Here is a 457,868-nt window from a genome sequence, read left to right as displayed (position 1 = left end):
TGGGATTTCCATCGCTCTAGAATCGCAGCCCGGTCTGGTTATCGACCCAGGGATGCTGTTTCGCTTCACGACAGTGGTAACACTGGTCACTGGCACCATGTTCGTCATGTGGCTGGGTGAACAAATCACTGAACGTGGATTGGGTAATGGTATTTCCATCCTGATCTTCGCCGGTATCGTAGCGGGTTTGCCCAATGCTTTGGGCGGCATGCTTGATCTGGTGCGTACGGATTCCATGTCGATTCTATCGGCACTGTTTATCCTCGTTTTAGTAGCCGCCGTCACGTACTTCGTCGTCTTTGTCGAGCGTGGTCAGCGTCGTATCACGGTCAACTACGCCAAACGGCAAGTAGGTAACCGTATCTATGGTGGTCAAAGCTCGCATTTGCCGCTGAAACTGAACATGGCTGGCGTGATCCCTCCGATCTTCGCTTCGTCCATCATTCTGTTGCCAGCGACAATTGCTAATTGGTTCTCCAGCACACCCGGTCTGGGTTGGTTGCGTGAAATCGAGGCTGCTTTGTCGCCGCGTCAGCCGCTTTACATTACTTTGTTCTCCGCGCTGATCATTTTGTTCTGCTTTTTCTACACGGCCCTGGTGTTCAACAGCCGCGAAACTGCAGACAACCTGAAAAAGAGTGGAGCTTTCGTACCAGGTATTCGTCCCGGTGATCAGACAGCGCGTTATATCGACAAGATCTTGATGCGTTTGACTTTGGCCGGTGCAATCTACATTACCTTGGTGTGTCTGGTGCCAGAGTTCTTGCAAATGCGCTGGAATGTACCGTTCTATTTTGGCGGCACATCCTTGCTGATTATTGTTGTAGTAACCATGGACTTCATGGCGCAGGCCCAGGCCTATGTCATGTCACAACAATACGACTCGCTGCTCAAGAAGGCTAACTTCAAAGGCTCGAGCTTGCCGATGCGGTAATTCACGAAAATGGCAAAGGACGACGTCATTCAAATGCAGGGACAGGTTCTTGAGAACCTTCCCAACGCAACTTTTCGCGTCAAGCTGGAAAATGGTCACGTAGTGCTCGGATACATTTCAGGCAAAATGCGTATGCACTATATCCGGATTCTGCCGGGCGATAAGGTCACTGTGGAGCTCACGCCCTATGATCTATCCCGAGCACGAATTGTGTTCCGCTCCAAATAAGCGGCCGGTTACAGGAAACTAGGAGTCAAACCATGAAGGTAATGGCATCAGTAAAGCGGATCTGCCGCAACTGCAAAATCATTAAACGTCATGGCGTGGTGCGTGTCATCTGCACCGATCCACGTCATAAGCAGCGTCAAGGCTAAGTTGCCGAAACGCAACCGATTTAACAAGGAATAACCATGGCCCGTATTGCCGGCATTAACATCCCGCCGCATCAACACGCCGAAATCGGTCTTACCGCGATTTTCGGCATCGGTCGCACCCGCGCTCGCAAGATTTGCGAAGCATCGGGTATTGAATACTCCAAGAAGGTCAAAGATCTGACCGACGCGGAACTCGAGCGCATTCGCGAACAGATCGGCCTGTTCACCGTAGAAGGTGACCTGCGTCGTGAAGTTCAGCTCTCGATCAAGCGTTTGGCTGACTTGGGAACTTACCGTGGCATGCGTCATCGTCGCGGTCTGCCAGTGCGCGGCCAACGTACACGCACTAACGCTCGCACCCGTAAAGGTCCGCGTCGCGCCGCCGCGTCCCTGAAGAAATAATCGAGGAATAGAAGATGGCCAAAGCTTCTAGCAGCGCTTCACGCGCACGCAAGAAAGTCAAAAAAAGCGTGTCGGACGGGATTGCTCACGTCCACGCTTCTTTTAACAACACGATCATCACCATTACTGACCGTCAGGGCAACGCATTGTCCTGGGCTACGTCGGGTGGCGCGGGCTTTAAAGGCTCTCGTAAATCCACGCCGTTTGCCGCGCAGGTTGCCGCTGAAACAGCCGGCCGTACTGCCATGGAATACGGTATTAAAAATCTTGAAGTTCGCATCAAGGGCCCCGGCCCAGGCCGTGAATCGTCTGTGCGTGCTCTGAATGCTCTGGGTATCAAGATCACCAGCATTGCAGACATCACACCGGTTCCGCATAACGGCTGCCGTCCGCCCAAGCGTCGTCGCATCTAAGGGGAAGCGAAGTGGCTCGTTATATTGGACCAAAATGCAAGCTCTCGCGTCGCGAGGGTACCGATCTGTTTTTGAAGAGCGCCCGTCGCTCGCTGGATTCCAAGTGCAAACTGGAATCGCGTCCTGGTCAGCACGGCCGCACCTCCGGTGCTCGTACGTCTGACTTCGGTCTGCAGCTGCGCGAAAAGCAAAAGCTCAAGCGTATGTACGGCGTGCTGGAAAAGCAATTCCGCAAATACTACGTTGAAGCTGACCGCCGCCGTGGCAACACCGGTGAAACGCTGATTCAATTGCTGGAATCGCGTCTGGACAACGTGGTGTACCGCATGGGTTTCGGCTCTACACGTGCTGAAGCTCGCCAGCTGGTTAACCACCGTGCTATCGAAGTCAACGGTCACACCGCTGACATCGCTTCCATGCTGATCAAGGCTGGTGACGTTGTTGCCGTCCGCGAAAAAGCTAAATCCCAAGGCCGTATCAAGGAATCCCTGGATCTGGCTACTGGCATTGGCTTGCCTCAGTGGGTGGAAGTTGACGCTGCCAAGCTGTCCGGCGTGTTCAAGCAAGCTCCCGATCGCGCTGATGTCGCTCAAGACATCAACGAATCGCTGGTTGTTGAGTTGTACTCGCGTTAATTTTGTACGCGAAGACCTCTTACGCAATGCAGTAATCGCAGGCCCACTTCCCGATTTTCGGCAAGTGGGCTTTGCGATACTATCCCGCTGGCTTTGCCAGTTTCCGTCAGCCTTATCGGTGTAACGAGCCGAGGGTATTGAAAAGGAAATCGAATGTCTCAAGGTTTTTTGAAACCCCGTTCCATCGAAGTTGAACCGATCAGCAAAAATCACGCCAAGGTGATCATGGAGCCTTTCGAGCGCGGCTACGGCCACACTCTGGGCAACGCACTGCGTCGTATCTTGCTGTCCTCCATGACCGGCTATGCACCGACTGAAGTGCAAATTACCGGTGTGGTGCACGAGTACTCCACGCTGCCAGGCGTGGGCGAGGACGTGGTTGATATCTTGATGAACCTGAAGGGCGTGGTCTTCAAGCTGCACAGCCGTGAAGAAGTCACCCTGATCCTGCGCAAAGAAGGCGCCGGCCAGGTTCTGGCTAGCGACATCGAATTGCCGCACGACGTTGAAATCATCAACCCCAATCATGTGATTGCCACCTTGACCGACGACGGCAAGCTGGAAATGCAGATCAAGGTTGAGCAAGGCCGTGGCTACGTGCCTGGTAACGTTCGTGCCCTGGCTGATGACCGCACCCACACGATCGGTCGTATCGTACTGGACGCGTCTTACAGCCCAGTGCGTCGTGTTAGCTACGCGGTCGAAAACGCCCGTGTGGAACAGCGTACTGACCTGGACAAGCTGGTTCTGGACATCGAAACCAACGGCGTGATCTCGCCCGAGGAAGCCGTTCGTCAGTCCGCTCGCATCCTGATGGATCAAATCTCCGTGTTTGCTGCTCTGGAAGGTGTGGGCGATGCCTACGAAGCCCCAGTACGTGGCGCTCCACAGATCGATCCTGTGTTGCTGCGTCCTGTCGACGATCTGGAACTGACTGTTCGTTCCGCAAACTGCCTGAAAGCCGAAAATATCTACTACATCGGCGATCTGATCCAGCGTACCGAAAACGAACTGTTGAAGACTCCAAACCTGGGCCGCAAGTCCTTGAACGAAATCAAGGAAGTGTTGGCTGCACGTGGTCTGACTTTGGGCATGAAGCTCGAAAACTGGCCACCACTGGGTCTTGAGCGTCCATAAGTAGTAAGCAAGACAGACGTTTCTTGGACGCCACTTACACTTTTTCTGGTGTTGTACACCCGCAAAAAGTGTGAGTGGCGGCTGAAAATGTGCTATTGTTTTGCGCTGTCCATCTGGTCCGCAGCTTAGCTGATAGAAGAACCGGATTTACGCATGTCGCATAAGCGGCGTGCCAATTAGATTCATTATTTAGGAAAATCATCATGCGTCACCGTCACGGTCTACGTAAACTGAATCGTACCAGCAGCCACCGTTTGGCCATGTTCCGCAACATGTCCGTGTCCCTGCTGACTCACGAAGCCATCAAAACCACCCTGCCTAAAGCTAAAGAGCTGCGCCGCGTGGTTGAGCCCCTGATCACTTTGGCTAAAAACCCAACCTTGGCAAACCGTCGTCTGGCTTTCGCCCGTCTGCGCGACCGCGATGCAGTGACCAAGCTGTTTGAAGTTTTTGGCCCACGTTACCAAGAGCGTAACGGCGGCTACACCCGCATCCTGAAAATGGGTTTCCGTCAGGGTGACAACGCTCCTATGGCATTCATGGAGCTGGTGGATCGTCCAGAAGTTCAGGAAGAAGCCGCTGCTGAATAAGCGCCGCTTGTTTCTACAGTAGTATTGAAAACGGACTCTCAGGAGTCCGTTTTTTTATTGGCCAGATACTTGCCAAAGTCATGGCAAGGCACTGTTATGCAAGGGTTTTTACCAGGGTTTGCCGGCTGCATAACTTTAAAGTTCAAATAATTGCAGGCAATTGATAAAACCGGCAGTGATCCGATAGTGGGCCTTGGGGCTGCTCCCTAAAATCTGCGCTATGTCAGCTTCGCCATGGTGGTGAGCTGTAAAGAACGACGATTTTCAGGAGACTGGCGATGGCACAGAATACATTGCTCACACACGATAAGTTTCTGCTGGGAACCTTTGCCACTAACTGCGGTGGTGGCATGACGGTATCGACCTTGCCGGATCGCTGGCAAGCTACGTGGGAAAACAATCTGAAGCTGGGCAAGCTGCTGGACGATGCTGGCATCGACTTCATGCTGCCTATCGCCCGTTGGATTGGTTACGGTGGCGAAACCGATTTCCACGGCTACGTACTGGAAACCGTCACCTGGGCGACTGCTTTGCTGGCCAATACTCGCAATATCAGCGTGTTTGCCACTGTGCACACGGTTGCTAACCACCCCGTGGTGATTGCCAAGCAAATCGCCACCATGGCCCAGATGAGCGGCAACCGGGTCGGTTTGAATATCGTGGCAGGCTGGAACAAACCTGAGTATGACGCCTTGGGTGTGAAGCTGCCTGATGATCATGAAACCCGCTACGGCTATGCGCAAGAATGGTTCGACCTGATCAAGAAGATCTGGCACCACGATGGCCGTTTTGATTGGGATGGCAAGTACTTCCAGGCCAAGGGTGTATACGGCAATCCCCGTCCTGAATTTGATCCGCCTATCTTTAATGCCGCCGGTTCTGGTCAAGGCCGTGAGTTTGCCAGCCGCAATGCCAACTTCCTGTTCACGCCCGCCATGGAGCTGGAGCGCTCCAGGAAAGAAGTGGCCGAGCTCAAGGCGCAGGGCCAAGCACAAGGTCGCAAGGTCGATGTGATGACGTTCTCGCACGTGGTTTGCCGTCCTACGGAAGCCGAGGCCAAGGCCGAGTGGGAACGCATCATGGGCAATATTGATAATGGTGCCGTGGATAATCTGATGAATTTGCAGTTTGCCCACGCTCATTCTTTCCCGCACGAGCTGCTGGAGCAGATTCGCGAGCGCATGGCGGCTGGCCACGGCGGTTTCCCGCTGGTGGGTACACCCGAGCAAGTGGCCGACGGTTTGTGTGCTCTGCACGAAGCCGGTTTCCGGGGAACAACCTTGTCCTTTGTGGACTATGTAAAGGAATTCCCTTATTTCCGTGATACTGTGCTGCCTTTGTTGCAGCAGCGTGGCATTCGCTAAGAGCGATCTGCTGGCTATCGGGCAGGCTTTGGTTTGCTCAGGGGGATAGCCAGTTCACATAAGCCACGCAGGCAGCACCGTCCTGATGACTGTGCTGCCCATAAGATTAGAAAAGGTGAATCATGCCTGTGGAATTGGCTTCCTTGCCGACAGACCAAGCGCTACACGTGCCTGGGGTTTCTGCCGAGCAGTTCAAACTTGCTATGCGCCATCTGGGTGGCACGGCCAATGTGATTACGGTCGAACACCAGGGCCAGCGCAGCGGCCTGACTGCGACTTCGGTGACCTCGGTAGCCGCAGATCCGGCAGAGGTGCTGGTCTGCGTGAATCAAAGCTCCTCGTCCTGGCCTTTGATGCGAGACAGTGGTCTGTTTGGTGTGAATATCCTGGGTGTCGAGCAGGCAGGCATGGCTTTGCAGTTTGCCGGTTTCAAAGGCGAGCAAGGCGATGCGCGTTATGCCGGGCACGATTGGCTGCGTACCGAGCACGGCATCTGGCTGGCTCGACAGGCTCCCGCCGCTTTGGCCTGCCAGATTGTGGAAGTAATTGAACGCCATAGCCACGCCTTGGTATTGGGCCGTGTGTTGCAGGTGCACCATGCCGAGCAGGAACAGGATTCGCCCTTGCTGTACTGGCAGGGACGTTTTGGCCGCTTTCAGGGCCAGTAAATCGGCGGGCTTGTTCTCCCTGGCTGGATGCCTGAGCTGGGCCTAGGGATAGTCTCGATGTTGCAGTGCGAGAGGCTGTGCCACACTAAGGCACAGCTTTTTTATCGCCTGTTGCGACGCTCATGACCACCATACTGAATCGCTATGCCCAGCTGCATTCGCAGGATGTGGACTGCGTTCAGCACTATATCTCCCAGGTTTTCTGCCCGCATAGTCTGACTTTGGCGGATACTCGTCAGCGCCTGAATGCACGCCTGTATCTACGCCAAGGCCAGGATGTGGCCTATGGTCGTTTGCGCTATGGAGCGCAGGTGCAGATTGCACCCCAGCCACTGGACGACTTCTATCTTTTGCAAATCCCCTTGTCGGGGCAAGAGCAGATTCATACGGCGCACGGACGTTTCGCGTCTACTTCGCGCTTGGCTTCCATCATTAGCCCGACTCAAGCCTTCAGCATGGAACATAGCCTGGAGGCCGATAAGCTGTTTGTGCGTATTGGACGCCAAGGGCTGGAGCGCCATTACCAAGATTATTTTGCCCAGCCCGTGCGCGGTCCGCTGGAGTTTCAGCCTTCCATTCCTCTGGATGCGCCCGGTGGGGCTAGTTTGCGCCGCTTGCTGGACTGGCAGTTTGCCGAAGTGTCGGATGGCACCTTGTTTGATCAGCCGCGCCAGGTGCGCCAGTTCGAGCAGACATTGATCTATGCCTTGTTCGAGCTGCATCAGCACAATCAGCCCACTCACAAGACCGCAGCAGTCTTGCCGCATGTTTTGCGAAGGGCCCTGGATTTCATGGAAAGCCAGACCGGCCAGCCCATCACCATTGGCGATATTGCCCAGGTGGCGGGTGTCAGCGTGCGCAGCCTGTATGCCGGGTTCCGAGAACATCTGGGTGTCGCACCGATGGCGCGTCTGAAGCAAATGCGCCTGGAAGCAGCCCGCCGATATTTGCAGGCAGGTGGCATGTCAGTCACCGAGGTGGCCCTGGCCTGTGGCTTTACCCACCTGGGGCAGTTCTCTGCTGACTATCGCCATCGCTATGGCGAGCGCCCGTCTGAAACATTAAGCGGCCTGAGTCGGCCCCGGTCCAGCATCTAAGCGCAGGCATCCGGCGCTACACTAAGGGCTCTGATTAGGAGCCCTGCATGTCCTCTGAGAATTCCTCCAGTTCCAAGCCCAAACTGGCTTTGACCTTGCCCGATCTGGATGCACAGCAACTGGTGCTGGTGCAGACCACGGTGCCCGATATGATGCTGGCCAAATATCTGGCTCATCACTTGGTTGAGGACGGAATTGCAGCTTGTGCGAACCTTGCGCCCGCCAGTTTGTCTATGTACATGTGGCAAGGGGAGTTACAGGGCGATGAGGAAATCACGCTGACTTTCAAAACCACAGTGGCCCGGCTACCGGAACTGGCAGTTCGCTTGCGGGAGCAGCATCCTTACGAGCTGCCCGAATTGATTGTGCTTCCGGTTGTTGGTGGTTTCACCGCTTATCTGGATTGGGTCCGCACCCAGACGCGTCCTGCGTGATTTCAGATAGCCCAGCCTAAAAAACCGGAATAGATTTGTGCCTTTGTCTTTGAAGCGTTCCCCGTTTTCCGCCCAGCGTCTTGGCGCGTGGTTTGCTGTTTTCTTTGTCTTGATGCTGGCTTGGCTGGCAACGCCGTTGACGGCACAGGCAGAAGAAGAGTTTCTGGACCCGGAGCAGGCTTTTGTACTGACTGCGGCTATGAGCCAAGCCGATCAGCTGGATATTCATTTCCAGATCGCGCCTGAATACTATATGTATCGCAAGCGTTTCGGGATCTCGACCGAGAAGGCTGAGCATTTGGGTACTCCCCAGCTTCCCGATGGCGAGAAGGTGTACGACCCTACTTTTGACGAAGTGATGGAGGTCTACCGCAACTCGGTCACCCTGCGCGTGCCCGTTCTAGCGGATAGCGCTATTGGCCAGGATCTGAAAATTGACGTGGTCAGCCAGGGGTGTGCGGATGCTGGCTTGTGCTATTCCCCCTCTACGCAAACCTTGACCTTGATTCCCACCGGACAGGGCTGGGAAGTGGCGGGCCCCTTTGGCGTCGTGTCGGTGCCTGCGCCGGGTGAGTCCACGGCTCAGAAAACAGACATGGCGGCAACGGCTGCTACGACTACAGCTGCCACTACAGGTGGTGTCGCGTCGGCGCTGAGCCTGAGTGATGTGGGCCTGGCCGATTACCTCAAGCAGGCTGGCTGGGGCCAGATTGTGCTGCTGAGCTTTGTGTTCGGCTTGCTGCTGTCCTTTACGCCTTGCGTCCTGCCGATGGTGCCGATTTTGCTGTCCATCATTGCTGGACGTAATCAGCCCGCGCCATCGCGTTGGCATGGTCTGAAAATGGCTTTTGCCTTTGTGCTGGGCTTGTCTCTGGTTTACACCTTGCTGGGTGTGGCGGCGGGTTTGCTGGGTGCCGGCTTGGCAAGCTGGTTGCAGAACCCGTGGGTTTTGGGCCTGTTCGCCCTGATCCTGGTGGTGCTGGCCTTGTCCATGCTGGATGTTTTTACGGTACAGGCTCCGGCGGCGCTACAAAATCGTTTGAATGAAACCATGAACCGTTTGCCGGGCGGGCAGATGGGTGGCGTGTTCCTGATGGGTATGCTGTCCGCGCTGATTGTCGGCCCTTGCGTGGCAGCGCCTCTGGCTGGCGTGCTGCTGTTTATCTCGCAGACGGGTGATGTGGTCCTGGGTGGCTCGGCTCTGTTTGCCTTGGCCTGGGGGTCGGGTGTCTTGCTGCTGATTGTGGGTGCGGGTTCGGGCAGTGTCTTGCCCAAGGCTGGTGCCTGGATGGAAAGCGTCAAGACCGCCTTTGGTGTCTTGTTGTTGGCTACCGCCTGGTGGATGGTCTCGCCCCTGATGTCCGGTACGATTGCCGTCTTTGGCTGGGTTGTCCTGGCTTTGTGGGCTGCTGCCTTGCTGGGCGCGTTCGGGCGCGGCACGGCTGCACGGACGCCTTGGTCGGGCTTGCGACAGGGTGTGGGCATGATGCTGGCGGTCTGGGCCATCATGATGATGATCAGCATTGCCCTGGGTCGCCCCAGTGTGATTCGCCCTCTGGAAGGGCTGAAATCGTCCGGTACGGTAGCCGCTGCGCAAAGCAAGGTGGAGTTTCAGCGTGTGAGCAGTTTGCAGGAGCTGGAAGAACGCCTGGCCAAGGCCACCCGCCCCGTGATGCTGGATTTCTACGCAGACTGGTGCGTGTCCTGCATTGAAATGGAGAATTTCACCTTTAGTGACCCAGCGGTCGCGCAGCGCATGGCACAGTTTGATTTGCTGCAGGTGGATGTGACGGCCAATACCCCTGAAGATAGGGAATTGCTGAAACATTTCCGTCTGTTTGGGCCCCCCGGCATCATGTTTTTTGATTCCAAGGGGCAGCAGCTGGAGCAACTGCGCGTGATCGGTTTTCAGGACGCCAGCCGCTTTTCCAAGGTGCTCGATGAGGTCCTGGCCGGTGCCTGAAGACTCTGATTTGCTCGAAATCGGGCTTATCAGGGCCTAACAGACGATAGATCGTCGCGTACACACAACAAAAAACGCAGCTCACGGGCTGCGTTTTTTGCGTTCTGATTGATGTGAATCAGCAGTTCTGTTCGCGCATCAGCTTGGCGGCTTCGATGGCGAAATAGGTCAGAATGCCGTCGCCACCCGCACGTTTGAATGCCAGCAGGGATTCCATCATGACCTTGTCGTGATCCAGCCAGCCGTTCTGTGCAGCAGCCTTGATCATCGCGTACTCGCCACTGACTTGGTAGGCGTAGGTTGGCATGCCAAAGGCGTCTTTCACGTCGCGCAGGATGTCCAGGTAAGGCAGGCCAGGTTTGACCATGACCATATCGGCGCCTTCGCGGATATCGGCCGCCACTTCGCGCAGGGCCTCGTTACGGTTGGCGGGGTCCATCTGGTAGGTGTTCTTGTTGGAACGCCCCAGATTGGCAGCCGAGCCTACCGCGTCGCGGAAGGGGCCGTAGAAGGCACTGGCGTACTTGGCCGAGTAAGCCATGATGCGCGTGTGGATGAACTGATCCTTGTCCAAAGCGGCGCGGATGGAGCCGATACGGCCGTCCATCATGTCGCTGGGGGCCACAATGTCCACGCCAGACTGAGCTTGTGTCTGAGCCTGACGGATCAGCATAGCCACGGTCTCTTCGTTCAGAATGTGGCCGGCTTCGTCCAGGATGCCGTCCTGGCCGTGGCTGGTGTAGGGGTCCAGGGCCACGTCAGTCAGCACGCCCAGCTCGGGGAACTGCTGCTTGAGCATGCCCACCACGCGGGGAATCAGGCCGTTCGGGTTGGCAGCTTCGCTGCCATCCGGCGTCTTCAGGGACGGGTCGATGGAAGGGAACAGGGACAGCACGGGGATGCCCAGCTCCAGACACTGTTCGGCCACGCGCATCAGTTCGTCAGGCGAATAGCGCATGACGCCTGGCATGGAGCCGACTTGCTCCTGAACTTTCTCGCCTTCACGCACAAAGACCGGGTAGATCAGGTCGTCGGTGGACAGGCGGTTTTCGCGCACCAGACGGCGGGAAAACTCGTCGCGGCGGTTACGGCGCAGGCGAGTGTTAGGAAAGTCGGCAGGAGGAATAAAACGAGTCATGGAACAACCTTCGGAGAAATCCAGTTTTCGATGCATTCGGTCGCTTCGGGCAAGCCGATACGATCAGTGGAGGAGAAGGGCAGCGCATGCAGGGCGCCAATTTCCCGGAGCTGGCGGCGTACTTCGGCCACCGCCTTGATACGTTGACCATAAGGCAGTTTGTCGGCCTTGGTCAAAAGCGCCAGGACAGGCTTGCCGGTCGGCGCAATCCAGTCGGCCAGGCGCATGTCCAGGTCGGTCACGCCGCGTCGGATGTCGATCAGCAACACAATGCCGGCAATCGAGGGACGGGTGGCCAGGTAGTCGCCCAGAATCTCGGCCCAGTCCTGCTTTTCGTGGCGCGCCACGGCGGCGTAGCCATAGCCGGGCAAGTCCACCAGGTGGCCCAGAAAGTCGCCCGGCGAGAGCGGATCGGGGATGCCGAACATATTGATCAGGCGTGTTCGTCCCGGCGTTTTACTGGAAAAAGCCAGTTTCCGTTGGTTGGCCAACACATTGATGGCGGAGGATTTGCCCGCATTGGAGCGCCCCACAAAACAGACCTCTGGAGGGCCGGGAGGAGGCAGCTGATCGATCTGAGCAGCTGAAATCGTGAAGTGAGCGCGGTGCAGTATCGACATGGTTGCAGCGTAATTCCATATTGGTTCAGCGCCTATTGTATAATCTCTCGATTTGAAACAGTAATGTCGTAGTCCACTGGGTACTGACCAGCGGCTTACGGTGGCTTTTGCGGGGCGCATGCGGCACCCCGATTGATTCGCGATTATCGAGGTCCAAATGAAGCGTGCGCTTTCCCGAGTCGTTATCGCAAGCAGCCTGACGATGGCTTGCTCTGTGGTTTTTACCGCTAACGTGGCCAATGCAGCTGGTCTGCCCAAGCCAGATGCCGCCAAAGGCGAGCAGCTCTACCTGCAAGGTGAGATGTCGCGTGGCGTGCTGGCCTGTGTGACCTGTCACGGGGATGGCGGCAACAGTATTATTCCGGTCAACCCGTCGCTGGCTCACCAGCCGTACGAGTACCTGGTCAAGCAGCTGCACGATTTCCGTGCCAAGGACGAAAAATCCTTGCCTTCCCGTCGTGGCCCTGAAGGCGCCAACAGCCTGATGGCCGCCATTGCGGCCGGCATGACCGAAGAAGATATGCAAAACGTGGCGTTTTACCTGTCGCAACAGGCCGTGAACTGGGAACAGGCTGCTAACGCTACCAAAGAAGACACCATGGAACGTGGCCAGAAGATCTGGCGCGGTGGTTTGCCCGAGCGCGGTGTAGCCGCCTGTGCCGCTTGCCACTCGCCTGATGGCGCTGGCATGCCCGGTCAGTTCCCTCGTCTGGCTGGCCAGCATCCTGCCTACATTGCCGAGCAGCTCAAACTGTTCCGCAGCGGCGACCGTGCCAATGGCCCCATGATGCATGACATCGCAGACCGCATGTCGGACGCCGACATTGCTGCCGTGTCGGATTTCGCAGCCGGCCTGCGTTAATCCAATCAGTCCAAGGGGGCCATCGGCCCCCTGACTGTCTGAAGCCTGACATTCGCTTGTGGCCCCAGCTTCCTCTGATGGTCGTGGCGGTTTGGGTGCCTTAACACCGGGCAGTGCCGATTTGGGCCGGGTCTTGTGTTGGTGTTTTGTCCAGTAATCGAACTTTGTGCGCGTTCTGTGCTCAAAGTCTGGATGTTTCCGGTGAAACCCCCCACCTCCTAAGCTAGCCTTTGTGAAAAAAGTATCCCCCATACGTCGCTTTGCGGCCGATTTCCTGGAATTGCTCGGTTCGATGCGCTTTGCCATCAGCTTGCTGATGTTCATCTGCGTAGCCAGCCTGATCGGTACTGTTCTGGCGCAAAATCAGCCCGCTAATACGTATATTGATCAATTCGGTCCGTACTGGTTTGAATTGTTCGATCATTTCTCGATCTGGTCCATCTACAACAGTGGCTGGTTCATGGTCATCATGACGTTTCTGGTGGTTTCAACCACCCTGTGCGTCATCCGCAATGCTCCCAAAATGATCCGCGAAATGCGCACCTTCAAGGAGCATGTGCGCGGAGGTAGTCTGAAAGCCTTCCCCCATCGTGTGGAACTGGAAAGCGCCGGGACTCCCGAACATAATCGCGAGCAGGTGCAAGGCTGGTTGCAGTCCCAGGGTTACGCGGTGCGCGTGCGCAAGGACGACGATGGCAGCATGATGATGGCGGCCAAAAAGGGCAGCGCCAACAAGCTGGGTTACATCTTTGCTCACCTGGCGATTGTGGTGATCTGTGTGGGCGGTCTGCTCGACAGCGAATTGCCCGTGCGCCTGCAGGTGTGGCTGGGCGGCAAACAGCCCATTACTGAAAACATGCTGATTTCCCAGGTGCCCGAATCAGGCAGGCTGGGCTTGGGCAATCCCAGCTTCCGCGCCAATATGCTGGTGCCTGAGGGGGCCCGTACTGCCACTGCCGTGGTCAACTCCGGTGAGGGCGTTCTGATTCAACCTCTGCCGTTTGCGCTGGAACTCAAGCGCTTCCTGGTGGAGTACTACTCCACCGGCATGCCCAGCAGCTTCAAGAGTGAAGTGGAAGTTACCGATCCCGCCACGGGCGATACTTTCGAGCGCACTATCGAGGTGAACGAACCCTTGCGTTACAAGGGCGTCACCGTCTACCAGTCCGGCTTTGATGATGGTGGCAGTATTCTCAGCCTGAAGGGTTACCCCTTGGTAGGCCCTGGCTCCAAGACCTTTGCGCTAAATGGCAAAGTGGGCGAAACCGTGGGCATTGCGGCCCAGGAAAGCCCCAACGAGCATGCGTTGACGGTTCAGCTGACCGAGCTGCGCCCCATCAACGTGGAAAACCTGACCGAAGGTGATCCTCAGCCCAAGGCCATGATTGAACACGTGGCCGCTGTGACTGGTAGCGCTGCCAACAAGAAAGATCAGAACCTGAAGAACGTCGGCCCCAGCGTGAACTATCGCTTGATCGACGACCAAGGCCAGTCCCGCGAGTTTGTGAACTATATGCTGCCTGTGGAGCTGGACGGCACCTTGGTGTTCCTGGCGGGGATGCGTTTCTCGCCTGCCGAACCGTTCCGCTATGTGCGTTTCCCGGCTGACGACAAGGGTTCCTTGAAAGAATTCATGGATTTGCGTGCGGCGACGCAGAACGAGGCCCTGGTGAGCCAGGCAGCCGAGCGTTTTGCCGAACGTAATTCTTCTTCGCCTGAGCAAAAAGAGTTGATGCTCTCCGCTTCCAGGACCGCTTTGCAGACTTTTGTGCGTGCCGGTTTTGATGGTTTGATCAGCCGTGTCCCCGAAGCCGAGCGCGAGCGTATTCTGGGTTTTGCAATTCCCATGATTCAGTTCACACTGTCGGAATTGCGTGATTTGCTCAGGCAGCAACAAGGTTTGCCAGAGCTGGATTACAGTCAGGAAAATAGCGATGCCAATCGCTGGATTCAGTCTGCTGTACTGGCGTTTGCCAACCTGCCTGACTACCCGGCACCTGTTATGTTGACCTTGGACAGCTTTGAGCAAGTTCAGGCCAGCGTATTTCAGGTGGCGCGCAGCCCAGGCATGTACATTGTGTACCTGGGTTGTCTGTTTCTGATTATTGGCGTGTTCTCGATGTTCTACATCCGGGATCGCCGCGTGTGGGTCTGGATTCGCCCTCACAACCAAGGCAGCAGTGTAATGGCTGCCATGACATCTCAACGTCGCAACATGGACTTTAACCTCGAGTTTGATCGCCTGAAAGCGGCGTTCAACCGGCTATCTGTCTGACAAGGTGTAGCTACTATGGCGCAGACCCTTTCTTCGGCCACTCCAACAATGTGGCAAGACAATATCGCTTCCAGTGGTGACCGGCGCGGTATCCGTGGCCGTCCGGACTGGTCGGATGTGCTGTTTCTGGTGGTGCTGGCTTTGGGTGCGGCGTATGCGCTCAATGTGTACAGCACCAGCATGGATTACTACGAGAAGATCATTCTGGTGGCGTTCGTGCCGTTTGTGGCCTGGCTGGGGTGGTTGTGGCGTCCGCTACGCACGCTGCTGGTGTTGTCTGGTCTGACGGCTTTGCTGGCGGTCTGGCTGTATAGCACGGGCGATGGTCTGGGCACCGGAGATATTGAAAAGGCCGATTCTGTTTTTCTGCTGAAGTATTTGTTCTCGTCCCAGTCCGCTATTTTGTGGATGTGCGCGCTATTCATTCTGGCTACGGTGATGTACTGGGCTGGTTTTTTCAGCAATACGGCAGCCTGGATGGGTTCGGGGCTGACCTGGGCGGCGATTTATGCCGGGATGACCGGTTTGCTGGTGCGCTGGCGTGAAGGCCACCTGTTAGGTCCCGATATTGGGCATATCCCCGTCAGCAATTTGTATGAAGTGTTTGTGCTGCTGGCGCTGATTACCGCCTTGTTCTATATGTATTACGAGCGTCGTTACAACACGCGTGCCTTGGGTGGTTTTGTGCTGTTGGCGATCAGTTCGCTGGTTATTTTTCTGCTGTGGTATTCCTTCACACGTGATGCGCATCAGATTCAGCCTTTGGTGCCTGCGCTGAAAAGCTGGTGGATGAAGCTGCACGTGCCGGCCAACTTTATTGGTTACGGTACGTTCTCTTTGGCCGCCATGGTGGGCTTTGCGTATCTGGTGAAGGAAAATGGCGAGACGCGTTCGCGTGCCAAGCTGATTCCGGTGTTCTTGCTGGGTGCGATTCTGTGTGCCGAGCCCATGATTTTTGGTTCGCGCGAGTTGTCGCCTACCTGGATGCTATATTTCGGTATCGGTAGTGTGATCGTGGGTACGATTTTGTATTTCCGTGGTCCGATTTCGCGCAAGCTGCCTTCGCTGGAGGTGCTTGATGACATCATGTACCGGGCGATTGCGGTGGGTTTTGCCTTCTTTACGGTGGCGACGGTATTGGGGGCTTTGTGGGCCGCTGATGCCTGGGGCACGTACTGGCAGTGGGACCCGAAAGAGACTTGGGCTTTGATTGTGTGGCTGAACTATGCGGCCTGGTTGCACTTGCGTTTGCTTAAAGGTCTGCGTGGCACGATGGCGGCGTATTGGGCGCTGGGTGGTCTGCTGATTACCAGCTTTGCGTTCCTGGGCGTGAATATGTTCTTGTCGGGGCTGCATTCTTACGGGGAGCTGTAAGTTTTTTTGCTGTTCTGAGGTGCTTGTGTTTGGGCTTCGGAATGGTGGTTTTTGAATTGGGAAACCCGAGTTTGGCTGGATGCCGGACTCGGGTTTTTTTGTGGTTGCTTGTTTGGGGTGTTTGGTGGGGAGGTCTTTGTAGGGGAGATAAGCGCTGGGAGACGCCGCTGGTGTGCTGGGCGGGGGTGGCGGGGCTTGAGCGCTTGCCGGTGCTGCGCACCGGTGCCCTGGTCAGAAGATCGCGTAGGGCGCATCCTGAACTTGTATGGTTAAGTTGTCGGGGTGGAGGGACATCCTGAACGATCGGCCAATGCCGGACCGACACCGCGAGAACTCTCCCGCCCCACCCATCACCGTCGATAAGGAACTGAGCGGCGCCGTTCATCGAACCGCGACCGCCGATCTGAACGCAAGTCAACGAGCCGGATGGCGTACACCCCGACGTTACTCATTGTGCGCTTTGGAGGTGCTCCCATGCAAACGACTGTGCTTTATATCGGTGCTGATGTTGCCAAGGCTGAGCTGGTCATCAGCGTAGCGGGCCAACGGCCCTGCATCATTGCCAACACGACGACTGGCATTACCCGTTGGTTAAAGACAGTGTCAGAACACGCGCTAATTGCCATGGAGTCAACGGGCAATTACCACGCCTTACTGGCCCAGTTGGCTTATCTGCATGGCTTGACGGTCTATATCTTGAACGCGCGTGATGTCTTTTACTATGCACGAGCCTTAGGCAGCCGGGCCAAGACCGATAATATTGATGCAGAGGTCATTGTCCGCTACCTGCAAGAGCATCAATCCAGCCTGCAAGCTTGGCAACCGCTCACCCCCGAGCAACAACAGTTGCGTCAACTGTTGTCTCGTCGCGCTCAAGTGATCACTCACCAGAGCGCTTTACGCCAGGCCTTTACCGACGTGGATCTATCAGGTGTCGATACCCAAGCGTTACAACATGGATTTGATGTTGTGCTGGCCTCAATGGATCAACAAATACAGCATTTGATTGCGAACGACCCGCAGCTCGAACAGGGATATCAACGTTTGCGTAGTGTGAGTGGCATCGGTCAACAGACAGCGGCCTTGTTGACCGAACTGCTCAATCGTATTCCCTTTGCCAATGCGGATGCCTTAGTCGCGTATAGCGGGCTCGATCCCCGACCCAACGACTCAGGGACCAAGCGAGGGCGTCGTCGTATCAGCAAGCGTGGGCCGGCTTTGCTGCGCCGACAACTGTATTTGGCAGCGATGTCGGCCTGCCGCAGTGCGGCATGTAAACCGTTGTATGAAGCGTATCGTGCCCGAGGCCTGGCGGGCACAGAATCGATTGTGATTCTGGCTCGTAAGTTGCTGCGCATTGCATATGCCGTGTGGAAAAGTGGACAAGCCTTTGACCCGTCCAAACTATCGCCTAAAACAGCTTGACCCAAACCATAGAACCTCGCACGATAGTTTGTCCCCCGTACATGGACGCCCCTGTTTTGCCAAGCACTCACTTCATGTTGGACAGTGGGTCGAGATTGCACCCGTACATCCGGACTTGATTGCCGCGTCAGCGGCGGTCCCTGATGGGTTCTGCTGGTTGGTGCCTCAATCGGACAAGCGCACTGCTTAGTGCCTGGGGGACATCGGGTTTAACCAACCACGGTCTGACCTATCTTGCCATCATGTCGTGTTTGCCTGAGCAATCGGGAGAAGGGTTAATAGTGGCTTTTAAGGGGAAGCTCAGTCCAGCCTGACTATGAGCCGTCAGGCGTGTAGTCAGGCTGGAAGGTTCGTTGATTGGCCAGTAACGCCCAGACGATACGGGCATTTTTGTTGGCTAATGCAACAGCCGCTACGTTAGCGTGAGATCGCTGCAAGAGTCGTTGTAGCCAACCGGTGGGCTCTGCGGCTTGCCGTGCACGATAGATCACCGCTCGAGCGCCATGAATTAACAAGGTACGTAGATATTGATCTCCTCGTTTGCTGATTCCCAGGAGCACGGACTTGCCACCACTGGAGTGCTGCTTGGGCACTAAGCCTAGCCACGCCGCTAACTGTCGGCCATTGGTGAAGTTTTTGGCATCGCCGATCGTGGCAACCAAGGCACTGGCGGTGATCGGGCCAATGCCCGCAACTTTCTCAAGTCGGCAGCTCGCTTCATTGGCCTTATGCCAGGCTTTAATCTGCCGCTCCAACTCATGGACCTGTTTATCCAGCTCTTTTAAGTGATCCAGGAGCCGGAGTATGAGTAATCGAAATGAGCCCGTCAGCTCCTGATTCGCCTGCTCGAGTAGCGCAGGGACACGTGTATGCAGGTGAGAGATTCCCTGTGGGACGATCAGCCCGAACTCAGCCAGTAATCCGCGGATCTGATTGGCCTGTGCGGTCCGTGCCCGTACGAACCCTTGTCGAGCCCGGTGCAAGGCCAAGACGGACTGTTGTTCGATATTTTTGATCGGTACAAACCGCATGTTAGGCCGAGCCACTGCCTCGCAGATGGCTTCGGCATCAGCAGCATCGTTCTTGTTGGTTTTAACGTAGGGTTTAACAAACTGAGGGGCAATCAAGCGTACGGTATGCCCGAACGATTCTAATTTACGGGCCCAATGATGCGCACTTCCACATGCTTCCATGCCAATCAGGCAGACCGGTAAGGTGGCGAAGAACGTGGCCATCTGGTCGCGTTTGAGCTGTTTTCTTAACACGGTTTTGCCTTGTTCATCGACGCCGTGCAGTTGAAAGACTTGCTTTGCCAGATCGATACCTAGTGTCGTAATCTTCATGATGGACGCCTCGCTCGGTTCAAGTGGTTGGTGATACGCCCACTTTGGCACATAGGATGCCGGTGCGGGTAGGGGCGTCCATCCCATTGGACAAACTATAAGCGCCGTGCTCAAACAGCAGGATGCTTGCATCCCTACGCGATCTTCTGCCTGCGGCAAGCACTCTGAATCGCCCCGACACCCCCGCCCAGCACACCAGCGGCTCACAGTGGTTATCTATGTCGCCCCTGACTTTGGAACTAGGCGGGCGGTGGGTGGGTTTCTGGCTGAGTGTGATTGTGGTTTCTGGGGCAGGTGTTGATCGGAAGCGTGTTGTATCGAGGTGGCTCGGCCTAGTCATAGCCAGACTCAGGTGAAGACCTAGACCTAGACCTGGAACTAGATCTAGATCCAAACCCAAACCCAAACCCAAACCCAAACCCAAACCCAAACCCAAACCCAAACCCAGACCCCAGACCGTCAAAGCCGAAGCTAGCGGGATGTCTGTATCGACCCTCTGTTCTATTTATTGCTTCTGCCTTAGGTGTGCGTCTGCACTTGGAGCGGTAACCGGTTCGAAATGCAAAATTTAGAGTTGGGTATCACGCGATAGTAAGTGAAGCGAAGGGGCCATATGACTCAGGGCTCTGATATGGCTTGGCTGGGTGTTGTGGGGTGATGGCAATGGCATTAGGAAAGCATTTATAGCTTCCACATGGCATTTGAGGCGAGTGCGCGTCGGCTGGTGACGGAGGCTCTGTTATTTGCCACCCGAGCCTTCTATGGGGCTTGGGTGGCTATTTGTTTACATGGCTGGCGGGAATTTATCTTGCGATTCGATCAGGAACTGGCGGGCTGCCGGGTCGTTGACCAGGTCGGGCATGGCTTTGGCCTTGAGCAGGTCTGCCGGGGTGCAGGCTTTGGAGATGATGAAGCCTTGCACGTAGTCCACGCCCAGTTCTTGCAGGGCTTTCAGGGTGGGGACGTCTTCTACCCATTCGGCGATGCTGATCATGCCCAGGTTGTTGGCCAGTTCGACGATGGTGCGCACGATGGCGACATTGGTCTCTTTTTTGAGCATGTCGCAGATCAGGGCGCCGTCGATTTTGATGGCGTCGGCAGGCAGTTCGCGCAGGTAGGAGAAGGAGGTGTAACCGGCTCCAAAGTCATCCAGTGCGATGCGTACGCCCATTTGTTGCAGACGTCGCATGAAGTTGCGGGTGTGCTCCAGGTCGTCCAGGGCGACGCCTTCGGTGATCTCTACACACAGGCGGCGAGCCAGGTGTTCAAAGCGGGCCAGGATGTCAAAGAACCACTGGATGAAGGTGTCGTCGTTCAGCGACACGCCGCTCAGGTTGATGGTGACCCATTGGGTTTTGCTTAGCTGTGCTTCGTGTTTGGACATCCACTCCAGCGTGGCCGAGAACACCCATTTGTCGATGATGGTAATGGTGCCGCTTTCTTCGGCTGCGGCAATGATGCGGCCGGTGGGGATGAGCTGGCCGGAGGAGTCTCGCACACGCAGTAGCGCCTCGAAGTTCAGGCTGTCCATGGGGCGGCGCAGGGCGGCGATGGGCTGCATTTCCAGATACAGCGCGCGTGATGAACCACCTTCCAGCTCTTCGAACAGGCGCAGTTCTTCAGCGTGTTCCTGCAGGGCGTTGGAGTCCTGCTCGTAGATGATCATGTCCTGGTGCAGGCGGCGGGCGTCGCGGGCGGCTCGGCTGGCGGCGGAGATGGCCTCTTGCGGAGCCATGCCGGGCGCAACTTCGACCAAGCCCAATGTACTGCGCAGGTTGAAGCTGCGGTTGCCGGCCAGCAAAGGGTTTTTGTTCAGTGATTCCAGCACGCTATTGGCCAGCTCTCGTGCTTGTTCGGGTTCGCAGTCTTCGAAGATGATGACAAATTCGTCGCTGCCGATGCGGCCGATTTTGTCTTTGCTGCGCAGGACCGATTCCAGTTGTTCGCAGACTTTCAGCAGCAGGGCGTCGCCCGAGGAGTGGCCAAAGGTGCCGTTCACATATTTGATGTGATTCAGGTCCAGGTAGGCCAGCAGGCAGGGTTTGTCGTCCTGGCTGCGGCTGAGCAGGCCGTCCAGTGCTTTTTCAATACCACGCTGGTTCAGGACATTGGTGACCGGATCGTTGTCGGCCATCAGACGCAGTTGGCGGTAGGTCTCGGCGCGGGCGGTGATGTCTTGCAGCGAGCCTTCTATGCTCTGGTTGACGATGGCAACGCGCAAGGCGAATTGGCACGGCTGTGCATTGCTGTCGTAGTGGGTGATGGTGACATCCTGGCCATTCTGAGTGCTTTGTGCGACGGCCTTCCAGTCCTGCTCAGGGAAGAAGTCTGTCCAGTAAATGGTGTTTTCACTTGGGTCTGCGTCTATGTTGAGCATGCGGCTCAGCATGGGGCTGATACGCTGAAAGACACCGGATTCGTTCAGGGTGAACATGCCGACGGGGGTCAGCAGGTAGTGGGCCATCAGCTCGTTACGGGCGCGCAGGGATTCGCTGCGGTCTTCTCGCAGGCGTTCACCCACGGCCAGAGCCACCATCAGGTTGGAGAGCAGGAAGGCGATGACGCCGTTGAAGTTCTCCACGAAGCTGGAACGACCAAAAGCCACCAGGAAAATGGCTGAAATCAGCATGCACAAGGCCATGCTCAGCAGCACCAGTTGCCACAGCAGAATGCGCGAGCGGGTATGCAGGAGGATAGATAGCAGCACGGCAGAGACGCAGCACAGCGCGTAAATGGTGCTGATCCACATGACAGGCTGGAACACCGAGGCTGGGGCCAGCAGGGACACGGGCAGCAGGATCAGGCCCAGTATGCCCACCGTAGGCAGCAAGCGTTGCAGGCGGGCGGTGGTGATGGAGTTGCCCAGCAAGACGGTGAACAGGGAGTAGCTCAGGATGAAGTAGCAGGCGATGGTGACCTGACGTAGCGCAGGCATGTACTGCGAGGGCAGCATCTGGCCCAGCCATTGCGTGTCCCAGCCCATGGCCATGGAACCCAAGCGCAGGTTGCCAATCAGCCAGACCGACAGCAGCAGGTAGATCCAGGCCCGGTTGGTGGCGGCCAGTACCAGCATGAACATGGCCATGGTCAGCAAACCGCCTTCCAGCAGCCCTATACCGCGGCTAAGGCGAATGGATGAGTTGCTGATGTCCGCTCTGGCCCAGAGTTGGGCTTGCAAGAGAGTCGGGCGGGAGGTGTCGACACGGCACAGAATGGTGTCAGGATGGTTCGCCTGGCCCAGTTCCAGGGTGTAGCTTTTGACCGGCGCCGGTGACAGGGGAGCAGGCGGGTCCAGTTCGCTATCGCGCAGGGTCTTGCCGCTACGGGCATCTTGACAGTGCAGCGAGGAAATCGGAGAGGCGGGAAAGTGCAGGACTTGTTCTTGCTGGGGGAAGGGAGCAGGCAGGGTCAGCAGGAGCCAATGGGGCTCGCTCAGGTGCAGCCGTTGCCGGGACGGCGCATTTCTCAATCGCGTCAGTAACTCTGGATCCGCATGTTCTTGCTGACTGGCGAGTGCCTGAATGCTTAAGCTTTGACCGGGGGCCGTAGGGTAGCGATTCGGCAGGAACAACAATGCCCATAAAGTGAGCATGATCAGAAACAAAGGGATGACGTAAAGACTCAAGCCGCGAATCAGGCGTTCGCTAGCCGATGTAACGGGCTCAAAGCCGTGTGTCGGTATCCCTGGGGTGGTCATGATGGTGGTACAGCCTCCAGCGCTTACCATCGAACTGTCTGGCCACTGACAGCGAAATCTGTGCTTTCCCGGCTAGGACGCAACAGGCCGGGACTGCTTTGCCTGCTGATGGCAGTGCAGTCCCGGCCTGTTTTACGGTCAGATTCGAGAGTTCTTTAAGGCTGAATGGTTGTTACCTGCATTCTTGCCCCGGCTTTATGGGAGCAATTGTTCGCTGGCAAACAAACTTTCCAGTGTTTCGCGGGGGCGGATCACATGGACTTGATCCCCATCGACCAGAATTTCAGCCGCACGGGGGCGGGTGTTGTACTGGCTGGCCATGGTAAAGGCGTAGGCACCGGCGGACATGATGGCGATCAGGTCGTCCTGTTCCAGCGCCAGCTGACGGTCACGTGCCAGCCAGTCACCGCTTTCGCAGATAGGGCCAACCAGATCGTAGCGGGGGGTGTCCTCGGTCACGGGACGAGGTTCTACCGCTTCCACACTGTGCCAGGCATCGTACAGGGTGGGGCGAATCAAGTCGTTCATGGCGGCATCAATGATGGCGAAGTTTTTGGTCTCGCCATGCTTGAGGTATTCCACGCGGCTTAGCAGCACACCGGCATTGCCCACCATGGAGCGGCCGGGTTCCAGCACGATTTCCAGATGGCCCAGGCCGTTCTTGTCCAGAGCGGCAAAGACTTCGGTCAGCAGCTGGGTGGGGGTCACCAGGGTTTCGTCGGTGTAGCGAATGCCCAGGCCGCCACCCAGATCCAAGTGGGTCAGGTTAACGCCTTGCTCTTTCAGGGCCAGGATCAGCTTGATCAGCTTGTCCAGCGCATCCAGATAGGGGCTGACTTCGGTGATCTGCGAGCCGATATGGCAGTCCACACCCACAATATTCAGGCTGGGCAGCTTTTGGGCGCGTGCATAGATGCGGGGGGCCTGATCAATCGGCACGCCGAACTTGTTGTCTTTCAGGCCCGTGGAAATATAGGGATGGGTGCGGGCATCCACGTCCGGATTCACACGCAAGGAAACAGGCGCTTTCACATTCATGCGTTCTGCAACCTGGGCAACACGCTCCAGCTCGCCTTCGGACTCGACGTTAAAGCACTTTACGCCTGCTTTCAGGGCCGCTTCGATTTCCCAAACCTGTTTGCCGACACCGGAGAACACCACTTTGCCTGGATCGCCACCGGCAGCGATGACACGGGCCAGTTCACCGCCCGAGACGATGTCAAAGCCGGTACCCAGGCGGGCAAATTCTTGCAGAATGGCCAGATTGGAATTGGCCTTCATGCCATAGCACACCAACAACTTGCGGTCCTGACCTGCCACTCGATAGGACTCCCAGGCGTCGCGCAAGGCTTGGCGGGAATACACATACAGAGGGGTGCCGAATTCTTCAGCCAGCTTGTTCAGGGGAACTTGCTCGGCATGCAGCGTGTTGTTCTGAAATTGGAAGTGAGGTGCAACGGTCATGGTGTCGTCAAATAACAGAGGTTAAGCGAGCAGGGCGGAAATCAGCGCGGCGCTGTTTGGGCGTCCGCTGCTTCCTGCGCAGGAGGGTGGTACAAGGGGCCTTTGTAGCCGCAAGCGCTAAGAAAAACGCTTAGTGTCAGCAAGGCCAGCAGGCGGGAGGAACGTAGTTTGTTCATAAGTGATGAGCGAGTGCGGACAATGCAGAACATTATGCCATTGTGAGGGACAAAGCATAAAAAACGCCGGCTAGGCCGGCGTTGGGGTACTGGATTTAGAAGGGGACGAAGGGCTGGGCTTGCGTGCCCGAAGAACCGGAGTCAGAGTCCAGTTGTCGCAGCAGGTCGCCAATACCGTCGTTTTGATCCCCACCGCCTTGTTGCAGGGCGCCGTCACCGGGGGCAGGCAGGCCAACACGGGCAATGGCTTGTCCGGGCGGGAATTCGTCAAAGTAGAAGTCCCCGTTGATGCGCGACAGGCCTGAAGGTGCAGGGCCCGGAGGCACGATGGGCTTGTCCTTGAGCGCGGTGCGCATGTAGTTGATCCAGATTGGCATGGATGCACCACCACCAGTCTCGCCCGAACCCAGGCTGCGGGGCTTGTCAAAACCCATCCAGGCAATGCCGACCAGATCAGGTGTGTAGCCCGCAAACCAGGCGTCTTGCGAATCGTTGGTAGTCCCGGTCTTGCCGCCAATGTCCGTACGCTTCAACTCACGTGAGGCACGGGCACCCGTGCCGGAGGTCGCGACACCACGCAGCAAGTCGTTCATGACATACGCAGTGCGAGCGTCAATGGCGCGAGCCGCTGCGTCCCCGGCCACAATGGGCTTGGCGCGCATGATGACTTTATTGGTGCTGTCGGTGACGTAATCGATCAGATAAGGCTCGGTACGGTAGCCGCCATTGGCAAAGACCGAGTAGGCACCCGCCATTTGCAAGGGGGTCACGCTACCTGCACCCAGAGCCAGCGGCAGCACCGCAGGCTGACGGGCTTTGTCGAAACCGAAGCGAGTCACGTATTCCTGCACGTACTTGGGACCGACGGCCTGCATGATACGGATGGACACCATATTTTTGGACTTGTACAAACCTTGACGCATGGTCAGCATGGGCTCATAGGTACGGCCGTAGTTCTTGGGCGTCCAGGGCTTGGAGCCAGTCTGGGCGGCGGTCAGAACAAAGGGTTCGTCCGAAATCTGGGTGGCAGGGGTCAGGCCGCGCTCCAGCGAGGAAGCGTAGATGAAAGGCTTGAAGGCCGAGCCAGGCTGGCGCCAGGCTTGCGTGACGCGGTTGAACTTCCCGTCGGAGAAGTGGAAACCACCCACCATGGCTTGAATGGCGCCGTCTTGTGGGCGTACCGACACAAAAGCGGCTTGTACCGCAGGCATATTGATCACTTCCCAGTAATCGCCATTGCGGAACAGATAGACCACGGAACCGCGCTGAATGCGTACGTCTGCCTTGGCGTTTTTCACCAAGCCACGAGCGACAATCTTCAGGGCGCGCTTGTCGTTGACGTCAATAATTTGCTGGGCGGTACGGGCTACGCGAATCTGGTTGGGGCTGGCGTCCAGCACCACACCTGTCAGCAGATCGCCCGTGTCGGGATACTTGTCCTGCAAATCATCCAGAATGGAATCCAGCTGCGCGTGGTCGTTTTCAATACCGGCAGGCAGATCCACCTGGCCTTGCGGGCCAGTGTAAGGAGCACGACGGGTGTAATCCAGAATACCGTTACGTACGGCCAGATAAGCGGCTTCCTGATCGGTGGACTTGATCGTTGTGTAGATGTTGAAACCGCGCGAGTACACATTGTCCTGGTAGACGCCGTACAGCAGTTGGCGAGCCAGTTCAGCCGCGTATTCACCGTGGATGGCGTAGCCACCCGCAGGCGTACCCAAGGCCGATTTCACAACGATTTCCTGAGCCATCGCATCCTGGTATTCCTGCTCAGTGATGTAACCCAGGCTACGCATACGGCCCAGCACATAGCCCTGGCGGGTTTTGGCGCGCTCGAAATTGGCAATCGGGTTAAAGCGCGAAGGCGCTTTGGGGATACCAGCCAGCATGGCGGCTTCTGCTGTTGTGATCTCGCCAAGCTGTTTACCCAGATAGGTTCGTGACGCTGCCGCAAAACCATAGGCGCGGTGACCCAGATAGATCTGGTTCATGTACAGATCCAGAATCTGGTCTTTGGACAGCGTGGCCTCAATCTTGAAGGTCAGCAGCAGTTCGTAGAACTTGCGGGTATAGGTCTTTTCCGATGACAGGTAGAAGTTACGCGCTACCTGCATGGTGATCGTACTGGCCCCTTGCGTCTTGGACATATGGGTCATGTTGGCCAGGGCTGCGCGGCCAACACCCATCCAGTCAATCCCGCCGTGCTGGTAGAAACGGTCGTCCTCGGCTGCCAGAATGGCCGATTTCATCACATCGGGGATTTCGTCAAAACGCAACACATTGCGGCGTTCTTCACCAAATTCGCCGATCAACACCTTATCCGCCGTGTAAATGCGCAGCGGCACTCGGGGGCGGTAGTCGATCATGGCGCTGAGATCGGGCAGGTTGGGCCAGGCCAAAGCCAGCGCAAGTGACCCGAGCAGGACGGCACACAGACCAAGCCCCACAAAAAAGACCGAGGTCTTGACGATGAGGCGGGCAAGCCAGGAACCGGAGCTTTGCTCGGGTTTAGAATTGGGGGAGCGGGAAGAAGAACTCATTAGGGCTGATTTTAAAGTCCAAACGCAGCAGGACTGGGCCTCAAACCAAGTATCAATGTAACAAAATAATACTAAGCAAGCGGACTGTGCTTAGGGAAGGCTAATGGGATAATACACAAATGAACCACTCTTTACCCGCCGAGCTGATGCCTGTAGAACATCCTGATCCCTTATCAGACGCCGAGCTGCTCCATTTACAACAAACTGGCCCACGTCCCATTATTTTGGTGGGCATGATGGGTGCCGGTAAAACGACCATTGGTCGTCAATTGGCGCGGGAACTCAAGCGCGAGTTTATGGACCTGGACCACGAGCTGGAAGCCCGTAGCGGCGTGCGAGTGTCCACTATCTTTGAGTTCGAAGGCGAGCAAGGGTTCCGCAAACGTGAATCTGCGGTGCTCGATATTTGTTCGCGCCAGACCGGAATTGTGCTGGCAACGGGAGGCGGGGCCATTTTGTCCGAGGCCAATCGCCAGATCATCAAAGATCGCGGTATCGTAGTGTACTTGTGCGCCACCGTAGACGAGCTGTACCGCCGTGTGGCCCGAGACCGTAACCGGCCGCTGCTGCAAACAGCGGACCCACGCGCCCGCATCCAGGAACTGCTGCAAGCGCGCGAACCCCTCTATGAAGAAGTGGCAGATGTCCGCTTTGAAACTGGCTCGGCGCCAGTCCATCATGCGGTGCGCCACTTATTGTCCCTGTTGAAAGAACGAGGTTGCTAAATGTCTGTAGTGCATGTTGACGCCCAGGGTGGCGCTTATCCCATCCACATCGCCGCCGGGCGTCTGGCGCAGCTTGCAGACACGGTACCAGCCGATACGTCTGCCATTGCCATCGTCACCAATCCTACGGTGGCGGCCTTGTACCTGGCGCCTGTGAAGGAGGCCCTGGCCGCAACGGGCAAGCCTGTCCATGTGATCGAGCTGCCTGATGGTGAAGCCTACAAGAACTGGGGATCCCTGAACCTGATTTTTGATGCGCTGCTGGGTGGTCACCTGGATCGCAAGGCCCTGATCGTGGCTTTGGGCGGTGGCGTTATTGGCGATATGGCCGGTTTTGCCGCAGCCTGCTTCATGCGTGGGGTGCGTTTTGTGCAAGTGCCGACGACTTTGCTGGCGCAGGTGGACTCCTCAGTAGGCGGCAAGACGGCTATCAACCACCCGTTGGGCAAGAATATGGTGGGCGCGTTCTACCAGCCTATCGCCGTGGAAGTGGACACGGACGTACTCAGGACTTTGCCTGCGCGAGAGATTTCCGCCGGTCTGGCTGAAGTCATCAAATACGGCATGATTTACGATCTGGATTTCTTCAACTGGTGTGAAGAGCAGATTGATCCCATGCGCACGTTGGCACAAGAGCAAATCGTCTATGCGATTCGCCGCTCCTGCGAGGTCAAGGCTGAAGTCGTTTCCCAGGATGAACGCGAATCTGGCTTGCGCGCTATTTTGAATTTTGGTCACACTTTTGGCCACGCGATCGAGTCCGGCATGGGCTACGGTCAATGGCTGCATGGCGAGGCCGTGGGCTGCGGCATGATCATGGCTGCCGAGCTATCCGCCCTGGTTTGTGGCTTGCCGGCTCAGGATGTGGCTCGTATCAAAGCCCTGGTGCAAGCCAGCGGATGCCCGATCACACCACCACAATGGCCTGCGGGTCGCTGGCTGGAGTTGATGCAGGTGGACAAGAAAAATGAAGGTGGCCAGCTGCGCTTTGTGCTGCTGGATAAATTAGGTCATGCCAAGGTGCAGGCGGTCGCGCCTGATGTGGTGCGCCAGGCATTGGCCCGCTTTACAACGGTGGAACAGGAGTAAAACCTATGCAAATGCTTGCCGCTTATGCCTGTCACCCTGAACAGTCCCGCGGTCGGCGTTATGCAGAGGCAGCGCCCCAAGGCCGTAACGCCTTTCAGCGGGACCGCGACCGGATTATTCACTGCAATGCCTTTCGTTTGCTGGAATACAAGACCCAGGTTTTCATTAACCACGAAGGTGATTTATTTCGAACACGATTGACGCATAGTCTGGAAGTGGCTCAGCTGGCGCGGGCCATTGCCCGCAATCTTGGCCTGCACGAAGATCTTATCGAAGCCATCTCCCTGGCCCATGATTTGGGCCACACCCCATTTGGTCACGCAGGTCAGGACACCCTGAACAGCTGCATGCAAAGCCTGCGCCCCGAGGCGGGGGGCTTTGAGCATAATCTGCAAAGTCTTCGAATTGTGGACGAGCTGGAAGAGCGCTATGCCGCCTTCAATGGCCTGAATCTGTGTTTTGAAACCCGCGAGGGGATTTTGAAGCACTGTTCCCTTAAGCATGCGCGTGAATTGGGCGAGGTGGGCCAGCGCTTTATAGATCGCACCCAGCCATCGCTGGAAGCACAAATGGCCAATCTGGCCGATGAAATTGCTTACAACAATCACGATATTGATGACGGTTTGCGCTCCGGTCTGATCCGCTTGGAACAATTGCTGGAACTGCGCCTGTTCAACAGTCATTACGAGCATGTACAGGCCCAATATCCGGGCTTGAGCGGTCAACGTTTGGTGGCGGAGATTATCCGCGGCATGATCAACACGCTAGTGGTGGATTTAACGGAAACCACGCGTGCCAAGCTGGAAGAGCATAGGCCTGACAGCGTGGATGCGATTCGCCATCTGCCTCGTTTGGCCGGATTTTCGCCAGAGATGCGGGCGCAGGCTGATGAGCTCAAACGCTTCTTGCACGCGAATCTGTATCGCCACTACAGGGTGGTGCGCATGATGAGCAAGGCGCAGAATATTGTGCGTGAACTGTTCCACGCTTTTCTGGATGATCCTCGTTTGTTGGCGGCGGAGCATCGCCGTGAAGACCCGATTGCTCAGGCCCGTGCCATTGCTGATTACATCGCTGGCATGACGGACCGCCACGCTATTCGCGAGCACGACGCTATCTTCAAGATGTAGGTTTTGCAGCCTGTGGCTAAGTCCCGCGATCTGCTATCTGCCAGTAGCCGTGTGCTATTCAGGAGCTCTTCTTCATTGATAAAGCGCCAAAAAACCGTATTTTTTGGTGTTTGGGGCCTGAACAGAGTGGCCTTTTAAGAGAGACAGTCTTTAGCGCTGCAATAAAGGCTTCAAATAGCGCCCTGTATGGCTTTGCTCACAGGCAGCAACCGTCTCCGGGGTGCCTTGCACCACAATCTGCCCACCGCCCTGGCCGCCTTCCGGTCCCATGTCCACAATCCAGTCTGCCGTTTTTATCACATCCAGATTGTGCTCAATCACGACCACGCTATTGCCAGACTCAACCAGCTTGTCCAGAACTTCCAGCAGGACAGCTATGTCTTGAAAGTGCAGGCCAGTTGTTGGTTCGTCCAGCACGTACAGCGTCTGGCCGGTGCTGCGTTTGGACAGTTCCAGTGACAATTTCACCCGCTGTGCTTCACCACCAGACAGGGTGGTCGCGCTTTGACCCAGGCGGATGTAGGACAGGCCTACATCAATCAAGGTAGTCAGTTTGCGCGCAACGGCAGGGACCGCATCAAAGTATTCCAGTGCCTGCTCAACCGTCAGGTCCAGCACTTCGCTGATATTGCGGCCACGGTAGCGAATATCCAGCGTCTCGCGGTTGTAGCGTCGGCCCTGGCAGACATCACAAGGTACATACACGTCAGGCAGGAAGTGCATCTCTACCTTGACCACGCCGTCGCCCTGGCAGGCCTCGCAGCGGCCGCCCTTGACGTTAAAGGAGAAGCGACCTGGGTCGTAACCGCGCAAACGTGCCTCGGGCACGCTGGCGAACAGCTCACGAATAGCAGTGAACATGCCCGTGTAGGTGGCCGGATTACTGCGCGGGGTACGACCAATCGGGGTTTGATCGACGTTGATGATCTTGTCGAAATGCTCCAGGCCTTCCATGCGCTCGTAGGGCGCCGGTTCGGCATGGGCACGGTGCAGCAAATGCGAGAAAGCGGTTGCCAGCGTGTCGTTGATCAGCGTGGACTTGCCCGAGCCGGACACGCCCGTAATGCAGACCAGTCGTCCAGCCGGAATCGCCAAATCAACGGACTTCAGATTATTGCCGCTGGCACCGTACAGACGCAGCCAGTTCAGGCTGTCATCCACTGAACGTCGTTTGGGGACAGCAATCTGGCGCTTGCCGGACAGGTACTGGCCAGTCAGAGAGTCGGGGTTCTGGGCCAGATCTGCGGGTGAACCTTGAGCGGTAATTTGACCGCCATGTTCGCCAGCGCCGGGGCCCATATCGATGACATAGTCGGCGGTGCGTATCATGTCCTCGTCGTGCTCGACCACAATCACGCTATTGCCCAGGTCCCGCAGGTGTTGCAGGGTCTGGATCAGCTTGTCGTTATCGCGCTGGTGCAGGCCAATGGAGGGCTCGTCCAGAACATACATCACGCCGGTCAGACCGGAGCCGATCTGGCTGGCCAGACGAATACGCTGTGCCTCGCCACCGGAAATGGTGTCGGCGCTGCGGTCCAGAGACAGATAGTTCAGACCCACATTGTTCAGAAATTCCAGCCGCAGCCGGATTTCACGCACGATGCGGTCGGCAATTTCTTTTTTCGCGCCTGTTAGTGACAGACGCTCGAACCAGGCCAGGCAGTCAGACAGAGCCAGGGCTTCGACTTCATAAATGGCCAGACCCTTGGCTTGTCCCTGAGTTGTGGAGCTGGTTTGCGTGCACTGTGCAGCATTGTCAGACAGCGTGTCGACATGGATGGCTGCTGGGTTGGCAGACGCGGTGCCTGCATGATGCTTGCACCCTGCATGGCTGGGAACTGGATCGTCCCCAATGCGGACGTGACGCGCCTCCAGACGCAGACGTGCGCCATGGCAGGCCGGGCAGGTCTGGGTGCGACGCAGCTTGTTCAGTTCCTCGCGCACGGCGCTGGAATCGGTCTCCGCCCAGCGACGCTGCAGATTCGGAATCACCCCTTCAAATGGGTGCGTTTTTACCGTAGTGCGGCCCTTCTCATTCAAATAGAGAAAGGGAATTTCCTCCGCGCCGGAGCCATACAGCACGGTGCGGCGCAGTTCTTCGGGTAGAGACTCGAAGGGAGCCTCTATATCAAAGTGATAATGAGCCGCCAGACTGGTCAGCAAGGTGTAGGTAAAGGCATTGCGTCGGTCCCAGCCCGCAATGGCACCGCCCGCCAGACTCAGTTCCGGGAAGGCCACCACGCGTTCGGGATCAAATACATCTACTTGCCCCAGGCCACTACAGTCCGGGCAGGCACCTGCCGGATTGTTGAAGCTGAACAGGCGTGGCTCCAGCTCGGGCAGGGAATAGTCACAGACCGGGCAGGCGTAGTGGCTGGAATAGGGCTGCTCCACTCCATTGTCCAGATTGACCACCAGACAACGGCCATTGCTGGTGGACAGGGCGGTTTCCAGGCTTTCTGCCAGACGTTGCTGGCTATCGGGCCGGATACGCAGCCGGTCTATCACCAGGTCCAGATCGTGCGCCTGCTGGGCATCAAGCGCAGGCAGATCTTCAATACTGGAAATTTCGCCGTCTACCCGTACCCGCACAAAGCCCTGGGCTTGCAGGCCACGCAGCTCCAGTTGCAGATCACCCACCAGACCGCGATGCATGGGAGCCAGTACGGCAATGCGGGTTTCAGGCTCCCATTGCAGAATCTGGTCTACCATCTGGCTCACGCTATGAGCTTGCAGGGCCAAGTGGTGTTCCGGGCAGTAAGGAGTGCCGACGCGCGCGTACAATAGACGCAAATAATCGTGGATTTCAGTAGTGGTTCCCACGGTGGAACGCGGGTTATGGCCTGCTGCCTTTTGCTCGATGGCGATGGCAGGCGACAAACCTTCGATCAAGTCCACATCTGGCTTGTCCATCAGTTGCAAAAACTGACGTGCATAAGCGGACAGGCTTTCCACATAGCGCCGCTGGCCCTCGGCATACAAAGTGTCGAAGGCAAGAGAGGATTTCCCAGAACCGGACAGCCCCGTCAGCACGACCAACTGGTGGCGTGGCAGGTCTACGGAGACATTTTTCAGGTTGTGGGTACGGGCACCACGAATGCGGATGGCTTCCATCGCTTTATTTAGGCTTGTCAAAAGGCAACTTGCTACTATAGCGCGTTGCGTCAGAATTTATGTGAACGGGTATCCGGGCTCTCTGCTAGCCCAGTTGTGACAGAGTATTAAATGAGTACACACCAAACCATGAATACGGCCGGATCGCGCCCAGCGCGCCTGAGTCTGACTCAGCAAGAGCGCAAGGCCAGCATCCTGCTTGCCCTGTTGTTTGCCTGTCGAATGCTGGGTCTGTTTTTGCTGACCCCGGTCTTTGCGGTTGCAGCCCATTCCCTGCCCGGCGGTAACGACGCCGCCCGTGTGGGTCTGGCATTGGGTGCCTATGGTCTGACGCAGGCTGTCTTGCAGATTCCCTTGGGGATGGCATCGGACCGTTTTGGACGCAGGCCGATTATCGTCATCGGCATGGCCTTGTTCGTGATCGGTGGGGTGATCTCCGCACTGGCCCAGAGTATTGACTGGGTGACGGTAGGCCGCTGTATTCAAGGTCTGGGGGCAGTTTCAGCGGCAATTTCCGCCTGGGTTGCCGACTCCACCCGTCCCGAAGTGCGCACACGTGCCATGGCCATGGTGGGTGGCTCGATTGGGCTGTCTTTTGCTGTATCGCTGGTGCTCTCGCCAGTGCTGGTGGGGCAATTTGGTTTGTCGGGACTGTTCTGGGCCATCAGCTTGCTGGGCTTTGTCTGCTTGTTGATTGCCGCTTTTGTGGTGCCCAGCGCACCTAAAGCTCCTGCGTCGATTGTGCAGGTCACCGCCGGACAGGTTCTGCGCCATATGGACTTGCTGCGCTTGAACTTTGGCGTGTTCTGTCTGCACTTTATCTTGATGTCTCTGTTCATTGTGGTGCCGGGCATTCTGGCTACCTTGGGTGGCTACGGCACTCAGGATTTGTGGAAGGTGTACCTGCCCGTTATCCTGGTTTCCTTTGTGCTGATGGTGCCAGCGGTGTTCTGGACAGAGACCCGCAAGCGTCACAAGCATGCGCTGGAACTGTCTGTGTTGCTGCTGATTGTGGTGCTGGCCGTGATGCCATGGGCGCGCGATTCGCTGGTTCCCATGGTGGCTGCGCTGACCTTTTTCTTCATCGGCTTTAATGTGCTGGAAGCCTTGCAGCCTTCTTTGGTGTCGCGTGTGGCACCACCAGAATACAAAGGGTTGGCGCTGGGTTTTTACAACACCTCCCAGTCCCTGGGCGTATTTGCCGGCGGCCTGATCGGCGGCATCCTGGCAGGGCGAGGGCTCACTCAATGGGTCTTGTGGACCGGCGCAGCCTTGGCTTTGCTCTGGTTGCTGACAGCACGCGGTTTCAAAGACAAATATTAAAAGGCGTTGCCTGTTACGCTTGTGCAAAGACGTGGCAGGCAGCAACAAGTAAAGTGGCCGGATTGGCCTCAAGAATCAAGAGCTGGACGTAACAGGTGACACCGTCGGGTGCTCAGCTATATACGCCGTTCAAGATGCCGTAACGGGATCGTTTGTATGGATAAAACTGCCCTCCCTGGAGTGGGGAGGGAGTGTTAATTAAGGCACGAATCCACGATAATACGGCTTGATATCGAATTTTTGACTACAGGATTTTTTTCATGGCATCGGTAAATAAAGTCATTCTGGTGGGCAATCTTGGCCGCGACCCAGAAGTACGCTACAGCGCAGAAGGATCGGCCATCTGCAATATTTCCATTGCCACGACTTCGCAGTGGAAAGACCGTACCTCCGGCGAGCGCCGTGAGGAAACCGAATGGCACCGTGTGGTGTTCTACAACCGTCTGGCTGAAATCGCGGGTGAGTACCTGCGCAAAGGCCGTCCCGTTTACGTAGAAGGTCGCCTGCGCACCCGTAAATGGACAGGTCAGGATGGTCAGGAGCGTTTCACGACCGAGATCATCGCCGAGCAAATGCAAATGCTGGGTGGCCGTGACGGTGGTGATATGGGCGGCGGCAGCATGGGTGGTGGCGAATACGGTGGCGGTGGTGCACCAGCTCCGCAACGTGCTCAGCGCCCAGCGCCTCAGCAACAGCAGCAACAACAGGCCCCACGTAATAACGCTCCTATGTCGGACAATCTGGCCGATATGGATGACGATATTCCGTTCTGAGGTCTCTAGCTCTTAGCGGGCCTCAAGATCAAAACCCTGGCAAGCAGATGCTTGCCAGGGTTTTTTTTCGTTCGTACAAACACCAATGTGTACCAACATCCATTCTTGTATACAATCCATAAAAAATGAATGCAAAATAGGAAAGCAATGACCACGATCAAAACAGCAAGTCACAGCGATGGGGTGTATGAGTCGGTGCGGGCTCACGTTCTTGGCCTGGTGAAGGATATTGATGAACCCGTGCGGGTTCGGGAAGAAGAGCTGGCCAAGATGCTCAATGTCAGCCGCACGCCGGTGCGCGAAGCGCTGCTGCGTCTGGGGCAGGAGGGCATTTTGACCATGGAGCCTCGGCGCGGAGCCTTGCTCTCGCCTTTGACCAAGCAGGACTACATCGAATGGCTGAAGTTGCGTATTGAACTGGAAGCCTTTGCGGCGCGTGAAGCTGCTTTGAATGCCTCGCAGCGGGACGTGGATGCCTTGCGCGCTCTGTTTGCGCCCTTCAATCAAGACAATGTGGAAGAGCGTGTCAGCGAATATGCGGCAGCCAATGTGGAGTTTCATGCGGCCATCATGCGTCTGGCTGCAAACAGCTTGCTGGAGAAGGTGTGGAAGTCCTTTGGGCACCGCGACATGCTCAAGACCAAAACCATCGAGCGCTTGAAACGTGCACATGAGTCTTTGGCCGAGCATCTGGCCATGATCGACGCGATTGAAAAACGGGACGCGGCGCTGGCAGATCGCCTGGCGCGTGAGCACGTTCAAGGGCTGCTGACGCAAACCTTGAACAGTTCCAACAACATCCGATAAGGAGGTTTGCTGTCATGAAGTTACTGACCTTTGTAGCCGCAGGGGAAACGCATTTGGGCGGAATGCTGGACGATGATCGGGTGGTAGACCTGACGCAGGCCTGGGGGATGTACGAGCATCCCTTAAGTGCTCGGCAAGCGCCCACTGAAGTCATCGATGCCATTTTTATGGGTGACGAGATCCTGATCAGCCTGCAACTTTTGATGGAGCAGGCAAGCCAGGCCAAGGCTCCCGTCCATGCCGCTGAGGATCTGTGTTTTCTGGCTCCTGTGCCGAACCCGGCTAAAAACATTTTCTGTGTGGGACGCAATTACCGTGCCCACATCGTGGAAGGCAATCTGGCACGTGGTCGCGCGGCGGATGATTTCCCCAAAGCACTGGAGTTTTTCAGCAAACCGCCCACTACGGTGGTGGGCCATCAGGCCCTGGTCAGCCGCCATGCGGCCCACACCAAAATGCTGGATTACGAAGTGGAGCTGGGCATTGTGATCGGCAAGGAAGGCCGGGACATTCCGGTTGAAGACGCGCTGGATTACGTCTTTGGCTACACGGTGATCAACGATATTACGGCGCGCGACCTGCAAGCACTGCATGGCCAGTGGTTCAAGGGCAAGTCTTTGGACGGCACCTGCCCGATTGGGCCGGTAGTGGCACTGAAAACGTCCATCGCAGATCCCAACGCGCTGGATCTTGAATTGGAAGTGAATGGCGAACTGCGCCAATCGGCCAATACGTCGGACATGTTGTTCGATGTGCCCAACATCATCGCCCAGTTGTCGGCGGGCATGACCTTGGAGCCGGGAGACATTATTGCGACAGGTACACCTTCCGGGGTGGGTTTTGCCATGCAACCTCCGCGCTCTTTGGAACCAGGCGATGTCATCAAAGCTCGCATCCCCGCTATTGGCGAGCTGGTCACTACTATTGAGTAAGGTTGACGACTATGCGCTTCAAGTTAATTTTGTCAGGCGTGGCTGCATTAAGCGCTTTAACGGCTGTGCCTTCGCTTGCGGCGGCACAGGACTATCCCACCAAACCTATCACCATCATTGTTCCGTTCCCGGCGGGCGGCACACTGGATAACCTGACCCGCAGTCTGGCGCAGAAAATGTCGGATGATTTCAAGCAGCCCGTCATCATCGACAACAAACCCGGTGCCGGTACGGTGATTGGTACTGAAATCGTGGCCCGTGCCGCGCCGGATGGCTACACCCTGGGGATGGTGGCAAACAGTTTTGCCATTAATCCCAGCCTGTACGACAACCTGCGTTACGACACGGTGAAGGACTTTACGCCGGTTAGCTGGGTGGCCTACACGCCGCACTTGCTGGTAGCGAACCCGGATGTGCCGGTCAAGAGTCTGGCGGATGTCATTGCTACGGCGAAATCCAAACCGGGTGAGCTGTCCTTTGCGTCCTTTGGTGCAGGTACGTCACCGCATATCGCCATCGAACGTTTGAAGTCAGAAGCCAAGATTGATGTGCTGCATATTCCGTACAAAGGTCAGGCCCCGGCGTTGAACGATTTGCTGGGCGGTCATGTGGACATGATGTTTGCCAATACGCCCGATGTTTTGCCCCACGTGAAATCCGGCAAGCTGCGTGCGATTGCACTGGCGAATGACGCTCGTCTGGAATCCATCCCGGACGTGCCTACCTTCAAAGAAGCAGGCGTGGACAATATGAACTCCAACTCCTGGTATGGCGTGATTGTGCCTTCCGGTACGCCAGCACCGATTGTGGAGAAACTGAGTGCTGAATTTGTCCGCATTGTGAACCTGCCTGAAATCCGCGAGCGCTTGTTGGCTCAAGGTCTGGAACCGGCGGGTACGACCTCGGCCGAGTTTGCCGAGTATCTGAAGTCTGAAATGGAAATGGCCGCCACAGTGGTAAAAGCCTCCGGCGCCAGCGTGCAGTAAACCTTTAACGAATACGAAAGAGCCCAGAGAGCTCAAGCTACTAACCAGGAGATGAACATGATCAAAGAAATTATCCGGTCCGACAAAGTGACTCCCCCTCGTGCCCCTTTGTCGCCTGCTGTGCGATCCAATGGCTTTGTGTTTGTGTCGGGCCAGCCAGGCTTTTTTGACGATCGCCAGATTGCTGAAAACGACTTCGACGCCCAGATGCATCAGGTCATGGCCAATGTGAAAGCCCTGCTGGAAGAGGCCGGTTCCAGCCTGGACCATATCGTCAAAGCCAATGTGATTCTGAAGAACGCTGGTGACTTTGCTCGCATGAACGAGATCTATCGCACTTACTTCAAGGACGGCGAATACCCGGCCCGCACCACGATTGCTGCGGATATGGGGAACCCCTTGTTCCTGCTGGAAATTGAGTGCATCGCTGCCGTCGCGGAATGATGAAATGAAAAAAGGCCGACATGAAGTCGGCCTTTTTTATTCAGAACGCTCCTTGAGCGGAACGTCGCAAGGTAATCAACCCTGCACCAGCCAAAACCGCAAAGATCGCGCCAGCGGCAAAGGTGCCTTGAAAGCCTAAGGTATCCCAGAGCACACCAGCGATGACGCTGGCCAGCAGCAGGGCGACGCCGGTCAGCAAATGGAACATGCCAAAGGCAGTGCCACGCAGTTCGGCGGGGGCGTTGCCGGCAATCAGGACGTTGAACAGACCTTGAGTAAAGCCCATGTGCAGGCCCCACAGGGCAACCCCCAGGCCCAGGCCAAGCAGACCAGGAACGAAGGCCAGCACCAGATCGGCTGCAATGAGAAGAGCTACGCCGATCAAGAGCAGATCGGTCTTGCGCATGCGATCCGACAGCACACCTGCAGGATAGGCAGATAAAGAAAAGGCCACGCCCATGACGACCAGGACCGCAGGAGCCCACATGGGCGGCAAACCGCTGGCTTCACCACGCAGGATCAGGAAGGCTTCGCTGAAACGGGCCAGGGTAAAGGCCAGACCGATAGCGACAACCCACCAGTAGCGGGAACCCAAGCGGCCGAGGTCTTCCCGATTCAGAGGCAATTTGCGGGGGCGGGTGTTGGCGGGCAGTTTGGGCTCGCGCACAAAGAACACCAGGATGGCGATGGCTATAAAAGCGGGCAGCACGGCGATCCAGAAGATCAGCTGGTAGTTGTTGGCGGTCCACCACATCAGGCCGATAGCCAGCAAGGGGCCAACAAAAGCACCAATGGTATCCAGAGTCTGACGCAAGCCGTAGGCGGCACCTCGCATTTCCGGCGGGGTCACATCTGCGACCAAGGCATCGCGTGGCGCACCGCGTATGCCTTTGCCGATACGGTCTACAAAGCGGGCACCAACCAGCCAGTCCAGCGAGTTCGCCAGCGGGAAAATGGGTTTGGTCAGGGCTGCCAGGCCATAGCCAATGACTGCCAGCAGTTTGCGCTTTCCAAAACGATCGCTGACCGCTCCGGAAAACACTTTCATGATGGAGGCGGTGGCTTCGGCAATACCTTCGATAAAGCCGACGGCCAGTACCGATGTACCCAGGACGGTAACCATGTAAATGGGCAGCAGGGCGTGGATCAGCTCCGAAGAAATATCCATGAACATGGACACAAAACCCAGCGCCCAGACGCTGCGGTGAATCTTGGCTCGAGGCACGTCGGCAGCCGGTGTGAACGCCGGATTAGCGGTTTTCTTCATGAGCGTCGTAGACCATTTGAGCGTACTCATCCAGCCGTGCCTTGCAGTCTTGCAGGCGCTCTTGAGCGACCTGTGCCAGGGGGGCGCCATAAAAATCCAGCTTCTGGATTTTCTCGTACCAGTTTTCCAGCTTTTTCAGGTCGGTTTCTTCTTCGTCCAGCTCGGCGTAGGTGAATTTCTGAATCGAAATTTCCTTGGCGATTTCCACTTCAAAGTCTTTGCAGCGCCCCAGCAGCTCCTGGTATTGCTCATTGCGGTCGTCCGTAAAACGGGCGATGACTTTGTCCTCTTGTGCCTTGTCCAGAGCAATGGTCTTCAGCAAGACGCATTCACCTCCCATGGTGGTGATGTCGTTTTCCAGCACCTTCAGACGGCGCACATGCTCGTCGGTTTTGGGCAGGACGCATACCCCATTTTGCAGATACACCGCACCCAGCGCTTTCAGGCGCCGCCATAAGGCCAGCCGTTTTGCACTGGGTTCAGGGGGGACTTTATAGGTCAATAACAGCCAGCTCATTGAAGTCATGATCTTGATTTTAAAGTAACGACCGTTTCATATTAATTGAACTGAATGAATCTGAAAAGAAGCAGTGAGGTATGAGCGCTGGAGCAGGGATTTGCCTGCTGTTGTCTGAACAGAGCCCGGATTCTGTATCCAAGTGTTTGGTCTTGTATCTCTGCTTGAACAAGAACGCGGCTCTTTATCTTGGGGAAAACCAGTAAAAAATTTCGTGCCAAGCTCGCATGCCGTGTGAGGTTGAATAGTTTTCAGATGGCCTGATTTTTGGCTTTCTGGCCTTGAAATGCGGGTCTATTTGCTACTGGTAACTGCGGTTTTGCGCTTTCCAAGCCAAGGAGCAATGGCTACCATGACAACACCTATCCACTTTGTTCAGTTTCTTGCACGACCGGTCTCGACCACAAGCAGCGTGCGGACTTCAAGCCCAGGTTTAGGTAAAGCGCTTGTCCCAAGGACAAGCTCTTGTTGGTTATGGAGTCAGTGTGTTCGTTTCCGGTTGTTGCGCGATACAGCGCCGCACTTTCGCGGTGGGAATCAATACGGAGGAATGCAATGAAAAAGCAGAAAGCTGTCAAACCAAACCAAGGTCCAATCGATGTTGCCGCTATCCGCGCGGCTGCCAAGAAGTTTGTGGACGATGGGGCGGTGGCATCCGGCTACAAGGGCAACCGTGAAGAAATCATTCAGATGCTCAATGAGGCCCTGGCCACCGAGCTGGTCTGTGTGATGCGCTACAAGCGCCACTACTTCACCGCTACCGGCTTGAACAACGAGCCTATCAAAGCCGAGTTTCTGGAACATGCCCAGCAGGAAGCCGAGCATGCGGACCGCATTGCCGAACGTATTGTGCAACTGAACGGCGAGCCGGATTTCAACCCCCAGAACCTGGTCCAGCGCAGTCATGCGGAGTATGACGATAGCGGCGATATCAAATCCATGATTCGCGCCAACCTGATTGCCGAACGTATTGCCATCGAGTCCTATCGCCAGATGATCGAGCGTATTGGTGATACCGACCCGACCACCCGCCAGATGCTGATTGAAATCATGGCAGTGGAAGAAGAGCATGCCGACGATATGGGCGATCTGCTGGATATCTAAGTTATTTGCACAGACGCTCACCAAAACCCCGGTATTTTCCGGGGTTTTTTTCTGCCTGAATCCTGAAAAGGAGTACAGTAGCGGCTTTCCTACCTATCGGTAGGTAGTTTTAAGTATCGGCGCCATATACGGGGGTGTGAGCGTGTTTGAACTTCTGTTTTTTCGCAGTGTAGAGGGTGCAACATGAGCGGGCTGTCGCGTAGCAGGGGCTTGGCCTGGCCTTTGATCTTGTTGCTGGCCTTGTTGACGGCCCTGGATGCCATGGCCATCGATATGTATTTGCCGGGCATGCCTGCCATTGCGCAGGAGCTAGGCGTTTCTGCGGGGCGTATTCAACAAACCCTGTCCGTGTTTCTGGCTGGCCTGGCGTTGGGGCAGGGTATTTATGGTCCCTTGTTGGACCGCTTCGGGCGTCGAGTCCCCTTGCTGCTGGGTGTGGTGATTTTTGTGGTGGGCTCGGTTTTTGGTGCTTTGGCCACATCGGTTGAAGCCTTGTTGGCAGCACGTTTTATCCAGGCGTTAGGCGCCGCAGCGGGCTTGGTCACACCGCGTGCCATTGTGGCGGACTTGTGCGATGTAAAAGAGTCGGCAAGCATCTTTTCCCTGCTGATGCAGGTGATGATGATTGCACCGATTGTGGCCCCTATCCTGGGCGCGTATCTGTTGAGCCATGCGGATTGGCGGGCCATATTCTGGATGCTGGCCTTTTTAGGAACGTTGGGTTTGTTGTGGGGGCTGAAGGCCATCCCGGACTCCCTGCCGGTGACACAGCGTGTGCCTTTGAATCCTGGCCATATTGTGCGCGCCTATGGGCGGGAGCTGCGCAACAAGGCCTTCATGGCTTATACCGGTTCCGGCGGTTTTGCTTTGGCTGCCTTGTTTGTCTATATCAGCGGCTCGGCCTTTGTGTTCACACAGCATTTTTCCTTGTCGCCTGCCGTGTTCAGCTATGTGTTCGCTGGTAACTCGGTGGCACTGGTGCTGGGTGGGGTCGTCAGCAATTACTTGTTGAAGGCCGGGATGCCTACCTCTCGGGTACTGGCCTTGGGGCTGATTGTTCATACGGCTTCAGCTTTGCTCTTGTATGGGGCGGTGCAAGCAGACGTGGCGGGCCTGATCCTGTATGCCGCCTTGATCGCCATTTCGGTCGGCTCCTTAGGGATGGTGTTTGGCAACGTAACGGCCTTGACCATGGATGTGGCTGGCCCGCAGGCTGGGACGGCTGCCGCCTTGATGGGCATGTTCCATTACCTGATTTCGGCGGTGGTGGGCTATATCGTCAGCCTGGCTGTGCCCGGGCCGCAGGTCTTGCCGGTGGCCATTGGCGGCTGCGGACTGCTGTCGATCCTGCTGTATGTCCTGGCTGGTCGTTGCCACACGGTGACAAGATCGGTCAGTGAACTGGGAGCTGTAAAATAGGCAGTTGCTGCGGGCCGCGATGGCGGCCTTGATACTTGGCCTTTGACTGAGAGCTTGTTGGACTGTGAGCAAAACCACTACTGAAAAACTGCAGGATGCCGCGTTGGCGCGCTTTGCCGTTCAGGGCTTTGATGCCACCACCATGAACGAGATTGCCGCTGATGTAGGCATTAAAAAGCCCTCGGTCTATGCCCATTTTCGCAACAAGGACGAGCTGTTCCTGAGCCTGATTCCAAAGATTGTGGAAGATGAGTTGAACCATGCCCGTCAGGTTCTGCAAGGAGGCGAAGGGGGCAAGCAGCAGTTGCGGGCCTATCTGGAAGGAATACAGGAGCGTTTCGAGCAATCGCATCAAGTACGTTTCTGGATTCGCACCTTGTTTGCGCCGCCTGTGCATTTGTACGATGTGGTGATGGAACCCATGCATGTGTTCATGGCGGATCTGGAAGGCATCATTCATCGGGCCCTGGCACAGTCTGCCCTGGCCAGGCCGGAAACAGGCTTGAGTGTAGATACCTTGGCCATGACTTACATGGCCTTGATCGACAGCCTGCAAAGCGAGCTGTTATTTGGTGGTGCGCGCAAGTACCAGCGGCGTCTGGAATCGGTTTGGCTAGTCTTTGAGGCGGCATTGAGAACGGACCGCCCTGCTTGATCAGACCTTCTCGCCGTTTTGCGCGTCCTGATAGGCTTTGGCCGCATTGTGCACGTGCTGGGTGGCCAACAGGTTGGCCAGATCGCCATTACCGGCCACAACCGCATTGAGGATCTGGGAGTGATCTTCCCAGTTCTGGCGGATGCGCTGCAAATTGCTGGGTGCAAATAACAAGGCGGTGCGATCTCGCAGAGAGCGCATCAGCTCGGTCAGCACGATATTGCCCGACATGGTGGCCAGGGTTTCATGAAACTGGCGGTTCAGGGATTTGAGCAAATCCAGATTGCCGGCATCCATGGCTTCATGGCCCTGGCTCAAAATGGTCTGCAGCTTTTCGATATTGGCCGGGTCCCGGCGCTGGGCGGCCAGTTTTGCATTCAAGCCTTCCAGCGTGGCACGCACTTCAGCCATGTTGTAGGCAATCTCTGCGGACAGGACGGCCACAGAGGCGCCACGTCGTGGTTCGATAGTGACCAGCCCTTCGGAGGCCAGTTCGCGCAGGGCCTCTCGTACAGGAATACGCGACACACCCAGCTCGCTCGCCAATTTTCCTTCCACCAGACGGTCGCCTGGATGGAATTCACCACTCAGGATACGTTCACGTAACTGGTCGCGTATCACCGCAAACAGTGACGCGTGCTGATCGCCCAAGCGACGGTTATCTGTATCGCCAAGGGAATGGGGGAGGTGGAAACTGGGGATATTCATGGTGCGACCTGTGCAATCGGGCAGAAGGGCCAGACACGATTATACGGTGTGAACGCACTTTTCTGAATATGGTATACAGTTTGCGGCCTAAGCATTATTGCCACAGCGTGCGGGTAATCAAGACCACGGCACTTAGAGAGCAAATACCCAATAGCAGTCTACGCATCAGTGGCAGGCTGACTTTATGACGTAGTTGCCCCGATAACGTGAAGCCCAGCAGCATGAAGGGGTAGAGCACGATGCTGAGCATTGCCTGTTGCAAGGAGAACAGGCCCGCCACAATAAGCAGGACCAAGGACATGCTTGCGCCCAAAAACAAAATAAGACCCAATGAAGCCCGTAGCTGTGCAGGAGCCAGATTTTGCATGGCAATGGCCAGAGCGGGAGCGCCTACCGAGGTCAAGGTTCCCATGATGCCCGAGGCAATGCCCGCCAGGATCATGTTTCGTTTGGAGGCCAGGATGCGCAAGCCCCAGGCACTCAGTGCGACTGCCACCAGAATGGCAAGGGCAAAACCCAGGTTGACTGCTTCTATGGGGAGTTGCGTCATGGCCAATATGGCAATGATCGATCCGGTGGCGCGGCCACCCAGTGCACAGACAACGACATCGGGCACGATATGTTGGCGCTCTCGCAAGGCGGCCAGCAGAGAGACACTGCCACCCAAGGCCAGTAGGGGGCCTGGAACCAACTGCGGAAATACCAAGGCGGCAATTGGCGCGACCAGCATCGCAAACCCAACTCCACCAACGCCTTGCAAAAAGGCAGCCAACACAACCAGCAAGGCCATGAGCAGCCAGGAGAGCGGGTCCACCAGATCAATCAAAGCCGCCATAGTTTCCTCTTTATTTGTATAAGGTATTCAATCTAAGTGTTTCAAACATGGAATTCTTAGAGTTTTCCCCAGTTTTTGATAGTTTTTTCTGATTTCGATCATTGATTGAAGATAGTATACCGTTTCAGGAATGCTAAATATTCAGAAAAAAGAGAAGGAAAGGGGGATACATGCAAAGCGACGTGGTGCTCAGTGCGGCGCACTGGGCTTATTTGATCAGCGTTCTGGTCATCATCGTTACGATGATTTTTCGGGCCAACGTGGTGGTGCCATCCGTGATTGGTACTTTGGCGGTTGTCACTGCCATGACGGGCAGTCCGATTCAGGGCTTTATCAGTATTTTTTCTGCCAGCTTTGTGGCCGCTCAGGAACTGTTCAATATTTTCCTGGTGATCACGTTCATGACTGCCTTGCTGAACTCGTTAAAGCGCTTGGAGGCCGATGTGAAGATGGTGGCCCCTTTCCGCAAGGTCATGGTCAATAGTGGCTCGTCCTTTTTGATGATTGCAGCGGCTACCTACTTTATTTCGCTGTTCTTCTGGCCGACACCTGCTGTGCCTCTGGTGTCGGCCATTTTGCTGCCGGCGGCTATTGCTGCTGGCTTGCCGCCCTTGGTCGGTGCGATGGCTATCGCCATCTGTGGGCAGGGCATGGCGCTATCGTCGGACTACATTATTGGAGTTGCTCCGGGCATCAGCGCCAAGGCGGCAGGTGTCGGTGCCGATGTGGCCGTGCTGGCTGATCGTGCTCTGGTGCTCTCCTGGATTACAGGTGGTGTTGCGCTGACGTTGGCATTTCTGCTGATGCGCCGCCATTTCAAACCGGCCGATAGTCGTTTGCTGGATGCCTGGATGCGCCAGGCACCCGATAGCACCCTGGATGAAATGGAATCTCAAGGGACCTATGACAAGGCGGAGATTGCCCGTGGCACGGCAGGGAATGAACATACGGTGCATTCCGGTTTGAGTGCCAAGGAAGAGCGCTACTCACGCATTCTGGCCTGGATTACGCCACTGGCGTTCCTGGCGGTGATTGGCATTATGCTGCTGCCCCGCTTTATCCCGTCCTTGCCAGTCCTGCGTGGTGGAGATGCCGCCGGTTTGGTTGGGGGTGTGGCCTTTGTGCTGATGATGATTGCCACCTGTATGGCAGAAGGTCCGCGCCGCATGCTGGACACCTGCCCGGACCATATGACCGATGGCTTTGTATTTGCGTTTCGAGCCATGGGCTCGGTGTTGCCCATCGCTGGTTTCTTCTTTCTGGGTGCCAGTGAAGCAACGTCTGCCATTTTGGGCACCCCACTGGAACAAACGCCCAGTCTGCTGTTCGAGCTGATCTCGGCGGGTCAGCATCTGATCCCGGACAATCATTTTCTGGTGGCTTTTGGTGTTCTGTTGGTGGGCATGATCTCGGGCATTGATGGCTCGGGCTTCTCGGGCCTGCCATTGACAGGAACCCTGGCCTCGGCCTTGAGCCCGGTGTCCGGGCTGGAGGTGGAAACTCTGGCTGCGGTAGGACAGATCGGTGCTATCTGGACTGGCGGTGGCACTTTGATTGCCTGGTCTTCATTGATTGCCGTGGCGGGCTTTGCCCGAGTGCATGTGCTGGATCTGGTGCGAGCCCTGACGGTTCCTGTGCTGGCGGGGATGGCGCTGTCGACAATTTGTGCCGTGCTGATATTCGGATGAGCGATATGGGTACGACAGCCTATCGCGCAGGTGAAAAACAGGGTTTGGGGACTCATTGGGCCGTTGCTGCCGGGCACCCCTTGGCGGTGAGGGCCGCGCAGGCCATGCTGGAACTCAAGGGTAGTGCAGTGGATGCGGCTATTGCTGCCGATGCCGTCATGGGTGTCGTTGAGCCTATGGCGACAGGCATTGGTGGCGATCTGCTGGCCATGATTGCACCGCCCGACAGTATGCCAGTGGCTTACAACGGCAGCGGCGCGGCCCCCCTGTTGTTGAATGCTGAGCATGTTCAGGCTTTGCCTGGGGGACGGATTCCGGAGCGTCATGTGTTGTCCATTACCACGCCTGGTCTGGTGCGAGGGTGGTGGGATATGCACCAGCGCTACGGCCGCCTGGATTGGGCGCACTTGTTTCAGCCTGCCATTCAGGCAGCGCGGGAAGGTTTTGCGGTCGCGCCGGTGGCGGCGCGTGAATGGCAAATCTTCGACTTTGTGCTGCATCGCGATCCCGTGTGTGCCGCCCTTTATAGGGCGGGCAAGCCGCCCAAAGCAGGGGAGCAGTACCGGAATCCGGAGCTGGCGGCTGTCTTGGAGGAGATAGCCGCGCAAGGGCCAGATGCCTTTTATCTGGGTCGCCCCGCGCAGCATGCTGAACAGGCAATGGAGCAGATGCAGGGATTGTTGAGGGCTGAGGACTTTCGCCGTCATAAAGGGTTTTTCTGTGAACCTGTCAGCGCATCGTTGGGTGAGTTCAGCCTTTATGAATGCCCTCCCAACACGCATGGGGTGGCGGTTCTGGAGGCCGTACAACGTGCCTGGAAACGCCCCGTTGATCAAGATGCGGCGGAGCTGGAGCTGGTCAAGGCGACGGAAGCCGCAATGGCTCAGGCTTCACGAGTCGTGTGTGATCCGGCCGGGAATACGGTCTGCACTGTTGTGGTCGATGCGGACGGGCTGGCCGTTACGTTCATGTCCAGCATCTTCAAACGGTTTGGGTCAGGCTATGCCGTGCCCGGCTGTGGGTTTGTGCTGCAAAACCGGGGGTTCGGTTTCTCCGAGCCAGGGCATGTGAATGGCCCGGGGCCGGGCAAACGGCCCTATCACACGGTGGTCCCGTCTTTGGCCTTGAAGTCCGGCCAGTTCCATATGGGACTGGGCGTGGTGGGCGGCTTGATGCAACCCCAAGGGCAGATACAGATATGGACCCGTGTTTTGCGCGATGGCTGGCCTTTGGATAAAGCGATGTTTGAACCGCGCTGGCGTCTGGAAGGGGCCGGGCGTCTGGCCCTGGAGGATGGTTTTGATGCGAACCGTACAGCCTTTTTGCGTGAGCACGGGTATGTGCCGCCTGATAAAGGCGTAGGCGAACTGGCTGGCCGCAGCGACTTTGGCGGGGCTCAGGCGGTTGAGCGCTTGGCAGACGGCCGTTTGCAGGCTGTTTCTGACCCTCGTAAGGATGGTTGCGTGGCGCTGGCCTGATAAACGGGCAGGGTTATTCCCTACTTTCTAAAATAGTAGACGGTATACAATATACTTAAATAGTCCAAACCTCATCTTTCGTCGGCTGCTGTCAGGGCGACGTCTTTCAACAAGGAAACAGTCATGGAAAAACTGCTGAATCGCGATGAATTTCGCACCGCACTGGAAACCGCCATTAAAGGGAAAAGTGCCAATACTTCCCCTTTCAGTATTGCCTGGGCCAGCGGCAAGCTAAGCCGTGAACATCTGGCTCGCTGGGCTGAAAACCACTATCACTATGTCGGCCCTTTTGCCGATTACCTGGGTTATCTGTATGCCCGCACTCCCGCTGAATACGTGGAGGCCAAAGACTTCTTGCTGGCCAATATGTATGAAGAGGAAATTGGCGGTGACCGCCACACAGATCTGCTGATCCGCTTTGGCGAAGCGTGCGGCACGACACGGGCACGTATTGAAGACCCCGACAACATGAATGCCACCACTCGCGCCTTGCAGGCCTGGTGTTACGCCATTGCCATGCGCGAAGATCCGGTCGTTGCGGTGGCGGGGCTGGTTGTGGGTCTGGAGTCCCAAGTGCCCTCTATCTACCGCAAGCAGACCCCAACCTTGCGCGAAAAATACGGCTTCACGGACGAAGAAGTGGAGTTTTTCGACCTGCACATTGTGTCGGACGAAATCCACGGCGAGCGTGGTTACCAGATCGTGCTTGAGCATGCGAACACGGTAGAACTGCAGCAGCGTTGTTTGCGTATCTGCGAAATTGGTGCCGAGATGCGTCTACTGTATACCACTTCTCTGTACAACGATTACGTCAAAGACGAGATCAGCCTGCAAGAACTGCAGCTGGAAGCAGCCTGAGCCAGAAAGCCGAGCGGGCAGATGGGCTGCCCGCCGACCTAGAAACAAGGAAGTACAGCGGTGGACAATCTCAAGGACGTCGTTTTCGACAATTACATTGATGGGCAGTGGCTGCCCAGCCAGAGCGGGCGCACGACGCCTAATCTGAATCCGGCCGATCGGGACGATGTGGTGGGAGCTTTCCCTCAGTCCACGGCTGAGGACGCGCAGGCCGCTGTTGCTGCTGCTCAGGCCGCCTTTGCGGGATGGCGAGCAACGCCTATCTCTACTCGGGCCCGTGTGCTGAATGCAGCAGCAGCCTGGCTTGATGCCAATGTGGACCGTATCGCTCAGGGTCTGACGCGGGAAGAGGGCAAAACGCTGGCGCAGAGCAAGATGGAAGTTGGGCGCTCGGCCCAGACCCTGCGTTTTTATGCGGTTGAAGGCCAGACCTATACCGGCGAGACATTCCCTCAGGACGATGCACAGCAACTGGTCTATACCCAGCGTGAACCTTTGGGTGTGGTATCCGTGATTGCGCCCTGGAATTTCCCCATCTCCATCCCGGCACGCAAAATTGCCCCCGCCTTGATTACCGGCAATACCGTTGTTTTCAAGCCGTCGTCTGACACGCCCTTGACCGGCTACTACCTGTGCGAAGCCTTTGCACAAGCAGGGGTCCCGGCGGGTGTGCTGAACCTGGTGCATGGCAGGGCCAGTGAAGTGGGGCCCACGCTGGTGCAATCCCCTCAGATACGCGCCATTTCGTTTACTGGCTCGACCCAGGCGGGTGAAAACATTTGTCGTCAGGCACGCATGAGCACTCGGACCCAAATGGAGCTGGGCGGCAAAAACCCCTTGATTGTCATGGAAGACGCCGACCTGGAACTGGCCGTCAAACTGGTGGTTCAAGGCGGATTTTCCTTGAGCGGTCAGGCCTGCACGGGAACCAGCCGTGTGCTGGTGCATCGTCAGGTCAAAGAAGAATTCACGCGGCGCCTGGTAGAGAAAGTCAGCGCCTTGACTGTGGGTAACGGCTTGAATGGCAACCCCGATCTGGGTCCCATTGCCACCGAAAGCCAACTGGAAAGCATTCTGGAATATGTGGCCATCGGCAAGCAGGAAGCCACCCATTTACTGGGCGGCGAACGCTTGACTGACGGTGACTACGCACGCGGCCTGTTCATGCGCCCGGCTTTGTTTACGGACGTGACCCAGCAGATGCGTATTGCCCGCGAAGAGATTTTTGGCCCGGTGATTGCCTTGCTGGAAATTGATTCCTACGAGCAGGCACTGGCCATGGCCAATGACACCGAATACGGCTTGTCTGCCGCCATTGTGACGCGCAGTGCCGAATATGCGCATCGCTTTGCCAATGACATTGAGGCCGGGACGGTCAAGATCAATCGCACGACAACCGGCAACTTGATCAATGCTCCTTTTGGTGGACTGAAACAGTCCAGCACTTCCACCTTCCGCGAGTCGGGTCGGGCGGGCCTGGAGTTCTATACCCAGCTCAAGACCGTGTATCGCGGTATCTGAATTTTATTAATCCGAAATACTGAGAAGACTTATGAAAAAAATCCTACGTCTCGAACAGCGCGAAGCGCGCTTGATGGTGGACGCGGCGATTGCCAAATCCAAAGAGATTGGCGTGCTGGAGACCGTTTGCGTGGTTGACGAAGGGGGTTACCCCATCGTCATGGAGCGCATGGATGGGGCTCGTATTACCGGCGCCCAGATTGCCTGGAACAAGGCGTTTACCGCTGCCGGCCACAAGCGCTCCACCCATTTGTTCACCACACCGCCCAATGGTCCCGCCTTGCCGGGTAACGAGGCCTTCGGGATTCAGTTGAGTTTTGAAGGGCGTTTTGCGGCCTTTGTGGGCGGCTATCCCATTGTGGTCAATGGCGAGGTCATTGGTGGCATAGGCCTGAGTGGCGGTAACGGCGAGCAGGACACGGCAGCTGGTGTGGCCGGCTTGCAGGCCTTGGCCGAGGCCTTGAAGGCAGAGGGTCTGGACGTGCTGGTTCAGGCGGACATCAAGAAATAGTGGCATCAGGAGGACGGGTCATGGCCCATCGTGTCGACATCAAGGAAACCGGCGAGCAGTTCTGGGTAGAACCGCAAGAGACCATCTTGCAGGCCGCCCAGCGCCAAGGCGTGCGCATTTATAGCGACTGTGAGTTTGGCGGTTGCGGTACCTGCCGTATTCAGGTCACTCGCGGGAAGGTTTGTTATGAGGATGACTGCCTGCCCATGAGCATTGCTGATGAAGAACACGAGCAGGGTCATGCCGCCGCCTGCCAGGCTCGACTGGATGCCGATATTGAAATCAGTCTGGCCGCTCATCGTGACGAGTTGCCTGAAGTGCAACAAGTCAGGGCACAGGTTCATAGCGTGGAGCGGGCGTGCCAGGGCATCTGGCGCTTGAGCTTGCAGCTGCCCCAGGACGTGCAAGTGCAGTTTCGTCCTGGTCAGTATCTGAACATCCTGTTCGAGGACGGGCGTGCACGCAGTTTTTCCATGGCCAATGCCGATGCCGCACAGGGGCGCATTGAATTGCATGTGCGGGAAGTGGAAGGCGGCCGTTTCACCCAGGCATGTCTGCCGGCGCTGAAAGCCGGAGACGAGCTGCTGCTGGAGCTGCCCTTGGGCGTGTTCTATTGGCGCGAGCGAGACTGGAGGCCCATGGTCATGGTGGCTACTGGTACGGGTATTGCACCGATCAAGGCGATTCTGGAGTCCTTGCTGGACAAGGACGATTGCCCGCCTGTCAGCCTGTATTGGGGGATGAACCGACCCGAGGATTTGTATCTGGCCCAGGAAATCGAATCTTGGGCAGACCGCTTGTGCGAGTTCCGTTTCGTCCCTGTGCTCTCTCATGCTGACGAGAGTTGGCAAGGCGCGCGCGGCTATGTGCAGCAACAGGTGTGTCGGGATGAACCTGACCTGTCAGAGCATGCCATTTACTTGTGCGGCTCGCCCGTGATGATTGAGCAGGCCCGTGGTCTGTTCAAGGAGCATGGCGCCAATGAGCAGTTCATGTATGCCGATGCCTTCAACTTTCAGTCCGATACCAGCTCGGCAGAGCCTTCTCTTGCCTAGGCGCTGTGCGGGAGCTGATCCTGGGCCGCTTCAGGGTCGCGCTTCTTTCGGCTGCCAAACAGTTCGGTGAGCGAGGGCAGATTGATGAGTGGAATACGACGGCGCAGATGCTTGCGCTGAGCCAAATGAGGCAGCAACTGCTCGCCGACAGGACGCTGCAAATAGCGAAGTTCGACGGGGGTTTTCATAGCAATCTCGTTTAGGGTTTGAATTGAATTAAGTATACCGCAATAGGGGTTTCTACTCAAATTGACAGAAAATTGTGTCTAAAGCCAAGAAAATCTGTTGCGGGGAAAGCGCATTTTTCGACTTGGTATACCGTTCTTGGTTTTTCAGGCGGTCAGGGCTCGCAATCCGGTCGCATCATTGGCAGCAAGCAGGAGGTCTTATGCCAACCATTACTTTTCATAAAAACGGCCAGACTCATGTGGGCGAGGTGCAGGAGAACACGAATTTGGTGGTCAGGGCGGGCATCAAGCAATTCCCCTTTCCTCATTTGACCTACGGTTGCGGCATGGGCAAGTGCGCCAAGTGTGCGTGTCGTGTGCTGGAGGGGGCCGAGCATCTGCCTGCGGCCAACTGGAAAGAGAAAAAGCAGTTGGGCGAGCGACTGGATCAGGGCTGGCGGCTGGCGTGCCAGCTGTGGATTAACCAGGACATCGTTCTGGAGCAGGCAGAAACACAGGAGGTGCAGTGATGTATGTGGTGCTGACGAGCAAGCCGGGGGAATACCGCACGGAGCCGGGAGTGGGCGTGGAAATGGTGGCAGCGTATGAATACCATTTTCAGGGTCGTTTCAAAGCGGTGTTTGCCATTGCACGCATTCAGGATGGGTCGCGCGTTCGCATTGTGGAAGAGACGCCAAATGGCACGATCAATGACATTCCTACCCGGCAAATGGAAAAGTTTGCGACAGCCGAGCAGGCTTATGAAGAGCTGGCGGGATTGACACAGTTTGGCAGCATACAGGCCGAGTTGCGTCAGTGTGGGGTCGTCGGTCACAAGGCTGGGGTCCAGGCCCCGGTACAGCAGCAATCCTGAGGTAGCAGAATATGGTTCAGATTACATTTGCGTCGAATAATGATTTGGTGGTGTCTGCCGCCGAGAACAGTAACTTGCTGCGGGTTTCCATCCGCGAGCGCGGTGGCATCCCGTTCAAGTGCGGGGGCGGGATCTGCGGCACCTGCAAGTGCCGAATTACGGAAGGGCTGAGCAATACGGATGAGGTTAAGGCCAAGGAACACAAGCATTTGTCCGAGCAGGATCTGGCAGAGGGTTTTCGTATGGCGTGCCAGACCTTTGTTCGTGGTGACGTTACGGTGAGCTGGTAAAAGGAGCGGCCATGCTGCATTTGACCGATCAGCAACTACACGAGCTGCTTGATGCGCCTGCCGTACAAGAGGTGCTGGAGCAGGCTTTCATCGAGTTTGGACAGGGCCAGGCGGCCCAGCAGCGTCGTGTGCGCACGCAGGTGGGCGATACCCGCTTGTCGACCTTGGGCGCGGTCATCCCAGGCCAGCAAGTGGCGGGTGCCAAGATTTATACGACCGTGCATGGCGCATTCAATTTTGTCATTGTGCTGTTTGATGCACTGAGCGGACAAGCTTTGGCCACCTTGGATGCTGGCGCGATCACGCAGTGGCGTACTGCAGCCTGCTCGGTTCTGGCAGCACAGCGTGGCGCCAATCCCCATTCGCAAACCTTGGGAGTGCTGGGTCTGGGTGCCCAGGGGATGGCGCATGCCCTGCAGTTTTGCCAGACCTTTGATTTGCAGCGTGTGCTGGTGTGGAGCCCGAATGTCGATGAGAAGCGCTGCCACCAGCTGGAGCTGGAGTGTGGTGTGCCTGTGCGAGCCGCCCGAGCGGAAGAGATCGCCGCACAGGCGGATATTCTGGTCACGGCCAGCCGCAGTCGCGATCCCCTGTTTGATGGACGCAGCCTGAAGCCAGGCTGCTTTGTCGCCGCCGTTGGCTCCAGTTTGCCAACAGCGCGGGAATTGGATGATGCCTGCCTGCAGCGGGCAGGCAAGATTGTGGTGGAGTGGGGTGAGCAGACTCTCGCGGAGGCGGGGGACCTGATTCTGGCTGCGTCCAATTGCGGCGTTTCGGACAAGTTGTGCGAGTTAAGCGATTGGTTGCAATTAGACCGGGGACAAGGCTACGACGCACAGGGAATTTGCGTGTATAAATCAGTGGGTGTGGCGATTGAAGATATTGCCGTCGCTGGATTGGCGTATCGCCGTCATCAGCTTGGCAAGACAGCGCAGGAGGCGCTTGCCGCACACTGAAAAACGACAATAATTCAAGCATGTTGGGGGTAGGCAATGGCGATGGCAGGCTTTTCTTCTATAGGCGAACTCAAGCAGGCACTGACCCGGGACTACAACCGCATTAACAGCAGTATTTTTGCCTCAGGTGTGGTGACGCTAAAGATTGATGTGCTCGAGGACCGGATCAGCATGCTGGCCGTTCACAAACGACAGCCTGCCCTGCAGACGCTGAGCCGTGAAAATGCGCATATCGCTGACTTGGCAGATCTGTATCTGATCAAGGCGTTCAAAAAAGAGATGAAGCAGGTTTTGGTGGAAGAGTATGGCCTGGACGTCGTGGCCATCTTCAAGGATTACGACGCGACGGCGCAGTTGTCTTCCACCATGGTGTTGTTGCACAAAGGAGTGTGAATGCAGTGACATTGGTGAGAGCCGATGTCCTGAATTCCAAATCGATAAAAAGAAGCTGACTGGTAGACAGTCTTGTTGTCCTTCCGTCCGGAGTGGATTGCCTTGTGGGCAGTGTGCTCTGGAACCGAGTCCAGACCCTGACCGGTCCGCTTGGGGAAGTTGCCGACAGGAAGTGCTCGCATACCGCCGGCCTCGGGCCCTGGGAACTCCCAGGGCCCGAGGCCGGCTTTTTATTTGGAGACAAAATCATGGCCTATGTAGCCGATTTGCTGGATGCATTGAACGTAATTACGGGGGGACGCATGGTGTCCTGTATGGATGAGGTCAAATGCGGCCATCATCCCTTCGTGATCTGGAAGTCCTCTGGAATTTACGGCAAGGAAGTACTGGAGATCCCGGGACTGATTCATGGGGATCCCAACAAGGAAGTGCGCAAGGTGGCGGTGTGCATGACCATGTCCGAACTGAGCATTGAGCTGGCAGGTGCCACCGGGGTGGATGCCATTGTTGCGCATCATCCGATCGCCGATGCCGCCAGTTGCGGGGGCGTGACCCTGAAGGATTATCTGGACTTGTATGGCGTCGCTGCGCTGGAGTGCCACGAAGCGTTTCATGGTTTGCATCCGGGTATTGCGTATCTGCATGGCCACAAAGTGGGCAAAAGCGATATCGCTTATGGAGGCATTCATGGCAATGTGATGTTCGTGGGCGAGCCCCTGGAAGGGGTGAACACCTTGGGCGACATGCTGGATCGGCTTGACGGTTTCATGGGCTTGGATCTGGAGGATCAGGTCTTGCAGGCTGAACGCCGTATCAAGGGCAATGAAAACATTCTGGAGACCAGTACTCTGACGCGGGGAGCCATTCGGCTGGGCGAGCGTAGTAGTCGAGTCGGTCGTATTTTGCACATTTTTCCGCATACCGGCTTCAGCCCCGACCATCTGCGTCAGGCGGTGGCCGAGAACCCGGGCGTTGACACGGTGCTGGCTTCCATCAGCCGGGTCTACGACGGCCATGCGCTTATCGAATGCGCGCGTGAACTAGGCCTGAATTTCCTGGTGGGCAACAGTCATGTACTGGAAATTCTGGAAAATGGGTTGCCCTTGGCGTATGCCCTGAGCGCTTTGCTCGATGGTGTCGAGGTGGTGATGTTCCGCGACCGGGTGACATCGACACCTGTGCATCAAGTGGGTGGGGCCCGCTTGCGTGAATACGCTCAGCATTTTTCGACAGCCCATTTGATGGGCAAGAATGTGTTGAGCTTCCAGTAAGTCCAGCTTCCTGAACGGAGAGAGACATGGATAACAAAACAATAGAAATCGATAAGGTAGTGCATTCACCGCCTGCGGGCCGCCGTCCCTTGGAACGTATCGAGGTGGTGGGCCTGAGTTTGCTGGCCGTGGCCATGCTGACGCTGTTTTTCTTTCCCGCTACCTTGTCGGGCGCGTTTGATACGGTGCTCAACAAGGTCAAGCCCGTGGTAGTGGATGTATTTTTGACCGGGCAGGTTGGGGTGGCTGTCATTATCAGCGTCATCATTGGACGCCTGCTGGAGCGTTTGGGTTTTACTGACGCCATGATGCGGGTCTTTATGCCAGCGATGCGGGCCATTGGAATCAATCCGGCCGTCATCATTCCCAGCGTGTACAACATTTTTGGTGATATCAACGCGGCTGGCCGCATTTCAGGCCCCTTGCTGCGCCAGGCAGGAGCCACCAAGGATGAGCAGAAAATTGCGGTGGCCACGATGGTGCAGTCACAGCAATCGTTCTCGACCTTCATGCTGGGCATGATGGCCTTGACCTTTGCCGGGGTGAATGTCTTTGCCGTGGTACTGATTGCGATCTTTGGCCCCTTGTTGTTGTCGCCCTTATTGCTGTCACGGCTGGTCTACCGCAATGTCCGCTCGGTGGATTTGCTGGCAGCGCCTCGTTTCACACCGAATATTGATTTCGCACCCATGCTGTTCAAGGCTGCCCGCGAAGGGGTGGAATTGTTGCTGCTGATCCTGATTCCAGCCGTGGCTTTGGTGTTCTGTGTCATTGGCTTGCTTGAACACATGGGTATTTGGGCACCTGTCAGCGATGTGCTTGAGCGCGGTTTGCTGGCCTTGAATATTCACCCTGAAACAGGCGTGTTGGCGATGCTGGTCAGCCCCACTTTGGCAATGGGCAAGTTGCAGGCGATGGCGTCAACACTGGACCCCTCTTTGGTGGTGGGCTCCTTCGTACTGGCTTCTTCAGGACTGCCGTTGTCCGCGGTATTTGGGCAGATCCCGGTGGTCTGGGCCGAGTGCTCGGATCTGAATGAAAAAGAAGTCATGCTGGCGGCCGTTCTGGGCATCGTCATGCGCTTGTTGACGGCTGTGATCCTGGCCGTATTTTTGACGCCTTTGATTATTTGATGTCCTGTTTGCAGTCCCCCCTTTTCAGGAGCGCTAAAGCTGGCGCTCTTTTTTTATTTTGTCTGTTTTACGCAGGGCAGCTCACTGCCATCGAACTGCCATAAAACTGTAACAGGGCTGAAAGAACACTTGTTTAACCTGAGCCTGTCGTGGTTTTTTTAAGGCAGGGCACTTAGGTGACTCTGGTTCTTTAAGTTGATGCCTTCTTCTGTCCGGCAGCGTGCGCTGCGGCCCATTGCGCTTATTGATGCTTTGCTTTTGTGCCCGGTGTTGCGCCGTGCTGCAAAGCAGGATGCCGGATGTGGCTTGGTGATGTATTGGCCTGAATGCCTTATGGGGGACGGAGCATGAACCAGACCCTGGTGACGGTGTTAAGTGGCTATGGAAGTAAAGCGCCAGCCGCCATTCTCGTGCAGGCATGCGGCTTGCGATTGCTGCTGGATGCCGGCGGGCCTTTGTATCCTGGGCAGGTGTGCGACTGGTATGAAGGCCTGGAGGTAGATGCCATTCTGGTGACGCACGATCACCAGGATCATATTGGTTCCTTGTCCAAGCTGCCTGAACACATACCTATTTATGCCACGGCCTCGACGGCACGCAGTTTGCCTGCGGGGCGGATCTGGCGTGAACTGCCAACCCGAGGCACGACCTACATTGGCGATATTGCCGTGCGTACCGGCTTGTCTGGCCATGCTTTGGGTGGTGTCTGGCTGCATCTGGATGTGGGCGGCGGGCTGTTTTATAGCGGCGACTTTTCCTGCGAGTCCTTGCTGTTCCCCTTTGATTTGCCACCCCCTGCCTATCTGGCTTTGCTGGATGCGTCTTACGGTTTGTACGACCAGTCCCATCATGTGGCCTGGAGCATTCTGGAGTCCCTGCTGGAGTCTCATCCGGCCTTGCTGCCTGTGCCACCCTCAGGCCGGGCGATAGAGATTGCCTTGTGGCGTCAGCAACAGGGTTTTGAGGACTGGAGCATGGATGCGTCCTGCTACGAAAACCTGACCCGCATGATCAGCCAAAGCAGCGATCTGTTGTTGCCAGGTGTGCAGCAATCCTTGCGAGAACTGATGCCGCGTGCGGCTACGTTTGATCCGCAAGCGCACCTGCTTCTGGCCGGTGAGCCGGACGGTTGCCAGGGCAAGGCGGGGGAGTTGATTCGGGAGCATCAGGCGCGGGCGGCAGACCCCAATGCCGACTCTAGCGAGCGCTTGCTGATTCACACCGGCTATGTAGCTCCACATGCACCGCGTGGCACGCATACCTTGTGCTGGAATGTGCATCCGCGTTTGACGGATTTGCGCTGGTTGGTCGACATGGTGCAGCCGCGATATTGCATGCCTTTGTTCACGCAAATGCATGATTTGCCGACCTGGCGCAATGTGATGGGTGCGGCCCTGAGCCTGGAAGGTCACTGGGAGTTGCCAGCGACCTCCGTAGGCGTGGTTTAGGCGGTGTAGCGCTCCAGCAAGGCCTCGCGTCGTGCTGGGCTGAGTTTCAAGGCGTTCTGAAAGAAGTTGTCCAGATTGCCGTGTGTCTCATCAATGGTCTTGAAAGCGGTTTCCAGAAATTCGGGCTGAACGCCCCAGAGAATATCCAGCACTTCCTCGCTGATGCCACGGTTATCGGGCAGATCGGGGCGGCGGAAGAACTGATTGGTCAGCAGATAGTCGTGCATGACATCATCAGGGTGGACCCCGGCGGCGCGGTGCAGCAAGGCGACGGCAAAGCCGGTGCGATCCTTCCCCGCCGTGCAGTGCATGACGACAGGGGTATCGGTTTCCAGCAACTGGTCAAAGACCCGTCCAAACGTAGCGGCATGTCCAGTCACGAATTCCGTGTAGGTCTTGTTCATGGTGCCGTAGGCAGCTTTGACGTCCACTTCGCCCTTGGCAAGCATGTCCAGAAAATCAGGCAATACGGTGGGTTCGACGGTCAGCGCATGACTGGTCAGAAAACTGTACTGGTAGGGAGAGCGTTTGCGTTCATGTGCACCCCGGAAATCCAGTGAGCAGGCAATGCCCAACTCCTGCAGGGTGTCCAGATCATGGCTGCTTAAATCCGCCAAATGGTCCGAGCGGTAGACGCGGCCTTTACGAAAGGAGCCGGAGTCTGTGGCATAGCCGCCAATATCACGGAAGTTGCTGGCCCCTTCTAAAGGGCAGGATAGGGAACTGGGCAGCGACGATACGGACACGACGGACTCCTGTTGAAACGGTGAAAGTCCCATGTTAACGGTCTTGGACGGGATCTGCATATGACAATGCGGTGACAGGAGGGGAGTGCGGGCGGACCAAAAGCAAAATGAATGCAAGTGCACGGTTCTGTATCGTCAGAAAGCCATGTATATTCGTTGCTGGCAAGGCCCAGGCAGACAAGCAGGTACACCGCGTTCACGTTCTTGAACCTTCGGTTTACTGGAACTGTGAACAGACTTCATGGTGACGCTGGAGTTTGACCGCCTGCACCGACTAGACAAGAACAGGTGCCGCGCCGAGCCAAGGGGGGACAAGACTGATGACGCATTCACGCATCGCTCGCGTGCTCATGTGCTGCAAAAAGATCCCCAGGATATTGGCTAAAGTAGGCCCAAGGTATAAGGTCAATGGTTATCTGAATAGACCGTCGACCAGACCGGGCGGCCCACAACCGTAATTTTTCAAGGAACAAGCATGTTTGAGCATTTGCAGGCCTATGGTGGCGATCCGATTTTCCGTTTGAACGAGGCATTTCACGCCGATCCACGTGATCGCAAGGTCAACCTGACCATTGGTTTGTATTACGACGACCAAGGCCGTCTGCCATTGCTGGATGTGGCTCGCCGGGCTGAAGAACAATGGGCGGCCAAGGGCCAGCCCCGTGGCTACCTGCCTATCGAGGGTTTGGCTTCGTACCGCAGCGCCGTGCAAAAACTGGTTTTTGGTGCCGACAGCAAAGTGCTCCAAGAAGGTCGTGTTGCGACCATTCAGACACTGGGTGGTTCGGGTGCCTTGAAAGTGGGTGGCGACTTCCTGCACGAAGCCTACCCCAATAGCGAAATGTGGATCAGCGATCCAGCCTGGGATAACCACCACTCCATTTTCCGTGGATCGGGTATTCCTACCCACACTTACCGTTACTACGATCCAGCCACTCGCGGTCTGGATTTCACCGGCCTGATGGAAGACATCTCCGTCCTGCCCGAGCACAGCATTGTCTTGCTGCACCCCTGCTGTCATAACCCCACCGGGGCTGATCTGAGCGACGAGCAATGGCTGCAACTGATTCCTGTGCTGCAACAGCGCAAGCTGATTCCTTTCCTGGACATGGCTTACCAGGGGTTTGGTCGTAGCCTGGATGAAGATGCCTTCGCCGTGCGCGCCATGGTCGATGCTGGCCTGACTTTCCTGCTGGCCAACTCTTTCTCCAAGAACTTCTCCTACTACTCCGAGCGCTGCGGCGGCTTGTCGGTGGTGTGCCAGAGCGCGGACGAAGCTGACCGCGTTCTGGGTCAGCTCAAAGCTGTGGTGCGTCGCATCTACTCCAACCCGCCATCGCACGGTGGTCAGGCCATTGCCACCATCTTGTCCGATGAGTCCTTGCTGGCCGAGTGGACGGCAGACGTGGAAACCATGCGTCAGCGTATCGCCGCCATGCGTCAGCGTGTGCACGATCGTCTGAAAGAACTGGCTCCTCAATACGACAGCAGCTACTTCGTCAAACAGCAAGGCATGTTCTGCTACACCGGCCTGACCAAAGAGCAGATCCAGAAACTGCGTGACGATTTTGGCGTGTACGTGCTGGAGTCGGGCCGCATCAGCGTGCCAGGCCTGAACCAGTCCAACGTGGATTACTTCGCGGAGTCGCTGGCTGCTGTGGTGGCCTAAGACACTGACGTCTTTCCAGCAGGATTAAAGAGCGTGTTTATGGCCCCTTTGGGGGCGGTAAACACGCTTTTTTGTTGATGCTGGAAATGCGTCCACAACTGCGTGGATCGGGAGGTAGAAAGCGCTTATGCGTACTTGTCTGATCCAGGCGCTCGACTTGTTTTGCTCACCTGGCTGGGTGTTTGAGCCTGAACTGAAAAGTGGAACGGTGTAGAGCTAAGCCATCGAACAACCCTGCGCTTATATAGCTGAAGCACTCAATGGTTTAGTGCTTAGCCACGGCCAGGCGAGCAAGGTCTATCGGCAATCCAGCCGTGTTTCGTCGTGCTGCGACATTGCTCAGGCTAATGCTTGCAGCAGCAGTTCCTGATTGATCTGCTCCTGCTGCCGCGCCCGGTTCAATAAGTAGCGATGAAAATCCTGGCTATGAGGCGACTCAAACGCACCCGCCCGTCGGGTCAGTACGTACGGCCAGGGCAGGGGCAGGGAATGGGAAAAAGGCAGGATCAACTGCCCGCTGCGCACTTCCTTTTCTATCATCGAGCATTGCGCCAATACAAAACCCTGACCGGCCTCCGCAGACTCCAGCGCCATATGCGACAGGGAAAACACGCGGAAGCGATCCAGGGGCGTATCGCCTATGTCTATATCCAAAGACTCAAACCAGTCGCGCCAGGATGGCGGCGAGGTAAAGCGTGGCTGCCAGTCCGAGGACAGCAAGGGATAGCTCAATAGATCACGGGGATGCCGCAAAGCGGCTTGCCCCTGGAGCAGGGCCGGGCTGCAAGCGGGTACGACACGGTCGGTATAAAGCTCGGTAAAGCTGCGGGGGCGGGCGGCGGCCTGACCGTAGGTAATCCGAAAGTCGATTTGCTCGGCTTCCAGATCCGGCTCGGCATGGCTGCCTTTCAGGTGCAGTGTCAGCTCTGGGTCGTACTGCTCCTGCCATTGAAACGCCAGCGGGGCCATCCAGGTTTTAAGCATGGACGGCAAAGCGCTGATGGACAGCAGGCTGGTGTTGCGCGAACGCTCCATTTCTTGCTGGCCGTCGCGCAACAGCTCAAACGCCTGGGTACAGATTTCATGAAAGCGCACCCCCGCCGCTGTCAGCCGCAAGCGTTTGCCTTCTTTGTAGGTCAGGCTACAGCCCAACGTGTCTTCCAGCAGGCGCAATTGCTGGCTGATGGCACCGGGAGTAATTTTCAAGCGACGGGCCGCTTCTTGCAGGCTTTGGCTATGGCCCAGCGTCTCAAAGACTTGCAGCGCGCGTAAGGGAGGCAAGGTATCCATGATGATCAGACCCCGTCCAGAAAAGTAATTTAACTTTAGAAATTCTAAACGATATGGATAGTAGGCTGAATTTGATTGCGACTATCATGACAAACAAGAGAGCATGAAATGGACTCGTTCAGCCATCATGCACCGCATTTAGAGTTGGGGGTAAATCATGTTTGTACGCAATGCCTGGTATGTAGGCGCATTGGCTACGCAGCTCGGTCGCAGCTTGCAGCCCGTGCGTATGCTTGGCGAGAACCTGGTGCTGTATCGCCGTGAGGACGGCCAGCCAGTCGCCCTGGAAGATTCCTGTCCGCACCGTCGCCTGCCTTTGTCCAAAGGCCGTTTGATTGGCGATCAGGTGGAATGTGGCTACCACGGGCTGACATTTGATTGCAGCGGCTCCTGTACCAAGGCGCCCGGTGTGGCGCAAATCCCTAAAAGCGCGGTAGTGCGCAGCTACCCCTGTACGGAGCGTTTTGGTCTGGTCTGGATCTGGATGGGTGATCCTGAATTAGCTGATCCGTCCAAACTGGTCGACATTCCCGAGTGGGACAATCCCGAGTGGGGTGTGAACCGTGGCGACGCCATGGAGCTGGACTGCAATTACCTGTACGTCACGGACAATTTGCTGGACCCTTCGCACGTGTCCTGGGTACACCAAAGCTCGTTTGGTAGCCCCGACATCATCGGCCTGCCCTTGACGGTGAAGGTTGAGGACAATGGCGTGACGGTCTCGCGCTGGTCCAAAAATGTGGAAGTTGCGCCGTTTTACAAGCAGTTTGTGAAATTTGAAGGCAATTGCGACCGCAAACAGCAGTACGAAGTGCGCTTCCCGTCGCTGGCCGTGATCAAGGCCATCTTTCTGCCCGCCGGTGCGGCTACCGAGGAGCCCAGCGAGTACCACCAGGACGTTTTCCTGATGGACTCCTATAACTTCCTGACGCCTATCGACGAGGAACACACCCGCTACTTCTGGTTCCAGCTGCGCAACTTCAGCCCGGATGACGAGGCTATCTCCAAGATTTTCAACGAAGACGTGCGCCACGCTTTCCTGGAAGACAAAGTGGTTCTGGAAGAAGTGCATAAGGCCCTGAAAGAGCGTCCTGCCGCTTTGGATTTGCCCTTGGACTCCGGCCCCTTGCGCTTCCGTCGCAAGATCAGCCAGATGATCCAGGCCGAGCAAGCCGTCGCCAGCGAGACGGCAACGGCTTGAGCGTGATGAATACGACTGCATCATCTGCGTCTACGGAGGCTACGGCCAGCCGCCGTTTCCGGGATTATCGTGTCCTGGAAAAGCAGCGCGAAAGCGAAGTGATTACTTCGTTTGTACTGCAGCCGGTGGACGGTGTTATGCCGCCTTATCAGCCGGGTCAGTATCTGGTGTTCCGTCTGGAGATTGACGGGCAAACCGTGCTGCGCAATTACAGCGTGTCGGGGGATCCCGACTGCACGGAGCGTCTGCGCATTTCCGTCAAACACGAGAAGGCCCCGGCCGGGTCAAGCGTGGCCGATGGCTTGGCCTCCTCCTATCTGCATCAACAGGTGCAGCCGGGCGATGTGCTGAGCGCGGCCGGCCCCATGGGCGAGTTCGTGCTGGACGAGAGCAGCCAGCGGCCTGTGGTGCTGCTAAGCGGCGGCGTGGGCCAGACCCCTTTGCTGGCCATGCTGCATCGCTTGCTTAAACGCAGTCAGCGTAAGGTGTATGTGATTCATGCCTGTGATAACAGCGTGGTGCATGCCTTTGCGGATGAGATGCGCGAGCTGGTGGCACAACGCGAAGGTGTGCAGCTTTACTTCTGCTATCGCAACCCGACGGAAGATGATGAGCAAGCCGGTTTGCACCATGTGGCGGGACTGATTACACGTGAGCAGTTGCAGCGTTGGCTGCCACTGGATGATTACGAGTTTTACCTGTGTGGGCCTGGTGCCTTCATGCAGAGCAATTACGGTGTGTTGCGTAGCTTGGGTGTGGCGCGAGAGCGCATTCACTACGAGTTTTTTGGCCCGGCCACGGTGCTGGAAAACACCCTGGCTGGCGATACTGCCGCCAGCACGGTTCAGCCTGAGGGGCAAACGGCCATGGTCTCCAGCGCCGCAGGGGTGAACGCAGAGCAGGCGTTGCTCCCCGCCATCACTGAAGCTGCTGCGCAAACCAGTGCTGAAACCGCCGTGGATGCGACGCAAACCGTGACGTTCCTGCCCGACGGTCGTCAGGCCCAATGGCATGAGGACTGTCCTTCCTTGCTGGATCTGGCTGAAGAAACGGGCTTGAGCCCGGACTTCAATTGCCGGGCCGGCCTGTGCAATACCTGCATGTGCACTCTGGTATCGGGCGAGGTCGATTATTTTGAAGAGCCTCTGGACCCTGTGCCAGAGGGCAAAGTCTTGTTGTGCTGTTCCCGTCCCCGTGGTCCGGTGGCTGTGGAATTACCTTAAGAGTTTTTCAATTGCTTGTTGAGGTTTGCCCCGTCCTTTTGGGACGGGGCTTTTTTTCAAAAAAATCATATGCTTCCTTGTTGGAGGTCAGGCGGATTTTCGATGTCTGGAGCTGGGGGCGTGGACATGGGGACTGTTGAAGTGGTGGTCCTACATAGACTGGCTACCTTGCTATAACTGGGCTTGCTCGATTATCCAATCCCTAAAGGCACGGACCTCTGCTCTTTGCGTCGTGTCAGGCAAGGTCACCAGGTAGTAGGCAAAGCGCGCTGGCCAAGGCTTGTCCAGCACTTGCACCAAGCGGCCTGCGGCTATTTCATCCTGCGCATATTCCTGCGGTATCAAGGCCAACCCCAGGCCCGCAATCGCACCGCGTATCAGCAGGTAATCATCCTCGAAAGCCGTGCCTCTATCGGCGCGTGCATCGTCCTCCACCCCGTGGGCAGACAGCCAAAGCGCCCAGTCGGCCCGGTCGGCATCTTGCAGCAGTGGCCACTCCAGGCAATCTGCTGGTTCCTGAATGACTGGCTTGTCTTGCAGCAACGCAGGGCTGGCTACAGGCAGCAAGACAGGGGCCATCAAGGGCTCGGCCTGCAAGCCGGGATACACGCCCAGGCCGTGGCGAATGGCGATATCCACTTTGTCGCGACGCAGGTCCACCAGCGTGGGGGACGCCTCCACACGGATTTCGATATCGGGATGGCGTTGCTTGAAGTCGGCCAGCCGGGGAATCAGCCAGGATGCGGCAAAGGAAGGCACGGTGCTGATCGTCAGTGTCTTCCTTTGCTTGGTGGCTTCCAGCGTGTGCATGGCCTGTTCGATCTGGTCGAACGCCGTCAGCAGGACAGGGTAGACCTGATCACCTGCTTCGCTCAGGCTCATTTTGTGGTGGCTGCGCACAAACAGTGTCACGCCCAAGCGATCTTCCAGTAGCCGGATTTGCTGGCTGACTGCGCCCGAGGTCACGCCCAGCGCCTGGGCGGCCAGCTTGATGCTGCCGTGGCGTCCGACTTCGGTAAAGGCGCGCAGAGCCTGCAGAGGAAAGACAGGATTCATGGTTTAGTTTATCTAAATCTTTAAAGCAGATTTAATCGTTTTTATTTGTCCATATAGCTGGGGAAAATAGGCTTCTGAATCGTTTTTAAAGTTTAGCTTATCTATATACAAAAGAAGAGCGAACTTTCAGTTTGGGAGCTGCACCATGATTGATCTGTACACCGATAGTTCGCCCAACGGTTTTAAGGCGACCATCGCCCTGGAAGAGCTGGCGCTTCCATATCGCCTGCATCACGTGCGTATTGAAGCGAACGAGCATAAGCAGCCGGAGTTTCTGGCTCTGAATCCGCATGGGCGTATCCCGGTGATGAGGGATGATGAAACAGGTGTTGTCCTGTTCGAGTCCGCCGCGATCCTGTTGTATCTGGCGGAGAAAACCGGCCAATTGCTTTCAAAAGATCCTGTTCAGCGCTGGGAAACGATCAAATGGCTGCAATTTCATTCCTCCAGCGTGGGGCCGATTCTGGGCCAGCGTGTGCATTTCGAGCTGTTCGCGCAAGAGAAGATTCCGGCCGCCATCGAGCGCTACCGCCGTCTGGTGAATGATCTGTTCACCGTGCTGGATACACGCTTGGCAGACCATCCTTATCTGGCAGGAAAGGACTATTCCATTGCCGACATTGCGCATTTTGGCTGGACGCATATTGCGCGAATTATCGACTTTGATTTCAGCCAGTACTCGCATATGAGTGCCTGGCATGAGCGCGTGGCCCAACGCCCCGCAGTCCGTATGGGCATCACCTTGCCTGAACCTGCTACCGGTGCTTGAGGGGAAAACGTCATGACGATTGAAACAAGCCTGACTCAAGGCGCCTCTTTCCCTGCCTTTGCCAATCACCCTGGCTATAGCCGCATGTTTGCGCCGGGTCGCCTGACCATGGGTATCTTCCTGCCTCTGCGCTTTTATCAAGGCGATATGAGTGTGCTGGCCGGACAGGCGGCCCTCGTAGAGGAGATAGACCGGCAGGATTTTGCGGCGGTGTGGGTACGTGATGTGCCCTTGTATGATCCAAATTTCGGAGATGCGGGACAGGTGTTCGACCCCTTTACCTATCTGGCTTTTCTGGCTGCTCGCACCAAGCGGGTGGCCTTGGCCACGGGCAGCACGATTTTCTCCCTGCGTCACCCGATCGACCTGGCGAAATCCGCTTTCTCCATTGATCAATTGTCCGGTGGACGCTTGGTGCTGGGTATTGCTTCCGGGGACAGGCCGGTGGAGTTTCCCGCCTACGGCGTGGAGTGGGCCGAACGGGCAGAGCGTTTTGCGCAGGCTGTCAGCTACTTCCGTCAGCTAACGCAAGCGGGGCAACTGGATATTGATTCTCCGCTGGGCCGCTTCGATACCGCAGAGCTGTTACCCAAGCCTGTGCATGGCTCCATTCCCTTGATTGTCACCAGCTCCTCGGGGCAGTCGCCCGAATGGATCGCAGAACATGCCGATGGTTGGCTGACCTATCCGGAAGCCACACATACACCGTTAGGTCCGCAAAAGCTGGCTGCCAAAATTCGGGCTTGGCGCGCCCGGATTCCAGATGGCGGTTTCCGTCCTCACATGAGCAATGAATGGCTGGATTTGGTGGATGACCCCGATTATCCACGCACACCTTTGCGCGGTGGTTTTACACTGCGTACCGGGCGCAAGGGACTGATTACCTTGCTGGAGGAGTGGCAGGCAGCGGGTGTGAATCATGCCGCTTTGGGTATTCAGTTTGCGCAGCGACCGGCGGCGGAAATTATCCAGGAGCTGGCTGAGTATGTGCTCCCGCATTTTGCCTCTCACCAGGCGCAGCCTGCCCTTGCAACAGCATGGTAGCAACAGGGGAATACAAGCATGACTAGCAGTGCAGAACAGCCAGTAGCCGATGGTATTCAGATCCGGGATTTGCAGCCGCAAGACCGGGTCGCTTGGGAGCGGCTATATCGGCAGTACGCCGAGTTTTACAAAGAGCCCATGAATGAAGAGATCCTGGCTTGTACCTGGTCCTGGCTGCTGGATGCGCAGCATCCTTTGCAGGGGAAGGTGGTAGCTACGGCGAATGGTGTGCTGCTGGGTTTGGCGCATTACCGTTCTTTCCCGGAGCCCTTGCTGGGCAAGGACGCAGGTTTTCTGGATGACTTGTTTGTGTTGCCGGAACAGCGAGGCGGCGGGCTGGGCCGCCGTTTGATTGAGGCAGTCGCCCAGGCAGGTAAGGAGCAAGGCTGGCCGTTCCTGAGCTGGATTACGGCGCAGGACAATGCGCAGGCGCGAAGGCTATACGATGGTCTGGCTCAGGCGACAGCGTGGGTGACGTATGACTTGAATCTGTAGAAGGGGGCTAGGGGCGTGTAGAAGGTGATACGTTTTTCAGGTTGCCAGTATGTAAATAACAGGAATGATGGTTTAGTTCCCGAAGGCTCGCAATTCCTTCGCTAAGGAGGAGGAGGCCAAGCGCTCTAGTGGTCTGAATGCTCCCTCCAGATAGTCCATGTCTTGGGCGGATGCATCGAACTGCTCAAAATAAGGCTTCCAGGCTCTGACGACTATCCATACTTCATGCAAGGCGCGAATGGCTTCTTGGCGGCTAGAGAAGTAGGCTGCCCAACGTGTCATTAAGTTGTCCAGGGTGGCCAGCCTTCCTTGCTCTCCTAGTTCGAGGTGCAAATAACGTTCGCTTGCCACCGTGTTCATGGGCAGAACGTCATAGAGCGGACTTAACCTCCATCCTTTGCCGACCACGTCATAGATGAAGGCGTGGTTTCTCAAGTGATCGTCATTGTTGTTGGCAAAGATGTTCAGGGCTTGGCGCTTGAATAGTTCACGTAAATCACGATCGATGAAGGTGGGCAAACAACGCTCTCGTAGTTTGAGGGCCAGTGCCTGATAGGAACTGCTTCTTGCTTCGTACTCGTCAATGCCCATCAGGGTCATAGCGGAGCAAAAGCCGATACGCCCCTCAACGGTAGAAGCATTGTGTTCTGGGGTGGAGGGCGACCAACTGTCCTGGCCGGGGGCGGGTGCTTCTCCCGGAGCTGCCCAGTAACGGTCAAATCTACGAATGAAGAGCACGCGCGCCGTGCCAACAGATTGGATATGCACGGGTGGAACGCATAGATCTGCAGCACGTGCCAATTCCAAGGTGCCAGCTTCAAGTACAGCATTGCAGGCGCGATCAGACTTGGAAGGGAATTTCGCCAGCCACAGCACATCGGATTCATCGCGAATAGATGCTTTGGGCCGGGCTCCGCCAGCCGAACCTAGGCCTTCAAAGCAGTCAGCCAGGCCCTCACCGATGTCTTCGTCATTTTCAATACGATCAGCGGCTTCAAGTAGGCGTTCAAGGCTGACCTCCCCAACTGCCGATTTCTTGGCGGGGGAATCGAGCGTCAGTCGAATATCCAGTGCGCCTACGCGATCCACTCCGGCCTCCAGTAAATAGGCGACTTCAGGTAAAACGCCCGAGCCTACTTTGAGTTTGTTTTCGATGACACGTCGACCCCATGCATCAGGGGCCGCGTCGCGCAGTCCACCAAACTCGTGCAGCCCAGGTAAGGTAAAACGTTGTATGCCTCCGTTTTCTGCCGTTAGTGGCAGTGCTGCAGGATCGATTTCAATCGCGTGTTGCCGTTGTACATAGCGCTTACCGTAGGTGAAGCTTGGCGCATCGGAATTCGCGTTCTCCAGTAGTCCTGCCGGTACAAAAGCATTGCCCTGATCGCTTTGGGCAATATGAGCAAACACAGCAACCTGACTGGGTGGTCGGCTGTATGGATTGCGCGGTTTAGAAGTCATATTTGTCCTTGGCTGGAGCGATGTTGGCCGTATTCGATGCATTTTTCCTGGAGACACGCTGTACCTTGTTGGCATTGTTGAAGCTCCGCACAGCGCCGGACTGCTCTGTGAGCAGATCCAGCAAGGTAAGTTCGGGCTCAATGGCATGGAGGTAGCGCAGGATCTGAGACATCGTTCGGCTTTCATTACCTTGCTCAAGCAGGGCGGCCGTGGACCGTGAAATACCAGCACGAGCAGCCACATCGCTTTGAGTCATTCCATGGGCGATGCGCAGTTGCTGGAGCTTCTGACCAATGGCGCTGGCTTCCTGCAAACGTTTAGGGGGGGTGCGTTGTGCCTCATCGTATTTCATAGTTGGCCCTTTCTGCCATGTTCGTCATGGACAATTCTGTGAAACATGTAGAGTCAAGACTTCTGATTTATTGACCGTAATAACAGCCCTTAAATTGATTAAGGACTGTTATTACGGTCATCTTAATTGAATTTGATTGTTTGCTGAACAGACGTGTAGTCTAATGTCCGTAATATCAGTCTTAATGACTATTAAGGTCTGTTATTACGGACATTTTGGTTAGGTTGTCCTTCTCTCCAGCAACATCAAAGCAAGCAACACCACACTGCTCATCCCCAGCCCAAACACCACCAGCGGCCATGCAGTATCCCCATCCAGCAAAGTCACTGCCAACGTACCGATCACGCTAACGATCAGGCTTTCTACGCAAAAGTAGATCGCTACGGCGGAACCGGCCACGTCGTTGAACTGGGCCAAGGCGCCATTGGCGGTGACGGATACGGTCATCACAATGCCAATGGCGGCCAGCCACATGGGCAGGATAAAGCTGGCAAAGGAGGGCTCCAGCAAGCGCTGTCCTGTTGCCAGCAATAGGGCGGCCAGGGCGATCAAGCCCATGCCGCGTTTCAGGCTTCCGGCGGTGCCCCAACGAGCCACAAAGGTTTTGGACAGGCGGGTGGTGGCAATCATCACCAGGGCAACGCTGGCAAAGGCCAGGCTGAAGCTCATTTCTGAATAAGCCGCTTGTCCGATCAAGACTCGTGGCGCGGTCGAGAAGTAGACAAAAAATGTCCCCATCCCGGTGGAGAAGCCCAGGGTGTAGACCCAGAACGCCGGGCTTTTGAAGACGGCCAGTGCGGATTGTTGTGACTGCATTGGTTTGGCGGGCCGGGTTTCCTGCCAACGCAACAGCGCATGGATCCAGGCCAGCAGCCCCATTCCGGCCAAGCTCAGGAAGATGGCCTGCCACCCGCCCGCACGGGCAATCAGAGCACCTGCAATCGGCCCCAAGGCGGGTACGAAAGCCAGGATGGAGCTGAACAGGCTGTAGATCACCACGCCCTCGGGGCGATCAGCATACACATCGCGCACCGTGGCAAACAAGGCCACGAGGGTGGCCGAGGCCCCCAGGGCTTGCAGCACCCGAAAACCGACAAAAGCCCAAGCGGAACTGGACAAGGCAGCGGCGGTTGAAGCCAGCACGAACAGGGCGGCGCCTGTCAGCAAAACAGGTCGTCGGCCTATGCGATCCGACAGGGGGCCAAAGAGCAGTTGCCCTGCACCCAATAGCAGCATGTACAGGCTAAGGGTCAGCTGGATGACGGCTGGAGTCGTGCCCAAAAGCTCCGGCATGGCCGGGACGACGGGCAGGTAGATATCCATCCCCAGGGAAGCGAGGATGTCGAAGGGCGCCATCAGCAGCAGGGCGGCTGGCAGCGTATAAGCCCAGGAAGAGCGTGAGGAAGACATAACAAAATTACCACTCGAAAAAGAGATCGGACGGCGTCTGTTTGTTATCAATCAGCGGGATTGGGAGTACAGAACGCCACAACAAGACTAGAGCTTGTTGCGGCTTACTCAGTTGCTGACTCAGTGCTCGTCATGCAGACGGCTCCTCACATAAATAACTTGAAAGTGTGTCGCGGGGAAAACGTTATGGCTGCGTCTGGCCCAGTCCAAAGGGGCGGGGCGCGACAGCTGACCATTATAGGGGGAGGTTTTTACGGCCTTGAAGACTCAGTCCGTGATAGCTGTTGGTTTTTTGCCCTGCAAAGTTTTGGCAAGACGCGACACCGCCTCGCTGGAGTTGCCGGTCTTGTTCTTCTTCACCCGGACGGCGGCAGCTTTCAGCAAGCGCTGGAATGTCGGGCATTGCGTATGGTTGGCGGCGGGGCAGTGGGCAGCGTGGCGCAAGCCTTCGCTCATGGCTTTCAGGCGCTTGATGGTGGCATCCAGTTGATCGGCCTTGGACAGCAGCAATTGCCTGTCTACCTGCGGAGCTCCATCGGGAGGCAGCATGGCCCGTATTTCTTCCAGCGACAAACCGCCCGCTTGCCCCAGGGCAATCAAGGCCAGTTGATCCAGCACTTGTGGCGTAAAACGACGCCTTTCTCCGGGGGCGCTGACCGCGCTGATCAGGCCTTCTTTCTCGTAGTAACGCACGGTGGAGGAGGGTAAGCCCGTTTGTTTGGCGACTTCTGAAATATCCATCTTGCACCTATTGACTTGAAGTTGACTTCAACTTCTATGATCACTCAAAACGATGTGCTTATCAATGGAAAGGATTGCCAATGTTATCGATCAATGAGTGGGTGCAGGTGATTCTGATCGGGGTCGGAGCCACTATTTTCATGGACATTTGGGGCCTGATTCAAAAGGCGATGGGCGTTGCTACGCTGAACTACGCCATGGTGGGCCGCTGGGCCGGACATTTGCTGCGTGGTCAGATCGCGCACAGCAATATCGGCAAGGCTGAACCGATTGCGGGGGAGTCTGCCCTGGGCTGGTTCATTCACTATGCCGTGGGCATTGTTTTCGCCTTTTTGCTGGTCGCGGTCTATGGCACCGCATGGCTGCAAGATCCCCGCTGGCTGCCCGCCGTCATGGTGGGCACGGTGACGGTCGTGATGCCCTTTTTTGTCATGCAGCCCGCCATGGGGGCCGGAGTGGCTGCATCGCGTACCCCTACGCCTTGGATCAATCGTTTGCGCAGCTTGCTGACACACGCGATTTTTGGTCTGGGCATGTACCTTGCGGCCTTGCTGATCCAGCAAGTGGCCTAAGGCGCTGTAATTTGTTGGGGCATCTGTCATGAGTAGCCTGAAAACCACCGGAACCATCCCGTCTGCCGTCTATCTGCTTGCCCTGAGCCTGTTTGCCATGGGCAGTGCCGAGTTTCTGATGGGCGGCATCCTGCCCATGATTGCGGAGGATCTGCGCATTTCCTTGCCTACCGCAGGCACCTTGATTTCAGCCTTTGCGGTGGGGGCGCTGATTGGTGGCCCGCCTTTTGCGATCCTGGCCTTGCGCTGGCCCAGCCGCAGTGCCTTGTTCATCAGTCAGCTGGCTTTTATTGCGGCTACGGTGGTCAGTTTGCTGGCACAGGGCTACTGGGCCATTTTGCTGGCGCGCTTTGGCATGGGGCTGGCCTATGCCTGTTTCTGGTCCGTGGCAGCGGCCACAGCTGTGCAGTTGTCGCCACCGGATCGCCGCGCCAAGGCCTTGTCCATTGTGGTCAGTGGTTTGACGGTGGCCATGGTGCTGGGCGGCCCGGCGGGTACGTACATCAGTGAGGCGACAGGCTGGCGAGGCGGTTTCTGGGCGGTGATTGCCGTCACCGTGATTTCTGCGGTCGCCGTCCTGCTGGCCTTGCCCAAGCACACTGCCCGTGATGCAAAAGCGCCGGATCTGGTCACTGAATTGCGTGCCATGAAGCGTCCCGCCCTGTGGGTGGCCTATGCCACCACCATGTTCACCACAGCTGCGTATATGGGCACCTTTGGCTATATCGCCGCCTTGCTGATGGAGGTTAGCGGTTTGAGTGCGGAATGGCTGCCGGCGGTCCTGATCCTGTTCGGTGTCGGTGCCTTTATCGGTTTGACGATAGGTGGACGTACCGCTGATGCTCAGCCGCGTGGAACCTTGGTCGCGGGGATTATTGGCTTGATTGTTAGCTCGGCCATCATCGCCTCGTTTGCCGCTTCTGTATGGGCAACGGTTGCCATGGTGTTCATGTTGGGCCTGGCTGGTTTTCTGTTGAACCCGGCAGTGTGGGGGCGCGTGTATGTGCTGGCGCCGGATGCACCCATGCTGGCAGGGGCCACCAACGCTTCCGCTTTTCAGGCTGGTTTGACCTTGGCTCCTTTGCTGGCCGGTATTCCGATCAGCCTGGGCTATGGCTTGGCCTCAGTTGCCTGGGTGGGCGTCATCATCGCGGTGGCTTCCTTGCTGTTGGCGGGGCTGGATGCACGTTTAAGCCGTACGGCGGCTCACTCCAGGTAGAAGACTGGTCCGGCCCTCTGCCGGGACCTTGTTTGCTTGCCTGATTATTGCCTTCGATCGCCGCGATACCGTGGCGATCTGGAGCGGGCGTCTCGCCCTTACCTTATGGAGTCTCCATTCATGTTCAAGACACTTGATAACGACAATTTTGATGCCGAGCTGGGCCAGGCCTCCCATGTGTATGCCGTGCGTTTCTGGGCGCAGTGGTGTGGGCCGTGCCGGGTGATGGCTCCCATTTTCAATGCTTTGGCTGACGATATGCAGGGCCGCGCCCAGTTTGGCGAGGTGGACCTGGACAAGTCGCCGGACCTGGCCGTGCGCTATGGTGTCCAGAGCATTCCGACCGTGTTGCTGTTCAAGGACGGCATGGTTATTGACCGTCTGGTGGCTGCGGTTCCCAAACAGAATTTGCTGAACTTCGTCAGTCAGCATAGCGCTTGAGCCACTAGGGTCTGTCGCTTTGCTGGCAATGGGGTGTCGGTAGGGTGGCAGACCTGGCTCGCCGGGTGCAAGACAGCTTTGGGCGGTCGTTTTACCTGTATAAACAGGTGGAGCAGACTGCCGTTTTTCATAATCGCGATTTTTTGAGGTGTCAGATGACTGCCATTTCTACAGCGGCTTTTCTTGATTCTTACTTTGCCCGTATCGGCTATCAGGGGCCGGTGGAACCGAGCCTGGAAGTGTTGCAGCAGCTGCATTTGCTGCACCCGCAAGCGATCCCGTTTGAGAACATTGCGCCCTACCGGGGAGACAGTGTGCCCCTGGATCTGGAGGCTATTGTGGACAAGCTGATTCACCGCCGACGCGGTGGTTATTGCTTCGAGCACAACACGCTGTTTCTGGCGGTTTTGCAGCAGATGGGCTTTAACGTCACGCCTTTGATTGCCCGCGTGCGCTGGCAAGTCCCCGCCGAGGTGGAAACCGGTTTGACGCATATGTTGCTGCGAGTTGAGATTGAAGGCCGTAGCTGGTTTGCGGATGTTGCTTTTGGCTCCACCACGCAAACGGCGCCTTTGGAGTTTGTGCTGGATACGCCGCAAACAACGCCACATGGCATGTATCGGATTACGCAGGCCGGAGAAGTGCTGAGCTTGCAGTTCCAGACCCTTAGTGGCTGGCAGACGGTGTATCAGTACGGCTTGGCTCCGGCCTCGCAGATCGATTTTGAAATCGGTAATTGGTACACCTCGACCTATCCGCAGTCGGTGTTCTTGAACAGCCTGCTGATCAGCCGCACCCAGCCCGGTATACGCGAGCTAATGGTCAATGACACGTATACACAGCGGGACAATGCGCGCCTGTCGCAACGGCATCAGTACAAGGACGCGGCCGCCTGGGCTGAATGCCTGCAGTCACGCTTGGGCCTGACATTAAGCCGCGAAGAAGCCCAGGAGTTGTTTTTGTGTGTGAGTCAGTCCCAGGATGCCGCTTCCGAGCTGACAGGAGGGTGATGGCTGGGGTTAGGCCTGTTGTGTGGGCAAGGCCAGCCATTCCTGAGCTGTAATGCGGCTGATGTGTTCAGTCCGGTAGTCCTGCAGGAACTGGTTGTACTTGTTTTCCTCAGTGTGATGATGGCGAAAGCCGCACTTGGTTTGCGCAATTTGCGATTGGGCATTGTTGGCAAAGTAGCCGCACCACAGGGCCTTCAGCTTCAGCGTTTCAAAAGCGTGTCGCATCACTTCGCGCACGGCCTCGGGAATCAAGCCCTGACCCCAGTAAGGCACGCCGATCCAATAGGCAATTTCGCCTTCTTCTTCACTAATCTCGAAGTTGCTGTTCTTGCCGATCAGGATGCCAACGCACCCAACAGCTCGGCCATTGTCCTTGTGCTCGACGGCATACACTTCGGGCATATTGAAAACTGTGCGGATAATTTCAGCACTTTCCTCAACGCTGGTATGAACCGGCCAACCGGCAATCGGGCCGACTCGGTCGTCCTTGGCGTATTCGTATAAATCCTCGGCGTCGCTGTCCTGCCAGGGGCGTAAAATCAGCCTTTCTGTTTGGAGTTTCATTTTCTTTACTCACTAATTAAGCAGAAAACAGAATAGAACCTGGCGGCTTCAGGGAACAGAGCAGGAACTTGGCAGTTTCGGTACTTTTAGAAAATCTTGCGGATTGCCGGGCCGTAAAGGAAAGACGAATACCATGCATCAGATTCCACAATTATTCAGTGCCAAAGACAGCTGGCTGACAGGCGAGACAACGCTGGCGGAAGGCGTGGGAATACCTTTGTCTTTTGGTCATACCTATATGACCTTGATGATCTGCCTGTCGGGCCGCGCTCTGGTCAGCCTGAACTTCAAGGATCAGCTTGTACGTCCTCATGATGTGCTGGTGCTGGCGGAGGATACGATTGCGCTGCTGAAACGGCGTTCGCACAGTTTCAAGGTGTTTTTCCTGTTGATGCCCAAGAACCTGGCCTCAGAAGTGGCGTATCAGTTGCCTAACCCCTTGTTTGTATTCCTGCATGACAATCCGCTGTGTGTGCTCCCGCGGAAAGAGCGGGCTTTGCTGGCTGCCTGGCTGGTGCAGCTACGCGAGATTGTGCAGACTCGCACCTTGTATCAGCACATCATGCTGCGCAATCAGCTGCAGAACTTCTTTCTGCGCATTGCCGAGCAGATTCCGCCTGAATATCAGGGTAGTCAGCAGTTCAGCCGCAAGGAAATGATCAGTTGGCGGTTTTGGGAGCTGGTTGGCCAGCATTGTCGGGAGCATAGGGAGGTGAAGTTTTATGCCGATGCGCTCAACATCACCCCGTTTTATCTATCTCAGTTGAGCAAAGAGTTTTTCAACGACAGTCCCAAGGCCTTGATCGACAGGCAGGTGGTTTTGGAGATCAAGGCACTGCTTTCCTACAGCCGGCTGGCGATCGGGCAGATTGCCGATCAGCTGAATTTTGAGGATCCCTCTTATCTGTGCCGGTACTTCAAGCGCCACACAGGCTTGTCGTTGACCCGCTATCGCCAGCATGAGCAGGCTCGTTCCGGTGTGGTTGGCAATTGATCAGCTCAAGGGTTGGTCGTGCTAGGTCAATGCGACAAGAAAATGGCGACGGTGTATGACTCAGAAGGCCAGAAGCCTGTGCGCCTGATCGATGCGTTTGTGAGTCAAACTCTAGGCAGAGCAGATTTACGGCCTACATCTTGCCGGTGAATTTATAGCGATCCCCCGGATGCCACAGCCTGGCGTGAGTCGTGAACTGATCGCTGGAAAAAGTGCGGCGGTCCATCACCAAACAGGGCTGCTGCTCTTTCATGTGCAGGGCCTGTGCGATTCCCGTAGGCGGCACCAGCACTTCAATGCTGTAAAAGCCGGTCGGCAAGGGAGCAACCCGCACCAGATACTCATTAGGCGTGATCTGGCTCCAGTCCTGCTCCATGTAATCCGGCGCCATTTGCGCATCCACCAGACGATCCTCGTACTGGATAGGCAAGCCGTTTTCGGCATGAACAATAATGGAATGAAACAGCGCCGCGCCCGGTGCAATGCCATACAGCCGCGCTTGAGACGGGCTGGCGTGCAGCCGCTCCATGCTCAGCACCTGACAGCTGTGTTGGTGGCCGCGCTCCCGTATGTCCTGCGCGATGCTGCGTATCTCGATCAGGGTGGACTGGAATTTGGGCTGCGCCACATAGGTGCCCGAGCCTTTGATGCGAACCAGCAGCTCATCATTTGTCAGTTCCCGCAGCGCGCGGTTGACCGTCATGCGCGACACGCCAAACTGCTCGCATAAAGCCAGTTCGGTAGGGATCAGATCACCTTCACGCCATTGGCCGGACTGGATTTTCTCCAGCACAAAATTCTTGATTTGCAGATAGGCAGGCATGCTTGGTTCAGTTGACGAATGACTCGTCTGGGGGACATCCATTTTTATGCTTTCCTGTAGGACGTGTTCTCACGCAAAAGAGTCTCGCGCAGGCCAGATCCGAGGTCGTGCACCAGGCCGCGGGTGATGCTTTGCCATGCTTACATCCACGGGCTTGTGCAAGGCTCTCTTTTATATGTATAGACAACTTGGAAAAATGACTATACATTGGCATGAGCTTACAAGAAAACCGTTGTTTTGTCGGCGCTTGGACCTGCCTTCCGCGTGTGGAAACAGCCTGCCAGATAGAACCAGCGCGTATCCAGAGACACCTCAGATGGAGGACAGCATCATGCCTGATCATCACACTTCGGCGGCCAGCCAAGATCCCCGTTTCGATCCTGCGCGGCAGATTCATGCCCCTACGGGTACACAGCTCAGTTGCAAGAACTGGGTGGCGGAAGCCGCGTACCGTATGATTCAGAACAATCTGGACCCGGCCGTGGCCGAGAATCCCCAGCATCTGGTGGTGTACGGCGGCATCGGGCGTGCGGCCCGGAACTGGGAGTGCTACGACCAGATTCTGGCCAGCCTGCGTCAGCTGGAAGATGACCAGACTTTGCTGATTCAGTCCGGCAAGCCGGTGGGGGTGTTCCGTACGCATAGTGATGCACCGCGCGTGCTGCTGGCCAATTCGAATCTGGTCCCTAAATGGGCCACGTGGGAGAAGTTTCACGAGCTGGATCAGGCCGGTTTGTTCATGTACGGACAGATGACGGCGGGTAGCTGGATCTACATTGGCAGCCAGGGCATTGTGCAAGGCACGTACGAGACGTTTGCTGAAGCAGGTCGTCAGCATTTTGGTGGTTCGCTGGCCGGGCGCTGGATTCTGACTGCTGGCCTGGGTGGCATGGGTGGCGCACAGCCCTTGGCTGCCAGCTTTGCCGGGGCGGTATCGCTGACGATTGAATGCAAGCAAAGCAGTATCGACTTCCGTTTGCAGACTCGTTATCTGGATAAGCAGGCGCGCGATCTGGGCCATGCGTTGGAGCTGATTGCCCAGCACACGGCCGCCAAGGAGGCTGTGTCGATTGGCTTGCTGGGTAATGCCGCCGATATATTGCCCGAACTGGTGCGACGCGCCCAAGCCGGTGGTTTGAAACCTGATCTGGTGACGGACCAGACATCCGCCCACGATCTGCTCAATGGCTATTTGCCTTCGGGGTGGACGGTGGAGCAGTGGCAGGCGGCGCAGAAAGACCCGGCGCAACACGCCCGCATTCAGCAAGCCGCAGCCAAGTCTTGCGCCGTTCATGTACAAGCCATGCTGGATTTTCAGAAAATGGGTATTCCGGTTGTGGACTACGGCAATAACATTCGCCAGGTCGCGTTTGATGAAGGCGTGGCCAATGCCTTCGATTTTCCCGGTTTTGTACCTGCCTATATTCGCCCCTTGTTTTGCGAGGGCAAAGGCCCGTTCCGTTGGGTGGCCTTGTCGGGCGACCCGGAAGATATTTACAAAACCGATCAAAAAATCAAAGAGCTGTTCCCCGACAATCAGCACGTGCATCGCTGGCTGGACATGGCGCAGGAACGCATTGCTTTCCAGGGCTTGCCTTCACGAATTTGCTGGCTGGGGCTGGGCGAGCGTCACCGCGCCGGTCTGGCCTTTAACGAAATGGTGCGCAAAGGCGAGCTGAAAGCACCGATTGTGATTGGTCGTGACCATCTGGATACCGGCTCGGTGGCCAGCCCCAACCGCGAAACCGAAAGCATGCGTGATGGCACGGATGCCGTGTCGGACTGGCCTTTGTTGAATGCCTTGCTGAATACCGCAGGCGGGGCGAGCTGGGTCTCGCTGCACCACGGGGGCGGAGTAGGCATGGGTTACAGCCAGCACGCAGGCATGGTGATAGTGGCTGACGGTAGCGAGCAGGCCGCGGCCCGTCTGGAGCGGGTCTTGATTAACGATTGCGCCAGTGGTGTGATGCGCCATGCGGATGCCGGCTACGAGCTGGCGATTCAAACAGCCAAGAATTTCGGGCTGACACTGCCCATGATCAAGTAAGAAAAACAGGACAGATAAATGAGCAAGAGTATCGAGCTTTCTCCCGGCGCACTGACTTTGGCACAGCTGCGCCAAATCTGGCAGGAACCGACTGTTCTGACTCTGCCGCCAGAGGCGATTGGTGCCATGGATGCGTCCTCGGCCATTGTGGCCAAGATCATCCGCGAAGGTAATCCGGCTTATGGCATCAATACCGGCTTTGGCAAGCTGGCTCAGCAACGTATTCCGGACCACGATCTGGAGCAATTGCAAAAGAACCTGATTCTGTCGCACTCCGTGGGGGTGGGTGAGCCGGTATCCGATGCAGTGGCCCGCTTGATCATGGCCATGAAAATTGCCAGCTTGGCGCGCGGCTTTTCGGGCATACGCTCGCATGTGGTCACGACCTTGCTGGATATTCTGAATGCGGGGGTGGTGCCGTTTATTCCGTCCAAAGGCTCTGTAGGCGCATCGGGCGATTTGGCGCCTTTGTCGCACATGACCTTGACGCTGATCGGGGAAGGGCAAGCCAAGTGGCAGGGTGAATGGATGCCGGCCCAGCAGGCTTTGGCCAAGGCGGGTATCACCCCGATTGTGCTGGCCGCCAAGGAAGGGCTGGCGCTGATCAATGGCACGCAAGTGTCTACGGCCCTGGCGCTGAATGGCTTGTTCCGCACCCAGACCTTGTTCCGTAATGCGATTCTGGCCGGTGCCTTGAGTGTGGACGCTGCCAAAGGCAGTGATGCGCCTTTTGATGCGCGTATCCATGAGGTGCGTGGACAGCCAGGGCAGATTTACGCGGCCCGCCTGTATAGGGAGCTGCTGGCTGGCAGCCAGATTCGTCAGTCGCACCGGGACAATGACAACAAGGTGCAAGACCCCTACAGCTTGCGTTGCCAGCCCCAGGTGATGGGTGCGATTCAGGATCTGATCACGCAAAACGAACGTACCTTGCTGACCGAAGCCAATGCTGTCACGGATAACCCGCTGGTGTTCCCCGGCAAAAATGGCGAGCCGGATCAGGTGATTTCTGGTGGCAACTTTCATGCCGAGCCAGTGGCGTTCGCAGCTGATGGTTTAGCTCTGGCGATTGCTGAAATTGGTGCCTTGGCAGAGCGCCGAGTCGCTTTGTTGATTGATGCCAGTATTTCCGGCTTGCCACCGTTTCTGGTCCCATCCGCAGGCTTGAATTCAGGCTTCATGATTGCCCATGTGACCGCGGCGGCTCTGGCTTCGGAAAACAAGTCGCTGGCACATCCTGCCAGTGTGGATAGCCTGCCTACTTCCGCTAACCAGGAAGATCACGTCAGCATGGCAACCTTTGCGGCGCGCCGGCTGGAAGACATGACACAGAACACGGCTGCGATTGTGGCGATTGAGTTGCTGTGCGCGGCACAGGGCATTGATTTCCATGCGCCTTTGCTGACTTCCGAGCGCTTGAAGAAGGTGCAGGATGTGATTCGTCAGGCCGTTCCTTTCTACGATCAGGACCGTTATCTGGCTCCCGATATCGAGGCTCTGAAAGCCCTGGTGCTGGACGAGAGCCTGGCAGCGACGGCGGCTGATCTTTTCTAGTTTTCATGAAGTACTGCTGATTGTTTTTGTCTCCACGAACTTGTCCCTGGCCTGGATCACCAAGCCGGGGATTTTTTTGCTTCACGACGACCCCAGCATTGCATTTCTCTGGACTACGCCCTGCTGACATAAGTCCACGGTGAACACGACGGCTACTGCGTCCCCTACGTAGGCAGGCACGGTATCTGCTATCGAGCGACGGCCTGTATTGCCAACTGAGGCGTGCCAATCAAGATGGATATAAAGCTCACAAGTCACATGGCTGTGGCGATGTGTATGCGCTATGTTCATAAGGAGGATAAACCTGCGTGGGATGCGGCTGCGTTGGTGGCGACTTAGCTGTTCCACGGCAAGAGATTGATAAGTATGCCCGATACGGGTATAGTTTGGAGGTCGATATGACGCGCGTCCTCAAGCGCAAAGACTTTGCACGATGGCAGGCGGCCGAGAAGCTGCCTGATATTGCCTTGTGCAAGGCGGTTCAGGAGATGGAAAGCGGTCTGATCGATGTGGACTTGGGTGGCTCCTTATACAAGAAGCGGGTAGCTCGTCCTGGTGGTGGCAAAAGCGGCGGCTATCGCAGCTTGCTTTCAGCCAGAATAGGTAGCCGTTATGTGTTCCTGCATGGTTTCTCCAAGAGCGAGAAGGGGAACATCACGCAGGATGAGAAGAAAGCGCTGCAGTTTGTCGGTAAGTTGTTCTTGGGCTTGGCCCCTGAAGCCTTGTTCAAGGCATTGCAGGCTGACGTGTTATTGGAGGTGCATTGTGAGCAAGATCATCGAATCGCTGCGCGGCGATCTGGCGACGCTCCAGGAGGCAGGAGCGATCGACAAGGTGACGATGCGCGAGTTTGACGCGATTTGTCCGCCGCCAGTTCGGGAGTTCGATGCGGTCGACATCAAGCGGCTGCGGGAAGGCTTGAAGTTCAGTCAGCCAGTATTTGCGCTTTATTTGCATACCACGGCATCGACCATACGCAAGTGGGAGCAAGGTGAAACCCGCCCTGCTGGCCCGGCGCTCAAGCTGCTGAACATCATTGCCGACAAGGGTTTACAGGCCATTATCTGATTTTTTTGTACTTACGCCTTGTTCAGTAGACTGCTCAATGCTTTTTTATAAGCCGCAAATGCCGCTTCTTCCTGTGGATGATGGCCCTCTGTCACACAGGCTCTCCCGCTGACGAATACATCACGAATCGGGTTGGCGTGGGCGCGTTCGGAAAAGACCAGGGCTGACAGCCAATGCTGGCTATCCAGCCCCGCCAGACTGGGGTGCTCCAGATCAATCACCATTAAATCTGCCTGATGGCCGGGGCTGAGTTGCGCGCTGGCTCGTCCTGAAGCTTGCGCGCCACCGTGTGCGCAGGTCTCGAACAAGTAGTCCGCCACAAAAGGCTGTTGGGGCGAAGCCAGTACATTGCGTTGCTGGTTGATCAATCGTTGACCATATTCCAGCAAGCGTAGTTCGGCACGCCAGTCTACGCAGATATGGCTATCCGAGCCTATGCCCATACGTCCTTGCTCGGCCAGAAAGGCGGCGGCGGGGAACAGGCCATCGCCCAGATTCGCCTCGGTGGTCAGGCACAAACCCGCTACGGCACCGCTGCGGGCAATTTGCTGGCGCTCCTGCTCGTCGATATGGGTGGCGTGAACCAGGCACCAGCGTTCATCCACATTGAAGTTGTCGTACAGATAGGCAACCGGGCTGCAGCCCTTGATGTTCCCGCACGCCAGCACTTCGGCCATCTGCTCGGCAATGTGGATGTGGATCGGGTGGCGCGAGGGCAGGCTGTGCAGGCCGTCGATCAGGGTATTGATGGAACCGACATTGGCGGCACGCAGGGAGTGGGGCGCAACACCGTAACGCCGGTCTGCATTCAAGGGATGGCTGTTGTGCAAGGACTCCAGCAGGTACAGCAACTGCGTGGGGCTGTTCAAAAAGCGCTGTTGATCCTGACGCGGCGCCTTGCTGCCGAAATCGCTGTATTGGTACAGCACGGGCAGCATGGTAATGGCCAGCCCGCTGGCGCTGGCCGCTTCCATGACACCTTGGGCCAGCAGGCCTATGGGCGCGTAATTCTGACCGTCGCGCTGGTGATGCAGGTAATGGAATTCACACACGCTGGTATAGCCCGCTTTCAGCATTTGTATATAGAGCCATTGGGCAATGGCCTGCATGTGCTCGGGCTCCAGGCGGGCAGCGAAACGGTACATCAGGTCGCGCCAGCTCCAGAAGCTGTCCTGGCCTTGCCCGCGAAACTCGGTCAGCCCGGCCATGGCACTTTGAAAGGCATGTGAATGCAGATTGGGCATGCCCGGCAATACAGCACCCTGCGCTGTGTGGACGGAGCCTGCCGCGTCTATATCCTGCTGGCTGGCGTCGGGCAGAACGTCTGTCAGTGTGCCGTGCTGGTCCCAGCGCAGCAGCACATTGGCTTGCCACTGGCCGTCCAGATAGGCCCAAGGGGCCCAGAGTGCTTCATATTGCCGGGGGATGCTCATGGTGATTCCTTACGTAGGTCGCGGCTGATGCTGCCTTGGTACACGACCAGGGCGCAGCGTGGCAGGCCCAGCCAGTAGACCAGCTCGGGCAGAGAGTCGATATCCCAGGCGACAAAGTCGGCGCGGGACCCGATGCTCAGTTCACCGCTGATGTCCGGGGCGCCCAGGGCCTGGGCGGCATGGCGGGTGACGCCTGCCAGAGCTTCGGGAACGGTCAGCCTGAAGAGTGTGCTGCCCATGTTCAACATGAGCAACAGGGAAGCACAGGGGGAAGTGCCGGGGTTGCTGTCAGTGGACAGAGCCATGGGCACGCCGTGTTTGCGTAGTAGTTCAATCGGGGGGAGCTGGGTTTCGCGCAGAAAATAGTAGGCTCCGGGCAGCAGGACGGCCACGGTACCGGCTTTTTTCATGGCGATGACGCCTGCTTCATCCAGATATTCCAGATGATCGGTGGACAGGGCCTGGTAGCGTGTCGCCATTTCCGTGCCGCCCAGATTGGATAACTGCTCGGCATGCATTTTGACGGGCAGGCCCAGGGCTTGAGCTGCTTTCAGGACGCGCTCGGACTGTTTCAGATCAAAGGCAATACGCTCGCAAAAGACGTCAACCGCATCGATCAGCCCTTCTTGTGCAAGGGTGGGCAACATTTGATCGCAGACCAGATCCAGGTAGGCATCGGTTTGCCCGGCAAATTCGGGGGGCAGGGCATGGGCGCCTAAAAAGGTGCTGCGCACCGTGACCGGACGCAACTCACCCAGACGGCGGGCGACGCGCAGCATTTTGCGTTCACTGTCCAGATTCAGGCCGTAGCCGGATTTGATTTCAATCGCGGTGACGCCTTCGTCCAGCAAGGCATCCAGACGGCGCAGGGCTTGGGCCAGCAATTCGTCCTCGCTCAGGGAGCGGGTGGCTTTGACGGAGGACACAATGCCGCCACCCTGGCGGGCGATTTCTTCATAAGAGGCCCCGGCCAGCCGCAGGGCAAATTCCTGGGCGCGGTTGTCGCCGTAAACAAGATGGGTGTGACAGTCGATCAGGCCGGGGGTCACCCAGCGATTTCCCAGCTTGTGTTCGTGGGCGGGGTGTTGCCACTGCACGGGAAGGTCATGACGTGGGCCCATCCAGGCGATACGGTCCGCCCGTACGACCAGGCAGGCATCTTCGATGACGTGCTCGGGGTCGGCGTTGGGGGCCAGGCGTAAATCAGTCCAAAGTGTGTGGCTCATCATTTCATTCCGTGGGAGCGATATAGGCGTAGACCAGCGGGGCATCAGCATGGTTGGCCTGCAGTTGCAGCGACAAGGGGGCGGGGGTCTGGCCGATCAAGGCTTGCCCGGTGTCCAGGGTCCAGCTGTGTGCCTCGGCCTGGAGCTGATAGCCGCCTTGCGGTGCATACAGAAAGTGTGTGCCAGCAGCCAGGCTTATGGAGTCGTTCCGCCCTTGCCATGCTTGCAAGCTGCCTTGGGCCCGGCCTCGACGCAGCATCAGGTTCAAGTCCTGTGTCGGCCCTAGTGGTAACAAACAGGCCATTTTGTCCTCGCCGGCGAAGGCGTAGGGCTGGAACGGATGCAGCACATGGATATGTTGGTCGTGAATCAGCTGCATGTTGTCGCCCTCGATCAACATGATGTGTCGGTCTATGCCGGGAAAGCGGGAAAAATCGCCGGAGGTCTGAATCTGGGCCAGGCTGATGCGCCAGTCAAAGTGTTCGTAGCCAGCATGTTGAGGATGGCACAGCACTTCGCGCGTGGTGCCGCCACCATTTTTCCAGGGCTGCGCGGGCAGGCTGCTGATGTTCAGCAAGCGAAACAAAGTGGCAGGGTGGGGATCGCTCATGGTGGCATGGCTCCGGGCGGATTTTTAATTGTATATACAATAGCCGAGTATAGACAAAGCGCGACGATTGCCTTGACGGGCGAGCCGTTTTTTCAGGGTAAATCCCGAGCATAAACCCTTTGGCTACTTGCGCTGCAAGCCGCTTGGTGGCAAGGTATACGCTAATAAACTCGCGTCATAACTCATTCAAAGGTGCAGGATGCCTGGTTTCTCCGGCATCCTGCGTTCATTGTTGCAAGCTGGAAAGTTTGCATTTGAAGTATTTAATCGTTCTTCTTCAGGACTTTTCCGAATCATGGATACCCTCTCGCAGTCTTTTACCTTTTCCCAACGTGCCCAGAAACTGAGTGGCTCCGCAATTCGTGAAATTCTCAAGGTCACTGCGCGTCCCGAGATTATTTCCTTTGCGGGTGGTCTGCCCACGCCAGTTGGCTTTCCTGTCGAGGAAATGCAAAGCGCGTTCAACAAGGTATTGAGCGAGCAGGGCCGTGTGGCGCTGCAATACACCACGACGGAAGGCTATCTGCCCCTGCGCCAATGGCTGGCAGAGCAAATGAGCGCCGAAGGCGCCCCTGTGGACGCCGACGAAATTTTGCTGGTGAACGGTTCGCAGCAAGCGCTGGACATGCTGGGCAAGCTGTTTATTGACGAAGGCAGCAAGGTGCTGGTGGAGTCGCCTACTTACCTGGGCGCCTTGCAGGCTTTGTCTGTGTACGATCCGTCTTTTGTGGCGATTCCTACCGATGGCCAGGGCATGATCCCCGAGTACGTGTCGGCTCCTGAAGCCATGGGTGCCCGTCTGCTGTACGCACTGCCCAACTTCCAGAACCCCACCGGCCTGCGCCTGCCTTTGGAGCGTCGTCAGGATCTGGTAGAGCGATGTGCTGCCGCGCATATCCCGATCGTCGAGGACGATCCCTACGGTGAACTGCGTTACGCTGGCGAGCGTCTGCCCAGCCTGCTGTCCCTGGGCCGCAAGGCCGGTGCCACCGTGATACGCCTGGGGACCTTCTCCAAAGTGCTGGCTCCCGGCCTGCGCCTGGGTTACATCGTGGCTCCTGCCAAGATCATCGACAAACTGGTGCAGATCAAGCAGGCCACGGACTTGCACACGTCTACACTGACGCAGATGGCGGTTTACGAAGCCGTACATAACGGTTTTCTGGAACAGCATCTGCCCAAAGTGCGCGATATTTACCAGAAACAGTGCGCCATCATGCTGGACGCCATGGACAAGAACTTCCCGGACACGGCCCAATGGACCCGTCCTGAAGGCGGCATGTTCATTTGGGTGACCTTGCCCGAGCACGTGGATGCCACGGCCCTGTTGCAAAAAGCGATTGAAAATCTGGTAGCTTTTGTGCCTGGCGAGCCCTTCTACGCGGGCAAGGACGTCAAGCGCAATACCTTGCGCCTGAGCTTTGCCACCGTGCCTGAGGAAAAAATTCGCGAAGGCATCGCCATCTTGGGTAAACTCATCAAAGAAGCCTGATGGCTGTTTGGCAGGCAATGGACGCAGACTGATGGTCTGCGTCTTTTCATGCGCTGGCTGGGCCAGCGTTGTGGTTTTCAAGGGCCGCCCATCCAGTTTTCTGTGCTCCAGGAGCATGGGCACGTTCCCGGAATCCACCGCATACCCTCTGCCAGAGGGTATGCCTGTTTTCAGTCTATGGCCCAAGGCCTGGATTTAGGTTTTACCTCTATGACATCTCCATCCGCTTCGGAATCCTCCCCGCGCCCTGATCTGTCCGATATGCGCCCCAACAATGATTGGGTGGCCCGCTATCTTCCCGCTTCTTGGGGGCCGTATGCCCGCTTGTGCCGGCTGGACCGCCCCGTTGGTACGTGGTTGACCCTCTTGCCCGCCCTGGCCGCTCTGGTGCAGGCAGCAGACGGTATTCCTACCTTGTGGCGTGTGGTGATCTTTTCCCTGGGTGCCTTGTTGATGCGCGGCATTGGCTGTTGCTTTAACGATATGGCGGACCGTAATTTCGACCACCAGGTTGAACGCACCCGTTTCCGGCCCCTGACCAGCGGCCAGCTCACCATGCGCAAGGCCGTGATTTTCGTGCTGGCGCAGATGGCTGTGTGTGCCTTGCTGCTTTTTGCCATTAATGAGTACAGCCGCTGGCTGGCGCTGGCCCTGTTTCCCATTGTGATGATCTACCCCTTGTGCAAGCGCTTTACCTACTGGCCACAAGTGGTCCTGGGTATCTGCTTTAACTGGGGCATGCTGATGGCCTGGTCCGACACGCAGAATATGGTGCCTTTTGGCGCCATCCTGATGTGGGTGGGCGCGATTTTTTGGCAGGTGGGGTACGACTCCATCTATGCCTATATCGACGTGGCTGACGATACCAAGCTGGGCCTGCACTCCACGGCCCTGCGTTTCCGCGAGGCAGGCAAAACCTGGATCAGCGGTTTTTACATCGCCGCGATGGCCTGCTGGCTGGTGGGCGGTTTTCTGCTGAACGAGCGGATTTTGTACTACGTGGTGATGGCAGTGATTGCCATTCATCTGCTGTGGCAGATGCGGCACTTTGACGTGCGGTACCCCGAGCGGGGCCTGCGTCTGTTCCGCGCCAATATCTGGGTTGGTGTGTTGCTGGTGGTAGCCGCTTTGGCGGGCACCATCAGTCTGGCTTGAAACGCGTTCAAGCAATTTACCTAAAGCTTTAAAGGTTTGAAGAATGGCCTCTCCTCTTGAATATGTTGCAACGGCGCTCTTTGCCATTGCCATCGTCCACACCTTCTCGGTCCCGGTGTTTGCGCGCCTGGCCAACAAGGGCGGCAATCATGCCGGCTTGTGGCATATGTTGTCCGAGGTCGAGGCCGTATTTGGCGTCTGGGCCTGTGTGCTGGTGGCCTATATGGCCGTCTTTGTGGATTTGCAGTCGGCCATCGAGTATCTGGAAGGCCGCAACTTCACCGAGCCCATGTTTGTGTTTGCCATTATGGTGGTTGCCGCCAGCCGCCCGATTCTGGAGTTGGTGAACAAGACGGTGTCGGTGCTGGCACGTGCGCTGCCCATGTCGGACAAGATTTCCACCTACTTCATCACAATTTCCGTGGTGCCTTTGGCGGGCTCCCTGATTACCGAGCCTGCAGCCATGACTTTGGCGGCGCTGCTGCTGCACAAAGCCTATTTCCGTCACCAGGGCCATGCCGGTTTCAAGTATTTGACGGTGGGCGTGCTGTTTGTGAACGTCTCCATCGGTGGTGTGCTGACGGCCTATGCCGCACCTCCCGTTCTGATGGTGGCCAGCACCTTTGGCTGGGATACTTCCTTTATGGCAACGCATTTTGGTTGGCGCGCCGTTCTGGCCGTACTGATCAATGCCACCTTGGTGACTCTGGTTTGCCGTAAGGCCTTGCTGGAAATGGGGCAGGGCATGCCCGAGTCTGGCCAGACCCAGCGTTCGGTGCCCATTACCGTCATGGCCATTCACGTGGCTTTCCTGGTGGCGATTGTGCTTGGTGCGCATCACCCCATTGTGTTCATGGCTTTGCTGATGCTGTTCATTGGCTACGCCCACTCCTATAAGCATTACCAGAACCCCTTGCTGGTGCGCGAGGGCCTGATGGTGGGTTTCTTCCTGGCTGGCTTGGTGGTGTTGGGCGGTTTGCAAAAGTGGTGGTTGCAGGATCTGCTGGGCGGCTTGTCGCCCACCGTGCTGTTCTGGGGCGCAACGGCGTTGACCGCCGTGACCGACAATGCTGCCCTGACCTATCTGGGCTCTCTGGTTGAAGGCACCTCGGATATCTGGCGCTACATGCTGGTGGCCGGTGCGGTAACGGGTGGTGGCTTGACCGTCATTGCCAACGCGCCTAATCCGGCGGGTTTCTCCATTTTGAAGGGCAGCTTCCCGGACGGGGCTATTTCGCCCCTGCGTTTGCTGATCAGTGCGGCTGTCCCGACCCTGATTGCCGCCTGCCTATTTTTGATTTGATCCGGATGGCCGCCTGGCGCGGCCCGTCTGGCTGAGGCAAAGTTCAGTGCGATTGAACGCCAAAAGGGCTAAAATCACGGCAGAAGTGCCCCTGGGCACTCTTTGCGGGTTCTGTTTGAGCGGGTCCCCAGCTTGAAATTTGCTGGTATCGACCCTACTTATTTGTCTCTCGAAGTTTGTTTCGGCTTTTTGTTAGGATGAGTCGTGCCTATCTATGCGTATAAATGCAGCTCGTGCCAATACGAAAAAGATGTGCTGCAAAAAATGTCGGACCCCGTTTTGGAGGTCTGCCCAGAATGTAATCAGCCTACCTTTACCAAACAGGTTACGGCGGCTGGCTTTCAGCTCAAGGGTACGGGCTGGTATGTAACGGATTTTCGTAACCAGGGTGGCAGCAAGCCGGCGGATAGTGGCTCTACGTCCACACCCGCTGCTTCGACGACACCTTCTTCCTCATCGTCCAGCTAACACCATTCCCTATGCGCCCCTTCAAGCGTTATTTCGTCACTGGCCTGCTCATTTGGGTGCCCTTGGTCATCACCGTCTGGGTGCTGACCTTGTTGATCGAAACGCTGGAGAGCGTCGTGCCGGAGTTTCTGTCTTCGCAGGCCCTGTTCGGCCTGCGGATTCCCGGCTTTAGAATTGTGCTGGTGCTGGCAGTCTTGTTTGGTACGGGTTTGCTGGCGGCCAATTACCTGGGCCGTGCCGTTGTGGATCGTTGGGAATTGCTACTTGGGCGTATTCCTTTGGTGCGTTCCATTTATAATTCCGTCAAGCAAGTCAGTGATACGGTGCTGGCACCCGATGGTCAGGCGTTTCGCGAGGCCGTTCTGGTGCAGTATCCCAGAGCGGGTTCCTGGACCATTGCCTTTTTGACCGGTACGCCGGGCGGACAAGTGGCGCAGATACTGGGCGAGGACTTTGTCAGCGTCTATGTGCCCACCACGCCCAACCCGACTTCCGGTTTTTTCCTGATGATGCCTCGGGCGGATGTACACAAGCTCGACATGACAGTGGATGCGGCGCTTAAATACATCGTATCCATGGGAGTGGTCAGCCCTACCGAGCCGATCGCTTTGCCCCCTGTTTCTGACCAGCCGGAGGGTCCTGAAGGGACACCCCCCTTGGCTGGAACCTGAATTTTCCAATTTGCAGTTTTTACTATTTCGGAGTCATCCTAGATGCGTACGTGTTATACCGGCGAGGTTTCCAAAGAATACCTGGGCCAGACGGTCAATTTGTTTGGCTGGGTACATCGTCGCCGCGACCACGGGGGTGTGATTTTCATTGATCTGCGCGACCGTGAGGGTCTGGCGCAGGTTGTCGTCAACCCTGACAACGTGCAGGCCTTTGAAGTGGCCGAACGTATCCGTAATGAGTACTGCCTGCGCATTACCGGCCGCGTTCAGGCTCGTCCTGAAGGCACGGTCAATCCTGATCTGCGCTCGGGCGAGATTGAAATCGTTTGCGACGAGATCGAAATCCTGAACGCTTCGGTCACGCCTGCTTTCCAGCTGGATGATGACAATCTGTCCGAAACCACGCGTCTGACGCACCGTGTGCTGGATTTGCGCCGTCCACAGATGCAGAACAACCTGATGCTGCGCTACAAAGTGGCCATGCAGTCCCGTCGCTACCTGGACGACCTGGGTTTCATCGATATTGAAACCCCCATGTTGACCAAGAGCACCCCTGAAGGCGCTCGCGACTATCTGGTTCCCTCGCGTGTGAACGCAGGCGAATTCTTTGCACTGCCCCAGTCGCCCCAGCTGTTCAAGCAAATGCTGATGGTGTCGGGCTTTGACCGCTACTACCAGATCACCAAGTGCTTCCGCGACGAAGACTTGCGTGCTGACCGCCAGCCTGAATTTACCCAGATCGACTGCGAAACCTCCTTCCTGAACGAAGAGCAGATTCGCGATATTTTTGAAGGCATGGTCACGCACATTTTCCGTACTGTGCAAAACGTGGAACTGCCCAAGTTCCCCACCATGAGCTGGACTGAAGCCATGCAGCGCTACGGTTCGGACAAGCCTGACCTGCGCGTCAAGCTGGAGTTCGTGGACGTGGCTGACCTGATGCGTGAAGTGGACTTCAAGGTCTTCTCTGCACCGGCCAACGACCCATCCTGCCGTGTGGTTGCCTTGCGCATTCCTGGTGGTGGCGCCATGCCCCGCAGCGAAATCGACGCCTACACCAAGTTCGTCGGTATCTACGGTGCCAAGGGCCTGGCTTATATCAAGGTCAACGATGTGACCTCGATCCCTGAAGGCCTGCAGTCGCCTATCGTCAAGAACATCAACGTTGAGGTTCTGAAGCAGGTGATGGAGCGCACGGGCGCCCAGAACGGCGACCTGATCTTCTTTGGTGCTGACAAGGCCAAGATCGTGAACGACGCGATTGGTGCCCTGCGTATCAAGATCGGTCACAGCGAATTTGGCAAGGCCAACGGTCTGGCCGAAGACGGCTGGAAGCCTCTGTGGGTGGTGGACTTCCCCATGTTCGAATACGACGAGGGCGAAAACCGCTACTTTGCTGCTCACCACCCCTTCACCAGCCCCAAGGACGGCCACGAAGACCTGCTGGAAACCGATCCCGGCAAGGCCTTTGCCAAGGCCTACGACATGGTGCTGAACGGTTGGGAAGTGGGTGGCGGTTCGGTCCGTATCCACCGTGCCGACGTTCAGAGCAAAGTGTTCAATGCCTTGAATATCGGTCCTGAAGAAGCACAACTGAAGTTCGGCTTCCTGCTGGATGCGCTGCAATACGGTGCGCCTCCACACGGTGGTCTGGCCATGGGTCTGGATCGTCTGGTCACCTTGATGGCTGGTGCCGATTCGATCCGTGACGTGATTGCTTTCCCCAAGACACAACGTGCTCAGTGCTTGCTGACCCAGGCCCCATCGGCTGTGGACGAGCAGCAACTGCGCGAGTTGCATATTCGTCTGCGGGCTGTTGAAAACAAGTAAGTCAGATGGGGGGACGGCGTGTCAGTGATTCGGGTAGTTAGCTACAACATTCACAAGGGCCGCTCGGCTTCGGGCAAACGGGAGTCTTTGGCGGATCTGCGTCTGGGGCTTTACGGGCTGTCTCCCGACTTGTTGTTTTTGCAGGAAGTGCAAGGGCGTAACCAGCTGCAAAGCAGCCTGGACGCCCAGCACGAATCGCTGGCTGCTGCCTTGCGCATGAATACGGCTTACGGCTGCAACGTGGTGCGTCCCCATACGGACCATGGCAACGCCTTGTTGTCGCGCTTTCCCATTTTGCAGTACGAAAACCAGGACATCTCCGACCATCGCATGGAACAGCGCGGTTTGCTTCATGCGGTTGTGGATGTTGGCGGCCGTCCGGTGCATTGCATTGTGGTGCACCTGGGGCTGTTCAACAGTGGTCGGGTGCGTCAGGTTCAGGCCCTGCTCGATCGCATCAAGCGCATTGTCCCTGCGGACGAACCTTTGCTGATCGCGGGCGACTTCAACGACTGGAATAACCGCCTGGCGCCTATCTTTGTGCAGCAATTGAATCTGTATGAAGTGTTTTCCTTCTCGCCTCGTGGTCAGGCCGATAACCGCTTCCGTTTGCGTCAGCCCATCAAATGGCTGCGCACCATGCGCAAAAGCGGGCTGGTCGTGCCGGATCAAGGCATTCAGCTGGGCGTGAATGGTGCCGCCCGCATGACGCCACCTCCCCGCACCTTCCCCGCCGCCTTCCCCTGGCTACGTCTGGATCGTGTCTATCAGCGTGGTTTTGCGGTGCGTAATGCCCGTGTGCTGGTGGGTGAGCCCTGGAAGCAATTGTCCGACCACGCCCCCATCCTGACCGAGCTGGAGCTGCCTTAAAGGGCATTCAGTGGTTTCCTAACGCATAGGCCTAGCAAGCATGCCGAGTCTGAAGCGCGATCCACTTTGGCACGAAGGTAATCAGATCACCTTGCTGCAAAACGGCCAGGAATTTTTTCCGGCTATTTGCAAGGCGATCGACCAGGCCAAAAAGCGCCTGCACCTGGAAACCTACATTTTCAACCTGGATGACAGCGGCAATAGTGTCCTGGATGCCTTGCGTCGGGCCTGCGAGCGGGGTGTGCGCGTCCGCGTGGTGATTGATGGTTTTGGCAGTGATGTGCATGCCTTGCAGATTGCCGAACAGCTAAAGGCCATGCGTGCCCGCTACCGGATTTATCGCCCCAAGCCCCAAGGCTGGCGCGAACCGCGCTTGTCTTTGCGACGCCTGCGCAGGCTGCACCGGAAAATGCTGGTGGTCGATGAGCGCATTGGCTTTGTCGGTGGCATCAATATTCTGGATGACTTTGATGATGTGCCCTTGATCAATGGCGAGGGCAGGCCGCGTTTTGATTTTGCCGTGCGTTGCGAAGGGCCGATTGTGGATGACATGGTGCGGGCTCAGCAGGCTTTATGGCTGCGTATGGCCTGGCGCAGACGCAAGGATTGGGACAGCTTCACCCAGCGTTTTACCTTATGGCGTGAATGGCGCAAGCGCCGTCAGGAACGCAAGAAGGCAGAGCAGGCCGGCCAGGTTTTTGAAGGCATACGGGCCAGTTTGCTGCTGCGGGATAATGTGCGCCATCGTCAGCAAATTGAGCAGGCCTACTTGCAGCTGCTGTGCAAGGCAAAGGAGCAGGTCATTTTGGCCAATGCCTATTTCTTTCCGGGGCGCACCTTGCGCCGTCGTATTGAACAGGCCGCGGAACGGGGCGTGCGGGTGCGCTTGTTGCTGCAAGGCCATGCTGAATACTTCCTGCAATATCGGGCCTGTAGATTCATGTATGGACAACTGCTGGATCATGGCATCGAGCTGTACGAGTACAAGGCCAGCTATTTGCACGCCAAAGTGGCCGTCATTGATGACTATTCCATGGTGGGTTCGTCCAATCTGGATCCGTTCAGCCTGCTCCTGGCGCGTGAGGCCAATGTACTGATTCAGGATCAGCCGTTTACCCAGAACTTGCAGGCCAGGCTGGAGTACGAGATCGAGCACAATGCCGCGCGAGTCTACCCGGAGCAGTATCAGCGTCTGGGTGTATTCAGCCGGCTGGTCGATTACCTGGCCTATGGTATGTTGCGCCTGGGCGTGCTACTGACGGGTAAATCGTCCTTGTATTGAGGACAATCCTGTACGTTGTGCGGGTCTTTACCCATACAAGGTGCCGCCAGCCGGGCAGCACCTTATAAAATACTCTCTATACTTTAAGAGTTTGGTCCCGAAGGACCGAGTTTGCCGTAACCATAATTACTTTTATCCGGAGGGTGGACCACATGAAAACACGTGCAGCTGTTGCCTGGAAAGCGGGCGCACCGCTAACGATTGAAGAGGTCGATCTGGCAGGTCCCAAAGCGGGCGAAGTGCTGGTCGAGATCAAGGCGACGGGCATTTGCCATACCGATTACTACACTCTGTCTGGCGCGGATCCAGAAGGTTTGTTCCCAGCGATTCTGGGCCATGAAGGTGCAGGCGTGGTGCTGGATGTGGGCGCTGGCGTGACCAGCCTGCGTCCCGGCGATCACGTGATCCCTCTGTACACACCCGAGTGCCGTCAGTGCAAATCCTGCCTGTCGCGCAAGACCAACCTGTGTACCGCCATTCGCTCTACCCAGGGCAAGGGCCTGATGCCCGATGGCACCTCGCGCTTCTCCATTGGTGGCAAGCCTGTGCACCATTACATGGGCACATCGACTTTTGCCAACCATATCGTGGTGCCAGAAATTGCCTTGGCCAAGATTCGTAGCGACGCACCTTTCGACAAGGTGTGCTACATCGGCTGTGGCGTGACCACAGGCTTGGGTGCTGTGCTGTTCACCGCGAAAGTGGAAGCGGGTGCCAATGTGGTGGTCTTCGGTTTGGGCGGTATTGGCCTGAACGTGATACAGGGCGCCAAGATGGTCGGCGCTGGCAAGATCATTGGCGTGGACATCAACCCCGAGCGCGAAGCCATGGCTCGCCAGTTCGGCATGACCGATTTCGTGAACCCCAACGAGGTTGAAAACGTGGTGGACCACATCATTCAACTGACAGACGGCGGCGCGGATTACTCCTTTGAATGTATCGGCAACACCAAGGTGATGCGTCAGGCGCTGGAGTGCTGCCACCGCGGTTGGGGCCAGTCCATCATTATTGGTGTGGCCGAGGCCGGTGCTGAAATCTCCACCCGTCCGTTCCAACTGGTCACAGGCCGTGAATGGAAGGGCTCCGCTTTTGGTGGCGCCCGTGGCCGTACCGACGTGCCCACGATTGTGGACTGGTACATGGATGGCAAGATCAATATCGACGATCTGATCACCCACACCTTGCCGCTGGAGCGCATCAACGAAGGCTTTGACCTGATGAATGCCGGTAAATCCATCCGTTCGGTGGTGATGTACTGATAGACGTCGCTTGAGGAGGGCGCAGGCAGCCGCCTGCACCCTTTATCCCGGTTCCAGAGTCCGTGGCCGCCCTTGGGCGTGACACAGGATGTGGGCCGGATCTGCAATTGAGAACAAGAGGGGGCTATGACTCAGACACTGGAACTGCTCAACGAACACCGCTGTTTTAATGGTTGGCAGCGCTACTACCAACACGCTTCGCAGACAATTGGCCTGCCCATGCGTTTTTCTGTGTATATGCCGCCGCAACTACAGGCTAGCGCCCAAAAAGGGGCCGCCAGTCTGGCAGAGGCCATCGGGCAAGGCCGTGTGCCTGTGCTGTTTTTCCTGGCAGGGCTGACCTGCACGGAAGAAACCTTCATGATCAAGGCCGGTGCCCAGCGCTACGCTGCCGAGCACGGCATCATGCTGGTCACTCCCGATACCAGCCCGCGTGGCGCGGGTGTGGACGGGGAGGAGGAGGGCTGGGATCTGGGAACTGGCGCCGGTTTCTATCTGGATGCCACTGAGCCTGGCTGGAACAAGAATTACCGCATGGAAAGCTATGTGACCCAGGAGCTGTTTGATCTGGTCACGACCATCCTGCCCGGCGACGCCAGCCGTGTGGGTATTTTTGGTCATTCCATGGGCGGCCATGGTGCCTTGACGCTGGCTCTGCGCCATCCTGGCAAGTACCGCTCCGTGTCGGCCTTTGCGCCTATTGCTGCGCCAACCCGCTGCCCCTGGGGCGAAAAAGCATTTGGTGCCTACCTGGGTCAGGATCGCCAGGCTTGGGAACAACATGACGCCAGCGTCTTGATGGCCAAGGCCAGCACACCGTATCCCGCCGGTATTCTGGTGGATCAGGGTTTGAGCGACGGTTTTCTGGCCGAACAACTGTATCCGGAAGTATTCGAGCAGGCGTGCGAGCAGGCCAAACAGCCTTTGACCCTGCGCCGTCACGATGGCTATGACCACGGCTACTACTTCATCTCGACCTTCATTCAGGACCATCTGAATTTCCACGCCGAGCGACTGTGATCGCTGGATAAACAAGGTCGCACTTTGTTATTTTCAGGTGGGCATGAAGGCGTTACTCTCAGGCAGCCACGTTTTTTTTTTGCCTGTTTGTGGCGTTCTGCCCACCGATTTGCAGCAGTTTTCCCCCAAGTAGTGAACTTTTTCTTGCTGCGACGCTCTTATTCCTGTATTCGAAATTTTTAGCACTCCAGACCATCGAGTGCTAAACTCAATGATTGTTGAAATACGTTTTCTGCGGTTTGAGGGCCTGGTTTAGTGCTCTCGCCGGCTGACCTTTGAAGGATTTTCCATGACACAACAAGCGAACGCTTTGGCCCTGACGTCTGGTAATGAACTCGTCGCCGCCGTGTCTAATCCAGGCGCACTGGGGACGATCGAAGCGTATATTTCTGCTGTTAACCGCCTGCCCATGCTCAGCGCTGAACGCGAGACCGAGCTGGGTCAACGCCTGCGCGACCAGGATGACCTGGATGCTGCGCGTGAACTGATTTTGTCGCACCTGCGTCTGGTGGTCTCCATTGCCCGCCAGTACCTGGGTTACGGCTTGCCTCATGCCGACCTGATTCAGGAAGGTAACGTGGGCCTGATGAAGGCCGTCAAACGCTTTGACCCCGATCGCGGGGTGCGCCTGGTGTCCTTTGCCGTGCATTGGATCAAGGCCGAGATCCACGAATATGTCGTGCGCAACTGGCGCATGGTGAAAGTGGCCACGACTAAGGCCCAACGCAAACTGTTTTTCAATTTGCGCCGCATGCGTCCGGACGGACAAACGCTGGATACGGCTCAGGTAGACGCGATTGCACGTGAACTTGATGTGCGTCCACAGGACGTCAGCGAGATGGAAGTGCGTCTGTCCGGTCACGATATGGCCCTGGAAGCCCCGGCCAACGACGACGATGACAACTTCGCGCCTATTTCCTACCTGTCCGACGAAGGGCACGAGGAACCGACACGCGTGCTGGAGCGTCGTGCCCAGGACATGCTGGAAGGCAGTGGCCTGGAAGAAGCGATCGACACGCTGGACGAGCGTTCGCAGCGCATTGTGCGCGCCCGCTGGTTGCAGGACGATGGCGGTGCCACCTTGCACGATCTGGCCGCCGAATTTGGCGTGTCGGCAGAGCGTATTCGCCAGATTGAAGTGGCGGCATTCAAGAAGCTGCGCGTCGCTTTGGCGCCAGCGGCTTAAGTCGTTTTAAAGAGTTACAACTTTTCGGGGAATCCGAAGAACTTAAGCTGATCTTCGCGGACTAAACAATACATTTGCTGATTTTTGCCACCTATGCAATTCGGCATTTGCGCATCCGCTTCGGCTTCTCCTCTTCCCCTCCCTTTTGAAGCGGATGTTTACGGGACACCAGCTAGGTGTCCCTTTTTTTGTCCTGATTTTTCAGCTGTTTTGCCTGCCGAGTCAGCCCGATCCAGCAGGCAAAATCGATCAGAAGGTCAAAGCGGCACGCAGCCAGACGGTGCGGCCAGGATCATTAAAGCGGCTTGCTGCGCCAAAACCAAAACCACTGTTCCCGGCCAGATTCAGGTGTTCGCCGTAAGTCTTGTCGAACACATTATCCACACCGGCCGTCAGCGACAGATTACGGTTGATCTTGTAGCCGCCATACAGCGACAGGGTGCTGAAGCCACCCGTAGGCCCGAAGTCGTAACCCACCACATTCCCTTGCCCCTGTGAATAGCGATTTTGCTTGGCCACAATGCGCCAGACACCGCCTGCAGACCAGGGGCCTTGCACATAGTCCGCCGTCAAACGCACATCCAGCGGGGGCATTTGCGGCAGGGCGCGGCCATCCGTACTGTTGCGGCCCCAGGCATAGGCTAGGCTGCCGCCCAAAGTCCAGTTGGGCGTGGCTTTCCAGTCCGCTCCCAATTCCCCACCCATGATGCGGGCCTTGACGTTTCTGGCCTGGGTTTTCGTGCCCATCATGCCGCCGGGCAGGTAGTCGAACAGGATGTAATCCTGAATCTGGCCAATATAGGCAGAGGCCCAGGCCGAGACTGTTTCATCCTTGTACTGCGCGCCAAAATCCAGCTGTGTGGTTTTTTCAGGCTGAATGCCCAGGAAGGCACTGGCGCTGCCTTGCGGGCCGCTGGCCGGGGAAATCAGCTCCCAGTAGTCCGGCATGCGCTGCACATGGCCAATACCGGCGTACAGACTCAAAGGCAGGGAATCCAGATCATGCTCGATACGCAGGAAGGCACTGGGCAGGGTTTCCTTACGGCGCTCGTTCGCGCCGGGGTTGGGCTTGCTCATCATGCCGCTGCCCAGGCTTGGGCGCAGGTCACGGGCGCTGGCCCAATCCAGACGTGCACCACCAATCAAACGGCTGGCGTCGTTCAAATCCCAACGGGCTTCGGTGAACAGGCCAATATTGTCGAACTCGGCATCTTTCACCCAATCCTGATCGCGGTAATCCTGCATGCCCATGCCACTGCGTTTGCGATGGCGGCTGCGCATCAAATCAGCACCTGTGGTCAGGGTCAGGTCTTCGCTCAAGGCCCAGTCCATGCTGAGACGGCCGCCCCAGGTCAGGCGATCCACATTGGAGGCCATAGGCATGGACATGCCACCACCCGGTTTGAAGGTGCGCAGCCCGTAGTTGTCCATAACGTGATCGGCGTAGTTGTAGTAGAGCTGGGCCTCCACATTGCGCAGCACGCCTTCGTGCATATCCTTCTTGAAACGCAGACCCAGGGTTTCACGCTTGAATTTCGTACCATCCATGCCACGACCGGCGTAGCGGGCATAACCGTCACCCGTACCTGCGCTTAACTCCAGCAAGGTATCGGCATCCGGTGTCAGGCCAATGGCGACGTCTGTATTCCACTTTTTCCAGCGCGAGGGCACACGTTCACCATCCCCGTCCTTGTAGTCCTGTGCACGATCTTGATTGGCGGTCAGGCGGGCATAGTAAGAGGCATTGCCAGCAGCAAAGTCCACATTGCCTGCGTGACGGCCAGCCGAGCCGCCCAGAATACTGGCGTCCAGCGTGGCATCGTTTTCGGTAAAGCCGGGCGCTTTGCGCTCGAAACGTACCGTTCCGGCAGAAGCCCCTGGGCCCCAGCGCACGCTTTGCGGGCCTTTGATGATGGTCAGTTCATCAAAAGACTGGGGCGAAATGTAGGAGGTCGGCGCATCCATGCGCGACGGGCAGGCCCCGGGCATGGAGCTGCCATTGGTCAGTATGTTCAGACGCGAGCCAAACATGCCGCGCAGTACCGGGTCCCCGTTGCTGCCGCCATTACGAATGGCGGCAAAGCCAGGAATGGTTTTCAAGTAATCCGTGCCGTCGCTGGCCGGCAAAGGCAGGCGGGGCAGTTTGGGGTTGGTGCTGAACTGCAAGGGGGATTCTGGAGCCACCCCGGTCACCACAATGGGGCTCAGTTGTTCAATAACGGTGGATTGGGCCAGGGCAATAGAGGGCACGCAGGCCAGCACACCGGCGCTGATCAGGCCGGGGTTTATTAATTTCTTCATGACTAAATTCCGAAGAGCAGCCGTCGTCCAGCGGCAAACCCGCTTGGGCGATAGCAACAAAGGATAAAAGGCGTAGCGACAGGGCCGAACGCGGGGAATCAGGCAGGAAGAAGAGAGGGCGGGGCGCGTTGCCCCACTGGCGGGCCACGAATAAAGGCCTGTGCCAGGGCGGGGCTAAGAGGGGGAAGCAGGAAGGGCCGGAAATGGCCCAGGCTCAAGGGCGTGACGACCGCAACAGGAGCCGGTGTCAGCGCGGCTTGCAGCATGACAAAGAAGGGACAGGTCGCGCTGGTGGTGGCCTCGTCCGAATGGGCGCTGTTGTCCTCGCCTAACAAGGCCGCCCAGTGCTGAATCATTTCAGGTGGCAGGCTTTGTCCTGAGGGCAGACAGAAGGCCAGCGCATAACCCTGATCGGTCTGCTTGGGCATATAGCCCGCAGGCACCATTCCGCGTAGCACCACCGCCAGCAACAACAAGCACAGGCCCAGACGATGGGGCCAGTGTGTCGCTGTGAGGAAGGTGCGCGGAAAATTCATGATGCGAAAGTATAACGAGTTATGTCAGAGACGAATTTGCGCTGGCGCAGATTTTGGCTTGCTGCCGTATCACCATCCATTTGTGTTTCTGACCGCGGGCCCGGAGGCCAAAAAACGTAAATTTTGCGAGAAAAAGATAATTCGGCGGCTGTAGGTCGGGAAAAAGGCGCTATTCTGATTCATGCGGAAAGCGGGGGGATTTTCCGTGCCGATCTGGCTTGCCCATGCCTGAATGCGTATGCACATGCCGATCGACTCAATGCCGATGACAAAGGATGTCGCGATGCAGATTGGGCAGTTTGTTTTTGGATTGGCAGGCCTGCTAGGGCTGGTTGCCTTTATGCCGCCTTTGGCTGGACGCTTGCGACTGCCGTACTCCGTACTTCTGGCCCTGATCGGCTTTGCACTGGGTATCTTGCTGCATCTGCATGCCTGGGCGCCCAAGATGGTGTCGGACTTCCTGAATACCTTGCAGGCCTTCGACATCTCCTCCGAGACCTTCCTTTACGCCTTCCTGCCTATCCTGCTGTTCGAGACATCGCTGGCCATGAACTTGCGCCGCCTGCTCGACGATATAGGCGCCATCCTGATGATGGCTATTGTGGCCGTGGTGGTCTGTACCTTTGCGGTGGGTTACGCCCTGAACGCTGCTTCTTCCTATGGGCTGGTGGTTTGTCTGATGCTGGGCGCAATTGTGGCCACCACTGACCCAGTCGCTGTGGTGGGCATCTTCCGTGAAGTGGGCGCACCCAAACGCTTGTCCACGCTGGTGGAAGGCGAAGCCCTGTTCAACGATGCGGCTTCAATTGCCTTGTACTCCGTGCTGCTGGCCGTGCTGACCGGCGGTGGCGAGTTAAGCGGCAGCACCGTGCTGGGCAGCTTCCTGTTCAGCTTTTTAGGCGGTGGTGTGGCGGGCTTCCTGATGGGGCGTCTGGCTAGCGGCCTGTTCGTGCTCTTGCGTGGCTGGCCGGCGGCTGAAGTCACCTTGACGATTGCCTTGGCGTATCTGGCCTTTTTTGTGTCCGAGCACTATCTGGGCGTATCGGGTGTGGTCGCCACGGTGATTTCCGGCTTGGTGGTGGGCTCCACGGGGCGTACCCGCATGTCGCCTGCGACCTTCGAGCTTTTGAGCAGCTCCTGGACGCAGATGGGCTTCCTGGCCAACTCCCTGATCTTCTTGTTTGCTGCCATGCTGATTCCGCGCCTGATGGCCGAAATCACCTGGACGCAGATTGGCCTGGTGGCCTTGCTGTTTGTGGTGACCTTGCTTGCGCGGGCCGTCATGGTGTTTGCCGTACTGCCTTTGCTGGGGCGTACCCGCTTTGGCACCCGAGTCAGCCGCCCCTATCGGGTGGTGATTTTATGGGGTGGTCTGCGCGGCGCTGTCTCCCTGGCACTGGCCTTGGCCGTTACGGAACAGCATGCCATTCCGCATGATGTGCGCCAGTTCATCGGTGTGGCGACGACGGGCTTTGTGTTGTTGACCTTGTTTGTGAACGGGATCAGTTTGCGACCCTTGATTCGTCGTCTAGGCCTGAACCAACTGACACCGCTGGAACGTCATTTGCGCGATCAGGCGGTGAGTCTGGCCCTGGAAGAACTGCGCGACAAGACGGAGGAGTTGGGTCGGCAAGAGCAGATCAAGCCACAGGTTATCGAGCGCCTGTGTACGGTCTTCGATGCCAGTCAGGCCGGTGTGGCGTCCGGCCAGATCCAGAGCCTGACCGAGGCGCAGAAAGTGAAAATGGGCATGGCGATTCTGTCGGCCCGCGAGGTGGAGCTGTTTTACGAGCTGCTGAAATCGCAGATTGTGGATTGGAAAACAGCCGAGTCCTTGTTGAGCCGCGCCGAACGCATGAACGATACGGTACGTCTGGCTGGCTTGGCCGGTTTCGAGGCCGCCATTGCCAATGATCTGCGCTATTCCCGAGGTTTCCGGTCTGCTTTGCGCTTGCACTATCTGTTTGGCTTGCAGGGGTGGCTGGTGCGGGAACTGGACAAGCGTTTCTCGAACCTGATCGCCAAGCGCTCGGTGGCCCAGCGTCTGATACGTTTTGCCGAAACCGAATTGGCCCCCTTACTGGGCCAACAGGCCACAGGCACGATTGTGCAGGCCCATAAGCTGCGCCTGTCTCAGCTGGAAGATGCCTTGCATTCCTTGACGCTGCAGTACCCGGTGTTTGCGCAGTGGTTGCAGGAGTCCTATCTGGCACGAGTGGCGGCTGCCCAGGAACGGGCACACTACCGCACCATGCTGTCGCATTCGCTGATTACCAGCGAAATGTACGCCGATCTGGTCAAACAGATTACGCAGCGCTGGCGCTATCTGGACGAGCGTCCCACGTTGGACATGACCATGAGTGCGATGGAACTGATAGCCCAGGTACCCATGTTTGACGGTATTTCCGAGCAGGCCAAGAAAGACCTGTCACGACGCTTGCGCCCACGTCTGGCTTTGCCGGATCAGAAAATCCATCTGCGCTATGGTGGCATGCGCGTCATGTTCTTTGTGGCTTCTGGAGCCTTGGAAATTACCTTGCCGGATGGCAGCCTGGTGGAGTTGGGTACAGGGCAGACAATAGGCGAGGTAGGAGTGCTGGAGCATAGTGACTATGTGGGCACCGTCCGATCCTTGGGTTACAGTCGCCTGCTGATGTTGACCGAGCGCGACTTCGACACCTTGCGAGGCAAAGACCCGATCTTCAGTGAAAAGATCGAGGCGGTTGTGCGCCAACGCCAGCGTGCCTACCAGGTCTGGCAGGAGTTCGAGTCCGGCCAACGTCAGCACGAAGCGTTGCCACCGCTGTTTGGCTTGGCGCATGCCTTGAGTGAAGCAGAAAATTTTGTAGGGCCGCCCTTGCCACCCAAGCTGGTGCAACAGACAGAGCCTTCCGAGGCGCAGACGTAAAAAAAAGCGAGCCAAATCTGGCTCGCTTTTTTAATGCGGGGTCGGTCAGATCAAACGCACCCAATGATCCAGTAGCAGCGCCCCAAAAAGGACGGCCAGATAAATAATGGAAAAGCGGAACAGCTTGCGGGACAGCTCATCGCTGTAGTTGCGGTGCAGTTGATGGGCGTATTGAATGAAACGTGCGCCCAGCAAGATCGCAGCCACTAGATACAGCACACCACTCATGCGGATGATGAAGGGCAGCAGGCTGGAAGCCATCAGGATGTAGCTGTAGAGCAGCACATGCAGCGTCGTAAAGGTTTTGCCGTGGGTGACGGGCAGCATGGGCAGGCCGGAGCGCTGGTAGTCGTGCTGACGGTAGAGCGCCAATGCCCAGAAGTGCGGGGGCGTCCAGATGAAGATGATCAGCACCAGCAGCCAGGCTTCAGCCGGTACGGCATTGGCAATGGCGGCCCAGCCCAGGGCAGGGGGCATGGCACCGGACAAACCACCGATCACGATGTTCTGTGGGGTCAGGGGTTTGAGGATCACGGTATAGATCACCGCATAACCAATGAAGGTGGCCAAGGTCAGCCACATGGTCAGCGGATTCACCCAGTAATACAGCACCAGCATGCCCATGCCGCCCAGCAATCCGGACATGGCCAGGACTTGGGGCGGGGTAATGGTGCCGCGTGCCGTACCGCGCCGAGCGGTACGCAACATGCGGGCATCAATCTGGCTTTCGATCAGGCAGTTGATGGCAAAGGCGGCAGCCGCCAGCATCCATATGCCCAGCGTGCCCGCGACCACGGTGCCCGGATCGGGCAGGCCGGGAGCAGCCAGAAACATGCCGATAACGGCACAGAAAACAGCCAGCTGGGTGACTCTGGGTTTAGTCAGTACCAGATACTGGCGCAGGAGTGAGGCGGGAGCCAGGGTAGCGGTGTTTGTCATACTGTATTCCTTGGGGGACAGTCGACTTGCGGGAAAGCCGTACCAACAGGGTGACGCAGCATAAAACGAGACCGGCAGCTCCCCCATTATGCAGGACGGCAATCAAAAGAGGCCATTGGAAAAAGATCGTGGTTAACCCCGTGATGAGCTGGGCGAGCAGCAGCAAAAGGACCAAAGTTGCGGGGCGACGCAATATGGGATCGGCGCGTAATTTCCACGCAACGGAACCCAGAACCAGAAACACCAGAAAGGCCATATTGCGGTGAACCCAATGGATGGCGATCAGCGCGGCCTGGGAAATCATTTCACCGGAAGGCAGCTCGCCCAGCGCGCGGAACAGCGAGAATCCGCCGTGCAGATCCATCTCGGGTATCCATTGGCCGTGGCACTGCGGGAAGTCCATGCAGGCCAGCGCAGCGTAGTTGGTGCTGACCCAGCCACCCAAACCAATCTGAAAGGTCAGCAGGAGAAATGCGCCGATCAACCAGGGTCGCCAGCGGCGGGTTACCGGGGACACAGGCGGCCCGGGGTTCTCGCGTACCGCCAGCCAGGTCATCAAGGCCAGCACGCTCATGCCGCCCAGCAAGTGGGTGGTGACGATAATGGGCATCAGTTTGTGGGTCACGGTCCAGGCGCCAAAGGCCCCTTGCACGCACACCGCCAGCAAGGTGAATAGAGCCAGGCGTGCCGAATGGCCCAGCGTATGGCGGTGCCGCCATGCCATCCAGACAATGGCAATAATCAGCATGCCCAGGGCCGCGCCTACATAGCGGTGGATCATTTCAATCCAGGCCTTGCCCCAGCTGACCGGGCCATAGGGCATGGCTTGATAAGCTTGTTCGATATGTGCGCCCGCGCCCAGCGGCGTGAGCTTGCCATAGCAACCGGGCCAGTCCGGGCAGCCCAGACCGGAATCTGTCAGGCGCACAAAAGCGCCAAACATGATCAGGTCCAAAGTCAGGAACCAGGTCAGGTAAACCAGCTTGCGGTAGCGTTGGCGGATATCGGCCATAAACTTATCCGATGCGTGAATTGTTCAGCAGTTTGCGTATATCGGTGCGAACCTTGAGCGGGTCGGCATCGCCGGGAAACAGCATCATCAAATTGCCATTGGGGTCGATGATCCACATGCCATTCTTGACGGCTTGTTCGGGGGCCTTGCCAGCAGCGTCAGGAGTCAGAAATTCGGCCAGCTGGCGCGGATCGGCGCGCAGCATATGCGTACCTTGATAGGCCTCCAGAATTTGCTCGGTTGGTTGGCCCTGGTCGGTCACAAACCAGACACGAGCCAGGCGATCCACGTTCTTGCCTTGGCTGGCGTGGGAGTTGCGAAGGATGAACAGCTTGCGCACGCAGCTTTCGGGGCAGGCGCTTTCATCGGCGCTGACCAGTACCCAGCGACCGCGCAGCGATTGCAGATCAAAGGCCTCGCCTTGCAAATTGCGCAGGGGCAGGGCGGCGGGTTCAGGCACGCTGCGCTGGGGCTCAATCAATTGACCGTAGGCATTGCTCTCGTCTGGCCGCAGTCCCAATGAAGGCATGTAGTAGGCGGCCAGTGCAAACAGCACGGGTGCCAGACTGATCGCCAGCAGCAGATACAGCGGAGTCATGGAACGCGGGCGGGCAGGGGTTTGAGTCGTGTCCACGTCAGGTTTTCCTTGTAGGGGCAGAGTTGGGCCTGGAGCGTCGCAGCCATTTCCACGCTACACCGATCCAGGCACACAGGGCAATCAGGGCAAAACCGAACCATTGCAGTGCATAGCCCCGGTTCTTTTCAAAGTCGATATTCGGGTCGGGCCAATTGGTTTGCAGCTCCGAGGCGGGGGCGGTCTGGGCCAGTACACGCGGCAGCACAGGTAGATCAATGCGGCTGCGCAGATCTTCCAGGGCCAGGTTCTGCACGACAGGGGGCGTGCCCGACGAGTCGGGCAAGTGTTGGGGCAAGGGGCTGCTGCCCAGCTCAAACAGACGCGGAACGCGTTCCATCAACTCGCCCGAAATGGTTTCGGAGCCGGAAGGCGCAGCCGGAACGCTAGGGGTTTGTCCCGGTACGCGAGCCAGCCAACCACGTAGCACGAGCAGGCTGGAGCCCGCCAAATCGCCCTCATCCAGCACAAAAGGGGTGGCAATCCAGTAGCCCGGCTTACCTTTGAAATTGCGATTATCCAGGAGTACAGTTAACTCACTGCGCCAGGAGCCGTGCACCGCGACAGACTGCCACAAGGCACCTTTATCCAGGCTGGCCTGGGAATCAATATGAAGGGGAGCTTGCTGGCGGCCTTGTTCTATTTGTTGTGCCAGGCTTTGACGTTCCTGCGCGCGGCTCAGTTGCCAGCGTCCCAGGCTAATGAACAGCAGCATCAGCAAACCCAGACAAACCAGGGCAAGCAGGGATCGAGTCGAAGAAGAACGAGGATTGTTGCTGGACATCAATTCAACCTGAAGCGGGGGAGACGTAATGCGTGTGCTAGTCCTGATCGTGTTTCTGGGGATTATTGTTTCGCTGGGTTCGGCCCTGGTGTATTTGATGCGCGACCGGGGTAATTCCAATCGCATGGCCTATGCTCTGACCTGGCGAGTGGGTTTGTCCGTGGCCCTGTTCCTGTTTGTGTTGCTGGCCCATTATCTGGGTTGGATTGAAAGCACCGGCGTGCCCTTGGCCTGAAGTAAAAACCCAGGCCCGAAGAAACGGGCCTGGGGCATGAATCACTAGAACCAGTAGACGTACAGGTACAGGCCCAGCCACACCACGTCCACAAAGTGCCAGTACCAGGCGGCACCTTCAAAACCAAAGTGGTGCTCGGCGGTAAAGTGGCCGCGCATCAGCCGTATCAGCATCACCGTCAGCATGGTGGCGCCGATAATCACGTGAAAGCCGTGAAAGCCCGTCAACATATAGAACAAGGCCCCGTACGCACCGGAAGTGAACTTCAGGTTCAGCTCGGCGTAGGCGTGCATGTATTCGTAAGCCTGGCAGGCCACAAAGGCGAAGCCCAGCGCAACCGTCATGAACAGCCAGAAGATCGCGCCGCCACGCTTGCTGGCACGCAAGGCGTGGTGAGCAATGGTCAGGGTGACGCCCGAGGTCAGCAGCAAGGCCGTATTGATCGTAGGTAGCCACAGCGGGCCTACGGTCTGGAACGGGGCGACAGTGCCAGCGGGGCCCTGGTTGGGCCAGGTGCCGGTGAAGTCAGGCCAGAGCAGGGCGCGGTGATCCAGGTCGCTTAACAGCGGCGTGGCAATTTCACGGGTATACCAAAGCGCTCCGAAAAAGGCCGCAAAAAACATCACTTCGGAAAAGATGAACCACGACATGCTCCAGCGATAGGAGATATCGACACGCGTGCTGTTCAGACCCGTTTCAGACTCGCGCACGGCGTCGCTGAACCAGAAGAACAGCACCAGCAAGAAGCTGAGAATCCCGACCAGAAACACCCAGAAGCCGCCCGGCCAGTTATTGATCCAGGTAGCCGCACCCAACAGCGTCAGGCACAGGGAAATGCTGGCGCGTACCGGATGCCCCGACAAGCCGGGGACGTAGTAATACGGCGCCTTGGACGGGTGAGCCGTAGTCTCGACATGCATAGTGTTCTCCTTCGGGTCATGTGCCCTTGGGCGCAGTATCCGGCCAGGGTTCAGCTGGCCTGACCAATGAACCAGCGGGCCACCATAATCAGGCCCACAACGAAAACAACCGTGGCGATCAAGGCGGCAATAATCAGATAGACCGGATTGATCTTGGCAATGTCCTGCTCATGGTCGCGGCCACGACGGACTCCAAAAAATCCCCAGGCAATGGCTTTCAATGTCTGGAAAAAACTGAGCTTGCGCCGTGTGAGGTCCCGAAAATCGTCATCCATATCACTATCCTAAAAATTGACTGCCTTTTAGAAAGGTCCAGGCCATGACGGCAATGACGAACACGGCCAGGAGCAATCCCAGACGGCGGTTGCGACGGCGTTGTTCGGGGGGCATACGGCGTTCCTCCAGTGTTACTTGACGACAGGGGGTACTTCAAATGTGTGATGCGGGGCAGGCGAGGGCACCGTCCATTCCAGGCCCTCTGCGCCTTCCCATGGCTTGGCACTGGCCACTTCACCCTTGCCGCGCGCCGCCTGAATCACGATGTAGATCAGCAGCAGTTGCGACAGGCCGAACCAGAAGGCGCCAATGGTGGCAATCTGGTGGAAGTCCGTGAACTGACCGGCGTAGTCCACATAACGACGTGGCATGCCCGCCAGACCCAGAAAGTGCATGGGGAAGAAGGTCACGTTGAACGAGATCATGGTGGACCAGAAGTGGATCTTGCCCAGACGCTCGTTGTACATGCGGCCGGTCCACTTGGGCAGCCAGTAGTAGGCACCGCCAAACAGGGCGAACAAGGAACCGGCCACCAGCACATAGTGGAAGTGAGCCACCACGTAATAGGTGTCGTGTACCGCAATATCAATCGGAGCCACGGCCAGGATCAGGCCGGTAAAGCCGCCAATCGTGAACACGAAGATAAAGCCGATGGAAAACAGCATGGGCGTTTCAAAGGACAGCGAACCGCGCCACATGGTGGCTACCCAGTTGAAGATCTTCACCCCGGTCGGAATGGAGATCAGCATGGTGGCATACATGAAATACAGTTGCCCGGTTACCGGCATCCCGGTGGAGAACATGTGGTGGGCCCACACCAGGAAGGACAGAATCGCGATGGCGGCGGTGGCGTACACCATGGAGGCATAGCCAAACAAAGCTTTGCGCGAGAAGGCAGGCACGATGGCAGAGACAATGCCAAAGGCCGGCAAGATCATGATGTAGACCTCGGGGTGACCGAAGAACCAGAAGATGTGCTGGTACAGAACCGGGTCACCACCACCGGCGGCGTTAAAGAAGTGTGTACCGAAGTGACGGTCCGTCAGCAGCATGGTCACGGCAGCGGCCAGCACGGGCATCACGGCAATCAGCAGATAAGCGGTAATCAGCCAGGTCCAGCAAAACAGCGGCATTTTCATCAGCGTCATGCCAGGCGCGCGCATGTTCAATACCGTCACCACAATATTGATGGCCCCCATGATGGAGGACGCGCCCAGAATGTGGACCGCGAAAATCGTGAAGTCCATGCCTGGTCCCATTTGCAAGGACAGCGGGGCGTACATGGTCCAGCCACCGGCAGGCGCGCCGCCCGGCACAAAGAAGGACGCGGTAAACAGAATCGCGCCTACGGGCAGCAGCCAGAAGCTGAAGTTGTTCATGCGGGCAAAAGCCATGTCCGATGCGCCAATTTGCAGCGGAATCATCCAGTTGGCAAAGCCCACAAAAGCCGGCATGATCGCGCCGAAAATCATGATCAGGCCGTGCATGGTGGTGAACTGGTTGAACAGCTCTGGCCGGAAAAACTGCAGGCCCGGCTGGAACAGTTCGGTACGCAGCAGCAAGGCCAGCACGCCGCCCTCCAGCAACATCACAAAGGAGAAGATCAGGTACATGGTCCCGATGTCCTTGTGATTGGTGGCGAACAGCCAGCGACGCCAGCCGCTAGGGGTGGCATGGGCATGATGGTGATCATCATGTCCGCTCGGGTTCGCTACATGGTCGACGGTGACGCTACTCATGCTTGACTCCTTGCTGCACTCCCCCTGGCCGTAGTCAGGGATAGATTGATAGTGTGATAGGCGGCGCGCGCAGAATTAGCGCTGCTCCTTGACGTCGGCGGGCATCACGACAGGGTCAGGCCCTTTGCCAGCGTTGCCCCAGGCATTGCGTGTGTAGGTAATGACCGCAGCAATCTGTACATCGGTCAGTTGATTGCGGAAAGCAGCCATCGCGGTGCCAGGGTGACCATTCAACACCGTGTCGATCTGGCCTTTCTTGGGGGCGAGCACGAACTTCGTATCGCCGTCCAGAGCGGGGAAGGTGCCGGGCATGCCTTTGCCATTGGCCTGGTGGCAAGCCACGCAGTTCTGCGCAAAGATCTGTTTGCCGCGCTCGGTCAACTCGTCCTTGGTCCACTCTTTATTGGGATCGTCGGCCTGGGCAGTCATCAAGTCGTTCTGCTCCTGGGCCCACTTGTCGTAGTCTTCTTGCGCCATCACTTGCACCACGATGGGCATGTAGGCGTGGTCCTTGCCGCACAGCTCGGCGCATTGGCCGCGGTAGGTGCCGACCTTGTCCGCACGGAACCAGGTATCGCGCAAGAAGCCGGGGATGGCATCTTGCTTGACGCCAAACTCGGGCACCATCCAGGAGTGGATGACGTCCTCGGCCGTCAGCATGACGCGCACTTTCTTGTTAACCGGCACCACCAGTGGCTTGTCCACTTCCATCAGATAGTTCGGACCAATGGGTTCGCGGCCTTCAATCTGGGCGCGCGGGGTGGACAGGTTGGACAGGTATTTCACGCCCGTGGCCGGGCCGTCCAGATATTCGTAGCCCCACTTCCACTGATAACCCGTGACCTTGACGGTCAGGTCGGCGCTGCTGGTGTCCTTCATGGCCACCACGGTTTTGGTGGCAGGCAGTGCCATGCCGATCACGATCAGGAAAGGGATGATGGTCCAGGCCACTTCCACACCCAGGTGTTCGTGAAAGCGGGCGGCAATCGCGCCCTTGGACTTGCGGTGCCGGATGATGGAATAGAACATCACGCCGAACACGCCAATAAAGATGATGGTACAGATGATCAGCATCATCCAATGCAGCCAGGCAATGTCCTGGGCGATGGGGGTCACCCCGTTATGCAAATTGAGCTGATTGACACGGGGACCACCCTCCATGTGGGTGATCTGAGCCAGGCTTGGCCCTGCCGTCGAACAGGCGGTCAGAGCAAATAAACTTCTCCACATCTTCATTGTTGTCCCTCTTTTGGTGTTGCCATGCCAAACCGGGGTTCGGCTGCGTCAACGCTCCGAAAAATCCAACGCTGGAAGAAACTGCTGTGTTGCAGTGGCGGGCTTGTCGCAGCTAAGTGCTGGTCCGCTCGAAGTTTTTAGTAGCTTATCTGTTCACGGAAATTATATAGAACTTGCTTTAGCCTTCAAGGGCAGGGTATGTCCCTAGAAGACAAGGTTGGACTAAACGCTACAAAAGCCGTAATGGGGCAAGGCTTGAATTACAATCGCGGACTATGACTTTGTTCCAGAACCGATCACTTACTCAGGCCCTGCGTCAGCGCATGGCCAGCTTGACCAGTCAGCTGCAACAATTGCCCCCGCCGGGCAGCCGTCCTGTCACTGTTGATGGGCGCGTTGCCGGATGGATCACCCCCAAGGCCGCTCGTTGTATCGAGCCTTTGCCCGGGGTCTCGATTGAAGAAGATGTCTTGCGTCTGAGCGATTGCCCCAGCCAGGAATTGAGCTTGGCTCAGGTCCTGGATCAGGTCGCCTTGCGTTTGCAGGAAGGCGGTTGCATTCGGGCCTGGCGTGACGAGTTGCTGGACGTGGTCGGAGAAGGGCAGTGCCTGTCGCGCATTGAACGCGGTGCGGTACGGCCCTTGGGCTTTTTGACGCAAGCCGTGCATTTGAATGGCTGGTCCACAGACGGCCGTATCTGGGCCGCACGTCGTTCACCCACCAAGTCAACAGACCCGAATATGTGGGACACGCTAGTCGGTGGGTTGGCGGTCAGCGGTGAATCGCTGCATACCTCTCTCATACGCGAAAGTTATGAAGAAGCGGGTTTGGCCGAGTCCGTGCTGGACAATTGCACCCCCTTGCGTGTGTCCTTGCGCATGCACCGTCGCCTGCCGGAAGGCTATCAGGTGGAGAACGCCCTGGTCAGCGATTGTGTGTTGGCCGACGATGTGCGGCCCTGCAATATGGACGGCGAGGTTAGTGAGTTTCGCTTATTGACGCTGGATGAAGCCTGGCAAATGATAGAAGCAGATTTGTTCACCCTGGAAGCGCAAGTGGTGCTGATCGACAGCATCAAGCAGCATCTGGAACAGCTGGCCTGAACCTGGGAATCACCGGGCAGGCACCAACCCGATGGGAGCTACGCATGAACCCGAATCCTTTTGGTATACCTGATTTCAATGCCCTGGGCGGCGGCAACAATCCATTGCTGCGCAGCATGGACATGATGGCGCAGGCCTGGAAAAACATGGCCAGTGGCGGGGCGGGCGATTTGAGCTCGGGCATGATGCCCAGCTTGTCCCCCGATGATCTGGATCGTCGTATTCGTGACTTGCGTGCGGTGGAAAGCTGGTTGCAGTTGAACCTGTCCATGCTGGGCACCACCATCCAGGGTCTGGAGATTCAGCGCTCCACTTTGGCGGCCATCAAGACCATGGCGCAGCAAGGAACGCAGGCGGCGGGTGGGGCAAATCCCTTTGAAGCCTTTATGGCCTTCAATCCTATGGCAGCGGGTGCTGCGGGTGCAGATAATGCAGCCGGTGCCAAGGCGCAGGCCAGCAAGCCGGAGGCGGCAGTGCATACGGCATCTCAGTCAGCAGCGGCTCAGCCCTCGCCACAGTCTCAACAGGCTGCGCCACAGCCCGAAGCGGCTGCCAAGCAGGACAGCCCCAAAGATAAACAGCCCGGTGCTCAGCAGGAAGCCGGTGCAGGCAATTCCGCTGCGCAAGCGTGGTGGAACATGCTGCAACAGCAATTTGATGCCATGGCGACTGCCACAGCCGCATCGATGCAGCAGGTAGAAAACTATCGCCAGCAGGCGACCAAGGCCAAAGCGGCTGGCTCGACCAAGCCCCCTAAACCGGCGGCTGCCAATGCCCAGACTTCTGTCAAGACCAGTGCTCCGGCAGCGGCCAAATCGGTAAAAACGGCAGCGAAAGCAGCCGCTAAAACCGCGGCCAAGGCGGCCACCAAAACGGCGGCTAAAAAGACCGCCACGCGCAGCACCAAAAGCAGTACCAAAAAGAACTGATCGACCAACCTAGTAGGTAAATTTTTATGCTTAATATCGTGATTCTGGCAGCAGGCATGGGCAAGCGTATGCAGTCTGACCTGCCCAAAGTACTGCATCCTATCGCTGGCAAATCCATGCTGGCCCACGTGCTCGACAGCGCGCGTGAACTGGAGCCGGAAAAAGTTGTGGTCGTGGTGGGTCATGGCGCCGAGCGCGTTCAGCAAACCTTCGCACAGGCCGAGCTGGCCTTTGCCTTGCAGCAACCTCAGCATGGCACGGGCCACGCGGTGCAGCAGGCGGTACCTGAACTGGTCGGTGGCGACCAGGAAGAGGACGCGACGCTGGTTCTGTATGGCGACGTTCCTCTGGTCCAGGCCGACACTTTGCGCCGCTTGCTGCAAGCACGTGGCCAAGGTGTGGCCGTGCTGACCGAAACGCTGGCAGACTCCACCGGCTACGGCCGCATCATTCGCGGTGAAGATGGTTCGGTGCAACGCATTGTTGAGCACAAAGATGCCAATGAAGCTGAACGTGCCGTGAAAGAAGTGAACACCGGCATTCTGGTTGCACCTACGGCCCGTCTGAAAGAGTGGTTGACCCGCATCACCAACGACAATGCGCAAGGCGAGTACTACCTGACCGACATCATCGCCTTGGCGGTTGCCGATGGCGTGCCTGTGCAAGCGGCTCAACCGGCTGCTGGCTGGGAAACTTTGGGTGTGAACAGCCGCATTCAACAGGCCGAGCTGGAGCGTTTGTGGCAAGCCGAGCAGGCCCGTCGCTTGCTGGAAAAAGGCGTGACGCTGGCCGATCCGACCCGCTTTGATCTGCGCGGCACACTGGAATGTGGCCGTGACGTGTTCATTGATGTGGGTTGCGTGTTTGAAGGCACGGTTGTGCTGCAAGACGGCGTGCGCGTCGGCCCGCATAGCGTACTGCGTGACGTGACTATCGGTGCCGGTACGCAAATCGAAGCCTTCAGCCATCTGCAACAAGCCCAGGTTGGCGAAGAAGCCCGTATCGGCCCTTACGCCCGTCTGCGTCCTGGTGCTGTTCTGGCCAATCACACCCACGTGGGCAACTTCGTGGAAATCAAGAACACCCAGCTGGGCGAAGGCTCCAAAGCCAATCATCTGGCCTATATCGGTGATGCCGATGTGGGGCAGCGCGTGAACATTGGCGCAGGCACCATCACCTGCAATTACGACGGCGTGAACAAGTTCCGCACCGTGATTGGTGACGATGCCTTCATTGGTTCCGATACGCAGTTGGTGGCCCCGGTGACTGTTGGCCGTGGTGCAACAATTGGTGCGGGTACGACCCTGGTGCGCAATGCGCCGGATGATCAGCTGACCTTGTCGCGTTCGGAACAGCGCAGCGTGTCCGGCTGGAAGCGCCCGGTCCGCAAATCTTGATGTGTGTTAGCCCATCTTTGGCATCCCTCCCTTTGCATCGCAAGGGGAGCATTGCTGCGTACGCTTGTGGCACACAGTGCCCGGATGGGCTGATTCTGGATTTTCGCCATGCGCATTCTGCAGCTTAATTTCGAGCGTGGCTGGCGCGGTGGCGAGCGGCAAACCCTGCTGAGTATCCAGCAGATGCAGCAGGCTGGTCATCAGGTCAGTCTCCTGGCCCGACGTGATGAAGAACTGGCCAAGCGTGCTAAAGAGCAGGGTTTGAGCGTGGTGGAGTGCGCCTCTGTAGGAGCCGCGTTGCGCTATTTGCTGGTGCACGGCCGTGGTTTTGATATCGTTCACTCCCAAACCGCGTCCTGCATGAGCTGGTTGGCCTTGCTGCATTTCTGGCTGCCCAAGCGGGTGGTCTTTACGCGCCGTACGGCGTTTCCGATTGACCGCAAACGCGTCGAGCAACGTAGCGGACAGCAGCCAGACAGTGCTTTGACTTCCAAGGAGCGACGCACGCGTTGGAAGTGGCGCAAGGCGGATCGTTTGGTAGCGATCAGCCAGGCAGCAGCGGCAGAGCCGCGTCGCCTGGGCTTTTCCGTAGATGTGATTCCTAGTGCCATCGAGTACGTCGAGCAGGATGAAGCCTATGTGAACCACTTGCGGCTGCGGTGGAATCCGCAGGGCTTGCACGTTCTGGGGACGATGGCGGCACTGACGTCCGAGAAAGATCCCCAGACTTTGATACGTGCGGTTCATGCCTTGTATCAGCGTCGTCAGGACTTTGTGTTTTTGCATTTCGGTGCGTCAGGCTCCGAGACCTCGGCGGCAGAGGAACTGATTGCGCAGTTGGGGCTGGAAGACTGCTACAAGCTGGCTGGTTTTGAGGCCCGTCCCGAACAGGCTTACCGCCTGATGGATGGATTTGTCTTGAGTTCCCGGCATGAAGCCCTGGGCTCCAGCGTTCTGGATGCCTTTGTATACGGCGTGCCCGTTACGGCCACGATGGCGGGCGGTTTGAGTGAGCTGCTGGATAATGGCCGTGGCAAGTTATGCGCGGTAGGGGATGCACAAGCCATTGCACAGGCTCTGGATGAGACTTTGAGCAATCCGACAGCAGCGCGGCAACAGGCAGCGCTGGCGCATCGCTGGGTGCAGCAGGAGCATGACCCTGCTGTCATGGTGCAGCGTTACTTGCGTCTGTATCAGCAACTGGTACAGCAGCGCGTACGAACCTGAGTGCGGCTGTTTTATTCGGTTGCTGAGCGTTCCACCCTTTGCTCTTGTACTGGCTTTTACGCGTGTTTTAATTCCTGCCACAGCCACAGCCACAGCCACAGCCACAGCCACAGCCACAGCCACAGCCACAGCCTATGCCTTGTTCATTGCCGATAGCGTTTCGGCGTAAAAACTTGGCCTGGTTTAGATCTTCGGCGCAGGCAAAGGCACTCGCGTCTCGAACTTGGCCTGATGAATCGAGAAGAAGCTGCGTATATTGCGGATATTCGCCTGGCTGGTGAACAGCGCATGAGCCAGCTTGTGATACGCCGTCATGTCGCTGACCTGCAGGATCACAATGAAATCCACCCCCGTAGAGACGCGATAGCATTGCGTCACTGCCGCTTCGGGGGCCATCAGACGCTCGAATTGCTGCAGATATTCTTCACCCTGACGATCCAGCGTAATCTCCACAATGGCCGTCAAACTGGGGCCCAGTTGCTCCGGGTCCAGCAAGGCGACCTGCCTGCGAATCACTCCTTGTTCACTTAAACGACGCACTCGCCGCAAGCAGGTTGGGGGAGAGGCATGCACGCGCAAAGCCAGCTCCTGATTGCTGATGGAAGCATCATTTTGCAGCTGCTCCAGAATGCGTAAATCCAGCTCATCCAGTTCAATCATGACAATGTTTATCTATCTATGATGAAATAAAATTCCGTTAAATAAAATTAATTTTCTATTTATTTTAGATTGATTATGGAATGAAATTTTAATTCATTTGTCTAAAAAAATAGACATAAAATTTTCCTTGTTTCAGATCAGAATAAGCGGATTGAATTGATTAGCTGGCCCACCCAAAAGGGCCATGAACAGGAGTTGGCTATGTGTGGAATTGTTGGCGCTGTGGCGCAACGCGATATTGTTCCCGTGCTGCTGGAAGGTCTGAAGCGTCTGGAGTACCGGGGCTACGATTCGTGCGGCGTCGCTGTTCATGCTCAGGGCCAGTTGTTGCGGGCACGCAGTACTCACCGCGTGGCCGAGCTGCAGGAACAGGTCAAGGCAGATCATCTGCAAGGCTTTACCGGCATTGCTCATACACGCTGGGCAACGCACGGCGCGCCTGCTACTCACAATGCTCACCCGCATTTCTCCGGCAAGGGCAAAGCACGTATTGCGCTGGTGCATAACGGCATCATCGAAAACCATGACGAACTGCGCGCCGAGCTGCAAAGCATTGGCTACGTGTTCGAGAGCCAAACCGATACCGAAGTGATCGCTCACCTGATCGACCACCTGTACAACGGTGATCTGTTCGAGGCCGTGCAACAGGTCATCCGTCGCTTGACGGGCGCTTACGCCATTGCCGTGTTCTGTCAGGACGAGCCTCACCGTGTGGTCGGTGCTCGCCATGGTTCGCCCCTGGTGGTGGGCGTGGGCCAGAACGAAAACTTCCTGGCATCGGATGCCCTGGCATTGGCTGGAACGACTGATCAAATCATCTACCTGGAAGACGGTGACGTGATTGATTTGCAGATCAATAAAGTGTGGATCATGGACAAGGACGGCCGCGCCGTTGATCGTCCTGTACACACCGTGCATCTGCATACTGCAGCGGCTGAACTGGGCCCCTACCGTCACTTCATGCAAAAGGAAATCTTCGAGCAGCCCCGTGCTGTGGGCGATACCTTGCAAGACATTGAAAGTGTCACGCCTGAACTGTTTGGCGACCAGGCCTACAAGGTTTTTCAGGACATCGACAATGTACTGATCCTGGCCTGCGGCACCAGCTACTACGCCGGTCTGACCGCCCGCTACTGGATCGAGTCTCTGGCTAAAATCCCCGTCAACGTGGAAATTGCCAGCGAGTACCGCTACCGCGACAGCGTGCCCAACCCGCGCACTTTGGTGGTGACGATTTCCCAGTCCGGCGAAACCGCCGATACTCTGGCCGCCTTGAAACATGCCCGCAGCCTGGGCATGGAACAGACCCTGACCATCTGCAACGTGGCCACCAGCGCCATGGTGCGCGAGTGCAAGCTGTCCTACATCACCCGTGCCGGTGTCGAAATTGGCGTGGCTTCCACCAAAGCCTTCACTACCCAGTTGACCGCCTTGTTCCTGCTGACCATTGCACTGGCTCAAGTCAAAGGTCACTTGAATCAGGAGCAGGAGGGCGACTACCTGAAAGCCCTGCGCCACTTGCCTACCGCTATCGCGGCTGTGTTGGCTCTGGAGCCGCAAATCATGGCCTGGGCTGACCGTTTTGCCAGCAAGGAAAACGCCTTGTTCCTGGGCCGTGGCATGCATTACCCCATTGCCATGGAAGGCGCGCTGAAACTGAAAGAAATCAGCTACATCCACGCCGAAGGCTATCCCGCTGGTGAGCTGAAACACGGCCCTTTGGCCCTGGTCACCGAAGCCATGCCCGTGGTCACCATCGCCCCACGCGATGAACTGCTGGAAAAGCTGAAATCCAATATCGAAGAAGTCCACGCACGGGGTGGAGAACTGTACGTGTTTGCGGACGCCGATACCCGTATCGGCAGCAGCGAACGTGTGCATGTCATCCGCATGCCTGAACACTACGGCAAGTTGTCCCCCATCCTGCACACCGTGACCTTGCAATTGCTGGCGTATCACACGGCTTGCTCGCGTGGTACAGACGTGGATAAACCACGGAATCTGGCCAAGAGTGTCACCGTCGAATAGGATTTTTGACTAAATCGACTGTAAAGAGCCGCTGATGCGGCTCTTTTTTCATGCCGCTTCGCTTTACGATTTCAGGCAGATTTTCAGAGGGGGATGGGCCTAACGACAGGAGGTGAAGCATGTCTCAAGGCCAATCCATGTGTCGCCCCAAACACACACTGCTAGCGAACAGCTCAAACAGCACCATATAATAATTGATAACGATTCTCATTATATGTAGTGCGGAGTACCCTCGTGTCATCTTCAGTTCTTCCCTTGCCAGGCGTGTATTCGGCCGAGTCGGTCGAGTCACTGTACTGCGACCACCACAGCTGGTTGCAGCGCTGGCTGCATCATCGATTGGGCGGAGCAGACCAGGCGGCTGACTTGGCGCAGGACACCTTTGTACGCCTGTTAAGCAGCCGTTCCCGCTGGCAATTTGCCAGTCCTGGCGAGGCCCGCGCCTACTTACGCAAGACAGCGCAAAACCTGTGCATCAATTTGTGGCGACGTCAGGAAATTGAACAGGCCTGGCTGGATATTCTGGCCGCTACGCCCGAGAACTTTTACCCTTCGGCAGAACGTCAGGCCATGATTTTGCAGGCGCTGGAAGAGATCAGCGCCATGCTCAGCGGCCTGTCTCCCAAAGCGGCCAAGGCGTTTACCCTGGCCGTCATTTGCGAGATGACAGACGATGAGGTCGGCGCAGAAATGGGTATTTCCGGCCGCATGGTGCGCAAGTACGTGGCACAAGCCATGTTGGGCTGCATCAGCCTGCATGCTTGCCAGACCGTCGTCGAATTGCGTCAGGAACCTCAGTACTAAGTCTCATGAAGCACGGTTCCAGTTTTTCTTCTCCCGCTACACCTCCCCATGCCGTTTTGATGCAAGCCGCTGAATGGTATGCCTGCCTGCGCGATGGCAAAGCCAGTGCGGCGCAGCGCTCTGCCTGGCAGAGCTGGCTCAAGCAGGACGAGATGCACAGCACCGCCTGGCGATATGTGGAAGAAGTCAGCCGCAGTTTTGAGCCTGTGCGCACTGCGCCAGATTCGCGCCGAGTGGTAGAAACATTGCACACGGCCAACGAGCGTTTGCATCAGCGCCGTCGCGTGCTGACCAGTGTCGCCGTACTGGCGGGCACAGGAGTTCTCAGTTGGTTGGGCTGGCGTCAGTCCTGGCTGCCATCCAGTGTTCTGGCCTTGGCGGCTGACCACTCTACACAAACCGGCGAGCAGAACCAGATTGTGCTGGCAGACGGTTCCCGGCTTTGGCTGAACACAGCCTCTGCGATTGATGTGCAGTTCACCGCACAGGCTCGCCATATTGTTCTGATTTCAGGCGAGATCTTTATCCAGACGGCCAAGGACGACATGGACAGGCCGTTCACCGTTCAAACCCCCCAGGGCAATATGCGCGCTTTGGGTACGCAATTCAATGTGCGTATGGACCAGGGCTGTACGCAGTTGGCGGTCTATGAAGGGGCCGTGCAGGTGTCTACGGCAAAAGGTCAAAACACCGCCACGGTACAGGCGGGCAAGCAGGTCCACTTTAGTGCGCAGCGTATCCGGCAAAGCATGGACGCCGAGCAGGCGCGTGAGGCCTGGACCAAAGGCGTTCTGGTGGCTGACAACATCGCCTTGCGTAGCGTGATCAAGGAATTGGGCCGTTACCGCAAAGGCTATCTCGGTGTGGATGATGCCGTGGCCGACCTGAAGGTTTATGGCAGCTTCCCCATTCATGACACGGACCGTGTGCTGAAAATGCTGGCTTCGGCATTGCCGATTCGTATCGACCAGCCCATGCCTTGGTGGACCAGTGTGCAAGCTCTGGATTGATTGAGCGGGGCATTTCACCAGCGATGGTTGTAAATAATAAATAATAAATAATAAAAACCGATTAGATTCAAAGGCTTGCCCGGATTTTGGCAAAAAATCCTGAAAAAACAGCAAAAGCAGGTTCCGGGTTTTGGAGACTTGGTGGTTTTAGGCAGTAAGAGGACCTGATTGGCGTGAGGCCAATGAAGCAGGAGGCGGGCCGCAGTGCCCGCTCAGTACTGAACATCAACGCAAGAACATCGTTCAGGTTCATCGTTTTTATTGTGACTGACCCGTGTTTTTGAAGGATGTCTCCTTATGCATCGTCGCCCCGATCCCCTTTCCCTGTCCAAGGATGCAGGATCGCATTGCGCCCCTTTGCGTCCACTGGCCTTGGCCCTGTATGTGTTGATGGCTGGCAGCGCCTTTGTCGTGGGTACCCAGCCTGCCCAGGCGGCCACGCAAAACAGCCCGACGGCAGACAAGACCCAGCGTTATGACATTCCTGCCGGTCCCCTGAGCCGGGTGCTGATGCGTTTCTCGCAAGAAAGCGGGGTCTATCTGGTTGGCGCAGGCAGCGTGGCCGAAGGCAAACAAAGCGCGGGCCTGAAAGGCAATTACAGCGTGGCGCAGGCCTTGGATACCTTGCTGGCAGGCACGGGCATTCGCTACTCGCGCGACGCCAATACGGTGAACTTGTGGCCGGTCACGGAAACCACTCAGCTGGAACCTGTGCGGGTTAAAGGCACCCTGAACCGCGCAACTGAAGATACCGGCCTGTACACGCTGAATGGCACCAGCAGCACCGCCACCCGATTGAATATGGACACGCAGCACACGCCGCAATCGGTCAGTGTGATGACGCGTCAGCAAATGGATGATTTTGGCCTGACCAGCTTTGATGATGTGATGAACTTCACCACCGGCGTGACGGCCAATACGGCGGCGGTGGGTGGCGGCTTTCAGTTTCAGGCTCGTGGCTTTGACATCAGCAATGTGCAGGTAGATGGCGTGCAAAGCAGCTACCGGGCGGCCGGACGTGGTGCGTTCAACCCCATTTCTCTGGATATGGATTTGTACGACCGCGTGGAAGTGGTGCGCGGTGCAACAGGTTTGCTGTCTCCTACGGGCGAGCCTTCCGCCTTGATCAACCTGATCCGCAAACGCCCTCAGGCCGAGTTTGGTGGCAAGTTAAGTGCTCAGTACGGTTCCTGGAACGACAAGCGTGTGACGGCAGATGTGACTGGCCCGCTCACTGACGATGGCCGTTTACGCATGCGTGTTATTGGTTCGCGCAAGCAGGCGGATTCTTTCATGGATCACCAGGATCACAAGAACGACTTGCTGTCCGGCATGCTGGAATTCGATTTGACTGACCGAACCTTGCTGACCGCAGGCTACGACTACCAGACCGCCAAGCTGCGTGGTGAAGGCAATATGGGCGTGCCTTTGTTCACCAGCGAGGGCGACCGTATCGACGTGTCGCGTTCCATGTCGCTGGTGCCGGATTGGACCTACTGGGACAAGAAGCATCAAAACGCCTTCTTCTCGGTCGAGCACGAGTTTGAAAACAAGTGGAACGCCAAGCTCAGCTATAGCCATCAGCGTGACGATGGCGATGCTCTGATTACCGGCTTGGGGCAGGGCGTTAACCCCGTTGTGCGCCCCGATGGTTCTGGTATCGGCATTCGCGCCAACCTGGCCGCCAACGGCTACCGTCATCAGGACAATCTGGAGCTGTCGGCCAATGGTCCTTTCGAACTGTTGGGCCGTACTCACCAGCTGATGTTTGGCTTTAACGGCACTCGCAAGCGTGACACTACGTACACCATGCAGGTCAGCGATACCCGCAACTGGTTCATCCCCAATATTTACGACTGGGACGGCTATATGCCCGAGCCCAGCGTCAGCCGCACGGGTGAATGGAACCGGGTCCACACACGCGAGTACGGTTTTTTTGCAGGCACGCGCTTGAACATTATTAATCCGCTGAATGTGATCATGGGCCTGCGCTTGTCGGACTATAAAACCTACCGTGACAACTACGGTAAAGATGGCCAATTCACCGGTGTGTCCAACGAGCTGCGCAACCGCAATGAAATTACGCCGTACTTTGGGGTGACGTACGACATCAACCCCAATCTGACGGCTTACGCCAGCTATACCCGTCTGTTCCAGCCGCAAAGCTACAAGGACATCAACGAGAATTTCCTGGATCCTATCACCGGGGTTAACCGTGAGATCGGTCTGAAAGGCAGTTTGATGGAGGAGGCCCTGCAGTTCTCCCTGGCCGCTTTCGAGACCCGTCAAAACAACCTGGCCGTGCTGGACCCTTCGGTGCCGGATGACTTCCTCTTACCCGATGGCAGCCGCCCTTATGTATCTTCGGGTGCAGGCAATAAAACCAAGGGTTTTGAAGTGGAGCTGAACGGCGCGCTGACCAACAACTGGAACGTGTTTGCTTCCTACAGCTACGCCAGCACCAAGAACGGCGAAGGCGAGCGGATCAACACCTATATTCCAAGCCAAACCTTCCGTCTGGGCACCATGTACCAATTCTCAGGTGCACTGCAGGGCCTGAGCGCCGGTGCCACCGTGAACTGGTTTGGCAAGCGTGATCTGTGGACGGCCGGTCGTCCTTACACCGCCAGCAATGGCAAGGTGCTGGAAGATACCCACAGCAGCTATGCCCTGGTTGGCCTGCACGCCAATTACCGCGTGAACCAGCATTGGAATGCCAAGCTCACCGTCAACAACCTCTTTGACAAGCGCTATTACGACAACTTCGTGATCTTCCGGGCACGTTACGGCGCGCCGCGCAATGTGCATCTGTCCATTGATTACCAGTGGTAATTTCTTCACCCACTTTTATCGAGCCTAAATTATGACGTCGTCTACTACTCGCCATCTTGTACGTGGTCTGTACCTTGCTATTGCAATGAGTTTGTCGGCTGGCTACGTACACGCCAAGACTCCTGCCCCTGTGGGCTACCAAGCCGTTACCCAAGCACAGATCATGCAAAAACCGACTGCCGCCGAAGTTCTGGAAATTGTCTTCAGCCCTGCGCAATCCAGCTTGTACGTGTCCTCACCCAACTGGAAGGACGAGACCTTGTCGCGCACGCTGGTGCTGGACCCCAAGACCCTGGAAATCAAGCAAGAGATTGCCATGGAAGCCAAGAGTTTTGGGGTGGCTCTGGATGATGCCGCCAACCGCCTGTATCTGACTCAAGGTTTCAACGGCACGATTGCCGTGGTCGATACCGCCAAGAACGAGGTAATCAAGCGCATTCCTGTGCAGGAGAAAATCAATTTCCAGGACACCATCAATGCTGCTGACTTCGGCCAGGCACGTAAAGACGGTTTGTTGAAGATGATGGAGCGCTTCAAGATCACCGAGGACTTCCAGTACAAGATGCGTGAACTGGTTGTGGACAAGAAAAACCACCGCGTGTTTGCGCCTGGTCTGGGCCTGGGTTTCGACAGCGTGCTGTTCGTGGTGAATACCCAGACCATGGAACTGGAAAAAGTGCTGCCCGGCTTTGGCTATAACGTCGTGGGCATCACCCTGGATGAGGCCAATAACCGCTTGTTTGTCTCCAATATGCAGGGCCAACTGATGGTCGTGAATACCCAGACCTTGAACATTGATCAGGTCTTGGAAATTGAGGCCGACCAACTGCTGAATCTGAGCTACGACCCGGCCCAGAACCGCTTGTTCGGTGTGGACCAAGGTATCGACCGCGATGACGCCCGTAATCTGCACCTGGAGCGTGAATACAAGCGCCGCAGCGCGGGCCACCAAGTGTTTGTGCTAAATGCCGATAACGGCAAAACCCTGGCTGTGATGCCTACTGGCGAAGTGCCGATTGGCGTGCGTTTTGATGCTGAATCCCAGCGTCTGTTCGTCGCCAACCGAGGCGGTGTGCGCGAGAAAGAAGGCAAGGGTTCGGTCAGTGTTTTCGATACGGTGAACTACAAGCCACTGCAAACCATTGAGTTGGCTCCACACCCCAACAGCCTGGAATACATCCCCGCTGAAAAAGCCTTGTACGTGTCGGTGAAGAACGACGGCAATAGCAAGGAAAAAGGGACCAAAGAACGTATGGTGCGTATCCAGTTTTAAGCTGATTTCGCAGGCAGCCATGCTGCACGACTGATTGACAAGGTGGGTCCAAGCCCGGGTTCGGCGTCATGCCGAGCTCGGGCTTTTTTACGTGTGTGCACTGCTTGCGATATTTAGTGTGAATCTATAAGATTAGATATCTAATCAAATTGAATTTTTCAGCACTTTGTGCCTATTTCAGCTAAAGGAAAACTGCCCATGTCTCACTATCTGATCGAGCTTTATTCGCCCAATGCCAGGTGGAAAGCATTGCCCGAAGAGCAGCGTCAGCATTTTCTGGCCAGCCTTCAGGAAGCGATGGGTGGCCTCTCCAGTCTGGGTATCGAGGTGCTGTCCCTGACAGCAGCTGAGCACGATATTGACCACGCCAGCGACCACCGCTTTATGGGTGTTTGGCGCTTTCCGGATCAACAGGCGTGCAAGGCACTGCTGGCTGGTATCAAAGCCAGTGGTTGGTACGAGTATTTCGACCACGTGAATGCAGCGGGCGCAGAAGGGGGATTTGCTCAACACTTGGCGGAGCTGGCTAAGGATTCGCAGCTTGTTTGAGGGTCAGAAAGTCAGCAGAATCAGTTAAAAATCGTTCATAGATCATAGTTTATGTGATATAAAAGGTTATCTATGAACGATAGCTGTTGTCTGTGCCATGCCCAAGAAACTTGCCCCTACCCCTTTTTACTTGCCAGCCGTCGAGTCACGGGCCCTGGTTTGGGGGCGCTGCATTCGTACTCAACGTGTTGCTCAGAAAATTACAGCTCACGTCTTTAGTTCGCGAGTCGAGGTCTCGGAAAGTACATTACGCCGAATGGAGCGAGGCGATCCTGCTGTGGCGATGGGGACTTATTTGACTGCTCTGGCAGCACTCGGTCTGCTCGAATCCATCGTGCCAATGCCTGATGCTCATTGGAGTAGCGGCGACACGAAGGGGCGTGCAAGACTGGGCAGAGATGGCGATGAGTATTTCTAAACCTTTATACGTTTATTTGCAGCGGCCTGACACGGGTCAATGGGTGACCGTTGGCCGGTATATCCACGACTCGTCAGCCAAGCTTGGCCAGTTTATGTATGCGCCTAGTTATCAGGATGCAGGTCTGCCATGGTCAATTGATCCGGTTAACTTACCGCTGAGTGGCTCTGTTCCAATTCAGGCGAGTCGCTATGGTGGCCTGCATGATGCGCTACGTGATGCTTGTCCCGACGCCTGGGGCCGGTTACTCATTCAAAGGCAACACGGATTAAGTGATAGCTCTCCAAACCATGCTTATCTTCTGAAGGCTGGTAATGCCGAGCGTTGGGGAGCACTGGCGGTCGGCTCTTCGCCTAAGCCCTCAATCGCAGAATTGTCCGCACCGCCCATAGCAGAAATTGAAAAACTGAGCGCAGAGCTGCAAGCAATGCAGCTGCGCCGCCCTCCGGTGGATCCGCATTTGCGTCGCCGGCTGATGGCCACACCCAGTATGGGTGGAGCAAGACCGAAAGCAACCGTTCGTGATGGTGATCAGTTCTGGCTTGTGAAGCCGATCCTGTCATCTGATACCGAGGATATTCCGCGTCTTGAACATGCAACTCAAGAGTGGGGCCGGGCAGTGGGCTTGAATTTTGCCCAAACCGCGTACACAGGTTTTGGTGAGGACTCCGCACTGAGTGTGATGCGCTCATTGAGGTTTGATCGCCAACATGGCCTTAGGGTTATGACATTGAGTGCGGCATCCTTGCTGCAGACGGAGTATCCCGGTCATTCAGGCTCATCGGCCTGGAGTTATCCGAACTTGGCCAGAACGTTGACGATGATAGGCGCTCCTCAGGAGGACGCCATTGAGTTGTTCTGTCGCATGATTTTCAATGCGGTTATTGGCAATGACGATGATCATCCCCGCAATCATGCAATCTATTATCTTCATGATCAGGGCCGATGGCGTTTGACGCCCGCTTTTGATGTCGTTCCTAATCCAGATTTCATCCCTCAGTATCTAGCGATGGAGTTGAGTCATGGAAGCCGCCAGATCAGCCGAGCCAATGCGTTACACGATGCCAAAGCCTTTGGCTTGTCAGGCGATGAAGAGGCGGTGGAGCTGCTTGACCGGCTGCTGGACAGGATAGAAGGGCAGTTTGATCAGGTGCGTCTCCTGCTTGGGCCTCGTCTGGAATCGCTCTTGCAGGAGCGGTTGTCTGAAGGACTGCGGCGCATGCGCATTGTGTAGCTATTCGGACATGTCTGTGGAGTTCCACAAAACAGCTGATTTGCTGCACCGCATCTCAAGGAAAACCTCCATGTACGGCAGCTAAGCATGGCGGCACACTGGAAGATAGGCCGCGCCCGCCCGGGGGTGGCCTGTTTTCGGGATGAGCGCAGATATGCAGTCTTCACATGTGGCACACGTCCAAGAGATCACGGCTGTTTGGCAGGGCAGCCTGTCCCGGCGCGATCAGGCTGTGGTCCATAGCTGGCGGCGGTGCATTGAGCATCACAGGCTGGACCCGGCGCAGGCTTGCGAGGCCTATATCGTGCCGGACTCCCAGCTGCGCGAGCACCGTCAGCAGTCCGAAGCCCTGATCAATATCGCGCGCTCCGGGCTGGAGCGTCTTTATCAGCAGGTTTCCGGGCTGAATTACGTATTGCTGCTATCCGATAACAAGGGCGTTACGGTGGATTTTCTGGGCTCGGATGGCCAGCGCGATGCCTTGCGGCAGGCCGGTCTGTATATGGGCTCGGAATGGACTGAAGAGCGCGCGGGAACGTGCGCGGTGGGCACTTGCCTGCACACGGGCGAGGCCCTGACCATTCATCAAAATGATCATTTCGATCATATGCATGCGCCTTTATCCTGCACGGCGGCGCCTATCTACCACTACGACGGCAAGCTGGCCGCAGTGCTGGATTTGTCCTTGTTGCAGTCGCCGGAGGCCAAGGCCAGCCAGGGCTTGGCTCTGCATCTTGCCAATGCGGCGACCCGCCGTATTGAACTGGCCAATTTGATGGCCTGCCACCGTCAGGAATGGATTCTATGTTTGTCGCAGTCGCCGGAGTTTCTGGATATTGATCCAGAAGCGGCTATTGCGATTGATGGTTCTGGCCGTATCAAGGGCATGACGCATACGGGTGCCCGGATTCTGGCGCGGGCAGCGGGGGTGGACTGGCGTAATCCTGCGGATTTGCTGGGGCAGAGTTTGATGCGCTTTCTGCATCTGGAAGTGGATCAGTTACCGACCTTGATGCGTTATCGCCCCACGCAGGAGCGAGTCGTCATGGTGCGGGATGGCAGTGTGCTGTTTGCCCATGCCATTGAGCCACGGCGTGTACTGAACAATCGGTCTGTGGGGATGGATGGGGCGGCCGTGGATGCCGCCTTGCCACAGGCATTGCGAGGCTTGGCAGGCACGGATGCGGCCATGCAATCCATGTTGTTGAAGGCCGCCCGTTTGGCAACGCGGGAAATGCCGGTACTGTTGCAGGGCGAGACGGGTTCGGGCAAAGAATATCTGGCCCGTGCGATTCACACGGCCAGCGGTCGTCGCGGGAATTTTGTGGCCGTCAATTGTGCGGCCTTGCCCGAGAGTCTGATTGAAAGCGAATTGTTCGGCTATTTAGCTGGCACGTATACCGGCGGTGCTGCACGAGGTCGCACGGGTTTGATTGAGGCGGCTGATGGCGGCACTCTATTCCTGGACGAGATTGGCGACATGCCGCTGGCTCTGCAAAGTCGTTTGCTACGAGTGCTGGCCGAGTCCGAGGTAATGCCCTTGGGCGCACGCACAAGCAAGCGAGTGGACCTGCGCGTGATTTCAGCCAGCCACCATGATTTAAGCGCCTTGGTAGAGCAAGGCCGCTTCCGTGCGGATTTGCTGTATCGCTTGAATGCGGCCGTGTTGACCTTGCCTGCCTTGCGTCAGCGCAGTGACCTGGAATGGCTGGTGCAGCAGATATTGCATCGGCGTAATAAGGGTGATGTGCCCGGTTTGTCTCCCGAGGCCTGGCAAGCGCTGCAAGCGTACGAGTGGCCGGGTAATTTGCGTGAGCTGGATAATGCCCTGGTGCTGGCCCTGGCCCTGGCGGAAGGTTCCTGCATTGAGGTACAGGACTTGCCGGAGGCTTTGCGAGAGCGGCGTCTGGCCACCACATCTACAAGCAACCCGACGTCAGTTCTCTGCGCCGGAGAATCGTCCTGGCAGCAGGTTTTGCAAGCCTGTGGCGATAACGTGAGTGCGGCGGCCAGACAGCTGGGTATCAGTCGGTCCACCTTGCATCGTTATATCAAACGAGCGGGACTGGCTCAGCAAGACTCGGCTCCTGACACAGGCTGCGACACCTGATACACCACCTGTGTCACAGCTGGCACAGTTTCACCGCCTTAAAACGAGCCAGCCCCCGTTAAAACAGGCCGTTCCCGGTTTGGCACGGTGTTTGCTATGTACTCCATAGCTGGGCATCAAAAGCCCGGCGCAACATTAAAACGATATGGAGACAAATCATGCAAACACAGCAGCAACTGCAGCCGTCTGCGCGACAGTTGGACACGGTTCTTGAACAGTTGACCCATGCGCTTGCCAGCAATGCACCGGACGATGCGGCAGCCCTGTTTGCCGAAGAATGCTTTTGGCGTGATCTGGTCATGTTCACCTGGAATATCCGAACCATGGAAGGGCGCGACCAGATCCGCGACATGCTGACGCAGCAGCAACAAGGCGCCGTGTCAGCCAGGTTCGAGCGCGACAGTGCCGAGCCGGTCAGTGATGATGGTCAAGGTCTGGTGGAAGGCTGGTTTCGTGTGGAAACCGATGTGGCGCGTGGCTACGGCCATATTCGCATCAGGAACGGCAAGATCTGGACCTTGCTGACTACCATGTCGGAGCTGAAAGGGCACGAGGAACCGTTGGGCGTGCGTCGCCCCATGGGGGCCGAGCATGGTATTCGACGTGGACGTCAGACCTGGCAGGAACGTCGTCAGCAGGAGCAGGCCGAACTGGGCACGACCGAGCAGCCTTATGTGCTGGTGATTGGTGGCGGGCAGGGCGGTATTGCGCTGGGGGCGCGTCTGCGGCAGTTGAATGTGCCTGCGCTCATCATTGATCAACATGCGCGCCCTGGCGATAGCTGGCGCAAGCGCTACAAGTCTCTGTGCCTGCACGACCCCGTTTGGTACGACCACCTGCCTTACATGCCTTTCCCCGACAATTGGCCTGTCTTTGCTCCCAAGGACAAGATTGGCGACTGGCTGGAAATGTACGTCAAGGTGATGGAGCTGAATTACTGGAGCAGCACCGTATGCAAGAAGGTGCGCTACGACGAGTCCAGCCAGACCTGGGAAGTGGAGATCGAGCGTGATGGCAAGCCCATGACGCTACGACCACAGCAATTGGTTTTTGCTACGGGCATGTCCGGCAAGGCCAACGTGCCCAGCATAAAGGGGCAGGATGTGTTCAAGGGTGAGCAGCAACATTCCTCGCAGCACCCCGGACCAGAAGCGTATGCGGGTAAGAAAGTAGTGGTGATCGGGGCCAATAACTCGGCGCATGATATTTGCGCCGCGTTGTGGGAGGCAGGGGCAGACGTCACCATGGTGCAGCGTTCGTCTACCCACATTGTGCGATCCGACTCCTTGATGGAGATCGGCTTGGGAGATCTGTATTCCGAACGGGCACTGGCATCGGGAGTCACCACGCGCAAGGCAGACTTGCTCTTTGCCTCTTTGCCGTATCGCATCATGGCGGACTTCCAGATTCCTGTGTACGACAAGATCCGCGAGCGTGATGCAGAGTTCTACCAGAAGCTGGAGGCGGCAGGTTTCATGCTGGATTGGGGTGACGATGGTTCTGGCTTGTTCATGAAATACCTGCGCCGTGCCTCGGGCTACTACATCGATGTGGGTGCTTGCGAGCTGATTATCGATGGCAGCATCAAGCTGAAATCCCGGACCGGCATCAGCCATTTGACCGAGAACGCTGTGGTACTGACAGACGGCACGGAATTGCCTGCGGACCTGGTGGTGTACGCCACGGGCTACGGTTCCATGAATGGCTGGGTGGCCGATCTGGCAGGTCAGGAAATGGCGGACCGGGTGGGCAAGTGCTGGGGACTGGGTTCGGAAACCACCAAAGATCCAGGGCCGTGGGAGGGCGAGCAGCGCAATATGTGGAAGCCCACTCAGCAGCCGAATCTGTGGTTCCATGGCGGCAATCTGCACCAGTCGCGCCATTACTCACAGTACCTGGCCTTGCAGCTGAAGGCGCGTCAGGCGGGCTTGCCGGTGCAGGTTTACGGGATGCAGGAGGTGCACCATCTGCGTTGATGGGTAGAGACCTTGTTGTTCGAGTGGAGGTGTGTGGGTCTGCACCTTGTTCTGATTTTGGCCAGATTATCAATTTGATGATCTGGTTTTTTTTGTGTTTACCGGCTGCGGCAGGCGTATCTGCACTGCAAGCACCGTGGCCAGGGCGCTTGTTTTGTTAGAAGTTTTGCTAAATTTTTTACTTGATGTATCTGGCCCGGACGACCCCTCTGCAGAGAGCGACGCCCTGCTTTACTGCTCTGTTCTCACTCAGGATTGCCAGTCTCAAGGGCGCCCGGGATCTTGGTTGAAAACGTGTGAAAACCAGTCGTGTTGTAGGTGGGAGCTGATTGAACTTGGCCAGCATGCAGGCCAGAATCTGACGAAACACAGCAGCCTGTCATAAGCAGGACGAATAGAATTTTATGTAAAGCAGGAAAAATTCTTATAAAGAAATCGCTTGTAGCATTTCGTAGTTTTCAGCCTGGTTGGGAATGTTACGGTGGAACCATCCATTGCAAACAACGAAAAATTTGTTGATTGAACTGGACTTCTTTTAATAGCAGGGGCAAGGGTTTTTGAAATTAAAAATTCCCTTTCTGATATTGGAGAGCATATATGAAAAAATCCGCCATCCTATCCAGTGTATTAATGGCTACTGCTTTGAGCTTTGGTCTGCAAAGCGGCGCAATGGCCAATGAGCCAGCGGTCAATCAGGATCACTCGGCAACCGCAGGCGAAGCCGTCAGCGATACTTGGATCACCACCAAGATCAAGGCTGATCTGGCCAGCACCAAGGATTTGAAGAGCACGGATATCTCTGTTGAGACCAATAACGGTGTTGCAACATTGACCGGTACCGTGCCCAGCGAGATTGAACACAAGAAAGCCGTTGCTGCAACGGAAAGTGTGAAGGGCGTTGTGAAAGTCGATTCGTCGGGATTGAAAGTAAAACCGGAATAAATGTTCCGACATCAATCCTAATTGTGAATTCCCGTTGAAACAGGAGAACGACTATGAATGAAGATACGATCAAAGGTAAATGGAAACAGCTGTCTGGCAAAATTCAGGCCAAATGGGGCAAGCTGACCAATGACGATATTGATGTTGCCGAAGGCAATACCGAATATCTGGTCGGGAAAATTCAGGAGCGCTACGGTATTGCGCGTGAAGAAGCGGAAAAGCAAGTTCGCGACTTTAATGGCGGCGCCTGATCCCTGGCTTGACTGTCCAGGAATACAAAACGCCCTGCATATGCAGGGCGTTTTTGTTTGTGCTTTAGGAGGGGCGCTGGCCAGTGATGCTGCGCTTCGATGAGGCGTAGAGACCTTGGACCACAGCGTTGCTGTCAGTCCTCATCCATCTGCTGATAGCGCTCGGCCAGGTAATCCAGCAATGCCCGCACAGCAGGCATTTGCCCGCGACGGGAGGAAAACACCGCGTGAATGATCTCGCGCCGGGGTGCCCAGTCCGGAATCAGCTTCACCAACGAGCCGTCGGCCAATTGATCGCAGACCACCAGGGTAGGCAATTGCACCACACCCACGCCTTTCAAGGCGGCACAGCGCAAAGCGGTCATGTCCGTGGTAATCAGGCGGGGCGTGTGATGCAGTACGGCTTGTGCGCCATCGGGACCATACAAGGTCCAGGTATGACTTTGCTGCGGCAGGCCCAGAGCCAGGCTGGGGTAGTCCGCCAGATCCGCAGGTGAACCGGGCATGCCGTAACGGGCGATCAGCTCCGGGCTGGCAATCAGGCATTGGCTGCGGTCGGACAGCACGCGCATGACCAGATCGCTGTCTTGCAACGGAGGGGGGTGGACGCGAATGGCAATATCCAGCGCTTCGCCGATCAGGTCGACACGCCGGTTGGTCGCATCCAACTGCACGGTGACATGCGGGTAGCTGACCATGAAGTCGGCCAACATATCACTGACATGAGCGTTCAGTAAGGTGATCGGGCAACTGATGCGAACCACACCACGAGGCTCGGCGCGTGTCAGTTCGATGGCTGCTTGGGCTGCTTCAGCCTCCACCAGCATGGCCTTGCAGTGCTCGTAATAGGTCTGGCCGATCTCGGTCACGGTGAAGCGGCGGGTGGAGCGCTGGATCAGACGCACTCCCAGGCGTTCTTCCAATGCCGCCAGCCTGCGGCTAAGGGTAGATTTGGGCAAACCCAGAGCCCGACCAGCAGGGGCAAAACCTCCGTGATCCACAATCTGAACGTAGAAGTACAAGTCATTTAAATCTTGCATGGCGGTTTTATCGTTCCATAAATGGAACATAGATGGCCGATTTAGGGGGCTACTGCCTTCGTTGTCCCGAGTTTATTCTGTCTCTTATGTTGAAACAAGGAGATGGACATGAAGAAAATTCTTGGTATCTATAGCGCTCCCCGTCCTCACTGGGTGGGCGACGGCTTCCCCGTTCGCTCCCTGTTTTCGTACCACACACACGCAAAACAGTTGAGCCCTTTCCTGCTGCTGGACTATGCCGGCCCTGCCGAGTTTGCCCCTAGCAATCACAAACGCGGCGTTGGCCAGCACCCACACCGTGGTTTTGAAACCGTCACCATCGTCTACAAGGGCGAGGTGTCGCACCACGACTCCACGGGCCAGGGCGGCACGATTGGTCCCGGTGATGTGCAGTGGATGACAGCCGGTTCGGGCATTTTGCACGAGGAGTACCACTCCGACGCCTTTGCCCGCTCGGGTGGCACCTTGGAAATGGTGCAGCTGTGGGTCAACCTGCCTGCCAAAGATAAGGGCGCTCCCGCTGGCTATCAGGCCATTACCGACCAGCAAATTCCTGTAGTCGCTTTGCCCGATGCCGCTGGCATGGTGCGTGTGATTGCCGGAGAAAAGGACGGTGCCGCAGGCCCTGCCAAGACCTTCACTCCCATGAATGTATGGGATTTGCGTCTGAATCAGGGTGGGATTGCCGAGCTGGAAAGCCCAGAGGGCTGGACGGCTGCGCTGGTGGTTCTGCAAGGCACCGTACTGGTCAATGGCCAAAGCGTGGCACGTGAAGGGCAACTGGTGGTGCTGGATCGGACAGGCAGCCAGTTCAGCGTGGAAGCCAATAACGACGCCGTGGTCTTGCTGATCAGTGGTGAACCCATTGATGAGCCGATTGTGGGACACGGCCCCTTTGTCATGAATAGCAAGCAAGAGATCTTGCAGGCTATGGATGACTTCAGCAGTGGCCGCTTTGGTGCGATGGCACCAGGGTCGGCATCCTAAAGCAAGGCCCGTGAGGGGCCACGCCAACCTGGTGGCCCCTCGCTTTTCCTCCACAGGAGAAACATGATGACTATCCCCAGCAATGTAGCCAATTTCAATGGCGCCGCCCCGGTAATTGATCCTGATGACGCAGTCATGCTGCTGATCGACCACCAAAGCGGTCTGTTCCAGACCGTGAAGGACATGCCCATGACCACCTTGCGTGACCATGCGGCAGCACTGGCCAAAATCGCCACCTTGAGCAAGCTGCCCGTGATTACCACGGCTTCCGTGCCACAAGGCCCGAACGGTCCTCTGATTCCCGAGATTCATCAGAACGCCCCCCACGCCCAGTATGTGGCCCGCAAAGGCGAGATCAACGCCTGGCACAACGAGGATTTTGTGGCTGCTGTCAAAGCCACTGGCCGCAAGACCCTGATCATTGCTGGCACCATTACCAGCGTGTGCATGGCGTTCCCTGCAATCAGCGCTGTGGCTGAAGGCTACAAGGTGTTTGTGGTGATTGATGCCTCCGGCACCTACTCCAAGATGGCCGAGGAAATCACCTTGGCTCGTATGATGCAGGCAGGTGTGGTGCCTATCGATACCGGCGCAGTGGCCTCCGAATTGCAGAGAACCTGGAACCGCCCTGATGCCCAGGAATGGGCGCAGGTCTACACCAAGATTTTCCCTGCCTATCAGTTGCTGATCGAGAGCTACGCCAAAGCGCAGGATGTACTCAAGAATCAGGAACAACTGGATTCGCAGCGCTAATACCCTCAGCGCTGTTGCAGTGCCGGGTGCAGTGCCGGGTGCAGTGCCTGCACCCATCCCTTTCAATCATCGTTAAGGAAAACTGAGATGACTACGCCTTACAAACGTCTTGATAAAGACCAAGCCGTTGTACTTCTGGTAGATCACCAAACCGGGCTGCTGTCTCTGGTTCGTGATATTGATCCCGACAAGTTCAAGAACAATGTGCTGGCTCTGGCTGATCTGGCCAAGTACTTCAACTTGCCTACTATTTTGACGACCAGCTTTGAGGAAGGCCCTAACGGTCCTCTGGTCCCCGAGCTGAAAGAAACCTTCCCCGATGCGCCTTACATCGCTCGTCCTGGTCAGATCAACGCCTGGGATAACGAAGACTTCGTCAAAGCCATCAAGGCCACTGGCAAGAAGCAGCTGATTATTGCGGGTGTGGTGACTGAAGTGTGCGTGGCTTTCCCGGCCTTGTCGGCTCTGGAGGAAGGCTTTGATGTGTTCGTGGTCACCGATGCGTCGGGCACCTTTAACGAACTGACTCGCCATTCCGCATGGGATCGCATGTCGGCCGCCGGTGCGCAATTGATGACCTGGTTTGGTGTGGCGTGCGAACTGCATCGCGACTGGCGTAACGACGTGGAAGGTCTGGGTGCCTTGTTCTCCAACCACATCCCTGACTACCGCAACCTGATTAACAGCCACACCAAGTTCACTTCTGGCAAGTAAGCGCCCTGGCGCAGCGCTGTCCATTTCGGTGGGCAGCGTTTTTTGCTGTTTTGATGGCTGGCCCCTGTTCATGCATTTTTGGAGTTTGACCCATGAGTACCCTCAGTTCCGAAGTCTCCGTATCCTTTGATTGTCCTGAAGACCAAAATGGTGACAAACAGATCCAGCGCGTGCCCGCACGCAGTGCACAAGTGGGCGGGGGCATCACTGTTGGCCGTATCTTGCCGTCCTCGCAGCGGCGTATGGTGGGAGCCTGGTGTTTTCTGGATCACGCCGGACCCGCCGTGTTCACTTCCGGCCCCGGTCTGCGTGTCGGGCCGCATCCCCACATTGGTCTGCAAACCTTTACCTGGATGATCCAGGGCGAGGTGCTACATCGCGACAGCCTGGGCCATGTGCAAGTGATCAAGCCTGGTCAGGTGAATTTGATGACGGCAGGCCGGGGCATCAGCCATACCGAAGAGTCCTTGCCCGGCGAGGACAAGCTGCATGCGGTGCAGTTGTGGATTGCCTTGCCCTTCAAGGATGCCGCCTGTGAGCCCGCTTTTGATCATCACCCCGATTTGCCGCGTTGGCGTGAAGGCGAGTGCGACTTCACCTTGCTGGCCGGTAGTTACGAGGGGCGGCAGGCACCCAGCAAGTTGTATTCGCCTCTGATGGGCATGGATTTGAACAGCGTCAAAGCCGGTCGGGTTGCGTTGAACTTGAAGCCGGAGTTCGAGTATGGATTTCTGGTGGTGCAAGGCACTGTGGGCATTGGCAATGAGCAGTTTCAGACCAATGAACTGGCTTATGTAGGCCGTGGCTTGACGCAGCTGTCGCTGGACTTAAGCGTGGGCTGCCGTGTCATTGTGCTGGGCGGAGAGCCGTATACCGATGAGCTGGTTCTGTGGTGGAACTTTGTAGGCCAGAACAAGGAAGTCATCACCCAGGCGCAACGCGATTGGCGGGCAGCCCATGATCGTTTTGGTGTGGTGCAGGGCTATGATGGCGATCCTTTGCAGGCTCCTGACTTGCCTTGGGAAACCGCCTGATGCTATGCCTGAATGGCCCCTTTTGGGCCATTGTTTTTGGACGAAATTTGCCTACCTTGACTGGCGGTCTGCCAGTGATCGGAGTACAAAACAGTGTGCTGGTGTGAACGAGCTTGCGGGCCATGGCCTGTTGGGGTGCGGTAAAAACCTGTGTTTGCACGACAGCGTTGAGTGATTTTTAAAAGGTAGCTGGAATGCGATTGAAAGATAAAGTGGCGGTTGTTACCGGATCGGCAGCGGGTATTGGTTTGGCAACGGCCAGGAAGTTTGCCCAGGAAGGGGCGATTGTGGTGTTGTGCGATCGCAATGCGGATGCCGTCAATCAAGCAGCGCAGTCTTTAAGCGGCAATGGCGTTACCGCTGTGGGCTATACCGTGGATGTGACGGACCGTGCGCAGATTGATGCCATGGTGGCGGAGGTGAAGCAAAAGTTTGGCCGCATTGATGTGCTGGTGAACAATGCCGGGATCACCAAAGACGCCAAGCTGGTCCGTATGACCGAGCAGCAGTTTGACGATGTGATTGATGTAAACCTGAAAGCGGTATTCAACTTCACCCAGGCCGTGGCCGCAGTGATGCTGGAGCAGGAAAGCGGTTCCATTCTGAACGCTTCCAGCGTGGTGGGTCTGTACGGTAATTATGGTCAAACCAATTACGCGGCCAGCAAGTTCGGGGTGATTGGCTTTACCAAAACCTGGGCCAGGGAATTGGGGCCGAAAGGGATTCGCGTCAATGCCGTCTGTCCCGGTTTTATTGAGACCGACATTCTGAAAACCATCCCGGAAAAAGTGCTGCAAGGCTTTCGTGACCATTGCTGGCTGCGCCGCATGGGCAAGCCTGAAGAAATCGCCAATGTGTATGCGTTTTTGGCCTCGGATGAAGCCAGCTTCATCAATGGCACCACGCTGGAAGTGTCGGGCGGTTTGACGGTTTAATGCCGCGTAGACAAGGATTGAATCGTTCGTAGCCTTTAGTTGGCAGCTTCTATTTAGTAGTGAAGGATACTGGCTCCAAAAAAACCTCCACGCTACGCCTTCGGCTGGCTGCCCTCCGAGGGGGAGTTTTTGCCTTGGGGCGGCCCGGCGACAAAAAAACGGGTCTGAGCGTTTTGCTCAGGCCCGTTTTTAATGTGCTCGTATTTAGGTGGAGAGTTAAAGGATGGGAAGGTGAACGGTTGGCATCATGGATTGATTAGATCGCACACTGCCTGCGTTCAGACTTCCCTTTAATCCAGCTCGGGGTGGCGGTCCACCAGGCGCTGGCGTTTTTGCTTCAGGGCTTCCAGTTCTTCCTCGGCCTTGGCAATGGCTTCTTCCACATCCTGCACGCTTTGTTCGATGTGGTCATAAGCCTGCTGCAGCAACTCCTTGGCCTCCTTGCGGTTGGAGGCCGTAGGCGTATCGCCGCGCAAGGGGCGGTTGGCCGTTTCAGGCAGGAACAAGGCGGTAATCAAGCCGATGACGCTGGCAAACATCAGGTAGTAGGCAGGCACCAGCAAGTTGTTGGTTTGCTCCACCAGCCAGGCCGCAACGGTAGGCGTCAGACCCGCCACAATAATGGCGATATTAAAGGAAGCGGCCAGGGCGCTGTAACGTAGCCGGGTCGGGAACAGGGCGGGCAGGGTGGAGGCCATGACTCCGGTCAGGCAGTTCAGCAAAACAGCCAGAATCAGCAGCCCCAGGAAGATCTGCACATTGCTGTCGCTGCCGATAAAGTGAAAGGCGGGAATCGCGAAAATCAGCAGGCCCAGACTACCGGCCATCAGAAAGGGTTTGCGACCTATCTTGTCGCTGACAAAACCCACCACCGGTTGCACGAACAGCATCCCTATCATCACCACCACAATAATGAAGACACCATGTTCTTCGGCATAGCCCAGGCTGCTGGACAGATAGGTGGGCATATAGGTCAGCAACATGTAGTAGGTGATGTTGGTGACCAGCACCATGCCAATGCAAATCAGCAGGGCTTTGCGGTACTTGGAGAAGATCTCGCCAAAGGAAACCGTAGGACGCTCTGTCAGGGCGGCGCGGTCCTCTTTTTCCATCTTTTCCAGCTGCTCGGTAAAGGCAGGGGTCTCTTCAGCGGCATGGCGCAGGTACAAGCCCAAAATACCCAGCGGACCGGCAATCAGGAAGGGAATGCGCCAGCCCCAATCCTGGAAGGTTTCTTCGGTCAGGGAGGTTTGCAGCAGCACGACCAGACCGGCACCCAGAACAAAGCCCGCGATGGAGCCAAAGTCCAGCCAGCTACCCAGGAATCCGCGTTGCCGGTCGGGGGCGTATTCGGCCACAAAGACTGCAGCGCCGGTGTATTCACCGCCTACGGAAAAACCTTGGGCCAGCTTGCACAGCAGCAGCAAGACGGGAGCCCAGATGCCGATGGACAGGTAGGAAGGAATCAGGCCAATCAGGAAGGTGCTGATCGCCATGATGATGATGGTCAGGGACAGCACCTTTTGACGACCAAACTTGTCCCCCATCAGCCCGAAGAACACACCGCCCAAAGGCCGCACCAAAAAGGGCACCGAAAAGGTACCCAGGGCAGCAATGGTTTGTACGGCGGGTGATGCGTCGGGGAAAAAGACTTTCCCCAAGGTGGCGGCCACAAAACCGTACACACCAAAGTCAAACCATTCCATGGCGTTGCCCAAGGCAGCGGCCGTCACGGCTTTTTTGAGTTTGCTGTTGTCTACGACGGTAATGTCGTCAATGTGGAGCGGCTTGGCGTTGCTGGATGCCGCGGAGGACTGCGTCATATGGCTTCTCCTGGAGAGCAGGACAATGACCTGCAGGTTCGCCCTTGTGCTGTCGATACCAGAGAAGGAGCACTGGCATGACGGCATTCTGATCAGGCGAGGCTGGCAGGCGCTACGTCCAGCTTTGCTGTTCGTCTATCAATTGAAAGGGTCGAGCAGTCCGTGCCAAGTCGCGAGAAAAACCGGGCGCGACTTGCAGTCCCTATTGTTACTGAGCCGCGGGCCGACTCCCACGACATTTGCACATGCTTACAGAGCGCGGCACCCAGGCGGTAAAGGGGCTTTTTTCACGTAGGTTCGCACCTCTTCCACCAGAGCGGCGGCGGCAGGTGTCAGATCATGCTCCTGATGGAACATCAGGCATAGGGTGCGGACCAGTGTGGGGGCCTGCAGCAAGGAAAACGTCAGGCCGGGCATCAGGACACGTTGTGCGGCCAGGGCAGGCAGCAGGGCAATGGCCAGACCACTTTGCACCAGCGCTGCTTGCGAGGTGGTGCTGGAGGCTTCGTAAAACGGAGCCGACGCTTCGATAGGCAGATCCGGACGCGATTGCAGTACTGCCATGATGCCGGTTTCGTCTACGACGCCCACCAGTTTGCGTTCATTCAGGACGGACCAGCTGACGGTGTTGTTGGCATCCGGTTTGATCAGCTTGTCATCGCTGCGATAGAGCACGCCAAACTGGTCTTCCAGCAAGGGTTGACTGTCCAGTCCTTGGACATCTGCCCAGGGGCTGGTCAGACCAAAGTCAATTTCCCCCGCCACGATCTGGCGCTGAATGCGTCCCGAGTTGTCATCCCGTAAATACAGACGTACGGCTGGATGCTGCTGCGAGAAATTCGCGGCTGCCGGTGCAATCAAATCCGTAATGGCTGACGGAGCGGCGGCCACGCTGACTCGCCCGCTTTTCAATTCCCCATACCGCATGACATCGCTGATGGCGCCATCAAAATCCGCCAGCAGGCGGGTGATGCGCGGCAGGAACTCCAGGCCAATAGGCGTCAGGGATACGCGGCGGCTGGTGCGGTTGAACAAGGTGGTATTCAGGGCAACTTCCAACTGCTGGATCAGGCCCGTTACCGAGGATTGTGTTTGAAAAAGACGACGTGCGGCATGGGTGAAACTGGCCTCCTGGGCCACGGCGACAAACGCGTTCAAGTGCTTGAGCGTGATGTGCTTGGGAAGTCTATCCATATCATTTTCTGATTAATCAATTAACTTAAACAATTTTTCATATTAATAATACCTTTGGATAATGCGGTCAACTCCCCTTTTTGTGGGAGGGTTAGTGGAGACGTAGATGCAGACAGACGACCGCAGGCTGGACGTCAAGATCAGCAATGGCTGGATTATTGATGGCTTGGCCACCCCGCGTTGGCGTGGTGACGTGGGTATTCGAGAAGGGCGTATTGTCGCCCTGGGCGACCTGAGCGCCTGGCACGCCGATCAATCGGTGGACGCCAGCGGCCATGTGGTGGCTCCCGGATTTATTGATACTCACGGCCATGATGATTTGATGTTCATCGAACGGCCTGTTCTGGACTGGAAAACCAGCCAGGGCATTACGACGGTTGTGGTCGGTAATTGTGGTGTCAGCGCCTTCCCCGCCCCTTTGCCAGGCAACTCGGCAGCGGCTTTGGCCCTGCTGGGTGATTCGCCCTTGTTTGAAGACATGGCGCAGTACGTGCAAGCCGTGCGCAAGCTCAAGCCCATGATCAACGTGGCAGCTTTGGTCGGTCACGCGAATCTGCGCATGGCCGTGATGCAGGACCACTTGTCCCAGCCGAGTGCCGACGAGCAAAAGGCCATGGAAGCCTTGCTGGTCAAGGCCTTGGAAGAAGGCGCCGTGGGCTTTAGTACCGGCCTGGCTTACGAGCCTGGTTGCATGGCCCAACCGGCCGAATTGGAAGGTCTGGCCCGTGTTGCCGCTTCCAAGGGCTCTTTGCACACCAGCCATATTCGCAATGAAGGCGACACGGTGCAGGAGTCGGTAGAAGAAGTGCTGGCGGTAGGCCGCCAGACGCAGTGCGCCACCCTGGTGTCGCACCACAAGTGCATGATGCCGGCCAACTGGGGCCGCAGCAGCCATACCTTGGCCAATATTGATCGGGCCCGCGCCGATGGCGTGCAGGCCACCCTGGATATTTATCCCTATTCGGGCAGCTCCACGATCCTGATCCCCGAGCGCGCCCACACCATAGACCAGATTCGTATTACCTGGTCCGAGCCTCACCCCGAGTGCAATGGCCTGTATCTGGCTGAGATTGCCGAGCAGTGGGACTGCGACCGGGAAACTGCCGCACGGCGTTTGCTGCCTGCTGGCGCGATTTATTTTGCGATGGACGAGAAAGAAGTCCAGCGCATTTTCAGCCATCCATGTTGCATGGTGGGCTCGGACGGATTGCCTGCGGATGCGCATCCCCACCCTCGTTTGTGGGGTAGTTTCACGCGCATTTTAGGGCGGTACGTACGCGAAGATGGCCTGATGTCCCTGGAGCAGGCGGTTGCCAAAATGACCGCCATGCCTGCCTCGGTCTTCGGGCTGGAAAACCGCGGCGTGTTGCAAGTCGGCGCCTGGGCGGATCTGGTGGTGTTTAATCCCGAAACGGTGCAAGATTGCGCCACCTGGGAAGAGCCCACCTTACCGTCTCAAGGTGTGCAGACCGTGTTTGTGAATGGCGTGCAGGTTCACCCTGTCGCCCCGGAGCAGCGGCCCGGCCAGGTGCTTGATCGCGCCTTTGCCGCTCAGGCGCAAAGCCTGGATGCGCCGATTATCCCGCTATAAGCGGCGCGTCGGACAAGAAAACAGTCGCCGTGATTTGGGGTAGTCAACCAGGCCAGGGCGATTGCATCACATGCAGGCCGGTTTTTGATAACTGGCCAGGAAGGATCGTTAAGGAGACGACATGAGTGTCATTCAGCAACAAATGCCAACGGGCAAGCGCAATGCTGCCATGGTGGTGTTTTTAATTGGCATGGCGATTGCCTTGTACACCCACTTTTACATGCCGGGTGAAAGCTCCCTGTGGGGCTTGACGCCGGTAGTGGTGTTTGCGCTTATCGCCTTGTTGGGTGTGGATATTGTTCTGGCCACGATTGGTGCGATTGTATTGGGCGCCATCATGACCAGCACCACGCCCATTGCCATGGGCAAACTGCTGGCCGAGTCCCTGGGCTCGTTCATTGCAGTCGTGGGTTTGATTATTGTGCTGGGCGCCGGGGTAGGTGAAGTGGCTGCCCGTACAGGTGCTGCCGAGCAGTTGGTGCGAGCCATTGTGAAGCGTATTGGCTTGTCCAATCCGACACGTGTGCGTCTGGGCATCATGGTGGCGTCCACCCTGATCTGTGGCGCTCTGGGTACCTTGGCAGGTGGTAACGCCATTATTGCTGCGGTGGTGATTCCCATTGCCGCTGCCGTGCGTCTGTCTCCCCCTGCTGTGGCGGCCTTGTTCCAAAGCGCCGGTTCCGCCGGTCTGGTGCTGGGTCCATTCACCCCTAACGTGGTGACCGTCACGGGTCTGACCGGTCTGAGCTATACCGACTACCTGCTGGTCGCCGGTCTGCCCATGGCCGCTGCTACCTTGCTGACGGGCTGGTTCATGTCCGGTCGTATTCAGAAGATGACCAAGGATCATTTCCAGTACGAAGAAGCCTCGCAAGGTCAGGCTGCTTTTGATGTGAACGCCAAGGCTTCGCCCAAGGCTGTGCGCGCTGCCTGGGCGTTCTGCATCACCATCGTCGGTCTGGCGGCTGTAGGTATCGCCTCCAAAGCCGGTTTTGCCTACGCCATTATTGTGATGGTGTCCCTGGGCGCCACCACCGGTCTGGCCGGTGGCATGAACCCGCGCGAAATTCTGCAGGCCATGTATGCCGGTGCGGGCAAGCTGATCTGGATCTTCTTCCTGTTCTGGCTGTTCAACCCGGTGCTGGTACTGGTGGACCAACTGAACGCCTATCACGCCTTGCTGGATTCGGTGCAGCCCTATCTGGTCGGTATCAGTGGTGCGGTGCTGTGCATGCTGATTGTGGCCTTTAACGTGGTCGGCCACATTCCGGGTGCTGCCGTGGCGCAGATGACTTTCACCGCCAAGATTTTTGGTCCTGTGCTGGCTGCCGCCGGTGTGGGTCCTGCAGCCACTGCTGCCGTGATTCTGGGCAGTTCGCAGATTGACTGGTTTGGTCCTTTCCCTTCTTCAGATATGTTCGGCCAGATGGGCCTGGCGCGTTCCACTCAGCTCAAGTACATGTTGTATAACGGCTGGGCGGTCATGGCGGTCAACTTGTTGATGTTCGTCGGCCTGTTCCTGATTCTGGTCTGAGTATTGAAGGAGTGTTTGTATGTTTACCTTAGGAAGCGAGTTGCTGGATGCGCCACTGGTTCGTGAGCGCCTGCAAGAACGACTGGAGCCTTTGCTGACCCAGGAGTCCGCCCGTATTTCGATGGCGGTCTACGCTACCGACGGTACCTCCTTGTTCGAGTGGCATGCGCAGCGCGTCATGCCTTCGGCCAGCCTGATCAAAACGCCCATGCTCCTGTGCCTGCTGGAGCAGGTGGCCCAGGGCAAGCTGTCGCTGGATACGGTTTACCCTCTGCCCGAGGGCGACCGTACCCCCGGCACCGGTATTTTGAGTCAGTTGCCCGGCGTGCTCAGCCTGAGCTTGCGCGAGCTGGCCCTGTTGATGATTATCCTGAGCGATAACGTTGCCACCAATGCCCTGATCGACTTGCTGGGCATGGATAACATCAACGCCTGGAGCGCCCAGGCCGGTTTGCAGCATACGGATTTGCAGCGCCACATGATGGACATGAAGGCGCGCGAGGCCGGTAAAGATAACTGGACGACCGCGCAGGATGCCTGCTCGACCTTGCTGTACCTGTTGCATTCGCCTGCCTTGCCCGAGAACCTGCGTCAGCAGGGGCTGGACATGCTGGCGGATCAGCGTGAACGAGGTCACTTTGCGGCAATTTTGCCTTCTATCGCCCAACTGGCTCACAAGACCGGCTCCTTGCCCGGCTTGCGTCACGATGCCGGTATCTTGACGATGGGCGAACGCAGTGTGGTGCTGGCCGTGATGGCCGATGGCTTTACCGATGGCCGCACCAGCACCTCTCTATACGGTGGCCAGGGGGCGGGTGTCTTGTCCCGTCTGGCCTTGGAAACGGCCCGCGCCCTGCAGTATTGAGCCGGTCCGAAAGGATAAAAGTATGTCTACGACACGTGTTGCCCTGGTTCAACTCGATAGCGGCCGCGACCGCCAAACCAATCTGGACCAGCTGGAACATTGGGTGCTGGCCGCTGCCAAAGACGGCGCACAACTGATTGTGACCCCCGAGTACAGCGATGTACGTGGCGATACGGAATGGTTGCAGCAAAACGCCACGCCTATTCCGGGTCTGGTGACGGATCACATGGCCAGCCTAGCGCGCCGCACCGGTGCCTGGATTCATCTGGGCTCCATGCACGAGCGCCGTCCGGATGACCATCGCCTGGGCAACACGAGCGTGACGTTTTCACCAGAGGGCGAGATCGTGGCGCAATATCGCAAAGTACATTTGTACGATGCGGTGGTGAACGGTCTGGAATACCGCGAGTCTGATGATTTCTGCCATGGCCAGCATCTGCAAAATGTGCAGGTCGGGGATTTGAATCTGGGCCTGAGCATTTGCTACGACATGCGCTTTGCCGAGCTGTTTCGTACCTTGCGTGCCCGTGGCGCGAATGTGCTGGTAGTGCCAGCTGCCTTTAATGTGCATACCGGCCGTGACCACTGGGAAGTGCTGTTGCGTGCCCGTGCGATTGAAAACCAGTGCTACGTACTGGCTGCCGCGCAGATCGGTGGTCCCGGTCCTGCCATGCCGTGTTTGGGTCGCAGCATGATTATTGACCCATGGGGCACCGTATTGGCCTGTATGCCTGATCATCCAGGCTATATTTGCGCCGATCTGGACCCTGCACGCGTGCAGCGCATGCGTGAGTCACTTCCGGCCTGGCAGCACCGCCGGGGTGATCTGTATCCTATTCCTTCTTGATTGTGTGCTGAAACAGACTGGAGTCTGCCATGACCGTACCTGCTGCCTTTGAGTTTTATCCGGGCACTGCCCCCTTGTTGATTTCCATGCCCCATTCGGGCACCTACGTGCCGTCGGACTTGCTGGCGCGTTTTACGGAGTCAGCGCGTCAGGTGCCGGATACGGATTGGCATATTCCCCGCTTGTATGAATGTGCCCAGAAATTGGGTGCGTCCGTGTTGGTGGCGACGTATTCGCGTTTTGTGGTGGATCAGAACCGTCCGCCGGACAATGCCAGCCTGTATCCCGGTCAAAGCGTGACCAGTCTCTGTCCTGTGGACACCTTTGGCGACGAGCCTATTTACCAGCCCGGCCAGGAGCCGGACGAGCGTGAGGTTGCCCAGCGTCGCGAGACCATCTGGCTGCCGTATCACCAGAAGCTGGAAGAAGAGCTGACACGCCTGCTGGCCCTGCATGGCCGTGTGGTCTTGTGGGATGCGCATTCGATTCGTTCGGTAGTACCGCGTTTTTTTGAAGGCCGCCTGCCGGATCTGAATTTTGGGACCGCCAATGGCCAGAGTTGTGATCCTGCCTTGAGCGAAAGTCTGATGAAAACGGCCTCGGCCAACAAAGACTACAGCAGCGTGTTGAATGGCCGTTTCAAAGGTGGTTACATTACCCGCCACTACGGACGTCCCGAGCAGAACATCCATGCTGTGCAGCTGGAAATGGCGCAGTGCTGCTATATGGAAGAGCAGTGGCCCTTTGATTACAAAGAAGAGGCTGCCCGCAACATTCAGCCGCTGATCGAGGCCTTGCTGCGCGACGCGCTGGCCTTTGCGACCGAGTCGTAAATTCATCCTGAGCCCCGGCACAGACAGGCCGGGGCGCTACACTATCGCCTTGGCCACGGTGGCCGTAGAGCGATTCCTCCATGTCTGATCTTTCCCCGCCCCTGTTCGAGAAATTGTGCTGTCCCCTGGACGGTTTGCCGCTCGTGTTTGAGGCACCCAGCTGGCGCTGCGCGTCGGGCCATTGCTTCGATACGGCCAGTCAGGGCTACATCAATCTGCTCCCCGTACAAAACAAGCGTTCCCGCGATCCGGGCGACAGCAAGGAAATGGTGGCGGCGCGTCGCCGTTATCTGGAGTCGGGGGTGTACGAGCCCATTGCCGCCGGCGTGTGGCGTGCCTTGATGGATGGCCTGGAAGGGGAGGCACCTTATGCCTGTCTGGATGCGGGCTGTGGCGAAGGCTATTACCCGCGTTATCTGCGTCAGCAGGATCAGGATGGGCAGTTGGCCTTGATTGGTCTGGATATCTCCAAGTGGGCCGTCATGGCGGCGGCGCGCAGTTCCTCGGACATCCGTTGGCTGGTGGGCAGCAATGCACAATTGCCCGTGCCTGATGGCGCTTTGGATGCCTTGTTGTGCATGTTTGGTTTTGCCGTGCCCGAGGAGTTTCTGCGGGCCTTGAAGCCAGGCGGGATCTGGGTGCAGGTGGAAGCGGGTACCGACCATTTGCTGGAATTGCGCCGCATTATTTATCCCAGCGTGAAGGCCGACAAGGACCAGGCCCAGGAGCCGCCCGTCGGTTTCAGCCTGGAGAGCACCGAGCGCAGCCGTTGTCAGATCAGCCTGGACTCACAAGAGAAAATTGCAGATCTGCTCTTGATGACACCCCACTTGTTTCGAGCCAGTGCACAAGGCTTGGAGCAGGCTCGTCAATTGACGAGCCTGGAGGTACAGGTGGATGTGCGTATCAAGGTCCTGCGCCGTCTTTAAGCGCTTTTTACGTCCGAATCGCTGACGATGGGGTCGCACAGCTCGACACGGTTGCGGCCATTGCGCTTGGTCTTGTAAAGCGCTGCATCAGCCAGTTTCAGCACAGTACTGTGGTCGCGGGCATGGATGGGCCAGTGCGCCAGACCAATAGAAATCGTAATCGGCGAACCCGTGGGGCTATTGGTTTCGCTAATCAGAATGCGCAGTCGCTCAGCCAGTTGCAGCGCCTGATCTATGTCCTGATCGGGCAGGAAAATACAGAATTCCTCTCCCCCGACACGACAGATCAGGTCTGTATCACGGGTGCAGGCTCGCATGGTGTCAGCCAGAAAGCTCAGCACCAGATCGCCCACATCGTGTCCGTAGGTGTCGTTGACGCGCTTGAAGTGGTCTATATCCACGGTCAGCACGGAAAAGGGCGTGTCCGTTTCCTTCCATTGCTGCAGGACGGTCGCCATGCCGCGTCGGTTGTTCAGGCCGGTCAGAGGGTCCGTATTGCGCTCGACATTCATGACGCCAATCTTGCGGTTGACGCGTTTCAGGCCCAGCAGCATGGCCAGCTTGATCTGGCGGGATTCGAAATACCAGGCGTGAACCTGCGCGATGCGCGAGCTGGCGTTGGCTGAATCCAGATGCGGAGCCTGGCGAGCCAGTTGTCGCAAGGGTTTGGCAATCAGCATGGCCAGCATCCAGATCAGGATTTGTACGGCCAGGAAAAAGGGGATGGAATTGCGCAGAACCTTGCCCAAGAGGACCGTTAATTCATCCAGCACGACTTTGGTGGGGCTTTGCACCACCACACCCCATTTCACATCGCTGCTGGGAGCAAAGCCCGCCAGCATGTCCACGCCTTTGACGTTGCGCAGGGATAGCGCGTCGCTTTCGCCCTGACTGACGGCATCAATGGCCGGGTTGCCGTGTATAACTTCGCCGATGCGAGCGACATCGCGGTGAAAAATCAGCCGCTTGTGCTGGTCCACCACATAAATGTAGGAGCCATCGCGGTAAAAGTGCTCGCCCAGCAAGGCGTTCAGACTATTGGGTTCGTGCAGGTAAATGGAGCCACCGACCAGGCCCTTGTAGTTACCTTCTGCATCAAAAATTGGGTGTGACAAGAAGATCAGCAAGCGCCCGGTTGCGGACAGATAGGGCGGGCTGACTACTGGCTTTCTGGTTTTCAAGGCCAGTTGCGTGCCTTCGCCGCGAAGCGTTGTGCCAATCAGGCTGAGTTGGTGGGGGGCATTGGCCAGAACCCGGCCCTCGGCATTCAGGATCAGGACTGAATTAAAACTGTTGTTTTGTTCTTTCAGGCGCCTGACCTCATCGCCTAGCAAAAGCTCGCCCTGGTACAGAGAGCGGGAGAGCACGCTGGCGCTGTAGCTGAGTTGCTGCTGCAAATTGGCAATGAAAGCATCAGTGCTGCTGGCCAGTTTCAGGGCGTAGGCACGGTTTTTCTCCAGCGCCTGCTCGATCAGCAAGGTGCGCTCAGCCGAATAGGCCCCATACAAGGTGTAGCCCATGGTCAGCAGACTGCTGGCGGTAGCCAACAAGAGAATCAGCCGGCGCAGATCGACAAAGAACATGGGGATGGGCTAGTGCTCGAAGAAAATGGAGATGAGACCAAAAGACGGGTGGAAGGCACCTAAATCATTATACGTAAAGAATGTTTCCGAGTTTGTGTAGGTGTGACGTAAGGCCACAGGAGGGACGCTGCACAGGGCGGGGGATTACGCCAGAGTGTAAGATGTGGAATGGTCTAGACCAATAGACAATTACCACATGTGTATCGCTGGCTGGGTAAATTGGATGGTATCGGCCGGCACTTTTCCATGGAGATCCCGATATGAAAAGCGTAGATAGTTTTAAGGCTTTGCACCAGTTGGATGTCGGCGGGCAGTCCTACGACTACTATCGGTTGGATGCGGTTCGTGGAGATGGCCTGGATGTTGCCAGCCTGCCCTATGGCTTGAAGATTCTGCTGGAAAACTTGCTGCGCACCGAAGATGGTGGCGATGTAACGGCCGATGATATTCGCGCCCTGGCCGCCTGGGACCCTGCTGCCGAGCCCGATCGTGAAATCGCCTTTACCCCCGCACGTGTTGTGCTGCAGGACTTTACCGGCGTGCCAGCCGTTGTGGACCTGGCTGCCATGCGTGAAGCCATGCAGGCGCTCGGTGGTGACCCGCAAAAAATCAATCCCCTGGCACCGGTAGAGCTGGTTATTGACCACTCGGTGATCGTGGACGATTTTGGCAAGCCCAGCTCGTTCGAGCGCAACGTGGAAATCGAATACGAGCGCAATATGGAGCGTTACCAGTTCCTGCGCTGGGGCCAAAGTGCATTCGATAACTTCAAGGTCGTGCCACCTGGCACAGGTATTGTTCACCAGGTGAACCTGGAACACCTGGCTCGCGTAGTCTTTACACGCGACGAGCAGGGCCGTCAGCTGGCCTATCCCGACACCTGTGTGGGCACGGACTCGCACACGCCCATGGTGAACGGTCTGGGCGTGGTGGCCTGGGGCGTAGGCGGTATCGAGGCCGAAGCCGCCATGCTGGGCCAGCCCATTTCCATGCTGATTCCCCGTGTTGTGGGTTTCAAGCTGACAGGTCAAATGCCTGAAGGCACTACCGCCACCGACCTGGTGCTGACGATTACCGATATGCTGCGTCAGCATGGTGTGGTTGGTAAGTTTGTGGAGTTCTATGGCCCTGGTGTGAGCGCTGTGCCTTTGGCCAACCGTGCCACGATCGGCAATATGAGTCCCGAATACGGCTCCACCATCTCCATGTTTCCGATTGACGAAGAAACCCTGCGTTATATGGAGCTGACGGGCCGCAGCAAAGAACAGATCGAACTGGTGCGCGCCTACGCCAAGGCTCAGGGCCTGTGGCACGATCCGCAGCATGAGCCTCGCTACTCCGAGCGTCTGGAGCTGGATCTGTCCACCGTCGTTCCTTCGATTGCCGGTCCCAAGCGTCCTCAGGACCGCATCGCCCTGTCTTCGTCCAAGCCGGCATTCCGTACTGCGGTGCGTGATTTGTTGGGTGATGATGTGGCCACCTATGACGAAGCCGTCGAAGAGAGCTTTCCTGCCTCGGACGTGCCGTCGCACAAACCGCCAGCACCCCGGAAAGCGGCGGTGGAATTTACGCTGGCCGATGGCAGCCAGTGCACACTGGATCATGGCTCGGTCGTCATTGCCGCGATTACTTCGTGTACCAACACCTCCAACCCCAGCGTCATGATGGCGGCGGGTCTGCTGGCCAAGAAGGCCGTGGAAAAGGGCCTGAGCCGCAAACCTTGGGTGAAAACCAGTCTGGCCCCCGGATCGCGCGTGGTCACGGACTACTACCAGCGCGCAGGTCTGACCCCCTACCTGGACAAGCTGGGTTTTGATCTGGTTGGCTACGGGTGCACCACATGTATTGGTAACTCAGGCCCCTTGATTCCGGAAGTCAGCCAGGCCATTAACCAGAATGATCTGGCTGTAGTGTCCACACTGTCCGGCAACCGCAACTTCGAAGGCCGTATTCACCCCGAAGTAAAGATGAACTATCTGATGTCGCCACCACTGGTGGTGGCGTACGCCCTGGCTGGCACCATGGATATCGACCTGTACCATGAGCCGCTGGGACAGGGCAGCGATGGCAAAGATGTGTTCCTGAAAGACATCTGGCCGTCTGCCGCTGAAGTGCAGGATGTGATCAGCAAGGCCATCGCCTCGGATATGTACCGTGATGGTTATGCCGATGTGTTCGCTGGTGATGAGCGTTGGCGCTCTTTGCCTACCCCCAAAGGGGATCGTTTCGAGTGGCAGGAAGACTCCACCTACGTGCGCAAACCGCCGTATTTCATCGACCTGAAACGCGATCCAAGCCCGGTCTCGGACATTCGTGGTGCCCGCGTGCTGGCCAAGCTGGGTGATTCGGTCACCACCGACCACATCAGCCCGGCTGGTTCGATTGCACGCATGTCGCCTGCCGCCACGTATCTGATGGATCACGAAGTCAAGCCGCAGGATTTCAACTCCTACGGCTCGCGTCGCGGTAACCATGAAGTCATGATTCGCGGCACCTTTGCCAACGTGCGTTTGCGCAACCAGTTGGCCCCAGGCACGGAAGGGGGGTATACACGCGACTTCACGCAAGACGGCGCGCCCGTGGCAACGATTTACGATGCCTCGCGCAATTACTTGAGTGCCGGCGTCCCGCTGGTGATTCTGGCAGGCAAGGAATACGGTTCGGGTTCCTCGCGTGACTGGGCCGCCAAAGGTACGGTGCTCTTGGGTGTGCGTGCGGTGATTGCCGAGTCTTACGAGCGTATTCACCGCAGCAACTTGCTGGGCATGGGCGTGATGCCTTTGCAGTTCCCCGCCGGCCAAAACGCTGAAACTCTGGGTCTGATGGGAGATGAGGTCTTTGATATTGAAGGCATTACCGCCCTGAATCAGGACAAGATCCCCGAGAAGGTCAAAGTGCGTGCGGGCGATATCGAATTCGAGGCCCTGGTCCGAATTGATACGCCTAGCGAAGCGCATTACTACCGTCACGGCGGTATCATGCAGTACGTTTTGCGGGGCTTGTTGAAAGCGTAAGCTCGGCAGCAGGTCAAGGCGTGGTTTGACACGCCAGCAGGTGCGTCAGTGGTGTCATGCCCCTGGCGCACTTGTGTGTTTAGGGGCCGGCTCCTGCGCCGGCTTTTTGCTTGGATACAGAAAAATGGCGAATACCCAAGAAGCTTCTTGGTCCGAATTACTGTCTGGCCGCAATGGCTTGCGTTCGCTGGCGTTGGCCGGTGGCGTGGCGGTTCACGCGATCAACGTGTATGTGGCGACCACGATTTTGCCCTCGGTGGTGGAGGATATTGGCGGGCTGGAGTACTACGCCTGGAACACCACGCTCTTTGTGGTGGCCTCGATCCTGGGCTCGGCCCTGTCGCCACAAGTTCTGGAAAAACTGGGTCTGCGACACAGCTTTCTGGTGTCGCTGCTGTTTTTTGCCATTGGTACAACCTTGTGCGCGGCAGCACCTTCCATGCCTTTTCTGCTTTTTGCCCGCACGATTCAGGGCTTGGGCGGCGGCCTGCTGCTGGGTCTGAGCTATTCCTCGATCCGGCTGGTGTTTGAAGAGCGCCTTTGGCCGCGCGTCATGGCTTTGGTGTCCAGTATGTGGGGCGTGGCCACTTTGTCAGGCCCGGCGATTGGCGGGGTGTTTGCCCAGATGGGGCAGTGGCGTCTGGCCTTCTGGAGCGTCCTGCCGTGTGCCGCTTTACTGGCGATTCTGGTCTGGACGCAATTGCGCGACGCGCGTGCGCCCGAATCGCGTCAATCGGGCTCCACCCTGGGCAAGGTCTTGCTGCTGACGGCCTCTGTGCTGGTGATGTCGGCAGGGAGCCTGTCGACTTCCTGGATGATCAATCTGGCCGGTGTCGCAGGTGGGGCAATTCTGGTGTATTTGATGGCGCGTGCCGACAGCAAGTCTACCAGCCGCCTGTTTCCGCAGGGCACCTACTCCATCAGCACTGCCTTGGGCAGTCTATATGCCGGTATTGGCCTGGTCAGCGTGGCCGTGGCAACGGAAATCTTCATTCCGTATTTCCTGCAGATCATCCACCACATGAGCCCCCTTAAAGCAGGCTATCTGACGGCCTTGATGTCAGGTGGCTGGACCTTGGGTTCTATTGCCAGCTCCAGCCGGGGGCTGAAAACCGGGGATCGCATGATTATTGCCGGGCCTGTGCTCTCGGGCTTGTCCTTGGTTGCCTTGGGCGTGTTTATTCCATGGGAAGGCTTGAGTGAAGGCACGGATTATTCCTGGGCCTTGTACCTGTCCTTATTGGGAGTCGGGGTGGGGATTGGTCTGGCCTGGCCACATCTGCTGACGCGGGTGTTTCATTCCGCACCCAAGGGGCAGGAGAATATTGCCTCGGCAGCCATTACCACCTTGCAACTGTTCACGATGGCATTGGGGGCCGCTCTGGCCGGGATCATCACCACGGCCTCGGGCTTTGTAGACCCCGGTGGGGTGCAGGGCGCGCGCCAGTCGGCGCAGGCTCTGCTGTGGCTGTTTGCCCTGGCGCCCCTTCTTGCCGCCTTCTTGTCCGGCCCTGCAAGACGGGTGTGCCCCAGGGCTTAGTCTTGGACGGTGCTTTTGGGCAGGCGGAACAGTTCTGGATCCGGGCCAAGACGACCGTCGGCCTGGTCCAGACCGGCAATGGCAGCCATATCCTGTTCGCTTAGCTCGAAGCTGAAAATGTCCATATTGTCGCGCTGACGCTTGGGGGAATTGGACTTGGTAATCACCATATTGCCCAGCTGAATCTGCCAGCGCAGCATGATTTGCGCCACTGAACGGCCATGTTCCTTGGCGATCCTGTTCAGCACCGGATTGTCCCACAGCGTACCCAATCCCAGCGGGCTCCAGGCCTGGGTCTGGATGGCGTGGTCTTCATGGTAGTGACGCGACTCGGCCTGCTGAAAGCCGGGGTGCAGTTCGATCTGGTTCAGCACGGGCAGCACGCCCGTTTTGTCCAGCAAGGTTTGCAGGTGCTGGGGCAGGAAATTGCACACACCAATGGATTTCACGCGGCCTTCGTTGCGCAGATTGATCAGTGTTTCCCAGGTCTGGATGTACTGACGGTTCTTGGGCACGGGCCAGTGGATCAGGTACAGATCCACATAATCGAGCTGCAGCTTGTCCATGCTTTCTTCAAAGCCTGCACGGGTGTTGTCGTGGCCATGCATGTCATTCCACAGCTTGGTGGTCACAAACAGTTCTTCGCGTGGCACCTTGGACTGACGAATCCCTTGGCCGACTTCGGCTTCGTTGCCATAAATGGCGGCAGTATCGATCAGGCGGTAGCCCGCTTCGATGCCACTGCACACCACATCGGCCGTTTGCTCGGCAGGTACCTGCCACACGCCCATGCCCAGTTGGGGCGCACGGTTATCGTCGTGGAAGGTGATGGTTGGGGGGGTAGTCGACATAAGTCTCTCCTCGGTAGAGTGCACGGCAAAACAGCCAGGACATGGCTGATGAAACCACCGCACATTGGGAACGATCGGGCTCTAGAGTACAGGCGATGTCAAAACAAAAGTCCTTAAAAGGACCTGAATCCGCACGGGATGGACACGCGAAGCTTGTACGTAGGCAGGAAATTAGCTTATTGTTTTTTGTCCTACGGCGATTATAGAGGCGTCGACTGGATTTTTTATTAAGATGTTGCAATCTGCATCATTCATAATCCCATATAAGCTTTTGCCTATGGGGTTCCAGCTGGAGTAAGTATGAGCGTACATACCACGCAGGTTCGCATTAGCGTTCCCGCTCTGACCGCCTATAAGGGCAAACAAAAAATTGCTTCGTTAACAGCCTACATCGCGCCTATCGCACGAATGCTGGACGAGCACATGGACATGATCCTGGTGGGCGACTCGACCGCGATGGTAGGTTATGCCATGCCGGACACCCTGAGCATTACGGTGGATATGTTGGCTGCCCATGCCGCGGCCGTGGTGCGTGCAACTAAACACGCTTGTATTGTCGTGGACATGCCTTTTGGCAGCTATCAGGAATCACCCCAGCAGGCATTTGCCAATGCATCGCGTATGCTCGCGGCCAGCGGCGCCCAGGCGGTGAAGATGGAAGGCGGCCAAGCCATGGCTGAAACCACGCGTTTCCTGGTTGAGCGCGGCGTGCCTGTGCTGGCCCACGTGGGCTTGATGCCCCAGTACGTCAACACCATGGGCGGTTACAAAGCTCAGGGCATGACCGATGCCGCCGCCCAGCGCGTGCTGGACGATGCCGTCGCCCATGCTCAGGCAGGTGCCTGGGGCGTGGTGCTGGAAGGAGTGGCCGAAAGCGTAGGCCGCCGGATTACTGAAACCATCGCCATTCCTACCATTGGCATCGGTGCATCACCTGCATGTGATGGTCAGGTTCTGGTGACAGAAGACATTCTGGGCCTGACAAACGGCAAGATTCCCAAATTCGCCAAACCCTACGCGGATGTGGGTGCCCTGATCTCGCAAGCAGCGGCGCAATATGCGGCCGAGGTGCGTGATGGCTCTTTCCCCACGCTGGATCAATGTTTCGGTGTGAAACGCTAGTCCGCCTAACTATTCCGCATTAGAATATTCCATGTTGATAAATGCGGCATCCACATAGAACGACATGGAAATTCGCCAATTAGAAGCTTTTGCAGCTGTGATGTCCGCAGGCAGCGTTACCGCTGCCGGCCGCTTGCTTGACCGCTCTCAGCCAGTGGTTAGCCGCCAGATCCAGGAGCTGGGGTTCAGACTCTTTACTCGCACCCGTCCGCAAGTCACCTTGACTGAGCAGGGGCGCGAGTTCTATCTGGAAGCCCGGCCTGTGCTGATGAATCTGGAGGTGCTGCAAACCCGCGCTCTGGAAATCGCCCGTGGGGGGCTGCGACCTCTGCGTATCGTGACTACTCACGCCTTGGCGATTGGCCTGGTGCCGCAAGCGCTGGGCATCATGGAGCAGCACGATCCGGCCTTCAAGCAAAAGCTGATTATTGATACGGTGAAACCGGAAGAAGTGGTGCAAGCCATCGACGAAGGACGGGCAGATCTGGCGGTGACCAGTTTGCCGCTGGACATTGATGGCTGCACCTTGCATTGGTCGGGTCAAAGCCCGTGCCTGTTGGGCATGGCCGTGAACCATCCCCTGGCCAAACAGGAACTGGTGCGTCTCAGTGATATTCAGAGCACACCCCTGATTTCCATCCAGAACCGCCACCGTTTGCGCCATACCCTGGCAACCGCCTTGCTGCGCGCCAGTCCGGAAGCCCCGGAAGATATCCGTCATATCGAGGTTGCCTCGTCTCTGGAAGGCCTGGTTCTGGCCAGCCAAGGGGTAGGCGTGTCCTTGATCGACCCTTTCACCGCCCACGGCCTGCCACTGCCTAACGTGGTGCTGCGCCCGATTGATATCCACGTGCCTTATATGGTCGGCGTGGTGTCCTTGCGGTCTCGCGAATTGCGTCCCGATGCGCAGCGCCTGGTCGAAGCCATGCGGCAGTACGTGCTGCAATTCATCCCGCGCTTTGTGCTGGGGGATGACACAGGCTTGCCCAGTACGCAGGACCCGTTCGACTCGCTGTAATCCGGCGGGTGCGGCCAGGTTTTGACTGCAGCTTCCCGCCTTTGTCAGCCTCAAGGAATCATGGCGTAAGCTACCACCTCCAGCCTCATGCCCGGCTCCACCAAGGCCGCAACGCCCACACTGGCGCGGTTGGGGAAGGGCGCAGAGAAAAACTCCCTGTACACCTTGTCGATGATGTCCATGTCGGCAACATCGGTCATGTAGATCAGCACTTGGGTGACATTTTCCAGGCTGCCACCCGCCGCTTGCGTGGCCCGCTGCATATTTGCGAAGGTCAGGCGAGCTTGCTGTTCGATGCTTCCCGTATCGATGCTGCCGTCCGGCCGCACAGGCCCGTTCACCATGAACAGCATTTCTCCTTTGGCTTTGACGGCCCAGGAAAACGCTTGCTTCAGGGGCGGAAGCCCGACGTCGACAACTTGTTTCATCACTTGCTCCGAGTAGAGGTGACCGGCAAGGACGCAAAGAGCGCGTGCGTGGCATCGCCCAAGCGGGTGTTGGGGCGAGCCTGGTCAAGAATGACATCGAAGTGGTTACGTGCTGGCATTTCGATGGGGGGCAGATACTGGGCACCCAGTGCGTTCAGCGCATCGGCAAAAGCCTGGCTCTGGCGCTTGAACTCCGAGGTTTCAATTTCTCCCCAGCTGATGATGGCGGGCGGAAAGCCTGTCAGATCAAGCAGTTGTGGGCTGATCGCTCGCGCACTTGCCACGTCCAGGGACAGTGCCTCATTGATACTGGTGCCAATCAGGGGTTGCAGGTCGTAAATGCCGGAAACCAGCACTGTCGCTGCGGGCACGTCTACCGGCAAATTGGCATCATCCTTCCACCCACGCAAGCAGCACATGGCCGCCAGATGCGCTCCGGCAGAGCTGCCGGAAACGACGATGCGTTGCGGGTCAAAGCCCAGTTCTTCACCGTGTTGATGCAGCCAGCGCAGTGCCTTGCGACACTCCAGCACCATGTCGTGGACAGAGGCTTGTGGCGCCAAGGTGTAATCAATGGCGGCAAAGGCGATGCCCGCGTTGGTGCAATCCGGGGCCGAGAACAAAGAGGACGCCTTGGAGAGCTCCTGCCAGTAGCCGCCGTGGATAAACAGCAGCAAGGGCGGAAGCGCCTCCGAATCGCGGGGCTCAGGCAGGAACAGGTCAAGCTTGTGCGCGGCAGCGCTGCCATAGGCATGCTCGGTATGCCGTGATTCGCTTGCCAACGCCGCTGCGCTAAGTGTGGCGTAGTCTTCGATGTAGGGCGCGTAGTTCCCGCCTATACAGGAACTGGGCGAATATTCGCGCTCGCGCTCCTGCGCGGAGAGGGAGTCGTGGGGAGCCTGCATTACAACGCGGTCCGAACAGTCCAGATCTCGGGGAACAACACAACATCCAGCATCTTGCGCAGGTAGCTGACGCCGCCTGTGCCACCAGTGCCGCGCTTGAAGCCGATAACGCGTTCCACCGTCGTGACATGACGGAAACGCCAAAGACGGAAGGCATCCTCAATGTCGGTCAGCTTCTCGCCCAGCTGGTACAGATCCCAGTGTGCATACGGGTCACGGTAAACCTGCAACCAGGCGGCTTCGACCTCGGGGCTGGCCACGTAGGGCTGTGTCCAGTCACGGTCCAGATACTCGGCGGGAATGTGGAAACCTTGGCGGGCCAACAGGCGCAGCGATTCGTCGTACAGCGAAGGCGCTCGGTAGGCCGCTTCCACCTGACGGAGCAGGTCAGGGCGGTGTGCATGTGGCTTGAGCATGGCGGCGTTCTTGTTGCCCAGAGCAAATTCAATGCAGCGATATTGCGCGCTTTGAAAGCCGCTGGAACTGGCCAGATAAGGCCGCATGGCGGTGTATTCCGGCGGGGTCATGGTCGACAGCACAGTCCAAGCGCTGACCAGTTGCTCCATGATGCGCGAGACACGCGCCAGCATCTTGAAGCTGTCGGCATAGCGGTCGGCGGCGACCGATGCGGTGGCCGCATTCAGTTCGTGCAGCATCAGTTTCATCCAGAGTTCGCTGGTCTGGTGCTGGATGATGAACAGCATTTCGTCGTGGGCAGGCGAGAGCGGGTGTTGAGCGCCCAGCACCTCGTCCAGGTGCAAGTAGTCGCCATAGCTCATGGATTGGCTGAAATCCAACTGCGCTTTTTCTTCCGAAACAATGCGCTCTGTCTCGCCGATTCCCTTGTCAGCCGATGCTTTGGAAGCATTCATTTGTTCTGTTCCCGGTACGTTAATAATGACCTGTGCGACGTGTGGAACAGGTCGCGTGAGTCGATAGAAAACCAAAGTCGCGTTGCGCGCCGAGGGGAGCTTGCAGTGCATCGTGCCCGAAGGTCTCCATCAGCGGCAGGATGCGGTCACCCGAGTAGGCGGGCATAGGGGTGAAGCTGAAATTTCTCTGTGGTTTCATGATTTCATCCCACTTAAATTTATGCGTTGATCTTATGGATTTAAGGGTCTTGCGCCAAGCTGTTTTTTATAGAAGCATAACTTTTTCTGAAAAACTTAAAAAACGGGTTTTTTTATGCAAATAGAACTGGATGAGGTGGATTGCAGTTTGCTGGCCGAGCTCCAAAGAAACGCCCGGCTCACAACGAGCGAGCTGGCGCAAAAAGTGGGCATATCGCAGTCGCCCTGCTGGCGCCGGATTCGACGCATGGAAGAAGCCGGGCTTATTTCAGGCTACCACGCCCGGCTGGATCGGCGCGGCCTGGGCTATGGCGTGGTGGCCTTCGTCAGCATCAGTGTGGACTTTCAAAATGAAGAGCGTTCGGTGCAGTTTGTGGAGGCCGTGCGCGATATTCCGGAGGTGGTGATGTGCCACGGTATTGCCGGTCCGGCCGACTTTTTGCTGATGGTGGTGGCCAAGGATCTGGACAGCTATTCGGAATTGTTGCAAAGAAAATTGCATCGTTTGCCGGGGGTTCGGCAAGCGCAGACTAGTTTTTCCTTGCAGGAATTCAAGGGTCTTCACGAGCTGCCTATCCCAGCAATGGCCAGCCCTACGGCCTGATTTACCGCGTTGCAAAACCGAATGCGCGGCTCGCTCGCAAGGCTTGCCGCGTCGTCCATGACGAATTAGGAGGCTAAGGGTTAGCTCTGATTTGTTGTCGGAGAAGTCCGTCCTTAGAATTGATCAAAAATCACAAATCTTTGCTCGAATTCACTTTGTGACGGAATTTAATGAAACATTCAGATGCTGCAAGCACCAGTGCTCCGCTCGAAGCTTTCCAACCTATCGTTCGGCAATCCGTTAACGAAGCGGTCTATCAAGCCCTGCGCAACAAGCTGATGCACGGTGAATACCGTGCCGGCCAAGTGCTTGGCATCCAGTACCTGGCCGATGCGCTGGGCACCAGCACCATGCCGGTGCGCGAAGCCCTGCGTCGTCTGGTGGCTCAGCAAGGGCTGGAGCCCTTGCCCAACGGCACCACGCGTGTCCCCCTGATCACCAAAGCCTGCCTGAGCGACATTCGCCGTGCTCGCGTTCTGATCGAAGGCACCGTCACCGAATGGGCTGGCCCCCTGCTGACATCTTCCGTGCTGGATCAGCTGGAACAGTTGGCGCAAGAAATTACACAAGAGCGCCGCACGCCCAAAGGCGTGGCCAGCAGCCTGGAAAAAAACCGGATCTTTCATTTCACGATCTATGCCGCCGCCCAGTCCCCCGTCATGCTCGCCATGATCGAGAGCCTGTGGTTGCAGTCGGGGGCCTATCTGCGTGAAACCCGCGAACTGCTCCATAACGAAGACTCCTCAGACCAGTTGCATGAGTCCACCGTCAACGCGCTGCGTGCCGGTAACTTCGCCCAGGCGCGCCAATACATTCAGGAAGATGTTTCCTGGATCTTTGATCGCTTGGACCTGACCGATTAACTCGATCTTTCAATTACTCATCACCACCAAAGACCATGCTAAAAAAACATAGATCAAAAGCAGTGACCGAGGGCGTGACCCGCACACCACACCGAGCCTTTCTGCGTGCCACGGGCCTGGACGATGATGATCTGGACCGCTCGATGGTCGCCATCATTGGAACCGCCGGAGACAACACACCCTGTTCCAAATCGCTGGGCCCGCAGGCAGACAGCGTGCGCCTGGGCGTAGCACAGGGTGGTGGCGTACCCGTCATGATGAACACGATTTCCGTGTCCGATGGCACCTCCATGAACCACGCTGGCATGCGCATGAGCCTGGTCTCGCGCGAGATGATTGCCGACAGCATGGAAATAGCTGTACGTGGCCATGCCTATGACGCTCTGGTCGGTCTGGGTGGTTGCGACAAGACCTTGCCTGGCACCCTGATGGCCATGGCGCGGCTCAACGTCCCCTCAGTCTTCATTTATGGTGGCTCCATGTTGCCGGGCTACTCACCCGATGGCACTGAAAACACGGTGCTTACCGCCATTGAGGGTGTGGGTCGCTACCAGACTGGGGCGATTTCCCTGGAGCAACTGCATGGCATCGAGCGTACCTGTGCCATGACCGTGGGCTCCTGTCCGGGCCAGTTCACCGCCAATACCATGGGTATGGTGGCAGAGGCCCTGGGCCTGTCTTTTCTGGGTTCCTCGACCACCCCGGCGGTCTACAGCCAACGACACGCGCTGGCTCGTCGCGCCGGTCGCCGTGTGATGGAGATTCTGGAACACGGTGGTCCTTTGCCGCGTGATCTCATCACCCGCAAGAGTCTGGAAAATGCCACTGCTGCTGTTGCTGCGACTGGCGGATCGACCAATGTGGCCTTGCATATTCCTGCCATTGCGCACGAAGTCGGTATTCGTTTCACCACGGACGATATGGCCGAGGTGTTCAACCGCACGCCATTGATTGCCGACTTGCAGCCCGGCGGCCGTTATCTGGCACGCGATCTGGACGTGATCGGCGGGGTGCCCGTCGTGCTCAAGGCTCTCTTGAAGAGCGGTCACCTGCACGGCGATGCCTTGACCATTACCGGCGAAACCTTGGCCGAGGCTCTGGAAAACTTCCCCGATGTGGATGGTCGTATCGTGCGCAGCAGCGATCAGCCGATTCACGCGTCGGGCGGCCTGGTCGTGCTCAAGGGCAATCTGTGCCCCGATGGCGCCTTACTGAAAATTGCTGGCTTGAAGTCTCTGGTATTTGACGGGCGCGCACGCGTTTTTGAAACCGAAGAAGACTGTATGGCGGTGGTATCCAAGCAGGCCTATGAGGCTGGCGACGTACTGATTATCCGTAACGAAGGCCCTAAAGGCGGCCCCGGTATGCGCGAGATGCTAAGTGTCACTGCCGCCATTTATGGTCATGGCAATGGCGAAAAAGTGGCACTGCTGACGGATGGCCGTTTCTCCGGTGCGACACGCGGCATGTGTATCGGCTATGCCAGCCCCGAAGCAGCAGCCGGTGGGAACATCGGTTTGGTAAAAGACGGCGACCGTATCACCATCGATGCTACCCAAAGCAGCATGCAGCTGCATGTGTCCGAGGAGGAACTGGCTGCACGCCGGGCGCAATGGAAACCTTACGTACGAGACCGCTTGGCTGGCGCGCTGGAGAAGTACGCACGCCTGGTTGGACCGACCAATGAAGGTGCAGTGACCCATTCGGGTGCTGCCGAGTGGCCGCAAGAACAGCTTGAGGACGTATAAGATGAAACTCGGTTTTTGCGGTTTGGGATTGATGGGGGCTGCCATGGTGCAGCGCCTGTTGAAAGCGGGTCACGAGGTCAAGGTCTGGAACCGTTCCAGAGAAAAGGCCGAGCCGCTGGCGGCGCTGGGTGCGCAGGTCGTAAGCACGCCACGCGAAGCGGCTGAAGGCGCCGATGGCGTGTTGTTATGCCTGTTTGATGCCAAGGCCGCCGAGGCCGTGGTGTTTGGCGCGGACGGGATTGCTCAGGCAGCGGGCCTTAAATGGCTGGTGGATCACTCCAGTATCGACCCTGAGGCCACACGCAAGCTGGCCGCTCGTTTGGCGGAGATCTGCGGCGCTGACTGGATTGATGCCCCGGTGTCCGGCGGTATTCCCGGCGTGGAGGCCGGTACGCTGGCCATCATGACGGGCGGTAGCGAAACCCATATGCCTGAAGCCGAGGCCGCCATGTGCGCCTACGCCGGCAATATCACGCATATGGGGCCTTCCGGGACCGGGCAGGCAACCAAGCTGTGCAATCAGGCCATCGTGGCAACTTCGATTGCGGCATTGGCTGAAGCCATTGGCTTTGCCCAGCGCAATAACATCAATGTGGACAAGCTGGCGCCCGCGCTGGCGGGTGGTTGGGCGGACTCCAAGCCCTTGCAGATCTTTGCCCCGCGCATGATAGAGGCCCAGGAAAAAAGTATTGGTGCGCTGTCCACCATGCTCAAGGATATCGACACCCTGATCGCCAATGCCCAACAAAGCGGCGCGCCTATGCCGGTTGCCGCCAGCGTGCAGCAAATGTTGCGCGTGGCAAGCGCCATGGGGCTGGGTCAGGCTGAGGTGTCTGCCTTGGTCAGCGTTGTGCTGCCCGAGCAGCGTGACGCTTTTCTTCGCCAGATAAGCACATAAGGCAGGCTGCCCCATGCAACTATCCGCTAATCTCAGCTGGTTGTATCGGCATCTGGACTGGAGCGAACGTTTTGAGGCTGCGGCAGCCGATGGGTTTCAGGGCGTCGAGATTTTGCTGCCTTACGACTACGCTCCGGCTTGGTACGCTCAGCAACTGCAAGCCGCACAGCTGGAGCTAACTCTGATCAACACGCCTATAGGCGAGGGGCAGGGCAGGTTGGGTTGGGCGGCCATTCCCGGCGCACAGGCCCAGTTCCAGGAAGCCTTTGATCGCGCCCGTGCTGTTGCACAGGCTACCGGGTGCCGCCGTATCCATGTGATGGCGGGCGATGTCAGCCCCTTCGATCAGGAAGATTGCCGGGCTGCACTGCTCAGTAATCTGGAACAGGCTTTGGCCTTGGCTGAAGCAGATGATCTGGTGCTGACGCTGGAAGCGCTCAACCGCAGCGATATGGCCGGGTATTTTTATTACTTGCCAGAGCAGGTGATTGAGGTGCTCCAGCACTTCAATTCCCCGCGCCTGCGTCTGCAGTTTGATTACTACCACTGCGTCAAAGAAAGCTTGGACGTCCCTTCCAGTGTGGAGGCCTGTGCTCCGTGGATCGGCTATGTGCAGATCGCGGGTGCCGATGGGCGCTACGAGCCGGATCTTGCACAGCACGATTTGCTGGCAGGCGTGGCGGCCTTGCCTGCCTTGGCTTACGACAGCTGGCTGGGCTGCGAGTATCAGCCTCGTGGATCATCTTCGGACGGTTTAGCCTGGTGCCAGCCCTTGTGTGATCGCGGTGTGCTGGCTGCGCCACGTCGTCGTGATGCGGCTTGCACGCAGGCTGCCGGGAGATAAGCCATGAAGCATGTCTTGATTACCGGCGCCAACGGCTACATCGGCCAAGCGCTTGCCCGTGCGGCGGCCAAACTGCTTGAAGCCAAAGAGATTCAAAGCCTGACGCTGACCGATCTGGCCTTTGAAGAGCAAAGCCATCACCACGTGCCTGGCCTGCGCTGCATTAGTGGCGACCTGGCCGATAAAACCGTGCTGGAAGCGGTGTTGTCGCCAGCACCCGACACGGTTTTCCATCTGGCATCGGTGACCAGTCGGCTGGCTGAAGAGAATTTCGCACTGGGTTTGCGCGTCAATATAGACAGCACCATAGGCTTGTTTGAGCACCTGCGACAGCAAGGCCAGTGCCCCGTTGTGGTGTATGCCAGCAGTATCGGTGTCTTTGGGACGCCACTGCCCCAGCAGGTGGATGACGACACGCCCGTCGCACCTACTTTAAGTTATGGAACGCAGAAGCGGATGGTGGAGCTGCTGCTGGCCGATTACAGCCGCCGGGGTTTTCTGGATGGCCGCTCGGTTCGCTTGCCTACCGTGGTCGCCAGACCCATGACCGCCGAAACTGCGCTGTCTTCCTTTGCCAGCTCCTTGATCCATGCCTTGGCTGCTGGCAGCACCTACGAGTGCCCCATTGGCCCGCAAGGGTGGATCTGGCTGCTTTCCTTGCCCGCCTGTGTGCGGCACCTTCTGACAACAGCGAGCCTGGAAGCCGCTCGCTTGCCTGCAGGTCGGGTGTGGAATCTTCCCGCCCAGCGTCTTCAGGTGGCAGAGCTGGTACAGGCTGCCAAAACCCGCTATGGCCGGGGGGCCGACGCGGGATTGAGCTTTCAGTCCAACCCTCAGTTTGACCAGCAGTTTGCCCAGTGGCCGCCTTTGACAACGGCAATCGCCACACAGTTGGGCATGCATCATGACGGCGATGCCGAAACCTTGATTGAGCAGGCCCTTTTCTCCTGACGGGCCTGGCTAACTATACCTATAACGATCTACCACCAAAAAAGGATTTCCCCATGAAGAACCGATGGATTTCTCGCCTGTTGGGTATGGCCTTAACCAGCCTGGCTGTGGCGGCTGGCCCCGCAAAAGCGGACAAGCCTGTGGAGCTGACTTTTTCTGCCTGGATCCCGCAAACACATGTTCTGGTGGCTAACTTCATGAAGCCCTGGGCCAAAGAGGTGGAGCAGGCCACAGAAGGGCGCGTCAAGATTAACTTCCTGACCAAGGCAGCCACTAATCCGGTTGGGCATCTGGATGCGGTGCGCAATGGCATTGTTGATCTGGCCTTTATTTCCTACTCCTATTACCCCGGCAATTTTGATTTGATGAAATTTGCCATGTTGCCGTTCTCGGGCAATAGCGCCGAGTCCACTTCGCTGGCGGCCTGGAACATCTACAGCAAGTACCTGCAAGATGCCAAAGAGCATCGCGGCATCAAATTGCTTGGGCTTTATGGTCATGGCCCGGGCAGTGTCTACACGACCGGCAAACAGGTGCAGACCATTGCAGACTTCGATGGCCTGAAGCTGCGTATTGGTGGTGGCATGCAGGCTGATCTGTCCAAGGCGCTGAACGTGAATGCGGTTGTAAAGCCTGCGTCCGAATCGTACGAATTGCTTAGCACCGGCGTGGTGGATGGGGTACTTTTCCCTCCGGAGTCCGTGGTTTCCTTCCGTCTGGACAGTGTGGTCAAACATGCGACGGTTTTCCCGGGCGGTCTCTATGCGGATCTGCACGGCATCATCATGAATCCGGGTGCGTTTGATCGCTTGTCTGAAAAGGACCGCGAGATCGTGATGAGTCTTTCCGGTGAGCATATTGCTCGCATGGGGGGCAAGGCCTGGGGGGATGCGGATGTCGCCGCCATGAAAACTCTGGAGGCCAACAATGTGCAGTTCCATCCCGCCAGTGAAGAGCTGATTGCCGCCGTCAAAGAGCGCACAGCATCCTTCGAGCAGGCCTGGCTGGATGCCGCCAAGGCCAAGGGTATAGACGGGCCTGCCGTGCTGGCCGAGTTCCGTGCCGACCTGAAGCAGCGGGAAAGTGCCAACTGATCAGTACACGCAGACTGTCTTGAATCTGCTGTGCGCCTCGTGCGCCAGCAGCCCCGGAGCTACAAAGCATGAACTCCATTCTCTCTTTATTAAGAGCGGGTCTTCGACGTCTGACCGAGTTATGCATGGTCTCGCTGGCCTTGCTGACTTTGGCCGATGTATTAGGGCGCTACATTTTCAACGTATCGGTGATGGGGGCGGTAGAACTCACTGAAATACTCATGGTGGGGGTGATCTTTTGCGGCATCGTGTTTGCCACCATGGAGCGCGAACACGTTGTGGTTGATCTGGTGCCCGTCCCCGGTGGGGAGAAGGGGGCGCGGATTGTCCATGTCTCCAGCCACTTGCTGGCCGCTGGGATCAGCGCGTTGTTGGCCATGGTCAGCTGGACACAGGCCGAATCGGCAGCCGAATACCTGGATCAGACCACCTTGCTGGGGTTGCCACTGGCCCCGGTTGTTTATTTCATGAGCATCATGCTGTTCGTCAACACTATCGTGGAGCTGGCGCAGCTTCGTCGAGATCTGAACGCAGACACGGCCCATCTGGAAGAAGAGGCACAGAATGACTGAAGCACTGATTGGCTTTGCCGCCATGCTTGTCTTGATCTTCCTGCGGGTGCCAGTGGCCTTTTCCATGGCACTGGTGGGCTTTATCGGCGTAGGACTCATGCGCAACTGGCCGTCCGCCTATGCCATGACCGGCGCAGTTGTGCGTGAAAGCGGTTTTCAGTATTTGTTGTCCGTACTGCCCTTGTTCATCTTGATGGGCAACTTCATTACTCAGGCCAAGCTGTCCAAAGAACTGTACGCCGCCGCCTATGCATTTCTGGGCCATAGAAAAGGTGGGCTGGCCATGTCTACGGTGGTGGCCTGTGGCGGCTTTGGGGCGGTGTGTGGTTCCAGTCTGGCAACGGCAGCCACCATGTCCAAGGTGGCTTATCCGGAAATGCGCAGACTGGGCTACAGCCGTGCGCTGGCTTCCGGTTCCATCGCTGCTGGTGGCACGCTGGGCATTTTGATTCCGCCCTCTATTGTCATGGTGGTCTATGCCATCCTGACTGAACAAAGCATAGGCAAGATGTTTGCCGCCGGTATTTTGCCGGGTCTGCTGGCTGTGGGTTTTTACCTTTTGGCAGTCAGGTGGACGATCTGGCGCGACCCCAATGCCGGGCCGCCCGGAGAGCGCATGAGCTGGAAAGAGCGCTTGCGTGCGCTGCGCGATGTCTGGGGGGTGCTGGTGCTGTTCGTCATCGTCATGGGCGGGATCTATGGCGGGGTTTTCAGCTCGACGGAAGCCGCCGGGATTGGTGCTTGCGGTGCCTTCCTGTTTGCTCTGCTACGTGGCCGTTTGACCTGGCAGATACTGTCCAACGTGCTGGTCGAGTCGGCTCGTACCACGGGCATGTTGTTCATGGTGCTGATCGGAGCCCTGCTGTTTTCCAGCTTCATCAATTTCACGTCCATGCCCAGCGATCTGCAGGACTGGGTGCAGCAGTTCGACATGAGCCCGATCGTGGTGATCCTGTTGATTTGCGCGATTTACATTGTGCTGGGCAGTGTGCTGGAGAGCATGTCCATGGTCTTGCTCACCGTGCCTATTTTCTACCCACTGGTACAGCACTTGGGCTTTGACCTGATCTGGTTCGGCATCATCGTGGTGGTGGTCACTGAAATCAGTTTCATCACCCCGCCTGTGGGCATGAACGTCATGGTTCTGAAAAGCCTGCTCCCAGACGTGAAGATGAGCACGCTGTATCGGGGTGTGATTCCCTTCGTGGTAGCCGATGTTTTCCGCCTGGCAGTGCTCTTGGCTTTCCCGGTCATTTCGCTGCTCTTGCCCAAATACCTTGGATAAAAACGGATTCACGACATGATTATCGACCAAAGAACCTATACCATCCCCACCGGCCTGCTGCGCGATTTCCTGTCCCTGTATGCGACGGAAGGGCGTGCCGTACAAATCGAGCATCTGGGCGCTTGCCACGGTTACTACACCACGGAAGTGGGTGAGCTGAATCAGGTGGTGCATCTGTGGGCATACGAGGATATGGCCGACCGGGAAGCCCGTCGCAATGCACTGGAAGCGGATCCGCGCTGGTTGGCCTATCGTCGCAAAGCCTCTGCTGCCGGCCATGTCATACGCCAGAGCAATGCACTGCTGAAACAAGTCGATTTCGACGTCTTTACGAGCGAAGCATGACCATGAACCAGAAGATTCTCCAAGCCTGCCCCTTGCCGCCACCGCTGGCGGGCAAGCTGCCTGCCTTGTGCCCGGTTGAGATCCTGAGTGATGCATCTGATCAAACGGCATTCTTGCGTGAGCACGGTGACGAGTTCACAGTGCTGATCACCACAGGAACGCATGGCGCAGACAAGGCGCTGATTGATGCACTGCCCAACTTGAAGGCTATTTGCAGCCTGGGCGTGGGCTACGATGCCATCGACCTGGATGCAGTCCGTGCGCGTGGGGTGATGCTAAGCAATACTCCGGACGTTCTGAACGACTGCGTGGCCGACTTGGCTATAGGCTTGCTGATCGATGCGGTACGCGGCATTTCTGCTTCCGACCGCCATGTTCGACGTGGCGACTGGCCTCGTGTCGGTCCTACCATGCCAAGCACGCGGGTCAGTGGCAAGCGCCTGGGCATGTTGGGTATGGGGCGAGTTGGTCAGGTCATTGCACGGCGCGCGGTTGGTTTCGATATGGATATCCGCTACCACACACGCAGTGCGAATCCCCAGTTGCCTTGGCATCACGAGCCTTCACTGCTGACCTTGGCGCAATGGTGCGATTTTCTTGTTGTGGCGTCTCCAGGCAGCCCGGAAACCTACCATCTGGTGTCTGCCGAGGTCTTGAAAGCCTTGGGCCCCAACGGCTACCTGGTCAACGTCGCCCGTGGCTCCGTAGTGGATGAAAAAGCATTGGTTGCGGCTCTGGAAAATGGTCAATTGGGCGGTGCCGGGCTGGATGTGTTCGAGAACGAACCCGAAGTGCCCGCTGAATTGCTCAGGAATGAGCGAGTCGTGGTGCTGCCCCATGTAGGGAGCGCAACTCGCGAAACCCGAGCGGCCATGTGTGAATTGGTGCTGAGGAATGTCGAGCGCTTCGTCACGGAAGGGGGGCTGGTGACGCCGGTGAACCTGTAAGGGTTGGCGTAGAACAACAGCGGTTTCAAGCTTCAGGTTTGAACCGCTGCTTTCTTATGAGCAATCGATCGTGTGTATCGCCTGATTCTGGCAAAACCTTCCCCTCTGACTGAACAGAGACAGGCGTGTTTTCTTCGCATAGCGCAGCGTTTTCAGTCATATACTTGATGCTTAAACAATTAAATTGAATCGGGTCTTGAACGCCCGGCATCAGGTGGGAGACAGCTGGCATCATGCGGCTCAACATTCAGGATTTTCAGTTAGCGGCTCAAAGCAGTCTGCCACGTTTTGTCTATGACTATGTAGCGGGTGGAGCAGAAGACGAGCTTTGTCTGGCTCGCAATCAGGCCGATTTGCAGGCTCTGACTCTAGCGCCACGCAGTCTGCGTGATACTTCAGCGCTTTCAACCGAGATAGAAGTCTTTGGACGGCGATGGTCAGCGCCTTTTGGCGTTGCTCCTGTTGGCCTGATTGATGTTGTACGTCCTCGTGGAGATCTGCACGCCGCACGTGCCGCAGGCAAGGCGGGCTTGCCATACATCCTGTCTACTGCCTCCAATAGTCCTTTGGAGCAAGTGCGCGAAGCCTGCGCAGGCCCATGCTGGATGCAACTGTATGTGATGCAGGACAGGGGCATGGCCAATTCCATTCTGGATCGCGCCCGCCAGACCGGCTTCGAGGCTCTGGTTTTGACCGTAGATGTGCCTGTAGGCGGCTACAGAGAAAAAGACATACGTCATGGCTTCAAATTGCCCTTCCGCCCTGGTCCGCGTTTGTTGCTGGACATGGCGTCGCAGCCTCGCTGGCTGTGGCGTCAGGCCTTGGCCGGCCAACCCCAGTTCGTCAACCTGATGCCGACAGAGGGGGCCAGCTCCGCCCAGGCGCAGGCGGCACTGCTGGCGCGGAGCATGGATCGCCGTTTGATTTGGGACGATGTCTCCTGGTTGCGTTCAAAATGGGATGGCCCCGTATTGATCAAGGGTGTTCTGCATCCCGAAGATGCACGTCAGGCGCTGCATTATGGCGTCGATGGGCTTATCGTCTCCAACCACGGTGGCCGACAACTGGACTGCGCACCTTCAACAATCAGTGTGCTCCCGCAGATCATGGATATCGTCAAAACGCAGATGCCGGTATTTATCGACAGCGGTTTTCGGCGGGGTTCGGATGTCGCCAAGGCCATCGCTTGTGGAGCGACGGGTGCATTCCTGGGGCGTGCCGTTGCTTATGGTTTAGCGCAAGGCGGCGAGCAGGGAGTGGCGCAGGTGCTGGGACTGGTAGCCCAGGAACTGGAGCGGACGATGGTTCTACTGGGGGCTTCATGCCCGGCAGATTTGGCCCAATGTCTTGTATCCTCTACTGAGTAGCCTGTTAGATAAGCGCTGCAATCAGCAGCGGGAAATTTACCTTGTGGGGGTGTGGCTTGTGAAAGGAGACGCTTTCGCCTGAGTAAAGGCCAAGATCCGGATCGTAGAAAAATAGAACGCCAAGCTTTTTGAAAGCTTGGCGTTCTATTTTATTCGTGGTGCCGGCTAAAGGAGTTGAACCCTCGACCTTCGCATTACAAGTGCGCTGCTCTACCAACTGAGCTAAGCCGGCGAATTGACAATTATAGCCGGGTTTTTTGCAAAGAAGCAATCACCAGAAAAATATCGTTGCGTCCCAAGACGCACACGCTCAGCCAATAGATAGGTTCTGGTTATAAGAGCATGATGAAAATGTCGTTTTAAATGCCTTTTCCCCTACCCATAATCTGATCTATCCAAGCTGTGCTTATATAGATAGCACGCGATTGAACATCAGTGACGGGCTCCGAAGGCCGCGTCCGGGAACTTTGGGGAACACCATGAAATTGAAGTCTGTTGTTGGCTCTGCCTTGTTGTTGGCGTCTTTGCTGGGTGGCACAGCCAGTGCCCAGGTTTCTTTGCTGAACGCCTCGTTTGACGTGGCACGCGAGACCTTTGCGGCGATCAACCCCAAGTTTGTCGAACACTGGAAAGCGACTACAGGCGAAGACATCAAGATTGACCAGTCGTTTGCCGGTACTTCCCGTCAGGCTCAGGACATTATTCAGGGCAAGAAAGTTGATACCGTGACCTTCAACCAGGTCACCGATATTGAGTTCCTGGCCGAGCGCGGTGCAGTTGCCAAGGATTGGGCCTCTAAATTCCCGAACAACAGCTCGCCTTACTACAGCACCATTGCTTTCCTGGTGCGCAAAGGCAATCCCAAGAACATCAAGTCCTGGGATGATCTGGTGCGTGACGACGTGAAGCTGGTGTTCCCGAACCCCAAGACCTCGGGCAATGCTCGCTACACCTACCTGGCTTCCTGGTTGTATGCCAACGAAGCATTCGGCGGTGACGAGGCCAAGATCAAGGAGTTTGTCGGCAAGGTGCTGGGTAATGTAGAGAGCTTCCCTACGGGTGGTCGTGGCGCGACGGTCGCTTTTGCCCAGAACGGTCAGGGCGATGTGTTGCTGACCTTTGAATCTGAAGTGATCAATATCGCTGCCAGCGACGAGTTCAAGGGCAGCGAGCTGGAAGTGGTGGTGCCACCTGTCAGCGTATTGGCCGAGTTCCCTGTCGCCGTGGTGGACCGTGTGGTTGACCAGAAGGGCACCCGCAAGGAAGCAACCGAATACCTGAAGTTCCAGTACACCCCCGAGATTCAGCGCCTGCTGGCTGGCTTCAACTACCGTGTGACGGACCCTGCCGTGGCCAAGGAATTCGAGTCCAAGTATGCGCCGGTCAAGCTGATCAATCCTACCGACGTTCTGGGTTCCTGGACTGACATTCAAAGCCGTCACTTTGCCGCAAACGGCGTGTTGGACCAGTTGCTGGCCAAGTAATTCATGAGTCGTACTCTTGTGGGCGGGGCGCAGGATTCCGGGGCGAAGACTGCGCTAAAGCCCATCTTCTTTCTGCGCCGCCCCGTCATGCCGGGTTTTGGATTGAGCTTTGGCTTTAGCGTCCTGTACCTGTCCATTATTGTGCTGCTGCCTTTGTCGGCCTTGTTCATGTACGTCAGTGACATGAGCCTGGCCGATTATTGGCGTGCGGTGACTGATAAGCGCGTTGTCAGCAGTTATCAGGTCACGATCAGTGCTGCTTTTTACTCCACCGTGATCGCCAGTGTGGTGGGGTTCATCATTGCCTGGATCATTACACGCTTTGAGTTTCCGGGGCGTCGTCTGATTGATGCCTTGGTGGATCTGCCGTTTGCCTTGCCAACTTCGGTGGCGGGTTTGACCCTGGCGACGCTGTTTGTGCCTGGCGGCTGGTTTGGCCAGTTTCTGCCGGAGGGCTGGAAGGTGGCTTATCAGTACCCCGGTATTGTGCTGGCCATGACGTTCACCAGCTTGCCCTTTGTGGTGCGTATTGTGCAGCCCGTGATTGAAGAGCTGGGGGCCGAGTACGAAGAGGTTGCCCACACACTGGGTGCCAATGGCTGGCAGACCTTCAGCAAAGTGGTGTTTCCTCCGTTGATTCCCGCTCTGGTGACCGGGGCTTCCCAAGCCTTTATTCGTAGTTTGGGTGAATTTGGCGCCGTCATCATGATTGCGGGCAATATCCCCTTCAAAACTGAAGTGTCGTCCCTGATGATTTTTGTGCGTCTGCAAGAGTTCAACTATCCGGCCGCGGCTGCGATTGCCTCGGTAATCTTGATCGCCTCCTTGCTGCTGCTGTTCACCTTGCAGCTGGTGCAGAACCGTTTGTTGGGCTGGCAGCGGAGGGCGCCATGAGAAAAACGCCTAAAAGCATGGCTGATCGTCTGATTCTGGCCTTGGGCATTGCCTTGGTGCTGGGTTTGCTGGTGGTCCCCCTGATACTGATTTTCTCCAAAGCTTTGGGCGACGGTTTGCCTGCCTTGTGGAGCAATCTGCAAGAGGATTACATGCTGCATGCCATTGGGCTTACCTTGTTTGTAGCGGTGCTGACGGTACCTCTGAACATGGTCTTTGGCATTCTGCTGGCCTGGTGTCTGACGCATTATGAGTTCCGTGGTCGTCGTCTGCTCAGTACCTTGGTGGATTTGCCTTACGCGGTATCGCCAGTGGTGGCGGGTCTGTGTTATCTGGTGGTCTACGGCGTGGAGTCGTCCCTAGGGCAATGGCTAAGCGCACGCGACATTCAGCTGATGTTTGCCTGGCCAGGGATTCTGATGGTCACGATCTTTGTGACCACGCCCTATGTGGCCCGTATCCTGATTCCTATCATGCAAGCGCAAGGCTCGGACGCGCAGGCAGCGGCTCTTAGTCTGGGAGCTAATGGTTGGCAGATCTTTTGGCACGTCACGTTGCCGGATATTAAATGGGCCCTGCTCTATGGCGTGGTGCTGACCAATGCTCGCGCGATTGGCGAGTTCGGCGCGGTGTCCGTGGTGTCTGGCACCATCATGAATCAGACCTTGACCTTGTCCTTGCTGGTGGATCAGCTGAACAACGATAACAAGGCCGCTGCAGCCTTTACAGCAGCGGCGCTGCTGGCAGTATTTGCCATTGTGTCCGTGATGCTCAAGAGCCTGCTGGAGTGGCGTGTGGCGGCTGGACGGCGCCGCAATCAGGAAGAAGCGGTACAAGGGTAAATGGCGGATTGGGTGTGGGGGCAATATCTCAGTGGCTTTAGAAGACTGACTACTCCCTGAGGAGCCTTTAGCAGTTGATACTGATCTGCCAAAGCCAGCGTTCGGATACTTGTTAACAAGTAGACCAAAAAATAGAGCCCCATGCGGGGCTCTATTTTTGTCTGCGTCGAACGCGCCTTATTTGACGATTTTCAGGTGCGAGACCTTGTCAGCGTCTTTCTTGGCAGCGGGCGTTTCCGGTGCCGCTTCAGGAGCTGCATCTTGCGCCTCGTCTTCAGCGTAAGGCTCGGATTCCACTACTTCAAAACCCATACCAGCACCTGTTTCGCGTGCGTAGATGGCCGACACGGCTGCCACGGGAACGAAAATGTCTTCCGTCACGCCGCCAAAGCGGGCCTGGAATTCAATGTAGTCGTTGCCCAGGATCAGGCCATTGGTGGCCAGATGCCCGATATTCAGGGTGATCTGTCCATCCTGAATATGGCCGCGTGGAACCACGGTGTTGGCGTCTACCGTCACCACGATATGAGGTGTGTAGCCGTGGTCGGAACACCATTCGTGCAGGGCGCGCAGCAGGTAAGGCTTGGTCGAGGTTTCTTGCATAATGGATTAGCGACGCATGACTTTTTCGGAAGGAGTCAGTGCTTCAATGTAAGCAGGACGCGAGAACACGCGCTCGGCGTACTTTTGCACAGGAGCGGCGCTCTTGGGCAGTTCGATACCGTAGTGGTCCAGGCGCCAGAGCAGGGGAGCGATCGCCACGTCCAGCATGGAGAACTCTTCGCCCAGCATGTACTTGTTCTTGAGCAGGATCGGAGCCAGCTGCGACAAGTGGTTGCGGATTTGCTGACGGGCCAGGTCCTGTGCCTTGGCATCCGCATTGCGGCGGTCTTCCAGGGCGGCCACGTGCACAAACAGTTCCTTTTCGAAGTTGTACAGGAACAGGCGTGTGCGAGCGCGCATCGTGGGGTCCGCAGGCATCAGCTGAGGATGCGGGAAACGCTCATCAATGTACTCATTGATGATGTTCGATTCGTACAAGATCAGGTCACGTTCTACCAGGATTGGCACCTGTCCGTAGGGGTTCATGACGGCGATATCTTCAGGCTTGTTGTACAAGTCGATGTCGCGGATCTCGAAATCCATGCCTTTTTCAAACAACACGAAACGGCAGCGCTGTGAGAATGGGCAAGTTGTTCCAGAGTAGAGCACCATCATGGTAGGAGATTCCAGTCGTAGAAATAAAAACAAGAGCCTCACGGCTCAGAATTTAAAACCCTGCAAGGGGTTTTAACAATAAAAAGCCGGGCAGGCTAGTTAGGCCTGCCCGTCTAGCATAGCGTTTTACTTGATGTCTTTCCAGAAAACGCTGTTCAGTCGCCATGCAACGGCAAAGAACAAGAGCAGGAACAGGATCACGCCTACACCGATCTTCTTGCGCTCCAGCTGCACAGGCTCTGCCATCCAGTCCATGAAGTTGGCCAGGTCGGCCACGTCGCTGTCGTACTTGGCAGCAGCCTTGGCGTTAACAGGCTCAAGCTTGACGGTGTCAGTAGCATGGCCGGTGTAATCGGCCAATACTTCTTTCTTGACGTCGGAGAAGCCGGCTGGATCGTAGGTGGCCACAGTCTTGACCCATTCCTTGCTGCCATCGTCCTTGGCTTCCTGGGCCACGGTCGTGCGGTGCAAGGTCACGCCACCTTGGCGCTCCCACATGGCGTGAGGCATACCCACGCTTGGGAAAACCAGGTTATCCCAGCCTGTAGGACGGGATGCGTCACGGTAGAACGTGCGCAGGTAGGTGTAGATGTAGTCTGCGCCGCTAGGACCCAGGTTGGTGGACTTGGCACGCGCAATCACGGACAGGTCCGGAGGAGCGGCACCAAACCACTTCTTGCCCATTTCCGGGGTCATGGCGATCTTCATCAGATCACCCACCTTGTCCGAGGAGAACAGCAAGTTTTTCTTGATGTCTTCTTCGGTCAGGCCGATGTCTGTCAGCTTGTTGTAGCGCATGGAGTTGGCGCTATGACAGTTCAGACAGTAGTTCACAAACAGTTTTGCGCCATTTTGCAAAGCCGCCATGTCATTCATGCGGTCGGGCGCGCGCTCCAGGGCATAGCCACCTTCGGCGGCCACAGCCACCGTGCAGGTAAGGGACAAGGCCAGAGCGCCAAGCAGTTTCTTAATCATGGTCATTCCGTTTCGTGTTGGGGGCCTAGTGAGGGCGGAAAGTCACGCGATCAGGTTCGGGTTTGAACGTACCCATGCGGCTCCATACTGGCATCAGCAGGAAGAAGGCCAGGTAGATCACCGTACCGATCTGGCTCAGCAGGTTGAACAAGTCGTTCGGGGCCTGCGTGCCCAGGTAACCCAAGATCAGGAAGTTGATGATGAAAATCGCGTACAGCACTTTGTGCCAGGTAGGACGGTAGCGAATCGACTTCACAGGCGATTTATCCAGCCAAGGCAGGAAGAACAGGATCACGACCGTACCACCCATGGCCACCACGCCCCAGAACTTGGCGTCGATAACACGCAGCAGCACAGCGACAGCGATCAGGACAGCGGGTACGACCAGGCGCCAGATACCGGGCAGCTTGCCTTTGACGAACAGCACCAGAGCACCCAGCACGGAAGCACCGGCCAGAACCCAGGTAAAGTCGGCAGTCGTGGCACGCAGCATGGAGTAGAAAGGCGTGAAGTACCAGACAGGAGCAATGTGCGGAGGAGTCTTCAGTGCATCGGCAGGGCTGAAGTTGTTGAACTCCAGGAAGTAGCCGCCCATTTCAGGGGCAAAGAACACAATCGCGGCAAACACAATCAGGAAGCCAGCCACACCCAGAATGTCGTGCACCGAGTAGTAGGGGTGAAAGGGGATGCCATCCAAAGGACGACCTTGAGCGTCTTTGGGGCCTTGCTTGATTTCGATACCGTCGGGGTTGTTGGAACCCACTTCGTGCAGAGCGATCAGGTGAGCCACAACCAGACCCAGCAGGACCAGAGGCACAGCAATCACGTGCAGAGCAAAGAAGCGGTTCAAGGTGGCGTCGGACACCACGTAGTCACCACGGATGAAAATAGCCAGGTCAGGACCAATGAAAGGAATGGCCGAGAACAGGTTAACAATCACCTGGGCGCCCCAGTAGGACATCTGGCCCCATGGCAGCAGGTAGCCCATGAAGGCTTCAGCCATCAGACAGAGGAAAATGGCAACGCCAAAGATCCAGACCAGTTCACGTGGCTTGCGGTAAGAACCGTAGAACAAGCCGCGCAGCATGTGCAGGTACACCACCACGAAGAACATGGAAGCGCCTGTGGAGTGCATGTAGCGGATGATCCAGCCACCGGGCACTTCACGCATGATGTATTCAACCGACTCAAAGGCCAGCTTGGCATCAGGCTTGTAGTTCATGACCAGGAAAATACCCGTCACGATCTGGATAACCAGCACTAGCAGTGCCAGGGAGCCAAAGAAATACCAGAAGTTGAAGTTCTTCGGCGCGTAATATTCTGACATGTGCTCTTTGTACATGGATGTCAGGGGGAAGCGCCTGTCAATCCATCCCAAGAGTCCTGTCGTTTCGACGGTTTTCTCGCCAGCCATGAAACGGCTCCTTTATCTTTTTAAATAGTACGTATTGGGTTACAGCCGCCTTAGGCCTTGTTGTTTTCGTCTACGCCGATGGTAACCATCGTGCCGTCAGCCGAGAACTCGTAGGGCGGGATTTCCAGATTGTCTGGAGCAGGCTTGTTGCTGTAGACGCGGCCGGCCAGGTCGAACGTGGAGCCGTGGCAGGGGCACAGAAAGCCGCCTTCCCAACCACCGGGCAGACCAGCGCCAGCGCCAGCAGCCAGATGCGGGGTCGGGGAGCAACCCAGGTGGGTGCAGATACCGATACAGATAAAGATTTCAGGGCGACGCGAACGGTATTCGTTCTTGGCGTACGCAGGGGTGTAACCGGGGCGATCCGAGTCAGGGTCGGCCAGCTGGCTGTCCAGCTTGGGCAGTGCGTCCAGCTGCTCTTTGGTGCGGTGCAGAATCCAGACGGGTTTCCCGCGCCATTCCACGGTGCGCATCTGACCGGGGGCGATACCAGAGATATCAACCTCTACGGGAGCGCCGGCCGCTTTTGCTTTCTCGGAAGGAGCAAAGGAGCTGACAAAGGGAACAGCTGTCGCCACACCAGCGACACCACCTAATGCACAGGCGGTGGCGACCCAGGTGCGGCGCGAAGGATCGGGCGGAAGATTGAAATCAACCGCGCCTATGGCATCGGGCTGTGTCGTATTCTGACTCATTCTAGTATCCTTATTCCTGCCCGACTCGGGCAATACCACAATTTACGGATTTGGGCCTGGGTATATTATTCAACCGCACATTATACGCGTTACCCAGCGCAGCATAACTTGATCAAAGGTGAACATATGAACAAGGCTCGAGGTTTCCTGAACGAATTCCGGGAGTTCGCAGTTAAGGGCAACATGATGGACCTTGCGGTCGGTGTCATTATTGGCGCTGCTTTCGGCAAGATTATCGACTCGCTGGTAAAAGACATCGTCATGCCCGTCATCAGTTTCATCCTTGGCGGCGAAGTGGATTTTACCAACCAGTTCACGGTCTTGCGTACACCTGAGGGCTTTACTGGCCCAGAAACCCTGGAAGCTCTGAATGCGGCCGGTGCTGTTGTTTTGTCGTGGGGTAACTTCCTGACCATCTTGATCAACTTCATCTTGCTGGCCTTCGTGGTGTTTTGCATGGTCAAGATGATTAACCGTATGCGTGCCACTGTGGCCAAGGCCGAGGCCGCGGAAGCCGTACCCGAACCAACCCCTGAAGACGTGCTGTTGCTGCGTGAGATCAGAGATTCGCTGAAAAAATAAAAGCCCAAACCAATCAAAGCTTTAAGGTGCCTTTCGGCACCTTTTTGTTTATGTAAACCCACCGGCAGGGTCAAGTTTGTCCGCGCCGGATGCCTGATTTTAGCCTTTCATGGCCTGGGCTTGTCTAGCCTGTGGCGCTTTAAAGCTTGTTCAAGGTCATATGTGCGGGTTTTTGATGAAATCAGATCGGGTTGTCCAGGTCGATGAACTCGACTTCGATACCAAACTGGCGCGCAATTTCTTCGCCCAGGGCCTTGGCACCATAGCGCTCGGTGGCGTGGTGACCGGCAGCCATGAAGGCAATATTGTTTTCCTGCGCGCTATGGAAGGTCTGCTCCGAGGCTTCCCCACTGATGTAAAGATCAGCCTGTGCCGCAACGGCACTATCAATAAAGCCCTGAGCCCCTCCTGTGCACCAGGCTATTCGGCGGATTTTCCGTTGTAAATCGCCAACAATCAGTGGTTTGCGTTGTAAGTTATTGCAAACTGTCAGGCCGAATGTTTCCAGTGAAACGGGGGCTGGTAGTTCGCCCAGCCAGACCAGGCCGTCCGGACCACAGGTTTGTGCCAAGCCGTTTGCGTCGCGAAGTACCTCGATGCCCAATTGCCGGGCCAATTGCGCGTTGTTGCCAAACTCGGGGTGCGCATCCAGCGGCAGGTGGTAGCCCAAGAGGTTAAGCTGATGCGACAGGACGCGTTCGATACGAGTTTTTCGGGTGCCAACAATGCATGGGTTCTCGTTTTTCCAGAACCAGCCGTGGTGTACCAAAATTGCGTCCGCCTGGCGGGCAATAGCCGCATCAATCAATGCCAGCGAGGCCGTCACACCGGTGACGAGTTTGCCAATGTATGGCTTGCCTTCGACCTGGAGCCCATTGGGACAGTAGTCCTTGAAACGGGCGATATCCAAGGTGCTATTGAGCCAGCTGGCCAGTTCGGCCGTTGAAACCTGAGTCATGGAAATCCTTATCTGAAAGAGTGCTATGAGTCGATTGTGGCTAGTGTTTGCTCAAGCGGTGACGATCTGTTTGGCAGGTTTTTTTATTGTGGTGACGTTGCGACCGCAGTGGATAGGGACACCTGAAGCGCCCGCCCGCTCTACCAATACGGTGGTCCTGCCTGCGCCCGTGCCTTCCACTATCCTGACGCCCGTCGTGCAAGAGGGGCCTGTCTCTTATGCCTTGGCCGTCACCCGTGCCGCGCCTGCTGTCGTTAATGTGTACACCAGCAAGCATTTGGAAGGCAATTCTCCCCTGTTGGAAGATCCCGATCTGCAGCGTCTGTTTCGCGAGCTGCCAGACCTGATGGGCCGCCGCTCCACGATCAACCTGGGTTCGGGCGTGATCGTACACGACCAGGGCTATATCCTGACCAATTACCACGTGATTGAAGCGGCTGATGCTATCGAGGTGGCCTTGGCGGACGGGCGTCAGGCCAAGGCGCGCTTGATTGGCTCGGACCCGGAAAGCGATCTGGCGGTGTTGAAGGTCGACCTGCCCAAGCTGGCCGTCATTCAGACTCAGGCGCAAGGCCAATTGCAGGTGGGTGATGTCGTCCTGGCGATCGGCAATCCGTTCGGGGTGGGGCAGACCACGACCATGGGCATTGTGTCCGGTTTGGGACGTAATCGCCTGGGTATCAATATTTACGAGAACTTTATCCAGACGGATGCCGCCATTAATCCGGGTAACTCTGGTGGTGCCCTGGTGGACGCCGTAGGGCGTCTGGTGGGCATCAATACGGCTATCTACTCCGAGACTGGCGGCTCTTTAGGGATTGGCTTTGCGATTCCTGCCTCTACCGCCTTGGCCATCATGGACGAGATTATCCGCAATGGGGAAGTGACGCGGGGCTGGCTGGGCCTGGAACCGCAAGACATCACTCCGGACCTGATCAAATCCTTCAAGCTAAAGAGTGATGCCGGCGTAATCATTGCCAGTGTGCAGCGCCATGGTCCGGCGGCCGAGGCGCATCTGCAGGTGGGGGATATTGTGCTGCGTTTGAATGGTCAGCAAGTGGCCGATTCAATTGGTCTGCTCAATCAGATTGGCCCCGTGCAACCCGGCCAGACCGTCACGCTGGGGGTACTGCGTGATGGCAAGGAACTGGATGTTCCCGTTAAGGTCGGTATGCGGCCTCAGGTGCGCAAGTAAGGGGCAAGCCCTCCTTCGGACCTGCAGGGAGTTTTTGAAGCGGCTAGGGCGGTGTTCATGACTGCCCTGGCAGTGCACGGTGGTACGGATGTGCTGGTAACTTGAGCGGTTTGCATTTGGCTACGCTGGCTTGCAGATCGTAGTGGCGCAAAGGGCTTGGCAAGGTACCAAAAAAATGGCTCTCTGGCTGCTCCGTTCGGAGCAAGGCAAGAGAGTCATTTTCGGGTCTGAGCGACCTGCGGCGGATGTGCCGTCTGTGCTTTTTACAAGTCCAGTTCGCGCCCTTCGCTGCTTTCCGCTTCTCGCTTCTTGAGCATGCTGGCGGCCAGAATGCCCAGTTCGTACAAGATGCATAGCGGAGCGGCCAACAGAATCTGGCTGACCACATCGGGCGGTGTCACGATGGCGGCAATGACGAAAGCGCCGACAATGACATACCCACGAATCTCGCGCAGCTTTGCAACGGTTACAACCCCGGTTTTCACCAGCAAGATGACGGCGATGGGCACTTCAAAGGTGATGCCAAAGGCCAGGAACATCGTCATGACAAAGCCAAGATAGGCTTCGATGTCTGGTGCGGGCGTAATCGATTGCGGAGCAAAAGACGCGATGAAATGAAAGACCGTGCGAAACACCACGAAATAACAAAAGGCCATCCCGGCAATGAACAGCAAGGTGCTGGTCATGATCAGGGGCAGGGCCAGTTTTTTCTCGTGGTTATACAGGCCGGGGGCAATAAAGGCCCAGGCCTGATACAGCACGACGGGCAAGGCCAGCACAAAGGCTGCCATTAGCGTCACTTTGACCGGCACCATGAACGGGGTAATCACCCCGGTGGCGATCATGCGTGTGCCCTCGGGCAGCGAACTCATCATGGGCTGGGCCAGCACATCATAAATGGCCGAAGCGCCCGGGTACGTAAACAGCACGATAAAAATCCCGACCACGGCAATGACCGCGCGCAGCAGGCGTGTGCGCAGCTCGACCAGGTGGGAGATGAAGGTATCTTCTTGAGGCGCGTCGGTGCTCATGCCGTGGGTCCTTTAGCGGGGTGGGCGGGAGCATCCGTAGGACGGGGAGCGTCGTCACTGGCCGGCGCGCTGGGCGCTGGCGGGGCGGCTGCATCCGTGCTCGGCTGGCTGGCAGCCGGTTCTGTAGTAGCGGCGTCGGGCGTTGCAGTGGCGCTATCGGGTTTGTCCGAGAAGGCCTTGCGCGCGGACTCCGACGCATTTTGCAGGGTGTCGCGAGCTTCAGTCAGAGGCTGGCTTATGCTTTTGCCCGTGTCTTCGACCGAACTGCGTACCGAGCGCGCAGCGTCCTCCATCTGGTCTTTGAGCTTGTTCACCTCATCCAGATTGATTTCGCGTTGGATATCGGTCTTGACCTCGTTGACGTAGCGCTGCGCGCGGCCAAGCAGGTGGCCGACAGTGCGCGCTACTTTAGGCAGACGTTCGGGACCGATGACGATCAGGGCGACTACTCCAATCAGGAGCAGTTCGCTAAAGCTGACATCAAACATTCAGACTCACACAAGAAGGGGATCAGGCGCGATCGGATTTTTCCTTGGCCTGCACGTCGATCGTTTGGGGATCGGCAGCGCGCTGGCTGACGCTTTCGGGTGTTTTTTCTTCTTCACCCACGTCTTTCATGCCTTCTTTAAAACCTTTGACTGCACCGCCCAGATCCGAGCCGATGTTACGCAGTTTCTTGGTGCCGAAAACCAGGGCAACGATGACCAGAACGATCAGCCAGTGCCAAATGCTAAAGCTACCCATAATGTATCTCCCTTAAGCAGCCATGGCTGCGCGTTGTTGCCATGGGCGCTCACCGCCCAAGATGTGCATGTGTAAATGGTTGATTTCCTGCCCGCCATCCAAACCGTTGTTGATGACAATGCGGAAACCGCCTTCTGGGCCGGGGCGACAACCAGCCTTTGCGGCCAGGGAAGGTGCCAAAGCCATCATTTTACCCAACCATTCGCTATCCTGGCCTGATACGTCCTGCATGGACACGACGTGTTTCTTGGGGATTACCAGGATATGGATAGGTGCAGCTGGGTTGATGTCGTGAAATGCCAGAAAGTCCTCGTCCTCGTACACTTTCTTGGACGGGATCTGATCGGCAGCAATTTTACAAAACAGACAGTTCTCGCTCATAACAACCTCGGTAGCGAGGCACTTGCTGGGCAAGTGCCAAAAATCTAGGTATCAGGACAGTGTAGCGCGTCTAAATGACAGAATTACACCTGATCCTTAGGGCGCGAAGCTTTTTCTTCCAGGCCTGATGTACCTTCGCGGCGCAGCAGTTCTGTCAGGACATCGCGGGGCTCCAGACCGTAGTAAGTGAGTGCCACCAGGCTATGAAACCACAGGTCTGCCGTTTCGTAGACGATGCGCTCGCGTTCTTCATCCTTGGCAGCCATGACCAGCTCGGTTGCTTCTTCCCCGATTTTCTTCAGGAATGCATCCGGTCCCTTGGCCAGCAGCTTGGCGGCGTAGGAGGAAGATGGGTCCCCGCCTTGTGCCGGCAAACGGGACTTCAAGGTACGGCCAAGATGATCGAGGATGGTCTCGACAGTAGGTTGTTCGCTCATCGGTAAATATGCTCCGGGTCTTTCAGGACGGGGTCAACCGCCACCCATTGTGCTTGATCGCTCTGGCCTTGCAGCTGGCGATAAAAGCAGCTTTCGCGACCCGTATGACAGGCAATCTGACCAATCTGTTCCACGCTGAGCAAAATAACATCGCCGTCGCAGTCCAGGCGCAAGTCGCTGACGTGCTGCACATGGCCGGATTCCTCGCCCTTGCGCCATAGGCGCTGGCGGGAACGCGACCAGTACACGGCACGGCCGGTGCTGACGGTTTCTTGCAGGGACTCCTGGTTCATCCAGGCGACCATCAAGATCTTGCCCGTGGCCTGGTCCTGCGCAATCGCCGGGATCAGACCTTGTTCATCAAAGCGGATTTCAGCCAGCCATGCCGGTAAGTCTGCCATTAGCGTCGCACCTGAATACCTTGCGCAGCCATGAAATCCTTGGCTTCGGCAATAGTGTGTTGACCGTAGTGGAAGATGCTGGCGGCCAGTACGGCGCTGGCGCCGCCCTTGATCACGCCGTCGGCCAGGTCTTGCAGGCCGCCCACACCGCCCGAGGCGATAACGGGAACGGAGACCGCCTCGGATACGGCGCGGGTCAGTTCCAGATCAAAGCCGGATTTGGTGCCGTCGCGGTCCATGCTGGTCAGCAGCAGTTCGCCTGCGCCGTATTCGGCCATGCGGGCTGCCCATTCCACCACGTCCAGGCCGGTTCCACGACGACCGCCGTGGGTAAAGACTTCCCAGCGCGGTGCTTCGTTTTCAGCACTGACGCGGCGAGCGTCAATGGCCACGACCATGCATTGCTTGCCATGGTGATCGCTGGCGGCACGCACCAGATCCGGGTTGCTGATGGCGGCGCTGTTAATGGAAACCTTGTCCGCACCAGCATTGAGCAGGCGCTGGATATCGGCCACTTCGCGCACACCGCCGCCCACTGTCAGGGGGATGAAGATCTGGCTGGCCACCTGTTCGATGATGGGCAGGATCAGATCACGGTTGTCCGAGGTGGCCGTAATGTCCAGAAAGGTCAGCTCGTCGGCGCCCTGGTCGTTGTACTTGCGGGCGATCTCGACCGGGTCACCGGCATCGACCAGATCCACAAAGTTGATCCCTTTGACCACGCGGCCAGCGGTCACGTCCAGACAAGGGATGATGCGGCAGGCTAATTCGTTGGCGACGTCCTGGCTCATGCCTGGTACTCGTCAGCGAAGGTTTGCGCCTCGGCAAAATTCAGGGTGCCTTCGTAAATGCTGCGACCCAAAATGACACCCTCAACGCCTTCGTGCTCAACCTCGCACAGGTCTTCGATGTCTTTCAGGTTGGTAACACCGCCCGAGGCGATGACAGGAATCTTCACGTGCTGGGACAGCTTGACGGTGGCTTCGATGTTCACGCCAGTGAGCATGCCGTCGCGGCCAATATCAGTGTAGATAATGGACTCGCAGCCGTAGTCTTCGAATTTCTTGGCCAGATCCAGTACGTCATGGCGGGTCAGCTTGCTCCAGCCGTCGGTGGCGATTTTGCCATCACGGGCGTCCAGGCCAACAATGATGTTGCCAGGAAAGGCGCTGCAGGCGTCTTGCAGGAAACCAGGGCTCTTGACGGCGGCGGTGCCAATAATGACATAGCTCATGCCAGCGTCCAGGTAGCGCTCGATGGTGTCCAGATCGCGAATACCACCGCCGATCTGCACGGGAATCTCACCGTCGATGGCAGCAATAATGGATTTGATGGCTTCGCTGTTCTTGGGCTTGCCGGCAAAAGCGCCGTTCAGGTCCACCAGATGCAGGCGCCGGGCCCCTTGTTCCAGCCATTGTGTTGCTATTTTGGCCGGATCATCCGAGAAAATAGTGGCATCGTCCAGGTCACCCTGGCGAAGGCGCACACAACGCCCGTCTTTAAGGTCGATGGCGGGAATCAAAAGCATGGTCTTTAGCCGTAAAAAACGTAAGAAATACTGGGTCGGAAAAAGTCAGAACAACGCCGGGAAGCTTGCTTGAAAAATCATGGCTTCCAGTTGGCGAAATTCCGGAACAGTTGCAGGCCGTTGTCTGCGCTTTTCTCAGGATGGCATTGCAACGCAAAAATATTAGCGTTTGCTATCGCCGAGGTAAAGCGTTGGCCATAGTGCGTCGAACCACAAGTTTGATCTATATGCAGCGGATCGACAAAGTAGCTATGTACAAAGTAAAAGAACGCGCCATCTTCAATACCAGCCCATAAGGGATGATCCTGAGTCTGGTGTACGCGGTTCCAGCCGATATGGGGCACTTTCAGCCCGGAGCCGGAGGCGTGGTCGCTGCTTTTGTAGTTCGGGCCCTCAAAACGGCGTACCTGGCCGGGAATCAGACCTAAACAGGGGACATTGCCTTCCTGACTGGAATCGAACAGCATTTGTTCGCCTACGCAAATGCCCAATAAGGGCTTGGTGCGGGCGGCTGTCAGCAAGGCATCGCGCAAACCGGATTGGTCCAGGTGGGCCATGCAATCGGGCATGGCGCCCTGGCCGGGTAAGACAACCCGGTCCGCATCCAGAATGGCTTGAGGGGTTTGAGCAAGAATGATGCGCGCGTCAGGTGCGGCGGCATGCAGTGCTCGGGCAACCGAGAAGATGTTGCCCGAACCGTAATCGACAATAGCGATAGTGGTCACGATGTGTGTCCGAAGGACGTTTACAGAACCCCTTTGGTCGAAGGCACCACGCCTTCGCTACGTGGGTCCAGCTCCAGAGCCATGCGCAATGCTCGGCCAAAGGCTTTGAACACGGTTTCGCACTGGTGGTGTGCGTTTTCGCCGCGCAGGTTATCGATGTGCATAGAAACCAGGGCGTGATTCACAAAACCCTGGAAAAACTCGCGTGCCAAGTCTACATCGAACTGGCCGATTCGTGCGCGGGTAAAGGGCACAAAATAAAACAGGCCGGGGCGACCGGAGAAGTCCACCACTACGCGCGACAGCGACTCGTCCAAGGGGACGTAGGCATGACCGTAACGGCGCAGACCGGCTTTGCTGCCTACGGCCTTGGCAAATGCCTGGCCCAGCGCAATGCCGATATCTTCGACGGTATGGTGATCGTCGATGTGGGTATCGCCCTCACAGTGCACGTCCAGGTCAATCAGACCGTGGCGGGCGATCTGGTCCAGCATGTGGTCCAGAAAGGGCACACCGCTGTTGAGCGAGTGACGGCCGGTGCCGTCCAGGTTAACGGCCACGCGGATGCGGGTTTCATTGGTATTGCGGGTAATCTCGGCGGTACGCATATCAGAGCCGGCGGCAAGGCCGGTATCAGGATTGGTTCAATCGGAATTGCGCGCTGGCAGCGTGGGCGTACAGCCCCTCGCCTTGAGCCAGCGTAGCGGCTATAGGTCCCAGTGTTTGGGCGCCTGATTCTGAAACCTGAATAATGCTGCTGCGTTTCTGGAAATCGTAGACGCCCAAGGGTGACGAGAAACGCGCAGTGCGTGCCGTCGGCAGGACATGGTTAGGCCCGGCACAGTAATCGCCCAGCGATTCAGAGCTGTAGGGGCCCAGGAAAATGGCGCCAGCATGGCGGATTTTGCCCAACAGGTCCTGGGCGTTCCGGGTAGAGACTTCCAGGTGTTCCGGCGCGATATGGTTGCTGATCCGACAGGCCTCGTCCAGATCACGGACGTGGATCAGAGCACCCCGGCCAGACAGGCTGCGACGGATGATGTCCGCGCGTGGCATGGTGGGCAACAGGCGTTCGATAGCGGCTTCAACCTGATCCAGGAAGTTCGCATCCGGGCACAGCAAGATGGCCTGGGCCAGCTCGTCGTGTTCGGCCTGGGAGAACAGGTCCATGGCCACCCAGTCGGCAGGAGCACTGCCGTCGCTGATGATCAGGATTTCGGAGGGGCCGGCAATCATGTCGATGCCAACCACGCCAAAGACGCGGCGCTTGGCAGCGGCCACATAGGCGTTGCCGGGACCGACAATCTTGTCTACCGCAGGAATGGTGTCCGTACCGTAAGCCAACGCGCCTACGGCTTGTGCGCCACCAATGGTGAACACGCGATCGACACCGCCCAGGGCGGCAGCGGCCAGTACGATGGGGTTGCGCACGCCATCGGGTGTAGGCGTGACCATGATCAGTTCAGGAACACCGGCCACTTTCGCGGGGATGGCGTTCATCAGAACCGAAGAGGGGTAAGCGGCCTTGCCACCGGGAACATACAGTCCCACACGGTCCAAGGGGGTGACTTGCTGGCCCAGCACGGTGCCGTCGGCTTCCGTGTAGGTCCAGGTTTCAGTGCGCTGGTGCTCGTGGTAACGGCGCACGCGCTCGGCGGCCTGTTCCAGTGCCTTGCGCTGATCGGCAGGCAGGCTGTCCAGAGCCGCAAACAGTTCTTCCTTGGAGATTTCCAGTGCCGAGGCCTGTTCAACAGCCAGGCGGTCAAAGCGCTGGGTGTAATCCAGCAAGGCCGTGTCTCCCTCATGCTGGATACGATGCAGAATCTCGGCACAAGCGTGCTCGATAGATGCGTCTTCAGACGCTTCGTAAGCCAGTAGCGTGCGCAGTTCGGCATCGAACTGGGCGGATTGGGAGGTCAGGCGATGGATCAGTGACATGTCGCTATAGGAAAAAGCTAAGGTTCAAGGGCCAGTGTATAACATTTCGCTTAGGCAAAAGGCGGTCTGCGCCTTTTGAACAAGCAGGATTGTCAGGCTGTTTGCCCCTTGCAGGAAGAAGGGGTGGGTTTACTCGTCCAGCGAAGCGCGCGAGAAAGCGTCGATCAGGGGTTGCAGCTGTGCGCCACGGTTTTTCATGGCGGCCTGATTGACGATCAAACGCGAGGAGATGGGGGTGATGTCTTCCACTTCCACCAGCTTGTTCGCACGCAGGGTGCCGCCGCTGGAGACCAGGTCCACAATGGCGTCGGCCAGACCGACCAGCGGGGCCAGCTCCATGGAGCCATACAGCTTGATCAGGTCCACATACACGCCCTTGCTGGCGAAGTGCTCGCGAGCCGCACGGGTGTATTTGGTGGCAATACGCAGGCGAGAACCTTGCTTGACAGCCGAATGGTAGTCAAAGCCTTCGGCCACGGCCACGCACAGGCGGCAACGGGCAATGTTCAGGTCCACAGGCTGGTACAGACCGCCGGGGTGCTGTTCCATGTGCTCGTACAGCACGTCCTTGCCGGCAATCCCGATATGGGCGGCACCGTATTGCACGTAGGTCGGCACGTCGGTGGCACGCACAATAATCAGGCGCAGGTCCGGATTATTGGTGGACAGGATCAGTTTGCGCGACGTTTCGGGGCTTTCCAGCACCTTGATGCCTGCCTCTTCCAGCAAAGGCAGGGTTTCGTCGAAAATCCGGCCTTTGGACAAGGCCAGCGTCAGAGGTTGATTTAAACCGGCGGGACTCATTAGGTTTCCTTGCTGCTGATTCGCTCGATGTTGGCGCCGACGGCCTGAAGCTTGGCTTCCATGCGGTCGTAGCCACGGTCCAGATGGTAGATGCGTTCGACGGTGGTGTCACCCCGAGCAGCCAGACCCGCAATGACCAGGCTGGCCGACGCACGCAGGTCGGTTGCCATGACAGTGGCGCCAGTCAGGTAGGGTACGCCGGTAACGACGGCCATATGGCCTTCGATATCAATCTGTGCACCCAGGCGGTTCAGTTCCTGTACGTGCATGTAGCGATTTTCAAAGATGGTTTCCACGACCGAGGCAGTGCCGTCGGCGATGGTGTTCAGTGCCATCAATTGAGCCTGCATGTCCGTAGGGAAACCGGGGTATTCGCTGGTGCGGAAGCTGACTGCCTTGGGGCGACCATTCATGCTGGCTTTGATCCAGTCCGGGCCGGCTTCAATCTGCAGACCGGCTTCGCGCAGCTTGTCCAGCGTGGCGCCCATGGCGTCAGCATCGGTATTGCGCAAGGTCAGTTCGCCACCCGTAGCGGCAACGGCGCACAGGAATGTACCGGCTTCGATACGGTCGGGGCAGATGGTGTGTTTGGCACCGTGCAGGCGCTCGACCCCGTCAATGACGATACGGTCGGTACCGTGGCCCTGGATCTTGGCACCCATTTTGATCAGCAGTTCGGCCAGATCAATAATTTCCGGTTCGCGGGCTGCGTTTTCCAGAATGGTTTGGCCTTCGGCCAACACAGCCGCCATCATCAGGTTTTCGGTGCCGGTAACCGTCACCATATCCGTGCGCACCACGGCACCACGCAAGCGTTTGGCGCGGGCATTCACAAAGCCGTGTTCGACATGGATTTCTGCTCCCATGGCGGCCAGGCCCTTGATGTGCTGATCCACAGGGCGTTGACCAATGGCGCAACCACCGGGCAGGCTGACGCGGGCCTCGCCAAAGCGGGCCAGCAGGGGGCCCAGCACCAGAATGGAGGCGCGCATGGTTTTCACCAGTTCGTAGGGCGCTTCCAGATTGGTGATGTTGCCTGCATTCAACTCCAGCGTGCCATTGCGTTCCTGGGTGACACCTAACTGACCCAGGAGCTTCAGGGTGGTGTCGATGTCACGCAGGCGCGGGACATTGTCCAGGTACACCGTGTCGGCAGTCAGCAGACTGGCGCACAGAATGGGCAGGGCAGCGTTTTTGGCGCCAGAGACGGTGATCTCGCCATTCAGGCGTTGTCCGCCCGTGATGCGTAATTTATCCATTCGGATTGGCCTTGTATTCGTCGGGGGTAAGCGTGCGCATGGACAGGGCGTGGATTTCGGCTTTCATCCGGTCGCCCAGGGCTTTGTAAACCAGTTGGTGACGCGCAATCAGGCGTTTGCCTTCAAAGGCGGTGCTGACGATCAGGGCCTCAAAGTGCGAACCGTCGCCTTGCACTTGCAAGTGTTCACAGGGCAGGTTGTCGGCAATGTATTGGTGAACTTGTTCGGGGGTCGGCAACATGAAATCAATTCCGTAATTTATAGCCTGAGGCAAGCAGGCGTAGCGAAATCAGACACAGCGCAACAAAGACGCTGGCGACAACGGTCAGGCTGAACCAGGGAGAAATATCCGAGGCGGCAAAAAAACCGTAGCGGAACCCGTCAATGGTATAGAGCAACGGATTCCAGTGTGAAACAGTTTGCCAAAACGGCGGCAGGCTATGAATCGAATAGAACACACCCGACAGGAATGTCGCGGGCATGATCAGGAAGTTCTGGAACGCGGCCAGTTGGTCAAACTTTTCAGACCACAGTCCGGCGATCAGACCCAAGGTGCCCATGATGCCGCAAGACATGACGGCAAACACCAATACCCATAAGGGCTTGGCCACGGGCAGGGACACGAAGAACAGGGATACCAGCCAGACACAGAGGCCTACACAGACGCCACGGGCGATGGACGCCAGCAGATAGGCGGCGAAGATTTCGCGGTGCGAAAGCGGCGGCAGCAGGATAAAGACCAGATTGCCCGTGATGCGGCTTTGAATCAGTGATGAGGAGGGGTTGGCAAAGGCGTTTTGCAACATGCTCATCATCATCAGGCCTGGAATCAGGAAGGCGGTGTAGGGCACGGAGTCGTATACCGTGACGCGACCTTCCAGCACGTGGGCGAAAATCAGCAAATACATCAGCGCCGTCAGTACGGGCGCTGCAATGGTCTGAAAGCCCACTTTCCAGAAACGCATCAGCTCCTTACGCAGCAGCGTGGGAAAGCCCGAACCCATCTTGGGCTGCGGGGGCAGGCTTAAGGTACCGATCTTGGTAGCGGGGGCGTCGGTGTTTTGGGGCACGCCCCAGTGTTTGGGAGAGTTGTTCTGGCTCACAGGGCGACTCCCATTTTTCCTTCGTTGTGCATGATGCGCACAAATGCATCCTCCAGATCGTGGCCGCCTGCACGCTCCATAATGGCTTGCGTGGTATCCAGGGCGACGATCTTGCCACTTTTAAGCATGGCCAGGCGACCACAGAGGGCCTGGGCTTCTTCCAGATAATGGGTAGTCAGCAAGATGGTGTGGCCTTGTTGATTCAGGCGAATGATGAACTCCCACAGCGTGCGGCGCAGGTCCACGTCCACACCGGCAGTGGGTTCATCCAGAATAATGACAGGGGGGCGGTGCACCAGTGCCTGGGCGACCAGAACGCGGCGCTTCATGCCGCCGGACAAGGCGCGCATGTTCACATCGGCCTTGTCGCTCAGGGCCAGATTGGCCAGAATTTCGTCGATCCAGTCGTCATTGTTTTTCAGGCCGAAGTAGCCCGATTGCAGACGCAAGGTTTCACGGACGGTGAAAAAGGGATCGTAAACAATTTCCTGTGGCACCACGCCCAGCGATTGGCGGGCTTTCTGGTACTGGGTGCGCACATCGTAACCACAGACACTGACCTGGCCGCTGGTGGGCCGGGTCAAGCCGGCCAACATGGAAATCAGGGTTGTTTTGCCGGCGCCGTTAGGGCCGAGCAAGCCAAAAAATTCACCATGTTCAATAGTCAGGCTGACCTGATCGACGGCCAGAAAACCGGCATCGGAACGGGGAGGGGAAAACAGGCTTTTGAGTCCCCGGCTTTGGGGAGCGAAGCGTTTGCTGACGTTATCGAGTTTGAAGGCGGACATGGCAATTTGGGTTGGCCTGACGCGGGTGTGGCGGTGGAAGTCGTCGCGGTAGCGTCTTTGTTAACTAAACAGGCCTACGCATGGGCGTAGACCTGTTTGGGGGTGATCAGGCTCTTTATTATAGAGTACGACTCTGGTCTGCTTAGGAAAGCCCGACCAAAGCGACCGTGCTTGCCACGGCCTGTCTTAGCTGTTTTGCTTGTTCAGCGCCTGAATCAGGCCATCAATGCCACCTTGCTCAATTTGCTGGGCAAACTGGTTGCGGTAGTTTTGAATCAGCCAGATGCCTTCCACGTTCAAGTCGTAGATTTTCCAGCCTTCCGGTGTTTTTTCCAGGCGGTAATCCACGCCAACCGGGCCGCCGTTGGGCTGGGTCAGCGAGGAGCGTACAACCACATCGTCCGCATTGGCATCGCCACGGAAAGGCAGAATGGTCAGCTGGGTCTTGTCATCCACACGGGACAAGGCACCGCTGTAGGTGCGAACCAAGGTGCCCTTGAACGCGTCCACCAGCTTCTGACGCTGTTCGGGGCTGGCTTGACGCCAGTAGCGGCCCGCGGACAGGCGCGTCGTCTTTTCCAGGTTCACGTAAGGCATGATGTTTTCGTTCACGGCAGCCAGGATGGCAGCGCGGTCACCCTTGCGGATGGCGTCGCTTTCCTTGACCACTTGTAATGCCTGATTACCGACCGATTCAACAAATTTGTTGGGTTCGCCTTTCGGGTCAGCGGCTTGGGCTTGCGCGGCCACCGCATGCAAACACAAGGCCAACACTGCACAGGCGGTCAGGATCCAGGAAATCAGGCGAGAGGGAGAGGACTGCAAAGCAGTCCCGCCCAAGGCGGGACGGGAAATCATAAAAAAACTCCAGATGAGTGTTCTGCGGGCAGGGCGTTTTATTCGTCTGCGTCCGAGTAGTCAGGCAAATCCTGGCTAGTGTCGCCACCGGTACGGCGGGCTTGCACCAACGCATGGCGTCGTTGCAGGTAAGCGTCGCGTATGAAGCTGTAGCGGTCAAGGGCGATGTCGTTAACAAGTTTTTCTGCGTCCAGCACGCCAGCGCGGGCATCCAGAGCCCACAGGCCCATGATGCTGTTGCGTACGGGTACATCCTTGATGGCCATGATCGGGCCAGTGGACGAGAAGCCTTCCAGGAAGCTGGTGCCGCGTGCCACACCGTCACGAACGGTGCTGGGGCCCAAGAAGGGCAGAACCACGTAAGGACCAGATTTGATGCCCCATACACCCAGCGTCACGCCAAAGTCGTTGGGGATGCGCTTGGAGCCGTTCATGGTGGCAACGTCGATACAACCGCCCAGACCCATGGTGGAGTTGAACAGGACGCGACCCAGGGTGTTGAAGAAGTCGACGTGCTCGCCTTGCAGGAAGCTGTTGACGGCCGACCAGGCATCACCCAGGTTGTTGAAAATGTTACTAATACATGTGCGCGCAGGCTGCGGGGTCAGCGCGTTATAGCCTTCTGCAATCGGTTTGATCAGCGCGCCGTCCACGGTTTCGTTAAAGGCGTAGATGCCACGGTTCATGCCTTCCCAGGGATCTTGGGGGTTGGGGTTGGGCACGCTGGCGCAACCAGCCACAAGCGCAGCACTGGCACCGATCAGGCTCAAACGGACTCCACGAGGCAGGGAGTAAGAGCGGCGAGTTGTTGTATTCATGATTGTGTCGTCTGTAATGAGCATGAGCTGGCGGTTTACTACTCCGATTTGGAGCCGCCGTCACTGGAGGCTGTGTTGTAGAGGAACTTGCTGATCAGTTCTTCCAGCACAACCGCGCTTTGTGTATAGGTAATGGTGCTACCGCCTTGCAGGTCCTTGTCGTCGCCACCGGCAGTCAGGCCAATATACTGTTCACCCAGCAGGCCGGACGTCAGGATGGAAGCGGAGGTATCGACAGGAAACTTGTAGTGCTCATCCATATCCAGGGTAACCACGGCCTTGAAGTCCTGATTGTCAAAACCAATGGAGCCGACCCGGCCAACGACCACACCACTGGCCTTGATAGGCGCACGTGGTTTCAGACCACCCAGATTATCGAACTTGGCCGATACCTGGTAGGTTTTGGCAAAGGAAAAAGAACTGAGGTTACCCGCACGCAGGGCCAGGAATGCCAGTGCGACCAGCCCCAGCAAAACAAACAGGCCAACCCAGAAATCGGTTTTCTCGCGATTCATAGCTGAGCAATTCCTAAATAGTTAACTGAACATAAGGGCGGTGAGCAGGAAGTCCGTGCCCAATACCGCCAAAGCGCCGCTGACGACCGTGCGTGTGGTCGCGCGAGAAACGCCTTCGGGCGTGGCCTTGGCATGCCAGCCCATATACAGCGCAATCAAGGTCACGATCAGGCCAAATACCAGGCTTTTGATCACGCCGTTGAGTACATCATCAATGACATCGACGCCGTTTTGCATTTGCGACCAGAAAGCGCCGGCATCAATGCCGATCATCTGTACGCCGACGATATAGCCACCCAGGATGCCGACCATGGAGAACACGGCGGCCAGAATGGGCATGGCGATAATGCCGCCCCAAAAGCGCGGCACCAGCAGGCGGCGCAAGGGATCTACCGCCATGACCTCCATGGCGGCAATCTGTTCACCAGCCTTCATCAGGCCGATTTCAGCGGTCAGCGACGTGCCGGCCCGGCCCGCAAACAGCAGGGCGGTGACGACTGGCCCCAGTTCACGCACCAGGGACAGGGCGACCAGCAGGCCCAGAGCTTCTTCGGACCCATAGCGGTTCAGTGTGTAATAACCTTGCAAGCCCAACACAAAACCCACGAACAGGCCGGAAACGGCAATGATCAGCAGCGAATAGTTGCCAATAAAGTGGATTTGCTGGGAAATCAGACGCGGGCGACGCCACAACAGCGAGGATCGGGCCAGCAAGGCCACAAACAGGCGGCTGAAGGCACCCAGGCCGTAAATGCTATTGCGGATGGCCGCGCCTAGCGCACTAATCGGGGCAGTAATGAAATTCATGAGCGCGTCGTCCGGTTCTGCAGCCAGGCTTCAAAAGCCGGGGTGACGGGGTAGTTAAAGGCGATAGGGCCGTCGGGTTCGCCACGCAGGAACTGCTGCACGTAGGGGTCCTGGGAAGCGCGCAGCTCGGTGGGCGTACCTTGAGTCAGCAAACGTCCTTGACCAACAATATAGACTTGGTCGGCAATGGCAAAAGACTCGGCTACATCGTGCGTAATCAGTACCGAGGCGCAGTTCAGGCGGTCTGTCAGGTCGCGAATCAGTTGTGCGGTAATGCCCATGGAAATAGGGTCCAGACCGGCAAAGGGTTCGTCGTACAGAATCAGCTCGGGCTCCAGCACAATGGCCCGAGCCAGGGCAACCCGGCGAGCCATACCGCCAGAAATTTCATTGATGCCCAAATGGGCCGCAGCGCGCAGGCCAACGGCGTCCAGCTTGTCCAGTACACGGTCCTGAATGGCGGCTTCGGAGTCGTTTGTCAGCTCTCGCAGGGGGAACGCCACGTTTTCAAATACGTTCAGGTCAGTAAACAGGGCGCCCTGCTGAAACAGCACCCCCATGCGTTGACGCGTCTGGCGTAGGGCCTCGCCGTCCAGCTTGGCCAAGTTCTGGCCAAAAACCGTAACAGTCCCTTTCTGAGCACGAATTTGTCCAGTAGCAGCACGCAGAAGTGTTGTTTTTCCGGAACCGGAACCCCCCATCATGGCGACGACCTGGCCTTTCTGGACGCTCATGGATACGTCCGCCAGCACGGTAAAGGCACCATAGCCCAGCGAGGCGGAGTCCAGATTTAGTACGGCTTGGTCAGTATTTACAGCCATGTCGCGGGCAAAAGGGGGTAAAAGGACCTGCTATTGTACCGCTTGCAGCTCTGGCGGCTCAATGTCTTGCGCTTTCTGGAGGCGGGATCCTGACGTTTTCATGGTCTTTTTTGTGACTCTTGATACAGCCCCTTACTTCCGGTCGAGTTCAAGCGTCAGGTGGGCCTTTTTATGTGTCAAATTTGTTTTAGATAACAGGTTGTATCAAGGCGAACAGCAATCCGCCTCCTGCCAGCAGCCATAGGGGGTTGATGCGGCTAAGCAGCAAAATGGCCGTACAGGCCAATGCCGTCCCCCAGGCCCACAGTCCACCTTGAGCTGCCTTCAGAATTGTGCCGCTGGCCGCCAGAATCATCCCGGCGGCTATGGGCAGCAGCCCGATTTCGATGGCGCGGATGAGGCGTGTGCCTTCATAGCGTTTCCAGATCGTCGCCAGGTAATAGATCAATAGTGCGGAGGGCAGAAAAATGGCGATGGATGCGGCCAGGGCCCCGGCCCAGCCTGCGGCTTTCCAGCCGACCAGGGTGACCAGCAGGGACTTCGGGCCAGGTGTCAGGCGTGACAGGGCGAACAGATCCAGAAACTCCTGATTGCTGAGCCAGCCATGGATTTCCACCGACTGCCGGTGAATTTCCGGAATGATGCTTTGCCCGCCACCAATGGTCAGAAAGGACAGGGGCGCGAACACGCGCATGAGCTGGAGCAGCACCGTGATCATGATTGCTCCACCGCTTTATCCCCAAGCTGCAGCCAGGCGTACCAGACGGACAGTGGCGCACAGATCAGAATAACGGGGATCAGGCTCCATTCCATGACGAAAATGCCAACAAAAACCGCCAACATGATCGCAATTGGCACGATTCCGGTGGCTGCGCTGCGTGCCGAGCGTACGCCCATTTCAAGCGACAGGCCGATGGCTGCGGCGGCAATCCCGGCCATGACCTGAGGCACCAGGGTAGAGCCCGTCAGTTGTTCCAGACCAATCAGCATGAAAATGGCCAGGAGCAGCGGGGGGAGCACCATGCCCAGTGTGGCAACCAAAGCCCCCGGTCCGGCCAGCAGTCGGTAACCAATCCAGATAGAGAGATTCACCACATTGATGCCGGGCAGTGCCTGGGACAGAGCCAGGCCGCTAAGAAAGTCTGCCTGACTCATCAGGCGTCGCTGGACGACAAACTCACGCATTAACCAGCCACTCAAGCCCCCGCCAAAGCTGGTCAGGCCAATGCGGGCAAAGATCAGAAATAGAGCGCTCAGGGATAAAGGGGCAGCTTCTTGAGACCGGGTCATAGAGCAATGAAGGCGGATAGGGCTCGTCAAAAGTGGAAGTTTGAACATTCTGGCATACAAATTAAGCCGTTTTTGCCCTCTTGTGCGCTCGGGTAGGGGGCTGATTCTTCTTGCTGGAGCTGCGGGGGGCCTTTATCGGCAAGAAAACGGCCGTCGGGCAGGGGTTGCTCAAATTTTTTTCTATCCCCAAGCGCTGCTTATTTGTTTGAAATATTTAAAGATAAAAATTAATTAAAGTGAGCGCAAAAATTAAATAAAAAATGAATTGAAATAAATAAGAAAAGAATAAAAAAAATAACTTGAAACCATGTGTGATGCCCGCTTTAGGGGGCGGGTGCTTTCGGCTGCTAATGAAGGGTGTAATGAGCTTTTTATGGGTTCAATCTGTTGAAATAAAAGAGATTGAAACGATCGTTTGAATTTATGATTGCTTGTTGGAGCGGCTGAACAGGCCGATCCGGATCCAAACATGGACAGTTTCATGAAGATGGATTTGATCTATGCCCATCTTTGATTGAAAATAAAAAAGACTTTATGGTCTTAAAACCGGTTGTGCGTGTACGATTATTCGATTGCCTCGCATCGTAGAGCGTCCGTTTGGGACCTTATGCTGCGTGGGGTTTCAGTTTCCTGGAGACAAACCTATGACATCTAGTTCAGCCAGTGCAGTGACGGGCAGTGCCCGTACCTTGCGTCGGGTCGCCGTGTGCGGCGCCGGCGTCATGGGCGCGCAAATTGCCGCCCATTGCGTGAACGCAGGCATACCAGTAGTTCTGTTTGATCTGCCCGCCCGCGAGGGGCCAAAAAATGGCATCGCTATCCGTGCCATTGCCAATCTGCGCAAAATGAATCCTGCTCCCTTGGGTACGCCAGACCTGGCAGACCTGATCGAGCCCGCCAACTACGACGACAATCTGGACCGTCTGGCCGATTGCGATCTGGTGATCGAAGCCATTGCCGAGCGTCTGGACTGGAAACAGGACCTGTACCGCAAGATCGGGCCAGCACTGAACCCGAACGCCATCATCGCCAGCAACACGTCTGGCCTGTCCATCACTTCCCTGGCAGACGTTTTGCCTGAAGCGCTGCGCCCACGTTTTTGCGGCGTGCACTTTTTCAACCCACCACGCTACATGAGCCTGGTGGAGCTGATCCCCACGAAGTACACCCAGCCCGAGCTGCTGGATGTTCTGGAAACTTTCCTGGTATCGCAGCTGGGCAAAGGCGTGGTTCGTGCCAAAGATACCCCCAATTTCATCGGTAACCGCATCGGTGTTTTTGGCATTCTGTCCGTGTTTGAGCAGGCTCGCCGTTTCTCCCTGACTTACGAGCAGGTTGATGAATTGACGGGCACTCGTCTGGGGCGCGCCAAATCGGGTACTTACCGTACTGCTGACGTGGTTGGTCTGGACACGTTGGCACACGTGATCCGCACCATGCAGGATCAACTGCCCGATGACAGCTTCAAAGCACACTTTGGCCTGCCCCCAGAAGTGCAGGGCCTGATTGATGCAGGCGCTTTGGGTCAGAAGACCGGCGCCGGTTTCTTCCGCAAGAAGGGCCGTGAAATCCAGCGTTTTGACGCTCAGCAGCGCGATTACGTGGCCGCTGACCAGAAAATCGATCCCGATGTCGCCGCCATTTTGGCCGTACGTGACCCGGCTGAGCGCCTGCGCCAGCTGCGTGAGTCCGACAAGCCTCAGGCTCAATTCGTGTGGGCGGTGCTGCGCGACACCTTCCACTACAGCGCCATTCATCTGCAAGACATTGCCGACAACGCCCGTCAGCTGGACCTGGCCTTGAAATGGGGTTTTGGTCACAAGCAAGGCCCGTTCGAGATCTGGCAGGCTGCCGGATGGCGTCAGGTGGCCGAGTGGATCAACCAGGATATTCAAGACGGCAAGACATTAAGCAGCCAGCCGCTGCCAGACTGGGCGACTCGTGGTCCTGTGTGGGAAGCGCAAGGCGTACATACCGCTGCCGGTTCCTGGAATCCGTCGCAAAGCCGCTTTGAAGGCCGTAGCGATCTGCCCGTTTACCTGCGTCACATTGGCACGCCGTTGCTGGTGGGCGAGGTTGATTCTCTGGAAACCACTACGGTTTTCGAGGATGAATCGGTACGCTGCTGGACGCTGCCCGCACCGCACCCACAAGATGTGCTGATCGTGTCTTTCAAGACCAAGATGCACACGCTGAGTCCCGGTGTGGTCAATGGCATGTTCAAGGCAATTGAACTGGCCGAAGCCTCGTACCAGGCTCTGGTGGTGGCTCAGGATGGTGATCCATTCTCCGCAGGCGCTGACCTGAAAGCCATTTTGCCCGTGTTCGAGAAAGAAGGCGTGGCCGGCGTTGAGCCTGTAGAGCGCGCCATGCAGGACATGGTTCTGCGTATCCGTTACGCCCAGGTGCCTGTAGTGGCTGCGGTTGCCGGTCTGGCTTTGGGTGGCGGTTGCGAACTGGCTGTGCATTGCGCGCACCGCGTTGCTCACTTCGAGTCCTACATTGGTCTGGTTGAAGTGGGTGTGGGTCTGGTTCCAGGCGCAGGTGGTCTGGCTTACTCGGCTCGTCGCTCGGCTGAACTGCAAGCCATGGGTGCACCTGATGCCCCGCTGCTGGCTTACCTGAAGCGCTTTGCACTGGCGATCGCCAGTGCTCAGGTGTCGCGCTCCGCTCTGGATGCCCGTCAGCTTGGCTTCCTGAAAGAGTCCGACACCATCGTCATGAACCGTCAGGAACTGGTTTACGTGGCCGTTCGTCAGGCACAGGCTCTGGCCAGCGCCGGTTGGCGTGCTCCATTGCCACGTCGCTTCCCGGTTGCCGGCCGCGATGGCATCGCCACGCTGAAAGCGCAACTGGTGAACATGAAAGAAGGTGGTTTCATCTCGGAATATGACTTCCATATTGCCGAGAAGGTCGTAACCGTGATCTGCGGGGGCGATGTGGATCCAGGCTCGCTGGTGGATGAAGCATGGATGATGGCGCAAGAGCGGCAGGCTTTCCTGGAGCTGCTCAATTCCCCCAAGACCCAGGAACGTATTACTGGGATGTTGACCACTGGCAAGCCAGTGCGTAACTAGAGCGGATCAAGGAGTAGACATGACTGTACAACAAGCTTATATCGTCGCTGCCAAGCGTACGCCCATCGGAAAAGCGCCTCGCGGTGTGTTTTCGTCCTACCGCCCTGACGAGCTCTTGGCGGAAGCCATTCGCGGCATGCTGGCCGATGTACCGAAACTGGACCCTGCCGCCATTGAAGAAGTGGTAGCCGGTTGCGCCCTTCCTGAAGGCCCGCAAGGTTTTAACGTTGCGCGTATTTCTGCCTTGCTGGCAGGCCTGCCGCACACCGTGGCCGGGATGACCGTCAACCGTTTCTGCGCCTCGGGTTTGAGCGCCATTGCGATTGCTGCCGACCGTATCCGTACGGGCCAGGCAGACATCATCGTGGCGTCGGGCGTGGAGTCCATGAGCCAGGTGCCGGTAATGGGCGTGAACACCACGTTCAGCCCCGAGATTTTCGCCTCGGACGAGAACTACGGTATTGCCTATGGCATGGGGCTGACCGCTGAAGAAGTGGCGCGTCAGTGGAAAGTGTCCCGTGAAGATCAGGATGCGTTTGCCCTGGCTTCGCACCAGAAAGCCGTCAAGGCCTGGGAATCGGGCGAGTTCACGGGCGAAGTTCTGCCTGTGACGGTGACACGTCGTCAACCGAACCTGAGCACTCAGGAAATCTCCGTCAAAACCCAAGTGGTTGATCGTGACGAAGGTCCACGTCCTGATACCAGCCTGGAAGTGCTGGGCAAGCTGCGTCCTGTGTTTGCTGCGCGTGGCTCGGTCACGGCCGGCAACAGCTCGCAGACGTCGGACGGGGCAGGTGCCTTGCTGGTTGTTTCCGAGCGTGCCTTGCGCGAGCACAATCTGACGCCGCTGGCCCGTTTTGTGACCTTCTCGGTTCGTGGCGTGCCTCCGCAGATCATGGGTATCGGTCCTAAAGAAGCCGTGCCTCATGCGCTGGCCTTGGCCGGTCTGAAGCAAGATCAGATGGACTGGATCGAGCTGAACGAAGCCTTTGCTGCTCAATCTCTGGCGGTGATCCGTGATCTGGGCCTGGACCCCGAGCGCGTCAACCCGCTGGGTGGCGCTATTGCCATGGGTCACCCGTTGGGTGCAACCGGTGCCATGCGTGCCGCCACTGTGGTTCATGCCTTGCAGCGTCGTCAGCTGAAATACGGCATGCTGACCATGTGTATCGGTACAGGCATGGGCGCTGCCGGGATTTTCGAGCGCACATAATTTCCGATCTGCTGCTGTTTCTATCGTTGCTGGACAAAGCCGCCTTCGGGCGGCTTTTTTATTGGCTCTCCCTTGTATCGGTGGGTAATAGCGCAATACGTGTAAGCAAATTTGGTTAAAACCCGCTAAATGTCAAAAAAGTAAAGTTTTGTTGTTGTCATAGAGTAGACATGGGCTCGCGCCATAGTCCTTTTCATTGTGTTGAACAGCTCACACGGAGGATGTATGGGATTGCCCTCGCGCATGGTGTCCAGCCTGCACGTTCCCCCCTTGTTCTGGCAAGGACAGGTCAAGGCCCGTCTGGAGTCGGGACAGCTTGAGGTCGACTGCGGCGAGCGCTGCTGGATTGTGCCGCAGGCCGTCAGTTGCCTGGTGCAGCCGCAAGTGGGCGACAAGGTCTGGGTAGGCGGTGCCGATGGCGAGCAGGCCTATGTGTTCGCCGTGCTGGAGCGGCCCCAGGGCGGGGCTTTGCATCTGATTGCTGAGCAAGGCTTGCATGTGCAGGCTGCACAGGGTGGCGTGCATATTCAGTCCGAGGCAGACCTGACTTTGCAGGCAGGCGGCCATTTGCGCCAATCCGGCCGGGAAATGAGCCTGACGGCGGGCACATTGCGGATCTTGTCGCGGGTTCAGGAAACCGTGGCGGATCGCTTGTCCCAAGTGTGCAATCACGTATTTCGTCTGACTGAAAAAGAGGAGCGTTGGCGTGGGGGCCGCATGGATGTGCAGGCCCAGCATCAAATGCGTTTGCATGCCCGCCATACCTTGATGACCGCTCGCGAGCTGGTCAAAGTCGACGCTGACCAAATCCATATGGGGTAAGCATGCTGACAGAACGTCTTGTACAAGTGCATAGCCCGTTGGGGCCGGAAGTCTTGCTGTTCCAGGCTCTGCAGGGTCGAGAAGCCTTGTCACAGCCCTTTGAATTGCAAGTGGACGTGGTCTGCAATACTCCCTTGCTGGATTTGCGCAGCTTGCTGGGCGAGTCCCTGAGCCTGGAAATCAAAACACCTTTTGCGGTGCCACGTTTTCTGGATGGCCGCATCAGTGCGTTTCGCTTGATGGGTAAAACTGGCCGCAGCGACCGCTTCTACACCTACAGGGCCACCTTGCGCCCCTGGCTCTGGTTCTTGAGCCAGAACATGGACAGCCGGATCTTTCAGGAAAAGACCGTGCCCGAGGTCTTGCAGGATGTGCTGGGCCGCTACCCCTTTGCCTGGGAGTCGCGCCTGACGCAGGACTACCCGCGCCAAACCTATTGCGTCCAGTATCAGGAAAGCGATTTTCAGTTCGTTAGCCGCTTGATGGAGCGCGAGGGGATTTACTACTGGTTCGAGCATCGCAATGGTGCCCATACCCTGGTGATGGCTGACGATGCCGGTCAACACGCGGCTGCACCCTGGTTGTCTGAGCTGCCCTTTGTTTCCCCCGACCGGGTGGCGCATCCTGATGTCGAGCACATTCACGCCTGGCACCCGTATGAGCAAGTCACTCCGGGTCGCTATGCGACAGCTGACTACGACTATTGCAAGCCGGGAGCCAGCCTGGACGCTACACGCAGCAACCCGGCTGAACACGCCTTGGGTGATCTGGAAGTCTACGAATGGGCCGGTGGTTATACCGAGCCTCAACACGGCGAGCATTACTCCCGCTTGCGGCTGGAAGCCTTGCAGGCGGTACGCAGTCAGGCACAGGCCCAGACCAATGCACGCGGTGTCGCGCCGGGCTATTTGCTGTCCGTGCGCAATCATCCACGTCCCGAGGACAACCGAGACTATCTGGTGACCCAGGTCGATTACGACTTTCTGGATGTAGGCCATACCGGCGAGAGCGGCATGGCCAGCCATTACTTCATTGATTTTCTGGTGATCCCGTCCAGCCAGCCCTATCGCCCTTTGCGACGCACACCTATTCCGCGTACCTACGGCCCGCAAACCGCCAAGGTGGTGGGCAAGAGCGGCGAGCAGCTGTGGACCGATCAATATGGCCGTATCAAGGTTCAGTTCCTGTGGGATCGTTACGGGCAGGCTAATGAAAACAGCTCCTGCTGGCTGCGCGTTTCCAGCCCGTGGGCAGGTGGCGGCTTTGGTGGCATTCAGCTGCCCCGAGTGGGCGACGAAGTGATTGTGGACTTTCTGGGGGGCGACCCGGACCGGCCCATTGCCGTTGGCCGCGTGTATAACGCCAGTAATATGCCGCCCTGGAACTTGCCGGACAATGCCACACAAAGCGGTTTTTTAAGCCGCTCCAAGGACGGCGATCCGAGCAATGCCAACGCCTTCATGTTCGAGGACAGAGCCGGGCAGGAGCGTATCTGGCTGCATGCTGAGCGCAATCTGGATACGGAAGTCGAGGGTGACGAAACCCATACCGTCGACGGTAACCGGACTACTGTGGTCACAGGCCACGATACCTTGAGCGTCATGGCAACCCGCACGACAACGGTGCAGGATCTGGAAACCGAGACCTTCAATAGCGGGGTCGTACGAACAGTCATCGGGGACCTGGTTGAAACCATAGAAGGTGAGCAGACCCGAACCCACACCGGCGATGTGACGCGCACCGTGACGGGCAATGTCACCGATACGCTGACGGGCGATCTGACCCGAACCATCACGGGTGATGTCACCCATACCGTCACCGGCGAGGTCACGGATTTAATTACCGGCACCCGCGACTCCACCCAAACCGGTGACTACGCCCGCACGATTACTGGCGCGGTGGACTACACCGTGACCGGGGATGTCAAAGAAACCGTTACGGGTGATGTGGATCTGACCACTACCGGCAATGTCACCGACACCCTGACCGGCAATCTGACCAAAAGCATTTCCGGGCCCGTGGACATCACCGCCTCAACAGGCGTGAATATCACCACGCCCAGTTGGAAGGTGAATGTCACGGGTATTGAAAAGTGGTGGATCCCGCATACCGAGAAGGTGACGGGCTTTCGCCTGAACGGCACGATTTCCTCTCTGGATGCCTGGGGTATCCGGGCACAGGGCTATCTGGTCAATTTTCAGGCTGCCGTCATGAAGATGGACCACTCGGCCTTCAAGGACGAGAAAGCCTACGCCGCCATCAAGACCAGTGCGGTGTACCTGGGCAAGCAGGCAGTGCGCGTCGGCAGTTCGGCGCTGCGTTTGGCCAAGTCCGGCTTGCACATCTTTTTTTAAGGACGTCCACGACGATGTTGGGACAGATTATGTGGATGGCTTTCAGCGCCTTGATGGGGGCCATCATGATTTCGATTGGTATTGCCCTGGAATGGCGAGATTGGCTGCCTTATCTGGTCATCTTGCCCATGCTGATCGCAGTGGGCGGTTTTGTGGCCGGATACAGAGGCTTTATTCGTTACTGGCGTGCCCGTCCTGAAGAGCTCTTGTATCAGCGTCTGCATCGTGCCGAAGTCGTCCCCCAACAGGCAATGATCGTCTCTCAGGATGAACTGCTGCCAGAAGTCTTCAAATCCGCTTATCCGCTGGTGCGTCTGGGCCTGGACGTGGATGGCCAGAAAACCCATGTGGATGTGCTTGTACAGCCCGAACTGAACAAGCGATTCAAGGCGGGTAATTGGGTCAGCGTACTGTGCGATCCGGCCAATGCTCAGCTGTGCGCTCTGAACCGCGAACAGGTGACCTTGCAGCTGAAACCCGCCGCCAACTCCTATGGGGATTGATTGATGGTGGCGCTGGTTTTGCAGTTGATCGGGGATGACCCACACGCTGGTCCGGTGCAGTCAGGCAGGACCCTTGCTCCAAGCCAGTCCTGCTCGTGCTTTCCCAAAGGACAAATTTCATGCGCATCGTAAAACCCTTGCGCTTGGGTATTCTGGCACGCCCTTGGAGCTGGCGCGGGCAACACGCGCTAAGCGTGTCGGTACAGGCCTGGTGCTCCATGGATGCCCCGCATGTCTTGAGCACCGATGCACGCATGTGGCAAAGCGTATCCGACCTGATGCAGGACGATGATGTGCTGGATCTGGCCTTGCCCAAACCTTGTGCAGAGTTTCTGGTGTCTGGCCATGCCTGCGCTCCGGGTGGTGAGCCGGTATCTCAACTGGCTGTACAAGCGCGTGTTGGCCCGATAGAAAAGCAGTTGGCTGTATTTGGGCAACGTCAGTGGCGGCAAGGCAGACCGGGCGAGGCAGAGCCTTTTACCCGCGTGCCTTTGGATGGCAGCCGTAGTTGGGGCGGGCCGCAGTATCCTGATAATCCTGCTGGCATGGGGATGGAAATAACCAGTCCTGACGAGCCGCTTTGCTTGCCACAGGTAGAGCCTTGGGAAGGGCGTTTGCACCGTTTTGGTCAGCAGGGCCGTCCAGCGGGCTTGGGGCCTGTATCGCCTTTGCGACCACGCCGCTTTCGTTTGGCGGGCCGTTATGACCCTGCCTGGCAGCAAGGCGATCCTGGCATGATGCTGGACAGTCTGGACCCACATTTTTTCAATGCTGCTGAACCGGACCAGTGGTGGCGTGAGCACAGTCATTGGCCCGCAGACAGTTCCTGGGAGCTGCACCATTTGCACGCCCAACGGCCACAGTGGAGCGGCAGCTTGCCGCAGTGGGAGGCGATCTGCTGGTATCAGGATCGTCGTCTACCCGGCCTGCAAAAGCTGGAGCTACGGCACACCACCGTCTGGTTCTTCCCTGACTTGGGCCACATGCTCTTGCTGTATCAAGGAAGCGTGCCGGTCCAGGACGCGCAGGCACAAGATGTGAATTTGCTGATGCCCGCCTTGGAGCCTTTGGGGATGCCGCGTGGTCAGGACCATTACGAGCAAGTGCTGCGCTTGCGTAGCGAAGGCGATCAGGCAGGATTATTTGCCTTGCGCGACCAGGATTTGCTACCCGCTGACTGCTGTGCGCCCTTGGATGATTTTCAGACTAGTTCAGACGACCCCTTGTCCTTGACCATGCGGATGCGCCTGGAGCGATGGGCGCAGGACGCGGCACACGAACACCCGGCTTGGCAGAACGAGTTGTTTTCCCTGGCGCAGGTCGGGCCTCCCAAGCCCATGGACGTGGACCGGACGGATTGGGTGCAGGAAGTGCGCCAAGCCAATCGCCAGCAATGGGAGGCGCGCCAGCAGATGGAGGAGGGCATGGCGAAAGTGCAGGATTTGCAGCGTGAATCTCCCTTTCAGGATCAGGCCAGCACCCGTGTGACGGTTCGTGATACGCAGCGCATGTTGTGCGAGCTGGATGCCACAGCCAGCGATCAAGCCCCTGTGTCGGGCTTGTTGTCCAAACCCATGGAGGAGGCCAGACGGGCGATGCAAACCTATGCCCCTGTGCCGCCTGCTGCGTCCGATCTGCGTCAGCAGCGGCTGCGCAGGCGCGTGGAGTTGATTCTGGCCGGAACTCGCAATTTATCTGGTCTGGATTTGAGCGGTCTGCATTTGCAGGACTTCGATTTCTCCGGGGTGCGCTGTGTCGGCACCAGTTTTAACGACGCGGTTCTACAACAAGGCACGTTTGCAGGAGCAGACTGCTCTGGAGCCACTTTTGTGCGGGCGCGACTGGAGCAGATTCAATTCGATCAGTCTCAATTGGACGATGTGGATTTCAGTGCGGCTGTGCTGCAATCCGTACAGTTTCGCCAGGTACAGGCAGCCCGATGGCAGCCGCGCGAGTCCAGTTGGCAGGATGTCTTGTTTCAGCAGTCCCATTTGCAGGAGCAGGAGTGGCTGGATGTGGACCTGCTGCGCTGCACCTTTGAGGCCTCACACTTGCAGGGTGTGCAGTATTTGATGCGCTCGCGCTTGTCTGAATTGTCTTATCTGGATTGCCAGTTGCAGCAATGCGCCTGGCTGGATTGTGATCTGCGGAGTTTGTCCTTGAAGGGCTCCAGCCTGGAGGACTCGTCCTGGCTGCTGGGCCTGTTGGACGGTGTCGTCGACTGCCGTGATAGCACCTGGCGTCAAAGTGTGGTGTCCGGTTTGGCCATGCCAGGGTCAAATTGGCGCGGTGCCCGCCTGGAAGAAAGCAATTTGCGTGGGCTGGATTTGTCGCAATCCTGCTTTGAACACGCCCAGCTGATTCGCTGTGATTTATCCGGTGCCAATCTTCAGGGTTCGCAGTGGACGCAGGCCCGCCTGAGCGATTGCATTCTGATTGAGACCGACTTTAGCCTGGCCACCTTGAACAAGGTGGACATGAGCAATAGCCTGGCCGGGGGCGCGAATGTTCAGGGCACGATGCTGGATACCGTGAACTTCTTCCGTGCTGACTTGATGGGTTTGCAAACGGATGCACGTACCCGCAGCCGCAATCTGTATTTGCGCACGGCACGTCGCGACCCGGCCGGGGGACAAGCCTGATGGACGCACATGCTTTGCGTTTGCGTATTCGGCAAGGTGAGCCTTTGCTGGGGCTGGATTTCAGTGATCTATACTTGCCACCGGGCGATTATTCAGGGGCCGTGTTCATCTCTTGCCGTCTGCCGCGTGTGCAAGCCTTGGGCGTCAATCTGGCGGGTAGCCGCTTCCATCAATGTGACTTGAGCGGGGCGGTGCTGGACGCCAGTGTGCTGGATGGCTGTGTCTTCATGGAATGCGTGCTTACCGACCTGTCCTGCAAGCATGTCCAGGCCAGTGAGGTCATGTGGCAAGACTGTGATTTGAAGGGAGCCATTTGGCAGGGTGGTGCATGGAGCGACACCCATTGGGCGCAATGCGTTTTGCAGGCGGGAAACTTCGACCAAGCCCTTTTGCAGCGCTGTACCTGGACGGGCTGCCGCGCAGGGGATTTGTCCTTGCAATCGACCCGGCTGGAGGACGTGGTGGTCACCGACATGGATTGGCGTGGCAGTATTTTGGCCGGCAGCCGCTGGAACAGAGTGACGGCCAAAGCCTGCAATTTCCACGGCATGAACCTGTCCGGGCTGGATTTCAGCGGCAGTGTCTTGATGGAGTCCGACTTTACTCAGGCGGACCTGAGCCACGCCCGTCTGTGCGGCACAAACTTCAAGTCTGCCACCCTGAATCAGGCTGTGCTCAACAAGGTGCAAGCCAGCCAGGCTTTGTTTGTCCAGACGCAGGCTCAAGGGACGCAGATTCGGGAGGCGAATCTGACCCAAAGCCTGTGGGCTCAAGCCCATGCCCCCGAGGCAGATTTTCGGACTTCCTTTTTACAGCAAGCCTACTTCGCGCAAGCGGTGCTGGAGCAGGCCCGTTTCGAGTATAGCCAGCTGCGTTATGCGGATTTCTCGTATGCAGATTGCCGCCGTGCCCGTTGGGATGGCGCGCATTTTGAACGCACCCAGTTTCATCGCTGTCTGCTGGACAAAGCCGGGCAAGAACAGGCCGCAGGCTGCCTGCCCAACGACCCAGCTTTGCACGAGTCTGAAAGCTGGACGGCGCGCCACATGAATCTTGAATAAGGAGCCCTGATGTTTGCCAATTGCCAGCGGGGCGGCATGGACATTGCCTTTCCCGATATCTGCAAGACACCACCGGCTCTGTTGCCGATCCCTTACCCGAATTTTGCGACGGGCCTGATGGGTATTCCCAATGCCTGGAACATCCTGTTGCAGGGTGGGCCTGCCCATAACTTGCTCACAACGATACCCTTCAGTAATGGTGACAATCCGGGTGTGGCTTTGGGCTTGATCTCGCAAACCGTGATGTCGCGTTCGCGCTCCATTACCTGTGTGCCTAATGTGCTGTGGAAGGGAATCCCGGCGACCCGTCTGACTAGTTTGAGCATGCAGAACACGGTGAATACGGTGGGCATGCGGGTAGTGCCCAGCCAGTTCAAAGTGCTGTTGCTAGGTGGCGGTGGTGCCGGGGGCGGCGCCGGTAAAGGCGGCAAGGGTGTGTCGGGCAGTGGGCCGGATGCGGCACGCAAGGCAGCGGCACGCGAAGCCAAGCGGGCACAGCTGAAACGCAACCGGCGTCGGGGTGCACAGCGCGAGCGTGAGGTTGAGGCCGAGCTGAAGCAGGAAGGCCACGAGGTCATGGGCACGCAGGTGTCTGCAAAAACCCCATTGACCCGCCGTGTGATCGATATACTGATCAAGGACAAGAACACGGGCAAAATCCGGGCGGTCGAAGTCAAGAGCGGGGGAGCGCGCCGCTCCGCAACCCAGAAGGCCAAGGACAAGGCGATGGAGAACAAGGGTGCAGAGTTGATTGGCAAGAATGCACCCAAGCAGCCACTCCCCAAGAACATACGCATACCTACGGAGGTTCGACATTGAAAACGCACACTGATCCCGTTAAATATGACGCTGTGGACTGGCATGTAGGCGGGGACTACCCCTCTGACCTGGGCCCGCAAGGCGGTCGTACACACATAGGCATGTATCTGGCCTGGCTGGTGGAAAAAGGTCTGCTGGCCAATGCGTTCATGGATCGCTACCCCAACGAGGTTCGCCAGTGCCGTGATCACATGCTCAAAGGTTCACAATTGCTGCAAGAGTGTTGCGACGATGTGCTGGTCAGCGAAGATATGTCCGAGCTGGGCAAGGCCTTCAGCGATTTTTATTACGACGAGCTGTATCTGGATGATTACGTGGATACGCTGGACGACGAGGTTCTGCCTTCCATTTATCACGTGCCTGACGATTGGGACAGCTACGAAACCTTGCGGCCGGTTCTGGAGCGACGCTACCAGCACTGGCGACAGGAGCAGGGCCTGGACGACTAGCCTCTGACCGATCTATTTTCTTCTTTTGAAAAGCGCTGCCTGTGGGCGGCGCTTTTGCATTATTTGCTTCAAAAAGAGCGTAAATACATCCATTTTGCAAAATAAGTAAGGAAAAATTTTCGTCAAAAAGGTGTCACCTTCGCTTCCTAGACTGGGTCCGTGATCAGTTATCCGAGACGACAGCTATGGTCGAAGGAATACAGGAGCAGTGGCAGCCAGCCTGGATTTTGGCTCCCGAAAATGCCCACTACGGCGAGAACCTGGAATATGAAGCCGACTTTCTGGCCTTGATGCAGGCTCTGCAAGTGCAAGGCGAGCAGCAGTTTGGCCAAACCATCATTCCGGCCCAGGTTCCGGACTGGACGCGCATCGTCCGCCTGGTGCAGGACTTGCTGGATCGCTCGGCGGATATTCGCTTGCTGGTGGTGCTGGCTCAGGCGCGATTGCAGACAGGTGGATTGCCCGCCTTGGTGGAGGTGTGCGACTGGCTGTTAAGTGCCTTGCAACAAGGCTGGGAGCACGTCCACCCGCGTCTGCATGAAGACGACGAGCTGGACCCATTACCGCGCGTCAATGCGTTGGCCGGGCTGTCGGCCATTGATGGTCTGGGCCGCCTGATGCGTGAAGCCCCCGTAGTCAGCCTGGGGCATCGTCAGCTGAATTTACGTGAAGTCGGCCACGTGCTGGATGGCAGTCAGAAAGATACTGGCCTGCCCGGTCGGGATCGACTGGTAGAAGAACTGCGCCGTGCCTTTGCGGCGGGCCAAAGTCAGACAGTGGCCTTGAGCCGTTTGCGCCAGTTCCGCCAGGAGCTGGAGGCTTTGGTGCATCACCATCTGGATGCCGAATGGTCCGTGCGTCTGGATGGGGCCTGGGACACCGTGGAAGCCGCCTGCGCAGTGCTGGACGCGGCAACCTCACTCTCTGCTCCTGCCGCTCCCGAGCCAGTGCAGGCAAGCCACCCCACTATTCCTGTGCCGCCGCAACCTGCTCATCAGGTCGCTCCGGTGATGGGCTTGGCGAGCTGGCAAAACCTGCATGTTTCATCCCGCGAAGAGGTGGTGCTGTTGCTGGACAAGCTGGTGGCGTATTTCGAGCAGCACGAACCCAGCCATCCCGCCCCTTTGCTGCTGCGTCGTGCCCAGCAACTGGTGCCCATGGGTTTTCACGAGCTGATTCGTGACCTGGCACCCGGCGCCTGGGATCAGATCCAGGTTTTCATGCCTCGATCCGAAGCGGCCTCTGCCGCTTCTTAATTCCATAAATCAACTGGAGAAGACCTGATGTCTGTGAAATCCAATTCTGGCAGCGGCCAGAAATTCCTTGGGCGCAATCGGGCTCCGCGTGTGCAAATTGAGTACGACGTTGAACTGTACGGCGCCGAGCATCGTGTGCAACTGCCTTTCGTGATGGGTGTGCTGGCTGATCTGGCCGGACACAACACGGAGAGCCAGCCGGAGCTGGGCGAGCGCAAGTTTATGGAAATCGACGTGGACAACTTCGATGACCGCATGAAGTCCATCGCACCCAAGCTGAACATGCAGGTTCCCAACAGCCTGAAGGGCGATGGCGTGCTGGGAGTGGAAGTATCTTTTGACTCCATGGACAGCTTCTCCCCGGCTGAACTGGCCCGTCAGATCGAACCTTTGGCCCGCTTGCTGGAAGCCCGGACTCAACTGGCGAATTTGCTGACCTATATGGACGGCAAGAGCGGGGCGGAGGAACTGCTGTCCCGTCTGCTCCAGCAGCCCGAACTCTTGCGTGCCCTGGCTGGCCGCCCGCCCCAGGCCCTGACGATGGACGAGTCCCAGCCCGATCAGGACAACGAGCCCAAAGCATAAGGAGCCTACCCCATGACTTCCACCCAGACATTGACCGCCACCCGCGACACGGCCCAGCTGGACGAACTGTCCAGCCTGTTGCAGCAGGAGTTTCGCCCCAAAACCGAGCAGGCTCAGCAGGCGGTTGAGTTCGCCGTCACCACGCTGGCCGAGCAGGCTTTGGACCAGTCCGTGACCTTGAGCGACGACGCCTATCAAACCATTCAGGCGGTGATTGCCCAGATCGATCAGAAGATGACCGAGCAGATCAATCACATTCTGCATCACCCCGAATTTCAGCGCCTGGAAGGGGCCTGGCGCGGCTTGCACCATCTGGTCAGCAATACGGAGACGGACGAACTGCTGCGTATCCGTGTGATGCCTGCCACCAAGAAAGAACTGGCACGTAACCTGAAGCGCTACAAAGGCGTGGCCTGGGATCAAAGCCCCTTGTTCAAGAAAGTCTACGAACAGGAATACGGCCAGTTTGGTGGCGAGCCTTTTGGTTGCCTGGTGGGAGATTATCACTTCGACCACAGTCCACCGGATGTGGAAATGCTGGGTGAGCTGGCGCGCATCGGCGCCGCTGCGCATAGCCCCTTTATCGCGGGTGCAGCGCCGTCCGTGATGCAGATGGAATCCTGGCAGGAGCTGGCCAATCCGCGTGATCTGACCAAGATTTTCTCCAATACCGAGTACGCCGCCTGGCAAAGCCTGCGCGAGTCGGATGATGCCCGCTATCTGGGCCTGGCCATGCCGCGTTTTCTGGCACGTTTGCCCTACGGCGCACGTACCAACCCCGTTGATGAGTTCGACTTCGAGGAAGACACCGACGGAGCCAGCCACGACCGCTACACCTGGGCCAACTCGGCCTATGCCATGGCGGTCAACATCAACCGATCCTTCAAGCATTTTGGCTGGTGCACGGCGATCCGTGGTGTGGAGTCGGGCGGTGCGGTTGAGAACCTGCCTTGCCATACTTTCCCCACGGACGATGGCGGTGTGGATATTAAATGCCCTACGGAAATCGCCATCAGCGACCGCCGCGAGGCCGAGCTGGCCAAGAACGGATTCATGCCTTTGGTCCACCGCAAGAACTCGGATTTTGCGGCCTTTATCGGTGCTCAGTCCTTGCAGAAGCCCCAGGAGTATTACGACGCAGACGCTACCGCCAATGCCCGTCTGGCCGCGCGTCTGCCCTATCTGTTTGCCTGCTGCCGTTTTGCGCATTACCTGAAATGCATTGTGCGCGACAAGATTGGTTCCTTTCGCGAACGCGACGATATGGAGCGTTGGCTGAACAGCTGGATCATGAATTACGTGGACGGCGACCCGACCAATTCCTCGCAGGAAACCAAGGCGCGCAAGCCGCTGGCCGCCGCCGAAGTCTCGGTACAGGAAGTGCCGGACAACCCCGGTTATTACGCCGCCAAGTTCTTCTTGCGCCCGCATTACCAGCTGGAAGGCCTGACGGTTTCTCTGCGCCTGGTGTCCCGCTTGCCGTCACTGAAAGGCGAGCAGAACTGATTCCCACCCTGGCCTTTTGATGGCCTTATTCGACCTCCAAGGAGAAAAGCGTGTCTGTTGATATGTTCATGAAGATTGAAGGCGCCAATGGCGAGTCCAAAGATTCCAACCACAAGGATTGGACCGATATCCAGTCCTTTTCATGGGGCGCTTCGCAACCTGGCAGCATGAGCTCGGGAGGCGGTGGTGGCCAGGGCAAGGCCAATTTCAACGACCTGCATGTGGTCGCTCGCATCGACAAGGCCGCCCCTGCGGTGATGAAGCATTGCGCCAGCGGCAAGCACCTGGGCAAGGTGGAACTGTCGGTGTGCAAGGCCGGTGGCGAGCAGGTGGAATACTCCAAAATCACCCTGGAAGAAGTGCTGGTGACTTCGGTTCAGCTCAATGCCGAGCGCGATGTGGAAAGCGTAATGGTCAATTACTCCTTCCAGGCCGCACGCGTCAAACAGCAGTACTGGGAACAGTCCGACCGTGGCAGCAAAGGTGCTGAAACGCTGGTGGCCTGGGATATCAAGCAAAACAAAGAAGCCTGATCGGGCTTGGGTTTTCAGGCAGGGCCGCTATGGACCGCTTTCGCTTACCGGGACGCCGCGGGGCCGCGCTGATGCGCGGTCAGGCGGATCGCTTGCAACCTTGTCTGCTGGACAGGTTGACCGACGAGCGGCCCGATCAGACCTGGGAACCACCCCAGCCTATGAGTCAGTACCAGATGCGTCAGGCGGTACTGCGCGATCTGGGCCATTTGCTCAACACGCCCAATCAGGGGGCCACCCCCTTGATGCAGGCCTTGGCCCATGTGCGTCGCTCCTGCCTGAACTATGGCATGAGCCCGCTGGCGGGCAAGACCATGAGCGAAGTGGAATGGCTGGATGTGGAAGAAGCACTACGTACCGCGATCTTGTATTTCGAGCCGCGCATCCTGCCCGATACCTTGCAGGTGCATTGTCTGGATCACAGCGCTCAGCGCGATTTGCATAACGTCTTGAGCCTGCGCATTCAGGGCCATGTCTGGTGCGAGCCGTATCCGCAGGAATTCTTGCTACGTACCAGTATTGATCTGGAAAGCGGGCAACTGGACCTTGAAGAGAGTTACGCGTCGGGATGAATCCGGAGCTGCTGCATTACTACAACCGCGAACTGGCTTACCTGCGCGAGCTGGGTGCCGAATTCGCGCAAGCCTACCCCAAAGTGGCAGCCCGTCTGGGCGTGCACGATACGGCGGTGGCTGACCCGTATGTCGAGCGTTTGCTGGAAGGCTTCAGCTTTCTGACGGCTCGTATTCAGATGAAGATGGACGCGGAATTTCCCCGGCTCAGCCAGCAATTGCTGGATGTGATTCAACCTTCCTGGTTGATGCCCACCCCCAGCATGGGGCTGGTGCAGTTTCGGCCCAGCATGAGCGAAGGTGCTCTGGCCAAAGGCTTTACCCTCCCGCGCCATACAGCCTTGCGCTCCCGTATTCCGGCGGGTGAACAAACTGCCTGCGAATTTTCTACCTGCCATGCGGTGGATTTGTGGCCTATGAGCTTGTCGCAAGTCCGTTTGGGGGATGTGGCGGCTGATCTGCCCTTGGCAGCATTGGGCAGCCGACAGGCCGCACAAGCCCGTTCAGCTTTGAAACTGGACTTCACGGTACAGGGCGGTTTGACACTGGAAGAATTGGCCCTGGATGAGCTTAGCCTGCATCTGGACGGCCCGGAATCTGACAGCAGCTTGTTGCTGGATGCCTTGCTGCGGCAAGCGCTGGGGGTGTTCATCCAAATGGAAGATGGAGCCCCACAGTTTCTGGCTACGTCTGATTGTCTGACGCACGATGGCCTGGAAGATGATCAAGCCATCTTGCCCATGGTGTCCCACGAGTTCTCCGGTCATCGATTGCTGCGGGAATATTTCGCCTTGCCGGGGCGCTTTGCCTTTGTGCGACTGCGTGGTTTGCAAGCCGCTATTGCCAGAGGGCGCGCGCAGGAGCGGAAAAGCCGCCGCTGGAGCCTGCACATTGTGCTTAAACAGGTTTGGCCGGATCTGGCGGCACGCGTAGGCCCCGGCCATGTGCGTTTGTATTGCACGCCTGTCGTGAATCTGTTTCGTCGTCGCAGTGAACGTATGGCCTTGCGCCCACAGGCAACAGATCATCATGTGGTCATGGACCGAACGCGCCCCATGGATTTCGAAGTCTGCTTGATGGAGCAGGTGCAAGGGCACAGCCGGCAGGGCTCCGATGATGTGCTGTTTCGTCCCTTGTATGCCAGCACGGCCCAGGATGCAGGGCGCTATGGCAGTTACTACACCTTGCGCCGCGAACCACGCGTGGTATCTGACACTCAGAAGCGCTGGGGTGGCCGCAGCAGTTACGGCGGTAGCGAAGTGTATTTATCATTGGTGAATCAGCATGAGCAGTCCGAGTTTTTCGGCATGAATCAGATTAGTGTCACCGCCTGGTGCAGCAACCGGGATTTGCCCTTGTTGCTGCCGCGCTCGCCCGAGTCTGACTTCAGCCTGCAAGTCTCGGCGCCTGTAGCCGGCGTCAGTTTATTGGGGGCTTTGACCCGTCCGCGAGCGGCATCAACAGGTGGTCGTCAGGCCTGGGATTTGATCTCGCAGATGAGTCTGGCCCAACTGGGGGTGGCCCAGTCAGACCCTACGCAGGCCGCCGGTCGCTGGCGTACCTTGTTGGCTCCGCATGTGGACAGCTCTGATGCCGGTGCCTTGCGTCAATTGGCGTCCATTGCGTCCGTGCAGGCGCGGCCTGTGCAGCGGGCCATGCCGGGGCCAGGCCCCTTGGTGATGGCGCGTGGCGTGCATTTTGAGGTCACGCTGGACCAAAGCGGTTTCCCCGGCGGTCGCCCTTTTGTGCTGGCTGCCGTGCTCAGTCGTTATCTGGCTCGCCATGTCAGCCTGAACAGTTTTGTGTCTACCCAGTTTCTTTCCGAGACAGGGGTGGAGCTAGGTGCCTGGGGACCGCAAGCAGGTACGCGGGCAGTGCTGTGAACCGGGCCGAGCAGGAGCAGTTAAAGCCACAAGCTTCTTTGGAAGAACTGGGCCGGATTATTCAGCAATGGCCTTTTGGTCATGATTTGTTCCGGGTCTTGCGGGCCATTGATGCCTTGCAGGCCGCCCAAGGTCAGCCCCGTTTGGGAACCGCGCCTACGCCTCGTCAGGAAGAAGTGCGGGTAGGCCAGCCGCCTAGTTTGGCTTTTGCCGCCTCCAGCGTGCAAACCGCTCGTTGGGAGGATGAACAGCTGCATCTGGATGTGCAGGGCTTTGGCTTGTGGGGGCCGAATGGCCCTTTGCCCCTGCACATGACTGAGTACTTTTTCCAACGTAGCCGCAACTTTGGAGACCGTGCTGGCGTAGCCTTTCTGGACCAGTTTCATCACCGTCTGTTTTTGTTGTTTTTCAGAGCCTGGGCACAAGCGCAGGCGGTCTGTGATCTGGAGCATGATCAGGACGGTTTTACGCGCTGGCTGGCCAGTCTGGCCGGCGTGGGGAGACAGAGCGAATCGGCTCCCATGAGCGACCATGCCGTGCATTTCCAGGCACCGGCGCTGGCGTCTCAAACCCGCAGTGCACCGGCCTTGCAAGCGCTTCTGGCCAGCTATTTTCAATTGCCCGTGAATATTCAGCAGAACGTGCCAGTGTGGGTGCCGCTGGATGATCAAACCCAGGTCTGTCTGGGCCGCAGCTGTTCGGGGCTTGGGAAAAGCACTGTGCTGGGTGCACGTATTCTGGACGTGCAGCAAACCATACGGATACGGATTGGCCCCTTGAGTCGGCAGGACTATGGGCGCTTCTTGCCGGGTCGTCCGGCCTGGCGGCAATTGCGCTATTGCCTGGCGCTGTATCTGGGGCTGGAGTGGTCGGTTCAGTTGCAACTGGTGCTGCAAGCCAACGAGCAGCCTGATCTGGGCTTGGGGACAGGCTTGGGTTTGGGTCAGGAAACCTGGCTGGGCCAGCCCGGCACGCAGGACAGAGCGGATCTGTGCCTGTTTCTGGACAGCCGCCCAGATTGGCAAGATCCGCGCAGCTAAGGCCTAGGCCTGACGCATTCCCTGCAAAAGATCGAACTCGTTTTCCTTGTCGGACAAGGTGCTGACCCACTCCGGTGCGCGCCCCAAGTCGGGCTGCCAACTGGCTGCCGGAATGGTGCTGTCGGTGCTGGGCGAGCTGGCCGGTTTAGCTGTTGTATCAAAGGGATGCTTGTCCGAAGGATCAGGCATGGGACCACCCACCGGGACCATGCCGGGAACATGCAGATCCGCAAAAGGATCGGCTGCCGGCGCAGTTGCCAAAGGCGTTTCATCCTGTGTGACAGGGCTGACTCCCGATTCCACCCGGTAGTGCATTTCCCCCAAAGTCAGACGATCTCCGTTCTGCAAAGTCTTGACCTGTGCCAGTGCCAACTCGATGCCATTCACGGCAACTTGACCGTCTGCGCTAGCTCGTTGAATTGTCAGCACATCTTGCTGACGACGCAGGTAAGACAGCACGGGCGGCGTCTGATTGTTATCGGGCAAAACCAGATCAGCCTGAGTCCAGGAACCGCAGACCAGACCGGGTTCAGGAACAGGGCGTGGGGCTCCGCCGGACTCTGCTTGCAAGCGCCAATCTACAGCGGTGCTCATGGCTGTGCTCCTGCCACTTTTTCATAAACCGGCCCCCAGGTGGGGTGACCGCGCTCGGCCTGGGCCAGGGTAAAGCCAGGGTCTACCGCCCGTGCCTGCTTGAAACGCTCCTCACACAAGAAGGTGTATTCGCGCACGCAAAAGCTGAAGGCCTGCAGTTTCAAGGCTTCGCTGTATTGATTGGGCGCGGCAGCGGGCAGGGTGCTGGAGCGGCCCACTTGCCGGATCACGGTGCTGTAGTCGCCTTCATTGAAGGCAGAGCGTATTTGCTCCAGTTCAGCTTCGGCAGCCGGGCTGAAAACAGCCACCGGCTTGTTCTGGGTTTGGGCGCAGGCTGTCAGTAAAACGGCCAGGGCCGGAATGATCAGGCGGGCAGGTAAATACATGGCAGGAAAAAGAAAAGTTGTACTTGCCCTCAAGACTAGGAAAGGAAAAAGACAGCCACATGACATGACGCGGAGGGTTTTGTAAGAGTTGTTGCGCAAGGGTAAGCACCGAAACACCCCGTGTCCTTAACAAAGTTGTCGCATTCATGCTTTTAGATGGGGCGCATTGCCATTCAAGGAGACATCGTGACCGCTTGCCGATTGCTTCGTGTGTGTTCGCTGCTGATGCTGGGTTTGCTGGCCTCATGCGCGTCCACCTCCAGTCGCATGGCCGTGCCCTACGAGATTGTTCTGACTGCTGATGAACAGCTCAACCCGGATGCCACGGGTCGGCCTTCCCCGGTACAGGTGTTTGTGTTCGAGCTGCGCTCGGGCAGCACCTTTGAATCCAGGGACTTCTTTGCCCTGCAGTCCGACCCGCAACAAGCCTTGCAGGCGGATCTGCTCAATGTGGAGCAGATCGTGCTGCGCCCCGGCCAAGCCCATACCTTCAAGCGGCCAGGCGATTTGCAGGCCACCGCTGTGGGCGTGGTCGTGGGGTATCGCGAGCTGGATGCCAGCGTGTGGCGCGTTCTGTTGCCGCTGCCCGAGTCGCGCACCACCAATATCTACAAGTTCTGGCAGTCGGCCCCGGATGCCGTCCAGGTCAGCCTGCAATTACGCAAAAACGCCATTCATGTTGTTGATTGAAAGGGCGTAGAACGGATTATCTCAATGGATAAAGTCATTTGGACCGAAGGGCTGTTTTTACGACCCCAGCATTTTCAGCAGATGGAGCGCTATCTGGAGCACTATGCCCACGCCGGACGGCGGGCTGCGCAGCCATTTTGCTGGGGCTTTGAAACCTTGAGTCTGGACGAGCAGGCCCTGAGCATGGGCAGTGTCGCCTTGCGCGAAGCGTGTGGCCTGCTGCCGGATGGCACGCCCTTTGATTGTCGGCCGGGTGCGATGCAGGTTGTGTCCTGGACAGCCCCCGAAGTGGTGCGTCCCGAGCGCCTGATGCTGGTGCTGCCCCGTCGTCAGGCTGGTCGGGCAGAGATTCAGTTTGAGGGGCACAGCTCGCGTCGTTCGCGCTATGTGGTCAGCGAACAGGATTTGTATGACAGCAGTGGTTTGTCGCCTGAACCTTGCCTGTCGCAACTAGGGCGTTTGCAGCCAGTTTTGCTGCCCGAATCCGAGGTGTATGAAGACAGCATTGCCATGCCCGTGGCTCGCATTCTGGAGCGCAGGCCTGACCGCTCGCTGGTGTTGGACCCGGATTTCATTCCCCCCATCCTGTCCATTCAGGCTCATGCACGCCTCAGTGTTTTAAGCGCGGATGTGCAGGCTTTATTGCAGGCCCGTGCACAAGCTTTGGCAGAACGCCTGGGGCCGGGAGGGCGCGGGCAGGGTGATGTGGCCGACTTCATGATGCTGGAGCTGGTCAATCGCTACCGGGCTGCCTTGTGGGCCATGGAGCAGCGCGTACACGTACATCCTGGCGAGCTGTATCAGACCTGGATGGAGCTGCATGGCGCCTTGGCCACCTACACCCAGGACGGACGTCAGCCGCTGGTCTGGCCCTCCTATCAGCATGACGATCTGGCCCAGTCCTTTTTGCCGCTGGTGCTGGAGTTGCGCCGCGCCTTGTCTGTGGTCCTGGAACAGCAGGCCGTGTCGATTGCTTTGGAGGACAAGGGGCAGGGTGTACGGCTGGCCCAGATTGCGGACCGCGCACTCTTGCGTCAGGCGGGTTTTGTGCTGGCCGTACAGGCCGATTTGCCCGCCCAAACCGTGCGGCAGCATTTTGCGGCACAGGTGAAATTGGGGCCGGTAGAGCGCATCCGCGATCTGGTTCATCTGCAATTGCCGGGTATCGGTTTGCAGCCCTTGTCTGTCGCGCCACGCGCCTTGCCGTATCACGCCGGCTTCACCTACTTCGAGCTGGAAAAAGGCGGCGAGCTGTGGCGTCAGCTGGAGCAGAACGGTGCATTGGCCCTGCATTTGGCCGGAGACTTTCCCGGCCTGCAACTTGAGTTTTGGGCAATACGCCGCTGACCCGGAGCATGGCTATGAACGAGACAGTTTCCTGGAATAACGGCCCGGTCCCGGACGAGCGCCGATCGCGGGCGGATGCGCCGCGTTTTGTTGCGCAAGGGGCCAATCCCTTGCTGGAGGCCGCCAACCCTTTGCTGGTGATGGTGTCCGATATACGCCGCAGTGCCCGACATGCAGACCCGGCGGGTCTGCGTGCCAAGCTGGTGGCTGAAATCCGTCAATTTGAATTGCGCGCCCAGGCCGTGCCCGTGGCCAATGAAACCATTTTGGCGGCGCGCTACTGCTTGTGTACGACCTTGGATGAGGCGGCTGCGCTCACCCCTTGGGGGCAGGCTGGAGTCTGGTCCTCGCACACTTTGCTGGTCACCTTTCACAACGAGACCTGGGGCGGGGAGAAGTTCTTTCAGCTTCTGGATAAATTGATGCAAAGTCCGGCGGCGCATTTGCAGTTGCTGGAGCTGATGTATTTCTGCCTGGCTTTGGGGTTTCAAGGCCGCTATCGCGTGCATGAGCAGGGTGCCAGCCAGCTGGAAACTGTGCGTCAACGTCTGTACATGAGCTTGCGCCAGTATGGGCAGACGGTGCCCGCCGCTCTGTCCCCGCACTGGCGCGACAATCCGGCGCAGAAAGTCGGCAAGCCTTTGCCTGTGCCTATCTGGGTGGCTGTGTGCGTGGCCTTGCTGCTGTGCTTGTTGATGTATCTGGGTGCCAGTCTGTTGCTGAACCGGCAGTCTGATCGGGCTTTCGAGGACATCGTGGCTTTGCGCCTGCCGGCCTTGCAGACACAGGGCCAGCCGCCGTCCAGTGGCGTCGCACCGCAGGCACCCTTGGCCTTGGCAGAGCTGTTGGCCCCCGAAGTGGCCGAGGGTCTGCTGACCGTGCGAGATCAGGCCGATCGCAGCGTCATTATCTTGCGAGGCGACGGTCTGTTCGACTCAGGAGCCGACCAGGTCCGTGCGCCGCTACTCCCTGTCATTGCTCGTATTGCGGATGCCGTTGAAGCTGCACCGGGCTTGGTACTGGTGGATGGCTATACCGATAACGTCCCCATACGCAGTGTGCGCTTTCCTTCCAATTTCCATCTCTCGCAGGCACGTGCCGATTCGGTTAAAGCCGTCTTGCAGGAGCGCTTGAGTCAACCGGAACGTGTACGCGCCCAAGGTCGGGCCGATGCCGCGCCAGTGGCTGATAACGGCACTGCTCAAGGTCGGGCACAGAACCGTCGGGTGGAGATCACGATTGTGCCCTTGAGCAAGGAGGCCGGGCAATGACACGTCTTTTGAGTCTGGTCTTCAGCCGCAGCGTCTGGACCTTTGTGGGTGTGCTGATCCTGCTGGTGCTGATCTGGTTGCTGGGACCCTTGTTGGCGATTGGTCAAACCCGGCCACTGGAAACCGAGCTGTCGCGCTGGATTGCGATGGCGGTTGTGGTGGTGTTCTGGTTGTTGCGCCTGTTGTGGCGCAGTTGGCGGGAAGGCCGCTTGAACGCGCAATTGCTGGGGCAATTAAGCCGCCCGGCACAGAAGACGGCAGCACCGGGCAATACGGCTACGCCTCATCCTTTGCAAAGCCAGTTTGATGAGGCCATCGAACTGCTCAAGCGGATTCGCTTTGGTTCGCATATGGGCGGCCGCCTGCGCTCCTTGCTGTCGCGTCAGTACGTGTATCAATTGCCCTGGTATGTCTTTATCGGCGCACCCGGAGCGGGCAAAACCACGGCGCTGGTCAATTCCGGCTTGCAGTTTCCCTTGTCGGAGCGCTACGGAAAAACGTCGTTGCGAGGCGTGGGTGGAACGCGCAATTGCGATTGGTGGTTTACCGACGAAGCCGTCTTGCTGGATACGGCAGGCCGCTACACCACACATGAAAGTGATCCGGTAGGCGATGAACAGGAATGGCGTGGTTTTCTGGGCTTGCTCAAACGCTATCGTCGTAGGCAGCCGATTAATGGCACCTTGTTGACCATCAGTGTGCCGGATTTATTGTCCAGCACGGCCGCGCAACGTCATGATCATGCGCAGGTCTTGCGCCAGCGTTTGGCCGAATTGCGTGAGCGTTTGGGGATTCAGTTTCCTATCTATGTGCTGGTAACCAAAATGGATTTGCTCCAGGGATTTCAGGAGTATTTCGACCATTGTGATCGTCAGGAGCTGGAGCAAGTCTGGGGCTTCACCTTGCCCTATGAAAGCTCGCGCGAAGCGGGATTCTCCTTGTCGCACACCTATGGGCGCGAGTACGAAGCCTTGCATCAACGTCTGGAACGTGGCCTGGCGGCCGTGATGGCCGAGCAGCCCAATGAAAGCGTGCGTGCCGAGGCCTATCTGCTGCCTCAACAGTTTGCTCGTCTGGGGCCGGTGCTGGAGGAGTTTCTGGAGCAGGTGTTTAGCCAGTCCCGCTTTGAGGCTCCGTTGTTGCTGCGTGGCGTGTACTTCACCAGTGGTCGGCAAGGGGGCGTGCGCCTGGATCAGGTGCGGGAATCCATGCGCGAGTATCTGGAAGTAGATGTACAGGCGGATCAAGCGCAGCCGGTGGCCGGTCAGGGCCGCAGCTATTTTCTGACGCAGCTGCTAAAAGAGCTGATTTTTCAGGAAGCTGGGGTGGCAGGCCGGGACGAGCGTTGGGAGCGTCGAGTACGTTTGCGCCATTTTCTGGTCTACGGTCTGGTGGCGGTGGGCGTGCTGCTACTGGGGCTGGCCTGGAGTCGCAGTTTCCTGTTGAACCGCAGCTATGTGGAGCAGGTTGAAGGACGTGTCCCCCAGGCTCAGCAACAGGCGGATCAGACACAGGTGCTGGATACCACTCCGGCAGTCGGCTTGCTGCCTTTGCTGGATATGTTGTCGCTGCTACCGCAAAGCGATCAGTTTCCCTTGGATGCGCCCGGTCTGGAGCGGCGCATGGGCCTGTATCAGGGCGACAAGATGAAGGCCGCTGCCGATACCGTCTATCAACGCGCCTTAGAAAAACTGCTGGCCCCCTTGCTGGCGCGTCGTATCGAAACCGTGTTGCGCAGTGAGCAGGCGCAGGATCTGGAATACGGCTACGAGGCGCTGCGCGCCTATCTGATGCTGTACGACACGCGACGCTATGACGCTGCCCATTTGCAGACCTGGCTGCTGGGCAGTTTGAAGCAGGACTTGCCGGCAGGATTTACCCAGTCGCAATACGACAGGCTGGAAAGCCATGTTCGTGCCGTGACACAGGCGGGCTTGCTGCTCAATCCCTTCCCGCGCAATGAAGCCCTGATTGAACAAAGCCGGGAGCGTCTGGCGCGTATCAGCCTGGAGCAACGCACATACAGCCGCATGCGCCGCATTCTGGCGGCCACACCTGGATTGATGTCCATGTCTGTTGCAGGCATGGCTGGGCCGTACGCGGCCTCTGTGTTCAAGCGTGAAAGCGGTAAACCGCTGACTGAAGGGGTAGAGGGTCTGTACACCTACGAGGGTTACTGGACCGTGGTTGAGCCACGCATCGACAGCGAGTTGCAGCAGATGCGTGAGGACGATCGCTGGATTCTGGGGCTGGATACGGGTGCCGGTCAGTCTGAGGCGGCGCGTCGTGCGGCCAGCCAGGAATTGCGCCGCCTGTATCTGCTGGATTATGTACGGGTCTGGGATGAGTATCTGGCTGACTTGCGCTTGCTGCAAGGCGGCAGCTTGCTGGAAAACATTCAGTTGGCGCGGACCTTGTCCATGGCCGATTCGCCCCTGAAGCAGTTGGTCCAGCAGGTGGCCTTGCAAACCCGTTTGTTGCGAGAGGATGCGCAGCAGGGTGCGTCCTTGGGAGCGCAAGCCAAAGTGCGGTTGGACGATACCCGGCAGGCGCTGGAGCAGATGTTCGGCCCGGTCGGTTTGGAGGGCAGCCGTCGTAATGAGCCTCAGGCCAAGCAGGTAGAGGCGATTGTGGATCAACACTTTGAGCCTTATCACCGCTTGGCTTCCAGCAGTGGCGGGGCACCCGCGCCTATTGATGGCACCCTGGAATTGCTGGATGAGTTCTATGCCTTTTTGACTTCCTCGGATGCGGCTTTGCGTAGCGCGGGCACTCCTCCACAGTCCAATGTGCTGACAAAGCTGCAAGCAGAGGCAGGCCGACTGCCCGGCCCCTTGCGTGATGCGCTGGATCAGTTCTCAGTGGGGGCTTCTGCCGAGATTGCGTCGCGGACTCAAGCCAGCCTGGGGCAGCTGGTGAATGCCACCATTGGCCAGTTTTGTCGTAGTGCGATTGCAGGGCGCTATCCCTTCGCCGCTCAGTCCAATCAGGATGTGGCCCCTAACGATTTTGCCCGCATGTTTGCGCCGGGTGGCTTGATGGATGCCTTCTTCCAAGAGCACCTGATGCATCAGGTGGATATGTCGGGTGGACGCTGGCGCTTCAAGCCGGGCATAGACGGACAGGCGGCGGCCAACTTCCGTTATCTGGATGCGTTTCAGCGTGCGGCTGTGATTCGGGATGTGTTCTTCCCGGCAGGCAGTAATCAACCGCGTATCGATATGGCGTTCACGCCTGTTCAGCTGGATGCAGAACTGTCGCAAGTGCTGCTGGATGTGGATGGCCAGGTGCTGCGTTATGCCCATGGCCCGCAGGTTGCCATGGGGGTACAGTGGCCGGGGCCGCGGGGGGGCCGTCAGGTCAGTCTGGAGGCACAGCCACAGTCCGAAGGCTCGGGGATGAGGGCGACCGGTGCCTGGGCGCTGCTGCGCTTGCTGGACAAGGCACAGCCTGTATCGGGCGCGTCTGCCGGGGCCCAGCGCTTGTCCTTTGCCTTGGGAGGTCGCCAGTTTGTGGTGGATGTGGTGGCCAATAGCTCCAAAAATCCGTGGCGTTTGGCGGAGATGAGAGGCTTTAGCTGCCCGGGGAGCCACTGAGATGCGCCAGGATGATTTCGATTCCAGCCCGGTGGTGATGTGGTACGGCAAGATTCCGGCCATGGGGGACTTTGTGCGCAGACGTATGCCCGAGCCGATTTTGTTGCCGTGGGAGCGCTGGTTCAGCAGTGGTGTCAGCCAGATTCGTTCGCCCAGCAAGACGGCTGGAGCCAATATGCCCAGCTCGCCCGTCCATGCCTGGGGATTTCTGATGTCCTTGCCGCAAGGGGGTGTGCAAGCAGGGGCGGTCATGCCCAGTCAGGACCGGGTTGGGCGCGAGTATCTGGTGTGCGCTTTGGTGCCACTGGATGCCGATCAGTCTCAGCGTGTCCGCCTGCCTGTGCTGGCCAGTATGGTTGAGCAATTGGGCCTGACCTTGCAGCAAGGTGTGCGTTTTTGCTGGGCGGCAACGCAGCTGGACCAGACCTTGTGCAGTGCCGTGCCCTATGCCGGTTTGCTGGCGGATAGTGTCGCCGCCAAGTCCCAGCAGCGCGATGCGGGGCAGGACATTCTGGATGTCTTGTACGGCTCTCAAGCGCCCTCTGTGTCACAAAACCCCTGGGCTGTCTTGCAGCCTTGTCTGGAGCCCGGTTCCCACCGCAGTTACTGGTGGTGTCTGGGCATGAATAATCCAAGCTGGCGCAGCGTGACGCACAGCGGCGAGTTAAGTCTGGCCCTGTTTCGGCGTCTGTTCGTGTCAGCCACAGCGGCAGATGCAGAAAGCCGCGCTTATCAACCATGGTGAGACCGCTCATGAAACGTACACACTCTGCCAAGGATGTTCAGGGCCGCCCTTTGGGGCAGATTCTGGACTCCCTGTCGCTGGACCAGCGGCTGGTGATTCTGGATCAATTGGCCTTGCAGTTGGCCGAGCTGCATGAGCATCAGGAATGGTATGGCGCGCTGGGGCTGGGTACGGTGGTCTTGAGTGATGAAGGTTTGGTTCAGCTATTGCCGCTGGAACAGAACCTGCACAAGCGCAGTCTGGCGCAGGCGCGTGCTCAGGGGGTGGCATTTGATGAACCTTGTGCGGCTCCAGAGCAATATGTGGACGATCCGGTGCGACCTGCCGGCCCCTGGACGGATGTCTACGGTTATGCGGCCTTGCGCTGGCAGTTGACGAGCGGCCTTCCCCTGATGGCCGCTCCCTGGCGGCAACTGAAAGATCCTGTGGTGATGGATGAGGACGCAGATGGTCCTACGCAGGCCATGTTGCAGGGTCTGGCCCTTGACTGGGTACAGCGGCCTCAATCCATGGCTTCTTACCGACGGCTGGAACGATTGGGGCAAGTGCCAGAGCCTTTGCCCGAACATGCTCCCGCTGCGCAAGCGGTGCGGCCGATTACGCCTGAGCGCCGATCTTCCTTGCCACTGTGGCTGGCGGGCTTGGCAATAGTCGTTCTGGCAGGGCTGGGGGCGGCGTATTGGAGCGGTGATAGTGACACTTCCGGGCCCGCTGTGGCATCGTCTGATGCCAATCGTCCGGCGGTGGTGGGCGCCACGCCTGAAGAGTCCACAACAAGGCCGGGACCAACTACGTCGGAGCCGCCAGGAGGGTTGGTGGTGGGTGGAGAGTCCAAGCCGAATGATGTGGCTGCTTTGGGTGTAGGGGGTGTGTCTGCACCTCAATCGGGGCAGTCTTTGGAGGCAGGAGCAGATCAGCTTGGGTCGCGGCTGACAGGTACGCAAAATGGCACGGAGGCAGGGCAGCAATTAGCCCAGGCTTCGGGCTCACAAGCCGCGACAACACCGGAGTTGAAACTGCTGTCCGAGTCGGGAGCTTTGCAGCCTGCTTTGCCAGTTCAAATACAAAACACATCGGATGATGCAGCTCGTCTGGCTTTGGCTGATCATGCTGCCGGAACAGTCGGAACAGTCGGAACAGTCGGAACAGTCGGAACAGTCGGAACAGCCGGAACAACTGGAGCCGTTGGAGTTACAGGAGTTACTGAAGGGGGGGCTGCAACAGCAGAGGCCTCCGGAGTTAAGGAAACTACCGGGGCTGCGGGAAGTGCCGGAGCAATGGGACTTACCGAGACTGCCTCGGCCACTGCATCAGGAGTGGCCGCAAGCACACAAACCGAATCTTCAGAGCCTACCGCGCAAGTCGATCATGTGGAACAACTGGAGCCCGTCGCCGCCAAGCCCGCGCCACCGGCTAAGGGCACGGTTGCCCTGGATGTACGCCCTTGGGGGGAGGTCTATGTGAATGGCCGCAAGCAAGGTGTCAGCCCGCCTTTGAAGTCCTTGTCCCTGGCTCCAGGCTCGCACCGCATCGTTATCAAAAATGCGGGCTTGCCGGAGTTCAGCACAACAATACGGGTACGCTCAGGAAAGACGGCCAGCGTCAGCCACGAGTTCAAATAGGCTGCGGGAACCGGGAACCGGGAACCGAGAACGAAGACGCAGAAGCCCGAAGGCGGCGTAGCTGACTTACGCCGCCTTGCGCTTGCCGATCAGTCCAGTGGCCAGCAAGGTCCCAAACAGCACGGTACTCATGCCGATCAGCATCTGTGCGGTCAGGGCCTCGTCCAGCAGCAAGGCGCCCCACAGCACCCCAAAAGGCGGCACCAGAAAGGTCACCGTAATGGTTTTGGAGGGGCCGACATTGGACAGCAGACGGTAAAAAATCAGATAGGCGACGGCCGTGCACAGCAGGGATAAGGACAGCGCAGCCCCCCAGGCATGCAGGCCAGGAAACTGTGCGGGCCACCAGTAAATGGCTGCTGGCAATAGAACCAATGTTGCGCTGACCATGCTGCCTGCCGCTACGGCTTGTGGCTGTACACCACGCAGATAGCGGGCGGTAAAGTTGGCGGCAATACCGTAAAACACCGTGGCCAGCAAAGACGCCAGCACGGCCCAGCCCTCGGCCCCTTTATTGAAGCTGAGCTTGTCGTATACCAGAATCAGAATGCCCAGGAAGCCCAAACACAGGCCCAGAATGCGGCTGGGTGTCAGGCGCTCTTTTAACCAGACGCGGGCAACCAGTGCACCGAACAAGGGAGCCATGGCATTCAGGACGGCCAGCAAGCCCGACTCCAGTCGCAAGGCTGCGAAGGCGTATAAGGAGAAGGGCACGGCGGCATTCAGAATGCCCAGGGCAAAGATGGGTTTCCAGTTCGCCAGAAAGATGGGTAAGCGTCCGGTGACGGTGATGTAGCTCATCAAGGCCAGAGCGCTTACACCGACCCGTATGGCGGTCAGGGGAAAGGGGCCAAAGTCGGGGACCGCTTGCAGCGTAAATAAAAACGAGCCGCCCCAGATGGCGGCCAGCAGGAATAAATCGCGTAAGTCTTTGGGGGACATGGGAATGGGATCGGTGGCGGCGGTCCGCATGGGCCGCATAACAGAGCCGATTGTAATCCTCTGGTCGCGACCAGGACACCGACGTGCGGCATTATGGTGGAAGGCCTGAAATTCCTTGATGCTTTAAACAGACAGCTCTTTGTTCAGAGCTCGTTTCAGGACACTAAAGACGCGTTTGTCACCGCATTGTGCGACGTTAAAGCGCAGAAACTGGGCTGCATCGGGAGCCTGGCTAAAAACCGGGCCGGGCGCCAGCACCACGCCATGGGGCAGGCAGGCGCGAGTCAGACTCAAGGCATCATGTCCGGTGGGTAGGCGGACCCAGAGAAACATGCCCTCGCGGGGGCGTAGCCACGGTGTCAGGCCAAGTTGTTCCAGCTGTGTCACGGTGTGATCCATGGCTTTGGAGAGCCGGCATCGCACTCGTTCCAGATGCTTGCGATAGCCGCTGTCGCCAAGCGCGCTGTTCAGGATATGCGAGGCCAGACGGTTACTGCTGAAGCTGGTGGCGGTACGCAAATCGACCAGGCTTTCTATCCACGGAGTCTGGGCAGCGATATAACCGCAGCGCAAGGCGGCCGACAGTGTTTTGGAAAAACTGCCTATCTGTACCACACGGGACAGGCCATCCAGCGCGGCCAGACGGGTGGCGGGTCGGGTTTCCAGATCCCCGAAAATATCGTCCTCAATAATGTAGAGGTCGGCACGTTGGGCCATGGCCAGCACGCTATGTGCGGTCATGGCCGAAAGACGCGCGCCGGTTGGGTTGTGTATGCCTGAATTGGTGATGTACAGGCGGGGCTTGTGTTCTTGCAGGGCTGCCTCGAAGGCGGCCAGATCAGGGCCTTGATGGGTGTAGGGCACGCTGGCGATCTTGGCCCGGTGTGCTCGCAGCAAGGCATGGAAATTGAAATAACAGGGGTCGTCCACCAGGACCGTATCGCCCGGCTCCAGAAAGAAGCGACAGAGCAGGTCAATGGCTTGAGTGCCCGAGTCGGTCAACATGATGTGATGCGGGGCGGCGTCTATCTCGGACTGTACGAGGCGGCGGGCCAGCATTTGTCGCAAGGGCTCCAGACCCAGAGGTGAGCCATAGTCCGTCAAATCTGCGCTGGGGCTACGAGCGGCCTTGCGCAAACCCCGGCGCACCCCGTGGTCATACATCCAGTCCGAGGGAAGCCAGCCGCAGCCGGGCATCAGGACATCGGCATCGGCTTCCAGAGATTGGCGGGAGATCCATAGAGGATCGATATCCTTTTCCAGAGCTGGTTCCAGGGCGGCCAAGCTGAGTGGAGCCAAAGGAGCCGTCACATAAAAGCCGGAACCTGCGCGAGCCTCGATCAGACCTTCAGCGGCCAGCCTGCCATAGGCTTCGACAATCGTGGATACCGACACGCCTGCCGACTTCGCTTGAGCGCGGACTGACGGCAGGCGGGTGCCGGGCGGGTAGGTCCGTGCCGCGATGCGTTCACGCACGGATTGCATGATGTGGTCGATACGGGTCAAGGCAGACATGGGGCAGGTTCGGGCACGGTGTGTGGGTCTTGTGAGCAGTACAGTTTTTTAAAACTGTACTGGACTGTGCCTGTGTATGCTGGCATAGCTGTGTTGTACTGACAAGCATCTTTGTTGGAGAGTGAAAGATGGATAGCAAGGCAGTCAGCTGGCTAAACGGCTTTATTGGTGTGGCAATTTTTGCCGGTTCTTTACCGGCTACACGTGTTGCTGTGCTGGGTATGGATCCTTTTTTTCTGACGGGCGCGCGAGCGGTGCTCGCTGCCTTGTTGGCGGCTATCTGGTTGCTGATCGGGCGCGTGGCACGGCCACAACGCTCGGACCTGTTGCCCCTGGCCGTGGTTGGTTTTGGTGTTGTGCTGGGATTCCCCTTGTTGACAGCACTGGCTCTGCAGTACATCACTTCGGCGCATTCCATTGTGTACGTCGCCTTATTGCCTTTGTGCACAGCGCTTTTTGGGGTGGTCTTGGCCGGTGAACGTCATAAGCCCGTGTTCTGGGTGTGCTCTGTTTTAGGTTGCTTGCTGGTGATGGCCTATGCCGCGCGAGAAGGTCTGGATGCGGCCTGGCAAGGGGATCTGTATATGCTGGCCGCCGTGGTGGTGTGTGGCCTGGGTTATGCCGAAGGCGGCCGTCTGTCACGTCGCCTGGGCGGCTGGCAAGTGATTTGCTGGGCCTTGGTGCTTTCCTTGCCTTTCATGTTCGTTTTGATGCTGTGGTTCTGGCCTCAGAGCTTCAGCAGCGTGAACACTGCCGCCTGGTTAGGTTTTGGCTATGTCTCAGTATTCAGTATGTTCCTGGGCTTTGTGTTCTGGTACCGGGGCCTGGCACACGGTGGGATTGCCGCGGTGGGGCAATTACAGTTGCTGCAACCTTTTATGGGCTTGGGGCTGGCTGCCGCTTTATTAGGTGAGTCCGTCAATGCCAGCATGATCTGGGTCACTTTAGGCGCTGCCTTGTGCGTGGCTGGTGCACGGCGCTTCGCTTCTTGATGTCAGAAAAGGGGAGCGGTCACACGCTGCGCCTTTGGTTTGATGTCCTGCAAGGAGGCGATCTTTCTCTTTGGACTGCCCAGCGAAAATTAACTTGTACGCTGTTTTCAGTTGGCAGTTCCTGAAGGGGGCGTTTTCGCTTGGTATATCGGATAATAAAAAACCGGCCTGTCATGGATTTGACAGGCCGGTTTCAATACAAGCTGGCAAGCGTCTTAGGCTTCAGCGTGCTTGGCGGCTTCTACCGCTGCGTGAGTATCTTCTTTAGCACCATTAAAGAACAAGTTCAGCAGAACGGCAGCCATCGAGGTCAGCAAGATGCCGGATTCGATCAGCGGGTGAATGGCGTGAGGCATCCACTGCATGTAGTTGGGCGCAACCAGAGGAATCATGCCCACGCCAATGGAGATGGCCACAATCATGGAGTTGTTGCGGTTGGTTTTGTAATCAACGCCGGACAGAATGCGGATACCGGTGGCGGTCACCATACCGAACATCACAATCCCGGCGCCGCCCAGAACCACGGTGGGCAGGGATTCAACCAGGGCCGCCATCTTGGGCAGCAGGCCCAGAATGATCAGAATCACACCACCGGCCACGCAGACAAAGCGGCTACGCACGCCAGTCACGGCAACCAGCCCCACGTTTTGCGAGAAGCTGGAGTAGGGGAAGGTATTGAAGATACCGCCCAGCAAGGTGCCCAGACCGTCGGTACGCAGGCCGCGAGCCAGATCTTTCTGATCGACTTTCTTGCCTGTCATATCGCTCAGCGCCAGGAACATGCCGGTAGATTCAATCAGCACCACAATCATGACCAGGGTCATGGTCGCAATGTGCAGGATATTGAACTTGGGCATGCCAAAGTGGAAGGGCAGAACCAGATCCACCCAGGCAGCGTTGGCCACTTTCTCGTAAGTCATGATGCCCATGGCCGACGCCACAACCGCGCCAATGACAATACCCAGCAATACGGCCACGTTAGCCAGAAAGCCTTTTGCAAATTTGGCAATCAGCAGGATCGAGGTCAGCACGATGGCGGCAATACCCAAACCAGTCAGGTTGGCGTAGCGCGGGTTCGGTACCGTTGCTTTCAAGGCCAGGCCTTCTGGAGGTGGGGGCAAGGCAGAGCCGGGCATGGCCGCGGCCGATTGTGCATGCTGAATCCAGGCCAGGTGGTCGGGGTTGATGACCGTGGGGGCGGTAGGGCCGACAGGGTTACCGAAAATCCAGTTGATCCCCACGCGCATCAGCGTAATACCGATCATGGCAATAATGGTGCCGGTGACCACAGGCGGGAAAAAACGCAGCATTCGGCTGACGGCAGGGGCGATGATCATGGTGATGATCCCCGCCCCGATCACGGTGCCAAAGAGCAGTTGGGCTCCTTCCTGGCCGGGGTTAGCCTGAGCCATGGAGACCATGGGGCCGACAGCGGCAAATGTCACGCCCATCATGACGGGCAGCTTGATACCAAAATACTGCGTAAAGCCCATCGATTGAATGATGGACACGATGCCGCAGACAAACAGGTCAGCAGCAATCAGGATCGATACTTCTTCAGACGTCAGGTTTAATGCCCGGCCCACGATTAGTGGAACCGCGACAGCACCGGCGTACATTACCAGAACGTGCTGCAAGCCCAGTGCAGCCAGCCTGCCGTTCGGTAATCGTTCGTCGACGGGTGCGGTGGTCGCGTTCGTACCCATGAAATGTCTCCAGAGTGGATTAATTATTAGATGAAGCCATTTCAATGTAACGGCGTGCGACAGTCATGCCATAAGACATTTCGTATAGAGCCTAGGTGGACCTGGCTATAGATGAGGGATAACCCCCAAAAAAACGCCCTGATTCGGGTGTTTTTGATGCAGCTAAGGGAAAACACTGCTTTGGTGGCACATGGTCAGGTCTGGGTGTGAGCTCGTTGTATATCGGCACCAATAACGGTTTTGCGCTCGTTGCGGGCCTGTCGTCTTTGTATCAAAAATGAGTTTTTGAATACGACCGGAGGGTCTTTTCTTCTCTGCAGCAAGGCCTGCAAGTGTCAGTTATGACTGGCTTGTAAGTTGCCTGATAGTCCCGAAGAAGCTTGTTTGGCGCCTTTAGCGCAGCATCGGATTGTTACAGTGAACCGCTGCTCCATTTCAATTCTTTATGGATTAGAACAACTGCGTAATGGTAACATTCCCAACTGCTAATCTTTTTGCGGTGCAGCCGCGTTCTGCCAAGCGAGAAGAGTTTTCTAGGTAGACAACGGTCTTTGTTCAAGATTGAATTAAAAGTTTCATTTTGCTCAAGGTGGCGGCGAAATGAAAATACCTTTGAACTTTTGCCTAGTAGCTTGATTAGACTGCCTTGGTAAATTATCCCAAGGCTTTGTTATTTTTCAAACACTCGTTTTTGTTGTTAACAATAAATAGAACAATATTGTCAGTGAATATTTAATTTGGAAGTTTTATTTTTTGCACAGATGCTTAAATAAAAACCGAAAATAAATATTATCAAATTGCATGAGGTTTATATAAATTCCATGTAATTATGGTTTGTAAATCATAGTAACTGGACGTAAATTTCGCCATTGTTTACTGGTGTGCTTCCTGCGACACGGCTATGTTAGAAGTCGTTGTCCGAAATAGCGTTTTATCAAATATGACTATTCCGTGCTCCGCGGTGACAGGGCAAGTCAGTAAAGATCGAAAGGGTAGGGTGCGTGTCTCAAAATACAGGCAAGGGTGCTAAGGAGTTAGAAGCATCCCGTACGGATATTAATAAAAGTAATACTGCGTCTGGAGCAATTGCCATTATTGGTATGGCATTTCGCTTCCCGGGCGATTTGTCGCAGCCCGACCAATTCTGGAATGCTCTAATTGAAAAGCGCGACCTGGTTACGGAAATCCCCGCGGATCGCTGGGCGACTACCGAGTTGCAGCACGATAAACGATCCGAACCTGGTCGTAGTATCACTTTTTCGGCCGGTGTCCTGTCGCGTATCGACGAGTTCGATGCGGATTTCTTTGGCATTTCCCCTCGTGAAGCTGCCTGGCTGGATCCTCAACAGCGTTTGTTGCTGGAACTGTCCTGGGAAGCCATGGAAAACGCGGGCGTTTTGCCCTCCAGCATGGCCGGTAGCGACTGTGCGGTATATGTCGGTATTTCCGGTCTGGATTACGGCATGCGCGGCCTGGATGATCTGTCCAGCCTGACTGCTCATATGATGACTGGCAATACCATGAGTATTGCGGCCAATCGTCTGTCTTATATCTACGATTTGCACGGACCATCCATGGCGGTGGATACGGCCTGCTCGTCCTCCTTGGTGGCCTTATCAAGCTTGCTCAAGTTTGCGCAATGGCGAGGCGTCCACCGCTTTGGTCGGTGGCGTCAATTTGTTGCTGCACCCTTATCCCTTTGTGGGCTTTACCAAAGCGTCGATGCTGTCGGCAGATGGCCGCTGCAAGGCGTTCGATGAAGCCGGTAATGGCTATGTCCGTTCCGAGGGCGGTGCTGTTCTGATGCTCAAGCCCTTGGAGCAAGCCCTGGCCGATGGTGATCAAGTACAGGCTGTCATTTTGGCAACCGGCGTGAATGCCGATGGTGCCCGCAAGACCGGCATCACCATTCCTAGTTGCCAGGGACAAATTGAGTTGATGCGCTCCGTGCTGGAGCGCAGTGGCTTGGCTGCGGGTGACGTGGACTTTGTAGAGGCTCACGGCACCGGTACGGCAGTAGGCGACCCTATTGAAACCACCGCAATCAGTGCGGTGTATGGAAAATCGCGCGAACAGCGTTTGCCTATCGGTTCGGTCAAAGCAAACCTGGGGCATATGGAGTCGGCCTCTGGGATGGCCGGTCTGGTCAAGACCGTTCTGGCTTTGCAGCATCAAGCCCTGCCGCCTGCTTTGCATTTGAACACCCCCAATCCTGCGATTGATTTTGATGGCCTGAATCTGGAATTGTTGCCCCAGGGCCGGGAGCTGCAACGCACCGACGGCAAACCTTTGGTGGCAGGCCTGAATTCTTTTGGCTTTGGTGGTGCCAACGCGCACGTCCTGCTGCAGGCTCCCGTAGCGATGGCGACTCAATCGGCTGTTGTGCCGAACTTGGATTTGCCGCCTTTGGTCTTGTCGGCCAAGACAGAAGGCGCTCTGCGCGAGCAGGCTGGTAATTACGCGGATTTGCTGGATAACAAGACCGCACAGGATTTTTACGATATCAGCTATGCGGTCGCTCATCGTCGTCAGGCTTTGTCCCGTGCTTTGATCATTCAGCCCGAAACGGTCGCAGAAGGCGTGGCACAACTGCGTGCTTACGCCCAGGGACAAAATCCGCAAGGTCTGCAAACCGTAGATGCCTTGGATAAAGAAGGTCAGCTGGCCTTTGTGTACGCTGGCAACGGAGCGCAGTGGTTGGGCATGGGTGTGACCTTGCTGCGCGAGTCCCCTCGTTTTGCCGCCTTGCTGTCCGAACTGGACAAGCTGATGCAGCCCTTGGCGGGTTTCTCGCTGCTGGAGCAATTGCAGGCGGAGCCAGCTGCCTCCCGCATGGACGACACGACAGTCGCCCAGCCTTTGCTGTTTGCGGTGCAAGTGATTGTGACGCGCATGCTGCGCGAAGAGGGTGTTCAGCCTGATGCCGTGACCGGTCACAGTGTGGGCGAAATTGCTGCAGCCTGGGCCGCCGGTGCCCTGAATCTGGAGCAAGCCATACGTGTGATTTGTGCTCGTAGCCAGGCCCAAGGTCTGACTCGTGGCCAAGGCCGGATGGCCGTTATTGGTTTGTCACTGGAAGCGGTGAATAGTTTGCTGGAAGGCCTAGGTGCGGACTTGGACGTGAATGTGGCGGGAGTGAACAGCCCCTCCAATATCACTTTGTCCGGTAGCCTGGAAGGCTTGCAGCGTATTCAGTCTGCGCTGGACGGCCAAAGCGTGTTCTTCCGCCTGCTGGATTTGGATTACGCTTTTCACAGCCCCTATATGGATGGCTTGTTGCCGCATCTGGAAAAGAGTCTGGGCGATTTGCAGCCCGGCCGGCAGGCATCACAAGCCCGTTTTATTTCGACTGTTACTGGTGAGGAACTGCCCCCGCAAGAGCTGGGCGTGGACTACTGGTGGCGCAATATTCGCGAACCCGTGCAGTTTGAGCAGGCCATTGCCTGCCTGGCCAAACAGGGTTGTCGCGTCTTTCTGGAAATTGGCCCGCACGCCATTTTGCAGCGCTATATGCGTGAAACCCTGACTCAGTGTGATGTACAGGGTGTTGTGCTGTCCAGCCTGCGCAAGCATGATGATGGCCCGCAGCGTCTGGCCGATACGGCTTTGCATGCCTTGGCCTTGTTGCCGACCCAATTGAAAGCCCGTTTCCCCGTGGCGGGTAATCCGGTGGATCTGCCTGTGTATCCGTGGCAGCGTGAGCGTCACTGGTACAAGAACAGCACGGAAGGAATGCGTTCCATCGAACGCCGCCGTGTGCATGACTTGCTGGGTTGGCGTCTGCCAGATAGCGACATCAGCTGGGAAAACGTACTGGACCCAGTGATTTTGCCTTGGCTGGCCGATCACAAAGTGGGCGGAGCCATGGTGTACCCGGGTGCCGCTTATCTGGAGATGGCTTTGGCCGCGGCCCGCGAGTGGCTGGGCGAAGCGCTGATCCTGGTGGACGAGCTGGATATTCTGGCGCCGCTGGTTTTTGACGGCGAACATGCCCGCAGCCTGCGTTTTGTGCTGAGCCCGCGCGATGGCAGCTTCCATATCAAGAGTCGTCAACGCCTGAGCCAGGACGAATGGGTGGTGCACGCCAGTGGCCGCATTCTGGCATCGGATGAACGCATGCCCAAGCCGGAGCTGGCAGCTCTGAGCTCGGCGGAACTGCAGATTGATCGTGAACGACACTATCGCCTGGCGCACTCCTTGGGCTTGGACTATGGTCCGGCTTTTCAGGGATTGAAGGCCTCGCAGGTTCAAGGTACTTGCCTGAATGCCGAACTGGAAATGCCCCTTGGCCTGGAGCAAGACGGCTATCTGTTGCACCCGGCCTTGATGGACGTGTGCTACCAGTCTCTGGTGGATTTTTTCGCACAAGATATTGAAGCAGGCCAAGGCGTGGCCTTGCTGCCTGTGAAAGTAGGCCGCTTTACCTTGTCCACCGAAGGACAGGTAACGCATTTCCGTGCACACCTGCGTCGTAGCAGTGCCCGTTCGGTACTGGCGGATTTTGAGCTGTATGGTGCTGATGGCCGTTTGTTGGCCAGCGCCCAGGCCTGCCGTTTCCGCGCTGCGTATTTCTTGCGCCAGGATCGCCACGCGGTGTCGAACTGGCAAATTACCCCGTATCTGCGCCCTCATCCTCGCGATGAGCGAGTTGCCGTTACGCTCTCGCCTGAGCAACTGGCCCAAAGCGGCTGGGCTGCTCTGGCTGATCAGCAGCAAGAACGCGAAACCTGGTTCCAGCAGACTTTGCCTTTGCTGGATGCCTTGAGCCTGTCCTTTATTTATGAAGCCTTCCAGGCTGTAAAACCTTCCGAGCTCAGCACCGATGTACTGAATAGCCCGTATGGCCGCTGGATGAGCGAGCTATTGCGCGGTGAAGAGCTGCTGCAAGAGGGGGAAGGCCACCCAGTGGTGGCGCAGGCCGACATGCCCCCCGCCCAGGACCTGTGGCGCACGATTTTGCAGGATTCGCCTAGCAGCTTGCCGCAACTGACTCAGATTGGTTCGGTCGGACGCCAATTGCCGGCCTTGCTGCGTGGCGATATTTCAGGCGAAAAACTGCTGGCCTCTTTGCGCCGTTCCCCTGTGGTTGAAGTGCTGTATGACGATGACCCCATGTATCTGGGCGTGCGTCTGGCACTGGAAGCCCAGCTGCGAGAATTGGCTGCGAACTTGCCCGCTTCTCAGCGACTGCGAGTCCTGGAAGTCGCTGTGGGCCCTAGCGATTTGCCCAAGACTCTGGCGGCTTGCCTGTCCGAAGATCAGTTTGAATATGTTCTGGCCTTGCCGGATGCTGATTTGCAGGCCCGTCAGGCGACACAACACCATGCTCTGGCCAATGTGCAGCTTGTCGGTTTTGACCTGCAGGAATGGCAACTGGAGCAGGTCGACAACACACAATTTGATGTCGTGATTCTGCGTCACAGCCTGCACCGTAGCGTGCATGTTCCACCTGCCCTGATGCGTAGCAAGCAATGGCTGGCTAAGGGTGGAGTCTTGTTGGTGGCCGAGTGTCACCCAGATTGGCATGCCGACTTCCTGTCTGGTCTGGACCAAAGCTGGTGGCATGCTGCTGGGGATACGCAATCCTCCTCCTTGTTGTCGCCTGAAGGCTGGCACAAGGCGTTGGAACAAGCGGGTTTTGAGCAGGTTCAAACCGCACAAGAGCCTGCCGCTCAGGAATTGAGCGAGGGCGCCTATTTGCTTTTGGCCAGCACCGCGACCACGCAGGCGAGTCAGAAACAGGAAGCCGTCGCTCCAGCGAAGTGGTTACTGTTGTTTGATGAGGCTTCCCAGGTTCAAGCCCATTCTTTGCAGGCTCGTCTGGAAGCCGCAGGCCAAACGGTCAGCGCTCAAACCTGGCCAGCCAGCGCCGATGTCCTGGCGGATGAAAGCTCTCTGAATGTGGTGCAGATGTTGGGCTGGGCGGACACGGTTGCTGCCGTCAGCCAGACCAGCGCGCAACTGCTGAGCCTGACGCAAAGCCTGTCTGCTCGCACTGCTGCAAGCCGCTTGTTTCTGGTGACGCAGGGCGGTGCCTTGCCTGCCATGGCAGAGGAATTGGATTGGGCGGTGAACCCGGCTCAGTCGGCCTTGTCGGGTTTTGGCCGTGTCGTGATGAACGAGCTGCCTGCCTTGTCCTGCACCTTGATCGATCTGGCTGGCGATGTGAATGCCAGCGATGTTGCCCAGCGTCTGGAGCTGGAGTTGCTGTGGCCTGATGGCGCGACAGAAATTGTCTTGTCCCAAGACGCACGTCATACCTTGGTGCTGGAAGAGGCTACTGCGGCAACGGCTGCTCAGTTGAGTCAGGATGCCCGTTTCAAGCTGGACTTCCAGGTGCCCGGACAACTGCGCAATCTGGAATGGCAAGCTGTTCAAACCCCCAAGCTGGCGGCGGGTCAGGTTGAAGTCCGTACCATGGCAGCGGGCCTGAACTTCCGTGATGTGATGTATTTGATGGGCCTGCTACCAGACGAAGCTGTAGAAAACGGTTTTGCCGGGGCCAGTCTGGGCCTGGAGTTCTCGGGTGTCGTCACCCGCGTTGGGGCTGATGTTACCAATGTGGCTGTAGGCCAGCCGGTGATGGGCTTTGGTTCCTCCTGCTTTGCCAGCCACGTGGTGACACGTGCGGATGCGATCGCTCCCATGCCTGAAGGTTGGGATTTTGAGGCTGCTGCCACCGTTCCCACTGTGTTCTTCACCGTGTACTACGCGCTGACGCATCTGGCTCATATCCAGCCTGGTGAAAAAGTATTGATCCACGGTGCTGCTGGCGGCGTCGGAATTGCAGCAATCCAGCTGGCCCGCCATTTGGGCGCAGAGATTTATGCCACTGCTGGTACGGACGAGAAACGCGTGTTCGCTTCCTTGCTGGGTGCCGACCATGTATTTGATTCGCGCAGCCTGAGCTTTGCCCAGGACGTGATGGATGCCACTGGCGGTGAAGGTGTGGACGTAGTGCTGAACTCGCTGGCAGGTGAAGCCATGCGCCGCAGCCTGGACGTATTGAGTCCATTTGGCCGTTTCCTGGAGCTGGGCAAGCGCGACTTCTTCGAGAACACGCCGATTGGCTTGCGCCCCTTCAAGAGCAATATCAGCTACTTCGGTATTGATGCCGACCAGTTGCTGACCGGCCGACCAGCCCTGGCAGGACGTTTGTTCAAGGAAGTCATGGAGCTGTTCCATGACGGCGCGCTGTTCCCACTGCCTTACCGTAGCTTCGGTGCCGAACATGTGGTTGATGCATTCCGCGCCATGCAACAGGCTCGTCACATCGGCAAGCTGGTGGTGTCCTTGAAGGATGCCCGGCCCAGCCTGCCCACTCAACAAGTGGCTGCCCCTGTCGACTTGTCCGCACAGGGCACGTGGCTGGTAACGGGCGGTTTGTCTGGTTTCGGTTTGGCTTCAGCCCAATGGCTGGTCAAGCGTGGCGTGCGTTCCCTGGTTCTGGCGGGTCGTCGTGGTGCTGATACTCCTGGTGCACAAGCGCTGCTGGAGCAGTTCCAGGCACAAGGCTGTCGTGTGCAAATTGTGGCGTGTGATGTCACGGATTTCGCAGCAGTACAAGCTGTCGTTGCGCAGATTCAGACGGGTGATAGCCCCCTGACAGGCGTGCTGCATGCTGCCGCTGTATTTGATGATCGCTTGATCGCCAATATGGATCAGGACAGTCTGGACAAGGTGCTGCAAACCAAGTTGGTGGGTGCATGGAATCTGCACCTGGCTACCCAGGATTTGAAGCTGTCTCACTTCGTGTTGTATTCCTCGGTGACGACTTCTATTGGTAACCCCGGACAGGCGAACTATGTAGCCGCCAACGCAGGCCTGGAAGGCCTGACGCGTTTGCGTCAGAACCTGGGTCTGGCGGCTTCTTGCATTGCCTGGGGGCCGATTGGTGACGCAGGCTATCTGACGCGCAATGAAACCGTGAAGGACAGCTTGGGCAAACGTCTGGGCAAAGCGCCTTTGCAGTCGGATCAGGCGCTGAATCAACTGGACCGAGTATTGGCCCTCAATGGTGAGGTGTCCATCGTCGCCAACTTCGATTGGAATGCCTTGGCCCGCTTGCTGGCTTCGGCTCAGAGCGAACGCTTTGCCATCTTGAACCGCGCTCGCAAGGATCATGATTCCAGCAGTGACGGCCAGGATATTCACGCCTTGATTGCTGGTAAAACGCCTGAGCAAATTCACGCTTTGGTGGCCGAGTGGGTGGCACAGGAAGTAGCCAACATTTTGCGCACCGAAGTAGACCGTATCGAAACCCAGCGCTCCTTGCATGATCTGGGCATGGATTCCTTGATGGCCGTTGAATTGGCCTTGGGCTTGGAGCAACGCTTTGGCGTGCAGTTGCCCGCCATGGTGCTGAATGATTCTCCCACTGTCTGGAACGTCGCGGCCCGCATTGTGGACAAGCTGACGGCCGGTGGCGAGGACTCGGCAGAGCAGGACGCTGGGCATTTGGTGGCCGATGTCGTACGTCAGCACGGGGATGATATGTCCGAGGCTGACTTGCAAGGCTTGGCAAAAGATGTACAGCGATTGGCAGAAACAGGAACATCACTGATCAATGAGTAAGAACGATCTAGCGCCAGGCAGTAAAGCACAACTGATCCAGCGCATTCTGGGACGTAAAACCGGGCAAGCGGCCAGCGATGGCCGCATGGCCGAGCAGTCCGCAACCCGTCAGGCTGCGGCCAGCCATATTCCGGAGTCCTTCACCCGCTTTGACCGCCATCCCGGTTACGAGAAAATGCTGGTGCCCAAGGCCATGGCAGATCGTATGGGCGTGCGTAACCCCTTTTTCCGCAGCCACGACGGTGTGGCCGCTGCGCACACGCGTATCGACGGGCGCGACTATCTGAACTTTGCCAATTACAACTATCTGGGTCTTTCTGCACACCCGGAAGTGAATGCGGCCGCCAAAGCCGCGATGGACCAGTACGGCACATCGGCTTCGGCCAGCCGTTTGGTAGCAGGCGAGCGCCGCGTCCAGCGTGAGCTGGAAGAAGAGCTGGCGCAGAACTATGAAGTGGATGATTGCGTGGTTTTTGTCAGTGGACATGCCACCAACGTCAGCACCATTGGTTACTTGTTCGGTCCCAAGGATCTGGTGATTCACGATAGCCTGATCCACAACAGTATTTTGCAAGGCATCCAGTTATCGGGTGCCGCCCGCCGTTCATTCCCTCACAACGACAGCGCCGCTCTGGAGCGCATTCTGGCTGATATTCGTGGCCAGTTCGAGCGTGTGCTGATTGTGATCGAAGGCTTGTACAGCATGGATGGCGACATCCCCAACCTGCCTGCATTTATTGACATAAAACGGCGGTATAAAGCGTTTTTGATGGTCGATGAAGCTCACGCCCTGGGCGTGCTGGGCAAGACGGGTCGCGGCTCGCACGAGCATTTTGGTGTGGCAGGCCGTGATGTCGATATCTGGATGGGCACCTTGAGCAAGACCCTGGCAAGTTGCGGCGGCTATATCGCTGGCGACCGCGCGCTGGTGGAGCTGCTCAAGTACGCTGCCTCCGGCTTTGTGTACAGCGTGGGGATTTCTCCCGTGCTGGCGGCTGCTTCACTCAAAGCCCTGCAGATCATGCGTCGGGAGCCCGAGCGTGTGCATACCCTGCAAGAGCGGGGCAGTCAGTTTCTGAATTCGATGCGCTCGATGGGAATCAATACCGGTTTTGCCGAAGGCTACGCCGTGATTCCCGCGATTACAGGCAGTTCTCTTAAAGCAGTCAAACTGTCCGGCCAGTTGTTTGATGCCGGTCTGAATGTGCAACCCATTATCCATCCTGCGGTGGAAGAAAAAGCAGCGCGTTTGCGCTTTTTCCTGTCCTCCACGCATAGCCAGGATGACATAGACCTGGCGAGTGAAACCGTTCACACGCTCATGAAGAAATAAGCATGGCTCAATTACTACACACAGCAGTAAGCAAGATTGCAGCAATGGGACGGCCAGTACTGGCCAGTACCCTGGTCGCCGTACTGGCCGGATGTGCCACGATGCCCGACTGGATGCCTGCAGACGGCCCCAGCCGCCAGCAAGTCCAGGAACGACGTGAAGGCCGTATCGAAGGCATCACCCTGGTCAACGTGACAGACGAGCTGACCAAGAAATTGGCCGCTAAAAAGCGCATGGGTGACTTTGCAGCCCAGTTTCCCAGCTCCGGCTCGAATAACTACCTGATTGGCCCTGGCGATGTGCTGGAGGTATCGGTTTGGGAAGCGCCGCCAGCTATGTTGTTTGGCACGATCTCTCTGGATCCTAAAGCAGCGGCAGCAACAACCAATGCAGTTGCGTTCCCCCAGCAAATGGTGACTCCAGACGGCATGATCAGTATGCCTTTCGCTGGCCGTATTGCTGTCAAAGGTCGCAACACCCAACAGATTGAAGAAAGCATTGCCAAGCGTTTGCAGGGCAAGGCGAATAATCCTCAAGTGCTGGTGAGAGTCATTCAGAACAACACCTCCAACGTGACCGTGGTGGGTGAGGTCAATCAAAGCGTCTTGATGCCGCTGACGCCTAAAGGTGAGCGTTTGCTGGATGCTCTGGCCGCAGGCGGTGGCGTAAAGCAAGCAGTCAACCGTATCGCCATTCAGCTCTCGCGAGAGCTGAACACATCCACGATGGCGCTGGATACGATCATCCGTAATCCAAACCAGAACATCATGCTGAAACCGGGCGATGTGATTACGGCGCTGTACCAGAACCAGAGCTTCTCCATTTTGGGTGCAACCGGCAAGAACGAAGAGATTCCTTTTGAAGCCAAAGGCATTTCCTTGGTGCAGGCTCTGGCCCGCTCCGGTGGCCTGGATACGTCACGCGCTGATGCTCGTGGTGTTTTTGTCTTCCGCTTTGAAGATGCTGCGCTGGTGGAAGGCGCCTCTGAGTCGACCCTGCTGGATAAGAAGGGTGTCGTACCTGTGGTGTACGAGATCGACCTGCGTGATCCGGCTTCTTTCTTCGTCACTCAGAACTTCCCTGTGCAGGATAAGGACGTGATTTATGTCTCCAATTCGCCAGCGGCTGAATTCCAGAAGTTCCTGCGTCTTGTGGTGTCGGTGGCTGTGCCTAGTACGACCTTGAACAACATGATGAAGTGATGAACCTCATGGTTGAACGCAAAATTTTTAGTAGAGGTCGAGATGAGTAATCAGGTGCGCAGCCCCATGGCCGTCACCTGGTCGGTTTGGCGGGCACTGGTTTTACGAGAGGCGCTGGACCGTCTGTTTGATATGCGGGCTGCCTGGTTCTGGTTGTTGATGGAGCCGGTGCTGCATATCAGTTTTGTCACCTTCATCTTTACTGTGATTCGCCTGCGTACCGTGGGCGGTATTGATGTCACCGTCTGGATTGTGGTGGGGATGCTGGCGTTTTTTATGTTTCGTCGTACGGCGATGCAGGTGATGTATGCGGCAGATAGCAATAAACCCTTGTTCGCGTATCGGCAAGTTCACCCGTTTGATACGGCTATTGCACGTGGATCATTAGAAGCATTTCTGATGGTCCTGGTCGCGGTTGTCATTCTGACGGGGGTGGCCTTGCTGGGGCATGACGTTCGACCTGATGACCCTTTGCGGGTTTTTATCGCCATGTTTGGTTTATGGCTGTTTGGCGTGGGCTACGGACTGGTCGCTTCGGTCTTGATGGCCTTGGTTCGTGAAACCGAGCATATTCTGAAGATTCTGATGATGCCCTTGTATCTGATTTCGGGTGTCATCATGCCAGTTTCTGCTGTGCCTCAGCCCTATCGGGATTGGTTGCTTCTTAATCCTTTAGTGCATGGCCTGGAGTTTGTGCGGCATGGTTTTTCAAGTTACTACCATATGGTGCCTGGGGTAAGCATGGCGTATCTGTATGTGTGGGGTATCACTAGTTTGTTTTTGGGTTTGCTGCTGTACCGACGTTTCTCCCAGCAGTTGGTGATGAAATGATCATCGTCAATGATATGTACAAACGCTACAAGACGGCACATGGCGTGGGTCGATGGGTCCTTGAGGGTGTGAATCTAACGATTCCCCCCAAGGTGAACGTGGGCTTGATTGGCTCTAATGGTGCCGGCAAATCAACGTTGTTACGCCTGATCGGTGGCGTGGATCACCCAAACAAGGGCTCCGTTCAACGTCTGTGTCGTGTTTCCTGGCCCATGGGTAATGGGGGATTAGAAGGCACATTGTCGGGGCGTCAGAATGCCAAATTTGTATGTCGTGTACATGGACACCAAGACGATTTAGCTGATCGCCTGGCGTTTATCAAAGACTTTTCGGAGTTGGGCCAGGCATTTGAAGAACCGGTGTACACCTATTCATCGGGCATGCGTTCTAGGTTGCAGTTTGCCCTTTCCTTCGCTTTCAACTTCGATGTGTATATCTCGGACGAGGTCACGGCTGCAGGCGATGCCGCCTTCCGAAAAAAGGCGGCGGATGCCTTCAAGACAATGACTGATCGTGCTGGCCTGATTATGGTTGCACACGACAATAAGACTTTAAGACAATTTTGCCAGGCTGGTGTCTGGCTGCATAAGGGAAAAGCGCACTGGTTTGACCAGATCGATGATGCGCTCAAGGCCTACAAGGATTCAATTCCAACATGACAGATACACCCCAAGCTCTTACGCATACCAACGGTGCGTCCTCGGACAAGACGGCAGTCAAGAAACCTTCGCTGATAGCGCGTGTGCGCTCCTGGTTTTCCTTGCGGCTGTTTGATCATGCGGTACGTGTAATTTTTATTCTGGCCGTTTTGACCTCGGCTTACTGGCTGTTCTTTGCATCCGATCGTTATGTCTCCGAGGCTAACGTCATTATTCGTAAGACGGACTCGGTTGGTGCACCTTCTTTTGACCTGGGGATGCTGGTATCAGGAGTCGCTTCCGCAGACCGGGCTAATCAATTGCTTTTACGTGATTATCTGCTTTCCGTAGACATGTTGAAGAAGCTGGATGAGGCGCTGGATTTACGGGCGCACTACAGTTCGTCGGAGCATGACTTGATTTCCCGCCTGTGGTTCCAGGATGAATCCATGGAGTGGTTCCACCAATATTATTTATCACGGGTCAGCGTCGAGTTTGACGAGTTTTCCGGTGTGCTGCGAATCCAGGTGCAGGCGTATGAGCCTGCGATGGCACAGGCTATCACGCAGCAACTGGTCCAGGAAGGCGAACGGTATATGAACGTACTTGGCCATGAGATGGCCCAGGTACAAGTAAATTTCCTGGTCACGCAGGTCGATCAAGCCCAGGAACGTTTCCAGAAAGCCAGCCAGGAATTGCTGAACTACCAAAACAAGGCTGGTTTGCTGTCGCCTCAAGCGACTGCGGAAAGCATCAACGCCATTATCGCGACGTTAGAAGGGCAGCGTGCTCAATTGCAGACCCAATTGGCGTCCCTGCCCAAAACCCTGGATCGGGATCATCCTAATATTCAGATGCTTAAGCAGTCCTTGAGGGCCGTGGATGCGCAAATCAAAGCGGAGAAACTCAAATTGGCGACGCCATCGGGTGGCACCTTGAATAAGTACGTAGAAGAGTTCTACCGCTTGGAGATGAATGTGCAGTTCACGCAAGAGCTCTACAAGTCGTCTTTGACTGCTTTGGAGAAAGGCAGGATTGACGCCACTCGCATGTTGGAGAAAGTGTCTGTGCTGCAGTCCGCCACCTTGCCCGAGTATCCGATGGAGCCACGCCGTCTGTACAACACCTTGGTGACCTTGCTGTTGGCGCTGATCCTGGCCGGGATTTTGAAGCTGCTCAAGAGCATTGTCCTGGACCATGTGGACTAACAAGAAAGATAGGAAATCCATTTAATGTCTATGTCACCTGTTGTGCCTTCTGACTTAGGTCATGAGAGTTTTGAATCCCAATATGTTCAACGTATTGAGGAGGAAAACGGTTTGTTGCTAGACCAACTGCAGGTCGTGCAGGAAGAGTTAGGGCGCTTGCACGATCATCCTCAAGGCGTTGGGAGTGACTTGAAGCCGACAGTCATTAATGTGGCACCTGTGGATGTGCGGCTTATCGAAGTTCAGGCGGAAAGTGTTCGCTTGGAGTGCCTGCTTAAAGTGCAAACCCAGCTACATGATTTAAAGACTCAATATGCTTTAGCTAAACAGCTTGGCGACATTTTGATTGAGGGTGTGCAGTCTACAGGCTCGTTGATCTCGGTGCCGGGGCGTTTGCGTCAGGCTTGGCGTCAAAGTCGTCGCACCCAGCCTCCTGCTGCATTGGGCGGGAAATCTTTCGACAAAGTTATTCAGGCGTATCAGCAAGGAGGGGACCAGCAGGTCGAGGCCTTGCTAAATCAGGCTTCAGTTTCAAAAAGCGTGCAAGCCAGTGCGTGGACAGCTGTGGCCCGGACGTATATGACGGCTGAGCCAACCTTGGTTGCGACGATGGCGCGCCGTGCCTTTGCGTTGGAGCCACGTGGGTTCCGCCAAAAATGGTTGGCGTTCCGATTGCATGAGTCTGGTGATTTGCTTGAGGCAGAAGCACTCCTGGCGCTCTTGCCCGAGGATGTGTCTTTTACTGACTCTGAGGCGCGTCAACGCGATCGTTTGCTGAAGCAGGCGAAAGAGTTTCGTTTAGATCAAGTCCGCTCTGTATCTGAGGTTGAGGCGCAGCATGCGGCGGTGCAGCGTCAGTGGGCGGAGTTGGCTGAATCACGCAACACGATGGTCAGTACTCTTAAACAGCAAGGAATACAGCTGTCTAGCGTGCGCGATGAGGTGCAGCGTCTGAATCACGAAAAACAAGAGCAACTTGTAGTAGTTGAAGCATTGCGAGCACAGATCCAGCGATTACAGCAGGATCATCAGAAAACCCTTCAAGAGCGAGGCCAGCAAGAAGATCAACAGCGACAGTTCATGCGTCAGGAGCAGGGCAATACGCAGGCTGCACTCAAACAAGTAGCGGATTTGAAGCGTGCGCTGGAGCAAGAAGAGCAGTTGAAGTTACAGACGCAACGGGAGTGCGTGGGTTTGCAAGCTGATCTGAAACGGATCAGGCAAGCTCTGCAGGACAAAGAGGCACAAGCAGGGCAGTGGTTTGAACAATGTGTCACTGTACAAGGTGGCTTGGCGGATATGGCCCAGCAATGTGAGCAGCTTAAGGGCGAGCTGCAGATGCATTATCGCGAGAAAGAGGAAGCCCTGTCGCAGCTTCAAATTTTGCGTATCGCTCATGATGAGTCACTTGCAATTGCAGAGCAACGTTTGGAGGAGGTTGAGTCCCTGCTGGTGCAGTTAGAGGAATCAGTTGCAGAGTGTGGGGAATTTCGGGTGCAACTGCGGGACACTCAGGAAGAAAAGGACTCTTTGCTTTTGCAAGTGCAGGAGTTGAGGCAGGCCCGTGATGGATTGGTTGTGCTTGCTGCCCAGCGCTTGGATGAAGTGCACGCGTTGCAATCTCAAGTTCAGACAATAACGCAGGAACGAGATGAGGCAAGGCAGCAAATCAATGTGGAGCGAACAGACCATAAGTCTTTGCAGGCTCAATTGAATCAAGCTTTTCAAATTCGTGATGAGTACATTGCTTTAGCCGCACAGCGTCAGGGAGAGTTGTTGCAGCAAGCTAAAGAGCAACTGAGCGTGGAAAAGAGTAAAGCCGCACTGGAGGCACGCCAACTTGAGTTACAGCAATCATTGTCGGCGCAGACTGCGCGTGAAACAGATCTGCTAAAGCGCTTGAGTGTCCAAGTGCAATCCTTGGCCGCTCGTGACGCGGCAGTTCCAGGGATACAAGAGGAATTGTTTAAAAAACAATCCGAAGAGCTGCTCCGTGTTCGTCGCCATATTGAAACAGCAGTTAAGAATAATAGTGCTAATGCGGTACGTCAGCTCCAGTCCTTTGTTGGGATGCAAGAGTATTTTGCCACTGGAGTGCTACCTGCATTTAACAGTGAGGCCCACAGTTGGCCAATCTCTGCAGACTTTGCATTATGTTTGATGCGGCAATTGGTGCTTAAGCCCTACGACCTTGTCATTGAGTTTGGGTCAGGCATGTCCACCGTTATTGTGGCTAAGACATTGGCGTTGATGGCGGAACGAGGTGATACCCGACAGACCCAGTTCGTGTCCTTCGAGCATTTGGATTCGTATTACGAGCAAACCTTAGCGCATCTTCAACAAGCAGGGTTGGAGCAGGCTGCACAGCTGACACTGGCACCACTTAAGGACTGGCAGTCTGCGGACGGCCAAGTTTATCCGTATTACAGCTGCCAAAGCACCTTGGCCAAACTGGCCAGACAAAAGCAAGTTACTCGAAAGCGCATTTTGGTGATTGTAGATGGTCCTCCGGCGGCTACGGGCCCTCAAGCCCGATACCCCGCAGGTCCTTTATTGGTGGAGCATTTCCCTAATGCCCATATTGATTTTTTGATGGATGACTATATCCGCGAAGATGAAAAGCAAGTGGTGCAACACTGGTTAGCAGATATAGACGCCCTGGGACTGGCTGGAAAATATACTGAATACAAGCTTGAAAAAGACGCCTGTTTATTAACTGTTTATCCTAAAGGCTCAACGTAAGTTTATGAAGATTTTGACTGTATTTGGCACACGACCGGAGGCCATCAAAATGGCTCCGGTGGTTAAGGCTTTGGCTGCAGACTCTGCATTTGAAGCGCGCGTGTGTGTTACGGGTCAGCACCGCCAGATGCTGGATCAGGTTCTGGATATTTTTTCCATCAAACCTGATTTTGACTTAAACCTGATGAAGCCAGGCCAGGACCTGTATGACATCACCAGCAATGTGTTGTTGGGTATGCGTGACGTGTACAAGCAATGGCAACCAGACATGATTTTGGTGCATGGTGATACGACCACCACGATGGCTGCAGCCTTGTCGGCTTATTACGCCAAGATCAAGGTCGGTCACGTAGAGGCCGGCCTGCGTACTCATAATAAGTACTCGCCTTGGCCAGAGGAAATGAACCGTCGCCAAGCGGGTGTGCTGGCTGATGTGCACTTTGCTCCGACCGAGCAATCGCAGTCTCATTTATTGCATGAAGGTGTGGATCCCAAGACGGTGCATATTACGGGCAACACTGTCATTGATGCGCTGCTGGATGTAGCCGCACGCGTACGCCAGGACTCGGAACTGCGTAGCCGTTTTGAGGCTCAGTTCTCTTTTATCAATCCAGCCAAACGCTTGGTTCTGGTGACGGGGCATCGTCGCGAGAATTTTGGTTCTGGCTTTGAAAACATCTGCCTGGCTTTGCGCCAGATTGCCTCCCGTGGCGATGTGCAGGTTGTGTATCCCGTGCACTTGAATCCGAATGTTCAGGAACCAGTACGTCGTATCTTATCCGACGTTTCCGATGTTCATTTGATCGAACCACTGGATTATTTGCCCTTTGTTTACCTAATGGATCGTTGTGACCTTTTGGTCACCGACTCCGGGGGCATTCAGGAAGAAGCGCCTTCTTTGGGCAAACCGGTATTGGTGATGCGTGACACGACCGAGCGCCCTGAAGCGGTGGATGCAGGAACTGTGCGTTTGGTGGGAACAGAAACACAAGCCATTGTCAGCGCTGCCACGCAGCTGCTGGATGACGCTGCTGAATATGAGCGTATGGCACGGGCGCACAACCCTTATGGGGACGGCAAGGCCGCCACCCGCATTAGTGAAATTTTAAAAACCTTGATCTCTTGATTCGGAAGACTAGCATGTTTGAAACTCTCTCCATGATCGGCTTGGGCTATATCGGCCTGCCTACTGCAACATTATTTGCCTCACGCCGCAAAAAGGTCATTGGCGTTGATGTGAACGCTTACGCGGTTGACACGATCAATCAAGGCCGTATTCATATTGTTGAACCTGAACTGGATATGCTGGTGCAGGCCGCCGTGCACGGTGGTTACTTGCGCGCTACTCTGACCCCAGAACCTGCTGACGCGTTTCTGATCGCCGTCCCGACCCCCTTCCTGGAAGGCAATAAGCCTGACTTGAGCTATATCGCCGACGCAGCCAAAGCCATTGCGCCAGTGCTGGCCAAAGGCAATCTGGTTATTCTGGAGTCGACGTCTCCTGTTGGTACGACCGAGCAATTGGCGCAGTGGCTGGCTGAAGCTCGTCCTGATCTGAGCTTTCCTCAGCAAGCAGGCGAGGAGGCTGATATTCAGGTGGCCTACTGCCCAGAGCGTGTTTTGCCCGGTCGCGTAGTGCATGAGCTGGTTAGCAATGACCGTGTTATTGGTGGCATGACTCAAAAAGCTACCGAGATGGCAATTGAGCTGTACCGAATTTTTGTGGAAGGTGCTTTGGTGCCAACCAATGCACGTACCGCTGAAATGTGCAAACTGACAGAGAACAGCTTCCGTGACGTCAACATCGCGTTTGCCAACGAGCTGTCTCTGATCTGCGATCGCTTGAATATTAATGTGTGGGAACTGATCAGCCTGGCTAACCGTCACCCACGCGTTAATATTTTGCAGCCTGGTGCCGGGGTGGGTGGTCACTGCATCGCCGTGGATCCTTGGTTCATCGTGGACAAGACGCCTGAAGAGGCTCGCATTGTGCGCTTGGCTCGTGAGATTAACGACTACAAACCTGAATGGGTTGTAGAGAAAGTTAAAGCCGCTATTGCAGGTGTTTTGTCGTTGCGTCCTGATGCGCGTATGGCTGACATCAAAGTGGCTTGCCTGGGCCTGGCGTTCAAACCCGATATCGATGACTTGCGTGAAAGCCCTGCTGTTGGTGTTTCCAAGAAGATTGCCAGTCTGGGTTGCAAGGTGCAAGCCGTAGAACCCAATATCAGCGAATTGCCAGCCAAGCTACAAGGTACGGGTATTGAGTTGGCTGCTTTGGGTAGCGCTATGGCTGATGCCGATGTTGTCTGCGTTCTTGTTAAACATCGTCCATTCATCGAGCAAGTTGCTGAGATTCGCAAGCATGCTCAGTGCATCGACGTTGTAGGTTTGTTTGCGGAATAAGCGCTAGGAAAGCAGAAAAGGCTGATATGTTGCAATCAAAAGTAAGTAGTGCTGCGCGGGCATTCCGTGATGAGGATTACGCGAAGGCGATGACCCTTTATAAAGAGCTGGGGGAGCAGTTGGGACACCAGTTCTTTGCTGCGAATTTGGCTTTATGTCAGTCACGTTTAGGTGCTTCGCTAGGTCAAGGAGAATTGGCCAGCCTGCCAGCTAAGCAGCTACGTGTGGCAGGGGTGATGGATGAGTTTACTTTTCACTCTTACGACCCGGAGTGTGATCTGTTGCAGTTGCATCCCGAGCACTGCATTGAGCAGCTAGAAAGGTTTAAGCCACATATACTTTTTATTGAGTCAGCCTGGCAGGGGTTCGAGCAGCTCTGGAAACTGAAGATTAGTACAAACGGCCCGGAAATTAACGCTTGCATTGATTGGTGCAAGCGTAATGGCGTGCCGACATTATTTTGGAACAAAGAGGATCCTGTCCATTTTGGTACTTTTATTCCGTTGGCCAAACAGGTGGATTATGTATTTACCACCGATATTGATTGCGTACCTAAGTATAAATTTCACGTCGGGCATGACCGCGTGTTCTTTTTACCGTTTGCTGCTCAACCAAAGACGCATAACCCTGTAGAAGTTTATGAGCGTAAAGATGCTTTTAATTTTGCAGGCTCTTATTACCTGCGGTATCCAGAGCGCCAACGTGATTTCGCATCATTAATTGATGCTGTTAAAGACTTACGTCCGGTTGATATTTATGACCGTAATGCAGATAACCCTCATCCGCACTATACATTCCCTGATCAATATAAACCGATGATACTGGGCAAGTTGCCATTCTCGGAAATTGATAAGGCATATAAGGGTTATCGCTATGGTATTAATATGAATACCATTAAGCAATCCCAGTCAATGTTCGCACGGCGAGTCTTTGAGTTGTTAGCGTCAAATACAGTTGTAGTATCAAATTTTTCTCGCGGTGTTAGGCTGCTATTTGGCGATCTTGTTGTTTCCTCTGATAATCAGTCGCAACTTGCCCAGCGCATGAATGCTATCGTGCAGGACGAGTTGAATTATCGGAAGTTACGTCTATTAGGGTTGCGTAAGGTGATGACTGAACACACCTACGCGCAGCGTTTGGCCTATATACAAGCAAAACTACTTGGTAGAGAGTTTTCAAATAAGCAAGTGCCTGTGTCGCTTATTGCTGAAGTTGACAATGAGGAGCAAGTGCACCAGGTTTTAGTCTCCTTTCAGCGCCAGTTATATAAAAATAAAACGCTTTTTTTGGTGGCGCCAAAACCAATTGAAAGCAAGCATAATCAGAATGTTATTTATTGTGCTGATCTGAATAATGTTTGGGAGAAGATTGGCTTAAGTTCTGATGATAGTTTAGTTGGGGTTCTTGATGCCAGTGATTATTATGGTGAAAACTACCTGACCGACTTGGTATTGGCCAGTACATATAGTGATGCACCTGCTTTTGGGAAATTCACTCGTTATAGCGTAAAAAATCAAAAAATGATACTGGTTAATGAATCGATGCAGTATTGTTCTGTCGATTCGTTTAGCGCTCGTGCGGCGTTAGTTCGGAAATCAGTTTGGCTGTCCCAAGATTTCGCAAAAAATTGGCAGCTGTTGAAGCTCGCCAATGTCGAGCTTTCGGGAATGCTCGCTATTGATGAGTTCAACTATGTCGAGGGTGGTGCCTCTTTATCCAGTGACGATTTGAGGGATGCATTAGATCTGGATTTGCTTGATCAAGGTGTGTCATTTAGTGGGCATCTAGCACCTGTAGCTGAAGCACTGCCAGCCTCTTTGAATCAAGAAGCCAGCGATACACTCAACCTTCCAAAGTTAAATGCACAGGAATTACGTGAGTGGATTCCAGCGAGATCAGGAGTTGCCTTATCCGTGATGGATGACAAGCTGCGAGTTCGCTCCACGTTAAAGCCTGGTCAGCATGAGTATTTGTATTGCCGATCAGCCAACACGCGCGACGAGATGAATTTAGTGCTGAATAGTCAGTTCCAACTGTTTGGCGAGGGTGCTATTAATCTTCGAACGGTCTTTGAGTTTCAGGATAAGAATGGGAAGAAGATAGCACATCAGATGAACGGGATTGGTGACAAGCATGCTTTAGCTATTCCTGTGCATTGTGCCAAGATTCGCTTCGGCTTGCGAGTTGAAGGGCCGGGTGAGGCTTGGATTGAGAAGCTAGTATTAGGGAGTACAGCGGAGCGGCCTGCGGCTGTTATTACTAAATCACCATACTTGGTGCTTGCCAAACAGTATCCTGCTTATGATGATCTCTATCGTTATGGGTTTTTGCATAGTCGCGTGCGAGCTTATAAAGCATCTGGCCAAATGGTGGATATGTTCCGTATCCAGAATGGGCCGGCTGAGTACCGGGAGTTCGAGAATATTGATGTAGCAACTGGCGATGCAGCCCTACTTGACGCGACACTCGCTACTGGTCAGATTAAGCATGTTATGGTTCACATACTAGATCAGCATATGTGGAGGGTGCTGGAGAAGTATTTGGATAGCATCAAGGTGACGGTATGGGCTCACGGCTCTGAGATTCAGGCTTGGTGGCAAAGAAAATTTGAGTTTAAGGGTTTGACCGAATCTGAAATAGAACGTAAGAAGAAGTTGGGTGAAAATAGAAATAAATTCTGGACGCAGATTTTTAAAAATCTCCATTCAAACGTAAATTTTGTTTTTGTTTCTAATCATTTTGCTGAAGAGGTGTTTTCTGACTTAAAAGTCAGTTTGTCTAAAGATAGGTATAAGATTATTCATAATCCAATAGATACTGATCTATTTAAGTTTACAAAAAAGAACCCGGAGCTAAGGAAAAAAATCCTGTCTATTCGACCATATTCTGCACATGCATATGCGAACGATTTGAGTGTTAAAGCAGTCTTGGAATTATCAAAAAAACCATTTTTTAAAGATCTGGAATTTTGCTTTTTAGGAAGTGGTGAGCTTTTTGATGAAATACTTGCGCCATTGCAAGGTTTTTCTAATGTCAAAATAGAGAAAAGATTTTTGACTCAGTCTGAAATATCAGATATGCATAAAAGATATGGGTTGTTTTTAGTTCCGACTCGTTGTGATTCTCAAGGTGTTTCGAGAGATGAGGCAATGTCATCGGGTTTGGTTCCAATTACTAATGCAGTATCCGCTGTGCCTGAATTTGTAGATGATACTTGTGGTGTTTTGGTTGCTGGAGAAGATTATATTGGGCTTTCAGAAGCAATTGAAAGAATTTATAATAAGCCGGAAATTTTTGTTGAGCTATCTAAAAAAGCTAGTAATAGAGTCTTTAATCAAAGTAATAAAAGGCAGGTTATTGATAATGAGATTAGTTTATTAAGATATGCTATCTGATTTTTAACTTTCTTTGTAAACAGGCTTAATCTATTAAGCCTGTTTTGGTTTTTGGTTCTATATCTTTTAGCTTATAAGTTGGGGTTGAGCATGAAATCACCTGTGATAGTTGTTAGGGCTGGGATTCAATATAAATCAGTTATTTATTATCCTAAGCTGGATGAGGAAACTATCCGAAAGGATGATGGGGGTAGCATTGTTTTTTCGATGTATGGGGCTGGTTGGGTCGATGGAGTGTTTGTATCTAAGCCTTCTGATTTGTTTGGTTTTTTTAAAAATAATAATAAATCATATCTAAGTAAGGTTTTTCAAAGTCAGCGTGGTAGCTTGACTTTGTATATTAAAGATGGGGATAAGTATTTTGTTGTTCCTGATCCTTTGTCTGGGTCAATGCTTTTCTATTATAAAGAAAATGAGAATTGGTTTATATCCAGTGATCTGGAAAGTTTGCTTCTAGTGCTTAAAGAGTCTGGTATTGAGCCAGAAAAACGATTTGACTATTTAACTGAGCTAATATCTACTGGAAATGGAGGTTTTGTTCCCTCAAGTTATGAAGGGGTTTGTGTTCTAGATCCATTTGAGTACATTTTAATAACGAGAGATAGTGTGGAGATACTGCTTTCTCCTGAGCACGATAAGTTATTATCCCCTGTAAGTGATATTGAGAAAAAAAATCTTTTCCATACGGTTAGGGAAGAGTTTGTCAATAATGTGAGGTCAGTTTCTCAGTCAAGTATAAAAAATAAAGTAGCTCATTTAACTGGGGGGTTTGACTCAAGGCTGGTTTTAGCGGCATTGCTTTCTTCAGGAATTGATCATGACCTATTTAATGTGATGTGCAGCGGTAATGAGGAGACTAATGATAAGGTTATCGCTAAAAAATTAGCATCTCATTATGATTTAATATTCACGAATTCTGATGGAAGAAATAGCGCTAATGCATTTGAGCCTGGTAAAGCATTATTTCCATCTATGGGGATGGTTCGAGCTAATATACCTAGTCGATTCTTAGAAGATTATGTGGTGATGTCTGGAGGTTATGGTGGGTTATTAAGATCGGTTTATGGTTCAAGAGCATCACTGTCGAATAATTCAATTGAGAACGTCCTAACTAGCCTTTTTGGGAAAAGATTCTCTTCTAATGAGAACAGTGGGATAATAAGTAAAAGATTTTATGATTTTTATTATGCTGAATTTGAGCGATATATAAATAAAATAAAAGCTTGTGGTTTGCCAGTAAATTCTATTTTGGATTATATTTTTGCTACAAAAAGAAATAGATATTATATTGGATCAATTTCGGCTTTATACTCAAAATATTCTCCTCGTGTGGATCCACTGTACTCTGTAAATGCTCTTAGATTGTCTTTGAGTTTGACAGAGCAAGAGCGTAAGTCTAATGTGTTAGGTCTAAATTTGCTAAGATCTTTTGATGAGACAATGATCTCGTTGCCATTTGATGTTAGTAAAATAGATGATTTTTATAGAAAGAATTATAATAAAGTTTATGAAAAAGACTTTATTAAGCGTGATTTACGTGTAAGAAATGTTGAAAGAGAGCGTGATTTTTCTGGGGTTGCTCCTACTAAGAGTCAGATAGAGTTATCTAAGTCGATGAATTCGTCATTGATGCAGATCTTGTATTTAGATGATGTGCAATATCGAGCGAGAGGGATTCTTAAAAAGAATAGAGATTTGATTGAGAAAAATTTAAATTGGAAAGTTGTCAATAGATTCTATAGAGGTGAGCTGAAGAATCGAATTCACATTCGTACGGCTTTTTCTATATATGATTCATTGAATTGGTATTCGTAATATTATGATGATTCGTAATTCTGACGTGTTAAAGTCATTGTTTCCAGATGCTTCTTCTTTAGATGATGTGAAAAGCAAGTCTATTGTTTACAACTCCATAATAGATACAAATAATTTTGGTTGTGTTGATATCAAGGATGGGGTGTGGTCAAGCGGCCCTCAAGATAATCGTTCATGGTTGTGGAGTCTTCATTCCTATTCCTTGTTTGATTGTTTAATTGCTTGTAAATACGAGGGTTATGTGAATGAGTTGGTTAGCTCATGGGCTGTATTATTTGAAAATAGGCCTGTTGATGATGATTTTCCATGGCATGACCATGCTACCGCATTGAGATTAGAGCGGTTAGCTAGAATGGCATTGGTTTTTGATAAGTTTAAATTTTATGATTTGGTGAAGTCTCATGCTGATCTATTGTTGAGAAAAGATTTTTATTCTGAAAATACTAATCATGGTTTTGATCAGGCAATGTCTTTGTTAGTGGCATCCTTAGTTTTTGAGGGTATGGAAGGGTATTTGCTTTGGCGTAAGACTGGCCTTCAAAGATTAAAGCAAGAAATTAATTTTGCTTTTACGGAAGAGGGTATTCATGTGGAAAATAGCCCTGCCTACCATGTTGGTATGACTAATAACTTGATTAGGGCTAGAAAAGTCCTTTCCTTATTAGGAGATGCTGGGGCATATCTTGATAGTATTTTTAAAGGAGCTCTTTGGTTTTTAGCTTGGATTACTCGGCCAGATCGATTTGTTGCTTTATTAGGTGATAGTGCTAGTTATCGTCCAAATGTTTCAAGTGCATTGTCAAGTTTTGAGCAGTTTGAGTTTATTAAATGGGTGTTGAGCGCTGGAAAGGAAGGTCGCCATCCAGATATGACATCTATTATCTTCGAGAAGTCAGGTTATGCTGTGTATAGATCTGATTGGAAAGATTGGGTTAATCATACACATATTGTGTTTAAAAGTGGGTTTTTGAGTAAATATCATCGTCAAGACGATGATTTGAATATTCTTGTCTACGCTTATGGTGAAGATTGGCTTATTGACTCTGGAATGTATAACCATAATCAGAGTGATCCTGTTCGTCTATATATGAGGTCAGCCTTGGCACATAATATTCCTTATGTGCCTGATTCAAGAGTTAATAGATCGAGCCCTAGCTCATCATTTTCTTATTTGCGCCCTTCATCTGCTCCTGGATATGCTTTTGCTGTAGATGGGTTTACTAAGATGTATTCAGGAGGAAGGATTAGGCGTAGGCTGTTAGTTAGAGATGCTGGTTATTTTAGAATTCATGATAAATTTTTAGGATATGATGGTCAGAGTAAATATTGTATTTTTCATTTTCCTAAGGATAAATCTATAGTTTCTTCTTTTGGGAAAGCGGTTGTTAAAGGTCGGAATGCAAATTTAATTATTCGCTGTTCTGATAAAAAGATATCATGTAATGTATTTTCCGGGAAATGTGATGTTTTTTCTAGTCTAACTAGTAAAATATTTAATGTGGTAGAGGATTCTCAAGCGGTTGTTTTTGGCCCTTCTTTTGATAGTGATTTGGTTTTTTCTTTCGATTTTAAAGAAAGGTTATAAATTCCTATGGAATTTTTTATTTATGGTGGCTGTGCCAGTCGGGATGCTTTTTCGCTTGCTGATTCCTTTCTCTCAGCTCCAGATAAGAAGATTTTAAAGTATTTTTCACGTACTGTTCCTGCATCTTTTTCTCAGACTGGTTTTTCTATTGATTTAAAATTTAATCATAATTTTCATAAAAGGTTGTTTGAGGAAGACTCGAAAAAAATTTTTTTTAATTTCTTATGTACTGATCTTGCGGATAATCAATTTCTAATTTTAGATTTTGCTTCGGCTGTCCGTTTAAATTTGTATAATGTTCTTGGGAAAATTGGTACATTAACTCCCCAAACTAAAGCGGCTTTTATTGATTGTTCTATTAAATATAAGACTATTCCATGTTGGTCGGATGAGTTCGTTTTTCATCATAATTTAGGTATGGTGCATTTTCAAAAATTTTTGAAAAGAAATTATCGTAGGGTAATTTTGAATAAGTTATATTTTTCTAATCATTGTAGTGATGGCTCTTTTTTGGATGTCGATGTTGCTGTTTATAATGATCGATTGAATTTTATTTACGATACTATTATTGATTTTTTTCCGCTCGAAAATGTTATTGATTTTGGTGCCGATTTATTGGTTTGTGATATTAATCATAAGTGGGGGGTAGATGTATTTCATTTTACGGAAGATTATTATCGATACTTTGATTATAGGTTGTCTAAGGTTTGTTCGTTTTAGTTAGTTTTTTTTGATCTTGCAACTGATATCCGGATTTTTTAGGGTTATTGATGGCGGGCTTAAAGCGTTATTGTCTTTTAACTGTTGATGTAGAGGCTTTAAAATCACGTGCTTCTGATCGTCATGTGCAACGCCTTGTCTGGGGGCGTCACTCTTTAGGTGTCGCGGGTATTCGTGAGTTTTGTACGATTGGTAATGAATTTGGTGCTAAGCATGTGTTCTTCACTGACCTTTGTGGTGCTTACTCTAATTTTTCTCAAATGCGCGAGGTTGTTATTTGGTTGAACTCACAAGGCCAAGACGTACAGCTGCATACGCATCCCGAGACGTTACCCAAATCCTTTTGGCAGCAACATGGGTGGTCCGCTTTACCTCGCTACATGAATGAGTACACTGAGCAGTCTCGTGCCGAATTTGTTCTACGCCATTTCAGTAAGCTCATCACCGATATAACAGGCAAGCCCATTCTTGCTCACCGCGCTGGTTCTTTCCGGTGGAACGCTTTAACTATTAAGGCGTTGCAAGAGCTTGGTATTCCTTTATCGTTCAACCAGTCCATGCGTGCCTTGGAAAGTGGCCGAGGTATATATGGCGAGCCAGGCTCTCTCCCTTACTCCTGGTCCAATGGCGTAATTGAAGTTCCCGTTACCGAGCGTTGGGTGCCAGGAGTTCCAGGTTTCCGCCCAGATCGTTGGGTCAGTCTGACCTATCCTGAGTCCCCTTACTTCAAATTTGGCTCTCGCCCCATCCCAACTTGGAAACATCCTTTTGCACCTAAGCCTGCACCGGTTACTGTGGTGCTCTTACACTCATGGTCTTTTCTTGAGCGTGATGAGGCAGGGCATGCGGTATATCGAGATGATCGATTGCTGGAGGGATATCGGAAATTTGTGCGCCGCCTTGTCAAGGATTGTGAGGTCATCACCACCGCAGAATTTTTAGAACTGCGCGCTCAGGGTAAAATCGACGTTTCGCGAACAGTTAACTTAGAGCAGGTAGGCAAACCAGTATGAGGGATCGCTACGCAATGATTACGGTCGATACAGAGGCGCTACCAAAGCGAGCTTCTGACGACCATGTTAATCGTCTGATCTGGGGGCGATTTCCAAAGGGTACGGCCGGTGTGGCCGAAATGTGCAAGATCGGTGACGAGTTTGGCGTCAAGCATGTGTTCTTTACGGACTTGTGTGGCGCCTACTCTCGGCTGGATGAGCTGAAAGAGGTTGTGCGCTGGCTGGACGAGCAAGGTCAGGATGTGCAGCTGCACACTCATCCTGAGTACTTGCCCGACAGCTTCTGGAAAGAGAATGGCTTGTCGAACCGCCCGCAGTACATGAACCAGTACACCGAGCAGGCCCGTGCGGAGTTCGTGTTCAAGCATTTTGCAGGTTTGATGTCCGAGGTAACCGGCAAGCCGGTTCTGGCGCATCGTGCCGGTTCGTTCCGCTGGAATGCAGATACGATTCGTGCTCTGAAGGCAGTGGGTATTCCTTTGTCCTTCAATAATTCTGTATGTGCTGTCCATAACAAGCAATGCATTTACAGCAAGCCCACGAACAATCCTTTTGTTTGGTCCAACGGCGTGATCGAAGTGCCCATGACCGAGAAACGGATTTTAGGTAAGGTAGGCAAGCCAGAGTGGTGGGCTCGCCTTACTTACCCAGAGTCCAGCTATTTCCGCTTCCGCCCCTGGTGGGGGCAGTTGTTGCTGAACACGCTTAGCGGCAATCCGTCATTTGCGGTTTTCTTGCTGCACTCCTGGTCCTTGCTGTTCTGGGACGAGAATGGCTTGGGTGAGTATCGTGACGATAGCCGCATGGAGGGCTATCGCAAGTTGCTAGCCCGTCTGACTAAAGACTATGACGTGATTACGACGGCAGAGTTTCTGGATTTGAAGGCTCGCGGAAAAATTGTTGTGCCTGATACGGTGGACTTGTCGCTGGCAGAGCTGCAAGCAGAACCGGACAATAAAATTCAGAAAAAGGCCTGAGAAAAATGCTCTTTAAGTTATGGCGTGGGCTGTTGCGTGAGCCTTGGATGGCTCTGAGCCGGCGGTTGACCTTGTTTATGGTGCGTCGGCAAACCCGACGCGGTCAGCGTCGCGAGACCCCTTACGAGCCTGTGCCAGGACGTTTACTGTATGTGCCGGCTAGTGCTTTGCCATATCACATCAGTGGCTACACCACCCGTACCCACGAGATTATTCGCGCCATGCAGGCGGCAGGTGGCGATATCTGCGTGCTGACACGCCCAGGTTATCCATGGGATCGTAAAGACAGATTGGTGGATGCCGATCAAGATGAAACCCTGGTGGATGGGGTGCGATATGCGCATGCTCGCAATCCTTCCAACAAGCGCCCCGTCATGCAGTTCGCCATAGAAGCCGCCACCTCCATCGCCCAGGAAGCCATCAAGCAACGCGTTGCCGTCATCCATGCCGCTTCCAACCACGTCAATGCCTTGCCGGCATTGATCGCCGCACGTCAGTTAGGCATTCCGTTCCAATATGAAATGCGCGGTCTGTGGGAGTTGAGCCGGGCCTCCCGCATGCCGGAGTTCCGTGATTCTCAAGGTTTCAAGCAGGGCCTGGAACTGGAAGGTCTGGTTGCCAGTCAGGCAGATCGCTTGTTTGTGATTTCCGAGCAGTTGGGTCAATACGCTCGCGAGCACTGGAATGTTGATCCTGCACGTATGGGCCTGATGCCCAATTGTGTCGACCCCTCGCGCTTTACTCCCGGCGCTGCTCAGGATGTGCAGCCCAACACGATTGTCTACGCTGGTTCTTTGATTGTTTATGAAGGGCTGGATGTCTTGATTGACGCTGTGGCGGATCTGGCAGGCCGTGGCAAGGATGTGACCCTGACCATTATTGGGGATGGGGAGGCGCGCGCTCAGTTGCAGGCTCAGGTGCAAAGTCTGGGTATGGAACAGCACGTGCTGTTTGCTGGTCGAGTCTCGCCTGAAGAGGCCCGCGCCTTGCAGGCCAAAGCCGCGCTGGTATGTATTCCTCGCCGCCCCTTTGAAGTGTGCCGTATCGTGCCTCCCATCAAACTGGTCGAGGCGATGGCGATGGGCAAACCCGTTCTGGTGCCGGATTTGCCGGTGTTTCAGGATGAAGTTGGTCCCTGTCGCTCGGTACGCTTTTTTAAAGCGGGTGATGTGCAGGATCTGGCTCGTGTGTTGGAGGAAACTTTTCAGGCTGGTCCGGAAGTGTTGGCACAGGATGGTGCCTTGGCACGTGAAGAAGCCACGCAGCGCCGCAGCTGGGCTGACTTTGTGGTGCATGCTTTGCCAGCCGGGGCTAACTCATGATCGGTCGTGCAATCCGGGCCCTGGGGGCGCGCGTCTACACGCACCCAACCGTCAGCGAAGACGGCAAGCCTGCAGGGCAGTTTGGGCAATTGAAAGTGGCCTTGGTCTCGGACTACTTCACGGCAGATTGCCTGTCAGCCGAATGCTCCATCCGTATCCTGAACCCGCGCAATTACGAGGAGGTCATCTCCTCCTGGAAGCCTGATCTGCTTTTTGTGGAGTCCGTGTTTCATGGGCTGGGTGGCGCGTGGCGTTACGAGCTGGCCAAACAGTCACGCCTTATCCGTTTGCGCACGCCTCGCACGATTTACAAGCTGGTGCAGTTCGCTAAGGATCAGGGTGTGCCCACGGTGTTCTGGAACAAGGATGACGGGGCGTACTTCGAGCACTTCATTGATGTGGCCAAGGCCTTTGATTATGTATTCACCACGGACAGCGATTGCCTGCCGCGTTATCGGGCCCGTTTGAGTCCTGATGTGCCTGTGAATACCTTGAGCATGCCGTATCAGCCTGCGTTTCATAGTTTCACGGGCTTTGATTTCACGCGCAAGGAAGGGTGTTTTACGGGCAGTTATTACCGCCGCATTCTCAGTGAGCGTCGGCGTTTTCTGGATATGATTTTCGGGGCCTGTGAAGATGCTCAAATGCATCTGAATGCCTACGACCGGAATCATGACAGATTGTCCCGTCATATTGAATTCCGTTTTCCTCGTTCGACCCATTTACAGGTGCACGGCCAGGTGCCGCACCGCGAGACGGGGCGTATCTACAAAGAGCACGTGATGTGCCTGAACGTGAATTCGGTCACGGACTCGGACACCATGTGCTCGCGCCGCTTGCTGGAAATTCTGGCCAGTGGGGGCATTGCGGTGACTAACCCCGGTCGTGCGGTGGATCGTTATTTTCGTGACTTTTGCCATGTGGTGCATTCCCGTGAGCAGGCCAGTGAATTGTTTGCCCGTCTGCTCCAAGGTCCCACCGCACAGGACTGCGAGCGTGCGGCGGCGGGGGCGGCTTATGTACGCCAGTTCCACACCTGGGAGCATCGCCTCCAGGAGTTGGCTGATGTGGTCGGCTTCTAGGGTGCGCTTGTTTCCATGATTGTGAACATTTTTGCGTACCTGATTCAGGCGCTGTTCTTGCTGGTTGTCGGGGCCTTTGCCCTGTACGTCATCCTGGAGTTGCGGGTACTGTTGATCTCGCGGCGCGTGGAGCGCCGCAAGTTAAGCGATCTGGTGCAGACGTCTGCCTCATTGCAGCAGGACTGGTATCCCAAGGTCAGTGTTCTGTTGCCGATTTATAACGAGGCGGCCGTTGTCGAGCGTCTGATTGATGCGGCTTGTCGCCTGGATTATCCGGTGTCCGCGCTGGAAATTCTTGTATTGGACGACTCAACAGACAAGACGGCGCTGTTGGCCCAGAACAAGGTGGATCAGTGTGCTCGGCAAGGTGTGCCTATTCGCCGCATTCAACGTGCCGATCGTGCGGGCTACAAGGCCGGGAATCTGGTGCATGGCATTCAGCATTCCCAGGGCGAGTTTTTTGCGATCTTTGATGCGGACTTTTTACCGCCAGCCGACTTTCTGCAGAGAACTATTCCGCCTTTCAAGGACGCGAAGCTGGGTTTTTTGCAGACGGGTATTGGCTATGAAAACCGTGACCACTCTTTCCTGACCCGCTTTCAGGCCATGGAAATGGGCCACCAGCAATATGTGACGGTGGGGCTGAGCGAAGACGGGGATATGGCCTCCTTAAGTGGCAGTTCCTGTGTCTGGCGACGCGCTTGCGTGGAAGCCCTGGGCGGTTGGAATGCCTCCACCATTACCGAGGACGTGGACCTGGGTTATCGGGCCCAGTTTGGTGACTGGAAGTACGCTTATTTGCGCGATGTGGTGTCCATGTCCACCTTGCCCGAGAACATCAGTGCGTTCCGTGTGCAGCGGGAGCGCTGGGGGCGAGGGCTGATTCATAGTGCCTTCAAGCACCTGGGGCAGATGTGGCAGCAGGACATGCCCTTGATGAAGCGCATGCATGCGTTTTCCATGATGTTTTCATCGGTCATGCTGGCCTCCATTTACGCCTTGATTTTGTTGAGCCTGCCGCTGAATTATTTGCTGGATTTCGACCATGTCGTCTTGCTTTGGGGCGCACCGCTGTTCTTCTTGCTGGTCGCTGTCTGGGCGTTGAATAATGCCTTTGGGGCACGCAAGGGCGCGCGTTTCGATGACAGGCCGGGTGTCTTGGGGACCGTGTGGCATACCTACTTGTATGTCGCCATGTTTCCGCCCATGGCTTGGTATTATTTTGTCGGCGGTGTACGAGCCGCCTTCAAGGTTTACGGGGAATTTAACCGCACGCCCAAAGGCGAGAAGGCGGCAAGACAGCCTCGCATCAATCTGTATTTGCTGATCGGAGAAGTGTTCACCTTCCTGTATTCGGCACTGGCCCTGTATGTGGCCATACGTATGGGCAACTACTTGTTGGTTCCCTTGAATGCGACGGTGTGTGTAGGCTTTGGCATGGTTTTGTACTGGTCCTTTCAAGAAAGGAGAGCGCGTGGGCGTAGCTGAACCAGCAGGGCAGGAGCGGATTCTGATCACCGGAGCTACCAGTGCCATTGGTGGCGAGCTGGCGCTTTACTACGCCAAGCCCGGTACAGAGCTGACTTTGCATGGTCGCAATGCTGCGATTCTGGAGCCTCTGGCCGAGCGCTGCCGTCAGGCGGGTGCGAAAGTGCATACCCATCAGCTGGATTTGCGTGATCTGGATGCCTTGCATGGCTGGTTGTCACAATGTGCCGCGTTTGATCTTGTCATCGTGAATGCGGGCATGAATATCCATGTAGGTCCCAATGGCGAGCCGGAGGCCTGGGAAGATACCGAGCTGTTGCTGGATATCAATGTGAAGGCTTCGCTGCGGGTCGTGCAATCTGTGCTGCCTGCCATGCGCGCGAGAGGGCGCGGTCAGATTGCCTTGATGAGTTCCTTGGCCGCTTACTTTGGTTTGCCTACCACGCCGTCCTATAGCGCCAGCAAGGCGGCTGTCAAAGCTTATGGTGAGGGGCTGCGTGGCTGGTTGGCCCCGGAAGGGATCAAGGTCAATGTGGTAATGCCAGGCTACGTTAGCTCGCCCATGTGCGATGCCATGCCGGGCCCCAAGCCGTTCTTGTGGACCCCGCAACGAGCAGCCAAGCGTATTGCCCGTGACCTGAAAGCCAATAAAGCGCGCATCAGCTTTCCGTTCCCTTTGAATCTTGGTTGCTGGTTTCTGGCCGTGCTGCCCGCCCGGGTGTCCGTTTTTATTCTGAGCAAGATCGGTTATGACGCTTGAGCCGGGATTCTGGGCTGCTATCCTGGCGGCCTTGTCGGGACTGGCCCTGACAGTTGGGCTGGAGCGGTTCTTGCAAACGGCCGCCAGCTTGCGTCGTCCCGCAGCGGCCTGGGCTTTGCATGTTGGCCTGTATGGTTTGGCGTATGTCGTGCTGGTTTTCGTGTTGGGACGGCCTATTTTTGCCACGGCCTTGCTGAGTGCCTTTTTTCTGCTGCTGGTCGTGGTCAGCAATGCCAAGTTCAAGGCGTTGCGTGAAGCTTTTGTGTTTCAGGACTATGAGTATTTTACGGATGCGATCCGTCATCCTCGGCTCTACATTCCTTTTCTCGGGTGGGGAAAGTTCTTTCTGGCCGCAGCGGGCTTTATTGCCGCTTTGACGATTGGTTTATGGCTAGAAGCCGTGCCCGTCTTGCGGGCTGCCTGGACCGGGCAATGGGGAGCCTTGGCTCTGCTTGCTATGTTGAGTCTGGGCTTGCTGCTTTGGGGTAATAGCGCGCGTTTGATGGTGCAGATTGCCCCGGAACAGGACGTGCAGGCCTTGGGGCTGTTAGCCAGCTTTTGGCGATACTGGCAACAAGGCCGAGAGCGTCCAAGTTTGTCCTCCCCTTTTGGAAGTGTTGCCCCAACGTCTGCGTCTGTTTTGTCTGGCGCGGGTTCCGTGGCTGATCTGCCTCATCTGGTTTCCGTGCAAAGCGAGTCCTTCTTTGATGCCCGGCGAATTTCTGATGGAATTCGGCCAGAGATTCTGGCGGAGTTTGACCGCTTCAAATCCGAAGCGGTTGCCAGCGGATATTTGCAGGTTCCCGCCTGGGGAGCCAATACGGTGCGCTCGGAGTTTTCCTTCTTGAGCGGTATTGAAAACAGCGCTTTGGGTGTGCATCGCTTCAACCCCTATCGCGCAGTATGCGCGGGATGGTCGGTGGCGACCTTGGCTTCCTGGTTGAAACAGCAGGGCTACCGCACGATCTGCATTCATCCTTATCCCGCCAGCTTTTACCAGCGTAATCGCGTATTCCCACTGTTTGGGTTTGACGAGTTTCTGGACATCAAGGCGTTTGCTGATGTGGAACGTACCGGCCCTTATATTGGTGATCTGGCGGTGGCAGATAAAGTCGCCAGCGTGCTGGAGCAGGCTACAGGGCCGGTATTCATTCACGTGATTACGATGGAGAATCACGGACCTTTGCATCTGGAAAAGGTCGCAGCAGGTGATATCGAGGCCTTGTACCATCAGCCTCCTCCGCAAGGCTGCGAGGATCTGACGATTTACTTGCGTCACATCCGCAATGCCGATGCCATGCTGACACGTTTGCGCGGAGCCTTGAGCTCTTCGGACAGGCCTGCCAGCCTGTGCTGGTATGGCGACCATGTACCCATCATGCCCTCGGTCTACGCAGCTCTGGGGACGCCGTGTGGGGATGTGGATTACTTTATTTGGAGCTCGACGGGCAATCAGACAAAAACGCCGCATCGGGATGCGGCGATTCATGATCTGGCGCGGGAGTGGATGTGCTTTAGTGGATTGATGGGTAAGTAGACATTTTCTCCGATTTCGGCACTGGTATCTATTATTAGTTTTAGTACCAATCGACAGCCTTGTCTGCCAGGGCGTTATGCATTCCCGCATCGCTGGATACCAAGATGGCTCCTATTGAATGGGCATGGGCTGCAATCAGCATGTCCATATACGACAGTGAGCGACCTTTGGCTTCTATTCCTACACGGAAAGCTGGATAAACATCAGAAACGGAGTCATCCCAATCCAGCACAGTCATCGTGCTTAGCAGGGCTTCTGTTGTTGCTTGCAAGGTAGGTCTGGACTTCTTGGCAAACCCATACATTAGTTCAGCAAGCACAATATTAGAGACAAAAATATTGCTGGGACTGTGTCCCAGCATGGTTTCTCTTACTTTGCCCCTGTTCATGGCAGCATTCGAAACTGCATTGGTATCTAGCATGTAGATCATTCTTCCCACCCTGCGAAGTGATCTTTTTCGGGAGCCGGCTCTTTGTCTCTGTTCAGATCTTCCAGGAAGCCTTCGAATTCAGCAGGGTCAGTATTAGCGGCAACATTAAGGAAGTGATCCCAGCCTCTTGGTTTTGAGGACAGAATGACATCGCCAGACTCTTGATCTCGTCGTATGAAGACTCTTTTCCCCTCGAAGCGAAAACCTTCTGGTAAACGCACAGCCTGACTATTTCCGCTCATGAATACGCTTGTTGTCTTGCTGGTAGGGTGAGCTTTCTTGGCGGGTAGTTTTATGTTTGTACGCATAGTTACCTCCATAGCCTGTATATACGAATAGTATACACGCAAAGGCTGACGAGAAAAATGGAACCGTATGACGTTGATATAAAAAGAAATTAGTTGGATGAAGCTCAGAAGATGACTTTAGTTCTTGAAAGTCTCTATCCAATGCCGAGTAGACGCATCATGCTCAGCAGACATTTCTTTTTCTCCCGACAGCTCCTGCAAAATCCCGTTCGCTAATACTTTCCCGTACTCCACACCCCATTGGTCAAAGGGGTTGATCCCCCAGATCAAAGCCTGCACAAAAATCTTGTGTTCATACAAGGCCAGCAGGGCGCCTAACGAGAAGGGGTTCAGGCGGGGCAATACGATCAGCGTGTTGGGGCGTCCGCCCGAGTGCACGCGGTGGTGGGCCAGCTCGGCAGCTTGCTCACCCAGACCTTGCTTTTCGCATTCGGCCAGGGCTTGCTCGTAGGTTTTGCCGCGCATAAGAGCTTCGCGTTGGGCCAGGCAGTTGGCCAGCAGCAGGTTATGGTGCTCGGCCTGATTGTGATCCGCCTGCTGGCACACAATAAAGTCCACTGGGGCGCCATCGCTGCCTTGGTGCAGCCATTGGTAGAAGGTGTGTTGTGCGTCTGTCCCAGCCAGTCCCCAGACGGCTGCGCCTGTGGCTAAGCCAACGGGTTCGCCGCTGGTGGTGACGGATTTGCCCAGGGACTCCATATCCAGTTGTTGAATGTAGGGCACCAGATTGCCCAGTCGGAAGTCGTAGGGCGAGATATTCAATGAGCCATAGCCCAGCACACTGCGGTTGACTACGCCGGCCAATGCCATTTGTACGGGCACGTTGGTGGCGATGGGCGCTTCCTGAAAGTGCTGGTCCATGGCGGCAGCGCCCGATAGCATGCCAGCGACAACATCACTGCTGACGGCCAGGGCAGTGGTCAAGCTGACGGCAGACCATAGTGAAAAGCGGCCACCGACCCAATCCCAGAACTGGAATATCTGTTTTTGTGGGACGCCCCAGCTGGAGGCGGTGTCAGGACGGGCCGTGACAGCAACGATTTGCTCGTAAGGGTTGGCAACGCCCGCGGCCTGCAGCCATTCCAGGGCGCGCTGACCGTTCTTGAGGGTTTCGGTCGTGGTGAAGGATTTGGAGGCGATCACGATCAAGGTGTCGTGAGGGTCCATCCCCGATAAGGCATGTTCCAGCGCGTGGCCGTCGATATTGGCCAGGAAACGCACGTTGCGCCAGCTGTGGCGATAACCAAAGGCTGCCAGTGACAGGCGCACGCCCCAGTCACTGCCACCAATACCGATATGAATGATGTTGCGCCAGCGGCGTTCGGAGTCGGCTACGCGTACGAATTCGTTCATGCGCTCGCGTTCTTTGGCGACTTCCGCCGTGGGGGCGGGCGCACGCAGGGCGCTGTGCCAGGCAGCGCGGTGCTCGGTACGGTTGACGATACCGCCGCTCAGCAGTTGTTGGCGTGCCGTGTCGAAATGGCGGGCCGCCAAGAGGGCTGCCCCGGCTGCCTGTAATTCCGGCGAGTGTCGCTGCCCGCTCAAGTCCACTTGCAAGCCTGCTGCCTTCAGGCAATGCAGGTCCAGCGCGTAGCGGTCGGACTGGCGTGCTGCCTCGCAAAACCCGGTCCATTCTGGCAGACCGGGCAAAGGGGCAGCAGAGGGAAGGGTTTGGGTATCGAGGGGCATGGGGGTTTGGCCTGCAGTAGACGAAACCGCCATTGTACGAGGCTTTATCGGGCTTGAGCGTCTGCCGGTAAGCGGGTTTGTCTTGGTGTTTACGAGTGCATGGGCACGAGCTGATCCCCATCGTGGGGCAATACCCATGCCCGCAAACCAGGATCGCTGGCCAGAACCCGCGTAATCTCTTGTGGCGACATCCAGGAGAAGGCCGTGGACAGGGCGTCGGCAATCGTGGCATTCCCAGCCACGACAGAGACACTGCGATACAAAGGCCGGGCCTGACCATTGGCGGGGTTGAACAGATGAGTCACAGAGCCATCGCGGCTAAGCGCCGTGCCTGACCCCGATGAGGTGCTGACTGCCTGATTGTGTACGTCCAGACTTAACAGGCTGACGGGTTCAGTTTGATCGCCTGCCAGACCGACGCGCCAGGGACGATTGCCCGGAGCCATGCCCAGGCCGCGTATCTCGCCCATATCGACCAGAGCGTGCTCCAGACCTGCCTGTTTCAGCTGCTCGGTGATGCGATCGGTGATGTAGCCTTGGGCAATTCCGTTCAGCGTCAGAGCCATGCCAGGACGTTGTAGTTGAACAGTGTCGTCTTGAATGTGGATGGCTTGGTGACCAACCTGCTGCAGCGTTTGCTTGATCTCGGCTGCATTGGGAATGGAAGTCGTGTCGCTGCGTTGAGCGGCCTGACTATACAGTTCCCATAGCACCTGCACGGTTGGATCAAAGGCCCCGTTCGTTAATTCACTCAGGCGCTGTGACTCCAGCAGCAAGCGCGTCAGATCACCGGGGGCTTGCTTCAGATAGCCGTCGCGGTTCAGGCGTCGCAAGGCGCTGTCTTCCTGATACAGGCTGAATATTCGCTCCAGTCGTCGCACTTCGGACAAGGCTTGATCGATCAAGGTCTGTGCGAAAACCGGGTCGGGGTGGTGGATATGCAGTTGTGCGTCCGCACCCAAAGCCACACCTTGCCAGGAGCTGAGTGGGGTAGGGACCGCTTGCATCGCTTTGACGGCCCAGGGCACGCAAGTCAGTGCGCTGGTCGCGGCCACGATACCGATAAAACGACGACGGGAAACAGGAGTAGAAGTCATGGCAAATACCTGGGATCAGGAAGATAAGCGTTTCAAGGCAGTGCGACCGCACCGAAGATGTAGTTCTCCGGCATGTCGGCAAAGCGAACCAATTGGCCGCCATGTTGTTGCTGGAAGTCCTTGGCGGCCTGCTCCTGGCTAAAGGGCAGGGCATCGATGGTGCCCATGCCGCCGGTATAGCGGCTGTAGATCAGATACCAGGCATCTTGTGCCGGTATCCAGGCTTGTTCGGGGAACTGACCGTCCTGATCGCGCTGGGCCATGTCTTGGACATAAGTAGCGGCGATGGCTTTGGATTCTTCAGGCAGCATGGTGTAGGCAAAGACCTCGCGTATGGTGGTGAACCAGAGCGGCGCTTCGCGTTCGCGCAGAAGAATCTGCCCTTTGGGGCCTTGGTGCTCGAACAGGTACATGCCGCAGTAGTGGCCCACGGCGGTTTGGGGGATCTGGACGACGGGCGGCGGTGGGGCCTGTATAGGCTCAGGCTGGCCACAAGCGGCCAGTATCAGTCCCAGGCACAGCAACAGAAGAGTGCGCAGTTTTTTCATAATGCTTTTCTTTTGAATACCAGGCTTGCCAGACCAAAAGGCACAGCGATCCATAGCAGCAGAACGCCCATCAGCACGCTGGCGGGCAGACGAGCCTGTTCACTTAAACCGGCCATGCCGGCAAACATGGCGACATTCTCATAGCCGGTCAGATTCAGCAGGCGGTACACGTCGGTGGGGTTGAACAGCAGAATGATGTTCAGCCAGGACGCGGTGATCATGGCGCCTTGATCGGCAACCAGAATGCCTAGCAGAGCCATGTCATAAATCACCACGAAGAACAGCCAGATACCGATGGCCAGACCTGCCGCCGTTGCCCGCTCTCTGACCAGGGTGCTGATGAAATAGCCCATGGACAGGAAACTGGCGCCGAGCAGAACGCTGGCCCCCATCATGGCCAGAAAGGGTGTCCAGACGCTGAAGTCCAGGCCGCCATGCGCCACTTGCAAGGTGATGCCTGCCAGGCCATAGCCCACCACCGTGGACAGGCTCAGGATCAGGGCATGGCCCAGGAATTTACCGACCAGAACCTGCCAGCGATGGACGGGGTAGCTCAGCAGCAAGGACATGGTGCCGCGCTCGATCTCGCCCACAATGGCGTCGTAGGACAGCAGCATGGCAATCAGCGGGATCAGGAAAATAGACAGGCTGGACAGGCTGACAACCGTGACTGTCAACGGATCTACCTTGACGCTGCCGGTGGGGGCGCTGCCTAGAAATCCCAGAGACAAAGCCAGGGCGGCCAGCAAGAGGGTGACCGCCAGTACCCAACGATTGCGCAATCCGTCGCGCACTTCCTTTTGGATGATGATCAGGACAGGGTTCATGGCTTAGTAATCCTCGCGCTTCAAAAAGTGCGCATACAACTCGTCCAGACCGGGGGATTCCAGCTCCAGGTCGGTCAACCCGGGGATGGCATGCGCTTCGCGCAGAATCTGGATTTTTTCGGCTTCGGTGCAATGACGTTCCAGACGATTGGTGCCGATGACATTCCAGTGCGGTGGAACAGAATCGGGGATCTGCTCCACGGTCAGGCGAATACGTACCGGCAAGCCAGCGTGTTGGCGCAGTTCGGACAAGGTGCCATCGGCAATCTTGCGTCCTTGTTGCATCACGATGATGCGGTCTGCCAGACGTTCCATCTCTGCCAGAGCGTGGGTGCTGAGCAGGATGGTGGCCCCGGCATCGCGCAGTTCTTGCACGATCTCGTAGAACAGCAGACGGGAGGCCGGGTCCAGTCCGGTTGTGGGTTCATCCAGCAAAAGCACACGAGGTTTGCCTAGCAGGGTTTGGGCCAGTGCCAGCCGTTGGCGCATGCCTTTGGAGTACGTGCCTACGCGTTTGTGAGCCGCTTGGGCAATGCCGACACGTGCCAGTAAAGCCTGGTTGTCACTGGTCGGCAGCCCTTTGAGGCGGGCGTAAAACGCCAGTGTTTCGGTGCCGGTCAAGGCAGGGTGCAAGGCGACGGTTTCAGGCAGGTAGCCGATATGGGCTCGCAGCCGGGCAGCCTGGGATGAACCCGCATCGTGGTCCAGCAAGGTGACCTTGCCTTCATCGGCACGGATCAGGCCCAGAATCAGTTTGATGACGGTACTTTTGCCTGCGCCATTGTGGCCAGCCAGCACCGTGCATTGGCCGGGGTAAAGCTCGAAGTTCACCGCGTTGGCGGCACGCTGCTGGCCATACAGCTTGCTGACATTGGCCAGCGCGACAGGGGCCGTACAGTTATTGGATGGAGTCATGATTGGCCTTGTAGCGCTCCCAGACGGGATTGTCGGGCGCACGCATCAGCGGTGCGCTATCGATGATGCCGCCGGGCAAAATGGCAGGAAATTGGGTTTGCGCCCAGCGCACAATGGAAACGGCGGGGCTGTTCAAGAGCACGCGCGCCGAAGGGGCTCGCCACACCAGTTGTTCAATCAGGCCATTGGGGCGATAAGCGGTGTCACCGATGCCGTCACCGTTCAGGTCAAAGGCGCTGTGATCGCTCCAGTAATTGCCCCGGTCCTTGCTGGACCACTCCAGGTAGCGGGTGCCCACATACTTCACCTGATTCTGGTTCTGGATGAAGGCGTTTTCCGTGATCTCATTACCTTCGGAACCGGCGGTGTAGTGCACCCCGATCTGGGTGTTTTGAATCAGGTTGCCGGAGATCTTGTTGAAGTTGGCGTTGTAGAGAAAAACGCCTTTTTCGGCCCCGTCCACGATATTGTCGGTAATGGTCGATTGTTGGGCGGCGTTGAGCATCAAGCCTTGATGTGTGCTGTTGATGCCGATGTTTTCACGTACCGTCAGGAACTGCGAAAACATCAGGGCATAAGCAATGTCATTGCCTATGGAGACATTGCTGCTGACCTCGCTGTTATTGGTGTACATGTAGTGCACCGCATAGCGTAGCTGGGTAAAGCGGTTGTGGCTGAACACATTGTCGCGGCTGGTATTGGAAAAAATCCCGTCGCGACCCCAGGAAATATCGTTGTACAAGATGCGTGAGCCGGGGGAGTTCCAGACGGTCACGCCATTGCCACGCTCATTCAGACGCAGCTCTTTATTGCCCACGATAGTGTTGTGCTGCACCAGCGCGTTGTGGGGCCCCCAGACATATACCCCCACCAGATTGTCGAGGATGTCGTTGTTTTCGATCAGGGCGTTATGGGCGGGCTTGTCCAGGAAGATGCCCGCATCCATATCCGGCAGGCTCAAGCCGGAATTGCGCACGGTGATCTGACGTATCTGCACATCTTCCGCCTGGACCCACACCGTGCGACCTTCACGTTCGCCCATCAACACGGCTTGCCGGTTGCTGGGGCCTTGAAGCGTCAAAGGTTTGTTCACGATGATATTGCCCTGATACGTGCCGGGAGCCAGCATCAGGATGTCGCCGGCTTGGGCGGCATCGATAACGGCTTGCAGCGCGGTATCGGCAGGCACCTCAATGGTGGCCGCTTGAGCAGCCAGACCACTGGCCGCAAGGGCCAGGATCGTAAGCGGCTTGAAGGCCAGCCTCAGCACCAGGGTTGGGCTGAGGCATCGTGCACGGGCGGGGAGCAGGCGGAAAGGCTTCATGTCACCGTCAGGCTTTGGGTTTCACATTCATCTGACCGGACATTTCCATGTGCAAGGCGTGGCAGAACCACTGGCAGTAGTACCAATGCACACCGGGGCGAGAGGCCGTGAAGGTGACCGAGCTGGTTTGCTGCGGTCCAATTTCCATGGCCACGCCATAGCCAGACAGGGTGAAGCCGTGGGTCAAGTCTTCGATCATTTCCATATTGGTGACTACGACGGTGACTTCATCGCCCTGATTGACCTCAAAGCTGGGCACGGAGAACACGGGTGCCACGGCAGTCATGTAGACCCGAACCTTGTTGCCATCCCGGATGACCTTGGAGGCACCTTCCAGGGTGACGCCATCTTTCTCGGCCATTTTCCGTGCGCCGTCCCACCATGGATCGTCGCGAGTCCAGACGCGCTTGGGTCGTACTTTTTCGGCGGCAACCAGCAGCATGTCGTGCGGTTCGGCAAAACTCGGGCCATCGTGGACCAGCTTCATCACATCGCCTGAAATGTCGATCAACTGATCGTTCTCGGGTTTGAGCGGGCCTACGTTCAGGAAGCGGTCTTTGGAGAACTTGTTCAGCGACACCAGCCATTTGCCATCGGCTTCTTTGGTCTCGCCCATGGTGGTGTGGTTGTGGCCAGGCTGGTAGTGCACATCCAGTTTCTGGATGATGGGGTCTACGTCCTTGCCCTGATACGCCTCGATGGCCTTGGCAATGTTCCACTTCACGATCTGGCTGTCGATAAACAGCGTGGTGTAGGCATTGCCGCGGCCGTCATAGGCGGTGTGCAGTGGGCCCAGACCCAGCTGAGGTTCTGCCACTACGCAGTCACGTGGTTTGATCTTGTCGGCAAACAAGTCATCCAGGCGGCGCACGTCGATCATGGTGACGGTGGGCGAGAGCTTGCCGTTAAAGACCACGTGGATGCCATCGGGGGAGGCATTGCAACCGTGGGGGGAGTTGGGTACGGGGATGTAGCGGGTGTAGCGCGAGCCTTTGCGGCCATCCAGCACTTTGACGCCCTGCATTTCTTTGAAGTCGCCTTTCTTGACGCCGTCTTCAATGGCTTTCAGGTTGAACACCACGGCCCAGTCCTGCTCGTTGGCGCTCATCTCGCCTACATCTATTCCCTTTTCGGAGTTGTAGCAGGTGGAGAACGCGTACTTGCCCTGGTAGTCGGCGTCGCAATTGTCCAGGTTGCCGTCCACGATCACCTGCCAGGCGATTTCCATGGTGTCGCCATCAATGGCGGTAAACACCGAGAAATAGTTTTCCTTGGGGTTGCCAAAGATTGTGCCGTTATTGGGCAGGGGGACGATGTGCTCGCCGTTGCAGAACACATAGCCGGTGCGTGGGTAGCGTTGCGGGCGCAGGCCGTGGATACCGTCGGCATTGGGAATCTCAATGATCTTGTCGCACTTCATGACATCGCAGCGCACGCGAGCCACGCGGTTATTGGCCTTGTCGTTGATGTAGATGAAGCGCCCGTCATAGGTCCCGTCGGTAAAGGACATATGGGGGTGGTGAGCATCGCCATTGGGCAAAATGCCGCCCAGGGAGTCTGCAAACGCCAGGGTTTCAGGCGTCAGATTGGCGCGCATGATCTGGCGGCTTTCGTTGGTAATCCCCCAGCCGGTGGCACTACAAATATTGAAGATCGGGATGCGCATCAGTTCGCGCATGGAGGGCAGACCCATGATGCGGATCTCGCCGGACTGACCACCGGAATTAAAGGCGTAGTACTGGTCCAGCTCGCCCGGCTCAATATGGGCGCTTTGCCCGTTCGGCGCCTTTTTGGTATCGGCCAAGGCATTGCCAATGTGGGTGGCGCTGACCACAGCAGCGCCGGATAAGGCGGCGGTGCCCAAAAAGGCGCGGCGGCTCAGACCCTGTTTATCCTGCTTGTTCTCGGACATGGTGTGATTTTCCTTGTGTGTGATGACGTGACCGACTTGGCGCTGGGGCGCGCCCAGGCGTCTCACGGCGTGGCGGGGGTGGAATCGGTACTGTCTACGCTGCGCGGACGCACGGTAGGGCGGGCGGCAGCATCGTCTTGCAGCGAGCTGGCAACGGCAACGGGGGCCGGTTTATCTCGCTTGCGTTTGGCGATCTTTTGAATCAGGTGCGGGCATTTTTTCTCGTGGTGATACAGCATCTGGCAATTCAGACACTGGATACATTCGTTGGGGTTGATGGGGCCTTCGGGCTCGATGGCTTGTACGGGACAGTCGGTCGCACAGCGCTGACAGGGGTTGCCACACATGGGGTAGCGACGCAGCCAGTCAAAAATGCGCAGGCGGGCGGGGATGGCCAGGGCAGCGCCCAGGGCACAGAGATAGCGGCAGTAAAAACGCTCGATGAACAGGCTGGCAATCAGCAGCAGTACGGCAAAGATCGTGAAGGGCCAGTCGCGGATGAATTTCAGGATGATGGCGGTCTTGAAGGGTTCGACTTCGGCCATCTTTTCGGCCACGGCCATGTCGTACAGGGCAAAGCCAAACAGCAGAATGAAGATCACGTACTTGATGGCTACCAGCCGTTTATGGGCGCTGTAGGCCACCTTGATCTGGGGAATGCGCAGGAAGCGGGCCAGCTTGTTGGCCAGCTCTTGCAGTGCTCCGAAAGGACAGAGCCAGCCACAGAAGGCGCCCCGGTTCCAGAAAATCAGGGAAATGGCGGTAGCAATCCACAGAATGAAGACCAGTGGATCCATCAGGAAGTATTCCCAGCGGAAATCGGTGCGCAGGGCGTGGGAGAACGTCAGTACATTCACCACGGACAATTGGGCCGAGGCGTACCAGCCAATCCAGACCAGGGAGAACAGCAGAAAGCCAATACGAAAGCGTCGGTAGAACACCTCGTGTTTTGTCAGCGTGTCCTGGAAGAAGAAGACTCCGCCCAAGGTCAGCAAAGACACCAGCAGCACGGCAATTTGTACCTTCTTGCCAGCCCAGATTTGCTTGTACAAAGGCTCGCTGGCGGTTTCCAGGTCATCGTGCTCTGCGGCTTCGGGGGCTGCTGCAGCGGCTGCTGGAGGGGGCGCCGTCAAATAGGAGTCAGGAAGCTGGTAATTCAGGTTCAGCGTGACAAAGGCTTTGTCTTTGACGCTAAGCACACGCTGTACCAACAGTTGCAGTCGCCAGGGCAAAACAGGATCAAAGGTGGCGGTAGCAGGGATCTTGAACAGGGCGGCTTCTTTGAAATCCGGAGCACCTGCGGCTTTCACGCCGGGCAGACGTTGGTGATCCAGGTCGGTGAAGTGAAAGCTGTCCAGGTCCTGGATGATTTCGATGCGGTCAAAAATCCCGCCTCGCACATAGCCCGATCCCTTGAAGGAATACAGCCCATTGCTCACGACCAGCATGGCCTGCTGGCCGGGTTTCAGTTCTTGTTGCAGGTAGTTGTAATCGGCCTCGCCTAACAGGCTTTGTCCAATGCTGGGCACGCTGACCAGGGCGGCGTACAGGTCGATAAACGTGTCTTGTGGATCGCCTTCCTGAGGATGGGCGGCGGCCTCTGTACGGCCATTATCAATAAAGGCCTGGTTGATGTCGGCCACGCTGACATGCAGGCGTTGGATGGCACCGCTTTGGAGCAGTTCGTCCCAGCTGGAAATGGTGTGGTTGCTGGTATCTATGCTGCGCTTGACGGCGACGGGTGCCGTGGCGGGGGCGGCAGGCTGGCCTATGCCTTCTTGCCGGGCCACCAACTGAGAAGAGCGCATGATGCTGTCGCCCACGACCATCAAGGTCACGGTGGCACCGCTGATGATATCTACGGGTGGCGGTGCGCCGGGTTTGGGGCGGTTCTTGATGTAGTTCTGGCCGATATAGCCTTGAATAAAGGCTTCGACGCGCGACTCCGGAATACCGATCAAGACAATGGGTTCATGGTGTTCCAGCAGCTTGGCGGCGACGATGCTGCCATCCATGCTCATGGCAACCAGAGTGTCGATGGGGAAACTGGAATAGCCGCGGGTGTTGACGATGTCGGTCGTCACATACACATACCCTAGCTGCTCCTGATCTTTAAATACCTTGGCGACAGGCAGCGAGCCTGCGGGCTCGCTGGTGTGGGTGGCGGTGGGGAAGATCTCGTTGAGGGCAATGTCCGGGAGGAAGTGGGCAATGCGCGACGTGGAGTGTGCGGAAGTGCTGCTTAAACAGGCTGCCAGCAGGAAAAGCAGGAGCCAGATAGTACGTAACTGGACATGCCGGGCCAAGCGATTGAGGGACGTCATTTCTTACCACCTGCAACAAGATTCTTGCGAGATGGTAGGGGTTATCCTTTGTTTGCTCTTTGTGTCAGAGCAAGGACAGATTCTGACAAGAGTGGGTGTGGGTCGGCGTCAGTCAGCTCTTGATCTGTGAGAAATGATGGCAGGCTTTGCTGGCCGGGCTTTAGATGGGGTTCAGCTTTGGTGACGCAAATAATTCAGGACCGCGTCGGCATCACCCTGAAAAATGACCCGATCTTTTTTTTGCTCGCGCTGATAGCTGTACATGGGGTCGTAGTATTGCGTCAGCAGGCCCCCAATCCAGTCGCGGTGGTCGTCCAGCGCGCCACTACGCTCTTGTTCCTGCAAGGCGGCGTCCATGATGGCTGATAGTTGCTGGTAGCGTTGATGACCCAGCCGTTTGGTGATGCGGGCCAGGCTTTGACGCAGTTGCTCGGCAAACAGCGCAAAGCCGGTTTGCGGGTCGTGCTGCTGTGTAAACTCCGCGTGCAGATTCTGAACGTAGTCGCGCACGATGCGCGTAATGCGGTTTTCCAGACTGTCTTCCAGCCAGATAATGGGCCACTGCTGCATGCCACGATACAGGCTCAGTGGCAGGCTGCAACGACCAATAGTCTGGCTTTCATCTTCCAGCACAAAGCCTTGATGCCCTTGTGCGGTTTTCTTGAGCATGGAAATGGACAGGCGGTGTTCAAAGTCGATCTGGCTGGGTTGGCCAGTGGCATGTTTGCCAAAGCTGGAACCGCGATGGTGGGCATAGCCCTCCAGATCCAGACTGTGATCAAGTTGCTGCAGCACATCAGTTTTGCCTGTACCTGTCATGCCCCCCAGAATCTGAAAGCGGGCACTGCTGATGGTTTGTTCCAGATTGTGCAGCAAAAAGCCACGCATGGCCTTGTAGCCGCCCACCACGCGTGGGTAGCGAATGCCCGCCTCTTCGCGTAGCCAGGTTTGTGTGATCTGGCTGCGCAGACCACCTCGGAAGCAATACAAATAGCCGTCGGGGTGCGCTTGCGTGAATTGCACCCAGGCTTGCAGCCGCTCTTTCTTGATCTGACCGCTGACCAGTTTATTGCCCAGCGCAATCGCGACGTCCTGACCATGCTGCTTGTAGCAGATACCCACTTGATGACGCTCTTCATCGTTCATCAATGGCAGGTTCAACGCGCCGGGAAAGGCACCTTTGTTGAACTCGATGGGAGCGCGAGCGTCCATCAAAGGCACGTCGTTCAGGAACAGCTCGCGGTAGTGGTGGGTGTCAGGGCGCATCGGTTGACTTCAGATTACTGGGTGGGTCGGTCTGCTCTTGAACTGCCGTATTGCGCAGGGTTTGAATCAAAGCCTGCACGCCACCACGAGGTATGCCATTTTTCAAGGTAACAATCGTCAGTGCTCCGAACAGTTGGCCTAGCTCAAACGACAGAATGCGTAGCAGTCCCTGCTTCTCCAGGCTTAGTGCAGTGGTGCGCGGCAAGATGGCCAAGCATTGCATTTCCTGAAGCAAGACCTGATTAAAAGATAATGATACTGAGTCGATGACGCGCTCAGGTGTTTGTTGGATATTTTTGATAAACAGGCTATCAAATACATGTCGGATGGGAGTGGTCCTTGGGGGCAATATCCATTGCTCAGCCACAAGTTCATGCGCCTGGACTTGAGACCGTTTTGCAAAAGGGTGGTGACAGTTGGCCACGACGACAAACGGTTCGGTGCTGAGAATCTCCACATTCAGCTCGTGGTGCGTTGATCCCGTGTTCAAACGTCCTACCAGCAAGTCCAGCTTGCCCGCTCTGAGGGCGTCCGCCAGCATGTGAGACTCACCCTCCTGAATGGAGATGTGCAGGCCTGGGTGCTGGCTGAGCAGGCGCGCGACGCTGCGCGGCAATATCTGGCTGGCAGAAGATTGCACTGCCCCCACTTTGATGCTGCCTGTCAGCCCGCCCTCCCGTTGTTGTAATTCGTGCTGTGCGGCCTGCAGATCGTTAATCATGCGTCGTGCATAGCGAATCATCAGTTCGCCTTCTGGATTGGGCCGCAGGCCATGTTTGCCACGTTTGAATAAAGGCATGCCCAGCAAGCTCTCAATGTGCTTGAGCATCCGGCTGGCTGCCGGCTGGGTCATATATGTGTGTTCCGCGGCCAGACGCAAGTTTTGCAACTCTCCGATGGCATCAAGGAGCACGAGATGACGAAGCTTGAAACGCGCAACCTGCTGCCAGCGTTGACGCGCTTGTTGCAAGGTGGGATCGAGATCTTCAGACATATCAATATTGGTATGGATAGGGGCCGGAATGTAAATAGTCAGGCAAGTCGTCCAATTCTAGACTGATCGTGCGTATTTCAATAACGATGATTCAGGAGACAAACATGACGCACTATCGGGACCAATTCTTTCCTAATACCGAGGAACTGGGAAAGGATGAAATGCGGATTACAGCATTGGGGACAGGACGTCCTTTTTTAAGACCCTCGCAAGCCAATGCAGGCTGGCTGGTTGAACTGGGCAATGGCGACAAGTTTCAGTTCGATTTTGGCTACGGCACCCAGACTAATTTTGGTGCCCTGCAGATCCCTTATCAAACAATGACGGCGTATTTTGCGACTCATTTGCACACTGATCATGTTGGTGATTTTGCGCAAATATGGATAGGCAGCTGGGCGGGGGGGCGTACAAGGCCGCTGGAGGTGTATGGCCCGTCCGGCCCCGTTGAAAAATACGGTATGAAGCATTTTGTGACCAAGCAGATGGAGTCTTATGCCTGGGATACGGACACGCGAGTGGGGCTGTTGCCGGCGGTGGGGGCAGAGGTCAATGTGCATGAGTTTGATTACTCCAGAGCCCATGTGATTTATGAGCGCAATGGAGTGAAGGTGAGCAGTTTCCCGGCTGTGCATATTTACGATGGTGCGGTTAGCCTTCGACTGGATTGGAATGGTTTGTCCTTTGTGTACTCCGGAGACACTACCCCCAGCTATTTCTTTGTGGAAAATGCGCGCGATGCTGACGTGGTGGTCCATGAGACTTTCAATACCCGTGAGCAATTGATGGAGCGGTCCGGCTACGACGAACGTACTGCCATTGGTGTTGGCAGCATGGCGCATTCGGATCCGGTCGAGGCGGGCAAGGTTTTTGAGCTCTGTGCTCCCAGATTGGCCGTGGCGTACCATTTTTTTAATGATTTCGATACGGCGCCACAGATGGAGCAGGCGATCCGTACGCACTATCAGGGGCCCTTGGTGTTGGCTAAGGACATGATGGTTTTTAACGTGACGGCGGAACGGATTGTGACGCGGATGGCTGTGACCAGTGCGGATGTATGGCCCAATAAAGAACATCACGAAGAGTTCAAGAAGGCGCCTCGCAAAGAGCGCATGAAGATGTCACCTTGGCTGTCTGAAAAACAGATTTTCCCCAAGTTTTAGGAACCGTCATGACCAACACTCTCGTAGCGCTGCACCGTGCGGGCCTGCGGTGTCGTGTCGTTTTACGCCGTCTTGTGGTGACGGCAATCCTGGCCCTGCCTGGCATGAGTTCGCAGGCCTCAGACTCTTATCCTGATCAACCCGTGCATATCGTTGTGCCCTACGGTGGCGGTGGTATTGCAGACCAAGTGCCTCGCTTGCTTGGAAACCAGCTGCAACGGCATTTTGGGCAGGCTTTCATTATTGAATCCAAGCCGGGTGCGGGGGGGCTGATTGGTGCGGATTATCTGCTGCGCCAACCCGCAGATGGATATACCGTGCTGTCGGCGGCGACCAACAATCTGGTGATCAATCAGTTTTTGTTTCCGGATCAGAAACTCGATCCTCTGGAGCAATTTACGCCAATTGCCAAACTGGTTTCTGTGCCTTTGTTAATCGTGGTGAATGCTGAATTGCCCATACGAAGTCTGGATGAGCTGATAGCCTATCTGCGCGTTCAAAAAGGCGATGCCAATTATGGTTCGCCCAGTGCAGGGACCTTGCCCCACCTGGCCGGAGCGCTGCTTTTGCAAGCCAGCAATACCAAAGCGGTGCATGTGCCTTACCGGGGCGGAGGTGCGATGGTGACGGGCCTGGGCGCGGGCGAAGTGCAGTTTGCTGTCATAGGCTATCTTTCTGTCCAGGCCATGCTGCAGTCGGGGCGTGTTCGTGCTTTGGCGGTAGTGGCACCACAGCGCCTGGCGGTTTTGCCTGAGGTGCCCACTGTACAGGAAGCTGGCTGGGGGAAGTTGCTTGCTGCTATTCCCGACAACTGGTGGATGCTGGTGGCTCGCAAGGATACGCCAGCGGAACGCAGGGAGGCGTTGTCCTCGGCCGTGCTATCGGTTTTGCAGACACCTGAACTGGTGCGCCAGTATGAGGATGCAGGATTGCAAATCAATGCACAGGCTGGTCCTGCCCTGGAACAGGAGTTGCGGCAGGAAGCTCAGGTTTGGCAGGAAAAGCTGCAAGGTCTGGAGCTGAACATGTAGCCCTTGCTGCCAAAGAGAGGAGTTGCAGGAAAAGAGCCGCCGCTTCAATGAGTTGGCGGCTCTGTCTTGCTATCAAGGGTTATACAGCCCTGATCGCCCGTGATGGCCCTGGGGACGAGCAGGGTGCCTATATTGATTTATACGACTTCGACAGCATGCTGTTGCTGCGCAATCATTTGTCCAATAGGTTCCAGCGTCAGGCCCAGCTCTGTTGCTACGGCCAGAAATTCGGCCGTGGCAGAGGGCTCAACGGCCACCAGCAAACCGCCGCTGGTTTGCGGGTCGCACAAGATATTGATTTGCTCCTGGCTGATAGGGGCGATGCGGTGGCCGTAACTGTCGAAGTTGCGTTGCGTGCCGCCAGGGACGCAGCCTTGTTCCAGGTAGTACTCAATGCCGGGCAGCAAGGGCACACGGTCCAGGTTCAGACGGGCAGTCAGGCCGCTGCCGTCCGCCATTTCGATCAGGTGGCCCAGCAGGCCAAAGCCGGTCACGTCCGTCATGGCTTTCACGCCGGGCAGTTGCGCAAAGCGGCTGCCGGGCTTGTTCAGCGTGCACATCCAGTCGCGTGCCAGGTTTTGATCTTCAGGACGAAGCTTGGCTTTTTTCTCAGCGGTGGTCAGCACGCCGATGCCTAAAGGTTTGGTCAGATAGAGCTGGCAACCTTCAGTAGCCGTGTCGTTGCGCTTTAACTGGCCTTTATCAACGACCCCGGTGACGGCCAGCCCAAAAATAGGTTCGGGTGCATCAATGGAATGGCCACCGGCCAGGGTGATGCCTGCAGCATCGCAAGCAGCCCGTCCGCCTCGCACCACTTCGCGGGCGACCTCAGGAGACAGCACATTGATAGGCCAGCCCAAAATGGCAATGGCCATGATGGGTTTGCCGCCCATGGCGTAGATATCGCTGATGGCGTTGGTCGCGGCAATGCGCCCAAAGTCATAGGGGTCGTCCACGATAGGCATGAAAAAATCGGTGGTCGAGACGACGCCCGTTTCCTCATTCAGGCCGTAGACAGCGGCGTCGTCGCGCGAGGTATTGCCTACCCACAGGTTCGGGTCCATGTTCTGGGCGCCACTACCGGCCAGGATAATGTCCAGTACCTTGGGGGATATCTTGCAGCCGCAACCGGCTCCATGACTGTATTGGGTCAGACGAATAGGAGTATCCATATTGCTCGGGGGTAGGTTGTGATCGGAAGCTGTCATGGTAAATCGATCAGAGCACTTAGGCGAGGTCTGGGCGTCATGGACAGGTGAACGGTTTGCCCGCTGAGCACGTTTGGGTATTTGAAAAGAGCGGGTTTCGTGCCTGAGTATTTACCTGTTGCTTATTAAATTGCATATTCAAAAATAATTAGTTCGCATTACAATAATGAGAACAATTCGCATTTAATATAAGGGGAAGGTATGAAAGCAGTGGTTTGGGCTGGCGGGTATTCCATGGTTTTGGGGCTTTTGATGGGTGTGGCACAAGCTCAGGAAACGCCTCAGGAGGTATCCACCCTGTCGTCCATCAAAGTGCGGGCTCAGAATGAGAAGTCTGAGGGCACAGGCAGCTATCAGCAACAGGCTGTGCCTCAGGTTTTGAAATTGCCCATGACGCTACAGGAGCTGCCCCAGTCTGCAACGGTCATTACGCGACAACGCATCGAAGATCAGGGCCTGGATACCTTGGGGCAGGTCATGGAGCAAAGTCCCGGGGTCAGTCGCCGGCAATACGGGGATGACGGCGCAGGCTATACCTCATTTCAGGCACGTGGTTTCAACATCACGAATTACGTTATTGATGGTGTCCCGACGACGGCTGCCGCCTTGCAAGGGTATGGCGGGGTCAGCGTCATGGATACCGCCATTTATGACAATGTCGCCATTGTGCGCGGTGCGACCGGCCTGCTCAGTGGGGTTGGAGAGCCGTCGGCATCCATCATGATGCAGCGCAAACGGCCAACGGCCGAGTTTCAAGGACAGGTTTTAGCAGGAGTGGGGAGCTGGGATCGGTACCGGGGCATGGCGGATATTTCGGGCCCGCTCAATGACAGCGGCTCTGTGCGGGGACGGCTGGTTGCTGCTTATGATCAGTCCCGCTCCTGGAAGGATGGCTACAAGGGCAAACGGGATGTTTTCTATGGCGTGATAGAAGCGGATCTGGGGGCGCGAACGGTAGCCAGACTGGGTCTTGAGCACATGGATAATCGTTACGATGGCTCCAGCATGCACGCATTCAGTGTCTCGGATACGGACGGAAATCTGGTGGAGTGGGATCGTAGCGATTCTGCGACGGCCGCCTGGGCCTACAGCAAGCAGCGCCGGACGATGGCATTTGCTCAACTTGAACACGAGTTCAATGATGACTGGTCCATTCAAATGGCGGTGGGGCGTTCTTGGCTGAATAACGAGCAGTTGTATGGAGTGGCCGCTCCGGAGCCGACCCCGCAGGGGCGAGGTTCCATGACGGCGGGCTTCAATGAAAAAACACCCACGCAGGATACGGCCGATATCACGATCAAAGGGCGCTTTCAGGCATGGGGGCAAGGGCATGACATTATGCTGGGGGCCAATTACTACGAGCTCTCCCGACATGACATGGCTTATGCGCGCCAGCGTATCCCCATTGCTCAGATCAAGGACTTTGACCGTAACCTGCCACGTCCGGACTTGAAGATTACCGGGCCGGATAATCAGCGGGCGCGCCAGTGGGGGGCGTATGCCGCAACACGTTTGCGTTTGACGGACAACTTGGCCTTGATTGCGGGCGGACGGGTCACGAACTGGAAGGACCATTCCAATACGACCTTGCGTAAAGAAAATGGCGTGTTTACCCCCTATGCAGGTCTGGTCTACGACTGGAATGAGCAGTGGGCGACGTATGCCAGCTATACGCAAATCTTCAATCCCCAGTCCAGCCAGGACAGAGATGGCAATTATCTGGACCCTGAAAAAGGCAATAACTATGAACTGGGGGTCAAATATTTGTTCCCTGGAGAGGCGGCTTCAGCCTCTTTGGCGGTGTTTCAGACTCGCAAGGACAATCTGGCTGTCGTTGATGGCAAGGAACTGACTCCTAGCGGAACCCAAGCGTACACCGCAGCCAGCAATACGCGTTCTGAAGGGATTGAGTTCGAGATCAATGGCGAGCTTGCCCCTGGCTGGCAAATGGGGGCGGGCTATACCCACTACCGCTTCCGGGGTGCTGACGGGGAGAAGATCAAGACGGATATTCCGGCTGACCAGGTCAAGCTGTTCACGACTTATCGCTTGCCGGGTGCATGGCATAAATTGACGGTAGGCGGCTCCGTGCAATGGCAAAGCAAGATTTTTGATAATCAGCTGACCGGCGTAGCTCGTGAAACCAATACACAGAAAGCCTATACGGTGGTGGATCTGATGGCTCGATATGCCATTACGCCTCGGGCGGATTTAACCGTGAATTTCAATAACATCTTCGACAAAACCTATCGTCTTGCGTACAGCAGTCATACCTACGGCGCACCCCGTAATGTGATGGCATCATTGCGCTATCAATTCTGAGCTGACTGGCACTTGTTGTGTGGCAAGCGCCGCTTATGGGAAGGGCAGGGGGCGTACAACCTGGGCAAGCTGGTCATCAGCGACCCATTGCGCAAACTGCTCGCCCAGGCGCTGGCTTTGTTCAACGGAGTGTTGCCAGGCCAGACGTCGCTCCGAATCAGACAGCCGTTTGTAGTCGGAGCGATCCGGGATTTTTTGGCCTTTCAGGCGCTGATAAAAGCGCGGAGTGGGGCACAGCAGAATCAAATTATCCAGGCAGTGGGGGCGGCGGGCTTTCTGCCAACGCGGCAGATATTTGTCGAACCAGCTGGCGCTGATTTTTTGCGTGAAATGGGGGAACAAGGTCAGGCCGGGACTATCCAGATCCAGCGCGCAGAAGTTGTAGTCAACCAGCCCTCCATCCCGGTAAAGCCCGGCGGGCCAGTTGTGGGCCGCATCCACACCATCGATGACCAATGGAATGGCCGTGCTGGCGGCCAAGGTCTCAAACAGATTGTGCTGATCCAGCGCCGCGTAACGGGCCCGGCCTTGATGCTTGCCATGAATGGGCAAGGGGCTGCGAGCGTCGTGCACGATGACCCGCTCAAAGAACCAGTGCGGGATGGCAGGGTGTACATAGTTGCCGACCATGCAGCTAAGCAGGGCCGCGCCAAGCTGCTTTTGATTTCGGGAACCCGCCCAGCCTTTGCTGCGCGCCACGGTAATGGCAAAGCGATAGCGCGGGTGGTTCAGGATCGCTGCCTGTGAGTCACCATCCCCCAGCAAGGTTTTCAGCATGGTCTGGGTCGACCGGGTAATGTCCGCTACCGTGGAGTTGGGCAGAAAGGGGCTGTGTATATAAAGCTGCGCAAAGTCCGCAAAGGCTTTGTGCGGATCGCTTTGCGCTGCGCAGGCGAAACGCCAGGAGGCAATGGAGCTGCCAAACAGCCACAGCGGTTCGTCATGTGTGTTGAGCCAGTCCCCAAACAGATACTGATCCAGCCCAGTCAGCGCCAAAGCCTTGGGCCCACCTGCGCTGCCAATCAGTGTGCTGATGTCCTTGGCATGTAAACCATGGCTTTGTATGTGGCGATAGGCACGAGGCCCGGCGTAGATCGCGAGATCAGGCTCGGTGGACGACAAGATCAGCTCCCGAATGTGGTGATTCTGTAGCCAGAAAGCTGGCCAACAAGGCTTTAGTCTAGCGCTGTTGGAGCGGGGTCGGGGAGGGAGGCCGTGGGTTAAAGCCGGGTACGACGTAGCCCCGGCTGCTCCAGACGGGGCAGGCAGGGGCGGGTAAAACGATCAATCCTCCGGACTCCTGCTGGAGTCCGGAGTAGAGCGTGGGACATTAGAAGCTGGCAGTCAATGTCGCGTAGTACTGACGACCAGGTTCGTTGTAGGTGTTGGCACCTTGGCCGCTACCCGAGTCTTCGCGGTACAAGCGCTTGTCGAACAGGTTGTTGACGCCCAGACGGATATTGGTGGACTTGGTCACCTGGTAAGCGCCGCTCAGACCGAAGATGGCATACGAGCCACGTTCACGCAGACCATCGCCTTTCACTTCCGAGTTGTTGGACAGGTTGTGCGAGCGTGGCTTTTGCTTGCCATACAGCGTGGCGGTAGCCAGCATGGACAGTCTGTCGTTCACGCGCCAATCCAGTGTGCTGTTCAATGTGTAGCGTGGAATGACGGTCAATGGCTGATTTGTTTCCTTGGACTTGTTGGTGATCATGTAAGTCAGGTTGTTGCTCAGGCTCAGTGTGTCGCCGTTCTCGCCCAGGATCGGGATAGTCAGGTTGCCTTCCAGACCGCGGATCACGGCCTTGCCGGAGTTGACCCACTGGAATGGGCGGACCAGGGAGCCGCCAATGTACACCGCATCCGGAATGGTCTGGTCGCCCATATCGGCCACAATCTTGTTGCTGTAGTCGTTCTGGAAGTAAGTCAGACCGGCTGCCCAGCCTGCGTTGTCGTAGGCCAGACCAATTTCCTTGTTGATGCTGCGCTCGGGCGACAGATTGTCGTTACCGAAGATGTAGCAAGGACCGCTGACACGTTGGCCAGTTACGGGGTCGTACGGGCAACCGTTACCGCGCGTCTGGTACAGGTAGTTGGGGTTGGACTGATACAGGTTGGGTGCCTTGAAGGCACGCGCAATACCGCCCTTCAGGGTGATGTTGTCGGTGATGAAGTAGGAGGCGTTCAGGCTGGGGCTCCAGTTGTCACCGAATTTGCTGTGATGGTCAAAACGGACACCGGGAGTGATGGTCAAGGCCTCGGTCAGCTCGATATTGCCTTCCACATAAGCGGCCGTCGTTTTTGCCTTGCTCTTGGAATCGCTATTGCCATTGATGGTCTGGCCAGAGCGGGTAGCGTAATCATCATCCAGGCTTTGATCCCGGTGCTCGAAACCTACTGTCATCAGAACGTGCTTGTTCGCAATCTGCAGGGGCGTGTTGTACTCGCCGGAGACATTCAGCGAACGCAGTTCGGAAACGGAACCGGTACCAGGGTTGGAAATGCTGCCTTCACCTGCCCCGGCCATCCCTTCATTCAGGCGCGAGTTGGTAGTGCCTTCATAGGCAAAGGTCAGGCGTGAGGTGCGTCCTTGGCCGTAGTCCCCATAGTGGCTTAGCGAGCCCGCTCGGCGATACATGATATTGGTTTCTGCGCCATCATCTGCCAGCGAGGCGATAGTGGCATTTCCGTTGGTGAACAGGCGCTCACCAGCAAAAATATTACCTTGGCGGCTGAAAGAGCCTTCCAGTTCCAGGCGATGGTCGCGGTTGATGTCCAGACGGACCAGACCGTTGATGTCCTTGTTTCGTACACCCTCACGGCCCGCGGGCGGAACGTTGGTTTCGCTCACATCAATGCCAGAGGATTTGGCGTTTAAGGCAGGCTTGTCCGCATCGGTTTTGGCGATATTGCCGTAAACACGGAAAGAGAGTTTGTCGGCGATGGGGCCAGACAGGTTAAAGCCGGTACGGCGGGTGGAGCCGTAGTTGCTGTCTTCAGGAATTAGACCGTAAGCGGTTACCGAGCCGGAGAAGGTGTCGGTAGGGGCCTTGGTGATGATGTTCACGACACCACCGGCAGCGCCAGAGCCGTAACGGGAGGCGGCTGGACCGCGCAACACTTCAATGCGTTCGATCGCGTTGACGGGCACCCAGTTACTGTCGCCGCGGGTATTGCGCTCACCGTCTCGCCCCATGCGGATGGAGTCGCGCGAGCTGACAGGCTTGCCGTCAATCAGGATCAAGGTGTTTTCCGGGCCCATGCCGCGCAAGTCGATCTGGCGACTATTGCCGTAGGAACCGGACGGACTGTTACCGGTCAGGTTCACACCAGGCATGGTGCGGATCAGTTCGGACAGGTCGTTGGCGGGAGGACGTTTTTCAATATCCTTGGCGGTAATGGTGGACACGCCGGGTGCCTGTTTGACAGCTTCTTCCGCCGAAGGCAGTACACGAATTTCTTCCAGCGAGGTCACCCCACCCCGGACGCTGGAGGTTTGCGCGTTAGCGCTGAAACTGGCTGCCAAAGCCGTGGCGAGCAAGCCCAATGCAAAGATCGGGCGGCGGGCCGGAGGCGCCGATAAATTCATAATACTTTCCTAGTAAACGATAAACAGAATGAGAATTGTTCGCGCTACGAATTGTGTTTAAAAATGTGACGGCTGTCGAGAAACCTGACGGTTTTGTGGTGCATGAAACACGCACAGAAAAGAGGGGTATTGATAAGCGCACAAGACACTAATTGTCTGAAAGGATATTTTGGTGTCTTTTTAGACAGATTTAGTTCTTGGAAAGCATTCTGAGTATTGCGAACTCATGTTTTTTTAATTTTTTTAATACGTTAAAAAAATCATCAAGGACATTTTTATTCTATTTGACACGATGGGTCATTTTTGATGAGAATGTGTCCTGAACAATTCAAACTTAAAAAGTTCAGGAGACATCCAATGAAAAAGATGCTTGGTTTGATGATGGCCGGCTGGGCGGCCTTGACGATGACGGCGGCTCCGGCACAAGCAACGACGTTCCCGGCACAGTCAGTACGTCTGATCGTGCCTTTTGGTGCAGGGGGGATCACCGACCTGGTGGCACGCCTCCTTGCCCAGCAGTTGGGCAAGGAGCTGGACCAGACCGTGATTGTTGAAAACAAGGCAGGAGCCGGGGGCATGATCGCCGCTCAGGCTGCACAAAATGCGAAAGCGGACGGTTACACCGTGTTCATGGGGACAGTAGGCACACAGGTGGTCAACCCGTTGATTCTTTCTAAAATCAACTACGACCCGCAGGCCTTTGTGCCCATCGGCATGGTGACGGGGTCTCCGTATGTTCTGGCAGTTCGTTCGGATTTGGGTACGGGGAGTTATTCCCAACTGGTTGCCCATGCCCGTCAGGAGCCTGGGGTCCTTAACTTCGGGTCAGCAGGGATAGGGAGTGCGCCGCACTTGGGGGTAGAGCTTTTCAAGTTGACCGAGAAACTTGATGTGCGGCATATCCCTTTCAAGAGTGGAGGGGAAGCGGTCAGTGCCGTTGTTGGCCGCCATGCTGACATGGTGATGGATGCTATTCCCGTGATCATGCCGCAGGTGAAGGCGGGCAAGCTTCAGGCCCTGGTGCTGGCTGATAGCCAACGTTCCCCAGCTGCTCCCGAAGTGCCCTCCAGCGCAGAGCTGGGCGCTCCTGAGCTACGTATCAGCTCCTGGAACGTGTTGCTGGCCCCGCCGGGTACGCCACAGGAGGTGGTTGCGGTGTTGGAGACGGCATTGCAAAAGACACTGGCCAACCCGGAATTTAAAGCCCATCTGGAGCAGCAGGGCAGCCAGGTCTACACCGGCACCCAGGATGAGTATCAAAGCTTCATCGCGGCTGAGCGCAGCAAGTGGCAGCGTATTGTTCAGACCGCAGAAATCAGTCTTGAGTGAGGTGAAAACAATGAAACACGCCGCTCTGGAGCTTATCGACACGGTGCATACCGGCAATGGCTGGAAGGTACGACTGTTGTGCGGTTATTTGGGGATAGCGCTACAGCGGCGCAGCCTGTCTATTGTGGAGGGGGATCTGGATACCGAGGTGTTTCGGCAAATCAACCCCTGGGGACAGGTACCGGTACTGCGAACCCGGGAAGGACCCTGGCTGGCAGAGTCGGCCGCTATTTTGTGGTACCTGGCGCAGGGCACAGACTTTCTGCCCGCGGACCCGCTTGCGCAGGCTCAGGTGCTGCAGTGGCTGTCTTTTGAGCAGACTCAGCATATGACCAACCTTGCACAGCCCAGACTGTGGGTGGCGTTGCGGGGGACGATGACGGTGGATGATCCTGCGGTGCTGGCGTGGCGCGAACAGGGCGATAAAGCTCTGGCTCAGATGGAGGCGTACTTGCAGTTGCATCGCTATTTCGTTGGAGGCAGGCCCAGCATCGCCGATGTGGCCTTGTTTCCCTATACCTGCATGGCAGAGCAGGGAGGGTACGACCTGCGCCCCTATCCATCGGTACGACATTGGCTCGAGCGTATGCAGGCCCTGGCGGGCTATGTCCCGCTGTTGTGAGCAGGATATTAATTTACAAAAGGAGTTGTTATGAGTGACACCATGAGCTTGTCCAAGTCCGTGCTGATTGAACAGGCGCAAAGCCAGATGCAGGCCCTCTTCGAAATCCCTGAGCGCAGTGTTCCCGAGAAGCTCGCACTGACTTGCCGTATTCTTTTTGATGGCGGCCATGACTCTGGTTTGGCTGGCCAGATCACAGCACGCGGCGAACAGGAGGGCACGTATTTTACGCAGCAGCTGGGGCTTGGGTTTGATGAAATTACGTCGACCAACGTCTTGCTGGTAGACGAAGACTTAACGGTTTTGAAGGGATATGGGATGCCTAATCCAGCAAACCGTTTTCACTCCTGGGTGTATCGTGCCCGGCCGGATGTGAACTGCATCATTCATACACATCCCTTGCATGTGGCCGCCCTGTCCATGCTGGAGGTGCCGTTGAATGTATCCCATATGGACAACTGCCCTTTGTATGAGGACTGCGCGTTCTTGAAGGATTGGCCGGGTGTCCCTGTGGGCAATGAAGAGGGACAGATCATTTCTGAGGCTTTGGGTGACAAGCGCGCTATTCTTTTATCGCACCATGGAATGTTGGTGGCGGCGGCCTCAGTAGAAGAAGCCTGCGTATTGGCGTTGCAATTTGAGCGCACAGCGCGCATGCAATTGTTGGCGATGTCAGCCGGAACGATCAAGCCTATTGCGCCGGAACTGGGCCGAGAGGCACATGACTGGATTCTGAGACCGCGCCGCTCCCAGATCGGCTTTGAGTACTATGCCCGCAAAGCGCTGAAACGCCATACGGATGTTTTTGAGTAGAATAAGAGGCCGCTTTTTTATATGCGCTCCGAGGCTGACCTCGGGCGCTACACCTCTTGTTTAACCCATGACCCATCTTCCCTTTCGCTTGCGCGCCCTGCGTCGCCAACATGGCTTGTCGCTGGAGCAGTTGGCCCAGCGCACCGGTCTGACTAAAAGTTATCTGTCCAAGCTGGAGCGGGCAGTCAGTGCGCCGTCCATCTCTACCGTAGTCAAGCTGGCCCAGGCTTATGGCATGGGGGTGTCGCAGTTGATTGGAGAGGGGGATCTGGATCAGGACGAAAGTGTGTGTGTCGTGCGTCGACACGAACGTATGCCCTTGCCCAGTGTGGCAGGTCATAGCGCCTACCGTTACGAAAGCATGGCCGGACGGCGGCGCTTTCGTTTGATGGACCCCTTTGTGATTTACCCTCCACACGAGCAAGAGCAGCCGGCGCCAACTTTCCCGCATGGGGGAGAAGAGTTTTTATTTGTGATCCACGGGCAAGTGCAAGTCACCATTGCAGAGCACAGCATGACCTTGGAGACGGGGGATTCCGTATATTTTGATTCGGAGCTACCCCACAGCGTGCTTAGCCTGGGGGATCAACAGGCGCAGGTACTGGCGGTGACGTGCTCTGACTCGGGACCAACAGCAGGTCGTCCAACGTCCGATACGCCGGCGTAGTCAATGGACACGTGTCCCTGGCATGTGGTGGGGATGAAGAATGCTCGGTCAACAAAGTGGCGGAAAGCAGCAGGAGTCGAACCTACCTGGGAACGTCTGACGCCCCCAACCGGGTTTGAAGCCCGGCCGTGCCACCGGGCACGGATGCTTTCCTTCAAGAGGCCCTATCATACGTTAGGGCTGATTACGCTTCAATGATCCGGGCGCTGCCTGCTCTGGCCCCCGCATGACGCTTCGGGTTCAGTCTGCTGCCGCCCAGGCTTCACCCCGTAATACATGGCGATCACGTACACGTCGTGTATAGCCGACGCGATCAAAGAACTCCAGAATCTGAATGGCCCGTTTGCGGCCCAGTCCCGTTGCGTCCCGGAACTGCGCGGCGCTGACGCCTTGGCCGCTGTGCAGCTCCTTGACGATATTGGCTAGCACCGCGATCTGGCGGCGGTGATAGAACAGATCGTGCACGATCTGAAACAGCTCGCCTTGGCGCACCAGTCGGCGCAGTACGTTGCGGGTCTGCTCTTCTGGGGCTTCGGTTTCTTTGGCCAGATCACGTGTCCATGGAGGATCAAAGCGGCCTGCCTCGATCAGGGGCAGCAGGGCGGTGGCCAGCGCTTCGTCTTCGGGGCTCAGGGTGACGCGGTGGCCTGGCGTATGCAGCCAGGCTCCTTGTCGGGCCAGCCGCTGTTCTGCCAGCAGATATTCGGTCAGGAGCTGCCAGATAGCGTCGGGCATGGTGGGGGCGGCCATGCGTCGCAAGCGGCTGATGGACAGGCCCGGCTCGTCCGGATTGCGCTCGTGGAACTGCAGCATCACGCTTTCTATGTGCTGACACAGTGCTTCCAGGCGTGCATCGCTCAACAAGATAGGCTGACTTTGTGGGCGAGATCCGGTGTGCCAGCGGGCATTGGCGGGGGCGCTCAAGCCTTGTTGAGATCCTCCCGACAGACGCAGCAGCGTTGCTTCGTCCAGACCGTAAGGTGCTTGGGCCAGCAGGCCTTCCAACGGTCCGCCGCGCGTCCATTGCGCCAAGGCGTCCAGCCAGGCCAGACGTGTCGTAGAGCGTCGTTTGCGGTCCGGCGCATTCGGGTCCAGCACAATCCCGCCGCCGATGGTCTCGCTGGCCTGGGCGTTGCGCAAGATAAAGCGCTCGCCCGTCATGGTGCAGATCGGGCGGTCAAAGACCAACTGGACCTTGCCGGTCTGCCCGGGCTGCAAGGACTCGCCATCCAATGGGACGGCATGGGCTGTCAGGTGCGCGGCTCCCATGTGGACATGCCAGGGAGACCAGGTGCGCAAGGCGGGGATGTCTTTGTCCAGCAGGCTCAGTTCCACATCGATACGACTGGAGGGGAGGAAGCAGCGGGCATCGGCCAGCCAGTCCCCACGCTCGATATCCTGTACATCAATTCCGCCCAGGTTCAGGGCGCAACGCTGGCCGGCACGAGCCTGGCGCGAGGACTGGTTCTGTGCATGAATACTGCGCACACGTACCGGCGTGCCACGTGGCATCAGGCGCAAGTCCATAGCCGGGCCATCCAGATCCAGCACGCCATCGTGCACAGTGCCGGTCACGACGGTGCCGTGGCCCTGCAAGGTGAAAACGCGGTCAATGGCCAGACGGAAATAGCCCTGGCCATCCTGTTTAGTGGACTGCATGGCCTGTGCGTGCAAATGCTCGCGTAACGCTTCCAGGCCGGGTTTGTCGTCGGACAGGGCATCGACCACGAAGATGGGGGCACTGTCCAGAAAGCTTCCTTGGACAAGTGCTTGCAGCTCGGCTTTGACGGATTCAATACGAGCCGCATCGGCGCGATCCGCCTTGCTCAGGACGATGGCGCCCGCCTGCAAACCCAGCAATTGCAGCACGGCCAGATGCTCGCGGGTTTGCGGCATGACACCGTCATCTGCAGCTACGATCAGCAAACCAAAATCAATGCCGGTTGCTCCTGCGACCATGGTATGTACCAGGCGTTCGTGGCCGGGCACATCAATAAGTCCCAGAATCTGGCCATCGGGCAAAGGCGTATAGGCATAGCCCAGCTGGATGGAGATACCGCGTTTTTTTTCTTCTTCCAGACGGTCGGTATCTACACCCGTCAAGGCGCGGATCAAGGTGGTTTTGCCGTGATCGATATGTCCTGCTGTACCAACAATCATGCTTGCTCGGGAATCAGTTGTGCGCTGAAGGCGGCCTCAAAGGGTTCTTCCAGACAGCGCAAGTCCAGCCAAAAGGCATCTTGCGCAATGCGCCCGATGACGGGCTGGGGCAAAGTGCGCAGGCGTTTTTCCAGTTGAGTCAGATGGCGGCCCGGACGGCCTGTGCCTTGGTAGGCAAAGCGCAGTCCAAAGCTGGGCAGCACGTCTTCGGGCAAAGCACCGCTGCCAATCTGGCTCAGCATGGCAGTGGGTTCGACTGCAAATTGTGTCCCCACCCATTGCTGCAGGACGGGTGCCAAACGCAGCGCCTGGGCGCGCATCTCTGCAGAAGGTCGGGTCAGCAGACGCAGGGTGGTCAGGTGTTCGGGTAAGCGCTCTGGCGAACGGTACAAGGCCAGCACAGGCTCCAGCGCTGCCAAGGTGATTTTGCCCACGCGCAGAGCGCGTTTGAGCGGGTTTTTCTTGATCTTGGCGATCAGGTCTGCCCGGCCTACGATCAGACCGGCCTGGGGGCCACCCAGCAGCTTGTCGCCGCTGAAAGTCACGATATCGGCACCGGCTTCGATGGTCTCGCGCACGGTGGGCTCGGGCGGCAGGCCCCACTGGCTCAGGTCCACCAAGGTGCCGCTGCCCAGATCCACGCTGGTGGGCAGGCCGTGCTTCCTGGCGATCTGTGCAACCTCTTCGACTGCAACGCTTTTGGTGAAACCTTTGACGGCGTAGTTGCTGCAATGCACCTTCATCAACATGGCGGTGCGCTCGTTGATGGCGTTTTCGTAGTCAGCCGCGTGGGTACGGTTGGTGGTGCCCACCTCATGCAGACGAGCACCGGCACGCTTCATGATGTCGGGGATACGGAAGGCGCCGCCAATTTCAACCAGTTCGCCGCGCGACACCACGGTCTCGCGGTGGGGGCTCAGGGTGCTGAGCATCAGCAGCACGGCGGCGGCATTATTGTTCACGACCGTGGCGGCTTCAGCGCCGGTCAGTTCGCAGAGCAAGGGGTTGATCAGGTCATCGCGGTCGCCTCGGCCGCCGGTTTCCAGATCAAATTCCAGATTGGCGGGCGAGCGCATGGCCTGGACGACAGCCTGTATGGCTTCGTCCGGCAGCATCGCACGTCCAAGATTGGTGTGCAGCACGGTGCCGGTCAGATTGAAGACTGGGCGCAGCTGCAACCGGGATTCTTCCTGCAACTGTGCTTGCAGTGCTTTGGCAAGCTGAGCGGGCTCCAGATCCTGAGGGCTTAGTGATCCCCTCAACACTGCCTCTCGCAGTGCCTGTAAATGGCCGCGCGCGCTTTGACTAAGGCGCGTATGGCCGAACTGGCTTAGCAAGGGCTGGAACTCTGGCGAGCGCAGCAAGCGGTCCAGGGAGGGAATGTGGGCGGGAGAGAGTTCAGGAGTAGGGCTCATCATTCAAAGGCAGGCATTTGAGTCTATGGGCAGGGTCCATCAGCTACGCCTTGTGCGTGAAGCAGCAAGGCGTAGGGGAATCTTAGCTTAAGACTGATGCCAAAGAAGCGGATTGCCGCTGGCGCGGGAATAGCCTTCTTCGCCCATCAGAACGTCCAGAGCCAGACTGGCCAGGTCGTCTGCAACTGGATCAAGGCCCAGTTGTTTTTCCTGGTAGAAGATTTTGCGGTAGGTGTGGCAGTTGTCGCAGGACTCGGCCTTGATCCCTTCCGGGCCATCTTCAATGGCATGGTAAGCCACGCTTTTGGTGCTCTCGCAGTGCGAGCAGGTCACGCGTACCAGATGCCATTCCACGCTGCAACGAGGGCAGCACATGTAGCGGCAACCATCTTCACGACCACCGACACGTACCACGCTGGATACGGGCAGGCTGCCGCAGGAGGGGCACACGCCAAAGGGGCTGGTCACAGACAGTTGGCCTTCGGTCAGCGAGCAGGCCAGATGTGTCCAGTAGACCTGCAAGGCGGCCATGACAAAAGGTGCGGCGGCACCATCTTGTTCTGGCAACTGCTCGGCCAGAATCGCGTCAGCCAGATCTTCCAGCTTTTGTGGGTCAGACTCGGCTTTCTGGAGCAGATCCTGGCAAACCTCTTGGGCGGCGGCAGGCACGTCCGAGGTATTGATCATGTGATTGAGCAGGCTGTTCAAGATGCTGAGCCACTGCGGATCGCGTTTCCAGCCCGAGGCCAGCAAGGGCGGCATACCGTGCCTTTGTGCCGTTTCCAGCACATCAGCGGGCAGTTCGGCCGGGGCAAGTGCAGTAAGCTGCCTGTGCTGCCCGTCCACCAGATGTGCCAGCAAGAGCAGGTAGGCGCCGACGGGGTTGCCATCAGCCAATTGGCGCAGACGTGCTGCCCGGTCTGCAAAGACGCTGGCTCGCACAGGCAGGCGCAGTCGGGGGATGGAGGTGTGGTCCAGACTTTCGATTTCGCCGCGCGGAAGGATGCGTTGCAAGACAGACTCCTGAAAACAAGGCTGCCATGCCCGAAATGGTGCATGGCAGCCGGGTTGCTTATGTACCAAAGCCCCGCTTATTCGGCAGGACGGCTGGGACCTTTTTCCATTTCTTCACGGAACCAGGCGCGGTGGTGTTTCCAAGCCCAGGCACGGGTGACCGTGCCACGGGTCATGGCTTTGACCGAACCCTTTACCCAGATACCGGCGTAAATGTGCACGATAATCGCGCAAATCATCAGCAGGGCGCAAACCGCGTGCAGCACGGAGGCCAGGCGGATAGCCCAGATGGGGAAGAAGGCGGAAAAGTATTCGCGCCACATCACCACACCGGTTGCCAGCAGGCCGATCATGAAGATCACCAAAGCAAAAAACAGGATTTTTTGCCCGGCGTTATAGCGGCCTACTTCGGGAATGCGCTCGTCCTTGGCATTGAGCACGTCCTTGAAGTGACGCAGCCAGGCCGCGTCACCCTTGGAGAACATATTGTGCCGTACCATGCGAGCCGCAAACAGGAAAAAGCACACAAACATTACCACGCCAATAAACGGGTGAAGAATGCGTGTCCACGGACCGCCGCCAAACAGATTGGTCAGCCAGAACATTGACGGATGAAACAGCGCCAGCCCGGACAAGGCCAGCAGCACAAAGCTCATGGCAATGATCCAGTGATTAATGCGCTGACTGGTGGTGTAGCGCTGAATCATGCCCTTGCGGTTGTGATCAGTCATGGTGAGCCTCCTGGATCTTGCGTGCGTCCTCGTCGGCGCGGCGCTCGTCTTCCTCGTCAGTCTCGTTAGGACCGGTTCGGATGTAGTGGAAGAAACCAATCAGGGCGGTCAGTGCCATGGCAGCAACGCCCAGTGGTTTGGCCACTCCCTTCCAGAGCGAGACCATCGGACTGATCTGCGGGTCTTTGGGCAGATCGCTGTACAGCTCGGGCTTGTCGGCGTGGTGCAGCACGTACATGACGTGGGTGCCGCCCACTCCGGCCGGGTCGTACAGACCGGCGTTCTCAAAGCCACGCGATTTCAGGTCTTCGATACGCTCTTCAGCGTGGTGCTGCATGTCTTCTTTCGTACCGAACACAATCGCGCCGGTAGGACAGGTCTTGGCACAGGCCGGTTCCTGTCCGACCGCGACACGGTCTGAACACAAGGTGCACTTGTAGGCTTTCTTGTCCTTTTCCGAGATGCGGGGCACATCGAAAGGACAGCCGGTCACGCAGTAGCCGCAGCCAATGCAGTTTTCCTCGTGGAAATCCACAATGCCGTTGGTGTACTGCACGATGGCGCCCGGCGAGGGACAGGCCTTCAGGCAGCCTGGGTCCTCGCAGTGCATACAGCCGTCTTTGCGAATCAGCCATTCCAGATCGCCAGCGGGGTTTTCATACTCCGCAAAACGCATGATGGTCCAGGACTTGTCGGTCAGGTCAGCCGGATTGTCATACACCCCGACGTTGTGGCCGACTTCGTCGCGCGTATCGTTCCATTCCATGCAGGCGACCTGACAGGCCTTACAGCCAATGCACTTACTGGTGTCGATCAGCTTGGCGACCTCCCCGCCCACGGGCTCGCGCACGCTGGGCATGGGGGTGGTGGTTGCGGAGCGCCGTTTGATATCAAGTGATTGCAAGGCCATGGCTTACTCCTTAATTTTTTCAAGTTGAACCAGGAAGGCCTTGGTCTCTGGCGTTTGCGAGTTGCCATCACCCACGGGCGGTGTCAATGCATTGATCAGGAAACCAGGTCGTGCCAGACCCACAAATCCCCAGTGCAGCGGGATACCCACCTGGTGGACAACCTTGCCATCCACGTTCAGGGCCTTGATGCGCTTGGTCACCACCGCCACGGCCTTGATGTAGCCACGGTTGGAGGACACCTTGACGCGGTCGCCTTGCACAATGCCCACTTCCTTGGCCAGTTCCTCGCCAATTTCCACAAACTGTTCCGGCTGCACGATGGCGTTCAGCTTCACGTGCTTGGTCCAGTAGTGGAAGTGCTCGGTCAGGCGGTAGGTCGTGCCCACATAGGGGAACTTGTCTACCGTACCCATGGCCGCCAGGTCGTCCTTGAAGATACGCGCTGCCGGGTTGGTCATGGCACGTGGCTCGTCAGGACTGAGCGGGTTGTAGCTGAGCGGGCTTTCAAAGGGCTCGTAGTGCTCGGGGAAGGGGCCTTCTGCCATGCCCTTACGGGCAAAGAAGCGGGCGACACCTTCGGGGTTCATGATGAACGGACCCATGCCATCAGCCGGATTTTCATCGGCCTTGTAGTCGGGGACGTCCGCACCACCCCAGCGCTTGCCATCCCAGTGAACCAGGCTGCGGCGTGGGTCAAAGGGCTTGCCGGTCAGGTCACAGGAAGCACGGTTGTAGAGCACGCGGCGGTTTGCTGGCCAGGCCCAGGCCCAGTTCAGCGTCTGGCCGATGCCGGTGGGGTCGCTATTGTCGCGGCGAGCCATCATATTGCCTTGCTGCGTCCAGGCACCGGCATAGATCCAGCAACCGCTAAGCGTGGTGCCGTCGTCGCGCAATTCGGCAAAGCCATCCAGCTGCTCGCCTGCTTTACGCGTGATCTTGGTCGGATCCTTGGGATCATGCAGATCCACCAGTGCGCGGCCCGAATATTCCTTGGCCAGTTCAGCGGCGGTTGGATCATCCGGGTTGGAGTAGGGCCAGGACAGGTTCAGGATCGGATCAGGGAAGGCACCGCCTTCTTTCTGGTACAGCGAGCGAATGCGCGTGAACAGCGTACTCATGATCTCAATGTCGCTCTTGGCCTCGCCCGGAGGGTTGGCGGCCTTCCAGTGCCATTGCAACCAGCGGCCCGAGTTCACCAGTGCGCCTTCTTCCTCGGCGAAACAGGTGGTGGGCAGACGGAAGACTTCGGTCTGGATGGAAGCGGAATCGACATCATTGTGCTCGCCATAGTTCTTCCAGAACTCTGACGTTTCCGTGACCAGCGGGTCCATGATGACCATGTACTTGAGCTTGGAGAAACCACGTAGCAGCTTGGCCTTGTACGGTGCCGCCGCCAGGGGGTTGAAGCCCTGACAGATGTAGCCCGTCATCTTGCCTTCGTCCATCAGCTCGAACACTTGCAGCATGTCGTAGAGCTTGTCCAGCTTGGGCAGGTAGTCGTAGGCCCAGTTATTGTCGGCCTGGGCGGCATCACCAAACCAGGCCTTCATCAGGCTGACGTGGAACTTCTTGTAGTTGCGCCAGTAGCTTAGCTGGTTGGGGCGGAGCGGCTGTTGGGCACGCGCGCCAATGTAGCCGTCAAACTCTTTCTCGGCCTGGTTGGGCAAAGTCAGATAGCCGGGCAGCAGGTTGGACATCAAGCCCAGGTCAGTCAGACCCTGAATGTTGGAGTGTCCGCGCAGCGCGTTCATGCCACCGCCGGCAATACCAATATTGCCCAGCAGCAGCTGGACCATGGCGCCAGTACGGATGATCTGCGAACCAATACTGTGTTGCGTCCAGCCCAGTGCATACAGAATGGTGCCCGCGCGACCCGGTTCAGCGGTCGAGGCCAGCATTTCACAGACTTTCAGGAACTTGTCCTTGGGCGTGCCACAGACGCGTTCCACCATCTCGGGCGTGTAGCGCTCGTAGTGCTTGCGCAGCAGTTGGTAGACCGAGCGTGGGTGTTGCAAGGTGGGGTCGGTTTTGACGTAACCGTCCTCGCCCAGCTCGTAGTCCCAGGAGGACTTGTCGTAGCTGCGTTTTTCTTCGTTGTAGCCCGAATACAGCCCCTGCTCGAAGTCAAAGTCTTCGCGCACGATAAAGGGCATATCGGTGTAGTTGCGCACGTATTCGTGCTGGATCTTGTCGTTATCCAGCAGGTATTTGATGACGCCACCCAGGAAGGTGATGTCACTACCGGTGCGTATAGGCGCGTAATAGTCCGCCACGGATGCCGAACGCGTAAAGCGTGGATCCACAACGATCAGTTTTGCATTGTTGTGTGCTTTGGCCTCGGTCACCCATTTGAAACCACAGGGGTGCGCCTCGGCTGCGTTGCCGCCCATAATCAGCACAATATCCGCGTTCTTGATGTCGACCCAATGGTTCGTCATCGCTCCACGGCCAAACGTCGGGGCAAGACCTGCCACCGTCGGGCCGTGTCAGACACGTGCTTGGTTATCGAACGCCAGTACACCCATGCTGCGGATGACTTTATGGGTGACATAGCCCACTTCGTTACTGCTTGCCGAAGCAGCCAGCATGCCCGTGGTCAGCCAACGGTTGACGACGGTGCCATCTTCAGCCGTGGTCTGGAAGTTGGCGTCGCGGTCTTCTTTCATCAGCTTGGCAATACGCGTGAAAGCGTCTTCCCAGGAGATGCGTTCCCATTTGTCCGAGCCAGCGGCGCGGTATTCGGGGTATTTGAGTCGGTTGGGGCTCTTGATGAAATCCACCAAGCCTGCGCCCTTGGGACAGAGTGTGCCGCGATTGACCGGGTGGTCCGCGTCGCCTTCGATGTGAACCACGCTGGGCTCGGCATTCATGGCACCGTCACCACGGGAGTACAGCAGCACTCCACAGGCTACAGAACAGTAAGGACAGGTATTTCGCGTCTCTGTCATGCGGGTCAGTTTGTACTGCCTGACTTCCGCCATGGCGGGGGTGGGCGCAGCGCCCAGCAAAACCATGCTGGAACTGGCCAGCGAGGCCCCCGTCACTTTGAAGAACTGACGCCGATTCATGTTCACCATGCGGCTCTCCAATAGGATTGTGTTTTCGTGTTTGAAATCGTGAGGGGAATCGCCTTGTGAGCTCTGCCCCTGTTTTATAGTTGAACAGTATAAGCGTTGAACTTATGGGTTACTGCCCGAAGGGCGTGACTAATTGATCAAGGACAATCTTGATTCTATTGAGGTTTTCACGCCAGAGCCGCAAGTGTAGTCGGTGATGCGGGTATTCACCTACTGTTTGCAAGGGATTTTTTCAATTTAGCGGGCTTGTTTGAAGAATTCGATCTGAAAGCTGCCGGGCAGCTCGAACTCCACGTGGTGCAGAATCTGGGGCTCGATGACCACGCATTGGCCGGCTGTCAGGACTACTTCGGTAAAGGGCTCCTGGTCCAGCGCAAAGCGCAGTACGCCGGTTTGAACCCGCAGTAGGCCCCAGGTGCCGGCCTTGGTGTTGTGGGCACGGCGCAGGGCCTCGGGCAAATTGTCCGGCGTGAAAACGGGGGATTGGCTGTAGCGTTCCAGCCCTTCGGGCAGGGTGTCGGGCAGGCGCGTTTGATTGCTTTGCGCCTGATAGGTTTGCCAGAGTTTGGCGGCAATTCGGTCTGCCATGGCGTCTGCCTTTTCTTGCAGGGCGGGTTTGCCCAGATTGGCCGTGGTTTGGTGGAAAATTTCCAGCCAGCGTTCAAACAAGGGCCAGGATAACTCGGGCAGGGCCGCATGGCGCGCAATCGGGGCGCCCTTGAAGCGGCGTGTGCCCAGCAAAATGGCCGACCAGAAATCACACAGCATATCCAGATGCTCGTCCCAGTCCTGCACATGGTGTTCAAAAATCGGGCCTAGTTGTACATCTTGCCGTACCTGGGCGTAGAACTGGGTCACCAGTTGGCGGATGTCGGCTTCGGTGTAATCGGCCTGCGGCGGCGAGTGTGTCATGGGTATCAAGCCAGAGAAGCTAAAAGTCGGCATTCTCGGTCTGCTTGAAAGGGTCTCCAATGACAAAAGTCATGAGTGCGTCGATCGCTTAAAAAGAGCGTTGGGCTGGACTGGCCAAACGGCGCAGGTGGGCCTGGTCATGTACCTGCCAGTCGCTGCGCTTGCCGCTGACATAACCACGCGCCTGCCAGTCGGTAAACAAACGGCTCAAGGTTTCTGCCCGTATGCCCAAATGGGCGGCCAGTTGCCGTTGGTTCAAAGGCAATTGGATATGTTCCCCTTGGCGGGCCTGCAGATTCAGCAAGTAGTTGGCCAGGCGCTCGGCGGCCGAGCTGGCGGAAATCCAATCCACTTTGTTGACCTGTGCATACAAGGCGCTGCTCAGGCCAGCCATCATGTTCATGGCCAGTTCGGGCCAGCGGCGGCAGGCTTCTTGCAGACTGCTGCGCGAGAGCTTGTAGACGCGTACTGTCCCTTTGGCGCGGGCGCACATGGGGTAGCGACCATGCGGCATGAACATGGCGGCTTCCGCTACCAGTTGGCCGGGCTCGAATACGTTGAAAACACGTTCGTCGCCATTTTGGCTGTAGCGCAGGATTTCTACCTGGCCGCTATCGACCAGCAAGCAATAGCGGGCCTCGTCACCTTCATTGAACAGAATCTGGCCGGCGCTGGCGTGCTGAGCCAGGGCGTCATGGCACAAATGCTGGATGACCTCGATGGGCAGACCTTGCAGGAGGCGGTGGCGGGCCAGCAATTCAAACAAAGCTGGACACGGGCCGGGCATGTTGACTTTTGTCATTGGGACGCTGGGATGAAGATGGGAGAATTCCCATTTGATAATAGTTCTCATTATACGAATCTTCATGCCATATATCTATCAAGGGTTTCATTGCTGGGCTGCATCTCAGGGAAAAATTGCCCGTTCAGAGAGAGGGCGGCAGGCTCTCGCCAGCCATGTGAGTGGGCTTCCCTTAAACCAAGCTGCTCCCAAGGCAATCGATGCTGGCTTATCGGGTAAGCATGCTGCCATGCTCCGTCTGGATGAACCTGATCTAAAAAACGGGGCACAGGTTCACGTTTTGGGTGGAGTTAAGGAGCGGGTTCTTGCTCGGTTTGCCTCTAAGGCGCTGGGTAACTCCAAAAGAGATGGCCGTGGGATGTTCGTTCGCAAAGTCTTGAACCGTGTTTTGCCTGGCTTGCTCTTGGCCTCGCTGGCAGTAGGTGCTCAGGCCGCTCCCCGTTATGAGTCCCTGACTCTGGCTGGTCCAGGCGCGGTGGTGTCCTATCCCTTGATGCATATGGCGCAGACCCAGGCCTTGAGCCAATACACGGACAAGCTGGAGTTTCGTCTGTGGCAAAACCCGGATCAGTTGCGTGTCCTGCTGGCAAAGAAAGAAGTGGATTACAGCGCTGCACCCAGCAATTTGTCCGCCTTGATGTTCAACAAGGGACAGGCCGTCAAACAGCTGAATATCTCGGTCTGGGGGATTTTGTGGCTGGTCAGCCGTGATCCTGCCGTCAAGAGCTTTAGCGATCTGGCCGGTCAAGAACTGCTGGTGCCATTCCAGCGCGATCTGCCTGCTGTCCTGCTGGACACCTTGCTGGCCAAGCAAGCCGAACCGGGCAAGGAAGCCGTGCGCTTGCGCCGTACCCGTGATGCTCAGGATGCGATTGCCTTGATGCTGACCGGGCAGGGCGATCAGGCCCTGCTGGTTGAACCTACTGCCTCCTTGCTCTTGTGGCAGGCCGAGCAGAAAAAGGTGGAACTGCATCGTGGCCAAAGTCTGGAGCAAGCCTGGGCGGAAGTGTTCCCTTCGCAACAGGCGCTGCCTCAAGCCGGTGTCATGGCTAACGTCACCGTTGCCCACGATACCGAGCTGAATCAGGCCGTGGAACGGGCTTATGCCGAGTCGGCCCGTTGGTGCAGTCAGCAGCCGCAAGAGTGCGCCCAAATGGTTCATGGCTATTTACCCCAGTTCCCGGTTCCGGCAATTCAAACCGCGATTGAAAAGACTCGTCTGGATAGTCGTCCAGCCAGTGAAATCCGCCCTCAACTGGAAGCGCTGTATCAATTGCTGGCGGATCAGCATCCCCAAGCCTTGGGTGGTGGTCTGCCTGCTGCCGGGTTTTATGGACCATGAAAACCAGGTCTCATTTAACGGCCCGTAGCTCTCGTGCATGGGGCGTAGCGGGGGTGCTGCTGATCTTGCTGTGCTGGCAGATCAGCGCCATGTTTCTGGGGCCTTTGCTGATGGCCTCCCCCATAGAAACCGCCCGTGCGATTCCGCGTTTGATGATGTCCGGCCATTTTCTGAATGTCGCCGGAGCCAGTTTGCTGCGCGTGGCCATTGGCGTCAGCGTGGGGTGTTCCATTGGTTTCACGCTAGGCATTTTGGCGGCGCACAGTCCGCGGCTGCGCGGCTTGCTGGAACCTTTACGTTGGTTGTTGATGGCGATTCCGCCTGTGGTGGTGGTTGTGCTGGCCATGCTCTGGTTTGGTCTGGGTTCGGGCATGGTGATTTTCATGACGGTGCTGATGATGGTGCCGGGCATGTACGTGAACACGGTCAAAGGCATGTTGCAGGTAGACCGCGATCTGATCGAAATGAGCCACGTTTACCGCTTTGGCTGGTGGCGTCGTCTGCGTCACCTGTATCTGCCTTCCCTGACGGCCCCCTTGACGGCTGCTTTGCTGATCGCTTGCTGCGGTGGTGTGCGTCTGGTGGTGATGGCCGAAGTGCTGGGTGCGGAAAGTGGTGCGGGCTATGCCCTGGCCAATGCGCGCAGCACCTTTGACAGTGCCGAGCTGTATGCCTGGGTGGTGCTGATTCTGGGCTTGGTCGCCGCGATTGAATTTGTCCTGCTGCAACCCTTGCAGCGTCGTCTGGGACAGTGGCGGGAGGACAGCCATGCTTGAGCTAAGCCATGTGCAAGTCCTGTTCGGGCAAAAACCGGTTTTGCAGGATTTAAGTTTCACCTTGAAAGCCGGGCAGCGCCTGGGCGTTCTTGGCCCTAGCGGTGAAGGCAAAAGCACCTTGCTGCGTTTGGTGGCCGGGCTGATCAAGCCCGATAACGGCCAGATCTGGAACGAGTTCCGTCACCCTGTGCTGGTGTTTCAGCAGCCTCGTTTGCTGCCTTGGCGCAGCGTGCTGGACAACGTGCAGATTCCGCTACGTGCGCAAGGTTTGTCCGCTACGCAAGCCAAAGAGCGTGCCATGTATTGGCTGGGGCAGGTGGAACTGGCCGATGTCGCCCAGTCCTGGCCCGGCGAGTTGTCCGGTGGCATGGCGCAACGGGTAGCACTGGCCCGCGCCTTTGCCTTGCAGCCGGATCTTTTGCTGCTGGACGAACCTTTCAGCGCTCTGGACCCGGCCCTGCGTAACAGCCTGGCCCAAGCCTGCCTGCGTTGTCTGGAAGAAACTGGAGCGGCGCTGCTGTACGTCAGCCATCAACCCCGTGAGTTGATGCGGGTTGCTGATTCCTGCCTGCTGCTGCAAAAGGGACAAGGCCAGCTGTTTGAGCCTGTGGCCCCGGCGGATACCGCTGCCCGTGAGTGTCTGGCCGATTCCTTGTACGCCCAACTTTTGTCTCAGGAGGCTTTGACGCCATGACTGCCTATCCCGTGATCCTCTTGTTCCACCTGTTTGCTGCTTTGTTTTTCATCGGCACGGTGTTCTTTGAAGTCCTGATGCTGGAAGGCATACGCAAGCACGTTCCGCGAGAGGCCATGCGCACCTTGGAGATTGCTATTGGTGACCGTGCCCGGCGCATCATGCCCTGGGTTCTGCTGGTTCTGTACAGCGCCGGGATAGGTTTGGCCTGGCATCACCGCGCTGCGCTGGCCCATCCTTTTGACAACACCCTGGGCCTGTTTCTGACGATCAAGATTCTGTTGGCGCTCAGCGTTTTTGGCCATTTTCTGACGGCCATGACCTTGCGGCGCACCGGACGCATGAAGTCCATCCATTTCAAGCGCATTCACCTAAGCGTGTTCTGTCACATGGTCGGGATCGTGATCCTGGCCAAGACCATGTTTTATCTGCACTGGTAATTTCACTTTCCTATCGAGAATACGATGTCACACGTTCCTGTATTGCGTCGGCTGACGGTCAGCCTGGCGCTGGGAGGGCTGTGGTCGGGCGCCGCCTGGGCCGATCCGTCTACCTCCACCCTGTCTCCCATTGTCATCAAGGCGCCTGTCGGGCAAAGCGTGCTGCAGGCTGACCTACGACAAGAGAAAGCCCGCCTGGACGCCGTGCCCGGTGGCACCAACTTGATTCAGCCGCAGGAAGAAGTGCGTCTGGTGACCTTGCGCGATGCCCTGGATTATCAACCCGGTCTGGTGGTGCAGGATTTCTTTGGCGGGATTGATCAGCCACGGCTCAATATTCGCGGTTCGGGGATTCAAAGCAATCCGGTTAATCGAGGTGTCTTGTTGCTACAGGATGGCCTGCCTTTGAACGAGGCGGACGGCTCTTTTGTGATTGGTTTTCTGGAACCGCGCAACAGTTCCTTGATCAGCGTGCGGCGTGGTGCCAATGCCTTGTCCCCCAGTGCAACCACCTTGGGTGGCGAGCTGGATTTCCGTTCCATGAATGGCACACAGGGCGATGCCATCAGCGTGGAAGGCGGCAGCTTCGGGCGTTTGGGCTTGTATGCGGCCAAGGGTTTTCAGACGGACGAGTTTGATGGGCGATTGGCCGTCAGCCACGACAAGGCCGATGGCTATCGCCATCACTCGGATTCCGAGCGCACGAATGTGCAGGGCAATATCGGTTTCAGGCGCGGGCAGTTCGAGAACCGCACCTACCTGTCCTATGTGGATTTGAAGTTTGATATTCCCAATGTGGTCCCGCGTGAGCGTCTTTACAGCGATCCGCGCAGTGTGATGGGGGACTATGGCACGCCGCAGGATATGGCGGCCAATGTCTATAACCGCGACCCGAATCGCAAGGCCACTCAATTCCGTCTGGCTAACCGTAGTTATTGGGGTACCGAGGATTTCAACCAGACCGTGGGCCTGTACTGGCAGACGGTGGACGATACTTTTACGAATCCGCAGGTGTCTTCGCCCACCAAGGGGAATACCTATGGCGCACAGTGGCAGTTGGCCGGTCGTGAAGGCAGCCTGGATTATCGCCTTGCCCTGGACTGGGCGCGCAGTGATATGGATCGTGAGTTGTATGCGGTCAATCCTGCCAATGGCAGCCGTGCCTTGTTCTTTGGGGACTATCGCCTGCGGGCTGAAAACCGCAATGCGCTGTTGGGTTTGAGCTGGAAGGTTGCGCCCCAGTGGACGGTGGTGGGGGATGTGAAGTACAGCCAGGCGATTCGTGATGCGCGCAATCGTTTGGGGGGCGATACCCTGAACCAGAAATGGTCTTACGCCAGCCCGAAACTGGGTGTGGTCTGGCAGCCGTCCGAGGATTTGCGGGTGTTTGCCAATGTCAGCCGCAGTCATGAAGCGCCTACGTATTGGGAGATCATCAGTGCGGAAGTGCCGCAGCCCATGAATGTGCGCTCGGCCGTGACGGGGCTGACAGAATTGAATGTGCAAAAGGCCACGACTTTTGAGTTGGGCGGGGCCGGGCGTTTGGGTAGGGGCGAGTCGGCGGTGGACTGGTCTTTGGCCGTGTATCGCAGCAATGTGAAAGATGAGCTGATGGCTGTCAGTGATGCGACGGGGGCGTCGTCAGTGACGTTCAACTATGGTGATCGTACGCGGCATCAGGGTGTGGAAGCGGGTTTGAGCGGTTCTTTGACTGCGCCGGCGGCAGGGCGTTGGGACTATCGTCTGTCCTATACCTACAGTGATTTCCGTTTCCGTGGCGGCGAGTATGAAGGCAATCGTATTGCCGGGGTGCCCAAGCATTTGCTGGGTGCAGAGCTGATGTATCGCCGCGGTGGCTGGCGTTTTGGGCCGAATGTGCGCTGGCTGGCTTCGGATACGCCAACCAATCATCAGAATGTGGAAGGCACGCATCAAAATGCCTATGCCATTTGGGGCTTCAAGGTCGCTTATCAGCATGACAAGCATTGGAGTGCTTATCTGATGGCGGATAACATTTTTGATAAGACTTACGCCAGCAGCTATGTGATTCGTCGCTCGGCTTCGGAGGCGATGCCGACTTATCTGGCGGGCAATGGCAGGAGTTTCTTTGGTGGGGTGAAATATAACTTCTGATTGTTTTGATGCCTGCAGGTTGTAGTTGGGGGGCGGAATAAGGACTCAGGCAGGAATTGTCTCAGTGAAGACGCCCCTCTGGCCTGCGCCGGGGCCTTGGGGCTTGAGCTCTTGCCGGTGCTGCGCACCGGTCCCCTTGTCGAGAGATCAGGCAGGGCGCACCCAGAACTCGCCCGGTACTTGGTCCCCCGGACCAAGTACAAGCGTCGGGCTCAAACAGCTGGGTGCTTGAACCCCTGCCTGCTCTCTCGCCTGCGGCAAGCGCTCTGAATCGCCCCAAGGCCCCGGCGCAGGCCAGAGGGGCTCACAGGGGATTCACGCCTTAGGGGGTTCTGACTCTGGGCTTTGGATTTGGGCTGTATTGCGCAATGCCTTGGATAGGCCGCGACTTTAGATGCTGTGCTTGGGCGGGTTCAGGGTTTCTTGTGTCTAAACTTGGTGTTGCTGGTTTGCTGGTTGTAGTTGTAGTTGTAGTTGTAGTTGTGCGTAGTACTGTGTTCTGAAAGAGTGCCTCTGACGTGTTCAGGGGCATTTTTTATGGCCTGTCTGGATGTGTGTCTTGATCAGGATCAGCCGATAGGGTGGGTTGGGCGCACTTTCAGAATTATCTGGCAGACCGGGCTGGAGCGGGTCGGTAAGTTCTGGGTATACCGTCCTCTTACATCCTTAGGTTTGTCAGCCATGATGAATACATACTTGTTGACCACAGAAGATATTGATCCTCGCACATTGCCCGAGCAGGCTGTGCTGTATGCCCATCTGTTGACACGCGACTCCCTGAAAGATGAGTGTGTGCGCAAGCTGGTGGCCGCACCGCGTTTTGTGCGCTCGGACAAGGGTATTCCGTATGCGGTGCTCAAGGATATGCGCACGCATCGCTGGACCTTGATTCGAGCCTGGCGCGAGTATCTGGAGATCAAGCGCGAACGCCTGGCTGGCCGGCTGGGGATCAGCGTGGCGGAATATAACGTGATCGAGAAAGGGCTTGTTCCGTTGAGCCAGACGATGCTGGCTCTTCTGGCGCAGGGAATGGGTCTGGACGAGACGCAGTTGCAGGTGTCTACGTATCAGCCCGTGCTGGATCCCTTGGCTTTGAGCTAGAGCCAAAGGGTTAAAAAAGAAAGCTGTCACAGGAAAGAGCAGGTACAGAGAGCAAGCTGTCCCTGGCTCTGAAGCAGGTCCGGCCCCATCACGTCAAAAGCGCGATGGGGCCGGTTTTTTTTAAGGTGCAGGATGGAGCGGTTTTATTCGCCCGAGTCTTCGGTTTGCAGCTTCACAACCTGTTTGGCTCGGGTGTCTACATGCAGGGAGAAGATGTCGGGGCGCGAGTAGTGGCCGTAGACGTCAAAGTCCAGATTGGCCTGTTTGAGCAGGTCCATGTCCAGCTCGGCATACAGCTCGGTTTCTTCGTCGAACACCGGGCCGGCCAGCACTTCGCCGGTAGGGCTGACGATCATGCTGCCGCCGTGCATCACGTAGCTGTCCGGAGCAAATTCGCCGGGCAGGGCAAACTCTTTCTGGAAGGACTCGGGATAGTTGTTCAGGCGGATGGCCTGGCAGGCGGACAGTACAAACACTCGGCCTTCAACAGCGATGTGAATCATGGACGAGGCCCAGGTGGGGCGGTCGTCTGCCGTGGGGGCGCAGTACAGCTCGGTGCCTTGGGCGTACATGGTCTGACGCAGGGTGGGCATGTAGTTTTCCCAGCAGATCACGTTGCCGATACGGCCCATGGGAGTATCGACGGTGCCCATGGTGGAACCATCGCCAAAGCCCCAGACCAGACGTTCCTGACCAGTAGGCATCAGTTTGCGGTGGATGCCCACCACACCTTTGCCCGGAGCCAGTGTCAGCGCGGTGCAATACAGGGTGCGGCCCATTTTTTCGATCACACCCATCACGGTGTAGACCCCGGTTTGAGTAACGGCATCGGCCAGTGCTTCCAGTTCGGGACCTCCCAGAGTGACGGCACCTTCCACATACATCTGGTACAGGGCACGGCCTTCGGGACGGCGGTTGCCGATCACGCTGCCAAAGCTGATACCTTTGGGATAACCACCCAGAAAGGCTTCAGGAAAGACCGCCAGGGTGGCCCCGTTGGCGGCCACGCGCTGCAAAATGGCGGCGGCTTTTTCTACACTGCTGGCAGAGTCAAACGGGATGGACGCCGCTTGGATAACAGCAACTTTGCTCATAACTAGGTCTCCTTTAAAGGTCAGCCTGCGGACAAGTCCACGTTTTTGGTTTCAGGCAGGCGGGTATACAGGATCAGGAAGCACAGCAGGGATACGGCAGCCAGGTACCAGGCCGGTACGTTGGGGTTGCCTGTGTACTGGATCAGCGCAGCCGCAATGAAGGGGCCGGGGCCAGCCAGCAGTGCCGACGATACGTTGTGGCCCAGTGCGGCGCCAGTCGAGCGGATCGAGGCGGGGAACACTTCCACCAGCAGCACCACGTTCATGACGGCAGAGATGGCGACCAGGAAAGCCATGATGATCAGGCCCAGCAGGATCAGCGCAGGTTTGCCGGAGTTCATCATGATGAAGATCGGATAGGCCATGATCGTCAGGCCCGCAGCGGCAAACAAGGCCAGTTTGCGGCGACCATAGTGGTCCGAGAAGCGGCCAACCAGTGGGTGCAAAATGCAATACACCACCAGCGAGGCGCTGCACAACCACAGGGCAGAAGTCTTGCTCATGCCCAGAATGGAAACCAGGTGGTTATTGGCGTAGGTGATGAAGTAGTACAGCGACACCAGGAACAGCGCAGAGAAGGCAAAGGACAGAATAAAGGCATTGAGCTTGTCCTTGGAGGAAACACGTTCCAGGGTGTTGTTGGCCTTCTTTTCCTGCAGCTCGTGGTAGACGGGAGTGTCGTTCAGCTTGCGGCGGATAAAGACCGCGATAAAGGTCATCACGATGGACAGGACGAAAGGCACACGCCAGCCCCAGCTGTAGACCTGGGCTTCGGTCAAGGTTGCGTTGATGGCTGCGGCGGTCGCGGTACCCAGCAAGAAGGCGATGCCGGCGGTAAAGGTCACCACGCTGGCTGCCGTTGCACGACGGTTGGCGGGGGCGCTTTCCACCAGGAAAATACCGGCAGCGGACCACTCGCCGCCGACCATCATGCCTTGCAGGAAACGCAGCACAACCAGCAGGATGGGCGCCGTAATGCCGATGGTGTTGTAGCCGGGTAGCAGGCCGATCAGGGTCGTGAATACGCCCATGCCAAAGACCGTAATCATCAGCACGGTCTTGCGGCCAAAGCGGTCGCCAATGGGGCCCAGGATCAGGGCGCCAAAGGGGCGCGACACAAAGCCCACGGCAAATACGGCCAGGGACGACAGCAGGGAAACGCCAGTGGCGTCGGAGGGGAAGTAGATGCTGCCGATAATGGCTGCAAAGTAGCCATAGATAGCGAAGTCAAACCATTCCATAAAGTTGCCGATACCGACGGCAACAACTTGTTTTCTACTCAGGCCAGGCTGGCCTGGGGGTGCCGAATTGGCATGCGAAGGGGCGACGGTAGCAGTGCCCATAGATATCTCCTCGAGCAGGGCAGGTGAATACCTGCCCTTATTGTGGTTGTGGCTGATTTTTAGTCTAATCAAGCCAAATAATTATTCAAACTAATTAGAAAAATGGCTTCCATTAATATCGCTAATATCAGGCGGATGGACTTGAACTTGCTGCTGGTGTTCCAGTGCTTGATGAACGAGCGCAGCGTGACCAAGGCCGCCAACGCCTTGTTTCTGACCCAGGGCGCGGTCAGTGCGTCCTTGCGCAAGTTGCGGGTGGTGTTCAATGACGAGCTTTTTACGCGCGGTTCGCACGGGATGACACCTACGCATCGGGCCTTGGAGATCGCCCCGCAGATCTCCGAAGCCTTGAAAAGCATCTCCGCGCTGGTCACGTCCGATCAGGAGTTCGATCCCAGCCGCTCCAGCCGGGTTTTTCGCATCGCTTTGTCCGATGATCTGGAAAATATGCTGGCCAAACGCATGATTCGCATGGCGGACGAGCAGGGCTGGACGATCAGCTTCTCCTTCTATCAAACCAATAGCTATTTATGGCCGCAAAGCATGGTTGAGCATGGGGCGGATCTGGCGATCTGTTCCAGCCCCAAATTCCTGAGCACCATGCACAAGTCCCAAGTGCTGTTTTCCGCTTCGTATATTTGTGTCTACGACAAGGAAGCGACCCAGTTCTCTACGCCCATGAGCAAGCAGGAGTATCTGCATGCGCGTCATGGCCGGGTGTCCTTTGATGGTCTGCGCGGTTTTGTGGATGAGCTCTTCGATGCTGAACGCCTGCAACGCAAGGTCAAGGCTTCATTCACGCATTTTTCCGGGGCAATCAATGCGATTATTGGCAGCCCTTTGGTGCTGACCATGCCCGACTACGCTGCCCGCTCTTTTGCCGAGTGCAATAGCCGCCTGGCTGTATCCCCGGTGCCCTTGCGTGTGCCTTCCTTTGTGGTGTCCATGATCTGGGATATCAACAAGGAGCATGATGAGGAAAATCGCTGGTTACGTCGTTTTGTGCTGGAGCTGACCGAGCCGGTTAGCGCGTAAAGCGCTGCCAATACGATCTGGCGGCGTACTATTGCCCCCTGTTCTGCTTTCTTTTCTACTATCCGCCATGCGAATTTTATTGATTGAAGACGAGCCTGATTTGGCCCTTTGGCTGACCCGCAGCTTGCAAAAGAAAGGGTTTACGGTTGAATGGTCCAACGATGGAGTGGTGGCCTACCACCGTCTGCTGATCGAGGAGTTTGATGCTCTGGTTCTGGACCTGGGCTTGCCGGGTATGGATGGTCGTGCCTTGCTGGCCCGTTTGCGCTCGGAGGATAACCGCACGCCAGTGTTGATTTTGACGGCGCGTGACTCCTTGCAGGAGCGGGTGGAGGCGCTGGAGTGCGGGGCAGATGATTTCCTGCCCAAGCCGTTTCGTATTGAAGAACTGGTGGCCCGCGTCAATGCCCTGATTCGTCGTAGCCGTGGCAAGGACAAGCCTCGCATGGCATGTGCCAGCCTGGTTTATGACCTGTCCACGCAGCGTTTTACGCTGGACGGTGCGCTGTTGTCCGTGTCGCCGCGTGAGGCCGAGGTATTGCGTATTCTGGTGCAGCGTAGTGGCGAACCCGTGAACAAGCAGTTCATTCTGGATCGCCTTAACGAGAAGGATGAAGACGAAATCAATATTGAGGCCATCGAGGTGCTGGTGCATCGTTTGCGCAAGAAGTTGCAGGCCTCGGATGTCCACATCGTGACCTTGCGCGGCGTAGGCTACTGCCTGGAGCCGGTCAGCGACGATGAACCGTAACCTTATGCTCTTGCAGGAGGCCCTATGGCCATGAGCAGTCTGCGCCGCACCCTGTTGGTCATGCTGATTCCGGCGGCCTTGCTGACCTCGGGCGTGTCCCTGTTCATTTCCAGCATGACGCTGAAAGATCAGGTGAATGCAGCATTTGATCGCGCCTTGGCGGGGGCGTTGAAATCCATGTCGGCCAATGTGCTGACCATCAGCGGCGGGCTGGCCATGGAGCAGTCCTACTACATGATGGAGTTCATGGAATACACCATTAGCAGCCAGGTGTATTTCCGGGTGGCCACCGAAGATGGTTTGTCGGAAATCGGCTTTACGGGCATGCCTTTGCCATCGGCCAGGCTGGTAAATAATCAGCCGGTTTTCTATGACGCGCAGTATTTGGGAGAGCCTTTACGTATCGCAGCGGTGGCGTTGGAGTCGGATGGGCGGCTGCAAACCTACCAGGACAGCCGGGTTCTGATTCAGGCGGGCGAAAACCTGGGCGAACGCGACGAGTTCATCCGCAAAGTGATTATTCAAAACCTGATTCAGGACGTGGCAGTTCTCAGCCTGTTTACCGTGCTGATTCTGGTCGGGACCTTGCTGGCTTTGCGACCCTTGCGCAAGCTGAGCGCAGAGGTGCGGCATCGTTCGCCCGATAATCTGGAGCCTATCAGTGATGCCAGCTTGCCCCGAGAAGTGCGCCCCTTGGTGCAGACCATTAATTTGCAAATGGAGCGGTATGCGCGCAAATCACGCGAGCAGCAGCAGTTTCTGGATGATGCGTCACACCAGCTGAAAACCCCCTTGGCCGTCTTGCTGACCCAGGTGGACTTTGCCTTGACGCTGGCCAGGACAGATGAAATGAAAGAGGTGCTGGAGGCGATTCAGTCGCGCTTGAATAATACCGCCCAGATGACGCATCAAATGGTTGCCTTGTCACGTGTGCGCGATGCGGCTGATCAGTTGCGAAGCCGCGCTGCCTTGGGAACGGTAGATCTGTGTCAGCAGGCCGGTCAGGTGGTTGACGAGTTGTGGAGCCTGGCTAGGTCGCGTCGTCAGGACCTGGGGCTGGATGTACCTTCAACACCGGTTTGGGTGGCGGGAGAAGCCTGGCTCTTGCAGCAGGCCGTGAGCAATATTGTCAGCAATGCCATCAAGTACTGCCCACGGGCGGCTCGCATCACCGTTTCAGTCAGGGAAGAGGGGGGAGTGTGCTGCCTGCAAGTGGAGGACGACGGCCCCGGCATGAGCGCGGACGATCTGGCCAAGGCGGGCCATCGCTTCCGACGGGGAGAAGCAGGCAAGGCTTTGCAAGGCTCGGGTCTGGGCTTGGCGATTGTGCAGGCTATCGCGCAAATTCATGGTGCTCGCATGAGCTTGCAGCCAGGACCGCAGCAGCGTGGCCTGATTGTGCGTTTGGAGTTCGAGGCGCTTGAACATTGAACTTTTAATCTAGGGTATACCCTTGAGATTGGCGGTTTTCGGCGGAATTGAAAGGTAGGCGAAAGCTTCGCTCCGGTAAGGTCGCAACCATTACAACTACGACGATCCTCCAGGAGGCGATCCAATGGCTATTCACACGACACTGCGGGTGCTGCTGGCCAGCAGCATTCTGGGCCTGAGCAGCTTGAGCGGCGTACAGGCCCAGCAACCTTCCAAACCTGAATGTATTGCCCCGGCGCAGCCAGGCGGCGGCTTTGATTTGACCTGCCGTGTGGCCGTCAATGGTTTTCTGGAAACCAAGCTGCTGGAAAATGCCATGCGTACCATTTACATGCCCGGTGGCGTGGGTGCGGTGGCCTACAACCACATCGTTGCGCAGCGCCCTGGTGATGGCAATGCCATTGCGGCCTTCTCCGGTGGCTCCTTGCTGAATCTGGCCCAGGGCAAGTTCGGCAAATACTCGGTAGAAGATGTGCGCTGGCTGGCATCCATAGGCAGTGATTACGGTGTGGCTATCGTACGTAACGACTCTCCCTACCAGGACCTGAAGTCGCTGATGGAAGCATTCAAGGCTGACCCCAGCAAGATTGTGTTGGGAGCGGGCGGATCCGTTGGCGGTCAGGACTGGATGAAAGCGGCCCTGACGGCGCGGGCAGCCGATGTGGATTTCCGCAAAATGCGTTTCGTGGCGTTTGAAGGCGGTGGCGAAGCCATGACGGCTTTGCGTGGTGGTCACATCCAGGCGTATATGGGTGATGCTGCCGAAGCTCACACCATGCTGGAAGGGGGGGCGCCCATCCGCGTATTGGCCGTGTTCAATGACAAGCGACTGGATGGTGCCCTGGCTGATATTCCTACGGCCAAAGAGCAAGGCTTTGATATCGAATGGCCGATTATTCGCGGTTTTTATGTCGGCCCCAAAGTCTCTGACGAGCAGTATCAATGGTGGGTTCAGGCTTTTGATCGCCTGATGAAAACTCCTGAATTTGCCCGCTTGCAAACACAGCAAGGTCTGTTTCCGTTCAACATGAGCGGCCCCGAACTGGACACCTACGTAAAACAACAAGTGCTTCAGTATCGTGAGCTGGCTGATTCTTTCGGCTTGATCAAGAAGTAAATCTGTACGGTGTTCCCGAGGTTTTGAATCGGGAACACCGCCTTTTTGCCCCGCCGTTCATGGCGGGTGAATCCGGAGATTCCATCATGACGCTAAATGATCGCGTGCTAGGCGTGGGCGCGCTGGTGCTTGCCGCCTTGATCACCGCCTTTGGCTACGACCTAGAGCCCCCCTTTTCCTATGAACCTGTCGGGCCCAAAGCCTTTCCCTTGCTGCTGGCGCTGATTATTGCCCTGTGCGGTGTGCGCTTGATCATCAAGGGCGGCGGGCAAGTGGCTCCCAATCCCTCTGGCGCCAACGGCCGCATCCTGATGATGGTGGCGTATTTGGCAGCCTATGCCTGGCTCTTTCAATGGTTGGGCTTCATTGTCGCCACCACGATCATGGCGACACTGGTCGGGCGCTTGTTTGGTGGTTCCTGGAAGCAGGCTCTGATAGGCGGGCTGGCGATGGGCGTAGGCCTGTTCTTGTTGTTTGACCTGGGCCTGGATGTGGTTCTGCCATACGGCATCCTGGGAGAGTGGCTATGAGCTCTATTCTTGAATATTTAAGTGTCGGTTTTGGCGTGGCATTTTCCGCCCAGAACCTGCTGGTGGCTGCGATTGGTGCGTTTATTGGCACCATTGTGGGAGTTCTGCCGGGGCTTGGGCCGATCAATGGCGTAGCCATGCTGGTACCCATTGCATTTGCGATGAAGCTGCCGCCCGAGTCGGCCTTGATTCTGCTGGCTGCCGTGTATGTGGGCGCCGAGTATGGTGGACGCATTACATCCATCCTGATCAATGTGCCCGGCGAAGCAGCCGCTGTCATGACGACACTGGACGGTTATCCGCTGGCACGTAAAGGCCTGGCCAGCGTGGCCTTGTCCTTGTCGGCTTTTTCTTCCTTTATTGGTTCTACGATTGCCATTTGCGGCATTGTGCTGCTGGCCCCCATGCTGGCAGGCTGGGCGGTGGCGTTCGGTCCTGCCGAGTACTTTGTGCTGATGGTATTTGCCTTCTGTGCCTTGACCAGCCTGCTGGGCGATGAGCCGGTGAAAGGCATTCTGGCAGCCATGCTCGGCCTGTTCATTTCCACGGTTGGGGTGGACGCGAACTCGGGGGTGTACCGATACAGTTTTGATATTCCGAATCTGGCCGATGGCATCGATTTTGTTGTCGTGGTGATTGGTTTGTTTGCCGTGGCCGAGATGTTGCAGATGCTGGAGAACTTGCTGGGCGGCGTGTCGATTGAAGTGCCTAAAAGCAAGCGCAAGCTCTTTAATCTGAAAGAACTGGGCATGACCTGGTGGAGTACGGTGCGCGGTGGCGTGATGGGCTTTTTTATTGGTATCTTGCCTGGAGCTGGGGCCAGTGTGGCCTCCGCTGTAGCCTATGCCAACGAGAAAAAATATATCGAAGGCAAAGACCCCAATGCCATGTTTGGCCAGGGTGACATGCGCGGTCTGGCTGCACCAGAAGCGGCCAATAACAGTGCCGCAACCGGCTCTTTCATTCCCATGCTGACATTGGGTGTGCCTGGCTCGGGGACGACGGCGGTCATGATGGGTGCTCTGACGCTGTACAACATCACGCCCGGCCCGGTGCTGTTCGAGTCGCAACCACAGATTGTGTGGGGCCTGATTGCCTCCTTGATGGTCGCCAACGTCATGCTGTTCCTGATGAACGTGCCCATGGTGCGGGTCTTTGCCTCCATGCTGGCTATTCCTCCGCGCCTGCTGGTGCCTGGTATTTTGGCGATCAGCTATATCGGGGTCTATGCCATCAATGGCACGACGTTTGATCTGCTGCTGGTCGTTGGCATCGGTGTCCTGGGCTACTTCTTGCGCAAGATGAATGTGCCTATGGCCCCCATGGTGCTGGGCGTGGTGCTGGGCAATATGATGGAGCAGAATTTACGTCGTGCGCTGTCCATCACGAATGGTGAAATCGGCATTCTGTTCGAGAGCAAGGTGTCAATTGCCTTGTGGATCGCCGCTGTTTTAGTTAGTGTAGGTCCGATCTTGCTGCGCCGTATTGCCGCTCGCAAGCAAGTACACGACAAGACATAAATAGGGGGACCCCACCTGCTGGGTGGGGCTTTTATCGGGAGAAAGCGCCAGGCTGCGGCCTGGCCTTGTTGTTTCTGTTATGGCTATCTGGTTTCGAATTGCCCTTGGTTTCGGGGTGGCTCTGGTCGGCGCTCTGGTCGCGAGCTGGCTGAGCATGCCTTTGCCCTGGATGCTGGGTGCCCTGATCTTGACAGCGGCCACCAAAATGGCCGGCAGCCCCGGTGCTTGCATGCCGCTGGCGCGTAATGCAGGGCAGTGGGTTATTGGGGCATCCCTGGGGCTGTACTTCACCCCTGCCATGGTGCATCTGATTGGCAGCAATGCCGTGTTCATTGTGATGGGCATGGTGTTTGCGCTGGTCTTGTGCTGTATCGGTACTTTCATGCTGACCCGCTTTGCCGGTACGGATCTGCGTACGGCCTGGTTTGCCAGCGCGGTAGGCGGTGCCAGCGAGATGACCGGGCTGGCGGAACGCTATGGCGCACGGCCGGATCTGGTCGCCTCTGCACATGGCCTGCGCGTATTGATGGTGGTGGTGATTATTCCCTTCGCATTCGAGGCTTTGGGCTTTTCGGGTGAACAGCTTGGGGCCGTGGTCAGACCCGACTTTTTGAACCTGTCCGGTCTGGCTCTTCTGGTGTTATTGAGCAGTGCCGCAGGGGTTGCCTTTCAAGTGTTCCGTCTGCCCAATCCCTGGGTATTGGGGCCTTTGCTGGTGGTGGCCATCCTGACGTACAACGACATTATTCTGTCGGGCTTGCCGGTAGAGATTTCCAACCTGGGGCAGCTGTGTATTGGCTGGGCCTTGGGCGACAAGTTCGGCCCGGATTTCTTCCGTCGAGCGCCCCGTTATCTAGGGGTTGCCGCTGTCAGCAATGTGATCAATCTGGCCTTGGCATTTGGCTTTGCCTACGGCTTGTATCGATTGTCTGATATTCCTTACCCCACGCTGGTGCTGGGTGTCAGTCCCGGTGGTATTGCAGAGATGGCCATCACCGCCAAGGTCCTGCAGTTGGGCGCGCCCATGGTGACCTCTTTCCAGGTTGCCCGCATGGTGTGTGTACTGGTGCTGACCGGGCCTTTGTACACGCGCATCGCCCGGTTTTTGAAAGCACGTTGATCAAGGCGGCACGCCTGCGTAACAGGGCGCCAGCAAACGCCCGGCGCGAGGCCGGGCGTCGGGTTTCAGGCAAGCAGCAGGCTACATTCAGCGATCTGGTTTGGAGGCAGGGCTGATTTTGCCGTGCTCCCCCAGTTCTGTCAGTTGCTCGCCCATCAGGGTGGCTTTGAGCATCTTGCCTGCCTGAGCCAGCTTGCCTTCGCGCACGCTCCAGTACTCGGCACTGTCTATCTGTACGCAGACCAGAGCAACATCGGGATCGGTAATGCCTTCTTCAAACCAGGCCTCGACCAGCGTGTTCCAGAAGCGCTCCTTTTGATTCATGGACTCCACAACGCTAGCCAGGCCCGAAACTGATACATAGGTGTCTGTTTTGGGGTCGGCATAGCTGATATTGACGTGCGGGTTGACCACCAGGTTGTGGACCACCTGGCTGGACCTGGCCATGAAGAACCAGAGCTTGTCGTGCTCAAAGTCCTCCTGTTCCGAACTCATCTTGGCCTGTTGCGTGGTCATGGGCCAGGCATGAAGCTGGCCGCCCTGCGCGTGGGTGACGAACATCGCATAGCGAATGTCCTTGATCATCTCTTGCAGTTGTTCAAAGGAAGATTCAATCGTTTCGTTCATGGTATCTCCTTGAAAAAGTTAAAGGGATGAAGGCGCTTACTTGATCACTCCGCAAGCAAAACGTCCGGCACCGCCGCCCAGTGGTGCAGGGTGATCGGAGTGGTTGTCACCGCCTTCGTGGATCATCAGGGCTCGGCCCTTGATCTGATCCAGTGACTTCAGGCGCGGAGCCAGAACGGGGGTGGTGGCACTGCCGTCGGCCTGGACATACAAGGCGGGCAAATCACCCAGGTGGCCATTACCCCATGGGAAACCGTGCTTGCCGGTCTTGTTGGGGTCCAGATGGCCGCCGGCTGCCCCGGCAGGCGTTACCTTGCCGTCTTTCTCGCTGGGGGCGCAGCTGGCGTTCTCATGTATATGGAAACCATGTACACCGGGTTTGAGATTTTTCAGATCTGGCGTGAAGACCAGACCGTGTTCAGTCTGCCGAACGCTGACCTGGCCGATTTGCTCGCCAGCACCGCTTTCGGTAGCCAAATTCATGGGAATAATGACGTCCGCCAGTGAAGGGGCCGACAAGGCAAGGGTGGCGCTGACGGTGGCCAAGGCCATTGCGCATCGCGCTTTGAAGGAAGAAAAACGCATAAGGCTGTTTCCTTTGCTGAATAAACAGAGGGTTAGATCAGCCTAGCATTGCGAGCACGAGATGCCGTTAAGAGACGTTTCTCTTTGTCAGTAAGACGCGGATTTCACACCGCAGGGACTTTTCTATATCTAAATGAGAATTATTGTTAATATTCTCGCTTCATTCGACATTCGTCTCTTGTATTTGCCATGTCCCGCCGACCTTCGCCCAAGAAAGGCTGGCTCGCTCACTACAGCGGGCTGATCGGCTCGTGGGCGAAGCGCAGTTCCTTGCCGCAGGACGCGGAGGATGCCGCGCAGGACTCCATTGAAGGCTTGCTGCGCGGTGAACATGCTGCGGCACTGAATCAAAAAGCCTATCTGTATCGCAGTGCGCAAAATCAGCTGATCAGTGAAATCCGCCGCCAGTCGCGCCATGACGTGGTGCCCTTGCATGATTTGCGCGAGGAGGAGCACCCGGTAGACCCTGGCCCGGAAAGTGATCTGCGCATGGAGCAGCTTAGCCAGGCGTTGCGGGAGGCTTTGCAGGAGCTGCCCTTGAAGTGCCAGCAGGTGTTTTTGTGGAACAAAATAGAGGGCTACACGCAAAAGGAAATTGCAGAGAAGCTGGATCTGACACCCAGCTCGGTGGAAAAATACATGAAGCGGGCATTACGGCATCTTCAGAAGAAGTTACAAAACTATGCCCCTCATTGATTCCGGATTTCCTTATGCATAAACGTCTTATCAGTGAAGGGCACGGTTTTTTGCCCTGTGTCCCTGGCGACGCGAGCCATGCCTAAAAACGACAAGTACACCCCCTCTCATCTGCCGCAAGAGCAAGCGCTGGACTGGTTTTCCAGAGAGCAGCTCGGTGAGCTGACGCTGCAGGAGCAGCGTGAGCGGGATGCGTGGTTGGCGCAGGATCCGGCCAATGAGCGGGAGTACCGTTCCTTGCAGCAGGTCTGGCAGGTGGCGGACCATCTGCCCATGGACGAGATGCGGGAGATCATGAATCGTCCGGCGCAAGAGGAGCCCAACTTCGCGCGTCGACGCTGGGTGTTGGGTACAGGGGCGACGTTTGCCACGGTGGCTGCCGGGGCCTGGTTCAGTCGTTCGATGTGGGCCGAGACACCTGTGTTTACCCAGCGCGTGCTGACGGCACGCGGTGAGCGTAAGCAACTTGAATTGCCGGACGGTTCGCGTCTGGATTTGAATACGGACACGGAAGTGAACATCTCGTTTTATGCGTCGCGCCGTAGCGTGGAGTTGCTGCGGGGCGAGGCCTTGTTTGCGGTGCAGTCCGACAAGAATCGACCCTTCTCCGTAGACGCGGGCCAGGCGCAGGTGCTGGTTACCGGCACGCAGTTCAATGTGCGTCGAGAGGTTGAAGGTGTCACCGTGGCGGTGCGTGAAGGTTCGGTGCAGCTTTCTACGGGTCCGTGGTGGCGTAGGGATCGGGTGATGCTATCGGCCGGGCAGGTATCCGGCGCGGTAAACAACAAGGTGACGCCTTTGGGGCAGGAGCGTGTGGAAGCGATTATGGCCTGGCAAGAGGGGCGCATCGTGTTCCGTGATGTGCCTTTGACGACGGTGGCACAGGAGCTGAGCCGCTATCTGGATCACCCTTTGCGGGTGGCAGACTCACAGATCGCCAAGCTGCGCATTTCGGGCACTTTGAGTATTGAGGAGCCAGCAGCGGCGCTGGACATCCTGCCGGACATTGCGCCAGTCCTGGTGACGCGACAGGCGGATGGCAGCGCTTTGCTGATGGCGCGTTAAGGTTTCGGCTCGTTTTACGCTTGACTGCAAGCAGCAAGCAGCAAGCAACGAACCGTGAAGTGCGGACGGTGAATAGCGACTCGAAGTCGAACCATGTTGTGCTGTCGAGTCCCGTCGCCAAGCAAGTCATGCATCACTGACGATACATTTTGTATCAAAAAGAGCAGTGAGAATCATTCCGGAAAATTTTTCGCTACGGCGTCTTACTTATGGGGACCTGCTTTCCAGACCGGAAGCAGACTGGCCCATAGCCTTGGCCAAGGGCGTCTGCGCACCGTGCGCGTACTTATTTTTTGGAACTCTGTTCATGCTGGACACGCAAGCTATACTCTCCGCCGCCGCGCGTCGGGGTACGACATCACTTGGTCTTAACGCCCTCGCATTTTCTCTTTTTCTGGCCCTTGGTCTGCACGCGCCCCACGCTTGGGCGCAGGAAACGCCGGTGGCGATCAGCATTGCCGCGCAACCCTTGGAGGCCGCGCTGGAAAAACTGGGAGCACAGGCCGGCTTGCAGATTTTCTATCTGCCTGAGGCGGTTAAGGGGATGACGGCTCCCTCTGTGTCCGGCAGTTTGACGGCGGATCAAGCCTTAAGCCGCTTGCTGGCAGGTACGGGCCTGGAGTTCCGACGTAAGGGCAAGAACGTATCCCTGACCCGCCCGGTTCAAGGCGAGGCGACTCAGCTGGCTCCGGTTCGTGTGGTGGGGCGTGATCTATCTACTGAAGGCTCGGGCTCCTATGCCGTGCAGGCGACTACGGCAGCAACAGGTTTGCGTCTGTCACCACGTGAGACCCCGCAGTCCGTCAGTGTGATCACACGCCAGCAGATGGAAGACATGAATCTGACCACACTGGGTGAGAGCTTCAAGTCCGTGACGGGGATTGCGACTTCCATGTCGGATATTGATCGTACCGACATCCATTCGCGTGGTTTCTATGTCGACACTTACCAATACGATGGGGTGTCCATTGCCACGCAGAATGATTTTTTCGGGACGTCCAACTTTGATCCCATTCTGTACGACCGCATCGAGATTGTGCGTGGTGCGACTGGTTTGATGACGGGGGCGGGTAATCCAGGCGCCTCGGTGAATATCGTGCGCAAACGCGCGACCAGTGATGTGTTTACCGGCACCGCTTCTGTTGGCATAGGGTCCTGGGACCAGCATCGAGGCACGATTGATCTGTCCACGCCCTTGAACAAGGACGGTACAGTGCGTGCCCGCGTGGCAGGGATGATGGAGGAGCGCGACTCGTATATCGACCGCTATCACACGCGCAATCGTGCCTGGTTGGCAACCGCGGAAGCGGATCTGACGGCCGACACCACTGTGCGGGTTGGGGTGGAGCATCAGGCCAAGCGTCCGACAGGGGTGACCTGGGGCGGTCTGCCTACCTTGGATAACAAGGGCGGGGATCTGGATTGGCGTCGCTCGTTCAGTGTTGGAGCAGATTGGACACGCTGGGATACGACCAGCAATACCTTCTACGCGGGTATCGACCATCGCTTTTCCAATGGCTGGTCCTTGAAAGCCAATGTCAGCCGTCTGGAAAGCGAGTACGACTCCAAGCTGGTGTATTTGATGGGCCACCCTGATCCTGTCACCGGCCTGGGCATGACTTCCTTGCTGAATAACTCGCATCAGGAGTTCGATCAGAACAGCGCGTCGCTGGAACTGAGCGGGCCATTTGAGGCCTTTGGGCAGGAGCACGAGGCATTTGTGGGGGTAATGGGCAGCAAGTCCAACTACCGCTACGGCAATCATGCTCCACAAGGCAATACGCCAGTAGGCAATGTCTTTGAATGGGACGGCTCCTATCCCGAGCCGGTATGGGGAAATTTCCAGCTGCTGGGCGAGCAGGAAACGCGCCAGAATGCGGTCTATGGTGCTCTGCGCTTGTCCTTGAGCGATTCCCTGAAGCTGATTGTGGGTGGCCGACAAACCAACTGGAAGCGCGAGTCCGGCGATGACACCATGAACCATCACGTGTTCACGCCTTACGCTGGTCTGCTGTACGACTTCACCGAGAACTTCACGGCCTATCTCAGCTACACCGATATCTTCCAGCCACAGACCTATCGTGACGCCAGTGGTGGCTATCTGGACCCGGTACAAGGCAAGAGCTACGAGCTGGGCCTGAAGTCCGAACACTTTGACGGCAAGCTCAACACTTCGCTGGCACTGTTTCGCATCGAGCAAGACAATGTGGCTGAAAAAGATGGCGACAGGACTGTACCCGGTTCTAGCGATTTTGCTTATCGCGGGGCCAAGGGCGTGACCAGCGAGGGCTTCGAGCTGCAGGCATCAGGTGAAATCCAGCCAGGCTGGCAGGTGTCCGCAGGTTTTTCCCGTAATCTGGTGCGTAATGCCGAAGGTGGTCCCTTCAAAACCTCTGAACCGCAGAATCTGGCTAATCTGCAGACCTCCTATCTTGTGCCGGGCACTGAAGGCAAGCTGACGGTAGGTGGCGGTGTGCAATGGCGCAGTCATGTTTATGTGGATAGAACCGTGGCGCCAAACCTTAGCGCCCGACGCGAGCAAGGCTCCGTGTTGCTGGCCAACGTGATGGCGCATTACCGTTTCTCGCCCAGCTTGTCGGCGCAGTTGAACGTGAACAATCTGTTCGACAAGAAGTATGTGGATCTGACGGAAGATTCCCAAGGCTTTTATGGCGCACCCCAGAAAATCATGCTGATGATGAAATACCAGTTCTAAAACAAAAGCCCTGCTTGGGTGCCAGGGCTTGATATTGGTATCGGTGTTGCGAAGCAGGGGCCTGCGGGATCAGGCCTCTTCGTCCACCTCTTCTACGGACAGCAGTTCCTGATGGTCGAAGTACAGGTTGGAGCTGATGACGGGGGAGGCCGCATCGGCCTGTGCGCTTAGTTCCAGACAATCGCCGGACAGGTACAGGTCAGTCAGCAGGGCGGGCTTGCCGTTCATCCAGATTTTTCCGCTGACATCCTGATAACGCTGCTTGAGCTGCAAGCGGTAGTCTGTTCCGTCCAGACCTTCCCACTCCCATTCGCCTGCCACCTGCGCCGGCACAATCCATTTGTAGATTTTGATGCCGCCCACATGCAGGATCTCGTCGGCTTCCCAATCGCCCATATCAAAGGCGTGCGACACAATGCGCGCACCGGGTCGCAGCTCCTGCAACAGGCGCGGGCGCAGGATGGCATTGATGGTGTCCATCAAGTACAAGGTCACGATAGTGGCCTGGCTGAAGTCTGCGGTAAACAGATCTTCTTCCACAAAGTCCACCAGATACTCCACGCCTGCATGGCCCGCTTGCTCCATGGCGTCGGCAACGCGCAGCGGGTCCAGCTCTACGCCTATGCTGGTGCAGCGGTATTTTTTGGCGGCGGCGATGACAATGCGTCCATCGCCACAACCCAGGTCATACAGGATGTCCTTGCGCCCGGTCTGGGCCAACTGCAGCATGGTGTCGATGACGCGGTCGTCACTGGGGACGAAGGGTACATCCAGAAAGATGTCAGGTTCCACGATGGAATGGTCGTTGAGGTCGTTAATCAGGTCTTTGAACAATAGCGGTCCTTATCAGCGGTATTAAGCGGAAATTTGTTTAAATTCTGCTATCTGTAGTTTAAACCACAGCAAAATAAGCCAAAATTCGCTTTTTGTGTGGATATGGACGATCATCAGTCTATGTCAGACTTATATGGCTCGACCTCATCCACGCCCGCCAAGTTAAAAACCCGTCTCCAGCATATACGAATCTCGCCCACAGAATCGTTACGTATTCGTTCCTTGGCCGATCACATGCAATATGCCGACCCGTTGGGACACGCCCAGTCTCTGGGTATAGGCCCGGCTGTCTGGCCTTTGTTTGGTCTTGTGTGGCCATCCAGCATTCAACTGGCGCGCAAACTGAAAAACCGCCCCATTCGGGCGGATGAAAGCATTCTGGAGTTGGGCTGTGGCTTGGGCCTGACCAGTCTGGTGATGCATAAACGGGGTGCGCAAATTCATGCCAGCGATTGTCACCCCATGGTGCCGCATTTTCTGAAGCTGAATCAGGCTTTGAATGGCTTGTCTGATCTGCCCTATGTTCATGCGCAGTGGGGGGAGGAGTCCTGCCCTGATTTGCTGGCGTCCCTGGGCCTGAAACCTGCCCGTCAGCGTTACGACCTGATCGTGGGCAGTGACTTGCTGTATGAAGGTAATACGCCTGCCCAATTGGCCCAGTTGGTAGACCAGCGAGCGAAGAAGCAGGCCGAGGTCTGGGTGGTAGACCCGGATCGGGGGCATCGCAATAAATTTACCCAGGAAATGTCGCGCTACGGTTTTGAACTGGTGCGACAGGTTTGCTTGCGTGACCGCCCCATCTTGCTGCCCGAAGGCAAGGAGTTGTCTTACAAGGGGCGCTGTTTGCAGTATCAGCGCAGCTAGACAACAAAAATCACCTCAGGTTTTTTACCTTGGGGGCAGGAGCGAGAAAGCGATAGCAACCGCCCTGCACAAATCGGCTTCGTGGCTGATGTATGCAGGGCTTTTTATATGCAAGCAGATTTGTTGACGGCGGGTTGCTTTCTTAGGGATTGGGCGGCGCAAAAGGCGAGGGCGCTGAAGGCCGTGGCGGGCGTTGCGGATAAGCCGAAGTCCCGAAGTTGGAGCCCATGCGATTGCTGGTCGTTGCCGGATTGACCAAACCCATCGCATTCGGGCCTTTCTGAATGATAGTTTCAGACCCCATCCCGGGCGTCCCGGGTGCTTTCGCCTTGGGTTGCATTTGCTGGCTCAAGCAATCGTAGGACAGGGCCGCTTGTCCATCTACCACCACACTGACACAGCCGGGAGGCGTACCGGACGGGGGCGTTTTTGCGCCTTCAGCTTGTGCAGTTTCCTGGGCCATGCTGCTTGCCTGGGCCAAAAACAATAAGAAGAAAAGAATGGGGCGCATAGGGCAGTGCCATTAAGAAGACATCACACCACTGTGGTGCTTGGGTTCTCCACACCCTAGCGCAAGCCTTTCCTTTTCTGTGTGAGGTTTTCATGACAAAGGCGGCGTATTTTGCCGCTGGCAGGCCCTCACGCAAACCCTGCCCTTGGGGGGCGAATCCGCCTGTTTTGCCCCTGCCTTCCAGAAAGAAATATGAAGTTTTTGTTACAAACGAAAGTTTTTGATTTCTGCTGCGTCTAGATGTCAACGAGTCGCGCGGCGTGCCTTCCCAGCAGGGATACACAAGCACACCGCTCATCAGATTGAGGATCGTAAGCATCGTGATGCCAGCAGAAACTACAGGGCGCAAGGTCCGTTTGTCCGGGTGGAGAGGCCACCCTCTTTGTGCTGCGCCAGTCATGGCGCTGGCCTTGTTGCTGCCTCATATCGCCTCCGCGCAGGCTCAGGGCAAGGTCAATATCAATGAATACATTGTGCGTGGCAATACCGTGCTGGATGCCCGCAGCATTGAAAAAGCGGTCTACCCCTTTCTGGGCCCCGAGCGCAGCTTGAGCGATATTGAAAAAGCGCGCGACGCCTTGCAGGAAGTCTATAACGCTCAGGGCTATCAGTCCGTGTACGTGGACCTGCCCGAGCAGGCCGTAGCCGATGGTGTGGTGTTTTTTCAGGTAACGGAAACCAAGGTAGGCCGCGTACGCGTGGTCGGTGCCGAACACTATTCGCCGCTGGCCATTCGTGATGGCGTACCGTCCTTGCAAGAAGGGCAGGTGCCCGACTTCAGCAAGGCGCAGACCGAACTGGCCGAGCTCAATCGCGGTGCCAGCCGTCAGGTCATGCCTATGGTGAAAGAAGGGCGCGTGCCCGGCACCATGGATGTGGATCTGCGCGTTGACGATAAAAGCCCCTGGAGTGCCAGCGTGGGCTTGAATAACGATTACAGCGCCGACACCAGCAAGCTGCGCGGCATGGTCACCCTTGGCCACGACAATCTTTGGCAAAGCGGCCATACCTTCTCCCTGACCTACTTCACGGCTCCGCGTGACATGCAGGATGCCAAGGTCTGGTCGGCCGCCTACACCATGCCCCTGTCGCCACGCTGGAGCCTGGCGTTCTCCGGCTACAAATCCGATAGCGATGTCTCTACCGTGGGCGGCACCAATGTGCTGGGTAAAGGTCAGTCCTACGGCATTCATGCCACCTACACCTTCCCGCAGTCCGGTACGTGGTACCACACCGCTTCGATCGGTATGGACTACAAGGATTTTGAAGAACAAACCCGCTTTGGCGAGACAAGCGACCGTGTACCGCTGACGTATCTGCCGTTCACGCTGGCCTATAACGGCTACCGCTACACCGAAGATTCGCAAACCAGTGTCGGCCTGACCTTGACCGGTGCCAGTCGTAGCCTGTTTGGCCTGAACAGCGAGTGGGAGGAGTTCGACTACAAGCGCTGGATGGCCAGCCCCAGTTTCATGGTGTTCAAGGGCGATCTGAACCACACCGAAACCTTTGCCAAGGACTGGCAGGCCTATGGCCGCGTGGGCTTTCAGATTGGTTCGGGCGCTCTGGTTTCCAACGAACAGTTTTCGGCCGGTGGCGCGACCAGCGTGCGTGGTTATCTGGCCGCCGAGCGCAGTGCGGACGATGGCTGGATGGCCAGTGTCGAGCTGCGCACCCCCTCATTGGCTCGCTGGATTGGCCCCTCGGTGAACGAGTGGCGCTTCTACGCCTTTAGTGATGTTGCGCGTTTGCGTTTGCGCGATCCCTTGCCCGAACAGGAGTCCAGTTTTCATCTGGCCAGTGTGGGCATAGGCACGCGTCTGCAAATGTTTGACTGGCTGTCTCTGCACGCCGACTGGGCGTATCCCCTGACGCAAGGCGTCAACACCGAACGACACGATCCGCGTGTGCACTTCAGCCTGCGCGCCTCCTTCTGACCCCTTTAGCCAGAACAATCTGCCTGATTTTGTTCCCGGAGTAATTCGATCATGAAACGCCTTCTTCTCTTGATGCTCGCCATGATGGTGGGCTGGCTACACCCCGCAACGCCGTGTTTATGACTTGTTTGGCAACGTGGCGCTGTCGCCATCCACACCGAATACCGGCGCGCGTATTGCCACGCTGAATCCTGTTCCTGAAGTTCCACCAGGCTATATCGATTTGATTGCGCCGCTGGGAACTGTGGATGCGGGTGAAGCCGGGATTCGCGTGTCGGGCGACATTAATATCGCCGCCTTGCGTGTGGTCAATGCCGACAATATTCAGGTACAGGGCGAGTCCAAAGGTATTCCGGTCATGGCGACGGTCAACACCGGAGCGCTGACCAACGCCAGCGCAACGGCATCCTCGGCCGCTTCGGCGGCGCAGGATACCGTGAACCGCACTCGTGCTCAGGCTCGTCAGAATCTGCCTTCGGTCATTACCGTTCAGATTCTGGGATTTGGGGATGCAGGGCAGTCAGGGGGCGGGGCCACATCGTCAGGAGCAGGCCCAGCGACTTCCAGGATAGATGCCTCTGCGTATCGCCAAGACAGTACGGTGCAGGTCCTGGGACTGGGCGCCAATCCGCAATCCGCTCTGGATCGATTGACGCCCGAGGAGCGGCGGCGGATGACACTGTAGCCTGAGCCTGGGAGATCTGATCATGTTGTCGACATGCCTGCCCTTGCCGACCCGCAAGTGGAACGAGGACTGCGTGACGCCGCAGTATTCACTGTGCTTGTACTTGAAGGTGCACTACGAAGAACTGCTGCGGCAGTTGACCATCCGTCTGCGCTGTCGTGACCGCGCAGCGGATGCCCTGCACGATACCTGGCTGCGTCTGCATGGCAGCCGGGAGATCGGGCCGGTAGCCAATCCGCGCCTGTATCTGCTGCGTATGGCCAGTAACCTGGCGATTGATGAATGGCGTGCCGAATCAGGCAGGGGCACACTGGTGTCTTTAGACGAACTGGAGGAGCACCAGCAGGTGTCCCCTATGCCGGGGCCAGAGTCCAGCCTGATCGGCCGGTCCCTGCTGTCAGTCCTGATCTACGCGATTGAACTGCTGCCCCGCCAACGCCGCGCCATCTTTCTGGCGGCCCGCCTGGAAGAGCAAAGCCTGAGCGTGGTGGCCGAACGCTTCGGCGTCACGACCAGCAAGGCACGCAATGAACTGCGCCGGGCAGAGGCACATTGCGAACAGGCGCTGTTGGGGAATTGGGCGGAATTGCGGCAGGGGCGCAATACTTGTGTGAAGCCACCACCGACCATGAGCGCCGGATTTGGCTGGATGGCGGAGCCGGTGGGGTTTTGAGGGAGGCCCCTTGTTCAGGGCCTCTTTTGATGAATATCGATATCCTCGATATTTTTGATTTATCGGTATTGTCGATATGAGGGGGCAGTGGATTGCCTTCCCGTGCCTGCGAATACGGTTTTGTGCTTTGTTGGCAGGTTTTGGCAGACAGAAAAACAAAAAGCCCAGTCGTTTGACTGGGCTTTTTGTTTGAATTCTTGGTGGCCTGGGGCGGAATCGAACCACCGACACAAGGATTTTCAATCCTCTGCTCTACCGACTGAGCTACCAGGCCAACGTGTACTGCTCGGTAAAAATAGAACTATACCACGTTTTTTAATTTGTGCGCATAGTACAACAAAAAATTTATGCATCTTTTCGACTTCAAATTTGCCGTACCCCTAGGGAGAGGCCCTTTTCAGCGAAAAGAGGGCTGCATAAAGGAGTGCAATTGTAATCACAAAAAGGCAATTCAAGTAACATTTTTGGCAAAACTCCTGCTTGCGGCGTAAAATCACTTAAATTTCATGCGTTTTGCGTCTGCGAAATTGCCTGTCTTGGTCTTTTCAGGGCTATAGCCTGTACTGCTCATGTCTGTAGATGTTCTAACCTTTGGTCTGAATCATGTGTCCGCGCCGGTTGCCGTGCGCGAGCGCGTTGCGTTTCCGATCGATGTGTTAAAGCCTGCGCTTGATACCTTGCGTGCCACTTTTGGTACCGGTGTACGTGAAGCAGCCATCCTGTCTACCTGTAACCGTACCGAGATCTACTGTGCGGCCGAGCCCCATGTGGCCGAACGTCTGCCCGAATGGATGGCAGACTTCAACAGCCTGCGCTCTGCCGAGCTGACCCCACATTTGTATCGCTACAACCAGAACGAGGCCGTGCGCCATGCGTTCCGAGTTGCCAGCGGTCTGGACTCCATGGTCTTGGGCGAGCCCCAGATTCTGGGTCAGATGAAAGATGCCGTGCGTGCCGCCAACGAGGCCGGCTCGCTGGGCACTTTGCTGCATCAATTGTTCCAGCGCACCTTCTCGGTGGCCAAGGAAGTCCGTACGCAAACCGCTATTGGCGCCCATTCGGTGTCCATGGCGGCGGCGGCTGTCCGTTTGGCCGAGCGTGTGTTTGGTGACCTTAGCCAGGCCAAAGTGCTGTTTATTGGTGCTGGCGAAATGATCGAGCTGTGCGCCACGCACTTTGCCGCGGTGAACCCCTGTAGCATCGTGGTTGCCAATCGTACTCAGGAGCGCGCAGAAAGCCTGGCGTCCCGCTTTATGGGCAGCACCATGAAGCTGGCGGATGTGCCCGAGCGTCTGGCAGATTTTGATGTGGTGGTGTCCTGTACGGCCAGCACTTTGCCCATTCTGGGTCTGGGCATGGTGGAACGAGCCGTGCGCTCGCGTCGTCACCGCCCTGTGGTCATGGTCGATCTGGCCGTGCCACGCGATATAGAAACTGAAGTAGGCCGGCTGGATGACGTGTACCTGTACACCGTCGACGATCTGGGCCACTTTGTACAACGGGGTGCCGATGCCCGTCAGGCTGCTGTGGTTCAGGCTGAAGCCATTATCGACACCCAGGTGCAGCACTATATGCACTGGCTTAGCACCCGTGCAATTGTGCCTGCCATTCTGGATGTGCAGCAGTCGGTCGAAAAGGTACGTCAGCACGAGCTGGAACGTGCCCGTCGCATGTTGGCCCGCGGTGATGATCCGGCAGAAGTCATTGAAATGCTGGCGCATGGCCTGACTCAAAAGTACATGCACGGTCCCATGGCCGAATTGACGCGCAGCGAAGGTGCAGAGCGCGAGCAGCTGCTGGATCTCTTGCCTCGCCTGTTGCCCTCGACCACCCGTCGACGTTAGCGTCTGGGCTGCTGTCTGTTCACCGACCTCCTGCGGTGCAGCCTGATTGCTTTGAACTGCGCCCAGACCCTCTGATTTTCCCTTTAGGCTGTTCCCTATGAAAGACTCTATGCGCAGTCGGCTTGAGCAATTGTCTCGCCGTCTGCATGAAGTTGATGCCATGCTTGCCGAGCCCGAAATTGCCGGCAATATGGATGAATTTCGCAAACTGTCGCGCGAGCGTGCCGAGCTGGACCCTGTCGTTACGGCTTTCAAGAGCTATGAAGCGGCCGAGGGCGATTTGCAGGCGGCCCAGGACATGATGTCCGACCCTGAATTGAAGGAAATGGGCGAGGAAGAATACAAGTTGGGCAAGGAACGTATCGCTCAACTGGAAGATGAACTGCAAATCCTGCTCCTGCCGCGGGATCCGGACGACACCCGTAACGTGTTCATTGAAATTCGCGCCGGTGCTGGTGGTGATGAAAGTGCCCTGTTCGCCGGGGATTTGTTGCGCATGTACATGCGCTATGCCGAAAACTGCGGCTGGCGTACGGAGATCATGTCTGCCAGCGATTCGGAAGTGGGTGGTTACAAGGAAGTGATCGTCCGAATTGAAGGCCAGGATGTGTACGGACGTCTGAAGTTCGAATCTGGTGCGCACCGTGTGCAGCGCGTGCCCGAAACCGAAGCCCAGGGCCGCATTCATACCTCTACGTGTACGGTAGCGGTCTTGCCTGAAGCTGAAGGCCTGGCTGAAATCACCATCAACCCCGCTGATTTGCGTGTGGACACCTTCCGCGCCAGTGGTGCCGGTGGTCAGCACGTGAACAAGACGGACTCGGCTGTGCGTTTGACCCACTTGCCTACGGGTCTGGTGGTGGAGTGTCAGGATGACCGTTCCCAACACCGCAACCGTGAAAAAGCCTTGCAGGTGCTGGCCGCGCGTTTGAAAGACAAGCAGCAGCGTGAGCAATCCGACAAAGAAGCCGCCGAGCGTAAAAGCCTGGTCGGTACGGGTGACCGCTCCGAACGCATCCGCACCTACAACTTCCCGCAAGGCCGCATGACGGATCACCGCATCAACCTGACCTTGTACAAGCTGGGTTACATCATGGATGGCGATCTGGACGAGCTGATCAAGGCCTTGCTGTCCGAGCATCAGGCCGGTTTGCTGGCTGATCTGGCGCAGGCGTGAGCATGAGCCTATCCGGTGAGCAGGCTGCGCCCCAAACGGCCACGCCTGCCTATTCTCCCCGTACCTTGCGAGCCTTGCAGCCGCTAAGCCCTTTGCCGCGCCTGGAGCGTGACATGCTGTGGATGCAGGTACTGGGCGTCGGTCGTTCCTGGCTGATTGCGCACGACACGGACGAGTTGCCGCTGGACAAGATCCAAGCCTATCAAGCCCTGGAGGCCCGCCGCGTAGCGGGTGAGCCCATGGCTTATATCGTGGGCGTACGTGAATTTATGGGCCATGAGTTTCTGGTGTCGCCCTCGGTGCTGATTCCGCGCCCCGATACGGAAACCCTGGTTGAACGTGCGCTGGAGCGCGTGCAGAACATTCCCTCTCCCCGCATTCTGGATATGGGCTGTGGCAGTGGCGCCATTGCGGTTTCACTGGCGCTGGCACGTCCTGATGCCCATGTGGTCGCCAGCGATATCAGCACGCTGGTATTGGCGCAGGCGGGCTTAAATGCTCAGCGTTTGTGTGGGAAAGTCGAGTTTTGCCTGGGGAGTTGGTACGATGCCGTGGCAGGCCAGGAACCTTTTGACCTGATCGTGTCCAACCCACCATACATTGCAGTGGATGACGAACATCTGGGCCAGGGCGATGTGCGCTTTGAGCCGCGTCAGGCGCTGACAGATGGTTCTGACGGCTTGACGGATTTGCGTACAATAGTTCAGGGAGCCGGGCCGTATCTACGTCCTGGTGCGAGTCTTCTCATGGAGCACGGCTGGGATCAGGCCGACCATGTGCAAAATATGCTGCGGCAGGCAGGGTTCAAACAGGTCATCAGTTACGAGGATCTGGCAGGAATCCGGCGGGTCACAGGTGGACAGTGTTAATTCTTTTCTTAAGAGAACATCATGAGTGAAGTTCAAGATTTCATCCGCGAAACCGTAACGGAAAACCCAGTTGTGCTGTTTATGAAGGGCACAGCTCAAGCTCCTCAGTGCGGTTTCTCCGCACGCACCGTGCAGATCCTGCGCGCTGTTGGCCTGAGCCAAGTGGTTGTGGTCAACGTGCTGGACGACGCCGAAGTGCGTCAGGGCATCAAGGACTTCTCCAACTGGCCCACCATCCCTCAGCTGTACATCAAGGGCGAATTCGTCGGCGGTTCGGACATCGTGTCCGAAATGTACGAAAACGGCGAACTGGAAACCATGCTGCGCGAGGCTGGGGCTCTGGAGTGAGCACCAAGCGACGCCTGGTCATAGGTATGACCGGGGCCACAGGTGCGGTCTACACCGTGCGTCTGCTGCAAGTGCTGCAGTCCTGTCCGGATGTGGAAACCCATTTGGTGATCTCGCCTTCCGGGGTGCTGAACATCAAATATGAGCTGGATATCGGCAGGCACGAGATCCAGGCTTTGGCCGATCAGGTGCACAGCTTCCGCGATGTGGGCGCAACCTTGGCCAGTGGCAGTTTTCCTACCGCCGGCATGGTGATTGTGCCCTGTTCGATGCGCACCCTGGCCGCTGTGGCGCATGGCTTGTCCGACAACCTGATTACCCGGGCGGCCGACGTTACCTTGAAGGAGCGTCGCCGTCTGGTGATGATGGTGCGTGAAACGCCATTCAATCTGGCGCATTTGCGTAATATGACGGCCGTGACGGAAATGGGCGGGATTATCTTCCCGCCTATGCCCGCGTTTTACCTGCGTCCCAACAGCATCGACGATATTGTCGATCATACGGTGATGCGGGTGCTGGAACTGTTTGATATTCAGGTGCCCGGTGAGCGCTGGGATGGTTCGCAAAAGCCGAACTAAGACCTGATAGCCATTCGGTGGGTGCAAAAAAGCCCCGATATACATCTCCAAAACCTGGGTCTTATTCCAGATGATGGTGATTTATATCGGGGCTTTTTATTGTCTGTCGCTGGTGTACTTGCTGACGACAAGCGCTACGCTAAGTTGCAGACCAATCGCTTTATTGGCCGGAGCGCCTTTTGCTCATGAACACAATCTGCTGTTCACCAGAAGCGGCAGGCTGAGCTGGCGTGAAGGCATCCTGACGCACGCCCGGAGTAGCTTCGTCGTGATCTTCCTCAAAGCCTGCGGCCAGCAAGCTCTCGGGCAGGTGATCATCAAAATAATCCTGATCAAAGCCTTTATCACCTTCCGGGTCCGCCTGTCCTGTCACCTTCAGATCTGCAAAGTTATGCAGCTTGGGGTCCATCAGGTGCGAAGGCACGACGCGGGTCAGGGCGCCAAACACGTTCCAGGAACGGTGCGGGAATTTCTTGTCCCAGTCCGCAATCATGCGGTTGATTTCCTGGCGCTTCAGGTTTTCCTGCGAGCCGCACAGGTTACAGGGGATGATGGGGAATTCTTTCAGCTTGGCGTAGGCGATCAGGTCCTTCTCGGGCACGTAGGCCAGAGGGCGGATCACAATATGTTCGCCGTTATCCGACATCAGCTTGGGCGGCATGCCTTTCATGCGGCCACCGTAAAACAGATTCAGGAAGAAGGTCGCCAGAATGTCGTCACGGTGGTGGCCCAGGGCGATCTTGGTGGCACCCAGCTCCTTGGCGACACGGTACAGGATCCCGCGACGCAGGCGCGAGCACAGAGAGCACATGGTCTTGCCTTCGGCAATCACGCGCGTCACTACCGAGTACGTGTCCTGAGTTTCGATGTGATAGGGCACGCCCAGCTTTTCCAGATACTCGGGCAGGATGTGGTCAGGGAAACCGGGCTGCTTTTGGTCCAGGTTCACGGCCACAATGTCGAACTTGATTGGCGCGCGCTTTTGCAAGGTCATCAGCACGTCCAGCAGGCCGTAGGAATCCTTGCCGCCGGACAGGCAGACCATGATCTTGTCGCCTTCCTCGATCATGTTGAAGTCCCCGATAGCGCGGCCCACTTCACGCATGATGCGTTTGCTCAGCTTGTTGTCGTTGACGCGCTGCTTGCGTTCAGCCTTGCTGGCAAACACGGGAGTATCGGTTTCGGAGGTGGGTAGAGTGCTGGTGTCTTGGGACATAAGGAAAAGCGGATAGAAGTGTCATCGTGGCCCCGGCAGGAAGCGGGGCGGGGCTTTAGCGGCTGCGTTCGATCTCGATGCCGACGGCATCACAGTCGGCAAAGGCCTCGGGTTTGCTGGCCCGGATTTTAACGCGTTCCACGGTCGGGAAATCATTCTGGATGCGATCAGCCAGGCGTTCCACCAGCGTTTCCAGCAGATTGGTGTGCTCGATGGTGCTGGCTTCAATCAGCGCCTCGCGCAGCTGACGGTAGTCCAGCACGGTCCCGATGTCCTCGTCCTGAACATCCTGCGTAATGGTGGTGTCGAATTCGGCATCAATATGCAGGGGCTGGCGGTGAACCAGCTCGTGGTCCAGCATACCGATAGAGGCTTGCACCACCAGATTGTTGATAAATATACGGCGTGTCGTCATGGCAAAAACAAAGTAGCAGACCCGCCGGGTGGGGCGGGTCTGTGAAGTCAATCAGGGCTGGCGGCTCAGGAGGCATTCGTCCAGGGCAGGGCGGGCCAGTTGCAGCGTGAAGCAGTGTAGTTCATCGCGGCGGAAGGCGTGGACCTGAACGGTCTGGCCGGGCTCGTACGCAGCCAGCAGGCGCTCCAGGCTGGCGGTGTCGCTGACACGCAAGCCGTCAATCGCGACCAGAGCGTCACCCGCAGACAGGCCTGCTTGATGCGCTGCACCATCGGTGAACACGGTGGCCAGATGACATTGGCCTGCGCTTTGGCGCAAGCGGGCGTTCAGGCTGGGCAGCTTGGAGGAGGCTTGCCATTCCAGCTTCAAGCCTTGTTCGGCCAGCCAGGGTTTCAAGGGCAGGTCCTCGCAGCCTTCAACGTAGCGAGCAATGAAATCCGTGGCGTCGTAGCCGGTGGCTTCCAGAATCAGGGCAGGCATGGCATTTTCAGGAATGCCTTCTGGCTTGCCTTGATAGAAGTCACGACCATAGCGCTCCCACATCAGCAGCATCACATCGTCCAGACTCTTGGCTTGCTGGGTGTGGCTGCGAATGCGAAGGTCCAGGCCCAGGGCGATCAGTGCGCCCTTGCTGTAATAGCTGACCAGTGCGTTGGGGGAGTTCTCGTCCTGCTTGTAATAGCGCGTCCAGGCGTCAAAAGAGCTTTGTGCGGCGGACTGCTTGAAGCGCCCGGGGCCACGTTCAACGGCATTGATGTTCTTGGCCAGCAGCTTCAGGTAGTCGGCTTCGCTCAGCACGCCCGAGCGCAGCAGCATCAAATCGTCGTAGTACGAGGTGAAGCCTTCAAACACCCATAGCAAGCGGGTGTGGTTTTCACGGCTCAGGTCGTAGGGTGCGAAGACGGCGGGTTTGATCCGTTTGACGTTCCAGGTATGGAAGTACTCATGGCTGACCAGGCCCAAAAAGGTCTGGTAGCCCGCGCTTTTCACCGATTTGTCCTGACCTTGGGTGGGCAGGTCGCGGCGCGACGCCATCAGGGCGGTCGAGGCACGATGTTCCAGACCGCCGTAACCGTCATCGGTCACCATGGTCATGAATACATAGCGCGAACTGCCATCCAGGAAGGGGGCACGGCAGGTTTCAGGCTCAAAAAAGGCGATTTGTTCGGCGCAGATTTTCTCTACATCACGGGCGATGCGCGGCAAGTCCAGATTGGGGATGACGCCAGTAAAGACCAGTTCGTGCTCAGCGCCGTGAGCAAAGAAGCTGATGACCTGGGGAGTGCCCATCTCAATAGGGTGGTCGATCAGCTCGTCGTAATTGCTGGCGCGGTACAGGCCAAAACCATAGCGTTCTGCCGCGCCTGGCATGCCGCTGGCCTCGGGCAGGCTGGTGTAGACCTGCCAATCTTCCATGTCCTCGTTGGACACCAGTTCCAGCAGGCACGGCTGTTCAGTCTGGCCCTCAACGGCCAGCAGGGCGCTGGTGCCATTAAAGAAAGCGTGGGTCTGATCAATATGTGCGCCTCGTACGGACAGGTCCCAGGCGTAGACCTGGTATTGCACGCTCAAGGGGCCCTCGCAGGGTTCGCACTGCCAGCGATGATTGTCCAGCTTGCGGATGGAAACCGGCTTTTCGCCAGAGAAGGCCGCTATGCTTTCGATCTGACGCGAGAAGTCGCGGATCAGGTAGCTGCCAGGGATCCAGGCCGGAAGGCTCAAGATCTGGCCATCTGTTTGGGGGGAAGTGATCTGTATCTGGACAGTCAGACGGTGGCCGGCGAGATCTGTCGGCTCGGCACGGTAAAGTACGGGTGTAGGTTCCATTCCCCTATTCTATTTAATTTTTCTGGGAGTCAGCATGAACGAACCCTTAGTCAAAGCAGAGGTGCATGGTCGTGTTGCTTTATTGACATTAAATCGGCCCAAGGCTTTGAATGCGCTCAATAACGAGCTGATCGCCGAGTTGTATGCCCTGTTAAAGAAATACGATGCCGACAACGAAATCGGTTGTATCGTGCTGACCGGTAATGAAAAAGCCTTTGCGGCCGGTGCCGACATTGGCGCCATGAAAGACTGGACTTACCACGATGTCAGCTCCCAGGACTATCTGGGTGGCCAGTGGGAAGAACTGCGCCGTTTCCGCAAGCCCATCATTGCCGCCGTCGCTGGCTACGCCTTGGGTGGAGGCTGCGAACTGGCCATGTTGTGTGACTTCATCATTGCCGCAGACTCCGCTCGTTTTGGTCAGCCAGAAATCAAGCTGGGCGTGATTCCCGGTTTTGGTGGTACGCAGCGTCTGCCCCGTGCCGTGGGCAAGGCCAAGGCCATGGATCTGATCCTGACTTCGCGCATGATGAATGCCGAAGAGGCCGAGCGCTCCGGTCTGGTGTCGCGTGTGGTGCCTGCCGACAAGCTGATTGAAGAGGCGCTGGAAGCCGCAACGGTTATTTCCAGCATGTCCTTGCCCTCGGTCCTGATGGCCAAAGAGTGTGTGAACCGTGCTTTTGAATCGTCGCTGGAAGAAGGTTTGCTGTTCGAGCGTCGTAACTTCCATGGCTTGTTTGCCACTGACGATCAGAAGGAAGGCATGCGTGCTTTTGTCGAGAAGCGCAAGCCCGAGTTCAAGCACCGCTAAGTTTCTCAATCGCTGATAAAACAGGGGGTGTGTTGTAAAATTGCTGCACTGCAATGTTACAAAATAAGCTTACCCCTTGATGCCATTGAGATTGCGTATATCAGCCTTGCATTAAGTATCAAACAAGCAAGGCTGAGTTTGCTTACAACAAAAAAAAGACGCTATACTTTATGGGTTTGACGACACCGGCTTTTGAAAGGGGCCGATAATATTGCGCGGATGGATTGGCTCAGGCCTTTGCAGTACATCCACCCACACAACGTTATCTGATTGTTTCCTACTATGAATCAGCCGATTTATCAGCAGACAGGCACCACAGTCAAGGTGCAGGCAGCAGGGGACAAAGCACCATTTCCTGAACCCGTAGTACTTACGCCCGAGCAACGTAGCCGCATGGCTCGCCGGGCAGGGCAAGGAATTGTGCGCGCACTTGTTGCCCAGGCTTTTATGGGTCTGTTGGCGATTGGCCTGTCGGCATGGATTTCCGGCGCATATGCAGCAGCCTCGGCACTTATTGGTGCGGCTGCTTATTTTGTGCCTAACGCATTGTTCGCATTGCGTCTTTTGCTGGGTTTGATGGGCGGCGGCAACGCCGGAGCGCTTTCCTTCTTCTGGGGGGAAGCATTCAAGCTCGGTTTTGCAGTATTGACACTGGCAACGGCTGCCATGGCAAACACAGGCTGGTTAGTTTGGCCTGCCTTGCTCTTTGGCCTGCTATGTGTCTTGAAGGGATATGTGCTGCTGCTGTTTTTCCGCAAGCTGCCATAACGAATTTTTGTTTCACGGGCTTGTCCCATAACGTATACATCACAGGGTAAATACAGATGGCTGCTGCTAGTGATATTTCGCCTCAGTCAGGGTACATCCAGCATCACTTGGTTCACTTGAACAACTTGGGTGAAAAACAGGATGTTCTGGCCAACTTCGGTGTCATTAACTACGACTCCATGTTCTGGTCCCTGCTGATGGGTCTGGTTGTGGTTTTCTTTCTGTGGCGCGCCGCCTCGGCCGCAACAGCCGGTGTACCAGGCCGCTTGCAGTCTTTTGTAGAAATGCTGGTCGATTGGGTTGAAGACCAGGCCAAATCCATTGTTCCTAATGCCGAGTCCCGGAAATTTGTCTCGCCCCTGGCGCTGACCGTGTTCCTGTGGATCATCATGATGAACGTGCTGGACTTGCTGCCCGTTGATGGTTTGGGCTGGATTTTCATTCAGACCGGTCTGGCCTCCGAGCATGGCGACCCTCTGTACTACCACCGTATTTTGCCTACCGCTGACTTGAACGTGCCAATGGGCATGTCCATGGGCGTGCTGCTGCTGATGTTCTACTACGGCATCAAGATCAAGCACCCCGGCGGCTTTGTCAAAGAGCTGTTTACTGCACCGTTCACCGCGACCGGCCTGATGGCTGTTGTGCTCGCACCTTTCAACTTTTTGCTGAACTGCATCGAATATGCGGCCAAGTCTGTGTCTTTGGGCATGCGGTTGTTCGGCAATATGTTTGCCGGTGAACTGGTTTTCATGTTGATCGCTCTGCTGGGTGGCGCATGGACAGGGTTTAATGGCGCCAGCCTGGGACTGGGTATCGGTCACATTCTGGCCGGTTCTGTGTGGGCAATCTTCCACATTCTGATTGTGTTGCTCCAGGCGTTCATCTTCATGATGCTCACCCTTGTCTATATCGGACAAGCACACGAAGGCCATTAATCCGATTCCGACTGGACAATGGTGTCTGGTTGGGGGGAGCAGGCTTAGCTTGCTAACGCTTTGATTTTTTTGAATTACACCTGATTTTTAACCAAGGAGTTGTCATGACCAACGTAGCTTTCGTTGCTCTTGCTTGCGGTATCATCATCGGTCTGGGCGCATTTGGCGCTTGCATTGGTATCGCCCTGATGGGTGGTAAATATCTGGAAGCATCCGCTCGTCAGCCAGAACTGATGAACGCTCTGCAAACCAAGATGTTCCTGTTGGCCGGTCTGATCGATGCTGCTTTCCTGATCGGTGTCGGTATCGCCATGTTGTTTGCATTCGCCAACCCATTCGTTGGGTAAGAAGGCGAGTCCGTTGCCGCTTTTGGCAGACGGGCAGGCAGTCGTCGTTAGCGGTGTGTTGCTCGGTTTGATCATGCACCGCTTGTCGACTTGAACATACATGTGTCAGGACGCATACCGCATCCTACACACGTGGTATTGAAGGGATACGACCGTGAATTTAAACGCGACTCTCTTTTTTCAGATGATCGTGTTTTTCGTTTTGGCCTGGTTTACGATGAAATTCGTATGGCCGCCACTGACGAAAGCAATCGATGATCGTCGTCAGAAAATCGCTGATGGTTTGGCTGCTGCCGATAAAGGCAAGGCCGATCTGGCACAGGCCCAAGCGCGTATCAGCTTGATGGACGCTTCGGCCAAGTCCGAAAACCATCAACGCATTGTCGACGCTGAAAAACAAGCGACTGCTCTTTTGGAGCAAGCTCGTCGTGAAGCCGAAGCCGAAAAAGCCCGCATTATTGCGCAGGCCCAGCAAGACGCTAACCAGGAAGTGCAACGCGTACGTGAAGGTCTGCGTAGCGAAGTGGCTGCCTTGGCTGTCAAGGGTGCCGAGCAAATCTTGCGACGCGAAGTTGACGCGAATGCGCACGCCCAGCTGCTCGAGCAGCTCAAGGCAGAACTTTAACATCAAGGCAGGCCATGGCTGAACTATCGACTATTGCCAGACCTTACGCCGAAGCCCTGTTCGCCGCCGTGCGCGACGACAGCCAGGGCCTCGAATCGTGGTCGGCCCTGTTGTCCGAAATGGCTCAGGTGGCCGGTCTCCACGATGTGCGCGAGGCACTGAACGATCCGCGCCTGAATAACGGGCAGCGACTCGAACTCTTTACGGGCCTGGTTAAGTCACAGGTCACCGAAAAGGCTCGCAACTTTCTTCAATTGTTGGTGGATAACCAGCGCATCTTGCTGTTGCCACAGATTGCAGAACAGTTTGATCTATTGAAACACCAACTCGAAGGCACGGCGCAGGCACAAATTATCAGTGCTTTCCCGATGGCTGAGGCTCAGGTTGCTGAGCTGACCGCTGGGCTGGAGAAAAAGTTTGGCCTGAAGCTAAAACCGACTGTGACCGTCGACGCTGACCTTATCGGCGGTATTCGGGTGATTGTTGGTGACCAGGTGCTCGACACTTCCGTGCAGGCCCGGCTGGCCAGCATGCGCGATACGCTGACCGCATAGCGCGAGTCAGTAAACAGGATTTCAGGAGTCTGAACATGCAACTTAATCCGTCCGAGATCAGCGAACTGCTCAAGAGCCGCATCGAAGGCCTGGGTGCGTCGACTGACGTTCGTACACAAGGTACGGTCGTATCCGTGACCGACGGTATTACGCGCATCCACGGTTTGTCCGATGTGATGCAGGGCGAAATGCTCGAATTTCCGAACAACACGTTCGGTCTGGCCCTTAACCTCGAGCGCGACTCTGTCGGCGCCGTGATTCTGGGTGAATACACAGGTGTTTCCGAAGGCGACGCAGTTAAAACAACTGGCCGCATTCTGGAAGTGCCCGTTGGCCCCGAACTGCTGGGTCGTGTGGTTGATACTCTGGGTATGCCTATCGACGGCAAGGGCCCGATCAACGCCAAGATGACTGACGTCATCGAGAAAGTGGCTCCTGGCGTTATCGCCCGTGAGTCCGTCTCCCAGCCCATGCAGACCGGCACGAAAGCCGTGGACTCCATGGTGCCAATCGGCCGTGGTCAGCGCGAACTGATCATTGGTGACCGTCAGACCGGTAAAACTGCCGTGGCTGTGGACACCATCATTGCTCAAAAAGGCAATGGCGTTAAATGTATCTACGTTGCCGTGGGCCAAAAGGCCTCCACGATCAACAACGTGGTGCGCAAGCTCGAAGAGCACGGTGCTCTGGAGTACACGATTGTTGTGGCCGCCTCGGCTTCCGAGTCCGCCGCCATGCAATACCTGGCTCCTTACTCCGGTTGCACCATGGGTGAATACTTCCGTGATCGTGGCGAAGACGCCCTGATCATTTATGACGACTTGACCAAGCAAGCTTGGGCCTACCGTCAAGTATCCCTGTTGCTGCGTCGCCCACCAGGCCGTGAAGCCTACCCTGGTGACGTGTTCTACCTGCACTCTCGTCTGCTCGAGCGCGCTGCTCGTGTGAACGCCGAGTACGTGGAAAAATTCACTAACGGTGAAGTGAAGGGCAAGACCGGTTCGTTGACCGCACTGCCTATCATTGAAACGCAAGCCGGTGACGTTTCCGCTTTCGTTCCAACCAACGTGATTTCGATTACTGACGGTCAGATCTTCCTGGAGTCCGACCTGTTCAACGCTGGTGTTCGTCCCGCTATTAACGCCGGTATTTCGGTGTCCCGCGTGGGTGGCGCTGCTCAAACCAAGGTCATCAAGAAGCTGTCCGGCGGTATTCGTACCGACTTGGCTCAGTACCGTGAATTGGCCGCGTTTGCTCAGTTCGCTTCCGACCTGGATGACGCAACCCGTCGCCAGCTGGAACGTGGTAAGCGCGTGGTCGAACTGCTCAAGCAGCCCCAGTATCAGCCTCTGGCTGTGTGGGAACTGGCCGTGAGCCTGTACGCTGTGAACAACGGTTACTTCGACGATCTGGAAGTCGCTCAGGTTCTGCCTTTCGAGAAAGGCCTGAAAGATCACCTGCGCAGCAAGTTCGCTGCTCTGGTTGAGCGTATCGAAAGCAAGAAGGAACTGGTTAAAGAAGACGAGGCTGAGTTGGTTGCAGCCATCCAGGACTTCAAAAAGCACGGCGCTTTCTAATCATTGTTGGCAGGCGCCGGAAACCCCGGCGTCATGATTAGCGGGAGTCGACAGCCTAGTCAGGCTCCCGATAATGCCCTTACAGGAAAGTGTGATGGCCGGAATCAAGGAAATTCGTACTAAGATCAAGAGCGTGCAAAACACGTCCAAGATCACCAAAGCCATGGAGATGGTGGCGGCATCCAAGATGCGCAAGGCGCAAGAGCGGATGCGTGCTGGCCGTCCCTATGCAGACAAGGTGCGCGAGATTGCTTCGCATCTGATGCAGGCGCACCCCGACTACACTCACCCCTACATGGTTGAGCCCGCCGAAGTCAAATCGGTAGGTATCGTGGTTGTCAGCACGGACAAAGGTCTGTGTGGCGGCCTGAACACCAATATTCTGCGTCTGGTGCTTGCGCGTGTTCGCGAGTTTGAAGACAAAGGTATTAAAGTTCAGACAACGGCTCTGGGTGGTAAGGCTGCTGGAACCTTGGCGCGTGTTGGTGCCAATCTGGTTTCTCAGGAAGTGGGTTTGGGCGATGCGCCTAACCTGGAACGTCTGATTGGCGCCATCAAGGTGCAGATCGACGACTTCGTGGAAGGCCGCATTGATGCTGTTTATCTGGCGACCAGCCGCTTTGTCAATACGATGAAGCAGGACCCAACATTTATTCGCTTGCTGCCTCTGCCTTCCGGTCTGAAAGATCCTTTCCAGGCTGGTGATCAGGTAGTCGCTCAAGAAAGCGCTAACTCTTCCGAATACGGTTGGGATTACATCTACGAACCCGATGCCAAGTCGGTTATTGACGATTTGTTGCTGCGTTACGTAGAGGGTCTGGTGTATCAGGCCGTTGCCGAGAACATGGCCTCTGAGCAGTCTGCCCGTATGGTGGCCATGAAAGCCGCTTCGGACAACGCCAAGACCGTTATCGGTGATCTTCAGCTGGTCTATAACAAGACCCGCCAGGCAGCGATTACGAAAGAAATCTCTGAAATCGTGGGGGGTGCCGCCGCTGTGTAATCACGGCAAGGCACACCATCAAAGTTATATTGCAAGGACTCAACATGAGCAACGGTACCATCGTTCAGTGCATCGGCGCCGTGGTGGATATTCAGTTCCCCCGCGACAGCATCCCTAAAGTCTACGAAGCATTGACTCTCGTTGACGAAAGTTCGGCTTTCGCAGAAAAAGGCCTGACTTTTGAAGTACAGCAACAATTGGGTGACGGTGTAGTTCGCACCATCGCCATGGGTTCCAGCGACGGCCTGCGCCGCGGTATGGAAGTGGCCGGTTCGGGCGCTCCTATCTCCGTGCCAGTCGGTGTTGGCACCCTGGGCCGCATTATGGACGTTCTGGGTCGCCCGATCGACGAAGTCGGTCCTATCCAGTCCGACGAGCGTCGCGCCATTCACCAGGCTGCTCCTACTTTCGACGAACTGTCGCCTTCCGTAGAGCTGCTGGAAACCGGTATTAAAGTGATTGACCTGGTTTGCCCGTTCGCCAAGGGTGGTAAGGTTGGTCTGTTCGGTGGTGCCGGTGTGGGCAAGACCGTGAACATGCTGGAGCTGATCAACAACATCGCCAAGGCACACAGCGGTCTGTCCGTGTTTGCCGGTGTGGGTGAGCGTACCCGTGAAGGTAACGACTTCTACCACGAAATGGCCGATGCTGGCGTTATCCAGATGGACAACCTGAGCGAGTCCAAAGTGGCCATGGTGTTCGGTCAGATGAACGAACCTCCAGGCAACCGTCTGCGTGTGGCACTGTCCGGCCTGACCATGGCCGAGAAGTTCCGTGACGAAGGCCGTGACATCCTGTTCTTTGTGGACAACATCTACCGCTACACGCTGGCCGGTACTGAAGTGTCCGCTCTGCTGGGTCGTATGCCTTCCGCAGTGGGTTACCAGCCTACGCTGGCCGAGGAAATGGGTAAGCTGCAAGAGCGTATTACCTCCACCAAGACCGGTTCGATTACGTCCATCCAGGCCGTTTACGTTCCAGCCGATGACTTGACTGACCCATCGCCTGCTACGACCTTCCTGCACTTGGACTCCACCGTTGTGTTGTCGCGTGACATTGCTGCTCTGGGTATTTACCCCGCTGTGGATCCTCTGGACTCCACCAGCCGTCAGCTGGATCCACAAGTTGTGGGTGAAGAGCACTACGCAGTGGCTCGCGGTGTTCAGCAAACGCTGCAGCGCTACAAGGAACTGCGCGATATTATCGCCATTCTGGGTATGGACGAGCTGTCTCCAGAAGACAAGCAGGCTGTTGCCCGCGCTCGTAAGATCCAGCGCTTCCTGTCCCAGCCTTTCCACGTGGCAGAAGTGTTTACCGGCTCGCCTGGCAAGTACGTTCCACTGGCTGAAACCCTGCGCGGCTTCAAGATGATCGTCGACGGCGAGTGTGATGCTCTGCCAGAACAGGCTTTCTACATGGTCGGTTCCATCGACGAGGCTTTCGAAAAAGCCAAGACTATTCAGTAATAAGGATTACTCATGGCTAAGCTTCATGTTGACGTGGTCAGTGCCGAAGAATCGATCTTTTCCGGTGAGGCAAAGTTCGTGGCGCTGCCCGGCGAGGCTGGGGAGCTGGGTATTTTGCCCGGTCACACTCCACTGATCTCGCGGATTCGTCCCGGCACGCTGAAGATCGTTATGGACGATGGCAGCGAAGAGCATATCTTTGTCGCTGGCGGCATACTCGAGGTTCAGCCTGGGAAAGTCACTGTATTGTCGGATACCGCGATTCGCGCACAAGACCTGGATGAAGCAAAGGCGCTGGAAGCCCGCAAGCATGCGGAAGAAGCCCTGCGTAACACCAAGGACAAGGCCGATATCGCTGTTGTGGAAGCCGAGCTGGCCATGCTGGCCGCTCAAGCTGCCGCAGCACGTCGCTTGAGCAACGCGCGCAAGCACTAAGCTCAAGTCGGTAGCATCCGTGAAAAAGCCACCCTTAGGGGTGGCTTTTTTGCGTTGAGATTGTCCAAACGGCAATGAAATACCATATTGCTGCCAACGCCAACGCCAACGCCAACGCCAACGCCACAACGATTGACAGCATGGCACAGCTCAGCACACGGTAAAGGGCTGAAGGGGTAAGTCGATACATCGTTATCGGCTAAGGCCAGTAGCACACGGTAGTGTCGTCTTCTGTTACTTCGACGCTATTGGGTACTGATTCTTGGCGCGATGGAACAAACCTCAGCGTGAGCCTTTCAGCGATAGCAGGCTTTTTTCTATGCCAAGGTGCCAGTCCCGTTCTATGTTTGCCGAGCCGAATAAAGCATCCAGTTTGGTCTGCGACAGTCCCGACTGCGCCGGCCTTCTGGCTGGCGTGGAGTATTGGCTGGCGGGGATAGCTGTCAGGCTTGGTATTTGGGCTAACAGCCCTAGTCTAAGTGCCCGGGCAAAAATCTCGTGAGCAAAGCCATACCAGCTAACATCAGGCTGTCCGGCAAAATGGTAAATCCCACAAGGGGCTACTGGCTCATTTGCTTTCTGCTGTGATTCAACCAGCTTCTCGGCTAGTGCCAACAAAACCTGAGCAATATGTGGCGCATAGCTTGGGCCACCGATTTGATCTCTCGCAATGTTTAATTCAGAGCGTTCTTGACCAAGACGCAGCATGGTTTTCAGGAAGTTGTTCCCGAACTGGCTGAACACCCGGCTGGTGCGCAGAATGACGGCCGAGGGCAGGGCGGCAAGAGCTGCCTGCTCTCCTGCCAGCTTGCTTTGCCCATAGACGCTAAGGGGATGGGTAGGGGCGTCCTCAAGGTAAGGCTGCTCGGCTGAGCCATCAAAGACATAGTCTGTAGAGACATGTACCAGCCCTATGCCACGTTCGGCGCAGGCAGCGGCCAGTAGGCCTGGGGCTTTACCGTTAATCAGATGCGCTGTCTCTGGTTCGGACTCGGCTTTATCGACTGCTGTGTAGGCCGCTGCATTGATGACTACATCGGCTTGATAGTGATCCAAGGCACGGGCAATCGAGGTGTCATGCGTAATATCAAGCTCCTGGTGACTGAGTGGAATCAGTTGCAGCGCTTGCGTTGAGGCGGTCAGTGGGGACTGGGAAGCTAATTGATCAAGGTCAGTTGTGTGCTTGTCGCGTGTAGCAGGTTTGAGACGCTTGTGGCAGCTAGCGAGTGCCTGGCCTAATTGTCCGTACCCTCCGGCTATCAAGATGCGTGTCATGGCAGCAGGAACTGCTCCAGTCCCGGGTGTGACCTGTCTTTGGCGGAGAGTACAGGGTTTTGAATTGGCCAGTTGATGGCCAAGCGTGGACAATCCCAAGCGAGTCCACCTTCATCGTCCGGCTGATAGTAGTCCGTGCATTTATAGCTGATGTCGGCCTCGTCGCTTAGAACACAAAAACCGTGCGCGTATCCCGGGGCGACCCAAAGCTGTCTGTGATTGTCCTGGCTAAGCTCCAGCCCTACATACTGACCGAAGGTGGTGGAACGAGGGTCTATGTCTACGACAACGTCAAAGATGGCTCCCCGCGTGACACTGATCAGCTTGCCTTGAGGTCTGGTTTTTTGAAAGTGCAGGCCTCGCAGCACAGAGCCTTTGGAGTAGGACTGATTGTCTTGGATAAAGGCGCTTTCTATCCCGGCTACCGCTTGATAGCGTGCCGCATTAAAGCTTTCTTTAAAAAAGCCCCGCTCATCGTTGAATACGCGAGGCTCAATGATCAGAACGCCAGGTAAGTGGGTGGTGTGCGTGCGCATATTACAGTTGCAGCAAGCGGGCCAAATATTGTCCGTAGCCTGTTTTTTCCAAGGCCAGGGCCTGTGTTTCCAGGGTTTGTCGGGATAGCCAGCCTTGGTTAAATGCGATTTCTTCCAGGCAGGCAACTTTCAAACCCTGACGATGTTCAATGGTGCGAATAAAAGAGCCCGCTTCCATCAGGCTCTCGTGAGTGCCGGAGTCCAGCCAGGCAAAGCCTCGCCCGAGGATGGACACATGCAGATCATCCAAGTGCAGGTAGGCATTGTTGATGTCGGTAATTTCCAGTTCACCACGAGCAGAAGGGGTGACTTGGCGGGCGATATCCACAACGCGATTATCGTAAAAATATAGCCCTGTCACTGCAAGGTTCGATTTGGGTTTAGCTGGCTTTTCTTCAATGGATACTGGTTTGCCCGCGGCATCCATTTCGACTACGCCAAAGCTTTCGGGATTATTGACGGGGTAGCCAAAAATCGTGGCGCCATGAGGGCGGGTACGAGCCGAGCGCAGCATCTGGCTAAAACCATAGCCGTAGAAAATATTGTCACCCAGAATCAGACAGACAGAATCCGAGCCGATAAAGTCAGCACCAATCAGAAAAGCTTGGGCCAGGCCGTCAGGCGAAGCTTGCTCAGCGTAGGATAGCTTAATACCAAACCGTGAGCCGTCCCCCAGTAAATTGCGGAAATTGGGCAGATCTTCCGGGGTACAGATGATCAGAATCTCCCTGATATCCGCAAGCATCAGCACGGATAAGGGGTAGTAGATCATGGGCTTGTCGTAGACAGGGAGCAAGTGCTTGGACACACCCATGGTGATAGGGTGCAGGCGCGTGCCCGAGCCACCTGCCAATACAATTCCTTTCAAGCTTGTTTTCCCAGGCGATCCAGACGGTAGGCACCGTTCAAGATGCGTTCCCACCAGGATGTGTTTTCAAGGTACCAAAGTACAGTCTTGCGCAGACCCGTCTCAAAACTTTCTTGAGGGTGCCAGCCAAGTTCCGCCCTTATTTTACTGGCATCAATCGCGTAGCGCTGGTCATGGCCTGGGCGATCTTCTACCAGGGTTATCAGGTCCGAGTAGCGAGCCAGTCCGGCTGGTTTGTCAGGGCGTTGCTCCTCAAGAATAGAGCAGATGGCCTGGACAACCTCTAAGTTTTTCATCTCCTGTTTGCCGCCAATATTGTAGGTGTCGCCTATTTTTCCTTGGGTTGCGACGGCAACGAGAGCACGGACGTGGTCATCAACATAGAGCCAGTCGCGTATCTGATCCCCTGTTCCGTAAACGGGCAGGGGCTGGCCTTTTAGAGCGCTGAGCACCATATGCGGGACGAGTTTTTCCGGAAACTGGTATGGACCGTAGTTGTTCGAGCAATTGCTGATGACGATGGGTAGACCATAACTGCGGTACCAAGCTCGCACCAGATGATCAGAGCTGGCCTTGCTCGCTGAATATGGGGAGCTGGGGTTGTAGGGAGTCGACTCGGTAAAGAGTGCATCGGTTCTACCTAAGTCACCGTAGACCTCATCGGTAGACACATGATGGAAGCGAAAGGCTTGCTTGCGTTGTGGCTCCAGCCCTTCCCAATATTGGCGACATTGCTCAAGCAATGTGTATGTGCCAACGATATTAGTCTGGATGAACGAGGCGGGGCCATCGATGGAGCGGTCAACGTGTGACTCTGCTGCCAGGTGTATGATGGTGTCCGGCTGGAATTCTTGTAGTTGTGCGGTGAGTTGTGCGGCATTGCAAATATTGGTCCGGCTAAACGAGTAGCGCGGATGCCCCTGCTCCTGGGTCAGTGAATCCAGGTTTCCAGCATAGCTCAACACGTCAACATTCAAGATGTGATGCTCGCTAGTTTGTAGTAGATGACGGATAAGAGCGGAGCCAATAAAACCGGCCCCGCCTGTCACAAGGATACGCATAGTTGTGTTGTGAGCGCGGATTGAGCTAAAGAGTGACAAAGGTGATGTTGTGGTAACCCCTCAGGGGTAGGATAGAACTAAGGATTTATCTCGCAAGATAGCAGACATTCCGATCGGTGGAGTATGTCTGCATTTTTAGGCTCTTGGGTATGGCTTGCTTGCCTAGGGTGCGCGTACTTTGATTTTCGCCAGCCAGTTACCCGTTTAGTTGCTACCTTTGAACGCTGCATTCTGTGTTGTGGTGATTATAATTTGTTACGTGGCTTTTATTTGCTTGGCTGGACAGCCTGTCTTGAGGGTTCAGGGCATTGGCGAGCTGTCATCGTGCTGGCTAGTACGAGTAGCGTGTACTGTTGCTTAGGTTTTTTTTGGCTCGTCGCATATGGTTCTTCCCACTCTTTTAACAAGCCCAGGCAACCGTTTGACATCGGCGCTGGTGTTCCTATTCTATGCCACCTTGCTATCCACTAAGGACATGTATTCGTACGTGATAGGTGCGCTTACGCTTTTCTCTTTGTGGAAACTGCCCAGCCTGTCTGGAGTTTCATTGGATAAGCAAGAGAAATCTATAATGATGTGGATGCTGCTTTTTGCGGGCATCAGTATTGGGGCAACGTTCTGGCATGGCGCTTATGGTCGCAGCTTTGAGGTCCCCGTTAAATTCGGGTTTGGGGTGCTGTTGGCCCTATGCCTGATAAAGTTTCCTCCTAAATCAGCAGCTTTGTGGTCGGGGCTGATGGTGGGAGCTGCAAGCGGTTTGGCGGTAGCCTCATGGAAAATGTGGCAAGCTGGTGAATTCAAAGCCTTTGGCTTTACCGGGGCGATTCAATTTGGGAATCTGGCACTGAGTATGGCCGTTCTGTTGATGGTAGCGTTGTGTTGGTTGATGGCCAATCAGAATGCTCATCGGCGCCTTTGGTTTGCGCTTTTGGCATTAGGCGCGGTATGCGGTTTGTTGGGGTCCTACTATTCCGGAACCCGTGGTGGTTGGGTCGCCATTCCTTTGTTCGTTGCCTTTTTTTTGCTGGCCTACGTGCGTCGCAGCAATCTGCTTGTTTGTGGCATTGCTTTGGCATTATTGGTGAGCGTTTCTGGCTTACTGACGTATCAATCATCCTTGATCCAAACCCGTGTTCAGGAGGTGTATACAGATCTGTCAGAGTATCAGGAGCACGGCTCCAGTAGCTCCAGCTCCCTGGGGGCCCGGTTTGCTATTTGGGCGGCGACGTGGGAGATTCTCAAAGATCAGCCAGTGCTAGGTGTTGGCGAGGTTCAGTTTCGTCAGGCTTTAAAAGCAAAAAGCCAGGCGGGCTTGATTGGGGCGGTACCTGCTGGTTTGGCTAATACGCATAATACCTTTCTGGAGGTATGGGTTTGGTATGGCGGGTTGGCCTTGTTGTCTTTATTGCTCGCCATGCTGAGTGCAGCACGGTATTTCTTGTCTTTTATTCGACATTCTGATTCTGTTTTACGCAGTTATGCATTAGGCGGTTTATGCTTGATAGGTGGTTACGTTATTTATGGGCAAACGCAAATAATGTTGATTCGCAATAATACTTTGTTGTTCTTTCTGCTGTCGTTGGCTGTTTTAGTGGCGTTGGTGCATCAACGCCGTCGTGTTGTGCTTGTCGCTGAAAATGTTTGAGTGTTAATCATAGGCTTTGCTTGAGTATTGTTAATGCTGCGTAAGTGGTTTGGGTGAGGATCAGGTTTTTTGAAAATGCAGTATTTAAGCAGTTCTATTTTTTGCAGACATATTTTTAAACATAATTTAAAAAAATATTAGAAATATTTCGGTAAGGTGTAGGGTTGCCTGTATTCAGCTAGAGTCAAGAAATCAGCTTTTAAATTTTTAAAGAAATACTAGGAAATATGAAGAAATTTGCTCTTATTGGTGCAAGTGGATACATCGCACCTCGTCACATGCAGGCTATCAAGGCAACTGGTAATGTGCTGGTTGCAGCTGTGGATCCGAATGACTCGGTAGGCATTATTGACAGCCATTTTCCTGATGCTCATTTTTTTACCGAGTTTGAGCGTTTTGATCGCCATATCGATAAGCTCAGCCGCGCAAAAACGGGTGAGGCAGTAGACTATATGTCTATCTGCTCGCCTAATTACCTGCATGATTCGCATATGCGATTCGCACTACGCTCTGGTGCTGATGCCATTTGTGAAAAGCCGCTAGTACTAAATTCCTGGAACATTGATGGTTTGCTGGATATCGAGCGTGATACAGGAAGAAAAGTAAATACAATTTTGCAGTTGCGTGTTCACCCAGCTATTATTGCACTGCGGGAAAAGGTCTTAAATAATAAAGACAAAAAGAGCAAATACGATGTGGATTTAACCTACATCACCTCTCGGGGTAATTGGTATCACCAGTCCTGGAAAGGCGATGTGAAAAAGTCTGGTGGTATTGCCACTAATATTGGCGTGCACTTTTTTGACATGCTGCATTTTATTTTTGGTGATTTGCAGCAAAGCGTGGTGCATACACGTACAGACAGCAAAGCTGCCGGTTTTCTGGAGTATGAAAATGCTCGGGTGCGCTGGTTCCTGTCGATTGACGTGGAGGATGTTCCTCAGTCTGCTCAGGACAAAGGTATGCGTACCTTCCGTTCTATCACCGTTGATGGCGAGGAAATCGAGTTTTCGGGTGGTTTTACCGATCTGCATACACGTAGCTATGAAGAAATCCTGGCAGGTCGTGGTTTTGGTCTGGAAGAGAACCGTACTGCCATTTCGACCGTTCAGTTTATTCGGACAGCTGATCTCACCCCTTTGCAGGGCGACTACCATCCTTTTCTGAAAAAATGAGCTATTACAAACACGAATCCGCCATTGTGGATGAAGGGGCTCAGATCGGGTCAGGATCCCGCGTCTGGCATTTTGTCCATGTTTGTGCAGGAGCAAAAATCGGCTCGGGTGTATCGTTGGGGCAAAATGTCTTTGTCGGCAACAAGGTGTTGATCGGGGACAACTGCAAGATCCAGAACAATGTCTCGGTTTATGACAATGTCACCCTTGAAGAAGGTGTGTTCTGCGGCCCGAGCATGGTGTTTACCAACGTCTATAATCCACGCTCCCTAATTGAGCGCAAAGATCAGTATCGTGACACTTTGGTACGTACCGGAGCGACATTGGGTGCGAATTGCACTATTGTCTGTGGCGTCACAATAGGCAAATTTGCCTTTGTAGGTGCCGGGGCAGTGATCAATAGGGACGTCCCGGATTACGCCTTGATGCTGGGCGTGCCTGCGCGTCAGAAAGGCTGGATGAGTGAGTTTGGAGAGCAACTGGATTTACCTTTGAAAGGGTCTGGACAGTGTGTCTGCCCGCATTCAGGGGCTATTTACGAGTTGCACGATGATCGTTTGATTAAACGGGAAGTCCAACAGCAATGATTGAGTTTACGGATCTACACGCGCAGCAAGCGCGTATCAAATCGGAAATTGATGCGGGTATCGCGCGGGTTCTGCAGCATGGTCGTTATATTCTTGGCCCTGAAGTGACAGAGCTGGAAGAGAAGCTGGCCGATTACGTTCAGGCCAAGTATTGCATCAGCTGCGCCAATGGTACGGATGCTTTGCAGATTGCCTTGATGGCGTTGGGAGTGGGGCCAGGCGATGAAGTGATCACCCCGGGCTTTACCTATGTAGCAACCGCTGAAACGGTCGCTGTGCTGGGTGCCAAGCCAATATATGTAGATGTAGAGCCGCGCACCTACAACCTGGATCCGGCTTTGCTGGAGGCTGCCATTACGCCTCGTACCAAAGCGATTATTCCGGTTTCCATGTATGGTCAATGCCCTGACTTCGACACTATCAATGCCATCGCCTCCAAGCATGGCCTGGCTGTTATCGAGGATGCGGCTCAAAGCTTTGGCGCTACCTATAAAGGGCGTTATTCCTGCAACCTGAGCACCATCGCCTGTACCAGTTTTTTCCCCAGCAAACCTTTAGGCGGCTACGGGGATGGTGGTGCAATCTTTACCAATGATGAAGGTCTGGCAACCGTGCTCCGACAAATTGCGCGTCATGGGCAGGATCGTCGTTATCACCACATACGTATTGGTATCAATAGTCGCCTGGATACCTTGCAAGCGGCTATTTTGCTGCCCAAGCTGGCGATTCTGACAGAAGAGCTGGCAATGCGCGACCGTGTTGCGCAGCGCTATCAAAGCAGTCTGAACGCTATTGGCATCGAAAGCACCCCGTTTGTTGAAGCACATAACCGGCATGTGTATGCCCAGTACACCATTCGTGTTCAACAACGTGATCAGGTGCAGGCCAGCTTGCAAAAAGCCGGTGTTCCTACTGCTGTGCACTATCCCATCCCTTTGAACCGGCAGCCTGCTGTTCAGGATCTGGATGCGGTATTGCCGGTGGGAGATTTGATCGCCACAGAGGTCTTGAGTTTGCCAATGGGACCTTATCTGAAAGATGACGATATGGATCACATCGTCCAAGCGCTACAGGCATGCGTACCGCTTTAATCTTGATAAAGGCTGCGGCTTAATTCCGCAGCCATTTTTATGCAAAATAGTTACTGGAAAACCGTACTCTCCGTATTCACTGGATCGGCGATTGCTCAGGTAATTCCTGTGCTGGGCGCTTTGTTGATTGCTCGGCAGTTTGGACCTGGTCAGTTCGGCCTGTTTTCAGCGTGGTTGGGTATCGTCATCATCTTGTCGACGGCCTTGACGGCCCGTCTGGAGGTGTCGCTGGCTCTGGAGAAGGACGGACGTTTCCGCAATGCTGCTGCCTTTGCCGTGCTGACCATGACCTTGCTTATAGCTGCCGTCGTGTTACTGGTCCTGGGTTTGCTGCACTTACTGACCGGCTACAACTACTTTGACACGGTAATGTTGCTGGTAGTGCTGGTGCCTTGTGCAACTTTGTTCGCCTTGAATCAGGTTTGGCAGTCCTGGGCGGCAGCAGAAGGACGCTTTCGTCAGTTGAATATGATGCGGGTGGCACAATCTATCTTTGTTGTGGTTCTTCAGATTGTGTCTGGTGTGTTCTGGCCTGATGCGACTGCGCTCGCCTTGTCCTATGCACTGGGTTTGTTGCTGGCACAGGCCTATTGTATGTGGCTGTTACCAGTGTCTCTGCGTTGGATGCGACGTTGGCGGCCCTTGATGCTTGCTTATGCCCGTCGACATCGGAAATTCCTGGCGTATTCCTTACCAGCTGACTTTATCAATGCGTTGGCGATTCAGCTGCCTGTCATGATTGTGGCCCATCGTTTTGGTGCTGAGAGTGCCGGTTATCTGGCGCTTGTCATACGAGTGTTAGGTTTGCCTTTGTCTTTCCTGGGTAAGGCTGTTCTGGATGTGTTCAAGCGTCAGGCGTCGATGGCGTTTCGCGAGCGGGGCGAGTGCCGTGATGAGTACGTGCGCACGTTCTGGGTATTGGGGGCCGGGTCTGCGCTATTTGCAGTGGGTGCCTACTTTCTGTCAGAACCTGTTTTTGCTATTGCCTTTGGCGAAGAGTGGCGTCCTGCGGGAGTCATGAGCGTGTTGCTGGTACCGATGTTTACCTTGCGTTTCATCGCCAGCCCGCTAAGTTACGTAATATATATTTTTAACAAGCAACAAGTCGATCTGCTATGGCAAACCTGCCTGTTGGCCATGACCTACGGTGTGCTGAGCTATGTAGATACAGAGGTAGCCGCTATCTTCATCTACTCTGTGTCCTATGCCTTGCTGTACGTGGTGTATCTGGCCATTTCGTATCGATATAGTTGTGGTGAATCGCACAAACAGCGAGCAAGTTTATGATCGGCATCCTGGACTACGGTTGTGGCAACATTAATTCGGTTATTCGAATGATTCAAAAGCTTGGAGGGGACGCCTCCAAGGTGTCGACTGCGCAGGAGATTGCGGCGGTAGACAGGCTGATTATTCCGGGAGTCGGTGCCTTTGATCACGGTATGCAGCAATTGCATGACCGGGGGCTGTTGCCTGTGCTGGAGCAATACGCCTTGCAGAATAAAAAGCCGGTATTGGGCATATGTCTGGGCATGCAATTAATGTGCCGTGCCAGCGAGGAAGGCAGTTTGCCTGGCCTGGGGTGGATTGATGCCCAAGTGCGGCGCTTTCAAAGTACACCCGAAAGACCTCTGAAGATTCCGCATATGGGATGGTCGGAAGTGGATATCGCCAAGGCGAACCCCTTGTTGCAGGAAGGTGGGCGCCGTCATCGCTTTTACTTTGTGCACGCTTACAAGGTCGAGGCCGCCTGCCCTGAGGATATTTTAGCGACGGCAGATTATGGTGGCACTTTTGTGGCTGCATTTCAGCGCGAGAATGTGATGGGGGTGCAGTTTCATCCAGAGAAAAGCCATCAGTTTGGTTTCGGATTGATGAAGAATTTTATGGCTGAGGCCGTATGAAGCCACGCGTTATCCCTGTTTTGTCCTTGAAAAATGGTGGCCTGGTTAAAACCCGCCGCTATCAGGACCCCAAGTATGTGGGTGATCCCACCAACGCGATTCGCATCTTCAACGAGAAAGAAGTGGATGAGCTGGTTGTACTGGATATTGGGGCATCCAGTGCCGGCACTGCGCCCGATTTTGAAGTCGTGCGTTTGTTTGCCGAAGAGTGCTTTATGCCCTTGACCTACGGGGGCGGTATTCAGAATATGCAGCAAGTAGAACGCATCTTTGACCTAGGTATTGAAAAGGTCAGTTTGCAGTCTGCTGTGATGCACGATACGCGCCTGATACAGGATATTGCTCGTGTCTATGGTCAGCAAAGTGTCGTGTTGGGTGTGGATATCAAAAAGAATTGGCTCAAGCAGCCCAAGCTGTATATCTCGCAGTCGGGTAAATTACTGAATCGCCCTATTTATGATTATCTGGCTGAGCGGGTTGATGCAGGAGTAGGGGAAGTCCTCTTGAGTGCCGTGGACCATGACGGCATGATGGATGGCTATGATCTCGATTTGATCCATTCGGTGGCCAGCCGCTTGCCTGTTCCTGTCGTTGCCTTGGGCGGAGCCCGCTCGATGGATGATTTCAACCTGGCTCTGAAGGCGGGTGCTTCGGCTGTTGCGGCCGGTGCCATGTTTGTATTCAAAGGCCCACACCGTGCGGTACTGATTAACTACCCGAAGCGGGCCGAGTTTGACTCTTTGGATGATATTGAATGAATCAACATTACCAGGTGTGTTCGCGCTGTGTTATGGACACCAGCGCACGCGACATTGTTTTCAACAGTGACGGTGTTTGCAACTATTGCACGGACCTGGAGGCCAGCACCAAGAATACCTTGGGCTTGGCGCCGGAAGAAAAAGAGCGCCGTTTGCAGGCCCTTGTGGCCGAGGTCAAAGCGCAGGGCAAGGGTAAACCTTACGACTGTATTGTGGGTGTTTCAGGCGGCGTAGATAGCTCCTGGGTGCTGGTTAAGGCGGTCGAACTGGGCCTGCGCCCTTTGGCTGTGCACATGGACAACGGGTGGAACTCCGAGCTGGCCCAGAACAATATCGAAAACCTGATCAATGGTCTGGGCGTGGATTTGTATACCCATGTTATTGATTGGCATGAATACCGCAAGTTGATGCAGGCATTTTTCGATGCCAATGTGGTTGATATTGAGTTGTTGTATGACAACGCCATGACGGCTGTGAATTATCAACAGGCGGCCAAGTATGGCCTGAAGCATTTGCTGGCAGGTACCAACGAGGCGACCGAAGGGATGCAGATCCCCGAGAGCTGGAATTGGTTTAAGTTTGACAAGAAAAATATCCGTAGCATTGCCAAGCGCTTTAGCGATGTAAAGATCGAGACTTTCCCTTTGTTTGGCATCGGTGAATACATACGCTATGCCGTGCTGCAGAAAATACGCTGGGTCTCGATTCTGGACTTGATGGAGTTCAACAAGTTCTCTGCCATGCAGCAATTGCAGGAACGCTACTCTTATAAACCGTATCCCTATAAGCACTACGAGTCGATCTTCACCCGTTTTTATCAGGGCTATATCTTGCCTGAGAAGTTTGGGGTTGATAAGCGTCGTGTCCACATGAGCACCCTCATTGTAACGGGCCAGATGAGTCGGGACGAAGCCCTGGCCGATCTGGAAAAAATTCCCTATCACAGCCAGCGTGAGCTCGACGAGGATAAGCAGTACTTCCTGAAGAAAATGGGATGGGCGCCTGCTCAGTTGGAAGCTTATATAAAGGCACCCGCAGTGTCACATGACTATTATCCAAGTGATTTGGCACGTTGGAAGTGGATGGCCAAATTGTATAAACGTGTGCTTGGTCGGTCCTGATTCATGGCTGTGTCAGCGCAAAGCTTGAGATAAAGGTTGGGATATGCGGTTTTTACACTCTGCGATGCTGTTGCGTCCGGTCAATGGCATTGTGGCTCAGATGAGTTGGGAACAGCAGGCAGCAGACCAATTGGGCTTGTCTTGGCGGACGCGTGCTTTTGCTGCGCCTGATGCCAAGATTCCCGATGCGATCCGAGTGGACTCAGGAGTGCAGGTTGATGGACGTAACAAGTTGAGGTTGGCCTGGGCGTGGGTGGCATTCCGCTTCAGCTACATTCGTTGGCTACGGGCGCAGAAGGATGTAGATGTATTTATCTTGCGCCATAGTGTCCATGACCCCTTCCAGTACATTTTTATCCGCAGCTGTTCGAAGCCTGTCTATCTGGTACACCACACCAAAGAGCTTGCTGAGCTGGCAGGGGGCGGTGCGCTTGGCAAGCTGCGCTCGTATGCTGAGGCGGTGTTGGGGCGTTGGTCAATTCGACGTGCGGCTGGTGTGATTGGTGTCACCCCAGAGCTCAGCGCCTATGAGTCTGATCGAGCCTGTCAGCCAGGTAAATACACATTGAACTACCCTAACGGGGTTATGTATAGCGGCCAAATCATGGCTGATCGTCGCCAAGAGCGACCTGAATTCCTGTTTGTAGCCAGCCATTTCTATGACTGGCATGGTTTGGACTTGATGCTGGATGCCGTCGAGCGTAGCCAGGCTGACTTTTGCTTGCATATTGTTGGGAATATCTTTGACGCTGATCTGGATCGGTGCCAGAGGGATTCGCGTATTGTTGTGCATGGCACTTTGAACGCCGATGAGATTTCTGCTTTGGCAGAACGTTGTTGGTTAGGACTCACCTCTTTTGCCTTGGGGCGAAAAGGTATGAAGCAAGCCTGTACTTTGAAGGTACGCGAATATCTCATGTTGGGTCTGCCTGTTTATTCGGGGCATGAGGATGTCTTTGATAATGCTTTCCCTTTTTATCGTCAGGGTCCCGTGGATATGGTTTCTATTCTGAATTATGCGCAGACAGTGCGCGCTGCAGACAGGGCAGAAGTTAGCCAGAAGGCACATCCTTATATTGCCAAGACTAGTTTGATCGCGGACTTGGCGCGAGCATTGACTGAACAAGAAGAGGCCAAGCGTTTATGACCTCGGAGCCAGTGCGCATAGAAGTTGATGCTCTTTACCGTTTGGTAGCGCAAGTTTCTTTTTTTGCCTTCTTTGCGTTTGGACCCGTGTGGAAGTTTCTGGAAACCATGTTTGGTTTTCCCAGAATTAATGTCAGTGTTCTTTATCTGCTTTGTGTTGCCTTATTGCTATCACTGATTGCTTGTAAAGCAGCTTTTCGAACTCGAGATCTCAAGGGAAAGCCGCTGTTTATCGCGGTCTTGATTTTGTTGATGTGGGTTTTACTTATCCAGATAGTTCAGTTCTCTAGCTTGTTGCAGCATGTAGATGTGTGGACGCTCTCCAAGTATTTTTCCAATACTGGTGTGGCACCTGTGCTTTTGGTGATGTTAGGAAAATGGTATGCCGACCAGTCTTCGGGGGTGGCCGCTACAGTTAGAGCGAGCTGGGTGTTTTCGACCACGATTTATGTGTTCAGCTATGTGTATATTGGACAGGATTTTCACAAAAATATTGTTGAAGCAAGTATTTACCTAAGGAATCTCTGAACAATTCCCCCGCGCAACGGTAAACTTCGTCTGTCACACCCTCACGAGTCTGTTCATCATGAGCCAACTGAGTTTTTCTGAAGCGGAATTTGCCGGTAAGCGCAAGCAGACACGCCGTGAGAAGTTCTTGAACGAGATGGATCGCACGGTGCCGTGGGATTACCTGGCCGGTGAGATTGCCAAGCACTACCCGCAAGAAGGCAAGGTGGGTCGCCAGCCGTATCCCATTGAGGCGATGCTGCGGATTCACTTCATGCAGCAATGGTTCAACCTGAGCGACCCGGCGATGGAAGAGGCGTTGTACGACAGTTTTTCGATGCGCCAGTTCGCCAAGCTGCCCGGTGGTCGTGCGCCGGACGAGACGACGATTCTGAACTTTCGTCACCTGCTTGAGAAGCACAACATTGCCGAAGAAATGTTCGAAGGCGTGAACCTGCTGCTGCAAGACTATGGGCTGATGGTGCGCCGGGGAACGATTGTGGACGCGACGATCATCGATGCGCCCAGCTCGACGAAGAACGCCCAGGGCGCGCGGGACCCCGAGATGCACCAGACCAAGAAAGGCAATAACTATTTCTTCGGCATGAAGGCGCACATTGGGGTCGATCTGCATACGGGCCTGGTGCATTCGATGGTAGGTACCGCGGCCAACGTGGCGGATGTGACGCAGGTCGATGGGCTGCTGCACGGTGAGGAAGAACTGGTCTTGGGTGATGCGGGCTATCAAGGTGTGGGCAAGCGCGAAGAGCACCAGGGGCGCGATGTGCAGTGGCATATTGCGTTGCGCCCGAGCCTGCGCAAGAGATTGAGCAAGACGGTGCAATCGTTGCAAGACGCCTATGAATACACCAAGGCCAGCCTGCGGGCCAAGGTGGAGCATCCGTTTCGGGTGATCAAACGGCAGTTCGGCTACACGAAGGTGAGGTATAGGGGGCTGGCGAAAAACACCGCGCAGTTGCTGACGCTGTTCACGTTGAGCAATCTGTGGATGGCGCGACGACATTTGATGGCAGAGGTGCGCCCATAGGACATCAAAAGGCCCGGAAAAGGGCTATTCTGAGCGAAAACACAACGGAAAATCGGGATTTTGGACGTTTTTTTCTGATTTTCTGAAATCAGGCGACAACCAGTGGGGAATTTGGGTCGGCTGGCTGATTGATCAGACCGTCCCTAACTCTGTCAGACTGCTACGCCATTGTTGCGTTGTTGGCTTTGGTATCAGTCAGGCGACGGGCTCATTTTGTTGCTTTATTTGTGATCAGCTTTTGGGTGCTGTTTTTTCTAAACTCCAGGTTTTCATTTCTTGCTTTTGTGCTGGCTTGTGTGGCCGTTATGTTTGTTCGCAACAAAGTAGCTGCAGTATGTGTTTTCTTGTTGTCGACGATGTTGTTGTTAATCTTAGGCCCATGGTTGGTCGATTTGCTGGGGTCGGATCATCGCATGGTCAGGCTGTTTCTTTTTGAAAATGACTCTTCCTTGTCGGGGCGCATGGAGTTATTGCAACAGGAATGGGAATTTTTGAGCGGAAATTGGGCCTTGGGGCGATATATGTATGATGTCGTAGCAACCGGTGTGACCGGTAATTACGCTCACAATTACCTTTCGTTTCTGAGCGCTTATGGTGTGGGCCCAGCTCTGGGGCTGATTGGTATTATCGTGGCAGGACTGATGAGTGGGGTGTTCGGTGCCATACGGCAGCATCATGTCCAAACTGTGTTGGCCGTATCGTTTTTCTGCCTGTTTGGCATTGTGGCTGCGCGCAGCTATTTGTACCCCTATATTTGGTTTGCTTTGGCGGCATTGGCCTCGTTGCCTTTGCCTGCTACTCATTCTAAGGCTTTCTAATGCAGTTTTCTTTGCTTCTTTCCTTGTACAACGGTGAAAAGGCCTCCAATTTCGAGCAGGCTATGGATAGTGTTGTGAGGTCCAGTCGTCAGCCAGATGAGGTGGTATTGGTTCTGGATGGTCCAGTTAGACCGGAGCTGAGTGAGTTGGTCGAGCGTTACCGCAGCAGCTTGCCAATGGTTGTCGTGCCATTGGAGAAGAATGTAGGTTTGGGTAAGGCTTTGAATATAGGTTTGCAACAGTGCCGCTATCCGTGGGTGGCCCGTTTTGATACGGATGATATTAACGAGCCAGAGCGGTTTGCGCTGCAACTAGCACAGTTGGAGCGTGACCCGCAGCTAGACATTATCGGCTCATCAATTGCAGAGTTTGCTGAAGACCCGCAGCATATTCGTAGTTACCGTGCTGCTCCAGAGAGCCATGAGGAGATCATGAAATATGGTCAGCGTCGAAACCCCTTCAATCACATGACGGTGATGTACCGTAAAGAAGCTGTGCTGCGTTGTGGTAGTTATGGGAATGAGTACTTTTATGAGGATTATGCCTTGTGGGTGCGCCTCTTGCTTTCGGGGGCAAAAGGTATGAATCTTCAGCAACCCTTGGTACGTGCACGAACGGATTTATCGATGTATCGCCGGCGTGGTGGCTGGCGATACGCGCGACAAGAGATTGCCGCGCAATACACGTTTTATTCTTTAGGCTTTATCGGTTTGGGGCGTTTTGTTCTCAATTGCATACAACGTACCCCAGCCCGTTTGTTACCGCCCTTTGTGCGTGAGCGGATTTATTTGCGATTACTGCGTTGAGTTGGCTTAGCGCGCGCCAAAGCCGGTGAGCATGGTTTTAATAGTAAGAAAAACAATGTGCAAGTCCAGATAGGTCGAGCAGTTCTTGATGTAATAAAAGTCATGCTCGATCTTGATGCGGGTGGCGTCTGCATCATCGGTGTAGCCTTGGCGGACTTGTGTCCATCCTGTAATGCCTGGCTTGACGACATGCCGATAATTATAGAAAGGGATTTTTTCGTCGAATTCCTGTACAAAATTTGGCTGTTCGGGTCGAGGGCCGATTAGGCTCATATCCCCTTTGATGATATTAAGGAATTGGGGGAGTTCGTCAATGCGTAGCTTGCGGATGATGCGGCCAATGCGTGTGATGCGTGGATCATCTTCTCCGGCAAATTGTTGGGTTTGCTCGCGATCAAAACGCATGCTACGGAATTTGTAGATGGTGAACTCTTTATTACCCAAACCAATACGTTGCTGTGTATAGATAATCGGCCCAGGGCTCTCTAGCTTGATCAGTAAAGCCGTGATCAGACCGATGGGCAGGACGATGGGCAAAGAGAGCAACACAATACTCAGATCCATGAGCAGTTTCGTGGCCTCGTAAACTTTGGTAGGCAGCAAGGCCCCCAGATTATTCTCTGACATGCGGTTGATGCGAACTCGGCCAGACAGGGATTCGTAAACTAGGCTGGCGTCATAAACCGGGATGCGATTTAACGCACATTGGGTTAGGAAGCGCTCGTCTTCTTTATGAAGATCGTTGAAATCCGCAACGACAGCATCATAGCGAACACCTTGCAAATCAAGCGTTTCTAAAGCGCGCGCATCAATATTATCCAGCTCAAACAGATGTTCACTCATTCCTCCTTTAATAATGGCAAGCTTCAGGCGGCGGTATTTCAGTGTGCTGAAGTGAGCCAGGTAAAACCAAAGCAGAGCGAACGCACCACTACTTAGCAAAATAAAGCGGGAAATGTTGGGGGTCAGAAAAAAGGAAAGCAGTGCGATAAGTACGTAAACAGTGATCACTTGGGGGGCAATGAACATGCTCGATTGTCCGCCCGGGTATGAGGTATTGATTTTGCGTACAAAAATATGAGAGATCAGGAAGGCGATCGAAGTAACGATCAAGGCTGTTTTTTGGCCCAGGTCAGGCGTGAGTAAGCCTTTCCATCCCCAGTGCAGGGCTGTGGGCAGAACGACAGAAACCAGCCAGCCTACAAGTAGCAGGAATGGCGATGAGAGCAGAATTTGCTCGTGTTTTTTCTGAAAGCGGCGGCTAGGTAAGGTGTTCATATCCTACGGTCGTATATGGTAGTGAAGGGCCACGTGCAAGCTTGATATAGATAGTAGCCTTCAATAATTTCTGATTGCATTAGCAATCAGTACAACAAATATTCCCAAGAATAGACCGAAAATAATTCCCATCAATAAAATTAAAGGCTTGATGGGTTTGATAGGTTCGAAAGGGGGATGCGCAGGCATATCGATGCGAGCGACCGAGAACGCTGGGGTGTTGTTGAGTGTTTCCAGCAGGGCTTGTTGAGTCAAGAGTTTGGGCAAACCGGCAATATAGGCATCTTGATCTTTACGATTGCTCAGGACGTCGATCTCGGCCTGTAGCGAACGGGTACCACGCATAAAGCTACCCTCATTGGCGGGACTATTGTCTAAAGTGATAACCGTTGTGCCGGGCATGGGAGCTTCCAGTCCCATAGCTTTGGCAACGACTAAGGCGTCTTGGAGGCGACCAATCCTCAGGTTTTGCAGATCCTGTTCCAGTTTGCGTAAAGTGGCGATCTGACTCTGCGTACTTTGTTTTTTGGCTGTGATTTCACTTTGCAGGTTTTGCAGGAGCTCGGTATGTGTTGCTGTGATAGCCAGGTTTATATAGTCATTCACCCATTGGGCAGCCAGCTTTGGGTCTTTTGCTTCGATAGAGACATTAATCGTCCCGTTATCTGATCCAGAACCACTGATCCTTAAGGATTTTTCCAAGCGTTTGGCCACCAGCTCCGTTTCATCCTCATTTTGAGGAGCAAAATGGGGTAGGTAGTGTTCTTTCAGGAACTTATTTTTTATTGATGCCGAGCTAAGATTTGTATAAAGAATTTCATAAGTACGTTCAGGGTTCAACCGGCGTGAAATTTCTTTTTCCGATATGCCTGAGTCGATCATGCTCAATGTTTCGGAGTACTCCGCTAAATCGCTTTCTTTAGGGGGCAATATTTTTGCAGTGGCCTGATAGGTGGGTGCTACTGCAATCAGATAGGCAATTGAAATACAGGTGCACAGGAGGGTAATGCCTAGAATTATTTTTTTTGACCCCCAAAACAGCCGCATTAGATCGTTCAGGCTAATGCTTTGCTTATCGGCTCTATGTTTCTGGCTGGCTGTGTTCACGCAATCTCCGGATGATTGTCAACGTTTTGCTGAGCTGGGGTTCTTAACCGTTAATTCTAAACTCAATAAGTTTAAAACGTTTATTTTCTAAGTTTTTTATCGATTGTTTTCTAAGGTTGGTACCCTGATAAAACAGTAATACTTAATTTTTGCTTAAGTATGTCAAATAAAGGCCGCAGTATGTTACAAATTGGCGGGAAGCGTCAGGGGCACGCTGGCATGGGCTCGAGGCGAAGTGCACGGAGTCAAGTCGCTTGAGCAATAATACCCTCCAGCCTGTGCGGGATTGGCGTTCCGCGGTAACTTACCAGAGAAACTTAGCAAGTAAGAACGAACAGCAATGATAGTATTTGTTGCTGCTTGTAAGCGTGCGTCTGCGTGGCTTGTCTGGTCCTGATTGTTGTATTGAAGTGACAGTCCAGGTAACAGTTGAAGCCCGTTCTAGACAAGCGAGGTGTGCTGGTTTATCGCGTGCAGGAATTCGTTGGGGCGTTTGCTAGAAAGGTAGCCAGGGGCTTTAGATGAGGCGGATGCGGTCTAGGTCGCAAAAAAATAAGATGATGAAATATAGAAGTGACATAGACGGGCTACGTGCTTTGGCGGTACTTTCCGTTCTGATCTTTCATTTGGACTCCAATTGGCTGCCTGGTGGGTTTGTCGGGGTTGATGTGTTTTTTGTGATTTCTGGTTTCTTGATCAGCCAGATCATAAAGAATGAAGTAATGGTTGGTGATTTTTTCTTCGCTGAATTCTATAAAAGAAGGATCCGAAGAATTCTTCCTCCTCTTTATATTATTCTGTTTTTTTCATTGTTATTTGGGTTTGTTTTTTTTATCCCAGAAGACTTTGATCAGCTGTTCCTATCTTTTTTTTATTCTTCTTTTTTTTTGGCTAACAGGTTTTTTTCAAAAGATGGTGGGTATTTTGATATTTCATCAGATGAAAAACCCTTGTTGCATATCTGGTCATTGTCAATAGAAGAGCAGTTTTATTTTATTTGGCCTGTTGTTTTTATTATTTTCTTCAAGCTTTTTTCTAAATATAAAAAAGAAAACCAGGATGCGGTGCTTGCCAGCGTTGTGGCCTGTGTCGTAGCGCTTGGCTTTGCGTATAGTCAGTTTTATCTTTTGTCTTCCAAGGCCGGAGACTCTGTCTACTTTCTGCTGCGCTTGCGCTTTAGCGAACTGCTGGTGGGAGCTCTGTTCGCTTTTTTGCCTACGTATGCTCATCGGTTGGGATGTCATTTACTTCAGTTGACAGGTGTGGTGCTGATTGTCAGTGGCTTGCTGGTGTTGGATAAGCACTCCCTGTTCCCAGGCTTGAATGCTCTCTTGCCATGTTTTGGGGCAGGCTTGTTCATTTACGGTGGCCGGTCAGAGCAGGCGCTTGGTGGCCTGGTCATGCGGTTTTTTCAGATGCCTTGGATGGTTGCTATAGGGCTGATTTCCTATTCCCTGTACCTTTGGCATTGGCCTGTGTTGGCCTACTTACGATACGTCTATGGGGCTTATGGTCTGCCCACTAGTTGGATGCTGGTTGCTGTTCCCTCTATATTTGCCTTGGCCTATTTGACTTACCGATTTGTGGAGTTGCCTTGCAAGCGTCTGAGTATCAATTTTACAAAAGCTTTTCTGCTCTTGTTTCTAGCCCCGGCTTTACTGCTAATCATGCTGGGGGCTGGTCTGAAGGCAGTCAAGCCTTCTTTGGATTTTGATCCTGCTCTTTTGAATTATGGGACAGATGTCTGTCATGGGAATTTTGATAAGCGGTGTTTGCGGGGGAGTCCGGATAGTTCGCGCCGAGTCTTGGTGACAGGGGATTCTCATGCAGCGGCTTTGAATTCGTTTATAGATGAGGTTGGGCGTCATGAGGGCTGGCAGGCTTATGTGGTAACAGCTAGCTCTTGCTCTCCGGTTTTTGGCTTCAGTGAAAATGTGTTGCCTGAGTCTTCGCGCGAACCCTGCAAGAATCTCAAGGAGTATGTGGTAAATGCTTATCAGCAGTATGACGCTGTCGTGTTTACCTCGTTTTGGTCTTATCAATTAGGTGATGAGCCAGAGCTTGCTGACCCCGCTTATTTGTCCAAACTGGAGCAGACCTTGCGCAGCATGGCTCAAACGACTCCCATTTATGTCTTGTCGGATGTACCGGAGTTGCCTGTGTCCCCTATTCGTTTGGAGCTTTTTGATCGCTTAGGGTTGCATATCGAAAGGGAATCGGGAGGAAAGGCCGATTTCGCCAATGTCAGGATCAAGCAGATTGTTGATCGAATCCCGAATGTACATTGGGTTGAGTTAGGACCTGTAGCGAAAAAGCTCTCCGAACAAGGTCGTTATGCGGGACGCATGGCGTATTTCGACAATAACCATCTCAATGTCTACGGTTCGATGTCTTTGGGACAGTTGTTTGTGCAGGAAGGGCACCGCTTGCTGTCTCGTTGAGGCTCTTGTCATGATGGGGGGCAGCCTCTTTCGGATAGGTAGGGAAAGAGATTGCGTAAAGAATTGAGTTTTTATTGTTTCTGGTTATAAGCAAATAAAGATGCGTCTCCCCAACAGGTTTAAGCTTCAGTTTTCGCCTGTTTCACGAGATCGTTATGTTTTCCCGTTATTTAGCCCCTGGCCTTCTTGCTCTATCCGTCTCCTTCTCCGCACAGGCTGCCGAGCAAGCGCTGGAGATCGGCTATTTGCCCATCATGCCTGCCGCTCAATTGTTCGTGGGCTTAGGGTCTGGTGACTTATTGCCAGAGGGACAAGCGGAACCCAAGCTGGTTCAGTTTCAAAGCGGTCCGGCGCTGACTCAGGCCTTGATCGCCGGTCAGCTGGATGTTGCCTATGTCGGTATTGGCCCCGCCTTGGTGGCCAAGGCTAAAGAGGCCGACGTCAAAGTTGTCGCCTCCAATATTGTGGAACAGGTCAGTGTGGTCGCTATTGGTGATCTGGCTGCTTATCTTGATGCCGACAAGCCTGATTTCGCAGCGGCTGTCGCCAAGTTCACCCAAGAGAAGGGTCACAAGCCCAAGGTTGCCAGCTACCCCAAAGGCGCTGTGCCAGAGGCTGCCTTGCAGTACTGGCTGCGCAATATGCTGAAAGTAGACCCGAATGTGGTCGAGGTGATCTACCAGGGCGAGGCCCAGATTCAACAGGCCTTGAGCAACCATGCTGTTGATGCCGCCGCCATTCTGGAACCTACGGTTAGCCAAATTCTGCAGCGCCAGCCCGATGCCAAGATTGTGGCTCACGGTGGGGAGTTGTTCCCCAATGAGCCCGGCTCGGTACTGCTGGTGCGTGAAGGCTTGATCAAATCCAATCCTGATCTGGTTCAGCATTTGGTGAATGCTCACCTGCGTGCCACTGCCATGTTGCGCGACGAGCCAGCCAAGGCAACGCCTTATGTGCAGAAGTATGTAGGCGGTGGTCGCTTGCCTAAAGAGATTGTGCAAGCCGCTATCGAGCGCTCGCGTGATCAGTTCCAGCCTGATCCTCACAAGATTATTGATGGCACGGTTCAGCTGCAGGATTTCCAGGTTTCTTTAGGCACGCTGGCTACCAAGCTGGATGATGTTCAAAGCCTGTTTGACGTTCGCTTTTATGAAAAGGCAGCACCGTAATGAGCGTTGCGAAACAAGCAAGTTTGCCCGCCGCAGCAGCCCCAACTGCGGGTGCTCTGGTTGATGCCTTGTGGCGTCGCGGTCTGGAGCGGATTGTTTACGGCGTAGCCGGTCTGGCCTTGTTTATCCTGGTGTGGCGCCTGGCTTATGTCTATGGCTGGGCTCCGCGCGGTACGCTGCCTGATCCATTGAGCTTGCCCTCGGCTTTGTTCCAGGAGATTGAAGCCGGTCGTCTTTGGCCGGCTGCTCAGTCCAGTCTGGTGCATTATTTCTGGGGCTTGGGCATCGGCACTTTCCTGGGTATTGCTTTTGGTCTGGCGGCGGCAACGATCCATCGCTTTGATTTGCTGCAAGCTTACTTGGTTCGCTTGCTGCGTCCTATCCCGCCCTTGGCGTGGGTGGTGTTTGCGATTGCCTGGTTCAAGGTCAGCCATACTGGCGCAGCCTTTGTGATTGCAATCGGTGTGTTCTGGCTGAATTACTTTGCTACTTACAGTGCGGTGCGCTCGGTAGACCCTCGCTATTACGAGCTGGCTGCGGCTTTCGGACATAACTCCTATTTCGCTCGCGCCTGGACGGTGGTTTTGCCAGCGATCAGCCCCGGCTTGTTGAGCGGTGTGCGTGCCGGTATCGGTCAAGCCTGGATGACGCTGATTGCAGCCGAGTTGCTGGGTGTGCCTGGCATGGGTCAGGAAATGAATGCCGCTGCGGGTGTGGGTGCTTACGATGCGGTGGTGGTCTATATGTTGATCATCTCGGTGGTCTACACCTTGTGCGACATGCTTTTTCTGGCTTTCAACAAATGGGTACTTCAGTGGCAGCCTTGATTCAGTTCCAGGGGTTTGGTTTTCAGTACCCCGGTGCGCCTGCACCTGTGATCCGCGATGTGAATCTGGAAGTTCAGGCAGGGCATTTTGTGGCGATTGTAGGTGGTTCGGGTGTAGGCAAGAGCACCTTGTTGCGTGCGGCAGCCGGTTTGAGCCAGCCTAGCTTCGGACATCTGCGTTCCAACCTGCAAGATAGTCCTGGCCGTCGTGCCAATGCCTTCGTGTTTCAGGACAGTCGTCTGTTGCCTTGGCGACGTATTGCTTCCAACGTGGCTTATGGTCTGGAAGGGTTGGGCTTATCGCGTGAAGAGCGTGATCAGCGTGTGGATGCCGCCTTGAATCAGGTGGGTTTGGCGCATCTGAAAGACCGCTGGCCGCATCAACTGTCGGGTGGTCAGGTACAGCGTGTTGGCATTGCCCGCGCCTTGGCTGTGCAGCCGGATTTGTTGTTGATGGATGAACCTTTTTCTGCCGTGGATGCCTTGACTCGTCAGGCCTTGCAGGATGAGCTGGTTCAAGTGTGGCAGCGTAGTTCGGCAGCGGTTCTGTTTGTGACGCACGACATTGACGAAGCGGTCTTTTTGGCCGATACCATTATCGTTCTGGGTGGCAGCCCGGCTGGTGTCAGCGCCCGGATAGAGGTAGACCTGCCACGTCCGCGAGATCGCACTACACCCCGCTTTGGGGAGTTGGTGAAAGAGGTTGGTCAGGCCTTGTAATTACGTCTGCCATTGCATCAAGAAGAACGGCCCATTGAGTGGGCCGTTTCTGTTGCCTACTCTTGTCTGCTGGTTCTGCATGGGTATGCTCAGAGACAAAACAATCAGGCCCTGTGCTCACTTCTACCTTGTGCGCTTTACACTACTTGTTTGACGCCTAAGCACATGACAAGGAGAGGACATGAAGCACCCGGTAAATGCATTCAAGCAGGCTTTGCGGCAGGGCAAGTCCCAGATTGGTTTGTGGCATGGCTTGGCCAGCCCGTATGTGGCGGATCTCTGTGCAGGCCTGGGCTATGACTGGATCTTGCTGGATGGCGAGCATGTTCCCAATACGGTACAGACTTTGTTGGCGCAGTTGCAGGCCGTATCGGCCCATCCTATTGCGCCGATTGTGCGTCCCAGCTGGAATGACCCTGTGCAGATCAAGCTGCTGCTGGATATGGGGGCTCAGAACCTTTTAATTCCCATGGTGCAAAACGCGGAGCAGGCCAAAGCGGCTGTTGCCGCGACACGGTATCCTCCGCATGGCATTCGAGGGGTGGGTGCAGCCTTGGCACGTGCTGCTCGCTGGGGGGCGACCACGGACTATGTGGCGCGGGCCAATCAGGAAATGTGCGTGATTTGTCAGGTGGAAACTCGCGAGGCACTGGATCATCTGGACGAGATTCTGGCGGTGGAGGGCGTGGACGGTATTTTCATCGGCCCGGCGGATTTGGCGGCCAGTATGGGGTATTTGACCGAACCAGGGCATCCAGACGTTTTGTCAGCGATTGAGGATGCGATTGTGCGTATCAGCAAGGCGGGTAAGGCTCCCGGAATCTTGCAGGCCAATGTCGAGGCAGCGCATCACTATTTGTCCTTGGGGGCCTTGTTTGTGGCCGTAGGCGTGGACGCGGTGTTATTGCGGCAGGCGGCAACGGCTTTGTTGGGTCAATTCAAGGACGAGGTTGAGGTGCCCGTTGCTCAGCCCGGCGCAGCTTACTAACGCTGGTTTGATCGCCAGGCGTCTTGCGGATAGCTGCTCCGCCTCAGTTATGTTGTAAAGGCCGGGCCTGCTTATTAGACGATATGACCTTGGCCGTAGCACCGGCTAAGGTCGGCTTTCTTAAGCGCCGCTCTCGAGCAGGAAGCTCAGCAAGCTTTCTGCGCTCGGTTGCAGGTCACTGCGGCGGCGCACACCGATCAGAATTTCTCGCTGGCTCCATTCTTCGTCCAGCTCAATCATACGGGTATTGGGGATCTGATAAATGCTGGCGCTCTTGCGCGGCAAGATGCCTATACCCATGCCTGCATTGATCAATAAGCACATGGCGTCGTAGCCAGAAACCTCGGTGCGGATACGCACCGAGCGGTTGGCTTCCATGGCGATTTTGGTGATCTGGTAATGCAGCTGCGTGCCCGTTAGCAGCGTGATCTGCTCATGCTCCAGCGTTTGCTCGAAACGGACTTTGTCATGCTGAGCCAAGGGGTGATTGATAGGCACCAGCACGACCAGCTTGTCACTGCGAAATGGGTAAGCTTCGATATCGGCTGCGTAAGGCAGGCGGGTAAAGACACCCAGGTCGGCTTTGCCCTCTGCCAGAGCCCGAATAATGTCCAGGCTGGTCTGTTCTTCCAGTTGCAGGGGAATAGCGGGGTGCAGACGTCCAAATTCGCCCAGTGGCTCGGCCAGAAACTGAGAGATGGCCGATGTATTGGCCAGGATATGTACCAGCCCTTGTTGGCCTTGCGAAAACGCTTGAAGGCGCGTCTCGATCTCTTGCGCACTGTTGAGCAAGGCACGTGAGCGGTACAGCAGCTCCAGGCCCGCCGCAGTTGGGCTGACACCTTTGTTCGTACGCAGCAGCAAGGTGGTGTTCAGAGACTGTTCCAGATCCGCAATCCGGCGGCTGACCGCGGCGGCAGCAATATGCTCACGCTCTGCCGCTTGGCTGATCGTGCCTTCTTCCAGGATGCGGACAAACAGTTTGAGGGTTAGAAGGTCCAGTTTCATGCAGGCATCATATCGCTTTTTTTTGATTATCTGCATCTGGGCTGACGGTGGCAGCGGAGAGAGTCATCGCTCTAAGCTCTATGGCTATTTCGTGTCGTGTCTACGCCATAGATCCATACGGATGTAGTAGTAGAGGGTGTTATCAGCCTGTATCGAGGGCGAACGACCGTCCATGGCTTGGCGTTTGTTTATGAGCCGCTACAACTGCGGTTTTTACGGCGCGCATTGAGGACGTCTAAGCATAAAAAAAGCCCCGCCGACTGTATGTCGGCAGGGCTTTGTACAGCTAAACCTGTTCGATCAGGCTTGTGGTTTGGCGCCAGACAGGATGTGGCCAGCGTTAGGAACGCGGGTTTCCAGACCCAGGGTCTTGAGCATTTGGTACACGGTGCAAACAGCGGCGGACAGAACGGGTTTGCCGATCTGGTCTTGGGCGCGCTGGATAGCAGGCAGGGAAGGCATCTGCACGCAAGCGGACAGAATAACTGCGTCCACGCCGTCGTGGTTCAGGCGTTTGACGTGCTCCAGCAGGTTTTCCGGGTTCAGCAGGCCCACTTCCAGGTTGTCCGACACTTCCAGGCTGATGGAGTCTTGAACTTCGATGCCTTCAGCTTCGATGTAGTCAGCCACGCGCTTGGTCAGCGGTTTCATGTAAGGGGTGATGATGGAGACTTTCTTGTAGCCGAATTCTTTCAGCGTATCGACCAGGGCACCGGCCGAGCTCAGCACAGGAATTTCCACGCCGTTTTCTTTAACGGTGTTTTGCAGACGGGCTTGCGAGACGCGGTGGTAGCCGTCGCCTTGGGCCATGATGGCAACCAGGCAAGCGTAGGCCATCACGCTCATACGGGCGTCGCTCAGTTCAACTGCGCAGCGGTCGCTGGCGATATCCATGGCTTTCAGCTCTTCGGGGTTCACGTGCATCATGCGCATGCGCGAGGAGTGGAAGGTGAAGCGCTCCTCAGGGAACTCGGCGTAACGAGCCTGCAACATGGCAGGAATCTCGGTTTCCATGGTGGTGTTGGAGCTGGGGACGATCTGACCGATGCGGTAGGTTTTCATAGGGATCTGTCTCTGAAGGTGGTTTTTAGATTGACGCCTTCATTCTAGGACCCGTTTTCTTCCTTGCAAATCAATCATCTGTCAACGTGCCATCGCCAACGGCGATGGCAGGAGGGAAGAGATCAGGACTGGCCGGATTGCCAGCGCCAGGCGTCGTCGCACATTTCCTGGATGCCTTTTTTGGCTTCCCAACCCAGTGTTTCGCGGGCTTTCTGGGTATCGGCCCAGCAAGCAGCGATGTCGCCGGGACGGCGAGGGACGAGCGAGTAGGGGATAGAGTGTCCACAGCTGTGGGCGAAGGCTGCAATCATCTCGAGAACGGAATAGCCCTGGCCTGTCCCCAAGTTGACAGTCAGCAGCTCGCTATCCTTGGTTTCCAGGTATTCCAAGGCGGCAACATGGCCTTCAGCCAGATCAGTGACATGGATGTAGTCCCGCACGCCAGTGCCGTCTGCTGTGTCATAGTCGTGGCCGAAAACCTGTACTTGTTCACGTTGTCCAGTCGCAACTTGCGCGATATAGGGCATCAGATTATTAGGAATGCCTTGGGGGGCTTCACCAATCAGTCCGGACTCGTGAGCGCCTACTGGATTGAAGTAACGTAGCAGGCCAATGCGCCAGCCCGATTCGCTTTGGTAGAGGTTACCCATTGCTTGTTCCAGCACCAGCTTGGTGTGGCCATAGGTATTGGTTGCGGACAGTGGGTGTGTCTCTGGAATGGGAAGCTGTTGGGGATCGCCATAGACGGTAGCAGAAGACGAGAACACCAGGGTGCGCACATTGGCCTGCTGCATGGCTTGCAACAGAGTCAGCGTACCAGTGATGTTGTTGTCGTAGTACTTGAGTGGTTGGGCGACCGACTCGCCCACCGCTTTCAAACCCGCAAAATGAATGACTGCCGCAATTGTGTGTTGCTGAAAAATCGTGTCGAGCAAGGCTCGATCCCGGATATCGCCTTCGATGAAACCGGTTTGAGTACCCGTAATTTTCTCGATGGCATCCAAGACACTTTTTTGGCTATTGCTCAAGTTGTCCAGGATCAGAACCTGATAACCGTGTGCAATCAACTCCACACAGGTGTGAGAGCCGATAAAGCCGGTACCGCCAGTGACAAGAATGGTTTTGGCCATAGGTCTTTCCAGTTAAATGCAAGTTGAAAAGAAGTGCTTAGTCTATGCGTTTCAAAGCCGTTTTGTAGTGGCCACCGCGTTCGGCGTAAACACTGGCGTTTTGGCGTAGCTTGGCAATGTCTTCATCGCTCAGGGTACGCACGGCTTTGGCAGGCGATCCGATGATCAGGCTGCGTTCCGGGAAGACTTTGCCTTCCGTGACCAATGCGCCAGCACCAACCAGGCTATCGCGACCGATGACGGCACCGTTCAGCACGACCGCCTGGATACCGATCAACGCGCCTTCACCGATGGTACAGCCGTGCAGCATGGCTTGGTGGCCGATGGTGACATGGTCGCCAATATCCAGCGGGTAGCCTGGATCGGTGTGCAGTACTGCGCCTTCTTGCACGTTGGAGCCTACACCCACGGTAATGGTTTCGTTGTCGCCACGGATAACGGCACCGGGCCAGACACTGCTTTTCTCTTTCAATACGACCTTGCCAATCAGGGTGGCCTCTGCGGCAACAAAGCTGCTGTCGTCGATTTGTGGGGCGTGTTGATCTAATTGGTAGACAGGCATGAAAGATCCTTGGGTAATGTGCCGGGCCGCCTATGCCTGAATGAGAAGGGATAGGCAGCAGAGCAGGTGAGCAGGGAAGTTAATGAGGGGCTTGCGTATAAAAGCCAGTGTGGTCATTGTGACCCCACTGGCTTGATCAGGCTATCAGGACTAGCCAGTGCTTAGATCTGTTCTCCAAACAAGTCATATTCACTGGAATCTGTAATACGCACGCGCACCATTTGACCGGGTTCCAGTTTTTGTTCGCTGGTGATGAAGACGTTGCCGTCAATTTCCGGGGCGTCGGCGCTGGAGCGGCCAACGGCATCGCCGTCTTCGTCGATCTCATCAATCAGCACGTCCATTTCGCGGCCCACTTTGGCAGCCAGGCGAGCGGTGGAGATGGCTTGCTGATGTTCCATGAAGCGTTCCCAGCGCTCTTGCTTGACTTCGTCAGGGACGATGCCGTCGAGTTTGTTGGCGGGGGCGCCTTCCACGGGGGAATACTGGAAACAGCCAACGCGATCCAGTTGGGCCTCGGTCATCCAGTCCAGCAGGTATTGGAAGTCTTCCTCGGTTTCACCGGGGAAGCCCACGATGAAGGTGGAGCGGATGGTCAGATCCGGGCAGTCCTGACGCCATTGCTTGATACGTGACAGGGTGCGATCTTCAAACGCAGGGCGCTTCATGGAACGTAGCACCGAAGGGCTGGCGTGCTGGAAGGGGATATCCAGGTACGGCAGCACTTTGCCCTCGGCCATCAGGGGAATGATGTTGTCCACATGCGGGTAGGGGTAGACGTAGTGCAGACGCACCCAGGCACCCAGCTCGGACAGGGCGGCGCTTAAGTCCAGCATGCTGGACTTGACGGGGCGGCCATTCCAGAAGCCCGTACGCTGGCGGATGTCTACGCCGTAGGCGCTGGTGTCCTGCGAGATCACCAACAGCTCTTTGACGCCAGCCTTGACTAGACGCTCGGCTTCGCCCAGCACGTCGCCGACAGGGCGGCTGACGAGCTTGCCGCGCATGGACGGGATAATACAGAAGCTGCAGCTGTGGTTACAGCCTTCGGAAATCTTCAGGTAGGCGTAGTGACGCGGGGTCAGCTTGATGCCTTGTGGCGGTACCAGATCAATGTAGGGATTGTGGTCCAGCGAGGGCGGGGCGGCTTCACGCACGGCGCGCAGTACCTGCTCGTATTGCTGGGGGCCGCTGACGGACAGCACCGAGGGGTGTACGTCGCGAATCAATCCTTCGTCCACACCCATACAACCGGTGACAATGACACGGCCGTTCTCAGCCAGTGCCTCGCCGATCGCTTCCAGCGATTCAGCCTTGGCGCTGTCGATAAAGCCACAGGTATTGACCACCACCACATCCGCATTGTCGTAGCTGGGGGTGATCTGATAGCCGTCGGTACGCAGCTGGGTAAGAATTCGTTCGGAATCGACCAGGGCCTTGGGACAACCCAGGCTCACGAATCCGACTTTGGGGGCGCTCATAGAGGGTCCTTCTGGAGCTTGAGGGCTCGAAATTGGGAAATAGGCTTGATTTTACCGTCCCATGCCCGGATGCGTGCGTATCTTGTGCGTTTGAGCCCGGTTTATGCGGCAAATAGTGCTACAGTCGCAGTCATATTTTTCTTTTCTAGCGGTTGTTCTGTGTCCGACGCCCATCTTTCTCCCTCTTTGCCCCTGTCTGAAGTCATGTTGCTGAGTGCGCGCAATATTGAAGGCGTACTGGCAGGCAAGTCCCTGACTGAAAGCCTGGCTGCAACGCCAGCGCCAGCCCGTGCGGCGGTGCAGTCTGTCAGCTTCCATGTTTTGCGCCGCCTGGGCCATGCCCGTCAGATTCGTATCACGCTGGTGCCACGCCAGCCCAGCAATACCTGGCTGGATGCCTTGCTGATGGTGTCGCTGGCCTTGCTGGATACAGCCATGCGTGTGCAAGAGGATGCCAAGGCTTTTGAGGATCGCCCGGATGTGCCGGTCTATGCCGTGCATACGGTGGTGGATCAGGCTGTGCGTGCGGCTGATAGCCAGGCTGCGCTGCGTCTGTCCAAGGGCTTGGTGAACGGGGTGCTGCGTCGCTTTACACGCGAGCGCAAGATGATCCTGTCTCAGGTGGAGAGCCGCCCTGAAGCACGCTGGAATCACCCCGGCTGGTGGGTCAAGGAGTTGCGCCGTGCTTACCCGCGTGATTGGGAAGCGCTGTTGCAAGCGGCCAATCGCCCCGGTCCTTTGACCTTGCGCGTGAATCAGCGTCGTTGCTCGGTGGAGCGCTTGCAGGCGGTGCTGACGGAAGCCGGTATTGCGTCCAGCAGCCCCGGCACGGGTGCCGTTACCTTGGACAAGGCCATGCCGGTTCAGGCGATTCCTGGGTTTGATCTGGGCTGGTGGTCGGTGCAGGACTGGTCGGCTCAGCAAGCCGGTCTGCTTTTGCCGGTCAAGGATGGCATGCGCGTGCTGGATGCGTGCGCGGCCCCAGGTGGCAAGACCGCTCATTTGCTGGAGCAGGCGGATGTTTCCTTGTTGGCCCTGGATTCGGACGGCGAGCGTCTGGAGCGCGTAGGTCATAACCTGCGTCGTCTGGGCCTAGCCAGCGACAAAGTTCAATTGAAACGGGGCGATGCGGCTCGTCCTGCTCAGTGGTGGGATGGTCAGCCCTTTGACGCCATCCTGGCGGATGTGCCTTGTACCGCCTCGGGTATTGTGCGTCGTCACCCCGATATTCGCTGGTTGCGCCGCGAGTCGGACATTGCTGATACCGCGCGTTTGCAAAGCTCTATACTGGATGCCTTGTGGTCCACATTGCGGCCCGGCGGGCATTTCCTGTATTCGACCTGCTCGATTTTCCCAGCTGAAGGGGAACAACAGGTTGAGGCGTTTTTGGCCCGTCACCCCGAGGCGCAGCTTTTGGACTCTCCTGGCCAGATTTTGCCCGGCGTTGCGGGACGATCGCTGGCAGATGGCGACGGTTTTTTCTACGCCTTATTTACGCGCCCGGTTTGACTTGTCACAATTAGGGCTCTGACTTTGTCCTTTTTGCGGTTAATCACGATGTGGCGCGTTTTTCTGTCTTTTCTGCTGATTTTCAACTGCGCGCTAAGCTCGGCCAATACCATTGTGCCGGTCGCTACGTCGGGAGAGCGGGTCGTCAAGGTCGAGCCCCATATTCGGGACGAAAAACTGTATATCGATGCGGATGTCGAGTTCGAGTTAAGTCCGGAATTGCGCACTGCTGCCGAGAAAGGGGTACCGCTGTATTTCACGGTTGAAGTGGAGTTGGCGCAGCCCCGCTGGTATTGGTTTGATAAAAACGTTGTTAAAGAACAACAAACCTGGCGGGTTGTGTACAACGCCCTGACCCGTCAGTGGCGCGTGGGCACGGGTGACCTGTCTTTACCCGAATCCTCCATGAATGACGCACTGGCCATGCTGCGGCATATCCGCGGCTGGGCCGTGGCGTATGTGGCTGATCTGGACCGCGACCAGGAATACCAGGGTCGTGTGCGTCTGCGCCTGGATACCTCTTTGCTGGCCCGTCCGTTTCAAGTGGACGCCATCAATAGTTCTGCCTGGACACTGGCTACTCCATGGAAAACCTTTTCCTTTTCCGTCTCCGTCGACGAGCCCCAACCTTGATACGTTGGATCTTGCGCACCGCTCTGTTTGGAGCGGGTGTCAGCGCGTTGGCGCTGTTTTCGCTTCTTGTCTGGTCTACGGGCAACGCCTCGCGCTACGCGCAGCAGTATGACTTGCTGCTGGTGCTCAACGGTGTACTGGCCGCCACGCTGATTTCCTGGGTGCTGTTGCTGACGATTCGTCTGTTCAGGCAAATACGTCGGCGTCAGTTTGGTGCCCGCATGACGGCGCGCTTTGCCTTTTACTTCACTTTGATTGGCATTATTCCGGGGGCGCTGATTTATCTGCTTTCAGTGCAGTTCATGTCGCGCTCGATCGAGTCCTGGTTCAACGTGCGGGTGGATACGGCACTGGAATCGGGCTTGAGCCTGGGCCGCGCCGCCCTGGATTCGCAGCTCAATGAGCTGGAAGGTCGTGCCAATGAAATGGTGTCGGCGCTGAACAAGGCGGACAGCGCGCAGTACAGCAGCTTGCTGATCTCCTTGCGTGAAAACAGCGGGGTGACGGAGGCAATGGTGTTTTCGGGCAATGGTCGTCTGATTGCCTTTTCCTCGGGCCGCTACGACACGCTGCTGCCTGATATGCCGCCGTCCAGCGTGATGAATCAGCTGCGTATTGCAGGCCGCTATTCGGCTGCCGAGGTGGATGATGATGCGCCTGTTCACGACAACGGCCTGGACGAAGGCGGGGTTCCCGCAGAGTCCACAGGTTTGCGTCTGCGCACGGTTCTACCATTGGCCGATCCCAATCGCTTTGCAGCAACCTTGAGTGGTACGGCAGACTCGCGCTGGCTGCAGGTCATTCAGCCTGTGCCGGACAAGATTGCACGCAATGCCAACCAGGTGCAGCAAGGTTTCCGGGACTATCAGGAGCTGGCCTTGTCTCGTCAGGGCTTGCGCAAGCTCTACGGTATTACGCTGACGCTGGCCTTGATTCTGGCGGTGTTTACGGCTGTGGCGGCTGCCCTGGCTTTGTCTCGTCGCCTGACGCGTCCTTTGCTGACATTGGCTGCGGGGACGCAGGCGGTAGGGGTGGGGGACTATCGGGCTTTGCCTGAGCCGCCCGCCAAGGATGAAGTTGGCCAGTTGACGCGCTCTTTCAATGCCATGACCCGACAGCTGGATGAAGCGCGCCGCATGGTCGAGAAAAATCGTCTGCAGCTGGAGCGCTCCAATATGTACCTGGAGTCGGTGCTCAGCAACCTGTCCAGTGGTGTGCTGGCTTTTGATGAGATGTTCCGCGTCACCATGTTCAACCAAGGGGCGCAGCGTATCTTGCAGGTGGATCTGCGTTCGATTAAAGGTCGCCCGTTGGAAACGCTGGAAGGGGCCATGACCTTTGCCTCGGTGATACGTGAAGCCTTTTCCACGCATCAGGCTATGGGCTCGGACCATCCTTATTGGCAGCAGCAGTTTGAATTGGAAATGCAAGAAGGTAATGAAGCGCGTGATACTATCGTCACCGTTTTGGCCCGTGGTACCTTGTTGCGTGTAGATGGTCAGCCAACCGGCTATCTGGTGGTGTTTGACGATATTACCGACGTGATTTCCGCCAGCCGTCTGGTGGCCTGGAGCGAGGTGGCCCGACGCCTGGCACACGAGATCAAGAACCCATTAACGCCTATTCAGTTGTCCGCCGAACGTCTGGCCATGAAACTGGAGTCGCAGCTGGATGAAGTCCATGCTGCCATGTTGCTGCGCTATACCAATACCATCGTCAATCAGGTGAGTTCGCTGAAAAAGATGGTGGAAGATTTCCGGGAGTATGCCCGTAAACCTGCTACTCAGATGCAAGCGCTGAATCTGAATGAGCTGATTACCGAAGTACTGACTTTATATGGTTGGGACCCGGAAGAAGGCATGGTCCGGGACGATGGCTATAGTGTGGCGATTGATGTGGAGCTGGACCCTGATCTGCCCATGGTGCAAGGGGATCCGACGCAGCTGCGTCAGGTTATCCATAATCTGCTGGCCAATGCTCGTGAAGCGGCGGCCCAGGATCAATCACTTGACCAGGCGCATGTATTTGTTAAAACCATGATTGCGGGCGTAGAAGGTTCCGATTCTTCTGATGCGGTCAGTTTTGTGGTCTCGGATAACGGGCCTGGTTTTGATCCCCAGATGCTGGTGCGCGTTTTTGAACCTTACGTAACCACCAAGCCCACCGGCACGGGTCTGGGACTTGCTATAGTTAAGAAAATCATCGAGGAGCACGGCGGCAGAATCGATGTTTCCAATCGTCGTGAGGGGGGGGCTCGCATTTCCATCCTCTTTACCCGGCTTGCTGGCCAGCATATTCGTCTGGACTCTGGGCGGCGAGCAAACGATAATGCGTAAAAATCACGTAGGTGACGTTTTATGGCCAGAATTCTGGTAGTTGATGACGAAATCGGCATTCGGGAACTTTTGTCGGAAATTCTTTACGACGAAGGGCACACCGTGCAATTGGCAGAGAATGCCGCCCAGGCTCGCGAGGCACGCTTGCGGGGCCGCCCCGATCTGGTCTTGCTGGATATCTGGATGCCAGACACTGACGGTGTCAGCCTGCTCAAGGAGTGGGCCTCCCAAGGCTTGCTGGATATGCCAGTGGTCATGATGAGTGGCCACGCCACGGTGGATACCGCGGTGGAAGCAACCCGTATTGGTGCGGTGGACTTCCTGGAAAAACCCATCACCATGCAGCGCCTGCTCAAGACCGTCGCCTCCGGTCTGGAGCGTACCGTTGCGCCCAAGGCGCTGGCAGCCGCTGCCCGCCCAGTGGTTCAGGGTGGTGATCGCCGCCCCGAAACAGCCAGCATGGTTCCCGGCATGGCGCCAGCCATGGCCGTGCCTGAAGTGGAGCAGGATGAGTCCCAGCTAGGCAGTATCTCGTTGGATCTGCCATTGCGTGAAGCCCGTGACGAGTTCGAGCGCATTTATTTTGAATATCATCTGCGTCGCGAAAATCACAGCATGACACGCGTGTCGGAGCGTACTGGTCTGGAGCGCACCCACTTGTACCGCAAGCTCAAACAGCTGGGTATAGACTCGTCGCGCAAGCGTAACCAGTCTTGATACAGTAGTTACCAGATGCATGGCCGAAGAACCTCGGCCAGTGTTGGCGTTACGAGTTAACGCAGCCCGAAGGATCGGGATTGAAGGCGGCCTTTTCAGGCCGCCTTGCCGTTTAGAGAGCGGCGACAGATGTCGCAGGCAGCGCCTGCAACTTGCTCACGGTATCCAGGCACGTACGGGCCGCTTCCTGGCCCTTGAGCACAAAGTGACGATGGAAGTAATCGTGGTGCTCTTTGCCATCATGGAAATGGTGTGGAGTCAGCACGACCGAAAACACGGGCACGTTGGTGCTGAGCTGGACTTGCATCAAACCTTGAATCACTGCGGTAGCCACAAAGTCGTGGCGATAGATGCCGCCATCAACCACCAGACCCGCAGCGACTACAGCAGCGTACTGTCCCGATTGGGCCAGACGTTGTGCATGCAGCGGAATTTCAAAGGCGCCGCCCACTTCAAAGAAGTCGATCAGGCTGCTGTCATGGCCCATGGCTTTGACTTCGTCGATAAAACCCAGACGGGCCTGATCCACAATGTCCTTGTGCCAGCAAGCTTGAATAAAGGCGATACGGGGAGCCAGAAGATTGGCTGGGGTAATACTGTTCATGTTGATTTCCTGTTTTATGACAACAAAAACAGGGCATGCAGGAAGCAGGATAGCTCAAGCCCATAGCAGGATGACTCCTGTACAGGTGGTTGAGGATATCCCGTTCTCTCTTTATCCGGACTATACCGTCGGCCCCGGAATCACACCGGGTCTGCTGTCCCTGACCAATGCCAGGCGCTCGCGGGCTAGGCTAGTGCCATTACCGCCGGTGGGGACTTGCACCCCGCCCTGAGAACGTAGTTGGCCGGGGAGGCCAACTGGACGAGTGTAACGCTAAACGCCTGGTTTGTCAGAGGCCACCTGGGCCTGCGTATCCAGCGGAAGCAGCAAGCGCAGGGTGCAGCGGGAGCCGGGCAGGAAAAAGGCTTGCCCGCCATGGCGCAACAGGATTTGGCGCACAATGGTCAGTCCTAATCCCGCTCCTTGGCTGCCGCTGTCCTGTTTGTGGAAACGTTCAAAGACCAAGCTTGCCGTTCCCTCATCCAGGGCGGGGCCCTGGTCAATGATATCGATGGCGCACAAGCCAGGCTGTGGCTGGTGCAGATGCAAGGTGACCGTGCCGGAGCCATGGGTCAGGGCATTGTCCAGCGCATTGGCAATGGCTTCGGCCAGATCCATTTCGGAGGCCTGCACGATGTCCTGCTGGCTATCATCCTGAAACTGCAGCTCGCGGCCTGCCTGCTCGAAAAGCGGCCAGAGCTCGCCCATGGCGCGACGACAGAGTGGAGCCAGGGCTGTCTGGTCTGGCAGTGCCATGGTTTGCTCCTGCTTGCGCGCCAGGCTCAACCACTGGCTAAGCAGACGTTGGAGGTGGGTGATGTCCCCGCGTAACAGATCCCAGTCTTTTTGTTGTGCTTGAGCCGTTGTTTGCAAACGCAAGGACATGACCGCTAAGGGCGTGCGTAGCTGATGGGCTGCATCAGCGACCAAGTGCTGTTCGTGCTCATAAGCCTGCATCAGCCGGTCCAGACTCTGGTTCACTGCGTGTGCCAGTGGACGAATTTCAGTGGGCAATTCGCTGACGGGCAGGCGCAGCTCGGGTTGTGCCGGCCCCAGGGTAGCGGCCAGCTCGGCGGCTTGCCGAACAGGACGCAATGTCCAGTGAACAAGCCAGGTAATCAAGAGCAGGCCCAGGGCACAGAAGGGCAGCCAAAGCATCAGGGAGCGCCACATCCGCGCCTGTAGCAAGGCACCGATCAACTCGCGTTCGCGTTCATCCCGTTTGGCGACCATCAGAATGTCACCATTGGACAGGGTGACGGAGACAGAAACGATGTTGCCACTACGCTGTGGCAGCTTGAACAAGGCCAGTTCGTCTTCGGGCCGGGAAGGACGAAGACGCCGGGGACTATCCAGGTTGTCTGATATCTGCAGCAGCCCGCCTTGCGCGTTGTAGAGCGAATAGGACATTTCACCGTCAGCGTAGTAGCGCGGCAATTTGTCCAGAAAATCATGGGTTTGGAAATCGTGGGCGATTTCCTCGGCCTGCAAAGACAAGCTGATACGGCGCAATTCGTCGCGGGTATCGTACAAGGACAGCGCCAAGGCCAGAAATCCCAGCGCTAGCATGGGAAAGAGGATGATAAGCAACCGTCGCCGCAGGCTGAAGGCGCGCTTTTTCATAGCGGGCGCAAACGGTAGCCGACACCTCGAACCGTGTCTATGCATACTTGTGCATGATGCTCGCGCAATTTACGGCGCAACTTGGAAACCAGGGCTTCGATGGCATTCAGACTGATGTCGGTCTGGCTTTTGTACAGCTGCTCCAGCAAATAATCTTTCACGAGCAGGCGGGGGCTGGCCTGCATCAACTCCTGCAGCAGCAGGCTTTCGCGCCGGGGCAGCATCAAGGCGTGTTCATTGACCCAGGCTTGGCGTACTTCGGGCTCAAAGCGCAGGTTGGCGACCATCAGCTGTTGATAGCGATGGGGGACCGCCCTGCGCAAAATTGCGCTCAGACGCGCCTCCAGTTCCACCAGATCAAAGGGCTTGAGCAGATAGTCATCTGCGCCGCCACGCAGCCCTTGAATGCGATTGTGGACAGCATCGCGGGCACTCAGAATCAGGCAGGGCAGGCGCTGGCTGCGATCCGGATGATGCAGCTGCGCCAGAATCTCCATGCCGTCCATATCGGGCAGGCCCAGATCCAGGATCAGGGCGTCAAAGCTATGTTCCTGGAGCAAGGCCAAACCGATCCGGCCCGTGGTGGCGGTGCGGATGGAGTAGCCCTGACCTTGCAGATGGCTTGCCAGCAGGCTCAATAAAGGCCGATGGTCTTCAATAATCAGAATGTTTTTCATCAGACTACGGTCAGAAACCGGGCTCATGATAGTGGCAAATAGAAATGAGTTTGGTTCGTATTATAAATAAGGGAAGAAGCCGTGATGAAAATGAAAACGGGGCTGCGCTGGCCCTTGGCCGCCTTGTCCTTGGCGTGCATGTCTGCTTGGGCTCAGGAGCGTAATGAAGTTGAACAGCTGGGTGCTATCTCGGTGACGGCATCGGGCTTTGCTCAGGAGGTGGTAAGTGCACCCGCGTCCATCACAGTGATTCCGCGTGAGGAGCTGGAGGGGAAACGCTTCGAGTCCTTGGCCGATGCCTTGCGGCAAGTGCCGGGTGTCAGTGTTCTGGGAGGTGACAAGGGGGCGATTTCGATCCGTGGCATGGAGTCCGAGCACGTGCTGGTTCTGATTGATGGTCGTCGTCAGGACATGCGTCAGATCACCATGAAGGGGGGCGTGTCTGAGGCTCTGGACATGAACTGGATTCCCCCGCTGGAAGCTATCGAGCGTATCGAGGTGGTGCGAGGCCCCATGTCGACCTTGTACGGCTCCGAGGCTTTGGGTGGGGTCATCAATATCGTGACACGCAAAGTGGCCGATAAATGGCACGGCTCACTGACAGGGGGCTATACCTTGCAAGACAGTGGTTCGGCAGGAAATAGCGGCTCAGCCGATCTGTACCTGTCTGGCCCCCTTGTGCCGGGGCGTCTGGGCTTGCAGTTCTGGGGCTATCACAAGCAGCGTCAGGAAGATCTGGTTCTGAATGGCTTTGCGCGCGCCAAACGCCAAAACGGCACGGTACGCTTGTGGGCGACTCCCAATGACAATCATGAGTTCATGTTTGAAGCAGGCCGCACGACTCAGCACTTCTGGACTACACCGGGCAAGTCCCTGGCATTGACGGGCAAGGCTAATGAAAACGAGTACGTGCGCGATAGCTATACGCTGGCGCATACCGGCCGCTGGGGTAGCTTTGATACCGAATTGAGCCTTAACCGCGAGCAGGCTTATCGCGATGGCCCAACGCAAACCGCTCGCCCTGATATTCGCAATACCGTGATCGATGGCAAGCTGACTTTGCCTTTGGCTGATCACATGCTGGTAGGCGGTTTTCAGTGGCGCAAGAGCGAACTGCAGGCCGACGGCTACTATGCCAATCCCAATGGTGCGGGCGTGGATACTTCCGTGCGTGAGTACTCTTTGTTCCTGGAAGATGAATGGAGCCTGAGCCCATCCTTCGCCCTGACCGGCGGCGTGCGTATGGACGACAACGAGTTCTATGGCCGTCACTGGACTCCCCGTTTGTACGGTGTCTGGAGTGCGACGGATGCCTGGACGCTGAAAGGCGGGATCGCCAAGGGTTTCAAGTCCCCGACCATCATGCAAAGCAATCCGCAAATCGGTTTGCCACAGCGTGGTGGTGCCTACACCTGGGGTAATCCGGATCTGGAACCTGAGGTCAGCACCAACGTAGAGCTGGGCCTGTATTTTGACGATGGCGGCCCTTTGAGCGCCAACGCCACCTTGTTCCACACGCGCTACAAGAACAAGATTGCCAATACTGGCTCGCGTCAGCTGTACTACCCCGATGGTCGCCCTGTGCCACCGGATCCGTATACCAACAGCATGTACAGCACTTACTTCAATATCACTGAAGCACGGGTGCAGGGTCTGGAGTTGGGCTTGGCTTACCGCTTTAACGAGCAGTGGAAAGTGCGCGGCAGCTATACCTTCACGGACTCCAAGGTTCGTAATGGCAGCGCCACGATTCTGGGCTTTGGCTACCCGCAGTCCGAAGGTCAACCTTTGGTGGCAACCCCACGCAATATGGGTAGTCTGACGGTGGATTGGACGCCAAATGAAGCGGTGTCGGCCTTCTCGACCTTGAGCGTACGGGGCCGGGAAACCAATATTTCCTGGGGGCAGGGCGGTGCCGTCAGCGAAAGCATGGGGACGATTGCCACGGTGGATCTGGGAGCCAGCTGGCGTGCCAGAAAAGACCTGAGCTTGAGTGCCGCCGTCTATAACCTGACCGATCGCCGCCGCGACTCGGGTACCAGCGGGGCCTATTCCTACGCGGAAGATGGCCGCCGCTTCTGGTTGCAGGCCGAGTACCGCTTCTAAGCGCGGTTTATTCCTGGGGTTTGGGGCGGCGGCTGATCGTGGAGATCGGTACGCTGACCTCGCCCTGGGTACTGCGACGGCTACGGGCGCGCCAGGCGTGCCCGTAGGCAATTTCCAGGCTCAGATGCAAAGTGCCATCCATATGGCGCTGTTTTTCCAGCGCATTGAGCAGGCGCTGACGCCAGGGCAGGGTGCTCAGGCTGGCCTTGCGTTGAGGGTGCGGATTGCCGCCCAGCAGACGTAAATCATCCAGCAGTTTTTCAGCACTGCGATACGTCAGCGTCACGACTTCCTGATCCATCACGGGATCAGCAAAACCGTTCTCCAGCAGCAGATCACCAAAGTCGTGCATGTCCACGAACTCCAGCGTTCTGGTGCCCAGGTCCGCTTGCTCCATGGCACTGCGCAGTTCGGCAAAAGAGCCGGGGCCCAGGCAGGAGAACATGACCAGCGTTTCGGGTTTCAACAGGCGGTTCCATTCAGCCAGGACCCGATGCGGTTCAGGGTGCCAGTGCAGGGCCATGTTCGACCAGACCAGTTCCTGGCTTTCTGCGGGCAGACCGCTATTGGCCATATCGGCCTGAATCCAGTTGGCCGCTGGCGTAGGCTGATTGCGCAGTTTTTGCCACAGGCTGGGTTTGGACTGGTAACGCTCGCGGGCGATGTCCAGCAGCTTGGCGCTGCGATCCAGACCGGTGTAGTTCATGTCCGGGTAGCGGGAACGCAAAGGTTCCAGCGCATGGCTGGCCCCACAGCCAGCATCCAGAATATGAGTGGGTTGCAGGCGTACCAAAGCCAGCCGGGACAACATCCGTTGCGCGACTTCACCATAAAGAAACTGAGCGTGATCCAGGGGAGCGCGGCGATTGAATTGCTGCTCGACGTGGGCGGAGTTGATTGGCAAAGAAGGTAACTGGGACATAGTTGCGCGGACGTTACTGGCGTGGATCAGTGGCATGTGCTGTGATCGGATCAGCCTGACTCTGAAAGGTAATGATCTATTATGGCGCATCCCCTGTTTCGGCGCGAGCCGAGCCATCGTCTTGTAGGGATTCCACTGCTGACACGACCTTGTGTGCTGTGTGGTTTACGTTCGCCAAGCGGCGCGCTGTGCCGCTTTTGCCGACACGCGCTGGCAACACCAGCAGAAGATTTGCGCTGTCCACGTTGCGCTCTGGCATTGCCCCCCTTGGCCTTGCTGGCCTGCCCGGATTGCGGAGCAGGGCAATTGTCCGTGCAAGCGACGGTTGCCGGATTTGACTATGAACATCCTGGCGATATGTTGATACATACGTTTAAAATTTCCCGGCGGCTGGAAATGGCCGCGGTGCTGGCTGAGCTGATGGTGCAGCAATGGCGTCGCCATGGGCCTGTGCTGAACGCAGCTTGCCGGGTCATACCCGTGCCTTCGCAGCGTAGCGCCTTGCACCGTCGGGGCTTCAATCCGGCCGCGGTACTGGCCAGGCGCGTGGCGCATTCATTGGGTTTGTCAGCTCGCCTGCATATCGTTGTGGCCCAGCCACGGCCTGAACAGGCTCAGAAAACCTTGGGGCGGCAGGCTCGCAGGCAGGCCATGCGGGGTGCTTTTAGCGTGCGGGAGTCCTTGCAGGGGCATGATGTGTTGCTGGTCGATGATGTGTTGACCACCGGAGCCACCTTGGATGCCCTGGCGCGGGCGTGCCGGTCGGTTGGTGCACAGTCTGTTTATGCCTTGGTTGCTGCTCGTGCTCCCTGGCGATTGAAGGTCTTCTAGCCCTGTATACTTCGTCGCTTGTTCGCGGCTTTTTCTGCACTTTTCAGGTTTTTCATGTTTCATATCGTCCTGGTTTCACCCGAGATCCCTCCCAACACAGGTAACGTCATTCGACTGGCGGCCAATACGGGCTGTGTCCTGCACTTGGTGCGGCCTTTGGGCTTTGAGCTGGAAGACAGCAAGCTGCGTCGTGCCGGGCTGGATTATCACGAATGGGCGCAGGTGAAGGTACATGACAGCCTGGAAGAAGCCTTGCAGGCGACGGGCTCTGCGCCTGATCGCGCGTTTGCCCTGACCACACGTGGCAGTCATTTGCTGGCTGAGCAAAGTTTTCAGCCGGGTGATGTGTTCGTGTTCGGCCGCGAAACCGCCGGTTTGTCTGCCGAACAGCTGGCGCTGTTTCCTAACGAGCAGCGGATTCGCTTGCCCATGCTGACGGGACAACGCAGCTTGAACCTGTCTAACGCTGTGGCGATTTGTGTGTTTGATGCTTGGCGACAAGCGGGTTACGAAGGTGGTGTTTAAGCAAACGGCCTTGCAAACGATAAATTTGCAGGGCCGTTTTGATGGAATCTAGTTTTCGGTTTTATTCCAGCGACAGATTCAGACGTTCAATCACCTCATCCCAACGAGCTTTGTCGGCAATGATCTTGTCCGTCATTTCTTGCGGCGTTGATGGCTCGGACGAGAAATAAAAGGCATTGAGCTTGGCCTTGATATCGTCGCGTTGCAGGATGGTGGTGATTTCCTGATTCAGGCGTTTGACCACATCATCCGAGGTGTTGTGGGGCACAAAGAAGGCGTCCCAGGAAATTGCCTCGAAGTTTTCCAGTCCGGCTTGTGCCATGGTGTCCAGACCGGGCAGCAATTCGCTGGGCTGCAGGGACGTCACGGCCAGGGCTTTCACCTTGCCTGCTTCAACCTGGGGCATGGCAATACCGGGCACCATGAAGGCAGCGTCAATGTCACCACCAATAATGGCGGTCAGGATTTGTGGGAAGCCCGAGTAGGGGATTTGCTCCAGCTTGATATCAACCGCATGTTCCAGCATGGCCATGGCCAGGTGGGCCGAGCTGCCGGGGCCAACCGTGCCGTAGTTCAATTCGCCGGGGCGGGATTTGGCCAGGGCAATGAACTCTTCCACCGTGTTGGCGGGCGAGTTGGCCGGAACGACCAGCACATTGGGGCTGGTGCCAATCATGGAAATAGCCTGCAAGTCTTTCAGCGGGTCGTATCCCAGCGAGGTCTTGTACAGGGTGGGGGCGGTCACCATGGGACCATTGATGGTCAGCAGCAAGGTGTAGCCGTCGGGTTTGGCGTGCGCCACAAAACGCGTGCCAATATTGCCGCCAGCACCGGGACGGTTATCAACAATGACGGTCTGCCCCAAGGCTTGGGACAGGGGCTCGGAAATGGCACGGGCCAGGGCGTCAGGCGAGGAGCCTGCCGGGAAAGGCACGACCATTTGAATGGGACGCTCGGGCCAGCTGGATTGGGCCAGGGCCGATTGAGCCAGCAAACCAGTGCAGGCCAGCCCCAGGACGGAGCGGATCAGAAGATCACGAGAACGAGCAAGCAATGACATTGTTTTGATTCTGAGTAAAAGACGGTTGACCGCAGATCCGGCAGCGTGGAGAAGGTGCCAGAACGGCAGACGGAAGGTATTAGTGGCCTTCTTGCTTGGCCTCGCGGGTGAGCAAGGCGTGGACAGCTTCGCGCGGGGCCAGCTGTTCAAACAGGATCTGGCAGACCGCTGCAGTAATCGGTAATTCAATCTGGTGCGCCCGGCCCATTTCCAGAACCGAACGGGCACAGCGTACCCCTTCAGCGGTAATGCCGGTGGCCAGGATGCTCTCCAGGCTTTCACCTGCACCCAGCGCCAGGCCCACTTGGCGGTTACGGGACAATTCGCCCGTGGCCGTCAGGACTAGATCGCCCAGCCCCGCCAGACCAGAGAAGGTTTCGGCCTGACCACCCAGCGCAACACCCAGGCGCTGCATTTCAGCCAGGCCTCGGGTGATCAGGGCGGCACGGGCGTTGTGGCCCAGGCCCAGTGCATCGGCAATGCCACAGGCAATGGCCATGATGTTCTTGACAGCGCCGCCCACTTCCACGCCGATCATGTCGGTGCTGGTGTAAAGGCGCGCTTGCTTGCCATGCAAGGCCTCAAGGGCAATGCCGGCCATATCAGCAGGTTCGCAAGCCAGTGTCAGCGCAACGGGCAGGCCTTTGGCGACCTCCAGGGCGAACGAGGGACCAGAGAGCACGGCACGGCCTAACCAGGGATGGTCGGGCAGGTTTTCACGCACAATCTGATGGGGTAACAAGCCGCTTTCCTGATGGAAGCCTTTACAGGTCCAGACCAGCAGGACGGGATGGCGGCGTGTGGCAGGCAGGTACTGCGCCAGATCCACACAGGTTTGCGCCAGGCCACGCACAGGCACGCCCAGAATCAGCAGGGCAGGGCCGGTGTCATCAGCCAGGGCAAATTCCATGACTTGCTGCAGGCTGTCGCTGGCTTGTAGCGAGTCGGGCAGCACGACATCGGGCAGGTAGGCAGGGTTGTGATGATCCTGCCCGATAGCCTGTGCTGTTGATGCCTTGCGCGCCCACACCATCGTGGGAGCCTGGGTGCTGGCCAGGGCGGCCAGCGCCGTTCCCCAGCTGCCTGCGCCCAGGACTGCGACACGAACAGGAGTGTGCGCGTTTGACATCATCAGGCCTGCAAAGGCTGGCCGTCAGCTTGGTCGGCACCTTGTTGCTGAGCCAGGCGCTGCTCGTACAGGGACTGGAAGTTCACTTCAGTCAGGTGCAGGGCAGGCAGGGAAGTGCGGTTGATGGCGTCAGCCACGGCAGCGCGCAAGTAGGGGTACAGCATGGTGGGGCACACGATGCCCAGCAGGGGCTCGAGCTGTTCTTCAGGGATGTTGGCAGCCTCGAAGATACCGGCTTGAGTGGCTTCCACCAGGTACATGACCTTGTCGCCAATGCGCGTGGTTACCGTGGCGGTGACGGTGCTTTCGTAGACCGTGTCAGCCAGGCGTTGGCCGCCCACATTGATGGACACTTCCACAGAAGGGGCCTCTTGCTCCAGAAAGATCTGGGGAGCGTTGGGCATTTCAATGGACAGGTCTTTGATGTAGGTGCGCTGCAGGCTGAAGCTGGGTTGTTGAGCTTCTTGTTCAGCGGCTGGGGTGTTCTGGTCGGCCATGGGTGATCCTATGGGATAAAAAAATTGTTAGAAAAAAAATCAGGCAGCCAGCAGAGGCAGCAGGCCACCTTCGCGGTCCAAAGCGGCCAGATCATCGTAGCCACCTACATGGGTGTCGCCAATGTAGATTTGGGGAACGGTACGCCGACCGGTGCGCTCCATCATGAGAGCGCGCTGTTCGGGTTCGCGATCAATCATGATTTTATTGATTTCAGTTACGCCGCGTTGCTTGAGCAGCATTTCAGCGCGCACACAATAAGGGCACACCATTGTGGAGTACATCGTGACTTTTGCCATGAGAGCCTCGTAGAAGGGGGAGCTTACGATTTTTTGACAGGCAGGCTCGATTGCAGCCAGCCCTGAATACCGCCTTGCAGTGTGTAGGCTTCGGTGATGCCGTGCTTGCGCAGGACGGCGACGCTGCGCGGGGCGCTGCGACCGGTATCGCACACCAGAATGACGGGCTTGTCTTTGGGCAGCGTGCCGGCCTTGGCGTCAAGGTCGGCAGCAGGAATGTTGCGAGATTGTGCAATTGCCCCGGCCTTGAACTGATCGGCGCTGCGCAGATCAATCAAAATGGCGTCTTTCTGGTTTACCATCTGTACCGCTTCCGAGCTTGAAACTGCGCGTCCCGCACGGCCTTTGAAAAAGCTGGGTATTAACAGCATAATGCCGGCAAGCACCGCAATTGCTAAAATTAGAAGGTTATTCTGACTTAAGATGAAGTCCACGTTAAATCCTGTTGATTACCAAGAAAAGCAAGAAAAAAGGGCAAGATCACACGATTATAGAGTGGCGCCAATTTTTCAACCTCGAGGCTGTTTTTACCATGTATAAACTTGTACTGATGCGGCACGGCGAAAGCCAGTGGAACCTGGAAAACCGGTTTACTGGCTGGACCGATGTCGATCTTACCGAAACCGGGCGTCAACAGGCAAAGCAGGCCGGTGATCTGCTTAAAGAAAACGGTTTTGAGTTCGACCTGGCTTTCGCTTCGGTCCTCAAGCGCGCTATCCGTACCCTGTGGATCGCCCTGGATTCGATGGACGCCATGCACACCCCCATCGGTTTGAGCTGGCGCCTGAACGAACGCCATTATGGTGCTTTACAAGGCTTAAATAAAGCCGAAACCGCACAAAAGTACGGTGAGGATCAAGTCCTGGTCTGGCGTCGTGCTTACGCGATCGCTCCCGATCCTGTCGCTGAAGACGATCCACGCAACCCGCGTTTTGATGCCCGCTACGCCCGTGTGCCCGCCGATCAGCTGCCTCGTACCGAGTGTCTGCAAGACACCGTGGCCCGCGTGGTTCCTTTCTGGGACGAATCCATTGCCCCTGCCATCCGCTCCGGCCGTCGCGTGCTGGTGACCGCTCACGGCAACAGCCTGCGCGCGTTGATCAAGCACCTGGATGGTATTTCCGACGAGGACATCGTTCACCTGAACATTCCTACCGGCCAGCCTCTGGTGTACGAGCTGGACGAAAACCTGCGTCCTATCCGTCATTACTACCTGGGCGACCAGGAAGCAATTGCGGCTCAGATGCAAGCCGTGGCCAATCAGGGCAAGGCGCAGTAAATAATGTGGCGCTACAGCGTTTGCCTGTTGCTGGCAGCCTGGACCTTACCGGCCCTGGCTGCTGATCCGGACTTGGCTGCACGCCAGGCCCAGGCTCAAAAGCAGCAGGCAGAGCTGCGCCAGAAGATCGAATCGCTGCGCAAAACCATCGACACCAGCGAAAGCTCGCGTCGTGATGCCGCCAATGCCTTGCGCGAATCCGAGCAGGCTATTTCCGATATCGATCGCACGCTGGCTCAGATCGAGCAGCGGCAAGAACAACTGCACCAGCAACTCGGTGCGCTGGGCAAACAGATCAGCGAGCAGCAAGTGATCAAAGAGCAACGTCAGCAGGAGCTGGCCGAGCAATTGCGCGCGCAATACGCCAATGGCGTCTCGCCCTGGTCCGCCCTGTTGTCGGGTGATGACCCCAACGCCATTAACCGTGAATTGCATTACCTGGGTTATGTCTCGCGTCAGCAGACCGAGCAGGTTCATAAGGTGCGTCGCACCGTAGAGCGACTGGACCGTTTGCAGACTCAGGTTGCCGCGCGTGAGAAAGAGCAGGAGCAACTGGCCAAGGATGCTGCGGCTCAGAAAGAAGCTCTGCAAGAACAAAAAGAAAAACGAGCCAAGGTAGTGGCTGACATCAGCGCCGAATTGGAGCGCCAGCGCGGACAGGCTGCGAACCTGCAAAGTAATGACAAGCGATTGGGGGATTTGATCTCCGGCCTGGAAACCGAAATTGCGCGACAGGCCGAGCTGGCCCGTCGCGCCGAAGAACAACGCCGACGTGAGGCCGCGCGCCGTGCTGAAGAAGCGCGCAAGGCTGAGCTGGCTCGTCAGCAAGAATTGCAGCGCAAAGCCAAGCAGGAACAGGCTGCTCGTGAGCAGGCGCGTCTTGAACGTGAGCGGGAGTTGCTGGAGCGGGCTCGTGCTACGCAACCACCGCTGCCTCCAGCCTTGCCACGCAGCAAACCGGAGCCTGCCGAGCCACAACAGCCAGAACCCATGATTCCGCGGCCTCCGCTGACCTACACGCCGCCGACTGCGAACGAGCGCTTATTGTCCGATAGCTTGGAGGCTTCGTCGGAGCCTAGCGAACCGATCAGCAAACCAGCCGCTCCCAAAGTGCGCGAGGTGCAGGTTGTTGAGGAGCCTGTGGAGCAGGCATCTGCTCCTGCTTTGGAACCAGAAGGGGGTTTCCAGGGTCTGAAACGTGGCTTGCCTTATCCGGTACGCGGCGAAATGCAGGGCAAGTTCGGGGCGGAACGTCCGGATGGCGGTATTTGGCGCGGTATCGTGTTGCGCGCTCAGGCAGGCACCACGGTTCGTGCGGTGGCTCCGGGCCGAGTGGTTTTCGCCAGCTGGATGACCGGCTTTGGCAATTTGCTGATTATTGATCATGGTCGCGACTACTTGAGTGTCTATGCCTATAACCAGAGCACGCTTAAGCAAGTAGGCGATATTGTGGGACGTGGAGATGCGGTTGCGCGGGTGGGGGCCACCGGCGGGCAGGTTGAACCCGGCCTGTACTTTGAGCTGCGCCATCAAGGCAAGCCCATTAATCCGCAGGTTTGGCTGGGTTCCTGAGCCGCTTTTGCCCCTGGCGTTTACTTTTGCTCGCATTTGTTGCGCCGGGTAGCGACTCCAACCCAGTTCACGCTGGTCGACGCTTTACGCTACTCTTATAATGCATGGTCGGGTCAGCTCCGGGAGGTGGCCCCGTCTTGAATCTGAAAATAATGGGAATGTGCATGAGCACTCGAAGGATTGGCAGCATTGGTCTAGTGGCAGCAGGTGCTGTAGGCGGTATTTTGATCAGCCTGGGCATTACTGCGGTCGCTCAACGCGGCGAGCCATTGCCTTTGCGCGAACTGCAGCAGTTCGCCAATGTGTTCGCTGCCATCAAGAACACGTATGTGGAGCCCCTGACGGATCAGGCCCTGGTCAATAATGCGATCAAGGGGTTGTTTACCGATCTGGATCCGCACTCGGCCTATCTGGATGCCGACGCTTTCAAGGAAATGGAAGCCATGACTCAAGGCGGCTTTGGCGGCCTGGGCATAGAGATCGGCAGCGAGGACGGGATGCCCAAAGTCATCTCGCCCATTGAAGATACGCCTGCTGCGCGCGCCGGTATTCTGGCGGGCGACATCATTACGCACATCAATGGCAAACCCACCAAGGATTTGAGCCTGAACGATGCCGTCAAGCAAATGCGTGGCGAGCCTAGAACCTCCATCAAGCTGACTATACGTCGTGCTGGCCGCGACAAGCCACTGGAATTCAACTTGGTACGCGATGTCATCAAGGTGCGCAGCGTGCGCTCCAAGATGCTGGCTGACGACGTGGCCTACGTACGCATTGCCCAGTTCCAGGAACGCACGGCTGCGGATCTGGTCAAGCAATTGTCCGAAGTTCATAAAGGCCCAGGCGCCCCGAAAGGCTTGGTAATTGACCTGCGCAATGACCCCGGTGGCTTGCTGGAAAGCGCCATTGGCGTGTCTTCCGCCTTCCTGGATTCGGGTTCGCTGGTGGTTTCCACCAAGGGCCGCATTCCTTCCTCCAACCGCGAGTACTACGTCAAATCCATGCAGTCCGTACTGGGCGAGCTGGATACGGATGCGGATGTTCTGAAGAAACTGAATTGGCTCAAGAACGTGCCTATCGTGGTGCTGGTGAACGTGGGTTCGGCCTCGGCGTCGGAAATTGTCGCCGGTGCTTTGCAAGATCACAAACGCGCCACCATTATCGGTAACCGCACCTTCGGCAAGGGCTCGGTGCAAAGCGTGGTTCCTCTGTCCGAGGAATCGGGCCTGAAACTGACGACGGCCTTGTACTACACACCGAACGGTACTTCCATTCAGGTAACGGGCGTACAGCCGGACGTGGTGGTGGATGACACCGCCCAGGGCAATCTGTTCCGCCTGCCGCGCGAAGTGGACTTGAAGCGTCACCTGGTCAACAGCAAAGTGGACGAAACTACCGAAGAAGAACAGCCTGATCTGGGCATGAGCCCGGAATTCAAGATGTTTGAATTCGGTGGTGACGACGACTTCCAGTTGCAGCAAGCGCTGAATCATTTGGCTGGCCGTCCTGTGATCAAGAATGATCCAGCCAAAGTGGCGGCCGCCAAGGAAGCGGCTGCCAAGCGCGAAAAGGAAGTAGAGTCCGAGTCGCCAGAAAAAAAAAGTCCCCTGAATCAACAACCCAGCGTTGAGCGGTTCCGAATCACCCCCAAGGGGCTCGAACCGGTAAACCCGTAAACACAGGTTCTTGACGTGGAAGATCAGCAATTACTGCGCTATGCGCGGCATATTCTGCTCGATGAATTCGGGGTAGAAGCGCAGGAGCGGATTCTGGCTTCCCGCATTCTGGTTGTTGGAGCCGGAGGCCTGGGCTCCCCCGTGGTGGCTTATCTGGCTGCCTCGGGTGTGGGCTCCATCATTCTGGTGGATGATGACCAGGTGGAACTGAGCAATCTGCAGCGTCAGATTGCTCACACCACAGATCGCCTGGGCTGGGACAAGGTTGAATCTGCCAAGCTGCATATCGAGCAGCTCAATCCGGAAGTGAAGGTCACGCCTGTCGTTCAACGTCTGGACGAGGCGGGCTTGATGCATTGGGTTCAGCAAGTGGATCTGGTGCTGGATTGCTGCGACAACTTCGCCACTCGCCATGCCATCAACCGTGCCTGCGTGGCATTGCGCAAACCTTTGGTGTCCGGTGCGGCGATTCGTTTTTCGGGCCAGGTCAGTACCTATGACTTGCGTCAGCCCGAGGCCCCTTGCTACCACTGCCTGTTCCCTGAAGCGGATGATGTCGAGGAACTGCGCTGCGCCACTACAGGCGTTCTGTCGCCTTTATTGGGTATGGTGGGAAGCGCACAGGCGGTTGAGGCCTTGAAGCTGTTAGGCGGCTTCGGAGAGCCCTTGGTGGGCCGTTTGCTAAGCGTGGATGCTTTCAACATGAATTGGCATACCGTGCGTTTTCGCAAAGACCCGGCTTGCCCGGTATGCAGTTCAGCAGCGGCTGAACACGCCGATCACACTTGATCTGTTCTTGATTGCGGCTTCATGACTCCAGGCCATGCCCATAAAAATGGCCTGGTGTGATGCCAAAGCGCCGTCGAAACTGGCGGTGAAAGTAGGACAGATCCGAAAACCCCACTGAATACGCGACTTGCGCCACCGTGTTGGACGGTGTCTGGCGTAGTAGCTGTGCGGCCGCGTCCAGCCGTAGCTGCATCAACTGAGCAGTGAAGGTGGTTCCCTGCGTTTTGAACAGTTCCTGAACGGTGCGGGGTGCCATGCCCAGATGCTCGGACAGGGTTGCTATAGTCAAGGCAGGATCGCCCAGTCGATCAGACAGATAGCCCAGCGCGTCCTCGTAGCGTGCGGTGCTTGGTGCCAGCGGGGCAGAGCGCCGCTCGTTAATGCTCATGGCCAGCAAGTCGCGCAGGCAACGCCAGGCCTGATCGTGCTGATCCGCCCGCAAGCCATCGGCCGATAGCAGCAAGCCTTGCAGATAGTGCTCCAGCAAATGCAGGCTGGCGCCAGGGGACAAGGGCTGCGCGACCACATCATTTAACGGGCCGGTATAGGGCAGCAGCCCATCCAGCGGCAAGCGCAGCGTGGTCATGGTGACCTCGTCTACAAAATCCAGCGTGAAGGGGCTGGTGCCCACGTTCAGGCTCAAGCTGCCAGCTGGCAACCACTGTTCACGCCCGTTCTGAATCAGGCGGCAGTGGCCTTGCTGATGCACATTCAAGAACAACCAGGGCTGGTCCGTTTGCGGCCTGCTTGTGCTGACCCGATAGGGCTGCGCGGTCAGCCGGTTGATCGCCACTTCCCCCAGGCGTTGCGAGCGCAAGGTGCCATGGAAGTTTTGTCCGTAGCACTGCGTTTGCACGTGTTGAAAGGACTGTGAAATGGCTTGGGTCCAGAGCTTGGCGCCTTGTCCGGGCGGCAAAGCCTGCGTGTCCCAGTGATAGTTCGTGCTCATGCGGTTTTTTCCGTCTTCTGCGTCATTGTCCAGATTGGGCTGCGCCCCAGTCCACGACACAGAGAGGCAATCGGCTCAAGAATAGTATCTAAGACAGTACTGCATGGTGAGCTATGGCGCACCTCGGTGGCTATCGGGTTTAACCATGAAGGGTGCCCAAAGCGCACCTGGAGACAATACAGGAAAGGAGCAGTCATGACAGAGCAGCTAAAGCAGATCTACCCCTACATCAACGGACAGGCCTGGAAGTCGGAAGGCCAATCGCATAAGGATCTGGTCAATCCTTACACGGGCAAAGCGCTGGCACGTGTTTTCCTTGGGACCAAGCAGGATATTGAGGAAGCGCTGGCCAGTGCAGAACGTGCACAGCGTGTCTGGGGCAAGATGCTGGCCCGTGAACGTGAAGCCATCTTGTGCCGTGCGGCCGACATTGTGGAACGCCGCCGTGACGACATCGTGCGTGTGCTGGTTGAAGAGGGCGGTAATGTCTTTGGCAAGGCCATGTTCGAGTGCGATTACATCGTCAGCACCTTCCGTATTGCCGCAGGTCAGACCCGCGATATTCGGGGTGAAACCATGCCTTCGGATCTGCCTGGCCGTATTTCCATGAGCATTCGTCGCCCCTTGGGGGTGGTAGCCGGGATTGGTCCTTTCAATGCGCCCCTGTTGCTCAATGGCAAGAAACTGGCGCCTGCGCTGGCTGCGGGTAACAGCTTCATCCTGAAGCCTTCGCCGCACACGCCCATGGCCGCGCTGATGTTTGCCGAGATTCTGGAAGAAGCGGGCCTGCCCCCCGGTGTGTTGACGGTGCTGCTGACGACGGACGAAGCCCTGGGCGATACCTTGTTCTCCGATCTGCGCGTCAAGCTGGTGACCTTCACGGGTTCGGCTCGAGTGGGCCGTATCCTGGCCGATCTGGCGGGTCGTCATCAAAAGCGCATTGTGTTGGAGCTGGGCGGTAAAAGCCCGGTCGTGGTGCTGGATGATGCCACGCTGGATTACGCCGTGCGCTCTGCTGCTTTCGGCATCTATTTCAACCAGGGCCAGGTGTGCATGGCCAATTCGCGCATCATCGTGGAGCAGGGTATTTACGATGCGTTCTGCGAAGCCTTTGCCAAGCAGGTTGCCCGCATTCCTACTGGTGATCCCGCTTTGCCGCAAACGGCCGTGGGCCCCTTGATCAGCTCCGAACAGGCTGATTTTGTGCAGGCCCATATTCAGGATGCCGTCTCCAAGGGGGCAACCTTGCTGGCAGGTGGTGGCCGTGAGGGCAATGTGATTCAGCCGACCGCCTTGTGCGATGTGACCCCGGACATGCACCTGTACCACGAAGAAACCTTTGGCCCTGTGGCAGCCATCTACAAGGCACGCGATTACGAGCATGCCCTGGAAATGGCCAATGACACCTCTTACGGCTTGTCCTCTGCCATCCTGACCAATGATCTGCAAAAGGCCATGGATTTTGCCGAGCGCATTGAGGCAGGTTCGGTTCACATCAACGACAACTCGTTTGATGATGATCCGAACGCGCCTTTCGGTGGTTTCAAGGACAGTGGCTACGGCAAGGAAAATGGCCGCTATTCGATTGCGGACATGACCGAATTGAAGTGGGTCACCATCCAGCAAGGGGAGCGCCAGCTGGCGTTCTAAGCAGGCTTAGGGACGTGGCCAGTTTTTGACCAGTTGCGCGATGCGGTTGATGCGATGGTCAACATACGGGCTGCGTCCATGATACAGAGCGCTGAACGGGGTGCCTGCGTTATAGATATGGATGGTTTGCATCCCTAGCTGGCGGGCGCTTTTCAGATTGCGCAGGGTATCTTCGACCAGCACAATGTCGCGGGCCTGAGACTTCAACACGGCCAGAGCCTGCTTCATCAATGCCTGAGAGGGCTTGGGGCGATAACGGCCTTGCAGCTGCATGTGCTCGATGGCCCAGAGCCCGTCAAAAACAGGCAATAGATTCAAGGCTTTCAGGACACGCTGTGCGTACTCCAGCGGTGCATTGGTCAGCAGCAGTTTGTAGCCGGGCAGACGGCGTAACTGGTAGGCCAGACCTGGTTCGGCGCTGATCAGGGAGGGCACGTCAAAGTCGTGAGCGTGCTTCAGGAAGGTGGCCGGATCTGCTCCGTGGTGGCGTTGCAGGCCGATCATGGTGGCGCCGTAACGCTTCCAGTATTCCAGACGCAGCCGGTCGGCCTCGTCCATATCCACACCCAGCGTTTGCGCCACGCCGATGCGCATGCGCCCGTCAATCGCCTGGAAAATGCCTTTGGAGGCATTGTGCAGGGTGTTATCCAGATCAAACAGCCAGATGGTTTCATCTGTCTGACAGGCTGACAAAGGCCGTGCCCAGGCATGGGCACGGATAGGAGCGCGCACGGATTAATGCGAGCTGATCATGGTGCCAACACCACGGTCAGTCAGGATTTCCAGCAGCAGGCAGTGGGGGACACGGCCGTCAATGACATGTACGGAGTTGACGCCATTACGTGCGGCATCCAGGGCCGAAGAGATCTTGGGCAGCATGCCGCCGGAGATCGTGCCATCGGCAAACAGCTCATCAATAGTCTGGGCCGACAGACGGCGCAACAACTGGCCTGCCTTGTCCAGCACACCGGGGGTGTTGGTCAGCATGACCAGTTTTTCAGCGCTAAGCACTTCGGCCATCTTGCCGGCAACCACGTCGGCATTGATGTTGTAGGCCTGACCGTCCTCGCCGTAACCGATTGAAGAGATCACGGGGATGAACTGATCGTCCTGCAGGGCTTTGACCACTTCAGGCTGGATGCTTTCAATATCACCCACAAAGCCAATATCCAGCAGCTCGCCAGGATGCTCGGCATCGGGCAGCATTTTCTTGGTGACGCGAATCATGCCGCCATCTTTTCCGGTCAGACCCACCGCCTTGCCGCCGGCTTCATTAATCATCATCACGATGTCTTGCTGCACCTGCCCGCCCAGCACCCACTCCACCACTTCCATGGTTTCTGCATCGGTGACGCGCATGCCCTGAATGAAGGTGCCTTCTTTGCCTACCCGTTTCAGAGCGTCATTGATCTGGGGGCCACCACCGTGCACCACAACGGGGTTCAGGCCAACCAGCTTGAGCAAGACGACGTCATGGGCAAAGCTGCGCTGCAAGGCTTCTTCGGTCATGGCGTTGCCACCGTATTTGATGACAACGGTCTTGCCGTGGAAACGACGAATATAAGGCAGGGCCTCGGACAAAACGTCTGCTTTGACGGTCGAGGAGTAATTCTGCGAATCTGTGGTGCTCATTGATGCGCTCACTTGAAGAAAACCCGGGTCCACTGCTGGTACCCGGGGTTATGTGGCTGGGGGCAGAAACAGGCTTTTAGCTGCTGGCCAGGGCTTTTTCGACAGTGGCAATGAATTCCTGCTTGTCGTAGTTACCCAGGTAGCGCTTGATGATGTGGCCCTGTTTGTCGAGTAAAAAGGCAGTGGGCGTCAAACGGACGTCCCCAAAAGCCTTGGCGATTTCGCCCTTGTCGTCATGGACAACCGTGAACGGCAGTTGGCGGGATTGGGTGAAGTTGCGCACGTAATTGATGGGGTCGTGCTTCATGGCCACGGCCACGATATCAAAGCCTTTTCCGGACAAGGCATTGAAATTCTCGATGTTGTCGGGCATTTGCGCCACGCAGGTGGTGCAGTCCGTAGCCCAGAACTTCACCAGGACGACCTTGCCCTGCAAGTCTTTGGTTTCAAAGTGCTTGCCATTCAGATCGGTAAAGGCGACATCGGGAGCGCTGGCCTTGGAGCTGCCACCGGACATGGTCCAGACGCCCAGACCGACGGCGATGGCAACAACAAAGGCAATGATGACTACTTTTTTCATTGGACGGGCATAACTTCTACAGAGGAGGCGGGCGTAGGCTCAGTTGCAGGGGCCGCTGTGCCAGAGGTATTGCTTGGCTGGTTATTGGTGCTCAAAGGCTGTGCCAGGCTTTCGGCACTGACGTACTCAAAGAGTTTGGCCACCTTGTTCACGCCAGGGACGCTGGAGGCAGCAATCGCGGCGCGTTCACCTTCTTCGTGGGTGACGCGGCCCAGCAGGTAGACTACGCCACGCTCGGTGGTGGTGGAGATCGTGCGGCTGGGAACGTCCTTGGCGTTCAGCAAGGCGGTGCTGACGCGGGTGGTGATCCAGGAATCGTTCGAACGTACGCTCAAGGGGGTCGGTTCGCCCACACGCAATTCGTTAACCACGCGGGTTACCTTATCAACCTTGGAAACCAGGCGCGCGGCTTCTTCCTTGTCGGCCTGGGTAGGCACATCGCCCGTCAGCAGGGCAACCCCGGCGTAAGACGTGGTGTTGATGCGGCCTTCCTTGTTTTCCAGCAGGCGGCGTGTTTCCGCGCCGGCTTTCATGACAATGGTTTTGTCCTCGACCTGTTCGCCTGTGGTACGGCGGTCGGTAGCGACAACGGCAGTCGTGGCAGCAGCGCCGCCAACTACCAGCAGACCGCAACCGGTCAGAGTAGTGCTGGCCAGCAGGGCGGCCAGAATCAAACGGTGTTTCATAGTGGATCTCCGAGCAACAGCGCATCAATGCCATCGCACATGGCATGCAACAGAACAATGTGTACTTCCTGAATACGCATGGTTCGATCGTGCGGTACGCACAGATGGATGTCGGTATCCGAGAGCAGGTCGGCGATTTGTCCGCCGCCTTTGCCGGTCAGGGCAATGATGACCATATCGCGCTCGCGAGCCGCTTCAATGGCGCGGATCACGTTTGGCGAATTGCCGCTGGTGGAGATGGCCACCAGAATATCGCCAGTCTGGCCCAAGGCGCTGACCTGGCGTTCAAAGATGCTGTCAAAGCCATAGTCATTCCCCACCGCCGTCATGATGGAAGTGTCGGTATTCAAGGCAATGCCAGCCAGGGGCAAACGGTCGCGCTCAAAGCGGCCCACCAGCTCAGCAATAAAGTGCTGGGCGTCGGCTGCTGATCCGCCGTTTCCGCAGGCCAGAATCTTGCCGTCGTTGGCCAAGGTGGCAAACAACAGCTCGACAGCGGCGGCCAAAGGTTCGGCCAGTTCGCGTGTGCTGGCTTTGAGAGTATCGACGGAATCGTCGAAATGCGAAGTCATTAAGGCGATAAGGTCCATAGCGCGCATTATCGCACGGAGAATTTCCCCGTGGGGCAGGCAGATCGTGTCATGTTGAAAAAAACGCCACGGTATTGAAACGAGATGCTGTAACAGGGCCGAAATACGGGGTGGCGGCGGGGATTTTTGTATAAGACAGCGCTTTTGTCTGAAAATTCCCAGGGTGGCTTTGCTACTGCTTATTGTTCAACGCTGCTCGAAGGCGTTCTGGATCCAGCGCAGAGTCTCGCCTTCAATGGCGATCACGTCAAAACGGCAGGCGGGCAGCTTGCCCTGGAAATAGCGCTGGCATAGCGTTGGCAGCCATTGTTGTGCGGTCAGGATCAAGCGCCGTTGCTTGTCCCGGTTTACACTGGCAAGCGCTCCGCCGTAGCCCTTGTGATTGCGCTGGCGCACTTCCAGAAAGACAAGATGTTCCTGGTGCCATAGAACCAGGTCAATTTCCCCAAAGCGAGTACCCAGTTGACGCGCCAGAACGCGGGCGCCGTGAGCGGTGACATGATCGCAGGCCCGTTGTTCGGCTTGATCGCCGCTTTCCTGGCTGGGCGAACGCAGGGGTTTTTCCTTTCTGGCGGCAGGATGACTACGCCGCCTGCGCCGCAATTGCCGGTTTTGAGCCTGGCGAGCGTATTCAAAGGGATTCATAGGAATGCATGAAGATGAACAAGCAGGATCGAGCATGAGCGATACCGAAAACCGAACAGGGAATGCCGGCGTCTGGCAAAGCATGATGGACAAGGTGCAAGGCCAGGTCTGGCCGCAGTCTTGCCTGTATGTAGTGGCCACGCCCATTGGCAATATGGGAGACCTTAGCCTGCGCGGCTGGCAGGCGCTGGAACTGTGCGACATTATTGCGGCAGAGGATACGCGGGCTACGCGTCCTTTTTTGCAGGCCTGGGGCATACAAACGCCCTTGATGGCTGCCCATCGGCATAACGAGGCGCAAGCGGCTCAAGCCATTATCGAACGGCTGGAGCAAGGGCAACGAGTGGCTTTGGTGTCGGATGCAGGCGCGCCCGCTGTCAGCGATCCTGGTGCTCGTGTAGTGCGCTCGGTGCGGGAAGCAGGTTTTCAGGTCGTCCCTCTGCCCGGAGCATCGGCTGTTATTACGGCTTTGATGGGCAGTGGCGCAACCAGTGACGAGAACCCCGCTTTTGCCTTTGCCGGTTTCATGCCGCCCAAAACCGTGGCACGCCGCAAGTGGCTACAGCACTGGTCCAGCCTGGGGATGCCGGTATTGATGTTCGAGTCCCCTCACCGTTTGCGAGCCGCCTTGCGTGATATGGAAGAGGTGTGTGGGCCGGAGCGTGAACTGACTTTTGCGCGAGAATTAAGCAAGCGTTTCGAGCAGATTCATACCGTGCCTTTGGGGCAGGCGCTGGCTTGGCTGGACGAGGACAGCCATCGGGAGCAGGGTGAGTTTGTCCTGATTCTGCATGACGCTCTTCGCGAAGTGGACGAGGATGCGCCTGCGTTGGATGCCACGACAGAGCGTTGGATGAAAGCCTTGCTGGAACAGGTCTCGCTGCGTGATGCCGCCCGGATCGCCAGTCAGGCGACCGGGATTCCTCGTGATGTTCTGTATGCCTGGGGTTTGGCAAATTCGCCCAAGGACTAGGATGTCCGGGCTTCAGACATGGTGTCGCAGGCCGGAGCGTAGAATACAAACAGCCCCGTGAAGGGGCTGTTTTGTTTGGTGGGCCGGGTGTGACTTAGCGTACGGCAACCGAGGGGCTCAAGCCGGTTTTCTGCTGGATGCGGTAAGCCGCATTGATTGCTTCGGTCCGGTTCTGATAAGGGCCAATTTGCACACGGTACAAATCGTTGTGCATCTGAACCTGGGCATCCCGGTATTCCACTTGTGAAATCTGACGGTTCAACTGCTGAGCCAGTGCGGCGGCATTTTCGCGTGCGGAGAAAGCACCAAATTGCAGGTAGACCCGATTCTGGCCTGATGGGGCCTGGGGTTTGCTGCTTGCCGTGGACGACGACTGTACGATCAACTGCTGATCGTTGGCATCGCTGCTCCAGCTGGGCGTATCGTCCAGCTCAACCGTCAGTTCTTCGGGAGGCAGAGCGGCCAGGGCGTCAGGGGTAGGCTCCAGTTTTTCCGTGATGGTCAGACTGGATTTGGGTGCGGCAGGGGCCGGTGCCGTGCGGGCAGCGGGTGCTTCAACCACATTGACCTCTTCACGACTAAAACTGCCGCTACGAATCTCTTCCTGAGTGATCGTTTCAACCACCACTGTACCGCTGCCAGGCGCAATCAAATCCAGCTTGGCTGCCGCGACATAGGACAGGTCGATGATGCGCGAGCTGTGGAACGGCCCGCGATCGTTAATGCGCACAATTACAGATTTGCCGGTTTTGGGCCGGGTGACGCGGGCGTAGCTGGGAATGGGCAAGGTGGGGTGTGCCGCCGTCATGGCGTACATATCGTAGGTCTCGCCATTGGCGGTTTTCTTGCCGTGAAACTTGCGTCCATACCAGGATGCGGTGCCGGTCTGGGTAAAGGCTTTGTGCGAGGTGTGTGGAACAAAGCTTTTGCCGAGCACGGTATAGGGGCGGGTATTGCTGCGGGCGATGGGTTCTATTCGGGGAACTGCGTCGGGGGTGGCGTGAAGATTGACGGGTATTCGGTCGTCGGGGCCATCATCTTTGTAATAACCTCCTCCGCGTGGTGCCGAAACGGTAGCCCCTGGTTTGGCTTTGGATTTGGCGCGCTTGGGGCTGGACGCGCACCCGGCCAATATGGCCAGAATGCCCAAGGCGGCGCCCAGTTTGAGTAAAGTCGGATGGCTCATGGCACGGGATTGATGGGCGGTTGATTGCGATGGCGCACCAGCAAGGGGGCGTAATCGGCAAAGCGCAGCGCCAGTTGTTCGGTAACGTACACGGAACGGTGTTGTCCGCCTGTGCAGCCAATGGCGACCGTCAGGTAATTGCGAGTGTCCTGCATATATAAAGGCAGCCAGCGACGTACAAAGCCCGCAATATCATCCACCATGGTTTCTACAGAGCCGAACTGGGCCAGCCATTTGGCAACCGGCTCGTCGCGACCCGTCATGGGGCGCAGCTCCGGGTCGTAATGGGGGTTGGGCAGGCAGCGCACGTCAAAAACCAGGTCCGCATCGCCCGGTACGCCACGCTTGTAGGCAAAGGACTCGAAGGTCAGTACCACGCTGGCGCGATCGGCTTGTACCAGGTCGCGAATCCAGGCACGTAGTTGGCCGGGGGTAAGGTCGGTGGTGTCGATAATGTGGCCCAGCTCGCGCAAGGGGGCCGTCATTTCACGTTCGACCTCAATACATTCCTGCAAGGAAGGCGAGCGGCCATCCTGACGCAAACGGTCTGTCAGCGGATGTCGGCGGCGCGATTCCGAGTAACGCTGCATCAGGGTGTGATCGCTGGCGTTCAAAAACAGGACACGCAGGGCGTAGCCTTCTTCATTCAGTTTGCTGATGACACCGGGAAGAATGTCCAGATCACCGGCGCCGCGCACATCAATCGCAACGGCAAGCCGCTCCAGCCCTTGTTCGGCAGAGCGTTCGACAAATTCGGCCAGAAATCGGGGTGGCAAGTTGTCGATGCACAGATAGCCGGTATCTTCCAGCAAGCGCAAGGCAACTGATTTTCCCGAACCGGATATGCCGGTAATCAATACAACTTTCAGCATCGTGGCAAAGGGCTCCGAGTCACTGCCCGTTGGACAGCGGTTAGGTGAAACAGGACAAAGCCGTCAGGGCCGTTTAATGCTAACAGACCCTTAGGTGCCTAGTCTTCGCGACTATTCATGATAGCCAATGCCTGGCGTTCGATGAAGTCGCCCATGGTATCAATGCCGCGGAAGGCGAGAATGGTGTTGCGCACGGCGGCCTCTACCAGCACGGCCAGGTTTCGGCCTGCGGCCACTTGGAGCATGACGCGTTTGATGTCGACCCCCAGCACTTCCTGGGTCTGGTCCTGGGTAGGCAGACGCTCGAAGCTGTCGGGGTTGGAGCGAACCAGGTGCACAATTAATTTAAGCTTCATTCTACGGCGAACCGAGGTTTCACCGAAAATGGTGCGGATGTCCAGCAAGCCCAGCCCGCGTACCTCCAGCAGGTTTTGCAGCAAGGGTGGGCATTGGCCATCAATCATATTGGGTGCCGTGCGGGACAGTTCCACCGCGTCGTCTGCAACCAGCCCATGCCCACGGGAGATCAGTTCCAGTGCCAGTTCGCTTTTGCCCAGACCGGATTCGCCGGTAATCAGTACCCCCAGGCCCAATACGTCCATGAAGACGCCATGCATGGTGGTTTTCGGCGCCAGACGCTTGCCCAGATAGATGCGCAGCAAGTCAATCAGCTGGGCGGCATCGATAGGGGTATAGAGCAGTGGTACGCCTTGCTCTTCGCAAAACTGGATCAGGTCATCGGGTGCAACAGCGTCGTTGGCGATGAACAGGGCAGGAACACCGCCTTGCCTGAGATCATCCAGATGATGCAGGCGACGTTTGACGTCAAAGCGGTTGTAGAAAGAGAGCTCTTCAGGACCGAAAACCTGGATGCGGCCAGGGTGAATCAGGTTCAGGTGGCCGACCAGATCCGCGGCAGAGGCGCCAAGATCGGGGATGGGACGTTGAGCAGCGTGTTTACCGGCCGCCCAGCTTACCTCGAGCTTGTCACTATTATCATTGACCAGTTCTTGAACTGTCAGCATCGGGGTCGTCCGCGTTGAGATCAGGGGTCTGGGTCAGGATCTGGTGGATTTGAACAGGGTCCGTTTCCTGGGCCAGTGCCTGGCGAATGTCCTGATCGGCCATCAAACGGGCGATCTCGGCCAGCAGGTCCAGGTGGATTTGAGTAGCCGTTTCGGGAACCAGCAAAAAGAACAGCAGGCTGGCAGTGCGACCGTCGCTGGCATCAAAACGCACCGGCTCGGCCAGACGCATGAAAACGGCACAAGGCTCTTTCAAGTCCTTGATGCGGCCATGCGGGACGGCAACGTCGTGCCCAAGGGCGGTGGAGCCCAGACGCTCGCGAGCGATCAGGCTATGGAAAACGGCTGTCCGGGCAATGCCGTGATGGTTCTCGAAAATCAGTCCGGCTTGTTCAAAAGCGCGCTTCTTGCTGGTAACAGCAAGATCCAGAACCACGTTGGACAAAGGCAAAATACGCGACAAGAGATTCATGACGGCCATTATAGGGGGGAATGTTTTTTAGCTAAACATTTTTTGGATGGCTAACAACAGGCGGACACTGTGCCAAGAAACACAAAACCCCGAACTTCTGAAAGAACGGGGTTTGTCGGCAGGCTATGCCCGCTGTAACAGTTCGGCGTGATCAGGCTGCCGGAACTTCGAGCCGCTTGGCGGGCTCATGCGCATGGCTGTTTGCCTTTTCCTTGTATTTCAGAATCTGGCGGTCGATTTTATCGGCCAGCAGATCGATGGCGGCATACAAGTTCTCGTCTGAAGAGGCGCAGTGTATATCTTTGCCGGGGACACGGACGGTCACTTCGGCATTGTGCTTCAGGCGTTCAATGGAAAGCATAACCTGCGAGTCAACCACGTTGTCGAAGTGCTTTTCAATTCGACCAATTTTGCTTTTGACGTAGTCGCGAATGGCAGGAGTTATGTCAAGATTACGGCCAGTGATATTAAGGCTCATATAGGCTCTCCGTAGTAGTCAAACAACTTGTTCAAGAAGGGGAAGGTTGATCGTCTTTAGCCTCCTTACTACTGATCCTGGATATTCCAGTATACCTATATGTTGGTCAGATAACATGACCTGGATCAATCTGCGATGTGCAGGATAACCCTTGCTCCGACTGGCCCCGTTACAGGGCCAGAAATCGGCTTACATTCGGAAGTTCGAGCCCAGGTAAACCTTGCGCACGGCTTCGTTATCGATGATCTCGGACGGGTGCCCGCTGGTCAGTACCGTGCCTTCGCTGATGATGTAGGCGCGGTCACAGATGCCCAGCGTTTCGCGCACGTTGTGGTCGGTAATCAGCACACCAATATTGCGGCCTTTCAGAAACTGTACGATGCGCTGAATTTCAATCACGGCGATCGGGTCCACCCCGGCAAAGGGTTCGTCCAGCAAAATAAAACGGGGGTTGCTGGCGAGCGCGCGGGCAATCTCTACGCGGCGGCGCTCGCCACCAGACAGGGACAGGGCGGTGTTTTGTCGGATGTGCGCAATTTGCAGCTCGCTGATCAGGGTTTCCAGGCGCTCGTTGATATCGTTCTTGCTGATGCTGCGACCGTTATCGTCCAGTTGCAGCTCCAGCACGGCGCGGATGTTTTCTTCGACCGTCAGGCGGCGAAAGACGGAGGCATCCTGGGGCAGATAGGACAGGCCCAGGCGCGCCCGCTTGTGCATGGGCATGGCAGTAATGGGCGTGCCATCAATTTCAATACGGCCTGCATCGGCGGGCACAATGCCCACAATCATATAGAAGCTGGTGGTTTTGCCAGCCCCGTTCGGGCCTAGCAGGCCTACCACTTCGCCGCTTTCCACAGTCAGGGAAACATCCTGCACGACGGTACGTTTGCCATAGGTCTTGCGCAGTCCTTGCGCAATCAGGCTGCCTTTGGTCGAGTGGCTGGCGCGGGTAGGGGTAGACGGGTTGTTAGGAGCAACCATGATTCAAAGGGGTCCGGGCTATTTGCGTGGGGAGGACTTGCGTTGGCATTCGGCCAGAGCAGCATCGGCATTGGCGCGTGGGCGGGCGACAGAACGGACTCGGCCATCACGTGTGGCGGAGTCCGAGCCGCCAAAGGCTTGGTACGTGCCATCTTTTTGGCGATAGATAATGCGCTGGCCCTGGACCGAGTCCTGCAGCTTGCCGCAAACATAGCGATTGACGACAGCCTTGCCAATCAGCTCGACCTCTTCGGTTTTACCGTTGTAGATAGCTCGGACACCTTCAGCGACCATCAGTTCAAATTTGGCTGGATCTTCCTGGCGAATCGTCACGCGGGCGCGCTCGCTGACCGTGGCCGTGCCGTGCTGGAAACCTTCCGCATCTTGCTCGATCGCCAACTGGTCTGCCATCAAGGTCATGGCGCCGCGAGTCAGGATGATGTTGCCCTTGTAGATCGTCTGCTTGGCAATATCGTCGTAAGTCAGGGTGTCGGACAGCACGGAGGTGTCCGGTTCGGCGGCAGCAGAGGCAGCCGCTTGGGCCAGAGCCGGGGCCGTAGGCAGCAAAGCCAGGGTTGCAGTGCTCAGGCACAGGGCCAGGGCACCACGCAAAAGGCTAAAAGAGAGCATGGGCTTGTGGCCCAGGCGGGCGCTGTCAGGCGTGGTCATGGAGGGGAATCCTTAGAACTATTGGAAGAACGCGCTTTTTGTGTTTGTTGGCCCGAGATTTTAACGTCGGATTCCGACATGACGTTCAATTGGCGAACGCGATTATCGTAACGCATCCCGGTACCGCGCATGGTGGACTGGCCATTGACGACCAATGCCGGTTCGTTGGTGTACACCACGTCCTCTTCGGGCAGGATGATCAGCACTTCGCTGCGCACATCCATGGCTTCATCCTCGGGGGTGGCCTGGCGGTGAATATGGGCGTTGCCTGTCATGGTGATCATGTCCCCGCCTGCATTCATATGCGCGGTATCGGAGGTGGCAATCGTCAAGGGCGAGTCCGCCCGGTTGCTGACCGCGCGCGGGGAGGTGATGTCGTGCGAGTCGTCATCCGGGTAGTGGTAGGCAATCTTGCCATCCAGGCGGCTGATGGCCATCCCGGTTTGGTCAGAGCTGATCATGGTGAAGTCGCGCGCCCAGGAGTCGGGCTCGTGGGTAACACGGCGCGGGGGATCAATGGCAACCGAGCTCTGGGTGTAATCGACCGCCCACAGCGTTGCCAGCACCAGCATGGTCAGCAACAGCAGTGAAATGACGGTGGGTAGACGGTCACGCATGATTACTGGATGACTCCTGTGGTCTTCAAGGGACCACCTGTAATAAAGGCGGCAAGGCGACCCTGGGAGGCCAGGATGGCATCACAGCATTCTCGCACTGCGCCGTGGCCGGCGGGCTGCGTCGCCACCCAGCTGGCAATTTGACTGATATAGAAGGGAGCTTCAGGCACGCTGGCGGAAAACCCCACGCGCTGCATGGCGGGCAAATCGATCAGATCGTCGCCCATATAACCCACTTCGCTTAAAGACAGGCCGTTTTCCTGAGCCAGTTGAGTCAGGATTGCAATCTTGTCGCGGACACCCTGGTGGACAAAAGGAATCCCCAGCTCGGCAGCGCGACGCGACACGATGCCGCTTTCGCGCCCGGTAATCAGGGCAACATGAATGCCGCTTTCGCCCAGCATGCGCAAGCCATGGCCATCCAGAGCGTGAAAGCTCTTGAATTCCTCGCCGTTTGCGCTGTACCACAGGCGTCCGTCGGTCAGCACGCCGTCCACGTCAAACACCATCAGGCGCAACTGGCGTAACTGGTTGCGCACGTTCTCGGGCAGCTTGGCCAGAATTTGTGCTTCAGCGGGGTGGAGCGGGATGGTGGGCGTATTCATCATGATCAGATTACCTTTGCAGCCAACAGGTCGTGCATGTGCAGAGCTCCCAATAGTAGCCCGTTTGTGTCCAATACCAGCATTTGACTGATACGCAGGGCATCCATTTGCTCGGCCGCTTCAATGGCCAGGGCTTCGGCCGCAATGCTGCGCGGTTCGCGTGACATGCCTTCGGACACGGGCAGCTTGCGTATGTCGCCCGCGCGAGCAATCAGGCGGCGCAGGTCGCCATCAGTGAACATCCCAACGGGATGGCCTTGCGAGTCAGTGACAATGGTCATGCCCATGCCTTTGCTGGACATTTCTATCAGGGCATCGGGAACCAGGGTCTCGGGGGAAACAATGGGCAACTGTTCGCCACTGCGCATGATGTCGCGCACAAACGTCAGTAATTGACGACCCAGCGCGCCGCCAGGGTGGGAGCGGGCGAAATCTTCGCGGCTGAAGCCTCGTGCTTCCAGGCAGGCAACGGCCAGTGCATCACCTAATACTAATGCGGCGGTAGTGCTGGCCGTGGGGGCCAGGTTCAACGGGCAGGCTTCATGCTCCACATGCGCATCCAGATGCAGGTCGGCATTTTGGGCCAGTTCGGACTGGGCATTGCCGGTGATGGCAATCAGCTTGGCACCCATGCGGCGCAGCACGGTCAGCACGGTCACCAGCTCCTGGGCCTGGCCGGAGTAGGAAATGGCAATGACCACGTCCTGCTTGGTAATCATGCCCAGGTCGCCGTGCAGGGCTTCGGCAGCGTGCATGAAAAAAGCGGGGGTGCCCGTTGACGCCAGGGTAGCCGCAATCTTGCGTGCCACATGGCCGGACTTGCCGATGCCGGTCACCACCACGCGCCCCTGACAGTGCACGAGCAGTTGGGTGGCTTCTACAAAACTTTGGTCCAGACGCCCGCCCAGCGCTTGTAACGCGTCAACTTCAATGGCGAAGGTGCGTTGAGCTGAGGACAGGATATGGGCGGGATCTAAAAGTGCCGGTGTATTCATGGCGAAATTGTAAACGTGAAGTGTCTGCTTGGCATGCAGATTTGCAGGAGGCAAATTGTAAGGTCAGATGCTCTTGGACCAGTGGCAAGCAGAATAGTTTAGGGTTAAGATACGTCTTGTTTTGTAATTTCAGTAATTACTGAAAATTCAGGAAGCCATGAATCTAGGACCACAGGCAGAGCGTTTCATTCTGCACTTTGGGGAGATGGGCGGGCGCTGGGGGGTCAACCGGACGGTGGGCCAGATCTATGCGTTGCTGTTCATTGCGCCCGAAGCCCTCCACGCCGACGAGATTGCCGAAACGCTAGGTATCTCCCGCTCCAATGTCAGCATGAGCTTGCGCGAGTTGCAGTCCTGGCGACTGGTCAACATGACGCACAAGATCGGCGAGCGCCGCGAATACTTTGAATCCCCCAAGGATGTATGGGATATTTTCCGTACCTTGGTGGAGGAAAAGCGCAAGCGCGAGATTGATCCCACATTGACCTTATTGCGAAGTATCCTTATGGAGGCGCCCGTAAATGAGGAAGAGGAATATGGGCAGCAGCGCATTAACGAAATGCTGGAATTGATCGAGTTGGCTTGTGGTTGGTTTGACGAGGTTCATCACTTACCGCCCGAGACCCTGCAAAATCTGATGCGTTTAGGTAGCAAAGTTCAGAAAGTGCTGGGGTTCGCCGGGAAGATTCGCAAAGCTGATCAAACTGGGGGTCGTCATGATTGATCTGGATGTCGTTACCTTGTCGCGGTTGCAATTTGCTTCCACCGCGATGTTCCACTTTTTATTTGTTCCCTTGACGCTGGGCCTGTCTTTTTTGCTGGCCATTATGGAAAGCGTCTATGTCATGACGGGCAAGGCCATCTGGCGTCGCATGACCAAGTTCTGGGGCGTGCTCTTTGGCATTAACTTTGCCCTGGGTGTGGCCACCGGGATTGTGATGGAATTTCAGTTCGGCATGAACTGGGCCTATTACAGCCACTATGTTGGCGATATTTTCGGAGCGCCGCTAGCCATCGAAGGTTTGATGGCGTTTTTTCTGGAAGCCACCTTTGTCGGCCTGTTCTTTTTCGGCTGGGATCGCCTCTCCAAGCTGGGACACCTGATTGTTACCTGGCTGGTTGCCATCGGTACCAACCTGTCGGCCTTGTGGATTCTGGTCGCTAACGGCTGGATGCAAAACCCGGTCGGTGCCATCTTCAACCCCCACACCATGCGTATGGAAATGACCGACTTTGCCGAGGTCATTCTCAATCCCGTTGCGCAAGCCAAAGTTGTTCATACCGTCAGTGCCGGTTATGTCCTGGGTGCCATGTTCGTGATGGGCATCAGTGCCTGGTACTTGCTGCGTGGTCGCCATATTGATCTGGCCAAGCGCTCGATGACGGTAGCGGCCAGTTTCGGCTTGGCAGCGTCCCTGTCCGTGGTGGTGCTGGGTGACGAAAGTGGTTACCTGACGACAGAACACCAGCAAATGAAGATTGCGGCCATGGAGTCCATGTGGGAAACCGAGGAAGCGCCTGCCAGCTTCAATCTTCTGGCCTGGCCGGATCAGGAAGCCCGTGAAAATCGCTTCGCTATCGAGATACCTTGGGTGATGGGCTTGATCGGGACGCGCTCGGTCAGTACCCCCATGCTGGGTATCAATGAGCTGGTCGAGCATGCCAAGATCCGTATTGCCAATGGCTTGCGCGCTTACGAGGCACTTCAGTTAGTCCGTGCCGATGCGGGTAATGTCGAGGCACGCCGCGTCTTTGACAATAACTGGAAGGACCTGGGTTACGCCTTGCTGCTCAAGCGTTATACAGATGACATCACCAAAGCGGATACTGACACCATCGCCCAGGCTGCCTGGGACACGGTGCCACAGGTTGCGCCCTTGTTCTGGAGCTTCCGCATCATGGTGGCTTTGGGGCTGTACTTCATCCTGTTCTTTGGTGTGGCCTTCTTCCTGGCCTCGCGTGACCGTCTGCAACGTCATCCGCGCTTGCTCAAAGCGGCGGTCTGGAGCATTCCCCTGCCTTGGGTCGCGATCGAATGTGGCTGGTTTGTGGCCGAATTCGGACGTCAGCCCTGGGCGATTGAAGGCGTCTTGCCGACTTACTATGCCGCTTCCGGCCTGTCCTTTGTGGACTTGATGATCAGTATGACCATCTTCCTCTTGCTCTACAGCACCCTGGCGGTGATTGGCATCAAGGTCATGCTGCATTCGATTCGTAAAGGTCCGGACGAGGCTGGCGAGACCGTCACACCTTCCGCTTTGTCTTATGGTTCGCGCAACGCTCCGTTGCTGCGCGGTTAAGGAGGGGGAACCATCATGGAAAATTTGATTCTTCTCGATTACGACACCTTGCGCATCGTCTGGTGGTTGCTGCTGGGCGTGCTGCTGGCTGCCTTTGCCATCATGGACGGGGCTGACCTGGGTGTGGCCATGGTGTTGCCACTGGTTGCCCGCAGCGATGACGAACGACGCACGCTGTACAACGTGATCGGCCCGGTCTGGGAAGGTAACCAGGTCTGGCTGATCGTGGCCGGTGGGGTCGCTTTTGCGGCCTGGCCCCTGTTGTATGCCATGGCTTTCTCGGGCTTTTACCTGGCCATGATGCTGCTGTTGGTGGCCTTGATCGTGCGCCCGGTTGCCATCAAGTACCGCAGCAAGCTCAGTTCGTCACGCTGGCGTCGCAACTGGGACGCGATCTGGACTGCTTCCGGTCTGGTTTGTGCCCTGGTATTCGGGGTGGCTATTGGCAACGTCATGCTGGGCGTTCCATTCGGCTTTGACGAAACTACGCTGCGTCCGATGTACCAAGGCAATTTCTTTGGTCTGTTCCAGCCCTTTGCCATTCTGTGCGGGTTGCTGAGTGTCTTGATGCTGGCATTCCAGGGCGCGGTGGTAGTGGCCTGGAAAGGTAGTGATCATGTAGCTCGTCGTGCGCGTGCCTGGGCCATGCCTTTGGGGCTGCTGTCCATCGTGGCTTTTGCTGCCGGTGGCTGGTGGATTAGCGCCATGAATGGCTACAGCATGCCCTGGCCTGAGGTGGCTCATGCCATGTCCAACCCCATTGGCAAGACGGTCGAGATGGTGGAAGGCGCCTGGCTGGCCAACTACCGGACCTGGCCTGCATTGTGGGCGGCGCCCATTGTCGGTTTCGCAGGTCTGCTGCTGGGTGCATTGCTGGCTGGCCGTGGCCGTGGTCTGCTGGCCCTGCTGTTCTCTTCCCTGGCGCTGGCCGGCATCATTCTGACCTTTGGCTTTGCGGTCTTCCCCTTCCTCTTGCCTTCGTCCTTGAACCCAGGCTCCAGCCTGACCTTGTTTGATGCCTCGGCCAGTCATCTGACCTTGTGGATCATGCTGCTGGTGACACTGGTGTTCTTGCCCATCATCGTGCTCTATACCTCCTGGGTGTACAGCGTAATGCGTGGCAAGGTATCGGTTGCCAGCATGAAAGATTCTTCTCATTCTTACTAAGGAGGCCAGCGCATATGTGGTACTTCTCTTGGGTTTTAGGTTTGGGTCTTGCCTGCGCATTCTCCATCCTGAATGCGATGTGGTTCGAGCTGCGTGAGAGCACGGCTTTGCAGAACGCGGCCTCTTCCAAAGCCAATGCCGATATCGAGGTCTGATTGACACCGCAAAGTCCAACGGCGCAACAATGGCTGGGGCAGTTCTCCAGCCGCGCCCGCACGGCTTTGCGGGCCTCCATGCTGGCACCGGTGCTGGCGGGCGCTTTACTGATTCCCCAGGCCTGGTTGCTGGCAAAGATTGTGCAGGCAATTGTGGTCGATGGCCTGCCCTGGACAGGGCAGCTTTTCTCTATCTTGATGGTGGCTGCACTCTTGCTGCTGCGCGCCGCCATTTCCGCGTTGGGTGAGCGGCGTGCGCAGAAGGTGTCGGAACAGCTGAAACAAGGACAGCGCTCCGAGTTGTTTGCCCGCTTGTTCCGCAGCACCGTACCCCGTTTGCGGGCCAGCAATAGCGGTGAGCTTTCTACCAGTTTGATCACGCAAGTCGAAGCTCTGGACGGCTTTGTGACGCGATACATCCCTTGCATGGCGGCTGCGGCTCTGGTGCCTTTGGCACTGGTGCTGGCGGTGTTGCCCGTGGACGGCATTGTGTCCTTGATTCTGTTGTTGAGCACGCCTTTGATTCCTTTGTTCATGGCCCTGGTGGGGTGGGGCGCGGAGGCTGCCAGCCGTGAGCAACAACAAACAACCTTGCGCCTGTCTGGTTTTTTTGCGGACCGTTTGCGCGGGATTTTTACCCTAAGTCTGATGGGGCGCGGGCAGGATGAGTTGCACCGTGTGGAACTGGCCAGCCAGGAGTTGCGCACACGCACCATGAAGGTGCTGCGTATCGCATTCCTGTCATCGGCTGTACTGGAGTTTTTTGCGGCCTTGGGTGTGGCCGGGATCGCTGTATATATTGGTTTGGGTTACCTGGGCTATCTGGGCGAGTCCTTTTCGGGCATCAGCTTGCAACAAGGCTTGTTCTGTTTGCTCCTGGCCCCGGAGGCCTACCAGCCCTTGCGCCAATTGGCCGCTAATTATCATGATCGGGCAGCGGCGCGTGCGGCTGCGGTAGAAGTCGACAGGCTGTGGGCAAACTTGGGCCAGGATTTGATTCCTGCGGCTCCCACCAGTGCCGACAATGAAGCGGTGTTTCCCAACTTGCCGGTAGTGGTATTGCGTCACCTGCATTTGCCGCAGTTAGGCGGGCAGGGGACTTTGCTGGAAGTGCCCGGCCTGCAACTCTATATAGATCAGTCCTATGCGGTGCTGGGAGCCAGTGGCTCCGGCAAGACCAGCCTGCTGGAAAGCCTGATTGGTTTGCGCCCCTTGTCACAAGGTGAAATTCTGTTGCGCAACAGCGATACTGCCGGGCGCTTGCTGACGCGTCATGATGGAGTCGTACTGATTTCCCAGCAGGCCTTTTTAGCCATGGGGACAATTGCAGATGGTTTGCGTCTGGCAGCCCCACAAGTCAGTGATGAACAGCTGTGGCAAGCTTTGGAACAAGCCTGTGCAGCCGAATTTGTACGGGCCTTGCCCGATGGTTTGCAAACGGCGCTGGGCGAGGGTGGTTTTGGTCTTTCCGGTGGCCAGATTCAGCGTTTGGCACTGGCCCGCCTGTTTTTGACAGACCCGCATGTGGTCTTGCTGGACGAACCCAGCTCCCGCCTGGATGCGGCGACACGGGATCGTGTCATGCGCAATATTCTGCGCTTTTGTCAGGGACGCTGTCTGGTCGTGGCCACGCATGACCAGGAGCTGGCGGCCATGTGCTCGAACCAACTGCACATCGCCCAAGGAGTTCTGACGGCATGAAAGCGTGGTTTCGTCTCTTAGGTTCCAGCCTGCGCGCACGACGTGGGACGGTGTTGTTTACGGTTCTGCTGGCGATCAGCACGGTGGCCGCCGGTGTCGGCCTTTTGGGTGTGGCTGGTTGGTTTCTAAGCAGCGCTTTTCTGGCTACGTTGGGCATCGTATTCAATCTGTTTGGCCCTTCGGCCATGATTCGTGGCCTGTCTTTTTGGCGTATCGCCTCCCGGTATCTGGAACGCGTAGTCGGCCATGCCCTGACGCTGGATTTGCAAGTACGCATTCGCAGTCTGGTTTTTGGACGTTTGAGCCGATTCAGTCAGTCTCGCTTGGCCCAGTTTCGGGATGGGGAACTGGCTTCCAGCCTGACCTCTGACGTGGCTGTGCTGGATCTGGTGCTCTTGCTGATTTTGGTGCCGCTGACTACGGCTGTCGTGGCTGGTCTGGTGTTTAGCGCTGTGCTGCAAACCTGGCTGTCTTGGTGGGCCTGGCTGATTCTGGCTTGTTTGCTGATTGCCGCTTGTCTAATTCCCTACATTTGCGCCCGTGGCGCCAGCCGTGCGGCTCAGCAGGTTCATCAGTTGGAAAACCGCCAGCGTGTTCTGGTGCATCAGGCCATCCGCGCCTATGCCGATATTCAGGTGTTTGCCGCCGCGGATGCCGTGCAGGAACAAGTGGACAAGCTTAGCCAGGAACTGGGACAAGCCCGTTTGCGCAGCAATGGCTGGGGCATTGTTGGGCAGTTTTCCCAGCAGGTTTTGATGGGCGTAGCCTTGATGACCTGCCTGCTGGTTGGGGCGCAACAGGTCAATCTGCAAGCCATGAGTGGCCCCTTGTGGGTGGGGCTGGTGTTGGCTTTGCTGGGTTTGTTCGAGATCATGGCACCCATGATGCGCGGCGCGTCCCGTTTGGGAGAGGTTCAGGCAGCCAGCAGTCGTTTGCTGACGATTCTGGACGAGCCCGAGGAAACCGATCAGGCGCAAGGGCAGGCGATTGCGTTGGACAAGCCGGCCTGCCTGGAAATCACAGGTCTGAATTTTTCCTACGGTTCACAGCCCGTATTGGAGCAGTTGTCGCTGCAAGTCCAAGCTGGCGAGCACATTGCTATTTTTGGCCCCAGTGGTTCCGGCAAGTCCACCTTGCTGGGCGTACTGATGCGCTTATTGCCTGTTTCGGGAAAGCAGTATCTGGTTGAGGGTGACGCAGCCCAGCATTGGAGCCGCGCCAGCTGGTTTGATCATTGCGCCTTGCTGGCGCAGGACTCACCGCTGTTTCTGGGTTCGGTACGAGATAATCTTTTGCTGGCAGAACCGACGGCATCAGAGCAACAAATCTGGCAGGTTCTTCACGATGCCCAGCTGGACAGTGTGGTACGTGATTTGCCCCAAGGGTTGGATACCTGGCTGGGCGAGGGTGGGCAACAATTGTCCCTGGGGCAGCAGCGCCGCCTGTGTCTGGCACGTGTGCTGTTGTCGCCTGCTCATATCTGGTTTCTGGACGAGCCTACGGCCAGCCTGGATGGCCCGACCAGTCAGGCCTTGATGCAGGATATTCTGACCGCAGCGCGTGGGAAAACCGTAATTATGGCGACCCACGATACCCGTTTGCTGCCTTTGGTCGATAGCGTTTATCAGTTTGAGGCGGGTCGTTTGCAATGTAGATCCGACATGTCAGTAAATACTTTAGGGCCAAACTAAAAGGACGCTTCGGGTCAAGTCTGTGGCGATTTTTACCCAATCGCGTCGTATTAGTACAACTTACGAGCACAAGCCGGGCGAGCCCTTGTTGCTGCTGCCCAATTGTGTACACTTGCAACGTATCCAAGTGCGCCCTTCGCGCCCGGATTTTTTGTTGTAGAAGCTTTGACATGCAAATTGATCCCACCCAGTACATCCGTCAAATCATTCGCAATGTGCCGGACTGGCCCAAGCCAGGGGTGACTTTCCGCGATATCACCCCGGTCCTGCAAGACCCGCGTTCCTTCCGGGTGTTGATTGACCTGTTTGTCTACCGTTACATGGGACAAAAGCTGGATCTGGTGGCGGGTGTGGATGCACGCGGCTTTATCGTGGGTTCGGTTCTGGCCTATGAATTGAACCTGGGTTTTGTGCCAGTGCGTAAAAAAGGCAAGCTGCCTTTCAATACCGTCGCTGAAGAGTATTCCCTGGAATATGGCAATGCTAGCGTCGAGATGCACACTGACTCCGTGCGTCCTGGTCAGCGTGTTTTGCTGATTGACGACCTGATCGCTACCGGCGGCACTTTGCTCGCTGCGGCCCGTTTGCTGCAGCGCCTGGGTGCCAACGTGGTGGAGGCTGCCGCGATTATTGATCTGCCTGAACTGGGTGGCTCCAAAGCGGTGACCGATTCGGGCCTGTCGGTTTACACCGTCTGTAGCTTTAACGAATCTGACCGCTAATTGCCAGGACCGGCGCATTGCCGGTTTGGTTTTGTAGCCTGAATCCCTGCCATGCCTGGAGCATCGCAGGGATTTTTCATGCCTGTTTGTTTTGTAGAGCGGGGCTGAGCCAAGACTAGCCCCGCTTTTGCTCGTTCAGATTAGAAGCGCACTTTCATGAACATTGAACCCGCGTGGTCCTGGTTGCGGCCAAACTGTCCCTGGTAGTTCAGACCAAAGGACGTGCTCTTGCCTGCCTTCAGTTCTGCGCCCAACTCGGCAACAGCGGCATTCTTGGCAATTGGAGCACCGCTGATGCGGAAGTTGCTGCCGGGCAGGGCGGCAAAGGCTAGTTCACGTTCGGGTGTGGTGTCACCCAGCGCATGACGCCAGCCCAAACCAGCGCTTAGGGACAAGGTGGTTTTGGACAGGTCCACCTCGGTTGTGCCGCGTAGACCCAGCGTCACCGTGCTCAGGTTCTGGCGCTGCGAATCCCCGCGCAAGGCCGCTTGACCGCCTGATTCACTAAAAGAGCCGTGACGCAGTTGGTGCCAGTTCACGCTGGCATACGGTTCTACGTTGGAGCGTGGGCTTACGGGCATGCGGTAACCCAGTTGGGCAAAGGCCTGAATGCTGTGCGCTTTGTAGTCCGCTTTCAGTGTCTCGTTCTGGTGAACAGAGATAGAACGTTCGCTGTCCAAGCTATGGCGGGTGTAAGCACCGCCAGCCAGCAGGTTCAGACTACCCGAACCCATCTCCCAAGCTTGCGTTCCGTACAGGGCGGCGCTGTAGCTGTTGCTGTGCGAGCTTTGGCGGCGATCATCCAGCTTGATGCGGTTTTCCAAATAGCCCAAGGAGGCACCCATGCGCCAGCCTTGTTCACCAACAGCGGTATCGCCCCCCAGGAACAGACCACCGATTTTATGGCGTACATCCTGGCTGTTGTCGTCACCGTCCAGATCGCGTTGTTGATGGATGACCTCTGCCCACAAGACGGTGTCTTTGCCGGTTGTATTGCGGGCACCCGATGCCTGTTTGCCTAACGTACGGGGCAACAGATCTCCGTTGCTTAGCAGCGCTGAGGTGGTGCCTGCATAAATCTGGCCTTGCAACTGCTCCATATAGCCCGCGACCTGACTGGATTGGGCATTAAGCACCGTGTCATACAAATCAGTCATGGCGGCAGGAGGCTGTGTGGAGCCGTTATCCAATGCCTGGGCGACAGACTTCTGATTGCCGGTATAGGCAAAGGAGGCAAAGGGTGTGTCGTTGCGCTCGACCGTCAAGGACAGGTTGGGGCCATAGGCTAAGGTCGGTGACAAGAAGGCCATGTCATAAGCGATTTGGCTGTATTGCCCGGTCACACCGTTAGTCGCATTCAGGAATGAATAGCTGACGTTCTGGCGGAAGGGGCCGCCAGCTAGTTTGAGGGTGCCGTCGATATGGGCCGCACCACCCACCACCAAGCGATCACTTGCGCCGCTTGAGTCAACTTCCAGCTCATGCACTGAGCCTGCATGGGCGGTGTAATCTCCACTGACGGTCAGCGTACCAACCGAGTTGCCTGGGGCCAGGGTGCCGTAGTTGTCTACTTGGGTAACCGTACCAGAGCCACCCAAAGTGCCTTCGCGCTCTACGGTGATAGCGGATACCAGCGTGCCATTGACAGCCAGGCGGCCACCGCTGACCGTCGTGTCACCGGTATAGCTGTTGTTACCGGCCAGCTCCAGAGAACCGGAACCGCGCTTATGCAGGCCGCCTATGCCGCTGATGTCATTGGCGAAGGTCGAGTGGTATCCCAGCGTGTCTACATCGAACAGACGAGTAAATTGTGCGGGGCCTTGTACGGCCTTGCCCACATTCAGCAGGCCCCAGCCGTAAAGGCTTGGGTCGCCCAGAGGCGTTGCGGTGGTCAGCAAGGTTTGCTGCAGGTGATAGGCGGTGAAGTAGGGAAAGGCCTCTTTTACCAGAGCAGCACCGCCCGCGACGTGCGGGGAGGCCATGGAGGTGCCGCTAAGGGCCACATAGCCGCCCGAGGGCCGGACTGAATTAATCCCTGGGTTGTAGTCACCACCGGGTGCGGCCAGACACCACTCGGCTGCTACGCTGCACTTGTTCGCATAGGAGGCTAAAGATCCATCTTCGCCCAAGGCGGTAACCGCCAACCAGTTGTCTTTTAGCTCGGGAAACCAGTGGGGAGAGCCAGCCAGCAGGTCAGGGTGGTCCTGAGACTCATTACCGGTGGCAAATACCATCAAGGTACCTGCTTGTACGCTGCTCTTGAAGGCGTCGATAATCAGTGGCTGCCATTCGAGTGCGTCTTGAGCTGAGCTGTAGTCCAATACATGGCAGGGTGGGCCAAACGAGCCATCGCACTTATTGACTCCAGAGCTGTTATTGATAATAGGCAGGTTAAACGGTGCTAGATAATTCAAGCCTTGGGACAGGGTCTGATCGAGCGTGGCCGCTATTTGTCGACGGTCATCATCGTCATCGTCATCGTCATCGTCATCGTCGCCCTCGTCGTAAGCAACGACAAAAAGCTGGCTGTTGAAGGCGACGCCGTGCATGCCGACGCCATCACGGCGGGCTCCGATGATGCCGGCCACGTGGGAGCCGTGACCAGTGTCCTCGTCCGAGTCTACTCCCTGACCATTAACGTAGGGAGTATTGGTGTTGAAATCAAAACCTCCCGCAATGGCACCGGCAAATTCCGGATGATCGCCCGCAATGCCGGTGTCCAGAATACCGACAGTCACGCCCTTGCCTGTAAAGCCCAGTGAGTAGGCTTGGGCGGCGTTGATCATGTCCAGGCCGGGCTGACGTTTGTATTCTTTGGTGCGCCATTGTTCCAATGTGTTGTCGGGTTCTGTATGGGCAATACCCGGCAGGGCAAGGCTTAGCAAGGCCATCTGCACCAGCAGATAAGTGTTGCGTTTCTTGTTCGACATCTGTTCCTCTTTCCGGCTTTTTATGTATGGCGGCAATTCGTTGCGAAAGCTTGCCGTTGATAACCTTAAGACATATTTAACGGCATAACCGTTTAATCTTTTCGTTACGGGCTTATATGCCGTCGAGCTTGTGCTCTATTAAGCGTCCCGCCCTTGTATGTGCATCACCGATGCCCTTCATACTTGTTTATTTTTGTTGCGAAGGTGGTGGCTGTGCGGAGCAGGCACCACTTTGCAAGTTCTTTGATTAGAAGCGCACTTTCATGAACATCGAACCCGCGTGGTCCTGGTTGCGGCCAAACTGCCCTTGGTAGTTCAGCCCGAAGGAGGTGCTCTTGCCTGCTTTCAGTTCTGCGCCCAACTCGGCAACAGCGGCATTTTTGGCAATTGGTGCACCGCTGATGCGGAAGTTGCTGCCGGGCAGGGCGGCAAAGGCCAGTTCACGTTCGGGTGTAGTGTCACCCAGAGCATGACGCCAGCCTAAACCGGCACTCAAGGACAGAGTTGTTTTGGACAAGTCCAGTTCCGTGGTGCCACGCAGACCCAACGTGACGGTGCTCAGGTTCTGGCGTTGCGAGTCGCCACGCAAGGCGGCTTGGCCGCCCGATTCGCTAAAGGGGCCGTGACGCAGCTGGTGCCAATTCACGCTGGCATAAGGCTCTACGCTGGAACGCGGGCTGACCGGCATGCGGTAACCCAGTTGGGCAAAGGCTTGAATGCTGTGCGCCTTGTAGTCTGCTTTCAGTGTTTCGTTCTGATGAATCGAAATCGATCGCTCGCTGTCCAGACTGTGGCGGGTGTAGGCACCACCAGCCAACAGATTCAGACTGCCAGAACTCATTTCCCAGGCTTGCGTCCCGTACAGGGCCGCGCTGTAGCTATTGCTGCGCGAGCTCTGGCGACGATCATCCAGCTTGATGCGGTTTTCCAGATAGCCCAGAGAGGCGCCCATGCGCCAGCCTTGTTCGCCGATAGCCGTATCGCCACCCAGGAACAGACCGCCGACTTTATGACGAACATCCTGGCTGTTGTCGTCACCGTCCAAATCGCGTTGTTGGTGGATCACCTCTGCCCATAACACCGCCTCTTTGCCTACGGTATTACGCGCGCTTGAGGCCTGTTTGCCCAGGCTGCGGGGCAACAGATCTCCGTTGCTCAGCAGGGCGGAGGTCGTACCCGCATGGATCTGGCCTTGTAGCTGTTCCATGTAGCCTGCGACCTGTCCGGACTGAGCGTTGAGGACCGTGTCGTACAGATCGGCCATGGCGACCGGCGGTTGATCCGAGCCGGTATCTAAAGCCTTGGCGACGGCTTTCTGGTTGCCGGTATTGGCAAACGTGGCAAACGGCGTGTCATTGCGTTTGATCAGCAAGGACAGGCTGGGGCAGTAGAGCAGGGTGGGCGATAGAAACGCCATCTCGTAAGTGATGTGACTGTACTGACCTGTCACGCCATTGGCTGCATCCAGGAAGGAATAGGCGACGTTTTTGACGGAAAGGGCCACCGGCCAGTTTCAGTGTGCCGTCGATATGGGCGGCACCACCTACTACTAAACGATCGGTGGCACCGGCAGGTCCAACTTCCAGCTCATGCACCGAACCGGCATGGGCGGTGTAGTCGCCGCTGGCGGTCAGAGTGCCAACCGAGTTGCCTGGAGCTAGGGTGCCGTAGTTATCGACTTGAGCGACTGTACCGGAACCACCCAAGGTGCCTTCGCGTTCCACTGTGACCGCAGAAGCCAGGGTGCCATTGACGGCCAGACGACCGCCGCTGATGGTGGTGTCGCCGGTATAGCTGTTATTGCCTGTCAGCTCCAGGGAGCCAGAGCCGCGCTTGTGCAAGCCGCCTGTGCCACTGATGTCATTGGCGAAGGTGGAGTTGTAGCCCAGCGTGTCTACATCGAACAGGCGGGTAAATTGTGCGGGTCCTTGTACGGCCTTGCCTACGTTCATCAGGCCCCAGCCAAAAACGCTGGGGTCACCCAGGTCAGTGGCGGTGGTCAGCAAGGTCTGCTGCAGGTGATACGCCGTGAAGTAGGGGAATGCTTCCTTCACCAGCGCAGCACCACCCGCGACGTGCGGGGAGGCCATAGAGGTGCCGCTAAAGGCGACATAGCTGCCCGAGGACTGGACCGAATTAATCCCCGGATTGTAGTCACCACCGGGGGCGGCCAGACACCACTCGGCTGCTACGCCGCACTTGTTTGCATAGGAGGCTAAAGATCCATCCTCGCCCAGGGCCGTCACAGCCAGCCAGTTATCTTTTAGTTCAGGAAACCAGTAGGGGGAGCCTGCCAGCAGGTCAGGGTGGTCCTGCGCGTCATTGCCCGTCGCAAAGACCATCAAGGAGCCTGCTTGTGCGCTGTTCTTGAAGGACTCGATAATCAGAGGGTTCTGATCTAGTGCGTTTCGAGCTGAACCATAATCTAAGACATGGCAAGGTGGGTCATATGAGTTGCTGCAGTCATTGAGCCCCAGACTGCTATTAATAATGGGCAGTTTGAATTGGGCGAGATAATTCCAGCCCTTAGCGAGCATTAGATCCTTGAGGGCCCTTATCTCTTCAGGGGTAGCAGAGGAGTCATTATCATCATCATCATCATCATCTTCTTCTTCTTCTTCTTCTTCTTCGTTTATGCCGTAAGCAACGGCAAAAAGCTGACTGTCGAAGGCAACACCGTGCATGCCTGCACCGTCGCGGCGTGCGCCAATAATGCCCGCAACGTGGCTGCCATGACCTGCTGGAGGATCGGCGTCTATGCCTTGGCCGTTCGCATAGGGGGTATCCGTGTTGAAGTCAAAGCCGCCCGCAATGGCACCCGCAAACTCTGGGTGTTTGGCCTCAATTCCCGAGTCCAGATAGCCGACCGTCACGCCCTTGCCCGTAAAGCCCAGCGAGTAGGCTTGGGCCGCATTGATCATGTCCAGGCCTGGTTGGCGTTTGTATTCTTTAGTGCGCCATTGCTCCAATGAGCTATCTGGTTCCGCCTGGGCAAGGCCATCTGCACCAGCACATAGGTGCTGCGTTTCGTGTTCGACATCTCTTCCTCTCCTAGGTGTTTTTCTATGTGTGGCGGCAACTCGTTGTGAGGGCGTGTTGTCGAATCCTTGCGTGCCATTTAACGTCATAGCAGTTGAATCTTATAGCGGCCTAATTTACGTTTTGTCATGCCTGGCGTTTGAAACAGGTGAAAACGAACGACTGCATCTAGAGAGTAGGGAAGGGGAATACCGATTTCTCTGGTGAGAAAGGCGTTTAATTAGTGATCTGATTTCCTTGTCTGGAAATCAGTTAGTGACGACTTTGTTGCAAGGCCCGCAACATTTGGGTTGCAGACCGGAGCCTGCAAGAGGCGAAGTCTCCCCAGTTTGTTGCTGTTTTAAGGTGCTTTAACGTGGTGATGGCTGGAGGGCGGCCCAGCGCTTCCCAAGTTTGTTGCGATAGCAGGCTCTGGGGCCTCAATTGTCCACAGGCTCTGCCAGCAAGGCGCGTACCAGTTCAGGCTTCAAGGTCCGTGCCGCCGCAAAGCCGGCAATATGGCGCACCCTGACCAGATCCAGGGCAAAGAAATGAAAGTCGCTAAAGCTGCTCAGAAATTCCATATCGGGAAAGCGGGCGGTATAGGCCTGCTTGACCTGTTCCCAGTCGGGCTGCTCGCGCTCCAGTTTGCGGGCCAGCATCTGAAAGGTGACGCGGGGCAGGTCATGGACGGCATCCTGACCGTGCTCGCTTTGGCTGATCATCAGGCTGGCATCCGGGCGTTGTAGCAAGTAACGGGTGTGAGCTGCCATCTCGCTGATGTGGATGATGATGCTGGCTTGTTCGGGGCAGATCGCGAAGGGGACGCGAGAGACCACCGGCAAGCCTTGATTGCTGAGGGTTCCTAGCGAGGCGGTGCGTTCGCTGCGGAGCAGGGCTTGCAGGCTGATTAGCAATGGATCATCAACAGACATAAACACCTCTATTCTGAAAAAATTCCCATACTGCGCTTTGGGTAAAAGTGCCCTATGCCGTGCCTGCGACCCGCTACCCGTTAAGGAGCCCCTTACAAAACAGGCCGACATAAAGCCGGCCTGTTCAGGGAGAGCGATGCGTGTGATTTACACCAGAACGCGCTCGATACCACCATCATTGGCACGGCGTACGTAGTCCGCCATCCAGTTCTCGCCCAGCATGTGCTTGGCCATTTCCACCACGATGTAATCTGCATCCATCTTGGTTTCGTCCTCGTAGCGGGCCAAACCTTGCAGGCAGGACGGACAGGAGGTCAGTACTTTGACTTCGCCCTGGAAGCCATCGGCACGGACGGCGTCCTGGTTCTTTTGCAGTTCTTCGTGCTTGCGGAAACGGATTTGCGTGGAGATGTCTGGACGCGACACAGCCAGTGTGCCTGACTCACCACAGCAACGGTCTGCCTTGATGGTGCTGTCGCCCACCAGGGATTTGACCGTTTTCATGGGGTCTTGCAGCTTCATGGGGCTGTGGCAAGGGTCGTGGTACATGTAGCGCACGCCTTGCACATCTTCCAGCTTCAAGCCTTTTTCCAGCAGGTATTCGTGGATGTCGATCAGGCGGCAACCGGGGAAGATCTTGTCGAACTCATAGCCTGCCAACTGGTCGTAACAGGTACCACAGCTGACTACCACGGTTTTGATGTCCAGGTAGTTCAAGGTGGTGGCCATGCGGTGGAACAGCACACGGTTGTCGGTGATGATCTTCTCGGCCTTGTCGCTTTGACCGCTGCCGCGCTGCGGGTAGCCACAGCACAGGTAGCCAGGAGGCAGAACCGTCTGTACGCCTACATGCCAGAGCATGGCCTGGGTTGCCAGACCCACTTGCGAGAACAAGCGCTCCGAACCACAGCCGGGGAAGTAGAACACGGCTTCTGAATCCACCGAGGTGGCTTCCGGGTTGCGGATGATAGGTACGTAATCCGAGTTCTCGATATCCAGCAATTTACGGGCAGTCTGCTTGGGCAGGCCGCCGGGCATCTTGCGGTTGATGAAGTGGATGACCTGTTCACGGATCGGAGCCTTGCCAATCGTGGCAGGCGGGGCGCTGACCTGTTTACGGGCAGGGGCCGCCAACAGATTGTGCACAGCACGCTGGGCTTTGTAGCCCACTTCGATCATGGCGGTACGAGTGGCCTTGATAACGCGTGGGTCCTTGGCGTTCAGGAAGAACATGGCTGCGGCCGAGCCCGGATTAAAGGACTTCTTGCCCATGCGGTTCAGCAAGGAACGCATTTCCATGGACACATCGCCAAAGTCGATATCCACCGGACAGGGGTTGTAGCACTTGTGGCACAGGGTGCAGTGGTCGCCCACGTCTTCAAACTCTTCCCAGTGCTTCAGGCTGATCCCGCGACGGGTTTGCTCTTCGTACAGGAAGGCTTCGATCAGCAGGGAAGTGGCTAGAATCTTGTTGCGGGGCGAGTACAGCAGGTTGGCGCGTGGCACGTGGGTGGCACAGACCGGTTTGCACTTGCCGCAACGCAAGCAATCCTTGATGGCGTGGGAGATGGAGCCGATTTCGCTGCGCTGCATGATCAGCGATTCGTGGCCCAGCAGGTTGAAGCTGGGGGTCCAGGCGCGGCTCAAATCCGCACCGGGCATCAGCTTGCCGGCGTTGAAGTGGTTGTTCGGGTCCACTTCGCGTTTGTAGTTCTGGAAGGGATCCAGCTCTTCTTGCGTCAGGAACTCGTATTTGGTCAAACCAATACCGTGCTCACCGGAAATCACCCCGTCCAGACCGCGTGCAATTTGCATGATGCGGGCCACGGTGACGTTGGCCTGCTGCAGCATGCCGTAGTCGTCCGAGTTCACGGGAATATTGGTGTGTACGTTACCGTCACCGGCGTGCATGTGCAGAGCCACAAATACACGGCTTTTCAGCACGCGGTCGTGAATGGCTTGCAGTTCGGTCAGTACGGCCGCGCAGTCGGCACCCGGGAAAATATGTTCCAGGTTTTCACGAATCTCGCTCTTCCAGGAGGTGCGAATCGTGTGATCCTGCAACAGCTGGAAAATCGAGGTAGTAGGGTCTTCTTGCAGACGGGCCTCGATTGCGGCGCTGTCTAGCGGAACGCCAATCTCGGCCAGATCAGCCTGCGAGTCTTTCAGCGGCTTGTCCAGATTGTCCTGCAGCCACTGCCAGCGCTGGCGTACCGAGCGCACGATTTGCAGAGCGTCGTGACGGCGCTCGTCCAGGATCTCTTCGCGAGTGTGCTCGGCGTCGCTGTGGTCTTCAATCTTGCCGACGGGCAGATCGCCTTGCAGGAAGTCTTCCAGTTCACGGGTCAAGCGCAGCTTGTTGTCCGTGGACAGTTCGATATTGATGCGTTCAATTTCTTCGGTGTACTCACCCATGCGGCGCAGGGGAATCACCACGTCTTCGTTGATCTTGAAGGCGTTGGTGTGGCGGGCAATGGCGGCAGTACGGGAACGGTCGGCCCAGAACTTTTTGCGGGCTTCGGCGCTGACGGCCACAAAGCCTTCACCAGAGCGGCCATTGGCCAGACGCACCACTTCCGAAGCGGCTGTTGCCACGGCATCGGGATCGTCGCCCACGATGTCGCCAATCAGGACCATCTTGGGCAGGCCGTCGCGCTTGCTCTTGGTGGCATAGCCCACGGCGCGCAGATAGCGTTCGTCCAAATGCTCCAGACCCGCCAGAATCGCGCCGATGCGCTTGCCTTCGCCGTTCAGGTAGTCAATGACTTCCACAATGGAGGGCACGGCCTGTTTGGCCTGGCCGAAAAACTCCATACAGACGGTGCGCGTATGCGCCGGCATGCGGTGCAGCACCCAGCGGGCCTGCGTGATCAGGCCGTCACAGCCTTCTTTCTGGATACCGGGCAGGCCAGCCAGGAACTTGTCGGTAACGTCTTTACCCAGGCCTTCCTTGCGAAAGCGCCGGCCCTCAATGTGCAGGGTCTCGCTGCGCAGCAGCTGGGCCCCGGGTGCATAACGGCCATCAAACCATTTGACTTCAAAGTGGGCCATTTCCACGTCGTGGATCTTGCCCATATTGTGTTCAAGACGGGTCACTTCCAGCCAGTTGCCCTGGGCATCCACCATGCGCCACCAGGCGAGGTTGTCCAGTGCGGTGCCCCACAGAACGGCTTTCTTGCCGCCTGCGTTCATGGCGATATTGCCGCCCACACAGGAGGCGTCCGCCGAGGTCGGGTCTACCGCAAAAACAGCACCGGCTGCTTCAGCGGCATCGGCCACACGACGGGTTACCACGCCAGCACCGGTCAGGATGGTGGTGACGGGCTCGCTCATGCCGGGCAGCGTGCTTTGTTCGGGTTTGCCAATGGCGTCCAGCTTTTCGGTATTGATTACTACCGAGCGCCAGCTAAGCGGAATCGCACCCCCGGTATAGCCGGTACCACCTCCACGCGGGATGATGGTCAGCTTCAGTTCGATACAGGCACGGACCAGCGCGGCCATCTCGTTTTCGTGATCGGGGGTGAGCACGACAAAGGGATATTCCACACGCCAGTCGGTGGCGTCAGTCACGTGCGAGACGCGCGACAGACCATCAAACTTGATGTTGTCCTTGGCCGTCAGGCGCGACAGGGAGCGCACGATTTTCTGGCGCAGTTCGCGGGTATCGGTAAATTCTTGCTCAAACGCAGCCACAGCGCCACGGGCTGCGTGCAACAGACGCAGAACCTTGGCATCGCGCTCGGGCACAGCGCTGTCACGGCGCTGGTCGATTTCATTCAGGCGATGGTTCAAGGCTTCGATCAGTTGATGCTGACGCTTGGGATTGTCCAGCAGATCGTCCTGCAAATAAGGGTTGCGTTTGACGACCCAGATATCACCCAGCACTTCAAACAGCATGCGTGCAGAGCGGCCGGTGCGGCGTTCGGAGCGTAGCTCGGACAGCTTTTCCCAGGCTTCTTCACCCAGCAGTCGCAGGATGATTTCCCGGTCTGAGTAAGAGGTGTAGTTGTAGGGGATTTCACGCAGGCGCGGCGTGTCGTTGTTGCGTGCCTGGGCGGCCAGGTGCTTACTTGCAATGGGGGCGTTCATGGCGATAGTTGGCAAGGCCCGTCAAGGGCGGCTCAGCGAGGAGCAGATAGGCAAAAGACAAGTGTATACGAATCGTAGCCGGGCTGCCCCCTTACTACAGGGGCAAGTCAGGGATAAGGGGGCGTTTGCAGCCAGTTTGCTGCAAATTACCAACCCAATTTGGGGAAAATCCACAGCAGACCCGCGGTCATGGTGATGTAGCGCGCCAGTTTCCCCACCGCCATGTAAAACAGGCTGGGCCAAAATGGCAGGCGTAGCCAACCGGCGACGGCACACAGGGGATCACCTACAACCGGCAGCCAGGACAAGAGCAGAGCGGGTGGCCCCATGCGGGTCAGCCAGCGTTGTCCCAGCTCGTGCCAGCGGCCAGCGGCCTTGTTCTTGGGGCGTGCCCCATCTTCTGTCTGTTGCGGGTGCTTTTCGCGCCAGGCTTCGTAGGCTTTTTCGGCTGCCAGACCGGTGGCATAGCTGATAGCGCCGCCCGCTGTATTGCCCACGGTGGCTACCAGTACAGCAGGCCAGAACATGTCCGGGGCCAGGTTGATATAGGCGAATACTGCCGGTTCCGACCCCAAGGGCAGGAGAGTAGCCGAGACCAGACTGACGATGAAAATGGCGCTTAAACCGATTTCGGGCAGAGACAGAGTGGTCAAGAGCCACGAAATAAGATCGGAGATCCAGGCTTGCATAAGTAAAGTGGGCGGGTTTTGTAGGGAATAATGGACGCCAGTTAGGGCATCCGCCTATGGTATTCTGTTTTTCTTTCCCGGTGAGCGGTCTCAGGCAGGGGCCTGCGACTGGCCTTGGTGGCAAAACCGGTTGTTGATTAAAGCTGAGTCATGTCGAACGATTACCTAAAGCGCATTCTGACCTCGAAAGTGTACGATGTAGCCATCGAAACACCACTTGAACCCGCTCCCCAGGTATCGGCACGAATTAGTAACACGGTCCTGCTCAAGCGCGAAGACTATCAACCTGTTTTTAGCTTCAAGCTGCGCGGTGCCTATAACAAGATGGCCAATCTGTCGGCCGCAGAATTAAAACGGGGTGTACTGGCGGCTTCGGCTGGCAACCACGCGCAAGGCGTGGCCATGGCAGCACGCAAGCTGGGTTGCCGTGCCGTTATCGTGATGCCAACCACCACTCCTCAAGTGAAAATTGACGGTGTCCGCAATCTGGGCGGCGAAGTGGTCTTGGTGGGCGAGAGCTATTCGGACTCCTACCAGCACGCTCTGGAATTGCAAAAGAACGAAGGCCTGACCTTTGTGCATCCCTTTGACGATCCTGATGTGATCGCCGGGCAGGGCACGGTGGCCATGGAGATTCTGCAGCAGCACCCCGGCCCGATTGAAGCGGTCTTTGTCGCGATTGGCGGTGGTGGTCTGGCAGCGGGCGTGGCCACATACATCAAGTCCTTGCGTCCTGAAATCAAAGTGATCGGCGTACAGACCGAGGATTCCTGTGCCATGGTGCGCAGTATCAAGGCCGGTCGTCGTGTGAATTTGTCGGATGTGGGCCTGTTCTCCGACGGTACTGCCGTCAAGCAGGTGGGCTCTGAAACTTTCCGTCTGGTGCGTCAGTATGTGGATGATTTTGTCATCGTGGATACGGACGCGATTTGTGCGGCTATCAAAGATGTGTTCCAGGACTCGCGTAGCGTGCTGGAACCGGCAGGTGCCCTGGCTTTGGCCGGTGCCAAGCGCTACGCTGCTCAAAACAAGCTCAAGAACAAGACGCTGATCGCGGTCACGTCTGGCGCAAACATGAACTTTGACCGTATGCGCATGGTGGCAGACCGTGCGGATGTGGGGCAGGCTCGTGAAGCCTTGTTTGCCTTGACGATCCCCGAGGCGAAAGGCAGCTTCCGCCGCCTGTGCGATGCCCTGGGCACCCGCTCGGTGACGGAGTTCAATTACCGCATGTCCAACCCTGAAAAGGCGCACGTCTTTGTGGGTATGTCGATTTCCTCGGAAGCGGAGATCGAAAAGCTGGAAGAGCGTTTCGTGAAGAAAGGTTTTGGCACCTTGAATCTGACGGGCAACGAGCTGGCCAAGACTCATGTGCGTCATATGGTGGGTGGGGTGTCCAGCCAGGCCACGGACGAAGTTCTGCTGCGTTTCGAGTTTCCAGAGCGCCCCGGCGCCTTGCGTAAATTCCTGTCCAGCATGAACCAGGATTGGAATATCAGCTTGTTCCACTACCGTAATCAGGGCGATGACTACGGTCGCATCCTGATCGGTATCCAGGTGCCACCTTCGGACAAGAAAGAGTTCAAGGCTTTCCTGGGCAATCTGGGCTACCCGCATTGGGACGAGACAGACAACCCGGCTTACAAGCTGTTCCTGTAAGTCAGACGGTGGTGCAAGGCATTCGCTGCCTTGCGCCAGACCAAATGAAAACACCTCGCCTGTAAGGGCGAGGTGTTTTTTATTGGGCTTGAATGTGATGGCTGTCATTGGAGCCGTATTGAGCCTGGGAGCAAAGAGCGGTGGGGTCTGTTCCTGGGTTCGTCAGGGGGATTGGCCCAAGCCGCCTATCTCTGTGCGATCGGATGGCTAGTTAGGGCATGCGAATGTGGGACAGCGTCAGAAGCTCTGCCTGTACGGGTACTGCCTGAATAGACTTTATGCCACACACTGTTTTAAAGCCTGCCGCAACGGCTCCAGACTGTCATTCAGGCGCACAAAGGCTTGTTCCTGACGAGCGGACAGCGCATGAGCCTGCTCTGCGCTCACCACTTCAAAGCCCAGGCTCTGACCTGGCAGGCGTTGTGCCACTTGGGCCAGATCCACGCTGGCGACTTGTCCAATGCGCGGATAGCCTCCGGTGGTTTGTCGATCCGCCATCAGCACAATGGGCTGACCATCGTTGGGAACTTGAATCGTTCCAAAACAGGTGGGGGCGGACAGCAGTTCTTTTGGCGTCTTGCGCTGCAAGGGCTGGCCTTCCAGGCGATAACCCATTCGTTCTGAGGCCGGGCTGATGCGATAGCTTTGGCTTTGAAACAGTTCCAGTGATTCGTCGGTAAACAAATCGGCTTGATCCAGCATGACACGCAAGCGATCCCGTGGAGCCAGGGCCAGTGCCGCCGGCATGTAAATCCGTAGCTCATCCAGCACGTCTTGCAGCTTGTCTAGCGCCGCCTCCTGATTGGGGAGGGGTTGGGCCAGTTGAATCTGATCGCCCTTTTTCAGGGCGCGGCCTTCGAAACCACCCAGGCCAACGCGCATATGAGTGCTTTGGCTACCCAGCAAGGGTTCGAGCTGAAAACCGCCGTAGACAGACAGGTAGCTGCGGGCACCTTGGCCGGGTTTGGCGGACTGCATGGTCAGTGTCTGTCCGGCACGCGCCAGAGTAGGGCGCAAAACTGCCACGGGCAGACCGTCCAGGCTGGCATTCATATCCGCGCCCGTCAGGACAAACAGGTTGGGTTCGTCAAAACGCAGGCTTGGGCCTTGTACAGTAATTTCCAGGCTGGCCAGATCTCGCTCGGGGGTATTGCCCGCCAGCAAATGGGCCAGTCGGTGGGCACGTTCATCCATGGCACCGCTGGGTGAAACCCCCAGGTGCTGGTGTCCATAACGGCCTCGATCTTGCAGGCTGCTCATCATGCCTGGCTTGAGGATATGTACCGTCATGCGGGAGTCCAGTGATCAAACTGCTCGTGGGACAGGGGCACAAAGCGCACCTGGTCGCCAGGGGCGAGCAGGGCCGCGGGCGAGCGCCGGGCGTCGAACAAATTAACTGGCGAGCGGCCAATCAAATGCCAACCGCCGGGAGATTCGTTGGGGTAAATAATGGTTTGCTGGTTGGCAATGGCCACCGAGCCTTTGGGCAAGACGGTGCGAGGAGTGGCTCGACGCGGCACATTCAACTGCTCGGGCAAGATGCCCACATAGGGGGCGCCGGGCGCAAAGCCCACCATGAATACCAGCTGCACCTGGCTGCTGTGCAGTTCAATGACTTGTTCCTGGCTTAGCCTTAGTTGCTCCGCAATGGCGGGCAGGTCGGGGCCGAAGGGGCCGCCATAGCAGACGGGAATATCCACCAGAGCACCAGGGGCAGCCTGATCCTGGCTGGCATCCAGTTCGGCCAGTGCTTGGTGAACATAGTCGTGCAAACGGGCGAGCTGGTCGCTGCTGCCATCCGGGTAGAAGTGGATGGCGACTGCGGTAAAGCTGGGGACCAGATCACGGACACAGGCGGGTGCGTGGTCGCGCAGCAAGCGTGCGGCGCGGGTACAGCGCAAGCCGGTGTCCAGAGAAAGCTCACCGCTGAACTGCACTAGCAGACAGCGGTCGCCTTGCTCGGTAAGTAGCCAGGTTTTGTGCATCTTTATTTGGCGAAAAGGGAATCCAGGCTGTTGAAGGCTTTGAATTCCAGGGCATTGCCCGAAGGGTCCATGAAGAACATGGTGGCCTGTTCGCCAGGCTCGCCCTTGAAACGGATGTAGGGTTCGATGACGAATTTGGTGCCAGCGGCAACCAGCTTGTCAGCCAGTGTTTGCCAGGTGGGCATGTCCAGCACGACGCCAAAGTGGCGCACGGGCACGTTATGGGCATCCACCGCACTGGTGGCATTGCTGCCGCATTCCGAAGGGGCCAGGTGGGCCACGATCTGGTGGCCGTAGAAGTTGAAGTCAATCCATTGGTCAGAGGATCGGCCTTCGGGACAGCCCAGTGTCTGTCCGTAGAACTGGCGTGCAACGGCCAGATCATGGACCGGAAAAGCCAGGTGGAAAGGGCGCAGCTCGTTGGTATGGGACATGCTTGGCTCCTGTGCGGCATAAGGCCGCCAACGTGGTCTTCAGAGCCGTTTATTGTAGGGCCAATATGGCCCCACATGTTCTAGCTGTCCTGGAGTCGAACCCGGCTCTTGGGGAAACGCAACATAAACACGCTGCCCACGCCCAGACGGCTCTGGATCTGCAGGTCGGCGTTATGTCGCACGATAATGTGTTTGGTGATGGCCAAGCCCAGGCCGGTGCCGCCCGTGGAGCGGGAGCGTCCCTTGTCCACGCGATAAAAGCGTTCGGTCAGACGGGGAATATCCTGGGCGGCAATACCGATGCCCGTGTCCTGAACGGAGTAGCAGGCCTCGCCATTGTCATTCAGGTACCAGCGCACGGTGATGGTGCCGTCCTTGGGGGTGTAGCGCACGGCATTGGTAATCAGATTGGAGACAGCCGAGCTCAGTTCGGTTTCCATGCCCTGAATGGCAATGCGCGGGTCCAGATCCGTGACAAAGCTGTGCTGGCCGCCGGAAATGGCCTCGCCTTGTTTCAGCGCGCTTTCGATCAATTGGCTGACCTGCACGGTTTCCCCCTCTACTGTGGGCGAAGATTCCAGCGTGGACAGGGTCAGCAAGTCGGCCACAATCGACTGCATGTGGCGGGTCTGCTCCAACATCATTTGCTCGTAGCGCTGACGCTGTTCCAAAGGCAGGCTTTCGGGAGGCATGTCTTGCAGGGTTTCCAGAAAACCCAGCAATACGGTCAAGGGAGTGCGCAGTTCATGAGACACATTGGCCACAAAGTCCTTGCGGGTGGTCTCCAGCATTTCAACCTGGGTGACATCACGTGTCACGATCAGGAACTGGCCTAGGCCATAGGGGGTTAACTGCAGCAACAAGGAGCGTTCACGTCCATCTTTGCTCAGGTGCAGCAGCAAAGGGCCGTCCCATTGGGGCTGGCGGGCGTAACGGGAAAACTCGGGTTCGCGCAGGATATTGAAGATGCTGTGATGGCGGTCCGTCGCCAGATTCAAGCCTATGTGTTCACAGGCGGTCTGGTTGCACCATTGCAGCTCCATGTCCCCATTCAGGGTGATGGCACCGTCGGGCAGGGCCTCGGCGGCCATCATGATGCCGTCTACGTAACGATTCAGGTCCTGAATTTCCTGCCGGTCGCGGCGCAATTGGCGATAGATGGGAGCCAGGATGGCGTCCCAGGGGCCGACAGCGGGCGGTGGGGGATCGTTCAGGTTGAGGGTCCAGCGCTCAACGCGGGACAACTGCAAGGTGCTGATGACAACCAGCATCAACAGGCCGCCACAAAACAAGGCCAGGCCGATGAATGGCCCGAGCCACCAGCCAATCAGGCTGCCCAACAGGGCCCAGATAACAATAGACGTGAATATGCTGAACATGGGATCAGGCGCTTGGAGCCTTTTCCAGTGGGGAAAGGGCAAAACGATAGCCCGAGCCACGAATCGTTTCAATATGTTTGTCGTGTCCGCTAGGCTCCAGCGCCTTGCGCAAGCGACGAATATGGACGTCTACCGTGCGTTCTTCCACAAAAACGTGATCACCCCAGACCTGATCCAGCAATTGGGAGCGGGTAAATACGCGCTCGGTGTGTGTCATGAAGAAATGCAGCAGGCGGAACTCGGTAGGCCCAATGGTCAGCGCCATGCCCTGGCTGGACAGGCGGTGCGTGCTGGGGTCCAGCTGAAGGTTGCCAATAGAGATCACGTCATCGGTCAGTTGGGGGGCGCGGCGACGCAGTACAGCCTTGATGCGGGCAATCAGTTCTTTGGGCGAGAAAGGCTTGGTGATGTAATCGTCCGCGCCAGCTTCCAGGCCATCGACCTTGTCCTGCTCCGAGCCTTTGGCGGTCAGCATGATGACCGGGATATGGCGGGTACGTTCGTCCGAGCGCAACTTGCGGGCCAGATTGATGCCCGAGGAGCCAGGCAGCATCCAGTCCACCAGAATCAAATCAGGCAGTTCCGCGCGAATGAGGATCTGGGCTTGTTCGGCATCGAAGGCGCGCAGCACTTTATGGCCGGCAAAAGACAGATTGACAGAGATCAGTTCCTGGATCGCAGGCTCATCTTCCACGACTAATATGCTTGTACTCATTGTTAGCTTCAGACTGGTCCGATAAAAAATAAAAGATGGTCAGGCAGGCTGTCTGCATGGTGCCTGGGCGCCAGGCCCGCTGATGTCAGCAGGCGGCTCAAGGGCATGGCAGGAGGCGCTGATTCATCCCTGACTGCACGTAATAGCGCCATCATATGGCGTTAATGTTTCAGGTTTGTGAATGTGCAAAAAAGGGCAGCGCTTAGCCAGCGGGATTTTCGTTTCTGTACCGGGAAATCTGCGTTACGATTATGCCATTATGGAAAAACAGCGTCCCCAACACTCCTCCGCCCAGAACGCCGATACGCACTTTGGCTTTCAAACTGTCGCCGAAAGCGAAAAAGCGGGCAAAGTTGCCCAGGTTTTTCATTCGGTGGCTAACAACTACGACATTATGAATGATCTGATGTCGGGCGGCCTGCACCGTATCTGGAAAGCCTTCACCATCGGTCGAGCGGCTGTGCGTCCTGGCATGAAAGTGCTGGATATTGCGGCGGGAACGGGCGATTTGACCAAGACCTTTGCCCGTCAGGCCGGTGCGGACGGCGAAGTCTGGCATACCGATATCAATAGCTCCATGCTGCGCGTGGGGCGTGATCGTTTGCAGGACAAGGGCATCATCACGCCCGTTGCGGTCTGTGATGCCGAGCACCTGCCATTTCCTGACGGCTATTTTGATCGCGTCTCGGTGGCCTTTGGTTTGCGCAACATGACGCACAAGGACCGTGCGCTGGCTGAAATGAAGCGGGTGTTGCGTCCGGGCGGCAAATTGCTGGTGCTGGAGTTTTCCCGCGTGGCCAAGCCTCTGCAGGCCCCTTATGACTGGTATTCCTTCAATATCCTGCCCCGTATTGGCAAGTTTGTTGCCAAGGACGAGGAAAGCTACCGCTATCTGGCTGAATCCATTCGCATGCACCCCGATCAGGAAACCCTGGCCGACATGATGCGTGAAGTGGGCCTGGAGCGCGTGCAGTATTTCAATCTGACAGCTGGCGTAGCTGCGCTGCATGAAGGCATCCGCCTGGATTGATGCCGGGCGTTCCCTCTCTATATACAGCGGCACCTTCAGGTGCCGTTCGTTTTTGGTCTGTAATTAACGGTAAAAAAAACATGGTGCATGAGAACTTGTCATGTTAATGTTCAGCTTATCGTAAGTTTTCTTGAATAATCGACTGGGATGGCATGGCCGGGGGCTTCAAAACCCTGTGTGTTAACCGCTTGTTCTGGTCAGGAGTTTGTGACTATGTCTGGACGGCTTTCTCGTTATTTCATGGCCGCTGTATTGGCTTTTAGCACCGGCGCCTTGCTGACCGTTTCTTATGATGCGGAAGCACGACGCATGGGTGGTGGCTCCAGTTTTGGCCGCCAATCCTCCAACATCACCAGCAATCGCTCGGCAGCGACGCCTCCTGCTGCAGCGAATAACGCCACTCGTTCGGCTGCTCCTGCTGCGGGTGCCGCTGCTGCCGGTACTGCCGCTGCGGGTACTGCTGCCAAGTCGGGCATGTCCCGCTTCCTGGGCCCGATCGCCGGTATTGCCGCCGGTCTGGGTATTGCCGCCTTGCTGTCCAGCATGGGTCTGGGCGGTGCTTTCCTGGAAATGATGTCCAGCCTCTTGTTGATCGGTCTGGTTATCTTCGCTGTTCTGTTTATCGTGCGTCGTTTCCGTGGTTCGGCTGCTCGCCCAGCCATGCAACAGGCCGGTGGTCAGTCCATGATGCGCAATGCCGATCCGGCTCCTAGCCCATGGCAACAGCCTCAGGCCGCGCCAGCACCTATGCCTGCTGCCGCTCCTGCTGCTCAGCCCGCTGCTGCTGCCGCTGTTCCAGCGCCGCCAGTCGACGAAAGCTGGTTCATTCCTGGTGATTTCGATACACCTACTTTCCTGGCCAATGCCAAGACCCAGTTCGTGGAAATCCAGAAGCTTTGGGACAAGGGCGACGTGGAACAACTGCGTACCTTCCTGACCGACGACCTGCTCAAGGAAGCCGCTCCTCAAATCGCTCAGCGCCAAGGCGAGAACGTGACTCAAGTGGTACTGCTCAATGCAGAGCTGCTGGGTATCGAGAAGGTAGCCGACGGTCACCTGGCCAGCGTGCGCTACTCCGGCATGCTGCGTGAAGAAGTGGGTGCAGAGGCCTTCCGCTTTGAAGAAGTCTGGAATCTGTTCAAGGCTGACGGCGCTGGCTGGTTGCTGGCTGGCATTCAGCAGATCCCGGTTGACCCCAACGCTTAATGCGTATCTAGACAGACAGCCGCCTCTTTAACAAGGCGGCTGTCTGTTATGAGCACCTCTCGTTTCTCTGTGATCCCATCTGCCCGTGTTCCTTTAGCCCCGTGCATCCGGCCATGTCTGTGTCGGGTTAAACTGGCTGTTTTAATTGGACTGGTTTACTCGCCCCGGCAGTAGACTTGCATGGACATGCTTGGTATCCCTTCATTCCTAGAACCTGGCGCCGTAGGCGTGCGTTTGCTCAATGCCTTGCTTGATCGTGAGGATTGGGCGCGTGAGCGTTTGCGCAGTTATGCGGGTAAAACCGTCTCGCTGATTGTGGGCCGTTTGCAACTGGTCTACACCATCAGTTCTCAGGGAAAACTGGAACAGGGCCATCCTGCCGTGGTGCCGGATGTCACGCTGACGCTGCCCCAGGACAAGCTGCCCGAGTTGCCACAAATCCTGCAAGACGGCGATTTCAGCCGTGTAGCGCAATTAATGCATGTACAAGGCGAGGCGGGTCTGGCCAATCTGGTATCGGATCTGGCGGCCAATCTGCGTTGGGATGCCGAGCATGATCTGGCCAAGATCGTCGGTGATGTCATGGCAGTGCGCCTGTTCAGCGGTGCGCGTCGGGCTTTTTCCGGCCTGCGTGACCTGGGACAGCGTCTGGCAGGCAATGCCAGCGAATACCTGACTGAAGAAAGTGCCTTGCTGGTGACGCGGCCCGAGCTTGAGCGGCTGCGCGAGCAATCGACAATTCTGGCTCAACGCCTGGACGAACTGGACCAGCGCTTGAATCGTCTTGATGCGCGTCGGCGGGAGTCCTGAGCATGTTCTCCTTGTGCCGTTTGCTGACTATTTTGCTGGTTGTATTCCGTTATCGCCTGGACGAGCTGGTGCTATCGAGCATCCGCCATCCCTGGGCGTCCCGCATGTTGCGCGTCGTGCGCCTGGGCCGCAAACCCAAGTTGCCACGCGGTGTGCGTTTGCGTTTGGCCCTGGAAAGTCTGGGCCCTATTTTCGTCAAGTTCGGCCAGGTACTCTCCACGCGCCGGGATCTGATTCCGCTGGATATCGCCGAACAACTGGCCTTGTTGCAGGATCGTGTGCCCCCATTCCCTTCCGAGGTGGCAGAAGCGACGATTCTGAAGGCTTTGGGTGCATCGCCGTACGAACTGTTCAAGCAGTTCGATCGCGAACCTATTGCTTCGGCTTCGATTGCCCAGGTTCACTTTGCCGAGCTGCATAATGGCCGCGAAGTAGCCGTGAAGGTGTTGCGCCCTGGCATGCGCGAGGTCATCCATAAAGACCTGCGCCTGATGCGTGTTCTGGCTGCGTTCATGGAACGCCTGGGTCCCGATGCCCGCCGCCTGAAACCGCGCGAGGTGGTGGCCGAGTTCGACAAGTACCTGAACGACGAGCTGGACCTGATACGCGAAGCCTCCAATTGCAGCCAGTTGCGCCGCAACTTCACCAAAGATGTAGAGCGTACGCAACTGCTGATCGTACCCGAAGTGCATTGGGACTATTGCGCCTCGACCGTGTTCACCATGGATCGCATGAAGGGCATTCCGGTCAACCAGATTGACCGTTTGCGTGCTGCCAATGTGGATTTGAAGGATCTTGCCCGCAAAGGGGTGGAGATTTTCTTTACCCAGGTATTTACCGACGGTTTTTTTCACGCCGACATGCACCCCGGCAATATTTATGTCTCGGACGCACCCGAAACCTTGGGCCGCTACATCGCCCTGGACTTTGGCATTGTGGGTTCGCTGTCCGAGTTCGACAAAAATTATCTGGCACAGAACTTTCTGGCTTTCTTCCGGCGCGATTACCGCCGGGTGGCTCAATTGCATATTGAGTCTGGCTGGGTGCCACCTGAAACCCGCGAAGAGGAGCTGGAAGGCTCGGTACGCGCGGTATGTGAACCGTATTTTGACCGGCCCTTGTCCGAGATCTCCCTGGGGCAAGTGCTGTTGCGCCTGTTCCAGACTTCGCGCCGGTTCAATGTAGAAATTCAGCCGCAGCTGGTGCTGCTGCAGAAAACCCTTCTGAATGTGGAAGGGATGGGGCGGGACCTGGATCCGGAGCTGGATCTGTGGGATACCGCCAAACCGTATCTGGAAAAGTGGATGTACCAGCGTATTGGTCCATCGGGCTTTTACTCGCGTTTGAAACAGGAAGCCGGGCAGTGGGCCCAGATCATGCCGCAGCTTCCGCGTCTGGTTTATTCCAGCTTGAATAGACCGGAGACAGGGCAGGCGTTGAACCAGGAACTTAAGCTGTTGCGCCAGTCGCAGCAGCAGACCAACCGATTGCTGACGGCCTTGTGCGCGGTATTGGCGGTTGCGGTCGGTGTGGCCATCTGGGCTTTGGTGGGGCGATAAGTGTGATCTCTCCGCAACGCGTCAGTTTTTTTGTGGCTGACATATTTCTGATAACTGCAGGTTCTACGATAGACGCAGGTCCGCCAGCTGATTGCTAAGCTGGCGCTTTCCGGCGCCTTCCGGACGGTAAATGGCCGCCCTCAAGGAACCGCTTGATTCTTTTTAGGAATCGTTATGCTTTACCATGACTTATTTAAATCCATGGAAGCGGTGCGCTGGAATTTCGCGCATGACATACCGTGGGATGACTTTGATGGCAGCAAGCTCACTGACGAGCAAGCCTACACCATCAAGATGAACGCCATTACCGAGTGGGCTGCCTTGCCTGCTACCGAAATGTTCCTGCGTGACAATAAAGATGACAGCGATTTTTGCGCCTTTATGTCCGTATGGTTCTTTGAAGAACAAAAGCACTCGCTGGTTCTGATCGAATACCTGCGCCGTTTCCGCCCCGAGCTGATGCCTACCGAAGAAGAACTGCACAAAGTGCGCTTTGACTTCGATCCGGCCCCGGCCATGGAAACGCTGATGCTGCACTTTTGCGGCGAAGTGCGTCTGAACCACTGGTACCGCCGTGCTGCCGACTGGCATACCGAGCCGGTGATCAAGGCCATCTACAAGATCGTGGCTCAGGACGAGGCCCGTCATGCTGGCGCTTACCTGCGCTACATGAAGCGCGCTCTGGTGCACAAGGGCCAGGAATTTGGCCTGCAAGCTCGTCTGGCTTTCTCCAAGATTGGTGTTCTGATGGCTTCGGCTCACCGCACCGCTCAGGCGCTGCACCCCACCAACTTGCACGTGAACAAAGCCATGTTCCCGGAAGATACCGTGCAGTCCAAGCTGCCCTCGCCCGGCTGGCTGGAAAACTGGCTGGATACGCAGATTCGCTTCGACAAGGAATGGGAGCACAAGGTCAGCTCGCGCATCTTGCACAATATGTCGCTGCTGATGGGCAGCTCCTTTGAAACCGTGCAGGAATTGAACCGCTACCGCAAGGATCTGGCCCGTCAGGTCGGCTCCGATTCGACTCTGGTACAGGCTTGATATGAGCGCACGTTTCGAGGCCAAGGTGCTGGGTCTGGATGCCTTGCGTGAAGCGGTGGAGCAGGGGCGCCTGGCGCGCCCGCTGGTCTTTACCAACGGTGTGTTTGATATCTTGCACCGTGGGCATGTCAGCTACCTGGACGAGGCCGCCCAGCTGGGTGCCTCGCTGATTGTCGGTGTGAACACCGATGCCTCGGTTCGACGCCTGAACAAGGGGCCGGAGCGCCCCATCAATCCCGAGCAGGATCGCGCCGCCTTGTTGGCTGCACTGGCTTGCGTGGATGCGGTGGTCCTGTTTGACGAGGACACGCCTGAAGCCTTGATCGCAGCACTGCGCCCGGACCTGATCGTGAAGGGTGGCGACTACGATATGGAAGCCTTGCCTGAAACGGCCTTGGTGCGTAGCTGGGGTGGTGACGCTGTCGCAATTCCCTTCGAGTTCCAGCGTTCTACAACCGCGCTGGTCAAGAAGCTGCGTGACTGATCAAGTTGTATGGAAGTTTTGAATCCCGGCAATGGTCCGGGATTTTTTTTGCCTGTTTGACTCAGGCATCGTGTCTTGTACATATAGACAGGAACATGTGCACCGAAGCTGCTGTGAGCTGCTGATTGTCTGACATTGCTACTGTGAGCAAAGAGCGCTACGTATATATCTCGGGTTTTCAGAATCTCGAGGATTCAATGGGAGAGCTTTGTTGTAGCTTTGCCTGAGCCGCCTCAGGATGCGGGTTGAAGCAGATCGTTCACGGCGCGCAGGTCGTTTTCGTTCAGTGTGCCGCTGGCTGCTTTCAAGCGCAGGCTGTTCATCAGAACCTCATAACGGGCTTGAGCCAAGCTACGTTGTGCTTCGTAAAGCTGCTGCTGGGCATTGAGCACGTCGATATTTACACGCACACCGACTTCGTAGGCCAGCTTGTTGGCCTCCAGAGCATCCTGGCTGGACTTGGTGGCTGCTTCCAGTGCTTGCACACGGACCAGGCCCGTAGTGACGCCAGAGAAGTACTGGCGCGTCTGCTGGATGGATTGCTGAATGGCGAACTGGTGATCGTAGCGGGCTTGTTGCAGGCGCGAGCTTTGTTCACGAACTTGTGAGCTGGTTTCACCGCCACGGAAAATCGGGATGCTTAGTTCCAGACCCAACGCACTGTTCAGCGAACGCGGGCCACCGCCCGCCTGGCCAAACAGAGTCTGGTCGCTACCGCTGCCGGTCTGAGCCTTCAAGGCCAAGGTTGGCTCGTGCAGGGCCTGGGTGCTTTTCAGCTGTTCTTCGGCGGCACGAGCCTTGATATCGGCCAGCGCGACGCTCAAGCCGGATTGGCTGGACTGATCCAGCCAGTCCTGCAGGTTCGCAGGCTGCGGGGCGGGCAGACGCAACGGTTCGCGCAGGCGAGCCAGTGTTTCATAGCGCTCCAGCGTTAGCGCAGCCAGCTTGTCCTGAGCCACTTGCAGGGCATTTTCTGCCTGCAAGACGCTCGCCCGAGTCAGATCCAGGCGTGATTTTGCTTCGTAGGTATCGGTAATTGTGGTGCCGCCCAACTGAAAGTTCTGATCAGCCGCGCGCAATTGCTCGTCAATGGCGGCTTGCTGGGCTTTCAGGGTAGAGAGCGTATCTTGCGCCGCCAGCACATCAAAATAGCTTTGGCTGACGCGCAGCATCAAATCCTGCCGGTCCAGCGTCAGCTGAATATCCGCACCCTGCGCCAATAGCTGAGCGCGTTCGTAACGGGCCCAGGCATTGCGGTTGTATACGGGTTGGCTCAGTGTTAGGGTCCAGGCGGCTCGGTCGCTGGAGTGCTGATTGGACAGCTTGCTGGTTTGACGACGCTCTTGCAGTTCGGCCGTGCCGATGGCGCTGATCTGTGGCAACAATTGCGCCCGGCTTTGGGGCACCTGTTCCTGATCGGCTTGATGTACAGCCTGGGCAGCGCCAAATTGCGGTTCATGTGCCAGGGCCTGGTTCCAGGCCTGCAGCAGATCTTGCGACTGGGCGGTGGTACTGAAGGCAAACAGCGAAAGCAATACCAGGCGCAAGGGAGTCATGAACCGCATAGGTACTTAAAAGCGAAATTGCGAAACGGCGGTGCCGCGCAAAGGTTTGATCCAGGTGTCGAACAGGGGCGTGGTCTCGAAGCTGGCGGCGCTGGTGCGAGTAATGCGCACCGCCGTCATGACCGGGTTTTGACCGACCACCACAACCAGACGGCCCCCGATACAGAGCTGGTACTTCAAGGCATCAGGAATGGTGGGCACGGAGCCGGTGACCAGAATGGCGTCGTACTCGGTGGTGCCCCAGCCTGCGTGTGCATCACCCACTTCAACCTTGACGTTGCGCACATTGTTGCGCTGCAGGTTTTCCTGGGCGAAAGCGGCCAGTTTGCTGTCAATTTCGATGGAGGTAACTTGTTGGGACAGGTGAGCCAGCAAGGCGGCCTGATAGCCCGAGCCGGTGCCAATTTCCAGTACGCCGTCGCTAGGCTGCAACAGCAGCTCTTGAGCCAGACGGGCTTCGACTTTGGGCGAGAGCATGGTCTCGTGCGTGTCCACGGCATTGATGATCAGTGGCAGCTCGGTGTCCGAAAAGGCCGACGAGCGCAAAGACGAGGGAACAAAGCGTTCGCGCTGGACCTCGACCAATGCTTGCAGCACTTTTTCGTCGGATACGTTCCAGGGACGGATCTGTTGTTCCACCATGTAGTAACGGGCACGTTCGAGTTCAGACAGCGCAATATGGTTCATAGCTTCCAGAAAACTAAAGGCTTGGGGTAGGGTAGGAACGATCCATTGCTGGATCATCCCCCCCTAAGAACCGGACTTGCGACTTTCACCGCATCCGGCTCAAGCACAACACGTCCAGCAGAAAAAGGATTTTCAGATTATATCTCTGATCACCTTTTCCGTCTGGATTCGAAGCCCTTATCGGGCCGGTTTCGCTACCTGCAAACCAAGGGTATGCACCCGTATGTGACAGACCGGATGCAGAAGCACTCGGTTCGAGAGGGCGTCTGACCCACCATCCATCCGATAAACCAGGTGGTGGTCATGCCATCCGCTCTCGTAGTCCAGAGGTTCCCCGCACAAGGCGCAGCGCCCTGCTTGGGACACATATAGTTTTGCAGTCTCGGTTCGATAGGCGATGCGTTTAAGCAGTCGCTTCGTCCTTAACTGTTCACCATAGACCTCCCACGATGAATCAAACGGGTTGTACTCTCCCTTGATCTTCTCGTGCCTCACGATCTCTGTATCAGCGAGCCTCAACAGGGTGATCGGGAAGGAGCCTTCTTCTGTCCATATCGTTGCAGCAAACTCGTTCCGACCTGCGATGCTTTGCCAGTAACGGCGGTGGCACCAGGGTCGAGACTTATTCGGATGTCGTCGTCTCGTCCAGCGCACGAGGCGCCAGTAGATCAGATTATCCATCCGACTAAAGGTTTCTTTCGCCACCACCGGTTGGTGGTACTGAGCCCATCCCCGTAAAACAGGGTTGAGCTTGGCAATGAGAACCTCCTGCTTCACCATCAAGTGCGTTTTTACGATCTCTCTGACCTTGCGGTAGAACGCTTGCACGTTCTTTTTGCTAGGCTTGATGAGCAACTTTCCGTTGTACTTGCGAAAGTTCCATCCCAGAAAGTCAAAGCCTTCGTCTATATGTACGACTTTCGTCTTTTCCGGCGATAGTCGCAGTCCTCGTTGTGCAAGGAAGGCTTCTACCCACGGCCTGATTTCAGTCTCCAACAAGTCTTTCGAATTGCTGGTAATCACGAAATCGTCGGCGTACCGGACCACATTGACTTTCAGCTTCGTGGCTTTCGTCTTTCCGTGTTGCGCACCGAGGTACGCTTTCAGGTCTGATTCGAGCCCGTTTAAACACACATTTGCCAACGTGGGCGAGATGATTCCGCCTTGCGGCGTCCCTTCTTCGGTCGGCGAGAGGCGGCCCTTGTGGACCACCCCGGCTTTCAACCACTTACGCAGGACAACCTTGTTCATGGGAACGTGGTCAACCAGCCATTGGTGGTTAATGTGATCAAAACAGCCTTGAATATCCGCCTCCAATACCCAATGGGCCGAAGCCTTTTTGGATGTGCAGACAAATATTTGCCCCATTGCGTCCGCCGTTGAGCGTTGTTTCCGAAAGCCGTAGCTGTTCGGGTCGCTCGTGGTTTCTGCCACGGGTTCAAGCCCCAGCAAATGCAAAGCCTGCATCGCCCGGTCGAACAGCGTGGGAATGCCCAAGGGGCGTTCTTTACCGTTCGCTTTGGGGATGTAAACCCGCCGCAAGGGAAGAGGCTTGTAACCTCTTTGCTGCCTTAACCTGCCTATCGCCGCCCGTTTCAGGGCAGGAGTTTCCCAAAGCTGACGATCGACACCGGCCGTTCGCTTGCCTTGGTTTTCAGTAACCCGTCTTACCGCCAAGGCTCTGGCGGAAAACGAGTGGGTTAAAGATCGTTGCAGGGCCTTGACCCTGCGCCAATCATTATCCCGCGTCGCCTTCGCGATACGTTGCTGCGTTGTTCGCACGAATTGCTCGACTCGTCGCCAGTCAATGGCGTGCCAGTCTTGCGGCTCATGTGAGGACGCAGAACCACGGGGAGTGGTCTTTCTCATGCTTTCCTCTTTCCGGTTATCCCGTTAAAAGGACGCACAACGTCCCCGAAGGGATGGTGTACATCCCCTCGGGGTGGTTTGAACGTTTGCAGTCGTCTTGCGACGGTTGCACCTAGTGGAAGTGGGCGTGCTTTCGCACCGGAGCAGAGCCCTATGCCACCCATTACAGGCGGCCATTCGCTTTTTCCACTCTCCCATACCCCCTCATCCAACAGCTCTCCTTGCGGTTTGCCTGCCAAAGGTGTTTACACACCTTGGCGGATAGTGGGGCTTACCACGTTCCCTGATCTACCGACTGATTACGATTTACATCGCAGTCGGACTCTCCGTTTAGGGCTCATCTCTCCTGGGACTGCTTTATTGACGACGTGTGGGAATCTTTGACTTCCACAGCCAGCAGCACACCTTTTGGTTATGGCTTGTCAGCAGATTTAGCCATTCAATCGTTACCCAGGTTCCAACGATGATTCACATTACGTTGCCCATGCGGAACTAGCCTAGCCCCTTAACCGCCTTTCTGCTGGCAGTGTCCACCCTGACCCTCACAGGTCAGAAGTGCCGCTTACGCGGGGGTACGTTGTCTGGTGAGCTTCGCACCCGCCCATTGCTGGTCGAGCACGTCACCGTAGGCTACATGTGGTCGTACACACGGTTATGGCACTTCCTTTCAGAAGGCATAACAAGGCAGATCAGAGCTTGCGCTCTGCGGTTTCACGTTATCCAAGTCAGCTAGTTTTACGCACACAAAGAATTCCATTCGGTATCGCAAGGATGCCGTATGGATTACTCGGGTTTGGAGTGTCTAGTTACCCTGTTGGGCAGTCTAGGGGGCGTAAGAATACGGACGAGCGTTTTGTAAACGTCGCCGTTAGGCAGAGTCTCTTCCGTAGAAGTGTCTCTGTCGTTTGAGACGCCAGCCAAGGCTGGGTCTTTTGACTTGTGTCAGGCACCGTAGTGCGCTGATTGATAACTGTGATTAGTGCCCTGAACCTGCTCCTTGGGGGAGTAGGTCGTTCGGTTCTCAAGGGTTGAACCGACGCAGAAGCGACATCTACGTGTCGCACCAAAGAGCCGATTATAAGCCAGCGCATCGATAAAGATGCGCAGTTGGGCTTAGCAGGACGGCACCATCGCGTGGAGCAAGGTGCTGGCGTTATTGACGGCGATGGGCAAAAAGGTATCAAAATCCATGTGTGCTTCGTTATTGGCATTGTCTGAAATACTGCGAATGCAGACAAAAGGCACGGTATTCAGATAGCACACCTGGGCAATGGCGCCACTTTCCATTTCGCAGGCTAAGGCATTAAAGGTGGCGCTTAACCACTGTATTTTATCGTTACATGCGATAAATTGGTCGCCGGTAACAATTCGGCCCGTATGGACCTGATGGCCTTCGATTTGCTGGGCGGCGGTTTGGGCAATCGTCAGCAGGGCGGGGTCAGCTGGAAAATCAAAGGTATCCAGACGGAAAACCTGTCCCGGTGCCAGCCCCAGGGCTTGCAGTTCCACATCGTGCTGGACCAGCGTATCGGCAATGACGATATCGCCTGGCCGGATGCTGGGCTCAACTGCACCGGCAATGCCGATATTGATGATGCTGCCCACGGCAAATTCCGAGATCAGCATCTGGGTGCAGGCCGCCGCATTGACCTTGCCCACGCCGCAGACCACGGCCACGACGGGCTTGCCCAGATAGCTGCCGCGATGAAAGTCCATGCCGGCGCGCTGGATGGTCTGGGGCTCTTGCAAGCGCTCCAGCACAATCTCCAGCTCCTCGCGCATGGCGACAATAATTCCAAGTGTAGACATAAGACAGGGGCCTTCAAGCGGCCCGATCAAACGGCACGTATCAGGACGATGGCCACAGTTTATGGAAGTGATGCACCGGACCGTGTCCGCTGCCCACTGTCAGTTCCCCCGAACGGGCAATGGCTTCGTACAAGTACTTTTTGGCAGCCAGGGCGGCGTCAGGCACGTTGCTGTACTGGGGCAGCAGGGCGGCCAGTGCAGCCGACAAGGTGCAGCCAGTGCCGTGCGTATTGGCAGTATCAATACGCTTGGCGGGCATTTCGATCATCTTGTCGCCATCGTGCAGCAAGTCTATGCAGTCCGAACCGGGCAGGTGGCCTCCTTTCAGGAAGACCCAGCGCTGATCGCTGTGATTCATCAGGCGACGCAGGCGCTCGGCGGCCTGGCGCATTTCCTTGACGGTTTCTACCGGGCGGGCGTCCAGCAGGACACCGGCTTCGGGCAGATTGGGCGTGATCATGGTGCACTGGGGCACCAGTTGCTCGCGCAAGGCATGAACGGCCGACTTTTCCAGCAGATGGTCGCCACTTTTGGCGATCATTACCGGGTCCAGCACCAGATGCTTGGGTTTGAAGTGAGCCATGCGTTCGGCCACCACAGTGGTGACGGCTTCCTGGCCCAACATGCCGATCTTGACGCCATCAATGCGCACATCGGCAAACAGCGTATCAATCTGCTGGCGCACAAAGTCGGCAGGAACCGGGCTGATGCCGGTGACCCCTTGGGTATTTTGTGCCGTCAAAGCGGCAATCACAGCGGTGGCATAAGCACCCAGAGCGCTCATGGCTTTGACATCAGCCAGAATACCGGCGCCGCCGGAGGGGTCAACTCCGGCAATGGTCAGCGTATTGGGAATCATGTCTCGATCAGGTACGGGAGTGAATCAGCCCTTCGGTAGGGGAGCTGGGGTCGGCATCGTAGTATTTGCGGGGTACGCGGCCAGCCAGATAAGCCTGGCGACCGGCTTGTACCGCCAGATTCATGGCGCTGGCCATCATCACAGGCTGGCGGGCACCGGCAATGGCGGTGTTCATCAGGACACCATCACAGCCCAGTTCCATGGCAATGGCCGCATCCGAGGCCGTCCCCACACCGGCATCCACCAGCACAGGCACCTTGCTCTGATCGATGATCAGGCGCAGGTTCCAGGGGTTGATGATGCCCATGCCCGAACCGATCAGCGAGGCCAAAGGCATGATGGCCACACAGCCAATATCTTCCAGCATGCGGGCCTGGATAGGATCGTCGGCGCAATACACCATGACATCAAAGCCTTCATCCACCAGAGTTTTGGCGGCTTTCAGGGTTTCGGGCATATTGGGGAACAGATTGCCGGAGTCGCCCAGCACTTCCAGTTTGACCAGCTTGTGACCGTCCAGCAGTTCGCGAGCCAGACGCAAGGTACGCACGGCGTCGTCAGCGGTATAGCAACCCGCAGTGTTGGGCAGCAGGGTGTATTTGGAAGGGGGCAGGTAATCGAGCAGATTGGGCTCGTTGGCGTTCTGGCCGATATTGGTGCGGCGAATGGCCACAGTCACAATTTCAGCGCCGCTGGCTTCAATAGCCAGACGAGTTTCATCAAAATCTTTGTATTTACCGGTGCCTACCAACAGCCGGGATTGGTAGCTGGTTCCGGCCAGGATAAAGGGGTCGTTGTTCACTGTTTGGGTCATGGTGGTGCTTTGTTGCGCATCCGTCTTCGTTGACGGATAAAGAATTGGTTTTTTGCTGGGCAAACACTGCAAGAATAATCCATTTGGCCGGTGCCCGCAGGAAAACCCGTACAGCGACTTGGCCATGTTGGTTGGGTATTTGGCCTGGGCACAGAGCAGGCCAAGGATGCGGGCCGGATTGGCGTGCGGACGAAGCAAATATATACCTTGGCATATTCGCCTTATGTTTAAGGCCATGCATCAGGCCCCAATGCAGGCTGGCCCTGCCAGGGTGGCGATGCGAAAATTCTGTTGTTCCTCAAGAACGGGAGTTTTCTTGAGGGATCCGTAGATTCCATGTGCTCTTTCTGTTTTATCGCTCGGACCCAAGCCTCAGGTGTTTATGTGCCTGGGGCTTGAGTCCGATTGGACAAGGTCAGATGCCTTGTCGCCCTGAAACAGACAGTGCGTGTATGGCTGATGCCCATGCAGGACACCCAGGCAGGCAGCCGATATTTTTTGATTGTTAAAGGAGCACGTTCTTGGGCCCTGACCCTGAATCTGAAAGACGCAGCCCCGCGTTCTGCCCAGCGTTTCATGCCCGCATGAAACCTCATTGCGAATTGAGCACCGGCTCCAGGTTCCTCACGGTCTAAGACGTGTGGGGTACCTCTGTGGCCGTGTGCCCAGGAGAATCCCATGCTGTTTTCCCGCCCCCACGATAGCTTGCAGCGCGCTTTGCGCATGGCTGTCGCCACTTGCCGCCCCGCTGCCGTGTGTGACTTGCTGGCCTCGCACGGCACCCTGGCTTTTGCACGGGCTCTGCCCAAGCTCTCGGCTCGTGTCCGTGCCGATGTTCTGGCCATGCTTCCCGAATTTGATCGCAACCAGGTTCACAGTGCCATGCACACTGGCGTTCGGGTGGGGAATCTGGGCCGCCGCCGGACTCATGGCCCCTCGCCCAGCCTGTTCACCCTGTTTCCGCACCGTTACGGCACGCAGGACTGGCTGCGTGAGTATCGCCAGCCCCAGCGCTCTTGAGCACTGAACGCTACCCATTTCTATTTAACCCACCACAGCAGACTGGCCCATGCGGGGATCGCATCGCCATGGACGACTGCTGTGGCTTTCATCAAACCAAAAGAGTGCTATGCCGCAAACCATTCCCTCTTCCTTGAGCAGCAAACCGTATCAGGACAACTCGCTTGCCGCTCAGGTCTGGACCCGCTCGGCGCGTCGCCCCAGTGCCGCGCCGTTTAAGGGCCGCAAGCGTTGGTCGCGCTACGAACGTCTGTCTTTTTCCATGCTGCTTTCTTCGTGGGGCATTTTGATTGTGGTGGTGAGCTGGCTGTTTTTCAGCAACTCGCACCTGGAAACCCGGACCAGTTCCACCTCCGGCTCGCATTCCAGCTTTTACATGGGGACCTCGACGCAATCGCCTGATGCGTCCACCTCCCCAGAGCCCCGTTCTGATGGAGATCAACAATGACGGACCAAGATAAAACGCCGCGGCTCTTTGGCAACGACGGCCAGCCCAATAACTGGATGCGCATCAGTATCCATGCCACCGAGCAGATCGGTGGCCTGCGTAAAAAGCTGGGCGTGGAGATTCCACAGAACTTGCAGAACAGTCCCACTCAGGAAGGCCCTTTCAGCTTTGTGCCCGTGACGTTTCTGAACGTGGACAAGGGGTTGAAGAAAGCCAGCCGTGTGGTGTTCATCCTGAGTCGTGAAACCCTGGTCTCCATTGAACCTGATCCCAGCCCCAAGCCGCTGGCCCAGGCACTGCAGCGCTTGCAGCGCGATGGCCGCGAAAACGATGCTTTTGAAAGCTTTGCCGTGATCTTGCAGTCCATTAATGATGCTGCCGATGAACTGCTGGACGCGCTGAGCCACGATCTGGGTAAGGTGCTGACCCAGACCAATGCCGTGCTCAACAGCCTGGAAACCAAGGACCGCGACTTTGGCGTCAGTGATGTGGTCTCCACCCAGATGGATTTGAGCGAAGTGGAAGAACTCTTGTCCGACTGTCTGGAAAGCCAATTGCAGCTGGCCATGGCTGCCCGCCATGCCCTGGCGCGTTTGCCCGCAGACCAGGAAAAACTGAAGCCCGTTTTCCATACCTTGATCGACGACATTGAGGCTGTGGAAAAGCAGGTGAACTTTGTGCACGATCGCGTCCGCCTTTTGCAGACCACCAACAATATGGCGCTGAACGTGAAGCAGAACCAGATTGTGAAAGTGTTCTCGGTAGTGACTGCCGTGTTCCTGCCCGCCATGCTGATCTCGACCTACTACAGCATGAACTTTGCCTATATGCCGATTTTGCAATGGGAGCACGCCGAAATGGTGGGGATTATTTCCACCGCCTTGTTCTCCATGTTGCCGCTGATCTATGTGAAACACCGGGGCTGGCTGCGCTAGAGCGCGCCGGGTGAGCCCTGGGCTCGCTGCCTTTGACAATTAAATGAATGGGAAGGATTTCATATGTTGAACACACAGAAAATCAGCGCCGAGATGGCAACAGCAGGCTCGGATAAGTTGCGTGGTCTGGTCTGGAATGAAGATTTGAGTTTGCAGTCGGACTCCAACGCGGCTGTCCAGCAGCGCCGTCAGGCTATTGATCGGGCGCGTGCCAGTCGCCCACGCACTGCGCATATCGAGCGCGAAATCATGATTGCGGTGGTGGTGCTGTACATCCTGATTCTGGGCAGCTTTGCTGGTCTGCATTTGTATGGTCACTACATGGTTTCCCCGGAAGCCGAACAGGTACAAAGCGAGGACTAAGCCATGACTGATAAAAAACAGGGGGGCGCGGTGGTGTCCAGCCTGAGCGACAAGCGCGGGCAAAAAACGGCCTGGTTGCAGTTGTCGGCCAGCCGTCACGATGAGCTTGCCGCGGCACAGGCCAAGCTGGGCCTGGATCTGAGCGTCAAACGGGGCCGAGCAGCGGCGGAAGAAGCAGGCTTTATTCTGATTCCCGTGGAGATGGTGATACGCCAGGGCCAGCAATACCGCGAAACCAGCCTGCTGTTCGCCTTGAGCAAGGACCGCCTGATCAGCGTGGAG

At 56.5% G+C, this 457,868-nt stretch carries 419 protein-coding genes, 3 tRNA genes, 2 pseudogenes and 1 riboswitch (2 of these 425 running past the window's edge); of the genes and pseudogenes, 254 read left to right on the top strand and 170 right to left on the bottom strand.

Annotation, left to right across the window (positions count from 1 at the left end; genetic code table 11):
* From secY to dsbD, 13 genes are all read left to right on the top strand, one after another.
* Positions 1–934 carry the 3' portion of a preprotein translocase subunit SecY gene (secY, locus tag CPY64_RS17030; protein ID WP_003805363.1) on the top strand. Its footprint begins 392 nt before the window's first position, so the window shows 934 of its 1,326 coding nt (coding positions 393–1,326); the start codon falls outside the window, past its left edge; it ends in the stop codon at positions 932–934.
* 9 nt (positions 935–943) lie between these two features.
* Positions 944–1,162, top strand: a complete 219-nt coding sequence (gene infA / locus CPY64_RS17025; protein ID WP_003805361.1) for a translation initiation factor IF-1 — start codon at positions 944–946, stop codon at positions 1,160–1,162.
* A 32-nt stretch (positions 1,163–1,194) separates the two neighbouring features.
* Complete coding sequence (rpmJ, locus tag CPY64_RS17020) at positions 1,195–1,308, top strand: 50S ribosomal protein L36 (protein WP_003805360.1); 114 nt, start codon at positions 1,195–1,197, stop codon at positions 1,306–1,308.
* 36 nt (positions 1,309–1,344) lie between these two features.
* Complete coding sequence (gene rpsM, locus CPY64_RS17015; RefSeq protein ID WP_003805346.1) at positions 1,345–1,710, top strand: 30S ribosomal protein S13; 366 nt, start codon at positions 1,345–1,347, stop codon at positions 1,708–1,710.
* 14 nt (positions 1,711–1,724) lie between these two features.
* Entirely contained in the window at positions 1,725–2,123 is a 399-nt protein-coding gene (rpsK, locus tag CPY64_RS17010; RefSeq protein ID WP_003805343.1) for a 30S ribosomal protein S11, read from the top strand.
* An 11-nt stretch (positions 2,124–2,134) separates the two neighbouring features.
* Complete coding sequence (gene rpsD / locus CPY64_RS17005; RefSeq protein ID WP_042489396.1) at positions 2,135–2,758, top strand: 30S ribosomal protein S4; 624 nt, start codon at positions 2,135–2,137, stop codon at positions 2,756–2,758.
* A gap of 153 nt (positions 2,759–2,911) precedes the next feature.
* The gene (locus CPY64_RS17000) at positions 2,912–3,895 is read left to right on the top strand and encodes a DNA-directed RNA polymerase subunit alpha (RefSeq protein ID WP_003805337.1); all 984 of its coding nucleotides are present in this window, start codon (positions 2,912–2,914) and stop codon (positions 3,893–3,895) included.
* A 203-nt stretch (positions 3,896–4,098) separates the two neighbouring features.
* Complete coding sequence (gene rplQ / locus CPY64_RS16995) at positions 4,099–4,485, top strand: 50S ribosomal protein L17 (protein WP_003805334.1); 387 nt, start codon at positions 4,099–4,101, stop codon at positions 4,483–4,485.
* 278 nt (positions 4,486–4,763) lie between these two features.
* Complete coding sequence (locus CPY64_RS16990) at positions 4,764–5,849, top strand: LLM class flavin-dependent oxidoreductase (RefSeq protein WP_042489393.1); 1,086 nt, start codon at positions 4,764–4,766, stop codon at positions 5,847–5,849.
* 122 nt (positions 5,850–5,971) lie between these two features.
* Positions 5,972–6,517, top strand: a complete 546-nt coding sequence (locus tag CPY64_RS16985) for a flavin reductase family protein (RefSeq protein WP_042489391.1) — start codon at positions 5,972–5,974, stop codon at positions 6,515–6,517.
* 122 nt (positions 6,518–6,639) lie between these two features.
* Complete coding sequence (locus tag CPY64_RS16980; RefSeq protein ID WP_042489389.1) at positions 6,640–7,614, top strand: AraC family transcriptional regulator; 975 nt, start codon at positions 6,640–6,642, stop codon at positions 7,612–7,614.
* Between the two features lie 47 nt (positions 7,615–7,661).
* Positions 7,662–8,048, top strand: coding sequence for a divalent-cation tolerance protein CutA (gene cutA, locus CPY64_RS16975; protein WP_080723862.1), 387 nt, complete (start codon positions 7,662–7,664; stop codon positions 8,046–8,048).
* A gap of 37 nt (positions 8,049–8,085) precedes the next feature.
* A complete protein-coding gene (dsbD, locus tag CPY64_RS16970) occupies positions 8,086–10,011 on the top strand; it encodes a protein-disulfide reductase DsbD (RefSeq protein WP_042489387.1) in 1,926 nt (641 codons plus the stop codon).
* Between the two features lie 118 nt (positions 10,012–10,129).
* Here dsbD and hemB read toward each other — a convergent pair whose 3' ends face one another.
* Positions 10,130–11,149: a porphobilinogen synthase gene (hemB, locus tag CPY64_RS16965; RefSeq protein ID WP_042489385.1), complete on the bottom strand. Its 1,020-nt coding sequence runs from the start codon at positions 11,147–11,149 to the stop codon at positions 10,130–10,132.
* The gene (gene yihA, locus CPY64_RS16960; RefSeq protein ID WP_042489383.1) at positions 11,146–11,769 is read right to left on the bottom strand and encodes a ribosome biogenesis GTP-binding protein YihA/YsxC; all 624 of its coding nucleotides are present in this window, start codon (positions 11,767–11,769) and stop codon (positions 11,146–11,148) included. The genes hemB and yihA overlap by 4 nt, the downstream gene beginning before the upstream one ends.
* A gap of 157 nt (positions 11,770–11,926) precedes the next feature.
* Here yihA and CPY64_RS16955 point away from each other — a divergent pair, with 157 nt between their 5' ends.
* The 4 genes from CPY64_RS16955 to CPY64_RS16940 all read left to right on the top strand — a co-directional run bounded on the left by CPY64_RS16955 (position 11,927) and on the right by CPY64_RS16940 (position 17,705).
* On the top strand, positions 11,927–12,631 hold the full coding sequence (locus CPY64_RS16955) for a c-type cytochrome (protein WP_042489382.1): 705 nt from the start codon (positions 11,927–11,929) through the stop codon (positions 12,629–12,631).
* 232 nt (positions 12,632–12,863) lie between these two features.
* A complete protein-coding gene (locus tag CPY64_RS16950; RefSeq protein ID WP_042489379.1) occupies positions 12,864–14,906 on the top strand; it encodes a cytochrome c biogenesis protein ResB in 2,043 nt (680 codons plus the stop codon).
* Between the two features lie 15 nt (positions 14,907–14,921).
* Complete coding sequence (gene ccsB / locus CPY64_RS16945; protein ID WP_026484812.1) at positions 14,922–16,280, top strand: c-type cytochrome biogenesis protein CcsB; 1,359 nt, start codon at positions 14,922–14,924, stop codon at positions 16,278–16,280.
* A gap of 474 nt (positions 16,281–16,754) precedes the next feature.
* Positions 16,755–17,705, top strand: coding sequence for an IS110 family transposase (locus CPY64_RS16940; protein WP_042489577.1), 951 nt, complete (start codon positions 16,755–16,757; stop codon positions 17,703–17,705).
* A 314-nt stretch (positions 17,706–18,019) separates the two neighbouring features.
* Here the strand turns inward: CPY64_RS16940 and CPY64_RS16935 are convergent, their stop codons facing one another.
* The 5 genes from CPY64_RS16935 to CPY64_RS16910 all read right to left on the bottom strand — a co-directional run bounded on the left by CPY64_RS16935 (position 18,020) and on the right by CPY64_RS16910 (position 26,928).
* A complete protein-coding gene (locus CPY64_RS16935; RefSeq protein ID WP_042489560.1) occupies positions 18,020–19,048 on the bottom strand; it encodes an IS110 family RNA-guided transposase in 1,029 nt (342 codons plus the stop codon).
* 784 nt (positions 19,049–19,832) lie between these two features.
* Positions 19,833–22,745, bottom strand: coding sequence for a putative bifunctional diguanylate cyclase/phosphodiesterase (locus CPY64_RS16925; protein WP_226791414.1), 2,913 nt, complete (start codon positions 22,743–22,745; stop codon positions 19,833–19,835).
* A 195-nt stretch (positions 22,746–22,940) separates the two neighbouring features.
* A complete protein-coding gene (gene lysA, locus CPY64_RS16920; RefSeq protein ID WP_042485344.1) occupies positions 22,941–24,209 on the bottom strand; it encodes a diaminopimelate decarboxylase in 1,269 nt (422 codons plus the stop codon).
* Between the two features lie 41 nt (positions 24,210–24,250).
* Positions 24,251–24,385 (bottom strand): LPS translocon maturation chaperone LptM, encoded by a 135-nt coding sequence (lptM, locus tag CPY64_RS16915; protein WP_094198126.1) that lies wholly within the window; start codon positions 24,383–24,385, stop codon positions 24,251–24,253.
* Positions 24,386–24,480: 95 nt separating this feature from the next.
* On the bottom strand, positions 24,481–26,928 hold the full coding sequence (locus CPY64_RS16910) for a penicillin-binding protein 1A (RefSeq protein WP_042485346.1): 2,448 nt from the start codon (positions 26,926–26,928) through the stop codon (positions 24,481–24,483).
* A 119-nt stretch (positions 26,929–27,047) separates the two neighbouring features.
* Here CPY64_RS16910 and CPY64_RS16905 point away from each other — a divergent pair, with 119 nt between their 5' ends.
* From CPY64_RS16905 to CPY64_RS16895, 3 genes are read left to right on the top strand one after another with little or no spacing between them, the layout of a single operon-like run.
* The gene (locus CPY64_RS16905; RefSeq protein ID WP_042485349.1) at positions 27,048–27,653 is read left to right on the top strand and encodes a shikimate kinase; all 606 of its coding nucleotides are present in this window, start codon (positions 27,048–27,050) and stop codon (positions 27,651–27,653) included.
* Positions 27,654–28,742 carry a 3-dehydroquinate synthase gene (aroB, locus tag CPY64_RS16900; RefSeq protein WP_042485351.1) on the top strand — a complete coding sequence of 363 codons (1,089 nt, stop codon included), beginning with the start codon at positions 27,654–27,656 and terminating at the stop codon, positions 28,740–28,742.
* Between the two features lie 5 nt (positions 28,743–28,747).
* A complete protein-coding gene (locus CPY64_RS16895; protein ID WP_042485353.1) occupies positions 28,748–29,872 on the top strand; it encodes a deoxyguanosinetriphosphate triphosphohydrolase in 1,125 nt (374 codons plus the stop codon).
* Positions 29,873–30,022: 150 nt separating this feature from the next.
* Here CPY64_RS16895 and uvrA read toward each other — a convergent pair whose 3' ends face one another.
* Entirely contained in the window at positions 30,023–32,986 is a 2,964-nt protein-coding gene (gene uvrA / locus CPY64_RS16890) for an excinuclease ABC subunit UvrA (RefSeq protein ID WP_042485355.1), read from the bottom strand.
* A 111-nt stretch (positions 32,987–33,097) separates the two neighbouring features.
* On the opposite strand from uvrA, the gene CPY64_RS16885 reads away from it, so the two are divergent.
* From CPY64_RS16885 to CPY64_RS16860, 6 genes are all read left to right on the top strand, one after another.
* Positions 33,098–34,309: an MFS transporter gene (locus CPY64_RS16885; RefSeq protein ID WP_096917404.1), complete on the top strand. Its 1,212-nt coding sequence runs from the start codon at positions 33,098–33,100 to the stop codon at positions 34,307–34,309.
* A gap of 260 nt (positions 34,310–34,569) precedes the next feature.
* Entirely contained in the window at positions 34,570–35,082 is a 513-nt protein-coding gene (ssb, locus tag CPY64_RS16880; RefSeq protein ID WP_009461968.1) for a single-stranded DNA-binding protein, read from the top strand.
* Positions 35,083–35,229: 147 nt separating this feature from the next.
* Positions 35,230–35,889, top strand: coding sequence for a GntR family transcriptional regulator (locus CPY64_RS16875; protein ID WP_042485360.1), 660 nt, complete (start codon positions 35,230–35,232; stop codon positions 35,887–35,889).
* A 14-nt stretch (positions 35,890–35,903) separates the two neighbouring features.
* Complete coding sequence (locus CPY64_RS16870; protein WP_042485364.1) at positions 35,904–36,821, top strand: fumarylacetoacetate hydrolase family protein; 918 nt, start codon at positions 35,904–35,906, stop codon at positions 36,819–36,821.
* 11 nt (positions 36,822–36,832) lie between these two features.
* Positions 36,833–37,807 carry a Bug family tripartite tricarboxylate transporter substrate binding protein gene (locus tag CPY64_RS16865; RefSeq protein WP_042485367.1) on the top strand — a complete coding sequence of 325 codons (975 nt, stop codon included), beginning with the start codon at positions 36,833–36,835 and terminating at the stop codon, positions 37,805–37,807.
* A gap of 57 nt (positions 37,808–37,864) precedes the next feature.
* A complete protein-coding gene (locus CPY64_RS16860; protein WP_009461960.1) occupies positions 37,865–38,251 on the top strand; it encodes a RidA family protein in 387 nt (128 codons plus the stop codon).
* A gap of 40 nt (positions 38,252–38,291) precedes the next feature.
* Here the strand turns inward: CPY64_RS16860 and CPY64_RS16855 are convergent, their stop codons facing one another.
* Positions 38,292–39,548, bottom strand: a complete 1,257-nt coding sequence (locus CPY64_RS16855) for an MFS transporter (protein WP_372407706.1) — start codon at positions 39,546–39,548, stop codon at positions 38,292–38,294.
* Positions 39,502–40,035, bottom strand: coding sequence for a Chromate resistance protein ChrB (locus CPY64_RS16850; protein WP_080723763.1), 534 nt, complete (start codon positions 40,033–40,035; stop codon positions 39,502–39,504). The genes CPY64_RS16855 and CPY64_RS16850 overlap by 47 nt, the downstream gene beginning before the upstream one ends.
* 555 nt (positions 40,036–40,590) lie before the next feature.
* Between CPY64_RS16850 and CPY64_RS16845 the strand changes: the two genes are divergently transcribed.
* The 3 genes from CPY64_RS16845 to CPY64_RS16835 all read left to right on the top strand — a co-directional run bounded on the left by CPY64_RS16845 (position 40,591) and on the right by CPY64_RS16835 (position 43,213).
* A complete protein-coding gene (locus tag CPY64_RS16845; protein WP_042485380.1) occupies positions 40,591–41,139 on the top strand; it encodes a ferritin-like domain-containing protein in 549 nt (182 codons plus the stop codon).
* A 183-nt stretch (positions 41,140–41,322) separates the two neighbouring features.
* Entirely contained in the window at positions 41,323–42,558 is a 1,236-nt protein-coding gene (locus CPY64_RS16840; protein ID WP_042485384.1) for a multidrug effflux MFS transporter, read from the top strand.
* A 64-nt stretch (positions 42,559–42,622) separates the two neighbouring features.
* Positions 42,623–43,213: a TetR/AcrR family transcriptional regulator gene (locus CPY64_RS16835; protein ID WP_042485389.1), complete on the top strand. Its 591-nt coding sequence runs from the start codon at positions 42,623–42,625 to the stop codon at positions 43,211–43,213.
* Here the strand turns inward: CPY64_RS16835 and CPY64_RS16830 are convergent, their stop codons facing one another.
* Together CPY64_RS16830 and CPY64_RS16825 are read right to left on the bottom strand one after the other, a co-directional pair.
* Complete coding sequence (locus CPY64_RS16830; protein WP_042485392.1) at positions 43,214–43,921, bottom strand: GntR family transcriptional regulator; 708 nt, start codon at positions 43,919–43,921, stop codon at positions 43,214–43,216.
* A gap of 94 nt (positions 43,922–44,015) precedes the next feature.
* Positions 44,016–44,756 (bottom strand): sulfite exporter TauE/SafE family protein, encoded by a 741-nt coding sequence (locus tag CPY64_RS16825; RefSeq protein ID WP_042485395.1) that lies wholly within the window; start codon positions 44,754–44,756, stop codon positions 44,016–44,018.
* 170 nt (positions 44,757–44,926) lie between these two features.
* Between CPY64_RS16825 and CPY64_RS16820 the strand changes: the two genes are divergently transcribed.
* The 6 genes from CPY64_RS16820 (at position 44,927) to CPY64_RS16795 (ending at position 51,867) form a co-directional block, all read left to right on the top strand.
* Positions 44,927–46,444: a hypothetical protein gene (locus CPY64_RS16820; protein ID WP_042485397.1), complete on the top strand. Its 1,518-nt coding sequence runs from the start codon at positions 44,927–44,929 to the stop codon at positions 46,442–46,444.
* Positions 46,445–46,449: 5 nt separating this feature from the next.
* The gene (locus CPY64_RS16815) at positions 46,450–47,922 is read left to right on the top strand and encodes a gamma-glutamyltransferase family protein (protein WP_042486062.1); all 1,473 of its coding nucleotides are present in this window, start codon (positions 46,450–46,452) and stop codon (positions 47,920–47,922) included.
* A gap of 123 nt (positions 47,923–48,045) precedes the next feature.
* Entirely contained in the window at positions 48,046–48,780 is a 735-nt protein-coding gene (locus CPY64_RS16810; protein ID WP_022983674.1) for an iron-containing redox enzyme family protein, read from the top strand.
* A 60-nt stretch (positions 48,781–48,840) separates the two neighbouring features.
* A complete protein-coding gene (locus tag CPY64_RS16805; protein ID WP_042485401.1) occupies positions 48,841–50,301 on the top strand; it encodes an aldehyde dehydrogenase family protein in 1,461 nt (486 codons plus the stop codon).
* 31 nt (positions 50,302–50,332) lie between these two features.
* On the top strand, positions 50,333–50,812 hold the full coding sequence (locus CPY64_RS16800) for a GlcG/HbpS family heme-binding protein (protein WP_022983673.1): 480 nt from the start codon (positions 50,333–50,335) through the stop codon (positions 50,810–50,812).
* A 20-nt stretch (positions 50,813–50,832) separates the two neighbouring features.
* Positions 50,833–51,867 (top strand): 2Fe-2S iron-sulfur cluster-binding protein, encoded by a 1,035-nt coding sequence (locus CPY64_RS16795; RefSeq protein ID WP_042485405.1) that lies wholly within the window; start codon positions 50,833–50,835, stop codon positions 51,865–51,867.
* On the opposite strand, the gene CPY64_RS16790 is transcribed toward CPY64_RS16795, so the two are convergent.
* Positions 51,864–52,055, bottom strand: coding sequence for a hypothetical protein (locus CPY64_RS16790; protein ID WP_042485408.1), 192 nt, complete (start codon positions 52,053–52,055; stop codon positions 51,864–51,866). The genes CPY64_RS16795 and CPY64_RS16790 overlap by 4 nt on opposite strands.
* 200 nt (positions 52,056–52,255) lie before the next feature.
* Between CPY64_RS16790 and CPY64_RS16785 the strand changes: the two genes are divergently transcribed.
* The 8 genes from CPY64_RS16785 (at position 52,256) to CPY64_RS16750 (ending at position 58,399) form a co-directional block, all read left to right on the top strand.
* Positions 52,256–52,564 carry a 2Fe-2S iron-sulfur cluster-binding protein gene (locus tag CPY64_RS16785; protein WP_042485411.1) on the top strand — a complete coding sequence of 103 codons (309 nt, stop codon included), beginning with the start codon at positions 52,256–52,258 and terminating at the stop codon, positions 52,562–52,564.
* A complete protein-coding gene (locus CPY64_RS16780; protein WP_042485414.1) occupies positions 52,564–52,908 on the top strand; it encodes a hypothetical protein in 345 nt (114 codons plus the stop codon). Before CPY64_RS16785 ends, CPY64_RS16780 begins: the two co-directional genes overlap by 1 nt.
* Before the next feature lie 11 nt (positions 52,909–52,919).
* The gene (locus CPY64_RS16775) at positions 52,920–53,198 is read left to right on the top strand and encodes a 2Fe-2S iron-sulfur cluster-binding protein (RefSeq protein WP_009457378.1); all 279 of its coding nucleotides are present in this window, start codon (positions 52,920–52,922) and stop codon (positions 53,196–53,198) included.
* A gap of 11 nt (positions 53,199–53,209) precedes the next feature.
* The gene (locus CPY64_RS16770) at positions 53,210–54,154 is read left to right on the top strand and encodes an ornithine cyclodeaminase family protein (protein ID WP_042485417.1); all 945 of its coding nucleotides are present in this window, start codon (positions 53,210–53,212) and stop codon (positions 54,152–54,154) included.
* Positions 54,155–54,196: 42 nt separating this feature from the next.
* Positions 54,197–54,547 (top strand): Na-translocating system protein MpsC family protein, encoded by a 351-nt coding sequence (locus tag CPY64_RS16765; protein WP_042485420.1) that lies wholly within the window; start codon positions 54,197–54,199, stop codon positions 54,545–54,547.
* A 248-nt stretch (positions 54,548–54,795) separates the two neighbouring features.
* Positions 54,796–55,818, top strand: coding sequence for a Nif3-like dinuclear metal center hexameric protein (locus tag CPY64_RS16760; RefSeq protein ID WP_042485425.1), 1,023 nt, complete (start codon positions 54,796–54,798; stop codon positions 55,816–55,818).
* Between the two features lie 26 nt (positions 55,819–55,844).
* Positions 55,845–56,951 carry a hypothetical protein gene (locus tag CPY64_RS16755; RefSeq protein WP_042485427.1) on the top strand — a complete coding sequence of 369 codons (1,107 nt, stop codon included), beginning with the start codon at positions 55,845–55,847 and terminating at the stop codon, positions 56,949–56,951.
* Positions 56,952–57,298: 347 nt separating this feature from the next.
* A complete protein-coding gene (locus CPY64_RS16750) occupies positions 57,299–58,399 on the top strand; it encodes an MBL fold metallo-hydrolase (protein ID WP_042485431.1) in 1,101 nt (366 codons plus the stop codon).
* Here CPY64_RS16750 and CPY64_RS16745 read toward each other — a convergent pair.
* A complete protein-coding gene (locus tag CPY64_RS16745; RefSeq protein WP_052362950.1) occupies positions 58,396–59,145 on the bottom strand; it encodes a tyrosine-protein phosphatase in 750 nt (249 codons plus the stop codon). The two genes, CPY64_RS16750 and CPY64_RS16745, sit on opposite strands and share 4 nt — an antisense overlap.
* Before the next feature lie 475 nt (positions 59,146–59,620).
* Here CPY64_RS16745 and CPY64_RS16740 point away from each other — a divergent pair, with 475 nt between their 5' ends.
* A complete protein-coding gene (locus tag CPY64_RS16740; RefSeq protein ID WP_042485435.1) occupies positions 59,621–60,814 on the top strand; it encodes an amino acid aminotransferase in 1,194 nt (397 codons plus the stop codon).
* A 339-nt stretch (positions 60,815–61,153) separates the two neighbouring features.
* Here the strand turns inward: CPY64_RS16740 and CPY64_RS16735 are convergent, their stop codons facing one another.
* Positions 61,154–62,104, bottom strand: coding sequence for a LysR substrate-binding domain-containing protein (locus CPY64_RS16735; RefSeq protein ID WP_042485437.1), 951 nt, complete (start codon positions 62,102–62,104; stop codon positions 61,154–61,156).
* A gap of 157 nt (positions 62,105–62,261) precedes the next feature.
* On the opposite strand from CPY64_RS16735, the gene CPY64_RS16730 reads away from it, so the two are divergent.
* Positions 62,262–63,305, top strand: a complete 1,044-nt coding sequence (locus CPY64_RS16730) for an aromatic ring-hydroxylating dioxygenase subunit alpha (protein ID WP_042485439.1) — start codon at positions 62,262–62,264, stop codon at positions 63,303–63,305.
* 5 nt (positions 63,306–63,310) lie between these two features.
* A complete protein-coding gene (locus CPY64_RS16725) occupies positions 63,311–64,528 on the top strand; it encodes a 2Fe-2S iron-sulfur cluster-binding protein (protein WP_042485442.1) in 1,218 nt (405 codons plus the stop codon).
* A 171-nt stretch (positions 64,529–64,699) separates the two neighbouring features.
* Here CPY64_RS16725 and gcvA read toward each other — a convergent pair whose 3' ends face one another.
* On the bottom strand, positions 64,700–65,584 hold the full coding sequence (gcvA, locus tag CPY64_RS16720; RefSeq protein ID WP_042485444.1) for a transcriptional regulator GcvA: 885 nt from the start codon (positions 65,582–65,584) through the stop codon (positions 64,700–64,702).
* Positions 65,585–65,729: 145 nt separating this feature from the next.
* Between gcvA and CPY64_RS16715 the strand changes: the two genes are divergently transcribed.
* Genes CPY64_RS16715 through CPY64_RS16705 form a run of 3 tightly spaced genes read left to right on the top strand, consistent with a single transcriptional unit; the run spans position 65,730 to position 67,892 of the window.
* Positions 65,730–66,353, top strand: a complete 624-nt coding sequence (locus CPY64_RS16715; protein WP_042485446.1) for a glutathione S-transferase family protein — start codon at positions 65,730–65,732, stop codon at positions 66,351–66,353.
* Between the two features lie 12 nt (positions 66,354–66,365).
* Positions 66,366–67,397: an LLM class oxidoreductase gene (locus CPY64_RS16710; protein ID WP_042485448.1), complete on the top strand. Its 1,032-nt coding sequence runs from the start codon at positions 66,366–66,368 to the stop codon at positions 67,395–67,397.
* An 18-nt stretch (positions 67,398–67,415) separates the two neighbouring features.
* A complete protein-coding gene (locus CPY64_RS16705; RefSeq protein ID WP_042485450.1) occupies positions 67,416–67,892 on the top strand; it encodes a GNAT family N-acetyltransferase in 477 nt (158 codons plus the stop codon).
* 72 nt (positions 67,893–67,964) lie between these two features.
* On the opposite strand, the gene CPY64_RS16700 is transcribed toward CPY64_RS16705, so the two are convergent.
* The 4 genes from CPY64_RS16700 to CPY64_RS16685 form a co-directional block, all read right to left on the bottom strand.
* On the bottom strand, positions 67,965–69,353 hold the full coding sequence (locus CPY64_RS16700) for a type II toxin-antitoxin system HipA family toxin (protein WP_042485452.1): 1,389 nt from the start codon (positions 69,351–69,353) through the stop codon (positions 67,965–67,967).
* Positions 69,343–69,705 carry a helix-turn-helix domain-containing protein gene (locus CPY64_RS16695; RefSeq protein ID WP_042485454.1) on the bottom strand — a complete coding sequence of 121 codons (363 nt, stop codon included), beginning with the start codon at positions 69,703–69,705 and terminating at the stop codon, positions 69,343–69,345. The genes CPY64_RS16700 and CPY64_RS16695 overlap by 11 nt, the downstream gene beginning before the upstream one ends.
* A gap of 219 nt (positions 69,706–69,924) precedes the next feature.
* Positions 69,925–71,115: a CmlA/FloR family chloramphenicol efflux MFS transporter gene (cml, locus tag CPY64_RS16690; protein ID WP_042485458.1), complete on the bottom strand. Its 1,191-nt coding sequence runs from the start codon at positions 71,113–71,115 to the stop codon at positions 69,925–69,927.
* Positions 71,116–71,382: 267 nt separating this feature from the next.
* Positions 71,383–71,856 carry a helix-turn-helix domain-containing protein gene (locus tag CPY64_RS16685; protein WP_042485461.1) on the bottom strand — a complete coding sequence of 158 codons (474 nt, stop codon included), beginning with the start codon at positions 71,854–71,856 and terminating at the stop codon, positions 71,383–71,385.
* Positions 71,857–71,936: 80 nt separating this feature from the next.
* On the opposite strand from CPY64_RS16685, the gene CPY64_RS16680 reads away from it, so the two are divergent.
* From CPY64_RS16680 to CPY64_RS16665, 4 genes are all read left to right on the top strand, one after another.
* Positions 71,937–72,428 carry a DUF2938 domain-containing protein gene (locus CPY64_RS16680; RefSeq protein WP_042485466.1) on the top strand — a complete coding sequence of 164 codons (492 nt, stop codon included), beginning with the start codon at positions 71,937–71,939 and terminating at the stop codon, positions 72,426–72,428.
* 28 nt (positions 72,429–72,456) lie between these two features.
* Entirely contained in the window at positions 72,457–73,647 is a 1,191-nt protein-coding gene (locus CPY64_RS16675; protein ID WP_042485469.1) for an MFS transporter, read from the top strand.
* A 120-nt stretch (positions 73,648–73,767) separates the two neighbouring features.
* The gene (gene trxA, locus CPY64_RS16670; RefSeq protein WP_042485472.1) at positions 73,768–74,088 is read left to right on the top strand and encodes a thioredoxin; all 321 of its coding nucleotides are present in this window, start codon (positions 73,768–73,770) and stop codon (positions 74,086–74,088) included.
* A 155-nt stretch (positions 74,089–74,243) separates the two neighbouring features.
* Positions 74,244–75,098 carry an arylamine N-acetyltransferase family protein gene (locus CPY64_RS16665; RefSeq protein WP_042485475.1) on the top strand — a complete coding sequence of 285 codons (855 nt, stop codon included), beginning with the start codon at positions 74,244–74,246 and terminating at the stop codon, positions 75,096–75,098.
* Positions 75,099–75,107: 9 nt separating this feature from the next.
* Here the strand turns inward: CPY64_RS16665 and CPY64_RS16660 are convergent, their stop codons facing one another.
* The gene (locus tag CPY64_RS16660; RefSeq protein ID WP_042485478.1) at positions 75,108–75,662 is read right to left on the bottom strand and encodes a GNAT family N-acetyltransferase; all 555 of its coding nucleotides are present in this window, start codon (positions 75,660–75,662) and stop codon (positions 75,108–75,110) included.
* Positions 75,663–75,795: 133 nt separating this feature from the next.
* Between CPY64_RS16660 and CPY64_RS16655 the strand changes: the two genes are divergently transcribed.
* A complete protein-coding gene (locus tag CPY64_RS16655; protein WP_042485482.1) occupies positions 75,796–76,656 on the top strand; it encodes a helix-turn-helix domain-containing protein in 861 nt (286 codons plus the stop codon).
* A gap of 133 nt (positions 76,657–76,789) precedes the next feature.
* On the opposite strand, the gene hutC is transcribed toward CPY64_RS16655, so the two are convergent.
* Entirely contained in the window at positions 76,790–77,479 is a 690-nt protein-coding gene (hutC, locus tag CPY64_RS16650) for a histidine utilization repressor (RefSeq protein ID WP_226791410.1), read from the bottom strand.
* A gap of 316 nt (positions 77,480–77,795) precedes the next feature.
* Here hutC and hutU point away from each other — a divergent pair, with 316 nt between their 5' ends.
* The 4 genes and pseudogenes from hutU to CPY64_RS16630 all read left to right on the top strand — a co-directional run bounded on the left by hutU (position 77,796) and on the right by CPY64_RS16630 (position 82,148).
* Positions 77,796–79,526 carry a urocanate hydratase gene (hutU, locus tag CPY64_RS16645; RefSeq protein ID WP_042485487.1) on the top strand — a complete coding sequence of 577 codons (1,731 nt, stop codon included), beginning with the start codon at positions 77,796–77,798 and terminating at the stop codon, positions 79,524–79,526.
* A gap of 18 nt (positions 79,527–79,544) precedes the next feature.
* Positions 79,545–81,080 (top strand): histidine ammonia-lyase, encoded by a 1,536-nt coding sequence (hutH, locus tag CPY64_RS16640; RefSeq protein WP_042485489.1) that lies wholly within the window; start codon positions 79,545–79,547, stop codon positions 81,078–81,080.
* Positions 81,081–81,478: 398 nt separating this feature from the next.
* Positions 81,479–81,859 (top strand): annotated as a pseudogene (locus CPY64_RS16635) (type II toxin-antitoxin system RelE/ParE family toxin); the annotation flags it as partial.
* Positions 81,846–82,148, top strand: a complete 303-nt coding sequence (locus CPY64_RS16630) for a helix-turn-helix domain-containing protein (RefSeq protein ID WP_042485492.1) — start codon at positions 81,846–81,848, stop codon at positions 82,146–82,148. The pseudogene CPY64_RS16635 and the gene CPY64_RS16630, both read left to right, overlap by 14 nt.
* An 11-nt stretch (positions 82,149–82,159) precedes the next feature.
* Here the strand turns inward: CPY64_RS16630 and CPY64_RS16625 are convergent, their stop codons facing one another.
* The 3 genes from CPY64_RS16625 to CPY64_RS16615 are packed head-to-tail and all read right to left on the bottom strand — an operon-like array spanning position 82,160 to position 85,417.
* Positions 82,160–83,581, bottom strand: a complete 1,422-nt coding sequence (locus tag CPY64_RS16625) for a formimidoylglutamate deiminase (protein WP_080723766.1) — start codon at positions 83,579–83,581, stop codon at positions 82,160–82,162.
* On the bottom strand, positions 83,578–84,807 hold the full coding sequence (gene hutI / locus CPY64_RS16620; RefSeq protein WP_042486071.1) for an imidazolonepropionase: 1,230 nt from the start codon (positions 84,805–84,807) through the stop codon (positions 83,578–83,580). Before hutI ends, CPY64_RS16625 begins: the two co-directional genes overlap by 4 nt.
* A 4-nt stretch (positions 84,808–84,811) precedes the next feature.
* Complete coding sequence (locus CPY64_RS16615) at positions 84,812–85,417, bottom strand: HutD/Ves family protein (RefSeq protein WP_042485494.1); 606 nt, start codon at positions 85,415–85,417, stop codon at positions 84,812–84,814.
* A 295-nt stretch (positions 85,418–85,712) separates the two neighbouring features.
* On the opposite strand from CPY64_RS16615, the gene CPY64_RS16610 reads away from it, so the two are divergent.
* From CPY64_RS16610 to rpoH, 11 genes are all read left to right on the top strand, one after another.
* Positions 85,713–86,909, top strand: a complete 1,197-nt coding sequence (locus CPY64_RS16610; protein WP_042485496.1) for an aminotransferase-like domain-containing protein — start codon at positions 85,713–85,715, stop codon at positions 86,907–86,909.
* A gap of 210 nt (positions 86,910–87,119) precedes the next feature.
* Positions 87,120–88,064: a 4-hydroxybenzoate octaprenyltransferase gene (ubiA, locus tag CPY64_RS16605; protein WP_042486074.1), complete on the top strand. Its 945-nt coding sequence runs from the start codon at positions 87,120–87,122 to the stop codon at positions 88,062–88,064.
* A gap of 43 nt (positions 88,065–88,107) precedes the next feature.
* Entirely contained in the window at positions 88,108–89,367 is a 1,260-nt protein-coding gene (locus tag CPY64_RS16600) for a putative Na+/H+ antiporter (RefSeq protein WP_042485500.1), read from the top strand.
* Positions 89,368–89,631: 264 nt separating this feature from the next.
* The gene (locus CPY64_RS16595) at positions 89,632–89,835 is read left to right on the top strand and encodes an FmdB family zinc ribbon protein (protein WP_332840192.1); all 204 of its coding nucleotides are present in this window, start codon (positions 89,632–89,634) and stop codon (positions 89,833–89,835) included.
* 11 nt (positions 89,836–89,846) lie between these two features.
* Positions 89,847–90,506, top strand: coding sequence for a DUF502 domain-containing protein (locus CPY64_RS16590; protein WP_026483570.1), 660 nt, complete (start codon positions 89,847–89,849; stop codon positions 90,504–90,506).
* A 42-nt stretch (positions 90,507–90,548) separates the two neighbouring features.
* Entirely contained in the window at positions 90,549–92,336 is a 1,788-nt protein-coding gene (gene aspS, locus CPY64_RS16585) for an aspartate--tRNA ligase (protein ID WP_042485503.1), read from the top strand.
* An 18-nt stretch (positions 92,337–92,354) separates the two neighbouring features.
* Positions 92,355–93,206: an endonuclease/exonuclease/phosphatase family protein gene (locus CPY64_RS16580; RefSeq protein ID WP_042485507.1), complete on the top strand. Its 852-nt coding sequence runs from the start codon at positions 92,355–92,357 to the stop codon at positions 93,204–93,206.
* Between the two features lie 40 nt (positions 93,207–93,246).
* Positions 93,247–94,488, top strand: a complete 1,242-nt coding sequence (gene clsB / locus CPY64_RS16575) for a cardiolipin synthase ClsB (protein WP_042485509.1) — start codon at positions 93,247–93,249, stop codon at positions 94,486–94,488.
* Between the two features lie 152 nt (positions 94,489–94,640).
* On the top strand, positions 94,641–95,747 hold the full coding sequence (locus CPY64_RS16570) for an S-(hydroxymethyl)glutathione dehydrogenase/class III alcohol dehydrogenase (RefSeq protein ID WP_026483572.1): 1,107 nt from the start codon (positions 94,641–94,643) through the stop codon (positions 95,745–95,747).
* 126 nt (positions 95,748–95,873) lie between these two features.
* Positions 95,874–96,767, top strand: a complete 894-nt coding sequence (fghA, locus tag CPY64_RS16565; RefSeq protein ID WP_042485512.1) for an S-formylglutathione hydrolase — start codon at positions 95,874–95,876, stop codon at positions 96,765–96,767.
* Positions 96,768–97,056: 289 nt separating this feature from the next.
* Positions 97,057–97,953: an RNA polymerase sigma factor RpoH gene (gene rpoH / locus CPY64_RS16560; protein WP_009457472.1), complete on the top strand. Its 897-nt coding sequence runs from the start codon at positions 97,057–97,059 to the stop codon at positions 97,951–97,953.
* A gap of 249 nt (positions 97,954–98,202) precedes the next feature.
* Here the strand turns inward: rpoH and CPY64_RS16555 are convergent, their stop codons facing one another.
* Together CPY64_RS16555 and CPY64_RS16550 are read right to left on the bottom strand one after the other, a co-directional pair.
* Positions 98,203–100,254 (bottom strand): TonB-dependent copper receptor, encoded by a 2,052-nt coding sequence (locus tag CPY64_RS16555; RefSeq protein ID WP_042485519.1) that lies wholly within the window; start codon positions 100,252–100,254, stop codon positions 98,203–98,205.
* Between the two features lie 98 nt (positions 100,255–100,352).
* On the bottom strand, positions 100,353–100,790 hold the full coding sequence (locus CPY64_RS16550; RefSeq protein ID WP_042485524.1) for a DUF2946 family protein: 438 nt from the start codon (positions 100,788–100,790) through the stop codon (positions 100,353–100,355).
* Between the two features lie 283 nt (positions 100,791–101,073).
* Between CPY64_RS16550 and CPY64_RS16545 the strand changes: the two genes are divergently transcribed.
* Entirely contained in the window at positions 101,074–103,698 is a 2,625-nt protein-coding gene (locus CPY64_RS16545) for a cation:proton antiporter (RefSeq protein ID WP_042485528.1), read from the top strand.
* A gap of 45 nt (positions 103,699–103,743) precedes the next feature.
* Here CPY64_RS16545 and cyoE read toward each other — a convergent pair whose 3' ends face one another.
* From cyoE to CPY64_RS16525, 4 genes are read right to left on the bottom strand one after another with little or no spacing between them, the layout of a single operon-like run.
* The gene (gene cyoE, locus CPY64_RS16540) at positions 103,744–104,637 is read right to left on the bottom strand and encodes a heme o synthase (RefSeq protein ID WP_042485530.1); all 894 of its coding nucleotides are present in this window, start codon (positions 104,635–104,637) and stop codon (positions 103,744–103,746) included.
* Complete coding sequence (locus CPY64_RS16535) at positions 104,576–105,649, bottom strand: COX15/CtaA family protein (protein WP_042485534.1); 1,074 nt, start codon at positions 105,647–105,649, stop codon at positions 104,576–104,578. Before CPY64_RS16535 ends, cyoE begins: the two co-directional genes overlap by 62 nt.
* A gap of 4 nt (positions 105,650–105,653) precedes the next feature.
* On the bottom strand, positions 105,654–106,247 hold the full coding sequence (locus CPY64_RS16530) for an SCO family protein (RefSeq protein WP_042486076.1): 594 nt from the start codon (positions 106,245–106,247) through the stop codon (positions 105,654–105,656).
* A gap of 37 nt (positions 106,248–106,284) precedes the next feature.
* Positions 106,285–107,067 carry an SURF1 family protein gene (locus CPY64_RS16525; protein ID WP_042485538.1) on the bottom strand — a complete coding sequence of 261 codons (783 nt, stop codon included), beginning with the start codon at positions 107,065–107,067 and terminating at the stop codon, positions 106,285–106,287.
* A gap of 28 nt (positions 107,068–107,095) precedes the next feature.
* Between CPY64_RS16525 and CPY64_RS16520 the strand changes: the two genes are divergently transcribed.
* Positions 107,096–107,302, top strand: a complete 207-nt coding sequence (locus CPY64_RS16520; RefSeq protein ID WP_042485541.1) for a twin transmembrane helix small protein — start codon at positions 107,096–107,098, stop codon at positions 107,300–107,302.
* A gap of 44 nt (positions 107,303–107,346) precedes the next feature.
* On the opposite strand, the gene CPY64_RS16515 is transcribed toward CPY64_RS16520, so the two are convergent.
* The 5 genes from CPY64_RS16515 to coxB all read right to left on the bottom strand — a co-directional run bounded on the left by CPY64_RS16515 (position 107,347) and on the right by coxB (position 111,473).
* Complete coding sequence (locus tag CPY64_RS16515; protein ID WP_042485545.1) at positions 107,347–108,222, bottom strand: cytochrome c oxidase subunit 3; 876 nt, start codon at positions 108,220–108,222, stop codon at positions 107,347–107,349.
* Between the two features lie 50 nt (positions 108,223–108,272).
* Positions 108,273–108,497, bottom strand: a complete 225-nt coding sequence (locus tag CPY64_RS16510; protein WP_003805158.1) for a DUF2970 domain-containing protein — start codon at positions 108,495–108,497, stop codon at positions 108,273–108,275.
* Between the two features lie 4 nt (positions 108,498–108,501).
* Entirely contained in the window at positions 108,502–108,612 is a 111-nt protein-coding gene (locus CPY64_RS19215; RefSeq protein ID WP_042485549.1) for a cytochrome oxidase small assembly protein, read from the bottom strand.
* Positions 108,613–108,629: 17 nt separating this feature from the next.
* Positions 108,630–110,237, bottom strand: a complete 1,608-nt coding sequence (ctaD, locus tag CPY64_RS16505; protein ID WP_009457496.1) for a cytochrome c oxidase subunit I — start codon at positions 110,235–110,237, stop codon at positions 108,630–108,632.
* A gap of 75 nt (positions 110,238–110,312) precedes the next feature.
* On the bottom strand, positions 110,313–111,473 hold the full coding sequence (gene coxB, locus CPY64_RS16500; RefSeq protein WP_026483582.1) for a cytochrome c oxidase subunit II: 1,161 nt from the start codon (positions 111,471–111,473) through the stop codon (positions 110,313–110,315).
* Positions 111,474–111,748: 275 nt separating this feature from the next.
* Between coxB and CPY64_RS16495 the strand changes: the two genes are divergently transcribed.
* From CPY64_RS16495 to CPY64_RS16480, 4 genes are all read left to right on the top strand, one after another.
* Positions 111,749–112,576, top strand: coding sequence for an NUDIX hydrolase (locus CPY64_RS16495; protein WP_009457498.1), 828 nt, complete (start codon positions 111,749–111,751; stop codon positions 112,574–112,576).
* 44 nt (positions 112,577–112,620) lie between these two features.
* Positions 112,621–113,505 carry a PhaM family polyhydroxyalkanoate granule multifunctional regulatory protein gene (locus CPY64_RS16490; RefSeq protein ID WP_042485551.1) on the top strand — a complete coding sequence of 295 codons (885 nt, stop codon included), beginning with the start codon at positions 112,621–112,623 and terminating at the stop codon, positions 113,503–113,505.
* A 26-nt stretch (positions 113,506–113,531) separates the two neighbouring features.
* On the top strand, positions 113,532–114,902 hold the full coding sequence (gene glmU, locus CPY64_RS16485) for a bifunctional UDP-N-acetylglucosamine diphosphorylase/glucosamine-1-phosphate N-acetyltransferase GlmU (RefSeq protein ID WP_042485554.1): 1,371 nt from the start codon (positions 113,532–113,534) through the stop codon (positions 114,900–114,902).
* 108 nt (positions 114,903–115,010) lie between these two features.
* A complete protein-coding gene (locus CPY64_RS16480) occupies positions 115,011–116,129 on the top strand; it encodes a glycosyltransferase family 4 protein (RefSeq protein ID WP_042485557.1) in 1,119 nt (372 codons plus the stop codon).
* A gap of 183 nt (positions 116,130–116,312) precedes the next feature.
* Here CPY64_RS16480 and CPY64_RS16475 read toward each other — a convergent pair whose 3' ends face one another.
* A complete protein-coding gene (locus tag CPY64_RS16475; protein WP_042485560.1) occupies positions 116,313–116,789 on the bottom strand; it encodes an Lrp/AsnC family transcriptional regulator in 477 nt (158 codons plus the stop codon).
* Between the two features lie 201 nt (positions 116,790–116,990).
* Between CPY64_RS16475 and glmS the strand changes: the two genes are divergently transcribed.
* The 11 genes from glmS to CPY64_RS16420 all read left to right on the top strand — a co-directional run bounded on the left by glmS (position 116,991) and on the right by CPY64_RS16420 (position 132,216).
* Positions 116,991–118,817: a glutamine--fructose-6-phosphate transaminase (isomerizing) gene (gene glmS / locus CPY64_RS16470; protein WP_042485563.1), complete on the top strand. Its 1,827-nt coding sequence runs from the start codon at positions 116,991–116,993 to the stop codon at positions 118,815–118,817.
* 234 nt (positions 118,818–119,051) lie between these two features.
* Entirely contained in the window at positions 119,052–119,621 is a 570-nt protein-coding gene (locus CPY64_RS16465; protein ID WP_226791405.1) for a sigma-70 family RNA polymerase sigma factor, read from the top strand.
* Positions 119,622–119,626: 5 nt separating this feature from the next.
* On the top strand, positions 119,627–120,631 hold the full coding sequence (locus CPY64_RS16460) for a FecR domain-containing protein (protein WP_042485566.1): 1,005 nt from the start codon (positions 119,627–119,629) through the stop codon (positions 120,629–120,631).
* Positions 120,632–120,928: 297 nt separating this feature from the next.
* Positions 120,929–123,463: a TonB-dependent siderophore receptor gene (locus CPY64_RS16455; RefSeq protein ID WP_042485569.1), complete on the top strand. Its 2,535-nt coding sequence runs from the start codon at positions 120,929–120,931 to the stop codon at positions 123,461–123,463.
* Between the two features lie 31 nt (positions 123,464–123,494).
* A complete protein-coding gene (locus tag CPY64_RS16450) occupies positions 123,495–124,736 on the top strand; it encodes a YncE family protein (RefSeq protein ID WP_226791400.1) in 1,242 nt (413 codons plus the stop codon).
* 198 nt (positions 124,737–124,934) lie between these two features.
* Complete coding sequence (locus tag CPY64_RS16445; RefSeq protein WP_042485571.1) at positions 124,935–125,285, top strand: DUF6616 family protein; 351 nt, start codon at positions 124,935–124,937, stop codon at positions 125,283–125,285.
* Between the two features lie 404 nt (positions 125,286–125,689).
* Positions 125,690–126,937 (top strand): type II toxin-antitoxin system HipA family toxin, encoded by a 1,248-nt coding sequence (locus CPY64_RS16440; RefSeq protein ID WP_042486088.1) that lies wholly within the window; start codon positions 125,690–125,692, stop codon positions 126,935–126,937.
* 154 nt (positions 126,938–127,091) lie between these two features.
* Positions 127,092–129,047 carry a sigma-54-dependent Fis family transcriptional regulator gene (locus tag CPY64_RS16435; protein ID WP_042485575.1) on the top strand — a complete coding sequence of 652 codons (1,956 nt, stop codon included), beginning with the start codon at positions 127,092–127,094 and terminating at the stop codon, positions 129,045–129,047.
* Between the two features lie 158 nt (positions 129,048–129,205).
* Positions 129,206–131,023: an NAD(P)/FAD-dependent oxidoreductase gene (locus tag CPY64_RS16430; RefSeq protein WP_042485580.1), complete on the top strand. Its 1,818-nt coding sequence runs from the start codon at positions 129,206–129,208 to the stop codon at positions 131,021–131,023.
* A 597-nt stretch (positions 131,024–131,620) separates the two neighbouring features.
* Positions 131,621–131,965 carry a BON domain-containing protein gene (locus CPY64_RS16425; RefSeq protein WP_035269768.1) on the top strand — a complete coding sequence of 115 codons (345 nt, stop codon included), beginning with the start codon at positions 131,621–131,623 and terminating at the stop codon, positions 131,963–131,965.
* A gap of 53 nt (positions 131,966–132,018) precedes the next feature.
* On the top strand, positions 132,019–132,216 hold the full coding sequence (locus CPY64_RS16420) for a CsbD family protein (RefSeq protein ID WP_009456875.1): 198 nt from the start codon (positions 132,019–132,021) through the stop codon (positions 132,214–132,216).
* A 134-nt stretch (positions 132,217–132,350) separates the two neighbouring features.
* Here CPY64_RS16420 and CPY64_RS16415 read toward each other — a convergent pair whose 3' ends face one another.
* A complete protein-coding gene (locus CPY64_RS16415; RefSeq protein WP_042486090.1) occupies positions 132,351–133,256 on the bottom strand; it encodes a LysR family transcriptional regulator in 906 nt (301 codons plus the stop codon).
* Positions 133,257–133,364: 108 nt separating this feature from the next.
* On the opposite strand from CPY64_RS16415, the gene CPY64_RS16410 reads away from it, so the two are divergent.
* The 5 genes from CPY64_RS16410 (at position 133,365) to fabG (ending at position 137,679) form a co-directional block, all read left to right on the top strand.
* Complete coding sequence (locus tag CPY64_RS16410; protein WP_042485587.1) at positions 133,365–134,243, top strand: pirin family protein; 879 nt, start codon at positions 133,365–133,367, stop codon at positions 134,241–134,243.
* A gap of 66 nt (positions 134,244–134,309) precedes the next feature.
* The gene (locus CPY64_RS16405) at positions 134,310–134,996 is read left to right on the top strand and encodes a hydrolase (RefSeq protein ID WP_042485591.1); all 687 of its coding nucleotides are present in this window, start codon (positions 134,310–134,312) and stop codon (positions 134,994–134,996) included.
* A gap of 87 nt (positions 134,997–135,083) precedes the next feature.
* Entirely contained in the window at positions 135,084–135,710 is a 627-nt protein-coding gene (ycaC, locus tag CPY64_RS16400; protein ID WP_042485594.1) for an isochorismate family cysteine hydrolase YcaC, read from the top strand.
* A 92-nt stretch (positions 135,711–135,802) separates the two neighbouring features.
* Entirely contained in the window at positions 135,803–136,744 is a 942-nt protein-coding gene (locus CPY64_RS16395) for a pirin family protein (RefSeq protein WP_042485597.1), read from the top strand.
* A gap of 194 nt (positions 136,745–136,938) precedes the next feature.
* Positions 136,939–137,679, top strand: a complete 741-nt coding sequence (fabG, locus tag CPY64_RS16390; RefSeq protein WP_042485601.1) for a 3-oxoacyl-ACP reductase FabG — start codon at positions 136,939–136,941, stop codon at positions 137,677–137,679.
* 290 nt (positions 137,680–137,969) lie between these two features.
* Here the strand turns inward: fabG and proP are convergent, their stop codons facing one another.
* Together proP and CPY64_RS16380 are read right to left on the bottom strand one after the other, a co-directional pair.
* Positions 137,970–139,502, bottom strand: a complete 1,533-nt coding sequence (gene proP, locus CPY64_RS16385) for a glycine betaine/L-proline transporter ProP (RefSeq protein WP_042485604.1) — start codon at positions 139,500–139,502, stop codon at positions 137,970–137,972.
* A 249-nt stretch (positions 139,503–139,751) separates the two neighbouring features.
* Positions 139,752–140,696 (bottom strand): LysR family transcriptional regulator, encoded by a 945-nt coding sequence (locus tag CPY64_RS16380; RefSeq protein WP_042485607.1) that lies wholly within the window; start codon positions 140,694–140,696, stop codon positions 139,752–139,754.
* 106 nt (positions 140,697–140,802) lie between these two features.
* On the opposite strand from CPY64_RS16380, the gene CPY64_RS16375 reads away from it, so the two are divergent.
* The 6 genes from CPY64_RS16375 (at position 140,803) to CPY64_RS16350 (ending at position 147,295) form a co-directional block, all read left to right on the top strand.
* Positions 140,803–142,287, top strand: coding sequence for an N-acyl-D-amino-acid deacylase family protein (locus tag CPY64_RS16375; RefSeq protein WP_042485611.1), 1,485 nt, complete (start codon positions 140,803–140,805; stop codon positions 142,285–142,287).
* Positions 142,288–142,408: 121 nt separating this feature from the next.
* Positions 142,409–143,821, top strand: a complete 1,413-nt coding sequence (locus CPY64_RS16370) for a hypothetical protein (RefSeq protein WP_042485614.1) — start codon at positions 142,409–142,411, stop codon at positions 143,819–143,821.
* Between the two features lie 19 nt (positions 143,822–143,840).
* Positions 143,841–144,686, top strand: a complete 846-nt coding sequence (locus tag CPY64_RS16365) for a serine hydrolase (protein ID WP_042485618.1) — start codon at positions 143,841–143,843, stop codon at positions 144,684–144,686.
* Positions 144,687–144,708: 22 nt separating this feature from the next.
* Positions 144,709–145,533, top strand: a complete 825-nt coding sequence (locus CPY64_RS16360) for a carbon-nitrogen hydrolase family protein (protein WP_026483610.1) — start codon at positions 144,709–144,711, stop codon at positions 145,531–145,533.
* A 29-nt stretch (positions 145,534–145,562) separates the two neighbouring features.
* Positions 145,563–146,366: an N-formylglutamate deformylase gene (gene hutG, locus CPY64_RS16355; protein ID WP_042485621.1), complete on the top strand. Its 804-nt coding sequence runs from the start codon at positions 145,563–145,565 to the stop codon at positions 146,364–146,366.
* Between the two features lie 80 nt (positions 146,367–146,446).
* Positions 146,447–147,295 carry a putative RNA methyltransferase gene (locus tag CPY64_RS16350; protein ID WP_042485624.1) on the top strand — a complete coding sequence of 283 codons (849 nt, stop codon included), beginning with the start codon at positions 146,447–146,449 and terminating at the stop codon, positions 147,293–147,295.
* On the opposite strand, the gene CPY64_RS16345 is transcribed toward CPY64_RS16350, so the two are convergent.
* Positions 147,292–148,878, bottom strand: coding sequence for a sensor domain-containing diguanylate cyclase (locus CPY64_RS16345; protein WP_042485627.1), 1,587 nt, complete (start codon positions 148,876–148,878; stop codon positions 147,292–147,294). The genes CPY64_RS16350 and CPY64_RS16345 overlap by 4 nt on opposite strands.
* A 260-nt stretch (positions 148,879–149,138) precedes the next feature.
* Between CPY64_RS16345 and acnA the strand changes: the two genes are divergently transcribed.
* Both acnA and CPY64_RS16335 read left to right on the top strand, forming a co-directional pair.
* The gene (gene acnA, locus CPY64_RS16340; RefSeq protein ID WP_042485630.1) at positions 149,139–151,892 is read left to right on the top strand and encodes an aconitate hydratase AcnA; all 2,754 of its coding nucleotides are present in this window, start codon (positions 149,139–149,141) and stop codon (positions 151,890–151,892) included.
* A gap of 124 nt (positions 151,893–152,016) precedes the next feature.
* The gene (locus CPY64_RS16335; protein WP_042485634.1) at positions 152,017–153,432 is read left to right on the top strand and encodes an MFS transporter; all 1,416 of its coding nucleotides are present in this window, start codon (positions 152,017–152,019) and stop codon (positions 153,430–153,432) included.
* Here CPY64_RS16335 and CPY64_RS16330 read toward each other — a convergent pair.
* Positions 153,429–154,283: an aldo/keto reductase gene (locus CPY64_RS16330; RefSeq protein ID WP_042485636.1), complete on the bottom strand. Its 855-nt coding sequence runs from the start codon at positions 154,281–154,283 to the stop codon at positions 153,429–153,431. The two genes, CPY64_RS16335 and CPY64_RS16330, sit on opposite strands and share 4 nt — an antisense overlap.
* 300 nt (positions 154,284–154,583) lie before the next feature.
* Between CPY64_RS16330 and panB the strand changes: the two genes are divergently transcribed.
* Together panB and CPY64_RS16320 are read left to right on the top strand one after the other, a co-directional pair.
* Entirely contained in the window at positions 154,584–155,405 is an 822-nt protein-coding gene (gene panB, locus CPY64_RS16325) for a 3-methyl-2-oxobutanoate hydroxymethyltransferase (protein WP_042485639.1), read from the top strand.
* Between the two features lie 64 nt (positions 155,406–155,469).
* Positions 155,470–156,423, top strand: coding sequence for a LysR family transcriptional regulator (locus CPY64_RS16320; protein ID WP_042485642.1), 954 nt, complete (start codon positions 155,470–155,472; stop codon positions 156,421–156,423).
* Between the two features lie 50 nt (positions 156,424–156,473).
* On the opposite strand, the gene CPY64_RS16315 is transcribed toward CPY64_RS16320, so the two are convergent.
* From CPY64_RS16315 to CPY64_RS19065, 4 genes are read right to left on the bottom strand one after another with little or no spacing between them, the layout of a single operon-like run.
* Entirely contained in the window at positions 156,474–156,851 is a 378-nt protein-coding gene (locus CPY64_RS16315) for a RidA family protein (RefSeq protein ID WP_042485645.1), read from the bottom strand.
* The gene (locus tag CPY64_RS16310) at positions 156,851–157,756 is read right to left on the bottom strand and encodes an alpha/beta hydrolase (protein WP_042485649.1); all 906 of its coding nucleotides are present in this window, start codon (positions 157,754–157,756) and stop codon (positions 156,851–156,853) included. Before CPY64_RS16310 ends, CPY64_RS16315 begins: the two co-directional genes overlap by 1 nt.
* Positions 157,756–158,628 (bottom strand): tryptophan 2,3-dioxygenase, encoded by an 873-nt coding sequence (kynA, locus tag CPY64_RS16305; RefSeq protein ID WP_042485651.1) that lies wholly within the window; start codon positions 158,626–158,628, stop codon positions 157,756–157,758. Before kynA ends, CPY64_RS16310 begins: the two co-directional genes overlap by 1 nt.
* Before the next feature lie 19 nt (positions 158,629–158,647).
* On the bottom strand, positions 158,648–158,827 hold the full coding sequence (locus CPY64_RS19065; protein WP_123794690.1) for a hypothetical protein: 180 nt from the start codon (positions 158,825–158,827) through the stop codon (positions 158,648–158,650).
* Between the two features lie 114 nt (positions 158,828–158,941).
* On the opposite strand from CPY64_RS19065, the gene CPY64_RS16300 reads away from it, so the two are divergent.
* The 12 genes from CPY64_RS16300 (at position 158,942) to CPY64_RS16245 (ending at position 170,344) form a co-directional block, all read left to right on the top strand.
* Entirely contained in the window at positions 158,942–159,430 is a 489-nt protein-coding gene (locus tag CPY64_RS16300; RefSeq protein WP_042485654.1) for an Lrp/AsnC family transcriptional regulator, read from the top strand.
* A gap of 170 nt (positions 159,431–159,600) precedes the next feature.
* Complete coding sequence (locus tag CPY64_RS16295; RefSeq protein ID WP_042485657.1) at positions 159,601–160,293, top strand: GntR family transcriptional regulator; 693 nt, start codon at positions 159,601–159,603, stop codon at positions 160,291–160,293.
* Positions 160,294–160,328: 35 nt separating this feature from the next.
* A complete protein-coding gene (ilvD, locus tag CPY64_RS16290) occupies positions 160,329–162,041 on the top strand; it encodes a dihydroxy-acid dehydratase (protein ID WP_042485661.1) in 1,713 nt (570 codons plus the stop codon).
* Position 162,042: 1 nt separating this feature from the next.
* On the top strand, positions 162,043–162,939 hold the full coding sequence (locus tag CPY64_RS16285; protein WP_042485665.1) for an NAD(P)-dependent oxidoreductase: 897 nt from the start codon (positions 162,043–162,045) through the stop codon (positions 162,937–162,939).
* 13 nt (positions 162,940–162,952) lie between these two features.
* Positions 162,953–163,783, top strand: coding sequence for a hydroxypyruvate isomerase family protein (locus CPY64_RS16280; protein WP_042485668.1), 831 nt, complete (start codon positions 162,953–162,955; stop codon positions 163,781–163,783).
* A 3-nt stretch (positions 163,784–163,786) separates the two neighbouring features.
* Positions 163,787–164,734 (top strand): NAD-dependent epimerase/dehydratase family protein, encoded by a 948-nt coding sequence (locus CPY64_RS16275; RefSeq protein WP_042485670.1) that lies wholly within the window; start codon positions 163,787–163,789, stop codon positions 164,732–164,734.
* Positions 164,735–164,787: 53 nt separating this feature from the next.
* Positions 164,788–165,828, top strand: a complete 1,041-nt coding sequence (locus tag CPY64_RS16270) for a TRAP transporter substrate-binding protein (protein WP_042485673.1) — start codon at positions 164,788–164,790, stop codon at positions 165,826–165,828.
* Between the two features lie 68 nt (positions 165,829–165,896).
* Positions 165,897–166,400, top strand: a complete 504-nt coding sequence (locus CPY64_RS16265) for a TRAP transporter small permease (protein ID WP_226791397.1) — start codon at positions 165,897–165,899, stop codon at positions 166,398–166,400.
* A complete protein-coding gene (locus CPY64_RS16260; RefSeq protein ID WP_042485678.1) occupies positions 166,393–167,685 on the top strand; it encodes a TRAP transporter large permease in 1,293 nt (430 codons plus the stop codon). Before CPY64_RS16265 ends, CPY64_RS16260 begins: the two co-directional genes overlap by 8 nt.
* 15 nt (positions 167,686–167,700) lie before the next feature.
* Complete coding sequence (locus CPY64_RS16255) at positions 167,701–168,030, top strand: NIPSNAP family protein (RefSeq protein WP_042485681.1); 330 nt, start codon at positions 167,701–167,703, stop codon at positions 168,028–168,030.
* The gene (locus CPY64_RS16250) at positions 168,027–168,977 is read left to right on the top strand and encodes a 2-hydroxyacid dehydrogenase (protein ID WP_096917403.1); all 951 of its coding nucleotides are present in this window, start codon (positions 168,027–168,029) and stop codon (positions 168,975–168,977) included. Before CPY64_RS16255 ends, CPY64_RS16250 begins: the two co-directional genes overlap by 4 nt.
* 233 nt (positions 168,978–169,210) lie before the next feature.
* Positions 169,211–170,344 (top strand): alpha-hydroxy acid oxidase, encoded by a 1,134-nt coding sequence (locus CPY64_RS16245; protein WP_042485684.1) that lies wholly within the window; start codon positions 169,211–169,213, stop codon positions 170,342–170,344.
* 156 nt (positions 170,345–170,500) lie between these two features.
* Here CPY64_RS16245 and CPY64_RS16240 read toward each other — a convergent pair.
* Positions 170,501–170,576 (bottom strand) — tRNA-Thr (locus CPY64_RS16240).
* 247 nt (positions 170,577–170,823) lie between these two features.
* On the opposite strand from CPY64_RS16240, the gene cysP reads away from it, so the two are divergent.
* The 3 genes from cysP to cysW are packed head-to-tail and all read left to right on the top strand — an operon-like array spanning position 170,824 to position 173,564.
* Positions 170,824–171,828: a thiosulfate ABC transporter substrate-binding protein CysP gene (cysP, locus tag CPY64_RS16235; RefSeq protein WP_042485687.1), complete on the top strand. Its 1,005-nt coding sequence runs from the start codon at positions 170,824–170,826 to the stop codon at positions 171,826–171,828.
* A gap of 3 nt (positions 171,829–171,831) precedes the next feature.
* Positions 171,832–172,722, top strand: a complete 891-nt coding sequence (gene cysT, locus CPY64_RS16230) for a sulfate ABC transporter permease subunit CysT (RefSeq protein WP_042485689.1) — start codon at positions 171,832–171,834, stop codon at positions 172,720–172,722.
* Entirely contained in the window at positions 172,719–173,564 is an 846-nt protein-coding gene (gene cysW, locus CPY64_RS16225; RefSeq protein ID WP_042485692.1) for a sulfate ABC transporter permease subunit CysW, read from the top strand. Before cysT ends, cysW begins: the two co-directional genes overlap by 4 nt.
* Before the next feature lie 177 nt (positions 173,565–173,741).
* Here cysW and CPY64_RS16220 read toward each other — a convergent pair whose 3' ends face one another.
* From CPY64_RS16220 to petA, 5 genes are all read right to left on the bottom strand, one after another.
* Entirely contained in the window at positions 173,742–174,167 is a 426-nt protein-coding gene (locus CPY64_RS16220) for a ClpXP protease specificity-enhancing factor (RefSeq protein ID WP_042485696.1), read from the bottom strand.
* Between the two features lie 6 nt (positions 174,168–174,173).
* Complete coding sequence (locus tag CPY64_RS16215) at positions 174,174–174,782, bottom strand: glutathione S-transferase N-terminal domain-containing protein (protein ID WP_042485699.1); 609 nt, start codon at positions 174,780–174,782, stop codon at positions 174,174–174,176.
* A 126-nt stretch (positions 174,783–174,908) separates the two neighbouring features.
* The gene (locus CPY64_RS16210) at positions 174,909–175,763 is read right to left on the bottom strand and encodes a cytochrome c1 (protein ID WP_080723769.1); all 855 of its coding nucleotides are present in this window, start codon (positions 175,761–175,763) and stop codon (positions 174,909–174,911) included.
* 19 nt (positions 175,764–175,782) lie between these two features.
* The gene (locus tag CPY64_RS16205; RefSeq protein ID WP_042485705.1) at positions 175,783–177,171 is read right to left on the bottom strand and encodes a cytochrome b; all 1,389 of its coding nucleotides are present in this window, start codon (positions 177,169–177,171) and stop codon (positions 175,783–175,785) included.
* Positions 177,172–177,221: 50 nt separating this feature from the next.
* A complete protein-coding gene (gene petA, locus CPY64_RS16200; protein ID WP_035269839.1) occupies positions 177,222–177,866 on the bottom strand; it encodes a ubiquinol-cytochrome c reductase iron-sulfur subunit in 645 nt (214 codons plus the stop codon).
* A 126-nt stretch (positions 177,867–177,992) separates the two neighbouring features.
* Here petA and mscL point away from each other — a divergent pair, with 126 nt between their 5' ends.
* Positions 177,993–178,448 carry a large conductance mechanosensitive channel protein MscL gene (gene mscL / locus CPY64_RS16195; RefSeq protein ID WP_042485708.1) on the top strand — a complete coding sequence of 152 codons (456 nt, stop codon included), beginning with the start codon at positions 177,993–177,995 and terminating at the stop codon, positions 178,446–178,448.
* 181 nt (positions 178,449–178,629) lie between these two features.
* Here the strand turns inward: mscL and CPY64_RS16190 are convergent, their stop codons facing one another.
* On the bottom strand, positions 178,630–179,406 hold the full coding sequence (locus CPY64_RS16190) for a Nif3-like dinuclear metal center hexameric protein (protein ID WP_042485711.1): 777 nt from the start codon (positions 179,404–179,406) through the stop codon (positions 178,630–178,632).
* A gap of 25 nt (positions 179,407–179,431) precedes the next feature.
* Here CPY64_RS16190 and CPY64_RS16185 point away from each other — a divergent pair, with 25 nt between their 5' ends.
* Positions 179,432–180,601 carry a S1C family serine protease gene (locus CPY64_RS16185; protein WP_042485714.1) on the top strand — a complete coding sequence of 390 codons (1,170 nt, stop codon included), beginning with the start codon at positions 179,432–179,434 and terminating at the stop codon, positions 180,599–180,601.
* Between the two features lie 263 nt (positions 180,602–180,864).
* On the opposite strand, the gene tatC is transcribed toward CPY64_RS16185, so the two are convergent.
* The 23 genes from tatC to CPY64_RS16070 form a co-directional block, all read right to left on the bottom strand.
* On the bottom strand, positions 180,865–181,632 hold the full coding sequence (gene tatC, locus CPY64_RS16180) for a twin-arginine translocase subunit TatC (RefSeq protein WP_042485717.1): 768 nt from the start codon (positions 181,630–181,632) through the stop codon (positions 180,865–180,867).
* Positions 181,629–182,120 (bottom strand): Sec-independent protein translocase protein TatB, encoded by a 492-nt coding sequence (tatB, locus tag CPY64_RS16175; protein ID WP_042485721.1) that lies wholly within the window; start codon positions 182,118–182,120, stop codon positions 181,629–181,631. The genes tatC and tatB overlap by 4 nt, the downstream gene beginning before the upstream one ends.
* A gap of 22 nt (positions 182,121–182,142) precedes the next feature.
* Entirely contained in the window at positions 182,143–182,376 is a 234-nt protein-coding gene (gene tatA, locus CPY64_RS16170; protein ID WP_003805401.1) for a Sec-independent protein translocase subunit TatA, read from the bottom strand.
* Positions 182,377–182,388: 12 nt separating this feature from the next.
* Positions 182,389–182,757, bottom strand: coding sequence for a histidine triad nucleotide-binding protein (locus CPY64_RS16165; RefSeq protein WP_026483636.1), 369 nt, complete (start codon positions 182,755–182,757; stop codon positions 182,389–182,391).
* Positions 182,758–182,840: 83 nt separating this feature from the next.
* The gene (locus tag CPY64_RS16160; RefSeq protein WP_021447244.1) at positions 182,841–183,194 is read right to left on the bottom strand and encodes a phosphoribosyl-ATP diphosphatase; all 354 of its coding nucleotides are present in this window, start codon (positions 183,192–183,194) and stop codon (positions 182,841–182,843) included.
* Entirely contained in the window at positions 183,191–183,595 is a 405-nt protein-coding gene (gene hisI / locus CPY64_RS16155; protein ID WP_042485724.1) for a phosphoribosyl-AMP cyclohydrolase, read from the bottom strand. Before hisI ends, CPY64_RS16160 begins: the two co-directional genes overlap by 4 nt.
* Positions 183,595–184,386, bottom strand: a complete 792-nt coding sequence (gene hisF / locus CPY64_RS16150) for an imidazole glycerol phosphate synthase subunit HisF (RefSeq protein ID WP_042485727.1) — start codon at positions 184,384–184,386, stop codon at positions 183,595–183,597. The genes hisI and hisF overlap by 1 nt, the downstream gene beginning before the upstream one ends.
* Entirely contained in the window at positions 184,383–185,123 is a 741-nt protein-coding gene (gene hisA / locus CPY64_RS16145; protein WP_042485730.1) for a 1-(5-phosphoribosyl)-5-[(5-phosphoribosylamino)methylideneamino]imidazole-4-carboxamide isomerase, read from the bottom strand. Before hisA ends, hisF begins: the two co-directional genes overlap by 4 nt.
* A 77-nt stretch (positions 185,124–185,200) precedes the next feature.
* Positions 185,201–185,848 carry an imidazole glycerol phosphate synthase subunit HisH gene (hisH, locus tag CPY64_RS16140; protein ID WP_042485734.1) on the bottom strand — a complete coding sequence of 216 codons (648 nt, stop codon included), beginning with the start codon at positions 185,846–185,848 and terminating at the stop codon, positions 185,201–185,203.
* Positions 185,849–185,868: 20 nt separating this feature from the next.
* The gene (gene hisB / locus CPY64_RS16135) at positions 185,869–186,456 is read right to left on the bottom strand and encodes an imidazoleglycerol-phosphate dehydratase HisB (protein ID WP_009455482.1); all 588 of its coding nucleotides are present in this window, start codon (positions 186,454–186,456) and stop codon (positions 185,869–185,871) included.
* Between the two features lie 25 nt (positions 186,457–186,481).
* Entirely contained in the window at positions 186,482–187,786 is a 1,305-nt protein-coding gene (gene hisD / locus CPY64_RS16130) for a histidinol dehydrogenase (RefSeq protein ID WP_042485738.1), read from the bottom strand.
* A 129-nt stretch (positions 187,787–187,915) separates the two neighbouring features.
* A complete protein-coding gene (hisG, locus tag CPY64_RS16125) occupies positions 187,916–188,590 on the bottom strand; it encodes an ATP phosphoribosyltransferase (RefSeq protein ID WP_042485741.1) in 675 nt (224 codons plus the stop codon).
* Positions 188,590–189,849 carry a UDP-N-acetylglucosamine 1-carboxyvinyltransferase gene (gene murA / locus CPY64_RS16120; protein WP_042485744.1) on the bottom strand — a complete coding sequence of 420 codons (1,260 nt, stop codon included), beginning with the start codon at positions 189,847–189,849 and terminating at the stop codon, positions 188,590–188,592. The genes hisG and murA overlap by 1 nt, the downstream gene beginning before the upstream one ends.
* Positions 189,842–190,090: a BolA family protein gene (locus CPY64_RS16115; protein WP_009455487.1), complete on the bottom strand. Its 249-nt coding sequence runs from the start codon at positions 190,088–190,090 to the stop codon at positions 189,842–189,844. The genes murA and CPY64_RS16115 overlap by 8 nt, the downstream gene beginning before the upstream one ends.
* Before the next feature lie 4 nt (positions 190,091–190,094).
* A complete protein-coding gene (locus CPY64_RS16110) occupies positions 190,095–190,853 on the bottom strand; it encodes an ABC transporter permease (protein WP_042486095.1) in 759 nt (252 codons plus the stop codon).
* Positions 190,854–190,948: 95 nt separating this feature from the next.
* A complete protein-coding gene (locus tag CPY64_RS16105; protein ID WP_009455490.1) occupies positions 190,949–191,740 on the bottom strand; it encodes an ABC transporter ATP-binding protein in 792 nt (263 codons plus the stop codon).
* Between the two features lie 186 nt (positions 191,741–191,926).
* A complete protein-coding gene (locus CPY64_RS16100; RefSeq protein ID WP_042485746.1) occupies positions 191,927–192,598 on the bottom strand; it encodes an MlaC/ttg2D family ABC transporter substrate-binding protein in 672 nt (223 codons plus the stop codon).
* Positions 192,599–192,636: 38 nt separating this feature from the next.
* Entirely contained in the window at positions 192,637–193,416 is a 780-nt protein-coding gene (locus CPY64_RS16095; protein WP_042486097.1) for an MlaA family lipoprotein, read from the bottom strand.
* A gap of 38 nt (positions 193,417–193,454) precedes the next feature.
* A complete protein-coding gene (gene mlaD / locus CPY64_RS16090) occupies positions 193,455–193,931 on the bottom strand; it encodes an outer membrane lipid asymmetry maintenance protein MlaD (protein WP_026483643.1) in 477 nt (158 codons plus the stop codon).
* Positions 193,932–193,952: 21 nt separating this feature from the next.
* On the bottom strand, positions 193,953–194,738 hold the full coding sequence (mlaE, locus tag CPY64_RS16085; RefSeq protein WP_042485749.1) for a lipid asymmetry maintenance ABC transporter permease subunit MlaE: 786 nt from the start codon (positions 194,736–194,738) through the stop codon (positions 193,953–193,955).
* Complete coding sequence (locus CPY64_RS16080; RefSeq protein ID WP_042485752.1) at positions 194,735–195,559, bottom strand: ABC transporter ATP-binding protein; 825 nt, start codon at positions 195,557–195,559, stop codon at positions 194,735–194,737. The genes mlaE and CPY64_RS16080 overlap by 4 nt, the downstream gene beginning before the upstream one ends.
* A 187-nt stretch (positions 195,560–195,746) precedes the next feature.
* Positions 195,747–196,277: a chromate transporter gene (locus CPY64_RS16075; RefSeq protein ID WP_042485755.1), complete on the bottom strand. Its 531-nt coding sequence runs from the start codon at positions 196,275–196,277 to the stop codon at positions 195,747–195,749.
* Positions 196,274–196,849: a chromate transporter gene (locus CPY64_RS16070; RefSeq protein WP_026483647.1), complete on the bottom strand. Its 576-nt coding sequence runs from the start codon at positions 196,847–196,849 to the stop codon at positions 196,274–196,276. The genes CPY64_RS16075 and CPY64_RS16070 overlap by 4 nt, the downstream gene beginning before the upstream one ends.
* A gap of 644 nt (positions 196,850–197,493) precedes the next feature.
* Between CPY64_RS16070 and CPY64_RS16065 the strand changes: the two genes are divergently transcribed.
* The 16 genes from CPY64_RS16065 (at position 197,494) to tssG (ending at position 217,164) form a co-directional block, all read left to right on the top strand.
* The gene (locus CPY64_RS16065) at positions 197,494–199,926 is read left to right on the top strand and encodes a 3-hydroxyacyl-CoA dehydrogenase/enoyl-CoA hydratase family protein (protein ID WP_080723770.1); all 2,433 of its coding nucleotides are present in this window, start codon (positions 197,494–197,496) and stop codon (positions 199,924–199,926) included.
* Positions 199,927–199,945: 19 nt separating this feature from the next.
* Complete coding sequence (locus tag CPY64_RS16060) at positions 199,946–201,139, top strand: acetyl-CoA C-acyltransferase (RefSeq protein ID WP_042485757.1); 1,194 nt, start codon at positions 199,946–199,948, stop codon at positions 201,137–201,139.
* A 225-nt stretch (positions 201,140–201,364) separates the two neighbouring features.
* Positions 201,365–201,961, top strand: a complete 597-nt coding sequence (locus CPY64_RS16055) for a DUF3540 domain-containing protein (RefSeq protein WP_042485759.1) — start codon at positions 201,365–201,367, stop codon at positions 201,959–201,961.
* A gap of 2 nt (positions 201,962–201,963) precedes the next feature.
* Positions 201,964–204,315 (top strand): type VI secretion system Vgr family protein, encoded by a 2,352-nt coding sequence (locus tag CPY64_RS16050; protein ID WP_042485763.1) that lies wholly within the window; start codon positions 201,964–201,966, stop codon positions 204,313–204,315.
* Between the two features lie 14 nt (positions 204,316–204,329).
* Complete coding sequence (locus CPY64_RS16045) at positions 204,330–204,818, top strand: hypothetical protein (protein WP_042485767.1); 489 nt, start codon at positions 204,330–204,332, stop codon at positions 204,816–204,818.
* A 119-nt stretch (positions 204,819–204,937) separates the two neighbouring features.
* Positions 204,938–207,460, top strand: a complete 2,523-nt coding sequence (locus CPY64_RS16040; RefSeq protein WP_042485770.1) for a DUF2169 family type VI secretion system accessory protein — start codon at positions 204,938–204,940, stop codon at positions 207,458–207,460.
* The gene (locus CPY64_RS16035) at positions 207,460–208,521 is read left to right on the top strand and encodes a pentapeptide repeat-containing protein (RefSeq protein WP_042485773.1); all 1,062 of its coding nucleotides are present in this window, start codon (positions 207,460–207,462) and stop codon (positions 208,519–208,521) included. The genes CPY64_RS16040 and CPY64_RS16035 overlap by 1 nt, the downstream gene beginning before the upstream one ends.
* A 9-nt stretch (positions 208,522–208,530) precedes the next feature.
* Positions 208,531–209,340 carry a PAAR-like domain-containing protein gene (locus CPY64_RS16030; protein ID WP_042485776.1) on the top strand — a complete coding sequence of 270 codons (810 nt, stop codon included), beginning with the start codon at positions 208,531–208,533 and terminating at the stop codon, positions 209,338–209,340.
* Positions 209,337–209,789 (top strand): DUF7832 domain-containing protein, encoded by a 453-nt coding sequence (locus tag CPY64_RS16025; RefSeq protein ID WP_042485780.1) that lies wholly within the window; start codon positions 209,337–209,339, stop codon positions 209,787–209,789. The genes CPY64_RS16030 and CPY64_RS16025 overlap by 4 nt, the downstream gene beginning before the upstream one ends.
* A gap of 185 nt (positions 209,790–209,974) precedes the next feature.
* The gene (gene tssA, locus CPY64_RS16020) at positions 209,975–211,045 is read left to right on the top strand and encodes a type VI secretion system protein TssA (RefSeq protein ID WP_052362952.1); all 1,071 of its coding nucleotides are present in this window, start codon (positions 209,975–209,977) and stop codon (positions 211,043–211,045) included.
* 27 nt (positions 211,046–211,072) lie between these two features.
* Positions 211,073–211,630 (top strand): type VI secretion system contractile sheath small subunit, encoded by a 558-nt coding sequence (tssB, locus tag CPY64_RS16015; protein ID WP_086061191.1) that lies wholly within the window; start codon positions 211,073–211,075, stop codon positions 211,628–211,630.
* Between the two features lie 12 nt (positions 211,631–211,642).
* Positions 211,643–213,136, top strand: coding sequence for a type VI secretion system contractile sheath large subunit (gene tssC, locus CPY64_RS16010; protein ID WP_009455530.1), 1,494 nt, complete (start codon positions 211,643–211,645; stop codon positions 213,134–213,136).
* 50 nt (positions 213,137–213,186) lie between these two features.
* On the top strand, positions 213,187–213,669 hold the full coding sequence (locus CPY64_RS16005; RefSeq protein WP_035270090.1) for an Hcp family type VI secretion system effector: 483 nt from the start codon (positions 213,187–213,189) through the stop codon (positions 213,667–213,669).
* 29 nt (positions 213,670–213,698) lie between these two features.
* Positions 213,699–214,241, top strand: coding sequence for a type VI secretion system baseplate subunit TssE (gene tssE, locus CPY64_RS16000; RefSeq protein ID WP_042485785.1), 543 nt, complete (start codon positions 213,699–213,701; stop codon positions 214,239–214,241).
* Positions 214,238–216,124, top strand: coding sequence for a type VI secretion system baseplate subunit TssF (gene tssF, locus CPY64_RS15995; protein WP_042485788.1), 1,887 nt, complete (start codon positions 214,238–214,240; stop codon positions 216,122–216,124). Before tssE ends, tssF begins: the two co-directional genes overlap by 4 nt.
* Positions 216,121–217,164 (top strand): type VI secretion system baseplate subunit TssG, encoded by a 1,044-nt coding sequence (gene tssG / locus CPY64_RS15990; RefSeq protein WP_052362953.1) that lies wholly within the window; start codon positions 216,121–216,123, stop codon positions 217,162–217,164. The genes tssF and tssG overlap by 4 nt, the downstream gene beginning before the upstream one ends.
* Before the next feature lie 3 nt (positions 217,165–217,167).
* On the opposite strand, the gene CPY64_RS15985 is transcribed toward tssG, so the two are convergent.
* Both CPY64_RS15985 and CPY64_RS15980 read right to left on the bottom strand, forming a co-directional pair.
* Positions 217,168–217,758, bottom strand: coding sequence for an FHA domain-containing protein (locus CPY64_RS15985; protein WP_042485791.1), 591 nt, complete (start codon positions 217,756–217,758; stop codon positions 217,168–217,170).
* Complete coding sequence (locus tag CPY64_RS15980; protein ID WP_042485795.1) at positions 217,755–218,144, bottom strand: TssQ family T6SS-associated lipoprotein; 390 nt, start codon at positions 218,142–218,144, stop codon at positions 217,755–217,757. Before CPY64_RS15980 ends, CPY64_RS15985 begins: the two co-directional genes overlap by 4 nt.
* 186 nt (positions 218,145–218,330) lie before the next feature.
* Here CPY64_RS15980 and tssJ point away from each other — a divergent pair, with 186 nt between their 5' ends.
* The 6 genes from tssJ to CPY64_RS15950 are packed head-to-tail and all read left to right on the top strand — an operon-like array spanning position 218,331 to position 227,415.
* Positions 218,331–218,834 carry a type VI secretion system lipoprotein TssJ gene (gene tssJ, locus CPY64_RS15975; RefSeq protein ID WP_223253981.1) on the top strand — a complete coding sequence of 168 codons (504 nt, stop codon included), beginning with the start codon at positions 218,331–218,333 and terminating at the stop codon, positions 218,832–218,834.
* A gap of 24 nt (positions 218,835–218,858) precedes the next feature.
* On the top strand, positions 218,859–220,181 hold the full coding sequence (gene tssK / locus CPY64_RS15970; RefSeq protein WP_042485801.1) for a type VI secretion system baseplate subunit TssK: 1,323 nt from the start codon (positions 218,859–218,861) through the stop codon (positions 220,179–220,181).
* Between the two features lie 14 nt (positions 220,182–220,195).
* Entirely contained in the window at positions 220,196–221,452 is a 1,257-nt protein-coding gene (locus tag CPY64_RS15965) for a DotU family type VI secretion system protein (RefSeq protein ID WP_042485803.1), read from the top strand.
* Complete coding sequence (tssM, locus tag CPY64_RS15960) at positions 221,449–225,048, top strand: type VI secretion system membrane subunit TssM (RefSeq protein WP_042485807.1); 3,600 nt, start codon at positions 221,449–221,451, stop codon at positions 225,046–225,048. Before CPY64_RS15965 ends, tssM begins: the two co-directional genes overlap by 4 nt.
* 1 nt (position 225,049) lies before the next feature.
* A complete protein-coding gene (tagF, locus tag CPY64_RS15955; RefSeq protein ID WP_042485810.1) occupies positions 225,050–225,793 on the top strand; it encodes a type VI secretion system-associated protein TagF in 744 nt (247 codons plus the stop codon).
* 8 nt (positions 225,794–225,801) lie between these two features.
* The gene (locus tag CPY64_RS15950; RefSeq protein WP_042485813.1) at positions 225,802–227,415 is read left to right on the top strand and encodes a PEGA domain-containing protein; all 1,614 of its coding nucleotides are present in this window, start codon (positions 225,802–225,804) and stop codon (positions 227,413–227,415) included.
* Between the two features lie 66 nt (positions 227,416–227,481).
* On the opposite strand, the gene CPY64_RS15945 is transcribed toward CPY64_RS15950, so the two are convergent.
* Positions 227,482–228,387, bottom strand: a complete 906-nt coding sequence (locus CPY64_RS15945) for a DMT family transporter (protein WP_226791395.1) — start codon at positions 228,385–228,387, stop codon at positions 227,482–227,484.
* Positions 228,388–228,480: 93 nt separating this feature from the next.
* A complete protein-coding gene (locus CPY64_RS15940) occupies positions 228,481–229,872 on the bottom strand; it encodes an aminotransferase-like domain-containing protein (protein WP_042485815.1) in 1,392 nt (463 codons plus the stop codon).
* Between the two features lie 128 nt (positions 229,873–230,000).
* On the opposite strand from CPY64_RS15940, the gene CPY64_RS15935 reads away from it, so the two are divergent.
* On the top strand, positions 230,001–230,864 hold the full coding sequence (locus CPY64_RS15935; protein ID WP_042485819.1) for a DMT family transporter: 864 nt from the start codon (positions 230,001–230,003) through the stop codon (positions 230,862–230,864).
* A gap of 215 nt (positions 230,865–231,079) precedes the next feature.
* Here CPY64_RS15935 and CPY64_RS15930 read toward each other — a convergent pair whose 3' ends face one another.
* Positions 231,080–232,570, bottom strand: a complete 1,491-nt coding sequence (locus CPY64_RS15930; RefSeq protein ID WP_042485822.1) for a nucleobase:cation symporter-2 family protein — start codon at positions 232,568–232,570, stop codon at positions 231,080–231,082.
* Positions 232,571–233,670: 1,100 nt separating this feature from the next.
* Between CPY64_RS15930 and CPY64_RS19210 the strand changes: the two are divergent.
* From CPY64_RS19210 to CPY64_RS15830, 21 genes and pseudogenes are all read left to right on the top strand, one after another.
* Positions 233,671–234,337, top strand: a pseudogene (locus tag CPY64_RS19210) (beta-ketoacyl [acyl carrier protein] synthase domain-containing protein); the annotation flags it as partial.
* A gap of 36 nt (positions 234,338–234,373) precedes the next feature.
* The gene (locus CPY64_RS15920; protein ID WP_198501054.1) at positions 234,374–241,144 is read left to right on the top strand and encodes an SDR family NAD(P)-dependent oxidoreductase; all 6,771 of its coding nucleotides are present in this window, start codon (positions 234,374–234,376) and stop codon (positions 241,142–241,144) included.
* Positions 241,137–242,477, top strand: a complete 1,341-nt coding sequence (locus CPY64_RS15915; protein ID WP_042485824.1) for an aminotransferase class I/II-fold pyridoxal phosphate-dependent enzyme — start codon at positions 241,137–241,139, stop codon at positions 242,475–242,477. Before CPY64_RS15920 ends, CPY64_RS15915 begins: the two co-directional genes overlap by 8 nt.
* 2 nt (positions 242,478–242,479) lie before the next feature.
* Positions 242,480–243,679 (top strand): polysaccharide biosynthesis/export family protein, encoded by a 1,200-nt coding sequence (locus CPY64_RS15910; RefSeq protein ID WP_226791394.1) that lies wholly within the window; start codon positions 242,480–242,482, stop codon positions 243,677–243,679.
* 42 nt (positions 243,680–243,721) lie between these two features.
* Positions 243,722–244,510: an ABC transporter permease gene (locus tag CPY64_RS15905; protein ID WP_052362955.1), complete on the top strand. Its 789-nt coding sequence runs from the start codon at positions 243,722–243,724 to the stop codon at positions 244,508–244,510.
* Positions 244,507–245,169, top strand: coding sequence for an ABC transporter ATP-binding protein (locus CPY64_RS15900; RefSeq protein ID WP_042485827.1), 663 nt, complete (start codon positions 244,507–244,509; stop codon positions 245,167–245,169). Before CPY64_RS15905 ends, CPY64_RS15900 begins: the two co-directional genes overlap by 4 nt.
* Positions 245,166–246,356 carry a KpsE/RkpR family capsule polysaccharide export protein gene (locus CPY64_RS15895; protein ID WP_080723776.1) on the top strand — a complete coding sequence of 397 codons (1,191 nt, stop codon included), beginning with the start codon at positions 245,166–245,168 and terminating at the stop codon, positions 246,354–246,356. Before CPY64_RS15900 ends, CPY64_RS15895 begins: the two co-directional genes overlap by 4 nt.
* A gap of 24 nt (positions 246,357–246,380) precedes the next feature.
* Positions 246,381–249,098, top strand: coding sequence for a coiled-coil domain-containing protein (locus CPY64_RS15890; protein WP_052362956.1), 2,718 nt, complete (start codon positions 246,381–246,383; stop codon positions 249,096–249,098).
* Positions 249,099–249,102: 4 nt separating this feature from the next.
* Positions 249,103–250,224 (top strand): non-hydrolyzing UDP-N-acetylglucosamine 2-epimerase, encoded by a 1,122-nt coding sequence (gene wecB, locus CPY64_RS15885; RefSeq protein ID WP_042485829.1) that lies wholly within the window; start codon positions 249,103–249,105, stop codon positions 250,222–250,224.
* 14 nt (positions 250,225–250,238) lie between these two features.
* Positions 250,239–251,504: a UDP-N-acetyl-D-mannosamine dehydrogenase gene (wecC, locus tag CPY64_RS15880; protein WP_042485831.1), complete on the top strand. Its 1,266-nt coding sequence runs from the start codon at positions 250,239–250,241 to the stop codon at positions 251,502–251,504.
* A gap of 26 nt (positions 251,505–251,530) precedes the next feature.
* Positions 251,531–254,899 carry a glycosyltransferase family protein gene (locus CPY64_RS15875; RefSeq protein ID WP_042485833.1) on the top strand — a complete coding sequence of 1,123 codons (3,369 nt, stop codon included), beginning with the start codon at positions 251,531–251,533 and terminating at the stop codon, positions 254,897–254,899.
* A gap of 90 nt (positions 254,900–254,989) precedes the next feature.
* Positions 254,990–256,714: a hypothetical protein gene (locus tag CPY64_RS19060; RefSeq protein ID WP_123794688.1), complete on the top strand. Its 1,725-nt coding sequence runs from the start codon at positions 254,990–254,992 to the stop codon at positions 256,712–256,714.
* A gap of 4 nt (positions 256,715–256,718) precedes the next feature.
* A complete protein-coding gene (locus CPY64_RS15865; protein ID WP_080723777.1) occupies positions 256,719–258,299 on the top strand; it encodes a heparinase II/III family protein in 1,581 nt (526 codons plus the stop codon).
* Positions 258,300–258,305: 6 nt separating this feature from the next.
* A complete protein-coding gene (locus CPY64_RS19055; RefSeq protein ID WP_123794686.1) occupies positions 258,306–259,019 on the top strand; it encodes a DUF6270 domain-containing protein in 714 nt (237 codons plus the stop codon).
* Positions 259,020–259,069: 50 nt separating this feature from the next.
* Positions 259,070–260,032, top strand: coding sequence for a polysaccharide deacetylase family protein (locus tag CPY64_RS15860; RefSeq protein WP_165589479.1), 963 nt, complete (start codon positions 259,070–259,072; stop codon positions 260,030–260,032).
* Positions 260,029–261,009, top strand: coding sequence for a polysaccharide deacetylase family protein (locus CPY64_RS15855; RefSeq protein WP_042485839.1), 981 nt, complete (start codon positions 260,029–260,031; stop codon positions 261,007–261,009). Before CPY64_RS15860 ends, CPY64_RS15855 begins: the two co-directional genes overlap by 4 nt.
* Before the next feature lie 5 nt (positions 261,010–261,014).
* Positions 261,015–262,331 carry a glycosyltransferase family 4 protein gene (locus CPY64_RS15850; RefSeq protein ID WP_042485842.1) on the top strand — a complete coding sequence of 439 codons (1,317 nt, stop codon included), beginning with the start codon at positions 261,015–261,017 and terminating at the stop codon, positions 262,329–262,331.
* Positions 262,328–263,413 (top strand): CgeB family protein, encoded by a 1,086-nt coding sequence (locus CPY64_RS15845; RefSeq protein ID WP_042485845.1) that lies wholly within the window; start codon positions 262,328–262,330, stop codon positions 263,411–263,413. Before CPY64_RS15850 ends, CPY64_RS15845 begins: the two co-directional genes overlap by 4 nt.
* A gap of 15 nt (positions 263,414–263,428) precedes the next feature.
* Complete coding sequence (locus tag CPY64_RS15840) at positions 263,429–264,901, top strand: glycosyltransferase (RefSeq protein WP_042485848.1); 1,473 nt, start codon at positions 263,429–263,431, stop codon at positions 264,899–264,901.
* Positions 264,888–265,661, top strand: coding sequence for an SDR family NAD(P)-dependent oxidoreductase (locus CPY64_RS15835; RefSeq protein WP_042485851.1), 774 nt, complete (start codon positions 264,888–264,890; stop codon positions 265,659–265,661). Before CPY64_RS15840 ends, CPY64_RS15835 begins: the two co-directional genes overlap by 14 nt.
* A complete protein-coding gene (locus CPY64_RS15830) occupies positions 265,651–267,198 on the top strand; it encodes an LTA synthase family protein (RefSeq protein WP_042485854.1) in 1,548 nt (515 codons plus the stop codon). The genes CPY64_RS15835 and CPY64_RS15830 overlap by 11 nt, the downstream gene beginning before the upstream one ends.
* A gap of 40 nt (positions 267,199–267,238) precedes the next feature.
* Here the strand turns inward: CPY64_RS15830 and CPY64_RS15825 are convergent, their stop codons facing one another.
* The 12 genes from CPY64_RS15825 to CPY64_RS15770 form a co-directional block, all read right to left on the bottom strand.
* Positions 267,239–267,619, bottom strand: coding sequence for a PIN domain-containing protein (locus CPY64_RS15825; protein ID WP_157664317.1), 381 nt, complete (start codon positions 267,617–267,619; stop codon positions 267,239–267,241).
* 5 nt (positions 267,620–267,624) lie between these two features.
* Positions 267,625–267,936, bottom strand: coding sequence for an antitoxin (locus CPY64_RS15820; protein ID WP_042485857.1), 312 nt, complete (start codon positions 267,934–267,936; stop codon positions 267,625–267,627).
* A 117-nt stretch (positions 267,937–268,053) separates the two neighbouring features.
* Positions 268,054–269,625, bottom strand: coding sequence for a glucose-6-phosphate isomerase (pgi, locus tag CPY64_RS15815; RefSeq protein WP_042485861.1), 1,572 nt, complete (start codon positions 269,623–269,625; stop codon positions 268,054–268,056).
* Between the two features lie 89 nt (positions 269,626–269,714).
* Positions 269,715–270,722, bottom strand: a complete 1,008-nt coding sequence (locus CPY64_RS15810) for an FAD:protein FMN transferase (protein ID WP_042485865.1) — start codon at positions 270,720–270,722, stop codon at positions 269,715–269,717.
* 32 nt (positions 270,723–270,754) lie between these two features.
* Complete coding sequence (locus CPY64_RS15805; protein WP_042485868.1) at positions 270,755–271,270, bottom strand: nitrous oxide reductase accessory protein NosL; 516 nt, start codon at positions 271,268–271,270, stop codon at positions 270,755–270,757.
* Positions 271,267–272,097, bottom strand: a complete 831-nt coding sequence (locus tag CPY64_RS15800; RefSeq protein WP_042485871.1) for an ABC transporter permease — start codon at positions 272,095–272,097, stop codon at positions 271,267–271,269. The genes CPY64_RS15805 and CPY64_RS15800 overlap by 4 nt, the downstream gene beginning before the upstream one ends.
* A gap of 3 nt (positions 272,098–272,100) precedes the next feature.
* Positions 272,101–273,012 (bottom strand): ABC transporter ATP-binding protein, encoded by a 912-nt coding sequence (locus CPY64_RS15795; RefSeq protein ID WP_042485874.1) that lies wholly within the window; start codon positions 273,010–273,012, stop codon positions 272,101–272,103.
* On the bottom strand, positions 272,996–274,336 hold the full coding sequence (locus CPY64_RS15790) for a nitrous oxide reductase family maturation protein NosD (protein ID WP_226791393.1): 1,341 nt from the start codon (positions 274,334–274,336) through the stop codon (positions 272,996–272,998). Before CPY64_RS15790 ends, CPY64_RS15795 begins: the two co-directional genes overlap by 17 nt.
* Positions 274,337–274,343: 7 nt before the next feature.
* Complete coding sequence (gene nosZ, locus CPY64_RS15785) at positions 274,344–276,248, bottom strand: TAT-dependent nitrous-oxide reductase (protein ID WP_042485877.1); 1,905 nt, start codon at positions 276,246–276,248, stop codon at positions 274,344–274,346.
* A gap of 62 nt (positions 276,249–276,310) precedes the next feature.
* Positions 276,311–278,572: a NosR/NirI family protein gene (locus tag CPY64_RS15780; protein WP_042485881.1), complete on the bottom strand. Its 2,262-nt coding sequence runs from the start codon at positions 278,570–278,572 to the stop codon at positions 276,311–276,313.
* Positions 278,573–278,743: 171 nt separating this feature from the next.
* Positions 278,744–279,838, bottom strand: coding sequence for a tRNA 2-selenouridine(34) synthase MnmH (gene mnmH / locus CPY64_RS15775; protein WP_042485886.1), 1,095 nt, complete (start codon positions 279,836–279,838; stop codon positions 278,744–278,746).
* Complete coding sequence (locus CPY64_RS15770) at positions 279,828–280,832, bottom strand: LysR substrate-binding domain-containing protein (protein WP_042485889.1); 1,005 nt, start codon at positions 280,830–280,832, stop codon at positions 279,828–279,830. The genes mnmH and CPY64_RS15770 overlap by 11 nt, the downstream gene beginning before the upstream one ends.
* Positions 280,833–280,936: 104 nt before the next feature.
* Between CPY64_RS15770 and gntH the strand changes: the two genes are divergently transcribed.
* Together gntH and CPY64_RS15760 are read left to right on the top strand one after the other, a co-directional pair.
* Complete coding sequence (gene gntH, locus CPY64_RS15765) at positions 280,937–281,992, top strand: guanitoxin biosynthesis MBL fold metallo-hydrolase GntH (protein WP_042485892.1); 1,056 nt, start codon at positions 280,937–280,939, stop codon at positions 281,990–281,992.
* 8 nt (positions 281,993–282,000) lie between these two features.
* Entirely contained in the window at positions 282,001–283,023 is a 1,023-nt protein-coding gene (locus CPY64_RS15760) for a Bug family tripartite tricarboxylate transporter substrate binding protein (protein WP_052362958.1), read from the top strand.
* A gap of 137 nt (positions 283,024–283,160) precedes the next feature.
* Here the strand turns inward: CPY64_RS15760 and selD are convergent, their stop codons facing one another.
* On the bottom strand, positions 283,161–284,195 hold the full coding sequence (selD, locus tag CPY64_RS15755; RefSeq protein ID WP_042485894.1) for a selenide, water dikinase SelD: 1,035 nt from the start codon (positions 284,193–284,195) through the stop codon (positions 283,161–283,163).
* A gap of 237 nt (positions 284,196–284,432) precedes the next feature.
* Here selD and CPY64_RS15750 point away from each other — a divergent pair, with 237 nt between their 5' ends.
* The gene (locus CPY64_RS15750) at positions 284,433–286,553 is read left to right on the top strand and encodes a TonB-dependent siderophore receptor (RefSeq protein ID WP_042485897.1); all 2,121 of its coding nucleotides are present in this window, start codon (positions 284,433–284,435) and stop codon (positions 286,551–286,553) included.
* Positions 286,554–286,586: 33 nt separating this feature from the next.
* Here CPY64_RS15750 and CPY64_RS15745 read toward each other — a convergent pair whose 3' ends face one another.
* Positions 286,587–287,675, bottom strand: coding sequence for a hypothetical protein (locus CPY64_RS15745; RefSeq protein ID WP_042485901.1), 1,089 nt, complete (start codon positions 287,673–287,675; stop codon positions 286,587–286,589).
* 208 nt (positions 287,676–287,883) lie between these two features.
* Positions 287,884–290,142 (bottom strand): FepA family TonB-dependent siderophore receptor, encoded by a 2,259-nt coding sequence (locus CPY64_RS15740; protein ID WP_042485904.1) that lies wholly within the window; start codon positions 290,140–290,142, stop codon positions 287,884–287,886.
* Positions 290,143–290,499: 357 nt separating this feature from the next.
* Here CPY64_RS15740 and CPY64_RS15735 point away from each other — a divergent pair, with 357 nt between their 5' ends.
* The 4 genes from CPY64_RS15735 to CPY64_RS15720 all read left to right on the top strand — a co-directional run bounded on the left by CPY64_RS15735 (position 290,500) and on the right by CPY64_RS15720 (position 293,573).
* A complete protein-coding gene (locus CPY64_RS15735; protein WP_307188530.1) occupies positions 290,500–291,471 on the top strand; it encodes a Bug family tripartite tricarboxylate transporter substrate binding protein in 972 nt (323 codons plus the stop codon).
* 10 nt (positions 291,472–291,481) lie between these two features.
* Complete coding sequence (locus tag CPY64_RS15730) at positions 291,482–292,093, top strand: glutathione S-transferase family protein (protein ID WP_042485907.1); 612 nt, start codon at positions 291,482–291,484, stop codon at positions 292,091–292,093.
* A 30-nt stretch (positions 292,094–292,123) separates the two neighbouring features.
* Entirely contained in the window at positions 292,124–292,906 is a 783-nt protein-coding gene (locus tag CPY64_RS15725; RefSeq protein WP_042485909.1) for an aldolase, read from the top strand.
* A 67-nt stretch (positions 292,907–292,973) separates the two neighbouring features.
* Entirely contained in the window at positions 292,974–293,573 is a 600-nt protein-coding gene (locus CPY64_RS15720; RefSeq protein WP_042485912.1) for a helix-turn-helix domain-containing protein, read from the top strand.
* A 57-nt stretch (positions 293,574–293,630) separates the two neighbouring features.
* Here CPY64_RS15720 and CPY64_RS15715 read toward each other — a convergent pair.
* The 9 genes from CPY64_RS15715 to CPY64_RS15670 all read right to left on the bottom strand — a co-directional run bounded on the left by CPY64_RS15715 (position 293,631) and on the right by CPY64_RS15670 (position 304,595).
* Positions 293,631–293,726, bottom strand: a tRNA-Sec gene (locus CPY64_RS15715).
* Positions 293,727–293,813: 87 nt separating this feature from the next.
* Entirely contained in the window at positions 293,814–295,733 is a 1,920-nt protein-coding gene (gene selB / locus CPY64_RS15710; protein WP_042485915.1) for a selenocysteine-specific translation elongation factor, read from the bottom strand.
* The gene (selA, locus tag CPY64_RS15705) at positions 295,730–297,148 is read right to left on the bottom strand and encodes an L-seryl-tRNA(Sec) selenium transferase (RefSeq protein ID WP_042486137.1); all 1,419 of its coding nucleotides are present in this window, start codon (positions 297,146–297,148) and stop codon (positions 295,730–295,732) included. The genes selB and selA overlap by 4 nt, the downstream gene beginning before the upstream one ends.
* A gap of 87 nt (positions 297,149–297,235) precedes the next feature.
* Positions 297,236–298,162, bottom strand: coding sequence for a formate dehydrogenase accessory protein FdhE (gene fdhE / locus CPY64_RS15700; protein WP_042485918.1), 927 nt, complete (start codon positions 298,160–298,162; stop codon positions 297,236–297,238).
* A 77-nt stretch (positions 298,163–298,239) separates the two neighbouring features.
* Positions 298,240–298,893: a formate dehydrogenase subunit gamma gene (locus CPY64_RS15695; RefSeq protein WP_026483687.1), complete on the bottom strand. Its 654-nt coding sequence runs from the start codon at positions 298,891–298,893 to the stop codon at positions 298,240–298,242.
* The gene (gene fdxH, locus CPY64_RS15690) at positions 298,886–299,803 is read right to left on the bottom strand and encodes a formate dehydrogenase subunit beta (protein WP_042485921.1); all 918 of its coding nucleotides are present in this window, start codon (positions 299,801–299,803) and stop codon (positions 298,886–298,888) included. Before fdxH ends, CPY64_RS15695 begins: the two co-directional genes overlap by 8 nt.
* 3 nt (positions 299,804–299,806) lie before the next feature.
* Positions 299,807–302,881, bottom strand: a complete 3,075-nt coding sequence (fdnG, locus tag CPY64_RS15685; protein ID WP_139125381.1) for a formate dehydrogenase-N subunit alpha — start codon at positions 302,879–302,881, stop codon at positions 299,807–299,809.
* Between the two features lie 237 nt (positions 302,882–303,118).
* The gene (locus CPY64_RS15675; RefSeq protein ID WP_042486141.1) at positions 303,119–303,793 is read right to left on the bottom strand and encodes a TehB-like domain-containing protein; all 675 of its coding nucleotides are present in this window, start codon (positions 303,791–303,793) and stop codon (positions 303,119–303,121) included.
* A gap of 88 nt (positions 303,794–303,881) precedes the next feature.
* A complete protein-coding gene (locus CPY64_RS15670) occupies positions 303,882–304,595 on the bottom strand; it encodes a Crp/Fnr family transcriptional regulator (protein ID WP_042485928.1) in 714 nt (237 codons plus the stop codon).
* Positions 304,596–304,953: 358 nt separating this feature from the next.
* Between CPY64_RS15670 and CPY64_RS15665 the strand changes: the two genes are divergently transcribed.
* The 6 genes from CPY64_RS15665 to CPY64_RS15640 all read left to right on the top strand — a co-directional run bounded on the left by CPY64_RS15665 (position 304,954) and on the right by CPY64_RS15640 (position 311,081).
* Positions 304,954–305,937 carry an ABC transporter substrate-binding protein gene (locus tag CPY64_RS15665; protein ID WP_226791392.1) on the top strand — a complete coding sequence of 328 codons (984 nt, stop codon included), beginning with the start codon at positions 304,954–304,956 and terminating at the stop codon, positions 305,935–305,937.
* Positions 305,934–306,713: an ABC transporter permease gene (locus CPY64_RS15660; RefSeq protein WP_042485931.1), complete on the top strand. Its 780-nt coding sequence runs from the start codon at positions 305,934–305,936 to the stop codon at positions 306,711–306,713. The genes CPY64_RS15665 and CPY64_RS15660 overlap by 4 nt, the downstream gene beginning before the upstream one ends.
* Positions 306,706–307,407, top strand: a complete 702-nt coding sequence (locus tag CPY64_RS15655) for an ABC transporter ATP-binding protein (RefSeq protein ID WP_042485935.1) — start codon at positions 306,706–306,708, stop codon at positions 307,405–307,407. The genes CPY64_RS15660 and CPY64_RS15655 overlap by 8 nt, the downstream gene beginning before the upstream one ends.
* Positions 307,404–307,847: a CopD family copper resistance protein gene (locus tag CPY64_RS15650; protein ID WP_035270184.1), complete on the top strand. Its 444-nt coding sequence runs from the start codon at positions 307,404–307,406 to the stop codon at positions 307,845–307,847. The genes CPY64_RS15655 and CPY64_RS15650 overlap by 4 nt, the downstream gene beginning before the upstream one ends.
* Before the next feature lie 24 nt (positions 307,848–307,871).
* Positions 307,872–309,980: a TonB-dependent receptor family protein gene (locus tag CPY64_RS15645; RefSeq protein ID WP_042485938.1), complete on the top strand. Its 2,109-nt coding sequence runs from the start codon at positions 307,872–307,874 to the stop codon at positions 309,978–309,980.
* A 681-nt stretch (positions 309,981–310,661) separates the two neighbouring features.
* A complete protein-coding gene (locus CPY64_RS15640; protein ID WP_081251488.1) occupies positions 310,662–311,081 on the top strand; it encodes a helix-turn-helix domain-containing protein in 420 nt (139 codons plus the stop codon).
* A 143-nt stretch (positions 311,082–311,224) separates the two neighbouring features.
* On the opposite strand, the gene CPY64_RS15635 is transcribed toward CPY64_RS15640, so the two are convergent.
* Positions 311,225–312,175 carry a carbon-nitrogen hydrolase family protein gene (locus CPY64_RS15635; RefSeq protein ID WP_042485940.1) on the bottom strand — a complete coding sequence of 317 codons (951 nt, stop codon included), beginning with the start codon at positions 312,173–312,175 and terminating at the stop codon, positions 311,225–311,227.
* Between the two features lie 20 nt (positions 312,176–312,195).
* Positions 312,196–313,518, bottom strand: a complete 1,323-nt coding sequence (locus CPY64_RS15630; RefSeq protein ID WP_042485943.1) for an MFS transporter — start codon at positions 313,516–313,518, stop codon at positions 312,196–312,198.
* Between the two features lie 135 nt (positions 313,519–313,653).
* Between CPY64_RS15630 and CPY64_RS15625 the strand changes: the two genes are divergently transcribed.
* From CPY64_RS15625 to CPY64_RS15595, 7 genes are all read left to right on the top strand, one after another.
* Complete coding sequence (locus CPY64_RS15625; protein ID WP_223253989.1) at positions 313,654–314,553, top strand: LysR family transcriptional regulator; 900 nt, start codon at positions 313,654–313,656, stop codon at positions 314,551–314,553.
* A gap of 67 nt (positions 314,554–314,620) precedes the next feature.
* Complete coding sequence (locus tag CPY64_RS15620) at positions 314,621–315,304, top strand: response regulator (RefSeq protein ID WP_042485950.1); 684 nt, start codon at positions 314,621–314,623, stop codon at positions 315,302–315,304.
* 30 nt (positions 315,305–315,334) lie between these two features.
* On the top strand, positions 315,335–316,735 hold the full coding sequence (locus CPY64_RS15615) for a sensor histidine kinase (RefSeq protein ID WP_226791391.1): 1,401 nt from the start codon (positions 315,335–315,337) through the stop codon (positions 316,733–316,735).
* A 124-nt stretch (positions 316,736–316,859) separates the two neighbouring features.
* The gene (locus tag CPY64_RS15610; RefSeq protein WP_042485957.1) at positions 316,860–317,852 is read left to right on the top strand and encodes a Bug family tripartite tricarboxylate transporter substrate binding protein; all 993 of its coding nucleotides are present in this window, start codon (positions 316,860–316,862) and stop codon (positions 317,850–317,852) included.
* An 86-nt stretch (positions 317,853–317,938) separates the two neighbouring features.
* Complete coding sequence (locus tag CPY64_RS15605; protein WP_042485960.1) at positions 317,939–318,382, top strand: tripartite tricarboxylate transporter TctB family protein; 444 nt, start codon at positions 317,939–317,941, stop codon at positions 318,380–318,382.
* Positions 318,379–319,902 (top strand): tripartite tricarboxylate transporter permease, encoded by a 1,524-nt coding sequence (locus CPY64_RS15600; protein WP_042485963.1) that lies wholly within the window; start codon positions 318,379–318,381, stop codon positions 319,900–319,902. Before CPY64_RS15605 ends, CPY64_RS15600 begins: the two co-directional genes overlap by 4 nt.
* Positions 319,903–319,981: 79 nt before the next feature.
* Positions 319,982–321,022: an AbrB family transcriptional regulator gene (locus CPY64_RS15595; RefSeq protein ID WP_042485966.1), complete on the top strand. Its 1,041-nt coding sequence runs from the start codon at positions 319,982–319,984 to the stop codon at positions 321,020–321,022.
* Between the two features lie 87 nt (positions 321,023–321,109).
* Here CPY64_RS15595 and CPY64_RS15590 read toward each other — a convergent pair whose 3' ends face one another.
* Together CPY64_RS15590 and sodC are read right to left on the bottom strand one after the other, a co-directional pair.
* The gene (locus CPY64_RS15590; protein ID WP_042485969.1) at positions 321,110–321,649 is read right to left on the bottom strand and encodes a pyridoxamine 5'-phosphate oxidase family protein; all 540 of its coding nucleotides are present in this window, start codon (positions 321,647–321,649) and stop codon (positions 321,110–321,112) included.
* Positions 321,650–321,685: 36 nt separating this feature from the next.
* Positions 321,686–322,234, bottom strand: a complete 549-nt coding sequence (sodC, locus tag CPY64_RS15585) for a superoxide dismutase family protein (protein ID WP_042485972.1) — start codon at positions 322,232–322,234, stop codon at positions 321,686–321,688.
* Between the two features lie 189 nt (positions 322,235–322,423).
* Between sodC and CPY64_RS15580 the strand changes: the two genes are divergently transcribed.
* From CPY64_RS15580 to CPY64_RS15570, 3 genes are all read left to right on the top strand, one after another.
* Positions 322,424–322,930, top strand: a complete 507-nt coding sequence (locus CPY64_RS15580; protein ID WP_042485975.1) for an RNA polymerase sigma factor — start codon at positions 322,424–322,426, stop codon at positions 322,928–322,930.
* 78 nt (positions 322,931–323,008) lie between these two features.
* Positions 323,009–323,995 (top strand): FecR family protein, encoded by a 987-nt coding sequence (locus CPY64_RS15575; RefSeq protein ID WP_042485979.1) that lies wholly within the window; start codon positions 323,009–323,011, stop codon positions 323,993–323,995.
* Positions 323,996–324,437: 442 nt separating this feature from the next.
* Positions 324,438–326,711, top strand: a complete 2,274-nt coding sequence (locus tag CPY64_RS15570; protein ID WP_052362960.1) for a TonB-dependent siderophore receptor — start codon at positions 324,438–324,440, stop codon at positions 326,709–326,711.
* Positions 326,712–326,780: 69 nt separating this feature from the next.
* Here the strand turns inward: CPY64_RS15570 and CPY64_RS15565 are convergent, their stop codons facing one another.
* Complete coding sequence (locus CPY64_RS15565) at positions 326,781–327,545, bottom strand: class I SAM-dependent methyltransferase (protein ID WP_042485985.1); 765 nt, start codon at positions 327,543–327,545, stop codon at positions 326,781–326,783.
* Positions 327,546–327,665: 120 nt separating this feature from the next.
* Between CPY64_RS15565 and CPY64_RS15560 the strand changes: the two genes are divergently transcribed.
* Positions 327,666–328,409: a class I SAM-dependent methyltransferase gene (locus CPY64_RS15560; protein WP_042486151.1), complete on the top strand. Its 744-nt coding sequence runs from the start codon at positions 327,666–327,668 to the stop codon at positions 328,407–328,409.
* A gap of 142 nt (positions 328,410–328,551) precedes the next feature.
* On the opposite strand, the gene CPY64_RS15555 is transcribed toward CPY64_RS15560, so the two are convergent.
* The gene (locus CPY64_RS15555; RefSeq protein ID WP_042486155.1) at positions 328,552–328,872 is read right to left on the bottom strand and encodes a hypothetical protein; all 321 of its coding nucleotides are present in this window, start codon (positions 328,870–328,872) and stop codon (positions 328,552–328,554) included.
* Positions 328,873–329,318: 446 nt separating this feature from the next.
* On the opposite strand from CPY64_RS15555, the gene CPY64_RS15550 reads away from it, so the two are divergent.
* The 3 genes from CPY64_RS15550 to CPY64_RS15540 all read left to right on the top strand — a co-directional run bounded on the left by CPY64_RS15550 (position 329,319) and on the right by CPY64_RS15540 (position 332,215).
* Positions 329,319–330,857, top strand: a complete 1,539-nt coding sequence (locus CPY64_RS15550) for a ShlB/FhaC/HecB family hemolysin secretion/activation protein (protein WP_042485990.1) — start codon at positions 329,319–329,321, stop codon at positions 330,855–330,857.
* 124 nt (positions 330,858–330,981) lie between these two features.
* Positions 330,982–331,542: a filamentous haemagglutinin family protein gene (locus CPY64_RS15545; protein ID WP_042485994.1), complete on the top strand. Its 561-nt coding sequence runs from the start codon at positions 330,982–330,984 to the stop codon at positions 331,540–331,542.
* Between the two features lie 22 nt (positions 331,543–331,564).
* Positions 331,565–332,215 (top strand): RNA polymerase sigma factor, encoded by a 651-nt coding sequence (locus tag CPY64_RS15540; RefSeq protein ID WP_052362962.1) that lies wholly within the window; start codon positions 331,565–331,567, stop codon positions 332,213–332,215.
* A 198-nt stretch (positions 332,216–332,413) separates the two neighbouring features.
* On the opposite strand, the gene CPY64_RS15535 is transcribed toward CPY64_RS15540, so the two are convergent.
* Positions 332,414–332,489, bottom strand: a tRNA-Phe gene (locus tag CPY64_RS15535).
* A 295-nt stretch (positions 332,490–332,784) separates the two neighbouring features.
* Between CPY64_RS15535 and hemA the strand changes: the two genes are divergently transcribed.
* From hemA to CPY64_RS15510, 5 genes are all read left to right on the top strand, one after another.
* The gene (gene hemA / locus CPY64_RS15530) at positions 332,785–334,059 is read left to right on the top strand and encodes a glutamyl-tRNA reductase (RefSeq protein ID WP_042485997.1); all 1,275 of its coding nucleotides are present in this window, start codon (positions 332,785–332,787) and stop codon (positions 334,057–334,059) included.
* A gap of 97 nt (positions 334,060–334,156) precedes the next feature.
* A complete protein-coding gene (gene prfA, locus CPY64_RS15525) occupies positions 334,157–335,236 on the top strand; it encodes a peptide chain release factor 1 (RefSeq protein ID WP_042486000.1) in 1,080 nt (359 codons plus the stop codon).
* A gap of 2 nt (positions 335,237–335,238) precedes the next feature.
* On the top strand, positions 335,239–336,105 hold the full coding sequence (prmC, locus tag CPY64_RS15520) for a peptide chain release factor N(5)-glutamine methyltransferase (RefSeq protein WP_042486004.1): 867 nt from the start codon (positions 335,239–335,241) through the stop codon (positions 336,103–336,105).
* Positions 336,106–336,126: 21 nt separating this feature from the next.
* The gene (grxD, locus tag CPY64_RS15515) at positions 336,127–336,453 is read left to right on the top strand and encodes a Grx4 family monothiol glutaredoxin (protein ID WP_003804985.1); all 327 of its coding nucleotides are present in this window, start codon (positions 336,127–336,129) and stop codon (positions 336,451–336,453) included.
* The gene (locus CPY64_RS15510; protein WP_080723783.1) at positions 336,450–337,031 is read left to right on the top strand and encodes a UbiX family flavin prenyltransferase; all 582 of its coding nucleotides are present in this window, start codon (positions 336,450–336,452) and stop codon (positions 337,029–337,031) included. Before grxD ends, CPY64_RS15510 begins: the two co-directional genes overlap by 4 nt.
* A 160-nt stretch (positions 337,032–337,191) precedes the next feature.
* Here the strand turns inward: CPY64_RS15510 and ttcA are convergent, their stop codons facing one another.
* The 3 genes from ttcA to CPY64_RS15495 are packed head-to-tail and all read right to left on the bottom strand — an operon-like array spanning position 337,192 to position 340,489.
* Positions 337,192–338,247: a tRNA 2-thiocytidine(32) synthetase TtcA gene (ttcA, locus tag CPY64_RS15505; protein WP_042486008.1), complete on the bottom strand. Its 1,056-nt coding sequence runs from the start codon at positions 338,245–338,247 to the stop codon at positions 337,192–337,194.
* Positions 338,248–338,302: 55 nt separating this feature from the next.
* The gene (gene folB / locus CPY64_RS15500; protein WP_042486010.1) at positions 338,303–338,662 is read right to left on the bottom strand and encodes a dihydroneopterin aldolase; all 360 of its coding nucleotides are present in this window, start codon (positions 338,660–338,662) and stop codon (positions 338,303–338,305) included.
* Positions 338,663–338,713: 51 nt separating this feature from the next.
* Positions 338,714–340,489, bottom strand: coding sequence for a M61 family metallopeptidase (locus CPY64_RS15495; RefSeq protein ID WP_042486012.1), 1,776 nt, complete (start codon positions 340,487–340,489; stop codon positions 338,714–338,716).
* A 34-nt stretch (positions 340,490–340,523) separates the two neighbouring features.
* Here CPY64_RS15495 and CPY64_RS15490 point away from each other — a divergent pair, with 34 nt between their 5' ends.
* The 10 genes from CPY64_RS15490 (at position 340,524) to CPY64_RS15445 (ending at position 349,013) form a co-directional block, all read left to right on the top strand.
* Positions 340,524–341,300 carry an enoyl-CoA hydratase gene (locus CPY64_RS15490; protein ID WP_035270221.1) on the top strand — a complete coding sequence of 259 codons (777 nt, stop codon included), beginning with the start codon at positions 340,524–340,526 and terminating at the stop codon, positions 341,298–341,300.
* Positions 341,301–341,582: 282 nt separating this feature from the next.
* Positions 341,583–342,068 carry an ATP synthase subunit I gene (locus CPY64_RS15485; RefSeq protein ID WP_042486014.1) on the top strand — a complete coding sequence of 162 codons (486 nt, stop codon included), beginning with the start codon at positions 341,583–341,585 and terminating at the stop codon, positions 342,066–342,068.
* Between the two features lie 56 nt (positions 342,069–342,124).
* Positions 342,125–343,006 carry a F0F1 ATP synthase subunit A gene (gene atpB, locus CPY64_RS15480; RefSeq protein ID WP_042486016.1) on the top strand — a complete coding sequence of 294 codons (882 nt, stop codon included), beginning with the start codon at positions 342,125–342,127 and terminating at the stop codon, positions 343,004–343,006.
* A gap of 104 nt (positions 343,007–343,110) precedes the next feature.
* Positions 343,111–343,353: a F0F1 ATP synthase subunit C gene (gene atpE / locus CPY64_RS15475; RefSeq protein WP_003805001.1), complete on the top strand. Its 243-nt coding sequence runs from the start codon at positions 343,111–343,113 to the stop codon at positions 343,351–343,353.
* 154 nt (positions 343,354–343,507) lie between these two features.
* Complete coding sequence (locus CPY64_RS15470; protein ID WP_009464119.1) at positions 343,508–343,978, top strand: F0F1 ATP synthase subunit B; 471 nt, start codon at positions 343,508–343,510, stop codon at positions 343,976–343,978.
* A gap of 14 nt (positions 343,979–343,992) precedes the next feature.
* On the top strand, positions 343,993–344,532 hold the full coding sequence (locus CPY64_RS15465) for a F0F1 ATP synthase subunit delta (RefSeq protein ID WP_003805005.1): 540 nt from the start codon (positions 343,993–343,995) through the stop codon (positions 344,530–344,532).
* 35 nt (positions 344,533–344,567) lie between these two features.
* Positions 344,568–346,109 carry a F0F1 ATP synthase subunit alpha gene (atpA, locus tag CPY64_RS15460; RefSeq protein ID WP_026483720.1) on the top strand — a complete coding sequence of 514 codons (1,542 nt, stop codon included), beginning with the start codon at positions 344,568–344,570 and terminating at the stop codon, positions 346,107–346,109.
* A gap of 94 nt (positions 346,110–346,203) precedes the next feature.
* Positions 346,204–347,112: a F0F1 ATP synthase subunit gamma gene (gene atpG, locus CPY64_RS15455; protein ID WP_035270228.1), complete on the top strand. Its 909-nt coding sequence runs from the start codon at positions 346,204–346,206 to the stop codon at positions 347,110–347,112.
* Between the two features lie 44 nt (positions 347,113–347,156).
* Positions 347,157–348,578 carry a F0F1 ATP synthase subunit beta gene (gene atpD / locus CPY64_RS15450; protein ID WP_042486019.1) on the top strand — a complete coding sequence of 474 codons (1,422 nt, stop codon included), beginning with the start codon at positions 347,157–347,159 and terminating at the stop codon, positions 348,576–348,578.
* Positions 348,579–348,590: 12 nt separating this feature from the next.
* The gene (locus CPY64_RS15445; protein ID WP_042486021.1) at positions 348,591–349,013 is read left to right on the top strand and encodes a F0F1 ATP synthase subunit epsilon; all 423 of its coding nucleotides are present in this window, start codon (positions 348,591–348,593) and stop codon (positions 349,011–349,013) included.
* A 282-nt stretch (positions 349,014–349,295) separates the two neighbouring features.
* On the opposite strand, the gene rfbD is transcribed toward CPY64_RS15445, so the two are convergent.
* From rfbD to rfbB, 4 genes are read right to left on the bottom strand one after another with little or no spacing between them, the layout of a single operon-like run.
* Positions 349,296–350,288 (bottom strand): dTDP-4-dehydrorhamnose reductase, encoded by a 993-nt coding sequence (rfbD, locus tag CPY64_RS15440; RefSeq protein ID WP_052362963.1) that lies wholly within the window; start codon positions 350,286–350,288, stop codon positions 349,296–349,298.
* A complete protein-coding gene (rfbC, locus tag CPY64_RS15435) occupies positions 350,285–350,824 on the bottom strand; it encodes a dTDP-4-dehydrorhamnose 3,5-epimerase (protein WP_042486023.1) in 540 nt (179 codons plus the stop codon). The genes rfbD and rfbC overlap by 4 nt, the downstream gene beginning before the upstream one ends.
* A gap of 1 nt (position 350,825) precedes the next feature.
* Positions 350,826–351,692, bottom strand: a complete 867-nt coding sequence (gene rfbA, locus CPY64_RS15430) for a glucose-1-phosphate thymidylyltransferase RfbA (RefSeq protein ID WP_042486025.1) — start codon at positions 351,690–351,692, stop codon at positions 350,826–350,828.
* Positions 351,689–352,753: a dTDP-glucose 4,6-dehydratase gene (gene rfbB / locus CPY64_RS15425; RefSeq protein ID WP_042486027.1), complete on the bottom strand. Its 1,065-nt coding sequence runs from the start codon at positions 352,751–352,753 to the stop codon at positions 351,689–351,691. Before rfbB ends, rfbA begins: the two co-directional genes overlap by 4 nt.
* Before the next feature lie 382 nt (positions 352,754–353,135).
* Between rfbB and CPY64_RS15420 the strand changes: the two genes are divergently transcribed.
* The 13 genes from CPY64_RS15420 to CPY64_RS15360 all read left to right on the top strand — a co-directional run bounded on the left by CPY64_RS15420 (position 353,136) and on the right by CPY64_RS15360 (position 365,356).
* Positions 353,136–354,398, top strand: a complete 1,263-nt coding sequence (locus CPY64_RS15420) for an O-antigen ligase family protein (protein WP_080723784.1) — start codon at positions 353,136–353,138, stop codon at positions 354,396–354,398.
* A 227-nt stretch (positions 354,399–354,625) separates the two neighbouring features.
* Positions 354,626–355,573, top strand: coding sequence for a Gfo/Idh/MocA family protein (locus CPY64_RS15415; protein WP_042486033.1), 948 nt, complete (start codon positions 354,626–354,628; stop codon positions 355,571–355,573).
* Positions 355,570–356,160 carry a UDP-2-acetamido-3-amino-2,3-dideoxy-D-glucuronate N-acetyltransferase gene (wbpD, locus tag CPY64_RS15410; RefSeq protein ID WP_042486036.1) on the top strand — a complete coding sequence of 197 codons (591 nt, stop codon included), beginning with the start codon at positions 355,570–355,572 and terminating at the stop codon, positions 356,158–356,160. The genes CPY64_RS15415 and wbpD overlap by 4 nt, the downstream gene beginning before the upstream one ends.
* A complete protein-coding gene (locus CPY64_RS15405) occupies positions 356,157–357,251 on the top strand; it encodes a DegT/DnrJ/EryC1/StrS family aminotransferase (RefSeq protein ID WP_042486039.1) in 1,095 nt (364 codons plus the stop codon). The genes wbpD and CPY64_RS15405 overlap by 4 nt, the downstream gene beginning before the upstream one ends.
* A 39-nt stretch (positions 357,252–357,290) precedes the next feature.
* Positions 357,291–358,538 carry a lipopolysaccharide biosynthesis protein gene (locus CPY64_RS15400; protein ID WP_052362964.1) on the top strand — a complete coding sequence of 416 codons (1,248 nt, stop codon included), beginning with the start codon at positions 357,291–357,293 and terminating at the stop codon, positions 358,536–358,538.
* Positions 358,535–359,152 carry an imidazole glycerol phosphate synthase subunit HisH gene (gene hisH, locus CPY64_RS15395; protein ID WP_042486042.1) on the top strand — a complete coding sequence of 206 codons (618 nt, stop codon included), beginning with the start codon at positions 358,535–358,537 and terminating at the stop codon, positions 359,150–359,152. The genes CPY64_RS15400 and hisH (CPY64_RS15395) overlap by 4 nt, the downstream gene beginning before the upstream one ends.
* Entirely contained in the window at positions 359,149–359,910 is a 762-nt protein-coding gene (locus CPY64_RS15390) for an AglZ/HisF2 family acetamidino modification protein (RefSeq protein WP_042486045.1), read from the top strand. The genes hisH (CPY64_RS15395) and CPY64_RS15390 overlap by 4 nt, the downstream gene beginning before the upstream one ends.
* Complete coding sequence (locus CPY64_RS15385) at positions 359,907–361,031, top strand: N-acetyl sugar amidotransferase (protein WP_080723785.1); 1,125 nt, start codon at positions 359,907–359,909, stop codon at positions 361,029–361,031. Before CPY64_RS15390 ends, CPY64_RS15385 begins: the two co-directional genes overlap by 4 nt.
* 43 nt (positions 361,032–361,074) lie before the next feature.
* The gene (locus CPY64_RS15380) at positions 361,075–362,178 is read left to right on the top strand and encodes a glycosyltransferase family protein (RefSeq protein WP_042486050.1); all 1,104 of its coding nucleotides are present in this window, start codon (positions 361,075–361,077) and stop codon (positions 362,176–362,178) included.
* Positions 362,175–362,705, top strand: coding sequence for a hypothetical protein (locus tag CPY64_RS15375; protein ID WP_054513289.1), 531 nt, complete (start codon positions 362,175–362,177; stop codon positions 362,703–362,705). The genes CPY64_RS15380 and CPY64_RS15375 overlap by 4 nt, the downstream gene beginning before the upstream one ends.
* A 58-nt stretch (positions 362,706–362,763) precedes the next feature.
* Positions 362,764–363,732, top strand: a complete 969-nt coding sequence (locus tag CPY64_RS15370) for an IS5 family transposase (protein WP_054513305.1) — start codon at positions 362,764–362,766, stop codon at positions 363,730–363,732.
* A gap of 128 nt (positions 363,733–363,860) precedes the next feature.
* Complete coding sequence (locus CPY64_RS15365) at positions 363,861–364,550, top strand: hypothetical protein (RefSeq protein ID WP_123794683.1); 690 nt, start codon at positions 363,861–363,863, stop codon at positions 364,548–364,550.
* On the top strand, positions 364,550–365,356 hold the full coding sequence (locus tag CPY64_RS15360; RefSeq protein ID WP_042486818.1) for a glycosyltransferase: 807 nt from the start codon (positions 364,550–364,552) through the stop codon (positions 365,354–365,356). Before CPY64_RS15365 ends, CPY64_RS15360 begins: the two co-directional genes overlap by 1 nt.
* Before the next feature lie 6 nt (positions 365,357–365,362).
* Here CPY64_RS15360 and CPY64_RS15355 read toward each other — a convergent pair whose 3' ends face one another.
* Together CPY64_RS15355 and CPY64_RS15350 are read right to left on the bottom strand one after the other, a co-directional pair.
* Positions 365,363–366,634, bottom strand: a complete 1,272-nt coding sequence (locus CPY64_RS15355) for an exopolysaccharide biosynthesis polyprenyl glycosylphosphotransferase (protein ID WP_042486816.1) — start codon at positions 366,632–366,634, stop codon at positions 365,363–365,365.
* A 60-nt stretch (positions 366,635–366,694) separates the two neighbouring features.
* Complete coding sequence (locus CPY64_RS15350; protein ID WP_054513292.1) at positions 366,695–367,741, bottom strand: LPS O-antigen chain length determinant protein WzzB; 1,047 nt, start codon at positions 367,739–367,741, stop codon at positions 366,695–366,697.
* A gap of 557 nt (positions 367,742–368,298) precedes the next feature.
* On the opposite strand from CPY64_RS15350, the gene CPY64_RS15345 reads away from it, so the two are divergent.
* The 5 genes from CPY64_RS15345 to hpaI all read left to right on the top strand — a co-directional run bounded on the left by CPY64_RS15345 (position 368,299) and on the right by hpaI (position 373,885).
* Positions 368,299–370,182: an acyltransferase family protein gene (locus CPY64_RS15345; RefSeq protein WP_157766853.1), complete on the top strand. Its 1,884-nt coding sequence runs from the start codon at positions 368,299–368,301 to the stop codon at positions 370,180–370,182.
* A gap of 155 nt (positions 370,183–370,337) precedes the next feature.
* Positions 370,338–371,351 (top strand): ABC transporter substrate-binding protein, encoded by a 1,014-nt coding sequence (locus CPY64_RS15340; protein WP_042486807.1) that lies wholly within the window; start codon positions 370,338–370,340, stop codon positions 371,349–371,351.
* A complete protein-coding gene (locus CPY64_RS15335; protein ID WP_226791390.1) occupies positions 371,351–372,178 on the top strand; it encodes an ABC transporter permease in 828 nt (275 codons plus the stop codon). Before CPY64_RS15340 ends, CPY64_RS15335 begins: the two co-directional genes overlap by 1 nt.
* The gene (locus tag CPY64_RS15330; protein WP_226791389.1) at positions 372,154–372,897 is read left to right on the top strand and encodes an ABC transporter ATP-binding protein; all 744 of its coding nucleotides are present in this window, start codon (positions 372,154–372,156) and stop codon (positions 372,895–372,897) included. The genes CPY64_RS15335 and CPY64_RS15330 overlap by 25 nt, the downstream gene beginning before the upstream one ends.
* A gap of 181 nt (positions 372,898–373,078) precedes the next feature.
* Positions 373,079–373,885, top strand: coding sequence for a 4-hydroxy-2-oxoheptanedioate aldolase (gene hpaI, locus CPY64_RS15325; RefSeq protein ID WP_042486804.1), 807 nt, complete (start codon positions 373,079–373,081; stop codon positions 373,883–373,885).
* A gap of 120 nt (positions 373,886–374,005) precedes the next feature.
* Here the strand turns inward: hpaI and CPY64_RS15320 are convergent, their stop codons facing one another.
* From CPY64_RS15320 to rimO, 5 genes are all read right to left on the bottom strand, one after another.
* Entirely contained in the window at positions 374,006–374,893 is an 888-nt protein-coding gene (locus CPY64_RS15320) for a LysR family transcriptional regulator (protein WP_042486928.1), read from the bottom strand.
* A gap of 300 nt (positions 374,894–375,193) precedes the next feature.
* Positions 375,194–375,955 carry a maleate cis-trans isomerase family protein gene (locus tag CPY64_RS15315; RefSeq protein WP_042486802.1) on the bottom strand — a complete coding sequence of 254 codons (762 nt, stop codon included), beginning with the start codon at positions 375,953–375,955 and terminating at the stop codon, positions 375,194–375,196.
* Between the two features lie 122 nt (positions 375,956–376,077).
* A complete protein-coding gene (gene galE, locus CPY64_RS15310; RefSeq protein ID WP_035270245.1) occupies positions 376,078–377,085 on the bottom strand; it encodes a UDP-glucose 4-epimerase GalE in 1,008 nt (335 codons plus the stop codon).
* A 37-nt stretch (positions 377,086–377,122) separates the two neighbouring features.
* Entirely contained in the window at positions 377,123–377,647 is a 525-nt protein-coding gene (locus CPY64_RS15305; protein ID WP_035270247.1) for a gamma carbonic anhydrase family protein, read from the bottom strand.
* 161 nt (positions 377,648–377,808) lie between these two features.
* Entirely contained in the window at positions 377,809–379,128 is a 1,320-nt protein-coding gene (gene rimO / locus CPY64_RS15300; RefSeq protein ID WP_042486799.1) for a 30S ribosomal protein S12 methylthiotransferase RimO, read from the bottom strand.
* Positions 379,129–379,332: 204 nt separating this feature from the next.
* Between rimO and rsmB the strand changes: the two genes are divergently transcribed.
* The 4 genes from rsmB to CPY64_RS15280 are packed head-to-tail and all read left to right on the top strand — an operon-like array spanning position 379,333 to position 384,323.
* The gene (gene rsmB, locus CPY64_RS15295) at positions 379,333–380,637 is read left to right on the top strand and encodes a 16S rRNA (cytosine(967)-C(5))-methyltransferase RsmB (RefSeq protein WP_009458588.1); all 1,305 of its coding nucleotides are present in this window, start codon (positions 379,333–379,335) and stop codon (positions 380,635–380,637) included.
* A gap of 48 nt (positions 380,638–380,685) precedes the next feature.
* On the top strand, positions 380,686–381,270 hold the full coding sequence (locus CPY64_RS15290; RefSeq protein ID WP_042486797.1) for a DUF4390 domain-containing protein: 585 nt from the start codon (positions 380,686–380,688) through the stop codon (positions 381,268–381,270).
* Entirely contained in the window at positions 381,270–383,606 is a 2,337-nt protein-coding gene (locus CPY64_RS15285) for a sensor histidine kinase (protein WP_035270606.1), read from the top strand. Before CPY64_RS15290 ends, CPY64_RS15285 begins: the two co-directional genes overlap by 1 nt.
* A gap of 21 nt (positions 383,607–383,627) precedes the next feature.
* The gene (locus CPY64_RS15280) at positions 383,628–384,323 is read left to right on the top strand and encodes a response regulator (protein ID WP_042486795.1); all 696 of its coding nucleotides are present in this window, start codon (positions 383,628–383,630) and stop codon (positions 384,321–384,323) included.
* Between the two features lie 112 nt (positions 384,324–384,435).
* On the opposite strand, the gene CPY64_RS15275 is transcribed toward CPY64_RS15280, so the two are convergent.
* The 3 genes from CPY64_RS15275 to CPY64_RS15265 all read right to left on the bottom strand — a co-directional run bounded on the left by CPY64_RS15275 (position 384,436) and on the right by CPY64_RS15265 (position 387,254).
* Entirely contained in the window at positions 384,436–384,927 is a 492-nt protein-coding gene (locus CPY64_RS15275) for a 6,7-dimethyl-8-ribityllumazine synthase (RefSeq protein ID WP_042486792.1), read from the bottom strand.
* A gap of 98 nt (positions 384,928–385,025) precedes the next feature.
* Positions 385,026–385,167: riboswitch (FMN riboswitch) on the bottom strand.
* A gap of 33 nt (positions 385,168–385,200) precedes the next feature.
* Positions 385,201–386,496 (bottom strand): HAMP domain-containing sensor histidine kinase, encoded by a 1,296-nt coding sequence (locus tag CPY64_RS15270; RefSeq protein WP_162178863.1) that lies wholly within the window; start codon positions 386,494–386,496, stop codon positions 385,201–385,203.
* 50 nt (positions 386,497–386,546) lie between these two features.
* Positions 386,547–387,254, bottom strand: a complete 708-nt coding sequence (locus tag CPY64_RS15265) for a response regulator transcription factor (protein ID WP_226791388.1) — start codon at positions 387,252–387,254, stop codon at positions 386,547–386,549.
* A gap of 57 nt (positions 387,255–387,311) precedes the next feature.
* On the opposite strand from CPY64_RS15265, the gene CPY64_RS15260 reads away from it, so the two are divergent.
* Positions 387,312–389,333 carry a TonB-dependent receptor domain-containing protein gene (locus CPY64_RS15260; protein ID WP_042486784.1) on the top strand — a complete coding sequence of 674 codons (2,022 nt, stop codon included), beginning with the start codon at positions 387,312–387,314 and terminating at the stop codon, positions 389,331–389,333.
* A 7-nt stretch (positions 389,334–389,340) separates the two neighbouring features.
* Here the strand turns inward: CPY64_RS15260 and CPY64_RS15255 are convergent, their stop codons facing one another.
* The gene (locus CPY64_RS15255; protein WP_042486781.1) at positions 389,341–390,255 is read right to left on the bottom strand and encodes a methyltransferase domain-containing protein; all 915 of its coding nucleotides are present in this window, start codon (positions 390,253–390,255) and stop codon (positions 389,341–389,343) included.
* Between the two features lie 81 nt (positions 390,256–390,336).
* Between CPY64_RS15255 and CPY64_RS15250 the strand changes: the two genes are divergently transcribed.
* Both CPY64_RS15250 and CPY64_RS15245 read left to right on the top strand, forming a co-directional pair.
* On the top strand, positions 390,337–391,086 hold the full coding sequence (locus tag CPY64_RS15250) for a ComF family protein (protein WP_052362984.1): 750 nt from the start codon (positions 390,337–390,339) through the stop codon (positions 391,084–391,086).
* A 54-nt stretch (positions 391,087–391,140) separates the two neighbouring features.
* Positions 391,141–391,611, top strand: a complete 471-nt coding sequence (locus CPY64_RS15245) for a tRNA (cytidine(34)-2'-O)-methyltransferase (protein WP_042486775.1) — start codon at positions 391,141–391,143, stop codon at positions 391,609–391,611.
* Positions 391,612–391,672: 61 nt separating this feature from the next.
* Here the strand turns inward: CPY64_RS15245 and CPY64_RS15240 are convergent, their stop codons facing one another.
* The 5 genes from CPY64_RS15240 to CPY64_RS15220 all read right to left on the bottom strand — a co-directional run bounded on the left by CPY64_RS15240 (position 391,673) and on the right by CPY64_RS15220 (position 395,028).
* Positions 391,673–392,671: a Bug family tripartite tricarboxylate transporter substrate binding protein gene (locus CPY64_RS15240; protein ID WP_042486772.1), complete on the bottom strand. Its 999-nt coding sequence runs from the start codon at positions 392,669–392,671 to the stop codon at positions 391,673–391,675.
* 79 nt (positions 392,672–392,750) lie between these two features.
* Complete coding sequence (locus CPY64_RS15235; RefSeq protein WP_096917400.1) at positions 392,751–393,803, bottom strand: NAD(P)H-dependent glycerol-3-phosphate dehydrogenase; 1,053 nt, start codon at positions 393,801–393,803, stop codon at positions 392,751–392,753.
* Positions 393,803–394,297 (bottom strand): protein-export chaperone SecB, encoded by a 495-nt coding sequence (gene secB / locus CPY64_RS15230; protein WP_026483747.1) that lies wholly within the window; start codon positions 394,295–394,297, stop codon positions 393,803–393,805. Before secB ends, CPY64_RS15235 begins: the two co-directional genes overlap by 1 nt.
* A 39-nt stretch (positions 394,298–394,336) precedes the next feature.
* Positions 394,337–394,594, bottom strand: a complete 258-nt coding sequence (gene grxC / locus CPY64_RS15225; protein ID WP_009458616.1) for a glutaredoxin 3 — start codon at positions 394,592–394,594, stop codon at positions 394,337–394,339.
* Between the two features lie 23 nt (positions 394,595–394,617).
* Positions 394,618–395,028, bottom strand: a complete 411-nt coding sequence (locus tag CPY64_RS15220; protein WP_042486767.1) for a rhodanese-like domain-containing protein — start codon at positions 395,026–395,028, stop codon at positions 394,618–394,620.
* Positions 395,029–395,126: 98 nt separating this feature from the next.
* Here CPY64_RS15220 and gpmA point away from each other — a divergent pair, with 98 nt between their 5' ends.
* The 4 genes from gpmA to CPY64_RS15200 all read left to right on the top strand — a co-directional run bounded on the left by gpmA (position 395,127) and on the right by CPY64_RS15200 (position 399,910).
* Positions 395,127–395,873, top strand: coding sequence for a 2,3-diphosphoglycerate-dependent phosphoglycerate mutase (gene gpmA / locus CPY64_RS15215; protein ID WP_026483748.1), 747 nt, complete (start codon positions 395,127–395,129; stop codon positions 395,871–395,873).
* A 3-nt stretch (positions 395,874–395,876) separates the two neighbouring features.
* Positions 395,877–397,445 carry a murein hydrolase activator EnvC family protein gene (locus CPY64_RS15210; RefSeq protein WP_042486765.1) on the top strand — a complete coding sequence of 523 codons (1,569 nt, stop codon included), beginning with the start codon at positions 395,877–395,879 and terminating at the stop codon, positions 397,443–397,445.
* Between the two features lie 164 nt (positions 397,446–397,609).
* Positions 397,610–399,121, top strand: a complete 1,512-nt coding sequence (locus CPY64_RS15205) for a S41 family peptidase (protein WP_042486760.1) — start codon at positions 397,610–397,612, stop codon at positions 399,119–399,121.
* A 15-nt stretch (positions 399,122–399,136) separates the two neighbouring features.
* Positions 399,137–399,910: a HesA/MoeB/ThiF family protein gene (locus CPY64_RS15200; RefSeq protein ID WP_042486758.1), complete on the top strand. Its 774-nt coding sequence runs from the start codon at positions 399,137–399,139 to the stop codon at positions 399,908–399,910.
* A gap of 19 nt (positions 399,911–399,929) precedes the next feature.
* Here the strand turns inward: CPY64_RS15200 and CPY64_RS15195 are convergent, their stop codons facing one another.
* Positions 399,930–400,859, bottom strand: a complete 930-nt coding sequence (locus CPY64_RS15195) for an AraC family transcriptional regulator (protein ID WP_042486754.1) — start codon at positions 400,857–400,859, stop codon at positions 399,930–399,932.
* 195 nt (positions 400,860–401,054) lie between these two features.
* Here CPY64_RS15195 and CPY64_RS15190 point away from each other — a divergent pair, with 195 nt between their 5' ends.
* Positions 401,055–402,509 (top strand): aldehyde dehydrogenase family protein, encoded by a 1,455-nt coding sequence (locus CPY64_RS15190; RefSeq protein WP_042486752.1) that lies wholly within the window; start codon positions 401,055–401,057, stop codon positions 402,507–402,509.
* A gap of 6 nt (positions 402,510–402,515) precedes the next feature.
* On the opposite strand, the gene CPY64_RS15185 is transcribed toward CPY64_RS15190, so the two are convergent.
* From CPY64_RS15185 to CPY64_RS15160, 6 genes are all read right to left on the bottom strand, one after another.
* The gene (locus CPY64_RS15185) at positions 402,516–403,241 is read right to left on the bottom strand and encodes a pyrimidine 5'-nucleotidase (protein WP_042486749.1); all 726 of its coding nucleotides are present in this window, start codon (positions 403,239–403,241) and stop codon (positions 402,516–402,518) included.
* 3 nt (positions 403,242–403,244) lie between these two features.
* Positions 403,245–404,141 carry an acetylglutamate kinase gene (argB, locus tag CPY64_RS15180; protein WP_042486745.1) on the bottom strand — a complete coding sequence of 299 codons (897 nt, stop codon included), beginning with the start codon at positions 404,139–404,141 and terminating at the stop codon, positions 403,245–403,247.
* A 76-nt stretch (positions 404,142–404,217) separates the two neighbouring features.
* Complete coding sequence (locus tag CPY64_RS15175) at positions 404,218–404,721, bottom strand: peroxiredoxin family protein (RefSeq protein ID WP_042486742.1); 504 nt, start codon at positions 404,719–404,721, stop codon at positions 404,218–404,220.
* Positions 404,718–405,407: a BON domain-containing protein gene (locus CPY64_RS15170; RefSeq protein WP_042486739.1), complete on the bottom strand. Its 690-nt coding sequence runs from the start codon at positions 405,405–405,407 to the stop codon at positions 404,718–404,720. Before CPY64_RS15170 ends, CPY64_RS15175 begins: the two co-directional genes overlap by 4 nt.
* The gene (locus CPY64_RS15165; protein ID WP_009458645.1) at positions 405,404–405,997 is read right to left on the bottom strand and encodes a phosphoheptose isomerase; all 594 of its coding nucleotides are present in this window, start codon (positions 405,995–405,997) and stop codon (positions 405,404–405,406) included. Before CPY64_RS15165 ends, CPY64_RS15170 begins: the two co-directional genes overlap by 4 nt.
* A gap of 186 nt (positions 405,998–406,183) precedes the next feature.
* Positions 406,184–406,642, bottom strand: a complete 459-nt coding sequence (locus CPY64_RS15160) for a YraN family protein (RefSeq protein ID WP_042486736.1) — start codon at positions 406,640–406,642, stop codon at positions 406,184–406,186.
* Positions 406,643–406,676: 34 nt separating this feature from the next.
* Between CPY64_RS15160 and rsmI the strand changes: the two genes are divergently transcribed.
* A complete protein-coding gene (gene rsmI / locus CPY64_RS15155) occupies positions 406,677–407,615 on the top strand; it encodes a 16S rRNA (cytidine(1402)-2'-O)-methyltransferase (protein WP_042486732.1) in 939 nt (312 codons plus the stop codon).
* 94 nt (positions 407,616–407,709) lie between these two features.
* Here the strand turns inward: rsmI and CPY64_RS15150 are convergent, their stop codons facing one another.
* The 10 genes from CPY64_RS15150 to CPY64_RS15105 form a co-directional block, all read right to left on the bottom strand.
* Entirely contained in the window at positions 407,710–408,801 is a 1,092-nt protein-coding gene (locus CPY64_RS15150; RefSeq protein WP_042486730.1) for a septal ring lytic transglycosylase RlpA family protein, read from the bottom strand.
* Entirely contained in the window at positions 408,798–409,673 is an 876-nt protein-coding gene (rapZ, locus tag CPY64_RS15145) for an RNase adapter RapZ (protein ID WP_042486727.1), read from the bottom strand. The genes CPY64_RS15150 and rapZ overlap by 4 nt, the downstream gene beginning before the upstream one ends.
* Positions 409,674–409,771: 98 nt before the next feature.
* The gene (gene hprK, locus CPY64_RS15140) at positions 409,772–410,698 is read right to left on the bottom strand and encodes an HPr(Ser) kinase/phosphatase (RefSeq protein WP_042486723.1); all 927 of its coding nucleotides are present in this window, start codon (positions 410,696–410,698) and stop codon (positions 409,772–409,774) included.
* Positions 410,670–411,170: a PTS sugar transporter subunit IIA gene (locus CPY64_RS15135; protein WP_042486920.1), complete on the bottom strand. Its 501-nt coding sequence runs from the start codon at positions 411,168–411,170 to the stop codon at positions 410,670–410,672. Before CPY64_RS15135 ends, hprK begins: the two co-directional genes overlap by 29 nt.
* Positions 411,171–411,321: 151 nt before the next feature.
* Complete coding sequence (gene hpf / locus CPY64_RS15130) at positions 411,322–411,648, bottom strand: ribosome hibernation-promoting factor, HPF/YfiA family (protein ID WP_009458652.1); 327 nt, start codon at positions 411,646–411,648, stop codon at positions 411,322–411,324.
* Between the two features lie 189 nt (positions 411,649–411,837).
* Positions 411,838–412,629 carry an LPS export ABC transporter ATP-binding protein gene (gene lptB / locus CPY64_RS15125; protein ID WP_042486718.1) on the bottom strand — a complete coding sequence of 264 codons (792 nt, stop codon included), beginning with the start codon at positions 412,627–412,629 and terminating at the stop codon, positions 411,838–411,840.
* A gap of 18 nt (positions 412,630–412,647) precedes the next feature.
* Positions 412,648–413,298 (bottom strand): lipopolysaccharide transport periplasmic protein LptA, encoded by a 651-nt coding sequence (gene lptA / locus CPY64_RS15120; RefSeq protein ID WP_042486714.1) that lies wholly within the window; start codon positions 413,296–413,298, stop codon positions 412,648–412,650.
* Positions 413,295–413,915: an LPS export ABC transporter periplasmic protein LptC gene (gene lptC / locus CPY64_RS15115; RefSeq protein WP_042486709.1), complete on the bottom strand. Its 621-nt coding sequence runs from the start codon at positions 413,913–413,915 to the stop codon at positions 413,295–413,297. Before lptC ends, lptA begins: the two co-directional genes overlap by 4 nt.
* A gap of 2 nt (positions 413,916–413,917) precedes the next feature.
* Complete coding sequence (locus CPY64_RS15110; protein ID WP_080723798.1) at positions 413,918–414,523, bottom strand: KdsC family phosphatase; 606 nt, start codon at positions 414,521–414,523, stop codon at positions 413,918–413,920.
* 2 nt (positions 414,524–414,525) lie between these two features.
* Complete coding sequence (locus CPY64_RS15105; protein WP_042486706.1) at positions 414,526–415,515, bottom strand: KpsF/GutQ family sugar-phosphate isomerase; 990 nt, start codon at positions 415,513–415,515, stop codon at positions 414,526–414,528.
* A 157-nt stretch (positions 415,516–415,672) separates the two neighbouring features.
* Between CPY64_RS15105 and CPY64_RS15100 the strand changes: the two genes are divergently transcribed.
* The 7 genes from CPY64_RS15100 (at position 415,673) to CPY64_RS15070 (ending at position 423,251) form a co-directional block, all read left to right on the top strand.
* Positions 415,673–416,239, top strand: coding sequence for a GbsR/MarR family transcriptional regulator (locus CPY64_RS15100; RefSeq protein WP_042486704.1), 567 nt, complete (start codon positions 415,673–415,675; stop codon positions 416,237–416,239).
* Complete coding sequence (locus tag CPY64_RS15095) at positions 416,232–417,815, top strand: cytochrome ubiquinol oxidase subunit I (RefSeq protein WP_042486701.1); 1,584 nt, start codon at positions 416,232–416,234, stop codon at positions 417,813–417,815. Before CPY64_RS15100 ends, CPY64_RS15095 begins: the two co-directional genes overlap by 8 nt.
* Positions 417,816–417,830: 15 nt before the next feature.
* Positions 417,831–418,982: a cytochrome d ubiquinol oxidase subunit II gene (cydB, locus tag CPY64_RS15090; protein WP_042486698.1), complete on the top strand. Its 1,152-nt coding sequence runs from the start codon at positions 417,831–417,833 to the stop codon at positions 418,980–418,982.
* A 14-nt stretch (positions 418,983–418,996) separates the two neighbouring features.
* Positions 418,997–419,137 (top strand): cytochrome bd-I oxidase subunit CydX, encoded by a 141-nt coding sequence (gene cydX, locus CPY64_RS15085; protein ID WP_042486696.1) that lies wholly within the window; start codon positions 418,997–418,999, stop codon positions 419,135–419,137.
* Positions 419,138–420,838 (top strand): thiol reductant ABC exporter subunit CydD, encoded by a 1,701-nt coding sequence (gene cydD, locus CPY64_RS15080; protein ID WP_042486691.1) that lies wholly within the window; start codon positions 419,138–419,140, stop codon positions 420,836–420,838.
* The gene (gene cydC, locus CPY64_RS15075; protein WP_042486686.1) at positions 420,835–422,529 is read left to right on the top strand and encodes a thiol reductant ABC exporter subunit CydC; all 1,695 of its coding nucleotides are present in this window, start codon (positions 420,835–420,837) and stop codon (positions 422,527–422,529) included. The genes cydD and cydC overlap by 4 nt, the downstream gene beginning before the upstream one ends.
* Positions 422,530–422,699: 170 nt before the next feature.
* Positions 422,700–423,251 carry an adenine phosphoribosyltransferase gene (locus tag CPY64_RS15070; protein ID WP_042486683.1) on the top strand — a complete coding sequence of 184 codons (552 nt, stop codon included), beginning with the start codon at positions 422,700–422,702 and terminating at the stop codon, positions 423,249–423,251.
* Between the two features lie 140 nt (positions 423,252–423,391).
* Here CPY64_RS15070 and CPY64_RS15065 read toward each other — a convergent pair whose 3' ends face one another.
* From CPY64_RS15065 to CPY64_RS15040, 7 genes are all read right to left on the bottom strand, one after another.
* Positions 423,392–426,181: an autotransporter domain-containing protein gene (locus CPY64_RS15065; RefSeq protein WP_042486680.1), complete on the bottom strand. Its 2,790-nt coding sequence runs from the start codon at positions 426,179–426,181 to the stop codon at positions 423,392–423,394.
* 247 nt (positions 426,182–426,428) lie between these two features.
* Positions 426,429–427,598: an autotransporter outer membrane beta-barrel domain-containing protein gene (locus tag CPY64_RS15060; protein WP_226791387.1), complete on the bottom strand. Its 1,170-nt coding sequence runs from the start codon at positions 427,596–427,598 to the stop codon at positions 426,429–426,431.
* Positions 427,534–429,102 carry a S8 family peptidase gene (locus CPY64_RS15055; RefSeq protein ID WP_226791386.1) on the bottom strand — a complete coding sequence of 523 codons (1,569 nt, stop codon included), beginning with the start codon at positions 429,100–429,102 and terminating at the stop codon, positions 427,534–427,536. The genes CPY64_RS15060 and CPY64_RS15055 overlap by 65 nt, the downstream gene beginning before the upstream one ends.
* Positions 429,099–429,221, bottom strand: a complete 123-nt coding sequence (locus tag CPY64_RS19260) for a hypothetical protein (RefSeq protein ID WP_255209292.1) — start codon at positions 429,219–429,221, stop codon at positions 429,099–429,101. Before CPY64_RS19260 ends, CPY64_RS15055 begins: the two co-directional genes overlap by 4 nt.
* Before the next feature lie 418 nt (positions 429,222–429,639).
* The gene (locus tag CPY64_RS15050) at positions 429,640–430,134 is read right to left on the bottom strand and encodes a HugZ family pyridoxamine 5'-phosphate oxidase (protein WP_042486677.1); all 495 of its coding nucleotides are present in this window, start codon (positions 430,132–430,134) and stop codon (positions 429,640–429,642) included.
* 147 nt (positions 430,135–430,281) lie between these two features.
* On the bottom strand, positions 430,282–434,223 hold the full coding sequence (locus tag CPY64_RS15045; protein ID WP_042486674.1) for a DUF3683 domain-containing protein: 3,942 nt from the start codon (positions 434,221–434,223) through the stop codon (positions 430,282–430,284).
* A gap of 146 nt (positions 434,224–434,369) precedes the next feature.
* Positions 434,370–434,912 carry a YqaA family protein gene (locus CPY64_RS15040; RefSeq protein WP_042486671.1) on the bottom strand — a complete coding sequence of 181 codons (543 nt, stop codon included), beginning with the start codon at positions 434,910–434,912 and terminating at the stop codon, positions 434,370–434,372.
* A gap of 150 nt (positions 434,913–435,062) precedes the next feature.
* On the opposite strand from CPY64_RS15040, the gene ilvA reads away from it, so the two are divergent.
* Entirely contained in the window at positions 435,063–436,571 is a 1,509-nt protein-coding gene (gene ilvA / locus CPY64_RS15035) for a threonine ammonia-lyase, biosynthetic (protein WP_035270321.1), read from the top strand.
* A gap of 276 nt (positions 436,572–436,847) precedes the next feature.
* Here ilvA and CPY64_RS15030 read toward each other — a convergent pair whose 3' ends face one another.
* From CPY64_RS15030 to phoB, 5 genes are all read right to left on the bottom strand, one after another.
* Complete coding sequence (locus CPY64_RS15030) at positions 436,848–437,861, bottom strand: 5-oxoprolinase subunit C family protein (RefSeq protein ID WP_042486668.1); 1,014 nt, start codon at positions 437,859–437,861, stop codon at positions 436,848–436,850.
* A complete protein-coding gene (pxpB, locus tag CPY64_RS15025) occupies positions 437,858–438,556 on the bottom strand; it encodes a 5-oxoprolinase subunit PxpB (RefSeq protein WP_042486665.1) in 699 nt (232 codons plus the stop codon). The genes CPY64_RS15030 and pxpB overlap by 4 nt, the downstream gene beginning before the upstream one ends.
* A gap of 2 nt (positions 438,557–438,558) precedes the next feature.
* Positions 438,559–438,990, bottom strand: coding sequence for a VOC family protein (locus CPY64_RS15020; RefSeq protein WP_022983640.1), 432 nt, complete (start codon positions 438,988–438,990; stop codon positions 438,559–438,561).
* 80 nt (positions 438,991–439,070) lie between these two features.
* Positions 439,071–440,369, bottom strand: a complete 1,299-nt coding sequence (gene phoR / locus CPY64_RS15015) for a phosphate regulon sensor histidine kinase PhoR (protein WP_042486662.1) — start codon at positions 440,367–440,369, stop codon at positions 439,071–439,073.
* A 4-nt stretch (positions 440,370–440,373) separates the two neighbouring features.
* Complete coding sequence (phoB, locus tag CPY64_RS15010; RefSeq protein ID WP_042486659.1) at positions 440,374–441,084, bottom strand: phosphate regulon transcriptional regulator PhoB; 711 nt, start codon at positions 441,082–441,084, stop codon at positions 440,374–440,376.
* 259 nt (positions 441,085–441,343) lie between these two features.
* Here phoB and ubiE point away from each other — a divergent pair, with 259 nt between their 5' ends.
* From ubiE to rfaE2, 6 genes are all read left to right on the top strand, one after another.
* Entirely contained in the window at positions 441,344–442,114 is a 771-nt protein-coding gene (ubiE, locus tag CPY64_RS15005; protein WP_042486915.1) for a bifunctional demethylmenaquinone methyltransferase/2-methoxy-6-polyprenyl-1,4-benzoquinol methylase UbiE, read from the top strand.
* Between the two features lie 213 nt (positions 442,115–442,327).
* Complete coding sequence (locus CPY64_RS15000) at positions 442,328–443,320, top strand: Tim44 domain-containing protein (RefSeq protein WP_035270332.1); 993 nt, start codon at positions 442,328–442,330, stop codon at positions 443,318–443,320.
* 180 nt (positions 443,321–443,500) lie between these two features.
* On the top strand, positions 443,501–444,130 hold the full coding sequence (locus CPY64_RS14995) for a ubiquinone biosynthesis accessory factor UbiJ (RefSeq protein WP_042486652.1): 630 nt from the start codon (positions 443,501–443,503) through the stop codon (positions 444,128–444,130).
* Between the two features lie 2 nt (positions 444,131–444,132).
* Entirely contained in the window at positions 444,133–445,689 is a 1,557-nt protein-coding gene (gene ubiB / locus CPY64_RS14990) for a ubiquinone biosynthesis regulatory protein kinase UbiB (RefSeq protein ID WP_042486649.1), read from the top strand.
* Positions 445,690–445,863: 174 nt separating this feature from the next.
* Positions 445,864–446,733, top strand: coding sequence for a ferritin (locus tag CPY64_RS14985; protein ID WP_026484472.1), 870 nt, complete (start codon positions 445,864–445,866; stop codon positions 446,731–446,733).
* A gap of 1 nt (position 446,734) precedes the next feature.
* A complete protein-coding gene (gene rfaE2, locus CPY64_RS14980; RefSeq protein ID WP_042486646.1) occupies positions 446,735–447,217 on the top strand; it encodes a D-glycero-beta-D-manno-heptose 1-phosphate adenylyltransferase in 483 nt (160 codons plus the stop codon).
* Between the two features lie 233 nt (positions 447,218–447,450).
* Here the strand turns inward: rfaE2 and CPY64_RS14975 are convergent, their stop codons facing one another.
* The 6 genes from CPY64_RS14975 to CPY64_RS14950 all read right to left on the bottom strand — a co-directional run bounded on the left by CPY64_RS14975 (position 447,451) and on the right by CPY64_RS14950 (position 454,820).
* Positions 447,451–448,773 (bottom strand): TolC family outer membrane protein, encoded by a 1,323-nt coding sequence (locus CPY64_RS14975; RefSeq protein WP_052362983.1) that lies wholly within the window; start codon positions 448,771–448,773, stop codon positions 447,451–447,453.
* 15 nt (positions 448,774–448,788) lie between these two features.
* On the bottom strand, positions 448,789–449,469 hold the full coding sequence (locus tag CPY64_RS14970; RefSeq protein ID WP_026484469.1) for a protein-L-isoaspartate O-methyltransferase family protein: 681 nt from the start codon (positions 449,467–449,469) through the stop codon (positions 448,789–448,791).
* 177 nt (positions 449,470–449,646) lie between these two features.
* Positions 449,647–451,338, bottom strand: a complete 1,692-nt coding sequence (gene ltrA / locus CPY64_RS14965) for a group II intron reverse transcriptase/maturase (RefSeq protein WP_042486641.1) — start codon at positions 451,336–451,338, stop codon at positions 449,647–449,649.
* A 1,113-nt stretch (positions 451,339–452,451) separates the two neighbouring features.
* Entirely contained in the window at positions 452,452–453,147 is a 696-nt protein-coding gene (locus CPY64_RS14960) for a 5'-methylthioadenosine/adenosylhomocysteine nucleosidase (RefSeq protein WP_042486639.1), read from the bottom strand.
* A 40-nt stretch (positions 453,148–453,187) separates the two neighbouring features.
* Entirely contained in the window at positions 453,188–454,006 is an 819-nt protein-coding gene (gene thiD, locus CPY64_RS14955) for a bifunctional hydroxymethylpyrimidine kinase/phosphomethylpyrimidine kinase (RefSeq protein ID WP_042486637.1), read from the bottom strand.
* A 7-nt stretch (positions 454,007–454,013) separates the two neighbouring features.
* The gene (locus CPY64_RS14950) at positions 454,014–454,820 is read right to left on the bottom strand and encodes a thiazole synthase (protein ID WP_042486634.1); all 807 of its coding nucleotides are present in this window, start codon (positions 454,818–454,820) and stop codon (positions 454,014–454,016) included.
* Between the two features lie 678 nt (positions 454,821–455,498).
* Here CPY64_RS14950 and CPY64_RS14945 point away from each other — a divergent pair.
* The 5 genes from CPY64_RS14945 to CPY64_RS14925 form a co-directional block, all read left to right on the top strand.
* Positions 455,499–455,840, top strand: a complete 342-nt coding sequence (locus CPY64_RS14945; RefSeq protein WP_052362982.1) for a hypothetical protein — start codon at positions 455,499–455,501, stop codon at positions 455,838–455,840.
* 109 nt (positions 455,841–455,949) lie between these two features.
* On the top strand, positions 455,950–456,288 hold the full coding sequence (locus CPY64_RS14940) for a hypothetical protein (RefSeq protein ID WP_052362981.1): 339 nt from the start codon (positions 455,950–455,952) through the stop codon (positions 456,286–456,288).
* Positions 456,285–457,223, top strand: a complete 939-nt coding sequence (locus CPY64_RS14935) for a CorA family divalent cation transporter (protein ID WP_042486631.1) — start codon at positions 456,285–456,287, stop codon at positions 457,221–457,223. The genes CPY64_RS14940 and CPY64_RS14935 overlap by 4 nt, the downstream gene beginning before the upstream one ends.
* A gap of 63 nt (positions 457,224–457,286) precedes the next feature.
* Positions 457,287–457,586, top strand: coding sequence for a hypothetical protein (locus CPY64_RS14930; protein ID WP_042486628.1), 300 nt, complete (start codon positions 457,287–457,289; stop codon positions 457,584–457,586).
* 3 nt (positions 457,587–457,589) lie between these two features.
* Positions 457,590–457,868 carry the 5' end (the start) of a magnesium transporter CorA family protein gene (locus CPY64_RS14925; RefSeq protein ID WP_042486625.1) on the top strand. 675 nt of this gene lie beyond the right edge of the window, so 279 of the gene's 954 nt are visible here — the first part of the coding sequence; the start codon lies at positions 457,590–457,592; the stop codon falls past the right edge of the window.

The sequence above is a fragment of the Alcaligenes faecalis genome, from assembly GCF_002443155.1.
Classification (GTDB): domain Bacteria; phylum Pseudomonadota; class Gammaproteobacteria; order Burkholderiales; family Burkholderiaceae_B; genus Alcaligenes; species Alcaligenes faecalis.
Note: the sequence above shows the minus strand (reverse complement) of the source record. Positions and strands in the feature narration are given on the sequence as shown.

Bases quoted from the DNA above. Each gene is read 5' to 3' on its own strand.
- CPY64_RS15255 (WP_042486781.1), bottom strand. From the start codon at position 390,255: ATGTCCCAGTTACCTTCTTTGCCAATCAACTCCGCCCACGTCGAGCAG.
- CPY64_RS19060 (WP_123794688.1), top strand. From the start codon at position 254,990: ATGAAATCACCTGTGATAGTTGTTAGGGCTGGGATTCAATATAAATCA.
- CPY64_RS15495 (WP_042486012.1), bottom strand. From the start codon at position 340,489: ATGGAACCTACACCCGTACTTTACCGTGCCGAGCCGACAGATCTCGCC.
- CPY64_RS16510 (WP_003805158.1), bottom strand. From the start codon at position 108,497: ATGGATGACGATTTTCGGGACCTCACACGGCGCAAGCTCAGTTTTTTC.
- CPY64_RS14995 (WP_042486652.1), top strand. From the start codon at position 443,501: ATGGACATGCTTGGTATCCCTTCATTCCTAGAACCTGGCGCCGTAGGC.
- cysW (WP_042485692.1), top strand. From the start codon at position 172,719: ATGAGAAAAACGCCTAAAAGCATGGCTGATCGTCTGATTCTGGCCTTG.
- rpsM (WP_003805346.1), top strand. From the start codon at position 1,345: ATGGCCCGTATTGCCGGCATTAACATCCCGCCGCATCAACACGCCGAA.
- CPY64_RS16480 (WP_042485557.1), top strand. From the start codon at position 115,011: ATGCGCATTCTGCAGCTTAATTTCGAGCGTGGCTGGCGCGGTGGCGAG.
- hisH (WP_042486042.1), top strand. From the start codon at position 358,535: ATGATCGGCATCCTGGACTACGGTTGTGGCAACATTAATTCGGTTATT.
- hutG (WP_042485621.1), top strand. From the start codon at position 145,563: ATGACCGTACCTGCTGCCTTTGAGTTTTATCCGGGCACTGCCCCCTTG.
- CPY64_RS16985 (WP_042489391.1), top strand. From the start codon at position 5,972: ATGCCTGTGGAATTGGCTTCCTTGCCGACAGACCAAGCGCTACACGTG.
- CPY64_RS16895 (WP_042485353.1), top strand. From the start codon at position 28,748: ATGCAAATGCTTGCCGCTTATGCCTGTCACCCTGAACAGTCCCGCGGT.
- CPY64_RS16330 (WP_042485636.1), bottom strand. From the start codon at position 154,283: ATGTCGACTACCCCCCCAACCATCACCTTCCACGACGATAACCGTGCG.
- acnA (WP_042485630.1), top strand. From the start codon at position 149,139: ATGAAAAGCGTAGATAGTTTTAAGGCTTTGCACCAGTTGGATGTCGGC.
- CPY64_RS15665 (WP_226791392.1), top strand. From the start codon at position 304,954: ATGTTCGTTCGCAAAGTCTTGAACCGTGTTTTGCCTGGCTTGCTCTTG.
- CPY64_RS15595 (WP_042485966.1), top strand. From the start codon at position 319,982: ATGGCTATCTGGTTTCGAATTGCCCTTGGTTTCGGGGTGGCTCTGGTC.
- tssC (WP_009455530.1), top strand. From the start codon at position 211,643: ATGACTTCCACCCAGACATTGACCGCCACCCGCGACACGGCCCAGCTG.
- CPY64_RS16220 (WP_042485696.1), bottom strand. From the start codon at position 174,167: ATGCAAGAAACCTCGACCAAGCCTTACCTGCTGCGCGCCCTGCACGAA.
- CPY64_RS14960 (WP_042486639.1), bottom strand. From the start codon at position 453,147: ATGTCTACACTTGGAATTATTGTCGCCATGCGCGAGGAGCTGGAGATT.
- CPY64_RS15650 (WP_035270184.1), top strand. From the start codon at position 307,404: ATGACTGCCTATCCCGTGATCCTCTTGTTCCACCTGTTTGCTGCTTTG.
- prmC (WP_042486004.1), top strand. From the start codon at position 335,239: ATGAGCCTATCCGGTGAGCAGGCTGCGCCCCAAACGGCCACGCCTGCC.
- grxC (WP_009458616.1), bottom strand. From the start codon at position 394,594: ATGGCAAAAGTCACGATGTACTCCACAATGGTGTGCCCTTATTGTGTG.
- CPY64_RS16515 (WP_042485545.1), bottom strand. From the start codon at position 108,222: ATGCATGTCGAGACTACGGCTCACCCGTCCAAGGCGCCGTATTACTAC.
- CPY64_RS16885 (WP_096917404.1), top strand. From the start codon at position 33,098: ATGAGTACACACCAAACCATGAATACGGCCGGATCGCGCCCAGCGCGC.
- CPY64_RS15345 (WP_157766853.1), top strand. From the start codon at position 368,299: ATGATGAAATATAGAAGTGACATAGACGGGCTACGTGCTTTGGCGGTA.
- CPY64_RS16040 (WP_042485770.1), top strand. From the start codon at position 204,938: ATGCGCATCGTAAAACCCTTGCGCTTGGGTATTCTGGCACGCCCTTGG.
- CPY64_RS14940 (WP_052362981.1), top strand. From the start codon at position 455,950: ATGCCGCAAACCATTCCCTCTTCCTTGAGCAGCAAACCGTATCAGGAC.
- hemA (WP_042485997.1), top strand. From the start codon at position 332,785: ATGTCTGTAGATGTTCTAACCTTTGGTCTGAATCATGTGTCCGCGCCG.
- CPY64_RS15260 (WP_042486784.1), top strand. From the start codon at position 387,312: ATGAAAATGAAAACGGGGCTGCGCTGGCCCTTGGCCGCCTTGTCCTTG.
- CPY64_RS16430 (WP_042485580.1), top strand. From the start codon at position 129,206: ATGCAAACACAGCAGCAACTGCAGCCGTCTGCGCGACAGTTGGACACG.
- CPY64_RS16370 (WP_042485614.1), top strand. From the start codon at position 142,409: ATGAGTGTCATTCAGCAACAAATGCCAACGGGCAAGCGCAATGCTGCC.
- rsmB (WP_009458588.1), top strand. From the start codon at position 379,333: ATGTTGCTGAGTGCGCGCAATATTGAAGGCGTACTGGCAGGCAAGTCC.
- CPY64_RS16860 (WP_009461960.1), top strand. From the start codon at position 37,865: ATGATCAAAGAAATTATCCGGTCCGACAAAGTGACTCCCCCTCGTGCC.
- CPY64_RS15895 (WP_080723776.1), top strand. From the start codon at position 245,166: ATGACAGATACACCCCAAGCTCTTACGCATACCAACGGTGCGTCCTCG.
- selD (WP_042485894.1), bottom strand. From the start codon at position 284,195: ATGGATACTCCTATTCGTCTGACCCAATACAGTCATGGAGCCGGTTGC.
- CPY64_RS15205 (WP_042486760.1), top strand. From the start codon at position 397,610: ATGAGCACTCGAAGGATTGGCAGCATTGGTCTAGTGGCAGCAGGTGCT.
- glmU (WP_042485554.1), top strand. From the start codon at position 113,532: ATGCTTAATATCGTGATTCTGGCAGCAGGCATGGGCAAGCGTATGCAG.
- CPY64_RS15625 (WP_223253989.1), top strand. From the start codon at position 313,654: ATGGACTTGAACTTGCTGCTGGTGTTCCAGTGCTTGATGAACGAGCGC.
- gcvA (WP_042485444.1), bottom strand. From the start codon at position 65,584: ATGAATCCTGTCTTTCCTCTGCAGGCTCTGCGCGCCTTTACCGAAGTC.
- CPY64_RS15800 (WP_042485871.1), bottom strand. From the start codon at position 272,097: ATGAACCCTGTCCTGATCATCATCCAAAAGGAAGTGCGCGACGGATTG.
- CPY64_RS16775 (WP_009457378.1), top strand. From the start codon at position 52,920: ATGGTTCAGATTACATTTGCGTCGAATAATGATTTGGTGGTGTCTGCC.
- murA (WP_042485744.1), bottom strand. From the start codon at position 189,849: ATGGATAAATTACGCATCACGGGCGGACAACGCCTGAATGGCGAGATC.
- ilvD (WP_042485661.1), top strand. From the start codon at position 160,329: ATGCTAAAAAAACATAGATCAAAAGCAGTGACCGAGGGCGTGACCCGC.
- cydC (WP_042486686.1), top strand. From the start codon at position 420,835: ATGAAAGCGTGGTTTCGTCTCTTAGGTTCCAGCCTGCGCGCACGACGT.
- CPY64_RS16310 (WP_042485649.1), bottom strand. From the start codon at position 157,756: ATGCAGGCTCCCCACGACTCCCTCTCCGCGCAGGAGCGCGAGCGCGAA.
- wecB (WP_042485829.1), top strand. From the start codon at position 249,103: ATGAAGATTTTGACTGTATTTGGCACACGACCGGAGGCCATCAAAATG.
- CPY64_RS15370 (WP_054513305.1), top strand. From the start codon at position 362,764: ATGAGCCAACTGAGTTTTTCTGAAGCGGAATTTGCCGGTAAGCGCAAG.
- CPY64_RS15720 (WP_042485912.1), top strand. From the start codon at position 292,974: ATGACCCATCTTCCCTTTCGCTTGCGCGCCCTGCGTCGCCAACATGGC.
- CPY64_RS16710 (WP_042485448.1), top strand. From the start codon at position 66,366: ATGACGATTGAAACAAGCCTGACTCAAGGCGCCTCTTTCCCTGCCTTT.
- CPY64_RS16520 (WP_042485541.1), top strand. From the start codon at position 107,096: ATGCGTGTGCTAGTCCTGATCGTGTTTCTGGGGATTATTGTTTCGCTG.
- CPY64_RS15095 (WP_042486701.1), top strand. From the start codon at position 416,232: ATGATTGATCTGGATGTCGTTACCTTGTCGCGGTTGCAATTTGCTTCC.
- CPY64_RS16625 (WP_080723766.1), bottom strand. From the start codon at position 83,581: ATGAGCATCCCCCGGCAATATGAAGCACTCTGGGCCCCTTGGGCCTAT.
- CPY64_RS15045 (WP_042486674.1), bottom strand. From the start codon at position 434,223: ATGAACGCCCCCATTGCAAGTAAGCACCTGGCCGCCCAGGCACGCAAC.
- CPY64_RS16435 (WP_042485575.1), top strand. From the start codon at position 127,092: ATGCAGTCTTCACATGTGGCACACGTCCAAGAGATCACGGCTGTTTGG.
- CPY64_RS15980 (WP_042485795.1), bottom strand. From the start codon at position 218,144: ATGTATTTACCTGCCCGCCTGATCATTCCGGCCCTGGCCGTTTTACTG.
- CPY64_RS15965 (WP_042485803.1), top strand. From the start codon at position 220,196: ATGAACGAGACAGTTTCCTGGAATAACGGCCCGGTCCCGGACGAGCGC.
- CPY64_RS16265 (WP_226791397.1), top strand. From the start codon at position 165,897: ATGAACTCCATTCTCTCTTTATTAAGAGCGGGTCTTCGACGTCTGACC.
- hisB (WP_009455482.1), bottom strand. From the start codon at position 186,456: ATGCGTACCGCCGAGATTACCCGCAATACCAATGAAACCCGCATCCGC.
- CPY64_RS16750 (WP_042485431.1), top strand. From the start codon at position 57,299: ATGAACCAGACCCTGGTGACGGTGTTAAGTGGCTATGGAAGTAAAGCG.
- CPY64_RS15550 (WP_042485990.1), top strand. From the start codon at position 329,319: ATGGCGCTGGCCTTGTTGCTGCCTCATATCGCCTCCGCGCAGGCTCAG.
- aroB (WP_042485351.1), top strand. From the start codon at position 27,654: ATGTCTGTAGTGCATGTTGACGCCCAGGGTGGCGCTTATCCCATCCAC.
- CPY64_RS15730 (WP_042485907.1), top strand. From the start codon at position 291,482: ATGAAACACGCCGCTCTGGAGCTTATCGACACGGTGCATACCGGCAAT.
- CPY64_RS16935 (WP_042489560.1), bottom strand. From the start codon at position 19,048: ATGAAGATTACGACACTAGGTATCGATCTGGCAAAGCAAGTCTTTCAA.
- CPY64_RS16660 (WP_042485478.1), bottom strand. From the start codon at position 75,662: ATGAAACTCCAAACAGAAAGGCTGATTTTACGCCCCTGGCAGGACAGC.
- CPY64_RS16825 (WP_042485395.1), bottom strand. From the start codon at position 44,756: ATGGCGGCTTTGATTGATCTGGTGGACCCGCTCTCCTGGCTGCTCATG.
- CPY64_RS16350 (WP_042485624.1), top strand. From the start codon at position 146,447: ATGTCTGATCTTTCCCCGCCCCTGTTCGAGAAATTGTGCTGTCCCCTG.
- hpf (WP_009458652.1), bottom strand. From the start codon at position 411,648: ATGAGCCTTAATATCACTGGCCGTAATCTTGACATAACTCCTGCCATT.
- rpsK (WP_003805343.1), top strand. From the start codon at position 1,725: ATGGCCAAAGCTTCTAGCAGCGCTTCACGCGCACGCAAGAAAGTCAAA.
- CPY64_RS16925 (WP_226791414.1), bottom strand. From the start codon at position 22,745: ATGACCACCCCAGGGATACCGACACACGGCTTTGAGCCCGTTACATCG.
- hutU (WP_042485487.1), top strand. From the start codon at position 77,796: ATGGAGGACAGCATCATGCCTGATCATCACACTTCGGCGGCCAGCCAA.
- CPY64_RS15160 (WP_042486736.1), bottom strand. From the start codon at position 406,642: ATGAATCCCTTTGAATACGCTCGCCAGGCTCAAAACCGGCAATTGCGG.
- CPY64_RS19215 (WP_042485549.1), bottom strand. From the start codon at position 108,612: ATGCCCCCCGAACAACGCCGTCGCAACCGCCGTCTGGGATTGCTCCTG.
- tatC (WP_042485717.1), bottom strand. From the start codon at position 181,632: ATGAGCACCGACGCGCCTCAAGAAGATACCTTCATCTCCCACCTGGTC.
- ctaD (WP_009457496.1), bottom strand. From the start codon at position 110,237: ATGAGTAGCGTCACCGTCGACCATGTAGCGAACCCGAGCGGACATGAT.
- tssE (WP_042485785.1), top strand. From the start codon at position 213,699: ATGGACCGCTTTCGCTTACCGGGACGCCGCGGGGCCGCGCTGATGCGC.
- phoR (WP_042486662.1), bottom strand. From the start codon at position 440,369: ATGTTCAGCATATTCACGTCTATTGTTATCTGGGCCCTGTTGGGCAGC.
- CPY64_RS16450 (WP_226791400.1), top strand. From the start codon at position 123,495: ATGACGTCGTCTACTACTCGCCATCTTGTACGTGGTCTGTACCTTGCT.
- cydX (WP_042486696.1), top strand. From the start codon at position 418,997: ATGTGGTACTTCTCTTGGGTTTTAGGTTTGGGTCTTGCCTGCGCATTC.
- CPY64_RS16445 (WP_042485571.1), top strand. From the start codon at position 124,935: ATGTCTCACTATCTGATCGAGCTTTATTCGCCCAATGCCAGGTGGAAA.
- CPY64_RS15175 (WP_042486742.1), bottom strand. From the start codon at position 404,721: ATGAAAAAAGTAGTCATCATTGCCTTTGTTGTTGCCATCGCCGTCGGT.
- CPY64_RS16255 (WP_042485681.1), top strand. From the start codon at position 167,701: ATGATTATCGACCAAAGAACCTATACCATCCCCACCGGCCTGCTGCGC.
- CPY64_RS15580 (WP_042485975.1), top strand. From the start codon at position 322,424: ATGTCCCGCCGACCTTCGCCCAAGAAAGGCTGGCTCGCTCACTACAGC.
- CPY64_RS16550 (WP_042485524.1), bottom strand. From the start codon at position 100,790: ATGAATTTTCCGCGCACCTTCCTCACAGCGACACACTGGCCCCATCGT.
- CPY64_RS16525 (WP_042485538.1), bottom strand. From the start codon at position 107,067: ATGTCCAGCAACAATCCTCGTTCTTCTTCGACTCGATCCCTGCTTGCC.
- yihA (WP_042489383.1), bottom strand. From the start codon at position 11,769: ATGTCGATACTGCACCGCGCTCACTTCACGATTTCAGCTGCTCAGATC.
- CPY64_RS16760 (WP_042485425.1), top strand. From the start codon at position 54,796: ATGGCCTATGTAGCCGATTTGCTGGATGCATTGAACGTAATTACGGGG.
- CPY64_RS15190 (WP_042486752.1), top strand. From the start codon at position 401,055: ATGACAGAGCAGCTAAAGCAGATCTACCCCTACATCAACGGACAGGCC.
- CPY64_RS16655 (WP_042485482.1), top strand. From the start codon at position 75,796: ATGCATCAGATTCCACAATTATTCAGTGCCAAAGACAGCTGGCTGACA.
- ccsB (WP_026484812.1), top strand. From the start codon at position 14,922: ATGGCGCAGACCCTTTCTTCGGCCACTCCAACAATGTGGCAAGACAAT.
- CPY64_RS15030 (WP_042486668.1), bottom strand. From the start codon at position 437,861: ATGACGGTACATATCCTCAAGCCAGGCATGATGAGCAGCCTGCAAGAT.
- ubiA (WP_042486074.1), top strand. From the start codon at position 87,120: ATGACATCTCCATCCGCTTCGGAATCCTCCCCGCGCCCTGATCTGTCC.
- CPY64_RS16205 (WP_042485705.1), bottom strand. From the start codon at position 177,171: ATGGCTGGCGAGAAAACCGTCGAAACGACAGGACTCTTGGGATGGATT.
- proP (WP_042485604.1), bottom strand. From the start codon at position 139,502: ATGACGCAGTCCTCCGCGGCATCCAGCAACGCCAAGCCGCTCCACATT.
- CPY64_RS15590 (WP_042485969.1), bottom strand. From the start codon at position 321,649: ATGAACGAAACGATTGAATCTTCCTTTGAACAACTGCAAGAGATGATC.
- CPY64_RS15385 (WP_080723785.1), top strand. From the start codon at position 359,907: ATGAATCAACATTACCAGGTGTGTTCGCGCTGTGTTATGGACACCAGC.
- rfbB (WP_042486027.1), bottom strand. From the start codon at position 352,753: ATGCGTATCCTTGTGACAGGCGGGGCCGGTTTTATTGGCTCCGCTCTT.
- CPY64_RS15630 (WP_042485943.1), bottom strand. From the start codon at position 313,518: ATGGGCACTGCTACCGTCGCCCCTTCGCATGCCAATTCGGCACCCCCA.
- CPY64_RS15640 (WP_081251488.1), top strand. From the start codon at position 310,662: ATGATGAATACATACTTGTTGACCACAGAAGATATTGATCCTCGCACA.
- CPY64_RS15830 (WP_042485854.1), top strand. From the start codon at position 265,651: ATGACGCTTGAGCCGGGATTCTGGGCTGCTATCCTGGCGGCCTTGTCG.
- CPY64_RS15600 (WP_042485963.1), top strand. From the start codon at position 318,379: ATGAGCTCTATTCTTGAATATTTAAGTGTCGGTTTTGGCGTGGCATTT.
- CPY64_RS15105 (WP_042486706.1), bottom strand. From the start codon at position 415,515: ATGAATACACCGGCACTTTTAGATCCCGCCCATATCCTGTCCTCAGCT.
- CPY64_RS15000 (WP_035270332.1), top strand. From the start codon at position 442,328: ATGTCTGGACGGCTTTCTCGTTATTTCATGGCCGCTGTATTGGCTTTT.
- trxA (WP_042485472.1), top strand. From the start codon at position 73,768: ATGTTCAAGACACTTGATAACGACAATTTTGATGCCGAGCTGGGCCAG.
- CPY64_RS15020 (WP_022983640.1), bottom strand. From the start codon at position 438,990: ATGTCCCATACCAACGAGCTGCGCCCTTTCCACCTGGCTTTTCCGGTC.
- CPY64_RS15575 (WP_042485979.1), top strand. From the start codon at position 323,009: ATGCCTAAAAACGACAAGTACACCCCCTCTCATCTGCCGCAAGAGCAA.
- CPY64_RS16755 (WP_042485427.1), top strand. From the start codon at position 55,845: ATGGATAACAAAACAATAGAAATCGATAAGGTAGTGCATTCACCGCCT.
- CPY64_RS16615 (WP_042485494.1), bottom strand. From the start codon at position 85,417: ATGAGCGATCCCCACCCTGCCACTTTGTTTCGCTTGCTGAACATCAGC.
- CPY64_RS16840 (WP_042485384.1), top strand. From the start codon at position 41,323: ATGAGCGGGCTGTCGCGTAGCAGGGGCTTGGCCTGGCCTTTGATCTTG.
- CPY64_RS15330 (WP_226791389.1), top strand. From the start codon at position 372,154: ATGGGTACTTCAGTGGCAGCCTTGATTCAGTTCCAGGGGTTTGGTTTT.
- hutI (WP_042486071.1), bottom strand. From the start codon at position 84,807: ATGAGCCACACACTTTGGACTGATTTACGCCTGGCCCCCAACGCCGAC.
- CPY64_RS15825 (WP_157664317.1), bottom strand. From the start codon at position 267,619: ATGCTAGATACCAATGCAGTTTCGAATGCTGCCATGAACAGGGGCAAA.
- cysP (WP_042485687.1), top strand. From the start codon at position 170,824: ATGAAATTGAAGTCTGTTGTTGGCTCTGCCTTGTTGTTGGCGTCTTTG.
- CPY64_RS15290 (WP_042486797.1), top strand. From the start codon at position 380,686: ATGTGGCGCGTTTTTCTGTCTTTTCTGCTGATTTTCAACTGCGCGCTA.
- CPY64_RS16910 (WP_042485346.1), bottom strand. From the start codon at position 26,928: ATGAGTTCTTCTTCCCGCTCCCCCAATTCTAAACCCGAGCAAAGCTCC.
- atpE (WP_003805001.1), top strand. From the start codon at position 343,111: ATGACCAACGTAGCTTTCGTTGCTCTTGCTTGCGGTATCATCATCGGT.
- CPY64_RS16035 (WP_042485773.1), top strand. From the start codon at position 207,460: ATGGACGCACATGCTTTGCGTTTGCGTATTCGGCAAGGTGAGCCTTTG.
- CPY64_RS16830 (WP_042485392.1), bottom strand. From the start codon at position 43,921: ATGAATATCCCCAGTTTCCACCTCCCCCATTCCCTTGGCGATACAGAT.
- CPY64_RS14930 (WP_042486628.1), top strand. From the start codon at position 457,287: ATGTTGAACACACAGAAAATCAGCGCCGAGATGGCAACAGCAGGCTCG.
- CPY64_RS16260 (WP_042485678.1), top strand. From the start codon at position 166,393: ATGACTGAAGCACTGATTGGCTTTGCCGCCATGCTTGTCTTGATCTTC.
- CPY64_RS14975 (WP_052362983.1), bottom strand. From the start codon at position 448,773: ATGACTCCCTTGCGCCTGGTATTGCTTTCGCTGTTTGCCTTCAGTACC.
- mlaE (WP_042485749.1), bottom strand. From the start codon at position 194,738: ATGAATTTCATTACTGCCCCGATTAGTGCGCTAGGCGCGGCCATCCGC.
- CPY64_RS15170 (WP_042486739.1), bottom strand. From the start codon at position 405,407: ATGAAACACCGTTTGATTCTGGCCGCCCTGCTGGCCAGCACTACTCTG.
- CPY64_RS16610 (WP_042485496.1), top strand. From the start codon at position 85,713: ATGGATACCCTCTCGCAGTCTTTTACCTTTTCCCAACGTGCCCAGAAA.
- CPY64_RS15855 (WP_042485839.1), top strand. From the start codon at position 260,029: ATGAGGGATCGCTACGCAATGATTACGGTCGATACAGAGGCGCTACCA.
- CPY64_RS16705 (WP_042485450.1), top strand. From the start codon at position 67,416: ATGACTAGCAGTGCAGAACAGCCAGTAGCCGATGGTATTCAGATCCGG.
- CPY64_RS16695 (WP_042485454.1), bottom strand. From the start codon at position 69,705: ATGAAATACGATGAGGCACAACGCACCCCCCCTAAACGTTTGCAGGAA.
- CPY64_RS16535 (WP_042485534.1), bottom strand. From the start codon at position 105,649: ATGGCCGATATCCGCCAACGCTACCGCAAGCTGGTTTACCTGACCTGG.
- wecC (WP_042485831.1), top strand. From the start codon at position 250,239: ATGTTTGAAACTCTCTCCATGATCGGCTTGGGCTATATCGGCCTGCCT.
- CPY64_RS15445 (WP_042486021.1), top strand. From the start codon at position 348,591: ATGGCTAAGCTTCATGTTGACGTGGTCAGTGCCGAAGAATCGATCTTT.
- CPY64_RS16275 (WP_042485670.1), top strand. From the start codon at position 163,787: ATGAAGCATGTCTTGATTACCGGCGCCAACGGCTACATCGGCCAAGCG.
- CPY64_RS16285 (WP_042485665.1), top strand. From the start codon at position 162,043: ATGAAACTCGGTTTTTGCGGTTTGGGATTGATGGGGGCTGCCATGGTG.
- CPY64_RS16475 (WP_042485560.1), bottom strand. From the start codon at position 116,789: ATGATTGAACTGGATGAGCTGGATTTACGCATTCTGGAGCAGCTGCAA.
- CPY64_RS15420 (WP_080723784.1), top strand. From the start codon at position 353,136: ATGGTTCTTCCCACTCTTTTAACAAGCCCAGGCAACCGTTTGACATCG.
- CPY64_RS15905 (WP_052362955.1), top strand. From the start codon at position 243,722: ATGAGTAATCAGGTGCGCAGCCCCATGGCCGTCACCTGGTCGGTTTGG.
- CPY64_RS15930 (WP_042485822.1), bottom strand. From the start codon at position 232,570: ATGGGTACGAACGCGACCACCGCACCCGTCGACGAACGATTACCGAAC.
- CPY64_RS16770 (WP_042485417.1), top strand. From the start codon at position 53,210: ATGCTGCATTTGACCGATCAGCAACTACACGAGCTGCTTGATGCGCCT.
- CPY64_RS15890 (WP_052362956.1), top strand. From the start codon at position 246,381: ATGTCTATGTCACCTGTTGTGCCTTCTGACTTAGGTCATGAGAGTTTT.
- CPY64_RS16425 (WP_035269768.1), top strand. From the start codon at position 131,621: ATGAAAAAATCCGCCATCCTATCCAGTGTATTAATGGCTACTGCTTTG.
- rapZ (WP_042486727.1), bottom strand. From the start codon at position 409,673: ATGCTGAAAGTTGTATTGATTACCGGCATATCCGGTTCGGGAAAATCA.
- ilvA (WP_035270321.1), top strand. From the start codon at position 435,063: ATGTCGAACGATTACCTAAAGCGCATTCTGACCTCGAAAGTGTACGAT.
- CPY64_RS16185 (WP_042485714.1), top strand. From the start codon at position 179,432: ATGAGTCGATTGTGGCTAGTGTTTGCTCAAGCGGTGACGATCTGTTTG.
- CPY64_RS15050 (WP_042486677.1), bottom strand. From the start codon at position 430,134: ATGTCTGTTGATGATCCATTGCTAATCAGCCTGCAAGCCCTGCTCCGC.
- CPY64_RS16455 (WP_042485569.1), top strand. From the start codon at position 120,929: ATGCATCGTCGCCCCGATCCCCTTTCCCTGTCCAAGGATGCAGGATCG.
- ssb (WP_009461968.1), top strand. From the start codon at position 34,570: ATGGCATCGGTAAATAAAGTCATTCTGGTGGGCAATCTTGGCCGCGAC.
- CPY64_RS16365 (WP_042485618.1), top strand. From the start codon at position 143,841: ATGTTTACCTTAGGAAGCGAGTTGCTGGATGCGCCACTGGTTCGTGAG.
- CPY64_RS15335 (WP_226791390.1), top strand. From the start codon at position 371,351: ATGAGCGTTGCGAAACAAGCAAGTTTGCCCGCCGCAGCAGCCCCAACT.
- ycaC (WP_042485594.1), top strand. From the start codon at position 135,084: ATGACTACGCCTTACAAACGTCTTGATAAAGACCAAGCCGTTGTACTT.
- CPY64_RS16490 (WP_042485551.1), top strand. From the start codon at position 112,621: ATGAACCCGAATCCTTTTGGTATACCTGATTTCAATGCCCTGGGCGGC.
- CPY64_RS15635 (WP_042485940.1), bottom strand. From the start codon at position 312,175: ATGAGCAAAGTTGCTGTTATCCAAGCGGCGTCCATCCCGTTTGACTCT.
- CPY64_RS15210 (WP_042486765.1), top strand. From the start codon at position 395,877: ATGTGGCGCTACAGCGTTTGCCTGTTGCTGGCAGCCTGGACCTTACCG.
- CPY64_RS16095 (WP_042486097.1), bottom strand. From the start codon at position 193,416: ATGAATACAACAACTCGCCGCTCTTACTCCCTGCCTCGTGGAGTCCGT.
- CPY64_RS16845 (WP_042485380.1), top strand. From the start codon at position 40,591: ATGAAAAAGCAGAAAGCTGTCAAACCAAACCAAGGTCCAATCGATGTT.
- CPY64_RS14985 (WP_026484472.1), top strand. From the start codon at position 445,864: ATGCTTTACCATGACTTATTTAAATCCATGGAAGCGGTGCGCTGGAAT.
- CPY64_RS16335 (WP_042485634.1), top strand. From the start codon at position 152,017: ATGGCGAATACCCAAGAAGCTTCTTGGTCCGAATTACTGTCTGGCCGC.
- CPY64_RS14935 (WP_042486631.1), top strand. From the start codon at position 456,285: ATGACGGACCAAGATAAAACGCCGCGGCTCTTTGGCAACGACGGCCAG.
- CPY64_RS15615 (WP_226791391.1), top strand. From the start codon at position 315,335: ATGAGCAGTCTGCGCCGCACCCTGTTGGTCATGCTGATTCCGGCGGCC.
- CPY64_RS16395 (WP_042485597.1), top strand. From the start codon at position 135,803: ATGAGTACCCTCAGTTCCGAAGTCTCCGTATCCTTTGATTGTCCTGAA.
- CPY64_RS15555 (WP_042486155.1), bottom strand. From the start codon at position 328,872: ATGGCCCAGGAAACTGCACAAGCTGAAGGCGCAAAAACGCCCCCGTCC.
- hisF (WP_042485727.1), bottom strand. From the start codon at position 184,386: ATGAGCCAGGACGTCGCCAACGAATTAGCCTGCCGCATCATCCCTTGT.
- hpaI (WP_042486804.1), top strand. From the start codon at position 373,079: ATGAAGCACCCGGTAAATGCATTCAAGCAGGCTTTGCGGCAGGGCAAG.
- CPY64_RS16065 (WP_080723770.1), top strand. From the start codon at position 197,494: ATGACATCTAGTTCAGCCAGTGCAGTGACGGGCAGTGCCCGTACCTTG.
- CPY64_RS16300 (WP_042485654.1), top strand. From the start codon at position 158,942: ATGCAAATAGAACTGGATGAGGTGGATTGCAGTTTGCTGGCCGAGCTC.
- CPY64_RS15235 (WP_096917400.1), bottom strand. From the start codon at position 393,803: ATGATGTCAAACGCGCACACTCCTGTTCGTGTCGCAGTCCTGGGCGCA.
- CPY64_RS16810 (WP_022983674.1), top strand. From the start codon at position 48,046: ATGGAAAAACTGCTGAATCGCGATGAATTTCGCACCGCACTGGAAACC.
- CPY64_RS16055 (WP_042485759.1), top strand. From the start codon at position 201,365: ATGGGATTGCCCTCGCGCATGGTGTCCAGCCTGCACGTTCCCCCCTTG.
- CPY64_RS16735 (WP_042485437.1), bottom strand. From the start codon at position 62,104: ATGGATACCTTGCCTCCCTTACGCGCGCTGCAAGTCTTTGAGACGCTG.
- fghA (WP_042485512.1), top strand. From the start codon at position 95,874: ATGACTCAGACACTGGAACTGCTCAACGAACACCGCTGTTTTAATGGT.
- CPY64_RS16600 (WP_042485500.1), top strand. From the start codon at position 88,108: ATGGCCTCTCCTCTTGAATATGTTGCAACGGCGCTCTTTGCCATTGCC.
- CPY64_RS16530 (WP_042486076.1), bottom strand. From the start codon at position 106,247: ATGACTCCGCTGTATCTGCTGCTGGCGATCAGTCTGGCACCCGTGCTG.
- CPY64_RS15195 (WP_042486754.1), bottom strand. From the start codon at position 400,859: ATGAGCACGAACTATCACTGGGACACGCAGGCTTTGCCGCCCGGACAA.
- CPY64_RS15865 (WP_080723777.1), top strand. From the start codon at position 256,719: ATGATGATTCGTAATTCTGACGTGTTAAAGTCATTGTTTCCAGATGCT.
- lptM (WP_094198126.1), bottom strand. From the start codon at position 24,385: ATGAACAAACTACGTTCCTCCCGCCTGCTGGCCTTGCTGACACTAAGC.
- CPY64_RS16320 (WP_042485642.1), top strand. From the start codon at position 155,470: ATGGAAATTCGCCAATTAGAAGCTTTTGCAGCTGTGATGTCCGCAGGC.
- CPY64_RS16190 (WP_042485711.1), bottom strand. From the start codon at position 179,406: ATGACTCAGGTTTCAACGGCCGAACTGGCCAGCTGGCTCAATAGCACC.
- hprK (WP_042486723.1), bottom strand. From the start codon at position 410,698: ATGCTGACAGTTCAAGAACTGGTCAATGATAATAGTGACAAGCTCGAG.
- tatB (WP_042485721.1), bottom strand. From the start codon at position 182,120: ATGTTTGATGTCAGCTTTAGCGAACTGCTCCTGATTGGAGTAGTCGCC.
- infA (WP_003805361.1), top strand. From the start codon at position 944: ATGGCAAAGGACGACGTCATTCAAATGCAGGGACAGGTTCTTGAGAAC.
- CPY64_RS16415 (WP_042486090.1), bottom strand. From the start codon at position 133,256: ATGCAAGATTTAAATGACTTGTACTTCTACGTTCAGATTGTGGATCAC.
- rfaE2 (WP_042486646.1), top strand. From the start codon at position 446,735: ATGAGCGCACGTTTCGAGGCCAAGGTGCTGGGTCTGGATGCCTTGCGT.
- CPY64_RS15770 (WP_042485889.1), bottom strand. From the start codon at position 280,832: ATGTCTGAAGATCTCGATCCCACCTTGCAACAAGCGCGTCAACGCTGG.
- CPY64_RS16790 (WP_042485408.1), bottom strand. From the start codon at position 52,055: ATGAAAACCCCCGTCGAACTTCGCTATTTGCAGCGTCCTGTCGGCGAG.
- CPY64_RS15670 (WP_042485928.1), bottom strand. From the start codon at position 304,595: ATGACAAAAGTCAACATGCCCGGCCCGTGTCCAGCTTTGTTTGAATTG.
- CPY64_RS15805 (WP_042485868.1), bottom strand. From the start codon at position 271,270: ATGAAAAAACTGCGCACTCTTCTGTTGCTGTGCCTGGGACTGATACTG.
- CPY64_RS15675 (WP_042486141.1), bottom strand. From the start codon at position 303,793: ATGACACACTCGCCGCCGCAGGCCGATTACACCGAAGCCGACATCCGC.
- CPY64_RS16780 (WP_042485414.1), top strand. From the start codon at position 52,564: ATGTATGTGGTGCTGACGAGCAAGCCGGGGGAATACCGCACGGAGCCG.
- CPY64_RS15405 (WP_042486039.1), top strand. From the start codon at position 356,157: ATGATTGAGTTTACGGATCTACACGCGCAGCAAGCGCGTATCAAATCG.
- mnmH (WP_042485886.1), bottom strand. From the start codon at position 279,838: ATGCGCCCTGACACCCACCACTACCGCGAGCTGTTCCTGAACGACGTG.
- CPY64_RS15935 (WP_042485819.1), top strand. From the start codon at position 230,001: ATGGATAGCAAGGCAGTCAGCTGGCTAAACGGCTTTATTGGTGTGGCA.
- CPY64_RS15725 (WP_042485909.1), top strand. From the start codon at position 292,124: ATGAGTGACACCATGAGCTTGTCCAAGTCCGTGCTGATTGAACAGGCG.
- rpoH (WP_009457472.1), top strand. From the start codon at position 97,057: ATGACACAACAAGCGAACGCTTTGGCCCTGACGTCTGGTAATGAACTC.
- CPY64_RS16590 (WP_026483570.1), top strand. From the start codon at position 89,847: ATGCGCCCCTTCAAGCGTTATTTCGTCACTGGCCTGCTCATTTGGGTG.
- CPY64_RS15760 (WP_052362958.1), top strand. From the start codon at position 282,001: ATGACCAACACTCTCGTAGCGCTGCACCGTGCGGGCCTGCGGTGTCGT.
- tssB (WP_086061191.1), top strand. From the start codon at position 211,073: ATGTCTGTGAAATCCAATTCTGGCAGCGGCCAGAAATTCCTTGGGCGC.
- CPY64_RS16315 (WP_042485645.1), bottom strand. From the start codon at position 156,851: ATGAAACAAGTTGTCGACGTCGGGCTTCCGCCCCTGAAGCAAGCGTTT.
- rpmJ (WP_003805360.1), top strand. From the start codon at position 1,195: ATGAAGGTAATGGCATCAGTAAAGCGGATCTGCCGCAACTGCAAAATC.
- cutA (WP_080723862.1), top strand. From the start codon at position 7,662: ATGTCCTCTGAGAATTCCTCCAGTTCCAAGCCCAAACTGGCTTTGACC.
- CPY64_RS15100 (WP_042486704.1), top strand. From the start codon at position 415,673: ATGAATCTAGGACCACAGGCAGAGCGTTTCATTCTGCACTTTGGGGAG.
- galE (WP_035270245.1), bottom strand. From the start codon at position 377,085: ATGGCCAAAACCATTCTTGTCACTGGCGGTACCGGCTTTATCGGCTCT.
- ubiE (WP_042486915.1), top strand. From the start codon at position 441,344: ATGGAAAAACAGCGTCCCCAACACTCCTCCGCCCAGAACGCCGATACG.
- CPY64_RS14970 (WP_026484469.1), bottom strand. From the start codon at position 449,469: ATGAACCATATTGCGCTGTCTGAACTCGAACGTGCCCGTTACTACATG.
- CPY64_RS16865 (WP_042485367.1), top strand. From the start codon at position 36,833: ATGCGCTTCAAGTTAATTTTGTCAGGCGTGGCTGCATTAAGCGCTTTA.
- hisG (WP_042485741.1), bottom strand. From the start codon at position 188,590: ATGAGTCCCGCCGGTTTAAATCAACCTCTGACGCTGGCCTTGTCCAAA.
- tssK (WP_042485801.1), top strand. From the start codon at position 218,859: ATGGATAAAGTCATTTGGACCGAAGGGCTGTTTTTACGACCCCAGCAT.
- tssM (WP_042485807.1), top strand. From the start codon at position 221,449: ATGACACGTCTTTTGAGTCTGGTCTTCAGCCGCAGCGTCTGGACCTTT.
- nosZ (WP_042485877.1), bottom strand. From the start codon at position 276,248: ATGTCCGAGAACAAGCAGGATAAACAGGGTCTGAGCCGCCGCGCCTTT.
- CPY64_RS15390 (WP_042486045.1), top strand. From the start codon at position 359,149: ATGAAGCCACGCGTTATCCCTGTTTTGTCCTTGAAAAATGGTGGCCTG.
- CPY64_RS16080 (WP_042485752.1), bottom strand. From the start codon at position 195,559: ATGGCTGTAAATACTGACCAAGCCGTACTAAATCTGGACTCCGCCTCG.
- CPY64_RS15735 (WP_307188530.1), top strand. From the start codon at position 290,500: ATGAAAAAGATGCTTGGTTTGATGATGGCCGGCTGGGCGGCCTTGACG.
- mscL (WP_042485708.1), top strand. From the start codon at position 177,993: ATGAACAAGGCTCGAGGTTTCCTGAACGAATTCCGGGAGTTCGCAGTT.
- CPY64_RS16815 (WP_042486062.1), top strand. From the start codon at position 46,450: ATGGGTACGACAGCCTATCGCGCAGGTGAAAAACAGGGTTTGGGGACT.
- fabG (WP_042485601.1), top strand. From the start codon at position 136,939: ATGCGATTGAAAGATAAAGTGGCGGTTGTTACCGGATCGGCAGCGGGT.
- CPY64_RS15110 (WP_080723798.1), bottom strand. From the start codon at position 414,523: ATGATGAATACGCCCACCATCCCGCTCCACCCCGCTGAAGCACAAATT.
- CPY64_RS15560 (WP_042486151.1), top strand. From the start codon at position 327,666: ATGTCAGACTTATATGGCTCGACCTCATCCACGCCCGCCAAGTTAAAA.
- uvrA (WP_042485355.1), bottom strand. From the start codon at position 32,986: ATGGAAGCCATCCGCATTCGTGGTGCCCGTACCCACAACCTGAAAAAT.
- CPY64_RS15060 (WP_226791387.1), bottom strand. From the start codon at position 427,598: ATGGCGTTTCTATCGCCCACCCTGCTCTACTGCCCCAGCCTGTCCTTG.
- folB (WP_042486010.1), bottom strand. From the start codon at position 338,662: ATGACGACACGCCGTATATTTATCAACAATCTGGTGGTGCAAGCCTCT.
- CPY64_RS15270 (WP_162178863.1), bottom strand. From the start codon at position 386,496: ATGCTAGCGCTGGGATTTCTGGCCTTGGCGCTGTCCTTGTACGATACC.
- CPY64_RS14950 (WP_042486634.1), bottom strand. From the start codon at position 454,820: ATGACCCAAACAGTGAACAACGACCCCTTTATCCTGGCCGGAACCAGC.
- CPY64_RS15415 (WP_042486033.1), top strand. From the start codon at position 354,626: ATGAAGAAATTTGCTCTTATTGGTGCAAGTGGATACATCGCACCTCGT.
- ttcA (WP_042486008.1), bottom strand. From the start codon at position 338,247: ATGTCCCAAGACACCAGCACTCTACCCACCTCCGAAACCGATACTCCC.
- CPY64_RS15915 (WP_042485824.1), top strand. From the start codon at position 241,137: ATGAGTAAGAACGATCTAGCGCCAGGCAGTAAAGCACAACTGATCCAG.
- CPY64_RS16570 (WP_026483572.1), top strand. From the start codon at position 94,641: ATGAAAACACGTGCAGCTGTTGCCTGGAAAGCGGGCGCACCGCTAACG.
- CPY64_RS15265 (WP_226791388.1), bottom strand. From the start codon at position 387,254: ATGAGCCCGGTTTCTGACCGTAGTCTGATGAAAAACATTCTGATTATT.
- CPY64_RS16595 (WP_332840192.1), top strand. From the start codon at position 89,632: ATGTCGGACCCCGTTTTGGAGGTCTGCCCAGAATGTAATCAGCCTACC.
- lptB (WP_042486718.1), bottom strand. From the start codon at position 412,629: ATGGTTGCTCCTAACAACCCGTCTACCCCTACCCGCGCCAGCCACTCG.
- CPY64_RS15740 (WP_042485904.1), bottom strand. From the start codon at position 290,142: ATGAATTTATCGGCGCCTCCGGCCCGCCGCCCGATCTTTGCATTGGGC.
- CPY64_RS16800 (WP_022983673.1), top strand. From the start codon at position 50,333: ATGAAAAAAATCCTACGTCTCGAACAGCGCGAAGCGCGCTTGATGGTG.
- CPY64_RS16685 (WP_042485461.1), bottom strand. From the start codon at position 71,856: ATGGATATTTCAGAAGTCGCCAAACAAACGGGCTTACCCTCCTCCACC.
- CPY64_RS15820 (WP_042485857.1), bottom strand. From the start codon at position 267,936: ATGCGTACAAACATAAAACTACCCGCCAAGAAAGCTCACCCTACCAGC.
- CPY64_RS16060 (WP_042485757.1), top strand. From the start codon at position 199,946: ATGACTGTACAACAAGCTTATATCGTCGCTGCCAAGCGTACGCCCATC.
- tagF (WP_042485810.1), top strand. From the start codon at position 225,050: ATGCGCCAGGATGATTTCGATTCCAGCCCGGTGGTGATGTGGTACGGC.
- tssA (WP_052362952.1), top strand. From the start codon at position 209,975: ATGGTCGAAGGAATACAGGAGCAGTGGCAGCCAGCCTGGATTTTGGCT.
- CPY64_RS15620 (WP_042485950.1), top strand. From the start codon at position 314,621: ATGCGAATTTTATTGATTGAAGACGAGCCTGATTTGGCCCTTTGGCTG.
- CPY64_RS16870 (WP_042485364.1), top strand. From the start codon at position 35,904: ATGAAGTTACTGACCTTTGTAGCCGCAGGGGAAACGCATTTGGGCGGA.
- CPY64_RS15795 (WP_042485874.1), bottom strand. From the start codon at position 273,012: ATGACTCCATCCAATAACTGTACGGCCCCTGTCGCGCTGGCCAATGTC.
- petA (WP_035269839.1), bottom strand. From the start codon at position 177,866: ATGAGTCAGAATACGACACAGCCCGATGCCATAGGCGCGGTTGATTTC.
- CPY64_RS16160 (WP_021447244.1), bottom strand. From the start codon at position 183,194: ATGAGCGAACAACCTACTGTCGAGACCATCCTCGATCATCTTGGCCGT.
- CPY64_RS16420 (WP_009456875.1), top strand. From the start codon at position 132,019: ATGAATGAAGATACGATCAAAGGTAAATGGAAACAGCTGTCTGGCAAA.
- glmS (WP_042485563.1), top strand. From the start codon at position 116,991: ATGTGTGGAATTGTTGGCGCTGTGGCGCAACGCGATATTGTTCCCGTG.
- CPY64_RS15465 (WP_003805005.1), top strand. From the start codon at position 343,993: ATGGCTGAACTATCGACTATTGCCAGACCTTACGCCGAAGCCCTGTTC.
- CPY64_RS16345 (WP_042485627.1), bottom strand. From the start codon at position 148,878: ATGTTCTTTGTCGATCTGCGCCGGCTGATTCTCTTGTTGGCTACCGCC.
- lptA (WP_042486714.1), bottom strand. From the start codon at position 413,298: ATGACCACGCCTGACAGCGCCCGCCTGGGCCACAAGCCCATGCTCTCT.
- fdxH (WP_042485921.1), bottom strand. From the start codon at position 299,803: ATGGCCTTGCAATCACTTGATATCAAACGGCGCTCCGCAACCACCACC.
- CPY64_RS16700 (WP_042485452.1), bottom strand. From the start codon at position 69,353: ATGACTTCTAAACCGCGCAATCCATACAGCCGACCACCCAGTCAGGTT.
- CPY64_RS15790 (WP_226791393.1), bottom strand. From the start codon at position 274,336: ATGAAGCCTTTCCGCCTGCTCCCCGCCCGTGCACGATGCCTCAGCCCA.
- CPY64_RS15540 (WP_052362962.1), top strand. From the start codon at position 331,565: ATGTTGTCGACATGCCTGCCCTTGCCGACCCGCAAGTGGAACGAGGAC.
- CPY64_RS15860 (WP_165589479.1), top strand. From the start codon at position 259,070: ATGGCGGGCTTAAAGCGTTATTGTCTTTTAACTGTTGATGTAGAGGCT.
- phoB (WP_042486659.1), bottom strand. From the start codon at position 441,084: ATGAGTACAAGCATATTAGTCGTGGAAGATGAGCCTGCGATCCAGGAA.
- CPY64_RS16665 (WP_042485475.1), top strand. From the start codon at position 74,244: ATGACTGCCATTTCTACAGCGGCTTTTCTTGATTCTTACTTTGCCCGT.
- CPY64_RS16980 (WP_042489389.1), top strand. From the start codon at position 6,640: ATGACCACCATACTGAATCGCTATGCCCAGCTGCATTCGCAGGATGTG.
- CPY64_RS15750 (WP_042485897.1), top strand. From the start codon at position 284,433: ATGAAAGCAGTGGTTTGGGCTGGCGGGTATTCCATGGTTTTGGGGCTT.
- hutC (WP_226791410.1), bottom strand. From the start codon at position 77,479: ATGCCTGCCTATCTGCAAATCAAGAATTTTGTGCTGGAGAAAATCCAG.
- kynA (WP_042485651.1), bottom strand. From the start codon at position 158,628: ATGAATGCTTCCAAAGCATCGGCTGACAAGGGAATCGGCGAGACAGAG.
- CPY64_RS16905 (WP_042485349.1), top strand. From the start codon at position 27,048: ATGAACCACTCTTTACCCGCCGAGCTGATGCCTGTAGAACATCCTGAT.
- CPY64_RS16955 (WP_042489382.1), top strand. From the start codon at position 11,927: ATGAAGCGTGCGCTTTCCCGAGTCGTTATCGCAAGCAGCCTGACGATG.
- argB (WP_042486745.1), bottom strand. From the start codon at position 404,141: ATGAGCACCACAGATTCGCAGAATTACTCCTCGACCGTCAAAGCAGAC.
- CPY64_RS16555 (WP_042485519.1), bottom strand. From the start codon at position 100,254: ATGAAGAAATTAATAAACCCCGGCCTGATCAGCGCCGGTGTGCTGGCC.
- CPY64_RS16850 (WP_080723763.1), bottom strand. From the start codon at position 40,035: ATGAGCTGGCTGTTATTGACCTATAAAGTCCCCCCTGAACCCAGTGCA.
- CPY64_RS16245 (WP_042485684.1), top strand. From the start codon at position 169,211: ATGCGGCTCAACATTCAGGATTTTCAGTTAGCGGCTCAAAGCAGTCTG.
- CPY64_RS15645 (WP_042485938.1), top strand. From the start codon at position 307,872: ATGTCACACGTTCCTGTATTGCGTCGGCTGACGGTCAGCCTGGCGCTG.
- aspS (WP_042485503.1), top strand. From the start codon at position 90,549: ATGCGTACGTGTTATACCGGCGAGGTTTCCAAAGAATACCTGGGCCAG.
- lysA (WP_042485344.1), bottom strand. From the start codon at position 24,209: ATGACCGTTGCACCTCACTTCCAATTTCAGAACAACACGCTGCATGCC.
- rfbD (WP_052362963.1), bottom strand. From the start codon at position 350,288: ATGACACGCATCTTGATAGCCGGAGGGTACGGACAATTAGGCCAGGCA.
- CPY64_RS19055 (WP_123794686.1), top strand. From the start codon at position 258,306: ATGGAATTTTTTATTTATGGTGGCTGTGCCAGTCGGGATGCTTTTTCG.
- CPY64_RS16730 (WP_042485439.1), top strand. From the start codon at position 62,262: ATGTTTGTACGCAATGCCTGGTATGTAGGCGCATTGGCTACGCAGCTC.
- CPY64_RS15605 (WP_042485960.1), top strand. From the start codon at position 317,939: ATGACGCTAAATGATCGCGTGCTAGGCGTGGGCGCGCTGGTGCTTGCC.
- CPY64_RS16460 (WP_042485566.1), top strand. From the start codon at position 119,627: ATGAAGCACGGTTCCAGTTTTTCTTCTCCCGCTACACCTCCCCATGCC.
- cysT (WP_042485689.1), top strand. From the start codon at position 171,832: ATGAGTCGTACTCTTGTGGGCGGGGCGCAGGATTCCGGGGCGAAGACT.
- CPY64_RS15375 (WP_054513289.1), top strand. From the start codon at position 362,175: ATGACCTCGGAGCCAGTGCGCATAGAAGTTGATGCTCTTTACCGTTTG.
- CPY64_RS15845 (WP_042485845.1), top strand. From the start codon at position 262,328: ATGATCGGTCGTGCAATCCGGGCCCTGGGGGCGCGCGTCTACACGCAC.
- CPY64_RS16210 (WP_080723769.1), bottom strand. From the start codon at position 175,763: ATGACCATGATTAAGAAACTGCTTGGCGCTCTGGCCTTGTCCCTTACC.
- CPY64_RS16725 (WP_042485442.1), top strand. From the start codon at position 63,311: ATGAATACGACTGCATCATCTGCGTCTACGGAGGCTACGGCCAGCCGC.
- wbpD (WP_042486036.1), top strand. From the start codon at position 355,570: ATGAGCTATTACAAACACGAATCCGCCATTGTGGATGAAGGGGCTCAG.
- CPY64_RS16030 (WP_042485776.1), top strand. From the start codon at position 208,531: ATGTTTGCCAATTGCCAGCGGGGCGGCATGGACATTGCCTTTCCCGAT.
- tatA (WP_003805401.1), bottom strand. From the start codon at position 182,376: ATGGGTAGCTTTAGCATTTGGCACTGGCTGATCGTTCTGGTCATCGTT.
- CPY64_RS15910 (WP_226791394.1), top strand. From the start codon at position 242,480: ATGGCTCAATTACTACACACAGCAGTAAGCAAGATTGCAGCAATGGGA.
- CPY64_RS15340 (WP_042486807.1), top strand. From the start codon at position 370,338: ATGTTTTCCCGTTATTTAGCCCCTGGCCTTCTTGCTCTATCCGTCTCC.
- CPY64_RS16715 (WP_042485446.1), top strand. From the start codon at position 65,730: ATGATTGATCTGTACACCGATAGTTCGCCCAACGGTTTTAAGGCGACC.
- CPY64_RS16050 (WP_042485763.1), top strand. From the start codon at position 201,964: ATGCTGACAGAACGTCTTGTACAAGTGCATAGCCCGTTGGGGCCGGAA.
- CPY64_RS16405 (WP_042485591.1), top strand. From the start codon at position 134,310: ATGACTATCCCCAGCAATGTAGCCAATTTCAATGGCGCCGCCCCGGTA.
- CPY64_RS15920 (WP_198501054.1), top strand. From the start codon at position 234,374: ATGCTCAAGCCCTTGGAGCAAGCCCTGGCCGATGGTGATCAAGTACAG.
- CPY64_RS16105 (WP_009455490.1), bottom strand. From the start codon at position 191,740: ATGTCCGCCTTCAAACTCGATAACGTCAGCAAACGCTTCGCTCCCCAA.
- clsB (WP_042485509.1), top strand. From the start codon at position 93,247: ATGCCGAGTCTGAAGCGCGATCCACTTTGGCACGAAGGTAATCAGATC.
- ltrA (WP_042486641.1), bottom strand. From the start codon at position 451,338: ATGAGAAAGACCACTCCCCGTGGTTCTGCGTCCTCACATGAGCCGCAA.
- CPY64_RS16045 (WP_042485767.1), top strand. From the start codon at position 204,330: ATGTTGGGACAGATTATGTGGATGGCTTTCAGCGCCTTGATGGGGGCC.
- cyoE (WP_042485530.1), bottom strand. From the start codon at position 104,637: ATGACAAACACCGCTACCCTGGCTCCCGCCTCACTCCTGCGCCAGTAT.
- CPY64_RS16990 (WP_042489393.1), top strand. From the start codon at position 4,764: ATGGCACAGAATACATTGCTCACACACGATAAGTTTCTGCTGGGAACC.
- atpG (WP_035270228.1), top strand. From the start codon at position 346,204: ATGGCCGGAATCAAGGAAATTCGTACTAAGATCAAGAGCGTGCAAAAC.
- cydB (WP_042486698.1), top strand. From the start codon at position 417,831: ATGGAAAATTTGATTCTTCTCGATTACGACACCTTGCGCATCGTCTGG.
- CPY64_RS16250 (WP_096917403.1), top strand. From the start codon at position 168,027: ATGACCATGAACCAGAAGATTCTCCAAGCCTGCCCCTTGCCGCCACCG.
- CPY64_RS15240 (WP_042486772.1), bottom strand. From the start codon at position 392,671: ATGTCATTGCTTGCTCGTTCTCGTGATCTTCTGATCCGCTCCGTCCTG.
- CPY64_RS15950 (WP_042485813.1), top strand. From the start codon at position 225,802: ATGAAACGTACACACTCTGCCAAGGATGTTCAGGGCCGCCCTTTGGGG.
- CPY64_RS17000 (WP_003805337.1), top strand. From the start codon at position 2,912: ATGTCTCAAGGTTTTTTGAAACCCCGTTCCATCGAAGTTGAACCGATC.
- CPY64_RS16855 (WP_372407706.1), bottom strand. From the start codon at position 39,548: ATGAGTACGCTCAAATGGTCTACGACGCTCATGAAGAAAACCGCTAAT.
- rimO (WP_042486799.1), bottom strand. From the start codon at position 379,128: ATGAGCGCCCCCAAAGTCGGATTCGTGAGCCTGGGTTGTCCCAAGGCC.
- CPY64_RS15695 (WP_026483687.1), bottom strand. From the start codon at position 298,893: ATGACTGATCACAACCGCAAGGGCATGATTCAGCGCTACACCACCAGT.
- CPY64_RS16375 (WP_042485611.1), top strand. From the start codon at position 140,803: ATGCAGACAGACGACCGCAGGCTGGACGTCAAGATCAGCAATGGCTGG.
- mlaD (WP_026483643.1), bottom strand. From the start codon at position 193,931: ATGAATCGCGAGAAAACCGATTTCTGGGTTGGCCTGTTTGTTTTGCTG.
- ubiB (WP_042486649.1), top strand. From the start codon at position 444,133: ATGTTCTCCTTGTGCCGTTTGCTGACTATTTTGCTGGTTGTATTCCGT.
- CPY64_RS16495 (WP_009457498.1), top strand. From the start codon at position 111,749: ATGACTTTGTTCCAGAACCGATCACTTACTCAGGCCCTGCGTCAGCGC.
- CPY64_RS14945 (WP_052362982.1), top strand. From the start codon at position 455,499: ATGCTGTTTTCCCGCCCCCACGATAGCTTGCAGCGCGCTTTGCGCATG.
- CPY64_RS19065 (WP_123794690.1), bottom strand. From the start codon at position 158,827: ATGAAACCACAGAGAAATTTCAGCTTCACCCCTATGCCCGCCTACTCG.
- CPY64_RS16795 (WP_042485405.1), top strand. From the start codon at position 50,833: ATGGCCCATCGTGTCGACATCAAGGAAACCGGCGAGCAGTTCTGGGTA.
- CPY64_RS16410 (WP_042485587.1), top strand. From the start codon at position 133,365: ATGAAGAAAATTCTTGGTATCTATAGCGCTCCCCGTCCTCACTGGGTG.
- CPY64_RS15485 (WP_042486014.1), top strand. From the start codon at position 341,583: ATGAATCAGCCGATTTATCAGCAGACAGGCACCACAGTCAAGGTGCAG.
- selA (WP_042486137.1), bottom strand. From the start codon at position 297,148: ATGAGCCCTACTCCTGAACTCTCTCCCGCCCACATTCCCTCCCTGGAC.
- lptC (WP_042486709.1), bottom strand. From the start codon at position 413,915: ATGCGTGACCGTCTACCCACCGTCATTTCACTGCTGTTGCTGACCATG.
- pgi (WP_042485861.1), bottom strand. From the start codon at position 269,625: ATGCCCCTCGATACCCAAACCCTTCCCTCTGCTGCCCCTTTGCCCGGT.
- CPY64_RS15065 (WP_042486680.1), bottom strand. From the start codon at position 426,181: ATGTCGAACAAGAAACGCAACACTTATCTGCTGGTGCAGATGGCCTTG.
- CPY64_RS16270 (WP_042485673.1), top strand. From the start codon at position 164,788: ATGAAGAACCGATGGATTTCTCGCCTGTTGGGTATGGCCTTAACCAGC.
- CPY64_RS15985 (WP_042485791.1), bottom strand. From the start codon at position 217,758: ATGAGCACCGCTGTAGATTGGCGCTTGCAAGCAGAGTCCGGCGGAGCC.
- hisI (WP_042485724.1), bottom strand. From the start codon at position 183,595: ATGGCAGACTTACCGGCATGGCTGGCTGAAATCCGCTTTGATGAACAA.
- CPY64_RS15810 (WP_042485865.1), bottom strand. From the start codon at position 270,722: ATGACTTCTACTCCTGTTTCCCGTCGTCGTTTTATCGGTATCGTGGCC.
- CPY64_RS15840 (WP_042485848.1), top strand. From the start codon at position 263,429: ATGATTGTGAACATTTTTGCGTACCTGATTCAGGCGCTGTTCTTGCTG.
- grxD (WP_003804985.1), top strand. From the start codon at position 336,127: ATGAGTGAAGTTCAAGATTTCATCCGCGAAACCGTAACGGAAAACCCA.
- CPY64_RS16115 (WP_009455487.1), bottom strand. From the start codon at position 190,090: ATGTTGCCGACCCCCGAACAAGTTCACCAATACATTGCCGACAACCTG.
- CPY64_RS15875 (WP_042485833.1), top strand. From the start codon at position 251,531: ATGTTGCAATCAAAAGTAAGTAGTGCTGCGCGGGCATTCCGTGATGAG.
- CPY64_RS15315 (WP_042486802.1), bottom strand. From the start codon at position 375,955: ATGAAAACCTACCGCATCGGTCAGATCGTCCCCAGCTCCAACACCACC.
- atpA (WP_026483720.1), top strand. From the start codon at position 344,568: ATGCAACTTAATCCGTCCGAGATCAGCGAACTGCTCAAGAGCCGCATC.
- CPY64_RS15320 (WP_042486928.1), bottom strand. From the start codon at position 374,893: ATGAAACTGGACCTTCTAACCCTCAAACTGTTTGTCCGCATCCTGGAA.
- CPY64_RS16440 (WP_042486088.1), top strand. From the start codon at position 125,690: ATGAGTATTTCTAAACCTTTATACGTTTATTTGCAGCGGCCTGACACG.
- prfA (WP_042486000.1), top strand. From the start codon at position 334,157: ATGAAAGACTCTATGCGCAGTCGGCTTGAGCAATTGTCTCGCCGTCTG.
- tssF (WP_042485788.1), top strand. From the start codon at position 214,238: ATGAATCCGGAGCTGCTGCATTACTACAACCGCGAACTGGCTTACCTG.
- CPY64_RS15490 (WP_035270221.1), top strand. From the start codon at position 340,524: ATGAACGAACCCTTAGTCAAAGCAGAGGTGCATGGTCGTGTTGCTTTA.
- CPY64_RS15165 (WP_009458645.1), bottom strand. From the start codon at position 405,997: ATGGACCTTATCGCCTTAATGACTTCGCATTTCGACGATTCCGTCGAT.
- CPY64_RS15660 (WP_042485931.1), top strand. From the start codon at position 305,934: ATGAAAACCAGGTCTCATTTAACGGCCCGTAGCTCTCGTGCATGGGGC.
- CPY64_RS15780 (WP_042485881.1), bottom strand. From the start codon at position 278,572: ATGACGTCCCTCAATCGCTTGGCCCGGCATGTCCAGTTACGTACTATC.
- panB (WP_042485639.1), top strand. From the start codon at position 154,584: ATGAGCGTACATACCACGCAGGTTCGCATTAGCGTTCCCGCTCTGACC.
- CPY64_RS15850 (WP_042485842.1), top strand. From the start codon at position 261,015: ATGCTCTTTAAGTTATGGCGTGGGCTGTTGCGTGAGCCTTGGATGGCT.
- CPY64_RS19260 (WP_255209292.1), bottom strand. From the start codon at position 429,221: ATGTCGAACACGAAACGCAGCACCTATGTGCTGGTGCAGATGGCCTTG.
- CPY64_RS16295 (WP_042485657.1), top strand. From the start codon at position 159,601: ATGAAACATTCAGATGCTGCAAGCACCAGTGCTCCGCTCGAAGCTTTC.
- thiD (WP_042486637.1), bottom strand. From the start codon at position 454,006: ATGATTCCCAATACGCTGACCATTGCCGGAGTTGACCCCTCCGGCGGC.
- CPY64_RS16675 (WP_042485469.1), top strand. From the start codon at position 72,457: ATGAGTAGCCTGAAAACCACCGGAACCATCCCGTCTGCCGTCTATCTG.
- hisD (WP_042485738.1), bottom strand. From the start codon at position 187,786: ATGTCACTGATCCATCGCCTGACCTCCCAATCCGCCCAGTTCGATGCC.
- CPY64_RS16110 (WP_042486095.1), bottom strand. From the start codon at position 190,853: ATGGGTTCGGGCTTTCCCACGCTGCTGCGTAAGGAGCTGATGCGTTTC.
- CPY64_RS16165 (WP_026483636.1), bottom strand. From the start codon at position 182,757: ATGAGCGAGAACTGTCTGTTTTGTAAAATTGCTGCCGATCAGATCCCG.
- CPY64_RS16075 (WP_042485755.1), bottom strand. From the start codon at position 196,277: ATGATCACGGTGCTGCTCCAGCTCATGCGCGTGTTCGCGCCCCTGTCC.
- CPY64_RS15380 (WP_042486050.1), top strand. From the start codon at position 361,075: ATGCGGTTTTTACACTCTGCGATGCTGTTGCGTCCGGTCAATGGCATT.
- CPY64_RS15360 (WP_042486818.1), top strand. From the start codon at position 364,550: ATGCAGTTTTCTTTGCTTCTTTCCTTGTACAACGGTGAAAAGGCCTCC.
- rplQ (WP_003805334.1), top strand. From the start codon at position 4,099: ATGCGTCACCGTCACGGTCTACGTAAACTGAATCGTACCAGCAGCCAC.
- CPY64_RS15355 (WP_042486816.1), bottom strand. From the start codon at position 366,634: ATGAACACCTTACCTAGCCGCCGCTTTCAGAAAAAACACGAGCAAATT.
- CPY64_RS16875 (WP_042485360.1), top strand. From the start codon at position 35,230: ATGACCACGATCAAAACAGCAAGTCACAGCGATGGGGTGTATGAGTCG.
- CPY64_RS16820 (WP_042485397.1), top strand. From the start codon at position 44,927: ATGCAAAGCGACGTGGTGCTCAGTGCGGCGCACTGGGCTTATTTGATC.
- CPY64_RS15150 (WP_042486730.1), bottom strand. From the start codon at position 408,801: ATGAGCCATCCGACTTTACTCAAACTGGGCGCCGCCTTGGGCATTCTG.
- sodC (WP_042485972.1), bottom strand. From the start codon at position 322,234: ATGCGTTTTTCTTCCTTCAAAGCGCGATGCGCAATGGCCTTGGCCACC.
- CPY64_RS15655 (WP_042485935.1), top strand. From the start codon at position 306,706: ATGCTTGAGCTAAGCCATGTGCAAGTCCTGTTCGGGCAAAAACCGGTT.
- CPY64_RS15275 (WP_042486792.1), bottom strand. From the start codon at position 384,927: ATGAACAGTATTACCCCAGCCAATCTTCTGGCTCCCCGTATCGCCTTT.
- gntH (WP_042485892.1), top strand. From the start codon at position 280,937: ATGACGCACTATCGGGACCAATTCTTTCCTAATACCGAGGAACTGGGA.
- CPY64_RS16765 (WP_042485420.1), top strand. From the start codon at position 54,197: ATGGCAGGCTTTTCTTCTATAGGCGAACTCAAGCAGGCACTGACCCGG.
- CPY64_RS16070 (WP_026483647.1), bottom strand. From the start codon at position 196,849: ATGACCCGGTCTCAAGAAGCTGCCCCTTTATCCCTGAGCGCTCTATTT.
- CPY64_RS15070 (WP_042486683.1), top strand. From the start codon at position 422,700: ATGCAAATTGATCCCACCCAGTACATCCGTCAAATCATTCGCAATGTG.
- CPY64_RS16680 (WP_042485466.1), top strand. From the start codon at position 71,937: ATGTTATCGATCAATGAGTGGGTGCAGGTGATTCTGATCGGGGTCGGA.
- CPY64_RS15280 (WP_042486795.1), top strand. From the start codon at position 383,628: ATGGCCAGAATTCTGGTAGTTGATGACGAAATCGGCATTCGGGAACTT.
- hutH (WP_042485489.1), top strand. From the start codon at position 79,545: ATGAGCAAGAGTATCGAGCTTTCTCCCGGCGCACTGACTTTGGCACAG.
- CPY64_RS16215 (WP_042485699.1), bottom strand. From the start codon at position 174,782: ATGATGGTGCTCTACTCTGGAACAACTTGCCCATTCTCACAGCGCTGC.
- CPY64_RS15250 (WP_052362984.1), top strand. From the start codon at position 390,337: ATGGCGCATCCCCTGTTTCGGCGCGAGCCGAGCCATCGTCTTGTAGGG.
- hisA (WP_042485730.1), bottom strand. From the start codon at position 185,123: ATGCTTTTGATTCCCGCCATCGACCTTAAAGACGGGCGTTGTGTGCGC.
- rfbC (WP_042486023.1), bottom strand. From the start codon at position 350,824: ATGCGCACGCACACCACCCACTTACCTGGCGTTCTGATCATTGAGCCT.
- CPY64_RS16940 (WP_042489577.1), top strand. From the start codon at position 16,755: ATGCAAACGACTGTGCTTTATATCGGTGCTGATGTTGCCAAGGCTGAG.
- CPY64_RS15055 (WP_226791386.1), bottom strand. From the start codon at position 429,102: ATGATCAATGCGGCCCAAGCCTACTCGCTGGGCTTTACGGGCAAGGGC.
- rsmI (WP_042486732.1), top strand. From the start codon at position 406,677: ATGAGCGATACCGAAAACCGAACAGGGAATGCCGGCGTCTGGCAAAGC.
- atpB (WP_042486016.1), top strand. From the start codon at position 342,125: ATGGCTGCTGCTAGTGATATTTCGCCTCAGTCAGGGTACATCCAGCAT.
- CPY64_RS15040 (WP_042486671.1), bottom strand. From the start codon at position 434,912: ATGCAAGCCTGGATCTCCGATCTTATTTCGTGGCTCTTGACCACTCTG.
- gpmA (WP_026483748.1), top strand. From the start codon at position 395,127: ATGTATAAACTTGTACTGATGCGGCACGGCGAAAGCCAGTGGAACCTG.
- secB (WP_026483747.1), bottom strand. From the start codon at position 394,297: ATGGCCGACCAGAACACCCCAGCCGCTGAACAAGAAGCTCAACAACCC.
- CPY64_RS16280 (WP_042485668.1), top strand. From the start codon at position 162,953: ATGCAACTATCCGCTAATCTCAGCTGGTTGTATCGGCATCTGGACTGG.
- selB (WP_042485915.1), bottom strand. From the start codon at position 295,733: ATGATTGTTGGTACAGCAGGACATATCGATCACGGCAAAACCACCTTG.
- CPY64_RS16360 (WP_026483610.1), top strand. From the start codon at position 144,709: ATGTCTACGACACGTGTTGCCCTGGTTCAACTCGATAGCGGCCGCGAC.
- CPY64_RS15610 (WP_042485957.1), top strand. From the start codon at position 316,860: ATGGCTATTCACACGACACTGCGGGTGCTGCTGGCCAGCAGCATTCTG.
- CPY64_RS15900 (WP_042485827.1), top strand. From the start codon at position 244,507: ATGATCATCGTCAATGATATGTACAAACGCTACAAGACGGCACATGGC.
- CPY64_RS16740 (WP_042485435.1), top strand. From the start codon at position 59,621: ATGTTTGAGCATTTGCAGGCCTATGGTGGCGATCCGATTTTCCGTTTG.
- CPY64_RS15135 (WP_042486920.1), bottom strand. From the start codon at position 411,170: ATGAATCTCTTGTCGCGTATTTTGCCTTTGTCCAACGTGGTTCTGGAT.
- CPY64_RS15940 (WP_042485815.1), bottom strand. From the start codon at position 229,872: ATGTCTGCCTTGACCCGTATCGACCACATCATGCAATCCGTGCGTGAA.
- hemB (WP_042489385.1), bottom strand. From the start codon at position 11,149: ATGACTCGTTTTATTCCTCCTGCCGACTTTCCTAACACTCGCCTGCGC.
- coxB (WP_026483582.1), bottom strand. From the start codon at position 111,473: ATGAAGATGTGGAGAAGTTTATTTGCTCTGACCGCCTGTTCGACGGCA.
- atpD (WP_042486019.1), top strand. From the start codon at position 347,157: ATGAGCAACGGTACCATCGTTCAGTGCATCGGCGCCGTGGTGGATATT.
- CPY64_RS15400 (WP_052362964.1), top strand. From the start codon at position 357,291: ATGCAAAATAGTTACTGGAAAACCGTACTCTCCGTATTCACTGGATCG.
- CPY64_RS15945 (WP_226791395.1), bottom strand. From the start codon at position 228,387: ATGCGGACCGCCGCCACCGATCCCATTCCCATGTCCCCCAAAGACTTA.
- CPY64_RS16545 (WP_042485528.1), top strand. From the start codon at position 101,074: ATGCAGATTGGGCAGTTTGTTTTTGGATTGGCAGGCCTGCTAGGGCTG.
- CPY64_RS16100 (WP_042485746.1), bottom strand. From the start codon at position 192,598: ATGATTTCCCGTCCCGCCTTGGGCGGGACTGCTTTGCAGTCCTCTCCC.
- CPY64_RS15245 (WP_042486775.1), top strand. From the start codon at position 391,141: ATGTTTCATATCGTCCTGGTTTCACCCGAGATCCCTCCCAACACAGGT.
- CPY64_RS16785 (WP_042485411.1), top strand. From the start codon at position 52,256: ATGCCAACCATTACTTTTCATAAAAACGGCCAGACTCATGTGGGCGAG.
- pxpB (WP_042486665.1), bottom strand. From the start codon at position 438,556: ATGCACAAAACCTGGCTACTTACCGAGCAAGGCGACCGCTGTCTGCTA.
- CPY64_RS16380 (WP_042485607.1), bottom strand. From the start codon at position 140,696: ATGGATAGACTTCCCAAGCACATCACGCTCAAGCACTTGAACGCGTTT.
- cml (WP_042485458.1), bottom strand. From the start codon at position 71,115: ATGTCTTCCTCACGCTCTTCCTGGGCTTATACGCTGCCAGCCGCCCTG.
- CPY64_RS15305 (WP_035270247.1), bottom strand. From the start codon at position 377,647: ATGCCTGTCTACCAATTAGATCAACACGCCCCACAAATCGACGACAGC.